At 57.2% G+C, this 345,750-nt stretch carries 307 protein-coding genes, 4 tRNA genes and 2 pseudogenes (1 of these 313 cut by a window edge); 183 read left to right on the top strand and 130 right to left on the bottom strand.

Annotation, left to right across the window (positions count from 1 at the left end; genetic code table 11):
* Positions 1 to 60 precede the first annotated feature (60 nt).
* Together ACR0NA_RS05945 and ACR0NA_RS05940 are read right to left on the bottom strand one after the other, a co-directional pair.
* Positions 61 to 867, bottom strand: coding sequence for a Hint domain-containing protein (locus ACR0NA_RS05945; protein ID WP_480726966.1), 807 nt, complete (start codon positions 865 to 867; stop codon positions 61 to 63).
* A gap of 471 nt (positions 868 to 1,338) precedes the next feature.
* Positions 1,339 to 2,565 (bottom strand): RidA family protein, encoded by a 1,227-nt coding sequence (locus ACR0NA_RS05940; RefSeq protein WP_480726963.1) that lies wholly within the window; start codon positions 2,563 to 2,565, stop codon positions 1,339 to 1,341.
* Between the two features lie 312 nt (positions 2,566 to 2,877).
* Between ACR0NA_RS05940 and ACR0NA_RS05935 the strand changes: the two genes are divergently transcribed.
* Positions 2,878 to 3,582 carry an ArsR/SmtB family transcription factor gene (locus tag ACR0NA_RS05935; RefSeq protein WP_480726961.1) on the top strand — a complete coding sequence of 235 codons (705 nt, stop codon included), beginning with the start codon at positions 2,878 to 2,880 and terminating at the stop codon, positions 3,580 to 3,582.
* 80 nt (positions 3,583 to 3,662) lie between these two features.
* Positions 3,663 to 4,106, top strand: a complete 444-nt coding sequence (locus tag ACR0NA_RS05930; protein ID WP_480726957.1) for a YqfO family protein — start codon at positions 3,663 to 3,665, stop codon at positions 4,104 to 4,106.
* A gap of 368 nt (positions 4,107 to 4,474) precedes the next feature.
* Here ACR0NA_RS05930 and ACR0NA_RS05925 read toward each other — a convergent pair whose 3' ends face one another.
* The 3 genes from ACR0NA_RS05925 to ACR0NA_RS05915 all read right to left on the bottom strand — a co-directional run bounded on the left by ACR0NA_RS05925 (position 4,475) and on the right by ACR0NA_RS05915 (position 7,348).
* A complete protein-coding gene (locus tag ACR0NA_RS05925) occupies positions 4,475 to 5,740 on the bottom strand; it encodes a flavin monoamine oxidase family protein (protein WP_480726954.1) in 1,266 nt (421 codons plus the stop codon).
* 127 nt (positions 5,741 to 5,867) lie between these two features.
* Positions 5,868 to 6,131, bottom strand: coding sequence for a hypothetical protein (locus tag ACR0NA_RS05920; RefSeq protein WP_480726952.1), 264 nt, complete (start codon positions 6,129 to 6,131; stop codon positions 5,868 to 5,870).
* A 2-nt stretch (positions 6,132 to 6,133) separates the two neighbouring features.
* Positions 6,134 to 7,348, bottom strand: a complete 1,215-nt coding sequence (locus ACR0NA_RS05915; RefSeq protein WP_480726950.1) for an aromatic ring-hydroxylating oxygenase subunit alpha — start codon at positions 7,346 to 7,348, stop codon at positions 6,134 to 6,136.
* A gap of 460 nt (positions 7,349 to 7,808) precedes the next feature.
* On the opposite strand from ACR0NA_RS05915, the gene ACR0NA_RS05910 reads away from it, so the two are divergent.
* The 5 genes from ACR0NA_RS05910 (at position 7,809) to ACR0NA_RS05890 (ending at position 12,584) form a co-directional block, all read left to right on the top strand.
* Positions 7,809 to 8,918, top strand: coding sequence for an extracellular solute-binding protein (locus ACR0NA_RS05910; protein ID WP_480726948.1), 1,110 nt, complete (start codon positions 7,809 to 7,811; stop codon positions 8,916 to 8,918).
* Positions 8,919 to 9,005: 87 nt separating this feature from the next.
* Positions 9,006 to 10,148 (top strand): ABC transporter ATP-binding protein, encoded by a 1,143-nt coding sequence (locus tag ACR0NA_RS05905; protein ID WP_480726946.1) that lies wholly within the window; start codon positions 9,006 to 9,008, stop codon positions 10,146 to 10,148.
* Positions 10,149 to 10,198: 50 nt separating this feature from the next.
* Positions 10,199 to 11,107, top strand: coding sequence for an ABC transporter permease subunit (locus ACR0NA_RS05900; protein WP_480726944.1), 909 nt, complete (start codon positions 10,199 to 10,201; stop codon positions 11,105 to 11,107).
* On the top strand, positions 11,108 to 11,950 hold the full coding sequence (locus tag ACR0NA_RS05895; protein WP_170650620.1) for an ABC transporter permease subunit: 843 nt from the start codon (positions 11,108 to 11,110) through the stop codon (positions 11,948 to 11,950).
* Between the two features lies 1 nt (position 11,951).
* A complete protein-coding gene (locus ACR0NA_RS05890) occupies positions 11,952 to 12,584 on the top strand; it encodes a TetR/AcrR family transcriptional regulator (RefSeq protein ID WP_170650619.1) in 633 nt (210 codons plus the stop codon).
* 25 nt (positions 12,585 to 12,609) lie between these two features.
* On the opposite strand, the gene ACR0NA_RS05885 is transcribed toward ACR0NA_RS05890, so the two are convergent.
* Positions 12,610 to 15,069 carry a GcvT family protein gene (locus ACR0NA_RS05885; protein WP_480726941.1) on the bottom strand — a complete coding sequence of 820 codons (2,460 nt, stop codon included), beginning with the start codon at positions 15,067 to 15,069 and terminating at the stop codon, positions 12,610 to 12,612.
* A gap of 186 nt (positions 15,070 to 15,255) precedes the next feature.
* On the opposite strand from ACR0NA_RS05885, the gene ACR0NA_RS05880 reads away from it, so the two are divergent.
* A complete protein-coding gene (locus ACR0NA_RS05880) occupies positions 15,256 to 16,035 on the top strand; it encodes a class I SAM-dependent methyltransferase (protein WP_480726939.1) in 780 nt (259 codons plus the stop codon).
* A gap of 33 nt (positions 16,036 to 16,068) precedes the next feature.
* Here ACR0NA_RS05880 and ACR0NA_RS05875 read toward each other — a convergent pair whose 3' ends face one another.
* Genes ACR0NA_RS05875 through ACR0NA_RS05860 form a run of 4 tightly spaced genes read right to left on the bottom strand, consistent with a single transcriptional unit; the run spans position 16,069 to position 21,800 of the window.
* A complete protein-coding gene (locus ACR0NA_RS05875) occupies positions 16,069 to 17,448 on the bottom strand; it encodes an aminotransferase (protein ID WP_480726937.1) in 1,380 nt (459 codons plus the stop codon).
* Positions 17,449 to 17,461: 13 nt separating this feature from the next.
* On the bottom strand, positions 17,462 to 18,637 hold the full coding sequence (locus tag ACR0NA_RS05870; RefSeq protein WP_480726934.1) for an aminomethyl transferase family protein: 1,176 nt from the start codon (positions 18,635 to 18,637) through the stop codon (positions 17,462 to 17,464).
* Positions 18,634 to 20,166, bottom strand: a complete 1,533-nt coding sequence (locus ACR0NA_RS05865; protein ID WP_480726930.1) for a phytoene desaturase family protein — start codon at positions 20,164 to 20,166, stop codon at positions 18,634 to 18,636. The genes ACR0NA_RS05870 and ACR0NA_RS05865 overlap by 4 nt, the downstream gene beginning before the upstream one ends.
* Positions 20,163 to 21,800: a phytoene desaturase family protein gene (locus tag ACR0NA_RS05860; RefSeq protein WP_480726928.1), complete on the bottom strand. Its 1,638-nt coding sequence runs from the start codon at positions 21,798 to 21,800 to the stop codon at positions 20,163 to 20,165. The genes ACR0NA_RS05865 and ACR0NA_RS05860 overlap by 4 nt, the downstream gene beginning before the upstream one ends.
* Positions 21,801 to 21,939: 139 nt before the next feature.
* Here ACR0NA_RS05860 and ACR0NA_RS05855 point away from each other — a divergent pair, with 139 nt between their 5' ends.
* Both ACR0NA_RS05855 and ACR0NA_RS05850 read left to right on the top strand, forming a co-directional pair.
* A complete protein-coding gene (locus tag ACR0NA_RS05855) occupies positions 21,940 to 22,578 on the top strand; it encodes a TetR family transcriptional regulator C-terminal domain-containing protein (RefSeq protein ID WP_480726926.1) in 639 nt (212 codons plus the stop codon).
* Between the two features lie 27 nt (positions 22,579 to 22,605).
* Positions 22,606 to 23,958 carry an MATE family efflux transporter gene (locus tag ACR0NA_RS05850; RefSeq protein WP_480726925.1) on the top strand — a complete coding sequence of 451 codons (1,353 nt, stop codon included), beginning with the start codon at positions 22,606 to 22,608 and terminating at the stop codon, positions 23,956 to 23,958.
* Positions 23,959 to 23,979: 21 nt separating this feature from the next.
* Here the strand turns inward: ACR0NA_RS05850 and ACR0NA_RS05845 are convergent, their stop codons facing one another.
* Complete coding sequence (locus tag ACR0NA_RS05845) at positions 23,980 to 25,272, bottom strand: NAD(P)/FAD-dependent oxidoreductase (RefSeq protein ID WP_480726922.1); 1,293 nt, start codon at positions 25,270 to 25,272, stop codon at positions 23,980 to 23,982.
* Positions 25,273 to 25,377: 105 nt separating this feature from the next.
* Here ACR0NA_RS05845 and ACR0NA_RS05840 point away from each other — a divergent pair, with 105 nt between their 5' ends.
* From ACR0NA_RS05840 to ACR0NA_RS05815, 6 genes and pseudogenes are all read left to right on the top strand, one after another.
* Positions 25,378 to 25,680, top strand: coding sequence for a hypothetical protein (locus ACR0NA_RS05840; RefSeq protein ID WP_480726920.1), 303 nt, complete (start codon positions 25,378 to 25,380; stop codon positions 25,678 to 25,680).
* Positions 25,681 to 25,838: 158 nt separating this feature from the next.
* Positions 25,839 to 26,522, top strand: coding sequence for a TetR family transcriptional regulator C-terminal domain-containing protein (locus ACR0NA_RS05835; RefSeq protein ID WP_480726918.1), 684 nt, complete (start codon positions 25,839 to 25,841; stop codon positions 26,520 to 26,522).
* A gap of 75 nt (positions 26,523 to 26,597) precedes the next feature.
* Positions 26,598 to 28,664 carry an oxidoreductase gene (locus tag ACR0NA_RS05830; protein ID WP_480726916.1) on the top strand — a complete coding sequence of 689 codons (2,067 nt, stop codon included), beginning with the start codon at positions 26,598 to 26,600 and terminating at the stop codon, positions 28,662 to 28,664.
* Positions 28,665 to 28,717: 53 nt separating this feature from the next.
* Positions 28,718 to 29,170, top strand: a complete 453-nt coding sequence (locus tag ACR0NA_RS05825) for an N-acetyltransferase family protein (RefSeq protein ID WP_480726914.1) — start codon at positions 28,718 to 28,720, stop codon at positions 29,168 to 29,170.
* Between the two features lie 86 nt (positions 29,171 to 29,256).
* Positions 29,257 to 29,691, top strand: a pseudogene (locus ACR0NA_RS05820) (DDE-type integrase/transposase/recombinase); the annotation flags it as partial.
* A gap of 272 nt (positions 29,692 to 29,963) precedes the next feature.
* Positions 29,964 to 31,292 (top strand): adenylate/guanylate cyclase domain-containing protein, encoded by a 1,329-nt coding sequence (locus tag ACR0NA_RS05815; RefSeq protein ID WP_480726912.1) that lies wholly within the window; start codon positions 29,964 to 29,966, stop codon positions 31,290 to 31,292.
* Positions 31,293 to 31,536: 244 nt separating this feature from the next.
* Here ACR0NA_RS05815 and ACR0NA_RS05810 read toward each other — a convergent pair whose 3' ends face one another.
* Entirely contained in the window at positions 31,537 to 32,892 is a 1,356-nt protein-coding gene (locus ACR0NA_RS05810) for an IS1182 family transposase (RefSeq protein WP_480726986.1), read from the bottom strand.
* A gap of 399 nt (positions 32,893 to 33,291) precedes the next feature.
* A complete protein-coding gene (locus tag ACR0NA_RS05805) occupies positions 33,292 to 34,959 on the bottom strand; it encodes a fasciclin domain-containing protein (RefSeq protein ID WP_480726908.1) in 1,668 nt (555 codons plus the stop codon).
* Positions 34,960 to 35,648: 689 nt separating this feature from the next.
* Between ACR0NA_RS05805 and ACR0NA_RS05800 the strand changes: the two genes are divergently transcribed.
* The 23 genes and pseudogenes from ACR0NA_RS05800 (at position 35,649) to ACR0NA_RS05690 (ending at position 59,677) form a co-directional block, all read left to right on the top strand.
* Positions 35,649 to 36,911 (top strand): ABC transporter substrate-binding protein, encoded by a 1,263-nt coding sequence (locus ACR0NA_RS05800; RefSeq protein WP_480449014.1) that lies wholly within the window; start codon positions 35,649 to 35,651, stop codon positions 36,909 to 36,911.
* A 188-nt stretch (positions 36,912 to 37,099) separates the two neighbouring features.
* A complete protein-coding gene (locus ACR0NA_RS05795) occupies positions 37,100 to 37,924 on the top strand; it encodes a helix-turn-helix transcriptional regulator (RefSeq protein WP_480449015.1) in 825 nt (274 codons plus the stop codon).
* A gap of 171 nt (positions 37,925 to 38,095) precedes the next feature.
* On the top strand, positions 38,096 to 39,109 hold the full coding sequence (locus ACR0NA_RS05790; protein WP_480726906.1) for a branched-chain amino acid ABC transporter permease: 1,014 nt from the start codon (positions 38,096 to 38,098) through the stop codon (positions 39,107 to 39,109).
* A gap of 3 nt (positions 39,110 to 39,112) precedes the next feature.
* On the top strand, positions 39,113 to 40,198 hold the full coding sequence (locus ACR0NA_RS05785; protein WP_480726904.1) for a branched-chain amino acid ABC transporter permease: 1,086 nt from the start codon (positions 39,113 to 39,115) through the stop codon (positions 40,196 to 40,198).
* Entirely contained in the window at positions 40,191 to 40,970 is a 780-nt protein-coding gene (locus ACR0NA_RS05780) for an ABC transporter ATP-binding protein (protein ID WP_480726901.1), read from the top strand. Before ACR0NA_RS05785 ends, ACR0NA_RS05780 begins: the two co-directional genes overlap by 8 nt.
* A complete protein-coding gene (locus tag ACR0NA_RS05775) occupies positions 40,963 to 43,146 on the top strand; it encodes a Tm-1-like ATP-binding domain-containing protein (protein WP_480726899.1) in 2,184 nt (727 codons plus the stop codon). The genes ACR0NA_RS05780 and ACR0NA_RS05775 overlap by 8 nt, the downstream gene beginning before the upstream one ends.
* Entirely contained in the window at positions 43,133 to 43,978 is an 846-nt protein-coding gene (locus ACR0NA_RS05770; RefSeq protein ID WP_480726897.1) for a phosphoenolpyruvate hydrolase family protein, read from the top strand. The genes ACR0NA_RS05775 and ACR0NA_RS05770 overlap by 14 nt, the downstream gene beginning before the upstream one ends.
* Positions 43,979 to 43,991: 13 nt before the next feature.
* Entirely contained in the window at positions 43,992 to 46,238 is a 2,247-nt protein-coding gene (locus ACR0NA_RS05765) for a flotillin family protein (protein WP_480726895.1), read from the top strand.
* A gap of 12 nt (positions 46,239 to 46,250) precedes the next feature.
* Positions 46,251 to 46,694: an SRPBCC family protein gene (locus ACR0NA_RS05760; RefSeq protein WP_480726892.1), complete on the top strand. Its 444-nt coding sequence runs from the start codon at positions 46,251 to 46,253 to the stop codon at positions 46,692 to 46,694.
* Entirely contained in the window at positions 46,691 to 47,125 is a 435-nt protein-coding gene (locus tag ACR0NA_RS05755; protein WP_480726888.1) for an SRPBCC family protein, read from the top strand. The genes ACR0NA_RS05760 and ACR0NA_RS05755 overlap by 4 nt, the downstream gene beginning before the upstream one ends.
* 1 nt (position 47,126) lies before the next feature.
* The gene (locus tag ACR0NA_RS05750; RefSeq protein WP_480726887.1) at positions 47,127 to 47,939 is read left to right on the top strand and encodes an FAD binding domain-containing protein; all 813 of its coding nucleotides are present in this window, start codon (positions 47,127 to 47,129) and stop codon (positions 47,937 to 47,939) included.
* Between the two features lie 3 nt (positions 47,940 to 47,942).
* Positions 47,943 to 48,422 (top strand): (2Fe-2S)-binding protein, encoded by a 480-nt coding sequence (locus ACR0NA_RS05745; protein WP_480726885.1) that lies wholly within the window; start codon positions 47,943 to 47,945, stop codon positions 48,420 to 48,422.
* A complete protein-coding gene (locus ACR0NA_RS05740; RefSeq protein ID WP_480726881.1) occupies positions 48,419 to 50,170 on the top strand; it encodes a xanthine dehydrogenase family protein molybdopterin-binding subunit in 1,752 nt (583 codons plus the stop codon). Before ACR0NA_RS05745 ends, ACR0NA_RS05740 begins: the two co-directional genes overlap by 4 nt.
* Position 50,171: 1 nt before the next feature.
* Positions 50,172 to 51,182: a xanthine dehydrogenase family protein molybdopterin-binding subunit gene (locus tag ACR0NA_RS05735; protein ID WP_480726879.1), complete on the top strand. Its 1,011-nt coding sequence runs from the start codon at positions 50,172 to 50,174 to the stop codon at positions 51,180 to 51,182.
* Between the two features lie 3 nt (positions 51,183 to 51,185).
* Positions 51,186 to 52,058, top strand: a complete 873-nt coding sequence (locus ACR0NA_RS05730; protein WP_480726876.1) for an AAA family ATPase — start codon at positions 51,186 to 51,188, stop codon at positions 52,056 to 52,058.
* Between the two features lie 125 nt (positions 52,059 to 52,183).
* The gene (locus ACR0NA_RS05725; RefSeq protein ID WP_480726872.1) at positions 52,184 to 53,182 is read left to right on the top strand and encodes a VWA domain-containing protein; all 999 of its coding nucleotides are present in this window, start codon (positions 52,184 to 52,186) and stop codon (positions 53,180 to 53,182) included.
* Positions 53,182 to 54,747, top strand: a complete 1,566-nt coding sequence (locus ACR0NA_RS05720) for an isochorismatase family protein (protein WP_480726869.1) — start codon at positions 53,182 to 53,184, stop codon at positions 54,745 to 54,747. Before ACR0NA_RS05725 ends, ACR0NA_RS05720 begins: the two co-directional genes overlap by 1 nt.
* A gap of 10 nt (positions 54,748 to 54,757) precedes the next feature.
* Positions 54,758 to 55,513, top strand: coding sequence for an SDR family NAD(P)-dependent oxidoreductase (locus ACR0NA_RS05715; protein ID WP_480726865.1), 756 nt, complete (start codon positions 54,758 to 54,760; stop codon positions 55,511 to 55,513).
* A gap of 30 nt (positions 55,514 to 55,543) precedes the next feature.
* The gene (locus tag ACR0NA_RS05710) at positions 55,544 to 56,284 is read left to right on the top strand and encodes an SDR family oxidoreductase (protein WP_480726985.1); all 741 of its coding nucleotides are present in this window, start codon (positions 55,544 to 55,546) and stop codon (positions 56,282 to 56,284) included.
* A gap of 19 nt (positions 56,285 to 56,303) precedes the next feature.
* Positions 56,304 to 57,149, top strand: a complete 846-nt coding sequence (locus ACR0NA_RS05705; RefSeq protein WP_480726861.1) for a fumarylacetoacetate hydrolase family protein — start codon at positions 56,304 to 56,306, stop codon at positions 57,147 to 57,149.
* 63 nt (positions 57,150 to 57,212) lie between these two features.
* A pseudogene (locus ACR0NA_RS05700) lies at positions 57,213 to 57,329 on the top strand (DDE-type integrase/transposase/recombinase); the annotation flags it as partial.
* Positions 57,330 to 57,522: 193 nt separating this feature from the next.
* A complete protein-coding gene (locus tag ACR0NA_RS05695) occupies positions 57,523 to 58,596 on the top strand; it encodes a hypothetical protein (RefSeq protein WP_480726859.1) in 1,074 nt (357 codons plus the stop codon).
* A gap of 31 nt (positions 58,597 to 58,627) precedes the next feature.
* Positions 58,628 to 59,677: a TAXI family TRAP transporter solute-binding subunit gene (locus ACR0NA_RS05690; RefSeq protein ID WP_480726857.1), complete on the top strand. Its 1,050-nt coding sequence runs from the start codon at positions 58,628 to 58,630 to the stop codon at positions 59,675 to 59,677.
* A 19-nt stretch (positions 59,678 to 59,696) separates the two neighbouring features.
* Here the strand turns inward: ACR0NA_RS05690 and ACR0NA_RS05685 are convergent, their stop codons facing one another.
* Both ACR0NA_RS05685 and ACR0NA_RS05680 read right to left on the bottom strand, forming a co-directional pair.
* Complete coding sequence (locus ACR0NA_RS05685) at positions 59,697 to 61,568, bottom strand: ExeA family protein (protein ID WP_480726854.1); 1,872 nt, start codon at positions 61,566 to 61,568, stop codon at positions 59,697 to 59,699.
* Positions 61,569 to 62,062: 494 nt separating this feature from the next.
* Complete coding sequence (locus ACR0NA_RS05680; protein ID WP_480726852.1) at positions 62,063 to 63,055, bottom strand: hypothetical protein; 993 nt, start codon at positions 63,053 to 63,055, stop codon at positions 62,063 to 62,065.
* Positions 63,056 to 63,235: 180 nt separating this feature from the next.
* Here ACR0NA_RS05680 and ACR0NA_RS05675 point away from each other — a divergent pair, with 180 nt between their 5' ends.
* The 35 genes from ACR0NA_RS05675 to ACR0NA_RS05505 all read left to right on the top strand — a co-directional run bounded on the left by ACR0NA_RS05675 (position 63,236) and on the right by ACR0NA_RS05505 (position 106,632).
* A complete protein-coding gene (locus tag ACR0NA_RS05675; RefSeq protein ID WP_480726850.1) occupies positions 63,236 to 65,650 on the top strand; it encodes an AAA family ATPase in 2,415 nt (804 codons plus the stop codon).
* Positions 65,647 to 66,252 (top strand): Pvc16 family protein, encoded by a 606-nt coding sequence (locus ACR0NA_RS05670; RefSeq protein WP_480726848.1) that lies wholly within the window; start codon positions 65,647 to 65,649, stop codon positions 66,250 to 66,252. Before ACR0NA_RS05675 ends, ACR0NA_RS05670 begins: the two co-directional genes overlap by 4 nt.
* On the top strand, positions 66,249 to 66,872 hold the full coding sequence (locus ACR0NA_RS05665) for a hypothetical protein (protein ID WP_480726847.1): 624 nt from the start codon (positions 66,249 to 66,251) through the stop codon (positions 66,870 to 66,872). The genes ACR0NA_RS05670 and ACR0NA_RS05665 overlap by 4 nt, the downstream gene beginning before the upstream one ends.
* Positions 66,873 to 66,895: 23 nt before the next feature.
* The gene (locus ACR0NA_RS05660) at positions 66,896 to 67,807 is read left to right on the top strand and encodes a hypothetical protein (RefSeq protein ID WP_480726844.1); all 912 of its coding nucleotides are present in this window, start codon (positions 66,896 to 66,898) and stop codon (positions 67,805 to 67,807) included.
* A 12-nt stretch (positions 67,808 to 67,819) separates the two neighbouring features.
* On the top strand, positions 67,820 to 69,418 hold the full coding sequence (locus tag ACR0NA_RS05655) for a phage tail sheath family protein (RefSeq protein WP_480726841.1): 1,599 nt from the start codon (positions 67,820 to 67,822) through the stop codon (positions 69,416 to 69,418).
* A gap of 22 nt (positions 69,419 to 69,440) precedes the next feature.
* A complete protein-coding gene (locus ACR0NA_RS05650; protein WP_170650596.1) occupies positions 69,441 to 69,881 on the top strand; it encodes a phage tail protein in 441 nt (146 codons plus the stop codon).
* A 12-nt stretch (positions 69,882 to 69,893) separates the two neighbouring features.
* Positions 69,894 to 70,259: a hypothetical protein gene (locus tag ACR0NA_RS05645; RefSeq protein ID WP_480726838.1), complete on the top strand. Its 366-nt coding sequence runs from the start codon at positions 69,894 to 69,896 to the stop codon at positions 70,257 to 70,259.
* Positions 70,256 to 70,441 carry a DUF6760 family protein gene (locus ACR0NA_RS05640; protein ID WP_480726983.1) on the top strand — a complete coding sequence of 62 codons (186 nt, stop codon included), beginning with the start codon at positions 70,256 to 70,258 and terminating at the stop codon, positions 70,439 to 70,441. Before ACR0NA_RS05645 ends, ACR0NA_RS05640 begins: the two co-directional genes overlap by 4 nt.
* Positions 70,442 to 70,456: 15 nt before the next feature.
* Positions 70,457 to 70,873, top strand: a complete 417-nt coding sequence (locus ACR0NA_RS05635) for a phage tail protein (protein WP_170650595.1) — start codon at positions 70,457 to 70,459, stop codon at positions 70,871 to 70,873.
* Positions 70,870 to 71,922, top strand: coding sequence for a hypothetical protein (locus ACR0NA_RS05630; protein ID WP_480726833.1), 1,053 nt, complete (start codon positions 70,870 to 70,872; stop codon positions 71,920 to 71,922). Before ACR0NA_RS05635 ends, ACR0NA_RS05630 begins: the two co-directional genes overlap by 4 nt.
* Positions 71,923 to 71,925: 3 nt before the next feature.
* Entirely contained in the window at positions 71,926 to 72,630 is a 705-nt protein-coding gene (locus ACR0NA_RS05625) for a CIS tube protein (RefSeq protein ID WP_480726830.1), read from the top strand.
* On the top strand, positions 72,611 to 73,720 hold the full coding sequence (locus ACR0NA_RS05620; protein WP_170650592.1) for a contractile injection system protein, VgrG/Pvc8 family: 1,110 nt from the start codon (positions 72,611 to 72,613) through the stop codon (positions 73,718 to 73,720). Before ACR0NA_RS05625 ends, ACR0NA_RS05620 begins: the two co-directional genes overlap by 20 nt.
* Positions 73,717 to 74,358, top strand: a complete 642-nt coding sequence (locus ACR0NA_RS05615; RefSeq protein WP_480449053.1) for a phage baseplate assembly protein V — start codon at positions 73,717 to 73,719, stop codon at positions 74,356 to 74,358. Before ACR0NA_RS05620 ends, ACR0NA_RS05615 begins: the two co-directional genes overlap by 4 nt.
* Positions 74,358 to 74,654 carry a PAAR domain-containing protein gene (locus tag ACR0NA_RS05610; RefSeq protein WP_170650590.1) on the top strand — a complete coding sequence of 99 codons (297 nt, stop codon included), beginning with the start codon at positions 74,358 to 74,360 and terminating at the stop codon, positions 74,652 to 74,654. The genes ACR0NA_RS05615 and ACR0NA_RS05610 overlap by 1 nt, the downstream gene beginning before the upstream one ends.
* 16 nt (positions 74,655 to 74,670) lie before the next feature.
* Entirely contained in the window at positions 74,671 to 75,105 is a 435-nt protein-coding gene (locus ACR0NA_RS05605; RefSeq protein ID WP_170650589.1) for a GPW/gp25 family protein, read from the top strand.
* Positions 75,102 to 80,231 (top strand): baseplate J/gp47 family protein, encoded by a 5,130-nt coding sequence (locus ACR0NA_RS05600; protein ID WP_480726825.1) that lies wholly within the window; start codon positions 75,102 to 75,104, stop codon positions 80,229 to 80,231. Before ACR0NA_RS05605 ends, ACR0NA_RS05600 begins: the two co-directional genes overlap by 4 nt.
* A complete protein-coding gene (locus ACR0NA_RS05595; protein WP_480726822.1) occupies positions 80,228 to 82,366 on the top strand; it encodes a baseplate J/gp47 family protein in 2,139 nt (712 codons plus the stop codon). Before ACR0NA_RS05600 ends, ACR0NA_RS05595 begins: the two co-directional genes overlap by 4 nt.
* Entirely contained in the window at positions 82,363 to 84,483 is a 2,121-nt protein-coding gene (locus ACR0NA_RS05590) for a hypothetical protein (protein WP_480726820.1), read from the top strand. The genes ACR0NA_RS05595 and ACR0NA_RS05590 overlap by 4 nt, the downstream gene beginning before the upstream one ends.
* Positions 84,484 to 84,505: 22 nt before the next feature.
* Complete coding sequence (locus tag ACR0NA_RS05585) at positions 84,506 to 86,032, top strand: hypothetical protein (protein ID WP_480726816.1); 1,527 nt, start codon at positions 84,506 to 84,508, stop codon at positions 86,030 to 86,032.
* A gap of 24 nt (positions 86,033 to 86,056) precedes the next feature.
* On the top strand, positions 86,057 to 87,241 hold the full coding sequence (locus tag ACR0NA_RS05580; RefSeq protein ID WP_480726814.1) for a hypothetical protein: 1,185 nt from the start codon (positions 86,057 to 86,059) through the stop codon (positions 87,239 to 87,241).
* 127 nt (positions 87,242 to 87,368) lie between these two features.
* The gene (locus ACR0NA_RS05575) at positions 87,369 to 91,040 is read left to right on the top strand and encodes a phage tail protein (protein ID WP_480726811.1); all 3,672 of its coding nucleotides are present in this window, start codon (positions 87,369 to 87,371) and stop codon (positions 91,038 to 91,040) included.
* The gene (locus tag ACR0NA_RS05570) at positions 91,040 to 91,663 is read left to right on the top strand and encodes a hypothetical protein (RefSeq protein WP_480726807.1); all 624 of its coding nucleotides are present in this window, start codon (positions 91,040 to 91,042) and stop codon (positions 91,661 to 91,663) included. The genes ACR0NA_RS05575 and ACR0NA_RS05570 overlap by 1 nt, the downstream gene beginning before the upstream one ends.
* A 279-nt stretch (positions 91,664 to 91,942) precedes the next feature.
* Positions 91,943 to 92,455, top strand: a complete 513-nt coding sequence (locus ACR0NA_RS05565) for a response regulator transcription factor (RefSeq protein WP_480726803.1) — start codon at positions 91,943 to 91,945, stop codon at positions 92,453 to 92,455.
* A 251-nt stretch (positions 92,456 to 92,706) separates the two neighbouring features.
* Positions 92,707 to 93,504 (top strand): DeoR/GlpR family DNA-binding transcription regulator, encoded by a 798-nt coding sequence (locus ACR0NA_RS05560; protein WP_480726801.1) that lies wholly within the window; start codon positions 92,707 to 92,709, stop codon positions 93,502 to 93,504.
* On the top strand, positions 93,494 to 94,267 hold the full coding sequence (locus ACR0NA_RS05555) for an inositol monophosphatase family protein (protein WP_480726799.1): 774 nt from the start codon (positions 93,494 to 93,496) through the stop codon (positions 94,265 to 94,267). The genes ACR0NA_RS05560 and ACR0NA_RS05555 overlap by 11 nt, the downstream gene beginning before the upstream one ends.
* A gap of 4 nt (positions 94,268 to 94,271) precedes the next feature.
* Positions 94,272 to 95,972, top strand: coding sequence for a Na/Pi cotransporter family protein (locus ACR0NA_RS05550; protein ID WP_480726798.1), 1,701 nt, complete (start codon positions 94,272 to 94,274; stop codon positions 95,970 to 95,972).
* Positions 95,969 to 96,718 (top strand): N-formylglutamate amidohydrolase, encoded by a 750-nt coding sequence (locus tag ACR0NA_RS05545; RefSeq protein ID WP_480726796.1) that lies wholly within the window; start codon positions 95,969 to 95,971, stop codon positions 96,716 to 96,718. Before ACR0NA_RS05550 ends, ACR0NA_RS05545 begins: the two co-directional genes overlap by 4 nt.
* Entirely contained in the window at positions 96,715 to 98,076 is a 1,362-nt protein-coding gene (locus tag ACR0NA_RS05540) for a glutamine synthetase family protein (protein WP_480726794.1), read from the top strand. Before ACR0NA_RS05545 ends, ACR0NA_RS05540 begins: the two co-directional genes overlap by 4 nt.
* Positions 98,077 to 98,169: 93 nt before the next feature.
* The gene (locus ACR0NA_RS05535) at positions 98,170 to 99,552 is read left to right on the top strand and encodes an aldehyde dehydrogenase family protein (RefSeq protein WP_480726792.1); all 1,383 of its coding nucleotides are present in this window, start codon (positions 98,170 to 98,172) and stop codon (positions 99,550 to 99,552) included.
* The gene (locus tag ACR0NA_RS05530) at positions 99,549 to 100,694 is read left to right on the top strand and encodes an iron-containing alcohol dehydrogenase (RefSeq protein WP_480726789.1); all 1,146 of its coding nucleotides are present in this window, start codon (positions 99,549 to 99,551) and stop codon (positions 100,692 to 100,694) included. The genes ACR0NA_RS05535 and ACR0NA_RS05530 overlap by 4 nt, the downstream gene beginning before the upstream one ends.
* Positions 100,695 to 100,771: 77 nt before the next feature.
* On the top strand, positions 100,772 to 101,611 hold the full coding sequence (locus ACR0NA_RS05525) for an EamA family transporter (RefSeq protein WP_480726787.1): 840 nt from the start codon (positions 100,772 to 100,774) through the stop codon (positions 101,609 to 101,611).
* Positions 101,612 to 102,058: 447 nt separating this feature from the next.
* Positions 102,059 to 103,183 (top strand): extracellular solute-binding protein, encoded by a 1,125-nt coding sequence (locus ACR0NA_RS05520; RefSeq protein WP_480726785.1) that lies wholly within the window; start codon positions 102,059 to 102,061, stop codon positions 103,181 to 103,183.
* A gap of 117 nt (positions 103,184 to 103,300) precedes the next feature.
* Positions 103,301 to 104,413, top strand: coding sequence for an ABC transporter ATP-binding protein (locus tag ACR0NA_RS05515; RefSeq protein ID WP_170650561.1), 1,113 nt, complete (start codon positions 103,301 to 103,303; stop codon positions 104,411 to 104,413).
* 12 nt (positions 104,414 to 104,425) lie between these two features.
* Entirely contained in the window at positions 104,426 to 105,346 is a 921-nt protein-coding gene (locus ACR0NA_RS05510) for an ABC transporter permease (protein ID WP_480449075.1), read from the top strand.
* The gene (locus tag ACR0NA_RS05505; RefSeq protein ID WP_170650557.1) at positions 105,343 to 106,632 is read left to right on the top strand and encodes an ABC transporter permease; all 1,290 of its coding nucleotides are present in this window, start codon (positions 105,343 to 105,345) and stop codon (positions 106,630 to 106,632) included. Before ACR0NA_RS05510 ends, ACR0NA_RS05505 begins: the two co-directional genes overlap by 4 nt.
* 72 nt (positions 106,633 to 106,704) lie before the next feature.
* On the opposite strand, the gene ACR0NA_RS05500 is transcribed toward ACR0NA_RS05505, so the two are convergent.
* The 7 genes from ACR0NA_RS05500 to ACR0NA_RS05470 form a co-directional block, all read right to left on the bottom strand.
* Positions 106,705 to 108,468: an adenylate/guanylate cyclase domain-containing protein gene (locus ACR0NA_RS05500; protein ID WP_480726779.1), complete on the bottom strand. Its 1,764-nt coding sequence runs from the start codon at positions 108,466 to 108,468 to the stop codon at positions 106,705 to 106,707.
* A 116-nt stretch (positions 108,469 to 108,584) separates the two neighbouring features.
* Positions 108,585 to 108,659: transfer RNA gene (locus tag ACR0NA_RS05495), tRNA-Glu, on the bottom strand.
* 27 nt (positions 108,660 to 108,686) lie between these two features.
* Positions 108,687 to 108,761: transfer RNA gene (locus ACR0NA_RS05490), tRNA-Glu, on the bottom strand.
* A 109-nt stretch (positions 108,762 to 108,870) separates the two neighbouring features.
* Positions 108,871 to 110,613: a single-stranded-DNA-specific exonuclease RecJ gene (recJ, locus tag ACR0NA_RS05485; protein ID WP_480726776.1), complete on the bottom strand. Its 1,743-nt coding sequence runs from the start codon at positions 110,611 to 110,613 to the stop codon at positions 108,871 to 108,873.
* An 82-nt stretch (positions 110,614 to 110,695) separates the two neighbouring features.
* Positions 110,696 to 111,679, bottom strand: coding sequence for a class II fructose-bisphosphatase (glpX, locus tag ACR0NA_RS05480; RefSeq protein WP_480726772.1), 984 nt, complete (start codon positions 111,677 to 111,679; stop codon positions 110,696 to 110,698).
* 71 nt (positions 111,680 to 111,750) lie between these two features.
* On the bottom strand, positions 111,751 to 113,037 hold the full coding sequence (locus ACR0NA_RS05475; protein ID WP_480726769.1) for a homoserine dehydrogenase: 1,287 nt from the start codon (positions 113,035 to 113,037) through the stop codon (positions 111,751 to 111,753).
* A gap of 126 nt (positions 113,038 to 113,163) precedes the next feature.
* Positions 113,164 to 113,412 carry a hypothetical protein gene (locus ACR0NA_RS05470; RefSeq protein WP_480726768.1) on the bottom strand — a complete coding sequence of 83 codons (249 nt, stop codon included), beginning with the start codon at positions 113,410 to 113,412 and terminating at the stop codon, positions 113,164 to 113,166.
* Positions 113,413 to 113,510: 98 nt separating this feature from the next.
* Between ACR0NA_RS05470 and ACR0NA_RS05465 the strand changes: the two genes are divergently transcribed.
* Positions 113,511 to 114,098 carry a TetR/AcrR family transcriptional regulator gene (locus tag ACR0NA_RS05465; RefSeq protein WP_480726766.1) on the top strand — a complete coding sequence of 196 codons (588 nt, stop codon included), beginning with the start codon at positions 113,511 to 113,513 and terminating at the stop codon, positions 114,096 to 114,098.
* A 3-nt stretch (positions 114,099 to 114,101) separates the two neighbouring features.
* Here the strand turns inward: ACR0NA_RS05465 and ACR0NA_RS05460 are convergent, their stop codons facing one another.
* Together ACR0NA_RS05460 and ACR0NA_RS05455 are read right to left on the bottom strand one after the other, a co-directional pair.
* The gene (locus ACR0NA_RS05460) at positions 114,102 to 114,401 is read right to left on the bottom strand and encodes an antibiotic biosynthesis monooxygenase (protein WP_480726763.1); all 300 of its coding nucleotides are present in this window, start codon (positions 114,399 to 114,401) and stop codon (positions 114,102 to 114,104) included.
* A 40-nt stretch (positions 114,402 to 114,441) separates the two neighbouring features.
* Positions 114,442 to 115,353, bottom strand: a complete 912-nt coding sequence (locus tag ACR0NA_RS05455; protein ID WP_480726761.1) for a pirin family protein — start codon at positions 115,351 to 115,353, stop codon at positions 114,442 to 114,444.
* Between the two features lie 170 nt (positions 115,354 to 115,523).
* Here ACR0NA_RS05455 and ACR0NA_RS05450 point away from each other — a divergent pair, with 170 nt between their 5' ends.
* Positions 115,524 to 115,994, top strand: a complete 471-nt coding sequence (locus ACR0NA_RS05450; RefSeq protein WP_480726981.1) for a hypothetical protein — start codon at positions 115,524 to 115,526, stop codon at positions 115,992 to 115,994.
* A 2-nt stretch (positions 115,995 to 115,996) separates the two neighbouring features.
* Here ACR0NA_RS05450 and ACR0NA_RS05445 read toward each other — a convergent pair whose 3' ends face one another.
* The 3 genes from ACR0NA_RS05445 to ACR0NA_RS05435 are packed head-to-tail and all read right to left on the bottom strand — an operon-like array spanning position 115,997 to position 118,954.
* Entirely contained in the window at positions 115,997 to 116,566 is a 570-nt protein-coding gene (locus ACR0NA_RS05445) for a TadE/TadG family type IV pilus assembly protein (RefSeq protein ID WP_480449086.1), read from the bottom strand.
* The gene (locus tag ACR0NA_RS05440; RefSeq protein ID WP_480449087.1) at positions 116,553 to 117,128 is read right to left on the bottom strand and encodes a TadE/TadG family type IV pilus assembly protein; all 576 of its coding nucleotides are present in this window, start codon (positions 117,126 to 117,128) and stop codon (positions 116,553 to 116,555) included. Before ACR0NA_RS05440 ends, ACR0NA_RS05445 begins: the two co-directional genes overlap by 14 nt.
* Entirely contained in the window at positions 117,125 to 118,954 is a 1,830-nt protein-coding gene (locus ACR0NA_RS05435) for a pilus assembly protein TadG-related protein (protein WP_480726758.1), read from the bottom strand. Before ACR0NA_RS05435 ends, ACR0NA_RS05440 begins: the two co-directional genes overlap by 4 nt.
* Before the next feature lie 328 nt (positions 118,955 to 119,282).
* Between ACR0NA_RS05435 and ACR0NA_RS05430 the strand changes: the two genes are divergently transcribed.
* The 8 genes from ACR0NA_RS05430 to rpoD all read left to right on the top strand — a co-directional run bounded on the left by ACR0NA_RS05430 (position 119,283) and on the right by rpoD (position 130,429).
* Entirely contained in the window at positions 119,283 to 120,713 is a 1,431-nt protein-coding gene (locus ACR0NA_RS05430) for a Glu/Leu/Phe/Val family dehydrogenase (protein WP_170650530.1), read from the top strand.
* Positions 120,714 to 120,925: 212 nt separating this feature from the next.
* A complete protein-coding gene (locus ACR0NA_RS05425) occupies positions 120,926 to 122,179 on the top strand; it encodes a sarcosine oxidase subunit beta family protein (RefSeq protein ID WP_480726755.1) in 1,254 nt (417 codons plus the stop codon).
* Between the two features lie 55 nt (positions 122,180 to 122,234).
* A complete protein-coding gene (locus tag ACR0NA_RS05420) occupies positions 122,235 to 122,498 on the top strand; it encodes a sarcosine oxidase subunit delta (protein ID WP_480726753.1) in 264 nt (87 codons plus the stop codon).
* Positions 122,495 to 125,428, top strand: a complete 2,934-nt coding sequence (locus ACR0NA_RS05415) for a sarcosine oxidase subunit alpha family protein (RefSeq protein ID WP_480726751.1) — start codon at positions 122,495 to 122,497, stop codon at positions 125,426 to 125,428. The genes ACR0NA_RS05420 and ACR0NA_RS05415 overlap by 4 nt, the downstream gene beginning before the upstream one ends.
* A complete protein-coding gene (locus ACR0NA_RS05410; protein ID WP_480726749.1) occupies positions 125,421 to 125,966 on the top strand; it encodes a sarcosine oxidase subunit gamma in 546 nt (181 codons plus the stop codon). The genes ACR0NA_RS05415 and ACR0NA_RS05410 overlap by 8 nt, the downstream gene beginning before the upstream one ends.
* A 33-nt stretch (positions 125,967 to 125,999) precedes the next feature.
* Positions 126,000 to 126,296: a hypothetical protein gene (locus tag ACR0NA_RS05405; RefSeq protein WP_480726747.1), complete on the top strand. Its 297-nt coding sequence runs from the start codon at positions 126,000 to 126,002 to the stop codon at positions 126,294 to 126,296.
* An 80-nt stretch (positions 126,297 to 126,376) separates the two neighbouring features.
* On the top strand, positions 126,377 to 128,326 hold the full coding sequence (gene dnaG, locus ACR0NA_RS05400; RefSeq protein WP_480726746.1) for a DNA primase: 1,950 nt from the start codon (positions 126,377 to 126,379) through the stop codon (positions 128,324 to 128,326).
* A 114-nt stretch (positions 128,327 to 128,440) separates the two neighbouring features.
* On the top strand, positions 128,441 to 130,429 hold the full coding sequence (gene rpoD / locus ACR0NA_RS05395; protein ID WP_480726744.1) for an RNA polymerase sigma factor RpoD: 1,989 nt from the start codon (positions 128,441 to 128,443) through the stop codon (positions 130,427 to 130,429).
* Positions 130,430 to 130,624: 195 nt separating this feature from the next.
* Here rpoD and ACR0NA_RS05390 read toward each other — a convergent pair whose 3' ends face one another.
* Entirely contained in the window at positions 130,625 to 131,644 is a 1,020-nt protein-coding gene (locus ACR0NA_RS05390; RefSeq protein WP_480726742.1) for a helix-turn-helix domain-containing protein, read from the bottom strand.
* 32 nt (positions 131,645 to 131,676) lie between these two features.
* Positions 131,677 to 131,853, bottom strand: a complete 177-nt coding sequence (locus tag ACR0NA_RS05385) for a hypothetical protein (RefSeq protein WP_480726740.1) — start codon at positions 131,851 to 131,853, stop codon at positions 131,677 to 131,679.
* Positions 131,854 to 132,215: 362 nt separating this feature from the next.
* Here ACR0NA_RS05385 and ACR0NA_RS05380 point away from each other — a divergent pair, with 362 nt between their 5' ends.
* From ACR0NA_RS05380 to ribD, 4 genes are all read left to right on the top strand, one after another.
* The gene (locus ACR0NA_RS05380) at positions 132,216 to 132,626 is read left to right on the top strand and encodes a hypothetical protein (RefSeq protein WP_170650510.1); all 411 of its coding nucleotides are present in this window, start codon (positions 132,216 to 132,218) and stop codon (positions 132,624 to 132,626) included.
* A gap of 45 nt (positions 132,627 to 132,671) precedes the next feature.
* Positions 132,672 to 133,085: a secondary thiamine-phosphate synthase enzyme YjbQ gene (locus ACR0NA_RS05375; protein WP_480726738.1), complete on the top strand. Its 414-nt coding sequence runs from the start codon at positions 132,672 to 132,674 to the stop codon at positions 133,083 to 133,085.
* Between the two features lie 122 nt (positions 133,086 to 133,207).
* Complete coding sequence (gene nrdR / locus ACR0NA_RS05370; RefSeq protein WP_170650506.1) at positions 133,208 to 133,678, top strand: transcriptional regulator NrdR; 471 nt, start codon at positions 133,208 to 133,210, stop codon at positions 133,676 to 133,678.
* Positions 133,679 to 133,698: 20 nt separating this feature from the next.
* A complete protein-coding gene (ribD, locus tag ACR0NA_RS05365) occupies positions 133,699 to 134,775 on the top strand; it encodes a bifunctional diaminohydroxyphosphoribosylaminopyrimidine deaminase/5-amino-6-(5-phosphoribosylamino)uracil reductase RibD (protein ID WP_480726979.1) in 1,077 nt (358 codons plus the stop codon).
* 5 nt (positions 134,776 to 134,780) lie between these two features.
* Here the strand turns inward: ribD and ACR0NA_RS05360 are convergent, their stop codons facing one another.
* The 3 genes from ACR0NA_RS05360 to ACR0NA_RS05350 form a co-directional block, all read right to left on the bottom strand.
* Positions 134,781 to 136,787, bottom strand: a complete 2,007-nt coding sequence (locus ACR0NA_RS05360) for a capsular polysaccharide biosynthesis protein (RefSeq protein ID WP_480726736.1) — start codon at positions 136,785 to 136,787, stop codon at positions 134,781 to 134,783.
* Between the two features lie 3 nt (positions 136,788 to 136,790).
* Positions 136,791 to 137,909, bottom strand: coding sequence for a polysaccharide biosynthesis/export family protein (locus tag ACR0NA_RS05355; RefSeq protein WP_480449102.1), 1,119 nt, complete (start codon positions 137,907 to 137,909; stop codon positions 136,791 to 136,793).
* 110 nt (positions 137,910 to 138,019) lie between these two features.
* The gene (locus ACR0NA_RS05350) at positions 138,020 to 139,324 is read right to left on the bottom strand and encodes a capsule biosynthesis protein (RefSeq protein ID WP_480726733.1); all 1,305 of its coding nucleotides are present in this window, start codon (positions 139,322 to 139,324) and stop codon (positions 138,020 to 138,022) included.
* Positions 139,325 to 139,454: 130 nt separating this feature from the next.
* On the opposite strand from ACR0NA_RS05350, the gene ACR0NA_RS05345 reads away from it, so the two are divergent.
* Positions 139,455 to 140,042 (top strand): riboflavin synthase, encoded by a 588-nt coding sequence (locus ACR0NA_RS05345; protein WP_480726731.1) that lies wholly within the window; start codon positions 139,455 to 139,457, stop codon positions 140,040 to 140,042.
* 25 nt (positions 140,043 to 140,067) lie between these two features.
* On the opposite strand, the gene ACR0NA_RS05340 is transcribed toward ACR0NA_RS05345, so the two are convergent.
* Complete coding sequence (locus tag ACR0NA_RS05340; RefSeq protein ID WP_480726729.1) at positions 140,068 to 141,120, bottom strand: proline racemase family protein; 1,053 nt, start codon at positions 141,118 to 141,120, stop codon at positions 140,068 to 140,070.
* 143 nt (positions 141,121 to 141,263) lie between these two features.
* Here ACR0NA_RS05340 and ribB point away from each other — a divergent pair, with 143 nt between their 5' ends.
* From ribB to nusB, 3 genes are read left to right on the top strand one after another with little or no spacing between them, the layout of a single operon-like run.
* Positions 141,264 to 142,385: a 3,4-dihydroxy-2-butanone-4-phosphate synthase gene (gene ribB / locus ACR0NA_RS05335; protein ID WP_480726727.1), complete on the top strand. Its 1,122-nt coding sequence runs from the start codon at positions 141,264 to 141,266 to the stop codon at positions 142,383 to 142,385.
* A gap of 2 nt (positions 142,386 to 142,387) precedes the next feature.
* On the top strand, positions 142,388 to 142,939 hold the full coding sequence (locus ACR0NA_RS05330; protein ID WP_170650493.1) for a 6,7-dimethyl-8-ribityllumazine synthase: 552 nt from the start codon (positions 142,388 to 142,390) through the stop codon (positions 142,937 to 142,939).
* Positions 142,936 to 143,418, top strand: coding sequence for a transcription antitermination factor NusB (gene nusB, locus ACR0NA_RS05325; protein ID WP_480726725.1), 483 nt, complete (start codon positions 142,936 to 142,938; stop codon positions 143,416 to 143,418). The genes ACR0NA_RS05330 and nusB overlap by 4 nt, the downstream gene beginning before the upstream one ends.
* A gap of 156 nt (positions 143,419 to 143,574) precedes the next feature.
* On the opposite strand, the gene ACR0NA_RS05320 is transcribed toward nusB, so the two are convergent.
* The gene (locus ACR0NA_RS05320; protein ID WP_480726723.1) at positions 143,575 to 144,354 is read right to left on the bottom strand and encodes a helix-turn-helix transcriptional regulator; all 780 of its coding nucleotides are present in this window, start codon (positions 144,352 to 144,354) and stop codon (positions 143,575 to 143,577) included.
* 93 nt (positions 144,355 to 144,447) lie between these two features.
* On the opposite strand from ACR0NA_RS05320, the gene ACR0NA_RS05315 reads away from it, so the two are divergent.
* The gene (locus ACR0NA_RS05315; protein WP_170650487.1) at positions 144,448 to 144,753 is read left to right on the top strand and encodes a hypothetical protein; all 306 of its coding nucleotides are present in this window, start codon (positions 144,448 to 144,450) and stop codon (positions 144,751 to 144,753) included.
* A 218-nt stretch (positions 144,754 to 144,971) separates the two neighbouring features.
* Here the strand turns inward: ACR0NA_RS05315 and ACR0NA_RS05310 are convergent, their stop codons facing one another.
* Both ACR0NA_RS05310 and ACR0NA_RS05305 read right to left on the bottom strand, forming a co-directional pair.
* Complete coding sequence (locus ACR0NA_RS05310) at positions 144,972 to 145,397, bottom strand: SRPBCC family protein (protein WP_480726721.1); 426 nt, start codon at positions 145,395 to 145,397, stop codon at positions 144,972 to 144,974.
* Positions 145,394 to 145,708 (bottom strand): ArsR/SmtB family transcription factor, encoded by a 315-nt coding sequence (locus tag ACR0NA_RS05305; protein ID WP_480726717.1) that lies wholly within the window; start codon positions 145,706 to 145,708, stop codon positions 145,394 to 145,396. Before ACR0NA_RS05305 ends, ACR0NA_RS05310 begins: the two co-directional genes overlap by 4 nt.
* Positions 145,709 to 145,819: 111 nt before the next feature.
* Here ACR0NA_RS05305 and ACR0NA_RS05300 point away from each other — a divergent pair, with 111 nt between their 5' ends.
* Entirely contained in the window at positions 145,820 to 146,251 is a 432-nt protein-coding gene (locus ACR0NA_RS05300) for an MmcB family DNA repair protein (protein ID WP_480449110.1), read from the top strand.
* A gap of 3 nt (positions 146,252 to 146,254) precedes the next feature.
* On the opposite strand, the gene ACR0NA_RS05295 is transcribed toward ACR0NA_RS05300, so the two are convergent.
* Positions 146,255 to 146,443, bottom strand: coding sequence for a DUF6324 family protein (locus ACR0NA_RS05295; protein ID WP_170650479.1), 189 nt, complete (start codon positions 146,441 to 146,443; stop codon positions 146,255 to 146,257).
* 71 nt (positions 146,444 to 146,514) lie between these two features.
* Between ACR0NA_RS05295 and ACR0NA_RS05290 the strand changes: the two genes are divergently transcribed.
* Positions 146,515 to 146,997: a GNAT family N-acetyltransferase gene (locus ACR0NA_RS05290; RefSeq protein WP_480726713.1), complete on the top strand. Its 483-nt coding sequence runs from the start codon at positions 146,515 to 146,517 to the stop codon at positions 146,995 to 146,997.
* A gap of 47 nt (positions 146,998 to 147,044) precedes the next feature.
* Positions 147,045 to 147,121, top strand: a tRNA-His gene (locus ACR0NA_RS05285).
* A gap of 72 nt (positions 147,122 to 147,193) precedes the next feature.
* Here the strand turns inward: ACR0NA_RS05285 and ACR0NA_RS05280 are convergent.
* The 3 genes from ACR0NA_RS05280 to ACR0NA_RS05270 all read right to left on the bottom strand — a co-directional run bounded on the left by ACR0NA_RS05280 (position 147,194) and on the right by ACR0NA_RS05270 (position 150,316).
* Positions 147,194 to 149,038 (bottom strand): glycosyltransferase family 2 protein, encoded by a 1,845-nt coding sequence (locus ACR0NA_RS05280; RefSeq protein WP_480726977.1) that lies wholly within the window; start codon positions 149,036 to 149,038, stop codon positions 147,194 to 147,196.
* 85 nt (positions 149,039 to 149,123) lie between these two features.
* Positions 149,124 to 149,816: a class I SAM-dependent methyltransferase gene (locus ACR0NA_RS05275; RefSeq protein ID WP_480726975.1), complete on the bottom strand. Its 693-nt coding sequence runs from the start codon at positions 149,814 to 149,816 to the stop codon at positions 149,124 to 149,126.
* Between the two features lie 212 nt (positions 149,817 to 150,028).
* The gene (locus tag ACR0NA_RS05270; RefSeq protein ID WP_480726711.1) at positions 150,029 to 150,316 is read right to left on the bottom strand and encodes a hypothetical protein; all 288 of its coding nucleotides are present in this window, start codon (positions 150,314 to 150,316) and stop codon (positions 150,029 to 150,031) included.
* 30 nt (positions 150,317 to 150,346) lie between these two features.
* On the opposite strand from ACR0NA_RS05270, the gene ACR0NA_RS05265 reads away from it, so the two are divergent.
* On the top strand, positions 150,347 to 151,084 hold the full coding sequence (locus ACR0NA_RS05265; protein ID WP_480726709.1) for a glycosyltransferase: 738 nt from the start codon (positions 150,347 to 150,349) through the stop codon (positions 151,082 to 151,084).
* A gap of 144 nt (positions 151,085 to 151,228) precedes the next feature.
* The gene (locus tag ACR0NA_RS05260; RefSeq protein WP_480726707.1) at positions 151,229 to 151,966 is read left to right on the top strand and encodes a Stf0 family sulfotransferase; all 738 of its coding nucleotides are present in this window, start codon (positions 151,229 to 151,231) and stop codon (positions 151,964 to 151,966) included.
* Between the two features lie 50 nt (positions 151,967 to 152,016).
* Here ACR0NA_RS05260 and ACR0NA_RS05255 read toward each other — a convergent pair whose 3' ends face one another.
* Together ACR0NA_RS05255 and ACR0NA_RS05250 are read right to left on the bottom strand one after the other, a co-directional pair.
* On the bottom strand, positions 152,017 to 153,888 hold the full coding sequence (locus ACR0NA_RS05255; RefSeq protein WP_480726705.1) for a glycosyltransferase family 2 protein: 1,872 nt from the start codon (positions 153,886 to 153,888) through the stop codon (positions 152,017 to 152,019).
* Positions 153,889 to 154,096: 208 nt separating this feature from the next.
* Positions 154,097 to 154,399 carry a DUF6476 family protein gene (locus ACR0NA_RS05250; protein ID WP_480449116.1) on the bottom strand — a complete coding sequence of 101 codons (303 nt, stop codon included), beginning with the start codon at positions 154,397 to 154,399 and terminating at the stop codon, positions 154,097 to 154,099.
* On the opposite strand from ACR0NA_RS05250, the gene ACR0NA_RS05245 reads away from it, so the two are divergent.
* Positions 154,398 to 155,426 carry an RluA family pseudouridine synthase gene (locus ACR0NA_RS05245; protein ID WP_480726702.1) on the top strand — a complete coding sequence of 343 codons (1,029 nt, stop codon included), beginning with the start codon at positions 154,398 to 154,400 and terminating at the stop codon, positions 155,424 to 155,426. The two genes, ACR0NA_RS05250 and ACR0NA_RS05245, sit on opposite strands and share 2 nt — an antisense overlap.
* Before the next feature lie 150 nt (positions 155,427 to 155,576).
* Positions 155,577 to 156,473, top strand: coding sequence for an RNA polymerase sigma factor RpoH (gene rpoH, locus ACR0NA_RS05240; RefSeq protein ID WP_170650463.1), 897 nt, complete (start codon positions 155,577 to 155,579; stop codon positions 156,471 to 156,473).
* A gap of 77 nt (positions 156,474 to 156,550) precedes the next feature.
* Here the strand turns inward: rpoH and ACR0NA_RS05235 are convergent, their stop codons facing one another.
* The gene (locus ACR0NA_RS05235) at positions 156,551 to 157,729 is read right to left on the bottom strand and encodes a dipeptidase (RefSeq protein WP_480726699.1); all 1,179 of its coding nucleotides are present in this window, start codon (positions 157,727 to 157,729) and stop codon (positions 156,551 to 156,553) included.
* A gap of 170 nt (positions 157,730 to 157,899) precedes the next feature.
* Here ACR0NA_RS05235 and ACR0NA_RS05230 point away from each other — a divergent pair, with 170 nt between their 5' ends.
* From ACR0NA_RS05230 to ACR0NA_RS05220, 3 genes are all read left to right on the top strand, one after another.
* The gene (locus ACR0NA_RS05230; RefSeq protein WP_480726697.1) at positions 157,900 to 158,874 is read left to right on the top strand and encodes a Gfo/Idh/MocA family protein; all 975 of its coding nucleotides are present in this window, start codon (positions 157,900 to 157,902) and stop codon (positions 158,872 to 158,874) included.
* A 77-nt stretch (positions 158,875 to 158,951) separates the two neighbouring features.
* Positions 158,952 to 159,221: a DksA/TraR family C4-type zinc finger protein gene (locus ACR0NA_RS05225; protein WP_480726695.1), complete on the top strand. Its 270-nt coding sequence runs from the start codon at positions 158,952 to 158,954 to the stop codon at positions 159,219 to 159,221.
* A gap of 65 nt (positions 159,222 to 159,286) precedes the next feature.
* Positions 159,287 to 160,189, top strand: coding sequence for a DMT family transporter (locus tag ACR0NA_RS05220; protein WP_480726693.1), 903 nt, complete (start codon positions 159,287 to 159,289; stop codon positions 160,187 to 160,189).
* 5 nt (positions 160,190 to 160,194) lie between these two features.
* Here ACR0NA_RS05220 and ACR0NA_RS05215 read toward each other — a convergent pair whose 3' ends face one another.
* From ACR0NA_RS05215 to ACR0NA_RS05200, 4 genes are all read right to left on the bottom strand, one after another.
* Entirely contained in the window at positions 160,195 to 160,434 is a 240-nt protein-coding gene (locus ACR0NA_RS05215; protein ID WP_480726691.1) for a hypothetical protein, read from the bottom strand.
* Positions 160,431 to 162,251, bottom strand: coding sequence for a M3 family oligoendopeptidase (locus ACR0NA_RS05210; protein WP_480726688.1), 1,821 nt, complete (start codon positions 162,249 to 162,251; stop codon positions 160,431 to 160,433). Before ACR0NA_RS05210 ends, ACR0NA_RS05215 begins: the two co-directional genes overlap by 4 nt.
* 109 nt (positions 162,252 to 162,360) lie before the next feature.
* On the bottom strand, positions 162,361 to 163,338 hold the full coding sequence (locus tag ACR0NA_RS05205) for an alpha/beta hydrolase (protein WP_480726687.1): 978 nt from the start codon (positions 163,336 to 163,338) through the stop codon (positions 162,361 to 162,363).
* Entirely contained in the window at positions 163,338 to 163,628 is a 291-nt protein-coding gene (locus tag ACR0NA_RS05200) for an SCP2 sterol-binding domain-containing protein (RefSeq protein WP_170650446.1), read from the bottom strand. Before ACR0NA_RS05200 ends, ACR0NA_RS05205 begins: the two co-directional genes overlap by 1 nt.
* 69 nt (positions 163,629 to 163,697) lie before the next feature.
* On the opposite strand from ACR0NA_RS05200, the gene ACR0NA_RS05195 reads away from it, so the two are divergent.
* The 6 genes from ACR0NA_RS05195 (at position 163,698) to ACR0NA_RS05170 (ending at position 169,593) form a co-directional block, all read left to right on the top strand.
* Positions 163,698 to 164,267, top strand: coding sequence for a tetratricopeptide repeat protein (locus ACR0NA_RS05195; RefSeq protein WP_480726684.1), 570 nt, complete (start codon positions 163,698 to 163,700; stop codon positions 164,265 to 164,267).
* A gap of 28 nt (positions 164,268 to 164,295) precedes the next feature.
* Positions 164,296 to 167,136, top strand: a complete 2,841-nt coding sequence (locus ACR0NA_RS05190; RefSeq protein WP_480726682.1) for a helicase-related protein — start codon at positions 164,296 to 164,298, stop codon at positions 167,134 to 167,136.
* A gap of 6 nt (positions 167,137 to 167,142) precedes the next feature.
* The gene (locus tag ACR0NA_RS05185; protein WP_170650441.1) at positions 167,143 to 167,514 is read left to right on the top strand and encodes an RNA-binding S4 domain-containing protein; all 372 of its coding nucleotides are present in this window, start codon (positions 167,143 to 167,145) and stop codon (positions 167,512 to 167,514) included.
* 65 nt (positions 167,515 to 167,579) lie between these two features.
* Positions 167,580 to 167,918: a ferredoxin FdxA gene (gene fdxA, locus ACR0NA_RS05180; RefSeq protein ID WP_170650439.1), complete on the top strand. Its 339-nt coding sequence runs from the start codon at positions 167,580 to 167,582 to the stop codon at positions 167,916 to 167,918.
* 282 nt (positions 167,919 to 168,200) lie between these two features.
* On the top strand, positions 168,201 to 168,710 hold the full coding sequence (locus tag ACR0NA_RS05175; RefSeq protein WP_170650436.1) for a CarD family transcriptional regulator: 510 nt from the start codon (positions 168,201 to 168,203) through the stop codon (positions 168,708 to 168,710).
* A 112-nt stretch (positions 168,711 to 168,822) separates the two neighbouring features.
* Positions 168,823 to 169,593 (top strand): potassium channel family protein, encoded by a 771-nt coding sequence (locus tag ACR0NA_RS05170; RefSeq protein ID WP_480726678.1) that lies wholly within the window; start codon positions 168,823 to 168,825, stop codon positions 169,591 to 169,593.
* On the opposite strand, the gene cobS is transcribed toward ACR0NA_RS05170, so the two are convergent.
* Positions 169,586 to 170,353: an adenosylcobinamide-GDP ribazoletransferase gene (gene cobS / locus ACR0NA_RS05165; RefSeq protein WP_480726676.1), complete on the bottom strand. Its 768-nt coding sequence runs from the start codon at positions 170,351 to 170,353 to the stop codon at positions 169,586 to 169,588. The two genes, ACR0NA_RS05170 and cobS, sit on opposite strands and share 8 nt — an antisense overlap.
* 79 nt (positions 170,354 to 170,432) lie before the next feature.
* Here cobS and cobT point away from each other — a divergent pair, with 79 nt between their 5' ends.
* Positions 170,433 to 171,446, top strand: a complete 1,014-nt coding sequence (cobT, locus tag ACR0NA_RS05160) for a nicotinate-nucleotide--dimethylbenzimidazole phosphoribosyltransferase (protein WP_480726675.1) — start codon at positions 170,433 to 170,435, stop codon at positions 171,444 to 171,446.
* 30 nt (positions 171,447 to 171,476) lie between these two features.
* Here the strand turns inward: cobT and ACR0NA_RS05155 are convergent, their stop codons facing one another.
* Together ACR0NA_RS05155 and ACR0NA_RS05150 are read right to left on the bottom strand one after the other, a co-directional pair.
* Positions 171,477 to 173,360: a monovalent cation:proton antiporter-2 (CPA2) family protein gene (locus ACR0NA_RS05155; RefSeq protein ID WP_480449130.1), complete on the bottom strand. Its 1,884-nt coding sequence runs from the start codon at positions 173,358 to 173,360 to the stop codon at positions 171,477 to 171,479.
* Positions 173,361 to 173,381: 21 nt separating this feature from the next.
* Positions 173,382 to 173,837 (bottom strand): Lrp/AsnC family transcriptional regulator, encoded by a 456-nt coding sequence (locus ACR0NA_RS05150; protein WP_170650416.1) that lies wholly within the window; start codon positions 173,835 to 173,837, stop codon positions 173,382 to 173,384.
* A 145-nt stretch (positions 173,838 to 173,982) separates the two neighbouring features.
* On the opposite strand from ACR0NA_RS05150, the gene hppD reads away from it, so the two are divergent.
* Positions 173,983 to 175,080 carry a 4-hydroxyphenylpyruvate dioxygenase gene (gene hppD, locus ACR0NA_RS05145; RefSeq protein ID WP_480726672.1) on the top strand — a complete coding sequence of 366 codons (1,098 nt, stop codon included), beginning with the start codon at positions 173,983 to 173,985 and terminating at the stop codon, positions 175,078 to 175,080.
* A gap of 84 nt (positions 175,081 to 175,164) precedes the next feature.
* Here hppD and ACR0NA_RS05140 read toward each other — a convergent pair whose 3' ends face one another.
* Positions 175,165 to 177,342, bottom strand: coding sequence for a hypothetical protein (locus ACR0NA_RS05140; protein ID WP_480726670.1), 2,178 nt, complete (start codon positions 177,340 to 177,342; stop codon positions 175,165 to 175,167).
* 163 nt (positions 177,343 to 177,505) lie between these two features.
* Here ACR0NA_RS05140 and ACR0NA_RS05135 point away from each other — a divergent pair, with 163 nt between their 5' ends.
* Positions 177,506 to 178,201, top strand: coding sequence for an SIMPL domain-containing protein (locus ACR0NA_RS05135; protein ID WP_480726668.1), 696 nt, complete (start codon positions 177,506 to 177,508; stop codon positions 178,199 to 178,201).
* 3 nt (positions 178,202 to 178,204) lie between these two features.
* Here the strand turns inward: ACR0NA_RS05135 and ACR0NA_RS05130 are convergent, their stop codons facing one another.
* From ACR0NA_RS05130 to ACR0NA_RS05120, 3 genes are all read right to left on the bottom strand, one after another.
* Positions 178,205 to 178,915 (bottom strand): GNAT family N-acetyltransferase, encoded by a 711-nt coding sequence (locus ACR0NA_RS05130; protein WP_480726665.1) that lies wholly within the window; start codon positions 178,913 to 178,915, stop codon positions 178,205 to 178,207.
* Between the two features lie 18 nt (positions 178,916 to 178,933).
* A complete protein-coding gene (locus tag ACR0NA_RS05125; protein WP_480726663.1) occupies positions 178,934 to 180,226 on the bottom strand; it encodes an O-acetylhomoserine aminocarboxypropyltransferase/cysteine synthase family protein in 1,293 nt (430 codons plus the stop codon).
* Positions 180,227 to 180,322: 96 nt separating this feature from the next.
* Complete coding sequence (locus ACR0NA_RS05120; RefSeq protein ID WP_480726662.1) at positions 180,323 to 181,321, bottom strand: hypothetical protein; 999 nt, start codon at positions 181,319 to 181,321, stop codon at positions 180,323 to 180,325.
* Positions 181,322 to 181,518: 197 nt separating this feature from the next.
* Between ACR0NA_RS05120 and ACR0NA_RS05115 the strand changes: the two genes are divergently transcribed.
* From ACR0NA_RS05115 to preA, 4 genes are all read left to right on the top strand, one after another.
* Complete coding sequence (locus ACR0NA_RS05115) at positions 181,519 to 182,151, top strand: cupin domain-containing protein (RefSeq protein WP_480726661.1); 633 nt, start codon at positions 181,519 to 181,521, stop codon at positions 182,149 to 182,151.
* Between the two features lie 162 nt (positions 182,152 to 182,313).
* Entirely contained in the window at positions 182,314 to 183,648 is a 1,335-nt protein-coding gene (locus tag ACR0NA_RS05110; RefSeq protein WP_480726659.1) for an NAD(P)-dependent oxidoreductase, read from the top strand.
* A gap of 45 nt (positions 183,649 to 183,693) precedes the next feature.
* The gene (locus ACR0NA_RS05105; protein ID WP_480726658.1) at positions 183,694 to 184,530 is read left to right on the top strand and encodes a methyltransferase domain-containing protein; all 837 of its coding nucleotides are present in this window, start codon (positions 183,694 to 183,696) and stop codon (positions 184,528 to 184,530) included.
* Between the two features lie 17 nt (positions 184,531 to 184,547).
* Positions 184,548 to 185,852 (top strand): NAD-dependent dihydropyrimidine dehydrogenase subunit PreA, encoded by a 1,305-nt coding sequence (preA, locus tag ACR0NA_RS05100; protein WP_480449145.1) that lies wholly within the window; start codon positions 184,548 to 184,550, stop codon positions 185,850 to 185,852.
* A gap of 307 nt (positions 185,853 to 186,159) precedes the next feature.
* Here preA and ACR0NA_RS05095 read toward each other — a convergent pair whose 3' ends face one another.
* Positions 186,160 to 186,768 carry a TetR family transcriptional regulator C-terminal domain-containing protein gene (locus ACR0NA_RS05095; protein WP_480726655.1) on the bottom strand — a complete coding sequence of 203 codons (609 nt, stop codon included), beginning with the start codon at positions 186,766 to 186,768 and terminating at the stop codon, positions 186,160 to 186,162.
* A gap of 170 nt (positions 186,769 to 186,938) precedes the next feature.
* Between ACR0NA_RS05095 and ACR0NA_RS05090 the strand changes: the two genes are divergently transcribed.
* From ACR0NA_RS05090 to ACR0NA_RS05045, 10 genes are all read left to right on the top strand, one after another.
* Positions 186,939 to 188,189 (top strand): Zn-dependent hydrolase, encoded by a 1,251-nt coding sequence (locus ACR0NA_RS05090; RefSeq protein WP_480726653.1) that lies wholly within the window; start codon positions 186,939 to 186,941, stop codon positions 188,187 to 188,189.
* Entirely contained in the window at positions 188,186 to 188,743 is a 558-nt protein-coding gene (locus ACR0NA_RS05085) for a hypothetical protein (protein WP_480726651.1), read from the top strand. The genes ACR0NA_RS05090 and ACR0NA_RS05085 overlap by 4 nt, the downstream gene beginning before the upstream one ends.
* Positions 188,740 to 190,194, top strand: coding sequence for a dihydropyrimidinase (hydA, locus tag ACR0NA_RS05080; protein WP_480726649.1), 1,455 nt, complete (start codon positions 188,740 to 188,742; stop codon positions 190,192 to 190,194). The genes ACR0NA_RS05085 and hydA overlap by 4 nt, the downstream gene beginning before the upstream one ends.
* 55 nt (positions 190,195 to 190,249) lie before the next feature.
* The gene (locus ACR0NA_RS05075) at positions 190,250 to 191,047 is read left to right on the top strand and encodes an ABC transporter ATP-binding protein (RefSeq protein ID WP_170650396.1); all 798 of its coding nucleotides are present in this window, start codon (positions 190,250 to 190,252) and stop codon (positions 191,045 to 191,047) included.
* Between the two features lie 24 nt (positions 191,048 to 191,071).
* Positions 191,072 to 192,004, top strand: a complete 933-nt coding sequence (locus tag ACR0NA_RS05070; RefSeq protein ID WP_480449156.1) for an ABC transporter permease — start codon at positions 191,072 to 191,074, stop codon at positions 192,002 to 192,004.
* Entirely contained in the window at positions 192,001 to 192,846 is an 846-nt protein-coding gene (locus ACR0NA_RS05065; RefSeq protein WP_480726647.1) for an ABC transporter permease, read from the top strand. Before ACR0NA_RS05070 ends, ACR0NA_RS05065 begins: the two co-directional genes overlap by 4 nt.
* 79 nt (positions 192,847 to 192,925) lie before the next feature.
* A complete protein-coding gene (locus ACR0NA_RS05060; protein ID WP_480726643.1) occupies positions 192,926 to 193,915 on the top strand; it encodes an ABC transporter substrate-binding protein in 990 nt (329 codons plus the stop codon).
* 161 nt (positions 193,916 to 194,076) lie between these two features.
* The gene (locus ACR0NA_RS05055) at positions 194,077 to 194,790 is read left to right on the top strand and encodes an ABC transporter permease (protein WP_480726641.1); all 714 of its coding nucleotides are present in this window, start codon (positions 194,077 to 194,079) and stop codon (positions 194,788 to 194,790) included.
* A complete protein-coding gene (locus ACR0NA_RS05050; protein ID WP_480726639.1) occupies positions 194,783 to 195,523 on the top strand; it encodes an ATP-binding cassette domain-containing protein in 741 nt (246 codons plus the stop codon). Before ACR0NA_RS05055 ends, ACR0NA_RS05050 begins: the two co-directional genes overlap by 8 nt.
* 19 nt (positions 195,524 to 195,542) lie before the next feature.
* Complete coding sequence (locus ACR0NA_RS05045; protein WP_480726637.1) at positions 195,543 to 196,358, top strand: ABC transporter substrate-binding protein; 816 nt, start codon at positions 195,543 to 195,545, stop codon at positions 196,356 to 196,358.
* 19 nt (positions 196,359 to 196,377) lie between these two features.
* Here ACR0NA_RS05045 and ACR0NA_RS05040 read toward each other — a convergent pair whose 3' ends face one another.
* The 10 genes from ACR0NA_RS05040 to ACR0NA_RS04995 form a co-directional block, all read right to left on the bottom strand.
* Positions 196,378 to 197,250 carry a substrate-binding domain-containing protein gene (locus ACR0NA_RS05040; protein ID WP_480726635.1) on the bottom strand — a complete coding sequence of 291 codons (873 nt, stop codon included), beginning with the start codon at positions 197,248 to 197,250 and terminating at the stop codon, positions 196,378 to 196,380.
* Positions 197,251 to 197,376, bottom strand: coding sequence for a hypothetical protein (locus ACR0NA_RS05035; protein ID WP_480726633.1), 126 nt, complete (start codon positions 197,374 to 197,376; stop codon positions 197,251 to 197,253).
* Positions 197,377 to 197,389: 13 nt separating this feature from the next.
* Positions 197,390 to 198,652 carry a c-type cytochrome gene (locus tag ACR0NA_RS05030; RefSeq protein ID WP_480726631.1) on the bottom strand — a complete coding sequence of 421 codons (1,263 nt, stop codon included), beginning with the start codon at positions 198,650 to 198,652 and terminating at the stop codon, positions 197,390 to 197,392.
* Positions 198,653 to 199,834, bottom strand: a complete 1,182-nt coding sequence (locus ACR0NA_RS05025) for a formate dehydrogenase subunit gamma (RefSeq protein ID WP_480726629.1) — start codon at positions 199,832 to 199,834, stop codon at positions 198,653 to 198,655.
* Positions 199,835 to 199,957: 123 nt separating this feature from the next.
* Positions 199,958 to 200,551 carry a formate dehydrogenase FDH3 subunit beta gene (fdh3B, locus tag ACR0NA_RS05020; protein WP_170650376.1) on the bottom strand — a complete coding sequence of 198 codons (594 nt, stop codon included), beginning with the start codon at positions 200,549 to 200,551 and terminating at the stop codon, positions 199,958 to 199,960.
* 11 nt (positions 200,552 to 200,562) lie between these two features.
* Entirely contained in the window at positions 200,563 to 203,457 is a 2,895-nt protein-coding gene (locus ACR0NA_RS05015) for a formate dehydrogenase subunit alpha (RefSeq protein WP_480726627.1), read from the bottom strand.
* A gap of 104 nt (positions 203,458 to 203,561) precedes the next feature.
* The gene (locus ACR0NA_RS05010; protein WP_170650372.1) at positions 203,562 to 203,750 is read right to left on the bottom strand and encodes a twin-arginine translocation signal domain-containing protein; all 189 of its coding nucleotides are present in this window, start codon (positions 203,748 to 203,750) and stop codon (positions 203,562 to 203,564) included.
* 62 nt (positions 203,751 to 203,812) lie between these two features.
* The gene (locus ACR0NA_RS05005; RefSeq protein WP_170650370.1) at positions 203,813 to 204,424 is read right to left on the bottom strand and encodes a molecular chaperone TorD family protein; all 612 of its coding nucleotides are present in this window, start codon (positions 204,422 to 204,424) and stop codon (positions 203,813 to 203,815) included.
* A gap of 4 nt (positions 204,425 to 204,428) precedes the next feature.
* Positions 204,429 to 205,007 (bottom strand): DUF3306 domain-containing protein, encoded by a 579-nt coding sequence (locus ACR0NA_RS05000; RefSeq protein ID WP_480726623.1) that lies wholly within the window; start codon positions 205,005 to 205,007, stop codon positions 204,429 to 204,431.
* A complete protein-coding gene (locus ACR0NA_RS04995) occupies positions 205,004 to 205,558 on the bottom strand; it encodes a DUF3305 domain-containing protein (protein ID WP_480726621.1) in 555 nt (184 codons plus the stop codon). Before ACR0NA_RS04995 ends, ACR0NA_RS05000 begins: the two co-directional genes overlap by 4 nt.
* Positions 205,559 to 205,822: 264 nt before the next feature.
* Between ACR0NA_RS04995 and ACR0NA_RS04990 the strand changes: the two genes are divergently transcribed.
* Positions 205,823 to 207,778, top strand: coding sequence for a 4Fe-4S binding protein (locus ACR0NA_RS04990; RefSeq protein WP_480726618.1), 1,956 nt, complete (start codon positions 205,823 to 205,825; stop codon positions 207,776 to 207,778).
* Here the strand turns inward: ACR0NA_RS04990 and ACR0NA_RS04985 are convergent.
* Positions 207,772 to 208,500 carry a hypothetical protein gene (locus ACR0NA_RS04985; RefSeq protein ID WP_480726616.1) on the bottom strand — a complete coding sequence of 243 codons (729 nt, stop codon included), beginning with the start codon at positions 208,498 to 208,500 and terminating at the stop codon, positions 207,772 to 207,774. The genes ACR0NA_RS04990 and ACR0NA_RS04985 overlap by 7 nt on opposite strands.
* Before the next feature lie 64 nt (positions 208,501 to 208,564).
* Between ACR0NA_RS04985 and ACR0NA_RS04980 the strand changes: the two genes are divergently transcribed.
* Genes ACR0NA_RS04980 through ACR0NA_RS04965 form a run of 4 tightly spaced genes read left to right on the top strand, consistent with a single transcriptional unit; the run spans position 208,565 to position 211,000 of the window.
* The gene (locus tag ACR0NA_RS04980; RefSeq protein WP_170651255.1) at positions 208,565 to 208,762 is read left to right on the top strand and encodes a DUF6494 family protein; all 198 of its coding nucleotides are present in this window, start codon (positions 208,565 to 208,567) and stop codon (positions 208,760 to 208,762) included.
* Positions 208,759 to 209,820, top strand: coding sequence for an Mrp/NBP35 family ATP-binding protein (locus tag ACR0NA_RS04975; protein WP_170650362.1), 1,062 nt, complete (start codon positions 208,759 to 208,761; stop codon positions 209,818 to 209,820). Before ACR0NA_RS04980 ends, ACR0NA_RS04975 begins: the two co-directional genes overlap by 4 nt.
* On the top strand, positions 209,817 to 210,524 hold the full coding sequence (locus ACR0NA_RS04970; protein ID WP_480726613.1) for a biotin/lipoate--protein ligase family protein: 708 nt from the start codon (positions 209,817 to 209,819) through the stop codon (positions 210,522 to 210,524). The genes ACR0NA_RS04975 and ACR0NA_RS04970 overlap by 4 nt, the downstream gene beginning before the upstream one ends.
* Entirely contained in the window at positions 210,521 to 211,000 is a 480-nt protein-coding gene (locus ACR0NA_RS04965) for a DUF6505 family protein (protein ID WP_480726608.1), read from the top strand. The genes ACR0NA_RS04970 and ACR0NA_RS04965 overlap by 4 nt, the downstream gene beginning before the upstream one ends.
* A gap of 2 nt (positions 211,001 to 211,002) precedes the next feature.
* Here ACR0NA_RS04965 and ACR0NA_RS04960 read toward each other — a convergent pair whose 3' ends face one another.
* The 8 genes from ACR0NA_RS04960 to acs all read right to left on the bottom strand — a co-directional run bounded on the left by ACR0NA_RS04960 (position 211,003) and on the right by acs (position 220,462).
* A complete protein-coding gene (locus tag ACR0NA_RS04960) occupies positions 211,003 to 211,503 on the bottom strand; it encodes a flavin reductase family protein (protein ID WP_480449188.1) in 501 nt (166 codons plus the stop codon).
* Between the two features lie 88 nt (positions 211,504 to 211,591).
* Positions 211,592 to 213,004 carry a 3'-5' exonuclease gene (locus tag ACR0NA_RS04955; protein WP_480726606.1) on the bottom strand — a complete coding sequence of 471 codons (1,413 nt, stop codon included), beginning with the start codon at positions 213,002 to 213,004 and terminating at the stop codon, positions 211,592 to 211,594.
* 2 nt (positions 213,005 to 213,006) lie between these two features.
* A complete protein-coding gene (locus ACR0NA_RS04950) occupies positions 213,007 to 213,525 on the bottom strand; it encodes a hypothetical protein (protein WP_480726604.1) in 519 nt (172 codons plus the stop codon).
* Positions 213,526 to 213,605: 80 nt separating this feature from the next.
* Positions 213,606 to 215,429, bottom strand: a complete 1,824-nt coding sequence (locus tag ACR0NA_RS04945) for a DUF294 nucleotidyltransferase-like domain-containing protein (RefSeq protein ID WP_480726603.1) — start codon at positions 215,427 to 215,429, stop codon at positions 213,606 to 213,608.
* 110 nt (positions 215,430 to 215,539) lie between these two features.
* Entirely contained in the window at positions 215,540 to 217,324 is a 1,785-nt protein-coding gene (locus ACR0NA_RS04940) for a sodium:solute symporter family protein (RefSeq protein WP_480726601.1), read from the bottom strand.
* 13 nt (positions 217,325 to 217,337) lie between these two features.
* On the bottom strand, positions 217,338 to 217,622 hold the full coding sequence (locus ACR0NA_RS04935; protein WP_480726598.1) for a DUF4212 domain-containing protein: 285 nt from the start codon (positions 217,620 to 217,622) through the stop codon (positions 217,338 to 217,340).
* Between the two features lie 184 nt (positions 217,623 to 217,806).
* Complete coding sequence (locus tag ACR0NA_RS04930; protein WP_480726596.1) at positions 217,807 to 218,490, bottom strand: adenylate kinase; 684 nt, start codon at positions 218,488 to 218,490, stop codon at positions 217,807 to 217,809.
* 7 nt (positions 218,491 to 218,497) lie between these two features.
* Positions 218,498 to 220,462 (bottom strand): acetate--CoA ligase, encoded by a 1,965-nt coding sequence (acs, locus tag ACR0NA_RS04925; protein ID WP_170650344.1) that lies wholly within the window; start codon positions 220,460 to 220,462, stop codon positions 218,498 to 218,500.
* A gap of 429 nt (positions 220,463 to 220,891) precedes the next feature.
* Here acs and ACR0NA_RS04920 point away from each other — a divergent pair, with 429 nt between their 5' ends.
* The 3 genes from ACR0NA_RS04920 to ACR0NA_RS04910 all read left to right on the top strand — a co-directional run bounded on the left by ACR0NA_RS04920 (position 220,892) and on the right by ACR0NA_RS04910 (position 224,012).
* Positions 220,892 to 221,908, top strand: coding sequence for a C4-dicarboxylate TRAP transporter substrate-binding protein (locus tag ACR0NA_RS04920; protein ID WP_480726594.1), 1,017 nt, complete (start codon positions 220,892 to 220,894; stop codon positions 221,906 to 221,908).
* 67 nt (positions 221,909 to 221,975) lie between these two features.
* A complete protein-coding gene (locus ACR0NA_RS04915) occupies positions 221,976 to 222,605 on the top strand; it encodes a TRAP transporter small permease subunit (RefSeq protein WP_480726592.1) in 630 nt (209 codons plus the stop codon).
* 3 nt (positions 222,606 to 222,608) lie between these two features.
* The gene (locus ACR0NA_RS04910; protein ID WP_480449200.1) at positions 222,609 to 224,012 is read left to right on the top strand and encodes a TRAP transporter large permease; all 1,404 of its coding nucleotides are present in this window, start codon (positions 222,609 to 222,611) and stop codon (positions 224,010 to 224,012) included.
* Positions 224,013 to 224,122: 110 nt separating this feature from the next.
* Here ACR0NA_RS04910 and ACR0NA_RS04905 read toward each other — a convergent pair whose 3' ends face one another.
* Together ACR0NA_RS04905 and rocF are read right to left on the bottom strand one after the other, a co-directional pair.
* Positions 224,123 to 225,166: an ornithine cyclodeaminase gene (locus ACR0NA_RS04905; protein ID WP_480726588.1), complete on the bottom strand. Its 1,044-nt coding sequence runs from the start codon at positions 225,164 to 225,166 to the stop codon at positions 224,123 to 224,125.
* Complete coding sequence (rocF, locus tag ACR0NA_RS04900) at positions 225,167 to 226,087, bottom strand: arginase (RefSeq protein WP_480726586.1); 921 nt, start codon at positions 226,085 to 226,087, stop codon at positions 225,167 to 225,169.
* An 86-nt stretch (positions 226,088 to 226,173) separates the two neighbouring features.
* Here rocF and ACR0NA_RS04895 point away from each other — a divergent pair, with 86 nt between their 5' ends.
* Both ACR0NA_RS04895 and mprF read left to right on the top strand, forming a co-directional pair.
* Positions 226,174 to 226,602 (top strand): Lrp/AsnC family transcriptional regulator, encoded by a 429-nt coding sequence (locus tag ACR0NA_RS04895; protein ID WP_170650328.1) that lies wholly within the window; start codon positions 226,174 to 226,176, stop codon positions 226,600 to 226,602.
* A gap of 176 nt (positions 226,603 to 226,778) precedes the next feature.
* Positions 226,779 to 229,388 (top strand): bifunctional lysylphosphatidylglycerol flippase/synthetase MprF, encoded by a 2,610-nt coding sequence (gene mprF, locus ACR0NA_RS04890; protein WP_480726583.1) that lies wholly within the window; start codon positions 226,779 to 226,781, stop codon positions 229,386 to 229,388.
* Positions 229,389 to 229,390: 2 nt separating this feature from the next.
* Here the strand turns inward: mprF and ACR0NA_RS04885 are convergent, their stop codons facing one another.
* The 6 genes from ACR0NA_RS04885 to ACR0NA_RS04860 form a co-directional block, all read right to left on the bottom strand.
* Positions 229,391 to 231,001: an efflux transporter outer membrane subunit gene (locus tag ACR0NA_RS04885; RefSeq protein WP_480449208.1), complete on the bottom strand. Its 1,611-nt coding sequence runs from the start codon at positions 230,999 to 231,001 to the stop codon at positions 229,391 to 229,393.
* Between the two features lie 2 nt (positions 231,002 to 231,003).
* On the bottom strand, positions 231,004 to 232,149 hold the full coding sequence (locus ACR0NA_RS04880; protein WP_480726579.1) for an HlyD family secretion protein: 1,146 nt from the start codon (positions 232,147 to 232,149) through the stop codon (positions 231,004 to 231,006).
* A 21-nt stretch (positions 232,150 to 232,170) separates the two neighbouring features.
* Positions 232,171 to 232,545: a DUF3302 domain-containing protein gene (locus tag ACR0NA_RS04875; RefSeq protein ID WP_480726577.1), complete on the bottom strand. Its 375-nt coding sequence runs from the start codon at positions 232,543 to 232,545 to the stop codon at positions 232,171 to 232,173.
* Between the two features lie 38 nt (positions 232,546 to 232,583).
* Positions 232,584 to 233,159, bottom strand: a complete 576-nt coding sequence (locus tag ACR0NA_RS04870; RefSeq protein ID WP_480726574.1) for a disulfide bond formation protein B — start codon at positions 233,157 to 233,159, stop codon at positions 232,584 to 232,586.
* 18 nt (positions 233,160 to 233,177) lie between these two features.
* Positions 233,178 to 233,333 (bottom strand): DUF5993 family protein, encoded by a 156-nt coding sequence (locus tag ACR0NA_RS04865; protein WP_480726573.1) that lies wholly within the window; start codon positions 233,331 to 233,333, stop codon positions 233,178 to 233,180.
* Positions 233,334 to 233,471: 138 nt separating this feature from the next.
* Entirely contained in the window at positions 233,472 to 234,233 is a 762-nt protein-coding gene (locus tag ACR0NA_RS04860; protein WP_480726571.1) for a DeoR/GlpR family DNA-binding transcription regulator, read from the bottom strand.
* Positions 234,234 to 234,426: 193 nt separating this feature from the next.
* Between ACR0NA_RS04860 and glpD the strand changes: the two genes are divergently transcribed.
* Both glpD and glpK read left to right on the top strand, forming a co-directional pair.
* Positions 234,427 to 236,025, top strand: a complete 1,599-nt coding sequence (gene glpD, locus ACR0NA_RS04855; RefSeq protein ID WP_480726569.1) for a glycerol-3-phosphate dehydrogenase — start codon at positions 234,427 to 234,429, stop codon at positions 236,023 to 236,025.
* A gap of 143 nt (positions 236,026 to 236,168) precedes the next feature.
* Entirely contained in the window at positions 236,169 to 237,656 is a 1,488-nt protein-coding gene (gene glpK / locus ACR0NA_RS04850) for a glycerol kinase GlpK (RefSeq protein WP_480726567.1), read from the top strand.
* Positions 237,657 to 237,869: 213 nt separating this feature from the next.
* Here the strand turns inward: glpK and ACR0NA_RS04845 are convergent, their stop codons facing one another.
* The 3 genes from ACR0NA_RS04845 to metG all read right to left on the bottom strand — a co-directional run bounded on the left by ACR0NA_RS04845 (position 237,870) and on the right by metG (position 244,204).
* Positions 237,870 to 241,010 carry an efflux RND transporter permease subunit gene (locus ACR0NA_RS04845; RefSeq protein WP_480726565.1) on the bottom strand — a complete coding sequence of 1,047 codons (3,141 nt, stop codon included), beginning with the start codon at positions 241,008 to 241,010 and terminating at the stop codon, positions 237,870 to 237,872.
* Between the two features lie 3 nt (positions 241,011 to 241,013).
* Positions 241,014 to 242,192 carry an efflux RND transporter periplasmic adaptor subunit gene (locus tag ACR0NA_RS04840; protein ID WP_480726563.1) on the bottom strand — a complete coding sequence of 393 codons (1,179 nt, stop codon included), beginning with the start codon at positions 242,190 to 242,192 and terminating at the stop codon, positions 241,014 to 241,016.
* Positions 242,193 to 242,485: 293 nt separating this feature from the next.
* Complete coding sequence (gene metG / locus ACR0NA_RS04835) at positions 242,486 to 244,204, bottom strand: methionine--tRNA ligase (RefSeq protein WP_480726560.1); 1,719 nt, start codon at positions 244,202 to 244,204, stop codon at positions 242,486 to 242,488.
* 218 nt (positions 244,205 to 244,422) lie between these two features.
* Here metG and ACR0NA_RS04830 point away from each other — a divergent pair, with 218 nt between their 5' ends.
* Together ACR0NA_RS04830 and ACR0NA_RS04825 are read left to right on the top strand one after the other, a co-directional pair.
* Positions 244,423 to 245,178, top strand: coding sequence for an OB-fold-containig protein (locus tag ACR0NA_RS04830; protein WP_480726557.1), 756 nt, complete (start codon positions 244,423 to 244,425; stop codon positions 245,176 to 245,178).
* A gap of 33 nt (positions 245,179 to 245,211) precedes the next feature.
* Positions 245,212 to 246,882 (top strand): flotillin family protein, encoded by a 1,671-nt coding sequence (locus ACR0NA_RS04825; protein WP_480726554.1) that lies wholly within the window; start codon positions 245,212 to 245,214, stop codon positions 246,880 to 246,882.
* A gap of 32 nt (positions 246,883 to 246,914) precedes the next feature.
* Here the strand turns inward: ACR0NA_RS04825 and ACR0NA_RS04820 are convergent, their stop codons facing one another.
* The 8 genes from ACR0NA_RS04820 to ACR0NA_RS04785 all read right to left on the bottom strand — a co-directional run bounded on the left by ACR0NA_RS04820 (position 246,915) and on the right by ACR0NA_RS04785 (position 254,274).
* Positions 246,915 to 248,141 carry an MFS transporter gene (locus tag ACR0NA_RS04820; RefSeq protein ID WP_170650293.1) on the bottom strand — a complete coding sequence of 409 codons (1,227 nt, stop codon included), beginning with the start codon at positions 248,139 to 248,141 and terminating at the stop codon, positions 246,915 to 246,917.
* Positions 248,142 to 248,224: 83 nt separating this feature from the next.
* Positions 248,225 to 248,821, bottom strand: a complete 597-nt coding sequence (locus ACR0NA_RS04815; protein ID WP_480726551.1) for a YceI family protein — start codon at positions 248,819 to 248,821, stop codon at positions 248,225 to 248,227.
* Positions 248,818 to 250,032, bottom strand: coding sequence for an MFS transporter (locus ACR0NA_RS04810; RefSeq protein WP_480726549.1), 1,215 nt, complete (start codon positions 250,030 to 250,032; stop codon positions 248,818 to 248,820). Before ACR0NA_RS04810 ends, ACR0NA_RS04815 begins: the two co-directional genes overlap by 4 nt.
* Positions 250,033 to 250,102: 70 nt before the next feature.
* Entirely contained in the window at positions 250,103 to 250,723 is a 621-nt protein-coding gene (locus tag ACR0NA_RS04805) for an ImuA family protein (RefSeq protein WP_480449227.1), read from the bottom strand.
* A 76-nt stretch (positions 250,724 to 250,799) separates the two neighbouring features.
* Entirely contained in the window at positions 250,800 to 251,096 is a 297-nt protein-coding gene (locus ACR0NA_RS04800; protein WP_480726547.1) for a hypothetical protein, read from the bottom strand.
* Positions 251,097 to 251,177: 81 nt separating this feature from the next.
* Positions 251,178 to 251,759: a retropepsin-like aspartic protease family protein gene (locus ACR0NA_RS04795; protein ID WP_480726545.1), complete on the bottom strand. Its 582-nt coding sequence runs from the start codon at positions 251,757 to 251,759 to the stop codon at positions 251,178 to 251,180.
* A gap of 41 nt (positions 251,760 to 251,800) precedes the next feature.
* On the bottom strand, positions 251,801 to 252,421 hold the full coding sequence (locus tag ACR0NA_RS04790) for a MarC family protein (protein ID WP_480726542.1): 621 nt from the start codon (positions 252,419 to 252,421) through the stop codon (positions 251,801 to 251,803).
* A complete protein-coding gene (locus ACR0NA_RS04785) occupies positions 252,418 to 254,274 on the bottom strand; it encodes an ABC-F family ATP-binding cassette domain-containing protein (RefSeq protein WP_480726541.1) in 1,857 nt (618 codons plus the stop codon). Before ACR0NA_RS04785 ends, ACR0NA_RS04790 begins: the two co-directional genes overlap by 4 nt.
* 108 nt (positions 254,275 to 254,382) lie before the next feature.
* On the opposite strand from ACR0NA_RS04785, the gene ACR0NA_RS04780 reads away from it, so the two are divergent.
* Both ACR0NA_RS04780 and ndk read left to right on the top strand, forming a co-directional pair.
* The gene (locus tag ACR0NA_RS04780; RefSeq protein ID WP_480726539.1) at positions 254,383 to 255,585 is read left to right on the top strand and encodes a multidrug effflux MFS transporter; all 1,203 of its coding nucleotides are present in this window, start codon (positions 254,383 to 254,385) and stop codon (positions 255,583 to 255,585) included.
* Between the two features lie 119 nt (positions 255,586 to 255,704).
* A complete protein-coding gene (gene ndk / locus ACR0NA_RS04775) occupies positions 255,705 to 256,127 on the top strand; it encodes a nucleoside-diphosphate kinase (RefSeq protein WP_068334875.1) in 423 nt (140 codons plus the stop codon).
* A 159-nt stretch (positions 256,128 to 256,286) separates the two neighbouring features.
* Here the strand turns inward: ndk and ACR0NA_RS04770 are convergent, their stop codons facing one another.
* Positions 256,287 to 256,637: a TfoX/Sxy family DNA transformation protein gene (locus tag ACR0NA_RS04770; protein ID WP_480726537.1), complete on the bottom strand. Its 351-nt coding sequence runs from the start codon at positions 256,635 to 256,637 to the stop codon at positions 256,287 to 256,289.
* 94 nt (positions 256,638 to 256,731) lie between these two features.
* Here ACR0NA_RS04770 and ACR0NA_RS04765 point away from each other — a divergent pair, with 94 nt between their 5' ends.
* The 4 genes from ACR0NA_RS04765 to ACR0NA_RS04750 all read left to right on the top strand — a co-directional run bounded on the left by ACR0NA_RS04765 (position 256,732) and on the right by ACR0NA_RS04750 (position 260,957).
* Complete coding sequence (locus ACR0NA_RS04765; RefSeq protein ID WP_480726535.1) at positions 256,732 to 257,955, top strand: cytochrome P450; 1,224 nt, start codon at positions 256,732 to 256,734, stop codon at positions 257,953 to 257,955.
* Positions 257,956 to 258,212: 257 nt separating this feature from the next.
* Positions 258,213 to 259,733, top strand: a complete 1,521-nt coding sequence (locus ACR0NA_RS04760) for a CHAD domain-containing protein (RefSeq protein ID WP_480726534.1) — start codon at positions 258,213 to 258,215, stop codon at positions 259,731 to 259,733.
* Positions 259,734 to 259,736: 3 nt separating this feature from the next.
* Positions 259,737 to 260,486, top strand: coding sequence for a ParA family protein (locus tag ACR0NA_RS04755; RefSeq protein ID WP_480726532.1), 750 nt, complete (start codon positions 259,737 to 259,739; stop codon positions 260,484 to 260,486).
* Between the two features lie 3 nt (positions 260,487 to 260,489).
* Complete coding sequence (locus ACR0NA_RS04750) at positions 260,490 to 260,957, top strand: CYTH domain-containing protein (RefSeq protein WP_480726530.1); 468 nt, start codon at positions 260,490 to 260,492, stop codon at positions 260,955 to 260,957.
* Here the strand turns inward: ACR0NA_RS04750 and ACR0NA_RS04745 are convergent.
* From ACR0NA_RS04745 to ACR0NA_RS04725, 5 genes are all read right to left on the bottom strand, one after another.
* Complete coding sequence (locus ACR0NA_RS04745) at positions 260,954 to 262,333, bottom strand: sensor histidine kinase (RefSeq protein WP_480726528.1); 1,380 nt, start codon at positions 262,331 to 262,333, stop codon at positions 260,954 to 260,956. The genes ACR0NA_RS04750 and ACR0NA_RS04745 overlap by 4 nt on opposite strands.
* Complete coding sequence (locus tag ACR0NA_RS04740) at positions 262,326 to 263,006, bottom strand: response regulator transcription factor (protein WP_170650261.1); 681 nt, start codon at positions 263,004 to 263,006, stop codon at positions 262,326 to 262,328. The genes ACR0NA_RS04745 and ACR0NA_RS04740 overlap by 8 nt, the downstream gene beginning before the upstream one ends.
* 162 nt (positions 263,007 to 263,168) lie before the next feature.
* Positions 263,169 to 264,599: a DegQ family serine endoprotease gene (locus ACR0NA_RS04735; protein WP_480726526.1), complete on the bottom strand. Its 1,431-nt coding sequence runs from the start codon at positions 264,597 to 264,599 to the stop codon at positions 263,169 to 263,171.
* A gap of 786 nt (positions 264,600 to 265,385) precedes the next feature.
* Positions 265,386 to 265,994 (bottom strand): nucleotidyltransferase family protein, encoded by a 609-nt coding sequence (locus ACR0NA_RS04730; protein WP_480726524.1) that lies wholly within the window; start codon positions 265,992 to 265,994, stop codon positions 265,386 to 265,388.
* Positions 265,995 to 266,025: 31 nt separating this feature from the next.
* Entirely contained in the window at positions 266,026 to 268,443 is a 2,418-nt protein-coding gene (locus tag ACR0NA_RS04725; RefSeq protein ID WP_480726522.1) for a GcvT family protein, read from the bottom strand.
* A 204-nt stretch (positions 268,444 to 268,647) separates the two neighbouring features.
* Between ACR0NA_RS04725 and ACR0NA_RS04720 the strand changes: the two genes are divergently transcribed.
* On the top strand, positions 268,648 to 270,216 hold the full coding sequence (locus ACR0NA_RS04720) for an ABC transporter substrate-binding protein (RefSeq protein WP_480726520.1): 1,569 nt from the start codon (positions 268,648 to 268,650) through the stop codon (positions 270,214 to 270,216).
* 78 nt (positions 270,217 to 270,294) lie between these two features.
* Here ACR0NA_RS04720 and ACR0NA_RS04715 read toward each other — a convergent pair whose 3' ends face one another.
* The 4 genes from ACR0NA_RS04715 to ACR0NA_RS04700 form a co-directional block, all read right to left on the bottom strand.
* On the bottom strand, positions 270,295 to 271,602 hold the full coding sequence (locus tag ACR0NA_RS04715; RefSeq protein WP_480449258.1) for an HlyC/CorC family transporter: 1,308 nt from the start codon (positions 271,600 to 271,602) through the stop codon (positions 270,295 to 270,297).
* A gap of 63 nt (positions 271,603 to 271,665) precedes the next feature.
* Positions 271,666 to 272,616, bottom strand: a complete 951-nt coding sequence (locus tag ACR0NA_RS04710) for a site-specific tyrosine recombinase XerD (protein WP_480726516.1) — start codon at positions 272,614 to 272,616, stop codon at positions 271,666 to 271,668.
* 2 nt (positions 272,617 to 272,618) lie between these two features.
* Entirely contained in the window at positions 272,619 to 274,139 is a 1,521-nt protein-coding gene (locus tag ACR0NA_RS04705) for a hypothetical protein (RefSeq protein ID WP_480726514.1), read from the bottom strand.
* A complete protein-coding gene (locus tag ACR0NA_RS04700) occupies positions 274,129 to 274,278 on the bottom strand; it encodes a hypothetical protein (protein ID WP_170650243.1) in 150 nt (49 codons plus the stop codon). Before ACR0NA_RS04700 ends, ACR0NA_RS04705 begins: the two co-directional genes overlap by 11 nt.
* Before the next feature lie 79 nt (positions 274,279 to 274,357).
* Between ACR0NA_RS04700 and ACR0NA_RS04695 the strand changes: the two genes are divergently transcribed.
* The gene (locus ACR0NA_RS04695) at positions 274,358 to 274,945 is read left to right on the top strand and encodes a shikimate kinase (protein WP_480726512.1); all 588 of its coding nucleotides are present in this window, start codon (positions 274,358 to 274,360) and stop codon (positions 274,943 to 274,945) included.
* Positions 274,946 to 276,058, top strand: coding sequence for a 3-dehydroquinate synthase (gene aroB, locus ACR0NA_RS04690; RefSeq protein ID WP_480726508.1), 1,113 nt, complete (start codon positions 274,946 to 274,948; stop codon positions 276,056 to 276,058).
* Between the two features lie 12 nt (positions 276,059 to 276,070).
* Here aroB and ACR0NA_RS04685 read toward each other — a convergent pair whose 3' ends face one another.
* Together ACR0NA_RS04685 and ssb are read right to left on the bottom strand one after the other, a co-directional pair.
* Positions 276,071 to 277,141 carry a site-2 protease family protein gene (locus ACR0NA_RS04685; RefSeq protein ID WP_480726506.1) on the bottom strand — a complete coding sequence of 357 codons (1,071 nt, stop codon included), beginning with the start codon at positions 277,139 to 277,141 and terminating at the stop codon, positions 276,071 to 276,073.
* Positions 277,142 to 277,159: 18 nt separating this feature from the next.
* The gene (ssb, locus tag ACR0NA_RS04680; RefSeq protein WP_170650235.1) at positions 277,160 to 277,648 is read right to left on the bottom strand and encodes a single-stranded DNA-binding protein; all 489 of its coding nucleotides are present in this window, start codon (positions 277,646 to 277,648) and stop codon (positions 277,160 to 277,162) included.
* 202 nt (positions 277,649 to 277,850) lie between these two features.
* On the opposite strand from ssb, the gene ACR0NA_RS04675 reads away from it, so the two are divergent.
* Complete coding sequence (locus ACR0NA_RS04675; protein WP_480726504.1) at positions 277,851 to 278,429, top strand: lytic transglycosylase domain-containing protein; 579 nt, start codon at positions 277,851 to 277,853, stop codon at positions 278,427 to 278,429.
* A gap of 113 nt (positions 278,430 to 278,542) precedes the next feature.
* Here ACR0NA_RS04675 and ACR0NA_RS04670 read toward each other — a convergent pair whose 3' ends face one another.
* The 5 genes from ACR0NA_RS04670 to miaA all read right to left on the bottom strand — a co-directional run bounded on the left by ACR0NA_RS04670 (position 278,543) and on the right by miaA (position 286,304).
* Positions 278,543 to 280,630, bottom strand: coding sequence for a dipeptide ABC transporter ATP-binding protein (locus ACR0NA_RS04670; RefSeq protein WP_480726500.1), 2,088 nt, complete (start codon positions 280,628 to 280,630; stop codon positions 278,543 to 278,545).
* A 94-nt stretch (positions 280,631 to 280,724) separates the two neighbouring features.
* Positions 280,725 to 282,188, bottom strand: a complete 1,464-nt coding sequence (locus ACR0NA_RS04665) for an ABC transporter permease (RefSeq protein ID WP_480726499.1) — start codon at positions 282,186 to 282,188, stop codon at positions 280,725 to 280,727.
* Positions 282,189 to 282,200: 12 nt separating this feature from the next.
* Positions 282,201 to 283,247, bottom strand: coding sequence for an ABC transporter permease (locus tag ACR0NA_RS04660; protein WP_480449272.1), 1,047 nt, complete (start codon positions 283,245 to 283,247; stop codon positions 282,201 to 282,203).
* Between the two features lie 137 nt (positions 283,248 to 283,384).
* Positions 283,385 to 285,055 carry an ABC transporter substrate-binding protein gene (locus ACR0NA_RS04655; RefSeq protein WP_480449274.1) on the bottom strand — a complete coding sequence of 557 codons (1,671 nt, stop codon included), beginning with the start codon at positions 285,053 to 285,055 and terminating at the stop codon, positions 283,385 to 283,387.
* A gap of 355 nt (positions 285,056 to 285,410) precedes the next feature.
* A complete protein-coding gene (gene miaA / locus ACR0NA_RS04650; protein WP_480726496.1) occupies positions 285,411 to 286,304 on the bottom strand; it encodes a tRNA (adenosine(37)-N6)-dimethylallyltransferase MiaA in 894 nt (297 codons plus the stop codon).
* A gap of 97 nt (positions 286,305 to 286,401) precedes the next feature.
* On the opposite strand from miaA, the gene pyrH reads away from it, so the two are divergent.
* The 14 genes from pyrH (at position 286,402) to ACR0NA_RS04580 (ending at position 302,606) form a co-directional block, all read left to right on the top strand.
* A complete protein-coding gene (gene pyrH, locus ACR0NA_RS04645; RefSeq protein ID WP_170650221.1) occupies positions 286,402 to 287,154 on the top strand; it encodes a UMP kinase in 753 nt (250 codons plus the stop codon).
* A gap of 246 nt (positions 287,155 to 287,400) precedes the next feature.
* Positions 287,401 to 288,987 carry a BCCT family transporter gene (locus tag ACR0NA_RS04640; protein WP_480726494.1) on the top strand — a complete coding sequence of 529 codons (1,587 nt, stop codon included), beginning with the start codon at positions 287,401 to 287,403 and terminating at the stop codon, positions 288,985 to 288,987.
* A gap of 262 nt (positions 288,988 to 289,249) precedes the next feature.
* Positions 289,250 to 290,476, top strand: coding sequence for an aminotransferase class V-fold PLP-dependent enzyme (locus ACR0NA_RS04635; protein ID WP_480726492.1), 1,227 nt, complete (start codon positions 289,250 to 289,252; stop codon positions 290,474 to 290,476).
* Between the two features lie 266 nt (positions 290,477 to 290,742).
* Positions 290,743 to 291,951, top strand: coding sequence for a class I SAM-dependent methyltransferase (locus tag ACR0NA_RS04630; RefSeq protein WP_480726489.1), 1,209 nt, complete (start codon positions 290,743 to 290,745; stop codon positions 291,949 to 291,951).
* Positions 291,952 to 291,967: 16 nt separating this feature from the next.
* The gene (locus ACR0NA_RS04625; protein WP_480726487.1) at positions 291,968 to 292,411 is read left to right on the top strand and encodes a TrgA family protein; all 444 of its coding nucleotides are present in this window, start codon (positions 291,968 to 291,970) and stop codon (positions 292,409 to 292,411) included.
* 30 nt (positions 292,412 to 292,441) lie between these two features.
* Complete coding sequence (locus ACR0NA_RS04620; protein WP_480726485.1) at positions 292,442 to 293,560, top strand: NUDIX domain-containing protein; 1,119 nt, start codon at positions 292,442 to 292,444, stop codon at positions 293,558 to 293,560.
* A 71-nt stretch (positions 293,561 to 293,631) separates the two neighbouring features.
* Positions 293,632 to 294,666 (top strand): cysteine synthase A, encoded by a 1,035-nt coding sequence (locus ACR0NA_RS04615; protein WP_480726483.1) that lies wholly within the window; start codon positions 293,632 to 293,634, stop codon positions 294,664 to 294,666.
* Positions 294,666 to 297,116 carry a DUF3772 domain-containing protein gene (locus ACR0NA_RS04610; protein ID WP_480726481.1) on the top strand — a complete coding sequence of 817 codons (2,451 nt, stop codon included), beginning with the start codon at positions 294,666 to 294,668 and terminating at the stop codon, positions 297,114 to 297,116. Before ACR0NA_RS04615 ends, ACR0NA_RS04610 begins: the two co-directional genes overlap by 1 nt.
* Complete coding sequence (locus tag ACR0NA_RS04605) at positions 297,106 to 297,828, top strand: alanyl-tRNA editing protein (protein ID WP_480726479.1); 723 nt, start codon at positions 297,106 to 297,108, stop codon at positions 297,826 to 297,828. The genes ACR0NA_RS04610 and ACR0NA_RS04605 overlap by 11 nt, the downstream gene beginning before the upstream one ends.
* Positions 297,829 to 297,884: 56 nt before the next feature.
* Positions 297,885 to 297,974, top strand: a tRNA-Ser gene (locus ACR0NA_RS04600).
* A gap of 417 nt (positions 297,975 to 298,391) precedes the next feature.
* Positions 298,392 to 300,119 carry an ABC transporter ATP-binding protein gene (locus ACR0NA_RS04595; RefSeq protein ID WP_170650207.1) on the top strand — a complete coding sequence of 576 codons (1,728 nt, stop codon included), beginning with the start codon at positions 298,392 to 298,394 and terminating at the stop codon, positions 300,117 to 300,119.
* Positions 300,120 to 300,213: 94 nt separating this feature from the next.
* A complete protein-coding gene (locus tag ACR0NA_RS04590) occupies positions 300,214 to 301,032 on the top strand; it encodes a glycosyltransferase family 25 protein (RefSeq protein WP_480726477.1) in 819 nt (272 codons plus the stop codon).
* A gap of 150 nt (positions 301,033 to 301,182) precedes the next feature.
* On the top strand, positions 301,183 to 301,551 hold the full coding sequence (locus ACR0NA_RS04585; RefSeq protein ID WP_170650205.1) for a group I truncated hemoglobin: 369 nt from the start codon (positions 301,183 to 301,185) through the stop codon (positions 301,549 to 301,551).
* Positions 301,548 to 302,606, top strand: a complete 1,059-nt coding sequence (locus ACR0NA_RS04580; RefSeq protein ID WP_480726475.1) for an adenylate/guanylate cyclase domain-containing protein — start codon at positions 301,548 to 301,550, stop codon at positions 302,604 to 302,606. The genes ACR0NA_RS04585 and ACR0NA_RS04580 overlap by 4 nt, the downstream gene beginning before the upstream one ends.
* Before the next feature lie 18 nt (positions 302,607 to 302,624).
* Here ACR0NA_RS04580 and ACR0NA_RS04575 read toward each other — a convergent pair whose 3' ends face one another.
* The 8 genes from ACR0NA_RS04575 to guaA all read right to left on the bottom strand — a co-directional run bounded on the left by ACR0NA_RS04575 (position 302,625) and on the right by guaA (position 310,514).
* Positions 302,625 to 303,239 carry a TetR/AcrR family transcriptional regulator gene (locus ACR0NA_RS04575; protein WP_170650202.1) on the bottom strand — a complete coding sequence of 205 codons (615 nt, stop codon included), beginning with the start codon at positions 303,237 to 303,239 and terminating at the stop codon, positions 302,625 to 302,627.
* Entirely contained in the window at positions 303,232 to 304,101 is an 870-nt protein-coding gene (gene ppk2 / locus ACR0NA_RS04570) for a polyphosphate kinase 2 (RefSeq protein WP_480726472.1), read from the bottom strand. The genes ACR0NA_RS04575 and ppk2 overlap by 8 nt, the downstream gene beginning before the upstream one ends.
* A 49-nt stretch (positions 304,102 to 304,150) precedes the next feature.
* The gene (locus ACR0NA_RS04565) at positions 304,151 to 305,104 is read right to left on the bottom strand and encodes an alpha/beta fold hydrolase (protein ID WP_480726470.1); all 954 of its coding nucleotides are present in this window, start codon (positions 305,102 to 305,104) and stop codon (positions 304,151 to 304,153) included.
* A complete protein-coding gene (gene metA / locus ACR0NA_RS04560) occupies positions 305,094 to 306,011 on the bottom strand; it encodes a homoserine O-acetyltransferase MetA (protein ID WP_480726469.1) in 918 nt (305 codons plus the stop codon). The genes ACR0NA_RS04565 and metA overlap by 11 nt, the downstream gene beginning before the upstream one ends.
* A 38-nt stretch (positions 306,012 to 306,049) precedes the next feature.
* On the bottom strand, positions 306,050 to 306,922 hold the full coding sequence (locus ACR0NA_RS04555; protein ID WP_480726466.1) for an ATPase: 873 nt from the start codon (positions 306,920 to 306,922) through the stop codon (positions 306,050 to 306,052).
* Positions 306,923 to 306,970: 48 nt separating this feature from the next.
* On the bottom strand, positions 306,971 to 307,867 hold the full coding sequence (locus ACR0NA_RS04550) for a DMT family transporter (protein ID WP_480726465.1): 897 nt from the start codon (positions 307,865 to 307,867) through the stop codon (positions 306,971 to 306,973).
* A gap of 77 nt (positions 307,868 to 307,944) precedes the next feature.
* Positions 307,945 to 308,832 (bottom strand): DMT family transporter, encoded by an 888-nt coding sequence (locus tag ACR0NA_RS04545; protein ID WP_480726463.1) that lies wholly within the window; start codon positions 308,830 to 308,832, stop codon positions 307,945 to 307,947.
* Between the two features lie 122 nt (positions 308,833 to 308,954).
* Entirely contained in the window at positions 308,955 to 310,514 is a 1,560-nt protein-coding gene (gene guaA, locus ACR0NA_RS04540) for a glutamine-hydrolyzing GMP synthase (RefSeq protein ID WP_480726460.1), read from the bottom strand.
* A 91-nt stretch (positions 310,515 to 310,605) separates the two neighbouring features.
* Between guaA and ACR0NA_RS04535 the strand changes: the two genes are divergently transcribed.
* Together ACR0NA_RS04535 and ACR0NA_RS04530 are read left to right on the top strand one after the other, a co-directional pair.
* Positions 310,606 to 311,043 carry a GNAT family N-acetyltransferase gene (locus ACR0NA_RS04535; RefSeq protein ID WP_480726458.1) on the top strand — a complete coding sequence of 146 codons (438 nt, stop codon included), beginning with the start codon at positions 310,606 to 310,608 and terminating at the stop codon, positions 311,041 to 311,043.
* A 347-nt stretch (positions 311,044 to 311,390) separates the two neighbouring features.
* Positions 311,391 to 312,935: a trimethylamine methyltransferase family protein gene (locus ACR0NA_RS04530; RefSeq protein ID WP_480726456.1), complete on the top strand. Its 1,545-nt coding sequence runs from the start codon at positions 311,391 to 311,393 to the stop codon at positions 312,933 to 312,935.
* 9 nt (positions 312,936 to 312,944) lie between these two features.
* Here the strand turns inward: ACR0NA_RS04530 and ACR0NA_RS04525 are convergent, their stop codons facing one another.
* Positions 312,945 to 313,232: a DUF6477 family protein gene (locus ACR0NA_RS04525; protein WP_480726454.1), complete on the bottom strand. Its 288-nt coding sequence runs from the start codon at positions 313,230 to 313,232 to the stop codon at positions 312,945 to 312,947.
* 250 nt (positions 313,233 to 313,482) lie between these two features.
* Here ACR0NA_RS04525 and ACR0NA_RS04520 point away from each other — a divergent pair, with 250 nt between their 5' ends.
* Both ACR0NA_RS04520 and ACR0NA_RS04515 read left to right on the top strand, forming a co-directional pair.
* Positions 313,483 to 314,583 (top strand): DUF6456 domain-containing protein, encoded by a 1,101-nt coding sequence (locus tag ACR0NA_RS04520; RefSeq protein ID WP_480726451.1) that lies wholly within the window; start codon positions 313,483 to 313,485, stop codon positions 314,581 to 314,583.
* 65 nt (positions 314,584 to 314,648) lie between these two features.
* The gene (locus ACR0NA_RS04515; RefSeq protein ID WP_480726447.1) at positions 314,649 to 315,599 is read left to right on the top strand and encodes a hydrogen peroxide-inducible genes activator; all 951 of its coding nucleotides are present in this window, start codon (positions 314,649 to 314,651) and stop codon (positions 315,597 to 315,599) included.
* Between the two features lie 19 nt (positions 315,600 to 315,618).
* Here the strand turns inward: ACR0NA_RS04515 and ACR0NA_RS04510 are convergent, their stop codons facing one another.
* The gene (locus ACR0NA_RS04510; protein WP_480726445.1) at positions 315,619 to 316,167 is read right to left on the bottom strand and encodes a redoxin family protein; all 549 of its coding nucleotides are present in this window, start codon (positions 316,165 to 316,167) and stop codon (positions 315,619 to 315,621) included.
* A 266-nt stretch (positions 316,168 to 316,433) separates the two neighbouring features.
* Between ACR0NA_RS04510 and lipA the strand changes: the two genes are divergently transcribed.
* Both lipA and ACR0NA_RS04500 read left to right on the top strand, forming a co-directional pair.
* A complete protein-coding gene (gene lipA, locus ACR0NA_RS04505) occupies positions 316,434 to 317,384 on the top strand; it encodes a lipoyl synthase (RefSeq protein WP_480726443.1) in 951 nt (316 codons plus the stop codon).
* Positions 317,381 to 318,523 carry an amidohydrolase gene (locus tag ACR0NA_RS04500; protein WP_480726441.1) on the top strand — a complete coding sequence of 381 codons (1,143 nt, stop codon included), beginning with the start codon at positions 317,381 to 317,383 and terminating at the stop codon, positions 318,521 to 318,523. Before lipA ends, ACR0NA_RS04500 begins: the two co-directional genes overlap by 4 nt.
* A gap of 25 nt (positions 318,524 to 318,548) precedes the next feature.
* Here the strand turns inward: ACR0NA_RS04500 and hpt are convergent, their stop codons facing one another.
* Entirely contained in the window at positions 318,549 to 319,091 is a 543-nt protein-coding gene (gene hpt, locus ACR0NA_RS04495) for a hypoxanthine phosphoribosyltransferase (protein WP_480449322.1), read from the bottom strand.
* Positions 319,092 to 319,164: 73 nt separating this feature from the next.
* Between hpt and ACR0NA_RS04490 the strand changes: the two genes are divergently transcribed.
* On the top strand, positions 319,165 to 319,611 hold the full coding sequence (locus tag ACR0NA_RS04490; protein WP_480726439.1) for a type II toxin-antitoxin system RatA family toxin: 447 nt from the start codon (positions 319,165 to 319,167) through the stop codon (positions 319,609 to 319,611).
* Between the two features lie 37 nt (positions 319,612 to 319,648).
* Positions 319,649 to 320,947, top strand: coding sequence for an MmgE/PrpD family protein (locus ACR0NA_RS04485; protein WP_480726436.1), 1,299 nt, complete (start codon positions 319,649 to 319,651; stop codon positions 320,945 to 320,947).
* Between the two features lie 211 nt (positions 320,948 to 321,158).
* Here ACR0NA_RS04485 and ACR0NA_RS04480 read toward each other — a convergent pair whose 3' ends face one another.
* From ACR0NA_RS04480 to ACR0NA_RS04465, 4 genes are all read right to left on the bottom strand, one after another.
* Positions 321,159 to 322,340 (bottom strand): ammonium transporter, encoded by a 1,182-nt coding sequence (locus ACR0NA_RS04480; protein ID WP_480726433.1) that lies wholly within the window; start codon positions 322,338 to 322,340, stop codon positions 321,159 to 321,161.
* Between the two features lie 197 nt (positions 322,341 to 322,537).
* Positions 322,538 to 323,020, bottom strand: a complete 483-nt coding sequence (locus tag ACR0NA_RS04475; protein ID WP_480726431.1) for a CinA family protein — start codon at positions 323,018 to 323,020, stop codon at positions 322,538 to 322,540.
* A complete protein-coding gene (locus ACR0NA_RS04470) occupies positions 323,017 to 323,514 on the bottom strand; it encodes a phosphatidylglycerophosphatase A family protein (RefSeq protein WP_480726429.1) in 498 nt (165 codons plus the stop codon). The genes ACR0NA_RS04475 and ACR0NA_RS04470 overlap by 4 nt, the downstream gene beginning before the upstream one ends.
* The gene (locus tag ACR0NA_RS04465) at positions 323,511 to 324,641 is read right to left on the bottom strand and encodes a bifunctional 2-C-methyl-D-erythritol 4-phosphate cytidylyltransferase/2-C-methyl-D-erythritol 2,4-cyclodiphosphate synthase (RefSeq protein WP_480726427.1); all 1,131 of its coding nucleotides are present in this window, start codon (positions 324,639 to 324,641) and stop codon (positions 323,511 to 323,513) included. Before ACR0NA_RS04465 ends, ACR0NA_RS04470 begins: the two co-directional genes overlap by 4 nt.
* Before the next feature lie 181 nt (positions 324,642 to 324,822).
* On the opposite strand from ACR0NA_RS04465, the gene dusB reads away from it, so the two are divergent.
* From dusB to ntrX, 5 genes are all read left to right on the top strand, one after another.
* Positions 324,823 to 325,806: a tRNA dihydrouridine synthase DusB gene (gene dusB, locus ACR0NA_RS04460; RefSeq protein WP_480726425.1), complete on the top strand. Its 984-nt coding sequence runs from the start codon at positions 324,823 to 324,825 to the stop codon at positions 325,804 to 325,806.
* The gene (locus ACR0NA_RS04455) at positions 325,803 to 326,885 is read left to right on the top strand and encodes a two-component system sensor histidine kinase NtrB (protein ID WP_480726422.1); all 1,083 of its coding nucleotides are present in this window, start codon (positions 325,803 to 325,805) and stop codon (positions 326,883 to 326,885) included. The genes dusB and ACR0NA_RS04455 overlap by 4 nt, the downstream gene beginning before the upstream one ends.
* Positions 326,885 to 328,252 carry a response regulator gene (locus tag ACR0NA_RS04450; RefSeq protein WP_480726419.1) on the top strand — a complete coding sequence of 456 codons (1,368 nt, stop codon included), beginning with the start codon at positions 326,885 to 326,887 and terminating at the stop codon, positions 328,250 to 328,252. Before ACR0NA_RS04455 ends, ACR0NA_RS04450 begins: the two co-directional genes overlap by 1 nt.
* Before the next feature lie 99 nt (positions 328,253 to 328,351).
* Complete coding sequence (locus ACR0NA_RS04445) at positions 328,352 to 330,637, top strand: sensor histidine kinase NtrY-like (protein ID WP_480726417.1); 2,286 nt, start codon at positions 328,352 to 328,354, stop codon at positions 330,635 to 330,637.
* Positions 330,634 to 332,043, top strand: coding sequence for a nitrogen assimilation response regulator NtrX (ntrX, locus tag ACR0NA_RS04440; protein WP_170650147.1), 1,410 nt, complete (start codon positions 330,634 to 330,636; stop codon positions 332,041 to 332,043). The genes ACR0NA_RS04445 and ntrX overlap by 4 nt, the downstream gene beginning before the upstream one ends.
* A gap of 20 nt (positions 332,044 to 332,063) precedes the next feature.
* Here the strand turns inward: ntrX and ACR0NA_RS04435 are convergent, their stop codons facing one another.
* Entirely contained in the window at positions 332,064 to 332,534 is a 471-nt protein-coding gene (locus tag ACR0NA_RS04435) for a hypothetical protein (RefSeq protein WP_480726415.1), read from the bottom strand.
* A gap of 96 nt (positions 332,535 to 332,630) precedes the next feature.
* Here ACR0NA_RS04435 and trkA point away from each other — a divergent pair, with 96 nt between their 5' ends.
* The 4 genes from trkA (at position 332,631) to hflX (ending at position 337,185) form a co-directional block, all read left to right on the top strand.
* Positions 332,631 to 334,007: a Trk system potassium transporter TrkA gene (trkA, locus tag ACR0NA_RS04430; RefSeq protein ID WP_170650143.1), complete on the top strand. Its 1,377-nt coding sequence runs from the start codon at positions 332,631 to 332,633 to the stop codon at positions 334,005 to 334,007.
* Positions 334,007 to 335,542: a TrkH family potassium uptake protein gene (locus ACR0NA_RS04425; RefSeq protein WP_480726411.1), complete on the top strand. Its 1,536-nt coding sequence runs from the start codon at positions 334,007 to 334,009 to the stop codon at positions 335,540 to 335,542. Before trkA ends, ACR0NA_RS04425 begins: the two co-directional genes overlap by 1 nt.
* Positions 335,543 to 335,674: 132 nt before the next feature.
* Positions 335,675 to 335,914, top strand: coding sequence for an RNA chaperone Hfq (gene hfq / locus ACR0NA_RS04420; RefSeq protein WP_005982826.1), 240 nt, complete (start codon positions 335,675 to 335,677; stop codon positions 335,912 to 335,914).
* Positions 335,914 to 337,185: a GTPase HflX gene (gene hflX / locus ACR0NA_RS04415; RefSeq protein WP_480726408.1), complete on the top strand. Its 1,272-nt coding sequence runs from the start codon at positions 335,914 to 335,916 to the stop codon at positions 337,183 to 337,185. Before hfq ends, hflX begins: the two co-directional genes overlap by 1 nt.
* Positions 337,186 to 337,187: 2 nt before the next feature.
* On the opposite strand, the gene ACR0NA_RS04410 is transcribed toward hflX, so the two are convergent.
* The 4 genes from ACR0NA_RS04410 to hemB form a co-directional block, all read right to left on the bottom strand.
* On the bottom strand, positions 337,188 to 337,583 hold the full coding sequence (locus ACR0NA_RS04410) for a DUF1348 family protein (protein WP_480726404.1): 396 nt from the start codon (positions 337,581 to 337,583) through the stop codon (positions 337,188 to 337,190).
* Positions 337,584 to 337,703: 120 nt separating this feature from the next.
* Complete coding sequence (locus ACR0NA_RS04405) at positions 337,704 to 340,166, bottom strand: penicillin acylase family protein (protein ID WP_480726402.1); 2,463 nt, start codon at positions 340,164 to 340,166, stop codon at positions 337,704 to 337,706.
* A gap of 169 nt (positions 340,167 to 340,335) precedes the next feature.
* A complete protein-coding gene (locus ACR0NA_RS04400; RefSeq protein ID WP_170650133.1) occupies positions 340,336 to 340,908 on the bottom strand; it encodes a YSC84-related protein in 573 nt (190 codons plus the stop codon).
* Positions 340,909 to 341,050: 142 nt separating this feature from the next.
* Positions 341,051 to 342,049 carry a porphobilinogen synthase gene (gene hemB, locus ACR0NA_RS04395; protein ID WP_480726399.1) on the bottom strand — a complete coding sequence of 333 codons (999 nt, stop codon included), beginning with the start codon at positions 342,047 to 342,049 and terminating at the stop codon, positions 341,051 to 341,053.
* 121 nt (positions 342,050 to 342,170) lie between these two features.
* Between hemB and ACR0NA_RS04390 the strand changes: the two genes are divergently transcribed.
* Both ACR0NA_RS04390 and mfd read left to right on the top strand, forming a co-directional pair.
* Positions 342,171 to 342,695, top strand: a complete 525-nt coding sequence (locus tag ACR0NA_RS04390) for a component of SufBCD complex (protein ID WP_480726397.1) — start codon at positions 342,171 to 342,173, stop codon at positions 342,693 to 342,695.
* Between the two features lie 20 nt (positions 342,696 to 342,715).
* A protein-coding gene (mfd, locus tag ACR0NA_RS04385) for a transcription-repair coupling factor (RefSeq protein WP_480726393.1) crosses the window boundary here: on the top strand, positions 342,716 to 345,750 show its 5' portion. 421 nt of this gene lie beyond the right edge of the window; the window shows 3,035 of its 3,456 coding nt (coding positions 1-3,035); its start codon is at positions 342,716 to 342,718; the stop codon falls past the right edge of the window.

The raw sequence follows: 345,750 nt of genomic DNA, 5'->3' as shown, positions 1-345,750 counted from the left end.
AAACCGCCGGCCCCGGAAACCATCGTTCAAATGGACCAAAGGCCAGTCATACACTAACAATCAAATTGGACCACACAAGTGGGGCTGATCACCAGGGTGGAAACTCTCCGAAAGCGCATCTTCGGCTAAGATGATCTCGTGTTCTTCAAACAATATGTGAAAATATTCTACTTCGGTCGCAGGGTACTGATAGATCGTATCGCAATTCACAAGGTGCTTTGCTGCTGCAAGGACACATTGCTGACCGAAAAAGAGTTCTGCCCGCCATTCACAAATTAACATGCGATGCTGTGGGGACACCACCAGATCTCTTGACGGTACGTTCTTGCCCAATGCGCCTGCTCGAATGCAAATCGGCCGTAGTTTCGGGTTCAACCTTAGATCAACGGCATTGAGTTTTCGCGAACCTATCCATCGAATTGGTTGAAAACCGTGATCCATTGTCTGAACCAAATCACCGGGTTTTAGAAACTCAATTGGTCGTTTGTTCGTGTCGGTTTGAATAAGCGTTCCTGATACGAAGCACGGTATGATGTAATCGCCGCGGTCAAGGTCACCTTCCTTGATTGAATCCGGCGGAACGTCCACTACGCCTTCAGGAGTGAAAACCTTCCATTGACCCGTATTGGGCCCAGTACTTGGAACGGTTTCTACCACTATCCAAGTGCTAGTGCCGTTTGTGAATGTGCCATTGAATGTGCCAATAGTAACTCCGTTTTCAAGGATTGGCTCCCCGAACTCGAATACATTGTTTGCGTTGCTGTCGGTTAGAACTCCGTCTGTTGAGTCAAAAGAACCCTGCTTGTAGTTCGAGCTGTTTCCGGCCTCTTCGTAAAAAAATGAAGATGTGAAGTCTAAGGATGCCATTTAAACGCTCTTACCCAAGAGGATATATTGATATTTGAATATTCTATGATTTAGCTCTCTAATCAAGTTTCCAAAGGCCAGCGACAATTCTGCTCGGTGAATTGTTTCATGCCCAACCGCTATTCATATTTCCTTGGGAAGTTCGCGCATCAAACCGGAAGCATACTGCAGTATTAGATCTTCAGTCTCGGACCGGCCGCTTTGGGCTCACAGCGGTCGTTCTTTGCGGCCTGCCTCAGCTGGCCGAACGGGCCCAAAGCGGTCGTCAGCAACCTGGCAGCCGTTCGCCGGTGCAACATGCAACGAATGGAGCTAAGCAGGCGCCCCCTGTTCGGGCTACTCGCAGTCTCCACAATCTCCGATCACAAACACTGAATCTTCATACGAGGTGCCAAAGTCGCTTCAGAGCGCTTCCCGGGGCGGTCTGGGTGTAACGTCTCGCAGATTAGAGTTGTATCCTTTGATGTAAATTCACGTTTCCATATTGTTCTCGAGCATGGCAATTACCTCTATCTCGATCACCATGTCTTCGTAGACCAGATTGGGCACCGGGATGCCTGTCGTCGCTGGGCCGGGTGCAGTGTAGGAATTGGAGCGGATCAGCAGGTTTTCGTGTAGCGCTTCGGCTGAGGCACTGCCTTGATAGAAGGTGGTGACCTTGACCACATCATCTAGAGTGGCCCCGAACTCATCCAAAACGCGAGCCACATTCTCCATCGCGATACGGGTTTGGGCGACCATGTCGCCGGGCTCCAACACCTCAGCTTGCGTATCCAGTGCCACCTGGCCGCCCACATGGATGAGTTGGCCGGAACCGACTCCGTGTTTGTAGGGCAGTGCGGCGGTCCAATTCCAGTGCCCGTCAGGCCAGATATGGCGGATTCGGCGCGCTCCGGGAGCACAGGCGGTCGCGGCGATGCGTGTGGTCAACCCATCATGGGGAAAGGAAGGTACGGGAATGCCGGTGGGCGTCGGACCGGGATCAGGGAAATAATCGGCACGGATGCGGGCCGAAACTTCCCAATCTTCCGCCGTGCCGTCGCCAAGGTAGAACGTGTTGACCTTGACCACATCCTGCATCCCCGCACCTGCCACCTGAAGTGCGCAGGAGAGACGCTCCATCATCAATCGGGTCTGCACCACGATATCGCCGGGATAGGTGACCGATCCGTCGGCAGAGCGGGCGGTCATGTCACCGGTAAAGATCATGTCGCTGCATTTCACCACATGCGAGAAGGCCCTAGGTAGGGGCGACTGGGCGTCGAGATGGAAATTCTCGCGGGGCAGAGCGCTGCCATCAGGAGCTTGCATGGCGACACCTTCGATTTCGCACAGCATGTCAGGGTAGCAGAGTTCAGGCAGGTTGATCAGATTGACCACCGGTTTAACCTCATCTCCGATGATGTCGGCCAGAAGGTTCAGCAACCGGGCCTCATCACCCGCGTCACCGACGTAATATACAACCAGCCGCACCAGATCGGTGAAACCCACGCCAAGGTCGGTCAGAAGATCCTGCATATAGGTCATCGAATTACGCACTTGGGCATCCAGATCGCCGATATTGCGAACGGCTCCCTGGGAATCCAAATCCACCTGCCCGCCAGTAAAGACCATGTCGCCCGCACGCACTGCATGGTGGTGCGTCAGCGTTACCGGCCAATTCCAATGCCCCTCGGGAAAGCTGTATCGCCTGGTCATGGAGCGCCTCCTGGCTGTTCGATGCCAAGTAATCATGGAGCTGAAGATCTGGCCAGTGGTTTCTGGAACACGCATGTGCCGACAGCACAATGGTGGGGTTTGAGCCCAACGCTACCATTCCTGTGTGAGACGGATTTTGCGGGTGCGTTCGTCGGGTTGCGGCGCAAATTGGACATTGGAAGCGCCAGCGAGTTAAGACAGGTGAGCGGGACAAAACAGACGTTTGATCAGTGTCCGTTTTATAGCTCATTTCGTTCGCCATCGAACGGTTATTACTGGCTGCATTCGTTTTCTGTCCTTAATCTGTCTTGCATGGCAATCGAACCGAGACTGGACATAATCGGGGCCGCGCTCGCCGATCCCAGCCGATCCCGCATCTTGTGCGAACTGATGGACGGGCGCGCATTCACCAACAAAGAGCTGGCTTGTGCGGCCGAGGTTAGCCCGCAGACGGCGAGTGCCCATCTGAAGCAACTCGAAATTGCCGGTCTGACCTCTTCTTTGCGAAGCGGTCGGCATATTTATCACCAGGTGGCAAGTGCTGACGTTGCTCAGGTTCTGGAAGGATTGGCAACTCTGTCACCGACTGACCACTTGTCTCGGCCCGGCCGGATCGCGACAGACACACAACGCGCACGCAGTTGCTACAATCATATAGCTGGCAAGCTCGGTGTCCTGATGACGAAGCGCCTAGTTGCCCTTGACGTGCTGAATCTCAGAGATGACGCTTTGACATCCGGCCCTCGTTATCAAGATTTCCTCGATGATATCGGGATCGAGCCTCCACCTGTTTCATCGGGGAAACCTCCGGCAAAACTCTGCCTTGATTGGACAGAGCGTCGGCACCACATTTCCGGCCCGCTGGCCACAGCGATCATGCAGAAGTCACTGACGGCGAACTGGTTGAAGCGCAGGACCGGTAGCCGCGCCCTTACCATTTCCGACGACGGTTTCGATGCGCTCGAACGCTGGTTCGGCCTGAGCAGACAGACTCTGGACGGCTCGGGTGACACCTGACGGTTCGGCCGATAACGAACCGTCATTTTTCAGAACATCGCCAAAACGAGCTATTTCGGCAGAAACTGCTGGAGATAAACATGACATTGCCCAAACTCAAAAATGACAGGTTCGTTCCTGAAAACGGTCTGCGGATCGTCGTCCAGGTGCCCGATACACACGTGCAAAAGATCATTGACGCGGTTCTGGTCGACGACGCTCTGGAGTATGGCGACTACGATTGCGTCACCTATCGGACCGCGCCGGGAATTCAACAATTCAGATCACTGGGGAGTGGGCGCAACACGGCAACCAAAAAGGTTGTCGAAGTGCCCTGTGTGGAGCTGTCTTTCTTTCTGAGCAGTGACGAAGCCAAAACCGTGCAGGTTCTAAGAAACATCTATTCATCACACCCCTACGAAGAGCCGGTGATCCTCGTAGAGCCGTGCATACGGACGCTCCATATTCGGGGAATGGACGAGGACAATCCTAACAGGTTCTGGAACAACCAGGCCGAAGACTGGGTGCCAAAAGAGCACCGGTAGGTGAGGGTGAACCCAGCAATCACCGAACACCAACGAATTAATAGGAAGAGCTCGCAGTGGCCATTCATTGCAGCGAGTATCAAATTGGTGGTTTCAAGCCAACAGCCGCAATTTCAGTGAAACTTGCATGCTGCAGGTGCATTGGGCCACTTCAGCCCAAACCCGACATTCAAAGTCAGGCTTTGCACTTTCCGATAGGTAACGCTGACTTGACGCTTGAGTGTGAGTTCGGGCGGCTGACTGATAGCTTGATCTGAATTGGCCGCCGAATATGCAAAAGCCAAGTTTAGCTTTGCGACTTTTCTCGAAAGGTTTGTTCGATATTCTAATTTTATTCCACTTGCTGGAACAAATCGATTGCCAGGTGTTCAGCGTAACTGCGCCAAAACATCTTCCGCGACCCTTAATCCCTCTAGGTGGGCTCCACTGACCGAGCATTGTTGGTTGGGATGCGTCGCTTCGCCGGCGAAGTGCACCCACTCAGCATGAGACTGGCGTAAGACAGCGCGTTTGTTGTGACCTCCTGGCTTGGCTCCAGCGTAAGAACCACGCACATAAGGTTCATCCCGCCAGGCGGTCGCGTGCCCCTTGATGAAGTCCTTTCTGATGGCCGTACCAAAGAAACCAACCAGAGTATCGAGCGCGTGCTCTATGGCACTTTCAGGCCCAGAGTCCTGTAAGTCTCTGGAAAAGCTTCCAGAGCTTTCAAAGCTGGTTAGACCGGTGTTTGAGATGTTGCAAAGAAAACCGCCACCACGGGCCACGCCCGACGCGTCGGGTTCTAAGTGATATGTCAGCCAAGTATCGGGTTGCACTGGCAACGCGTTGGGTCGGAAAAGGAGGCCTGCGTGATTGTAGTCGCCCATTGTGATAAGCTCGAGCGCTGCCCGCCGGTCGGATCCGAGCGGGGGATCAAAGCGAATGATGTCTTCGGCTAGGACCCCGACGGAAGCTGTTACGACTACGGTGCGAGCTTTGATGTTGCCCGTAGACGTAGTTATTTGCACGCCATCCGCGAGAGATTTTATTTCTGTGACTGGGGTGCCCAGTTTGATTGGCAGACCCCGCGCAGTGCATGCAATGAGATGTCCAAAGCCTTCACGGCAAAACCAGTCGTCACCGCCTTCCCAGGCACTGATGTCACGCAGCGATGTGTCCGGCAAGTCTCTGGCAATCGACAACGCAAATGTCATCGCTGCCGTAAAGGACCAAGTTCCCTTGTTTTCCCAAATATCGGCCAGGGACCGATCTGTTGGAATTCCGGTGCTTGACTCAATTTCTGCATCGATGCGCGCCGCCTCATTTATCGCGTTATGAATTTCATCGACTTCGTCCCAAAGAACGGCATCATCATCCAAGCCATATGTCGTCGCGTTGTCCGGGGCCGCATAGAGATCGAGACCAAGTGCGAGACCCGGTGCTTTAAGAGCGTTTACATGTTCGGTGTGCATCCAATGCGCACCCATGTCGAACGGGACACCAAAGATTTCCGTATCCGTGTGTGTACGCCCTCCGACGCGGTTGGATGCCTCGACGCAGACAACCGAGAGACCTGCCGATTTGAGAGCGCGAGTAGCTGCGATTCCCGCTGCTCCGGCACCAACGACAACGACGTCAAAGTCATGAGCTTTCAATGATATCGCTCCAACAAATAAAGTGGCCTGAGAGACAATTTCCGGAGTGAGCTTCCGCTTTTTCGGCTTCGTGAGACCCTACAAGGATCTGAATTTTCAAAGAATTTTGTCATTTGCGCGAAAGCAGTCATGCGTCGGTGCTTGAATTCAAAACGCAAACCAATTCTGGAATCGAAACACCCTCGTATCTGGCCAGATCGAGCGGGTCTTCTGCGTCAAGCTTGCTGCATCTTCGGTATATTTCCAGCATTTCAGAAGAAAGTTTGCCGTTCTTAAAAAAATACATGGCTGCAGCATATCTTGTGGCGCCAGAGCCGGGCGTTCCGATAGTCGTTGTCAGGAACTGCCTTTGAGTTTCTGCTTCCGACGTTTTGAAGATTCCTTTAGTCACGATTACTGCTCAGCAGACATCGCATCATTCAACGAGGCAACTTCATCCTCTCCGGGCGTTACTTCAGAGTTATATATGGGCAGTATTTTCCTCAAATGGTCGTGATGAGATCGCACGCCATACTCCAGATCAGAGAGATAGAAGCCTTCGAAAGCCTCTGAGGCCATGGCTTCGTTGGACCATATCGTCAACTGAATATCTTCTTCCACTGTTTCTCGATCAATCCTGGCGGCAAGGTACCGTGCCGCTCTTTGTTGGCGGTCTTCGTTCGGGTTTCGGTATGTTGCGCTTCGAAGAATGGACTTTTCTGTCGTGACGGGAAATTCTTGATAAAACAGGGTTGTCTCAGGTGTGACGGCTATTACTGCATTTGGGAAAATACCGTAGTAGAGCCAAGTTTTGTGCAAGTGCTCAGGCAAATGAGGCTGTGGCTTGGTGAATTTCTTGTAGTTGCGAACTGCCCACCTACGGCCCTTCGTCGGAGTGAATTTTCCATCAGAACGTGAGACGCCATCGACATAAGGTTCGTCTGAATAGGTCGAGCCATATAAATCCTGAAGGGCCGGGTGCGCGAGCGGGACGTGATACCCTTCGTTGTCGACATCTCGGATCGATTTCCAGTTTACCGGGGTCTCCTCAGTCCAGAGTCCGTCCGTCGGAACATGTTCAGCCATTTTGTAGGCAGAGATTTCCTGTTCAATCGGGGCCAGTAGTTCCGCTACCGATGGCTGGGGACCGGGTTTGAAACGGACAAAGACGAATCCTTGCCAGATTTCCATTTCGATTTCTTTCAGGCCAAACTCGTGCTTGTCTAGATCGGGGAAGGACTCCGGGCGAGCGGCGCCACGCAACGTTCCATCAAGATTGTAAACCCAGCCGTGAAATGGGCAGACCAGAGCGTTTGTGCATTTTCCTTGCTCTTTGGAGACGAGCCGAGAGCCGCGATGACGACAAACGTTTAAAAACGCTCGGATGTCTGAATTGTTAGCTTTCAAGATCAGAGCGCGTTCGCCGCACATGTCAAAACACAGGAAACTACCGGGTTCCGGAATATCCGAAATGTGACAGGCTATTTGCCAGTGAGTTTTGAAAAGTTCGCTTTTCTCGAGTTCAAGGAGAGCAGCGCTGTGATAGCTCCACCCGGGCAGCCCGCGCCGGTCCCAATTTGCGGGAACTTCGGTGTTTCTGGCTTCGTCACGCATCAGAACAATCCGCATAGTTTTGACTTGGTCAGTCAGTGTTTCAGATGGGTAGGCGAATCCAAGGATACAATCTTGGTTGTTCCACTGGATCAGCCGTCCTTCGAGTGATTGTAGGTGTCGCCCAATTTTTATTGCACGTCAACAGTTTCTGACTGAATGGTCATTCAGAAAAGGATGTGTGACAGTTCCTGTGGTTCTTTTTGGACCAGCAATTTTCACTACTTATGTATAAGTTTTGCGCAAATTAAATGGTTTATGAGAATTTGATCAAAATTAGATCGGCTGAGCTTGACAGTAGAGATTTCATCAGACTACCGTTCTGAATGGCCAGTCAGATAAAGCAAGATGATTGGGGAGGGATGGGGTGCAAAATGATCGCGCCCGCAACACGGGGCGCGATCATTCGAAATAAAGACTAATCAGACAAAGCAAGCGAAACTGCTGCTGCCACCACTCAGGGAGAGGAAGCGAAATTATGAACTCAATCAGGAAAGTTGCTGGGATTACAGTTTTAGCAGTAACGGCCACTACAATTTCGGGATCGGTATACGCGCAAGAGCGTGTGTTGAAGGTTACGAATTGGGGAGAGTACATCGCTGAAGACACTATCGAGAACTTCGAAAAAGAATACGGTATCAAGGTAATTTATGATCCGTATGACTCTGCCGAAGCAATTGATGCCAAGCTGCTGGCAGGGAACAGCGGATATGACGTGGTTAGTCATGCCGGCAGTGATACGGCTCGGCTGATTAAGGCAGGTATTGTTGCCCCGCTCGATATGTCGAAGCTGGATAACATAAAGCACATTGATCCGGCCATTATGGAACAGCTGGCTAGCGAGTGGGATCCAGGCAACCAGCACTTCATTCCGTATATGTGGGGAACTCACGGGGTCACATATAACGAAGAACTGGTGAAAGAGACTTATCCCGACGCTCCCATCGGGTCGATGGATATGGTGTTTGATCCTATGCACATGAAAGAATTGTCCAAGTGTGGTGTTTCATTCTTGGATTCTCCGGGCGACATTATACCGATGGCTTTGGCGCATATGGGGTTGGATCCGAATTCCACGAATGCGGAAGACTACGAGAAGGTCGGAGCAATGCTGGCTGAAATTCGGCCGTACATCAAAACCTTCGATAACTACGCATATCAAAGGATGCCTCAGAAAGAGTTCTGTGTCTCAACCACTTGGGGGCCGGATGGTCTTCTTGCGATGTCCGGCGCAGCTGAGGCCGATACTGGTGTCGTGTTAGACTTCTTCTTGCCCGAAGGTGATCGCACAGCGCAACTGTGGATAGATGGTTGGCTGATCCCTGAAGACGCCGCCAACAAAGAAGACGCTCATCTTTTCTTGAACTACATGATGCGACCCGAGGTTGGGGCCAATGATAGTAACTTTACCTGGTACGCGACCGCCAACCTGACGGCCAAGCCAATGATTGATGAGGCTGTCACCTCCAGCCCGGCTGCCTTTCCAACATCAGATCAGGTTGCCAAGATGTACACAACTGCGGTTCTTCCTCCCAAGGTCGAGCGTTTGCAGACGCGTACCTGGACTGACTTCAAGGCCGGAAATTAATCCACTCACTGTGGCAGGTGCAGCAGCAAACCCCGTCGGATCGCTGCTGCATCTTCCAAACCATACTGGCAGACTGCGAGGCCCAAATTGACTGTTTCCACAACTGTCAGTCCAGCACCTTGGCTCGAGCAAAAAGAGCAGCAACCCTTGGTTCAAATCAGAGGTGTAACCAAGAAATACGGTGAAGTGACTGCCGTCGATAACGTCGATCTGGATATTTATAAGGGAGAGTTATTCTGCCTTCTGGGAGGATCAGGATGCGGAAAGTCGACACTGCTTAGAATGCTTGCAGGGTTTGAGGATTTGAATGCAGGCACAATTACGATCGACGGCGTTGATATGGCCGATGTGCCCGCCTACGAACGTCCAACCAACATGATGTTCCAAAGCTATGCGTTGTTCCCGCATATGACCGTTGAAAAAAACGTGGCTTTCGGGTTGGAACAAGACCATGTTCCCAAGTTCGACATAGCGGACAGGGTTCACGACATCCTTAAGCTCGTAGAGTTGGAAGATTTCAAAAAGAGAAAACCCAAGCAGTTGTCTGGCGGACAACGCCAGCGCGTTGCGTTGGCACGGGCCTTGGTCAAACGTCCCAAGCTTCTACTCTTGGATGAACCTTTGGCTGCACTAGACAAAAAACTGCGCAAGCAAACACAGTTTGAGCTTGCTAACATTCAGGACAAAGTCGGTGTCACTTTTATTGTTGTGACCCACGATCAAGAGGAAGCGATGACCTTGTCTTCGCGAATGGCAGTCATGGACGCGGGTCGTTTCAAACAGATTGGAACGCCGACAGAGATCTACGAGTTCCCTGAGTCCCGCTTTGTCGCTGACTTTATCGGATCCGCAAATATTTTTGAGGGCAGGGTAACAGAGGATGGGGCGGACCATGTTCGAGTCGAGACCGAGTTCTGTGAAGTTTTCATTGATCACGGTCATTCGGTCAAAGTTGGCAGCAAGATTTGGGTTGCGTTGAGGCCTGAGAAAATTCGCCTTGAGAAATCGGATGAACCTGTTGCGGGCCGCAATCAAACCTCTGCTGTAGTCGACGACGTTGGTTACTTGGGTGAGACCTCGATCTATAAGGTAAGGCTTCCCAATGGGGAGATCTTCGATGTCACCATGCCCAACCAATCGAGACCGACACACGAAACGCAGCGAATTACCTGGGAAGACAAGGTGAATATCAGCTGGGATCCGTCCAGCGCCATGTTGCTCCATTCATGACTGATTTCACGGAGGATATACCTGAATCGCTTCCGGTTGAACGGCAGCCCATGCTCCGTCTGGTAATGCGGCGCATACAAAACAGATGGCGCCAGATCGTTACCGTAATACCCTTCTTTTGGCTGCTTGTTTTCTTTCTGGCGCCGTTCTTTATTGTCGCCAAAATAAGCTTGGCTGAACTTGCCATCGCAAGCCCCCCGTTCACCAGTTTGATTGAGTGGACGGACAGCGGGATCGTAACGATCCGTCTGGTGTTCGACAATTTTATCTACATCTGGGAAGACAGCTTATACTTTGACACTTACGTCAATTCACTTAAGATTTCAGTGACTTCCACGTTCTTCTGTCTCTTGTTTGGTTACCCAATCGCCTATGCAATCGTGCGATCGGGGCCTGTCGCAAAGCCACTATTGTTGTTTGCGATAATTCTACCGTTTTGGACGTCCTTCTTGTTGCGGGTCTATTCGTGGATGGGGTTGCTTGCGGATCAGGGCACGATCAACAATCTTCTGATAGCGATGGGAATAATCGACGAGCCGATCCGTATGCTATACACGGAATTCGCCGTCTATATCGGGATCGTCTATACCTATATGCCGTTCATGATCTTGCCGCTCTACGCGAATATGGAGAAGTTGGACAACAGCCTGAACGAAGCTGCTGCAGACCTTGGATCCCGGCCAACGAACACATTCTTCAAAATCACGTTGCCGCTGACGATGCCGGGTATCGTTGCCGGTTCACTGTTGGTCTTCATCCCTGCAACCGGGGAATACGTTATCCCTGATCTGTTAGGGGGCGGAAACGTGCAGATGATTGGCAGGGTTCTCTACAACGAATTCTCTAGAAACAGTGACTGGCCTGTTGCCGCGGCGGTGGCGATTGTTCTGCTGTTTATTCTGGTGCTGCCTATCATGGTGTTCCAGCACTACCAAGGCAAAGCATCTGAGGAGCAATAAATGTACGCCAAACGCTCCCGCTTTTTGACCATCATGCTGACCGTGGGATTGGCATTCTTTTACATCCCGATGATCCTGTTGGTCATTTACTCATTCAACTACTCCAAGCTCGTTCCCGTTTGGGGCGGATGGTCTTTGCGCTGGTACAAGGAGCTTTTTCAATCTGCCGAAGTCTGGAGTGCTGTCTCGCTCAGTCTTCAGATTGCTGTTGTGAACGCGACCTTTGCGACAGCGCTCGGTACCTTGGCAGGGCTGGCCATGGTGCGATTTGGCCGGTTCAAGGGGCGTACTTTGTTTGGTGGCATGTTGGTCGCGCCTTTGGTCATGCCCGAGGTGATAACCGGATTGTCCTTGTTGGTTTTCTTTATTTCCCTGAACCAGCTGATCGGTTGGCCGGCTGAGCGCGGTTTTGCGACGATTACGATCGCGCATATTACCTTTTCCATGGCCTATGTTGCGGTAACAATTCAGGCGCGATTGACCGGGGTGGGACAAACTTTGGAAGAAGCGGCTGCCGATCTTGGTGCAAAACCATTCAAAGTCCTGACCGCCATCACAATCCCGCAGCTGACACCAGCCCTTATTTCAGGATGGCTATTGGCGTTTACCCTGTCTCTCGATGATCTGGTCATAGCAAGTTTTGTTACTGGACCAGGTGCAAATACCTTGCCAATTTTGATCTTTTCGCGCATTCGACTAGGCCTCAGGCCGGATATCAATGCGCTGGCGACCATCATGATCCTTGTGATCGCCATTTGTGTCGCTATCGCCGCTATAGTTATGTTCCGGCAACAAAGGGCGGATTTGCTGGACAGGCAAATGGCTGAACGAGAGGAGAGTTAATTTGGAGACGCATGAGCTTCAAAAAAAACGACGCACCGAACCTCCTGAAGTTCGTCGCTTGCAGTTGATTATGGCAGCCATAGACTCGATCGCAAAGCGTGGGTTTTCTGACACGACACTAAAACACGTGACTGAAACGGCCAATCTGTCCCATGGCGTTGTGAATTATCACTTCGACAGCAAGGAAGCATTGTATGACGCTGCGCTGGGCTTCCTTGCACAAGAACACTATGAGAATTGGCTGAAATCTTACGACGCTGCGGAACCCACAGCCGCGCACAGGCTGGCTGCCATCATTGGAGCGGATTTTGACAAAAGCATCTGCACCCACAAGCGCTTGGCTGTCTGGTTTGCCTTCTGGGGGCAAGCGAAATATCGTCCTAATTATTTGAAAATACATAATAAATATGACAACGAGAGATACGACCGAATTCTGCAATTGTGTGGTGAATTGATCGCCGATGGTGGTTACGACGACCTTGACCCGGATAAAACAGCCCGGGCTGTAGAGGCGATGTCTGATGGGGCCTGGCTCAGCTTGGTGTTGTATCCCAAGGTGGCTGATCGGCGGGAGTTCAGGGATGTTTGCATGCTTTCGCTATCGCGGTTTTTCCCAAAACACTTTCCAGTCTGAACTAAAAGTATCGAACAGTAGTGCTTCAGCACTTAATCTTTTGCATGCCGGGGTCATAAAGCGACTTTAACGAGGCGGTCGCATCGTATTTCTTGTCTGCGATTTCAATCTGCCATCGCCCCGTTGCGATTACGTCTGCAGTTAGCGGCTCTTCGATTTCTGCAAAACCAATACCGACAGCAGCACCGAGAGTGTGCCCATATCCTCCAACTTGAATATATCCGACTTCCTTGCCGTTTAGATAAATCATCTCGTTGCCGTACATGAGAGGCTCTGGGTCTTTGAGCAGGAACTGCAACATTCGGTTCTTGGGCGTGCCTTTTGCTTTGATCGCGGCTAGTGCATCCCTGCCGATGAATCCATCGGGTTTGCCCAATTTGATGGCAAAGCCAAGTCCGGCCTCAATCGGGTTGTCTGTGTTGTCCACATCAATTCCGAAATCACGGTAAGCCTTCTCGAGCCGCAGGGAATTAAGGGTTTGCATTCCGGCATTGCGAACGCCCAAATCACGACCTGCATCCATAATCAGATCGTATGTCTGTACTGCCTGAGTGGTAGGTACGTGAAGTTCCCAGCCGAGTTCGCCGATAAAGGTTACGCGATAGGCCATAACCACGGCGTAACCAATGTCGATTTCTCGAGCAGTCATGAAGGGAAAACCTTCGTCCGACAAATCAGCACCGGATATTCTACTCAATAGTTCGCGTGACTTTGGACCGTGAACGTTGATCTGGCAGCGTCCTGCGGTGATGTCTGTGATAACTACGCACTCATCGTCCAGAATGTGCCGTCGCATGCGCATTTCAGTATGGCCCGCCGAGTTTTCACCCACGATGACCCAGTATTTCTGATCGGATAGTCGGGTAACTGTAAGGTCTGCCTCAAACCCACCTCGTTCATTTACCCAGGCTGTGTAGACGACACGACCGGGGTCAACATCAACTTCATTGCAAGAAAGGCGAGAGAGAAGGGCGCATGCATCTGGGCCTTCGACGCTGAAGCAAGCCATTGATGTCATGTCCATTACGATGACATCCTCGCGTGCTGTCCTGTGTTCTTCAGCGTGCCATTCAAACCAATTCTGGCGATGCCAACTGTATTTTTCGACCTTGGCTTGTTCGGGCGTCGGAGCAAACCAATCAGGTTGCTCCCAACCATTTCCTTCGCCGAAAAAGGCTCCGGCCTGTTTGAGACGGTCATAGAGCACTGAACGCTTAATGTTCCTGGCCGTCTTGTAGTTCTCATTGTGGTAGTGCTGGCCAAAGAGCTTTCCCAGCAATTCAGGTGTTCTGTCGCGTCGAAAGGCCGGTGTCGCCATTTCACGCGAGAAGCGATTGACGTTTATGCCGGTGACATCGATTGGCGGCAAGCCGTCCACCATCCAATGGGCCAATACCATCCCTGTGCCCGCGCCATTCAGGATGCCAAGTGAGTTCATCCCACATGCAACCCAAAGATTGCGCAGTTCAGGCGTTGGGCCAACAAGTGGTGCAAGATCAGGTGTAAAGCTTTCTGGTCCGCAGAAGAGTTTTTTGACGCCGTAGTTCATGGTGTCTGGCACGCGTGAATAGGCCTTCTCCAGATCGGGCCCAACACGTTCCCAGTCTGGCTCAATCTCTCCAAATTGCCATTCATCCGGGATACCATCGAGCTTCCAAGCCGCAGCGCCGGGTTCAAAAAGCCCCAACATCATCCCCCCGACTTCTTCACGGTAATATGTGTAAGTTGAAGGGTCTTCCAGAACCGGCAGATCGCGAGGTAGGCCCGGGATACTTTCCGTTATCAGGTAGTAATGTTCAGCTGCCTGGAGGGGTAGATTTACACCGTGTTTGGCGCCCAGTTGGCGAGACCACATGCCACCGCATATCACAACGTTTTCGGCTGTTATGGTGTGACCAATAGCGGTACGGACTCCTGTCGCGGTGCCGTTTTTGGTCAAAATCTCCTCGACCCGCACGCCTTCGAAGAAACGCGCGCCTCTGTTTTTGGCTCCCTTGGTCAGAGACATTGTCACGTCCACCGGGTTGGCCCGCCCGTCCTCCGGAATAAGGAATGCTCCAACGACGTCTGAGAGGTCCCCAATAGGGAACATATCCTGCGCTTCTTTTACTGAGACTTCGTGGTTGTTTATTCCAAAACGCCGCATGAAGGCTGCAATCCTGCGCATTTCGTGCAGGCGTTCTTCGTTGGTTGCAATTTGCAGATACCCGACATCACGGAAACCTGTGGATATACCGGTTTCCTTCTCAAGGTTCGCATAAAGGTCTCGACCGTGCGTGTAGATGGCGCACTCAGCTTCCGACTTGAGAAGGCCGGCTACAATCAGGCCTGCGGCATGCCAAGTCGTTCCTGATGTTAACTGCCCCTGTTCCAGAACTGCAACATCGGTATGGCCGAGCTTAGTCAGGTGGTAGGCCGTGTTCGCGCCAATGGATCCCCCTCCAATAATCACGGTTTGGACGTGCGTCGGTAGGGTGTTGTCCATAGCGGGAAAATCCTTTCTTGGCGTTCGTTTCCCCGAATATCACTCAACACGCTTAATGTCTATTGACTGAATGATCATTCAATTAAGATCATGTCACTGACCTTCGATTTCGCAATAAAGCTTGTCTGAACAGGGAGAAAAGGCTTCACTACAGTGATTGACTGACAATCAGATGCGGGGAATCCTATGTCAGACGAAATCCTTTATGACCGACAGGCGATCAACTTTCTGGAGGAACTTTGGGGAGAGGGGTTTCTTTCACCGGGAGGTCCTGAAGAAGTTGCCAGAGTCGTTGAAGGAGTTGATCTGAAGGATAAGCATATCCTTGATATCGGTTGTGGTTCTGGGGCCATCGCGGTGTTGATGGCAAAGGAATTCGGCGCTGCTAGTGTGACGGGTATCGATGTAGAGGCCCCAGTCTGTGCCGCAGCGAGAGTGCGAGTTAGGCAGGCGGGTCTGGAAGGAAAGGTCGAGATCCTAGAGGTCACCCCGGGGCCAATGCCATTCGAAGATGGTACTTTTGACGTCGTGTTTTCAAAGGATTCGATCATCCACATCCCCGACAAAGTCGCGATGGCTGCGGAAGCCTATCGTGTACTCAAACCAGGCGGTCATTTCGCTGCTTCTGACTGGCTGACCAATCATGATGGAGAAATGTCACCTGAAATGGTGCACTACGTAAAGATGGAAGCCTTGGAGTTTCAGATGGCGTCGCCCACTAAGTACCGAGCTGCTATGGAATTGGCTGGCTTTGAAGACGTGGAGTTAGTCAACCGTAACCCATGGTATGCTCAAGTATCTGCTGCGGAACTTGAGGAATTGACGGGGCCAAACCGGGCTGACTGGGAAGCCCGGCATGGCGCGGAGTTTATCGAACACCAAATCGAGATCTGGGACGCCATGCAGCCGGTGCTGAAAACCGGAGAGCACTGCCCACATCACATCCGTGGTCGGAAACCAGCCTGAACTGACTGGTAACTTGTCTTAGCGCGGCGATTGTTATGCGCCGTAATCCTTGCTGACCCGCTCCATCCCGGCTTCCATAATGTCGAACATTTCGTCTATCTGAGAGGGAGTGATAATAAGGGGCGGTGAAAACACGGCCATGTTTCCAAATGGGCGCAATAGCAATCCCATCTCCTCGCACGCATCGTCCAGTTTCTGCCCGAACTTAACATGCGCTTCGTAGCTCTCGGCGTTCAGTCCGGGGCGGCATTCTATACATCCAAGAAGCCCGTCACCGCGCACATCACCAACTATTGGGAATTTTTCCTTGATTTGATGTAGGCGTTCCTGGAAATGGGGTGTGGCGCGTTGAACGTGTCCCAGAATATCCTCGCGATCCATGATTTCGATGTTTTTGATTGCGGCCGCGCAACTCACCGGGTGCCCTGAATAGGTATAGCCATTATAGAAAACATCATCGCCCGGTGCTTCGGCAATTCGTTTCATTACTGCGTCCGAGATTACGCAGGCGCCTAGCGGCAGATAGCCCGAGGTTAAACCTTTTGCGCATGTAATAATGTCAGGGATGATGCCAAAAACGTCTTCTGAGGCGAACCAGTGGCCCAGCCTGCCAAAGCCGGTTACGACTTCATCCGAAATGTACAGAATGTCGTTTGCCCGGCAAATTTCGAGCGTGCGCTTGTGGTAACCCGGAGGCGGAACGATAACACCGCCGGAACACAGGATCGGTTCAGCTATAAAAGCGGCAATACGGTCCGCGCCTATGTCGGCAATCAGGTTCTCAAGGTCAGCAACTTTGGCGTCGCACCAGGCATCAACACTCATCCCTTCTGGCCGGTGGTAAGGATTCACGTCGGGAAGGAAGCGCACCAGATCCTGAGCTTTTTCAAAGCTTGTTTCGAAACGCTCTTTCCCAGTGACAGTAGCGGCTAGAAAAGTGGATCCGTGGTAGCCTTTTTCCCGGCCGATCACGATTCTCTTTTCCGGTCGGCCAAGCCGTTTGTTCATGAAAAGCGCTGTTCGCAGTGCGGTATCAACAGCCGTTGACCCACCTGTTGTGAAGTGCACCGTGTTCAGATCGCCTGGTGTGCGTTCTGCGATCATTCGTGCCAAAACGGCTGCGGGCTCAGTCGTAAACGACCAGGGCGATGCGTAAGGCATCTTCATAACCTGTTGGGAAATGGTATCGGCCATTTCCTGACGCCCGTATCCGATCTGTGTGCACCACATACCGCCGGGGCCATCGATATAGCGCTTCCCGGCAGCATCCCAAAGGTAGATACCATCCGCTGTATTTACCCGCATGTACTCGTCGGACCCAAAGCCATCGGTTCCAGCCCAAGGATGTAGGTGATGGTCGCGATCCCAAGCGACAAGGTCGCCGTCGGTTGGTGTATTGCCTAGGGTATTCACGTCTGCTTCTCCTTTAGGTGCGGGCCGGTGGCGTAGCACGTGCGCGGGGCGGTGCGAAAAAGGCTGTGGTGACAGGTGTAAGGCGCGCCATTCTGGTGTCCCATTTGCCTTCTTGCAGAGTGTAAATTTCCGCCTTTAAGCCGGATGACCGGCCTGCATCCGGCATACGGACATGCGCCAGCGCGATGTTGCGTTTGGCGGTCGGCGACCATATTCCGGACGTTATGTGTCCAATTTCTTTTTTGCGTCGATTGTAGATCAATGACCCTTCCGAGGGTTTGAATCCTTCGACATCGAAACGCATGAGGAGGCTTCTTGGAGTTTCTCGCTTGGACAGCAACTCTCGCCGGCCATTGAAATGACCTTTGTTGAAGTCGACTAGCCGACCCAAGCCGAGTTCGAAAGGTGTTTGACCTCGGTGCAACCGCTCGGTCGCATGAACTGGTTGGAAATCCACGCCTGCAGTCAGAAATCCAGCTTCGATGCGGGCCAAATTTACAGCTTCGTACCCAATGGCGCGTAATCCCCGATGTGCGCCACCTTTCCAAATCCTGTCCCAAAGCACTTCTGCCTTGTCCCAGTCGCACCAGAGTTCGTATCCTAAATCACCGGTAAAACCCGTCCGCGAAATCATGAGGCCAGGGTCCGTCTGGATTAGATCGAATGGCTTCAGTGTGCTGACATCTATCCCGGCGGCTTCCAAAACTGCATAGGACGTCGGACCCTGCAACGAAAGTCCAGCAACACTGTGAGTTTCGTCGACTACTGAAACGTCAAAACCCCATGCTGCGTCTAGTAACCATGTCAGCATTTGTTCCTGACAGCAAAGGCGCCAATCGTTGTCGCCAAGGTGGAAAAGAGTCCCGTCATCGATGACCATCCCCTCTTCATCACACCAGATTGCGTACCCCACGCGACCCACGCCGATTTTTTGGACGTCTCGTGTCACTAGGCGATTGAGCATCGCGGTCGTGTCCGGCCCGGTCAATCGGTACTTGTGCATTGGTGAGATGTCGAACAAGGACGCCTGATTGCGCAGCGCGAAGTACTCGAATTCGACACTGTCCAGCACACCCGGTGCGGCATAACCCGCCCAATCGTACCAATTTTGCGCGCGATTTTGCTCTTCAAGTTTTTTGTGGAACGGCCCAGGGATCAAGCCTAGTTTCGGATCGGTAAAGATGCTCATGGCTGAGCCTCCAGCGCTGCCAGCGCCGCGTTGCGACCAGCGAGGCCCATGACATCACCACCGGGGTGCGTTGCTGCACCGCATTGGAACAGCCCTTTCGGCCCCATGGAGTATCTGGCCATCCCGTTCGCGGGCCGAAGTGTCAGCAGCTGGTCCAACGACATTTCCGCATGGTGCCAGTGGCCCCCTGGCGCTCCGGTCGCGCTTTCGATTTGATCCGGTGTTATGACCTGTTTGCCTGCGATTTGATCACCCAAGCCGGGCAGGGCACGGCTAAGAGTTTCAACTGTGATTTGCGCAAGCTGTTCCTTGGCAGTCTCGGTCCAACCGCCTTCAAGGTCAGATGGCGCATATTGCACTATGGTTGACAGCCAGCTTGCCCCATCGGCTGTCTGCATTTTGAAGGCTTCAATCACTGGTGCTTTAGACATTTGACGATACTTAGCTGGATTAAACGCAGCTTCGACGTACTCCACAGAGGGGGCATAGATCAGACGTTCGTGGGTTAGTTCGTTAGGCAGGCCGGGCAGGGAGGAGCCGTCCTTTAGCTCTAGGTTGACTTTAGCCGCTGTTCCACGAGCCCGAATATTTCGAACTCGCCGCATCGTTTCGATGTCAAAAGCAGAGGGTCCGGTCAATTGGCCTGTTAGTCTTGGGGCGAGGTTGCTGAGCACAATGGGCGCGGTCAAAGTTCGTCCATCAGTCGTTACAACGCCAGAGACTGCGTCTTCGTCCAGCAGAATGCGGGAAACCTCAGTTTCCGGCATCAGCACGCAGCCGGTCTTTTGCGCAGCTTCAACCATCAAATCGGTCAGCGCGGACATCCCACCTGCCGGTTGGGTGATGTTACCTCCGTGACCCAGCCGATAAATCAGATTGAAAACAGTGCCCGGAGATCGCGGACCGGTTGCTGACCCCCAGATTGCATCAGCGGCAGGCATTCCAGCCACCGGCCCTTCAGGCAAGTCATCTAGGATAATGTCGTGGACATTAGATAAGACGACCTGCAGGAAACGCCTCATTTCAGATTTACCCAGCCTTTTCAGGCCGATGCCCAGTTTTGCAAGGCGCAAAAATTCGTTGAGCCCACCCCGCGAAAGGATAGCTTTTTGACCGCCGGGTGGTGGTGCCTCGGCGAGTTGACGCAAAAGGCCTCCATACGTAATCAACTGCTGTGTCAGATCGGACCAGGCGTTGGATTCCGGGTGTTTTGTCCCGTCGCTCCAGTAAACGCCTTCGTTCCTGAAGACGATGTGCCGTCCATCCTCAGACAGAGAGACCGTGGAGACGGGTTCGCTGGACAAGACAGGGTGTTGAGGATCTAAGCCGATGTCGCTCAAAACCCGCGGGCTCAGGTTGTATAGCGAGTGGGCGAGAGTTGGGCCACCGTCCACAGAATATGACGCCATGCCGCCAAACCTGTTGGATTTCTCAATGATACAGACATTCTTGCCGCGTTGACCGAGTAGTGTTCCGGCAATCAGGCCGTTTACACCGCCGCCAATGACAATGGCATCAAATTGACTCATGCGGCATACCCCGTCATTCGGCCATGCCGTGTTTCTTTCCTAAGAATTGCGCGGGCAGCGTTTGCACCGGGTGCCCCCATAACCCCTCCGCCTGGATGGGCGGATGAACCGCACAGATAAAGTCCCTTGATAGGTAGGCTGTACTGAGACCAACCCGGGACTGGCCGATTAAAGAAAAGCTGATCAAAAGTCAGTTCGCCTTGGAATATGTTACCTTCCGTCAGACCGACCTCGCGTTCGATTTCCAAAGGTGAACGAACTTCCATATGAACAACGCGCTCACGAATGTCAGGACAAGCCACAGACATCTGGTCGAGTACAGTTTCTGCCATCGCACTGCGCTGCTTTTCGTCCCAATTTTCTGCTGATCTAACGCCGTCGACTTCCAGATCATAAGGAGCATATTGGACGAAAACGGTCATCATGTGGGCACCTGTTGGCGCCATAGTCGGATCAATCTGGCTAGGGATTAGCATGTCGATATAGGGCTTCTCAGACCAGCGCCCGACTTTCCAATCATCATAAGCCTTTTCAAGTTCGAAGAGGCTTTGTGACACATGCAAATCGCCCCTTAGGAAGCTGGTGTGCTCAGGTGCGGCGGGGAAATTTGGAAAGCGGTCAAGGGCTATGTTGAGTTTCGCCGAAGAGCCACGAATTTTGAAGTTTCGAACCGCCTTGGTGAAGTCATCCGGCAACTCAGCCATGTCAACGTGATGCAGAATAGTGCGTTTGATATCCATATTGGATGCGACGACGGGGGCATAAAAAACCTTGCCGTCCTCAAGAGCGACGCCTTCAACGCGCCCATCTTTGCTGAGGATTTTCTCGATCCCCGAACCTGTGTGGATCGTACCCCCGTGATCTTTGAAAGAGGCTGCAATGGCATTCGAAATCGCGCCCATTCCACCGCGAGCGAAACCCCAGGCACCAATGCCTCCGTCAATGTCACCCATGTAGTGGTGCAGCAGCACATAGGCCGTGCCGGGTGAGTACACCCCAAGGCCGGTGCCGATAATCCCGGAGCCAGCCAAATGGGCCTTGATCAGGTCGTTCTCGAAGTGTTCATCCAGAAAGTCACCAATGGACATTGTCCAGAATTTCAGTGTTTCACCGAGTTCCCTACTTCCCAGCCCATGTGCCTTTTTGACTAGATAAGCCAGTTCGCTGAGATCGCGTGGACGGAGCGAAGTGGGGTCCGGTGCGTCACGAAGCAGAAATGGACGGATAAAACGGCACTGCCGCATGATGGCTTGGGAATATCCGCGATAGGCGTCGGCATCTCGCGCAGAATGGCGCGCCATCTCGCGCTTTAAGGCGTTGTGATCGGAATAATAGGCGAAGTAATCTCCGTCGCGTGTGAAGCTCGCACCGCCCTCGTAGGGAATAACCTGAAGCCCGTATTTCGGTAGCTCGAGGTCCCGGGCGATCTCGCGCCTGAGAAGGGAACAGACGTACGAGCAATTCGAGTATGTCCATCCCTCGTGCAGCGACCGGCTGACTGCAGCGCCTCCAATCCAGTCGTTCTTTTCGACCACCAAAACACGCATGCCAGCCCGTGCCAAATAGGCTGCGGCAGTCAATCCGTTGTGACCAGCACCAGCCACAATCACGTCGTATTTGTTCTCAACCGTCAAATTTTTCCATCCCTTTCTCTCTCGTTTACAGATCAGGTGCAGGTTCGTAAAGTTTATTTGAGCGCTCAAATAAATTTCAAGCTATTGACGCATGTTTTTTGCGCGCTGTAGATGGCTGTATTCGTAGGAGGAGCGGCAATTGGTCGAAGCAGAGCGTAAACGCCCCCGCAAAGAGCGGAAGGAAAACGCAGATCGTCGTCGCCGACAGCTGCTGGACGCGGCTTGCCGCTCTATATTGGCTCATGGGTTGGCAAAAACGACGCTCGCAACGGTCGCGTCTGAAGCTGAGCTTTCTCAGGGTGTTGCGGCGTTTTATTTTAAGTCAAAGCTCGGTCTACTGACCGAAGCTTTGCGTGACCTTTACCAGCGCTACGAAGACCACTGGACAGCTTCTTTAGAGCGAGCAGGGGATAAACCAGCCGAAAAAATAAGGGCTCTGATAAAAGCTGATTTCCACCCTGATGCATGTGGTCCGGATGTCTTACCCCTTTGGTATGCGTTTTGGGGCGAGCTTCGATTTCAACTGCAGTACGATGAAGTTGCCGAACATTTCGAAACACGTCGAAGAGAGACCTTGCGTGTAATCTGGAATGAGCTGCTGTCCGATGACGACGTTACTTCACCAGATCAAATGGCCGAATGGATGGAGACATTAACGGATGGCTATTGGCAGCGACTGCATCTTGCTCCGGATGGTCTGAGCCGAAAGCAGGCGGAACAGGCTGCCTGGGGATGCCTCGTTCGCCTGGTTCCGGAATTACTTGGGGATACGGCTTAGTCAATTACGACTGAAAGGCCCAACAGTATGACGCGAGTGCGGATATCACAGCAGCCTCGGCCATCTTGGGGCGTCATCTTAAATGAGGCGCGCTACCTTGCGCGTCTTGCTTTGCCGATAGTTATCTCTCTTGCTGCAGCTGCTTTGATTGGCGTCGTTGACACCGTGATGGTGGCCCCATTGGGAACACTTCCTCTGGCGGCGGTCTCGATCACGGCCTCGGTACTGATCATCTTTTATTCAGCGCTCTACGGCTTTGTTTCCGCAATTGGTGTGCGAATGGCTGAAGCCTTTGGGAAAACAAGTGAACGAGGGCTGGTTTCGGCAACAAGCGCTGGGCTTATCGTTTCACTGGTCGTTGGTGTCATTGGCGCTGCCGTAATGATCTTCCTTAAACCTGCCCTCTTCTGGATTGGACAGCCGCCCGAAGTGGTCAGTCTGATTGGCGGCTACTGGATTGCGATGAGCCTCCTTTTGGTGCCCTTCACGGTTTTCTATGCTTTGAAAGCCCTATTCGACGCAATGAATCGCCCGTGGATTGGGGTTGGCCTCGCGTTCCTTGCGGTCGGATTCAACATCCCTTCGAACTATGTTCTGATCCACGGAGTTGCTGGTTGGCCGGGTCTGGGTCTTGTCGGCGCCGGGATCGCAAGTCTGTTGTCTCAGATGGTGCCGCTAATCGTGGCAATCGTGATTTTGCGCGCATGGAGAAGGAAGGCGGGCCTCTTGAAGGCCGCAGGTTTTGATTGGTCCGAGGTTAAGGCGCAGATCAAAGAAGGGTTCATTATTTCCGTTGGTTACCTGGGGGAGGGGGCCGCTTACGCAGTAGCAGGCCTTATGCTCGGTTGGTTCAGCGCAGCCGCGCTCGCCGCGCATCAAATCGTTTCTGCGGTCAGCGACGTCATTTACATGGTGCCTTTGGGAGTTTCGATTGCGATTTCGATACGTGTAGCTCAGGCAATTGGTGCCGATGAAAAAGAAAGACTCAAGCCGATTGTGTTGGCGTCGCTGTTTGTCGTTATTAGTTGGATGGCCGTTGTCGTTACTGGTATTTTGATTGGCCGTGATCCTTTGGCCAATAGCCTTTCAGATGACCCAAAGGTCGTTTCTCTCGCGATATCGATGTTCCTTGTGATTGCAGCAATGCAGATTGCCGATGGTGTGCAAGGGACAATGCTGGGCGCTTTCCGAGGCATGATGGACAATCATGTCCCGGTCGCTATCACCTTGATTGCTTATTGGGTCTTTGCATTGCCGCTAGGATATGCGCTGGGCTTTTGGCTTGGGTTCGGCCCCAATGGAGTTTGGATTGGGTACGGCTCAGGTCTCTCTTTGGCGGCTATCGCGTTGACATATCGCTTTTTCTCCCAAAACCGTTAGGTGACGCTGTTTTCTAGCTCACTAAAGGCCCAACTTATCTAAGAGTTTGAGGCGTAGGATTTCTGCTTCGACAAGAGTTTCTTTGGCGAACGAAAAAGGTAGTGGTTTGAGGGGGGTGGCCGGAAATTCCAGCTCGTCCGCTTTGGTTCCTGTAGCCCATTTGGCGAGGACGCGCCCCATTGCCGTTGCGATGGCAACGCCGCGCCCATTGTATCCCAAACCTGTCATAATCCCCGGAGCGAGCTCGTGTAGGTGTGGATAGTGATCTTTTGTCAAAGCAACAAAGCCACCCCATTCGTATTCCCACTGAACTCCGGACAATTGGGGGAAAAGCTCAACAGAGATGCGTTTCAAACGCTCAATTTGTTTGAGAGTCGAATTGTCGTTGTAAGTGCCGCGTCCTCCCATCAGAAAGCGCCCTTCCGCGTCTTGCCTGAAGTACAGAAGTAGGCGCCGTGCGTCTGACAAAGCGTTGCCTTCTGGCAGAATTGTTTGGCGAATATTGTCGGACAAAGGCGAGGTAGCTACCTGAACTGACCGAACGGGCAAAACTGACTGAGCCAAGCGCGGATGTAGATCTCCAGAATAGGCGTTCGTGCAAATCAGCACTTTATCTGAGATGACAGTTCCTTTGGGAGTTTCAACATGAAAGCGACCGGCCACTGACTTAATCTGATTAGCGGGCGTTTCGCCGAAGATTTTCACGCCGTTACGGCAACCTGCTTCGGCCAGTCCAAGTGCATAATTCAGCGGGTGTAAAACACCGCCGCGGCGATCCAGAACGCCACCAAGGTAAGCCTTGGTTCCGGTCAGGCGCTGCATTTCGCCCTGATCAAGCTGGATCATACCCCCGCCGTGGTTGTCCCAGTCCTCGGCTAGTTTGTGTAATTCACTCAGTTTTTTGTGAGTATGCGCAGCGCGCAGCCAGCCTGGACGTTTTGCGTCACACTCAATGTCGTGTCGGGCGATTAAATCGAACACAAGATCCGCAGCGTTACCGGCCATTCGGATCATTCTGTTTCCCCAGTGATCACCAAATTTGGTTTTGATGCCCGTCGGTCCGTCCTTTAGGCCCACATTGATCTGACCGCCATTGCGTCCAGAAGCTCCCCAGCCCGGATGCTGGGCATCGATAACAACAACTTTGACGCCTTGCTCGGCCAGATGAAGTGCTGCCGAAAGTCCGGTGAACCCGGCGCCAATCACGGTCACGTCGGATTGCTGTTCGCCAACGAGTTGCGGGTAGTCAGATGAATGCGCTGCAGTTGCTGACCACAGGCTGTTTGCAATGACTGGGTTTTCGTTAGGGATCATCTATTGGTCTCGCGCTTGCCTTGCGGGGGGAATTGCATAGGTTTGGCTCGTGATACTTTGCCGGACAGTGTGTGAAGAATGCCAAGACTTTTGAACCAATTCGAATTGAAACCAACCGTCGAGCTCGACACGTTCGAACAGGCTTGGGAGGCGTTTGTCGAACATTTGGTCAAGACTGGTCTGGCCACGAAAGGGACGCCTTTGTGTAAACGCATCACCGAAAGTGGTTACGATACCGACGAGCAGCGTAACCATACGCTTATGGCAGTTATTGAATTCAGGGATCAATTGCAGGCCGACACGGCTTGGGCCGCCATTGAAGATCGCATTGAGCCTCTGGGAGCATTGCATCGCAGTGTTATTTCTTTGGTGCATGACCCAGTTTTCACTTTTTGGTCGGAACTCTAGATCGATGATTGTGAACGTCCGGGTTGCCTTCAAACCATTTTTCCTTCACAATTGAATGATTGTTCAATCAATGACATATATCCTATAGATGTCAAATGCGCACTGGCTGGAGAAGTTTGGCGGTGGGGGCAGGCAAGACCGATGAAGTGCTTTAGTAGATGGGATGCATTCGGGTGAGACAATCGCCAATCGAAAAAACAAACCCTGAGGGGCGGCGGCGCACCGAGTCCAAAGAGGTGAGGCGTCAACAACTCATCGACGCAACTATCGACTCGATCGCCCAAAACGGAATTGGTGGAACGACCATGTCCACCGTGACCGAGATTGCAGGTTTGTCGCTGGGCATCGTCAACTTCCACTTCAAAAGCAAACAGAACTTGCTGGAGGAAACGCTGCTGTTTCTAGCAAAGGAACATCATGAGCAGTGGTTGGAAGCCTTTAACAATGCAGGTTTGTCAGCGCCTGAAAAGCTATTGGCTATCGTCGATGCGCACTTTCACCCGCAGATTTGCACTCCAAAGAAGCTCGCCGTTTGGTTTGCGTTTTTTGGAGAGGCAGGGCGGCGCAAAGTTTACCGCAGCCTGATCAATGACATCGATCAGGAGCGATACAACATTGCGCTGCGCCTGTGTTCCGAAATTGCTGAGGACGGTGAATGCAAGGATATGCCACCAGGGCAAGTCGCCAATGTCCTGGAAGCACTTTACGACGGAATCTGGTTAGAGCTTTTGACCTATCCGGAGAATTTTCGACGTTCCGAAGCCCGGGATCACATCGTCGCCTTCCTGTCCAAGGTTTATCCGGATCACTTTCGAATGCCTGAGTTCAAACACGGTGGTTGAAACAGAGCGGGTATAATTTCCGGTTATCCAGACAGGACGAGCCTGTGCACAGCGCAGCTAACTAAGGGCAGAAAAATGAGCAGGGACCCTCGCTACGACATCCTTTTCGAGCCAGTGCAAATCGGACCAGTCACCGCACCAAACCGGTTCTATCAGGTTCCGCACTGTACCGGTATGGGTTGGCAATACCCCCGTACACTTGCCGCGATGCGCAAAGTGAAGGCGCAAGGTGGATGGGGTGTAATATGCACGGAGTATAACTCAATCCATCCCTCTTCCGACGACCTGCCGCATCCCTACGCGTCGCTTTGGGATGACAGCGACGTTCGGGCACACGCGCTGATGACGGACGCGGTGCACGAACACGGCAGCCTTGCAGGTGCTGAACTATGGTACGGAGGTGCTAACTCGAACAACTTGTTTTCCCGGTTGCCGAGCATGGATGTCGACAGCCGGCCAAACACGAAAGGACATCCATATCAGACGCGAGCGATGGACAAGCAGGACATTCGAGATTTGCGTCGCTGGCATCGGAAGGCGGCTTTGCGGGCGCGAGACGCGGGATTTGACGTTGTCTATGTTTATGCAACGCACGGATACCTGATATCGAACTTTCTGCATCCGCGCGTGAACACACGCACTGACGAATATGGCGGCACGTTGGAAAACAGGGTGCGTCTGACCCGAGAACTGATTCAGGAAACCAAAGACGCCGTTGGGGATCGGTGCGCCGTGGCTGTCCGCTTCTCGGCAGACGAAGAGATCGGCGAGGATGGCCAGCCCATCTATGGTGAACGACGAGAGATGTTTGAGATGCTCTCTGATTTGCCAGATTTGTGGGATATCAACATTGCAGATTACTCGGTCGAGATGGGTGTGTCCCGTTTTACCAAGGAAGCAGCTCTTGAACCCTATATGCATTGGGTCAAGTCCGTGACGGATAAGCCTGTCGTGACTGTTGGTCGCTTCACGTCACCCGATACAATGGCCTCGCAAGTCAGGCGGGGGGTTACGGATTTTATCGGTGCCGCGCGCCCATCGATTGCTGATCCATACCTTCCGAAAAAGATCGAAGAAGGACGCTTGTCCACGATCCGCGAATGTATTGGATGCAATATCTGTTACGCCAGCGACTCGATTGGTGTACCTATTCGATGCACTCAGAACCCAACAATGGGAGAGGAGTGGCGCAAAGGCTGGCATCCTGAAATCATCCGAACGAAATCTTCAGACGCGCGTGTTCTGATCGTCGGGGCCGGGGCTGCTGGACTGGAAGCAGCACGGGCACTTGGTGTGCGTGGATATGATGTCCTTTTGGCAGAAGCTTCTCGTGAGTTGGGCGGTCGGGTAGCGCGCGAAGCGGCTTTGCCTGGTATGAGCGAGTACATTCGTGTCAAAGACTATCGCGAGCAGCAATTGATTGAGATGCCCAACGTTGAAATCTACCGTGAAAGTCCTCTTACAGTAGACGATGTCTTGGCCGTTGAGGCTGACCACGTTGCAATTGCGACCGGCGCGACTTGGCGCAGGGAGTATTTTGACGAAGAACGTTTCGTCCCGGTCGCAGAAGGTGCCGCTCTAACTCGCGTTTTTACCCCCGATGACATCATGGATGGAAAGCTTCCCGATGGACCAACGCTCGTTTTTGATGGCGATGGCTACTACATGGCCAGCGTTATTGCTGAAAAAATCAGAGCACAGGGACATGCCGTCACGCTGGTCACACCGTCAGATAGTGTTTCTGATTGGGCGGGAAAAACGTCCGAACGTTGGCGCATCCGAACGCATTTGCTTCGATTAGGGGTCGAGGTCCTGCCGTCAAAGTCGATTAACCAATTTGATGGCGAAATCGCGGAGTTAGTGTGCGCCTATGGCGGGCCAAGTGTGGCCGTGTCCGTTGCCAACATTGTTATGGTTACTGCCCGGAAGCCAAATGATAGCCTTTACAGGGGATTATTGGACCGGATCAGCTCTGAGGATTTGCAGTTCAGCCTTCGCCGTATTGGAGATTGTGATGCACCTGCGATTATTGCAGCAGCGGTTTATTCAGGCCATCGATACGCTCAGGAATTGGACGAAACAGTGGATGAGGACATTCCACTTAAACATGATCGTGTAGACGTCGGCCAGCGATCCGTTTGACTGCGCTCTGGGATATCTGCGGTATGCTCTCAAAAAAGCAGGAGAAATCATCCATGCCGGAAGGTCTAGTTATCCGCCCGCTCGAGTTGAAAGATAACGAAGAGTGGCGCCGCCTATGGACGGCATATTTGGATTTCTACGAGACTTCTGTCTCAGAGGAAGTTTATGAGGTTTCATTCAACAGGTTGTTGTCGAAGGATGCCGGTGAATACAATTGCCTCATCGCTGAGTTAGAAGGAAAACCGGTTGGATTAGCGCACTACCTTTATCATAGGTTCATGTGGTCGGTGGAGGATACATGCTATCTTATGGATCTTTTCGCTGATCCGCAGGTTAGGGGAAAAGGTGTTGGTCGAGCTCTAATCGAGTCTGTTTTTCAGATTGCCAAGCAGCACGGTGTTCCAACCACCTACTGGACAACTCAAGAATTTAACTACCCAGGTCGAGTTCTGTACGACAAAGTGGCTAAAAGAACGCCACTTATTGTTTATGAAAAAGATGAATGACCGTGAGCAGCCTCATCTGACTGGTCCAAATTGATTATTAGTGCATCATCGATCTGCAATCCATCGGGATGATGGCTTCAGGTGCTGGCGGGCGGCATTATCTTTGGCGGGCTATCGATCACAAAGGCGAGGTGCTGAAAGCCGTTGTCACCAAACGCCAACATAAAGCTACAGCACTGAATTTCCTCAAGAAGTTAATGAAGCGCCATAGTTGTACCGATGAAATCGTGACCAACCGTTTTGCATCCACTAACGCTACGCTCAGACTATAGGGTGCACTCGAAAAACAATGGACGGGCAGGTCGCTCAACAACAGCGTTGAGAATTCGCACTTGCTGATCCGACAAAGAGAACGCGCCATGCTGCATTTCAGGCGTATGCGAAGTTTGCAGAAATTCGCCTCTGTCCACTCCTTTGTTTACAACCACTTCAACCAGGAAAGATCGATCGCCAGCCGAGACATCTTCAAGCTGACTCGCACCGCCGCTCTTACCAAGTGGCGTCAACTTTGCTCCGGTTAGATTCATGGTCTCCGCGGCAAACTGAGACTGTTTCGAATTCGTCTTGCAGAACCTTTCTGACATTCGGATCAAACTTTCCTCGTGTTTGATTGACCCTTTGCTGTCCTCTGGCCGGGACTACGTTGCGGTCATCGATAGGTTTGGGCAACAGCCCATCCGGATGCCTAGATAGTCCTTAGCTAGCTGGATTTAAGACCCTCATCGCGATAGCATTCCCTACAGAGAAGCTTTGCAGGACGCGGCACGTTAGGGACGGAAGGGCGACCAGGCGAATGCAAACTGAAACAAAATTTACGCAAAGTGGCGAAGTGAGCATTGCTTATCAAGTTGTAGGGTCCGGGCCGCTTGATCTGCTGATCGTGCCGGGTTTCATCTCTCATCTTGAGCAGACTTGGGAAGATCCGGCCTTTAGTCGGTTTCTCCAACGTCTGGCGTCTTTTTCTCGGCTAATTTTGTTCGATAAGCGGGGCACAGGGCTTTCCGACCGAATTTCAGGAATTCCTACTTTAGAACAACGGATGGATGACGTACGGGCAGTGATGGATGCGGCCGGCTCCAAAAGAGCGGCACTTTGGGGTATCTCTGAGGGCGGCCCAATGAGTATCCTGTTCTCCGCAACGTACCCCGAACGCACGTCTGCTTTGATCCTGTATGGTAGCATCGCAAAAGGTTCCTGGGCTCCTGATTATCCTTGGGCCGAGAAATTGGGCAAAGAAACGGATGACTGGTTAGAAGGTTTGCGACATGAATGGGGCGGCCCGATTGGTATCGAATTTTGGGCACCTACGGTAGCCGATGATCCGATCTTTCAGCAGTGGTGGGCCAAATACTTGCGATTGGGCGCGAGCCCAAGCGCAGCCATCAATGTGTTCCGCATGAATTTACAGATCGATGTTCGGGATATTTTGCCAACGGTGCATTTGCCAACACTGGTTCTGCACCGCTCGGGAGATCAGGCAGTTCACCCAGAGGAGGGGCGGTACCTTGCGCAACACATTCCCTCGGCAAGGTTCGTCGAACTGGATGGGGACGACCATTTGTGGTGGGTTGGCGACTCAGATGCGATTGTGGATGAAGTTCAGGAATTTCTAACCGGAGAGCGACCTGTTACGGAACCTGACCGCGTGCTGGCAACGGTCCTATTTACCGATATTGTGGACTCAACCAGACATGCAACAGAAATGGGAGATCGCCGCTGGACAGATCTCCTGGATCGTCACAACACAGTGATGCGGACCGAGATCAACCGGTTTCAAGGACAGATCGCAAAAAACACGGGTGATGGATTTCTGGCATCATTTGACGGCCCCGCTCGTGCCATCGATTGCGCATTTGCGGTGAATTCATACATGGAACGGTTGGGAATTGAACTCCGGTCAGGTATTCATACCGGAGAAGTTGAACTGAAAGACGGTGACGTTCGAGGTGTTGCTGTCCACATTGCAGCAAGGGTGTTGGAGCAGGCGGAATCAAATGAAATTTGGGCCTCACGTACCGTCAGGGACTTAGTGGTCGGATCAAAATTTCAGTTCAGTGAAAAAGGTAGCTATAGCCTCAAGGGCGTTGAAGGCGAATGGCCACTATTTACCATTGGCATTTGAACACCTCTCGAGGGCGTCCCATTTTTGATGCCTGGTTGCGGCACTAGACTAGCACTACTTGAATAGCAGTAAATGGAAGCACATAGGACATTCGGATCTTCTTTTGAACGGCAGATGTGTCCGTATAAGGTACGTTCCTCCCTATTGTTGAACTTTCGAATGTCCGCTTAGAGCCTATTCCGTTGAAAAACTCCGCATTGCCGCCGCCCTGAGGCCTTCTGCAGCAAGGCGCGTTCTCCGCTCTTCATGCCGGACGGGGCGTTTGCGGTAGGGGCAGCAGCTTTGCGAGCTTTCTGAGGTTCTGGGCGGTGGCTGCGAGGTGGAATTCGTCGCGCGCGCCACATGGGCCGCGCAATCGGAGCCGTCCCAAACCGAGGATGCGTTTTAGGTGGGCGAACAGCATCTCGACCTTCTTTCTGAGCTTGCAGGAGATCGCGTATTGCGTGGTCTGGGCGATGGCGCGGGCCACGTCGCGAGAGGGCTCTAAGATCGAGCGCGTCACTTTGCGCTGCGGCTCCTTGGGGCAGCACCGCGGCTTCAGGGCACAGGCCTTACAGTCTGGCTTGCGGGCCCGGTAGCGCAGGGTGCCGTCCTTATTGGCGCCCGATCTGGGTGTCGTGAACGCGCGACGGTATTGCTTGAGCTCCTTGCCGCCAGGGCAGATGTAGGCGTCGTTCTCGGCATCGTAGGTGAAGTCGGCCCGTTCAAAGGTGCCGTCCTTGCGCCCGGACTTGTCGATCACCGGGATATGCGGAGCGATCCCGCGCTGCCGGTTCAACCAATCGAGCATTTCGCCCGTGCCGTAAGCGGTATCGGCGATCAGGCGTTCAGGTTTCAGGTCGAAGGTATCGCTCACCCGATCCACCATTGTCCGCACGGCTCCGACCTCGGCTTGCCGGATCGAGCGGGTCGCCTCGACATCGAGGATCACGCCATTGTCGGTGTCGATCAGGTAGTTCGTGGAATAGGCAAAATAGGCGGGTCCACCCCGTGCGCCGGTCCATTGCGAGGCCGGATCGGAATGCGAGGTGAACTTCGGCTTTACCGGGCTGGCCGCACCGAAGGCCGCATCGTCGAGCGTCACCAGATACTCCCTGATGGCGCGCGGCGCGTCCTCGGGGTTGATCTTCTCGGGGGCCCAGTCCGCTTGCGGCGACGAGTTCTGCCGGTTGGCATCGGCCTGGATCAGGCTGGCATCCGCCGCAAAGCGCTGACCACTCGCCAACCCTTCCTCGATGCAGCGCGCGACCACCGTCTCGAACAGATGCCGCAAGAGATCGCTATCGCGGAACCGACCGTGCCGGTTTTTTGAGAAGGTCGAATGGTCCGGCACTGGGTCGGTCAGATCGAGGCGGCAGAACCAGCGATAGGCGAGGTTGAGATGCACCTCCTCGCAGAGCCGTCGCTCCGAGCGGATGCCCATCGTGTAACCGACCAGGAGCATCCGGATCATCAGTTCCGGATCAACCGACGGCCTGCCGGTCGAACTGTAGAAAGGGGCCAGGTGCCGCCGGATGCCAGACAGGTCGACGAACCGATCTATCGCCCGAAGCACGTGATCCTGCGGGACATGATCCTCGATTGAGAACTCGTAGAACAGCGCGCCCTGCGCTTACTGCCGTGGTCCCATCACTGCCACGCACCTCCGCTTGCCTCGCGGAAAGTGAATCAGCACTCAACACCTAAAACAACCCGAGTTTTTCAACAGAATAAGCCCAAAGCGGACGATGCAGAATGGATTAGCGCACGTCTGTTTTTTGCAACAGCAAAGAGGAAATAGCTGCAAGGATTTACCAGCGCAATGTGTTCGCCGATTTGAACGTGGGCATAGCTCAGGCGCAGAGTGCCGAACCGAAGCCTTTCCTCGCGCATTTTGCCAAGACAAACAGTTTCTACTACGTGCGAAAGGAAGCTTGCTGAGTGTTCAATCAAGAACGCTTGGCCGTAAAGGGGGGGCTACTGTCTTCAGCCCCCCAATGTGTCGGTGTCGACCCGTAAATTACACGATTTGAAAGTCGTCGACGTCAAGATGCCACACATTAGAAATGAGCACTGATCCCTTGTCTTCGATCTCGATCAAGGAGCCTCCTCTTACCAACTCAACAGCGTTGGCAACGTCCAGCGCCGATCCAAAATCATCCGACGAAAAGATCAGCTCGTCGTGGAAGTCGAAACGGCCTACTCTGTTGTCTCCTTCGATGTTCGTGAAATCGAAGCTGTCTGCCCCAAATCCTCCGCTGTAGAAGTCATTCCCTTTGCCATCAATAAAGGTGTCATTTCCGCGGCCGCCAAACGATCTGTCATTGCCGGCGCCATCAATGAAAGTGTCATCGCCACGACCGCCATACGATTTATCGTTGCCGCCGCCATCGATCAGAGTGTCGTTACCAGCGCCACCTACAAGTCTGTCGTGTCCGTCACCGGCGCTCAGGACATCATCGCCCCAGCGACCCCAAAGCTTATCATTGGCACCGCCGCCTTCAAGAACGTCGTCACTCCGCGATCCTTTGAGCTTCAACGGCTCTGGGTCGAGATCGAATGGAAGAAGTACGGCATCTATCGCCTGTATTTGACCATTGGCGGCTTCGATATCCGTCAGCCCGTTTATCAATTCTGGATTTGATATCTGCGGGTCTGCATCGACCACTTTGTTGCCATCAATGACAAGCGTCGCACCGTCCAGAAGTGTTCCGAGGACCTTTTCTTCTTGCAGGCCGTCAACACGCTGGCCACCACCCAACACATGGTACTTCAGAACGTCTGACACAGTTTCAGCGCCGAGAACGGTCGCCAGAGCAGTTGCGTAATCGGCATCCACCACGTCTTCTGGTGCCTTTTTAACCACTTCGGCAACATTGATTCCGAGGCTATCGGACAAAGCAATGAATGCGTCGTCTGTCGGCGCAAAGACCGTAACATCGGCATTCCGGGACGCTGCAGCGTCCAACAAGCCGTTAATGTCGTTTGTAGCGATCAATGCGGCCGTCAGGATTTCAAAGCTGTCATTTCCGGTTGCAATGTCGGCAATGGTCGGTTGTGCAATCACCTCGGCGACATCCAACGGCAATAGAACCCGATCAATGGCCTGAATTGTGCCGTTGCTGGCCGCAATATCGGTCAGACCTTCAATCACTTCGGGGTTTTCGATCTCAGGGTCCGCGTCGATCAACTCACCATCTTTGACGTCAAAGCTGGTCGCCAGCCCGTCAAGATCGACCAGTGTGTTGACAGAACCAGCCTCTTCGAGCTCTGCCAGAGAAGCACCACCGACTTTGACATGATATTTGAGTACCTGGCTTACCACGTCGGCGCCCAATACAGTAGCAAGTGCAGTAGCGACGTCCGCATCAACGACGTCAGCCGGGTCTTTTTCAAGAACGGCCGCGACATCGATGCCAAGGCTCTTGGCAAGCTCAGCAAAGGCAGCGTCAGTCGGGGCAAAGACTGTGATATCGGCATTCGGATCCAATGCCACGTCCAGCAGGCCGTCTATCCCGTTTGTTGCTTTAAGCGCGGCAACGAGGGTTTCGAAATTGTCGTTGCCGGAAGCGATAGACGCGATGGTGTCCATGGGCGTTTCTTCCACCGGTGGTTCGGGCATCGGCGGCTCGGATGGCTTTCCGAACAGCCTGTCGAAAACGTTTGATAGAAGGTTTTTAAAGAACATGATGATACTCCCCAGCAGTTTTGTTTTTGCACCAAAGGTGAACGTTGCTTCCTTTGGCAGCGGCAATCTGCTTCCGGTGGCCCGGAACTAATGATGGTTACGGAAGCTTTAGTGAACTGGATCATTCAATCAGGCGGCACTTCAGTTAACGGATGAGACTCCGGACACTTCCATGCGAGAGAGATCGCGTCGAATAAGCCTCTTACCGCTCTGCATTGACGAGGTTTTTTGCGTAGAAGATCATCGAAGCTTCCGTGCTGGACAATTTTTGGATGGCGTTACTCAAACAACTTCAACAATTCGCAAAACTCATTTGTTCGATCAGTAGTTTTATTGAGTAAGGCTTTTGGGCAGTTAGCAAACGGGCATTTGACGGATGGGATTGGACGGCAGCTTCGTCCGCACAGCGGTCGTTGAGGCTATGATCAGTATTCGGCTGCCTATCGCTACATTGCTGAGAGATGTAGGCTGACAGGTCAACGACAGGCGCTAGGAGCGTCTAGGTGCACTTGCCGGGCTCAGATTCAAGTGTCCAAAGCTGACATGCATTTCCAGACAAAAATGAGACCCTGAGTTAAATGGGCTTAAATCGGAAAATGGCCAAATACCCATGAACTGTCATCCTAACCCGGCATTTCTGAGCGCTCATAGCGGCTTGGATTCTGTGGAGACGCATATGGGAGGAGACAATGAAGTTAAGAGTAAGCATGCTCGCAGCAACGACCGCATTTGCAGTGCAGATGGTCGCGGGGTCGGCGTTGGCGGAAACCTTAAAAATTGGTTTTCTGGCGACCCTTGAAGGTACTTACACAATATTGGGTGAGGACAGTAAACGCGGCTTTGAGCTGGCCTTGGAACAAGCGGGGCACAAGATTGCTGGACGCGACCTTGAGATATTCATCGGAGCGACGGATGCCAGCCCAGAGAGCGCACTTCGCGCCGCGCGCAAGGTTGTTGAGCAAGATGGCGTGGACATTGTCGTCGGGCCGCTTTCAGGTTCGGAGGGGATCGCCCTTAGGGACTATTCCAAAACCCAGCCTCAGGTGACGTTCATCAACGGGATTTCCGGGGCTCAGGAAACCACAATGGTTGAGCCTTCGGAGAACTTCTTCCGGTTCAACATGGATGGTGCTCAGTGGGGCATGGGTCTGGGAAGCTACGTTTTTAATGAAAAGGGATGGGAAGTGGTCGCGACCGTGGCCGAAGACTATTCCTTTGGCTATACGAACCTTCTTGGTTTCGCGATGGACTTCTGTTCCGCCGGTGGTGAGATCACGGAACGCCTATGGGTGCCGCTTGGAACCAAAGACTTTGCATCGATCATTGCGGCGCTGCCAGACGATGTGGATGCGATCTACCTGGGTCTTGGCGGAGGAGACGCAGTCAACTTCCTGAATCAGTACCTTCAGGCAGGTGGCGATGCCAATCTGATTGGCGGCACCATCATGGTTGATGGCACGGTTCTGAGCTCGAAGGGGCGCGCCAAGGAAGTTCTGATTGGCACCCCATCTTCTGGTCCGCAGGCCGACACATGGGATGATCCCAAATGGCAGGCATTTGTGAAGGATTATCAGGACGCATGGCCGCCGGAAAAACGCTTCCCGTCGCCGTCGTTGCTGGCAACAGGTTACTACAACTCTACCAATGCCATGATCCAGGCACTTGAGGCCGTGAATGGTGATCTGTCGGATGGCCACGCAGCGTTCCGTCAGGCTCTGATGGATCTGGAGTTAGACGCGCCGAACGGCAAAATCACCCTTGATCAGAATCGTCAGGCCATAGGTTCTAACTTTGTCACCGAGGTTGTCGAGGTCGGTAATGGCGAGCTGGCAACCCAGCTGGTGGCCAAGATCGACGGTGTATCCCAGACCTTGGGACTGGATCCGGAAGTCTTCTCGGCCGAAATCGGCACACCCAGCAGGGAAACACCAGTCTGCAAGAAGTGGTTCTGATCCGAGCCAATACAATCGCAAGGGATCTACCTAGGTTCCGTATCCGTCACCCCCGCAAAACCCGGGGGTGACGGCTTGCATTTTGGTAAGTTTGGAAATCGTGAGAAAACGGCAAACTTGCAAAATGTGGATTTTTAGGCCCGAATTGGTCCCAAAATCTGATAAAGCAGCCAGGGGAGGGCTGATTTATGGGAGACGCAGTTGCTGTATATCACGGCCCGTTTGGTCGTGTGGCAATTTACAATCTCAGAGACCCGATGGTGACTCACGCCCACCGTGAGGGGCACCTAACTTTCTACGTGGACGGCCCCTTTTCGCAGATGCCGGTCATGGAAACACCATACGAGTTGAACCCTGAAACCGTTGTCGCGTGTTCACCATGGCAGCCACACTCTTTTTCGCCGAGTGAATTGGGAACACCGTCGATGTTTCTTGTGCTCTACATCAAGCCCATCTGGTATTCTGAGATTGCCCGGAATCCGCGTCCGGGCCTACAGTTCGGCAGCAATTTCTTTTATCGGACCGCAAAGATTGCTGGCTATGTAAACAAGCTGATCAATCTTCTGTTTCTGAACGAAGAGACTGATTTGATTGACGGTTATCTCTATGAGCTTACTCAAGAGTGTTACGATGAATCCTGGAAGCAAGCTGAAGCACTGGATCGAGGGATCGAACTGATAGCAGTTTCGGATTTTCGGGTCCGGCGGGCCATTCAGCTCATGCGGGAAGGCATTGGAGAAACCATGATCCTGGATGGCATTGCGCATGAATCCGGATTGTCGAGGCCGCATTTCTACAAGCTGTTCAAGCAACAGACGGGTCTGACGCCAAACCTGTATCTCAACACGCTGCGAGTCGAGACTGCGTTGAGTGATCTGTCCGATCAGAGCAAGACGATAAATTCGATCGCCGAGCACCTGGGGTTTTCCTCGCAGGCCAGTTTTTCCAGGTTCTTTTCGTCGAACGTGGGGCTGGCTCCTTCGCACTATCGGCGGGTGGCGTCCTTCATCTGATTCGGCGCGCCACCTGGAATTCCGGACCGGAATTTCGGAGTGGCGGTTATCTCATGAGACTGTGCGGTAAATCCAAATCGACCTGAATCTGCGATCCTAAGTCAAAGCTTAGACTTGGGAGGAACGCCGGATGAAAGGTGAGGGGTGGATTGTGCAGGGCCGGAGCGCGGAATGAGCGCGTTCTGGAATAGGCACCCGATCTGGTCGGCGATTTTAGCGGTCGCGGCCTTCGTTCTTTTGTGGCTGATCTTTGCCATCTGGCCGCCGGAACTCATAGCGGTAATCGGCAAAAAGAAAGTCTTTGTGAATGCTCTACTGAACGGCATTACCCTGGGCGCACTTTACTTCCTCGTCGCATCAGGATTCACGTTGATTTTTGGTTTGATGCGCAATGTGAACCTTGCGCATGGGTCTTTGTATCTTCTGGGGGGGTACATTGGTTACGAAGTGGCCACCCTGACCGGTTCGTGGTTGCTGGCTTTCCCGGCTGCCTTTTTGGCTATCGCATGTCTTGGCCTGATCCTTCAGGTCCTGGTGTTCCGCCACCTTGATGGGCAGGACTTGCAACAGACCCTGATCACCATCGGCATTTCGATCGTTCTGGCGGACTTGATGCTGTGGGTTTGGGGCGGCGATTTTTACCAAATCCTTGCGCCAGATATGCTGTCTGGTCCGATTGAGACTTTCATCCAAACTGGAGTGAAGCGCTCTACGGGTGCTCCGATCTTCCTCAAGTATCCGGCCGTGCGTCTGGCCATACTTCTTGCTGCGGTCGTGATTGGTCTTGGGATGTGGCTCATCCTGAACCGCACCCGCATCGGAATGTATGTGCGCGCAGGCGTTGACGATCGCGAGATGCTGTCGGCGTCGGGTGTCCGTGTTCAGTTGGTTTTCATCTGTGTCTTTGCATTTGGCGCAGGCCTCGCGGGGATGGCTGGTGTCGTGGGCGGGACATTTCAGTCGATGGCCCCGGGAGAAGACACCCGTTTCCTGCTTTCTTCGTTGGTGGTGGTGATCGTTGGGGGCATGGGCTCAATTCCTGGCGCTGCGCTTGGCGCTTTGCTTGTGGGATTGGCCGAACAATTCGGCTCGGTTTATATGCCGACCTATGCGGTCGTTCTGACTTTCTTGATCATGGTTCTGGTGCTGGCTTTCAGGCCCCAAGGCCTCATGGGGAAGGGCTGAGCCATGGCCCAATCTGAAACGATCGCTGCAAATGAGACCACGAACGCCCGCAAAAGTGAGCTGGGTCGCAAGCTTAGTGCCGTGCCTGCGCGGGTCTGGGCTGTCGCCATACTTTTGTTGCTGGTCCCTACATTCACCGGAGACTTTATCCAGTATCAGGTGTTCGGCTGGTCATTTGTGCTGGGTCTGATCTCACTGAGCCTGATGTTCCTTGCCGGATACGGCGGCATGGTCAGCTTGGTGCAGATGACTGTTGCGGCGGTGGCGGGTTATTGTGTGGCGATCTTTGGAACCAGCGGTGTGGCCGAAATCAGCATGGGCTGGCCCTGGTACCTGTCGGTCATCGCTGCAATCCTGATTGCCACCTTGTTTTGCGTTCTGACAGGGGCGCTGGCGGTGCGAACCGAGGGTATCTATACCATCATGATCACACTGGCGATCGCGTCAGCTTTCTTCTACTTCACACGCCAGAACTACACCATTTTCAATGGGTTCACCGGCTTCAACGGCGTACTTCCACCGCATCTCTTTGGGATCGACTGGCGTTCACCAACTGCGTTCTACTACCTCTCGCTTTTCTGGGCTGCTGCCGGATATTTTGTCGTTGTCTATGTGTCGCGCACGCCTTTTGGACTGGCTCTGCAAGGGGTTCGGGATAACCCTCGCCGGATGGCTGCCCTTGGATATTCGGTCAATGCACACAGGATTGCGGCTTATGCTTTCTCCGGTGTTCTGGCTGCCGTTGGAGGCATCCTTCTGACTTGGTCGAACGGGCAGATTTCCCCCGGCACCGCTGCGATCGGCCCTGTTATCGACATTCTGGTCATTGCCGTGATCGGGGGCATCAACACGCCCATCGGCCCATTTATCGGCGCTTTGATCTACGTTGTGTTGCGCACCTATGCTTTGGACTTTCTGGTCGCCGTAAACCTGAGCGGCGAACGCTTCAAACTGCTGGTTGGGCTGGGTTTCCTCATCATCGTCTATTGGTCCCCCGATGGTGTTTGCGGGCTGTGGAACAAGTTTGCTCCAAAGCTCCGTCTTCAACGGAAAGAATTGGGCGCGACGGAAGGCAAGGTCGATGTCTGAGCAAAGCCTTAAACAAGACATCGGAACCGATTACGCGTTGGAGTTGCGCGGTGTGACGAAGAAGTTCGGAGCCCTTAGTGCTTTGACGGACATCACCATGTCCATTCGGCCAGGAGAACGCCGCGCGGTGCTGGGTTCGAATGGAGCCGGGAAAACCACACTCTTCAACTGTATCACGGGCGATTTCCCCCCAACGAGTGGTAGCGTGATGTTCTTTGGTGAAGACGTGACGGCTTTTCCAGCCCATGAGCGCATTCGCCGGGGGTTGCGCCGGACTTACCAGATTTCCCTTTTGTTCGATGGTTTGTCCGTGCGTGATAACGTTTATCTCGCCTGTCGTGGGGTCTCGCGCGGCCGGTTCTCGATGCGTCGGGCCAATGGCGATGACGCACTTATGCACGCCGCAGAGAACTTGATCGACATTGTCCATCTGGATGACGTTCGCGAGGCGACCGTTTCTGACTTGTCTTATGGCCAGCAACGCCAGCTTGAGATTGCGCTTGCCCTGGCAGGAGCGCCGCGACTGGTGCTTTTGGACGAACCAGCGGCCGGTCTGTCCCCGTCGGAACGCAAAGATCTGGTGTCCATTCTTGGGCGGCTCCCGGCACATATGGGCTACGTGATTATCGAGCATGACATGGATGTTGCTCTGCGCGTCGCTGACCGTGTGACGATGATGCACAACGGGAAGATCTTTAAAGACGGCGCGCCAGACGAAATCGAAAACGATCCCGAGGTGCAAGCGCTTTACTTGGGAGGGGGCCATGACTGATCGGAACTCTGCCCCTGCGCTGGACGTTCGCGGTCTCAACGTCTTTTATGGTGCGTCCCATGCGTTGCAGGGCGTTGATCTGACGTTGCCCGGTGGGGTTTTGTCCGTGGTCGGGCGCAACGGGATGGGTAAAACCACGTTGTGCAAGACAATTATGGGGCTCATTCCCGCCCGGTCAGGCTCCATCAATTTTGGAGGCACGCCGTTGCTGGGCCGCGATCCCGGCTCCATCGCGCGCATGGGGATCGCCTATGTCCCCCAGGGGCGTCGGCTGTGGCCTTCGCTGACAGTGGATGAACACCTCAAGATGCTGGGAAGTGGCAAGGGTTCGTGGACACCTGAACGCATTTATGACGTGTTTCCTCGTCTGGCCGAACGCAAACAAAATGGCGGCGGACAGCTATCGGGCGGAGAGCAGCAGATGCTGGCGATTGCCCGCGCTTTGCTTTCTAACCCCAGCCTGTTGATCATGGATGAGCCGACCGAAGGACTGGCTCCGGTTATCGTCGATCAGGTGACCGAAATGCTGATCTCTCTCGCCGCGCAGGGCGAGATGGATATCCTGGTCATCGAGCAGAACATCGGGGTTGCGACCTCGGTATCGGATACGGTGGCGATCATGCTCAACGGCCGGATCAACCGGTTGATCGATGCCACCCGGCTTTCAACGGATATTGACCTTCAGCAGAGCTTGCTGGGGGTAGGGCGTCACGCCCACGACAACGACGAAGAAGAGCTTTCTTCTGATGTGGAAGAGGGGGCCGCGGCACCTCGTTCGAGCCGGTTCGTCTATATGTCGAACCCAAGTGTGCCAACGCGTTGGTCGCGCCCGGCAAGCGTGTCGGAGATCATGCGCAAATCACGGCCTGTGACTGCAGAGCCGATGCCGCAGACACCGGACGCTTCCCTGATCCGACCGCATGCTCTTCCGTCGCGAGGCGGACTTGTTCTGGTGGCCGGCACAATGGACACCAAGGCCCGCGAACTCACTTTTATCCGCGACATCCTACGTAAGCAGGGTTTGAACGTGCGCACGGTGGATTTGTCCACGCGTGAGGGCTTTTCTGCGGCTGACTTTCCTGCCCATGAAATTGCGGCCTCAGGACGACGCGGCAGAGGCATGGGGACGGATCGCGGTCAAAGTGTTGCGGCGATGTCCGAAGCCTTCCGCAACTGGGTCTCAAGGCGCAATGACATCGCAGGCATAATCTCGGCGGGAGGCAGTGGAGGTACCGCGCTGGCAACCCCTGCCATGAGAGAGCTGCCGGTGGGCGTGCCAAAAGTCATGATCTCGACCGTCGCAGCTGGGGATGTTGCCCCTTATGTGGCCGGCTCAGATATCACCATGATCAACGCGGTAGCGGATATCCAGGGTTTGAACAGGATTACGCGGCAGGTGCTCGCTAACGGTGCCAATGCGCTGGGCGGAATGGTTCGCGACCGCGAGCGAGAGGCTGAGAACGCCGGGTTCAGTGACAAACCGGTGCTTGGGTTGACAATGTTCGGGATAACGACGCCCTGCGTCACCCACCTGACCGAAACGCTTGAGGCGCAGTACGAGTGCCTCGTATTCCACGCCACCGGCTCGGGTGGACGCAGCATGGAAGCGCTGGCCGAGCAGGGCATTATCGGAACGGTTCTGGATATCACGACGACCGAGATTGCGGACATGATTGCCGGAGGCGTGTTGGCGGCTGACGAAAGTCGGCTGGATGTACTGACACATCGGCGCATTCCCTACCTAGGGGCCTGTGGCGCGCTTGATACTGTGAATTTCGGTGCGCCGGAAAGCATTCCGGAACGCTTCAGCGGCCGGGTGTTCTACCAGCACAATCCGCAGGTCACTTTGATGCGCAGCACGGCAGAAGAATGTCGGGAAATGGGGCTATGGATCGGCAACAAGCTGAACCAAATGCAGGGCCCGGTTCGCTTCTTTCTGCCAGAAGGAGGCCTGTCCGCTCTCGATGCCCCTGGGCAGCCCTTCCACGACCCCGCAGCAAACGATGCCTTGTTCCAGGCACTGGAAGAGGTGGTTCACGAAACTTCGGAACGGCAATTGGTGCGGGTGCCACATCACATCAATTCGCCGGCCTTCGCCAAAGAGGTAACCCGGCAACTCGCGACGATTGCACAGCCGGACCGCCAAGAAAGGAGACTTGCCCATGCCACGGTTTGAGAGTTCGAAACTCATGGAAAAGTTCCGTTTCATGCGGGACAGCAAAACACCAATCATCGGTGGCGGTGCAGGGACCGGTTTGTCGGCGAAATGCGAAGAGCGCGGTGGGATCGACCTGATCGTGATCTACAACTCTGGCCGATTTCGCATGGCGGGGCAGGGGTCTCTTGCTGGGATGATGCCTTATGGGGATGCCAATGCAATCATGCTGGAGATGGCAAAAGAGGTGCTGCGCGCGGTGACGCATACGCCCGTCTTGGCAGGAGTTTGCGGCACCGATCCGTTCCGCGACATGGCGCTTTTGCTTGATGAAATTGAGAGGCTTGGCCTGTCAGGCGTTCAGAACTTTCCGACAGTTGGCCTTATTGACGGACAGTTTCGCGTCAATCTCGAAGAAACCGGCATGTCATATTCCAAGGAAGTCGACGTGATCCGAATGGCCGCTGAGCGTGGATTGCTGACCACGCCATACGTGTTCTCCGCCGACGATGCTCGGGCAATGGCCGAGGCCGGTGCGGACATCATCGTTTGCCATCTCGGGCTGACAACCGGCGGGGCAATCGGGGCAGGAACAGCGTCCAGAATAGAGGACGCTCCGAGGCTGATTGACGATTGGGCTGCCGCCGCCCTTGAGGTGAACCCAGACGCCATCGTGCTCTGCCATGGCGGACCGATCTCGATGCCGACTGATGCGGAATACGTGCTTCAACACACGGAACATTGCCACGGGTTTTACGGAGCGAGTTCGATGGAAAGGCTTCCATCCGAAGTCGCTCTGACCAAGACCACACAGGAATTCAAGAATATCGCCATGGCGGTAGCGCAAGACTGAGGGAGTAAAGGACATGACAGGGCAATTGATTGGACAGCTTGTATCCTGGCTCATCGTGGCCGTAATCGCTGTCGCCATAATCTATTGGGTTTTGAATTGGCTGTATCGAAGGACCACGAAAGAGACCGCTTTCGTACGGACGGGCTTTTTGGGTGAGAAAGTCGTTATCGACGCCGGCGCCTTCGTCTGGCCGATCATTCACAACGTTACGCCAGTGAACATGAACACGTTGCAATTGGAAGTGCAGCGCGGTGGTGAGAACGCTTTGATTACAAAGGACCGCATGCGGGTCGATGTGATGGCGGACTTTTACGTAAGAGTGCAAAAGACCGACGCTGCTGTCTCGATTGCCGCAACGACTTTGGGTCAGCGGACGATGAACCAGGAACAGTTGCACGGCCTGCTGTTGGGCAAGTTCGTATCGGCGCTGCGCGAAGTTGCAGCATCCATGGATCTGGAAGAGATCCATGAACAACGCTCTACCTATGTGTCCCGCGTCAAGGAAAGTGCGCATCTCGCGCTGGCGGAGAATGGTCTCGAGTTGGAATCCGTTGCAATCACCGACATTGACCAGACAGGGCTTGAATACTTCAACCCGTCCAACCGGTTCGATGCCGAGGGTTTGACCAAGCTGATTGATGAGATCGAGACACGTCGCAAGACACGAAACGATATCGAGCAAGAAACGGCAATCCTGATCCGCAATCGCAACCTTGAAAGCGAAAAGCGTGCGCTGGAGATTGAGCTTGAGGCGGAATTGGCGCGCCTGAAACAGGAACGCGATATCGAAACCCATCGCGCAGACCAACAGGCCCAAATTGCGCGCGAAAAGGCCGAAAAGATTGCTGAAAGTCAGGCCGCTGAAATTGCGTCGAATGAGGCCATCGAGCGCAACCGCATTGCGCAGGAAAAGTCGATTTCCGAGACCCGCATTCTCTCGGAGCTGGAAGTTCGTAAACTGGAACTGAAACAGCGCAAGGAAGTGGAGGAAGCGGAAATCGCGACCCGCGAGGCCGTGGATCTGGAGCGGATACAACAGGAAAGCAAAGTTGCGGGAGCGGAGATCGCAAGAGACGCTCAGATCGCCGACGAAAGGATCAGCTCAGAACGCAAAACTCGTGCCGCCGAGATTGCCAAGAACCGCGCCGACGAAGAAGCTGAGATTGCAGCAGCAGAAGCTGTTGAAGCAGCTCGGATTGCTCAGCAGAAGGCCTTGGAGGAGCAGCGGATCGAGGCCGAGCGCGTGACGCGTGAGGCCCGGATTGAAAGCGACGAAAAGGTGCAGGTCGCGGAACTGAATACGCGTCGAGAGCTTGAGAAGCTGCAAGTCGATACAGACTTGGCGCAGGAGAAGGAGCGAATTGAGGCCGATCGCTCGCGCGAAGTTCTTGATGTCAATCGTGACCAGGCAGTTGAAGCGGCCAAGCTCGAACGTCGCAAGACATTGGAACAGCTTGAAGTCGACCGTCAGCGCTTGTTGCGAGAGGCAGAGATTTCCGCCCGTGAAGAAGTCGAGCGTGCCCGCATCGCCAGCGAGCGAGTGCTTGACGAGGCGCGTATCCTGCAAGAGCGTGACCGGCTTTCGCAAGAAATCGAACGTGACCAGAGTGTGGAAACGGCCGAACTGGACAAGGCTATCGCGGTTTATCAAAAATCGCTGGAAGAGGCTGCCGCCCAGATTGCATCGGAAGAGGCCCGTGCCAAAGTGGCAGAAGCCGAAGAGGCCGTCCGAACCACCCGTGCAACTGAAGAGGCAGATCGCCGGAGTAAGGTCGAGCTGACCTTGGCTGAGAAGGACGCCAAGGCCCGCAAGATCATAGCGGAAAGCGATAAGATCACGGCTGCCGTGAATGCCGAGGCTCAACGCCTGATCAATGAAGCCGAGAACATCCTGACGGACGAGGCACGCCAGTCGATCTTCCGCCGCAAGATGCTGGAGCATGTCGAGGGTATCGTCTCTGCTTCGGTCAAACCGATGGAGAAGATCAATGACATCAAGATCATGCACCTTGGCGGCATGGGAGAAGGCGGCACAGGCGGTGGAGCCAAAAACACCACCGACGAAGTGATCGACTCTGCGCTTCGCTATCGGGTTCAGGCTCCGATGATCGACAGCTTGTTGTCCGAGATCGGCATCGAAGGCGGCAGCTTGGCCAAGATGGGCGGGCTGATCCGCGAGGCGCGCGACCTCAACACGCTGTCGAAATCTTCGGCTCCCGAGGCACCTAAGTCTTCGGACTCGTCGGACAAGAAATCGTAAGGAACCGCAACCATGGCCAGTGTTTTTGTCAGCAGCATTATCCCCGCTTCTGCGGGTGATGTGTGGGAAAAGATACGCGATTTCAACGGACTGCCTCGGTGGCATCCCGTCGTCCGGGATAGCCGTATCCAGGACGGTCTTCATCCGGACCAGGTCGGGTGTATACGTGACTTTCGCCTGCAAAACGGAGACAGGATCACGGAGCAACTGGTGGGTTTGTCCGACTACGACATGACGACGACCTATACGATACTTGAATCTCCCATGCCATTGACCGGCTATGTTGCAACTTTGCGTCTTACGCCCATTACCGACGGCAATCGCACCTTCGCCGAGTGGTCGGCCGAGTTCGACTGTGCGGAAGAAGACGAAAAGGATCTTGTCGAAGGGATTGGCAATGACGTTTTTCAGGTCGGCTTTGATGCTCTCAAACGGCATTTCGGACAGGGGTCATGATCCGGGTTGCCAACAGTACTGTGCTGCGCGCGCCCATCGATCGGGTGTGGGACCTCTTGCGCGACTTCAACGGCCATGACCGTTGGCATCCCGCTGTCGCTGACAGCGAGATCGAGCGGGGAGCACCGCCAGACAAGGTTGGATGTGTGCGTGCCTTTCATCTGGGGGACGGGTCTTTCTTGCGGGAAAGGCTTCTCAGCCTGAGCGATGTCGAAACAGCCTTTTCCTATTGCCTTCAAGACACCCCCATCCCGCTGCTGAACTATGTCGCCCATGTTCGACTGGTGCCGGTGACGGATGGTGACAGGTGCTTCTGGGAGTGGAAGGCGCGGTTCACGGCTCCAAAGGGGCAGGGTGCCCAGTTGGCAGAACTTGTTGGAAACGACATTCAACTGGCCGGCTTTCAGGCCATTCGGGACGAGGTGGAGTAACATGACAGTTCAAGTGAGTAGCCTTTCAACGACCGAAAGCGCCGCACGCCTCCTGTCGTCGGACAAGACCGCGTGGATGCTCGGTGGCGGTACGATCCTCATGCAGAGGGTCAATGCAGGGGATCCCAAGGTTCGCAAGCTCGTGCGGGTGGGTGATCCGACTCTGACGGAAATCTCGTCAAGTGGTGCCCGCATCTCCATCGGGGCTGGCGTCACCATGGCCGAAATTCTCGCGAGACCTGAATTGGAGTTCTTACACGCGGCAGCCCGGTGTGTGGGCGGTCCAGCCATTCGAAACATGGCAACTGTGGGCGGCAATCTGTTTGCACGCGCCCCATACGGCGATCTGGGCGTTCTTCTTTTGTCACTCGGCGCGGAAGTAACTTTGGGTGGTCAATCCGGATCCCGCCCCATGGCAATTGAGGCATTGTTTGACAGACCTGGCACGACGCCGCTTGTCCGCTCAATACACATTCGTCGTCCACAAGGGCAGGTGATGTTTCACAAGATGTCCCGCATGAACCCGCGCGGGCCAGCCATCGTGACGCTGGCAGTTCATCTGGACCACTCGGCCGGACGTGTCCGCGACGCACGCGTCGCGCTTGGTGGCGTGGCGGACCGGCCTTGTCTTTCGACGGGCGCGGCGCGCGCACTAAGCAACTCGCGGCTCGACGATTCCACAATCGAACGCGTTGTCTCGGACTCACTTCGAGGGATCGAGGCACGTACCGATGCGATCGCAAGTGGCTGGTATCGGGAACAGATGGTGCAAGTTCATTTGCGCCGCGCACTCACTCAGATGGCAGGGGGATAAGGCATGGCTCAACTTCCACTTCAATTCCGGTTGAATGGCTCGGATGTAGCTGTGTTTGCCGATGAGGCTGATAACCTGCTCGGCGTCTTGCGAGGCAAGATAGGCGACCTGACACCGAAATTCGGCTGTGGTCAGGGCGGTTGTGGGGCCTGCATGGTCAGCGTGGACGGCGAGACCGTCCTGTCCTGTGTGACCTTGGCTCAGAATGTTCAGGGGCGCGAAGTCGAAACCCTGGCCGGGCTATCCGGAGAACAGCTGGACCCCTTGCAAACTGCCTTCATGGACGGCTTTGCCGCGCAGTGCGGTTACTGCACGCCGGGCATGATCGTAGCGGCGAGGGCGCTCTTGCGCTGCAACCCGAACCCGGATCGGGACGACATCATCGAAGCGATCTCGGACAACCTGTGCCGTTGCACCGGATACGAACCGATTATCGATGCAATCCAGTTAGTTGCTGCGCAAGAGCGGGGGGCACGCGCATGAGTGTAGAGTTTCGAAAGGACCTTTTTGCGGATGAGCGCGACGATGATCTCAACGAAGTCGGCAAGCCAACACGCCGGCAGGATATCCTGGGTCATGTCACCGGACGGTCGCCGTTCTTTGATGATCATCGTTTTGACGGAATGCTGCACATCAGATGTGTTCGCAGCCCCCACCACCATGCCCGCATTCGCAACATCGATATCAGTCGCGCAGAAACCATGCCCGGTGTCGTCCGGATCATGCGGGGTTCAGATGTTCCTGTGAACCTCAACACCCTGCTTAGCCTGTTGGATTTCGGCAAGGATGACGAGCCGGTTCTGGCCGTGGACAAGGTCGCATACATGGGAGAACCCGTTATCGCCATCATTGCCGAGACCGAGGCGCAGGCTCATGACGCTGTAAACGCGGTGCGAGTGGACTACGAAGAGCTGCCGCATGTGCTGGATGTCGAAGAGGCGGTCAAGCCAGGCGCACCATCAGTCAACGTCACCTATCCGGACAACAAGTTCGAGTTCTACGGCGGGGCAGACAAGCAAAAGCTGCGCTTCGGCGATGTGGAAACCGCGTTTGCGCGTGCGGATCACATCGTTGAAGGCCGATATCAGATGGCGCCTATCGAGCAGGCACCTATCGAACCAAACGGCGCCATCGCCCTGCCAGAAACCAACGATCGGTGGGCCTGCTACACCTCGACGCAAGGCTTGTTTTTCACGCTCGGAACAGCGGCCAAGCTGCTGGATGTTTCGTCCAGCAGGCTGCACTTTATCGGTGGAACCGTGGGGGGCGGTTTCGGTGGCAAAGTCGATGGTTTGTGCGAACCCTTGGCCATTCTCGGGGCCATGTTGACAGGGCGACCTGTGCGATACGTTCTGGACCGTGCCGAGGAAATGCAGGTCAGCGCACCACGCAGCGCCGAGGTTTGGTACATCAAGGACGGGCTTGCAGCTGACGGCCGGATCATCGGACGACAGTTCACCGGATACTTTGATTCCGGGGCCTACACTCGCTTGACCTCTTATGGCGTCGTGAAATGTACCGGGCATTTGCCAGGGCCTTACACGATCCCGAATGTGCATTCCGATCTCTACTGTGTTTACACCAACCGCACTCCGGCGACCGCGATGCGGGGGTTCGGTGTGACCGGCGCGGATTTCGCGATTGAACGGCATATGGACAAATGTGCCAGGGCTGTCGGCATGGACCCGCTCGAGTTCCGCCTGATCAACGCCTATCGCGACGGGGACATGAAGGCGCATCGCCGGTTGGCCGGGAATTGCGCGTTGATCGAGAGCATTCACGCCGCCGCCGAGCGGGCCAACTACACCTTGTCGCCAGAACACAGGCAAATGAGTTCGATGCAGGGCGGTGGAGGCGAGCGCGCGCTGATCCCCGAAACACGATTGCAGGATGGCTCAAAGCTGCCGGCTGGAACCCGGCGGATTGCGGCGGCAGACCATGCACCGGGCCTGATCCCTCAGGTCGGCGTTGATGTACCGGTCTCCGGCAAGCCAAGTGCAACGGTAGCACCGCCCGTGCCCACGACTGCGCCAGCCCGGAAACAAGTTGCAGCGAGCCCCGCAATGCGCGGTTATGGGGCCAGCACCCTTGGCCACTCGGCGCCGCAACCTGCGCCTCCGCCACCAGCTGCACCTGCGGTTGAAACATCGCCAACCCCGACGGAAAAACCGGACAGAGCGCCAAGTCCTCGGTACTCCCGCTATTCCAAAATCGGCAACCGGAGACGTTGAGATGGCTATTCACAAGGGGCGCGGCACCTGCGCCATGAACTATCCTATCGGCATGAACCTTGGCGGCGATCCAAGCCAGGCGCTGGTCCATTCAAATCCAGAAGGCAAGTTCACCGTTGCTTTGTCCTCCATCGATCTGGGGCAGGGGATGAAATCGGTGTCTCGCCAAGTGGCGGCCGAGACTTTGGGTGTGCCGGTTGAAGATGTGTACGTCGATACCGCCGATAGTGACACCGGCCCCCATTGCATGGGGAGTTTCGCGTCACGCGGTACACATCGGGTGGGCAACGCGGTCATCGCTGCGGCCAAAGAGGCTCGCGCCATCATGCTGGAGGCCGCTGCAGAAGAATTGGAGGTCAATGCCGCCGACCTCGTGACGGATGGACAGGGCAACATCCACGTGAAAGGCACGCCGGGGAATTCGATCTCGACACAGGATGCCTGTAATGCCGCACAGTTCAAGTATGGCCAATCAGTTTCGGGACGCGGGATTTTCCTGATCCCCATGTCCGATGTTGACCCGGATACCGGCGAGATGAGCACGGTTTCTTGCTTTGCCCACACTGCCATGATCGTCGATCTGGAGGTCGATGACGAAACAGGGGAAGTGTCCAACGTCCGGATCAATTCGGCCTATGAAGTCGGCAGGGCGTTGAACCCAAAGTTGGTGGAGCAGCAGTTGATTGGCGGGGCATGGATGGGGTTGAGCCATGCCCTCTATGAAACCACCGAACCCTATTATCCATCGCGCGAACATCGGCCCTATAGCTTTTCCAGCTATCCGATGCCTGGTCCCGGAGATCTGGCGCAACACGACATTTCCATTCTCGAACGCCCAGCACCTGATGGCCCATACGGTGGGAAAGGCACCGGCGAGATGTGCGCGAACCCGGTTCTGCCTGCGGTCGCCAATGCGATCTTCGACGCGGTGGGGGTCGAGATGGACGAGTTGCCCATTACGCCTGAGAAAATCCTGCGGGCCATTCATGAAAAGCGGCGGCAGGGGGCGTAATTCGTGACTGTTCAGCGCACGATAGACGGGATTGATAGCCCGGAAGCTTTAAAGGCGGCGCTGTCTGCAGCGCAATATCTGGCGGGTGATGGTCTGGCGACTTCGGCCTACCTCGCGCTGGCGCTCGGCAAGCCCTTATTGCTAGAGGGTGCTCCTGGCGTGGGCAAAACCGAAGCTGCCAAGGCACTCGCTTCGGCGCTGATGCGCGAGATGATCCGCCTTCAGTGTTTTGAAGGGATCGATGCCGCCAGTGCCATGTACGAATGGAACTATGCGCGTCAGATGTTGGCGATCCGTCAAGCCGGAGAAGGCGAAGAACCTGACATCTACGCGGATCGTTTCCTAATTGAACGGCCCATGCTCAAGGCACTTAGAAATGGGCGGCACAGCTTGCTTCTGGTGGACGAGATCGACCGTTCAGACCATGAGTTCGAAGCCTTTTTGTTAGAGTATCTTTCGGACTTTCAGATTTCGATCCCCGAAACTGGAACGGTTTCAGCACTGCACCGTCCAATCATTGTTCTGACATCAAACCGAACCCGAGACCTTCACGAGGCGTTGCGTCGTCGGTGTGTCTATCATTGGATTGATTTCCCGGAACCCGAACTAGAGGCCGATATCGTGATGGCGCGCGCCGGCAGCGTGGCACGAGACACCGCTCGGGCCATCGTGGCTGCCGTGAACCGCCTGCGGCAAGAGCCGCTGGCCAAGCCCCCCGGAATTGCCGAGACGATCGAATGGGCCGAGGCTGCGACTGTTCTGAACACCTTGGGGCACGGTTGGCCCGAGGCGTTTCGCCACTCGATCGGCGTTGCGCTCAAGGACCAGGATGATCTCAGTTTTCTTGAACCTCGCATGGCGGAGATGATCGGATGACACTCCCTGCTGCCTCCGCACATCTACTTGGGTTTGCTCAGCTGCTTCGGGCCAACGGGTTTCCGGCTACGCCGGACCAAGGGATCGCTCTATTACAGTCTGTAGAGGTTCTTGGGCCGAGGTCGATGAGAGATATTCAAAACGCCGCCTATGCGGTGTTTGGCCCACCACCAGAACGCAAATATTTGTTTCAGGATTTGTTCGACGCGCATTTCCTTGGGCGGGTATTGCCCGAGCTCGCTCAGGCAGATGATGCGGATGAAACGGACATTAACGAAGATCGCGGGGGGGAAGAAGATCCTCTATCACCGGAAGAGGTCAACGAGGCTGGCCAGCAGGCGACCCGTTTGGAAATGGCCAGTCGGCGGCAATTGTTGGGTGGCGAAGAACAGGTTCTGAACTGGTTTCGGGCCCGCGCGCCCAGGATGCTTCCTCAACGGATGAGCCGACGCCGGCGAAAGTCGCGCAAGATAGAGGTTCTGGACATGCGTCGCGCCATGCGCAGGGCGGTGCGCCACGATGGAGAGCTTCTGACGTTGCCGGGGCGATCGCGTATCCGGACCATTCGCCCCGTGCTCTTGTTGATCGACGTTTCCGGTTCAATGAAGAACCAGACCGATGCCTACTTTCGCTTAGCACACTCGCTGAAGTCGCTGAATGCCAGAGTCGAGGTCTTTACGCTGGGCACGCAAATGACTCGTGCCACTCGGGCATTGGCGCTGCGCAATCGAGAACAGGCGCTTGCACGGGCCAGTGCCCTCACTCCAGATTGGGATGGCGGTACTCGACTTGGCGATACAATGAACGCGTTTCTTGCAGTGCCGCGATATGCTGGCATGGCACGTGGGGCCTTTGTCGTAACGCTGTCTGACGGGTTGGAACGCGACGATTCCACGGCACTGGAATTGGCGGTTCGCAGATTGTCCCGCCTTTGCTGGCAGCATCTTTGGCTGACTCCCTTGGGAGAAAATTCAGATTTCGTTCCTCAAACCGAAGCCCTGATACGCATTCGCGATGACCTCGATGGACTTAGTGGTGGCGCATCGACCGAAGCCATCTGCGAGCAGCTGCTGGGCTGGGCTGCTCAGGACAAATCCAATTCATTTCACCGGAGGCATACCTGATGACACATGAAGCGCTGGACAGCTCGTTTACCGAGTTGATCGACGTTAACGCACCCGCGAAAGCCATCGGGACCGGGTACGAGTTCACGGAGGGGCCGATTTGGCACCCGAATGAGCAGTTCCTTTTCTTTTCCGACATGCCCGGGGATGTGCGCCGTGGCTATGACCCTGCGACCGGTGTGAGCGAAATCATGCGGCCCTCGAACAAGGGCAACGGCATGACATATGATGCCGACCTGAACCTGTTGGTCTGTGAACACGCAACATCATCTGTTGCGCGATTTTCGCCAAACGGCCAGCGCGAAGTGCTGGCTTCGCATTTCGAGGGCAAAGAGTTGAACAGCCCTAACGACATCGTCGTGCAGTCAGATGGCGCGATCTGGTTCACCGATCCTACCTACGGTCGCATGCCGGGTTTCGGAGACGAGCGCGAGGTGGAGTTGGGATTTCAGGGTGTGTACCGCATTCCCCCTGGTGGCGGAGCCCTGCAACTGATGGTCAATCGCTATTCGTACGATCAGCCTAACGGGCTGTGCTTCAGCCCTGATGAAAGCAAGCTCTACGTCAACGATACGGTGCAGACGAACATCCGTGTCTACGATGTGGCTGCAGATGGTTCCCTGACCAACGAACGTGTACTGGCTTCGGGGATATCCGATGCGGAACTTGAAGGTGTGCCTGACGGCATGAAGTGTGATGCCAAGGGCAACATTTGGGTCACGGCGCCGGGTGGCATCTGGATCTATGCGCCTTCTGGCTTTCTGTTGGGCAAAGTAAAGGTGCCGGAGAACACGGCCAACTTCCATTGGGGCGGTAGCGATTGGCGGACCCTTTACGTCTGTGCCACGTCTTCAGTTTATGAAATTCCGGTGAAGGTCGGCCCTCATGTCGAACCATTCATGCGCAATGCGAGTTCGCAGGTGACGCCCGCAATTACCAAAACTGCAACTCTGGAATTCGATCCGAGCAAAGCAGCATTGATCATTCAGGACATGCAGAACGATGTCGTGGTTGAAGGTGGGGCCTTTGCCGAAAGCGGGGCGCCTGCACATTGCGCGGAACAGAATACAATCGCCAACATCGCTTCGCTTGCAAGTGCGTGCCGCTCAAGGGGTATTCCGGTCATTCATGTCTGGTTTGTCGTCGATCCCGGTTGTCCCGGGCTGACAATGAACGCGCCGTTGTTTCAGGGGGTGCTTGACGAGAACGCACTGTTGCGAGGTTCGTGGGGCGCAGCACCGGTTCAGGGTCTTGAGCCAGAAGCCGGAGATTTCATTGTCGAGAAATCACGCATGTCGCCTTGGGATACTAGTCGGTTGGAAACGATATTGCGGGCGCGTGGTGTCACGACCCTCATCAATACCGGCGCATGGACCAATATGTCGGTAGAGCACACCGCCCGAACGGGGGCCGACAAGGGGTACATCGTCATCAGCCCGGAAGATGCCTGTTCAACGATGAATGCAGAGTGGCACCGCGCGTCTATGGAATACGCAACGCAGAACGTTGCCCAGGTGACAGATACGCAATCGGTACTGCGCAAGCTTGGTGTCACAGGAATTTAGGAGAATTGAAATGACAGGGCAGAAATCAGGACAGATCGCCATCGTCACTGGGGGTGCGCAAGGTATCGGTTTTGCATGTGCAAGAAAGCTCGCCTCTCAAGGCGCTGCAGTTGCACTTTGGGACACGGATCTGGACCTTGCCATCACCTCGGCCAAGGCTCTTGAGGAGGAACATGGGATCAAGTCTCTGGCGGTTCGCGTGGACATCTCGCAATGGGAGAAGGTCTCCGAAGCACTGGCGACCACCGAAGAACAGCTGGGCCCCGTGGACATGGCGGTAAACAGCGCTGGAATTGCCGGGCCAAATGTCGAGATCGACTCTTATCCTCTGGCAGACTGGAAGCAGATTCAGGCCATCAATGTTGACGGGAGCTTTCACGTGCTTCGAGCACTTCTGCCAGGCATGAAGGCGCGGAACTATGGGCGTATCGTTCTCATAGCGTCGGTCGCCGGTAAAGAAGGCAATCCCAACGCCTCAGCCTATTCGGCGTCAAAGGCGGCGGTCATGGCAATTACTAAGAGCGTGGGCAAGGAAAACGCGTTGCAAGACATCTCGATTAATTGCGTCACACCTGCTGCGGCACGCACGCGGATTTTCGATCAGATGAGCGAGGAGCACATCAACTACATGCTGTCAAAGATCCCTCGCAATCGCTTCCTAAAGGTAGAAGAAGCCGGAGACATGATCGCTTGGCTCTGTGATCGAGAAAACAGTTTTACCACCGGGGCTGTGTTCGATCTGTCGGGTGGTCGCGCCACCTATTGAGTGAATTTCTAGGAAACCAAGGGAGATTAGATTTTGGGCCGATTGGCAGGAAAAAAATGCCTTGTAACCGCCGCTGGGCAAGGGATTGGTCGCGCCTCGGCGCTGGCCATGCAAGCAGAGGGCGGCGAGGTTATCGCCACTGATATAAATGCTGAAACACTGGTTGAGTTGGCAGATGCGGGTATCACGACGCGGCTTCTCGACGTATGCGACCCGCAAGCCATCACGACGGCTAAAGACGAAATCGGTCCTGTGAACGTGCTGTTCAACTGTGCCGGTTTCGTGGGTCATGACACCGTCTTGGATTGCGACGATGATGCTTGGGCATTTTCCGTCGATCTGAACGTGACAGCCATGTTCCGAATGATGCGCGCCTTTTTGCCGGGAATGATCGATGGCGGCGGAGGCTCGATCATTAACATGTCGTCTGCGGTTTCCTCGATCATCGCGGCTCCCAACCGGTTTTCCTATGGGGCGACCAAGGCCGCTGTGATCGGCATGACAAAGTCAGTTGCTGCCGATTTCATTTCGCAAGGTATCCGCTGCAATGCGATCTGTCCGGGCACTGTGCAATCCCCTTCGCTAGAAGGTCGTATGCGGGCCATGGGAGATTACGATACTGCGCGTATGGCCTTTGTTGCGCGACAGCCGATGGGGCGTCTGGCCACTGCCGAAGAAATTGCTGAACTGGTTGTTTACCTGGCCTCGGACGGCTCAGGCTTTACCACTGGCACGACACATCTCATTGACGGTGGCTGGACGGCCACTTGATGCGAACAAAGGAACAGGCATGAAACTCTTGCGTTATGGCCCGGAAGGGCAGGAGAAACCCGGTGCTTTGGACGGTGACGGCAACATCCGTGATCTCTCAAGTATTATCGATGATGTCGCTGGTGAAGCACTTGACCCATCGTCTTTGGCTGACCTTGGAAAACTGGATTTGACAACTTTGCCCGTTGTCGATGGTGACCCGCGTCTTGGCCCTTGCGTTGCTGGAACCGGCAAATTCATGTGCATTGGATTGAACTATTCTGACCATGCCGCGGAGTCGGGTATGGAAGTTCCTCCCGAGCCGGTTTTGTTCATGAAGGCTACCTCGGCCATTTGCGGGCCAAACGACCCTGTGATTATTCCGAGAGGATCAACAAAGACGGATTGGGAGGTTGAGCTCGGCGTCGTGATCGGCAAGCGGGCGCAATACGTATCTGAAGCCGACGCGCTTGATTACGTAGCGGGGTACTGCGTCATCAACGATGTTTCGGAACGTGCGTTTCAACTGGAACGGGCTGGTCAATGGAGCAAGGGCAAGTCGGCAGACCACTTTGGCCCAATTGGTCCGTGGCTTGTGACAAAGGATGAGGCGGGTGATCCCCAGAACCTCGGGATGTGGCTCAAGGTCAATAGTGTTATGCGCCAGAACGGTTCAACAAGAACCATGGTCTATGGGGTCGCCCATTGCTTATCACATTTGAGCCAGTTCATGACCTTGCATCCGGGCGACATAATCTCGTCGGGCACTCCCCCCGGTGTAGGTATGGGTTTGAACCCCCAAATTTACCTCAGGCACGGGGACCAAATTGAACTTGGGATTGATGGATTGGGCGTTCAGCGACAGGACGTCATCGACAGCGACTAAGATGCCATATGAAACCGGCGTGAGACAGACAGGGCAGGGGGTCTTGTCAGAAGAATTTGGGTTGAGGCGGGCAGGTGGCTCAACAACCGTGTTGAGAATTCGCACCTCCCGTTTCGACGACGAGAACGCACGATGCAGCGTTTCAGGCGCGTGCGATGTTTGCAGAAGTTTGCCGCTCTCGCCAAGTGGCGCGCTTTTTACGTGGTATAAAGATCAGCCCTATTTGCTAAACTAAGACTGTTTAGAATTTGTCTGACAGCACATTTGAAAGGTCTGCAAAATAACATTTCTTTAGATTTTCGCCGGAATGTGGTAAAATTTCTCACTATTTCCTAGGTTTGACGTAATGTTGCTGATTTTACGAGTTACGGTTTTGACAGCATTATTGTGCGTAACGTGCTTTGCGCGGGGCGCGCAGGCCCAGACGTCCGAGCCTGCGGACAACCCATCAATAGACGAAAATGCGGTTGAACTGCTGTCACGCAAGGCGGCTTCTTTCCGGAGGGTCATTGCCACGCTAGAGGCTGATGTTCAGGAGACCGAAAAGCGCCTGCAGGACGCCTATACGCAACTTCAGAAGGTTCAGGGTGAGCACGGCCAGCTTTTGAAAGAGCTCGAGAACCTTCGTCGTGATGAAGCGGATGTTATTTCCAAGACCGAAGAATCTCGTACGGAACTTAATGATCTGTTGGCAGAAATAGACAAGTCCCGGTCAGAGCTGACCGCATCAACCGAGGCTGCCGAGGCGAAGCAGGCCGATCTGAACAGTGCCCGTGATGCGGTTGTGGATCAGACCAAGGCCGCCACTGCAGAACTTGCCGATTTGACCGCTGCCCGTGAGTTGGTCCTGGAGCAGACAAAGGCCGCCAAGACGGAACGGGATACACTGCAGGCCGGGCTTACGCAGTTGCAGAAAACACATGACGACTTGAACAACCAGATTGCCGAAAGCGATGAGGCGCGGCAGACAGCCGAGAAACTCATGCAAGGGGCACAAAAGGCACGAGATGAGGCGGTTGCCGAACATGATGCGATAAAATCGGAAATTCGCGCCGCACAGGCGGAACGGGATGCAATTGCCGCCAGTGCAGAAGTGCTGAGAACCCAATTGGAAGCGTTCCGAACCGAAAAGGACGAGACTATGGCCGCTCTCGACCTGTTGAAGGCCGAGTTGGAGGAAGCGACAGCCCCAGTTGTTGCGGAGCCTGCGCCAGAGGATGCGGATCCGGGGGCCGCAGATCGTCGTAAGATCGCGTTGCAACCCGCACGCATCACACGCGCTATCGCCGCTGCTCCGGGATTGGAACAGGCCACGCCGCAGGAGCGAAACGAATTACAGAGATTATTAGCGAACGGAGTTTGCACGCATGATGCACTGGAAGCCGTATTTATAACGATCAACCGACAAACGCTTGTATCTCTTATTCGCGATCTTGGCCGTTGCTGAGATGAACCGCATTATCGGGACGGGGAAAAAGATGACCAGTATTAACAAGTACTTTTTTAAGGCGCTGATGGTGGTAGGGGCTTTGTGCCTGGGCGCAAATCGAGCGACAGCACAAGAATTCGAAAAGAACATTCTGACCGGAGGTCCGACAGGCACCTATATCCAGTTCGGTCGCGACATTTCGAATTTGATGGCAGGTTGCGGCCAGACCCTGATCGTCAACGAGAGCGCGGGTTCGCTTGAGAATTTTCTGGGCGTACGCAAACGCAGGGCTACGCAATTCGGAATTGTACAAAGCGATGTTCTTGAATACCTCAAGACCTATTCCGCCAATGATCCCAACATCGCACGGGCCGTTGCCGGTGTTCGCATTGCGTTTCCGCTGTACAACGAAGAGGTTCACATCCTCGCCTCCAAGGACATCAAATCAACGGACGATTTGAATGGCAAGCGGGTGGCAGTGGGTGTGGCTGACAGTGGCACTTTTCTGACGGCCTCACTGTTGTTGGATCTGATCGGTGTCAGGCCTGCAGAAACTCTGACGATCGGGCCTGACGATTCCATGGCGCGGCTGAAAAGCGGAGACATCGACGCCTTCTTCTACGTTGCCGGAGCGCCGACACGGTTGTTTGCCGAAGCTGATGTGGATCCGACAGCATTTCATCTGCTGCCGATCGTGGATCCGGTTCTGCAGGCAGTTTACACTCCGGCCCAAATTCCGGAGGGCACGTATTCATTCGTTTCGGAACCGATCGACGTTGTTGCTGTGAAAGCGGTCTTGATGACCTATGAATACGAACCCCGCCGAAATGCGTATCACAGGCTCAGTTGCGACGCGGTTGCGGATGTCTCAAATCTGATTCTGACACAATTTTCGGCGTTGCAGCAGAACGGCCATCCCAAGTGGAAACAAGTTGATCTGAACGATATTCCACCCGGGTGGGAAATAGGTGGCTGTGTCAATCAGGGGTTGGCTGCGGACTATGTCCTGAACTGTGTTCCGGTGTCGGTGCAGGTAGACACCGATAGCCCGGCAAACGCTGTTTATCGTGACAGAATCTGTGCGACTATCGGCTGCTGACAGTTGCTACGCTGCCGCTTTAGCGCTGGCTGCTACCTTCGATGATCTGCCAGTCGCTTGGTGCGGTACCTCTACTTGTGACTCTCCAGACCGCTGCGGCATCTGGGGGGGGCAGCCGGGCTGCAGTCAGTGAGGTATCAAACCGCCCCAGAATCTGACCCGTATCGCTTGCAATTTCGATTGTGAAAGCGGGCGCTTCGCCTTCCCAGATCAGTTCAAGTTCATCTGAATTCACTTCTGAGAACAACGGATTAGGCGTTGTTTCCGGCTGGGGTGTGCTCGTGTCATCCATTAATTCTTCACCGCTGGCCAAACTGTGCCAACGCGCTGCTACAGACGGTGCATAGACGACCCCATCACCGGTTTCGAACATCTGTGCAAGATACCTCGCTGCGCGTTCATGTCCGCGCAACGCAGCCCGAGTGTACAAAACTGCCATGTCTCGGGTATCCACGCTGTTCAGCGCATCCTGAAAAAAAACTTCGGCCTCGGGCGCAGGTTCAGCGGCAACCGGTTTGATCAGATCGGACAAATCCTCTGCTTCGCTATTGGCGGCTGTCTGAGGCCTAGCAGTGGAGCTAACCGTCTCTGAACTCGTGCCTGCGGTCAGTTTGGCCGTATCCGGCAGTGTCTTGGGTAAGGGGCCGGTCGGGGAAGTGGATGGAGTCGCAGGCGCTGTACTTTTGGCGGGTAGGGGTGCGGTACCTGACAGACCTTGCACCGGCTGTGGGGCAGGCTCCGGGTTGGGTTCAAAGGCTTCCGTTACCAGTTCCCCGACCGGCTGCGCTTCAGTCACAGCAACTTCGTCCTGAACCAGCGCATCTTCCGGGACTGTCACGACATTCTCTGGCGTGGGTCTGATTGGAAGGTCATTGGTCAGCAAAGTCTGCACCCACGGGTTCAGGAAAACGATCACGGCAGTCAGACAACCAAAAAATCCCGCCACGACCAGCCTTCTTCGCGGCACACGCGCCGAAACGACCGGGTCATTCAGGACCGGTGGTGACGCCTCAATGGGATGGGCGCGAGCAGGCCTCAGAACCCTTGGCACTTCCACCTTTTCCTTGAAGGGCGACACCGGCGCGCTGACTACCTCGCCGGGTTCCGGCAAAATCACCCGTTCAACGGTTCCCAGCCGAAGCGCCAGGGTTATCGGGTCAATACATTGGTGGAAAAGCCGTTGCGCGGCAGGATGGTCGATAACCCTCAGGTCTTCCTGCGCAGCAAGAAACAGCAGCGCTTCGCATAGCTTGTTGATCAGGCGTGGAATTCCGCCCGCCTTCTTGTGGATATATTGCGCCGCATCCGCTGTGAACAGATTGGTTTTTGCGCCTGCCCGGGTCAGGCGAGTGCGGATATACGCCTCGATTTCACCAACGGGCAAATCCCGCAACTGGACCGTTTCGCCGATCTGTTTCCGTAGCGTCTGGTAGCCCAGTTGCCTCAGAAGGCCGCCAAGTTCAGCCTGACCGGCAAGCAGAATGGGCACCGGACCGGAGTTGCTACCGTCTGAAATTGCGCCAAGCACCGCGGACCCTTCGGGTGACAGGTTTTGCGCCTCGTCCGCGATGATGAGCGGAGTCCTCCCCGCCTTTTTGATTTCGTCCAGACCCCAGGCAATTTCGATCTCAGCGGGTACACTGGTCGCAGTTTTACCCATGGCAACCATCAACCGCTGCCGGATGTCGGCGGCATTGCCAAGCATATTGGTCATCAGCAGAATCTGGTGGTTTCGAAGGATATCCGGATCGTTGCTCAGCGCGTTTGTCAAAAGCGTCTTGCCTGCGCCGGTTTTCCCGATCAGCACCGTAACGGGCGCATTCCGGAGTAGCTCGGCCTTTATCGTGTCAAAGGCACGCCTGTAATTTTCCGACCAGTACGTAAAGTCCAAGTCTGGTGTGATCGCAAACGGCCTGTGCGCAAGATCGAAACAATCGAGATACATAACAACCCTGGATAACTATTTACATAACGCAAAACCTATATTTGGTCGAGCCCACACGCCCGGTTCGTTGGGTGTTTGAGTCGCCGAGAGGATTGTTGTTGTTCCCCGGAAACATGAATTTGCCAGACGGCACGAATCCATAGGGTTCGTTGGCATCGATCCTAGATCATTTTGGCAGCATCCCTGCGTGTAACCTAGCCAAATCGAAGCGAAATGTCTTTTTTTCATAGCCAGGATGGAATTCTCATGACCATATTGCACCACGCCGTTCCTTCGGTGAAATTACCCGATCATTCCGAGTGGAACTGTTAATGGGTCGACGGCTTCGGTCCGGTCTCCTGACCGCCATCAAAAACCAATTTTTCACGGCCCGGCCATGGAAAACTGGTTCAATTCCTTAGCAGAACAGACGTTACGGGACGTTGTTAACGTTGATGCATTCATCTGGAGACAGCATCCAGTTGCGGAGAGGCCTGGATCATCTCGTCCAGAATAGAACCAGCCTCATACCCCAAAAGATCGACTTCCATCCGTCCCGGGTCTCCGAATGCCCATGTGCCGACGTTCCGTTGCATCCTCACATAGCCGACATGCTTTGCCAAAGCGTCTTTTCCATGTGCGTTTTCCGCAAACATTACCTGACCGGCCGCTACCTTTTTCGGCATCACACGCTGCAGGTACAAAAGTACAACGTTGACGTTTTCAACACTGGAGCCCCCGTGGTGTACCACATACATCGCTGCCCAATCATCATCACTCATCGCGGCACGCGCATCAGATACGGCGGCGTGGAGAGCGATTAATTCAGCGCGCGCAGCTTCACGCATGTTTTGTGCCCATATCGGGCGGATGTCGTTGATAACCTTGAAGACGGCTTCGCGGGTAAGTTCATTCTGGCTAACTGCATTTTTTGTGAAAGAGCGTGCCTTCTCAAGCATCTCCTGCTGGCTGACCAATGAATCTTCCGGCAGGCCGAGATCACCAATTGCAGCAAGAAGCGTATCGATTTCCGTCGAAATATTTGAAAATTCGCGTTTCCAGCGTTCTTCGTCGGCAATACCTTCCGGCCATGGCGTAACAGCGCCGATGATACCCAAAAGCACATGCGTTACGGATTTGAGGTGCTGATAGCGCGGAGCATTCCTTGGATAGCTTGCCTCGCCATCTTTCGAGAGTACGGTAACGTCGCGCGCAATCACCATGATGGGCCGCGTATCAGCAGTCAGTTCATCCTGACCGCGATGAAATATCGAAAGCATTGCGGTATTAAATGTTTCCAAGGCCTTCTCGGCATCACTTTGGTCCGCAGATGCGTTAGTCGAAGACAAAACTATGGCCACGCTCAAACCGGTGGCGGTGTTTACAAGTCGTCGTATCAATGAATTCTGCATGTCGCACATCCCCCGATTCAGGTTTGCCAAGTCATCATACATCGTTGGTGTGAATGGTGCGAACGCAGCGCCGTTCCGAAACAAAGGCAAGGCCTGTGACAAACGGCCTATACGCAGCCGATAAACTTCGTCCCATTGGCATAGGTCGTTTCCGTGACCTTGGGGACTCACGCTGAATCCACCCTGCGGCGATCCTGAAAGTACTGCGCTTCGGGGGAAACGATGCCACACATCCGTGTCCTGATAGGTCAATTCGAACGTCGGGTTTTCGCCGAGGGACTTTCAAGCTTGTTGCGCGATGATCCGGACTTTGATGTCAGCCTGATGACCGACGACTCTCAGGCTGAAAACCTGATGGAAAGTGACGAAAACGTCGTTGTTATACTTGAGGCGCGCGACGGTGTTGAGCGTCCCGATCTGCAGCCCAAATCCGACAGTGTTGCAGTGATTTTCATGTCTTCTGAAGAGCCGGACATCCAGATCGCACTGCGCCAGGTCGACCGGTCGCGTCTGCGGGCGGCAATTCGTCTCTGCACCGACATTCCCCCGCCACGCGTTCTTTCGCTTGGGCTGGATACACCCAACCATGCTCCGTGTTCGTTGCCGCATTTCCGAAGTTCCGAAACCTCGGTGCTGGCACCGGTTGTTGCATGGCTCGACGCCGTTTTTGCAAATGCACTGGCCGAACTGGCCGAGGCGCGCGGTTCGGAGATGTCAACAGCCTGGATCGGCGACGTTACCCATCTTGCCCAAACCTTTTCCGCCGGTGCGCCCATGACCCGGGACGAGGTGGCCAGGCGCTTCGGCGCGTTGCAATCCGCCAGGACCTGGCAATCCAGCCCGTTGCGCGTCGTGGCGCAGGATCCGCAGGAAATTCGTCTGTTGTGCCTGGTTGCCGCGCCTGATCTTGATTACCGATACGCGCAGGCGGTGGGTGTTCTTCAAAACGACTATGGCTCGCCCCGTCCCAACGCCACAACATTGGCGCGACTGCTTGGGCCCGATTATATCGGTGCCGATGTGGCTGCTCTGATGGCAGGTTGCCGCCTTTTCGCGCGCCTGCGCGCGATCCGCCATGATGATGGGGACGCGCCCCAGCCAGGTTACCGGGCTTCGAATGTTCTGTTGACACAACTAATCGGCGCGCGGCGGCGGCAGGGAATGGGCTGGCGTCTACAGGACGAGGGGCTGCCACCGCAGCAGGAACTGGCCGAAGCCATCGCCAGTATGCTCGGCGTGGCGAACCAGCCTACGATCCTGGCTGTTGGTGATGGCCCGGCTACGGCAGACGAAATCTCGGTAGCTGTGCGTGCAGCGGGTTTTGCTGTGTTGCGCATTGATTGCCAGGCACTGGCGGGTGACGGCTTCGGTAATCGGATCGCCGATTGCAGCCTAACTGCATGCCTGAACAACGCCGTGGTTGTGTTCGAAAACTCTGAGGCTCTCGCGGAAAATCAGCGCGCAGCCTTTTTCGGGTCCGATATCTCCGATCTACTGCCGGGTGTGATCGTTGTTGGATCGCACGCAGCCCCGGTTGACGGAGACGCGGTCGCCTTGCGGGTGCACCGTGCCGGAATTGGCGTCACAGTGCGCCGTTGGCAATCGGCCGCAACAGATCACGGTCTGTCATTGACCTCGGATCAGGCGCGCAGGCTGGGTGGAACGCTACGCTTGCCGATAGCTGACATTGATGCCGTCACACGCATGGCTGCCGGTCGTCGCCGACTTGGATCCGACGCCACTGATGAAGAGCTCATCCTGAATGCCGCACGTGCAGTTGCAGCGCGTCACGCACCTGAGACCGTTCGCCGTCCGCCTGCAATTTTTGGCTGGAACGATATTGTTTTGTCCGAGACGGTCCGGCAGCAGGTGGCCAGCATCCCCGATCACGTGCGCCATTCGGCTCAGGTGTTGGATGATTGGGGATTTGCCTCGCGATTGCCATATGGGCGAGGTGTCGGTGCGTTGTTCTCGGGCCCGTCCGGGACAGGCAAGACCATGTGCGCACAGGTAATAGCCCGGGCGCTGGGTGTCGAACTCATGCAGGTCGAACTGTCCCGTTGCGTATCAAAGTACATTGGTGAGACTGAAAAGAACATCGACGCCTGCTTTGCGGCTGCCGAGGCCGCCTCGGCCGTGCTTCTGTTCGATGAGGCCGACGCGCTGTTTGGTAAACGAACCGAGATCAAGGATGCGCACGATCGCCATGCGAATGTCGAGGTCGCTTACCTGCTGCAGCGGATCGAAGCCTACGAAGGTTTGGTGATCCTGACCACGAACCTCAAGAACAACATCGACACGGCATTCCTGCGCAGATTGCGGTTCTGCATCGATTTCACCATGCCTGCCGAAGCCGAGCGTGAGCGCATCTGGCAAGTCGCAATTCCCGACACCGCGAAATGCGCAGAAGATGTGGATACGGCTTTTCTTGCCCGTCGTCTGCCTTTGTCTGGTGGTTCGATTCAGTCCATCGCAGTCAATGCCGCATTCCATGCAGCAGCAGCCGGTTGTGAAGAAATTCACATGCGCCACGTGATGACGGCCACGCGCGCCGAACTGATCAAGAACGGCATGTTCAGCACCGAGAAATCGATTGCCTGGAACGATTGTGCCACCGAACGGGAGGTGCATGCATGAGCACCAACGCGATCAGCCAGACCACGCGCGCGTTTCAGAAGCTGGTGCATCAGTCGCTGACAGTTCCGGGCGCGCCAGATGACCTGATCTTTATCGGGCCGCCTGCAAAGGGGCAGATCGGTGATCGCATCGTATCGCTGTTCCCGTTTCATCTTGTTCCCAATCCCGAGATGCGCAATTCCGAGCGCTACAGCAGGAATGACGACCCGGACCCGCGACCGCGCAATGCGCTGCCGATGGACATCCGTTATCTCATCAGCGTTTTTCGTCCCGAAGGCGCGACCGAACCAAGTGAGTTGGAGCGTCTGGGTGAAATTATCGCCGGAATCCACGCGAACCCGACACTTGGTGGGGCGCTTCTTCCGGATCAGGACGTGAGGCTGACGGCCGAGCCTTATCCAATGGAGGAACTTAGCCGCATTTGGGGCCTTTTTGTCAGTTCCAGCTATGTGACCTCTGTCGTCTACCTCGCCTCGCCGGTGTTCATCGAAGCCGGTGATGTGATGCGCGGTGTGCCGATTGAAGAACGCAGGCTTGGGTTCGGTCAATCCGCAGCGCCACGCAACTATCGCGCAAGCGCAGGGCTGGAGGGGGCGCCATGACCCACAACTTTGCCATCCATCCTTTTGATCAGGGCGTCTATCCGCTGGACGTGGTGGTGACGCCGGTTGATGATTTCACCGGCTTGCCAATCCTGCGCGGCGTGACTGCAACGATCCCGGCGCAAGCGGCAAAGGCGAAACCCAGTCTTTCCGGAAACCTGATCTTTGAGCGTTTGGTCGCAAAGCCGCAATACATTGTCAAACTTGATCCTTCGCGCGCGGGTTACTTCGCGCCGCCGGATATCCCAGTGGATATGCCGCAGGATCGAGATGCCCGCATTGTCCGCCTGATCCGCAGACCTGACGCGATCCGAGATGGAGAAGCCATGTTGGTGAGGGGATCGGTGTCTCATGCAGACGAACCGGTTCAGGGCCAGTTGGTCGAAGGCCGTATCGCCGATATTGCCGATCCCTTCCGCACGCAAACCGATGAACGTGGGAATTTTGCACTGCGCCTGCGCCCACCTTCGCCGGACCTGAACGCCGACCCGCGCCCGGTGCCACTGGTAGCCGACGTGGTTCTGCGTTTGCCCGGCGTGGCTGGGGTCCCGGCCATACTGCTTGATGAAGTGAAAGACCTGCAGACATGGGCACCGCCCGTGAACGTGGTGATCCCGTGAATCCAGATCCCCAGGAGGATGCCATGAGTGACAATGACAAGACCAAGACTGACGCGGCAATCGAAACCGAAGCTGCAACTCCGGTCGAGGAAACGGGTGGTGAAACCACCGAGGGTAACACTGGGTCAGAAACAGGCACCGATGCGCCCCTGGGGTTGTCCGATATCCTCAAGGCGCTTCTGGAAAAGCGCCCCGAGGCGGCCGCAGCTCAGGTGGAGGACGACATTGCCGACCTGAACAAGCTGATTGCCGAAGTTGATGCAGCCAAGGCTGGGTACACGGAAGAAGTTTATGAAAAGCTGAAGGCGGACGAAGACTATCTGAACTCCGAAACCGAGAAGCTGCGCAATTCCCTGAAGGCGGCACTGGGTCAGGATGCGCTGGATGAAATCAAAAAAATCGAAGAGGACGCTGTAAAAGCAGTCCGCAGCGCCAAGAACGTATTGGACGCAGCCAAGGTGATTGTCGACATCACGGAAGAGGCTGTCGAAGATGCCGAGAAAGAACTTGCCGCCGCCAAGACCAGACTGGACGTCTGGCGCAAACCTGCCCAAAGCGTGGGCGCGCGGCTGAATCAGGCGCAGGGTTTGATGGCTACCATCAAGGAACTGCGCAACGGTCCAAATCGCGGCGAAGCCTATTGGCGACTGGCGCTTGGCGAGTTCCCGGAATTGGCGGATCAGGAATTTCTGCACAAGGTTTTGAAATTCCCGCCGACCATCGTTTCGCCAGACGAACTGGAGCCCGTAATCGTCGCGGCCTGGAAGAACTTCAAGACAAAGCGTACTGCCGCCGTCCGCGCGGGGGTGGAGCTTGAGAATGCAAAGGCGGCGCTGAAGTCGGCCGAGGCCGAACACGCCGCACTGTCCAAGAATCTCGTTAAGGCGATCGCCGACGCTCTGGCCGAGCGCGAGGCCGCCCCCAACGCGGCATAAAGGAGATCTGAAATGCCCGAATATCTTGCCCCCGGGGTTTTTGTAGAGGAAATCGAACGTGGTCCCAAGCCCATCGAAGGTGTCGCGACCTCGACCGCCGCCTTTATCGGTGAAACCGAACGTGGGCCAACCCGCCCGCGGCTTGTTACCGGTTATGGTGAATACCTGAGACTTTTCGGAGACGTTTTCGCCGCCGACAAATATTTGCCCTTTGGCATCAAGGCGTTCTTCGACAACGGCGGTCGCCGGGTCTACATCGCCCGTATTTGCGGCCCGAACGCCGTGCGCGCAGAATTCGACAGTGACGGCTACACGGTACAAGCAAGCGGCCCGGGCGGATTTGGTAACCGCATTTTTGTGCGTATCACCCGCTCGACCACACAGAAACTGAATGATGCGGGCGACGCGCTGGAGCCGGTAGGCTTCCGATTGCAGGTTGCCTATTGGACCCGTGGTGATCCGGCAGATCTGTTTGATCCGTTTGAGCCGGGTGGTGACGAACGCCTGCCGCCGCCTGCTGCAGTCGAAGAATATGACGATCTGTCGCTTGATCCGGATAGTCCGGCTTATTGGAAAAAGATGATTTCGGATACCACCTCGGCACTCATCACGCTGGAAGTGGACGATGACAACGCCACGCAGCCGGGTGATGGGGACGTCATATCAGGCTTCATGGTAAACGGCGATGATGGCGATCCAGTGACATCGGTTCAGTTCGACGGGGACAAGGACGATGCAGGCAATGTCTTTGACGATCCGCTGGAATTTCGCGGCCTCGCCGCGCTGAATCTGGACGCCTACCGCGACGTGGCCATCATCCATGCCCCCGGCATCGGCAATACCGACGATGCAAGTGCGGCGATTCAGCAAGCCATCGTAACTCATTGCGAACGAAATCGTTTCCGCTTTGCGGTGTTGGATTCCGCAGCGAATCTGAACGCTGTTTCAGATGACCGGCTAAACCCACGCAACCGGATCGATACGCAATACGGTGCCTTTTATTACCCATGGTACTTCACGCCACATCCGAAAACCGGTGTGAAAACCAAAATCCCGCCCGGTGCGGCAGCTTGCGGCATGTACGCGCTTACTGACAACACGCGCGGAGTTTGGAAAGCCCCCGCCAACGTGCCTGTCGCAGGTGCGATCGACCTGGAGTATGACATCAATACCGGTCGGCAGGAGGTGCTGAACCCCCGGGGTGTGAACTGTATCCGCCGTTTCCCCGGTCGGGGCATCCGGATGTGGGGTGCGCGTACGCTATCGTCCGACCCGCTCTGGCGTTACGTCTCGGTCCGGCGGCTTTTCATCTTTCTTGAAGCGTCGATCTACAACTCGACCCAATGGGTGGTGTTCGAGCCGAACGACCAGCAACTCTGGGCTCGCGTCAAGCAGACCATCACGCTGTTCCTCCGGGCTCAGTGGCGCGAGGGCGCGCTGTTCGGCGCCAAGGAAGAAGAGGCGTTTTCGGTCGCGGTCGGGTTCGACACGATGAGCCAGTCGCAAATCGACAACGGGCAACTCATCGTCGAGATCGGCATCGCGCCGGTACGGCCCGCGGAGTTTGTTATCTTCCGCGTTTTCCAGAAAACCATCGAAGCCAAAAGCTGACGCTTTGTCAGGAGGTTAAGACATGGCACGTAAGGACCCGCTCAGAAATTTCCGCTATCGGTTGGAGATCGAGGGCATCGACCAGGCCGGGTTTTCCGAGGTCGCTGTCGGCGACGCTTCGAACGAACCCATCGAATACCGCGAAGGCACGGACATTACGACGGTTCGCAAGCTCAACGGTTTGAACAAATACGCCAACATCACACTCAAGTGGGGCATCACCGACAGCACGGAACTTACAGACTGGCATCAGTTGGTCGTCGATGACGCGACGCCTCTGGACGATGCGCGGCGCAATGTCGTGATCCGCGTCCAGAACGAGGCGGGCGAAGATGTCGTAGCTGTCGAGGTCGTGAACTGCTGGCCGACCAAGCTGGACTTTTTCGACCTCAACGCGACTGGAAACGAGGTTGCTATCGACACGCTGGAGCTGACCAACGAAGGCATCCGCCGCATTCAATAGGAGGGCAACTAAATGGCGTTTCAGACCGAAATCGAGTTTTCGCTGCCCAAAGGTTATCTTGATGGCGACGGAAATCTGCACCGCGACGGCACCATGCGGCTGGCCACAGCAGCGGACGAGATCCTTCCACTGAAAGATCCGCGGGTGAAACAGAACCCTGCCTATCTGGCAATCATAGTTCTTTCGCGTGTTGTGACCCGGCTTGGGTCTGTACCCGACATCAACACCAAGGTCGTCGAAGGGTTCTTTGCGTCTGATCTGAATTATCTTCAGGCGCTTTACGAAACTTTCAATGACGACGGCGAAGCCGATCTGCCAGACCATGGCCAGCAAGCGGTCGGGCGGCCGGAAGGGTTCGGTCTGGTGGGGGAGGTCTGAGGCTTTATCCCCTTGGTGAGCTCTACGAGGAGATGGCCTTTATCGCGTTCCACTTTCACTGGTCGAGTACAGAGCTTCTAGACCTCGACCACGCCGAAAGGCGGCGCTGGTGTTCCGAGATTTCAAACATCAACCGCCGTCTCGATGGTCCGCAGAACCAAAATCTGCTGGCTGCACTTTAGACAGGAGTTACCGCAATGGCTGACCCGCATCGCAGTTTCCGCTTCCGGATTGAGGCTCAGGGCCTTGATCGCGGCGGTGTGCAGACCGTGGGCGGGTTGGAACGGACGACCGAGTTGGAACCCTATCGGGAAGGCGGCGTGAACGATCACGAAATTCAACTGGCTATCAAGACGACGCAGACAGCTCTGACCCTGAAAAGAGGGCTTCTGGATACCTGGTTCTGGGACTGGCACGAGGACGTCGTGCGCGGAGAGATCGAACGCCGCACGGTGTCGGTGATCCTGCTGGATGAGGCGGGTGAAGAAGCGTGGCGTTGGGTATGTGCGGATGCCTTCCCAACAAAATGGACCGGCCCGGAACTTGACGCTGTTGGCAGTGCCGTCGCGGTGGAGACCGTAGAACTGGCCCATCACGGACTAACCCGTCAATGAAACGTGCACCCCGGATATCACCTCGGCGACCTCTGGTCGTTCCACCTGATTTCGGGGTGCTGGTCACGGGTTGGCCGATGCTTCGGCAAGGTCGTGCCAGGCAGCATTCCGGCGAACACATCCATGAGGTTGATCGCCATTTCCGCGTCGAAAAATCGACGCAACCTGTGCAACATTCGGAAGCGCCGATAAATCTGTCTGTCGCGAATTTCAAACTGTCGCCGCGGTTCTCGGTTATCTGGAACGAATGGAACGCTGCGGCAGAGCGACTGCGGCAGCCCTTGAAGTCGGGCATTACAACAAGCCGCACGGAAACTTGGGGCACGCACAACATCCGGGACCGCGTCAAGGCGTCCTATTTCCATACGGAATCGTTGCTGGAGCGCGTACACCGCGCCTTGGCTGGGCCACCGTCCTTTTTACGATCTGCTGAGGCTTCGAAACCCTGCCATGGTCGATTTACGGCAGCGCTGTCAAAGCTCCACTTCCGCGCGGTGATGCAAGATGAAGACGCAGGACCGTCCCGAACCAGTAAAACTGCACGTGTCCATGGCGACGCAGTCGAACAACGGACAGGCCGCTACGGTACCACTGAACACCATGCGTTGCGCCACATTATCAGCACAGTCACGCGCCGCAATCTTGGCGTCGAGCCGGTCGAGATCGGTGAGGCGCAGATTGCTGAGAGCAATCAAAAAGACTGGCGCCGCCGGCCTTCGACCGGGGACACGGTCACGCCAAGAACCCGGTCGCTTCAGCAAACAGACGCGCTAACCAGTGTTTCTGCACCTGCCCAACGGCTCTTTGCCCAGCAACCCTCTGCCGCGCTGGCCAACGAACCGACAACAACGCGCATGTCGCGCAGTGCTGCCGAACGGACGTTCCGGTCACCGGATTGGCAATCGCAACCTGAACGTCAGCCCGAAGTTCCAAAGCGCGTCCACAAACCTCAGGAACCGAAAATCGACATTGCCCGGTTGGACGCCCAGCTTTGGCAACGTTTCCAGAAACGCCTTCGCATCGAACGCGAACGGCGGGGAAGGGGGTGAGTCATGGCAACTCAACTCGTCAAGGCCACGATCAAAATCCTCGAGGGCCGCAACAAGGATCAGGAACTTTCCGTTCACTTCAACCCCACCGAATACGCGGTGGAATATGGTGCAAGCTATCAGGAGACTCCGGTTCCCGGCCTGTCGAACCCGATCCTGCAATTCGTCAACGGCAACTCGGAACTGCTGTCGATGGACCTTCTGTTCGACACCTACACGGATGGTGGTGGTCGTGATGTATCAGAAGACACCCGACGTTTTACCGATCTTCTGTCTATCGATGCCGACACACATGCGCCGCCCAGGGTGGAATTCAAATGGGGCGTATTCGCGTTCCGGGCCATCGTGGAAAAGATCAGCCAACGGTTCACAATGTTTCAGGGCGACGGAACACCGGTTCGCGCGACACTGTCTGTCAGCTTCAAGCAATACCGGACCATCTCGGAACAGCTTGAAAGCCCACGCCGCAACTCTGCCGACAAGACAAAACGCCGGGTGCTGGGCAAAGTGGAAGGTTTCCGACCGACTGCTGCCACGCTGTGGCAACTCGCAGCCGAGGAATATGGTGAGGCCCGGTTTTGGCGGCAAATCGCGGCAGAGAACGGCGTTGAGGATCTGCGGGCATTGCGACCCGGAGACGTGATGCGCGTTCCGCCGCTGGAAGGTTTCGCAACGAGGGAGAGTCTCAGTGGACGTCGAAACGCTTGAACAAAAGCATTCTGACTACTTCGCACCGGCCTTTGTGATCACCGTTGGCGGGGATGATCTGGTGCGGGATCTGTTCCTGACGGTTGCTTCGATAAACGTTGATCTGAAGGAAAAGACCGCTGGTCGGTTTTCGATCACGGTCACCAATGCGTTCAATTGGGAACATCGCGAATTCGTTGCCGGTGAAACCGAAGAGCGTGTTGATCTCCTTGAACTTTTCGCCTTTGGGGCCGAGGTCGAAGTAAAGCTTGGTTATGGCGAACCAGCGCGGCTGGAAACGGTGATCGTCGGAACCGTTACCGAATTGAAGACCACCTTTGGGGCCGGGGGCACACCCTCGCTGGAAATCGCGGGTTACGACAAGCTGTACCCTCTTACCATCGGTAAACAGACCCGGAATTGGGAAGACGTTCCCGATAGTGATGCCGTTGCCGACATTGCGTCTTTGCAAGGGCTGGATACGGAAATCGTCGCCACGACGCCTTCCAAGCCCCGGATTGACCAAAACGAGGAAACCGACATGGCCTTCCTCGAAAAACTGGCCGAGCGCAATTCGGCCACCTTCTACATTACGGATCGCAAGCTTTACTTCGGCCCGCGTCGGCGCGATCACGCGGCCGAGATCAGCCTGCCGTGGGGCGGCGGCCTTACGACTTTTTCACCCGAAGCCAATCTGGCCAAGCAGATTGCAGCCGTCGAAGTTGTCGGCACATCCGCCACCACCGGGGAACAGATTGTTGGCCGCGCCGAGCGCGGACAGGAAGAAGGCCGTGATCCGGGTGATGAAAGCGGCCCCGAACGCTTAGCCGGGGCATTGGCCGCTCAGCCGGTCCTGCGCGTCCGGTCGGGTGTGCACACACAGGAAGAGGCTGACGCCCGCGCGCTTGCGATATTGCAGGAGCGTGCGCAGGACTTTGTGACCGGCAGCGCCGAGTGCATCGGCCTGCCGGAGCTGCGTCCTGACATGAACGTCGCCTTCGACGGATTGGGACGGGGATTTTCAAAAACCTACTGGATCAGTGGGGTTGTTCACGACATTTCGGGCGGCGGCTTCACCACAACCCTCAGCGTACAGGAGCCATCCCTATGAACGATATGTACAACATCATGGCCGGTGGCGGCAGCGAGGAAGATCGTGGCAGCGGCTATCCCAAGGGCCTCGCCTTTGGGACAGTTCAGGGCGATCATGACCCCAGTGGGCTTGGTCGTATCCGTGTCAGGCTTGAATTGCACCAGGATGACGAGACAAGCTTTTGGGCACGGCTCGCGGTGCCGATGGTCGGCAATGAAACGGGAACATGGTTCCGCCCGCATGAAGGTGATGAGGTGCTTGTCGGGTTCATCGGAGAAGATGCCTCGCACCCCGTCATTCTTGGCGGAGTTTGGAACAGCAACGCCCCCCCGCCGGAATTCCAGTCGGATGAGAGCAACGAGGTTCGGGTCATTCGCACGCCGGACAGGCACGAGTTGCGTTTCAATGATGGTTCCGACGCCGAAATCGAACTTCAGATGAGCGATGGCAGTCGCCTGTTCCTGAAGGACGGTGAAGCGACGCTTGAAGACCGCCAGGGGACCAAAGTGTCGATGAAGGACGGCACGCTGACTTTGGAAGCACAGACCAAAATCGAACTGTCGGCCCCGACGATTGAAATCAAGGCACAGACACAGCTGAAGCTGAGTGGTGGTGGAAGCTGCAAGATCGAAGCCGGACTGGTGGAGATAAACTGATGGGACAACCTGCCGCCCGCCTCGGAGATCAGACCAGCCACGGCACACCACTTGCGCCGGGAATAGGTGCGACGACAGTCCTGATCGGCAAACAGCCCGCTTGGCGCGTGGGTGTCGATACCCACGTCTGTCCGCTGGTGACCGGTGTTGTTCCGCATGTTGGTGGAACGGTCGCCATCGGCTCTCTGACCGTGAAAATTCAAGGTTCCTTTGCTGCCCGTCTTGGGGATCAGGTTGTCGAGGCTGGCCCGCCGAACACGATAGTCAAAGGCGCCTCTAACGTATTGATTGGATAGAAATATGTCGCGACAGATGACAGAAACTGACTATCCGCCTTTCCTAGGGCGCGGCTGGCGCTTTGGAACACTGCCTGAGGGTCGTTTGGGCGTCACGCTCGACCGTCGTTGGGGTCGCGTGGAGATGGTTGAGGGCGAAGAGGATGTTGAGCAATCCATCGCAATCATCCTTGGCACGGCTCGTGGCGAGCGTGTGATGCGACCGGATTTCGGATGCGGAATCCATGAGCTTCCGTTCGAGACAATCTCATCTCCGCTCGTTGCCGAAGTTCGCCGCGTCGTACGCGAGGCGCTGGTCCGGTTTGAGGCGCGTATCGAAGTGCTGCGCGTCGAGGTTCACACAGGTCAGGCCATCAAAGGCAAGCTTGAGATCGAACTCGACTACCGCGTCCGCACGACGAACCAGACCGGGAACTATGTCTATCCCTTCTACTTCAAAGAGGTTTCGTGACCCGTTCGCCCGCATATCCCAAGGTTGATGGCCGCCGCGTCAGTGATTTGCGCTCTGATCTGTTGCGCGACATTGCTGCCCTTGCGCCTGATTGGCGGGCGGTCTCGGCAGAGACAGGCGCCGACCGCGCGATCGTAGAAATCGCTGCGAGACTGGCCGAAGAGGCGACCCTCAGGCTCGACCAGACGCCCCAACGAGATGCCCTTGCGTTCCTCGAACTTTTTGATGTTGCACCGCCGCGCCCCTCTGCGGCACGTGGAGTTTCCGTTTTTGCATTGAAAGAAGACAATCCCGGGCCGGTCACCGCTGCCGCCCGAACCGGGCTGGAGATCGCGACGATCTCAGGAGAGGCCGCAAAATTCGAAACAGCCGAAGACATTCTGATACAGCCTACGCGGATCGGCCTGATTGCGACCTCGGATCCTTCAACGGACCGGTTAGAGGTGGCGCCTGCCCAGGTTTCGTCCTTCGATCCCGATCTCACGCCGCGGCCTGCATACGGTCTTGCGACCTCCGCCGGGCCCGGTGCCACGGTTATCTCCATCGAGCCGCCCATAGGCATCCTGCCCGGCGATTTGCTGCGCATCGAAAGGATCGGCGCTGAACCGGTCTTTCTCGAAGTTGAGACATTTTCCGAGGATGGTCTTGCCACGCTTGTGACGCCGGTTGGGGAAACCGGTCTGTCGGTGGCTATGGTTGCCGGTATCGAACGCATGAACCGTCTTGACGCGTTCAGCATGCCTGACCAGCAGGAACATGGCCTTTATATCGGCGACGTCGATCTTTTGAACGTCAATGAACCGGCAACGATCACGCTCCGTTTCGATCCGGCGCCGATTGCTGCGCTTCTCGGCCCGAATTCGGTGGAATTCGAGCTTTGGGGAACGCGCGAAGCCCCCGGTGAGGCCGAGGACGCGCCGCGTTGGCACCGTCTGGTTCCGCTAGCAGGTGGCGCCGGACAGGACATTCGCTTGTATAAATCCTGGGTTGGCCCCGCCGATGAACTGGATCTTGGCGAAAAGAAAGCCCGTTTCATCCGTGTCCGTCCCAAGGACCCGATAGTTCCAACCGATGGTGAGCACCCGTTGACTGGCCGGGATGCGATGTTGGAAACCGTGCAGCTGGGCATCAAGACCGAGCAGCCAGCGGATGCGTCAGGGGACACCGTTTCACAAATTGCCTACAACGGAACACCCTTGCCGCTGACAACGGCCTTTCTTCCGTTTGGCGCGGAACCGCGCCGCTTTGATACGTTTGCTCTGGCGGCGCCCGAGGCATTCACCAAACCGGGTGCAACGGCGACGCTGTCGTTCCACCTGACGGATGCGACTCTTGCGTCGGTTTCGGCGGCCTTCCGGTTTGATAGTGAGCGTCACGCCTATGGTGTCGGGTTCAATGGTCGCCTTCAGGCGCTGATCCTGACCGGTGAACGGACGGTCTGGCGCGATCTCGGCGGTCCACCGACCGAAGATGGTTCCAGCGATATGTTGCCGTTGGAGTCGAATGCAGGCGCGGTTGCATATGGCCGATCCATCGCCGGTGCGGGCGATGACGAGGCCAGCGATATTGTCGTCACTGCAAGCACGTCAGGCCGTGTGTTCACCGGCCGTATTCGTATCCAGCGCGACGCGCAGGCAAGCGCCGAGGATTCTGCCGCACTGGAACAATGGTACGAGATGCCCGGATTGCCGGACGGTTTCCGAGCCGAAGAGGGCACACTGGCACTGGCGGTGGCACCGCAGAAACTGGAAAATTCCGCAGGTTATCGCGGCTTCATCCTCGCGGCAGGGCAGGGCGGTGTTGCCTTCGTCCGCAACCGCTATGCAGGGTATGCGTTTATCAATTCCAACTGGCAGGCGGTGCCGCTACCTGTGGATCTGACTGTGCCGGATCGGCCGGTCCTGCAGTTGATTGATGGTTCTGTGACCGATGACGAGGCACTGTTTCTGACGGTTGACGCTGCAAGAAATGTTTGGGTTCTGACGATCAATCTTGATGGAACCAATCCCGTCTGGAACCCGCTTGAGGATGCGATTGGCGATCGGGTCATCATGCCGGTTAATGCCCGGCCCACGGGGTTGTTTACAGGCGGCGCGGCCGGGCATTTGCTGTTAGGTTATCCGGCGGATGGCACGCTTGATATCTGGGAATTCGATCGCGCCACAGGGTTTGGATATGTCGACGATTTCCAGTCTGCAAATGCTCAGGGCACGACCGCTACGACCCGCCTCCGTATCGTGCCTGACCTTGAGGCGGGTCTGGTCGCTCCTCATGTGATCGGGTATCGCAACGGCCCCGGACCCGGTGAAGTCTTTGAATGGGCACCAACAAGGGACGTGTTTGCCCGTCACGTACCAACCCCGGACATGGCACTTGATGATCCGCCATTGCATTCAGTATGCGCGATTTTCCCGCCAACCTCCGATGATCCGCGTGCGCGTGTCGTCTTCCCGGCGCAGGATCAGCGGTTCGCAAGCCTTCATGTAAACCCGTCCGTTCGGGTAACAGATCTGGAGCATTGGGTGGCGGTTCCTGCCGCCTCGGGCGCTGGTCTGACCGACGTTTTAGTTGGTTTTTCGGATGCCAATAGCGGTGACGCGCTTGTCGCACCCGGACTTGAACGCGGAAAGAACGAAGCCGGGGAAGAGGTTTATGCCTTTGGCGGAAACGCTGATTGGGACCCGCCACTGGACCTGTATCGCGCTGGGCCAACAATCGACGTGGAATACGAGGGCGCTTCGCCCAATTCTGGTGAGTTAACCGGCGATACAGGAACCGCGCCGGCCGCTCTGACCGGGCGGACGATACTTGTGCGTACCAGTCAGGCTGATCAGAACTTCGAGTTGTTTACCGTGGCTGCCACCAACGATGATGACGTGCTGACCGTCAATGACGCCGACAGACTGGATGACCTGCTTGGGAACCCCGCCGACGGTGACACGGAAACCGCCATCTGGGCCGTGGTGGAACAGGTTGGCACTGTCGCCGGGGCCCAAAGCGGTGAAAACGACAATACGTTGGCAGAACTTGGCAATGCGACTTTCCCCGATGCCATAGCGGCAGGGCATTTCTCCGAACCGGGACTTGCTGACAGCCCGCTGTTGACTGACACCACCGGTTCCGAGCATGCCATCCTGTCGGACTGGGGCGGTAACGTACCACTGCCAAACGAGGTATTCCTGAAGCTCGTTCCGCAAAATGGCGGCCCTGAGGTTCTGACCATCCACTCCTTCTCTTCCGAATTCGCGGAACCGGGACTGTCGTGGGAATATTACAACGGTGATGGCTGGAAGTTGCTGGATCAGGGCTTTCTGGACACCACTTCGGATTTCCAGCGCAGCGGCAAGGTACAGTTCACCGTACCGCGTGATCTATCGCTAACCGAGATCGGTGGGCAAGAAGACTATTGGGTCCGCGCTCGTCTTGTCGCCGGAGATTATGGTCAGCCGGAATACAAGGTTCAGATCAGCAACGGTGGCAATACCCAGACGGTTGAGATCGACACGTCCAAGCTGCATCCGCCCCAGGTCGCCAGCGTCACGGCTGCATTCGATCTGCCGGTTGGCGCGTTACCCCAGTTTGTCGTTGCCCGGAACAATCTGCGCGATCTGGACCAGAGTTCTGCAAACAGCCTGAAGGGGGCTGAATATGCGATGTTCGAGGGTGCCTTTGCCGAGCCGCTGAACGCAGACGGAAGTCGCGCTATTTTTCTCGGCCTCACCCGTCCTCTCGAACCCGGTTCGGCGAGTCTTTTCGTGACCGCATTGGACAATCCGGACAAGGGAGAACTGCTTCTGGAAACTCTTGGGCCTGACAACACATGGGCACCGGCGCCGCTGGCCGAAGAGGACCCGACCTTTGGGTTGCATCGCACCGGATTGATCCGATTCACAGTGACTGAGCGCCCGGCGCAGGTGTTTCTGTTCGGCAAGGTTCTGCATTGGTTACGGTTGAGGGTTCGAAAGCTTACCGATTGGCAGCCGCAAATCACCGGTATTTGGCTGAACGGTGTACGGGTTGTTCAGGCAGAAACTGTCCGGCAGGAACTGCTTGCCTCTTCAGCAGGTGAGCCGGGCCTGCAACTGACGCTGTTGAAGCCGCCGGTGTTGGCCAACTCGCTTGAACTGCGCATTCGTGAGCGTATCGGTGCCGAAGAGATAGAAATCCTGAACGCCGAAGGCGATCAGAGTGGCCCGGTCCAAGTCCTCATCGATCCCCCGAACCTGCCGGGGAAATGGGTGTTGTGGCGGCAGGTCGACAGTCTACAGAACCAGTCCGCAGATGTGCGTGTTTATTTGCTGAACCCGGATGGTCGCCTGCGTTTCGGTAATGGCCGCAATGGTCGCATCGCACCAGCGGGTCGCGATAATATTCGCGCCTTCGTCTATCAAAGTGGCGGGCAGCGGGTAGAAACCCAAGCATTTGCGGATACCCGGTTGACCGGTTCCGTTGAAGGGCTGGAAGAGACGCTTACGCCTTCACCCATCGCCGGAGGTACCCATCCGCCGACCGAGCCGGAACTGGTCGCCCGCATGCCCGAAGCTCTGCGTCACGCCGGGTCCGCCCTGTCGCTTGCTGACCTTGAGGCGCAGGCCCGAGATGCAGACAGTGAAATCGTTCAGGTTCGCGCTTTTGCTCCCGATACGGATGGTGGCAACGTGCGTCTTGCGGTCCTTGCCCGGTCGGAAAGCAGGATGCCGGTTTATTCGCTTGCCCAGCGGGAAAATCTGAAACGCGTGCTTGCTGCAAAAATGAGCGATGCTTGGGGTGCGGTCTGTCTGGATGTGCAGTCGGCTGTTTTCGTGCCGGTCAAGGTCAAGGTTCGTCTCCATGCTCGACCGGGTGGGCTTGCAGCGCTGGAAACGGTGACGTCTGCGCAGTTGCGAACTTTCCTTCACGCCGTCTGGGGTGGGCCGGGCCTGAGCGGCTGGCCCCCGGGGCGCGCGCTTTGGCCCACCGACATTCGCCGGGCCTTGTCCGCCATCGATTCACTTGACCGGATCGAATCCGTTGAAATTGAAATGCCCGGAAACCGCGCGCTGGGCGAGATTGCCGCAAATGAGGTCATTACAACCGCAAGCTCTGCGGATATCCGCGTGCTGGTACTGGGGGAGGCAGAAACATGACTTCCTTTGTCCCTGTTCTGGACGACATTGAATTCGATCAATTGGTCGTGGATGGCCGCAGCCAGATTCCGCGCTATGCGCCCGATTGGACCGACCACAACCTGTCTGATCCCGGCATCACACTTATTGATTTGCTGGCATGGCTGACCGACCAGCAAATCTATCGCATCGGATTTGTCGGAGACAGCCTGCGCGCCGCCTTTACTCGCGTCATGGGCATTGTCCCTCAAGGGCCGGTGGCAGCGGAAATGCTGGTCTGGCCGGAAGAAGGGGCACCGGTGACCAGCCTGCGTGCCGGAACCCAGCTGCGTTCCCCGGATGCAAACGATGCCCGCTTTACCCTGACACACGACATCCGGACCGTCGCGCCAAGAATCATCGAGATCTACCTCTGGCAGGACGGTGCCCGACGCAAACTTGGGACGGGGCTGACCGAAGGCCGCGACCCGCTGGACCTGTATCCCTTTTCAGGTGGCGGTCCTGCGATGCTGGAAATCGAATTGGAGCGCGAAATCACACCGCTTTCCGATGCTGGTCCGATCTCACTGGGTTTGCAGATGGAAACCGAAGACGGAAACACTGAGTGGGGTGCCGTAACCGTCGAACAACAGGATGATACGGGCGATTTCTGGCACGTTCTGGAGACAGAAGACCTGACCGACGGTTTGCGCAAAAGTGGTGCCATACTGTTTTATCCGAACACCGCAATTCGGGCACAAAGGTTGCGCATTCGTCTGGATAAGGGGTTTCGCCCCGGGCTGGCGCGTCTTTCCCGGCTGGCGCTTAACGTTCTGCCCGCCCGGGAAGGTGTGGATGATCCCGGTGGCGTAATCGGAGAGGGTACCGGGCTTCCCGATCAGTTGGTGAAATTGGAAACGGATGACATCGTCGATCGCGAAACGCAGCTGACAATCGTAACAAGTTCAAACGGGACAGAAACCAACTGGACCGCCACCGAAGATTTGTCCTTGTCCGGTCCGGCGGATGCACATTTTCGTCTTACACCTGATGGTCTGCTTTTTGGGAACGGGCTGAATGGTCGAACAATACCGCCCGGTTCCCCGATACAATTCAGGCCCGGCCGCCGAACATGCGGCGCTGAAGGGGCCGTTGCTGCTGGCCTGCGCTGGTCGATTGCGGGAACTTTATTTGGCACAAATATCACGGCCTCCACCCCTGGTCGCAACCGTGATGATCTGCGCATGCTTATCGCCCGGGCGCGTTCTGTCAGCCGCGCCCGTAACGGATTATTGTCTGCGGACGAAATTCGCAAAACACTGCTCGCCGCCGGGCTTGGGCTAGCCGACGTTCAGGTGATGGCGCGACGCCGCCCGGGGCTTGATGATAGGGAAACACCCGGGGCGCGGACCGTACTGCTCATACCGTTGCGCACACCCGACACCGGTCCGAGGCACCCGTCGCCACGGCTGCGGCGTCGGGCGGAACGGGCCCTCGCGCCTTTGCGGTTGCTGGGCGAAAGGCTTTATGTTTCGTTTCCGATCTATACCACAGTCGATATTTCCGTGACCGTGATCGTCGATCCCGCCACGGACGTTCAGGCATTCCGTGCCGAGGCCGAGATGACGCTTCGCGCCCGCTTGTGGGATTGTCGTCGTCACGCCGAATTTGCACCGTGGCAACCCGGTCGTATCGTGACAGTGGGTGAGATTGAAAGTCTGCTGTCCAGACTGCCCCAAGCCTCGCGCATTGCTGATTGCCGTATCGGTCCTGCAGGTCGGACGCCCGGCCGCGATGACATTCAGATAGGTGACCGCGGAATTGCTCTGGCCGGTACTGTCGACATCCACGTTGTCCGTGACGGAACCGATGGCGCTGAAACCATTCCTGTTTGGATTGACATTTCTGCCGAACTCACCGTTCAACCCGGAGCCGACCGCAAAACGGTCAAAACAGCTACCGAAGATGCGGTACGGGGCTGGAGCCAGACTGGCGGCGCATTGTCGACCGAGCCGCTGGCAAACATTCTGTCCGGTATTTCCGGCGTTTCGAATGTTCGCGCAATTCAGTTTTCACGCGAGGGCAATCACCCGACCCAACTCCGCCCGAACGAAATTGCCTGTGCCGGTTCCGTATCGGTTCATGCACGCTATCCGAGTGATTGGGGGGCGACATGACCCATCCACTCGACAAAGTGTATCGCTTCTCTACCCATCAGCACTGGGGTCTGGGGCATGCCGAGAACTTTTTGTTCGGCGCTGGCTCCGACGGCGGGTTGGTGGCTCCTGGCAAGCTGGAAGCGTCAATAATCGCGAAGGGTGAAAAAGGCTCGAAAAACGATCCGACAACCATCCGGGCTTTGGCGGCCGATCCATGTGGCAGCTTGCTGTGGTTGCAGTCAGACGGGGCCGTGTTCACACTGTATAACGAACAGGCCTTCCAGATAGCTACATTGCCAGCCTCGGACGCGGCTAAATCCAGCCGGCTGATCTGGGGTCAGCAGGTCGGTTGGATCGTGTCAAACGGTGCGATTTTACGTATCGACACCCGGACCGGAGATCGCACCGGGAATTTCACAGCGCAAGACTGGCATGTGGCCGATGCGGTTCAAGACATCTGCGACGGCGCAATCGTCGTTGAGACGCGCGGCGAAACCTTACGTCTTCGCCAGATTCGACCGGAAGGGCGCAGCCGGGTCCTGACTCAAATCGAGGGGGATTTCGAACTGCTTGCTGCCTTGCGATGGCAAACCAGCAACTACGTCAATCTGGTAGTCACCTCTGAGAACGGCGTGCGGATTGTCACCCTGACGCTTGATGGGCACATTCTATCGGACCTGCAATATCCGGGTTATTTCCCGACCGGGCCTGCGACGCTGGAAGGGCCGGACAGGGTTGTTCTCGCCCATCGCGGTGGCAGTGTATTCACCATTGCAAGCGGCCTGACAGAACCATTGCGCCGGATCACTTCTGCCGACCCAATGTCCGCATTTGCGGCGCTTTTGTTTGCAAATGGAACATTGTACGCGTCTGCGGGGCGCCGCATTCTGGCGTTGCATGAAGTCCACGGTGCGGCCGAGGCTGAATCTTCCACATATTATTCACCGGTTTTGCGCTCACCTCTCGGGGACCGCTCGGGCTGGTTGCGTGCAGATGTCGAGGCAAAGCTTCCACAGGGCGCGCGCGTTCGTATTTCCAGCAAAGTGCTGGCCGATCAAACGGCCGTTGCGGTCTATACCGCCGCGCTCGAATCCGACCCCTCAAGCGATCACGTGACCACTGGCTGGTCGGAAGAAACCGCCAGCACGCATTTCGGCGACGGTAAGGCCAGCGTTCTTCGCCATTACCTTGGCCACGAAACCGCCGAACACATCGCGCTGCGCATTGAGCTGTCTACACCGGCCTGCGCGTCCGCCGCCGGGATTACCGGTATGCAGGTTTATTACCCAAACCGATCTCTGATCGACAATTTGCCCGCGATCTATCGCAACGGCACGAGTTCCGAGGCGCAATTCCGGCGAATGCTTGCGCCATTCCAGGCGCTGGCAGACGAGATTGATGATCGTATTGATGACGCCATCCGTCGTGTCGATCCGGCCCATTCGGACGACTTGTGGACCGGTTTCCTGCTTGGGTGGCTGGGTCATGCAGACTTTTCACGACTTCCCAGCGGTCTCCGGCAGACATTCCTGCGGGCGCTACCGGAAATTCTGCGTTTGCGCGGCACGCTCGCCGGACTTGCGCGTGTGATGCAATGCCTTGTTCCGGAAGGGTTCATTATTGAGGATGGCGGCCTTTCGCCGGACGTTTGGGTGCTCCCTGACGCACGTGATCCAGCAGGTGCGCGTCTGGGAAGGGAAACCGCCGCCGCGTATCACCGGCCATTGGCCTTGGCGCTGGGCAATTGTGGCACGCCGCTTGGCGATGCGGTCCTGAAAGAGGCCTGCCTCAGTCTGACAGCACAGATGTCCTGCAGTGCAATAGTCACAGTTCGGGTGTCAGGTGGTGACGCCGTACACGAGCGTCTTGATCCGTTCACTACACACATTGCCCGTCATTTTGCACCGGCCAACACCCGTCTGAACTTTGTCTTTGGTGATCACCAACCACCTCGGTTGCTGGAACGCGCTCATCCCGTGACGGCAGGAACAGATCCCGAGGCACTGTTTACTCTCGACGACGAAGGTAGTCGCGCGTTGAGCGCGTGGCGGCTGCCATCGGTCGGAACCGCAGCCCGCAGCGGCCCGCCAGTTCTGGACGAAGCGCACCTCGATGGAACCCTGGTCCTGGCTTAACGCCCCGGTAAGGAGGAACGATATGAAAGACGAACATGCCCCAAAGGACTGCTGGTCCAGTACCCCGTATTATCGTCCAGGCACGCGCCTGACCGCTGAACAACTGAATTCTGCGCAAGAGGATGCGGTGCGTCGCGACCGGCTGGTAAATGTGGCAATGCATGGTGTCGGCGTGGCATACGGGTTCGAAATCAGGACCAATGATGACGGTAGAATGATCGTCGAAGACGGGTGTATCTACGTCAGCTGCGGCCTTGCTTTTGATCGTTATGGCCGGATGCTTTTCTGGCGCGGCGGATATCTGCACGTTCGCGATATTGTCGGCCCATCTCCGCAGTGCGAAGGCAAATACACGCTGGTCGTTCACTATGCCGAGCAGGCGGATCGTGACGACTGTTTCGATCCCTGTAGCGAGAGTTCAGGGTGGGTCCGCCGATGCGTTGCCTTCACTTTGAAACGCGACTGCGAACAGGCGGAGTTCTGCGCCCCGGAAATCCCCGAAGACGAATGTATGACCCGACGTGACTGGATCTGCATCCGGAATGGGTTCCAGCAAGGTGCGGTGCCGATGGATGAGGTGTTGAAATACGCCTGCGCTGACCCCGAGCCCCTGAAGGAGACGGATTGCGGCCGGGTGGCCTATGACCCGTATTCAGGCATACCGCTGAGTTGCCTGGAGATTTGCGACGTTGATCGCGAAAAGGAGGATTGCCATCCGCGATATGAATTCTGCCATTGCGGATGTGTCGAAAGCTGCTGCATCAGGCCGGTCGCATACCGCAATCAGCTGCTTTATGAACTTATCAATCTGGACGATGTTCCGCTTGCCAAGGTTGAAAGCTACAGCTGGTCCAGATGGGAGCTCAAGCGATGGTCAGACAGTGATCGGATGCCGTTTTCAGTCTTTCGCAGGCTTGTGAAGAACAGCCAGCAACTCAATGTTTCCGGAGGACTTTCCCTGATGTTCGACCGTCCTGTGCAGCGGGATACCCTGCACCCGATGAGTGTCATTCTGGACATCTATATTCTGGAAACCCGTGCTGACTATTGGGAGCCATGGCGCATTCCGCTGGAGATTCTGCATCTGGACAAACACGGCCGTATCGTCGGTGACGATTGGGAAGATGAATGTGTCTGGGGCGTGCTCATCAAGCCCGAGGATGCGTGGATTGAATACGAGATCGACGACAAGAAATCTACAATCCTCGATTGCGCCAACCGAGACCGTCTGGCGCGGGTTGAAATCAAGCTGCGCTGCCAGATTATCCGTGACTGCTGTGGGTTGATGCTGGATGCGCGCCCCGTGGACATCGACCTCGAAGATCCGGATGGCCGCTGCAAAATCCATTGTGGCCACAGGGCCGGTCAGGATCGCACCGGCGGGGATTTCCTCAGCCTGTTCAGAATTGGCCGAGACAAGGTCGAAGACTGTGACGACGACGAATATCCGGATTCCGAAGAATACGTTCACGGCGACAAGATTCCGGACGGCAGGTCCGAAAAGGAAGGCAACTACGAGCAAAGAGGCGCCTCGGAGCAGGCCAGCTAGGCCCCAGAGTGAAAGGAGTGTAAGATGAACAAGCCATTTTCCGATACGGGCCGGACCTTTCCGATGCCGGCGACCTCGGTCAATTTCACCAACGGTATGATTGTCACAGCGGAAGATTTAAGTACTGCAATGACTTACCCGGTGATGCTCATGCAAAGCGTGAATCGCGCTGTCTATGGTTGTGGTGTCGCTTGCGGCTTTCCGCTTGAACCGGACCCTGACCTTTGCGGGCGCGAGGAACCATGCGATCCATGCGATGAAAATTCACCGATGGCGTATCCCAGTTTCACCGTTCAGGTGGGGCGCGGCACTGCAATCGACTGTTCGGGAATGCCTGTGGAACTGTGCAAGCCCGCCAAGATCGATCTTGGTGACCGATCCTGCGGTTGCGAAGTAAAAGAAGGCAAAGTCTGCATCTACATCCGGCGTGTCAGCGCGCCACAGGCTGCACGTGGTGACTGTTGTGGTGGTCAAACGGGGGTTGCGCAATGCTCTCGCATGCAGGACCACGTCGAAATCAGGGCTTTCCCATGGGACGAACCGCCTGATCATGCCTGTATGCATCCGATGGCCGATGATAACGGTGACTGCGGATGTAACGGCGACCGCAATGACAACGGTGGCAGCGGTCGATCCGAACAGAATTCTGGTTCACTGCGGGAGGCCGCGAGGGACCCAGAGTACCGTTATCCCGAACGCGACGAAATCTGCAAATGCCTGCTGCAATGCGGTGACTGCGATTGCTGCGGTGAAGGGTGGATTCTGCTTGGCTGCTTAACCCTCTGCAAAGGAGGCATCGTCTCGGACAGCTTTGAAAACCCATACAGCCACCGGAAGTGGATCAAAACGATCGAGTGCTTCTGCCGCAAGCGCAAAGTCGAAGAACAAGTGGAGCCCGAGTATTACATCCAGCAAGCGCAATCCGATGCCGAGGTTGAATTCTCCAGCGGCAGATCGCCGGATTATGCGGTTTTGTGGGCCGAAGAACCTGAGCCGGGTTTCGAAGAGAAGCTTCACGACCTGATAGGTGATTACAAACGCGAAGCGACCTTTGTAGCGGCCGGGGCGACGAATATCGAACGGCTTCGCCATTTGCTTGAGGTGCGGCAGGCATACCTTCAGGGCGCTTTTGGCCTCAAGAGCCCGGACGTGTTACGCAATTATCTGCGGCGTATCGATGAAGACCTGTCAAAGGAACGTAAGAAATAGTGCAACGCCCATGGCGCTGCCTGTTCCGCTGTGCGCCTGAAAGGCATAGCTGATGGCCCGTGCGACGACTTCAAGGCGGTCCTCCGGCCGCATCCGACCCCGCCCGCCCGCGGCGACCAGGCCACCAATGCAAAGGTTGCCCGGGTCGGGGCCCGGCGGGCTAAGCGCCGGTCAGGTGGGTCGTGATAGTATTGGTCTGGCGGAACGGGCGCTGACTGCGGTGCCTTCGCTGAACGGTGCACCTGTCTCGACAAGACCGGAACCCGCCGCAGCAAAGCCGAAACCTACGGCACCAACCACGCCCGCTGTCGTACCCGAAGCCATTACGCCCGAGGTGCCCCCCCCTGAACCTGTTACACCCGAACCCGTCGAGCCTGCCGCAGTCTTGCCGGTTGTCGCGCCCGAACCCGTTGCGCCGGATACTGCCGATCCATCCGGCACATCTACCGCCGCTGCGCCAGCTGGAGTTCCGGCCCAAGCCGATGAACCAGAAGCGGAATCTGAAACCGTTGCGGAAACCACGGCTAGAGATGCGGGGGGCGACGCAGGCGGCGCCTCTGGTGCGATGGGCGCTGCCATTCCGTCGAGCGGGGAGGTGGTTGAAGCGCCCGTTCCGGACACACCCGCACCCACAGATGCCGCGCCTGGTGATCAGGCCGCATCGGATGCGGAAGCTGAAGTACCCGAGCCGGAGCCTGAACCAAGCCCGGCTGAGGCCACGGCCCCTGTCACAGCGGCAGTCTCGCGCCGGGCAAGGGCGTCTTCGGCACACCAACCTGCGCCAGCTGCGGCCTCCAATGCGGTTGCGTCCGGTAACCAGCCGGATGTCACACAGCGCCGGGCAGCCCAACAGCAGGGCGTTGCAGGCGCAGACGGTGCGACCACAAGCGAGGTCGATCAGGACAGCTTTGAAAAGGCTCTGCGTACCGCGATTGAAAACGCGATGCCCAAGCCCAGAAATGAAAGCGAGGCCAAAGATGTAATGAACCATGGTGCTGAGCGCGCAAATCGTGCGCTGGGCGAAACCATGGGCCAACAACAAACGCAGGCAGTTGGCAACCTGCCGGAAGCGGTGGATGAAACCCAACAGCCCAATCCCGGAGATATGCCCGGTGGCGACGTGGTTGAAATTTCTTCTGACGAACCCGGCCAGCCGCCGGCTGCCGTTTCCGCCGCGCCCGTGGTTGCCCCGCCATCCACAGAAGCAGCCATCGACACGTCGGAAAACCGCGAGCGTGTCGATGCATTGGAAGCTGAAAATAACGTAACCCGCGATCAGCTTACAAAGGGTCAGGACCCGCAATTCGAAACCGCGCTTGGTACGCGTGAAGAAGCCGAAACAAATGACCGCGAAGCGCCGCAGCGGCTGCGTGAAGCCGAGGCCGTGGATCGCGCGGGCACCCGCGACCGTGCCGCTGGCGCCCTTGCTGGTGGTCTGAACGACTTCCACGGCGAGCGCGTTGGCCGTCTTGCCAATGTCGCTGGTCAGCAAAGCGCGACCAAAGGGCTGACCGAAGAGCGCAAGCGTCAGATCACCGCCGATATCGAAGCCATCGGAAAAGCCACCCGTGACGGCGTGACGCAAATCCTCAACGACATGGATGCCAAGGTAAACAAGGCCTTTGGCGATGCGCTCGATCAGGCGATGAAGCTCTACGATGCCGAGTTCGAGGACGTAAAGGGCGGCTTTGGCACTTGGGTCAGCGATGTCTTCTCAGGAACCTCCAGTGAAGAACGACTGGAAATGGCATTCCAAGCGGGCCGTTTGGTTTATGACGAGCACATCAGCGGGGCCATCACCGAGGTTGCAGCTATCGTCGAGGATCACCTTCAGCGTGCTCGCGATCGTGTCGCCGAGGGCAGGGCGGAAATCGACCGCTACATGTCCGAAGAAGTGTCCGAAGCCGAAGCGGATTATGCCGAACAGGCTACCGCAACCATCACCGCCGATTTCGACTCGCTGGAAGGAGAGATCGACGGACGCCGTGATGCGTTGGTTAACCGCATGGTCGGAATGTATCGCGAAGGGATCGAGCGGCGAAATGCGCGCGAAGAGCAGCTTCGCGAGGAAAATAAATCCTTCTGGCAACGCGTCTACGATGCGACCGTTGGCGTTATTAAGAAGGTGTTGGAATTCAAGAATATGCTTCTTGGAATCCTTGCCCGTGCCGCGGGCGTGGTCGAAGCAATTATTCAGGATCCGATCGGTTTCCTTAAAAACCTCATCGCAGGTATTGGCGCGGGGCTGGAACGTTTTGTTTCAAACATCGGCGAGAACCTGAAAAAGGCGCTGATGGGATGGCTGTTCGGCGCGCTGGAGGGGGCGGGGATACAGCTTCCGGACACATTCGATTTCAAGGGGGTTCTCAGCATTATCCTTCAGGTTCTGGGGCTTACCAAAGAAAACATCCGGGCAAGGGCCGTAAGAATTCTTGGGGAAGAAACTGTTCTCAAGATCGAGGCAGCGGTCGATTTCCTTCGCATTCTTTTTACCGAGGGGCCTGCAGGTATCTGGCAGATGCTATTGGAAAAGCTTGGCATGCTGAAGGATGCGATACTCGACGAAATCAAAAGCTGGGTCATTACACAGGTCATCACGGCGGGCATCAAATGGATCGTGAGCCTTCTGAACCCGGCGTCGGCCTTCGTGAAGGCCTGTCTCATGATCTACGACATTGTCGTTTTCTTTATCGAGCGTGGACGGCAGATCATTTCAGTCGTCAACGCGATAATCGATTCACTTGCCATCATAGTCGCAGGCAACATCGGCGCGATGGCCAAAGCGGTCGAAGAAGCGCTGAACCGTATCCTGCCTGTCGTCATTTCCTTCCTTGCCGCGCTTCTTGGTCTTGGCGGTATCTCGGACACCATCAGGGGCATTATCGAAAAGATACAGGAACCGGTGAACAAGGTGATCGACTGGGTCATCAACATGGGTTTGGGGATCGCGCAGAAGATAGCCGGATTCTTTGGCGGAAAGAACGAAAACGACCGTGTGACGGAAGAAGAGCGCGACACGTCGACGGACGCCCAAGTCAGCGTGACTGACTCGATAACCATGGATGGTCATGGTCATACGCTGATTGCAGAAGTCCGTGGCGGCCAGATGTTCATTGGCATGGCGAGCGCGCGTTTCGACTCGCTGGAAACTCTGATCTATGGCGCGCGTCGACAGGAACAGAAGGGACAGAACAGGGGAGAGGTCGTCGCCAAGCTGGATGAAGTGCTCGACAAGATTAAAGATCTTCGAGAGGATTGGGCCGCCGCTGCGTATAGCGAGGAAGGTGAAGCGAAGGCCAAGGAGAAGGTGCTGAGCTGGCTCAACGGTATCGGTGCATTCCTGCAGGGGTTTGGAGACGACTACGACATTCCCGACCTGAAGAACCTTGGTCATCCTTCCAGGTTTGTCGAAGGCGACCGGCTGAAGGACGAATACCACGGTCAGGAACGCAAATTGTTCTATCCAAGTCGATATTGGGCGGATGTTGAGCAGTGGAAACGGGACGAACTGGCCAAATACCCCGGCAACAAATTCAAGGATGCATTGACCGGGAAGATGGAGCCCAAATCAAAAGCGACCGTGGACCACAAGCCGATGGTTTGGGAGCATTGGTCCAATAAGGAAGGGAATGACATGAAACAGTCAGACCGCGCGAAATACTACAATAACTTAAAGAACCTCAGCCTAAGCACCCATGCCAACAACAGCAGCGACGGTGCACTGGCCAGGGCGATGGGGGCTAGCTATGTCAAATCCGTTGGGCCCCACTTCCGCGGCCCGGGTGAGGAGGACCTTTGATGGAGGACTATGCGGTTTGGGGCATTCGAAACGCAGGCGAAGCCGGGGCTGCCATCGACTTGGCTTGTGGTCAGGCAACCGGGTTGAGACACGTGGACGGTCAATTTGTGTCAGCCGCGCTTTCCTTGTTCGACAAGGATCTGACGCCGGAAAGCTGGACCGTTTCGACAACCCGATCCCTGTTTTATACGGACTATCCTGACTCCTCTGACTGGCGTGATGTCTGGACGATCGGCTGGACAATAGACGTCAGGCTTGCCTTTGGTGAGGTTTCGGAAAACCGCTTTCTCATGCCCTATGAGTGGCTGGAGCCATCTGGCGGAAAGTGGGGTGGCGAGACTCAGATTGACGAAACGCAGGTGACTGCACTTTTTGTCGCTGGACGCCGCGATCCTTCGGTTCAACCTTCAGCCGACGCGCTTGTTGATGCATTGGAGGCTAATGGCCTGACGCGAATCGAAAGTCAGTCACTTACAATGAAAAAGCTGGACCAAAGCCGGGTTCCTTTGGTTCGAGCGGCTGTGAATAACGTCGATTTCAGCAAAGATCTGCAACCTTTGAATGACGCGGTTTCCGAGCTGCAGGACTCCGGCTGGTTCCTGAACTGGCGTGATTTCATTTAGAGAATTCGGTCAGCGGTCTGGTCAAGGTGGAGCAGGAGGAAAGTCGGCGTGCTTTACCTTAGGTCAATTTTTCCGCCATCGCTTGTGATTGTTCCGATTTGACGCAACCTGTGGTATAACTGAACTCATTAATGGATTTGTTGATTGAGTGAGAGCCACATGAGAATTCTCGTATTCTCAGGCAATCGCCTGTTTGGTCAATGTCTTTGCCGCGGACTTTCTGAACAGCCCGACGTCGAACATGCCCACGCATGTGATTCCGCTTCTGAAATTCCCGCCATGGCCCTGAGCAACGATGCAAGTGCCGTTCTGATAGATCTTGGTGACCCCGAGGGCGAACAGGCCGCCCGCACAATTGCTGCCGCCATTCCCGATACGCCGATACTCGCGCTTTCAGTCGATGACAGCGTCGCGGCAGAGATCATGGATTGTGCCCGCCTGGGCTGTCGCAGCTTTGTGCCCCGCAAGGCATCCATTTCCGATGTGGTCCGTATTATACACGCCGCCGAACGCGGAGAAGTGACGATGCGCCCTTCGGTTGCGGCCTGTTTGATGCAGGCTATCGCAGAAAAGGACATCGCTGATCCAAACGGTTTGCCGGAATGCCTGACGCGCCGGGAAAAAGAGATTTGTTCGCTTATTTGCGAAGGGCTTACCAACAAGGAAATTGCACGCGAAATCGGCCGTTCGGTTGGAACAATCAAGAACCACGTCAGCTCGATCCTGTCCAAGCTGGATGTGCCCCGCCGAAGCGCGATACATAATTGTCTTGGACACGATGGTGTTCGCTGACGGGCGCTTGGGGCGTACCGGTCAAAGCTCTCTGAAATGCCGATTGGATCGTTGAAAAAGGTTCCGGACATCAGGGCGATCAACATCTACCAATTTTCTGCGTTTTATGCGATTTGTGTGCGAATTCCGGGCTTTGATTTGGGTAATCACTCAGATTAGGCGGAAAAATCCACCAATATCGCTAAATTCGCTTGAATGGTGACCGAATTTTGTGCCCTTATGTGGGGGAATTTGGGATTTCGGAGGTAATCTTGAAAAAACGGGCGCCCCATACGCATCGAGAGCTTGAGTTGCTGGATGTTCTCAGGCGGCTTGGTGGTACTGCACGAAATACCGATCTGGCCAAGGCGCTCGACGTTTCTGAGGAGACCGTGCGCCGCACGATCAAGTCTCTGTCGAAATCTGGGGCGATTGAGCGGGTCCATGGCGGTGCGTATCTGGCTGGAACTCAGGGCGACCCCAGCTTTTTCAAGCGTATTTCACAACATTCCGATGAAAAGCGCCTGATCGCGATTCGAGTTGCGCAGGAGGTCAGGGATGGAATGACCGTGTTTCTTGATGTCGGCTCGACAACTGCATTTGTGGCTGAAGAATTGCGGGCAAAAAGCAACCTGACGGTTGTTAGCAATTCTATCGGAGTTGTGCAGACCCTTGTTGGGGTAAACGGAAACCGTGTTCATCTTTTGGGCGGTGAAATGCAAAGCGACGAGCGCGGCTCGTTCGGATTTGTCACGCAACGGCAGATGCAGCGATATGCCTTCGATCTGGCAATTCTGAGCGCCGATGCAATTTCACCCAAAAAAGGTTTTCTGTACCTGAGTTCGGCCGAGGCGGATCTGAGTGCAGTTGTCGTCGACAACGCTGATCAGGTCATGATGGCATCTGCTCATTTTAAGTTTGGCGAAACTGCACCTTATCGGGGGCCGGATCCGCGGAAAGTGCATGTTCTGGTGACGGATGAATCTCCCAAAGGAAGCATGGCAACCGCATTCAAGGAATGGGGGGTAAAGGTTATTGTCGCGAGCGGAGCTGAGCGGAATGCTGAATAAGAACGATTACGCAACGCATGCGGTCAAGATCGCCGAAATCGCATCTCAAGCGGCCCGGGGGTATTTTCGCGGTCGGCTCGGGGTCGAGTTCAAATCGGATGAAAGCCCGGTCACGCAGGCCGACAAGGGCGTCGAAGCCGAAGTGCGCGCCTATCTGCAGCACCATTTTCCGGATCATGGTATTTTCGGGGAAGAACAGGGGTTTGACGGGCGAGATTGCCGCAAGGTCTGGATCATAGATCCGATCGACGGCACCCGTTCTTTCCTGTCGGGACATCCGCTGTTCGGATTTCTGCTTGGGCATCTTGTCGACGGGTCCCCACAGCTGGGTGTCATAGGGATGCCAGCGCTGAACGAAGTGTTTGTGGGTGTTCCGGGCCAGTATGCCACTCTAAATGGTGAGGCCATTTCGACCTCGCGCAACACGCGTTTGGAGCAGTCTATTCTTTTCGTTAACGAAGGGGACAAGATTCACCGGGATTATCCGGATCTGTTCGAAAAGCTGATGCAGACTGGCCAAACGCGCCGGTTTGCCTATGACTGCTACCCGCATGCTTTGCTGGCTGCTGGTTACGTGGATGCTGTGATCGATTATGACCTGCAGCCCTACGACTATCTGCCGGTTGCGGCGGTGGTTGAAGCGGCAGGCGGGATCATGACGGACTGGGATGGAAACTCACTGGGGCTGAAATCTGACGGCCGGGTGATCTCGGCTGCAACACCTCAGCTTCATGCCGAAATGCTTGAACTTGTGAACGGTTAGACGAATGGCGGTTGTTAGCTTTCTCATACAGCTTGCGGGCGCAACGATGTTGCTTCTGTTTGCCGTGCGTATGGTGCGCACTGGGATTGAGCGCAGTTATGGGGCCTCCTTCCAGCGATTGATGACGAGACAGCGCAATTATGTGCAGGCATCGCTGGCAGGCTTGATCATGGCAGTTGTCCTGCAAAGCTCGGCCGCTGTTGCGTTGCTGACGTCTGGATTTGCCGCAAGCGGTCTGTTGGCGTTTCCCGCCGGTCTGGCCATTGTTCTTGGCGGTGATCTTGGTTCTGCTTTGATCATTCAGGTGCTGTCGTTCAGGCTGGATTGGTTGGTTCCATTGCTGCTGGCAGTTGGCGGGTATCTGTTTGTAAAGACTGACGCAAAGCGGGCGCGGCAAACCGGGCGCATCCTGATGGGCATCGCCTTTATCCTGATCTCGTTACGCTTTTTGCGCGAGGCAATGGATCCAATCCGCGACAGCGCCTTTTTACCGGCCATGGCAGACTATCTTGCGCGCGATTACGTGACAGCCTTCATCGTCGGTGCTGTGCTTGCTTTTGTCATGCATTCCTCTGTCGCGGCCATTCTGATGTGCGTAACGCTGGTCCAGATCGGGGCCATCCCGTTTACTGCTGGACTTTCCCTTGTACTGGGCGCGAACTTTGGTTCGGCCTTCATCCCGGTGTGGCTGAGCCGGGGCATGGACGTGCGCGCGCGACGTATCCCGATAACCAATCTGGTAATGCGTGGCAGTTGGGCGGTATTCTGTTTGTTTGCGGTCAATCTGGCTTTACGAAGCGGTCAGTTGGGTACGCCAGAGGGCGGCCAGATGCTTGTGAATGCACATCTGGCGTTCAATGCCTCTCTGTTGCTTCTGGCATTACCGTTTTGTGGCCGGGTACAACCTTTAATCGAGCGGCTTATGCCCGAACCAAAATCCGAGTCCGCACCTGCTGAGCGCGGGCGCCCGGCGAGTGCATTGGACCTGAGCAACATCGGCAGCCCCAGTCAGGCCTTATCCAGCCTTAAACGTGAATTGCTGCGCATGTGCGATCTTGTCGAAACGATGTTTCGGCCATCTCTTGAGCTTTATCGCGGGGCAAGCAAGGACCAGATTCGCGCAGTGCAGGCTGTTGACGAAGATGTAAACGCTTGCCTTTCGGGTATCCGGGCCTTTGTTGCCGCTATTCCGACCGACGAATTCGGCAAACAGAACGCCAAATCCGCCCGCGACCTGATGGAGTATGCAATCCGTCTGGAAACCGCAGGCGATGTCGTGGCCAAACGCCTCGCGACGCTGGCGGACGACATGCGAAAGAAGGGGGCCGCATTTTCGAAAGAGGGTTGGGCCGAGCTTGAGCGGATGCACGAAGATATCCTGGCCAACCTGAAGCTGGCGACCAATGTCCTTATCTCTGACGACCTGGAAAGCGCCCGTTTGCTGAGTCTGGAAAAGAGCGAGATCAAGCGCGCCGAGCGCGACAGTCGCAAGCGTCACCTCAGACGACTGCAGCATGGCAGCACCGAAAGCTTTGAGACCAGTGATATACATCTGGAAACTTTGCGCGCGTTTCGTGAGTTCAACAGCCATATATCCGCGGTGGCATATCCGATCCTCTATCGTCACGGGCAGTTGCTGGAAACACGACTGATCGAAGAGATGCCCAATATGGCCGACCGGGCCTCGGATGAGGTGGAGCAATGAGCAATCCGGTCGAGGTTCTGAACGAATGCGGCAAGGGCAGGGTCGTTTTGCTGTGCGAGCATGCAAGCTGTCACATTCCGCCTGAATACGATGGTCTGGGACTGGCTGAAGCAGATCGGCAAAGCCACGCTGCATGGGACCCGGGGGCGCGACCTTTGACGCTGTTGCTGTCAAAGGCGTTAGATGCCCCGGTTGTCGCATCGACTGTTTCGCGGCTGGTTTACGACTGCAACCGCCCGCCCGAAGCGGCAAGTGCCATGCCTGAAAAGTCGGAACTGATCGAGGTTCCGGGAAACAAAGGTTTGTCGCCGCAGGATCGGTCAGAGCGCACAAAATCGGTTTATGAGCCGTTTTGCCGTGCGGTATCCGACGTTCTTGATGCCTGCGGTCCGGAAACGATTGTCGTAACGGTTCATTCCTTTACGCCGGTTTATTACGGGCGGCAGCGCGCGGTGGAACTGGGCCTGCTTCACGATGAAGATACCCGCCTTGTGGATGCAATGCTGGACCATGTGGACCGCATTCCGCATCGCAGGACAGAGCGCAATGAACCTTACGGGCCTGCCGATGGTGTTACGCATTCCCTTCGTTTGCATGCGCAAAGCCGGGGTTTGCCGAATGTAATGATTGAGGTGCGCAACGATCTGTTGCGCTCCGAGGAACAGATTTCCGCCATGGCGGACGAGATACTGGCGCTGCTGCAACCGGCGCTGAACGACATCGCGATCAGGGAGGATGACTCGTGAGCGGAACTCTCAACTTTGATGATCTCAAGGCGCAGGTCGCTGCCGGAGAGGTGGATACCGTACTGGTCTGTATGGTGGACATGCAGGGACGGCTGATGGGCAAGCGCTTTCACGCGGGTCACTTTGTGGCCAGTGCGTGGGAAGAGACGCATTGCTGCAACTATCTGCTGGCGACGGATCTTGAGATGGGGACGCCGGATGGCTATGCCTCAACCAGTTGGGAGCGGGGTTATGGCGATTATGTCATGAAGCCGGATCTGAGCACCTTGCGCCCGGTGCCGTGGCTGGAGGGCACGGCGATGGTGATGTGCGATGTGCTGGATCACCACACGCATGAGGAAGTACCGCATGCGCCGCGCTCAATCCTAAAAAAGCAAGTTAACCGCCTGCAAGCCATGGGCTATGAGGCGATGTGCGCGACCGAGCTGGAGTTTTTCCTTTTTGAAAAGAGCTTTGATGCGCTCCGTAAAGAAGGGTTCCGAGATCTGGAGCCGATCTCGGGCTATAACGAGGATTACCATATCCTGCAGACCACCAAGGAAGAGCATGTGATGCGGCCGATCCGCAATCACCTGTGGAATGCGGGTATTCCGGTCGAGAACACCAAGGGCGAGGCCGAGACCGGGCAGGAAGAGCTTAACATCAAATATGCGCCGGCGATGGACACGGCTGAGTTTCACTCGATCGCCAAGAACGCAGTGAAGGAAATTGCTTGGCAGCACGGCCACGCGGCGACCTTCCTGCCGAAATGGCATCATGACAAGGTGGGCAGTTCGTCCCATGTGCACCAGTCACTGTGGTCCGATGGCAAGCCTGCGTTTTATGACGCGGAAGATGAGCTGGGCATGTCGGCGCTTATGAAAAGCTACATGGCCGGGCTGTTGAAATACGCCGCCGATTACACCTATTTCATGGCGCCCTACATCAACAGCTACAAGCGCTTCATGAAGGGCACCTTTGCGCCGACGCGGATCATCTGGTCGGTGGATAACCGCACCGCCGGGTTCCGCCTGTGCGGCGACGGCACCAAAGCGGTGCGGGTCGAATGCCGAATTCCGGGCTCGGACATGAATCCCTATCTGGCGATGGCCGGGATGCTGGCGGCTGGGATCGCGGGTATCGAAGAGGGGCTGGAGTTGCAGCCGCCCACCAAAGGAGACGTCTATCAGGGCGACACCGGCATGATCCCGGGCAATCTACGCGCGGCGCGGGATGCTTTGCACGGGTCAGAGATGCTGAGGGCGGCCATGGGGGATGAGGTGGTCGAACACTATGCCCGTGCGGCTGAGGTCGAGATCGAAGAGTTCGATCGTGTAGTGACTGACTGGGAAATTGCCCGCGGGTTCGAGCGGGCGTGATCCGGAGAAGCGAGGGGCCAGCCCTTCGCGCTTCCCGGAGTATTTGTGGCCAGATGAACAGGGAATCCTGTTTCGGATGACGATGGAGAGATTATGGGCCAGACATTGAAATGCATCTCACCGATTGACGGGTCGGTTTTTGCAACGCGCGAAACTCTGTCGAAAGAGGAAGCGTTCGAGGCTGCAGGGCGGGCAGAAACGGCTCAGGTAGCTTGGGCGGCGCGGCCGCTGCAGGAGCGTATTGATCTGGTGATGGCGGGTGTCGCCGCTGTTGGCGCGATGAATGACGAGATCGTGCCCGAATTGGCGCATATGATGGGGCGTCCGGTGCGTTATGGTGGCGAGTTCGGCGGTTTTAATGAACGTGCCAGCCATATGGCCGAGATTGCGGAAACCTCTCTGTCCGATATCGCGGTGGGTGAGGACGAGACATTCAAGCGCTACATCAAACGTATTCCGCATGGGGTGGTCTTTGTGGTGGCGCCGTGGAACTACCCCTATATGACGGCGATCAACACCGTCGCACCGGCACTGATCGCGGGCAATGCGGTGATCCTGAAACACGCCACGCAAACACTGCTGGTGGGTGAGCGCATGGCGCAGGCTTTCCACACGGCAGGTGTGCCCGAGGATGTGTTCCAGAACGTGTTCCTAAGTCATGACGTGACCAATGATCTGATCGCAGGCAAAGCGTTCGACTTCGTGAACTTCACCGGATCGGTCGGTGGCGGTCAGGCGATGGAGCGCGCGGCGGCGGGCACATTCACCGGCGTTGGCACCGAGTTGGGCGGCAAGGACCCGGGCTATGTCATGGAGGATGCCGATCTGGACGCCGCCGTCGATACGCTGATCGACGGGGCGATGTTCAACTCGGGCCAGTGCTGCTGCGGGATCGAACGGATCTATGTTCATGAAAGCCTTTATGATGACTTTGTCGCCAAAGCGGTAGAGATCGTGAAAGGCTATAAGCTGGGCAATCCGTTGGAGGCTGAGACGACGATTGGCCCGATGGCTAATGTGCGCTTTGCCGATGAGGTGCGGTCGCAGATCGCCGAGGCGGTCGCGGCGGGTGCTGTGGCCCATATCGACACCTTCCCCGAGGATGACGGCGGCGCCTATCTGACGCCGCAGATCCTGACCAACGTGACCCACGATATGCGGGTGATGCGGGATGAGAGCTTTGGGCCTGTGGTGGGCATCATGAAAGTGTCCTCTGATGACGAGGCCATTGCTTTGATGAATGACAGTGAATTTGGCCTCACTGCCAGCCTCTGGACCGGCAATGTGGATCGGGCCGCGCGGGTGGGAGACGCCATTGAAACCGGCACCGTGTTCATGAACCGGGCCGACTATCTGGATCCCGGTCTGTGCTGGACCGGCTGCAAGAACACCGGGCGCGGCGGGGGGCTGTCCGTGATCGGCTATCACAACCTGACCCGCCCCAAATCCTACCATCTGAAGAAGGTGACATCATGAGCCTTGTTGGAAATTGGTCCTATCCGACCGCAATCAAGTTCGGCGCAGGCCGCATCAAGGAACTGCCCGAGGCCTGCGCGGCGGCCGGGATGAAACGTCCTCTGCTGGTTACCGACAGGGGGCTGGCCGATCTGCCTATCACCACGGCGACGCTGGACATCATGGACGCCGCCGGTCTGGGCCGGGGCCTGTTTGCGGATGTTGACCCGAACCCCAATGAAAAGAACCTCGATGCCGGTGTCGCTGCATACAATGCGGGCGGCCATGATGGGGTGATTGCATTCGGCGGCGGCTCGGGTCTGGATCTGGGCAAGATGGTCGCCTTCATGGCGGGGCAGACGCGCCCCGTCTGGGATTTTGAAGACATTGGCGACTGGTGGACCCGTGCCGATGCCGATGCCATCGCGCCGATCATCGCGGTGCCGACTACTGCGGGGACGGGCTCGGAAGTAGGCCGGGCCAGCGTCATCACCAATTCAGAGACCCATGTGAAAAAGATCATCTTTCACCCCAAAGTCCTGCCGACGGTGGTGATCTGCGACCCGGAATTGACGGTGGGCATGCCTCAATTCATTACTGCGGGGACGGGGCTGGATGCGTTCGCGCATTGTGTCGAAGCGTTCTCAAGCCCGCATTATCACCCGATGAGCCAGGGTATCGCCTTGGAAGGCATGCGACTGGTCAAGGCATACCTGCCGCGCGCCTATGCCGATGGTACTGATATCGAAGCCCGCGCCCAGATGATGAGCGCTGCAGCCATGGGCGCCACCGCGTTCCAAAAGGGGCTGGGCGCGATTCACGCCATGAGCCACCCGATCGGGGCCGTCTTTAACACGCATCACGGAACCACTAACGCGGTATGCATGCCCGCAGTACTTGAGTTCAATTCGCCGGTTATCGCGGACCGGTTTGACACGGCCGCTGCATATCTGGGGATAGCCGGCGGCTTCGACGGGTTTCGAACCTTTGTGCAAGAGCTTAACGACTCGCTCGGAATTCCGCGCCGCCTGTCCGAGTTGGGCGTGACAGAGGCGTCAATTCCCGAACTGATCGAAGGTGCGATCATTGATCCGTCATGTGGCGGCAACCCGATCGAACTGACCAAAGACAACCTGACTGGCCTGTTCAAAGCAGCGCTGTAATGGTTTGACCAAAAACCGAAATCTGTAAGACCGGCCCTACAGACGGGCCGGATCTTGCTACCGGATAAGGTGGTTCCGTGACTCTGTTTGTCGTCGTCATAATCCTGTCTGCGGCGCTGCTGCATGCCGTCTGGAATGCGATCGTGAAAACCGCGGGCGACCGCACAACGACATTGGGTCTGGTGGCTTTCGGCCACGTCATTCCCGCAGGCGTCATGGTGGCGCTGTTGCCTTTGCCAAGCGCCGAGAGCTTTCCATACATCCTCATCTCGACGGTGGTGCATTTCGGCTATTATTTCATGCTGGGCAAGGCGTACCAGCACGGTGATCTGAGCGTTGTCTATCCTATTGCCCGCGGCATCGTGCCTGCGCTGGTGTCTTTGTGGGCGATGCTTCTCGTCGGAGAGGTTCTTCCCCTACAGGCATGGGCTGGTATCGCGCTGATCGCAGTGGGCATTCAGTTAAGCAGCTGGCGCGCCCTGCGGCATGGGATCGGGCGGGCGGCGCTGGGGTTCGCGCTGGGTACCGGGATTTGCATATCGATTTATTCGGTTGTCGACGGTATCGGCGTGCGTTTGTCCGGCAACACCCTAAGTTATTGGGCCTGGGGCGCTTTTTTACACATTTTTATTGCGGGGTTCGTAGCTATCCGCAAACGCACAACGCTAAAGGAACTACCGGTCAGGACCTGGCTTGTCGGCATTCTGGGTGGGCTTGTTTCAATGACTGCGTATGGCCTTGTTCTGTATGCCAAGAATTTTGCGCCGCTTGGTGCAGTATCCGCGCTGCGCGAAACGTCGGTAATATTTGCTGCGCTGATCGGGTTTGTCTTTTTGCACGAAGGCAACTGGCTACGCAGGCTTGGTGCGGCGCTTCTGATGGCCGGTGGTGTGGCCCTGATCGGATTGGCAGTATAGGCCGCAAATACTCAGGGAGTACCTGGCAGCACGGGCCACGTTGGTTTGTAACGTCCGGGCACATTCCGATCCGGTCTACAGTGTTGAATGAGTCAAAAAAGTTTCATGCGCTCGGCGTATTCATCGCTTGGTTGTTGCGCGAACTGACATCTCGTCAACGACAAAAAGAAGCAAATGAATCCAGCGTTTTGACGCGTTTTATTAATTTTCTTGCGAGAGGCGCTCGAAAAGTTTCAAATCGAGGAGGCAATATGCAAAGCTAAGTATATGAGCACGCGCGACGTTTGCCCGATGCCAGTTTAAAGCTGCTTCCAGAGTTAGCTGTCGAAACTGGACCTACTGAATGTCGAAACTGTCACTTTGGTGGAGGAGGGGAAGTCGCAAAAGTCGTGTTTGTGTAGTTATACAATACAAAAAATCAAACAACCAACTTGGGAGATCAAATCAATGACTAAGAGATCAACAGTATCGCGCCGTTCGGTGCTGAAAGGGGCCGGTGCTGCGGCACTGGCGGCACCGCTCTACTCGAAAAGCGCGCTAGCATCATCGGGTGAAGTAAACATCCTGATGTGGTCCGACTATCTGCCGCCCACATTCATTCAGGAGTTCGAGACCCTGACCGGTATCAAGGTCAACTACACTGGCATTGGTTCGAACGAAGAAATCATCAACAAGATGAAGGCCACCAAGGGTCAGGGCTTTGACATCGTTTCACCGACCAACAACCGCTCGCTTCAGTGGGAGCCGCTGGAATTGCTGCAGCCGTTCGACTTGAGCAAGGTGAACATTGACGCCGTGAACCCGGCGATGGCCAAGATCGGCACGGACGCCTGGAACTTCGGCGACAGCGGCGCACATTGGTTGCCCCATATCTGGGGAACTGAAGGTATCGCATATCGCACCGATCTGTGGCTACCCGAAGGCGATGCGCCGTCCTACGGCGACGTCTGGTCAGAGGAAAACGCAGGAAAAACAATGGGTCGCGCGCATTCGATGATGCTTGGTGCCGGTCTGTTCATGGAGCGTTCGGGCGAAATGGAGCCGGGCTCTGTCTGGGCAGCGTACAATGACGAAGACACCATGCGCAAAGTCTGGGGTCAGATCGCTGATTGGTGCATCGCGCGCAAGGATCGCATCAAGCTGATCTGGAACGACGCCGATACCCAAAAGAACGGCCTGCTGAACGAAGGCGTTATTGTTGGCCAGACTTGGGATGGCCCGCCTCTGGCCCTGAAAACGGCAGGTGAGCCGGTCCACTATCAGGCACCGATCGAAGGTGCGATGGCATGGGTCGATGGTATGTCGATGCCTGTCGGCGCGACCAATGTCGAGCAGGTCTATGCCTTTATCGAGTTCGCCTATCAGGCGAAACCGGCTGGCGTAGCCATCGACAGCCATGGCTACAACTCACCAGTTCTGGGTGCGGATGGCTATTCCGGCGATGTTTACAAAAAGAACTTTGCCGAAGCCTATCCGGGCGACTCGCTTGCCAACCTGAACCCGTGGCCGGCCGAAGCGCCGTGGTACGCCGAAACCCGGACCGAGTTCGTCAACAAGTTCAAGAGCGCCTGATCGCTTTGAACATGGGTTCCCTGCGCACGCGCAGGGGGCCCTCTTTGTATGCGGGAAACGCATACTCAACTAACAACAAGGCGCGGCAATGACCTGCGTCACAGGGAGAAGCCAAAGATGAGTGCTGGGGTCGGCGTTGATCTGGAAAACCTTTGGATCCGGTTCGGAGATTTCGTCGCGGTGCGCGACGCGAATGTGAATATCAATGGGGGCGATTTCTTTTCGTTTCTCGGGCCCTCGGGCTGCGGCAAGACCACTATTCTGCGCGCAGTTTCCGGGTTCCTTGAGCCGAGCGAAGGCAACGTTCTGATTGGCGGCAACAATATGAAGGGGATCGGGCCCAACAAACGCCCGACCGCGCTGATCTTTCAAAACCTGGCGTTGTTCCCTCTGATGAAGGTCTGGGAAAACATCACTTTCTCAATGGAGATCAAAGGGGCCAGCAGTGCCGAGCGCCGAAAGCGTGGCGATGAGTTGCTGGAGATGATTGCGTTGCCGGGGCAGGGTGACAAGCTGCCCAGCGAATTGTCGGGCGGTCAGCGTCAGCGTGTCGCCATCGCCCGCGCCTTGTGCGCCGAGCCGGATGTGTTGTTGTTGGATGAACCTTTGTCTGCGCTCGACCTCAAGCTGCGCCAGCATATGCGGACCGAACTGCGCGAAATCCAGCAACGGGTAGGGATCACGTTCATCTACATCACCCACGATCAGGGTGAGGCGCTGACGATGTCCGATAACATCGCGGTCATGAAGGCCGGGGTTATCGACCAGATTGCGGATGGCAAGACGATATATAATGACCCTACAACCGCCTTTGCAGCTTCATTTGTTGGCGAAAACAACGTGTTCCGCGGAAAAATTAAACGAGTTATGGGCGAGGAGGCGTTGATTTCAACCAATCGTTCCGGCGATCTGGTTGCGCGTATTTCAACCGCCAATCAGGGCAAGATGAAAGAAGGCGATGACGCCATGATGTTCATCCGCCCCGAGGCGTTTGCCCTTGCACCAGACGGAGCAAGCGGAGATCACTTTGTGACCGCTCGCGTGAACCACGAAGAGTTCGAAGGCAACGTCTTTAACATCTTCACGGAGGGCGAAGGGGGAAAAGAGATCAAGGTTTCGATCCCGAACCTCGGTCAGTCCTTCGAAGATCACACAGGCCGGAACATCACCCTGGAATACGAGACCCGCAATGCGGTTTTGGTTCCGGCTGGTGAGCTGGCCGCTGAATAAGGGGGCCAGACAATGCCGGGCTTCCTCAAGGAATTCTTTAACCGCAACGGCACAGGCATGGGAATTGCGATCCTGGGTCTGGTCCTGTTCTGGACCATTGGCCTGATCATCCTCCCACAGTTGTCGATGCTCGACTTCTCATTCCGTCCGAACCTGCCGCCGCCGGAAATTGGCGGGCCAAAGGACGTCTATACACTGGAGAACTACAAGTACCTGGTCTTTGGCCCCGAAGGCGGCAGTCAGGACTACAACACCGTTGATCTCAGGATCTTTTTCCGCACGCTTGTCGCTGCGGTTTGCGTCACGATCTTCAACCTGATCATCTGCTATCCGATTGCCTATTACCTTGGGCAAAGCAAAGGCAATCACATCCGCATTTTTGCGATCATGCTGATCATCCCCTACTGGATCAACGAGATTCTGCGGGCCTTTGCGTTGCGGATCATCTTTGGCGAAACGGGCGTGCTGAACACCTTATTGGTGGGTTCGGGCATCTTCGATACGCCGTTCGACTTTATCCGCAACGATATCGCGCTCTATGCCGGTCTGGGCTACGCGTATATCCTGCTGATGATCTTTCCGATGTATAATGTGATCGAAAGCCTTGATGGCAATCAGATCGAGGCAGCGCGCGATCTGGGCGCGCCTTGGTGGCGGATTCACTGGCGCGTGGTCATTCCATATGCCAAGCCGGGTATCAGCTCCGGGTGCACGATGGTCTTTATGCTCAGCGCCGGTGCACTGGCTGCGCCACAGATTTTGGGCGGACCGTCATCGTTGTGGTTCACTCAGTTGATCTATCAGCAATTCAACGACAATAACGACTGGCCGCAGGGCGCCGCCTACGCGATCGTGCTGCTTGTGACCTGTATCCTGTTCGTTCTGGCCGCGATGCGTCTGTTCAAGGTCAACATGGGGGATATCGGAAAATGAACAATTCCTTCCTCCGTGTAAGTATCTGGGTCTATCTGACGATTTTCTTCCTGTACCTGCTGGGTCCGCTGGTGATCATGTCGGTCACCGCATTCAACTCGTCCGAGTTCCCACGGATGACGCCATGGGAATGTCTGACGTTCCAATGGTTCGGTGAGTTGTTTCAGGATCAGCGTATCCTGAACGGCATCAAGAACTCGCTGATCATTGGGATCGGTACAGTGGTCTTGTCGGTCGCGATGGGACTGGCCGGGGCACTGATGTTGACGCAGATCTGGCCCAAGCTACGGGCGACCTATTATACGATCATCATCGCCCCGATCCTGATCCCTGGCGTGGTTCTGGGTATCTCGACACTGGTGTTCTGGGACCGGATCAACCGGATGCTGGGGCTGGGGGCGGACAGCTTTCTGTCGAACGGGATATTCCTGACGGTGATTGGTCAGTCCACCTTTATCGCCAGCTATTGCATGCTGGTGCTGGTGGCACGTCTGCAGCGTTATGACGTCGCTCTGACCGAAGCTGCGCTAGACCTTGGCGCGACCCATGCGCAGGCATTCCGCAAGATCCTGCTGCCGTTCATGCGTCCTGCGATTGCTTCGGCAGCGGTGCTGGCGTTCCTTGCGTCCTTTGAAAACTACAACACCACCACTTTTACCTTTGGTGAATACCCGACGTTGACGATCGAACTGGCGCAGAAAGTGCGCTATGGGATCACCCCTGCGATTTCTGCGCTGGCCTTCATCATTGTCGTGTTGACGGTGTTCTTTGCACTTTTGAACGAGGCAAAGATCAAGCGTCAGGAACTGGTGGCGGCAGCAAGGCGTAAAGCCACGGTCGAAGAACTGGCGGGCAAGATCAAACTGCCCAGTTTCTTTGCCGGGAATGTTGCTGCTGTTCTGTTGGTGGTCTTTGCAATTGCCACGGTGACGGTCGTTGGTACGGCGACCGCCTATAACCCGGGGCAGTGTATTGCCAATGTGAAAGAGGAGAAGCGTCTGGAAGCCGCCGAACGCATTCAGGAACTACGCCGTGAGCGCGAGGAGCGCAGGCAGCGTCGTTTTGAAGGTGTGTTTGAACCTGACGACCTGACGCCCGGAACCGAAGAAAAGGATACCCCATCCGATGCGGGTACCAACAATTCGGGCTTTGGTAATGTCTTTGCTCCGAACACGCTGAGCGGAGACGAGGAAGAAGACGAATCCGGCGCCAACGAGCAACCGTCAAACAACAGCGGTTTTGGCAACGTGTTCGCGCCGAATAGCCTGCAAAAAGACGACGAATAGGCCGTCTTTTTAAAAACAGAAAAAGCCCCGCGCCGATTGGTTCGGGGCTTTTTTGTTCGTGCTTCAGCAACCTTATTCCGGCAGGCCGACTTTGCGCAAACCTTCCAAATAGTGCTCGAGGTCTTCATTGACCCGCCAGGGTAGAGCTTTGCTGATGAATGTGACCGACAACTGCGGGTTTCTTTTCATTGCTGACGCCATGGCGGTTTTGGCTGGTTCAACTCTTTCCTGTTGAGCTTGCGCGGCCGCCAAACATGTCCAGCACCAGAATCCCGCCCCCGGTTGGTGCGTCGATTTCTTAGCAACCTCAATCGCATCCTCATAGCGGCGCAAATGGTACAGGGCGTGCGCCTTTACCTGCAGAAACGTCCAAATCATCGGATCGCGCGGGGAAAAGCGAAGGGCCTGATCGGCATGCTGGATGGCCTCTTCGTGACGCCCGAGCAGGGTAAGCGGAGTAACGATGCCATGATGCGCCTGAGCTGAACTGGGGTTAATCTCCAGAGCTGCTTCGAAGTGCAAAATCGCTCCCTCAAGGTCCCCACTTAGGGTGTAGGCACGCCCGAGCCCGAAATGTGTGCTGGTATCCTTGTTGTCCAGCGCAACACCGTGCCGACCGGCGGCAACGGCCTTGGCGATGATGTTCTCTGGGTCATCGACATGTCCAAGCAAAACCAGTGCATGCAGCGCCGAGGCGATGGTGCCATAGGCGCGTGCAAACTCAGGATCGATCTCGATAGCTTTTTGCAAGAGACCCATCCCTGTCGCGAAATCCTCTTTGGTGATCTTGAACAAGTGCCAGAGTGCGCGGTTGTAGCATTCCCAGGCATCCAGACTGTCAGGTGGTTTTGAGCGGGCGCGTGCACTTTCTGCCTCGGCCAGTTCGGGTTCGATTGCCCCAACGACATTCAGGACAATCTCATCTTGTACCAGAAACACGTCATCCAAGTCGCGGTCGTAGGATTCAGCCCAAAGATGTTGATCGGTTTCCGCATCGATCAGTTGGACGGAAATTCGAACACGATTGCCGGCACGCCGAACGCTGCCTTCAATGAGATACCGAATACCAAGCTGCTTGCCGATATCCCTGACGGAAATTGATTGCCCCTTGTAGGTAAAAGAAGAATTGCGCGCGATCGTATAAAACCCCCGCACATGCGACAGAGCGGTGATCAAGTCTTCGGTGATCCCATCTGAAAAATACTCTTGCTCCGGATCGCCTGACATGTTGTCGAAAGGCAAGACAGCGATAGATGGCTTGGGGTCTAGGTTTTCAGAAGTTTGAGCTTCCTGAGTTGCAGGTGCTTTAGAATTCGCCCATTGCCAAACCCTTACAGGCCGATCGATGTTCTTAAGTTGCTGAAAACCCAGATCATAGAATCCGACGTTCACGCGATTCCGAACCTGTTCATGCACGCCGTCGGAAATACAAATCCCTCCATTTGGTGAAAGCTGTTCAAGCCGCGCCGCTACATTGACGCCATCCCCGTGTATGTCGTCATTATCGATCAGGACGTCCCCGATGTTCACTCCAATTCGAAACTCAATACGCTGGGAAACCGCTTGGTCATCGGCGCCTTGCGCGAAAGCCGATTGAATTTCGATTGCGCAGCGCACGGCCTCGACCACGCTTGCGAATTCGGCCAGAATTCCGTCACCCATGAATTTAACCACCCGTCCACCATGCCGGGTGATCCGTGGGGTTACTTCACGGTCGTAACACTCAGCCAGGCGCTGAATGGTACCTTCCTCGTCGCGCTCGACGAGACGGGCAAATCCAGCGACATCCGCAGCCAGTATTGCGGCAAGCCGTCTTTGAACAGGTTTCTCCGGCATGGGCCACCTCAGAGAGGATGGCACTATAATACACCAATTCGAGAGAATTACGCAGGTTCCAGTCAGCAGGGTACTGAAAGTATAATGATCGGTGATTGGGATGGCGTTCTGCAAAATGGCAGCCCGTAGGGGAATCGAACCCCTCTTTCCAGGTTGAAAACCTGGCGTCCTAACCGATAGACGAACGGGCCATGCATCTGAACGACGCAAATACAAGGTGGCAGCCCGTAGGGGAATCGAACCCCTCTTTCCAGGTTGAAAACCTGGCGTCCTAACCGATAGACGAACGGGCCACGCTTGCTTGTGGAGGGCCTTTTACGGATTACACCGTTCCCCCGCAAGCCGAAAAGTGCGGTGGCGCGTAACTTTTTTGGCGCCACGCAAAGAGGTGCGGAATGACCCTCAAACAGCCTCGGCTGCGTCTTCGATGCGCAGCTGTGCGGTTTGGCGGCCACCCCAAGTATTGACCTCAAGACGGCCTGCAAAATGGAACCGTGCACCGCCATGATTTACAAGTCGATCGCCCATAGGACTGTCGAAAGCACCAAATGCGATGGCGTCGATGCCACCGTTCATGCCGTCCGACAGCGACAGTTTCAGATGGGATTCGCCGACACGTTTGGCAAAACGGATTTGCAGATCGGGCAGGGCATATCGCGGGGCAGGGGCACCGGCACCAAACGGGCCCGCCTGTTCAATCTGTTCGATCAGATCCACTGTCGCAGCCCCCGGCATCAATGCGCCGTCCAGTTTCATATCGGCTGGCCCGCCTTTTCCCGCCCCCTGTTTGGCAAGCAGTTCTGACAGGCGGGCCATCGCGGGTTCCAACTGATCGCGCATCACCGTAAGGCCCGCCGCCATTTTGTGCCCGCCGCCCTTGACCAGCAATCCTTCGGCCGCCAGCCGCTGAATTGAAGCACCCAGATCGACGCCCGAAACCGAGCGACCGGATCCTTTGCCCTCGTCCCCATCGAAACCGATGACAATTGCAGGCCTGTTTGCCGTCTCTTTAAGGCGAGAGGCTACGATTCCGACCACACCGGGGTGCCAGCCGTCTGCAGCGGCCCAGACCAGCGGTGCATCCAGCCCCCGCTCCTCGGCTTGCTCAAGCGCGGCCGCTCGCACGGCGTTTTCAATTTCGCGTCGTTCGGTATTCAACTCGTCAAGACGTTGCGACAGGGCCTCTGCTTCGGTTGGCGACGCAGTGCTGAGAAGCCGGGCCCCCAAATCTGCCTGACCGATCCTGCCACCGGCGTTGACCCGTGGCCCAAGCAGAAAACCCAGATGGTAGGAATTGGGTGCCGCATCCATGCGCGATACGTCGGCCAGCGCAACAAGCCCCGGCCTTTGCCTTTGTGCTATGACCTTAAGACCTTGCCGAACCAGGGCCCGGTTGGCATCGATCAGAGGCGCGACATCAGCGACGGTCGCAAGGGCCACCAGATCAAGCATCGACATAAGGTCCGGACCTCTGTTTCCGGCCTCTCGCAATTGCCTTCCGGCTTCGACCAGCATCAGGAACACAACGCCAGCCGCGCATAGATAGCCCAGATCGCCGCTTTCGTCCTGCCGGTTCGGGTTCACGACCGCAACACAGTCCGGCAAAGTTTCTGCGCCAAGGTGGTGATCCAGAACAATGACATCCGCGCTATCGGCCGCTGCAATGGGATCGTGGCTGAGTGTTCCGCAGTCTACGCAGATTATCAGGTCGTGAACGGCTGCCAGCTCCCGCATGGCAGGTACGTTGGGACCGTACCCTTCGTCGATGCGGTCAGGCACATAAAGCGTTGCCTGAAGACCCATCTGCCGAAGCCATACCAAAAGCAAAGCCGCAGAACTTCCGCCATCCACATCATAATCGGCAAAAACTGCAATCCGCTGCTTCTTTGCCACCGCCTCAAGGAAACGTCCCGCAGCCTTTTTCATATCTTTCAGGGTAAGCGGGTCTGGCAACAGTTCTTTCAGCCGGGGTTCCAGAAAACCCATGGCCTCTTCCGGGGGGACGCCTCGCCTTGCCAGAACCTGACATACGGCACGAGGCAGATCAGCCTGCTGAACAAGCATTTCCACGGCGCGCTCAACCTCTGGCGAAGGTCCAACCCAACGCCGATTGGTTAATGATTGTTCAACCCCAAGAAAGCTCATGGCACATTCCTAACAGACCAAGGCCGGACCCTATCGGGGCCCGGCCTATCAGTTTTGTTGATCAAGGTCGCGATGCAACCCATCAATCCTTGTCGTGAGGCCACATCGGTGTGCGATAGTTCATCCGACGAACCGATCCCGTTTTCGAGCGCATCAGCAGCGTCGTCGTCTCAACCCAGCCCGGCTCGCGCTTGATGCGCGGCAGCAACGAACCTCCGGTCACGCCGGTTGCGGCAAAGATCACATCCGCCGTCACCATCTCGTCCCGCGAATAGATGCGGTCCAGATCGGTGATACCTGCCTTGGCTGCGCGCCCACGTTCATCGTCGTTGCGGAACAGCAAGCGGCCAAAAATCTGACCGCCCATACATTTTAGTGCGGCGGCGGCCAATACACCCTCAGGCGCGCCGCCTTGCCCCATGTACATGTCGATGCCGGTCACTTCGCTTTCAGCACAGTGCATGACACCGGCAACATCGCCGTCGGTGATCAGACGGATCGACGCACCGGTTTCCCGCACCTCGGCGACCATTGCTTCGTGACGGGGGCGCTCCAGAATGCAGACAGTGATGTCGGCCGGATCGCAATTCTTGGCCTTGGCCAGCGCCTCAACACGTTCCCGCGGGGTCATATCCAGCGAAACGACACCTTCTGCATAACCGGGACCCACAGCAAGCTTGTCCATGTAGACATCTGGTGCGTGCAGCATGGAACCGCGCGGTCCCATGGCAATCACGGTCAGCGCGTTGGGCATATCCTTGGCCGTCAGGGTAGTGCCTTCCAGAGGGTCCAGCGCGATGTCCACACCCGGTCCGTCACCGGTGCCGACCTCTTCGCCGATATAAAGCATCGGCGCTTCGTCCCGCTCACCTTCCCCAATGACTACAACACCGGCGATGTCGAGCAGGTTCAACTGCTCGCGCATGGCATTCACGGCTGCCTGGTCGGCTGCTTTCTCATCACCGCGACCCACAAGCGAGGCAGAGGCAAGCGCGGCCTGTTCCGCAACCCGCGCAAGGCCCAGAGACAGCATGCGGTCATTGAAATCGATCTTGGCAGCATTCATGTTTCGTAATCCTTTGATCAGAGGGGGCCTTTTGTCCGGCATAACCTGCCGATTGCGCAGGCCGCAAGGGGTCAGACCTGTTCGATACGCAAAGCAACCGGCTCACCGGCCACAACGTTGGTAGTTCTGAGCCCTTCGAGAGCTACATCCAAAGAGGTTCGCGTCGTTTTATGCGTCACGATCAGAACCGGCGCGGTGTTTTCGGTGTGCGCATATTGGCGCATCCGGTCGATGGACACACCGGCGTCGCCCAGAATGGCCGCAACCTTGGCCAGTGCGCCGGGCTTGTCCAGTAGTCCAAGGCGCAGATAATAGGGCGCGGGCAGTCCGGTGCGGGCAGGGGTGGACTCTTCCAACGTGTTTGCCCGGCGTCCAAAGGTCGAAATTTGCAGGCCACGTGCAAGGTCGCAGATGTCCCCGAGAACCGCACTTGCGGTAGGACCTTCGCCGGCACCCGGGCCGCGCATCACGATCTGTTCCACGGCGTCGCCTTCGATCACAACCATATTGGTTCCGCCTTCAAGCTGCCCGATAGGAGAGTCGCTGGGCACGAGGCACGGTTGCATACGCTGCTCCAGCCCCCGCGCACTGCGCTGTGCGACACCCAGCAGCTTGATGCGATAGCCCATGTCGGCGGCCTGATGGATATCATCCAGGCTGATGTGCTGAATGCCCTCAATTTCGATGCCGTCAAAGTTCGGTTTGGTGCCAAACGCGATCGATGCCAGCAACGCCAGCTTGTGCGCTGCATCAATACCACCGACGTCAAGGTTTGGATCGGCTTCAAGATAGCCCAGCTTGGCGCACTCCTCGAACAGAGCATTATAACCCAGTCCCTGAGATTCCATCCGTGTCAGGATGTAATTGCACGTGCCGTTCATCACACCCATAACGCGGGTAACATCGTTACCCGCAAGCCCTTCGGTCAGGGCCTTGATAACGGGAATGCCACCCGCCACAGCGGCCTCGAACCGGATGATGCGGCCTTTGTTTTCGGCCAGTTCCGCCAATTCCTGACCATGGATTGCCAGCAGGGCCTTGTTTGCGGTGACCACATCCTTGCCGGTTTTTAATGCCGCTTCGACCGATGCCTTTGCCGGGCCGTTCTCACCGCCCATCAGTTCGACGAACACGTCGATATCATCGCGGTTAGCCAATGCGACCGGATCGGTTTCCCAGGCATATCCGGAAAGGTTGACGCCGCGATCCTTGTCTGCGTCGCGCGCCGATACTGCCACAATCTCGACAGGGCGGCCCGTGCGGGCCTGCAGCAAATCAGAATGGCGGCGGATGATTTTGACCACGCCAACGCCGACGGTGCCCAAACCAGCAATTCCCAACCTCAGCGCCTGTGTCATATAGTAGAACCCTCTATGCTCGGACCTTTGGTCCCGGACAATTCGCCCTTTGCCGGGTGCCTTAGCCGGTTCGCGTTTGGGGCGCAATCCGTCACAGCCCGGTTGTCCTGTTCATTGTTCGAAAACTCAGTCGATCGACACTTCCTGAAGCGCCTTGGCGCGCTCATCCAACGCTTCTTTGCGTTGGGTGAGTTCTTCTTCAACTTCGGCGGCCTCATCCTCGGGCTTGACTGGGGGGCCAAGTGTTTCCTGCAACGGGATCAGGCGCGGATAGGGGGCCTTGCGCACTCCGGAAGCCTCACTGTCTTCGAGTTCCGGGATGTTGACGCAGCCGGTGCAGACTAACAACAGGATCAGCAGTGGTGCTGGCTTCATAGTGGGCCTTTCAGAAGCATCTTAATGTGTGATGCACTTTTTGGGTTATGCGCGCAAGCGGGCTTCTATCTGAACATTCGTTCATATATCGTGGCACCATGGCACGTACTCAAGGTTCTCATTCTGATATAACCGGACCCCGCATCCGAAAAGCTGCGCTGCAGCTGTTTGCCCGGCACGGGTATGCAGCGGTGTCCATGCGCCAGATCGCCGGAGAGGTCGGTGTACAGGCCGGGGCGCTGTATAACTATACGCCCGACAAGCAAAGCCTGCTGTTCCGGCTTATGCGCAACCACATGGATGAACTTCTTTCTGCTCGGGGAGCATCCGAAGTTCCTGACGACCCGGTCCAGGCACTCAGACAGTTTGTCAGATTTCATATCCGGTTCCATCTGGAGCGGTCCGACGAAGTGTTCATCGCCTATATGGAACTCAGGAACCTGACGGCCGAGAATTTCGCAGATATCGAAGCGCTGCGCCGCCAGTACGAGGACGACCTGGAAGGAATACTGCGCAATGGGCAGTCTGTCGGCGTGTTCACAGTTCCGGATACAAAGATTGCAACTTTGGCGGTGATTGCGATGCTCAATGGCGTCAACACCTGGTACCGAAGCGGTGGCAGATTGTCCTTGGATGAGGTTGAAACGATTTACTGGGACATGGTGCGCAAGGCTGTATCTTCGTAAATATCAACCTTGCTCAGCAAGATCATAGTGGTGCAGAAATCGTTCTTTCACGATCCCTTCTTCTTCGGGCAGAACATGTGGCTGTTGCCAGTCGGGGCCAGCAAATTCAGCCAATGCTTCAACCGACTCCCACACCATCACAAGACAGAATTCGTTATGCGATTCACCCCGTGGCAGCCCGGGGGTGATTGAAACCAGCCCGTCTTGCTTTCGCATTAACGGCAAGGCGGTGTTTAGGAAAAAGTCGCGGAACTGATCGACCTTGTCGTCGAAAATCCGCGCACGAAAAACACGTACGATCATGATGGCCTCCTGATCGGATAGAAGGCCATCTTAGCATGAATCAGTGAACCGGCTGGATAAAGGTTCCGTTCCGCAGTTCGCGAAACGCCTTGTGCAGCTCGTCCCGTGTATTCATGACTATCGGTCCGTGCCAGGCGACAGGTTCATTTATCGGTGCGCCGGATACCAACAGGAACCTGACGCCATTCGGTCCGGCCTGAACGGTCACTTCCTCTCCGGTCCCGAAACGGACCAGTGTTCGGTCGCCGGACAGATCGCGAATATTGACTTCCTGTCCTGCCACTTCCTTCTCAAGCAGGACGCCACTTGGCTGTGAAGCATCAGCAAACGCCGCCTCTCCTTCGAAGATATAGGCGAACGCCCGTCGATACGTGTCTATCGAGAACGTCTTTTTCACACCCGGGGGGATAGAAATGTCCAGATATTGCGGGTCGGCGGCAATACCATCTACCGGTCCTTTCTTTCCCCAAAACTCACCAACGATCACCTTCACTTTGGTGCCGTCGTCGTCGGTGATTTCCGGAATATCTGTGCCACGCACGTCCTGATATCGCGGGGCGGTCATCTTTTGGCTGGATGGCAGATTGCCCCACAACTGAAATCCGTGCATCTGACCATGAGAATTCCCCTTGGGCATTTCCTGATGGAGGATACCCGATCCCGCAGTCATCCATTGTACGTCGCCCGCGCCGAGAGCTCCGGTATTCCCAAGCGAGTCCCCGTGCTCGACCGTTCCGGAAAGCACATAGGTGATCGTCTCGATCCCTCTGTGGGGATGCCAAGGGAACCCGGCCTGAAAGTCGGCGGGGTTTTCATTCCTGAAGTCGTCGAACAACAGGAACGGGTCGAGTTCGCTTGGGTCCTGAAATCCGAATGCGCGGTGCAGTTTTACACCGGCTCCTTCTACGGTTGGCTTTGCTTTGCGTGTTTCGATTGTTGGCCTGAGAGACATCCGATCCTCCTGACTGTGCACGTCAATTTAACCAGTGCGGGAACACATTCAATTTGCAGCAGATCACCGGCATTGTGCGATTTTGCAAAGGTACCGCCAAACATACGCTTACCCTGTTGCTCGCTGTGAAATCCCGCTATTGGGTGCAGGGATCGAATATGGAGACCGGTATGCAGGACGAAGTTCTGGCTGTTGTAGAAGCATCTGAGCCAAGGCGCTGGACCGGTGTAGGGATGCTTGTCGCGCTTGGTGCGTTGGTTATCTATGTCGCGCTGTCAACTCCGCCCGCGTTCGGATGGCAAGTGTTCTTGTTGGCCGCCGGGGCCGCCGCTCTTTGGCTGGCGCGACGGCTTTGGGTGTCGACTGCGGATCGGATCGAACTGACGCGGGACGAACTGCGAACGGGCGCGGGGGATGTGATTATTCGCATCGACGATGTTCAAACAATCGACCGGGGTGTTTTTGCGTTCAAGCCTTCAAACGGTTTCCTGATCCGCGCTCGGGAAGCTTCGGGAAACAGTTGGGCACCAGGCTTGTGGTGGCGGCTGGGTCATAGAATTGGCGTTGGCGGTGTCACCGCCGCCGCGCAAACCAAATTTATGTCGGAAATGATCGCCGCCCTGCTGGCCGAGCGGGATTGAGTTCAGAAATTGTCGACGATCTGATCAAAGACGCGTGGATGCGTGAACACGAAGTTCTCCAACCGCACTTCTCTTTCAAAGCCGATTTTATAGGGCCGTTGATAAAGGTTGTTGGTTTCGACCAGTATCATTCGGCCATAGTTCGGCATAACAGGCAGCTTGTCTTTTATTTCGGCGATGTCGCTGTTTGTCATGTCATTAAAAAGCGGACCGCGACTTCTGGACCAATGCACCTCGTGCCGCTTTTCATCGTCCAGGTATTCAAAATACGTGACGCGAAGGTTCATCTCGGTACCTTCAGCGACCATGAACTCCATCACTTCCATCAGCGTATCAATATATGCGTCGTTCACGACGCCATCTTCCCGTGACACGATGTCTGCGACCGCATAGGCCGCCTTGATATTGGCAGCGCTCTGCCGATAGCCGTCGAAGAATGTATAAGATGCGATGATGGACCAGAACAGCCAGGGAACGATGATAATCGTTTCAATGGCCAGCGAACCTTCTTCGTTTTTTGCAAAACGTTTCAGGAACGACGACAAAAGATTTGGGCGTTTAGTTTGGTTCATGGACAAACACCGTGGTTGCATGCAGTTCGAATTGGCCATCTGAGTCACGCTGTGCCATCTGGCCGATGTTCGAGCCGTGGAAAATCGGGAAAATCTCAACGCAGGCACGCAGAACCATCAGCTCGTTCGCTGCACCTTGATTATATTCTTGTCCGGTGCCGCTTTCGGTGTTCCGGATATCTTCTGGTGTATCGACGCAAAACGGGGTTTCATGCAGTTCGATGCCGTTGCGCAGGTCGACACTTTTCATTTCAAGCGCCAGATTGGCGTCACAATCTTTGATGAAATCCGCGTTATCACAGATGATTCTTTTGAGCAGGTCGTGATCCCATTCGGCGCCCGGGGTGGGGTCGTATTTTTCGATATGATTCAGCCTGACATCCCGAACCGTCTCGTCCAGCGCCCTTTCTAGATTGGCGTGGTGAAAGGCGATCACACCGATCTCGACCCCTGCCATCATCAGGTACAGGAAGATTGGTACAACGATCACAAATTCAATTGATAACGAGCCGTTCTCGCGCCGGGCAAATCGGCGAAGTAGGCCAAGCAGTCTGTTGGTCATTGTGTCAGCCTCAGATTACGGATCGTGGAACCGATCGAGTCGAACACGCTGATGATCTCGGTCCCATTCGCCTCGTAGTATGTGCCGACACTGGTCTTGCAGTCCCAGAGAATACTCTTGCCAGCTGAAGGTGCCTCGAAGGCGACGGAGAAAATGATAATGTTCTCTTCTTTCGCAGCAGCACACAAAGATCTTACGCGTGGGTCTTTTTCAGCGCGGGCATAAGGTTCAGTTACACCGGCATGCCAGACGTCTGCCTGAGCGTCTCCCATCCATTCGGCGTACAGCTCCCGGACGACCTCCGAGCCCGTGCTTTCCCAGACGTCATGCCACTCTAGATGCCGCGGATCAGGGTCAGAACTGGATACTTTTTCAGAGCGAATTCGTGTCCTGTCTTCGTTCCTGCTGGTACAGATTTCAGTAGAACCACTAGTGGTCCAGCTTGTGCATCTGTAGACGGTGTATTGCCCGCTACCGAAAGGGTGGTCTTGCCACTCATCTCTCACCCAGCGGCGACCTCTGCTGTCAGGATCTTCCAGCAACTGTACGTCGTGCCAGTAATATTGCTCATAGTAGGCGCTGTCTGAATCATCGTTTTGAGTCGAATATTTATTTTCTGTTTCAAACCAATGGATATTGGAAAAACCAAAACGATAAGGATCATTCACGCGGTAGTTCGTTGTGTTGTATCCATCGGTCATCAGAATGATGACTTTCATGACGTCAGAGCCCGTGTAGTTCTTGGGCCGATCATCGAATTCGGTCGGTACGAAGTTGTCTTCGGTCAGTTCCTGTATGACAGGATTGAAACCTGGGTCCAGCAGGGTCAATCCCCACTTCATTCCGATATCCATAGAGGTATTGCCGCCTGCTTGTAGCCCCTGGATATGGGCCTTCAGAGCGGTTGCATCCTTTTGTGCAACAGTGATCACGTTTGAGTTGGTCGCAGTCTTTCTGATGCAGGCTTCATTGTCCAGAATGTCTCCTGAATTCCGAACGTCATCGTCTATGTAGTTTATGTTCCACGGGATCGGATAGTGGAGCGTTCTCGGCAATGCCACCGTCTCATCAAACGCGGCAATGCTGAAGTCACTTTCCGGGAAATCGATGCAATTTGCGTGAGGGTTTTCACCCTGGGTGTTGAGCTCATTCATCAGATAATCAGGCAATCTTACCTGATTCGAGTACGGAATGATCGAGATGGAGAGCTTGCCGTCTTCGGTTTTCTCAACCATTTCGTCCACAAAACGCTGAGCAGCAACTTTCAGGTTGGTCAAACGGCTATATCGGCCCATCGAGCCCGAAACGTCCAGCACCATGGAAATTTCAACGTCCCCGATGCTTTCTTCGGCGACGCTCGTGGCAACCGTCGGGATGTAGTCAATACCGGTAAAGCCTCTGAAGTTCAGGAAATGTGTTTCCACGTCCATGCGGGCTGTCGCCTGAACACGGCGATATCCTTCCAGTGTCGCAGCTGTCGACCCACAAGTGTCAGGCTGAACATCGATGGAACTTACATCCAGATACCGCAAAAGCCCGTCTTTTTCGAAGAAATCGACAATTACGTCTCTGGGGCACAGTTCCTGATCCAAATCGGCGGCAGCCAGTACGGCACGGTCCAGAGCATATTGCAGTCGGGCTCGTTCGCGATCGAAACGCATAACGTCAACGGCAATGCCTGCAGCGGCGAAAATGCCCATAATCAGGACCAGAGCAAGAATTGTCATGGCTCCGTTTTCAGAACGCAAAAACCGGATCGGGTGCCGCGACGGCTTGTTGGCCGAAATCTTCTCGGCTAGTTTCTGTATCCGAAATTGCTTTTGCATAACGAAATCCCTCTGCAGGTTCCAAACGGTGGCACCAGAGCTTTGCAACTTTAAGAAAATAGTCGCACAACGTGGCGAGATTTGGGCGGGATGGTCACTATGTTGCTAATATCCGGCCAAAAATAGTTGCAGTTTGGAGCTTCTGAGGGGGTCTGTTTCCCTGACGCGAACAATCGATTTGAAATCGTTAAGGCGCCAACGACTCATCATCACAAATTATGCTGCTTTGGCGAAGTGATGAAAAAAGTGGCGAATTTCCATTGAACGGTAACGATATGGGTGCGACAAATCGTCGGGACGAGAGTCGTTGCAGGGCACGGAGGAATTTATGACCCGAGTTACCGAACCCAGTTTCCGAGAGAGCGTGGATCTGATGTTCAACAGGGCGGCTGCCCTTATGGATCTGCCGCCGGGGCTGGAAGAAAAGATCCGGGTTTGCAACGCGACCTATACAGTTCGTTTCGGTGTACGCCTGCGGGGACAGATACACACTTTCACTGGATACAGGTCGGTTCATTCCGAACATATGGAGCCAGTCAAGGGCGGTATCCGCTATGCTCTGGCCGTGAACCAGGATGAGGTTGAAGCTCTGGCCGCGCTGATGACCTACAAATGTGCGCTGGTCGAAGCGCCGTTCGGAGGTTCTAAGGGGGGGCTGTGTATCGATCCCCGCCAGTACGAAGAGCACGAACTGGAGCAAATCACACGCCGTTTTGCCTATGAGTTGGCAAAACGCGACCTGATCAATCCTTCCCAGAACGTCCCGGCACCGGATATGGGAACGGGTGAGCGTGAGATGGCCTGGATGGCGGATCAATATGCGCGAATGAATACGACCGACATAAACGCGCGTGCCTGTGTCACCGGCAAACCGCTGAATGCCGGGGGGATCGCCGGACGTGTTGAGGCGACTGGGCGCGGTATCCAATACGCCCTGCGTGAGTTTTTCCGACATCCCGAGGATGTCAAAAAGGCAGGCATGTCAGGCAAACTCGATGGAAAGCGGGTGATTGTTCAGGGTCTGGGCAATGTGGGATACCACGCTGCCAAATTCCTGAGCGAGGAAGATGGATCGCGAGTTATCGGGATCATCGAACGGGACGGCGCCCTTTATGACCCTGATGGAATTGACGTCGAAGCCGTGCGGCAGTGGATCGTGAAACACGGTGGTGTCGCCGGATATCCGGATGCGACACACACTGCCGAAGGCGGTGCCGTAATGGAAGAGGAATGCGATATTCTGATCCCGGCTGCGCTGGAAGGGGTGATCAACCTGACCAACGCCGACCGGATCAAGGCGCCGCTTATCATCGAGGCGGCTAATGGTCCGGTAACCGCTGGCGCCGATGAGATTCTGCGCAAAAAGGGCGTGGTGATCATTCCGGATATGTATGCCAACGCTGGCGGTGTGACGGTTTCCTATTTCGAATGGGTGAAAAACCTGAGCCATATCCGGTTCGGCAGAATGCAGCGGCGACAGGAAGAGGCTAGGCACGAACTGATCGTCAGCGAACTGGAGCGTCTCGATCGTTATCTGGCCGATGCCTGGTCGATGACGCCGGGTTTCAAGTCCAAATACCTGAAAGGAGCCGACGAGCTGGAGCTCGTACGATCCGGTCTCGATGACACGATGCGAATTGCGTACCAGTCCATGAGTGAGGTCTGGCATGATCGCGCAGATGTCGACGATTTGCGGACCGCCGCGTACATCGTTGCCATCGACAGGGTGTCCAAGAGTTACCGGGCGAAAGGTCTGTAACCTTATCCGAGCATCACGAAAAACGCGCCTTGCGAGGCGCGTTTTTTTTGGTCCTATTAACTCGGATAAGTGTGTGTGCTGCGGTCGTGAGCGCCTTGCAAATGGTCGCCATCGGACCAGAATTTGTCGAAAAGCGATATGGCCCAGAGCGCGCCGCGTTGTTAGGTGTGTGCAGACGGTGCCAAAAAGGCTCGATCTTTAGGGAGTGGATCATGCGATTTTCCGGCCTCCGTGTGGTGATGGAAGGTTTGACCGGCAATAAAGGCTGGGCGCCACATTGGCGCGACCCCGAACCCAAATCGGAATATGACATCATCATTATTGGTGGCGGCGGGCACGGCCTGAGCACAGCCTACTATCTGGCGAAAGAGCATGGGCTGACAAATGTCGCTGTGCTGGAAAAAGGGTACATTGGCGGCGGTAACGTTGGACGGAATACGACAATTGTGCGGGCCAACTACTTTTTGCAGGGAAATTCGGAGTTCTACTCTCATTCCCTGAAGCTTTGGGAAGGGCTGGAAGAGGATCTGAACTACAACGTCATGCACTCGCAGCGTGGGATCATCAACCTTTTCCATTCGGATGGTCAGCGTGATGCCGCGGCCAGACGTGGCAACATGATGATCAGCCAGGGCGATGACGCCATCCTGTTGAACCGGGATGAGTTACGGACAATGGTGCCCTATCTGAATTTCGACGATCTGCGATTTCCGCTTTATGGCGGACTTTATCACCCACGCGGCGGCACAGCACGTCATGATGCGGTAGCCTGGGGGTATGCACGTGGCGCAGATCAGCGCGGTGTGGATCTGATCCAGAATTGTGAAGTTACCGGCATCGATATTGAAAACGGCGTTGTTAAGGGTGTGCAGACATCACGTGGCCCAATCCGCGCCAAGAAGGTGGCGATGGTCGTGGCGGGTCGTTCCGGGCAGGTGGCCGAAATGGCCGGTATGCGCCTACCAATCGAAAGTCACGTCCTGCAGGCATTTGTGACCGAGGGTCTGAAACCCTGTATCGATCACGTGGTCACCTTCGGGATGGGGCATTTCTATATAAGCCAGTCCGACAAGGGCGGATTGGTTTTTGGCGGGGATCTGGACTTTTACGCCTCATACGCTGCGCGGGGCAATCTTCCGACAGTGGAAAGCGTGATGGAGGCAGGGGTGGCCTTGATGCCGATGATCGGCAAGGCCAAGGTTTTACGCAGTTGGGGCGGGATCATGGATATGTCGCCCGATGGTTCGCCGATCATCGACAAGACGGATATCGACGGGCTGTATCTGAATTGCGGCTGGAACTACGGCGGGTTCAAGGCGGTTCCGGGTTCGGGCAACGTGTTTGCTCATCTGATCGCCACGGATCGGTACCACGACAATGCCACGGGTTTCCGGCTGGACCGGTTCCGCACCGGACGCGGCATTATCGATGAAGAGGGCAAAGGCTCTCAACACAACCTGCACTGAGGGTGGCTATGTCGGATTTCCGTATTTTTGACGAGAAAAAGCAGGGGGTGCGGTCATGAGGATTACCTGTCCGCATTGCGGCGAACGGGATCGCCGGGAGTTTTATTACCGCGGAGCGGCCGTTGATCTGGACCGCCCTGCACCTGACGCGGGTCAGGAGGCGTGGGACAACTTCGTTTATCTGCGCGATAACCCAGCGGGTGAGACTCGTGACCTTTGGTACCACGAAGGGGGATGCGGCGCCTGGATCGTTGTGACCCGAAATACCGTCACGCACGAAGTTGTCGCTACCGAACTGGCGTCGGAGGCTAGGTCATGAGAATTAATGGCAAGGGATTGCTGGACCGAACCAAACCGGTTTCATTCGTGTTCGATGGCGTAAGCTATACCGGGTTTGAAGGAGACACACTTGCTTCGGCCTTGTTGGCCAATGGCATTCGTCTGATGGGGCGTTCGTTCAAGTATCACCGTCCGCGCGGTGTGTTGACTGCGGGCAGCGAAGAACCGAACGCGCTGGTCACTGTTGGGCGCGGAGCCTCGCAAGAGCCGAATGTGCGCGCGACGATGCAGGAGATTTTTCCGGGCCTCGAAGCGCGCAGCCAGAACCGCTGGCCCAGTCTGAATTTCGATCTGCAGGCCGTGAACGACCTCGGGGCCCCGTTTTTGGGCGCAGGCTTCTACTACAAAACGTTCATGTGGCCGCGCAGTTTCTGGGAAAAAGTTTATGAGCCGATCATTCGTCGCTCCGCTGGTCTGGGGGCACTGTCTGGCGAGGATAACGCGGATAAATACGAAAGCGCCTACGCATTCTGTGATCTGCTTGTAATCGGGGCTGGTCCTGCGGGTCTGATGGCCGCGCTGACGGCAGGTAGGGCCGGGGCGGATGTCATTCTTGCGGACGAAAGCAGCCGCATGGGTGGTCGCCTGCTGTCAGAGACGATCGAGGTTGATGGTAAGCCCGGTTCCGTCTGGGTCGATGAAGTTCTGGCTGAACTGCGCTCGATGAACAATGTGCGGCTGATGACGCGCACGACCGTCGCGGGGGCATATGATCAGGGTACGTTTGCCGCGTTGGAGCGGGTGTTGCATCACCGTGAGCGCCGTCCGAACGGTGCGCCACTGGAAACATATTGGCGGATCGCGGCGAAACGGTCGGTTCTGGCTGCAGGCGCAATAGAACGCCCTGTCGCATTTCGCGACAATGATCGTCCCGGAATTATGACTGCCGGGGCAGTGCGGGCATATCTCAATCGTTGGGGCGTTGCCGCGGGTAAGAACGTGACAATTTTCGGCAACACCGATGAGATTCACCGCACCGCCCGCGATTTGCTGGAGGCAGGTGTTCACGTCGCCGCAGTGATCGACAGCCGTCACGACGCGCCTTTGTCCGATGACTATCACGTGCTGCGTGGTGCGCAGGTCTGTGGCAGTGCGGGCCGCAAGGGGTTGGAGGCCATCACCGTGCGTCGCCCCAGCGGAGAGGAAAGCATTCACACCGATTGTCTGGCGATGACTGGTGGGTGGAATCCATCGATCCATCTGACGTGCCATATGAACGGGCGCCCGACCTGGCAGCGCGACATCGCCGCTTTCGTGCCAACTCCGGGTGCTGTTCCGGGGATGGGGACCGCTGGGTCGTGTAACGGATCGTTCTCGACCGCGGCTTGTCTGCACGAAGGAGTTGCCGCCGCGCGCGAGGCGCTGGAAGGGATTGGGATGACGGCACCCGATCTGGCATCGCCTGAGGCAGAAGACACGCCTTATGAAATTTCACCGCTTTGGTCGGTTCCCGGTAAGGGGCGCGCGTGGCTGGATTTTCAGAACGATGTGACGGTCAAGGATGTCAAACAGGCTGCGACGGAAAACTTCCGCTCGGTCGAACACATGAAGCGATATACCACGCAAGGTATGGCGACCGATCAGGGCAAGAATTCGAATGTCGCGGCGCTGGCGGTTCTGGCCGATGCGACCGGGCGCGGGATTTCCGAGACCGGAACAACAACCTTCCGGCCGCCTTATTCGCCGATTGCGATTGCCGCATATGGGGCGGGGGCTGAGGGTAAAGGTTTCAAACCCCAGCGCTTTACGACATCTCACAAGGCAACCGTGGCGCGGAGCGCCCCGTTGATCGAAGCGGGTTTGTGGTATCGACCCAGCTATTTTCCGAATTCAGGTGAAACAACCTGGCGCGAGTCCTGTGACCGTGAGGTGAAACTGGTTCGCGAGGCCGTTGGCATTTGTGATGTCTCGACCCTGGGCAAGATCGACATACAGGGGCCAGATGCGGGGGCGTTTCTGGATTTTGTCTATACCAACATGTTTTCGACGCTGAAGGTCGGGCGCGTCCGCTATGGCCTGATGTTGCGCGAAGACGGCTATGTTATGGATGATGGCACGACCGCACGTCTTGATGAAAACCATTACCTGATGACCACAACCACTGCTGCGGCGGGTGATGTGATGAAGCATCTCGAGTTCGTGCATCAGGGTCTGCGCCCCGATCTGGACGTGGCTTTCACATCGGTCACCGAACAGTGGGCCCAGTTCGCTGTGGCCGGACCAAAATCACGCGAACTTCTGAATGGGCTGCTGGACCAGCCGATAGATGAAGAAAGCTGGCCATTCATGGCATGCGGTCCGGTCAATGTTCTGGGTGTTCAGGGGCGGTTGTTCCGTATCTCGTTTTCCGGTGAACATGCCTATGAAATTGCCGTACCTGCCCGCTATGGCACGAGCTTATTCGATTCTCTGACGGAACGAGCCGAAGCGCTGGGTGGCGGGCTGTACGGAATGGAAGCGCTGAACGTTCTGCGGATCGAAAAGGGCTTTATTACCCATTCCGAAATCCATGGCCGCACGACGGCCTATGATATTGGCATGGGCCGGATGGTGTCGCAGAAAAAAGACTGTATCGGCAAGACAATGTCGGAACGCCCCGGTCTGGAGGAAGCTGGCCGTGAACGTCTGGTCGGCCTGAAACCCATTGGCGAGAGCAAGCAGTTGCTGGCAGGCGCGCATCTTTACAAGGAAGAGGCGGAGCCGGTTCGGACCAGTGATCAGGGTTATGTGACCTCGGTCTGTTATTCACCGACACTGGGCAGCATGCTGGGTCTGGCGTTTCTGGCTGATGGCCCGGACCGATACGGCGAGGTGATCAAAATGGTGGACCACCTGCGCGGTGTGACCACTCTGTGCGAAGTGGTGAACCCTGTGTTCTTTGATCCCGAAGGAGGGCGCGTTCGTGGATAAACTAATTGCCACACCTCCCTGCGAAGGGTTGCTGCCGCTGACCGTTGGCAACGTTACTTTGAGTGAGGTCGATGCCGGGTTCATTACGTCCGTCGCACCGCTCAAAGGCAAGGACAAGTCCTTGTCGGAGGCCATGAAGTCAGCGCACGGGATGGCTTACCCGGCTGCGAACCGGGCAACGGGAAAGGCCGGTGCACGGGCCATCTGGTTTGGGCATTCGCAGGCAATGCTGATAGGGCCGACCCCGGATGCGTCTCTGACAGATCATGCAGCCGTTGTGGATCAGTCGGATGCGTGGGCAGTTGTCAGGTTGGAAGGGGATCGGGCCGAAGATGTGCTTGCACGTTTGGTTCCCGTCGATCTGCGCGCCACGCATTTCAAGCGTGGCCATACCGTACGCAGCGTGTTGTTTCACATGACGGCGTCGATCACGCGGGTAGGGGACAGTGCTTTTCAGATCATGGCGTTTCGTTCCATGGCCGAGACTTTGGTTCACGATATGAAAAGGGCAATGGAAGGCGTGGCCGAGCGAGGATAAGCTGCCCCAAAGAAACGATTCCGGGAGAACCCCATGTTGCGTATCGCCGTCGCCGCTGCTTTGTTGGCTACACCTCTGGCTGCAGCTGAAACCAAGGAACAAAGCTGCCGGTATCAGGCAGATGTTGTTGCCGCGGTTCAGAAGGCCAGGCTCGATAAGGTGAAAGAGCGCGATGTGCCCGGGGCCGTTGCCGCAACCAGCCCTACATGGCCCGAAAATTACAATGCAGCGATCCCACTGATTACTCCGTGGGTCTATGAGCAAAAGATGCGCGATGTGCGCAAAAAGGACCTGGGCGCGGCCTGGTTGGAGCTGTGCCTGCAGCAATAATCCACAGGACCGTCAATTCGCTGTGGACAAACGCTCGTCACTCCCTTGGCGAGCGTTTCCGTTTCTGTCAGGTTTGATGCATGTCACTGCCCCCTGGATTTCTGGATGAATTGCGCACCCGGCTGAGCTTGTCTCAGGTCGTCGGGCGCAAGGTCATGTGGGACGCCCGCAAATCCAATCAGGGTAAAGGCGACATGTGGGCGCCATGTCCGTTTCACCATGAAAAGACGGCATCCTTCCATGTGGATGACCAAAAGGGGTTTTATTACTGCTTTGGCTGCCACGCCAAAGGTGACGCGATCAATTTCGTGCAAGAGACCGAAAATGTTTCGTTCATCGAGGCGGTCGAGATTTTGGCGCGTGAGGCCGGGATGCCGATGCCCGCGCGCGACCCCAGGGCGCAGGAAAAGCAGGACCGCCGTACTCAACTGGCCGAGGTGATGGAGCAAGCAGTGCAGTTCTTTCGCCTGCAGCTCAAGACCGGGGCAGGGGGCGCGGCGCGCGATTATCTGGACCGGCGCGGTTTGGACCCGCAAGCGCTGGAGCGGTGGGAAATTGGTTTCGCCCCTGACGGCTGGCAGGCGCTGTGGGATCATTTGCGCGGTAAAAACGTCGCTGAGGATCTGATTCTAGGGGCGGGGCTGGCCAAGCCTTCGAACAAGGGCAAAAAGCCCTATGATACGTTCCGCAACCGCATCATGTACCCGATCCGCGATCCGCGTGGGCGCTGCATCGCTTTTGGCGGTCGGGCTATGGACCCGAACGATAACGCGAAATACCTGAACTCGCCCGAGACAGAGTTGTTCGACAAAGGCCGCAGCCTGTATAATCAGGGCCCTGCACGTCAGGCTGCGGGCAAGGGTCAGCCGCTGATCGTTGCCGAAGGGTATATGGATGTGATTGCGCTGGCTGAGGCTGGGTTTGGGGCGTCGGTTGCACCGCTGGGCACCGCGATTACCGAACATCAGTTGCAATTGCTTTGGCGTATCTCTGATGAGCCGATCATCGCACTGGATGGGGATACGGCCGGCCTGCGTGCTGCAATGCGTGCGGTCGATCTGGCGCTGCCTTTGTTGGAGGCAGGAAAATCCCTGCGCTTTGCCCTAATGCCCGAGGGGCAAGACCCCGACGATCTGTTGCGTGCCGAAGGGGCAGGGGCTGTGCAGGCAGTCTTGGATAATGCCATTCCGATGGTCAAGCTGCTGTGGCAACGGGAAACCGAAGGCAAGGTCTTTGACAGCCCCGAGCGTAAGGCGGCGTTGGACAAGGCTTTGCGGGAAAAGATCAAACTGATCCGTGATCAATCCATCCGATCGCATTATGGGCAAGAGATTAAGGACTTGCGTTGGCAGTTGTTCCGCCCGCAAAGGCAGACGCAGAACCGCGAGTGGCAGCCGCGCGGCAAGTGGCAGCCTCAAAAACAACCTGCATCAGCCGGAGCGCGGGCGTCTTTTCTGGCCTCTTCTGACAATGCAGACATCCGGATGCGCGAAGCTGCAATTCTTGCGATCGCCATTCTCAACCCGCAGGTTGTCGTCCAGTTCGAGCATCAGCTTGAAGAGATTGATTGCCATGATCCCGATCACGCAGCCTTGCGAGAGGCCATTTTGAGGCACGCGATAGACGATCCGGACAACCTACAAGACCACATAATTGCAGCAATGGGTCCCGATGCCCTTGAAAACCTGCTGGGCCTTCGCCATGTCGCAGTTATCCCCTGTGTGTTCAAACCGGGCGATGTTGAAAAGGCCGAGATGACGCTGGCCGAAGAACTCGCGAAAATCAAAGCGCTCCGGGGGTTGGATGCCGAGATTGCCGAAGCTGCGGAGGAACTGACCGATCTGGCGGATGAGGCGCTGACGTACCGGCTGGCCCAGGCCGCCGAGGAACGCAACCGCACGAGTCGCAGTCAGAACGAAGACAGGGCCATTTTCGACATCGCCGACAACGGCGCGCGAATCAACCGCGACGAGAAAGACGCCTTTGAGGCAATCATGTCTGGTATCAATTTCGAACGGAAACGCCGGTAAACTGGTGTTTTCGTAAGGCACTGGAAAAGAAAAACGGGTAAATGGGTGGCCGAATCACTTCTACGCGCTAATGATTCGGATCAAACGAATCACCCATCCCTGCAGGAGCACTGAATGGCCGCCAAGGACACGACCGAGGATCGCAAATCCGAAGAGCAGGAACAGGAAATCTCGCTGGACATGAGCCAGGCCCAGGTCAAAAAGATGATCGCCGAGGCCCGCGAGAGAGGCTACATCACCTATGACCAACTCAATCAGGTGCTGCCGCCTGACCAGGTCAGCTCGGAACAGATCGAAGACGTTATGTCGATGCTGTCCGAGATGGGCATCAATATCATCGAAGATGAAGAGGCCGAAGAGGAAGAGCAAAAGGGCTCGACCGAACTTGTGGCGACAGACAGCAACCGTGAGGTTACGCTGGCCGGTGCCCAGACCGAAAAACTGGACCGCACCGATGACCCAGTGCGCATGTACCTGCGCGAGATGGGATCGGTTGAACTGTTGAGCCGTGAAGGCGAGATCGCCATCGCCAAGCGGATCGAAGCAGGCCGGAACACCATGATCCTTGGTTTGTGCGAAAGTCCGCTGACCTTCCAGGCGATCACCATCTGGCATGACGAATTGCTGAGTGAGGACATTCTGTTGCGGGATGTCATCGATCTGGAAGCCACCTTTGGCAATCAGATGGATGAGGACGGCGGTGTCGAGGAACCCGTCGTGGATACCTCGGCCGTACAAGCCGCCAAGCCTGCCAAGGATACCGGTCCCGAACTGGATGCTGACGGCAACCCGATCGCCAGCGATGACGATGACGACGAAGATGATCAGGCCAACATGTCGCTTGCCGCGATGGAAGCTGCGCTCAAGGATCAGGTTCTGACCACGCTGGAGCGTATCTCGACAGACTTCGCCATGTTGTCCGAGATGCAGGATAGCCGGATTTCGGCCACGCTGAACGAAGATGGCTCGTTCAGCGAAAAGGATGAAGCCACGTATCAGAAACTGCGCGCCGAGATTGTGGAACTGGTGAACGGCCTTCACCTGCACAACAACCGGATCGAGGCCCTGATCGACCAGCTGTACGGTATCAACAAGCGGATCATGTCATTGGACAGTGCGATGGTGAAACTGGCCGATCAGGCCCGGATCAACCGGCGTGAGTTCATCGATGCCTATCGTGGTCGCGAACTTGATCCGAACTGGCTGTCTGAAATGGCAGAAAAACCGGGTCGTGGCTGGCAGATGTTCATCGAACGCTCCTCAGACAAGGTCGAGGAACTGCGCAATGACATGGCGCAGGTGGGCCAGTATGTCGGTCTTGATATCCCTGAATTCCGCCGCATCGTGCAGCAGGTTCAGAAGGGCGAGAAAGAGGCGCGTCAGGCCAAGAAGGAAATGGTCGAGGCCAACCTGCGTCTGGTGATCTCGATTGCCAAAAAGTACACGAACCGTGGTCTGCAGTTCCTTGATCTTATTCAGGAAGGTAACATCGGCCTGATGAAGGCGGTGGACAAGTTCGAATACCGCCGCGGCTATAAATTCTCGACCTACGCAACCTGGTGGATTCGTCAGGCGATCACGCGGTCGATTGCTGATCAGGCCCGTACGATCCGTATTCCGGTCCACATGATCGAAACGATCAACAAGCTGGTCCGGACCGGTCGTCAGATGCTGCATGAAATCGGTCGCGAGCCGACGCCGGAAGAATTGGCCGAAAAGCTGCAGATGCCGCTGGAAAAGGTTCGCAAGGTGATGAAGATCGCCAAGGAACCGATTTCTCTGGAAACGCCAATCGGCGACGAGGAAGACAGCCAGCTGGGCGATTTCATCGAGGACAAGAATGCCGTGCTGCCGTTGGACAGTGCCATTCAGGAAAACCTCAAGGAAACGACCACACGCGTTCTGGCATCGCTCACGCCGCGTGAGGAACGTGTTCTGCGGATGCGTTTTGGTATAGGCATGAATACCGACCACACCCTGGAAGAGGTGGGCCAGCAGTTCAGCGTGACGCGCGAAAGGATCAGGCAGATCGAAGCCAAAGCGTTGCGCAAGCTGAAACATCCCAGCCGCAGCCGTAAACTCCGGTCTTTCCTGGATCAGTAAGTAAAAAAGGCGCCTTGGATTAGGCGCCTTTTTTCGTTCCGGTTTGCGGTTGGCGCCGGATCGAATGGCAGGTTTCGGAAACGAATTGGCAGAAATTCAAAAGAAACCGGCAAGGTCAAATCATACATCCGAGTTGTCCACTCATGGGACCGGCCAGGGCGAGGTACCGTGCCGTTGACCCCTGGCCACCCTTCGTCACGAGACGATGGGATGCTCGACCCTGTTGCGGAATGCACTGGGGGCCTGACCGGTCCATCTTTTGAACGCTGTCGAGAAGGCCGCCTGATCTGCATATCCGAGGGAAAAGGAAATCTCCGACAGGTTCATGCCGTTCTTGATAAACGTCTGCGCCAGATCGCACCGCAGATCATCCAGTATCTCTCTGTAGCTCGCTCCTTCGTCCTTTAGCCTGCGGGCAAAGGTGCGGGGGCTCATTCCCAGATTGCCTGCCACTTCATCGGCTTGAACGATGTTGCCGGGCAGAGATCTGGTGATCAGCCCCTCAACCTTCGGCCGCAGTTTGTTCTGCGGGGTGGCGTATTCGTCCAGCAGCCGCGCTCCGTATTGGATCAGATGTTCGCGAAGGCGCGGATCGTAGGTGGGGATCGGCAGGTCCAGTGAGGACAAGGACAGAATGATCTCAAGTTTTTCCGCACCGAAGATAACCGGAAAGCCTGCCATCTTCTGAATGTCCTTTGCGCTTGGTCCAGCTTCGTGCTGCAGGCGAATTTCGATCGGAAAAAAGGTTGATTGCGTAATCGACCTCATTCGCGCGACGGCTGCAAAGATCAGAAATTCGGTTCGACGGTGATAGCGGGCAAAGCTTGGGTCTTTCCACTCGGCCTCGAACGCCGCGAAGTTGCCGGCAATTCTCAGGCTGAACATAATCGCAGGATCAATAATATCGTGAAACCGCGACGTATTTTCCAGCGCTTGCCGCAAATCCCGGGAGTACTTTCCGATATAGGCGGTAATGCTGGAAGAGGACGTAAACCCGATCCCGGTTTTGGCAGCAAATGTGATATCACCCAGAGCGTCGCAAGCCGCCCGCACGAAACAGGCCTCCTTATTGGCAGGATAAGTCTGAACCGAGGGGAGAAGGTCGGCTTCGCTCAGTCCACATTTCTTCAAGGCCATTTCAACGGCATTCGGATCATCGGAAAATTCCTCAAACGACCGTACCAAAAGGTGAAGCCTTGCAATATCAACATCCATTGAAATACCCGGAAATAAATCAAGTCTAAGGCTCACAGTTTAGCGCTGTACGGCTTTTTTTGAAACTCGGGACCTTTTGTTTGGGTGATCTGACGAATCTTGAGTGCCCGTTCAGTGGTTTCCGAACGGGCAATATTTGCTTCTGTTGCAACGCGTTCCAAAAGCACTGGATTGGCAGTATTGGCAAGAGATCGAAAACCCTTGACCATCAATCGCAAGCTCTTTGCGATTCATTTGTCTATCTGATCTGTGTTGCCGGGTCGCGCTCTTGTTAGGGGAGAGGGCCTGAGCCCGTAAAACCGGTACATAGAACCGACAGTGGGCTCCCCGGCACGTCCCGGATTAATGCGTATGGCTTGGAAATTTCGCAAAAACGGGCAGTGAATGGGCGTTCGGTTTTACTGTGGTCTCGCATCGCGTCCTACAAGACGGCGCAGGTGTATCTTACCTGACCGGCGTTCAATGTGCGTTGCTGACACAAAGTAACAAATATTTTTGAGATTTTTCCTGTGCGATACGGATCGATCAAACTACGCTCATAAGAACATCGCATTATGAAAGTCATAGACCTATGAGAAAAATTTGGATTCTTGCAGCGACTGCGGTCATGGCGCTGAGTACTCCGGCTCAGGCTCAGGCATTCAGTACGCAAAACGGCTATCGCGCGTATCAGGTAAATAACGCGGTTTTCGAAGTGGTGCCGCGGGGGCGCAGCCGCACCAATGACTATTGGTGTGCCGCGGCGGATTTCGCGCGGCGCGGTCTGGGTGCGGGTTGGCGTCAGCAAATCTACATCGTTCGCGGATACGGACCCAGTGAGGCGACGGGGCGTAAAACGGCTGTTCAGTTCACGCTTGATCCTCAGGCAGCGGGCGTGACACCTCTGGAAGGTGGCGGCATTCGCACAGGGTTTCAGCCCGGTGACAGCATGAGTATTCAGCAGGCCAACGGGTTTTGTGAACCCGGACCGTTCAGGTCTTAAGGGCTACGTTGCGCAAGTTGGACCATGTCGCCAGGGTAGGCAAAAATGCTGACTGAATTTCACGTGCACACAAGCGGCCCCGGACTCTATGAGTTTACGCCGCTTGTGCGCGACTGGCTTCGGCCCGAGGGCCGGGATGGATTGCTGACGCTGTTCGTTCGTCACACATCCTGTTCTCTGCTAATTCAGGAGAACGCAGACCCAGAGGTGCAAACCGACCTTCACGCCTATTTTGAAAGGTTGGTTCCGCCATCGGATGATCCTTCGATGTCCTATCTGCGCCACACATATGAAGGGCCGGACGACATGCCAGCCCATATCAAGGCGGCGATGATGCCAGTATCCCTGTCGATCCCTGTCACGGGTGGAGTACCTGTATTGGGCACATGGCAGGGGATTTATCTGTTCGAGCACCGTCGCGCCGCCCATACGCGGCGGATTGCCGGGCATTTCGGATGAAACCCTTTATTTAGCGGTGTGAAATTCTGTCTACCCAAACTCTAGCGTCTGTCCTATAGTTGTGGATAAGTGAGCCAGAGCACTCACAAAAAAGAGGCGGACAAGGGACGAGGAGACGGCGGATGCGCTGCCCGTTTTGCGGAAATATCGATACTCAGGTCAAGGATTCACGGCCAGCGGAAGACCACGTGGCGATCCGCAGGCGACGGTTTTGCCCGGCTTGTGGCGGACGTTTCACCACCTACGAAAGGGTGCAGTTGCGCGATCTGGTCGTCATCAAAACAAACGGCAAGCGAGAAGATTTTGATCGCGACAAGTTGGAGCGGTCCATTCGTATCTCGATGCAGAAGCGCCCGGTTGATCCCGAACGCATTGATCAGATGATATCCGGCATTGTGCGCCGTCTGGAAAGCATGGGCGAAACCGATATTCCTTCCAACAGGATCGGTGAGATCGTGATGGAAGCGCTGGCGCGGATCGACACGGTGGCCTATGTTCGCTTTGCAAGCGTCTACAAGAACTTTCAGGCGGCCGACGATTTCGAGGAGTTTGTTCACGAATTGCGCCCGCCGCAACCGTCGACTGAAGAGTGAACGACATCGACAAGCGATATATGGCGTTGGCGCTTTCATTGGGCCGACGCGGACAAGGATCGTGCTGGCCCAATCCGGCGGTCGGTTGCGTTGTCGTGAGCAATGGAAGGATTGTCGGGCGGGGGTGGACCCAACCCGGGGGCAGGCCCCACGCAGAAACTGAGGCGCTGGCGCGCGCAGGAGAGGCGGCGCGAGGGGCAACAGCCTATGTCTCGCTAGAGCCGTGCTCACATCACGGCCAAACACCACCTTGCGCCGAAGCCTTGATCGCAGCAGGTATCAGTCGCGTTGTCTGCGCTGTCGAAGATAGTGATCCGCGTGTTGCGGGGCAGGGCTTTGCCATGCTCCGCGAGGCAGGGATTGAAGTAACAACAGGCGTGCTGAGTGATCAGGCATCGCGGGATCACGTCGGTTTCTTTCTCAAGACCGAACAAGGGCGTCCCTTTGTGACATTGAAGCTTGCAAGCAGCTTCGATGGTCGGATTGCAACCGCAACCGGACAAAGTAAGTGGATCACGGGACCTCAGGCGCGCCGTGCCGTGCATGCGCTGCGTTCCTGCCACGACGCTGTTATGGTTGGCGCGGGCACGGCAAGGGCCGACGATCCATCCCTGACCGTGCGCGATCTTGGGATTGACCATCAGCCAGTCAGAGTCGTTGTTTCCAGGCATCTGGATTTGCCGCTGATGGGGCAGCTCGCCCGAACGGCAAATGACGTGCCGGTATGGCTGTGCCATGGTCCGTCACCGGATATCGAGCGCGTGCGGGCGTGGGAAGGTCTGGGTGCACAACTCATCCCATGTGCTCTTCAGGGCCATCACATCGATCCGGCAGATCTTTTGCAGCAACTGGGTCAGGCGGGGTTGACCCGCGTGTTCTGCGAAGGTGGATCGGCGTTGGCGGCGTCGCTGTTGGCCGAGGATCTGGTTGATGAACTTGTCGGTTTTTCCGCCGGTTTGGCAATCGGTGCCGAAGGATTACCCGCAATCGGTGCCCTTGGGTTGGAGCGGCTGGAGGCCGCGCCCAAATTCGATCTGATCGAAGTACAACCGATTGGGCCTGATGTCATGCATCGCTGGGCGCGGGCCTTGGGTTGAATGGCTCAGGGCCGGTGCCTACGCCAGAGGTGGGCGTGGGTCGCCAGTGTCCCCTGTGCTTTAGACAGAAGCCGTAACAAGATGCCGTGGCGCGCTGTGCCTTGCTGTGCCAAACGCTCGACAGCGACCTCAACAGGGCAGGGCAAGCTGGTCAAAGGGTCCAGATAACGCGGGTAGTCGATCAATGCGGCGTGAACGAGGCCCATCAAAGATGGCTTTGCCCCCCGGCGCGCAGGGACTGAGCCTAGATCGGTTGTCAAACCCCAGCCGGCATAGAACGGAGCCCCTAAAGTGGTCACTTTCACGCCCCTTAACAAAGCCTCGAAACCCATAAGGGACGTCATGGTCCAGACCTCCTGAACCTGCGGCAGCAGAACTGCGGGATCGGTGTTGGTCACGATCGCATCGGCCAACCCATCAGCCTCGATCCCCCCGTCTCGTAACCCAGCTTCGACGTCTGGATGCGGTTTGTAGATAATGATTGCAGACGGGTTCGCATCTCGGGTCGCGCGCAACAGGTCAAGATTTGTGCGCACCGTACTTGTGCCCTTGAGGATCGATGCATCATCTTCGACCTGCCCGGGCACCAGTATGCGATGCCCTTCGGGCAAAACGGGGGGCTGGCCACCTTCGTTGTATTTGCTGAGCCCGGATTTCAGAATTTGCCCAACCAGTCTTTCACTGCGCAAAAGCTGATCCCGCCGCAAAGTCTCGCGCGATGAGATTAAGGTTTCTAATTCGCTGGGGCGGGTCGGATCATAGTAAATCCCCTGATTGTCTGTCACCAGAGAAAGCGGCGGAACCAGACGCGCGCCCAGACCGCGAGAGCGCAAAAAACCGTCTTCAACCCGCACTGCGTCGTCTTCGTCTTTGGCATATCGAGCCCAGATCATATGCGATTGCGCCATGTCGGGATTTTCTGAAAAGCGGATTTTCTTGTAGCGACCGAACATATCCTGCAAATGCCTGCGTTTCCACAAGCGCATCCCGGATGCCGTCCACCCATGTCGGTCCTGTCGCCATGCCCGGATTTGGGCTTCCAGCGTGTCCAGAACGGTTTCCAATTGGCACAGCCTGTCGCGGTAGGGGTCATACCAAGTTGGGTAAAGCAGCATTGTGGCGGCAAACAGTTGTGCGCGTGTCAGATTGCGTTGCCTGCGGGGCACGGGAACTTCATCCTGGGTCAGTCCCCAGCCAGAATAAAACGGCTGCCCAAATATGCGGGGTTTGTGCCCGGCCAGAATTGCTTCGAATCCAAGTTGGGACGACAGGGTGTAAACGGCAATGGCACCTTCCAGCAGCGACCATGGGCTGACGGGGCGATCCAGAATCTCTACCCGGTCCGAGGTGTCCTGAGAGGTAAAATGCCCGGCCCTGTGACCAGCCATGGTTTCGGGATGTGTTTTGATGATCACCCGTGCGCCCGGGTTTTCCTCCTGAGCTATCGCCAGCATTTCGCGGAACCGGGCATCATCGCCTCGGCTTGCAGTCACGGCAGCATCCCCGCGGGTCTGATCGACCACAAGCACGTATCCCGGCTGAGGCGGGGAAAGATCGGGATCGAATGCGGAATACTTGCTCAACTGCAATTCACGCACCCTGTCCATCGCAAAACGTGCCCGGTCTAACAACGCCGTGTCATCCAAAGGATGCGTTGTCAGCAAGGTCTCCAGATCGGATGGAGTGGACGCATCGAAATGAAGCCCGGATTTATCCAGAAGCAACCCAAGTGGGGGATCGCCGCTGCGACCGGGATGGAGCGATCTGAGAAAGGCGTCTTCGACCCGTAGCACGCGCGTTTGCCGTTTTTCGGCGATATTCAATCCGCGGTGTGCCGTCGGGCTGTTGCCCCAGACACCAACAAAATCTTCCTGCTGAGGCAGACCAAGCCGAATATCGTATCCAGCCAGATCAAGGATGCGCCGAAGACGTTTCTGTGTCAGAAAACCACCGTTGAAAACATACAGCCGGAGGCGTTCGCCCCCGGTCTCTGGTTCCCGGTCCGGGAACATTCCTCAGCTACCAGTCAGTGTTGCGACGTTTGCAATCGGCGTCAGGCCACCAGCGATGAGTGAGATTGACTTGGACCATTGTGCATAGGGCGCTTCGGTCACGTAAATCGTGTCGTCGTCACGAATGACAAAATCTCGCGCGACGAACAGCCCGTTTGGAGCGGTCAGGTTCATCACATAAATCATCCTTTGGGACCCTTGCAGATCACTGCGGCCCATGACCGAACGTGCGATGTCCTGACGTTCCTTGCGCAACACGAAGATGCCGGTGGGATCGGACGACAGGGATTGCAGACCGCCTACCTGAGCCAGTGCTTCAAGGGCTGACAGATCCTGGCTTTCGAATGCTACGCGCGACTGCCCGCCTGTTGCGCCCAAGGCGATATAGGACCGCGTATCCTGTTCGACCAGAATCCGGTCACCACCACGAAGGGCGATATCAAGGCCGGGCTTGCGAAACAGGTCCTGATACCAGACCGTGCCTTTCTGGTCGCCCCGCAGAACCGTCACCAGAGCAATTTCGGGCGCGACGGATACGCCGCCAGCCTGCGCCAGCATCGTTGCAAGAGAGCGTGTCGGCCTTTCGATCGGATAGACACCGGGCGCACCAACCGCACCGGTCAGTGAGACGGTTGAGCCGTCCCCCGCAACGCGGCGAACCTGTACTTGCGGATCGGGGGTCTGATCCTGCAGCTTCGCAGAGATCAGATTGCGCAGCTCTTCAGGCGTATTACCCGAGGCACGCAGCCGTCCTGCATATGGCACAAAGATAAAGCCTTCGCTGTCGACCTGCACTTCGTCCAGATTGGTGGCAAGGCCTGTATCCCCTGACAAAAGCCCGTCATCGACGTTTTCCCAGATCGTCAGGCCCAGAACATCGCCCGGGCGAATGGTATCGGCTGTCAGGTTGGACAAGCTGCGAAATGAAGATGAAAAGCCAAGTTGCGGAACGGCAGAGGTTGCGCGTGCGACGCGGTCGTCAACTTCGATAACAAAGGCGTTTCCGCCTTTCTCGACCGAGCCTGCAAGTATCTGATTCTTGCTGGGGCCAGCTTTGGGCAGCTGACATGCTGCTGCAAGGCTGCATGTTGCCAAAACGGCGAACAATCTTATCCATCGCATTGAAGGGCACTGCACTGCTGGATTACCTCGGTCGTCTTTTTTTGTTTCTGTCAGATTTGCGCGCAATCTATCTGTTTCCGGTTTGAACATCCAGCAAGAGACAGGTTGTTTTACTTAACCAATCTCAACTGTGGCGTTGCGGCCTCGTAATCCGCCAGAAGCACGTGATATGGGTCGTCGCGGCGCAACATCATGTCCGTTACCCGACGCAATAGTTGCCGCCGACCCCTGCGTGAATAAAAACCACCGGGTATCTGACTGGTTTCCAACAGGAACTGCCTATATGCCCGATATGCTGTCCGGTCCGGTGGCGTGGGGGTGGAAAAAAAGGTCTCGACCGGTTGCTCAGACACGAATTCGGGCTTGGCATAAACCGATCGCCCGAAAACCTTCAGTGGAATGCCCCGCCACAGAACCTGTTGACCAGCGGTTGAGTTGATGGTCACGGCCGTTCTCGCATCGTCCAGCAGTTTGGCCAGTTTCCCACCTGGTATGTAATGGACCCGATCCTGAACACCGAAACTGTGGGCCAGTTGCCGAACTCGCCGCTGCAAAGGAACCCTATGGTTTTCCAGTGGGTGTTCCTTGACCACCAGCCGGTGGTGTTTTGGCGCGCCCTTGGCGAACCCTTCGATGACCTCTTCCAGAAACTCGGTCAAGCAGGAATAGCCAGAGTGATTCTGAACCGAGCTGTCATGTCCAAGTTGCAGAAGCACAAGGTGATAGGGAAACCCTCCCTTGCGCGCCCTCGCCGTTGCCCAGAACCTCTCAAGCCGGTGGATGGGCATACGAAGCAGCCGTTTGAAGTACAATCGAAATTCCTGAGAAACCGGCAGTTCGCGATGGGGCCGGAAATTACGATAACGTTGATTCAAGAAAAGGACGAACCAATGATAGGCCGCGCCATAAAAGACGTGCTGCCGCATATCTCCCCAATGCGAGGGTGGTGGTGGCGACTCAGCGTCAGAATATTCCAGCGCATCCTGCATTTTGGATACGCTCATATTCATGACCAACGAATTTCCGTTAGATCCCCCGCGTTCGTAAGTGACCCACCACGGGCGAAGATACCCTTCTTCAAAAACGTGGACGGTCACGCCTCGCGCCTTGGCGACCTTCACGGCCTGTGAGTGCACAGGGCGTGTATCGCCGTAAAGAACGATGTCGGTCACACCAAGCTCGTCGATCTTTTGTTCAAACGTTTTGGGCCACTTATCGGGTGTTCCGCGATAGGGAATGAAACCGTGGCGGTGAAACCAAAACGCCTGATCCCCGGCGTTGAACCCAATCCGCCAGATATCTGCGCCTGAGGCGCGCAGGACACGGGCCAGCGCGGAAAAGAAAGGGCCATGTGGCCCCTGCAAAAACAGAAAGACACGCTTTGCATGGCCTTTGGGGGGCTTGCTTGTCGTCACTGCGCGTCCTCATATCTTTTGTTCTGACAAAATTTATGCCTCTTAACGCGCCTGCAGGCAAGCCAGGGCTTGCCCGATCCGTCTTGGGGCATTACCTCGGCTTCAATGCTAGACTTCAGAGGGTTACGGAATGTTTACTGGGATCGTTACCGACATCGGCACCGTCACTGAACTGGAGCAGCGCGGTGATTTACGCGCACGTATCAAAACCAGATATGACACTGCGGGCATTGATCTGGGTGCATCCATCGCCAGTGATGGGGTGTGCCTGACCGTTATCGCGCTGGGTGACGATTGGTATGACGTGGAGATCAGCGCCGAGACGGTTTCAAAAACCAATCTGGGCAGCTGGAATGTCGGCAAACGAGTCAATCTTGAACGGGCGCTCAAGGTTGGTGATGAACTCGGCGGCCATATCGTGTCGGGGCATGTCGATGGTGTTGCCGAAGTTGTGGACGTGACCGATGAAGGCGACAGCACGCGCGTAACCCTCAGCGCACCACAGCATCTGGCCCGGTTCATAGCTCCGAAAGGGTCGGTAGCCCTGAATGGCACTTCGTTGACGGTAAACGACGTCGAAGGGTGCAAGTTCGGCATCAACTTCATCCCCCACACCAAAGAGGTGACCACCTGGGGGGACGTTGCCGTAGGCGATCGGATCAATCTGGAAATCGATACTCTGGCCCGCTACGTCGCACGCCTGGCCGAGATGTCCTGACGTTTATCGAGTTAGGCCGCTCTCATCACCACATATCGCCAACCGTATATCCGGATGGGAACGGATCGCTCGGATCAAGTGACCAATTTGCGGTTCCGTGTATCCAGCCTTGCCCGGACAGTGTCGGAACAATGGCGGGGTAGGGGCCAACAGTCGTGGTTTCGACGATGCGGCCAGTAAAGGTCGTCCCAAGGGGGCCGGCATTCACGTAATCCTGCCCAACTTGCAATAGCCCGCGTGCATGCAGAACCGCCATTTTGGCGCAAGTGCCCGTGCCGCAAGGCGAACGGTCGAGGATTCCGGATGCGTCGTGGGGTTTTTCGGGGTCGAAGTTGCCGGTGGAAATGGTGATTGCGCCTCGGCCATGCGTACCTGCGTCTATCGGAGGTCCCCACAGGTTCGTGATCGTCGGCCCTGAAATGTCTGAGTTCTCCGGGTGCTGCACGGGCAACTGTTCGGCCGTGGCGTGACGGATCGCTTCCGAGGTACGGACGATCTCTGACCCGTTCTCTGCATCCAGAGAAATTCCAAGGGGTTCGGCTTCGGCCAGAACAAAGAACATCCCGCCCCACGCAACATCGACGGTAACGGTTCCAAGGCCGGCAACTTCGATATGCGCGTCCAGATGCATCGCAAAAGCCGGCACATTGCGGAACTCGACACGGGTGACCTTGCCATCGCGGCACTCGGCGCGCACACTGATCAGCCCGGCAGGTGCTTCGAGCGTCAGTTCCGTGACAGGCTCGACCATTGGCAGGATACCGGTTTCCAGCAGCACGGTGACAACGCAGATCGTGTTCGAACCCGACATCGGCGGATATTCCGTCTGCTCCATGATGATAAACCCAGCATCCGCATCTGGATGGCTTGGCGGAACCAGCGCGTTGCAGCACAGCCCCGGATTGCCGCGCGGTTCACGCAGCATCATCAGCCGGACGTCGTCCAGATTTGACTGCATCCACTGCATCTTTTCAAAGACCGAATGTCCGGGGATATGTGGCAGGCCGCCGGTGATGACGCGCCCCGGCTCTCCTTCTGCATGCGCTTCGACGGCAGTAATCATGCGGGACAGGCGCATTGGCGTTCTCCTTGGTTTCTCCGCGCACGCTATCCGCCCTGACAACGCCGCGTCCAGCCCCGACAGTGCCGTTTGCGCTCTGGTCTTTGCGCCCCGGGTGGTCTATCCCGCCATGCAGGAGATGCTCTGCGAAAGGCTGCCCCATGAGCTTTGAAACCCCCGGACCCGTCGAGGCCCAACTGCGTGACGCGATAAGCCCGATCGAAGAGATCATCGAAGAGGCGCGCAAAGGCCGGATGTACATTCTTGTCGATCATGAGGATCGCGAGAACGAAGGCGATCTGGTCATTGCGGCCGAATTCGCGGATGCCGATGCGATCAACTTTATGGCCACCCACGGGCGCGGGCTGATCTGCCTGCCGATGACAGCCGAACGGGTAGACGCGCTGGGCCTGCCGATGATGGCCGTCAACAACTCTTCACGCCATGAAACTGCATTCACTGTGTCCATAGAGGCGCGGGAAGGTGTTTCCACCGGCATCTCGGCTGCCGACCGTGCGCTGACCGTGGCGACGGCGATCAACGAACAGAACACGATGGCGCATATCGCCACCCCCGGCCATGTCTTCCCTCTGCGCGCTAAGCGGGGCGGGGTGCTGGTGCGGGCCGGCCATACCGAGGCTGCAGTCGATATCTCACGTTTGGCGGGTTTAAACCCTTCCGGCGTGATCTGCGAAATCATGAAGCCCGATGGAACAATGGCGCGCCTTCCCGATCTGGTGGCGTTTGCGCAAGAGCACGACATGAAGATCGGCACCATCAGCGATCTGATCACGTACCGATCGCGCAACGACAATCTGGTTGTCGAGACTTCTCGCGAAACCGTCACTTCGGAATATGGTGGCGAGTGGGAGATGCGCCTGTTCACCGACCAGACCCACGGCATTGAGCATGTGGTCATGATCAAGGGTGACATTACCACTGCTGAGCCGGTTCTGACCCGCACCCATGCATTGCACGAGGCACCGGACATTCTGGGATTGGGGCCGAAATCCCCGAAGGAACTGCCGCGCGCGATGGAGAAGATTGCCGAGGAGGGGCGCGGTGTGGTCTGCCTGTTCCGCCAGCCCCACAACTCTCTCTACGCAGCCGAGGACGAAGGTCCGCGCACCATCAAACAAACCGGTCTGGGCGCGCAGATCCTGTCCAAGATGGGCATTCAGGAACTGGTGCTGCTGACCGACTCGCCGGAAACCGTATATCTTGGGCTCGACGCGTTTGGCCTGTCCATCGTCGGAACCCGTTCCATTCTCAAGGATGACTGATCGTGGCTGAACAAGACAAACACGGCGTGCTGCCGACGCCGACATTCGACGAACCGGTCAAGCTGCTGATCGTGGTAGCCCCATTCTATCGGGCCATCGCCGACAATTTGGTCGCCGGTGCCAAGGCCGAAATCGAAGGGGCAGGCGGTACCTGTGAGGTCGTCGAAGTGCCCGGCGCGCTGGAAATTCCTACCGCCATCGCTATGGCCGACCGCCAATGCAACTTCGACGGCTACGTCGCGCTGGGCTGTGTCATTCGCGGCGAGACCACGCATTATGAAACCGTCTGCAATGACTCCAGCCGTGCCATACAGTTGATGGGTCTGCAGGGGCTGTGCATCGGCAATGGCATCCTGACCGTGGAAAATGACGATCAGGCCGAAGTTCGCGCAAATCCCGAAAAGATGAATAAAGGCGGTGGGGCCGCCGCTGCGGCCTTGCATCTGATCGCGCTCAGCCGTAAGTGGGGCTCTTCCAAAAAGGGCGTTGGCTTCAAGCCGCCGTCCGAGTCCATCCTTGTGGCGGGCGACAGCAACGGATCCACGACAGCATGACCCAGACAGACGCGCCGAAGCCGGCCAACCAGAAACGCTTGATGAAGTCCGCCGCCCGGCTCTATGCCGTGCAGGCGCTGTTCCAGATGGAGCAGTCGGGCCAGACGACCGAACAGGTTGTGAATGAGTTTCTGGACCACCGTTTCGGCGCTGTCTACGAAGGTGAGGAAATGCTGGACGGCGATATCCCCGTGTTCCGCAAACTGGTCGAGGACGCCGTGAATTATCAGGCGCCGATTGACCAGATGACCGACCGCGCTTTGGTAGCGAAATGGCCGATTGCCCGCATTGACCCTACTTTGCGCGCGACCTTCCGGGCCGCTGGGGCTGAACTGACACAGGACGACACGCCACCCAAGGTGGTCATCACCGAATTCGTCGACGTGGCGCGCGCCTTTTTTCCTGAAGGCAAAGAGCCGAAATTCGTGAACGCCGTGCTGGATCACATGGCACGTGAGGCCAAGCCCGAAGCGTTCTGATCTAGTACATCAGACTAAATGAATAAGGCGCAGCCACGGAAGAGAGCTGCGCCTGAACTTTTTTAATACGTTTGTTTAAACAAGCCTTCGGCGTTCACCACTCACAGTTTTATCCAAAGACACCAAGACTCTACCGGAATGCCGCTTGGCTGCCAGCTATCGATTCCGATAGTGCTGAGGATCGATCAGCCCCAGTTGCATCGCACGGACAAGTGCGGATTCACGGGTCGGGGCGCGAAGTTTATCGCGCGCGTTTTTCAGATGCGTGCGTACCGTGACCTCGGACAGACCCAACAATTCTGCAATCCTGTCATTCCGGTGACCAAGCGCCAGCAGGTTCATGACCTGCAATTCGCGTGGCGTCATGTCCGGTATGGTCGGAGCGATGCTGATAATGTCATAGACCCGCCCATGATTGCTGGGGATATCTGAGCCCAGATTTGTGGCCAGCACAGTGGCCAGAACGCGCATTTCTCGCTGCCGCTCTGTCATCATAAGCTGGGCGTCCTGTTGATCCGAAGACAGCACCACCAGCTTGGCCTCATTGTCAGGGCAGGGCACCACCAGAGAATAGAGGTGAATATACCCGGCCTTTTCAAGGTCGTGATTCAAGGCCAGCGCCTTGTCCGAATGGCCATCTGCCGATCTCAGGCTTGCGGCCTGTACATAAAGGCTTTCCTTCCCGTTCTGAACCTGCGCCAGCATGGGGTCCGCTTCTGCATAACCTTCGCTGTCGTAACGATTGAGCCAGCCTTTGGACATTGAACTGCGCACCCAATGGATCGCTCCTGTCTCGGGCGTAAAGCAAAGCATGTTCAGGGCATTGAAACCGATCTCGGCCAGCCGGTCTAACGTGAACTCCCAACGCTCCTGGTCGTCGTGACGCAAGGAAAGCTCTTCGAGAAGATCGAGCGTGAACAGGCTGAGGGCATTCATTGAAACTCCGATAATAGTGTCGCACCCGGTGGGTAGCGATTTACTCTGCCCGACCATGCGCTATCATCCTGGTATCAGACAAGGAGCTTTGTCATGCCCAAACTGATCCGCCTTTACATCACGCAAGTTGTTTGGGGATTTGTGATCTCTGCAATCTTTGTCGGGGTGCTGCTGGCGCTGAACGTGGCCAACTTACGCAGTTTGATCACCGGATCGGACATTGGCCTGATTGCGCTGCTTATGATCTGGTTCATGAACGGCATCGTTTTCGCCGGGGTCCAATTTGCCTATGCGATCATGAGCATGGCCGAAAAGCCGGGCGGCCCGCGTCGTGGTTCGCCCGTAGTGCACAGCTTTGAACCTGCCGTGATCCGTCAGGACGCACCATCGGCGAAGTAATAAGAATTCGAGGAAAAATGTGGCGGGACCACCAGTCAACCGTGCGGTGTGATTCCCGAGGACCTGTATGTACAGGTGGGCGCCAGGTAATCAGACCAGGATCTGAACAGAGCCAGCCCCCTCGGAATTGCTTAAGGCCACCAGAATGCTACCAGTCACAAGAAGGGCAGAACCCGCCACGCGCCTAAGTAGGGCGCGAATGCGCATTGCACAAGGGGTCATGCAGCCACAGTTTCGTGCAAGGCCGTGCGCAACTTGCCAAAATGCTCGTCCCAGCCCTTGTCCAGCGACAGGATCAGACCAAAAGCGTCCGCCGATTGCGGTAGACCTTCGTGATGTAGGGCAAGTCTGGTGCCGCCGGAAACAGGTTCAAGCGTCCATTTGACGACGCTGACCACATCACCCATCGGCTTAACCGTGAACGTGTATTCCAGGTAATTCGGCGGGTTGGCGGCGCGGACTTCACCCCAGATCAACAGATCACCGCTGGTTGTCCCGAACATCTCCAGCTTGTTGCCTTCGGTCAATGGGCGCTCGGGCTTGTGGAACCACTCGGCCAGCCGGTCGGGGTCTGTCAGATAGGTCCAGACAGTTTCAGGCGTTGCGCGCAGGAAAATGGTCTTTTGCAAAACGGTGGGGGTCATTCTTCAATCCTTTCAATGGCTTCCTTTAGTCTGGCAAGGCGATCATCCCAGAACTCGTCGAAATAGTTGAACCAGTCGATCACGGGTTTCATTCCGGCGGGATTCAGGCGGTTGATACGTTCGCGCCCGCGCGGCTCAACTGTGATCAGGCCGCCGTCAGATAAAACTATCAGGTGCTTTTTGACGGCCGCCCGTGTCATGTCGAAGCGGTCGGTCAGCTGTGAAATGGTCATGTCTTCTGATGCCAGTAACTGAACGATTTCTCGCCGGGTTGGATCAGCCAATGCACGAAACGCATTCTGAGTGTTCATTGTCACCTCACATACGATACCAAACGGTATCATATTAATGGGATACCATATGGTATCATGTCAAGATTGTATTTGCTTGCATTTTGTTCATGAATTGTTCACTCTTGGGGTATGATGTTGGACTTGCAACCCGGACAAAAGCTTGCGCGTGGTGTATCGCGCCATTTGATCGGCCATGGCTTTGTTTCGATTGAGGAATTTGTTCCGATGCGCGGCTTGCGCGTGGATGTTATGGGCCTTGGACCAAAGGGTGAGCTTTGGGTTGTCGAATGCAAATCCAGCCTGGCCGATTTTCAATCCGACGCAAAATGGCAAGGGTATCTGGAGTGGTGTGACCGATTCTTCTGGGCGGTTGGCACTGACTTCCCCACAGACATCCTGCCAGCGGAAACCGGACTGATCATTGCCGATGCCTATGATGCCGAAATCATTCGGATGGCGCCTGAGGCCAAGGTAGCGCCGGCGCGCAGAAAAAAGATGATTCAGAAATTTGCAATGGATGCCGCCAGGCGATTGAACACGCTTCGCGACCCCAGGCTGTGAGCGTCAGCCCTTGACGCTTCGGGCCGCTTGAGCAGCAGCGCGAATTTCCTCTGCGATTTCCTCGGCTTCTTCGGGGGTGAAATCCATTGGAATCTCAAGGCCGTCCGCCTCGATGAACAAGCGCACCATGCCCCGATCGGTCGGACCGATCTGAAGATTCGCTTCGATGTCGCGCTCGGTATTGATGCTCATGTCGGCCTCCGGGAATGAGCATTTGTGCTAGCCTGCAACGGATTGAGAATCAAGCGGACTTTGCGGCGGCCATGGATGACATCGTAATCAGAGAATTTTGCTCGGATGACGCACCTTGGTTGGTTGAACGTCATGGTCAGCTTTACGCCCGTGACGAAGGGTTTGATGGCACCTTCGCAACATTGGTTGCCGAAATCCTGAATGATTTCAGTTCCAACCACGATCCTCAGCGGGAACGGGGGTGGATTGCCGAAAGTTCAGGTCAGAGATTGGGCAGCATTTTTTGCGTGTCCCAAGATGAGCAGACAGCCAAATTGCGGCTTTTTCTTCTTGTTCCCGAAGCTCGGGGGCAGGGGCTTGGCAAACGCCTGTTGGCAACCTGCATGAGCTTTGCGCGGAAAACGGGATATCTCGAAATGGTTCTGTGGACCCATGAAAGCCACAGGGCCGCCTGTGGTCTGTATCGGTCCACCGGATGGGAACTAATCGACAGCAAACCTGTGCATTCCTTTGGTGTCGATCTGGTCGAACAAAGCTGGAGAATTCAGCTTTAATCCTCTTGCATTCCGCGTATGTGTTCGGTAAATCGCCCCTCACGAGTGCCGCCTTAGCTCAGTTGGTTAGAGCGCTGGATTGTGGATCCAGAGGTCCCCTGTTCAAGCCAGGGAGGCGGTACCATAAAGCTTCATCCACCAGAAAATGATAGCGACAACCTTGGTTGCCGGTCGCCGCACTCGAATGGCGCCGGTTCTATGGTTCCTCTGACAGGACGTTCAGTACGCAATGAGCGCCTTCAATCGATTGAAACCGAAGGGCCGTGGGGTATTCCCCCAGAATTCTATGCAGATTGCGAAGGTTTGCGTCACCATGCGAACCCCGGCGATGGTAACTGTCCAATATCAGGTTCCCACCGGGTGATACCCGCGTCAAAACCTTTCTGAACGCCGCCTCAGTTGCCGGATCGGCCATGGCTCCTGAAAGGAAAGCGACATCCAGACTGTGCTTTGGAAACACCTTCATTACATTCCGTGGTATCCCCCGAATAAGCGACAGCTGCCCGCTTTCAATTTCGTTGGAAAAAAGCGCCACGTATTCCAGAAAAGCAACATCCTCGGCGATCAGGCTCGCATCGGGATTGCGGCGATTGACGGCAATGGAGTGATGCGTGGATTTGTAACCCCACGGCGAGACTACATACAGCTTTTCAGGTTTTTTCAGTTCAAGTATCTCTTTGGCAATCTGAGGGTTTTGCGCGTTCAGTAGTGCCCAGGTTTTATTCCGCTTTCCAATTGATTGTATTGCACGTTTGCGCATTTGCCGGCGCTTTGGGGGGTCTTGAAAGCCTGTGGTGGGAATGTATTTCAGATCGCTTTGACTGATCGGCAGCAAATTCTCCGGGGCTTCATCGGGTGACTGGCCGTGTGCCGAGAAATTCACCCCCAACGAGTCAAGATTAGCAAACCACGGCAGGCGATTGTGTTTCCGATAATGATGAACGTGTGCCTGCCGCATGGCCAAAAGCTGGTGGCTATACGACTCCAGATTAAAAACCTTGCGACTGTTTTTCTGGCGCACGTACTTCAGCGTTGGACAAATGACACTATCTTCTCCAATCAGCCAGGTTTCGGGGGTTTCATAGTCGGAATACCTGTCCAAAAAGGCCTGCGCCGCATCGGTCTGAATGACTTCGTCTATTTTTGTCTTATGATACTGGAATGCCGTGGCGTGCAGCTCTTTCAGTTCGGGATCGCTTATCAGTTCATTAAATTTGGTTCTGACACGTCCCGAAAAGCGCTGAATTGACAGGTCTTCGACGTTGTTCCAGCAGTGAAGCCGCCAATACTCGGCACCGGACGCCTCCATCTTTTTGTGAAACGTGGTTGTATTCACGTCTCCGCGTATACGTTTCATCAGGAAAGACTGTAAGGACCGCACTGCATAATGGTTGATCCTTGCAAGATCATTTCCAAATCCAACCCCGACGTTGTCACCATTCCAGCCGAGGTAGGCAAACGGTTTGGTCATGTCGTCGCCATCGCCATCAACCCATTTCAGTTTCTTGAACTGCCCTTTGTCGAGCTTCTTGGGTCGGTGCGTAGACAGCTGAGAAAACGGGACGTCTCCGCGGTACAGGGTTTTGAACGCACGGCATGTTGCTGGCCATTGTTGATAGGGGTGCGCCGAACGGGTGAATTGCTCGGTGACGAATTGATCATTGAAATCCACCACTCCGCCGTGCCCAAACAGTTGCCAGTTGAATGAGAACATATTGGCTTCGGGTACAGCTTGGAACAAAGCATCAAGAGTTCCGTCGCCAACTTTGATATTCAGAAATTCGTCAGCATCACAGACGAATATCCATTCGGCTTCAGCCAGATTTGGATGGGCCATCGCTTTGTCATAGGCCCCACTCTGAGGGCCTTTTTCCCACGGTCCCGGGTTTTTGATATGTGAAACCAGTCCCAGTTCCTGCAACCGTTCAGCGATCTGATCGGTGCCGTCGGAACAATCGTTGGTACAAATGATAAAGTGGTCAAAACCGATTGAAAGATGATAGGCCACCCATTCCAGAAGGAACGGGCCTTCGTCTTTCATGGTTGTCACGATAAGTCGCAAGGAAAATCCAATGATTATCTGCCGATTGATGTAGTCAGTGCACCCGGCCGCCTGTGCGGCGTGCCTAGGCCGTCACCTCATCCAGCGGTTCGATTTTTTCGATTGCGATCTGAGCACCTGCAACGGTTCTGATCCGCATCCGGTCCGGATATTGCCCCAAAAACTCGTTGATCGCCCGAATGACACCATCGCCCCACCAGCCGCGGCGATGATAGTCGTCGAATGCCATGATGCCGCCGGTTTTCATCTTGGGGAAAAGGGCCTTCAGATCTGCGCAAACACCTTCATAGGAATGGTCGCCGTCCACATACGCAAAATCGATGCTTTCCGCTTCGAACCCTTCAAGAGCAGTTCCCGAGAATTCCCGGATGAGTTCGACCCGACCAGCCGAAATTTCCTTGCCAAAGCGCTTTTTCACCTTGTTGAAAATCCGCTCCATTTTTGTGTCTTCGGTCCGTCCCGCGAACGCCTCGGAATGGCTGGAGTCGGTAACATTTGCCCATGGGTCTATGAGAAACAGTTTCTCGGGTTCCAGAGCTTTCAGAATCTGCACTGAAAAGTCGCCGTGCCAGACACCGATTTCAATGGCGACCCCTCCCTTTGGCAGACGCGAAAGAAAGACTTCGCGCACCTGATCTTTGGACAGGCGCCGCTTTTTGGTCGATTTCTGGGCCGACGCTGTTTTTCCGGATGCTTTTGGTTGCTTGCGGTTTTCTTTGGCCGTTTCTGCTGTCATTGCCTGTCTCTGCTCTTTCATGTCCAGCCGATCTAGCGGCATTACGCTCTGCTTGTCAAAATAGAAGCCATGTGCTTCTCCGATTGGCACCCGGGAATTTGGTGCGTTACGTTGTGTTTTCCGTTGCTTGATCGACGGCACCATTTGCTTCAGAAAGAGTGATTGAAACGCCGGTTGTGCGATACGACGCCCCGACACCGCGGGGCGGGCACAGGTACCTAAGGATTGATATTTCACATATGCCCAAGCTCTTCATAACTACGGGGTCCCGTCAGAATCCCTATTTGGGGATGATCTACAGTGCCTTCGATGGCTATGAACAACGTGTATTTCCATTGAGTAAATTCCATGGGGGCGAAAGTCCGTCGGCTGAAAAAGGTGATATTTTCTGGATTCACTGGGAGGATCGGCAGTTCGGTGACCGCAGAGATGAGCCGCAACATGCGGACAGATTGAAATCGGTGGAATCCGGTCTTTTGAAGCTGAAGGAAAAGGGCGTTCGCATCGTTTGGACCGCTCATAATTATTACCCGCACAATTCCGCACGCAACATGGATTTGATTGATCAGGTGCGTCGGATGTTGATGACGGTCTCGGATGTCGTGCATGTCCACACGCCATATGCCAAACAACTGCTGGCCGAGAACTACGATATACCTGCTGAAAAGTTTCTTGTTGTGGCTCACCCTAGTTACTTTGGCTTCTATGAAGTCGAAGAGATGACGCGCAGGCGCAGGGATATCCTGCCGGATCGCAAGAACAGGGCTTTTGTCCACATAGGCAGGGTTCAGGAAAACAGAGGAGGGCAATTGCTGTGGGCCGGGTTGGCGGCACTAGGCAAACGCAGAAACGATTGGGAACTGGAAATTGCAGGCAAGATTACCCGCAGCGAAAAGCGAGGTTCACAACGCATTCGCGAGATGGAGAACGTGACGTTTCACGATCAATTCCTGCCCAACGATGAATTCGTCCGGGTTGTCGGTTCGTGCCACGTCTGCGTCGCGCCCTTTGATCGGCTGCTGACGTCCGGTTCGGTCAAAATGGCGCTGACGATGGGATTGCCTGTTGTGGGACCGGACGTAATAGCGCTGCGCCAACATCTTCCTGAACCGCTTCATGCCTATCTTCACACGCCCAAAAACAAGCGATCACTGATGTTTCGGATGAGAGATATGCTGGATCTTAGCGATCCCGAACTGTTGAGCCTCAGACAACAGGGGCAGGACTTTGCGTGGGACATCCGCCCAGAGCTTCAAAGCGCGGCACTGCTGCAGGGTGTCGGCGGATAATGGTGGAAATCTTGGGTGCTGAGGCGGAAATTTCTTTGATGCCGTCGAACTTTTTCGACTTGAAGGTGAGGCGTCATATTTTGATGTCACGCCAGTGTGCTTCAGGCTCAATTTCGAAAAAAATATGGGAGGAAGGTGCTGAAAATGAACATTCCCAAAGGTGATTTTTGCGATGCAGCGTTTGACTCGCAAGAAGTCACGCAGCCTAGCACTCTGTTGGTAATTTTTAGTACGCCAAGAAGTGGAAGCACCTTTGCCAGCGATCTGATCCGCAGAACCGGTGTCTGCGTTCCTCACGAGTATTTTCAGCCTCACCAATACCGCCCTGCGCTGGAGGCACGATGGGGGGTCGATAAAGAAGACAATGCCGCATACGTTCAGGCACTCATCAAGCACAGGACCGGCCCTACAGGGGTGCTGGGGGTGAACGTTCATGCCAGCCACATACCAAGTTGGCGCAACGCCGAACCTTACTGGCCCGCCACAATAAGCGAGTTCCGATATGCGCGCATTGGTAGGAAAGACAGAGTTCCGCAGGCCGTGTCATACTATGTTGCAAAAAAGAACGGCGTCTGGAGCTCTGCTTTTGGGGAAGGGAAGGAAGTCCCTTATGACTTTGACAACATTCGCAAAATACACGCAAGACTTGACCAGATGGAGCAACGGCTGAACCGTTTCATACGTGCTGCATCAATTAGCTGCGAGAAGTTCTTTTACGAGGACGTTGTCAAAGATCCCTTTCCGATGCTCGACCACTTTGGAATCTCCGAAGCCCCGACCAGAGACTGGTCAATGGTGAAGAAACAATCGAGCACATGGAAAAAAGAGCTGGTCCAGCGTTACAGGGAGCAACTGGCCCAACAGGACAGTCAGGGGGGGTGACCCGAGTTACTGGGTCTTACATTGTCCTGAATACTGTTTGAACTCTCCGATCACTCTGCTGTCTGCAGCTCTTTTTCCAATGGGGCGGATTGGGGGTTGATCTCAAGGTCTCTCAGGGCCGAATGGATGAAGCCCCCTTCCTGTATGCCCAACTGGGGCAGGCGCCAGCGCAACCTCCGCCCCCACAGGTGGACCGTTCGTGTATCTTCGGTCAGGAAATCGGGTCGAGGGTTCGACGATCTGAGCAGATCATCCAGCCGTTTGAAGCTTACCGGGTAGTACACATCGACAGCTTCGGAAAACTGGATTTCCCCGGTCGAGGTCAGAAAATGCGTCAGCGCGGGTGGGCCAAAGATATCATGCCGCTGATCGCTTGCGTGTTTCCACTGACCGGCAGCCTTCAATGTTCGGGCTTCGGCCTGTTTCTCGGCGCTCTCCCACGGAGCAATCGGATAGGGGTCCAAGACATAGTTCAGGTAGCGCCGCAGCGCCTGACTGTCTGCGGGCAATCCCAACAGCGCATTGCAGACAGAGGTTTTTGAATCGAACCCGTGTACATGCCCCGAGTTTCTCTGGACCGGGTTCAGGCAGTACACATCGGCATCGGCCCAAACCATCCCGGTCTGTTCAATTAGCTTCAGCCGGAAAATATCCGATTGCACCACCGGGGTCCCGAACCGGCTCAACAGGATCTCATTGGGATCGTGAACTTCGCGGGCGTCTACTACATTGACGTCTTCGGGGACATTAGCGACATCGCCATAGGTGAACAGTGTTACGGAATGGCCTTGCCTGACAAACGAAAGCAGGCACATCTGTTCGACAAAGCTCAGCCTTTCACCAATCCACAGCGATCCGATGTCGGGAAGGGTATCGCCGTCCTGAGGGCGCAGAACCTGTTCCAATGGCATCACCGCGCGAGGGGCAATGCCGGGCCGTTCCTTTGGCGGGGCCTCTTCGGTTTTACGGGTTGCACATTTGCCTTTTAATTCAACGTATTCGGGTTGCTGGATAAGTTCGGACACCATCGATTTGTGCCAGTTGAACCCTTTCTTGTGCAACCTGGCCAGCGTCGCGTCCGCGTAGTATTCCTCCAGCTTTTCTTCAACCTCGGGCAAATACCGATGAATGGTTTCGTCTTGTTCACCGCCGCGGTTCCAGCGATCCCAGTAATCTGTGCCCAACACATGCGACATGTGATTTGCCCGGCCACGGTGGCGTTTCAGCAAATAGGCTTCGATCGACCGGACCGCATAGTGATTAAGCTGGGCGACGTCGTACCCAAAGGGGGGCTGGACGTGTCCGCCCATCGGATTGTGACTTTTGCGGGCTCCGCCGGGAACCGACCAGACAAGGTCATTCTGGAATTCAGGCCGCAGGACCGGGCCATGCAAACCGATCCGTTGAAACTTCTCGTTGGGTTTGAACAGCGTCTTGACGAACCTGCGCGTCGCGCCGCCCGAGACAGGTGGCAACTCAGCATCGGTGAACTGTTTGATGACCAAGGTGTTGCGCAGAATGCTTTTGCCGTTGTTCGAAAACAGCTTCCAGGGGACGCTGATTGCGTCAACATCGCTGCCCGTTGCCTGTATCAGGTCGTCGATTTTGTGATTCCCGACGTGGATGTTCAGAAACTCGTCAATATCGCAGACAAAAACCCAGTCGGCCTTTTTGACCGTATCTAACCTGCGTGCCTGACGCAAAGCTGACCGGTGAACACCACCGGGGCCAACTTTGTTGATCTGAAACGTGACCTGCCCCAACTCCTGAAGGCGGGTCAGGATTCGGTTGGTGCCGTCGGTGCAGTCATTTGTGAAGACAACGATGTCGTCAAATCCAAGGACCTTGTAGAACGCGACCCATTCAAGAATGTAGGGGGCTTCGTTCTTGAATGTCGTGATTACAACCTTGTGTCCGCTCATCTTGTTCCGCCTCGTGACGTTGCCGCCGGGATTGATGGTTTTCCGCCGAAGCAAAGCCCATCCGCGATTTTCGGACAACTTTCCTTGCTTCGGGCACTGGTTTCAAGTCCGCGTTTTGCAGATTCTGCCCAGCTGGGTGTTCATTGCCAGACGCGCACCGGTCTTTGTATCTTAATTTCCTCTTACAGCGGAATTTGCTTGCAAATCGTTATTCGACTGCAACTTCCTGCCTGAGTTTCCCGGTTGTCTTGTCGAAAATCAGGATACGCTGATCGTCGGTCACGACCGCGTACCAGTTGTTTCCGATGGTCACGGCCTGTGCCCTTGCGCCATCGGGCAATTCGACCTGATCCGGCAGCGTCGGTGTTCGGTCCGATAGCCGGATGACAATCAGCGCGAATGTGACTAGAACGCCGCCAATCATCACCGCGGTCAACAGCATGACCATGCGCCTGAGCAGCCTGAGCTGTGGCGTTTCCTGCGGTTCTTGCGGTTCGGAAGGGACAGTCATGAGCACTCGCCGGATAGAGTTTGTTATTGCGGCTGCGCCGCCGCCACGCCTTGATAAGGCGCTTTCGCGGGATGTGCCAGACGAGGCGAACCTGTCGCGGACACGTTTGGCCCGGCTGATCGAAAACGGCACGGTTTCGGTGAATGGCGTTCTGACCACGGACCCAAAGGCAAAGGTGCCGGAAGGGGCGTTGGTCACCATCGATGTGGAAGACGCTGAAGACAGCCACATCGGCCCCGAAGATATTCCGCTGGACGTCGTGTTCGAAGACACCGACCTGATTGTGGTCAACAAACCGGCGGGGATGGTTGTGCATCCTGCGCCGGGCTCCCCCAGTGGCACTCTGGTGAACGCTTTGTTGCACCATTGCGGGAAGGACTTGTCGGGCGTCGGAGGGGTAAAGCGCCCCGGCATCGTGCACCGGATCGACAAGGACACAAGCGGTCTTTTGGTTGTCGCCAAGTCGGATGCGGCGCATCAGGGGCTGGCAGCTCAGTTCGAAGCTCATAGCGTTGAACGTTACTACCGCGCCATCTGTTATGGCGTGCCAGATGCAAACGATCCACGCCTGCGTGGCATCAAGGGTGTCAGTTTTGAACCCGGCAATATCCTGCGCCTGACAACTCAGTTGGCGCGGCACAAGACGGACCGACAAAGGCAGGCCGTTCTGTTTCATGGCGGCCGCCATGCGGTGACTAGGGCCCGGGTTATCGAAACCTTTGGATCTCCAGGTGTTCTGGCGATGATCGAATGCTGGCTCGAGACCGGACGAACGCATCAGATCCGCGTTCATATGGCCCATGCAGGTCACGGTCTGGTTGGCGACCCTGTGTACGGAAACAAACGCAAGTTACCGGCCAAAGCGATCGATGAGGGTGCGGCGCAAGCAGTCCGTGGATTTGAACGGCAGGCCCTTCACGCAACGGTGCTGGGCTTTGAGCATCCAGTAACAGGAGAAAACCTGCGGTTCGAGGCGCCCTTGCCGGATGACATGCAAGGCCTTATCTCGCGATTGCGCGGGAAGTGAAATGAACCGCAAAAAGGCGTGATTAACGCATTCTTATCTTTCCTTAATCAAAGCTTAATCCCAAACTGTTACCGCTCCCTCTTGAAAGACAGGATTGGTGACCCATATCCTATGTTAAAGAAGTAAACATTTACTGAAGGGACATGATACATGGCAAATTATGCAAATCTCCCCGCGCCAACGCCCGAAGGTGGATTGAACCGCTACATGCAGGAGATTCGCAAATTTCCCCTGCTTGAGCCGGAAGAAGAATACATGCTGGCCAAGCGTTGGGTTGAAGAGCAAGATACTGAAGCTGCGCACAAAATGGTGACGTCGCATTTGCGCCTCGCGGCCAAGATCGCGATGGGGTACCGCGGCTATGGCCTGCCGCAGGCCGAGGTGATTTCCGAAGCCAATGTAGGTCTGATGCAGGCTGTCAAAAAGTTTGACCCGGAAAAAGGGTTTCGTCTGGCGACCTATGCGATGTGGTGGATCCGCGCCTCAATTCAGGAATACGTCCTGAGATCGTGGTCGATGGTCAAGCTGGGGACGACCTCGGCGCAGAAGAAGCTGTTCTTTAACCTGCGCAAGGCCAAAGCCCGCATTGGCGCGCTGGAAGAGGGTGACCTTCGTCCCGAAAACGTTGCCCAGATCGCCAATGATCTCGGCGTGTCCGAAGATGATGTGATCAGCATGAACCGCCGTATGTCCGGCGGCGATGCGTCGCTGAACGCGACCGTCGGGTCGGAAGGCGAAGGAACCATGCAGTGGCAGGATTGGCTGGAGGACGAGGACGCCGATCAGGCAGGCGATTATGAGGCGCGCGACGAGCTTGAAGCGCGGCGCGAGTTGCTGACTGCAGCACTGGACGTCCTGAATGACCGTGAAAAGGACATTCTGACCCAGCGCCGCCTGATGGATCAGCCCGTCACGCTCGAGGAATTGAGCACGCAATACAATGTCAGCCGCGAGCGTATTCGCCAGATCGAAGTGCGCGCCTTTGAAAAGCTGCAAAAGAAAATGCGTGAACTGGCACGTGAGAAGGGAATGCTTGCATCGGCATAACACTGCTGCAAGAGCCTAACAAAACCCCACGAGGAATGTCCTCGTGGGGTTTTCTTTTATCTCAGGGCTGCCGCAGTCTAATTCAGCCGCTCACTCAGCACCCGGACCATGTTTTCACCCATGACTTTGCGAATTTGCGCCTCTGTCAGACCTTCATCCATCAACGCGGACGTCAATGCAGCAAGTTCCGACGTGTCAAAGGCGGTTTCGACCGAGCCATCGTAATCCGACCCCAGTGAAACGTGATCTTCCCCAACCGTGGCTACGGCGGTCTTGATCATTTTCGCGATCCCTGCAGGCGTGATATCCCCACATGTGACATCGGCCCAGTACCCCATTCCGATCACCCCGCCGGTTGCGGCGATATCCTTCATCAGATCATCCGGATAGTTCCGTTTGACCGGACAGTGGCCGTGCAGACCGCCATGGCTGACAATCAGAGGCATATCCGTCATTTCCAGCACTTCGCGGGCAACCTGCGGACTGGAATGGGCCAGATCTACGACGACAGGGCGTTGTTCCAGTTCAGCAACGACCTGACGGCCAAAATCCGTCAGCCCGGAATTGGCCAAGCCATGCAGCGACCCACCCAATTCGTTGTCAAAGAAATGATGCAGGCCAAAAACCCTGTGCCCTGACTCAAATATCGGGTCCAGATTGGCCAGATTGCCCTCCAGCGGATGCGCGCCTTCGATGCCCAAAATACCGCCAACGACGTTTTCGCCACGGGCGCGCGCCTCAAGCACCGCGTCCAGATCTGCCTTGGATTTGATAATTTTCAATTGCCCGCCCGAAGCTGCCTCGAACTTGTGCAGTTTCTGCGCCTGATAGATCGCACGTTCGCGCAAACTGTCCCAGGTGCGCAATGGCCATAACTGCCCGATCGCCAACAGGGTGATATTGTCGAAGGCCTCGGCCGAGTTGTTGTCGTAGTTCTGGCCAGCAGGCGATTTTGTAACAGCCGTAAAGACCTGCAAAGCGACGTTGCCCTCAAGCAGACGCGGAATATCCACCTGACCACGATCACCGTATTGCGTCAGATCGCGGCTCCATAGCAATGGATCAGCGTGCAGATCGCCAACGATCAGGGTTTCATGCAGCGCCGCTGCCTCTTCCGAAACCGGGTAGGGGTCATGGTCGATAACGTTGTTGCGGGTGTCTTCGATGTAAGGTGGTAGAAAGACGAAAAAGACGACAGCCCCAATGATCAGGGCAAAGACCGCCAAGCCCAAAATCCACTTCAAAATCCTGCGCATATTGAACCTCTCCAAATATCGGGTTCAGACTACGCGGGCTCACGTCAGAGAAAAGCCTGACTTGGCGTCGTTTAGTTGGTACAGGTTGAATCACTTCTGAAAACGCGCGCATTTCCGGGCGAAACATGCTTGGCACAGTTCGCATTTATCACCTTTGTCTGGAGAAGATTATGCAGGAACCGGTTCGTTGGGGCATTCTGGGTGCTGCAAAGTTCGCACGGCAATTCATGGGACCGGCCATTAATGGTGCCAACGGGGCAAAATTGGCGGGTCTTGCAACATCAGATGCCTCAAAGGCACTACAGTTTCAGGAATTTTGCCCGGACCTGCAGGTCTTTGAAAGCTACGACCGGATGCTGGCCGCGCCGGATATCGATGCGGTTTATATTCCTTTGCCAAACCACCTCCACGTTGAATGGAGCCTGAAGGCTATGGACGCAGGCAAACATGTCCTGTGCGAAAAACCGATGACGCTGAAGGCCAAGGAGTTCGATCAACTTATCGCAAAACGGGATGAAACCGGGCTGCTGGCCGCCGAGGCCTATATGATCGTGCATCATCCGCAGTGGCAACTGGTCCGCAAGCTGATTGCGGATGGGGCCATAGGCAAACTGGTTCACGTCACCGGTGCGTTCAGCTTTGACAACAGCACCGACACAACGAACATACGCAACAAGGCGGAAACCGGCGGCGGCGGGCTGCGGGATATCGGTGTTTATGTCATCGGCGCGACCCGTTTCGCCACAGGGCAGGAGCCTGATACCGTCTCGGCCGCAATCCGGTGGGAAAACGGGATCGATGCATTTACCGAAATACGAGCCGCCTTTCCGGACTTTACCTATTCCAGCTACGTGTCGATGAGGATGCACCCGCATCAAGAGATGGTTTTTCACGGTGAGGGCGGCGTGATCCGGCTGACTGCGCCGTTCAATGCACGGGTATTCGGTGAAGCTAGGGTTGAGCTGCACCGCCCTGGGTTGGAGGTTCAGGTCACACGGTTCCCGGGCGATGATCACTATAAGCTTCAGGTCGAGGCATTCTGTCGATCCATACGCGAAGGTGTTGCCTATTCCTGTCCGCTGGAGTTTTCGCGCGGCACACAGGACATGATCGACCGGGTTTTCGATAGCGCAGTGGCGTTATAAGCATCCCACCCGCCAACTTGCCAACTGGAAACAGCGTCGTCTAATCTGTTCGGACATTGAATTGCAGAGGGTTTGTCATGGCAGGTGGTTGGGCACGTGACGGCGCGGTCAGCGAACAGATCGAGGCATCGATCAATGATGAGCTTGCCCGGATGCAGGCACAAAAGCGACCTGTGGGTGAAAGCCTGACGCATTGCGCGGATTGCGACGAACCAATTCCCGAAGCGCGGCGTGTCGCGATACCGGGGGTCAAGCTGTGCATCGAATGTCAGCAGGAAATGGACAGCACCTTCAAACCCCGTGCCGGATTCAATCGGCGCGGATCGAAGGACAGCCAACTGAAATAACAGCGGCGCGCGACAACCGATTTTGGTCGCAGCGACATAAGTTGCAAAATTGATTGGAGTTGTTTGTGAAGGCAAAGCCTGCCCCTTCAGTTTCGTTTCTGAACAACGGATTGGCGTTGGGGTTTCTTGCGGCTTTTTTTTGGGGAACGCACAGCGTCATCGTTCGGTATCTAACGGGTGATCTGGGCGGTCTGCAAATCGCTTCGACAAGACTTTTCATCGCTGCGGCAGCTATTTACGGGTTATTGCGCGTTCTCGACGCCAAGGTCCGGATTGATTTCAGAAACTGGAATTTTCGGCTGGCGGTCATCTCGACCGTCGTGAACTACATCCTGTTTCACATTGGCTTGGAACACACAGGTGCAGCCAGCGCGATGGTCCTTGAAAACACCGCTCCGTTTTTTGTTCTGGCCTTCCTCTATTTCTTCGCGGACGGCACCGTTGGCCGCAAAGAGGTGATTGCGACACTTTTGGCGATCATCGGGGTGTTCCTGACCGTCTATCGCGACTTTGAGGGTGGCGGTGATCCTGTGATTGGAGATTTGATGGAAATCGGGGCTGGGCTCAGTTGGGCGGTGTTTCTGGTTTCCAGCAGCCGCGCGATGCAATCGTCGACCAATACGGCCGAACGGCTCAACTTCCTGTTTGGGATTTTCCTCTGCGCAGGGGTAATTCTCGCACCGCTATCTCTGTTCGGAGCGGTTGTTCCTACGGCCAAAGATCTGTTGTTTCTGGTCCTGCTTGGCGTGTTTCCCACAGCGATTGCGTATTACCTTTGGTACGAGGCCGCGGCCAAAGTCTCGACCGTTTCGGCGTCGTTGATGTTCGCGATGTCGGTTGTGTTCACGTTTGTGAATTCCGCCATTTTTCTGGGTACACCCATTACGTTACTGGCCATTATTGGTGCAGTGCTGATCGTCGGCGCGGTAATACTGGCGACGAAATCGGATACCAAGGAAGCGGAATAGCTTGGTCAGTGACGGGTCCTACGACGTCGCCACCGCCGGTACAGATTGACATCCATCGCCGCAACCATGATCCCCAGCGGGATCATCCAAAAGCCCAGAACCGGCAGAAATCCAAAAATCCCGCCGACAATCAGCAGCATTCCGACGACGATGCGCAGCCCTCGGGGAACGTTGCGGCGAATACGGGCAAGGGCAGGGCGCAGGTGCGTCTTTAACGCGTCCCAGCGCCCTTTGAGGTTGCTCAATCCTCCATCGCCTCCAGTTCGTCGATGAAGCCGGAAATCATGCTCAGGCCCTTGTCCCAGAATTTGGGATCGCTTGCATCAAGCCCGAATGGCGCCAGAAGTTCCTTGTGGTGTTTGGAACCGCCCGCTTTCAGCATGTCGAAGTACTTGTCCTCGAAATCTTCGGCGCCGCTGGCATAGACCGAATACAGCGCATTCACCAAGCCATCGCCAAAGGCATAGGCGTAGACGTAGAAGGGCGAATGCACGAAGTGGGGGATATAAGCCCAGAATGTTTCGTACCCGTCCATGAATTCGAACGCCGGGCCAAGGCTTTCTGCCTGAACGCTCATCCACAGCGCGTTGATGTCATCTGGGGTCAATTCGCCTTCGCGTCGTGCGGCATGCAGCTTGCATTCAAAGTCGTAAAACGCGATCTGTCGGACGACCGTATTGATCATGTCCTCGACCTTACCCGCCAGCAGAACCTTGCGCTGTTCCGGTGTCTCGGCCTGATCCAGCATCTTGCGGAAGGTCAGCATCTCACCAAAGACCGACGCCGTTTCGGCCAGCGTTAACGGGGTAGAGGACAACATCTCACCCTGATCGGCAGCCAGAACCTGATGCACGCCGTGTCCCAGCTCATGCGCCAGCGTCATCACGTCACGCGGTTTGCCCAGATAGTTGAGCATTACATACGGGTGCACTTCGGTGACGGTTGGGTGCGCAAATGCGCCGGGCGCTTTGCCGGGTTTCACTGCCGCATCAATCCAGCCTTTCGAAAAAAACGGTGCCGCGATTTCGCCCATGCGGGGGTCGAAGGCGTTGTAGGCATCCATGACCGTCTGTTCGGCTTCGGCCCAGTTCACGATGCGCGTGTCCTCCATCGGAAGGGGGGCGTTGCGGTCCCAGACCTGCATCTTGTCAAGGCCAAGCCACTTGCGCTTCAGCTCGTAATACCGGTGGCTCAGCTTGGGATAAGCGGCAACCACCGCCTCGCGCAGCGCTTCGACCACTTCCGGTTCCACATCATTGGACAGGTGGCGGCCGGTTTGTGCCGTTGGCATCTTACGCCAGCGGTCAACGATCTCTTTCTCTTTTGCCTGTGTATTATGAACGCGCGCAAAGGTCTTGATATTGCTTTGGAAAACCTGCGCCAGCTCACGCGCTGCAGCTTCACGTTTGTCACGGTTCTTTTCGGTCAGAAAGTTCAGCGTGCCTTCGATGTTCAACTCTTCGCCATCGACCGTAAAGGTCAGCCCGGCGATGGTTTCATCAAACAGTCTTTCCCACGCATCGCCAACGACGCCCAGATCGTGCAGGAATTTTTCCAGCTCATCTGACAACTGATATGGTTTCATCGCCCGAATGCGGCGGAACACGGGTTCATACCGTGCAAGATCAGTGTTTTCAGCGAAGCGCGCTTTCAAAGTGTCATCTTCGATGCGGTTGATTTCCAGCGTGAAGAACACCAGAGGCGTCGTGAAAACGGTGATTTGTTCCTGCATGTCAGACAGGAATTTGGCGCGGTCGGCATCCGTGGTCAGTTGATAATACCGCAAGCCCGCAAAGGACATGATGCGACCCGCGATCGTGTTGATCTTTTCGTTTCGCCGGACGCAGTTCAACAGCTCGGTCGCGCTCAGATCAGCCAGCTTACCTTCGTAGTCGGCGGCGAAGGCCGCACATTCGGTTTCCAGCCATTCCAGATCGCGCGCCAGTTCCGGTGCCTCTTCGGATGTGTAGAGGTCCGTCAGGTCCCATTCCGGCAGATTGCCCAGATTATCGGAACCGCCCGCTGCGTTGGCATCACGAACGGGAAATGGAAGGTCGAGCATGGAACACCTCAAGAAACTGCGTTTGCCAACATCTAGGTGCAGGCCAAGGGGATCACAAGCAGCGACGCAGGCTAACTGGGTTCAAAACCAACGAAACCGTGGCCCTGGATCAGCGAGTGCAGGCCGGCTCGGGCGCGCAGTTTTTCTGTTCTTGCGAAAACAGGCCCGAGAGCGCTTCGAAAACCGGGCCGCGAACCTCCGGGGCTTCCATCAGGACCTCATGTTCGCCATCAGGGATTTCGATTAGTCGTCCTCTGGGCCAGTTGGCCATGCGGGTCCGAATCGCATGGCGATCCACGATTTGCTCATGACTGCCTAAATAAGTCAGACAATCCACGTCCGGGGCAGGCTGCTCCATCAGATATGCGCATTCGTTCAGCGCTTCGCGCAGCCAAAGTGTCGAGGGTGCGCCAAGTGCAAGTTCTGGGTGGGCCGCCAATTGGTCTTTCATCATCTGATACATTGCCGGATCGCGTGTCAGCACATTCCCGTCAAACGGTTGCGTGGCAACATAGCTTTCCAGAGATGTCGTTGGCGGTGTTTTGGTACCAAGACCGAATTTGGGGCCCCAATAGGCCGTGACCCAACTCAGCGGCTTCATGATTGGGGTAAAATAAATGCCCCACATCGGCCCGGTAAAGGCACAGGCTGCAAAGCAATTGTTTTCCATCACCGCGCGTAGACCGATCGCACCCCCCATGGAGTGCCCGATCACATACCACGGTTTGGGCAGATTGAGTTCTTCGGCCAGTTTCAGCGTTGCGGAAACGTCGCGCTGATAGTCCGTGAATTTATCGACATGTCCCACGCGCGGGTCGGACAACAGTTTGTCCGCCAACCCCTGACCCCGCCAGTCAATCGCCAGAAAGGCAAAGCCGCGCCCAACGAATTCGCCCGCCGCATTGCCGTATTTTTCAATGTATTCCGTCCGACCCGGAAACATCATCACAGTTCCGGTCGGTTTGCTTTCAGGTCTCCAGTGGCCAACGCGAATACGCTTGCCGTCCGAGGTCTGAACCCAGTGCGCTGTTCCACCGGCGGGTCCGCCGGCCACGTCTTCGAAAAAAGGGGCCGGCGTCAAACTCATCAGGCCAGCACCGAGGCTAATTTCATGGCAATTCCCATATCGCCATCCACGCTGAGTTTACCGGACATGAATGCGCCGGTCGGGTTCATCTCGCCGCTGAGGATCTGTTCGAACGTGTCCGCATCGGCGCTGAGGGTTACATCTGCTTCGTCGTCGCTGACGCGCGCGCCGTCACCATCCAGAACAATTGCGCCCAGATCGGCAATTGCGAACTTGGCGGAAGCATCAAAGCCACCGCCTGCCAGTTTCTCGTTCAGTGCAGCTGCCGCTTTTTCAAGAATGTCACTCATGGTATTCCTCGTGTTGTTTCAGCGCCGTGATTGGACATCCTCAGGCGCTACGCTACAGTGAACTCTGTTATGAGCATTGAAAACACCAATCTCAAAGGTATCGTCGCGGCAATCGCGTTCATAGTCATGTTTTCCGGAAGTGGCGCCGCGCAGGTGGCTGATTCCGGAAACGAAACAGAACTGCTCGAACAACTTTCGCAGGCCGACTCGGTTCAGGCCATTGGAATCGACAGGCAGCTCAAGGCGATCTGGGAACAGTCCGGTTCCGCCTCGGGTGATCTGTTGCTTGAGAGAGGGCGCGAAGCGCTGGAAAAAGGCGATGTTTACGCGGCACTCGATCATCTGACTGCTCTTACCGACCACGCTCCGGACTTTGCCGAAGGGTGGCACGCCCGGGCCTCGGCCCTATTTGGGATGGAGCGGTTCGGGATGGCCGTAGCCGATCTGGAACACGCACTGACCCTGAATCCCAATCAGTATGACGCGATCTATGGGCTTGGTCTGATTTTCGAAGTGATCGACAAGCCCGAACAGGCGTATGAGGCCTATTCACGTGCTCTGGCTATACATCCCCATCACGAGGAAGTAACCAATGCCCTGAATCGGCTGAAGCCCCGGATCGAGGGCAAGGCACTCTAGCGCTCCGATGCCGGGGCAGGGGGCAAAGGTGAGCGGGTCATCCCGAATAGTGGCCGTTCTCGGCCCGACGAACACAGGCAAGACTCATTATGCAGTTGAGCGCATGCTGGGTTACCGGTCCGGCGTTATCGGCCTGCCGTTGCGCTTGCTGGCACGCGAGGTCTACGACAAAATCGTCGCCATTCGCGGCCCGTCTGTTGTAGCACTGGTCACTGGCGAAGAGCGTATCGTGCCACCCCGCACCCAATACTGGGTCTGTACCGTCGAAGCGATGCCCGAAGGCATGGGCGCGGATTTTGTGGCGATTGACGAAATCCAGCTCTGCGCCGATCCCGAACGCGGCCATGTTTTCACGGATCGCCTGCTGCGCGCTCGCGGAACGCACGAAACGCTGTTTCTGGGCGCGGATACCATGCGCGGTCCAATTGCCGCGCTTGTCCCCGAAGCGCAGTTCGTTCGCCGCGAACGTATGTCTCAGTTGGTCTATTCCGGTTCGAAAAAGATCAGCAGGATGCCGCCCCGCAGTGCGATCGTCGGGTTTTCCGTAGAAAACGTCTATGCAATCGCCGAACTGATCCGCCGTCAAAAGGGCGGTGCTGCAGTTGTCATGGGGGCGCTCAGCCCGCGGACCCGGAACGCGCAGGTGGCGCTTTATCAGAATGGTGAGGTCGATTACCTCGTGGCCACCGACGCCATCGGGATGGGACTCAACCTCGATGTGAATCACGTGGCGTTTTCGGCGCTGTCCAAATTCGACGGGCGGCGGATGCGGCCATTGGCCCCGAATGAACTGGCCCAGATCGCCGGCCGGGCAGGGCGGGGAATGTCGGACGGCACCTTTGGCGTGACAGGTGAAGCCCCGCCTTTGGACGAGGGAGTCGCGCAGGCCATTATGGACAGCCGATTTACGCCACTGAAAAAGCTGAATTGGCGGAATGCCGCCCTTCGGTTTGGCTCGGTCGATGCACTGATCGACTCGCTTGAAGTCAGCCCAAGCAGCGAACACCTGACCAAGGCGCGCCCTGCCGACGACCTAAACGTCCTGAAATCCCTTTCGCAAGTGGCCGAGATTGCAGCGCGCGCAAGCGATGGTCCATCTATCCGCATGCTTTGGGATGTGTGCCGAATCCCTGATTTTCGCGGCATCAGCCATGCCGAGCACGCCAGCCTGCTCGAAGTAATCTACGGCCACTTGCATGAGCGCGGTTCGATCCCAGATGACTTCATGGCGCGGCAAATCCGCCGGATTGACCGAACGGACGGGGATATCGATGCTTTGTCTAAAAGGTTGGCATATATTCGCACCTGGACATATGTTGCGCAACGAAACGGCTGGGTGCGTGACGAATCCCATTGGCGTGAGGAAACGCGCACTGTAGAAGACAGGCTGTCGGACGCTCTGCATGACCGTCTGACTCAGAGATTTGTGGACCGGCGCACATCCGTATTGCTGCGCCGGCTCAAACAGAAGGAGGCCCTTTTGGCCGAAGTAAATGACAAGGGTGAAGTGACCGTCGAAGGCGAATTCGTCGGTCGTCTGGAAGGGTTCCGGTTTACTCCGGACAAAAGCGCGCAAGGAGCCGAGGCGAAAGCCTTGAAATCGGCGTCCCTGCAAGCACTCGCGCCGCAATTCCATCTGCGTGCCGACCGCTTTTACAATGCACCCGATACCGAAATTGATTTTACCGATCAGGGTGGCCTGATGTGGGGTGAATATGCCGTCGGCAAGCTTGTTGCCGGGGCTGAGCCACTTAAGCCGCAAGTCGAAGTATTTGTGGATGAGGCCGCTGGCCCTGACGTCGAACAGAAGGTGCAACGTCGTCTGCAGCACTTCATCGACCGCAAAGTGGCGGCGTTGTTCGAGCCACTGCTGAACCTGTCCCGTGACGAGGAACTGTCCGGTCTGGCCAAAGGCTTTGCCTTCCGCATGGTCGAAGCACTGGGCGTTCTGCCACGCACGGATGTAGCCCAAGAGGTCAAAGACCTTGATCAGGATGCCCGCGGCGCCCTGCGCAAACATGGGATCCGCTTTGGTCAGTTCACCATATTCATGCCCTTGCTGCTGAAGCCCGCACCGACGCGCCTGCGTCTGGTGTTGTGGTCCCTTGCTGAAGGCCTGCAGGAATTTCCCGAAGCGCCGCCGCCAGGCCTTGTTACCGTTCCGACGGCCAAGGATGCGCCCAACGGATATGACACCAAATGCGGCTATCGCGCGGCAGGAGAGCGTTCGATCCGCATCGACATGCTTGAGCGTCTGGCCGACATGTTGCGCTCGGAAGACAGCCGTGGCGGGTTTGAGGCCAAGCCCGACATGCTTTCGATCACCGGCATGACGCTCGAACAGTTCGCCGATCTGATGCAGGGGCTGGGCTATAAGGCCGAGAAGGGCGAGCGCGAGAAAGCCAAAGTCGCTCCGACCGAAAACGTGGTCAAAGACGATCAACCCACCGCAGAAGCGCCCGAACAACCTGCCGCCGAAGAGTCGCCAGCGACCGAAAGCCCTGCAGAGGAAGCTTCGGCACCCGCCGAGGCGTCGGCCGAGGCCACCGAAAGCCCCGAAGCGGCAGCCGAGGCCCCCGTTGCGGAGCCGGCAGCGGACGAGCCCGAGGTCGAAGTGTTCTATACGTTTACCTGGGGTCGCCAGCGTCAGGCTGATCGGGGACCACGCCGCGAGCAGCGTCAGGGTCAGCCCAAGGGCAAACCGCGTGGAAAACCGCAGGACGGTCGTGGCAAGCCGCACGGCAAGAAAGGTGGCAAGCCGCAACAGGGCGGCAAGACCTTTACTGCGCGGCCGCCGAAAAAGGAAAAGGCGATTGACCCGGACAACCCGTTCGCTGCGGCGCTGATGGGGTTGAAGGAAGGTAACTGACCGACGATGGCCGAAGCACAGGCCAAACTGCGGATCGACAAATGGCTGTGGCAGGCGCGGTTCTTCAAGACCCGCAGCCTTGCCGCCAAACAGGTCAGCGGCGGTCATGTGCGGGTGAACGGAAACCGGGCCCTCAAACCGGCGCAAGCCGTCGGGCCCGGAGACGTCCTGACGTTTTCTCAAGGGCGTGCCATTCGTGTCGTTCGGATCGAGGCGTTGGGCGAACGCCGCGGCCCGGCAACCGAGGCGCAAACGCTTTACGCCGATTTGTCGGAAAAGCGGGACAAACCTTTGGACAATCCCAAATTCGAGGGAAAAGGTCGCCCTTCCAAGAAGGATCGGCGCGCAATTGATCTTTCTCGCCGTTCCAACGAGTGATCCACCCTTGAAGCGGGGGCCACTCTGATTTAGCTAGTCGCCCAAACCTCAAGTGGATTCCGACCATGACCTACGTTGTCACCGATAACTGCATCGCCTGCAAATACACCGACTGTGTCGAAGTTTGTCCGGTCGACTGTTTCTATGAGGGCGAGAATGCGTTGGTCATTCATCCGGACGAGTGCATTGACTGTGGCGTGTGCGAACCGGAATGCCCAGCCGATGCAATCCGCCCCGATACTGAGCCTGGTATGGAACAGTGGGTCGAATTCAACCGCAAATTCGCCGAACAATGGCCGGTGATCGTGACCAAGAAAGATCCCTTGCCCGAGGCCGAAGAACGTGACGGTGAAGAAGGCAAACTGGATAAGTACTTCTCGGAAGCACCCGGCGAAGGCGGCTAAGCGATTCGTGCCGCAGGGCTTCCTGCCTGCCAGCGAAACATCGCGCGCAGCCCCTTGAAAACAGGACTTAGTGCCCGATTTATGCGGGGTTAGCTTTCAGGTGCCGCATTTTTGTGGTATACTGGTTCTCAATATGATGACAGAAACTGGGATGCGCTCCGAAAGTATGCTCGCTTTGGGGTTTTAATTTTGTGACAACTACGCCGCCGGCCGGGGCTGTGAACGCTCCGCTTGTGGCTTTTTGTTGCTCGCAATCCGGTCTACAGCCAAGGATACACGTGAATGACCAAGTCGAAAAAGCTCGAATTCCGCCCCAACGACTATGTTGTCTACCCTGCGCATGGCGTGGGACAGATCGTTTCGATCGAGGAACAGGAAGTCGCAGGGTTCTCGCTCGAGCTGTTCGTGATCTCTTTTGAGAAGGACAAGATGACGCTTCGGGTTCCGACCAACAAGGTCACCGAATCCGGCTTGCGGTCCCTCAGTTCGCCGGACGTAATCAGCCAGGCGATGAAAACGCTCAAGGGCAAGGCAAAGGTCAAGCGGGCCATGTGGTCCCGCCGGGCGCAGGAATATGAACAAAAGATCAATTCCGGCGACCTGATCTCAATCGCCGAAGTTGTTCGTGATCTGCACCGTACCGACGATCAGCGCGAACAAAGCTACTCTGAGCGTCAGCTGTACGAAGCAGCCCTGGAACGCCTGACCCGCGAAGTGGCGGCAGTTTCCGGTGGGGATGAGATCTTGGCCGCCAAGCAGGTGGACGAAGTTCTGATGTCGCGCGCAGCCTGACACTAAACCAACGTTGCATTAGGGCCGCCCCTTGTGGGCGGCCTTTTTGTTTCAAAAAGTTGCATCTGTTCCTGTTTTCCCACTTAAATTGCTGAGAAGGGCGGAGAGATAAATGGTGCGGCTAAAGCAACTGGTAAGATTTCTGTATATCGGAACCGGAACGATACCAGTATGGTTCCGGTATTTCCTGATCCTGTTTGACGCGGTTACAATCGTGTTCTTTGTGGCAACCGCACACATAGATCACGGGCCGGTCATTGTTGCGGCCAGTTGGGCGGTTGGCTTCCTTATTCTGTTGGATTTTTCGGCACGCCTGTGGATCGCAAGGAACAAGTGGCAGTTGCTGAAGAAAATTTACACTATTGCCGACATCGTCGTAATCATTTCGCTTCTGCTCGATCCGTTTCTGACGGGCAATCTAGCTTTTCTTCGTATCCTGCGCGCTCTGCGCCTCATACACTCATATCACCTGCTTAGGGATCTCCGCCGCGACAGCGTGTTTTTCCGCACTCACGAAGATGCGGTAATCGCGGCCATCAACCTGCTGGTTTTTGTGTTTGCAACAGCAACGGCGGTACTGGTTTATTTCATCCCGGAATCCAGCGAAACGCCTTACATCGACGCGCTTTATTTTACGATGGCGACGCTCACCACGACCGGTTTTGGCGACATTACCTTGCAAACCCCGTTCGGCAAGCTGTTCTCGGTCTTTATTATGGTCGTTGGCGTGGCCCTGTTCGTACGACTGGCGCAGGCCATTTTCATGCCTCAGAAGGTGCGGCACAAATGTGGGGGATGCGGGCTGTATCGGCACGATCCGGATGCGGTCCACTGCAAGCATTGTGGTGGATTGCTGAGGATCGAGACCGGGGGCGTCAGTTAAGCTGGGCGATCAGTGCAACCAAAAAGGCGATTTCACTCAATTGCTGTGTCGCGCCCAGAATGTCACCGGTCTGACCACCGATTTTCCTTTTGGCAATCGCGGCCAGAATGAACGCGGCCAGACCCGCGACCATCATTGGCACAATCGCCTGCGTGCCGATCGTCAGCAGGCAGATCAATAAGGCCAGAAAAAGCCCCAGTACTGCCGCCCGTGTCGGCGGGGTACCGACCCGGTGGCTCAAGCCCGATCCCCGCGCATTTGCTAACGCGCACATAAGCGTGGGCATCAGTGCACGCGACCATGTGGCTGCGGCCACCAAGCCCCAAATCGCACCCGATCCAAATAGGACGGCAACCGCGAGAACGCGCAGCAGCTGGGACAGGATCAGCGCCAGAACGCCATAGGTCCCGATATGGCTGTCCTTCATGATCTCCAGTCGGCGCTCCTTGGTAAACCCGCCCCAGAGCCCGTCAGCAGTGTCGGCAAAGCCGTCTTCGTGCATTGCCCCGGTCGAGAGGATCAGGGTCGCCATGGCCAGCACCGCGCAAATGGACGCCGGTATCTGGGCGGCAAGGCCGATCCAGCCAACAGCGCCAGCCAGAAGCCCTACCAGAAGCCCGGCAATAGGGAAGGCCCAGATTGCCTGTTGTTGCCGTGCGAATTTCTGTTCGGGCAATGCGGGCAGGGGCAGGCGTGTCAGCAGCACAAGCGCCACAGGGATGTCCCACGCAGAAATCAGGTGTGTGTCGTTTTTGATCACTCCCAGGCCTTTCAGGGTCTTGTGGCATCGAGTGCATTGGTTAAACACGCAGGACCACTCTGATGCAACGAGGCTTTACATGCTGCCCGATCTCAAAGACCTGAATTCCTTCCGTGATCTGCTCTCCAATGCGCCGGGGCCGGACAGTGCCGCGACACAAGGCGCCGAAGAGCGTAATGGGCAACTGACCAAACCACCCGGCGCGTTGGGCCGGTTGGAGGATCTGGCGATCTGGTATGCGGGTTGGCGCGGGGATGCGCGGCCGCAGGTCTCGTCGCCGCAGGTCATCGTGTTCGCCGGAAACCACGGTGTCACCGCGCAAGGCGTTTCCGCCTTTCCCGCAGAAGTGACGGAACAAATGGTTCTGAACTTTCAGCACGGCGGGGCCGCGATCAATCAGCTTGCCAAATCAGCGGGTGCCAAACTGGACGTGCACGCGCTTGAACTGGATCGTCCCACCGCGGATTTCACACAAGCCCCCGCGATGAGTGAGGACGAGTTGCTGGAAGCGCTTCGGGCGGGCTGGAACGCGGTCGATGCCGGGTCCGACCTGTTGGTCGTCGGAGAGATGGGCATTGGCAACACCACACCTGCCGCTGCAATTGCCTGTGCGCTTTTTGGCGGGGACGCGGCGGACTGGACCGGGCGGGGAACCGGAGTTGATGACGCAGGTCTGACAAACAAGACCCGCGTTGTTGCCGAAGGTGTTGCGCTTCACGGTGGATCGAAGGACGGTCTTGAAATTCTGCGCTGTCTGGGCGGTCGCGAAATTGCAGCCATGGCCGGCGCAATTGCTGCGGCACGCGTGTTGCGTATTCCGGTGGTGCTGGATGGCTTTATCTGCTCAGCCGCAGCGGCCTGTCTGGCCCAATCCGTCAGCGGATCGCTGGATCACGCCGTAGCTGGCCACCAAAGCGCCGAGGGCGCCCATGGCGCAATGCTTGAGAAACTGGGCAAAGCACCTTTGCTCAGTCTGGGGCTCCGTTTGGGCGAAGGCTCGGGTGCAGCGCTTGCCATCAATATCGTGAAATCAGCCGTCGCCTGCCACTCTGGCATGGCGACATTTGCCGAGGCTGGCGTTTCAGACAACTGATCACAGCGCGGACCCGGGCAGGCGCCCGGGTCACGCCGACTTTTTGGCGTGCTCTTCAGCCAGTTCCAAAAGTGCGGTTTCCAGTTCCTTCTGCAACTGCTGCGCCCGATCAATATACTTCTTGTTCTCGGCGGTAGGCATGCCCGGTATCCACAACTCGGCCAGATCACGGACCGTATTTCGGTCATGATGATAAAACGTCTGCTCGGCCTGCGCGGCCTCGTACTCGCTCAGGCCAATGTTCTCAAGGACATAGCGCCCGGCCCGCAATGAGCTGTCGAACATTTCCCGCACGATGTCATTTGCACCGGCCTGATACAGTTCATAGACATGATTGCGATCCCGCGCCCGCGCGATGATGTGCAGATCAGGGCGTTGACGGCGGGCATAACCCACCAGCCGTGTGACCTGTTTGTAGTCGTCCATGGCGGCCACCAACACCTCGGCCTTTTCCAGCCCTGCCGCACGCAGCAGCTCGGGCCGGGTCGGATCGCCCAGAAATCCCTTTACCCCGAAACGGCGCATAAGCTGAATCGTCTCGATATCGTGATCCAGAACCACGGTTTTGAACCCACTGGCCTGCACCAGCCGGTTCACGATCTGACCAAAGCGCCCGATGCCAGCGATGATCACCGGCCCTTTCTCGTCGATCTGATCCGGTTCGGGTTCCGGGCTGGCATCCCCGATCCGCCGGGACACCATGTCAAAGATGATGAACAGCAGTGGCGTGATCAGCATCGTCAACGCGATGATCATCAGCAGTTTCTGCGACAGGTCGGGCGGTATGACATTCTGTTGCGTGGAAAATGCCAGCAGGACGAAACCAAACTCGCCTGCTTGTGCCAGCCCCAGCGTAAACAGCCAGTGATCTCGCCCCCGCAGTTTAAAGGCAAGGCCCACGAGGAACAGGATGATCCCTTTGGCCAGAATGACCAGCAGCGCCAGCCCAAGCAGGTCCAGAGGTTCACTGAAGAAATAGCCGACATTTATTCCCGCGCCGACTGTGATGAAGAACAGCCCCAGCAAAAGCCCCTTGAACGGTTCAAGGTCGCTTTCCATTTCGTGGCGGAACTCGGAACTGGCCAGAACGACGCCGGCCAGAAAAGCTCCCAACGCGGGTGAAAGGCCAACAAGCATCATCAGGAACGAAATCCCCACGACGATCATCAGGGCCAGCGCGGTGTACATTTCCCGCAGGCGCGTAGCGTGGATGAAACGGAATAGTGGCCGCGTCAGGTAGACGCCCGCAAGCACGACAAACACCACTGCGCCAATCGTAACCAGCGTAACCGCCCACCCGGGCAGGCCCTCGACCAGCGAAAGGGAATGGTGGGCGTCAACACCATGTGCTGCCCCCGAACCCCGATCGATCGAACCATCGCTTTCAATGTGAAGCCCGGGGGAAATGGCCAGCAATGGAAGAAAGGCCAGAATGGGAATAACCGCAATATCCTGCGTCAGCAGAACCGAAAAGGTGGCCCGCCCGCCGTTAGTCTGCATCAACCCCTTTTCGGATAGCGTCTGAAGAACGATTGCGGTCGAAGACAACGATAAAGTCAGGCCAACCGCCAGCGAGACTGACCATGGGTGATTGGCATAGAAAGCAACAGCGGCAATTGCGATTGTCGACATCGCGACCTGCAATCCGCCAAGCCCCAGCAGCTTGTCCCTCATGTCCCATAAGGCGCGCGGCTCCAGTTCCAGTCCGATGAGGAACAGCATCATGACAACGCCGAATTCCGCAACGTGCTGAAGGCTTTCGGTTTCAGCACCGACAAGTCCAAACACCGGACCGATGGCGATACCTGCTGCCAGATATCCCAGAACCGACCCCAATCCCAGGCGCGCTGACAATGGTACCGCGATGACAGCGGCAGCCAGATATATCGAGGCCTGGTATAGGAATTCTTCCATGTCTGTCCTTTCTCGTCCCCGTCAGGTGGGCAGTGGAGCATCGCGTTTGAGTTGGTCCATGACGATCTGGCTTTGCACGCGCGCTACCGCAGGATGCGGCAGGATCACTTCGTGAAGCAAGCGGTTGAGCGCCGGAAGATCGTCGCAATAGACATGCAGCAGATAATCCGCCTCACCAGTCATGGTCCAGGCGCTTGTGATCTCGGGGCGCAGATCCACCATGCGCGCGAAACTGGCCGATTGATCGGGCCCGTGCGTACCAAGGTGAACCTGAACAAAGCCCTGTACCCGCAGCCCCAGCTTTTGCGGGTCCAGCTTGGCGGCATATCCGGTAATAAGCCCGTCAGCTTCCAGTCTTTGACGTCTCCGACCCGCCTGACTGGGGGACAGGTGCAGCATCTCTCCCAACTGGTGCGAGGTCAAATGGGCGTTCTCTTGCAGTGCGGCCAGCAGGCGTGCGTCAGTTGCATCCAGCATGTGCGGCGATTCTCCAAAAATCCTGAACTTCGTGCGTACTTTCCGCATACACTGTTAGGTTACAGGAAAAGAACGCGCAAAAACAGCATCAGATAAAGCGTATTTTGGAATCAGCAAAGAAATTCCTGTTTCACGGAGATGCGCCATGGGTCCTTTCCCGCACAACGCCCCTAAATCCACTATCACTGACGAAAACCCCGCCGGTACGGACGGGTTCGAATTTGTCGAATTCGCGCATCCTGAACCACAGGAACTGCGCGACCTGTTCGCCAAAATGGGATTCGAACTTACCGCCAGGCACAAGAGCAAGCCTTTGGTCGAGCTTTGGCAGCAAGGCGACGTTACATACATCCTGAACGCTGACCCGGACAGTTTCGCCGCCAAATTTGTCAGCGATCACGGACCCTGCGCCCCGGCCATGGGCTGGCGTGTCGTTGACGCGCAGCGGGCGTATGATTATGCGATCTCGAAAGGGGCCGAACCATATGATGCCGCCGACAAGACCATGGATGTCCCGGCGATCAAAGGCATCGGTGGCTCTCTGCTTTATTTTGTGGACCAGTATCACGACACGTCGCCATACAACGAAGAGTTCGAGTGGCTGAAGCAATCCAAGCCGCGCGGCGATGGGTTCTACTACCTCGATCACCTGACCCACAATGTCTACAAGGGCAACATGGACAAGTGGTTCAAATTCTATGGCGACCTGTTCAACTTCAAGGAAATCCGTTTCTTTGACATTCAGGGCAAATTCACCGGACTTCTCAGCCGTGCTCTGACGTCGCCCTGCGGTCGCATCCGCATTCCGATCAACGAAGACCGCGGTGAAACCGGGCAGATTGTTTCCTACCTCAAGAAATACAAGGGCGAGGGCATTCAGCACATCGCGGTGGGGTCGGATGACATCTATGGCTCGACCGATGCCATCGCAGCGAAGGGCCTGAAATTCATGCCCGGTCCGAACGAAACCTACTACGACATGTCCTATGACCGCGTGCAGGGGCATGACGAACCGAAAGATCGCATGATGAAACACGGTATCCTGATCGATGGCGAAGGTGTGGTCGATGGGGGCGAGACGAAGATTCTGCTGCAGATCTTCTCGAAAACAGTAATTGGCCCGATCTTCTTCGAATTCATCCAGCGCAAGGGCGATGACGGTTTCGGCGAAGGCAACTTCAAGGCTTTGTTCGAATCCATTGAGCGCGAGCAGATCGAGTCTGGGGAAATACCAGCCGCTTGATTGGCCTGATTATTCAGTGGGCGTGCGGATGATAAGCTGTCTCAAGCTTACGTCCGCGCGCCTTTTGTCAGCCGTTCCCCGGGGTCAGCTGTTCGGCATGGTCAAGGTCACGTTCCGGCTGCTTTTCTGATAGACCAACTGGCTGTCGCCGATTGCAAGCACCCGGCCACCGTCAAGACGGTCGCCGATTTTGACCTTTTTGTAGCGGCCGCTGGGAAGACGGATCAGCGCCCGCCGATTGGAAGGGGTTCCGTAGACCCCAATCAGATTGACGCGGCGCAGGTTGATGGCGTTGTCCAATGTGGCCTGACGCGCGACCGAAGCCGAGCTTGGGATTTTGGGCGAAACCGATTTGGGTGCAAAGGTGCCGGACTCAGTTCCGCCGCTCACTGCCGCTGTTGAACCAAGCGACCCATCGCTGTTTACCTTTGGACGCTCAACCGCAGGCGCGGCGGTGACCGGCCGCAGTTTCGGTCGGGGCACCAGCACAACGGCCAAAGCCGTTGGCGTTTCGTCGACCTGTGGCTCTATCTGCAGCGATTCCGGGCGCAACTTTGGGCGAACGCCAGCAAGTTCTTCAAGCGAGCGCCCGCCAAGTTGCTGTCGTTCAAAGCTTTCGACCAGATCATCGGGGCGCGGTGCCGGGCGAAGACCGGCAAGACGTTCCTGCGCTTCATCCACCACCGGCTCTTCTTCAAACCGAACTGGCACGTCCGGCGGGACACGGGCAGGTCTTCCCAGATACACGATCACCCCATCAGGATTGAGCGTGCCATCCTCGGTTGCGGTAACCAGACCCCGATCATCCAGTTCGAACTGGGTTCCGGCAGCAGTCGGCAGTCCGGCCTGCTCAACCGGAAAATCGGTGTCAAAACTCTGCGCGCCGGGCAGGGCAAGCGCATCCTGTGACAAATCAGATCGATCGATTGACGCGAGATATAGATCGTCCGCAGGTTCCAACGCCCTTTCCGGCAGAGCTTGCGGAGGCTCGGGCGACACGCCGGTAGCCTCCAGTTGCGCCTGTTCCGCCACAGGATCACGTTGCACCGTTTCAACGGGTGTCGGTTCGACCTTCAGGGCGTCCAGAATAGCCGTATCCGTCGTATTCGGGTCAACAGGTTGATCTGGATTCTCAGTCGTTTGAGGCGGGTCCTGCGGAACGTCGTCTGACGCGTTGCCAACATCGTTCTCAGACTGGGCAGAATCGACAAGCGCTGTCCGCGTTTCTGGCTGCGGTAACTCTGCCGCTTCATCCCCCTGCGGCCACAGGGCCCATCCGCCAATTGCAATGCAGGCCAAAACGACTGATGCAGCCACAGGAGCCGTGATCCCGATACGGGATTTTTTGCGGCCCCGCGCGCCAAAGATTGTCAGGCGATCCGTTTCATCCATTGCCCCCTTACCAACGTCCGGCAGGGCATTGAAATTTGCCGGGACAGCCGGTTCGGCAATCGGATGAACAGGCGTTGCAGGCGGTAAATCCGCTTCGTTTTCTGCGACTGAATGCTCTTCTTCACTGTCCGCTTCGGCAGCTTCGGCTTCGGGCTGCGCATCTGTTTCTTCCTCGGTATCGTCCAAAGTAGGACGGCGGCAGGAGGAAAAGCTGGCCTCTTCAGATTCGGATGGCGGGTCCGCAGGCCCCGTATCGGGTTGTTCCTCAAAAGCAGCCTCGGCAGCGGGTTCTTCGGCCTCGCTCTCCTCAGGTGCAGGGCTTTCCGGTTCGGGCTCAATTGCGACGCTCTCCTTAGGCGCGGGGCTTTCCGGTTCGGGTGCAACTGCGACGGTGATCTCAGGTGTTTCCTGAAAATCCGGTACCCGGGGAAACTCACCGTCCGCAGGTTCAGCCGAAAACAATACCGGCCTGAAACCGTGCTCGGTTGTAAAAGTTCCGGCTTCGGCCAGCGTCTCCTTGGCGACAGCGGCTACATAGGTCGTGGTCCCTGAGGCTTCAGTGTCATACGCAAGGTCCGACAATGCATAGGGCGTTGCCTCGCCAAGGACTTCCTCAATCCGCGCCGTCCGCTCTGCGTCGTCAAGATCTTCTGTCTCAACCGTCAGATACCGGATTTGCGGATCAGGCAGCACAACCCTGCAACTCAGATCGTTTTCAAGGGCAAAGGCCTTTGCGCGCAGATCTTCGAACGCCGCCTTCAGATCAGGTGTGTCCAGCGAAACGGAACCGACACTGTACCATTCGCCGTCCGCATGGTGCAGCAGCGAAATTCCTTCAACCGAAAAAGACAGCGTAAAGGCAGGCTTCATAATCTGGCGGAACCGTAATTGTCAGTCTTACGCAAACGCCTCGGCGTTCACGCGGCGAGATTAAAGCAGGATATCGCCGAGGGAAAGAAAAAGCCGAATTCTCCCCTTGTGCGGCGAAGGCTTGCCAACCCATCTATTAGGTACAACAACAGGAGAGATCACATTGAAGAACATTGCTTTTCTCGTGATGATGCTTGCCGTTACGGCAGCTGGAATGGCCAATGCGCAAGAACGTCGCATCATCGTCGACGGCACAGGCACGGCCGAGGCCGCGCCGGACATGGCGACCATCACGCTTGGCGTCACAAACGAAAACACCGAAGCCGCCGCAGCCATGCAGGCAACCTCTGAGGCGGTTGCTCAGATCCTGTCCCGGCTGGAACAGGCAGGGCTTGAGGCGCGCGACATCCAGACCCGCGATCTGTCATTGTCGCCACTTTGGAGCGGGCGTGACGACCAGAACGGTAACCATCGGAAGATTACAGGATTCGTCGCCTCCAACCGTGTCTTTGTGCGGGTTCGGAATCTTGCTGATCTGGGGCCGATCCTCGACGCCGTGATCGAAGGGGGCGCAAATGACTTTGGCGGGCTGAGCTTTAGCGTTCAGGACCCCAAGCCGCTTGCGGCCAAGGCACGTGCAGACGCAGTCGCGGATGCAAGGGAAAAGGCCGAGCAACTGGCGCAGGCAGCAGGGGTTGAGCTGGGCCAAGTCGTCTCGATCACCGTGGGTGGTGGTGGCCCGCGGCCGTTAATGCATAGGGCCGAATTTGCGGCGGCGGATGCGGGCGGCGTTCCCGTCGCTGCGGGTGAGATTTCGGTTCAAGCGACCGTATCGATGGTGTTCGAAATCGCCGAATAACCCTCAATCCGTCTGGCGGGCCATCAGGGATTCACGTTGCTGGCCCGTCGCATCAAAATTGTCCGGTGAAAGCCAGGCTTCGAATGCGTCGCGTATGCGCGGCCAATCCTTGTCGATGATGGCGAACCACGCCGTATCCCGGTTGCGTCCTTTGTAGTGTGTCGCCTGCCGGAATACGCCTTCGAATGTAAATCCAAGCCGTTCGGCTGCCTGACGCGACGGGGCATTCAGCGCGTCGCATTTCCATTCGTATCGGCGATAGCCCAATTCATCGAACACACGCCGCATCATCAGATACATGGTCTCTGTCGAAGATGGCTTTCGCTGCAATAGCGGCGAAAAGTGAATATGGCCGACTTCAATCGAGCCCGCTGATGGCTCAATCCGCAGATACGACGCCATGCCAACAGGGGCTCCATCAGCATCAAGAACGGTATGAAACAACGGGTCCGGGCCTGTGCAACTCGCTTTCAGCCATTCGGAAAACCCGGTTTCCGAGTCAAATGGGCCGTAGGGCAGGTAGGTCCAGTTCCGACCGTCCATATCCTTTGCAAACGCCCGAAACAGGCCGGGTGCGTGCAGCGTTTCGTCAAGCGGCACCACCGAACAATACCGCCCCTGCATCGAACTGCGCGGGGGCAGGGGGCGCGGAAAGTCCCCCTTTACCGGCGCTCCGACAGGTTGGCCCAGATCGTTGATCTTATGTTCAGACATGATGCCGCTCGCTTTTTGTCAGGTGCAGGCTTTGGCCAGAGCTTGATCCAGATCGGCGATCAGATCGTCCGCATCCTCGATCCCGATGGAGAGCCGAACCACATTCGGGCTGGCGCCTGCCGCTTCCTGCTGTTCCGCTGTCAGTTGCCGATGCGTGGTCGAAGCCGAATGGATGATCAGCGATCGCGCATCACCCAGGTTCGCCACATGGCTGAAAATCTCCAGCGCGTTCACCAGCTTCACACAGGCCTCGTACCCGCCTTTTACGGCAAAGGTGAACAGCGCACCCGCGCCCTTGGGATAATGCTGCTGCACCCGCTCATGATAAAGCGACGAAGGCAGACCGGCATAGGTAACGTATTCCACGCGATCATCGGCCTCCAGCCACGTTGCGATCTTCTCGGCGTTTTCCACATGGCGCTGCATCCGAAGGCTCAGCGTTTCGATACCCATCAGGGTGTAATGCGCCGCCTGTGGGTTCATCGTCATGCCAAGATCGCGCAGACCAACCGCAATGCTGTGGAACGTAAAGGCCAGCGGCCCGAAGGTTTCGTGGAATTTCAGGCCGTGATAGGCAGGCTCCGCCGCGCTGAGCGAGGGGAACTTGTCGCTGGCAGACCAGTCGAATTTACCCGAATCCACAATGCAGCCGCCGGTCACGGTGCCGTTGCCGGTCAGGTATTTTGTCGTCGAATGCACGACCAATGACGCGCCCTGATCGATGGGGCGGCAAAGGTATGGCGTGGCCGATGTGTTGTCCACGATCAGCGGTACGCCTGCCTCGTCCGCGACATCGGCCAACGCGCGGATGTCGGTGACATAGCCGCCGGGATTGGCGATGGATTCGCAGAAGACGGCGCGGGTGTTTTCGTCGATGGCGGCCTTGACGGCCTCAAGATCGTCGGTGTCCACAAACTTGGCTGACCAGCCAAAGCGCTTGATGGTCTGGCTGAACTGCGTGACCGTGCCGCCATACAGACGGGTCGAGGCGATCACGTTGCAACCCGGCCCCATCAGCGGGAACAGCGCCATGATCTGTGCCGCATGGCCTGATGAGCAGCACACGGCCCCAACGCCGCCTTCCAGCGTCGCGACACGTTCCTGCAACACGGCCACTGTCGGGTTCGTCAGGCGGGAATAGATATAGCCCACTTCCTGCAGGTTAAACAGCGCCGCTGCGTGATCGGCATCGCGGAACACATATGCGGTGGTCTGGTAAATCGGTGTCTGTCGCGCGCCGGTCGCCGGATCAGGGCGCGCGCCCGCATGAATTTGCAGCGTGTCAAAGCCGTAGGTGGGGCCATTGGACATTTCGAAAGTCTCCCTTTGGAATATGTTTGTCAAAATCTGTAGGGCATCAACCGCTTACGCACAACGACATGGTCGCCGCACGTTGCTAAGGCGGGATCACCGCAGCCAAAGCCCGTTGGATTTGATCTTGTTTCGAATGACCTGCTCGCGCTGAGGCAGGTTTTCGCGGTCGAACAAGGCCCGGACCCGGGCCCCCTTGCCCTGAAACACCAGCTTTTTCAGGGGCTCATAGTTCTTCAGCACTTTTTTATATTTGTTGGGGGCCGCAACCGTTTCCAGCACTTCGACAACCCGGTCGCTTTCCCGCGCATAAAGCAATGGGAACAGCCGGTAGTGGCAGCTGACAGATCCATCAAGCAACCCACGGGGCAGAGCATCGCGCCCGCCACCGAATGAGTGGATGACCAAGGGTAGTGCGACCTGGTCCAGCCATGGATCAAGGCTTTGCGCGGTAAGTTCCGGCAGGTTCTCGTCGCGGATGGTCTTGGCGAACTGCAGGAAACGCTCTCCGAACTTGCGCGGGCAGGAATAAAAGAAGAAACCCGCGTTGAAATACAGATATCTCCGCCAGTAATCATGTGGCTGGCTGGTATCCAGAGAGCTTTCGAAATCCAGATCGAACCGCTGGTACAAAGCGCGCCAGATGCCGTCATAGCCGGGGCCGTAAAGGGTGGGTTTGGGCCATGTGCCCTCGACCTTCAGCGACGCGCCAGGGCGATCGAAACCAAACGGAACACTGGTCAGGTCGCCGGTGATCAGCGTATCGGTGTCAAAAAATACAAAGGGCTCCCCTTCGGGCAGGGCCAGCAGCGCCTCGATCTTGTTGCCGTATGGATAGCTTTCGCCAAAAACATTGCTCTCGAACGGCAGAATTTCCGCGCCAAGCTGTTTCAGCGCCCTGAGGACATCTTCGTTCTGTATGCGAGGGTCCTGTTTCCATTTCGGTCCGGGCTGCGGAACTGCGACAAACAGCTTTCCGTCAAAACCGGGCGAATTGTGCCGCAACGATGCTGCGAACAATATGGCCTCGTATTGCAGACGATTGTTCTGACCAATAATGACGATGTTGAATTTGGGGTGGTCCGCCTGCTGCATTTTTCTCTTTCTCGACCAAACCGGGGTTCGACGTTTCTTTGTAAAGACCGGCCTACATCAAGCGGTGAATGCAGTCAAAATCTCTGCGCTGCCCGACAGCCTCCGTTCAGTCAGGAACCCCACGTTTTCGTGAACCTGTTTGCAATTCGCGGGGCAGGGGCCAATTCTACGGAAACACTCTGATCAGGAGAACGCGGATGCTTATCAATGCTGACTTCACGAAACGAGTAGCGGTGCATTTCAACGAGGCCGATTGGGTTCAGTCCCCCGCAGCAGGGGTCGAACGCAAGATGCTGGACCGGATCGGCGACGAAGTGGCGCGCGCTACGACGATTGTGCGCTTTGCGCCCGGAAGCGCTTTTGCGGCCCACACCCATGACGGTGGCGAAGAATTTCTGGTTCTCGACGGCGTGTTTCAGGATGAAACTGGGGATTTCCCGGTTGGCAGCTATGTTCGCAACCCTCCGACAACCTCTCACACGCCTTCCGCGCAGGAAGGAGCGACCATTCTGGTGAAGCTCCATCAGTTTGACCCTGAGGACCGGACCGAGGTTCGCAAATCAATCGGTCAGGATCAGAAGACCCAGTTGTTCAAGGATCAGCGCGAGGATGTGCAGATTCGCACCTGGGCTGCGGGCGAACAGGTTTCCCATGACCTGCCGGGCGGGGCCGAGCTCTTTGTCGTTGACGGTAGCTTTGTCGAGTCGGGTGAAGAGTTCGGGGGCTGGGACTGGCTGCGCCTGCCGCCCGGATCAACGCTGAATGCCACCGCCGGACCTGAGGGCGCCAGAGTCTGGATGAAACTGGATCACCTGAAAGAAATGGTCTGATTTCCTAAGACCTGCATAAATTTCTAGCAACAATCCGCCAAATCCGGGTCTCGCGGCCCGGATTTTGCATTTTTTGACCATTTGGCAAATTTTACCAATTGATAAAATTTTTGTTTGTGGCAAGCTGGGGTCATAACAAACATATCTACAGGGAGTAGAGTGATGGCACAGGGCCAGATGGCTCCCGGCGTCGTGGCCGGGCGGCTTTCCAGCGATGAGCTGACCTCGAATTTCGCGGATCTGCATCCGCCATTTGCGCCGCACGAGGCGGCAGTGGCTGCTGATCGGTGTTATTTCTGCTATGACGCGCCATGTGTTACGGCGTGTCCGACGGACATCGATATTCCGGTGTTCATCCGACAGATTCAGGCGGGACAGCCCGAAGCGGCGGGCAAGACCATTCTGGATCAGAACATCTTGGGTGGGATGTGCGCCCGGGTATGTCCCACGGAAACGCTTTGCGAGGAAGCCTGCGTTCGCGAAACCGCCGAAGGCAAACCGGTCGAGATTGGCCGGCTTCAGCGGTTTGCAACCGATAGCGTGATGACTGCGGGCGAACATCCGTTTGACCGCGCAGCCTCTACCGGCAAAACAGTTGCGGTTGTTGGGGCAGGGCCGGCGGGTCTGGCCTGTGCACACCGTTTGGCAATGTTTGGCCATGATGTGGTTATCCACGAATCCCGGCCGAAACCTGGCGGTCTGAACGAATACGGCATTGCTGCTTACAAGGCGACGAACAACTTTGCCCAGGCCGAGGTCGATTGGCTGCTGCAGATCGGCGGCATCGCGATCGAAACCGGGTCATCGCTTGGCGATACGATTTCTCTGGACGGGCTGCAGGATGCGTATGACGCGGTGTTTTTGTCCATCGGACTGGCAGGCGTAAATGCGCTGCGCGCCGAAGGAGCGGACAAGGACGGTGTGCATCACGCGGTTGATTTCATTGCCGAAGTGCGGCAGGCGGACGATCTGGCGAACCTGCCGGTAGGGCGCAATGTCGTGATCATCGGCGGTGGTATGACTGCTGTGGACGCAGCGGTGAAATCGAAGCTTTTGGGCGCGGAAAACGTGACCATCGCCTATCGCCGCGACCGCGATGCAATGGGTGCCAGCCGATATGAACAGGATCTTGCGGCAGCCAATGGCGTCAAGATCATGTGCAACGTGCAACCCGTTGCAGTTCACGGCAATGGCACTGCGGCTGAGATCGAGCTGGAGTATACTGCAACCGTCGACGGCAAGCTGTCGGGAACCGGAGAAACCACTCGGGTACGAGCCGATCAGGTTCTCAAGGCTATCGGCCAGACCTTAGAGGGCGCGCCGGACGGTCTGACGCTGGATGGCAACAAGATCGCTGTAACCGGGCCGGGGCGAACCTCGATGGATGGCGTCTGGGCCGGTGGCGATTGCGCGGCAGGCGGTGACGACCTGACCGTGACAGCCGTTGCTGAAGGGCGGGATGCTGCAATGGACATCCATGCGACACTGATTTCGTGATAGATTGGGGTATTCCACCCCATTTTTGTCGCTGAGGTATTGCAAATGTCTACGATCGAAAATGCAGTTGCGCGCCACTATACGACCGGTGCCCTGACCCAAAGAGTAAGAGAGGCGCTGCAAGCCAGCGGCGTCGATCCCGATGCCGCCACGGCGGCTGATCTGAAGGCCGGGGATGAATTCCACACTGGCGGCGTCGCGGCGACGGACCACCTGTTCGCGCAACTGTCGCCAAATCACGCCACCCGTGTGCTGGACGTGGGGTGCGGGATCGGCGGTACATCGCGATATGTCGCGGACCACTACGATTCCACGGTAACCGGCATCGATCTGACGCCGGAATTCGTGGAAACCGCCACGGAGTTGAGTGATCTGGTCGGGCTGGGCCACAAAACGACGTTTCTGGTCGGTAGCGCACTGGATATGCCGGTGCCGGATTTCGGTTTCGATCTGGCGGTCATGCTGCATGTTGGCATGAACATCCAAGACAAGGCAGGGCTGTTTGCCGAGGTTGCAAGGGTGCTTTCCACGGGGGGAACCTTTGCGGTGTTCGATGTGATGGGCGGAAGCGTTGACGAGGCGCTGAAGTTTCCGTTGCCTTGGTCAACTGCCCCGGAAACGTCCTTTGTTGACGCGCCTGACACCTACAAGAACGCGGCAGCTGCGGCAGGGCTGGATTTGGTTGCGGAAACAGACCGGACCGAATTCGCAACCGCGTTCTTCGAAGAGGCCTTTGCCCGCATTGCCGAAAGCGGTCCCCCGCCTTTGGGGATTCACCTGATGATGGGTGAAACCGCACCGGAAAAGTTCGGCAACTACGTCGAGAACATACACGCCGGGCGCATTCGCCCGACAGAGATGATATTCAGGAAATCCGGCTGAGCCGGTAAGGAGGACCCATGGCCAATCTGACGACAGACTTTCTTGGAATTTCCAGTCCAAACCCTTTCTGGCTGGCATCGGCACCGCCAACGGACAAGGAATACAACGTGCGCCGGGCGTTCGAGGCCGGATGGGGCGGGGTGGTCTGGAAAACTCTGGGTGAGGAAGGCCCGCCGGTGGTCAACGTGAACGGGCCGCGTTATGGCGCGATCTATGGTGCAGACCGCCGTTTGCTTGGCCTTAACAACATCGAACTGATCACGGATCGCCCCCTTGAGGTCAATCTTGAGGAAATGGCCCGGGTCAAGGCGGATTACCCCGACAGGGCGCTGATCGCGTCGATCATGGTGCCTTGCGAAGAAGGGGCATGGAAGGCAATCCTGCCGCGCGTGGCCGAAACCGGGGCGGATGGGATCGAGCTGAACTTTGGCTGTCCCCACGGGATGAGCGAGCGCGGAATGGGCAGTGCCGTGGGGCAGGTGCCGGAATATATCGAAATGGTCACCCGCTGGTGCAAGCAGTACTACGACAAGCCGGTGATCGTGAAGCTGACGCCAAACATCACGGATATTCGCAAACCGGCGACGGCGGCCAGAAACGGCGGCGCTGATGCGGTCTCGCTGATCAACACGATCAACTCGATCACCAGTGTCGATCTGGATACCTTCAGCCCCGAACCGTCGATTGATGGCAAGGGCAGTCACGGTGGCTATTGCGGACCAGCGGTCAAACCGATTGCTTTGTCGATGGTCTCGGAAATTGCCCGCAACTCCGAAACGCACGGGCTTCCGATTTCGGGCATCGGCGGGGTTACAACATGGCGCGATGCGGCAGAATTCATGTCGTTGGGATGCGGGACGGTTCAGGTATGTACTGCCGCGATGACCTATGGGTTCAAAATCATCGACGAACTGACGGCCGGGTTGTCCAGATGGATGGACGAAAAGGGCTACACGAACGTGTCCGAAATCGTCGGCCGCGCTGTTCCCAATGTGACCGACTGGCAGTACCTGAACCTGAATTACGTCGCCAAAGCAAAGATCGATCAGGATCAGTGCATCAAGTGTGGCCGTTGCTATGCGGCGTGCGAAGATACCAGCCATCAGGCCATTTCGATGTCACCCGATCGTGTGTTCGAGGTGATAGATGAAGAATGCGTGGCCTGTAACCTCTGCGTCGATGTCTGTCCTGTCGAGAACTGCATCTCGATGGTGCCGATGGCTGCGGGCGAGGTTGATCCGCGCACCGGAAAAGTTGTTCAGGAAGAATACGCCAACTGGACGACCCATCCCAATAACCCGATGGCGAAGGCGGCAGAATAGGCAGAGAATTTTCGTCGAATAATCTCAATCGAGAAATTCGACGAGTCTTCTTAGAACAGAAAGTCCTTCGGCCCGTAGTGGGAAATGACAGTAAATTATTTGGCGGTGCGGATCAGATGAAATTCGCGCCGCCTTTTTCCTGATTTGAAGCAGTTATGCCTGACCTCACACTCTACCCCTGTCACCAACCGGCGCACGACGACGCTCCGTTGTGCGGATTAGGTCAAAAACAGCTGGGCAATCCAGGCTCAGGGTTGGGGCTGGCTACAATCATGGCAAAAATTGCCCGACTACGTTTAAACGATGCTTAGGGCGCCAGAAGTTTGCGATACACCGTATCGATAAATGGTTCGGCCCCCTCAAACGGGTCTTCTTCGCCAAGAATTGCACGCACCTGAACGTCGAAATCGGCATAGTGCTGGGTCAGCGCCCAGATGGAAAACACCAGATGATAAGGGTGAAGCCGCGCGATTTTGCCCTGATCCATCCAGCGCGTCAGAATTTTGGTCTTGTCGTCGACAAGTCTTTTCAGATCCTCTGAAAGAGCCTGGTGAATACGCGGCGCGCCCTGAACCAGCTCATTGGCAAACAACCGGCTTTCGCGTGGCAGTTCACGGCTCATCTCAAGCTTGCGGCGCGTGTAGGATAGGATCTCTTCAAGCGGATCGCCGTTTTCGTTCAGATCGTGCAGCGGTGCCAGCCATGTATCCAGCAAGCCGGAAAGCAGCGCGGTGTGAATCGCCTCTTTCGACGGGAAGTAGTACAGCAGGTTGGGTTTGCTCAGACCGGATTCGGCAGCAATCTGATCCACCGTTGCCCCGCGAAATCCATGCGCTGAAAAGACATTCAACGCTGCCTCCAGAATGGCGGCGCGGTTCTTTTTCTGAATGCGGGTCGGTGCGCGATCCTTGGGCATTTTCTTCGGTTGTCTCTTTTTCTGCCAATCAGGGGGCAATTATGCCGAAATTTCCGGCTGTGCCATGCAATTTCTTGACTGATGTTGAACCCGTGATAGCGTGAGTTTGACCAGATGGTCAAATCACGACACCAAAAGCGAGCCAATTCGCAAGCAACAGGGGAAAACACATGGCAGCTCCGGCGCAGAATCTCAGAATCAATGGTGACCGGTTGTGGGACAGTCTGATGGAGATGGCCACGATCGGACCGGGTATCGCGGGTGGTAACAACCGGCAGACCGTGACCGACGAAGATGCCGAAGGACGCGCCTTGTTTCAGAAATGGTGCGAGGATGCGGGCTGCGCCATGGGGCTGGATCAGATGGGCAACATGTTTGCCCGGCGCGAGGGAACCGATCCCGATGCGCTGCCTGTCTATGTCGGTTCGCATCTGGATACGCAGCCTACAGGCGGAAAGTATGATGGGGTTCTGGGGGTCCTCGGCGGGCTCGAGATCATTCGCACCCTGAACGATCTGGGTATCAAGACCAAACATCCCATCGTTGCAACAAACTGGACCAATGAAGAGGGGACGCGCTTCGCCCCGGCGATGTTGGCCTCGGGTGTGTTTGCTGGAATGCATACGCAGGACTGGGCCTATGATCGCGAGGATGCCGAGGGAAAGAAATTCGGTGACGAGCTGAAACGGATCGGTTGGCGTGGCGAAGAAGAGGTCGGTGCCCGAAAGATGCATGCGTTTTTCGAGCTGCACATCGAACAGGGACCCATTCTCGAGGCCGAGGAAAAGGACATCGGCGTCGTCACGCATGGTCAGGGGCTAAGCTGGACGCAGGTGACAATTACCGGCAAGGACGCCCATACCGGATCGACCCCGATGCCGATGCGCAAGAATGCGGGCCTGGCGATGGCACGGGTGCTGGAAAAAGTGGATGAGATCGCTTGGTCCCACGCTCCCCACGCCGTCGGAGCCGCAGGGCATATCGATGTCTTTCCCAATTCGCGTAACGTGATCCCGGGCAAGGTGGTTTTCACCGTCGATTTCCGCTCGCCCGATCTGGAGGTGATCAAGGATATGGAGGCCCGCTTGCGCGTTGCGGCCCAAGACATCGTCGACGATATGGGGCTGTCCGTTGAATTCGAAAAGGTCGGCGGTTTCGATCCGGTCGACTTCGATGAAAACTGCGTAACGGCAGTGCGTAATGCGGCGGAAAGACTGGGTTATTCGCATACGGACATCATTTCGGGTGCGGGACACGATGCCTGCTGGATCAATCGTGTTGCCCCGACGGCGATGGTGATGTGTCCCTGCGTGGATGGCCTGAGCCACAACGAGGCCGAGGAAATCAGCAAGGAATGGGCGGCCGCAGGGGCTGATGTTCTGTTTCACGCGGTCGTCGAAACCGCGGAGATAGTGGGGTGAAACCGGATCGCCTCTCAAAAGGGTCAATCCTGTTTGCCAGCTTTGCAATATTGCTGGGCCTGCTTGCTGTTTACTTTCTTGTTGATCGGTATCGGTCAATGCAGCAAGAGCTCAACGCCGCTAATATCAGTGTCGAATTCTATCAGGAACGTGATGCGCAGCTAATCGAGTTGTTCCTTGTTGAGAATGACGTCTTCGGGATGCTCGACCGGGCGAAAAACGCCGAAACGCCGGGTGAACGCTTGATCGCTGTTCAGGAACTGGACGTGTTCATTCAGGAGGCGCTCGCGCTGGTCACAGACCTCCCAACCGGCTCGATCGGGGACGCCTCTGAATGGGTCAAACTGTTTAGCGCCATTGCGGCCGTGGTTGGTTCACTCAGTTCGACAGTGATTGCGGTTATGCTCTTTCTCCGGGATTCCAAGAGGTCCCAGCTGGAGAATGAAAAACTTGCGGTCGAAATCGCCCAACTGAAACTTGATTTAGCGAGAACTACGCCCGCTAAAGGTACAGAACATATAAACAAAACAAATCCGAACGGAGCCAGCTCATGACCACAGTGATCAAAAATGGAACCATCGTTACTGCCGATCTGACGTACAAGTCCGACGTAAAGATCGAAGCAGGCGTAATCACGGAAATCGGTCCTGATTTGAAGGGCGACAAGGAACTGGATGCAACCGGGTGCTACGTCATGCCCGGTGGCATCGATCCGCATACGCATCTGGAGATGCCGTTTATGGGGACATATTCCAGTGATGACTTCGAAAGTGGAACGCGGGCTGCTCTGTCCGGCGGAACCACAATGGTGGTCGATTTCGCGCTGCCCAATCCGGGCGAAAGCCTGCTGGACGCGCTGAAACGCTGGGACAACAAATCGACGCGTGCCAATTGCGACTACTCGTTCCACATGGCCGTGACCTGGTGGGGCGAGCAGGTGTTCGATGACATGAAAACCGTGATCGAACAGCGTGGTATCAACACCTTCAAGCACTTCATGGCCTATAAGGGCGCGCTGATGGTGAATGATGACGAGATGTATGCCTCGTTCCAGCGTCTGGCCGAGCTTGGCGGGATCGCCATGGTCCATGCCGAGAACGGCGATGTGGTTGCCGAACTTTCCGCCAAACTGCTGGCCGAGGGAAATACCGGCCCCGAGGCGCATGCCTATTCCCGACCGCCACAGGTTGAGGGCGAGGCCACAAACCGGGCCATCATGATCGCTGACATGGCGGGTGTGCCGCTCTATGTGGTGCATACGTCCTGCGAAGAAAGCCACGAAGCCATTCGCCGGGCACGGATGCAGGGAAAACGGGTCTGGGGCGAGCCGCTGATCCAGCACCTGACACTGGATGAAAGCGAATATTTCAACGCCGATTGGGACCATGCCGCGCGACGCGTTATGTCGCCGCCGTTCCGGGACAAAAAGCATCAGGACAGCCTGTGGGCCGGGCTGCAATCCGGATCGCTGTCGGTTGTGGCAACCGATCACTGCGCCTTTACGACCGAGCAAAAACGCTATGGCGTCGGTGACTTCACCAAGATCCCGAACGGAACCGGTGGGCTGGAGGACCGGATGCCGATGCTGTGGACGCATGGCGTGGCGACCGGGCGTCTGACGCCGAATGAGTTCGTGGCCGTAACCTCGACCAATATCGCCAAGGTTCTGAACTGTTATCCCAAGAAGGGTGCGGTTCTTGTTGGGGCGGATGCGGACCTAGTTGTCTGGGATCCGGAGAAATCCAAAACTATTCAGGCATCTACGCAGCAATCTTCAATCGACTACAACGTGTTTGAAGGCAAAGAGGTCAAGGGCCTTCCGCGCTTTACCCTGACTCGTGGACAGGTCGCCGTTCATGATGGTGAGATCCGCACACAGGAAGGCCACGGCAACTTTGTTGCGCGTGAGGCGAACACGACCGTGAACAAGGCGCTGAGCACCTGGAAAGAGCTGACGGCGCCCAGACCGGTCGAGCGGACCGGTATCCCGGCAACCGGCGTGTAAACCTCTGGAGCTGCCGGTTTGGCAGCTCTCAACGATCTCTTTTCAAGGCAATAGAATGGACACTGAAAGCAATACCCAGCCCGTTATCGAGGCAAGGCAGTTGGATCTGGTGTTTCAGACCAATGACGGGCCGGTCCACGCACTCAACGATGTGAACCTGACGATCGACAAGGGCGACTTCGTCAGTTTCATCGGCCCGTCGGGCTGTGGCAAAACTACCTTTCTGCGATGCATCGCGGCACTGGAAAATCCCACCGGCGGCACGCTGAGCGTCAATGGCATGACCCCGGACGAGGCGCGGCGGAACAGGGCTTATGGCTATGTGTTTCAGGCGGCGGGGCTATACCCGTGGCGGACGATCGCCAAGAACATAAAGTTGCCGCTTGAGATCATGGGTTACTCTCGCGATCAGCAAGAAGATCGCGTTAACAAGGTTCTGGAACTTGTTGATCTTGAAGGATTTGGCGGAAAGTTTCCATGGCAGCTTTCGGGGGGGATGCAACAGCGTGCGTCGATCGCGCGTGCCTTGGCCTTTGATGCCGATATCCTGCTGATGGACGAACCCTTCGGCGCCCTGGACGAGATTGTGCGCGATCACCTGAACGAACAGTTGTTGCAGCTTTGGTCACGCACGGACAAGACCATCGGCTTTGTCACGCACTCGATCCCCGAGGCGGTCTATCTCAGCACAAAGATCGTGGTGATGAGTCCACGCCCGGGGCGGATTACCGACGTGATTGAAAGTCCCTTGCCAAAGGAGCGCCCGCTGGACATTCGCGACACGCCCGAGTTTCTGGAAATCGCCCACCGCGTGCGCGAAGGGCTAAGAGCGGGGCATGCCTATGACGATTGATATCGCCGCGAAAGAGGGCGCCGCATGAAGAACCTGTTGCCCATTCTGGCGGTTCTCGCCGCTATTGTCGCCATCTGGTATGCCGCCGTTGCGCCCATGAATATCCGCGTGGCACTGGATCAGGCCCAGCGGTCCGGTGAAGTCGTGACACCCGAAACCTCGCGCGTCCGGCAGAACACCTCGGTCTGGTACCTGATGGCGGTCAATCCGTCACATATCTCCAAAGGCTATGCGCTGGATCGTCCGAGGCTGCCGACGCCGGGGCAGGTCGGTCAGGAGTTGTGGAAAACCACCGGTGAGATGGCGCTGCGTGGACGCGCGCTGTCGAAACGCTCGTTGATCTATCACGCCGGCATCACCTTGCAGTCGACGCTTTGGGGGTTCCTGCTGGGCACCACGCTGGGCATCGCGGCGGCGGTGGCAATCGTCTATTCGCGCGTTGTCGACATGAGCCTGATGCCGTGGGCGATCATCAGTCAGACCGTACCCATCGTGGCGCTGGCGCCAATGATCATCGTGGTCAGCTCACAGGTCGGGATCGAAGGGCGGGGCGTGCCCAAGGCCATCATCTCGGCCTATCTGTGCTATTTCCCGGTACTGGTGGGCATGGTCAAAGGCCTGCGCTCACCATCCGCATCTCAGCTGGACTTGCTAAAAACCTATAATGCGTCAGGGGCGCAGGGGTTCTTCAAGCTGCGTTTGCCCTCGTCGATGCCCTACCTGTTCACGTCGCTCAAGATCGGCATCGCCGCGGCGCTGGTGGGGACGATTGTGGGCGAACTTCCGACCGGGGCTATCTCGGGGCTGGGCGCGCGAATCCTGATCGGGGATCAGTTTGGAACGCCATTGGCCATCTGGGCCGCTTTGTTGGCAGCCGCAATACTGGCCGGGCTGTTGGTGACGCTGCTGGATATCCTGCAGCGCGTGGCCCTCAAGCGAATGGGGATGAACACATGACCTGGTTATCCCTTGCATTGCTTTTTTGGGGGCTGGCCTGGTGGGCCAACTATCGTCTGGCGATTTCCAAATGGAACAAGACACGGGGCGTACGCGTTTTGGTCCCGGTTCTGTTCGGCGTCACCCTTTTGGTGTTGTGGGAAGGTCTGGTGCGGGGGCTTGACGTCTCGCCGGTCATCCTGCCGCCGCCTTCTGACGTGGCCGAAGAGTTCTTCAATTCGACCGCCACGCTTTGGGAGGACTTCCGCCAGACCGTGTTCAAGGGTGCGCTTACCGGGTTTGTCATCGGCAGCATCGCGGCCTTTGCTTGTTCAATCGCCATCGACCGCTCGTCCTTCTTGACTCGCGGGCTGCTGCCGATCGGCAATTTCGTGGCAGCACTGCCCATTGTCGGCATCGCGCCGATCCTGGTCAGCTGGTTCGGGTTCGACTGGCACTCAAAAGCGGCCGTGGTCGTGGTAATGGTGTTTTTCCCGATACTCGTGAACACGGTGCAGGGCCTGCGGGAAACCGACGCCATGCAGCGCGATCTGATGCGAACCTATGCGGCCGGATACTGGCAGACGTTGCTCAAGCTGCGCCTGCCCGCTGCGATGCCATTCATATTCAATGGTCTCAAGATCGCGACCACTCTGGCGCTGATCGGCGCGATTGTTGCCGAGTATTTCGGATCACCTACGCGTGGCATGGGTTTCCGCATTTCAACGGGTGTCGGCAGTCTGGATATCGATCTGGTCTGGGCCGAAATCGTAGTGGCGGCAATGGCAGGAACGGTGTTCTATAGCGGTGTTGCATGGATCGAAAAGGCGGTGACATTCTGGCACCCGTCACAACGAAGATAAGAGGAACCGAGCCAAGACATTAACCTACAAGACCCCCGCATCAATAAGGGGGCAAAGTTTCAACAAGGAGAAAAGACAGATGAAAAAGCTACTTAGTGGGGTGACTGCGGCCTTCACACTGGCAGCCGGTGCCGCATTGGCCGCTGATGAGGTCAATCTGCAGCTGAAATGGGTCACGCAGGCCCAGTTCGCCGGATATTACGTTGCCAAAGACAAAGGGTTCTATGAGGAAGAGGGTCTGGACGTCACGATCCTGCCGGGTGGCCCCGATATCGCGCCGACGCAAGTGATCGCCGGGGGCGGAGCGGATGTCACGGTCGAGTGGATGCCCGCCGCGCTGGCTGCACGCGAAAAGGGACTGCCGCTGGTCAATATCGCCCAGCCGTTCAAAAGCTCGGGTATGATGCTGACCTGCTGGAAAGATGCGGGCATCGCCTCGCCCGAGGATCTCAAAAATCGCACTTTGGGTGTCTGGTTCTTCGGCAACGAATTCCCGTTCATGAGCTGGATGAGCCAGCTGGGAATTTCAACCGACGGCAAGGGCGAGAGTGGTGTCGAAGTTCTCAAGCAGGGCTTTAACGTCGATCCGCTGCTGCAGCGTCAGGCCGATTGCATCAGCACCATGACCTACAACGAATACTGGCAGGTCATTGACGCGGGCGTGAATCCAGATGACCTCGTGACCTTCAAATACGAAGATCAGGGCGTCGCGACGCTTGAGGACGGTCTCTATGTGCTCGAGGAGAACCTGAGCGACCCGGCATTTGCCGACAAGATGGAGCGTTTCGTTCGCGCTTCGATGAAGGGCTGGAAATATGCCGAAGAAAACCCGGATGAGGCTGCGCTGATCGTTCTCGACAATGATGAGACCGGTGCCCAGACCGAGACGCATCAAAAGCGCATGATGGGTGAGATCGCCAAGCTGACGGCAGGGTCGAACGGTGCGCTGGACCCGGCAGATTTCGAGCGTACGGTAAACACTCTGCTGGCCGGTGGTTCCGATCCCGTTATCACCAGTCAGCCTGAAGGTGCCTGGACCCATCAGATCACGGATGGGGCTCTGAACTAAGTCGCCAAAGCGAAACGACAGATGTCGGTAACGCGGTCCCTACGGGGCCGCGTTTTTCGTTGCACTTGCCGGTTTTGGCGTTTGATCGCGGCAAGGAATGACCTAGTATTACTGTGAAATAACGCGCATTTAATCCCGTTGCCAGTCGGATGTGGTAAGTAATGCAGAATTTTGCATCAGAATTCAGTCAGGCGGCCTCTCTGATCCTGGAGGGGGATGCCGAGCTGTGGGCTATCGTTCTGCTTTCTCTGCGCGTTTCCGTCTTTGCGGTGCTGATTTCGGCGCTGATCGGGATGCCTGTCGGGGCCGCGCTGGCGGTTTCGCGTTTCCCCGGACGGCGCGCCCTTATCGTGTTGATGAATGCCCTGATGGGGCTGCCGCCCGTCGTTGTGGGCCTCACGGTCTATTTGATGCTATCGCGTTCCGGGCCGTTGGGCGTGCTGCAATTGCTGTACACGCCCACCGCCATGATCATCGCACAGGTGGTTCTGGTCACACCGATTGTGGCCGCGCTGACGCGTCAGGTGATCGAAATGCTGGCCGAGGAATATTCGGAACAGCTTCGCTCGATGGGCGTATCCCGGCTTGCATCCGTGCCGGTGTTGCTGTGGGATGCACGGCTTGCGCTGATCACGGCTTTGCTGGCCGGATTTGGACGCGCCATCGCCGAGGTCGGCGCGGTGATCATCGTCGGCGGCAATATCAACCACGTGACGCGCGTCATGACCACGTCCATCGCGCTTGAGACGTCCAAGGGCAATCTGGCGCTTGCGCTTGCACTGGGTGCCATTCTGATCGGCATCGCGGTTGCAGTGAACGCGCTGGTCAGTTTCCTCGGCCTGCGGGCGGAACAGGAAGGGCTGCGGCATGCGTGATCTGGCCCCTGATATGTTGAGTGGCCTGAAGGTCCAGAACCTGCGTATTGGCCGCAACGGCAGCACGTTGCTTGACGTGCCGGGACTGGTGCTGGACGGACCCGGGCCCACCCTGATCCTTGGTCCCAACGGAGCTGGCAAAAGTCTGTTGCTGCGCTGCTTGCACGGGCTGATCCTGCCGGATCAGGGGCAGGTGCTGCAGGATGAAAAGCCGCTGAGAGCCGAGCAAAAGGCGCGACAGGCGATGGTGTTTCAGCAACCCGTTCTTTTGCGCCGCTCCGTCGCGGCCAATCTGGACTTTGTGCTCAAGCGACAGCAATTGACGCGTGCTGTTCGAAAACAGCGTATCACCGATCTGCTGCAAGAGGGCGGGCTTAGCGGCAAGGCCCGGCAGGCGGCACGCTCGCTTTCGGGCGGCGAGGCGCAGAGGCTTGCGATTCTGCGCGCGCTGGCATCCGATCCCGAAATCCTGTTTTTGGACGAACCCACCAGCGCCCTTGATCCGACGGCCACGCAACAGATCGAGCGCATGATCATGCGCGCTTCGACGCGTGGTGTGCGGATCGTGATGGTCACCCATGACATCGGACAGGCGCGCAGACTTGCGGCGGATGTTGTAATGATGCATGGCGGGCATGTCGTTGAACATGGCGCAACAAAGCAGGTGCTGGACGCCCCCGCAAGCACTGCCGCGCGCCGCTATCTGGCCGGTGGGCTGGTGACTGAGCTTTAAGTGAGCAGGAGACTCCGGAATGATCGGAAATCTGATCCGCGCAGGATTGATTGCGCTTGGCCTGACCGCAGGGTCCGTCAGAGCAGAAGAGCCGTTCATCATCGTGCAATCCACCACCTCGACCCAGAATTCGGGATTGTTTGACCATATCCTCCCGGGCTTTGAGGCCGAGACGGGCATCGACGTGCGTGTAGTCGCGGTTGGCACAGGTCAGGCCATAAGGAACGCAGTGAACGGTGACGGAGACGTTCTGCTGGTACATGCCAAACCGGACGAAGAGAAATTCGTGGCCGATGGCTGGGGCGTGGAACGGTCCGATGTCATGTACAATGATTTCGTGCTTGTTGGCCCGAAATCCGATCCGGCGCAGGTAAAAGGCAGCGCGGATATCGTCGCGGCGCTGACCGCGATTTCGCGTGCCCAAGCCCCGTTTGCTTCGCGTGGGGACGACAGCGGTACGCATAAGGCCGAGCTAAGCCATTGGGACGCGGCCGGGGTCGATGTCGCCGGTGCATCAGGCGAATGGTACCGTGAAACCGGATCGGGCATGGGGGCCACGCTGAACATCGCCAGCGGAATGGGGGCTTATGCACTGACGGACCGCGCGACTTGGCTGTCCTTTGGCAACCAGGGCGACCTTGAGGTGCTGGTCGAAGGCGACCCGAGGCTGTTCAACCAGTATGGCGTCATTCTTGTGAACCCCGAAAAACACCCCGGCGTTCGCGCGGCGGCTGGCCAGCGGTTCATCGACTGGCTGACGGGTGAGCATGGGCAGGCCGCGATTGCATCCTACATGCTTGAAGGCGAGCAGTTGTTCTTTCCGAACGCCAACTGAATTCGCGACAGCGGTGTTTCTATCCGCTGGCCCCGTTGTGGTGGATGCGGCCTAATGACGAAATGTCATAGCCGCCCAATTCGGCAGCCCGGTCCGCAAACCGGCTGCTTTGCAGGAACCGGATCAGCCTTTGCATCGGCTCGTCAAAAAAGGCCCTGCGCCAGACGGCCAGATCAAACCGTTCCTCATGCGTTGCAGCAAATTCCAGTCCGTAAAGACCGGCAAGGGCGCCCAGACCAAAACCGGCTTCGGCCTTGCCATCATGCAGGGCAATGGCCAGTTCCTCTTCGGTCCGCGCACAGGCAGGCAACGGTTCCAGATCGCCCCGCGTCAAACCGTGTGCTGCAAGCTGTTCGTCGAACAGGCGCTGACTGGCCGCGCTGTCCTGACGAAGCATCACGCGCCGCCCCTTGAGATCCTCAAAACCGGAAATTCCTGTGACCCCGGGGGCCAGCAACAGCCCACGCTGGCGGCAGGCGACTTCGTACAGAACAACCGGCGCTTCGCCCAGCGTGTCCCGCAGGGATTGCGTGTTGAACCCGTTTTCCTCGTGGATATGCAGGGCAGCGGCCTGTGCGGCCCGATCCGCAAGGCGGGTCAGCCCGTCAAACGATCCGTCGTAATAGGTGGCCAGTCCCGATCCGCTTTCCCGCAGGGCCCAGTCCAGCAAGGGATCATGGCTGCCTGCAACAATCGGGGGCAGGGGCGGTTCCGCCACCTCGGGGCCGGATCGGGATGCATTCAGCCATGCGATCACCTCGGCGCGCGGGAACAACAGTTTGCCCATGGCGCGAACACAGGGAACCTCGCCCGACGAGGCCAGATCGTAGGCTTTGCGCTCGCCGATGCGCAGCAGGTCGGCCAGTTCACGGGTGGTCAGATACTCGGACATTCAGTCGAGACGCACCGCAGAACCCGCGCTTGCATCAGCCGAGGTTGGCCCCAGCCGATCCAGCGTGAACGGCGCAGCTGCAGTGATGACGATCATCGCTGCGACGGCTGCAAGAAAGGCTTTCATCTGTTCCTCCGGCTCAGTCCTTTGTTGCCGTGGCGCGGCGCAGAAAGGCGATCAGATCGGCGCGGTCCTGTGGGCCCGTGATCCGTTGCATCGGCATCTTGGACCCCGGAATGTAGTGATCCGGCCCCTGATCAAACAGAGCGTTAATCGTTTCGTCATTCCAAACGATATCAGAGTCTTGCAGCGTGTCCGAGTACAAATATTCATCAAGCGTACCAGCCCGGCGTCCGAAAACTCCGTACAGGGTCGGACCGGCGCGTCGTTGCCCGTCCGGTGTCAGGCTGTGGCAGATTGAACATTTCCGCGCGAATTGCCGCTCGCCATTGTCCATTTCACCGGGGTTTTTCAGAAATTCGGGCTCAGACCCCGCCATCTGGTCGTGTTCACCCAGCGAGGCAACCGGCCAGCTATACATCGCCTCATCAATTCCGCCCGCGTGAATGTTCAGCCCATCCGCCGAAAATGCCAAGGCCCAGACCGGGCCGCGCAAGGTGGCACGGAAATCATGCGCGATGCGCCAATCCACCGTATCGATCACCATGATGAACCCTTCGCCGTCCCCAACCGCCAGTAATCGCCGGTCCGGGCTGAGGGCGAGGGCCAGAATGGGGCGGCGCTCCAGCGTGAAATCGCGTTCCTCGCCGGTTTCCAGATCGAAAATGCGTGTTACCCCGTCCACTGCGCCATAAGCGATCCAGCCGTCCTGTGCGTTCAGGGCCAGTTCGTTGATGCCAAATCCATGCTCGACCAGCCGCTCGGTTTCCTGGCCGCTGGTCAGGTCCCAGACGCGCAGCGCCCCGTCCATGCCCGCAGAATACAAAACGGACCCATCGGGTGAAAACTCCACCGCGTTCACCCCGCTGCCGGTCGGGCCCAGCATTTGCGGTTCCGAACCATCTACCGGCCATATACCGATTGTGCCGTCCCAGCTGGCCGTCGCGACATGGGTTTTTGAGGCGGCGATGCCCACGATCTTGCCTTTGTGCCGACCAACGATATTCCCGCCGGGCCAACGCCGCAGGGTAAAGTCGTCACCCGCCGAGTAAATTGCCGTGCCGTTAAAGGCGACGCTGGTCACGGCGGCCTCGTGCCCCTCAAGCCATTCCGGCCTGCGTCCCGACCAGACGCCGATGGAATTGTCGAAGCTGGCCGTCGCAATCCGCCCGTCCGGCGCGGTTGCAATTCCCATGATCGGGCCGCCGTGACCTTTCAGCGTAAAGAACTCTGCCGCGCCCGGAAGCGGCAGCAAGGCAAAGGCCAGAATCAGCGCGCGCATCTATTCCGCTGGCGAGGCCGCGCCGTCCTTGGCCTCTTCCGCCTGTACATCTTCCAACCACAGTGAATGATGTTCCCGCGCCCATTGCTCTTCGACTTCACCCGTGCCCATGGCGTCGAACGCGCCTTCCATACCGATCGAGCCCAGATAGATATGCGCCAGAATGATCGCGATGAAGGCATAGGCCACCATAACGTGCCAGATCTGGGCATACTGCATCTCTTCCTGCGGGGACATCTGGTCGGGCAGGCTCAGACCCACGGCCTGCGGCAATCCGGTCGCGTTGGCGATCGAGAAGGTTTTGGCAAACAGCGGCATTTCGAACGGGAACAGCAGCGACAGCCCGGACAGGCTGATCGACACGCCCAGCAGGATGCACAGCCAAAAGATGACCTTTTGCCCTGCATTGAATTTCTTTGCGGGCGGGTGGCTGCCCTTGGTGAACAATCCGCCACCAGCGGCCAGCCATTTCAGATCGGTGCGGTCGGGCAGGTTATGCGCGATCCAGTTCAGCGTGACGATCACCAGCCCCAGCATGAAGGCCCAGGCGATATTGTTGTGCAGCCATTTGCAGGCCTGCGCCACAGCCGCAAAACCTTCTTTGCCAAAGACCGGAATCAGGAAGTCTCGGCCATACAGCGTCAGCAGGCCCGTGACACCCAGAACCAGAAACGACCCGGCAAACAGCCAGTGGCCAAACCGTTCGAACCCTGAGAACCGGGTGACGGTGCGCCCGGTCCTGTCGCCCTCGATGCGAATACGGCCCCGGATCACGAAGAACAGCAGCAATACAACCAGCATCCCGCCCAGTATGTATGTCCCGTACTCCCGCAATGGACCGGTACGGAAAGTCAGCCACCACATGCCGCCGTCCTGAATGACAACACCCGATGCAGGCCCACGGGAAGAAACCGTGACATCAGCCGACCCATAACGCAGCGCCCGGTAGACATCGCTGTCCGAGGCTACGCCGCGGGTTCCAAGCTGTCCGATCAGCCCCTCGGCATTGCCCTGTCCTGTATTGTCTGAACGATAAGTGTTGTCGACCTTTTCGCCGCGCTGGCGGGCCAGAATATCCTCCAGCGTCGTCGCGCCTCCGGTTTCCGGGCGTTCGGGCGCTTCCTGTGCAAAAGCGGGCAGGGACAGGCAAACAAGACAGATCAAAAGTCGCAGAAACGGCATGGCACCCTCTTCGACGGATTGTGGGAACTCATCCCGCGATCAAGCGGGACCAAGAATTTTCATCGAAAATTCTCCTGCGGCAGGGGCACGCAACACCGCGCCCCTGCCAGCGAACAAAGAGGATCAGCCACCTTTCTGGTCGTAGGCGGTGCCCCAACCCCATGCGCCTGAGCCAAATCCGCGCGCCACGACGCGTTCGCGGTAAACGGCGGACACCACATCGCCGTCACCGGCCAACAGCGCCTTGGTCGAGCACATCTCGGCACATAGCGGCAGCTTGCCTTCGGCAATCCGGTTGCGCCCGTATTTGGCGAACTCGGCGGTTGAATGGGTTTCCTCGGGGCCGCCGGCGCAGAAGGTGCATTTGTCCATCTTGCCGCGCGATCCGAAATTGCCCGCCTGCGGATATTGCGGCGCACCGAACGGGCACGCGTAAAAGCAATAACCGCATCCGATGCACAGGTCCTTTGAGTGCAGAACCACACCATCCTCGGTCTGATAAAAGCAATCCACCGGGCATACCGCCATACAGGGCGCGTCCGAGCAATGCATGCAGGCCACCGAGATCGATCGTTCACCCGGTTTGCCGTCATTGATCGTCACCACCCTGCGGCGATTGATACCCCAGGGCACCTCGTGCTCGTTCTTGCACGCGGTCACGCAGGCATTGCATTCGATGCAGCGTTCAGCGTCGCAGAGAAACTTCGCTCTAGCCATTTTCGTCCTCCTTACGCTGCCCAGATCTTGCAGAGAGTACACTTGCTCTCCTGCATCTGGGTCACTGAATCATAGCCATAGGTCTGAGCGGTGTTCGAGCTTTCGCCCAACACATAAGGATCGGCCCCTTTCGGGTATTTGTGCCGCAGATCCTCACCCTGGAAATGGCCGCCGAAATGGAACGGCATAAAGGCCACCCCGGCACCGACCCTTTCGGTCAGCATTGCCATCACCTTGACCTTGCCGCCTTCGGGACCTTCGACCCAGACCTGACTTCCGTCGCGAATGCCAAGGTTGTTGGCGTCGCGTGGATTGATCTCGACGAACATGTCCTGCTGCAACTCGGCCAGCCACGGGTTAGACCGGGTTTCCTCGCCGCCACCCTCATACTCGACCAGACGACCTGACGTGAGGATTATTGGATAATCCTTTGAAAAGTCGTTCTTTTGGATCGAAGCATACAGGGTAGGCAGGCGATAGGCCTGACGGTCCTCGTAGGTGGGGTAATCCTCGACCAGATCGCGCCGATTGGTATAGAGCGGCTCGCGATGGATCGGGATCGGGTCCGGGAAGGTCCAGACAACCGTCCGGGCCTTGGCATTGCCAAAGGGCGCACAGCCATGGGCAATCGCAACCCGCTGGATACCGCCCGATAGGTCGGTTTTCCAGTTGGTCTTCTCAGCCGCCACGGCATCAATTGCGGCGCGTTCCTCGGCCGTCAGGTCGCCGTCCCAGCCAAGGTCCATCAGCATCTGCATCGTGAATTCGGGATATCCATCCTGAATCTCCGACCCGGCGCTATAGACACCTTCGGCCAGCAGGTTCTGACCGTCCCGTTCCACGCCAAAGCGGGCGCGGAAGGTCAGGCCGCCTTCGGCCACCGGTTTGGACATGTCATAGAGGTTCGGCGTACCGGGATGACCCATCTCTGCCGTACCCCAGCAGGGCCATGGCAAACCGTAGTATTCGCCGTCATTCGGACCGCCGATGGCCTGCAGCGTGGTTCTGTCGAACGTATGCTGGTTAGCCATGTGGCTTTTGATCCGCTCTGGCGACTGCCCGGTGTAACCGATGGTCCAGAGGCCCGAGTTGAACTCACGCGTGATGCTTTCAACATTCGGGGTCTCGGCGTCCTCCATCTCGATATTGCGGAAGAACCGGTCGGCCCAGCCGAACTTGTTGGCGAACTTGGCCATGATGACCTCATCCGGCAGGCTTTCGAACAGCGGCTCGACAATGCGATCCCGCCACTGCAACGAGCGGTTCGAGGCCGTGACCGAGCCACGGGTTTCGAACTGCGTACAGGCAGGCAGCAGATAGACGCCATCGGTGCGGTCATGCAGCACGGCGGAAACGGTGGGATACGGGTCGATTACGACCAGCATGTCCAGCTTTTCCATCGCCGTCTTCATTTCCGGCCCGCGTGTCTGTGAATTGGGCGCGTGGCCCCACAGAACCATGGCGCGGACGTTGTTGTCCTGATCCATGTTGGCCGGGTCTTCCAGAACACCGTCGATCCAGCGCGAGACCGGGATACCGCGTTCGTTCATCAGCGGCTTGTCCTTGCCCTCCTTGTCCTTGATCGAGGCGAACTGGCCTTTCAGCCATTCAACATCTTCGCCCCAGACGCGTGACCAATGGCCCCAGGCAGCGGCGCTCAGGCCATAATACCCGGGCAGGGTATGGGACAGAACACCAAGGTCCGTCGCGCCCTGAACATTGTCATGGCCGCGGAAGATATTTGTGCCACCACCCGATGTGCCCATGTTGCCAAGCGCAAGCTGCAGCACACAATAGGCGCGGGTGTTGTTGTTGCCGTTGGTGTGCTGGGTTCCGCCCATGCACCAGATCACCGTACCGGGACGGTTATTGGCCATGGTGCGCGCAACACGGCGTAGCTGTGATCCGGGCACGCCGGTGACGCGCTCGGTTTCTTCGGGCGTCCAGTTGGCGACCTCTTCGCGAATCTGATCCATGCCCCAGACACGGGTGCGGATGAACTCTTTGTCCTCCCAGCCGTTGTCAAAGATGTGCCACAGGATACCCCAGATCAGGCCGACATCGGTGCCCGGACGGAACCGGACATATTCATCGGCATGCGCCGCGGTGCGCGTAAAGCGCGGATCGCAGACGATCAGCGGCGCGTTGTTCTGCTCTTTCGCGCGCAGAACATGCAGCAGCGAGACGGGGTGCGCCTCGGCCGGGTTGCCGCCGATGATGAATATGGCCTTGGAGTTATGGATGTCATTGTACGAATTGGTCATGGCGCCGTAGCCCCATGTATTCGCAACACCCGCAACGGTGGTTGAGTGGCAGATACGGGCCTGATGGTCCACGTTGTTCGTGCCCCAATAGGCGGCGAACTTGCGGAACAGATAGGCCTGTTCGTTGTTATGCTTGGCCGAGCCCAGCCAGTAGACACTGTCCGGCCCGCTTTCCTCGCGGATCTGCATCATGCCGTCGCCGATCTCGTTGATCGCCTCTTCCCAGCTGATGCGCTTCCACTCGCCGCCTTCCTTCTTCATCGGATATTTCAGGCGGCGTTCGCCATGGGCGTGCTCGCGAACCGAGGCCCCCTTGGCGCAATGTGCACCTAAGTTGAACGGGCTGTCCCAACCGGGTTCCTGCCCGATCCAGACGCCGTTTTGCACTTCGGCAATCACTGTACAGCCGACAGAACAATGGGTGCAGACGGATTTCACGTTCTCAACGGCCCGATTGGCCGCTGTCTGGGCGCTGGCTGGCGTCACAGTTCCACCCGTGGCGCTGATCGCGGCAAGGCCGCCGATCGTCAGGCCCGAGCCACGCAGAAATGCGCGGCGATCGACGGTTTTCTCGCCGATCTGGGACAGGATACTTGTCCGCTGGGGGCGTCTCGCAACCCCGTTGGTCTTTTTCCTAAGCATTGGTTTCCTCCCTTGCGCGCCATGTGAGCCATGGCTGGCTTGGTACTTCTCGTGCCGACATCAGGGCCAATCGCAACCGTCAGTCGGAGTGAAGGCGTCCGATCTTAGAACCGGGTGCTTTCGACGTAGGCGCGGGTATGCGCGGTATCCTGAATGCGGGTCTCGTCGACGGGTAGTTCAGCCGCCTCCGCTTCACCGCTCAGGCTGGCTGCGGCGACGGCAGCGGGTGCTGCGGTTCCGGCCAGTTTCAGGAAGTCACGGCGGGTTGCGCCGGTTTCCTTGGTCTTGCTCATGGGACTCCTCCTTTCCCATTTGCGATCTAGCGCCCGGTCAGGCGCTGGCGAGTGGCAGCGGATCACGCTGCCGTCATTCGGAAGGCCTCCCGCTCGATCTCCATGAAAGTCCGGCCGGCAGTACCGACGGATGCATAAAGAACCGAGTTTTCGGCGGCTTCCAAATCCGAATAAAAATGCCCGGCCCAAGGGCTGATATGCCTGTTCCAGAAAGTCTTTTGATCGTCCAGCGGGGCAGGCGGCCCAAACCGGCCGATGATCATCCCCGCCATGACCTCCATCAGCGAGGCAATATTGTCTTCGGGTTCGAATACGTTGGGTGCCCGCGTAATGCCGCGCGCGGCCATATCGTTGCGCAGTTGCGCCAACGGTTTCTCATTCAGAAAGCCTGTCAGATAGAAACTCGCATAAGGCAGCAGCTCACCGCGTCCCAGACCGATGAACAGGGCGTTGAACTCTCGTTCGGCGGCTGCGGGCTTGGTCACTCTGGCAACCCGTGACATGGCCTGAATGGCCTGTCCCAACTCAGTCTCATCTCCGCTCAGCCCGGCCATCTGGTCCAGAAGCATCTGATCGGGCGGGCCGGACAGCAAGAGGCCCAGAAAGTTGTAGAAATCAGCGCGCAGGCGATCCTCAGCCGAGATATCCAGATTTTGCGCGTTGTTTGTGGTCATTGGGTCATCCTTCAAACTCGAACTTCATGCGGCGCGGGGCGGGCGAGGGCACTTGCGGCTCCTCCACCTCTGTCGTTTCGACGAATTGCACCTCGGCCTGTACCGTTTCCTCAGCCACCTCCGGCTGTTCGTCGGCTTCGGCCACTTCGGGTATGTCCTCGACTTCCGGGCTTTCCTCGTCAGCTGCCGCAAGCGCCTGGACATGCGCCAGCATTCCCTTGCCGACCTGATAGGCGGTCGGGATGTTCTCGATCACGCAGGCCGCATCGGTATAGTCCTCGCCGTAATCGACCAGGCCGTCTACATTGGCCAATACCGGGTTCAGGCGCCACAACCGGCGCAGTGCACGGCGACGCAGACGATCTGGCACCGCTTTGGCCATGAACCCGGATACATCATCTCCGGGTTGCAGGTGATCCGGATCGGGCAGGTTGAACTCGGCCAGAATTTCGGCATCCGGTTTTTCTTCCAGCTCAGCGTGTTTTTCAGCGATGGCTTGCGCTTCTGCCGCGGCACCCTCAGCCTCGATTTCGGCCTGAACGGCGGCCTTGCGGCGGGACCAGAAATCGCGGGCCTGAGTCATTGGACGACCCTCCGCGGCGAGCGGTAAACGTCTGAGTCCTGCCGGATGCGCGCATCGCCCCGACCATCCTCGACCAGATCCACCCGCTTCTTGTCGCGGCGGCGTTTGACGAACACATCCTCGCGGTGGTGCTGCAGCGTGAAATCCCGAACCCAGGCAATCAGCCCCTCGGTCATCGGGACCTTCTCAACAATCTCTTCGCCCGTATCCGCATAGTCCTGACCCTCGAACGGAGAGGCTGTGACCAGCGCGGCCGTCAGCGGACGGTCCCCGTCGGGTTCATTGCGCAGCACCAGATATATAGAAGGTTGCCCATCGGCGAGGTTCGCCATGTAGGCTTCGGTCTCGGCGGCCCACAAGGTCAGGGGCAGGGTGGCCGCATGGTATTCGATCGCGTCACCCTCGCGCCGCAACTCGACCCAGTCCGCAGGTCCGGCACCGGGCAGCACCGCCACCGCGCGCCAGTTCCATTTTGCCCAGCGGGTCACGCCGGGCGTTTTGCGCACGACGACTCCCAACGGCATTTCAATGTGGATTGCGGCCTTGGCCACGCGGTCCTCCCCAGAAGGCTCTCCCCTGCCTTCTCTGATGTGTACTATGGTACATAAATTGGCCTCGTGCCAAGTCCAGATCGATTGATGCAGGCAGGAATCACCATTTTTTGTTCTATTGCCGTGCGGATATCCGACACCTCTGGCAATGCGTGGGGTGTGAACTATAGTGCATAAACATTCGCGAGCCACCGCGTTACCTTACCAAAGCCCGGCTTTGCGCTATGGTTGACACAAGGCCGAACCAAAGCCCGAGGGGAGGATATGGGAAAAAAACTTTTGCTATGCGACTGCGAGGGATCTCAGTCGCTGGACGCTGCCTCAATCAGCACCTCGTGCGGCGTTGAATGCACGCGGGTTCACTCCGCTCTTTGCACCCGGGAATTGGGCATGGCTGCCGAACTGCTTACGCAGGATGATCAGGTTGTAATCGCCTGCGGACAGGAGCAGCAGGTGTTTCAGGAACTGGCCGAAGAACTGGGCGTGGACGAACCCGGATTTGTTGATCTGCGCGACCGTGCAGGCTGGTCCGGGCAGGGCGACGCGGCGGGACCCAAAATGGCAGCGCTGGCAGCCGAGGCGCTGTTGCCGCAACCGATTACGCCCAGCGTCGATGTGATCAGCGAAGGCGTCTGTTTCATTGTCGGGCCGGGTGACGTGGCATTCGATCTGGCCGAACGATTGTCGGATGTGCTTGCCGTGACCGTACTTGCGACGGATGACGCCGCTCCGCTCTCTCGTAAATTTGATACTGTCCGGGGCAGGCTGCAAACCGTAGACGGCGCGCTGGGTGGGTTCGACCTCAAGCTGGGCGCGCTTCAGCAGACGGAACCGGGCGGGCGGGGCGATTACCGCTGGACCGATCCGCGCGATGGCGCCGCCTCTCGCTGCGATATCATCATCGACCTGACCGGCGGCACGCCTTTTGTTCAGGCACCCGACAAGCGCGAAGGGTATCTGCGTGCCGATCCCCGCGATCCCGTGGCGGTTGCAAGGCTGGCTTTTGATGCCGCGCAACTGGTCGGGACGTTTGAAAAACCTCTTTACGTACGGCTTGAGGAAACGCTTTGCGCCCATTCCCGCGCCGGCCAGACCGGGTGTTCCAACTGTCTGGACATTTGCCCCACAGGGGCCATCACACCCGCCGGGGACCATGTGGCGATTGACCCGATGGTTTGCGCCGGATGCGGTGAGTGCGCGGCGCTTTGCCCCTCGACCGCCATCACGTATGAGGACCCTTCGGTATCCTCCCTTCTGGCGCGCATCCACATCCTTGCCCGCACCTACCGCCGGGCAGGCGGAACCGTGCCCCGGCTGCTGGTGCACGACGCCCATGGGGCAGATATGATCCGCCTGATGGCCCGTTTTGGTCGAGGCCTGCCCGCTGACGTGATCCCGCTGGAGCTAGGCGTCGTTTCCGGCTTTGGCCATGCCGAGATGCTGGCCGGGCTGGCCCACGGCTTCGCCCGCGTAGACGTCCTGCTTGCCCCAACGACCGAAAGGGATGCACTCACGCGCGAAATTGCACTGGCCGAAGCCATCGCGGGCAAAGGACGGCTGAGCCTGATCGACCTAAATGACCCGGATCTTCTGGCCGATCTGCTTTATGATCAGGACGCCCCGGTTCCATTGTCCGATCCGGTGCTTCCCATGGGCAACAGACGACAGATTGCGCGTCTTGCGGCGCAGGCTTTGAACCCCGGTGCCGAACAACCGCTGCCACTGCCAGATCACGCGCCCTATGGGGCGATTGCCGTGAATACGGATGCCTGTACCCTATGTCTGAGTTGCGTGTCTCTCTGCCCGTCCGGCGCTTTGATCGACAACCCCGACAAACCCCAGCTCAACTTTCAGGAGGACGCCTGCCTGCAATGCGGGCTGTGCCGCACGATCTGCCCGGAAAGTGCAATTGAGCTTGTCCCGCAACTGAATCTCAGTGACGCCGCCCTTTCGCAGCAGGTCCTGAACGAGGAAGAGCCGTTTGCCTGCATCGAATGCGGGGCGCCTTTCGGGGTCAAATCGACGGTCGAACGGATCATGCAGAAACTGGCGGGCTCGCACCCGATGTTCGCCTCGTCCGAACAAGCCAAAATGATCCAGATGTGTGACGATTGCCGGGTGCAGGCGCAGTTTCACAGTCAGGACAATCCGTTCACGTCGAATCCCAAACCGCGTGTGGTGACGACGGATGACTATTTCAGCAAGCGCAAGGATCACTGATGCTTCAGCGGCGCGCCCAGATCGGCGGCGGCAACGATGGACACAAACCCCAAAATCGCCTCCAGTTCATCCAGCGTGATCGTCACGGGATGGATCGGCGACGGGCGCTCGGGGTCGAATGGCGGGGTAACGCCGTCAATTTGTGTGAATGAAGGGTGCGGGTTGAGAACATAGAACTGCTGAAACCGCTCGGACCAGTCAGGAAAGGAACGCAACACTGAGAAGGACGGGGTAGACCCCAATCCGTTCATCCGGTTCTGCGGGCCAATCACATGGCAGCGCCCGCAATGGGTCAGCGCAAGTTTCTCGCCAAGGGCCGTGTCGGCATCGGGTTCAGCCACTTCCTGAATGTCCACGACCTCGAAATGCGCGGTGAATGGCCCGCCTGTATCCGGAGTGAAGCTTTCGACCGTGCGCTTGCCGATATCCGACAACAGCCAGTCGCGGAACTTTTGCTGGGATGGGGTATCCTCGATGCTCAGATGATAGATAACATCATCCCGTGCAAAAACCGGATCGCCCGGCGGCTCGACACTCAGCTTCATCACGCCGTCTTTTTCTGCGACAACGCGAATCCCGGTCTTGAGAGAGAAGCGCGGAAGGATATGTTTCAGGATACCGGATCGTGCCACTTCGTCCGGGGCTGCCAGTCCAAGAGCTTCCTGCGACGAGGAAGGGCTGGCGGAGAGCATCAGGCTCAGGCACAAAAGGACAAAGCGCATGGCTCAGCCTAACGGTGGCGGGGCAAATGCGTCAAATGAACAGAATGAGACGGAGACACATGCAATGAGCGGCGACTACAACATGTCGATGCGCAAATTCCTCAAGCAGGTTGGCGTGACCAGTCAGCAGGCGATCGAGGAAGGCCTGCGCAAAGCAGGCTCGCCTGCCGGAAAAAGCTTTGAGGCCCGCGTGGTTCTGACCATCGATGGGCTGGAGGTCGAGCATGTGGTGACAGGTCAGATCAAGGATGACGAGGCATGAGCGTCCGTGACGCGGTTCTGGCGAACCTGAAAAAGATTACCGATCCTGTCTCGGGTCAGGATATTGTCAGCGCGGGTATTGTCCGTGCCCTGAATGTCGAAGGCGACACGGTACGCTTTGTGCTTGAGATCGACCCGAAACAGGCCGAGCGGATGGAGCCTGTTCGTGCAACGGCCGAACAGGCGGCGCAGATGGTCGAAGGGGTCGCGAATGTCTCGGCCATGATGACCGCGCATTCGGAAAAGGCGCCGCCCGATCTGAAACCCAAACCCAAGCCCTCGCAAACCGGTCCTCAGGCAGTGCCGGGCGTGGACAGGATCATCGCCGTTGCATCGGGTAAGGGCGGCGTCGGTAAATCCACCGTTTCGGCGAATCTTGCCTGCGCACTGGCCGCCGAAGGTCGCCGGGTGGGCCTGCTGGATGCCGATGTCTATGGCCCGTCGCAGCCGCGTATGCTTGGCGTGTCCGGCCGCCCGGCCAGCCCGGATGGCAAAACCATCCTGCCGCTGCGCAATCACGGCGTGACCATGATGTCGATGGGCCTGATGGTAAACGAAGGACAGGCGGTTGTCTGGCGTGGCCCGATGCTGATGGGCGCATTGCAACAGATGATGGGGCAGGTGCAATGGGGCGCACTGGACGTACTGATCGTCGACTTGCCGCCTGGCACCGGTGACGTGCAGCTTACGCTGAGCCAAAAGTTCAAAGTGGACGGCGCCATCGTCGTCTCGACCCCGCAGGATGTTGCGCTGATCGACGCGCGCAAGGGGATCGACATGTTCCGTCAGCTCAAGACACCGATCCATGGCATGATCGAAAACATGTCCACCCATATCTGCTCGAATTGCGGGCATGAGGAACATGTGTTCGGCCATGGCGGCGTTGCGGCCGAGGCCAAAGAATTGGACGTTCCGCTGTTGGGTGAAATCCCGCTGCATCTGGATATCCGGGTTGCTGCGGATGGCGGCGCGCCGATTGTCGTCAGTAAGCCTGAAAGCCAACAGGCCGAGGCCTTCCGCAGGATTGCCCGTGACCTGATTGCCAAAGGCAACGCATGAACCAGCCGGTCTTCCCCCCTTTGCTTCAGGGTTATCCCGTGCAGGGCGGGGAAGACCCCTTTGACCGCGCGCAGGCGCTTGCAGCGCTGGGCTGCGACGCGGGTACCATCACCTACAACATTCAGGCCGATCACCTGCGGGTGGCCATCGTTTTTGCCCCGGAAATACCGTTGCAGGACGCGATGGCGATGTTGCCCCTATGTGCGGTCGGGTTCCAGAACGCGCTGGGCGCATTGGCCCCGCCCGAGGTTGCCGTTCATCTGGGCTGGGGCGGGCTGATCTGCGTCAACGGGGCCAGATGCGGGCAATTTCACGTTGCCGCCTCAACCTCTGATCCCACACAGGTTCCTGACTGGCTCGTGGTCGGTTGGGATCTGACATTGCTACAGACCGGCCACGCTCCGGGCGAGACACCGGACATTACCGCGCTTTACGACGAAGGCTGTGCCGATGTTTCTCCGGTTCAACTGGTTGAAAGCTGGTCGCGCCACACACTGACCTGGCTCAACCGGTGGGAAGAGGATGGCAACGCGCCTTTGCACGGCGAATGGATGGGCCTGCTGCGTGGCGTCGGCGAACCGATCAAGTGGCAGGGGCATTCGGGGATATTCCTCGGCACTGATGAAAGGTTCGGAATGTTGATCCGCGATGGCGCGGACACGCACCTTCACCCCCTGACAACCCTGTTGGAGAAACCGTCATGAAACTGGCCCGCGCCATTCATTTCGATGAAAGCGATACACATGTCTTTCATTCCCCGGCCCGGACCGGCGAATGGTGCATCTCGGGCGGGTTCGAGTTCTCCAACTGGGGCGAGGGCGATCTGGAAGGCAAGGCGCGGCAGGCCTTTGCCAATGGCTGGCTGGGTCTGGAAACTTTCGGTCGGGTGACGTTTGTGGCAGTGACGCAGATCGAACAGGCCGAGCGTGAACGGCTGGCCGACGCATTGGCTGCGCATTTCGTGCAGCTATACGGCGCACCCTCGATCGAGGCGGCACTGGGCGTCGCCCGCGAAGAAATCGCGCATATGTCCGAACTCTGCGATGATCACGACCCCAACACCCTGCTGACAGTCGCGCGCGAGTTGACCGATGCCGGTGTTCACGAGGCGTATCGGGCAATCACCCCACAGGATGCCGAGCTGGAGGCGTTTGCCGTCCATGGATCGCTGGATGAATAGCCTTACAGCAGGTCGATGAACGATCCGAACTGTCCGCGCTTGAATATCAGCCCCTTGCCGGTGCGATGCATCACATTCTCAACTTCACCCACAAGGATCAGATGATCCCCCGCGTCGTGACGGTTGAACAGTTTGCAGTCGAACCGCGCCAGACATCCGGACAGCACCGGCCTGCGTTTATGGTCATGCGCCCAGTCAGCATGTGAAAAATCCAGACCGTTCCGCGCAAAGCGAAGCGCCTGATTTTGCTGTTCCTCGGCCATGACGTGGATGGAATAGTGATCGGCCGAGTGGAACGCATCAAAGCGGTTGGAATCCTTGCCCAGACACCAAAGAACCAGCGGCGGGTCCAAAGACACCGAGGAAAAAGAGTTCACGGTTATGGCGACAGGGGCGTCACCCATCGTTGTCGTAACGACAGTCACACCGGTACCGAAACATCCCAGAGCCTCGCGAAACGCGAGGGTTTGATCCGGGCTTGGGGTAAAGACGTTTTCGGTCATCGCGTGCTCATTGGGTGGCCGCGCATCACGTGCCACGCCGCGAGGGGATTGTCCATGGAAAGCTGACTCTGACCTGCGCCTTTCGTATTCAGTTCAGATCTTCCAGCAACCGTCCGTGCTTGCGCGTCTCGGCGATCACATCGCCAAACGTCCTCATGCCGCGCGATTTCAGCATCGGCAGCATCTTTACCAGAACCTCAGCCGTGGCGACGGCATCCCCCAATGCCGTATGGCGCAGGGTTTCCGGTATCGTGACGCCCAGACGATCACAGACCGCATCCAGCGTATGAACCTCGCTTGCCCCGAACAGAACAGCGGACAACAGAACCGTATCAAGGATCGGGTGATCCCAGCTGACATCCATCTTGGTGGCATGACGGCGCAGAAACGCCATGTCGAAGGGCGCGTTATGCGCAACAATCACCGCGTCCCGTGCAAAGTGGTGGAACCTGCGGCCGGCCTCGGCAATATCCGGCGCGCCCTGAACCATTCTGTCGCTGACCTTGTGCACTCTGGTCGATGCGGGCGGGATCGGAATGCCCGGATCAACCAGCGTGTCCATCTGTTCGCCTTCGATGATCCTGCCTCTGAGAACGCGAACCGCACCGATCTGGACGATCTCATCCTTATGGGGCAGCAGGCCGGTGGTTTCGGTGTCGAAGACGACAAAACACAGATCGGACAGCATGCGGTTCTCGAACAGATCATCACCCGGCGTGTCCAGCAGTTCGAAATCGTAGACCAGCGGCCGCGCTGCTTCGGGCGGAATGCGGGCGACGCTGTCCTCGAAAATCAACATGTAACCCGGGGCATCCCCCAACGGCTTCATGCGCGCGGTATAGGTCTGCGCGCCGTCAACGCTGCTGAGTGTGCAATAAGCATCCATCCCGGTTTTGACCAACTGGGCATAGGCTTTTTCAAGCGGCTCCCGATCCAGATAGTCGAACAGCGACGCGTTCAGCCGCGGATGCGCGATCTGCGCCAGAACCTCAGCGGCCTGAGCGTCATACAGAACGATCTTGTGCGTCGGCCCGGCCAGCAGCATCGCAACCGGAATTTCGGTCAACAGAGCAGTCAGGCGCTGTTTCTCCGCCGACAGATGCGCGGTCTCGGCAGCGACCGCTTCGGCGGTGTTCATGGCCTTGTCGGCCAGTTGCTCTGCCAGACCTGCGGCGGCGGGTGCAAGGTCGCCAAGATAGCGGGCGGCCTGCACATCCATGTCAGAACTGACCCCGGCATGGGCCCGGGCGCGCAGCTCGGCCGAGAGACGTTCGATCGGTTTGGCAACGTTGTCGTCGAACAGCAGCCAGACACCGGCCACCAGCGCAAGCAGACCGAACGAGATCACAATCCCGGCAAAGACAAACGCGTCTGAGACATCGGGATCGCCCAGCCGTGCATAGCTGACCCACAGCGCCAGCGCGCTGACAACAAGGCCGCCAACGGCCAGCAGGCAGAAAAACAGAAAGATTCTCAGACGCAGGCTCAGCCGGGTCAGCATGATCAGACCTCGCAGGTTGCCTCGATGATCGGATCGTTGGTGCCGGCCTTCACCCAGGACGCATTCAGCAGGGCGCCGTCATCGCCGAACTCGGCCCCGTCGATCAAGTTGGCCCGCCGGTTTCCGGCGCAGTCAACGGCGACGGGTAGTTTCGAAACCGGAGCCCAGCGACCAAAGAAGTACAGATCGACCAATCGCTGATCCGGAACCTGTTCATTGGTACGAACCGACGTGGTGTCTATGGCGGCAAACCTGTCCACGAAGGGAACCGCATAGGTCCACGGGCGATAGATGGCGCGGCTTTCAACCTCCTGCACGACGGCCAGACCGTCGGGCAGGGCGTCGCGCGTGCGGTCGTACCACGAATACTCGCTGCCGATGGTGACGGCGATCATCCCGACCCCGGCCCCCACAGGCGCGGCCCAGCGGGGCAGGCGGCCGCCCGTCACCATGTTCAGCAGCATTACGATACCGGCCACGGCGAAACCCGCGAAAACTGTGCCGATCAATTCCAGAAACATGGTGTCTCTCCGTCCTGCGGCGCTGTGCGCCGGTATTGGTGCCGCCCGGGGCGATACACCCAAATGTTAGTACCCTGATGCTAACTCAGCATCCCTTTTCCGTGTCCAACCGCCGACTGCATCGTTTTGACCACGACAAAAGCGTCCCTCAGATGGCTGCGTTCGAAATCCGAAAGCTCGGTCGGTGGCATGTAGTTGTCCGGTTTTCCGCCCGACCTGACCAGCGCCACCTGATGCTCCAGCCGGGTTTCTGCGATCAGATCATAAGCATCCAGTAGATCGCGCGCACCCGAAGGGCTGATGACGCCAGCGGCTTCGGCCGCCTCCAGCCTGGCCCGCGTATTTGCCTCGGTCAATTGCCCCTTTAGGGCATAGATGCGCGCCAGATCGACAATTGGAACCACGCCGTTGTGTTTCAGATCCAGCGTGTTGCGATGCTCGCCCGACCGAATGGTGGCAAACCCCCGCAGCAGTCCCAGCGGTGGTGTGTGTTTCAGCGAGTTCGAAATCATATGCGCCACAAAGATCGAATTGTTGCTGGCGGCCTTCAGCGTATCGGCCTGCAAGTCCTGAAACAGCCCGAACGCGCCGCCAATCGGGCGCAGATCGAACATGACCGAGGCCAGCATTTGCGCCTCTGGGTTTGGTTTGGCAATCCAGCCCGTAAAATACTCGCGCCAGACCCGAACCGGCTGGCACCAGCGCGGATTGGTCGCCATCATGTCGCCGGGGCAGTAGAAATACCCGCAGGTGTCCAGCCCGTCCGAGACGAATTTTGCCAGAGCGTGGAAATACGGCATGTCGGCATCCGTCACGCTGTCATCCAGCATCAGGCAATTGTCCTGATCGGAAACCCCGGTCTGTTCCTGCCGCCCCTGCGATCCGCAGGCCAGCCACAGGTAAGGAACCGGCGGCGGCCCCAGCTTGTCCTCGGCTAGTGTCAGCAGGCGGCGCGTGGCCGTATCCGCGATGTCGGTGATCAGGCGCGTGACGATCTCGTGCCGGTTGCCACCGGCCACCAGTTGCACAAGCAGTTGCGGGATTTCGGCGGTGACATGCGCCATGTCCTTTGCCGATGGTGCATGGGCGATGCGGCGCACCAGCTCGGCTGAGCTGACGGCCTGATAATGGGTCAGATCCGTTTGCGTGACCATGCCGACAAGCCGATTACCCTCGGTAATCGGTATGTGGCCGATATTGCGCTCCATCATGGCATGCAGCACATCCGACCCGATATCGCCCGGTGACAGAGTGATCGGATCGGCGGTCATGACCTGTGAAATGGGGGTCGATGCGGGCAGCGCCTCGGCAACGACCTTTCCGGACAGATCGCGCACGGTGACAATGCCCTGCAGCGCATCGCCATCGGTGATGCACAGGGACGAGATTCCGCGATCCCGCATCAGCTGCGCAGCTTCCTGCACCGAGGTGGCCAGGGGGCAAATCGCCGGGTCGCGCGTCATCAGCGTGTCGATACGGCTGGTGGCAAGCGTCGGCTGCTCGGGCCGGGGGGCGCGGGAGCGGTTGAAAAACCGGGCCACGATCTGATGCTCGGAAATAAGTCTGCGGAACAGGGCAGGGGGCAGCACCAACAATGTCGTGGGCGCATCTGCCCTTGCATGGGTGGCGGCCTTGCCGTCCCGCAGCAGGCCCCGCTCGCCAAACGAATTGCGCAGGCCCAGATGGGAAACAACCACGCCGTTTGCGTCGGTGATCTCGATCTGGCCTTCGTAGATGATGAACAATCCGGGCAGTGCGTCACCCAGCGCGTATATGCCCATGCCCTGTTCGACGTCCCGCACCTCGATCTGCGGTGCCATGGCGTTCAGCTCGTCCATCGGCAAGGCGTCATACGGGTGTACGGATTTCAGAAATCGCGTGATGTGATCGGACGACAGGGCCATGTGTGGTCTCTTGATGTCTTAACGAAAAGCCCCGCCCGGTGGTGTGCCGGGCGGGAACAGTGGGTCGAAGGTTGCGGCCAGAGTGTCAGACACCGCCAGCCGCATCCGACTCAGTGATCCTGAGCCGCGCCCGCGCCACGGGGAATGCGCACGCTTTCGACCAGATCCTTGATCTCCTGCGGGGTCTCCTTGGTCATGCCGGCGACCACATAGGCGACACCAAAGTTGATCATTGCACCGATGGCGCCGAACGAGGTCGACTTGATCGGACCCAGAAGCGGGTCAGCATCGGTGAACGAGTTGGTGCCCGGAATGAACAGCCAGCCCTTGTGCAGGAAGATATAGATCAACGTGACCGTCAGACCTGCCAGCATGCCTGCAACCGCGCCCGTGTTGTTGATGCGGGTCGAGAAGATCCCCATCATCAGCGCCGGGAAGATCGAGGCAGCCGCCAGACCGAATGCAAGCGCAACCGTTTGCGCCGCAAAGCCCGGTGGGTTCAGACCCAGATAGGTTGCGACAACGATGGCCACGGCCATAGCGATACGCGCGGCCAGCAGTTCACCTTTTTCCGAGATATTCGGGTTGATCGCACCTTTGACAAGGTCGTGGGACACAGCCGACGAGATCGCCAGCAGCAGACCCGCAGCCGTGGACAGAGCAGCAGCCAGACCACCGGCAGCGACCAGACCGATCACCCAACCCGGCAGGTTGGCGATTTCCGGGTTGGCCAGAACCAGGATGTCACGGTTGAACTTGGTCAGTTCGTTACCAACCCAGCCTTTTTCTTCCGCGATTGCCTGCATCGATTCAGACTTGTCATTGTAGTACTGAATCTTGCCGTCGCCGTTTTTGTCTTCCCAATCCAGCAGACCGGTTTTCTGCCAAGTGGCCATCCAGTCATAGCGCGGATCGTTGTCGATTTCCTCGACAGAGACAGCGCCACCTTCGATGCCACCGTTGGGCCACATCATGTCGGTGATGTTCAGGCGGGCCATTGCGCCAACCGCAGGGGCGGTCAGGTACAGCAGCGCGATGAACACCAGCGCCCAGCCAGCGGACCAACGAGCGTCGGACACTTTCGGCACGGTGAAGAAACGCATGATGACGTGCGGCAGACCGGCGGTACCGATCATCAGCGACAGCGTGAACAGCACCATGTTCAGCGTGTTCGAATGGTGCGCCGTGTATTCGGCAAAGCCCAGCTCGGCCACGATGGCGTCCAGCTTGGTCAGCAGCGGCTCACCACCTGCGGTGTCTCCGAACAGACCCAGCGCCGGGATCGGATTGCCGGTCAGCTGCAGCGAGATGAAGATCGCCGGGATGGTATAGGCGGTGATCAGCACGCAGTACTGAGCGACCTGAGTGTAGGTCACGCCCTTCATCCCGCCAAACACTGCATAGGCGAATACGACGCCTGCGCCGATCAGCAGACCAGCGGTGTTCGACACCTCGAGAAAGCGGCCAAAGGCCACGCCCACGCCGGTCATCTGACCGATCACGTAGGTCACCGACGCAACGATCAGACAGATCACCGCAACGATACGCGCGGTCTGGCTGTAGAAGCGGTCGCCGATGAACTCCGACACCGTGTACTTTCCGAACTTGCGCAGGTAAGGCGCCAGCAGCAGTGCCAGCAGCACGTAGCCGCCGGTCCAGCCCATCAGGAACGAGCTGTTGTCGTAGCCGGTAAAGGCGATAAGGCCCGCCATCGAGATGAACGAAGCCGCCGACATCCAGTCAGCCGCAGTCGCCATACCGTTGGTGACGGGATGAATGCCGCGACCGGCGGCATAGAATTCTGATGTGGACCCCGCGCGGGCCCAGATCGCGATGCCGATGTAAAGCGCAAAGGACGCGCCCACAAACAGCAGGTTGATGGTAAACTGATCCATTGTCCCCAGCCCCTTATTCTTCGCCCACGCCGTGTTCGGCGTCTAGCTTGTTCATCCGCCAGGCGTAGTTGAAGATCAGCACCAGAAAGACCAGAATCGATCCCTGCTGAGCGAACCAAAAGCCCAGATCGGTGCCGCCAACGGCGATGCCGGACAGCAACGGACGCAGCAGAATGCCGAATCCGAAAGACACCAGCGCCCATATGATAAGGCTGATGACGATGAGGCGCAGGTTTGCCTGCCAATAGCCCTTGTCGGCTTCGGCAGTCTGCGCGGAGTTTGTTGAATGATCCGCCATTGCGGTACCTCCTTGCTTCCTCCTCGGGCGGCCCCATGCCCAACTCCTCCAGTACGTTGGGCCACCCTTTGATGCGCCGAACGCCGGGTCGACGTCAGGCATAACTTCTCCGGTCCGCCAGGGCGGGTCCATTGAAGTATTCTTTTGCAGGATCAAAGCCCTTGGCCGGGCTTGTCTCCTCCCCTTAATTCATCGCGTCGCCGACGATCCTCTCCAGATCGCGGGCGATATCGTCAATCTTGCCCATGGCGTCGGTGCGCACCAGAACGCCATTGCCGTCGTAATATCCGATCAGCGGCGCAGTCTGCGCGTGGTACGCCTCAAGGCGCGAAGCCACGGTTTCCGCGTTGTCGTCGGCGCGGCGGTTGAACTCGGTCTTGCCGCATTTGTCGCATACACCTTCGACCGCCGGTTTCTTGAACTGGTCGTGAAACCCTTCGCCGCATCCGGCGCAGGTGTAGCGCCCCGAGATACGGATCACCATTTCGGCATCCTCGACCTCAAGGCTGATGGCGGCGTTGATCTTCTGATCGGTTTCCGACAGCAGACCGTCCAGTGCCTCTGCCTGAACCGTGGTGCGCGGAAAGCCGTCCAGAATGACACCGCGCGCACAGTCAGGTTCGACCAGACGGTCGCGCAGGATGGCAATGACAATCTCGTCACTGACCAGATCGCCCGCTTCCATGACAGCCTTGGCAGCCTTGCCCGCCTCGGTGCCGGCGGCAACTGCCGCGCGCAGCAAATCACCGGTGCTGAGCTGCACCAGCCCGAACTTGTCCTCCAGCATCCGTGCCTGTGTGCCCTTCCCGGCGCCCGGAGGGCCGAGAAGGATCAGTACGGCGGGGGTGGTGGTTGTGGCAGCGTCCATCACACCCTCACTTGTTCGCGCGGTTTTCGATCAGGTCTTCGACAACCGACGGATCGGCCAGTGTCGAAGTGTCACCCAACGAGCCAAAGTCGTTCTCGGCGATCTTGCGCAGGATACGGCGCATGATCTTGCCCGAGCGGGTCTTGGGCAGGCCGGGGGCCCACTGGATCACATCCGGGCTGGCAATCGGGCCGATTTCGGTCCGCACCCATGTCCGCAGCTCTTTCAGCAACTCATCGCTGGGTTCGCGGTCATTCATCAGGGTGACATAGCAATAGATGCCTTGCCCCTTGATTTCATGCGGATAACCAACCACGGCGGCCTCGGCGACCGCGGCGTGTGCCACCAGCGCGCTTTCTACCTCGGCCGTACCCATGCGGTGACCCGAGACGTTGATCACATCATCGACGCGGCCGGTGATCCAGTAATCACCGTCCTCGTCGCGGCGGCATCCGTCGCCGGTGAAGTAATAGCCTTTGTAATCCGAGAAATAGGTCTTCTCGAACCGCTCATGATCGCCCCAGACGGTGCGCATCTGACCGGGCCAGCTGTCCTTGATGCAAAGAACGCCCTCGACCCCGTTGCCCTGAATTTCGACACCCGACTGTGGGTCCAGAACAACCGGAAGGATGCCAAAGAACGGCTTCATCGCCGAACCGGGCTTCATCGCATGCGCGCCGGGCAGGGGGGTCATCAGGTGACCGCCGGTCTCGGTCTGCCACCAGGTGTCCACGATGGGACAGCGACCACCGCCCACAACTTCGTTGTACCAGTTCCAGGCTTCGGGGTTGATCGGTTCGCCCACGGTACCCAGAACCTTCAGATCGCTCAGGTCGCATTTCTCGACCCACTCGTTGCCCTGACCCATCAGCGCGCGCAGGGCGGTAGGAGCGGTATAGAACTGATTTACCTTGTGCTTTTCACACACCTGCCAGAACCGGCTGGCATCCGGATAGGTCGGCACGCCCTCGAACATCAGCGTCGTCGCGCCGTTCGCCAGCGGACCATAGACGATATAGCTGTGGCCGGTGACCCAGCCCACATCCGCCGTACACCAATAGATGTCGCCTTCGTGGTAATCGAACGTGACCTCATGTGTCAGCGATGCATAGACCAGATAACCGCCTGTCGTGTGCACCACGCCCTTGGGCTGACCGGTCGAACCCGAGGTATAAAGGATGAACAGCGGGTCTTCGGCATTCATCTCGGCGGGGGCGCAGTAATCATCTGCTTCCAGCGCCATTTCATTATAGTCATAGTCGCGCCCGTCGACCCATGTGGTCTGACCGCCGGTGCGCTTGACCACCAGACATTTTACCGTGTCCTTGCAATGCAGCAGGGCGGCGTCCGCGTTGGATTTCAGCGGCGTCTTGCGGCCCCCGCGGGGGGCTTCGTCGGCGGTGATGACAACCTTGGCCTCGCAGCCGTTGATACGGGCGGCCAATGCATCCGGCGAGAACCCGGCAAAGACGATCGAATGAATGGCGCCGATCCGCGCGCAGGCCAGCATGGCATAGGCAGCCTCGGGGATCATCGGCAGGTAAATCACCACCCGGTCGCCCTTGCGAACGCCCATCGATTCCAGAATGTTGGCCATCCGGCAGGTGCGGCGATGCAGCTCGGCATAGGAGATGTGTTGTGCTGCATCGTTTGGATCATCCGGCTCCCAGATGATCGCGGTCTGGTCGCCGCGGGTTTTCAAGTGGCGGTCCAGACAGTTGGCAGATACGTTCAGCGTACCATCGGCATACCAGTTGATGCCGACATTCCCGAAGTTGTAGTTGACGTCCTTGACCTGCGTATAGGGCTTGATCCAGTCGACACGCTTGCCCTGTTCATCCCAGAATTTCTCGGGGTCGTTAATCGAGGCCGCATACATGTCGGCATATTTCGCGGCATCAACGTGGGCACGTGCGACGGTTTCGGCGGATGGCGGGTACACCTTGGCATCTGCCTGGGCAGCGGTCGTCATTTCTGAGGCTCCTCCCTCTGGACTGGATTACATGAACCGATATTGCCCGCAGTTCGGGTAATGTCGATCCGGTTCCTCCCCAATTCGAATAATACGGGGTTCGGAAAAGAAAGAAATAAATTGCCGTATTTCTTGAATTAGTTTGTAAAGAAATTTTTACTTTCACGGTCAGTTTGTAAACTTTTTTGAAGGTGGTGAAATTAATTTAATGATAGCAGTGCTCTAGATGTGGATTTTCAATCCCCTCGTTACCCTGCAAATTATCGGCGCTCCTGATCGCAACCTGACGGATCATGAGCGATTGCCGTGCTCCCGTTTGCCGGGTGGCTTGATCTGGCACCGGCGGCAGGGGTTGGCAGGCACAAGTGTTGGCGCTAGCTTGACCGTCAAGCGCCCTGACAAAGGGGCGTCGCACAGGGAGAGAATAAAATGCACAAGATGTTGAGCGGCGCGGCAGTAGCCGCCATTAGCCTTGCCTTTGTCGCCGAGGCGTCGGCCACGGAATGGAATGCCTCGGTCTGGGGTAAACGGCGCGCCTTTACCGAACATGTCGAAAAACTGGCCGAACTTGTTAACGAAAAGACCGGCGGCGACTTTACCATCAACGTCAGCTATGGCGGCCTGTCCAAACCTAAGGAAAATTTGGACGGCATCGAAATCGGCGCGTTCGAGATGGCCCAGTTCTGCGCGGGCTATCACCGCGACAAGAACCGCGCGATCACGGTTCTGGAGCTGCCTTTCCTCGGCGTGAATTCGCTGGATGAAGAGGTGGCCGTCAGCCACGCCGTCTATGCTCATCCGGCAGTTAAGGATGAAATGGCGCAGTGGAACGCGCGTATCCTGATGACCTCGCCGATGCCGCAATACAATCTGGTGGGTACCGGCGACCCGCGTGACCAACTTGCAGAATTCGACGGCATGCGCGTGCGCGCGACCGGCGGTCTGGGTCAGGCGTTCGAGGCGGTCGGCGGCGTTCCGACATCCGTACCCGCGACCGAGGCGTTCAATGCGATGGAATCCGGTGTTGTTGATACCGTGGCCTTTGCCCAGCACGCACACCTGTCCTTTGGCACCATCAACGAGGCCGACTGGTGGACCGCCAACCTGAACCCCGGCACCGTGAACTGCCCGGTGGTGGTCAATATCGAGGCGTATGAGGCCCTGCCGGCTGAACATCGCGAAGCGTTGGACAGTTCCATCGACGAAGCCATCGCGCACTATCTCGCCAACTATGGCGAACTGCTCAAGAAATGGGATGGTGTTCTGGAAGAGAAGGGCGTGCAGAAAGTCACGATCGACGATGCCGTTCTTGACGAATTCCGCGCCAAGGCGGCTGACCCGATCCGGGAACAGTGGATCGCCGATATGTCGGAACAGGGGCTGCCTGCGCAGGACCTGTACGATCTCGTTCAGGCCACGCTGAAGCAGCAGCGCGGCGGTAACTGAGACCTGAAACCGGGCACCCTCGGGTGCCCGGATCACGACTGATTTCGCGACACAAGGGAATTCCGGGATGGCAGGACATGCCACGGTGCTGGAGGATGGCAGCCTCCTGAGCCGTTTGGATCAGCATTTGCTCAGGCTTGAAAGGGTGCTGGCCCTGCTCAGTGGGTTTGCGGTGTTTTCGCTGATGGTGCTTGCCGTTGTATCCGTCGGCGGCCGAAACGCCTTCAATGCGCCGCTGCCCGGCTATGTGGACTGGATCGAGCAGGCCATGCCCTTGATCGCCTTTCTTGGCGTTTCCTTTGTTCAGCGCGATGGCGGGCATATCCGGATGGACATCGTCATCTCGCGCCTGCGCGGGCGGGCATTGTGGCTGTTCGAGCTGATCTCAGTTGTCCTGATACTCGTCCTCATGCTGGCTTTGGTCTGGGGCAGCTGGGCGCATTTTGACCGGTCCTTCGACTTTGGCGCGCCGCTATGGAGCCGCGACAGCTCGATCGATATCGGCATCCCCCTTTGGCCCGCGAAACTGCTGGCGCCGATTGCCTTCTCGGTTTTGTGCCTTCGGCTGATCCTGCAAATCTGGGGATACGGGCGCGCATTCATAATGGGTCTGGAAGAGCCCGCCGGAGTGCCGCTGATACAGGACACCGCAGCACAGGCCGCTGCCGAAGCCGAGCAGCTTGAGGGGCAGGAATAGCGCATGGACACGATTGACATCGGCCTTTGGGTCACAGGCGGGCTGCTGGTCCTTGTCGTTACCGGTATGCGGGTCGCCTTTGCCGCCGGCCTTGCAGGTCTTGTAGGGCTTGTCTGGATATTCTGGGCCAAGTTCGGCTATGATCCGGACCGTTTCGGCAAGGCGTTGACCGTTGCGGTCAAGACCGCAGGGCAGGTACCTCATTCCAAGGTCGCCTCGCACACGCTCAGCCTGATCCCGACGTTTATCCTGATTGGATATCTGGCTTACTACGCGGGTCTGACACGCGCTTTGTTCGAGGCCGCAAAACGCTGGGTGGCCTGGGTTCCCGGCGGGCTCGCGGTCTCGACCGTCTTTGCAACCGCAGGCTTTGCTGCCGTGTCCGGCGCTTCGGTTGCCACATCGGCGGTTTTTGCCCGTATCGCCATCCCCGAAATGCTGGCCGTGGGTTACAACAAGCGCTTCGCCGCAGGGGTCGTCGCAGCGGGCGGAACACTCGCCTCGCTGATCCCACCATCCGCAATTCTGGTTATCTACGCCATCATCGTGGAACAGGACGTGGGTAAGCTGTTGCTGGCAGGGTTCATCCCCGGCGCCTTTTCCGCAGTGATCTACGGATTGCTGATCGTCGGCATCGCGGTCATCTTCAAAACCGTCGGCCCGCCGGTGACCGGATTCAGCTGGCGCGAACGCTTCGTCGTGCTGCCCGGAGCCTTGCCGATCGTTGCCGTCATCCTGATCATCATCTGCTTTGTCTACAACCCGTTCGGCGATCAGGCCTGGGGAACCCCGACCGAGGGTGGCGCCATAGGTGCCTTCATCGTGTTCTGCTTTGCGCTGTTTCACGGAATGCGGTGGGCCGAGTTCAAATCCGCATTGCTGGAAACGGCCAAACTGACGGCCATGATCTTTTCGATCATCTGGGGGGTACTGATATACGTCCGCTTTCTGGGCTTCGCTGACCTGCCGGGCGCATTCTCTGACTGGATTACGTCGCTGCAGATGTCCCCAATGCTGATTCTGATCTGCATTCTGCTGGCCTATGCCGTGCTGGGAATGTTCATGGATGCCATCGGAATGCTGCTTCTGACCCTGCCTGTCGTCTATCCGGCGGTTATGGCCCTGAACGGCGGGGAAACCGTGAGTGCGGCAGATAGCGCCTTTGGTATGTCCGGCCCGATGTGCGCCATCTGGTTCGGAATTCTTGTGGTGAAGATGGCCGAATTCTGTCTGATCACTCCACCAATCGGTTTGAACTGCTTCGTGGTGGCGGGTGTGCGCCCGGACCTGAGCGTACAGGACGTCTTTCGCGGCGTAATGCCGTTCTTTATTGCGGATGCTGCGACAATCGCGCTGTTGGTGGCCTTTCCGGCCATCGTCCTCTATCTGCCATCACTTGCCGGTTAGATGCCACAGCCAACCGTTTTAGGCTGAAAATACATCGGGGGAGGCGCCGAATGTGACGGGGGCAGCGCCCCCATCCGTTCTGTCAAATCACAAGTTCGCAGCGCAGGTATTCATCCGGCGCGCATCAGCATCCCGAACAGGTCGCGCGGATCGTCAGGATCGGCCAGCATGTCCAAAGGTTCAAAAAAGCTGGTGCCTTCAATTGCCCGTTTGATGTAGCGGAGCGCCGAAAAATCCTCGATCGCGAAACCGACACTATCAAACAGGGTGATCTGCCGGTCATCTTTCCGCCCTTCGGCCTGACCGGTAATGACCTGCCAGATTTCGGTGACGGGGTGATCGGCTTCGAGGGCCTGAATTTCCCCTTCGATGCGGGTCTGTTCAGGATACTCCACGAAGATGTCCGAGCGCAGCAGGATGTCCCGGTGCAGCTCTGTTTTGCCGGGGCAGTCTCCACCGATAGCGTTGATATGCACGCCGGGTCCGATCATGTTGTCGGTCAGGATTGTTGCGTATTTCTTGTCTGCGGTGCAGGTGGTGATGATCTGCGCGCCCTCGATCGCATCTTCGGCGGTTTTGCACAGGACCACGGTCAACCCGGTGCGTTGAAGGTTTGCGGCACATTTCGCGGTTGCATTTGCGTCTGTGTCGTACAGACGAACCGTATCGATGCCGCACATTGCCCGGAACGCCAGACACTGAAACTCGGACTGGGCGCCATTGCCGATCATCGCCATCGTTTTTGCGTTCTTCGGAGCAAGGTAGCTGCCGACCAGCGCAGAAGTCGCCGCCGTCCGCAGCGCTGTCAGCATCGTCATCTCGGTCAGAAGGGTCGGGTATCCGGTATAGACATCCGCCAACAGGCCAAAGGCCGTCACGGTCTGCAGACCTTCGGACGTGTTCTTGGGATGACCATTCACGTATTTAAAGCCATATGCCTCACCATCCGATGTCGGCATCAGCTCGATGACGCCGTGCGGGGAATGGGCCGGAATGCGGGGGGTCTTGTCAAAGCTCTCCCAGCGTTTGAAATCCGCTTCGATCTGCACCGCAATTTCGGTGATCATCTGCTCGACACCGACGTGGTGGATCAGCCGCATCATGTTGTCGACCGAAACGAACGGCACAAGCGCCTTATCTGATGGCTGGGTCATTTAGAAACTCCGGGTTGGGCGGTCAAAGATACGGCGCCCCATGAGTGAGGCGGCCAGATCTACCATCAGTTTTGCGGTACGGCCGCGTTCGTCCAGAAATGGGTTCAGTTCGACCAGATCCAGCGAGCGGACCAGCCCGCTTTCATGCAACAACTCCATCACCAGATGCGCCTCACGCTCGGTCGCGCCACCGGGGACGGTTGTACCAACGGCGGGTGCGATGGCGGGTTCCAGAAAATCCACATCCAGCGACACGTGCAGAATACCATCCGCTGCCCGCACCCTGTCCAGAAACGCCATCAGGGGCGCCTTGATGCCATGTTCGTCGATGCTGCGCATGTCGGCCAGCATGGCGCGATCCTTTTCCAACGCCGCGCGTTCAGCGGGATCGACCGAGCGCAGGCCGATCATGCCAACGCGGTCGGTCGGAACCGGTGCGGGCAGTGCGGGGAAGGCTTCAAACCCCGGCTGCCCGGTGAAGTAAGCCACAGGTGTGCCATGCAGATTGCCACTGCCGGTACTGTCCGGTGTGTGAAAGTCGCTATGCGCATCCAGCCAGAGCACGAACAGCGGCCGGCCCAGTGCCTGCGCGTGTGCGGCCATGCCGGTGACGGTTCCCATGGACAGGGCATGATCACCGCCCATGAAGATCGGCACGCCCTGTGCGGCACATTCCTGTGCCGACCGGCTCAGGGCTTGGGTCCAGCCCACGCATTCCGGCAGGGAAAACAGATGGTTGTGCTCGGGGATGTCGACCGCGTCGGGTGCAACGTCCCCCAGATCGGTGACCTGATGCCCCAGATCGGCCAGTGCGCGTTCCAGTCCGGCAACACGATAGGCGTCCGGGCCCATCCGGCACCCCTGACGTCGTTTGCCCGCATCCAGTGGGGCTCCGACCAGAAGAATGTTTTGCGTATCCATGATGCCATTTAGCGATACCTAGCGGGTTGCCGGAAGAGAGCAAATTGCTCAAAATGAAACCGAATTGACCAAAGTGGAATCGGATGATGGACGATCTGGACAATCGGCTGCTGAACGCCCTGCATCGGGACGCGCGTGCCTCGCTGTCGGAACTCTCGGAACAACTGGGGGTGACCCGCACCACCGTGCGCAGCCGGTTGCAGCGGCTCAAACAGTCCGGAGAGATCATCGGCTTTACGGTGACCACCCGACAGGATGTGGCACAAAGCCCGGTGCGCGGCCTGATGATGCTGGGGATCGAGGGGCGCGGTACCGAACGGATCATGTCCCGGATATCCGCCATGCGGCAGGTACGCGCGGTGCATTCGACCAACGGCCATTGGGATTTGATCGCCGAGATCGGCACCGGGACGCTCGAAGAACTCGACGAGGTGATTTTCATCATCCGGCGCATGGACGGGGTTACACGGTCTGAAACCAACCTTTTGCTGTCAACGCGCAAGGGGCGCCTGTAGGCCTGGCCCGGAAAAAGCCACGCAAGCTGGCGCAGTGCTTTGAACATCAAGGAAAATGTGCCAGATTGCGGTGAAGTCTTTATTCGGTCCAGCGGCCACGGCAAAAGGGGATGCCCGATTGCGCGGTTGCACAGAACCAAAGGTCGTTTCATGGCATACGGGCAGGGAATTCCATCATGACCGCGCAGGAACAAAGTGAAGAGCCCCGCGTCGAACAGTGGGTCGAACGCATTGCGGCGCTGCTGGAAAAGCCACTGGTCAGGATTTCGGTCCCGATCCTGATCACGCTGATCGCCCTGATGGTTCTGCACGAGCTTTCGTCGCACGTGAAATGGGCCGATGTGCAAACGGATATCGCTGCCAAGTCCTGGTGGCTGATGTTCATCGCCGTGTGCTGGACGGCTTTCAGCTTTCTGTCGCTGTCGTTGTACGACGTTTTTGCAGTCCAAAGCGTGGCCGAAGGCAAGGTGCCCTTGCCGGTGGCGGGCATGGCTGGTGCAAGCGGTTATGCGGTGTCGAACTGCCTCGGCTTTTCGTACATCACCGGAACCGCCATCAGATACCGCATTTACGCCTCGCTCGGGCTGGATCTGGGGCGTGTGGCCGGTGTGATCGCAACCTCGTGGGTGGCGTTCTGGATGGGGCTTGTGCTGATCCTTGGCCTGTTGCTGACCTTTCACCCGGACGGCATTTCTCAGGTCCTGCCGATCAGCGAGATTACCGAAACCGGAATTGGCGTTCTTATGCTGTTTGGGCTGGCATCCCTGTTCATCTGGCTGGCCCGTGGCGGGCGCAAGTTCTCGTTGGCCGGGTTTGCCTTCAATCTGCCGGGCGGCCGTCTGGCCGGCCTTCTAACACTGGCCGCGATCGGCGATCTGTTCGGCGCGTCGATGACCCTGTACGTGCTGATGCCGGATGATCTGGGCGTCGGATTTCCCTACTTTTTCACTGTCTATATTGCCGCCATCGCCGTCGGGATCCTCAGCCACGCACCCGGCGGGATCGGCGTGTTCGAGGCCACCCTGATCGCCGGGCTCGGGGCGTCGGGCAGGTCGGATATCATCGCGGCGTTGTTGCTCTATCGGGTCGTCTATACGTTCCTGCCGTTCGCCATTGCCTGTCTGTCGATCGGGATCGCGTGGGCCGTATCCCAACGACGGGCGATCGGCGGGGCGGCAAGCTGGGCCTATCGGGTGACCCGACCGATCATTCCGATGGTTGCGGCGGGCGTTTCGGCGGTCGCCGGGGTGATCCTGTTGGTATCAGGCGCATTGCCCGCCAGTTCCGCAAATCTGGGCGTCCTGCGTGAATTCCTGCCGCTGTCGTTTGTCGAAGCATCGCATCTGCTGGGCAGCATTGTCGGCGTGCTGCTGATCCTGATTTCGCGCGGGTTGTTCCGAAAGCTTTACCGCGCGTGGATACTGGCCATGGGTTTGATGGTTGTGGGGTTCTTCGCCTCACTGGCCAAGGGGCTGGATACCCATGAGGCGCTGTGCATGCTGGCGACCATCGCCATGCTGGCCCTGTCTCGTGGCGCCTTCTACCGTGTCAGCGGCGCGTCGATCTTTCGGCTGAACATCCCGTGGCTGGTCAGCATCGTGGCACTGATGGCCGTAATCTTCTGGGTGGGCCTCTTTGCTTATTCCCACGTGGATTATCAGAACGCACTGTGGTGGGATTTTGCCTGGAACGGCGACGCTTCACGCTTTTTGCGCTCCAGCCTTGTGGTGGCCGTGATCATCGGCGTGGTGGCTGTCAATTCGCTGTTCGGCCATGAAATCCCGGAAATCAAACAGACTGAAATTCCGGAAGTCGTCCGACGCCTGGCGATGCAGAGTGAGGATACCGAGGCGCAGATATCCCTGACCGGAGACAAGCAATTCCTGATCTCGCCGGACGAAACCGCCTTTATCGCCTATGCCGATACCGGCAACGCCCTGATCTCCAAGGGTGAACCGGTGGGCGACGAAAAGGCGGGACAGCAACTGGTCTGGCAACTGCGCGAGATGGCAGATCGTGAGGGCAAGTTGTGCGCCTTTTACAGTGTCTCTACCAAATACCTGCCCACCTTCCTTGATCTGGGCCTGTCGATCCTGAAAATCGGCGAGGTCGCGCGCGTGCCGCTCAAGGATTTCTCGCTCGACGGCAAGCCCAAGAAAGGCTTCCGTCAGGCGCGTAACCGGGCCGAGCGCGAAGGATACGTGTTCGAGATCATCCCGAAAGAGGAACTTGGCCCGGTCCTGCCTGAATTGCGCGCAATCTCGGACCACTGGCTCACCAACAAGGCAGGGGAAGAAAAGGGCTTTGCCCTTGGTGGGTTCAGCGAACAATACCTATCCTATTTCGACCACGCCGTTCTGCGTGATGGTGAAACCGGCAAGATAGTCGCCTTTGCCAACCTGTTTCAGGGCGGCAACAAAAGCGAGCTGTCGCTGGACCTGATGCGATACGAACCCGAAAGCCCAAGCTTTGTCATGGACGCCCTGTTCGCCGAGATGATGCTATGGGGATCGGCACAGGGGTTTCACTGGTTCTCGCTGGGTGCCGCGCCGTTTTCAGGTATTGAAAACCGACAGCTTGCCTCGATCTGGAACCGGATCGGCGGCTTTGTTTATCAACACGGCGAACAGTTCTATCACTTTGAGGGGCTGCGGTCGTTCAAACAGAAATTCGATCCGGAATGGAGCCCGAACTATCTCGCCAGCCCCGGCGGTCTGGCCGCGCCGCGCGTATTGTACGAGGTCAACATCCTGATCTCGGGCGGTATCCGTGGGCTGACGAAATAGGCTTATTCCAGGCTGACGCCAGTCGGGTCCTTCTCCAGCAGATCACCCCAGTCTGTGCGATAAGCCATTTCCGCAAGTACGGTTTCGGGCAGGAACTCCTGATTTTGCCGGATCTGCCATCCGCCACCCAGACCCTTGTAGATCGCCACCAGATTCGACGACACCTGCTGACGCGCCTCGATCAAATTGGCCTGTGACCGCAGCAGGGCGGTCTGCGTGTTCAGGATACGAGAATAATCCGCGATGCCGTCGGTATATTGGCTGACTGCAATGCCCGCCGCGCGTTGCGAGGCTTCGACGCTGCGCTGATAAAACACCACCTGCTTGCGCGCCTCGGCATAAGCCACCATCGCGCTTTCAACCTCGGAATAGGCCGACAGGACCGTGTTCTGATAATTCGCGATCAACCCCTGATAGGCCGCGTCCTGTGCCCGCACGTTGTTCTTGATCCGGCCATAGTTCAGTACGTTCCAGACAACTCCGGCACTCGCCAGACCGGTGCCGCTGTTCGAACTGAACAGGTCGCGCCCGCTGGAGGCCTGCAACCCGATCGAGCCCGACAGGATGAACTGCGGGTACAGATCCGCCATCGCAATTCCCACTTGCGCCGATTGCGTCGCCGCCGCCAGCTCAGCCGCCCGGATATCGGGACGCCGACGCAGCAGCTCTGCCGGAACGCCCACGGCAACATTGGCCCGCGCGGTTGGAATGGGGCGCGAACTGCCCAGCAATCCGGTCATGCGCGAAGGCGTCGTGCCCAGCAGCACCGCCAGCGCATTCTTGGCCTGTTGCAGATCGCTTTCCAGCGTGGGCACCAATGCCTTGGTGTTGTTCAGCAATGCCGTCGATTCCTGCACGTCCAGCTCGGTCGTGACGCCGTTGTTGAACCGCAACTCGGTCAGATCCGCCGATTCCTGCTGCAACCGGATGTTTTCGCGCGCTACCCCCAGCGTTTCCTGCAATGCCCGGATATTGATATAGATCGCGGCCACATCTCCGGTCAGTGTGACCAGCGCGTCGTCATAATTCGCCACCTGCAAGGCCAGATTGGATCGGGCCCCCTGAACGCCCCGTCGCTGCGCGCCCCAGACATCCAGTTCCCACTGGGCGTCAAAGCCAACTTGCGAGGTCGCGAATTCGGTATCCAGCGGAATGACCCGGTTGATGTCCGCGATAGGGTTCAGGTTCTCACTGATCCTGCGTTGCGAGATGGACCCGCCGACCGCCTGCGATTGCGGGTAAAGCTCGCCGAATGCGATACCAAGCTGCGCACGGGCCTGCAGAACGCGGGCCCCTGCCACCTGTAGCGACAGATTCTGCGCATAAGCGTCCGCGATCAGCCGGTTCAGCGTGGGGTCATTGAACGTTTCCCACCACTTGACCACGGGCGCGCTGCGCGAGGTCAGCCCGCTGCCCTGACTGGCGTTGGGGCTGTTCACCTCGATCCATTGCTTGACGACGGGCGAGCTGGGGCGCACGAAATCCGGCCCGACCGGAGCGCAGGCTGCCAGCAGTCCCACTACACAGATCGCCGGGGCGACCGACCTGCCGAATATTCCAAACCGTCCTGCCTTTGCCCGTATCATGTGCTCACCGTTCTTGTTTTGGGGCATCCTCAGATGTCCAGCGGTCTGATGAAGTTGGCGAACGAGTAGAGGCGGATATTGATGCGCCTCAGGAACTCAAAACTCTTGCCCTGACCGGTATAGATGGCGACCGCCGCATGGCCGCCTGCCGGAAACTGATGCCCTTCGGGGACGTCCACCGTAATCTGAACGGCGATCCGGCCGGGCAGTTTCGGCAGTTCAAAGCCGGGCAGGCGGCCCGAAGGCAAGTACTGCCCCTGCCGCGTGGCCCACCAGACCGCCTCGACCTTGCCATTGAGGATCTCGCCCGGATACAGGTCCAGCGCCACTTCAACCGGCTGGCCGGGTTCAACGAATTTCAGGTTCTGCTGCCGGAACGTGGCCAGAATATACGGATCGTCTTCGGTGACAAAGCTGGCAATGGCGCCCAGTCGGATGTCACCGACCACCAGCCCCGGACGGGCCTGCTGCGAAACGATCATGCCGTTTTCCGGGGCGTAGATCGTTGTGTTCTCAAGGAAATACTCGGCCTCAGCCAGTTGCGACTGCGCCTGCAGGATACCTGTATTCACCCCGTCGATTTCGGATTCCAGCGCCAGTTGCGCCTTTTGAAGATTAGCCTCGGCCTGTTTGACCTGCGCCAGATCCTCGTGAACCTGCTCGTTCCAGCGGTCCAGTTCATCCTGACGCGCGCCCCCCGCCGGAACTAGATTTTCGTACCGGGCTTTTTGGGTCTGGGCATAGGCCAGCTGCGCATTTGCGCGTTCCAGCCCCTCGGTGGCGGCTATGACATCCTGTTCAAGGATTTTGGCGTTCTGCTCGGCGGCAACCAGTTGTGCCTTGGCGTTGTCCACCGCCAGCGAAAACACCGTGTCGTCGAACCGATATAGCGGATCGCCTTTCGTCACTATCGTATTCGGCTCGACCAGAACTTCGGTCAAAATCGTTGGCTGGGTCAGCTTGGGCACGATCTGTATGGTCGAGCGCACAACGTGACTATCGATCGAATAAGGCTGAAAGAACCGCAGTGCCACAAGGAAAATCAGCAGCAGGTGCGCGCCGACCCAAAAGGAAACGACCCCCCAGACAATGTTGAACTTCAGCCATTTCGCCTTGAAGAAAATGAACCAGACGAAAATGATGTAGAAAAGCGTGATACTCAGGGCGACGAACATATTATTACTGGCCTTCCGGGATCAGCTTTTCCGCGTTGTGTCGGGATCAGAACCTTGATCGGCATGGTCCTGATATTCGGGCTTTACCTTGCCGCCCATGCGTTCGATTTCCTTGCGGATCGCATCACGCTCTTCCTTCGGAAATCTGCGCAGATCGACGGTTATCCCTTCGTGGAACGCCCAGATAAAGGCGTGAATCCATGGGATTACGGCCAGAAATCCGGCCCAGCCCATGATCTTGACCGCTTCGGCATGCGGGTGGTTGCGCTTTAGGGCGATCCTGCCCGGCAGTCCCATGATGAACAAAAACAGGGCCATCACTGCAGCCAGCAGCAATATCAGCGCCACAAATGTCAGGTAGTCGTAATAGCCCAGCGGTTGCCCCAGCAGCCCCATTCCGTGCCTCCTTGCCTGTATCCCTTACATCATCGGGCTTAACCTTCGGCCTCGTCAATCAGTTTGTAGCTTGTTGGTGGGTCATCACAGATCCCCGGGCCGCATTCGACCAGCGTGGCAACCGCATTCAGCACCGCCAGCCCCAGCATGAAGAAAAAGGCCGCCATTGCCAGCTTGCTGCCGCCAAACCGTGGCTGGGCTTTGGTTTCCTCAGTTGTTCTGAACTGACTATCGAACATCAGCATGACCGACGTTCCGAGAATGATCAGGAAAAAGCAGATCGCGGCCCAGGTGTAATAATGCAGCCCCAATACGGGCGAACCATAATGCCCGGTGCCGGGCACGATGTGCAGCAGTATCTGCCGCACCGCAACGCCGCCACCGAACAGCGCGGAGATCAGCATCATCGCATAGTGGCGCGGGTGCGGGCCATAAAGCAGGTTCAGCCCCAGTCCAACGCCCACCGCGACAAAGCCAACCCGCTGCAGCAGGCACAAAGGGCAGGGCAGCTCATAGAGCTTCAGCTGATAAAAGAACGCAAGCAGCAACACGACGCCAACGGCAAAGGTGGCAAGCGCGTTCAGGGTGCGGGACAATTCAGGCGTAATGGTCATGCGCATGGGCTCCGCATCCTAAAGTTGTATCGACAATTGGGTCGTTGCGTGGAACTTCAGCCAATAGACGCTTAGCAACAGCGTCACAAAGAACAGCACGTCCCCGGCGGTTCTTTTTCCAAAGTAATTCAAGCCCATCGTGGCCGTAAACATCGCAAACAAAAGCGCAATCATTGCCCGGTCCTCCCCTCCCGTGCGACGACTTTCAAATTAACCGGATAGTGTCACCCCAACCCGCATCTGGCAAGCGGCAGGATTTTCCGCTCTCGTTTTATGCGAAAATTTCGTGGTCTGGGCGGGGGTCAGGCCAGATTACCGGCACAGAACAACCTGTGTTTCCCAGTCCAGACACTGCCGCGCCAGATCGGGCGAAAGCGGGTGATCGGTATAAAACCGGTCGATCCGGGAAAGCGAAGCGATACGCGCCGGGGCCGTGCGCTGAAATTTGGACTGATCGGCGACCAGACAGGTCTGCCGTGCCTGTCCGATGATCGTCTGGCTCACATGTACTTCCTGAAAGTCGAAATCCAGCAGGTCGCCATCCTGATCCAGTGCCGAACACCCGATAACGGCATAGTCGAACTTGAACTGTTTGATGGTTGTTTCCGTCAGATTTCCAATCAGACCGCCATCCGAGCGGCGCAGAACACCGCCCGCCACCACGATTTCACAATCGGGGTTGGCCACCAGAATATTGGCAACGTTCATGTTATTGGTCACGACCATCAGGTTTTTGTGGCCCAACAGCTCGCGTGCGACGGCTTCGGTCGATGTGCCGATATTGAGGAACAGCGACGCGCCATCCGGAATGTCGGCCGCGCATTTGGCGGCGATACGGGCCTTGGCCTCTTCGTTCAGGTCACGCCGGTCCTCGTATCCGATGTTCGAAACGCCCGACCGCAGAACCGCGCCGCCATGAACCCGGTCCAGCTTACCCGCATCCGAAAGCTCGGTCAGGTCCCGTCGAATGGTCTGAACCGTGACCCCGAACCGGTCCGCCAGGCCGTCCACGGTAACGCGGCCTTCCTGTTTGGCGATCTCAAGTATGTCGGATTGCCGAAAGGAAAGGGACATTTCAGGCTCCTGCGATTCGCGGTTCTGATCGTTTTCGTTCTTTTTCGTTGTATCTGCAACTTTTAAGGGCTGTAAGGGGCGCCATCAAAGCTACTTCTTGCCGAAACGAACATAAACGAAAAAATAGATTGATCATCCGAATGCTGCTCGCATAAACATGCGCGTGGCGTTCAACGAGAGGAGTCGGTTGGCCGTGAGTAAAAACGACAGCCAGATTTTCGATCTTTTTGTCATCGGTGGCGGGATAAACGGATGCGGCATTGCCCGTGATGCCGCCGGGCGTGGCCTGTCGGTCATGCTGGCCGAGATGAACGATCTGGCCTCAGCCACATCCTCGGCCTCGACCAAGCTGTTTCACGGTGGTCTGAGGTATCTGGAATATTTCGAATTCCGGCTGGTGCGCGAGGCGCTGATCGAACGGGAAACGCTGTTGCGCGCCATGCCTCATATCAGCTGGCCCATGCGTTTTGTGCTGCCATACCACACCGATATGCGCTTTGATGCCGAAACACCGACCTCACGCCTGTTGCGGCGCGTGATGCCTTGGATGCATGGTCGCCGTCCGGCATGGCTGATCCGCCTTGGGCTGTTCCTTTACGACCACCTTGGCGGGCGCGAGATCCTGCCGGGCACACGCTCTGTCGATCTGGCCACGGTTCCCGAAGGGCGGCCACTGCAACAGAAGTTCACCACGGCCTATGAATATTCAGATTGCTGGATCGAGGATTCGCGGCTTGTCGTCCTCAATGCCCGCGATGCCGAAACCCGGGGCGCTCAGATACTGGTACGCACCAAAGTTGAATCGGCCGAAAGGGCAGGTGATCTGTGGAACATCACGATCCGCGATCTCGCCAGCGGCACGACCCGCGTGGTGCAGGCCCGGATGCTGATCAACGCCGGCGGTCCGTGGGTTGGTGACATCATCCAGTCTAAAATTCGCATCGACTCGACCCATGGCGTGCGATTGGTTCGCGGCAGCCACATCGTGACCCGAAAGCTCTTTGATCACGACAAATGCTATTTCTTTCAGGGCGAGGACGGGCGCATCATTTTTGCCATTCCTTACGAACAGGATTTTACCCTGATCGGAACCACCGATCACGATCACACCGACCTGTCCGAGCCACCGGTCTGTACCGAAGCCGAGCAGGATTATCTGTGCGCCTTCGCGTCAAAGTACTTTGAACGCACGATAACGCGCGACGACGTGGTCTGGACCTATTCCGGTGTCCGCCCGCTTTATGACGATGGCGCCAGCAGCGCGACGGCGGCGACCCGCGACTATACGCTCAAGGTCGATGCAGCAGGCGGGGCCCCGGTTCTGAACGTCTTTGGCGGCAAGATCACAACCTATCGCCGTCTTGCCGAAAGCGCGCTTGAAAAGATCGCGGAACACTTCCCTGATCTGCCCGGACCATGGACGGCAGGCGTGCCGCTGCCCGGTGGTGATTTCCCGGTGAATGGTGTTACCGACGTGGTCGAGTGTCTGCAGACGGATTTCCCCTTTTTGACCCGGCCATGGGCGTTCAGGCTGGTACGGGCCTATGGGACCGAGGCTTGGGATGTTCTGGGCAGCGCCAAAAACCAGACAGATCTGGGCGCCGATTTTGGCGCAACCCTGACAGAGCAAGAAGTCATCTGGCTAATTAACCACGAATACGCGCGGACTGCTGCGGATGTGGTCTGGCGGCGCAACAAGTTGGGCCTGCGCATGGATCAGCACCAGATTGCGGCGCTTGACGATTGGATGGCCGGGTACCGTAACAATGGTGCTTCGGCTGCGGCGGAATAGTCCGGGCGGACTGGCAAGGCCGTGATGCGCCATACTGTGCGAACCGCCTCTGCCGGATCGGAATGAAACACCATTCCGGGGGCTAGGCGGCCCCGGGATTTTCTTTATGATACACAGGGTTTATCGGGAAATGAGGGGCGGGAATGACGCACGTTCTAGCGATTGATCAGGGAACCACTTCAACGCGCGCAATCGTTTTTGATGCCGCCATGAACATCGCCGCTGTCGCGCAGGAAGAATTTGCGCAGCATTTCCCGGCCTCCGGCTGGGTCGAACATGATCCGGCCGATCTTTGGTCCACGACCGTCGCGACCTGCCGTTCGGCCATCGAACAGGCCGAGTTGTCCGCGGCACAGATTGCCGCCATCGGCATCACGAACCAGCGCGAGACAACGCTGGTATGGAACCGACATACCGGTCAGCCCATTCACAACGCAATCGTCTGGCAAGACCGCAGAACAGCCGACATGTGCCGCGCGCTGCGCGATGCGGGGCATGAAGAGATGGTGAAGAACCGGACCGGGCTGCTGCTCGATCCCTATTTTTCCGGCACCAAACTGGCTTGGATATTGAACAACGTGGAAGGTGCAAGGGAACAGGCCAATGCAGGGGATTTGCTGTTCGGCACCGTCGACAGTTTCCTGATCTGGAAACTGACGGGTGGCAAGGTTCACGCCACCGATGCAACCAATGCGGCCAGAACACTCCTCTATGACATCCGCAAGGGCAGGTGGAGCAGCACGATCTGCGACATGCTCGACATTCCTCTTGCCATGCTGCCAGAGGTCCGGGATTGCGCCGCAGATTTTGGCGCAAGCATTCCGGAATTGTTCGGCGGTGAAATCCCCATCCTCGGCGTCGCAGGCGATCAGCAGGCCGCCACAGTCGGGCAGGCGTGTTTTGCGCCGGGGATGATGAAATCAACCTACGGCACGGGCTGCTTCGCCTTGCTCAATACGGGTGATGCCCCGGTGCAGTCGCAGAACAAGCTGCTGACCACCATTGCCTATCAGCTGGATGGCAAGCCGACCTATGCGCTGGAAGGGTCGATCTTTGTCGCCGGTGCCGTGGTTCAATGGCTGCGCGACGGGTTGAAAATCATCCAGTCCGCCCCCCAGACTCAGGCGCTCGCCGAGCAGGCCGACCCGACGCAGGACGTGGTTCTTGTTCCGGCGTTTGTCGGATTGGGCGCGCCGTATTGGAATGCGGAATGCCGGGGGGCAGTCTATGGCCTGACCCGCAACTCGGGCCCTGCCGAATTTGCCCGCGCGGCACTGGAAAGCGTCGGTTATCAGACCCGTGATCTGCTGGAAGCAATGCGCGCGGATTGGGATGCCGGTGACGCCGGACCAGTCCTGCGCGTCGACGGCGGCATGAGCGCGTCAGACTGGGCGATGCAATTCCTGTCGGACATTCTGGGCGCTCCGGTTGATCGACCCAATGTTCTCGAGACGACCGCACTCGGCGCGGCTTGGCTGGCGGGAATGAAGGCAAGGGTCTATCCGGATATGCAAGAGTTTCAGGCTCAGTGGTCTCTCGACCGCCGGTTCGATCCGGCCATGGATGAGGCGACACGCATGGAAAAGTATGACCGCTGGAAAAGTGCCGTGGACGCCACCACTCGCGTCTGAGGTATCGGGGCAGTGCACCCGCGATCAGAGATGTACAAATCGGACAAAAGGGCAGTTTGAATGCGTACAAACCGGAAGGTTTGGCAAATTGGCCGACATGCCTCGGTATTCTTGAAAACGCGCCACCATATACGTTTCTGACTGGAGCCCCATCAAGGCGACACAAAAAAACGCCCCGCAGTGTTAGCGGGGCGTTCGGTTTTTCCGGAGAAATCAGGCAGCGTCTTCGGTGGGTTCCGGGCCCTTTCGGTTGGTCCCCTTGATCCATTCCCGCAGCCCCTGCATGACCGCATAGAGAACCGGAACCAGAACCACGCCGACCACGGTAGCGGCAAGCATCCCGCCAAAGACGGCGACTCCAATGGCCTTCTGACTGGCAGCCCCCGCACCGCTGGCGGCCAGCAGCGGGACAACCCCCAACAGGAACGACAGCGCGGTCATCATCACGGCCCGGAAACGCTGATACGCAGCTTCGGCAGCGGCGTCGCGAACCGACAGTCCATTGGCGCGCTGCTCCATTGCAAATTCGACGATCAGAATACCGTTCTTCGAGGCAAGCCCCACCAGCATGATCATCCCGATCTGCGTATACAGGTTGATATCGCTTCCAACGATGGCCACGGCGGCCACGGCCCCGAACAGGGCAACGATCACCGATAGCAGGATGGAAATCGGCAGGGTCCAGCTTTCATATTGCCCCACCAGGAACAGGTATCCGAACAGGATGGCCAAACCCAGGATCACGATCACCAGCCCGCCCGTGGCAAGCTGCTGCTGCGCCGTACCTGTCCATTCGAACGCATAGCCCGGGGGCAGGGCGGTAGATGATTCCTCGGTCATGACGTTGATCGCGTCACCCGTCGACAACCCTTGGGCGGGCACGGCCGTCACCGTGGCCGATCGGAACAGGTTGTGCCGTTTAAGCAGAACCGGCCCCAGCACGTTTTCGATATCTATCAACGTACCCAGCGGAACCATTTCGCCCTTGGTCGAGCGGACATACAGGTTCGAGATATCCTCGACCTTGTCACGGTACGATCCCTCGGCCTGGATCATCACCCGGTAGACGCGGCCAAACAGGTTGAAATCGTTGACATAATACGACCCCAGCTGCGCCTGCATGGTTTGAAAGACCTCAGCCACCGACACTTGCAGCGTCTTGGCTTTTTCCCGGTCCAGATCGACGAACAATTGCGGTACGTTTGCGCGGAACGTCGTATACGCCTGACCGATTTCAGGCCGCTGGTTGGCTGCGTAAACAAAGGACCCAACCGCCGAGGCCAGATCCTGAGGCGATCCACCACCGGTTTGCTGAACCTCCATTTCGACCCCGGCCGACATACCCAGACCCTGGATGGGCGGTGGGTTGAAGGCAACGATTGAAGCCGCCGACTCTCCGAATGCGATGGCCAGTACCTTTTGCAGGATGGCGTCCGCGCTCAGGTCGTCCTCGCGCCGCTCGTCCCAGTTGTCGAGATTGACGAAAATGGCCGCGCCGTTCGTTGTTGTACCGTTGAGCAGGGAAAAGCCGTTGACCAGAACCGTGTTCGCGACCCCCGGAATCTCGCGGATTTTGTCGTCCACACGCTTTGTCACCGTCTCGGTCCGCTCCAGCGTCGCGGCATCCGGCAACTGGACGTCGACGAACAGATAGCCGTTATCCTCAAGCGGAAGGAAACCGCTGGACGTGTTGGACATGATGGTACCTGCGCCCATGGCGATGGCCGCAATGATCCCCAGCGAAACGACGGGAATGATCAGCAACTTGCGTACGATTGCAACATAGCCGTTGCGCACGCCCCCGATGAACCTTTCAAACAGCGCCAGTACGCCCTTGGGGGGGCCAGAGCGTGCCTTCAGAACCAGTCCACACAATGCCGGAGAAAGTGTCAGGGCGTTGATCGATGAAATCACGACAGCGGTCGAGATTGTGACGGCAAATTGCGAATACAGACGCCCCGAGATGCCGGGCATAAACGTCACCGGGACAAATACGGCCAGCAGAACCAGCGTTGTTGCGATAACCGGCCCGGTGATCTGACCCATCGCTTTGCGAGTGGCCTCGGCGGGGGACAACCCCTCATCCGCGATGATCCGCTCGACGTTTTCCACTACGACGATGGCGTCGTCCACCACGATCCCAATGGCCAGCACCAGCGCAAACAGCGAGATCGTGTTGAGCGACATACCAAACAGCAGAAGGAACGCGAATGTACCGATCAGCGATACCGGGATCGCAACCGCCGGAATGATTGTTGCACGCCAACTGCCAAGGAAAACGAATACGACCGAGATAACCAGAATAAACGTCAGGATAAGCGTCGAGACCACATCGTTCAGCGATTGCTCGACAAAATCCGTGGTGTTGAATGGCACGGCATATTCGACATCCGTCGGGAAGGATCGGGACAGACGTTCCAGCTCTGCCTGAACACGTTCGGACACCGCCAGAGCGTTGGCGCCGGGGGCCTGATAGATGCCAAGAACCGTCGCCGGGACACTTTGGAAATAGCCTGAGGCGGAATAGAATTGGGCGCCAAGCTCAACGCGCGCGATATCCTTGACCCGTACGATGGCGCCAGCATCACCGGTCCGGATGACAATATCGCCGAATTCATCAGCCGAGGTCAGACGACCTTTGGTCTTAATCGTGTATTGAAAGGTCTGCCCTTCGGGAACGGGTGGTGAGCCGATCGAACCGGCGGAAACTTCGATATTCTGTTCCCGGATCGCATTAATCACATCGCCGGGCGAAATGGACAGCGCAGCCATCTTGTCCGGGTCCATCCAGATACGCATGGCATATTCCAGATTGGTCAGAACGTCCGCCTTGCCGACGCCCTGAACCCGCGCCAGCGCGTCCTTGAGGTTGATGGATGCATAGTTGGACAGGAACACGCTGTCGTAGGTGTTGTTCGGTGACGTCAAGGTCACCAGAAGCAGCATGTTCGTCGACGCCTTCTGGGTCACCACGCCCGAAGATGTCACCTCGGTTGGCAGCGACGACATGGCCTGCGCCACCCTGTTCTGCACGTTCACGGACGCAATATCGGGGTCCGTTCCGACCTCGAATGTGACGTTCAGCGAGTAGGAGCCATTATCGGCTGAGGTCGACGTCATATAGATCATGTCGTCGACGCCGTTGACCTGAGCCTCGATTGGGGCGGCTACTGTGTTTTCCACAGTTTCGGCGTTCGCGCCGGTATAGGTCGTTGTCACGCTGACAACGGGCGGGGTGATGTCCGGGAATTGCGCGACCGGCAAAACCAGATATCCGATGGCCCCCATGATCGTAAGAACCAGTGAAATGACCAGAGCCAGCTTGGGCCGGCTGATGAACAGGGCTGAGAACATCAGTTATTCTCCCGGCTGCTCGGCGGCCACAACGGCGTCAACGGCGACGCCGGGGCGAACACGTTGCAGGCCCTCGACGATCACGCTTTCCCCTTCGCGCAGCCCGTCCAGAACGATGATCGCCGTACCGACAACGTCGCCGGTCGTGATGTAGCGTTGTTCAACCATCTGCTTGTCATTGACGACCAGAACAAATTCTCCTCGCTGGTCGCGCTGCAGGGCTGCCTGTGGGACCAGAACCTGCAGGGTCGGCTCCAGTGCTTCGATATGAACACTCAGAAAGGCGCCATCCACGATCAGGCGGCCCTGGTTTTCGAACTCGGCCCGGACAGTAATCGCGCCGGTCAGCGGGTCGATTCGGTTGTCGACGAAAATGATCTCGCCGGTTTCCGGCAATTCAGACCCGTTTGGCAAGATGACCTTGACGACAGGGCTTTTGTCGCTTTCGACCAGGGTGGTGGGATTTTCGCCAACAGTTTCCAGCACCGAGATAAATTGCTTTTCGTTGAGTGAGAAGTTCACATAAATCGGCGCTTCTCGCACCAGCGTGACTAATGGTGGGTTGTTAGGGCCGACGACGTCTCCGACACTTGTGGCGACCCGCCCGATGCGGCCCGAGAAGGGGGCCATGATCTGGGTATAGCTCAGGTCCAGTTCAGCCTGCTGAATTGCTGCATGGGCGGCTTTGACCTCGGCCTCGGCGACAAGCTCGTTGGCCCTGGCGATATCGCGTTCGGATTCCGGGGTGGCGTCGCGCCTGAACAGTTCTTCCTTTCGGGCCAGATCGACTTTGGCCAGTTCCAGATTGGCTTCGGCACGGTCCAGATCCGCTTTGCGCGCTTCAAGTGTTGCTTCGTAAAGATCTGGTTCGATTGTAAACAGCAGATCACCTTCCTGAACGGGCGCGCCATCTTCGACATTCTGGCTTTCCAGAAAACCGCCGACCCGCGCCACTATGTCCACCTTGTCGATGGCTTCGGCACGCCCAATAAATACCGCCTCGTCCACGATTTCTTCGGAATAGGCGGCTGCTATTGAAACCTTCGGAGCGGGCGCGTCGCTCTGTTCCTGAGCCAACGCGGGAAGCGCAATTCCCAGGCAGGCCAGAATAGCTGCATGACAGCAGACTGATGCAATCCCACCGCTGCGACGGGAATCGGAAATCTTCAAAGCAAGGGACATGGCAAAAGCCTCGTTCAATATGCACGTTTTTTTGGTCTGACAGGGCCGTTGGGACTAGCCGAGTCGACGGAACTCCGATGCAGGATGGCTGTTTTGCGGCAATATCTCAAGCGTGTTGGTGCGGATCCAGGTGTTGTGGATCAGAGATTTTCGCTGAAAGTTGGCGTACTTATGCCTGCATCCTCGCAACACGCGGCATAGCGCATGATTACCTGACGTCAAAGGACATACTCCTGAAATAAAAAGGGAGCCGTCATGGCCCCCTTTTCAGATCGTTCTGGATAATCCGGAACCTAGTCCCGCGTTCCGGCAAATCGCCCTTGCCAGTCTTCACGCTGTTCATCGGCGATCTTGGCGAACAGAACCTCGGGAACCGTGAACTCATGCCCGGCGGGCAGGGCGCTCAGTGCACCCGCGACGTCATCCGGCCAGCTTGTGTCGAGCGTGTTCATTGCGCTCAGCATCCGGGCCGAGGATTCCGGGATGAACGGCGCGCTGAGCACGGCATAGAGGCGGATCAGGTTCAGGCCCAGACGCACCTGCGCGGCAGCCTGTTCGGGGTTTTCCTTGAAGGTCGACCACGGTGCAGCAGCCTGCAGGTATTCGTTGCCTGCGACCCAGATCGCCCGCAACTCCTGCGCCGATTTGCGAACCTCCATCGCCTCCATATGCCCTTCATAGGTGCGGACGCGATTGGTCAGTTCTTCGATCAGCGCCTGTTCGCGGTCACCGTAGGTGCCACCTTCGGGTACGGCTTCGCCGAATTTCGACCGGCAGAACTTGGTGATGCGGCTGACGAAATTGCCCAGAACATCCGCCAGATCCTTGTTCACCGATTGCTGGAAGTTATCCCACGTGAACTCACTGTCGCTGCTTTCGGGCGCGTGGCTCAGCAGCCACCAGCGCCAGTAATCGGCGGGCAGAATCTCCAGCGCCTGATCCATGAAGACGCCACGGCCTTGGCTGGTCGAGAACTGGCCGCCGTCATAGTTCAGGTAGTTGAACGACTTGAGGTGATCGACCATCTTCCACGGCTCGCCCGAGCCCAGAATGGTAGCCGGGAAGCTAAGCGTGTGGAAGGGGACGTTATCCTTGCCCATGAACTGGACATAGCGCACGTCATCGGCGCCCTTGTCGGTCCGCCACCAGCGTTCCCAATCGGCGTCAGTCTTGCCGTTGGCGTCGGCCCACTCCTTGGCGCAGGCGATGTATTCGATGGGGGCGTCGAACCAGACATAAAAGACCTTGCCTTCCATCCCCGGCCAGTCCTGATCGCCTTTCTTGACCGGCACACCCCAGTCCAGATCACGGGTGATGCCACGATCCTGCAGACCGTCGCCGTCGTGCAGCCACTTCTTGGCAATCGAGGTGGTCAGGATCGGCCAGTCTTTCTTGCTGTCGATCCATGCATCCAACTGATCCTTCATTGCTGACTGGCGCAGATAAAGGTGCTTGGTTTCACGCACTTCAAGGTCGGTTGAGCCACTGATCGCGCTGCGCGGCTCGATCAGGTCGGTCGGGTCCAGTTGCTTGGTACAGTTTTCACACTGGTCACCCCGTGCACGGTCATACCCGCAATTGGGGCAGGTGCCTTCGATATAACGGTCGGGCAGGAAGCGGCCATCAGCGTTGGAATAGACCTGCTTTTCCGTGACTTCACGGATCAATCCAGCGTCGTCCAGCTTACCTGCGAAATGCTGGGTCAGTTTTTTGTTCTGCTCACTGGACGAGCGCCCAAAGTGGTCGAAACTCAGGCCAAATCGTTTGGCGATATCGGCCTGGACACCGTACATTTCGGCGCAATACTCGGCCACGGGTTTTCCCGCTTTGGCCGCCGCCAATTCCGCCGGAGTGCCGTGTTCGTCAGTGGCGCACAGGAACATGACCTCGTTCCCCCGGCCACGTTGGAAACGTGCGTACAGGTCGGCAGGCAGTTGCGAGCCGATCAGGTTGCCGAGGTGCTTGATCCCGTTGATGTAAGGGATCGCCGAGGTAATGAGAATTCGAGCCATGTTCCGTATCCGCGTAACTGTCTGCGCGCCCGTCTACATTATGTGACCGGCCAGCAAAAGGCCGGGTTTGGCGCGGATGCTGTTTAAAGCAACAAATACACAGAAAAAGTGCGGTGCGGGGGATTGGATGTTGTATCTCGGCTGTTCGCCACAATACCCATAGGTTGAAATTCAGAATCACAACCTCTTGAAAAGCTTGTTATGGCTACCCATCTTGAGTGTATACCAAAGTATACAATAACGGGGACAACCTGCTGATGTTCAACTTTCTGCTCGAGGGTGCATTTGCGCCCTTTACACTGGCGCTTGCGTTGCTGTTCGGCCTTCTGGCGCTGGAACTGGTCGCACTGGCGTTGGGCGGAAGCTTGATGGCAGGTGAGGGCGAGGTCGATCTGGACATGGTCGATGCCCCCGATCTGGAGGTTGCTGACTTCGATCTGGATATCGACGCCGATGTCGATCTTGGTGACTTTGAGCTGGCCGAAGTTGAAGCAGACGCGCCCGGTGCCGCCCCGGCGGGCCCATTGGGCTGGCTTGGGATCGGCAAGATGCCCTTTATGATCTGGCTGGCCGTTCTACTAGCCGGGTTCGGCCTTAGTGGTATGGGTCTGCAACTGGCGCTGCGCGATTTGCTGGGCTTTGATCTGCCAAGCTGGATGGCCGTAATCCCGGCAGGTGCATTTGCCCTGTGGTTCGCGCGTGGCTTTGGCGGCGTGTTTGCCCGCCTGCTGCCCAAGACCGAAACCGAGGCAATGTCCGAGCGGATGCTGGCCCGCCGTCGTGGCGTGGTCACCCAGGGCACCGCAACGCGTGGGCGTCCGGCCGAGGTTCGGGTCATGGATCGCTATGGCAACGCTCACTATCTGCGCGCTGAACCGCTGCAGGATAAGGACGCGCTGAAACAGGGCACCGACGTGCTGGTGCTGCGCGACCGACGGCGCGACCGGTTCGTTCTGGTCGGCTTGTCAAACTAATCAAATTTCAAACCCCATCACGGAGGATTATGCATGGAACTTACATTCCTGGCCGTCACAGTTGTGACCATTTTAGCAGTCGTTTTGTTCATCGGCCTTGTGCTTGGTCGACTTTACCGTCGCGCAACCCGCGAGGTCAGCCTTGTGAAAACCGGCGCTGGCGGCAAAAAAGTCATCATGGATGGCGGCGTCATCATCGTACCGCTGCTGCATGAGGTCAGCCCGGTCAACATGAAGACCCTGCGCCTGGAGGTGCAGCGCAGTGGCGAGGCCGCGCTGATCACCAAAGATCGGATGCGCGTCGATGTTGGCGTCGAGTTCTACGTCTCGGTCATGGCGACCGAGGAGGGGATCTCGCGCGCAGCCCAGACCTTGGGTGGCCGCACCTTTGACGTCGAGCAACTGCGCGAGATGATCGAAGGCAAGCTGATCGACGGTCTGCGCGCCGTGGCCGCTCAGATGACCATGGACGGTCTGCACGAGAACCGCGCCGACTTTGTGCAAGAGGTGCAGAATGCTGTGTCGGAGGACCTGCTGAAAAACGGTCTGTCTCTGGAATCCGTCTCGTTGACTGCGCTGGACCAGACGCCGTTTGAGGCTCTGGATGAGAACAACGCCTTTAACGCTGTAGGTATGCGTAAGCTGGCCGAGGTGATTGCGACCTCTAAGAAAGAGCGTGCGCAGATTGATGCGGATGCCGAGGTTGAAGTACGCCGCGCGGCGATGGAAGCGCAACGCCAGAAGCTGTTGATCGAAAAGGACGAAGAACAGGCCCGTATCGAACAGGCACAGCAAGTCGAAACCCTGCGCGTGGCACAAGAGGCCGAGATTGCCGCACGGACAGAAGACTCGGTGCGTGAAACCGAACGTGCCCGCATCGCGCGAGAGGAAGCCATTCGTGCCGCCGACATTGAGCGCGAGCGCAAAATCCGCGAGGCCGAGATTTCGAAAGAGCGTGAACTGGAAGTGGCCGAGCAAGAACGCCAGATCATTATCGCGCAAAAATCCGAAGAGGAAAGCCGCGCGCGTGCATCTGCCGATCTGGCAAGGGCCGAGGCCACCAAGGCGACCGAAGCCGTGGCAACCGCCCGTGAAGTGGCCGAGGCCGAGCGTCAGAAGCAGATCGTTCTGATCGAAGCCACGCGTGAGGCCGAGCGTCAGGCAACCGCCATCCGTCTGGCCGCGCAGGCCGAGAAAGAGGCCGCCGCCGACCGTGCCGAAGCCCGCCGCGAGGAAGCTCAGGCCGAAGCAGACGCGCTGAACATTCGCGCCGAGGCCAAGAAAAACGACATGCTGGCCGAAGCGGAAGGTAAGCGCGCGATTGTCGAGGCCGACAACGCTCTGTCCGCCGAGCAGATCCGCATGAAGGTCGATATGGCACGGATCGAGACCATGCCGTCGATCATCTCGGAAATGGTCAAGCCTGCGGAGAAGATCGACTCGATCAAGATTCACCAGGTAGGCGGCATCGGTGGTGCGCATGGTGGCGGTGTTGCCAATGGCGACAAGCCGGTGGTCAATCAGGCGCTGGACTCGATCATGGGAATGGCCGTGCAGATGCCCGCGCTCAAGAAATTGGGTGAAGAGCTGGGCCTGTCCATGGAAAACGGTGTCGGCGGCGTTGTGAACGGCGCGCTGGAGCCGACAATGGAAGCCTCAGAAGGAAGCGAAGTGGCAGAAGAAACGCCGCGCGCGGAGCACTAAAAGAAGAGGGCCGGGACTTTCCCGGCCCTTTTTTATTGCCGCCCTTCGCGGGACCGCTTCAGCAGCCGCCCGATGGTAAACGAGGTGCGCGGGGCATAGACGTAGTTTGTGCGCTCTTCCGGGGTTGGGCGCGACCGCATCCGAGCCAAACCAAAGATTATCAGGAAGACATGGCCCAGTGCGACGAATGCGAACAAGGCGCCGGGGCCGAATTCCTGTATCAATGTCGATGAGATGTAAGGCGAGGCAATCGCGCCCAGAGCGTACCAGAACATGAGTGCGGCCGACAGTTCGACCCTCTGTTCCGTTGTGGCAAAGTCGTTCGCGTGCGCTGATGAGACCGAGAAGATGGGGAAGGTCGTAAATCCAAAGAACCCGGCGGCCAGCATGACCCCCAGCGTACCTGTGCCACTGGCTATCATCGTAATCCCGCAACTCAGCACGGCCACGGCAGACAGCCAGATCAGAACCCAGCGCCGGTCATACTTGTCTGCCAGCCACCCCATCGGATATTGCGCCAACGCCCCGCCCAGAACAAAGGACGCAAGGAAGAACGCGATCTGATCCACGCCCAGGCCAACCTCCTGTCCATAGACAGGCCCGACCATTCGGAATGAGGCTGAGCTGAGGGCCGCGACAATCACGCCCGCAACGGCCAGCGGCGAGCTGCGCCAGGCCAGTTTAGGTCGCAGCCGCGGGGCGTCCGGTGTCTGGGGCTGACTGGCGCGGGTCAGGGTCAGGGGCAACAGCGAAGCGCAGCACAGGATTGCCAGCAGATTATACGAGACGTAGGATGCGGGTGGCAGAACCGCAATGATCAGCTGGGCGCCAAGCGAAGCCCCCATGTCGACGATGCGATAGGTCCCCATGGCGCGGCCACGGTTTTCATTCGTCACCTTTGCGTTCAGCCACGCCTCGATCACCGTATAGCTGCCCGCAACACAGGTGCCCGAGGCGATCCTGAGTGCGGCCCAGATGTATGGATTGTCCGTCAGCGTGTGCCCGATCAGCCCCATCGCCCCCAGTGCGGTGCAAACGGCAAAGGCCCGCGAATGTCCAACGGTGCCCATCAGGCGCGGCGCCCACCAGCAGCCGATGAAGAAACCCAGAAAGTGCGCCGAACCCAGCAAGCCGATTTGTTCAGTGGTGAAATCCAGCGTCAGGCCGGAAATTGCATCCAATGGACCGACACCGCCCGTAGATAGCTGCAGCAGAACAACGGAAAGGAACAGGGCGGTAAATGAAATGATTGTGCGCATAACGGTTCTAACATGACCTCGGGCCAGAAGGATGCGCGCGGTAATCCGACTTTTCGGCGTCGGATTCTGGCCATTCCCCTGCTTTAGGCCACTCTGTCAATTTCGGCATGGATGTCCAGTCCGACAGTTTCTCCCACCAGGTCGCTGTAACCTGATGCGCCAAATGCGTTCCGGTTCAACGCGCCCGTCAGTCGAATGGAAAGGTTGTCCAGATCGTCCGGCGCGCTGCCCCTTTTTCGATACAGGCTGGCCTGCAAGGTGAGGGGGCGGGTGACATCCCGAATGGTCAGATCGCCCGAGACCATAGCCCCGTCGGATAAGCGTCCGCCCGCGCCCAGACGGATGCGGGTTGAGCGAAAGTTTATGGTCGGGAACTGGGCGGCATCCAGAACTTCGGGCCCCAGCATCGCAATCCGGGCAAAGGGCAACCTCGTTCGGGCTTTGCTGACATCCAGCGTTACGTTCACGCGGCTGTTTTGCAGCCGGGCCATGTCAATCCGTATGTCGGCCGATGCAATCGGCATGGTGCCGCTTTGCGCAACGCCGGACAGGTTGAATGTAAAGCGGACCGAGGTGTTGTCTGGGTCCAGCCGATAGGGTGTCAGTGCTGCGTTGGCGGGGCGGGCCAGCGGTAACGAGGCCAGAATCGCCAGAGCCCGGCGTCTGGACAGGCCGGTCATGCCGGAACCTGTTGCCGCCCGGGGCGTGAGCGTTTCAGCAGCATCAGCATGATCGCGATATTCAGCCCGTTCCAGAGGATGCCATTGACGAACGCCAGTTGGTAGTTGCCGGTCACGTCATAAATCCAGCCCGACATCCAGCCGCCCAGCGCCATGCCCAGAATGGTCATCATCAGGACAAAACCAACACGTGCTCCGGCCTCGCGCGGGGGCATGTATTCGCGCACAACTAATGCATAGCTGGGCACGATGCCGCCCTGCGCCAGTCCGAAAAGCGTACTGATGACGTAAAGCGATACCATCCCGTCATAGGGCAGGAACAGGAACAACGCTATGCATTGCAGGACCGACCCAATCAACAAGGTCATTACGCCACCAAGCCTGTCTGCGACGATGCCAGAGATCACCCGGCTCACGACGCCACCCAACAGCATTAGTGACAGCATTTCGGCACCTACAGCCGGGCCATACCCCAAACCGACACAATAGGCGACGATGTGAACTTGTGGCATGGACATTGCCACGCAACAGCCGATGCCGGCCAGCCCCAGAAGGTATTGCAATGTCCGTGGGGAAAACCCGGCGCTGCGGGCATTCAGCTGCGCTGCCGCCTCGGCGGTTCCGTGGGCTTCGGCCGGAACCTGTCGCCGCAGCAGAAGCGACAGGGGGATCACGGCCGCCAAAGTGATAACGGCCAACGAAAGATAGACCTGCTGCCATCCGTTTTCGGCCAGAATGCCGGACAGCATAGTTGGCCAGATTGCCCCCGAAAGATAGTTACCGCTGGCCACAAGGGCCACGGCAATCCCCCGGCGGCGCATGAACCAGTGAGATATGTCCGCAATCAAAGGCCCGAACCCGATTGATGTCCCAAGGCCCAAAAGCAGATGCGCCACGGACAAAAGCAGAATGTTGGGGGCCAGAGTTGCCAGAACATAGCTTATCGCACTCAGAACTGCCGCACCGATCAGGGCTTTGGTGACCCCCAGTCGATCCACCATTTGCCCTAGCCACATGTTGCCAAGCGCAAACCCGATCATTGTCAGGGTATAGGGCAGTGACGCCTGCGCACGGGTGGCTCCGAACTGGGCCTCAATATCTGGCATGACGATGATCACGGCCCACATGCCCACATTTACCACTGTGGCGATGGCAAGCGTGATCAGCAGTCTGATCCAGGAATAGCGGCTGTCATGGATCGGGTGGGTCATGCGGGCACGCTAGGGGCGCAAGAACGCTTTGGCCAGTCACAAGTTTCGTGATCTTGGGTCGCGCGCGTAGTCAGGTGGTTTCGTCGTCGGTTCCGATCCGCTTCAGTTCCAGCCCGGCGCGGGCGGCAGTCTGGGTGGCCTGCCATCTGGCCGGGGGCAGGGCGCGGGCGCGGCGGCGGGTCAGAACCCAGCGCCGGGCCTCGTTCTGATGGGCCGGGGCCATATGCCAGCGCGTCTCGACCCCCTGCGCACCGCCATCACCCGGGGTCAGCAACAGGCCCAGTGGCGCCTGCTTCATCGCGCCGCCCTGTTCAGCGGCCAGATGCATCCGCCGCACCGGCGTCAGCCCGGGTGCGCCCGGCAGGTCGGCCACGATCAGCGGTATGGCCCCGCTGCGCAGGGATTCCTCGACGCACCACAACAGATCTTCGGCCCGTCTGGGATGGACAAAGAGAAACCGGCCCGGATCGGCAAAAGGCATCATCCCGTCCGGGTTCAACTGATTGGCCTCCCACGCGGGGGAAATCCACAGGACCGGCCCCTGCGTCTGGCCTGCCAACCACATGGCAAAGCTGTATCGGGAAGGCCCACAGGCCTCGTGCACACGAGACAGGGTCAGGGTGATCTGGGGGTGCAGAACCACCCCCGGCGTGGCACGTGCAGGTTTGCGGCTGAGAAGGTGGGCAGACATGCAAAGAGGTTAGCATGTTCTCATTTTGTTCTCAATGATATTATGGCGGACCAAGCGATCTTTGAAGCCCGGGAAATCAGCACTCCTGCGCAGGGAGCATCTTGATCGAGGTATACCGGCCTTCATTGGTTTCGATCTTTGCACAGGCTCCGGAAGCGCGGTTCAACCAGTATTCGGTCACATCGCTGCTTCTGACCCTCTCGAAACCCAATTCCTCCAGATTGGGTTCCGCCTGAACCGAACGTGCGCCGACAAAGGCCGACAGGTCGGTTGAGCTGGCCGCGGGTGCAGAAGCCGAATCCGCCAGAGTGTGACTGCTGGTTAGCCCGAATGAAACAGCTGTACAGAACGCCAAATATCCGAATGACCTCATCAAACCCTCCTGAATATTCTGCAGTATTTCGTCAGCGCGCGCCGATTTGCAAGGGAGTGACCGGACCGGATCCACCGGACCTTACCGTGACAGGATCAGCTTTCCGTCGGCAAACTTCATGCTCGAGAACCGATGCAGGTAGTCCATGCCCAAAAGCGATTGATCCAGTTTCCCCTCGTTGATCCAGGCTGAAACATTGCTGTCCGTAATCGGCCCCACAGCGATGCTGTCCAGACGAACGGGCGCGGTTCGAACCGTGCCGTTCGCCGTCGCAGCGCGGCCAAAGTAATTCAAGTTGTTGGTGTCGATACCAACCCGCTCGGCGTCATTATCGCTCAGCACGATCTGGCTGGCTCCGGTGTCGACCAGAAAGTTGACTGGTTTGCCGTTCACAAGCAGCGGCAGGTAATAGTGGCCATCGACCGAACGGGGAACCTCGATGGTGTCACCCGTCACAACCATCTGCGGTGCCGGGCTGACTGTTGTGCGGACGTCCTCCCACAGACCAACGGCAGCGATCACGCCAATGAAGATGAATACCCATGCCAGCGCCTGTTGCATGGTCTTGCCCAGCGATTGCCGGTTCTGCGTGACGAACCACATCAGCACGGCGGCGCCGAGCAGGACAAGATATGTCAGACGGGCAATGTTGTCGGTATCCATGGCGTCACTCACTAAAAGCTATTCCATGAATATATGGGGATTCAGGAAGCAAAACCAAAGGCCTTGAGGCCATCGAGGATGAACTGAACTGATAGTGCGGCCAAAAGCATACCCAAAAGCCGGGTCAGCACGTTAAGGCCGGTCTTGCCAAGCAGGCGCGCCACCGCGCCCGAGGACAGATACATCAAAAAGACCATGGCCATGACCGACAGCATGACGCCGATCACCACGGCCAGCCCTTCGATACCCGGTCGTTGACCGGCCAGCAGGATCATTGTCGCGATCGAGCCCGGTCCCGCGATCAGGGGTATACCCAGCGGGAACACAGATGGGTCGGAATGCTCTTCTTCCTCCGCGCTGCTTTCCCGCCGCTTGGTGCGCCGTTCGAACAACATGTCCAGCGCGGTCAGGAACAACAGAACCCCGCCTGCGACCCGGAAGGCAGGCATGGAGATGCCGACAAAGCCCAGCACCGCCTCGCCAAAGGCTGCGAACATGGCCAGAATGCCGGCAGCGGTCAGACAGGCTCTGATGGCAATGCCGCGCCGTGTCTGCTTGTCCATTCCCTGTGTCAGTGCGACGAAAATCGGCGTTTGTGCGGGGGGATCGATGACGACAAAAAGCGTTGTGAACGCCGTGATCAGAAATGCTGCATCGATCATGCCACAGCCTCTGCCGTTTCAAGCCGCTCGGCCGCTGCAACCCACAGGGCTTCGGCCCGCTGCATGGCCTCGACAACTTCGGCGAACTTGCGGTTCCAGTTTTCCAGTTCCCCGATCCGGCTGTCTTCGTACAGCGCCGGATCGGCCAGTTTGGTCGAAAGTTTTTCGTGCATTTCGGTCAGCTTCTCGATCCGCTCTTCGCATTTGCGCAGATCGGCGCGCAATGCCAGCACCGCGTCCCGAGAGGGGCGCTTGGGTTTGGCTGTCTGCGGCTTTTCCTTGGATACAGGCTTGTCGCGTGCCAACAGAAGATCCCGGTATGCCTCAAGGTCGCCTTCGAACGGTTTTACCGTTCCATCCGAGACCAGCCACAACCGGTCGGCAACAAGGCTCAGCAGGTGCATGTCGTGGCTGACCAAAATCACCGCACCGGAATAGGCGGTCAGCGCCTCGACCAGTGCTTCCCGGCTTTCGATGTCCAGATGGTTGGTGGGTTCGTCCAAGATCAGCATGTGCGGCGCGTCGATGGTGGCAATCAACAGCGACAATCGCGCCTTTTGCCCGCCCGACAGGCGGCCCACCGCCGTTTCCGCCTGATCCGCGCCAAGGCCGAACCCGGCCAGCCGCGCGCGCCATTTCGCAGGCGCCTCGGTTGGGCGGAGGCGACGCAGATGGTCCAGCGGAGTTTCATCGACGCGCAGTTCATCCACCTGGTGCTGCGCGAAATACCCGATGCGCAGCTTTGAACTGCGGGTCATCTTGCCCGCCATCAGCGGCAGTCGGTCCGACAACAGTTTGGACAGGGTGGATTTGCCTTGTCCGTTTTTGCCCAGCAGTGCGATGCGGTCGTCCTGATCGATGCGCAGATTCAGGCGGCGCAGCACCTCGGTTTCACCATAACCTGTCACACCGCCTTCCAGATGGATGATCGGCGGCGACATCTCTTCGGGTTCGGGGAAGCTGAAGGCGCGCAGTGCTGCTTCTTGCGGGGATGAAATCGGTTGCATCCGGGCCAGAGCCTTGAGACGCGATTGCGCCTGTTTGGCCTTGTCGGCCTTGTAGCGGAACCGGTCCACATAAGATTGCAGATGCGCGCGGCGGGCTTCCTGCTTTTTTGCCATCGCCTCGGCCAGCGCCAGCTTTTCGGCGCGTTGGCGTGCGAATTGGTCATAAGGCCCCTGATACAGCGTCAGCTTGCGATCTTCGAGGTGGAGGATTGAACCCACCGCCCGATTAAGCAGACCGCGGTCGTGCGAGATGATGATCACCGTGTGCGGGTATCTGGTCAGATAGCTTTCCAGCCACAGCGCCCCTTCCAGATCCAGATAGTTGGTCGGTTCGTCCAATAGCAGCAGGTCGGGCTGCGAAAACAGCACCGCCGCCAGCGCGACGCGCATCCGCCAACCGCCCGAAAAGTCCGAGCAGGGCTTTTGCTGTTCGTCATCATCGAACCCAAGCCCTTTGAGGATCGAGGCCGCGCGAGCCTCGGCCGACCACGCGTCGATATCGGCCAGACGTGTCTGAATCTCGGCAATGCGGGCAGGGTCAGTTGCGGTATCGGCCTCGGCCATCAGCGCGCTGCGCTCGGTGTCGGCCGCCAGTACGGTGTTGAGCAGGGAAACATCCGAGGATGGAACCTCTTGCGCCACGCCGCCAATCCGAGCCTGACGGGGCAGGGCGATCTGACCTGATTCCAGGGCCAGTTCCCCCCGGATCAAGCGGAACAGAGTTGTCTTGCCAGTTCCGTTGCGCCCGACCAGACCGACCTTGTGACCAGTGGGAATGGTGGTGCTGGCCCCGTCAAACAGGGGGCGGCCTTCGACTGCGTAAACGATGTTCTCGATCCGTAACATGCGACCGCTCTTAGCAGAGCCGCGATTGGGCCGCCAGCGGCTTGGCATGTTCAATGCGCGGGCTATGTGATAGCGCTGTTTCGAATTTGAATTTGATCGGATTTCCGAATGCGTCCCGCTCAATCGCCCCCGTCTCTGGGAACATTGATTCTGGCCACCGCGCTGTCGGTGTTGTCACTGAACATGTTCCTGCCATCACTGGCGCAGATGGGTGTGGATTTCCGGGTCGATTATGCTTTGGTGAACCTCTCCCTCGCGGGGTATCTGGCCATTTCCGCAGTGCTTCAGTTGATTATTGGGCCGCTGTCGGATCGGTTTGGGCGCAGGCCCATCCTGCTGATTTGCATGGGGATATTCGCGCTGGCCTCGGTGGGATGCACGCTGGCCGACTCGATCTGGGTGTTTCTGGGCTTTCGCCTGCTGCAGGCAGTTGTCGTCGCCGGACCGGTGCTGTCCAGCGCATCGATCCGCGACATGTACCCGCCCAACGAAGCGGCAAGCAAGCTGGGCTATGTCGCGATGGCCATGGCGCTGGCGCCGATGCTGGGGCCGATGCTGGGCGGTGCGCTGGACATGTTGTTTGGCTGGCGTGCGGGGTTTGTTCTGTATTCCGTTTTCGGGGCCGGGATGCTGGCGTTGCTCTGGGTTGATATGGGGGAAACCAATACCAGCCGTTCATCGACATTTTCGGCTCAGCTACGGCAGTATCCCCATCTTTTTCGTGCGCGCCGGTTTTGGGGATATGCGCTGTGCGCTGCGTTCTCGATCGGCGCATTCTACACATTCATCACGGGCGCACCCCTTGTCGCTGCCGCATGGTTTGATCTTAGCCCTGCGTTGCTGGGATTGGGCATCGGCATCATCACCACGGGTTTCATGGCTGGAAACTTTGTCACCGGGCGTATCGCTGCGCGGACGCGGTTGAGCACAATGATCCTTGTGGGCCGGGTGATCGCATCAACAGGTCCGTTGGTCGGGCTGATCTTGTTTCTGAGCGGCGCAGGATCGGTCTGGGTCTTCTTCGGATCGGCGGTTTTTGTGGGTTTTGGCAACGGTCTGACAAATGCCAACGCCATGGCCGGGCTGATGTCCGTCCGTCCGCAGCTTGCAGGCAGCGCGTCGGGGTTGTCGGGGGCGATGACCGTGGCGTTGGGTGCGGTTCTGACCTCGGTCACGGGGGCGCTGGTCAGCCCGGAAAACGCGCCGTATCTGGTGCTGGGGATGATGTCCGCCTCAAGCTTTGTCGGGCTGCTGGCAGTACTCTATGTGCGCTGGATCGACGTAAAAGACCCGCTGCCCGACGCGATCTGAACCGCATTCTTCTATGTGACCATCATAACACTTTTCATGTCTGTCATACCGTGTTAGGCGGCGCGCGATATGTCTCGGCGCGGAGCGGTCCGCGCCGCCAGTTTAAGGAGAGGCCCGAAATGGCACTGGAACGCACGTTTTCGATCATCAAACCCGACGCAACCCGTCGCAACCTGACCGGCAAGATCAACGCCAAGTTCGAAGAAGCAGGCCTGCGCATCGTTGCGCAGAAACGCATTCACATGACCAAGGAACAGGCAGGCAAGTTCTACGAAGTGCATGCCGAGCGTCCGTTCTATGACGAACTGTGCGAATTCATGTCGTCGGCTCCGGTTGTTGTACAGGTTCTGGAAGGCGAAGGCGCCATTGCCAAGAACCGTGAAGTCATGGGCGCAACCAACCCCGCAGACGCAGCCCCCGGCACCATCCGCGCCGAGTTTGCTGAATCGGTAGGCGAAAACTCGGTTCACGGTTCTGACGCACCTGAAACCGCCGCTGTCGAGATCGCATACTTCTTCTCGGGTATCGAACTGGTCGGCTAATCCGGTTTGAAACAGATTTCGGGGCCGTTCTCAGTTTTGGGGGCGGCCTTTTTTATTTTGCGAGGCTCTGCCTCGCGCTCCGGAGTATTTTCAGCCAGATGAATGAAGGATCGCTTATTCGTCCTTCCGTGGTTGTGACCGAACCGTGGGCGAAGTCCGTCATGCGTCCGGATTAAGGTCTGTTGGGCTGACACGAACGCCGAGCGCGTCAAGTTCGGCGGCGATGCGCCCGGGGACCGATTGGGTGTTTTTGGCCTTGATCGCGTCGAACCGTACGCGGAGGGCCTTTTTCTCTTCCCCTTTGCAGTCATTCCAGGGGCGGCCCTGCAGCCCCATGACCAGCACGTAGTAGCCGATGAAATGGGCCCTGGTTCCCGCAAGGAGCAGCCGGGCATAAGCCGCGTCGGCCCCAAGATCACGCAATTCCTGGGCCGAATGAATGCCCGCGCGTGTACAGGCCTGTTCAAAGGCGGGGCCGAGGTTGCGGATTGAAGATACCGGGTCTGACATGCCGCAGGTTTAGCGCGGCTCTTCCAACCTGTCACCCTTGGCTGCTTGTTATGGAAGGCGCCGTGCGATACCCAGTTGAGTGAGGGAGAGAGAGATGGACGCACCGGACATTGCGATGGCCGCACAAGGGCTTGACCTGACAGACCCGCCACCGGGGTTTGTTGAGGATCCTTTTCCATTTTACGATGCGCTGCTGACCTATGCCCCGGTTCTGCCGCAACCGGACGGATCGGTTCTGCTGAGCCGCCATTCCGATCTGGATCGGATCTATCGAGATACCCGGCTGTTTTCTTCGGACAAGAAAGCCGCGTTCGGGCCGAAATTCGGCGTTGGTTCGCCGTTGTTCGAACATCATACGACCTCGCTGGTTTTCTCGGATCCGCCACTGCATACGCGTGTCCGCAGGATCATGACATCCGCACTTACCCCACGGGCGATTGCAAAGATGGAGCCCGGCCTGATTGAAACGGTTGATCATCTGCTGGGCGCGATGAACGGCAGGTCGCAGGTTGATCTTATCGAAGATTTCGCGTCAACCATTCCCATTCAGATCATCGGCAATCTGCTGGATGTTCCCATGGATGAACGCGGTCCGTTGCGAGACTGGTCGCTGGCCATTTTGGGGGCGCTGGAACCTGCATTGACGGATGAACAACTGGTGCGAGGGCACAAGGCAGTTGAGGATTTCAAGGCGTATCTGACCGATCTGGTAGGGCGCCGACGCGCTGTGCCGGGTGATCCGGAAACGGATGTTCTGACGCGGCTGATCCGGGGGGAAGGTCCGGATGAACAGTTGAGTGAGATCGAACTACTGCAGAACTGTATCTTCATTCTGAATGCAGGGCACGAGACCACCACTAATCTGATCGGCAACGGGCTGGCCCTGCTGAATGACCATCCCGAGCAACGCCAACGTCTGATGGACGATCCCGATCTGATCGTTCCCGCAGTCGAAGAAATTTTGCGCTTTCGCTCACCCAACCAGTTCGGCAATCGTGAAACCACCGAGGACATTGAACTGGACGGGCGGTGGATTTCCAAAGGAACAAATCTGCACCTTTGCATCGGTGCCGCAAATCGCGACCCCGACGTTTTTGAAGATCCCGGGCGATTTGACATCTCGCGCAAGCCGAACAGGCATCTGGCATTTGCAGGTGGACCGCATGTCTGTGTTGGTCTGACACTGGCTCGCATGGAAGGGCGCATCGCGTTGGATCGATTCCTCAGCCGATACCCGGATTTCCGCCTGCTGGACGGGCGAGTACCGGGCGGACGCATCCGGTTTCGTGGATACGCATCACTCCCAGCCACGATTTAACGGTTTCGCTTGTTGCCAGGCTGGCAAAGATCGGACCATTACATTCGAATTCAGGCTTGAATGGTGGGGGAAAGGCCGATTTTATAACACTGATTACGCCGAAAGGATGGCCCAGCGGTACTCGTCGACCCAGGGAGATTTGTCATCAGGTAGCAATATTTCACCTGAATTGTAGAGCAACGAAAAAGGGAACGGATTTTCGAAAACGAGTTGAAACTTTTCTGGCGGCTGATGGATACACCCAAGAGGGAACAGGCATGATCGACACGTCGGCTGAACTTTATGTCGTTCCCGGTGCAATTGATGTGCAGGAAGTGGCCCGATCGCTCGGGAAGCTGACGCTTGAGATCGGTATGCCTTCCGACGCTCTGAAATTTTCCGTGTTGGACTGCTTTGATCAATCCTTGCTTCGATCAGGCCGTCTTTTGTCGGAGGCAGGGGGGGAACTGCATCTCTGGGGCAGCTCGGGCCAACACTACGTTCAGACGGCAAAGCGGCCCGGCAATTTTGTTTCAGACCTTGGCGCAGGGCCGGTTCGTGAGGCGCTGGCCGACTTTCCCGCCCTGCGGGCCTTGATGGAAATCGGCTCCGGCAGGTGTGTGACACGCGAAATGTCGGTACTGGACGAATGGCGCAAAACCCTTGTCCGTGGGCGGATCATTGAACTCAGCTCGGACAAGGGGGTGGCCAATCTGGTTCTGCTGCAAAGGATGCGCGGCTACGACCGGGCCTATGAAAAGACGCGCGACAGGATAGCAGACATTACCGGAGTGACTGATGACATTTCGTCCGTGGTTTCGGCGCTTTTTCCCGATGTGGAGCCGTATGAAGCAAAACCGGTTATCCCGCTGGGTAATACCGAGCCTGCCATTCAGGCCGCCAACGATATCATTCGCACCTATCTGGCCGTTGCACGCCGGAACGAGACCGGAGTGATTGCCGATATCGACACGGAATTCCTGCATGACTACCGGGTGTCTCTGCGTAAAATCCGATCAGTGCTGAGCCTGTTCAAAGGTGTGTATTCCGACGACCAGACAAGTCAGTTGAAACAGGCCTTCTCTGATCAGATGGAGCCGACCGGGCGGATGCGTGATCTGGATGTGTATCTTTTGGAGAAAGAAAGATACTTCAGACTGTTGCCTGATAACCTTCATCCCGGACTTGAAAGAATGTTTGTCGAGTTCGGGAAAGAACGCGCAAGGGAATATTCCAAGCTTAAACGGCGCTTTAACTCTTCTGCTTACAGGGATTCCATATCCGATCTGGCCGCCATGTTCGATGAGGAGAATGTGTTATCTGCGGGCAAAAACGCTGAGTTGGGCGCGTATGACTATGCCTGCAGGCTAATCTGGAAAAGGTACCGGAAGGTCTGCAAGCTTGCCCGTTCCATCACCGATACGACTCCGGATGATGATGTTCATGACTTGCGCATCGAGTGCAAGAAGCTGCGCTATCTCATGGAATTCTTCGGGCCTTTGTTCGGAAGAAAAGAATTCAAAACGATCTTCAAGCCTTTGAAAAAGCTTCAGGATAATCTTGGGCTGTTCAACGACTATTCGGTTCAACAAGATGCGCTGTCGGAGTTCATCAAGGCCCGCGATGACCGCTCGGGTCGTGCGGATTCCGAATTGATCATGGCTGTTGGTGGGCTGATCGCCGTCCTGCATCAGCAGCAAAAGGCCGAGCGTGCGCGCGTTGTCTCGTGTTTTGAACACTTTGATAGTCCCGGAATCCAACGCCTGTTCCGCACTCTGTTTCACAAGCCGGAGGATTGAGGGATGAAGGTCATCGCCTGCTACAGCAACAAGGGCGGCGTCGGCAAAACGGCGACGTCGGTCAATCTGGCCTATGCGTTTTCCCGGTCAGGAAAACGGGTATTGCTGTGCGATCTCGATCCTCAGGGGGCATCCGGTTACTACCTGCGTGTGAAACCTTCGAAAAAGCTGACCGAGGCGCGGTTTTTTGAAGATGTAAAACGGTTTGCCCGCGCTATTCGGGCCAGCGACTTCGATGGGCTGGATGTGTTGCCCGCGAACATGTCCTATCGCGATTTCGACGTTTTTCTATCTCGGATGCGTAACAAGCGCTCGCGCCTGAAGAAAGCGCTCAAGTCGGTTGGCGGGGACTATGACGTCATTGTTCTGGATTGCCCGCCCAACTTTTCGATGCTGTCCGAGAACATATTCCGGGCCGCCGATCAGATCGTCGTGCCGGTCATTCCGACAACCCTGTCCGAGCGTACGTTCGAGCAGTTGGTGAGTTTTTTCGACGAACACAAACTGCCCAAAAAGAAACTCCGTGCCTTTTTTTCGATGGTGCAGCTTCGCAAAACGCTGCACACCGATACGATGCGTTTGATGAGCAAAACGCACAAGAAACGGTTCCTGAAGGCGTGGATTCCCTTTTCGACTGACGTGGAACGCATGGGGTTGCATCGCGCGCCGGTCAGCACATTTGCGGCGCGTGGTCCGGCTGGTAAGGCATATCGTGCATTGTATCAGGAACTGGAAACCGGGATGGGTATCTGACACATGAGCAAGGAAATCGAACGGAAATTTCTGGTGGCCGAACTACCCGACCTGAGCCACGCGCGCAAAGCATTGGTGCGACAGGGGTATCTGACGGGACCTGACGATTCCACCGAACTGCGGCTGCGTCAGAAAAACGATCAGTTTTTCCTGACCCTGAAAGGGGGCGGCGGGCTGGTGCGGACCGAGCGTGAGGCCGAGATATCGCAGGAACAATTCGAAACCTTCTGGCCGGAAACCAAAGGCCGCCGTGTCGAAAAGGAACGCTATACCGCTGCTTTACAGGGTGGGCTGAGCTTTGAGCTGGACCTTTTTCTGGGCGACCTGAACCCGCTGCGTCTGGTCGAAGTGGAATTCGCGTCTGAAACCGAAGCCAACAATTTTGAACCTCCGGCATGGTTTGGCGCTGAGGTTACCGTGGATAAACGTTACAAGAACAAGATGCTGGCGATCACTGGCATCCCGACCTAGCCCGCGTTTGCACGGCGCGCCAGTTTCAGCGTCGCCTCCAACCCCGGATTGATATTTCGCGCCAGAAAATCACCGCCATGCATGCGGGAAATGGCAGCAACCAACGCAAGACCCAACCCGGCATTGCGTCCTGTTCGTGCGGGGTCGAGTGTAACAAAAGGCTCTTGCAGGCGTGGCAGGTCGGCTTCGGGAACACCCGGTCCCTGATCACGCACGCTCAGCATGGTAAATTGCTTATCCTCACTGAGGTCGACAGTTATCGTCGATTCGCTGGGGGCGTAGCGCAAGGCGTTCTCCAGCAGGTTGGAAAGTGCCTGCGATAACAGGGGTCTGTGCCCCTGGATCGGTTTCGCCTCGCCCTGCATTTCCAACCTGACCATGTTATCAGCGGCGAGGGGTTCGTACAGCTCGACCACATCCTGAACCAGTTGTTGCAGGTTTACTTCTTCGAACTGTTCCCTACCAAGACCTGCCTCTGCCCGCGAAATTTCAGTCAACTGTCCGAGAACACGCAGCAGATGATCAATTTCCCCGACGGCGCGCGCAGTATCCGCCTCGCGCTCGTCTTCACTTTGACACGGGTCCGACAGCGTCTCGACCCTTTGCCGCAACCGGGACAGGGGAGAGCGCAGATCGTGCGCGATGGAATTCGAGGTGGTCCGCAGATTGCCGACAAGTTCTTCGATGCGATCCAGCATGTGGTTCAGGGTCCTGGCCACCTGATCGAACTCATCACCGGTTCCACGCAGGGGGATGCGGCGGGTAAGGTCGCCGGATACGATGTCATCAGCGGTATCGGCAAACTCCTTGAGGCGCGAGAAGACAAGGCGGGTCAACAAACCGCCGGTCAGGATGCTCAGCGCCAGAGCAGCGGCAAGTGCCAGTGCAACCGAATGAAACAGAACCCTGTCGAATTGCTGCCGGGCCGAGGCGTCGCGCCCGACCAGCAAACGCTCACCTCCGCGCAGCCGGATCGAGGCGGCAGAGATCGGGACGTATTGATTTGTATCGGCTTTCAGCAACTCAAGCTCGACCCAGCCGCTGCCGGGCGCCACGCCTTCGGGCCATTGATCCATGTTTCCTGCAAGGATTTCGCCAAATCGGTCCGTCAGCAAATACAGGGCATCCCGTTCTGCAGCATTGGTCAAACGGCGCTCGATCGCGGTCATCAGGCCGATCAGCCCGCGGCGCTCATACTCATCCGCAAGCCCGGTCAACTCAGCCGTCACAACAGACCGGGTTTCGCCCGCAATTGTTCGGTTCGCGGTGACGTAGACCAGCGCCAGAACGGTGGCGGTCAAAAGCGTACTCAGCACCATGCTGGCCAGAACCAGCCGCGTGCGGGAATTATTCAGGGAAAGTGGAGGGTTACGCATCAGACATCATGTAACCTGCACCCCTTACTGTTTCAATCAGTGGTTCAGACCCGCCTTCGTCCAACTGGCGCCGAAGCTTGGAAATATGAACATCGACAACGTTGGTGTGAGGGTCGAAATGATAATCCCACACGCCTTCAAGCAACATCGTGCGGGAAACGACCCGGTTCTTGCGGCGCAGGAAGTACTCGAGAATTTGAAACTCTCGGGGAGTCAGGGTGATTTCGTGCCCATCCCGGGAAACCTTACGCGTCAGCAGGTCCATTTCCAAATCCCGGCAGGTCAATGTCGAAGCCTCTTCCGCCTCTTGCGGCCTGCGCAGCAGGGCCTCGATCCGGGCGTGAAGCTCGTGAAACGAGAAGGGCTTGACCAGATAGTCATCTGCACCGGCCCGCAACCCCTTGACCCTTTCGTCAACGGCGCTCATTGCGGTCAGCATCAGAACAGGTGTGTTAAGGCCCGCAGCCCGCACCGATTTGATCAGGGACAGTCCGTCCAGTCCGGGCAGCATGCGGTCCAGAATGATTGCATCGAAACCGCCATCGGTGGCGTGATACAGCCCTTCGCGCCCGTCCGGGGCGCTTTCCACGGCATAGCCTTCTTCGGCAAAACCCTTTGCGATGAAGTCCCGCGTTTCGGTGTCGTCTTCAACGATCAGGAGGCGTCGGCTCATAGTCAGAGTTCCTTTCAACACGGATATAATCACAGACTACGGAAAATGCACATGCCGGGTGCGGGGTCCGCACCCGGCTGCCCGGCATAAGGGGGACAATCCTTGTGTGCCGGGAGGTGCGCGCGTGAAACTCCCCAATTTCAGCGCGCGCAGGGCCTCGGGTCAGGCAATTTCGACCGCAACGAAAATCTGGTTTCCGCCGCGATTGATCAGCACCAGCGCCGGATCCGTCTTTTCGCTTTCCAGTGCCGCTTTCAGGGCCTTGGGTGTGTCGGTGGCCTGTTCGCCCAGCTGGACGATCACGTCCCCGCGTTGCAGACCCGCTTTTGCGGCAGGGCTGTCAGGCTTGAGCGACGTTACGACCACGCCATTCACACCCTCGGCAACGCCCATCTCGGCACGAGCGGCTTCGTTCAGCGGTGCAACCGTTACGCCCAAAGTTGCATCGGATGCGTCTTCACCCTGAACTGCGCCGGTATCCGCAGCAGCCGTCTGGTGCTGACCAACCGTGACGTCCAGTTGCTGCTCCTTGCCGTTACGCAGGACGGTAATCGTGCTGTCGGTTCCGGCCTTGGTTGCACCGACAATGATCGGCAGGTCGCTGCTGGATTTCACGGCTTCACCGTTGAAGGACAGGATAACGTCACCCTGTTGCAGTACACCCTCGGCCGGGCTGTCGCCCATGACCTCGGACACCAGCGCGCCCTTGGCCTGGTCGATTCCCATGGCTGCGGCCAGTTCAGGGCTGACAGTCTGGATGGAAACGCCCAGCCAACCGCGGCTGACCTGACCATCGTCCCGCAGATCCGCTGCAATGTGCTCGACGATATTGGATGTCACGGCAAATCCCAGGCCGACAGAACCGCCACTGGGCGAATAGATGACCGAATTCACGCCAACAACTTCGCCTTCCATATTGAACAGCGGACCGCCCGAGTTGCCCTTGTTGATCGCCGCATCGGTCTGGATGAACTCGGCATAGGGTCCTTCCGAGATGTTGCGGCCCTTGGCCGAGACGATTCCGGTGGTGACGGTCGAGCTCAGCCCGAAGGGGTTGCCGATGGCGACCACGTCTTCGCCCACGCGGATGTCGTCGCTGTCACCAAGTTTGACAGGTTGCAACGCTTCGCCCGCATCAATCCTGAGCAGCGCAATGTCGGTCAATGGGTCGGTCCCGATCACTTCGGCTTCGAACGACCTGTCGTCGCTCAGGCGCACGGTGACGGCGGACGCACCTTCAACCACGTGGTTGTTGGTGATGATATAGCCGTCCTCGTCCAGAACAAATCCCGACCCCAGACCATGGCTGGGCCCGCGCTGTGGCGCGTCAAAGCCTTCGGGCATGCCAAAGCGCTTGAAGAACTCACCAAAGGGATGGTTCTCGAACTCTTTCATGTTCGCCGGGGCTGGTTTGGCGCTTTGTTCGGCGGTGATGGTCACGACCGACGGCGAGACTTCCTGCACCAGATCGGCAAGGGCCGCGTCGGCCAAAGCGGGCAGGGCGGTGCTTGCCATCAGTGCTGCCCCCAGCGCACTGGCGCCTGCCAGACTCGCCGTGCCCGGCAGAAGGCGTGTGGTTTTTCGAATGCTCATTATATTCTCCTGCGATCAGCCCCGGTACCTTTCCGGGCATTGATGCAGGAGATACGGCCGCAACATTTGCGTCTTCTTTTGCGAAGATTAAGAGTTCTTCATCTTTCCCTGCTTTGCCGGGTTATCCCGGATCGTCATCTGTTGGCAGAAAGTTACCCAACGGAAGCTCTTTCAAGGCGCGGTCTGGCGTGCCAAGCGAATCGGTGGATTGTTGCCGGAATCGGCCGATATTTTCGAAAAGGGTTGTATTGAATTAAAAACGTAAACAAAATTTTTCCGAATTTCGGGTCGATTGGCGCGATCTCCTAAAGGTTGTTTTTAAATTTCTTACTAAATTTATAGGAATACTCCTATGTCTTTGCATATCATGCTAAAAGACAGTGTATCTCCTCTAAAAACCTGCTGTTGATCACTTAAGTGCGCATTGCGCCACACTTTCAAGTTGATCGACGTCCAATGTGATGTTGCGAAAAAGCCAACGCGAATTTTGAAAAGCACTTACTCGATACAAATTTTACGTTGTTTGAGAGCGCCTAATGAGTGACGATGAAAGTGCCCAAATGAGGGGGAACTGCTGGCACTAGGGGGTGTCGACGGTTGTAACTCAGTCACTGGGAGTGGGTGTCGCTAAGTTAACGAGGGGGTCTTGTTTCAGGTTCGGCGACATATCGTTCGGAACAGCTGTACAGCGTTCTGAGCGCTGCTTTCAGGGTTGGTGAATGGTGGATATCTTATCTTGGGCACCGGCCCGGTCTGCAAAGACCGGGCCGCGTTACTTTCGGCAATTCAGATTTTCTGCCGTGACCGGGCCGTTTCCCAATCCGACCATGCCTTGGGGGTATCCAGATCCAGTCTTGCATGAACGCCTGGCAGTTTGACCAAGTGCACTTGGCTGGAATGTGCCTGAACCACCTGCTGTGCACCGCTGTCGCCGGTCAGAGCGGCCAGATCCCCGAAAAGCGAACGGTCAAAGATCACCGGATGACCGGGCTTGCCGTCCTCCGTAGCACCGCGCCAGACCTTTTTGGCAGGGCATGTTGAAACCGAGTGAACGACCGCGCGCAAATCCTGCACGGTCAGGTCCGGCAAATCTGCCAGCAAAACCATCACGGCCCTTGCCTCGGAAGGTACGGCACGCATTGCCTGTCTAAGGCTGGCATTCATACCTTCTGCCGCATCCGGTACAGCAACCGGCTGCACGTCCAGCCCCTGTAGCACGTCGTATCGCGCGTGGGGTTCCCGGGGCAGGGCGACGATGACAGGGCCAGCCGACAGCGCCGTTTCGGCGCTGCGCCTCAACAGAGGTACGCCGTCGATTTCTTTCAACAGCTTGTCCGCGCCTTTCATTCGGCTCGACTGACCGGCAGCCAGCAGGATGATGGGAATTTCCGTCATCCCGCCACCATGGCGATTGTTCGGCGACCTGTCACCCACGCATACGCGCGCCATCCGCATCGAAAAGCGGTTCCGAGATGACCCGGGCCTTTCGCATTTGACCAAGGATTTCGATTTCGACTTCCAATCCGTCGGCAATCCGTTCGGTTGGCAGAAACCCTTGCGCAATGGACTTTTCAGCAAAGTGTGAATACCCGCCCGACGTACAGAACCCTACCACCTTGCCGTCCAGCCAGATCGGCTCATACGCGTTTACATCGGCGTCCAGCGCATCGACTTCGAACGCAACCAGTTTGCGTGTGGCACCGGATTCACGCTCGGCCTCGGCGGGGGTGCGGCCGATGAAATCCACGTTCTTTCTGAACGAAATGAATCGATCCAGCCCGGTTTCCGCTGCGGTGTAGTCAGGCGAGAATTCAGCCATCCACGACCCAAAGAACTTGTCGAGCCGCAGACTCATCATCGCGCGCATTCCGAACGGTACCATTCCATGTGGCTGACCCGCCTCCCACAGTGTCTGCCAAAGCTGACGCTGAGCCATGGGATCGCAGTAAATCTCGTATCCCAGATCGCCGGTATAGCTGACCCGCTGCACGATGCACTCATTCATCCCGATGGTCATGCGGCGCACATCCAGAAACTTCAGATCGGAAACGTCGTCTCGTGTACAGGCTGCCAGAACCTGTGCAGCCTTTGGGCCCGCGATCTGAAAGCCGTTCCGTTTGTCACTGACATTCTCGATGCTTACGCCATCTTCGGCATTTTGCAGGAACCAGCGCATGTGGAACGCCTGCGATCCGTAGGAGGCTGTTAGCTGGAACTCCTCTTCATCCAGACAAGAGATGGTGAAATCCCCGATCAGCTTGCCCTTGTGCGACAGCATCGGTGTCAGGCTTAACCGCCCGGGGGCAGGTATTCGGCCTGCCATGATCCGGTCCAGCCAAGCGCGGGCGCCTTTGCCGCTGATCAGGTATTTTCCAAAGTTGTGCACCTCGTTGATGCCGACACCTTCGCGTACACCACGCACTTCGCGGCCTGTGGCCCTAAAGGCATCCGAACGCCGGAAGGACGGTGTTTCATACGCAGGTTCGTCGCCCTGCGCGAAATAGTTCACAACCTCCAGACCATATTGCTGACCCCAGACAGCGCCCATTTCGCTGAAGACGTCATACATGGGTGTCGTACGGTTTGGTCTTGCGGCGGGCAGTTCCTCGTTGGGGTAGGCCACCGAAAAGCGTTTCTGATAGTTTTCGATAACTTTCGGGCGGGTATATCCGGGGCTGATCCAGTCTCCGAACCGGGCCACGTCCATGGCCATCACATCGCGTTCGGGCTCGCCCTCGATCATCCACTGCGCCAGCATCAGGCCTACGCCGCCGCCCTGGCTGAACCCGGCCATCACACCGCAGGCCGACCAATAGTTGCGCATCCCCGGCACGGGACCGACCAGAGGATTGCCATCAGGCGCAAAGGTGAACGGCCCGTGGATCACCGATTTCACTCCGGCTTCGGCCAGAACAGGGAAACGGTTATAGGCAAACTCGATACTGTCGGTGATCTTGTCATAGTCGTCCGGCAACAGTTCATGCCCAAATTCCCAGGGCGTGCCGTCCACTGCCCAGGGTTTGCAGGGCTGTTCATAGAAACCGATGCAAAGGCCACGCCCCTCCTGCCGGAGATAGCTTTCGCCCGCCGGATCCATCACATGCGGATGCTCGCCACCCGCATCGATGATGGCCTCGATTTCCGGGATATTGTCGGTGACCAGATACTGGTGCTCCATCGGGTGCAGCGGGAAATACACGCCAGCCATCGCGCCGACTTCTCGTGCCCACAGGCCGCCCGCATTGACGACATGTTCCGCATGGATGGTGCCCTTGTTGGTGACGATATCCCACGTCCCGTCAGCGCGCTGATTGGTTTCGCGCACCATGCAGTGTGTTTCGATAGTGGCGCCACCCATGCGAGCAGCCTTGGCATAGGCATGGGTTGTGCCGGACGGGTCAAGGTGGCCATCCAGCGGATCGTAAAGCGCACCGATAATACCGTCAGTATTGGTGATCGGTGCGATCTTTTTGATCTCGTCCGGCCCGACAATCTCGGTCTCCAGCCCCATGAACCGGTGCTTGGCGCGTTCGGCCAGCAGCATGTCGAACCGGTCCTGATTGTCCGCCAGTGTTACCCCTCCCACATGGTGCAGCCCACAGGACATGCCGGTGATCTCTTCAAGCTCTTTGTACAGGCGAATTGTATACCCTTGCAGCGCGGCCATGTTGGTGTCGCCATTCAGCGTGTGAAACCCGCCAGCGGCATGCCACGTCGATCCCGAAGTCAGCTCGGACCGTTCCAGCAGCATGACATCGGACCAGCCGAGCTTGGTCAGATGATACAACACCGAACATCCAACGACGCCGCCACCAATGACGGCCACACGAGTGGTTAGTTTCATGACTGTCTCTCCTCGGAATTTGCCGCCAGTCTGAAGGTGTTGAACCGGTATGCAATGCCAATCGCGACAAAACATGTCGTTTGACGCTTCCCAATTTTTAGGTTCATAGGACGCGGCGGGGCGAGCGGTCATGAGGCTGTTACAGAATCAAACTATCGGCGCCCCACTTCGACGTGACGTCAATTACTCCACAAGGACAACGAAATGAGTAAATTCGACCCGAAACCCAAATCCCTGAGCCGCCGTGATTTCATGGCCAAGGCCGGCGCTCTTGGTCTGAGCGCTGCGGTAGCCAACCTGATTTGGGCCGAAGCGGGATTGGCTGAAACGCCCAAAAAGGGCGGCCACTTTGTTCTGGGGCTGAAGGGCGGCGAAAGCACCAACACCCTTGATCCTGCCCTGTCGGCGTCGCATGTCACGGCCAAGGCGCTGCGTGCCTTTGGCAACACCCTGACTGTTGTGACCCCGGACGGTGGCATTGCCCCAAGCCTCGCGGAAAGCTGGGAGGCATCGGAAGACGCCAAGACGTGGTATTTCACCATTCGCAAGGGTGTTGAATTCCACAACGGCAAAACCCTGACCCCCGAGGACGTTCAGCTGACGCTGGCGCGCCATTCGAACGAAGATTCTCAGTCCGGTGCGTTGGGCATCATGCGCGGGATCGAAGACGTCCGTGTGGATGGCGACAAAGTGGCCATCACCCTGACCACGCCCAACGCCGATCTTCCCTATCTGGTGTCGGACTATCACCTTGTGATCCAGCCCGGTGGCGGCATGGACAACCCGGCGGCTGGCATCTCGACCGGAGCATTCAAGGTTGTGGCCGATGAACCGGGTGTTCGCTATGGCTTTGAAAAGTTCGCCAACCACTGGGATGACACCGTCGGCCACTATGACAGCCACGAAATTCTGGTTCTGAACGATGACACAGCCCGCGCGGCGGCCTTGCAGGCCGGACAGGTCCACGCCATCAACATCGTGTCCCCGCGTACCGCCAAGCTGTTCGGTCGTGCGCCGGGCGTCACCATCAACGCCACATCGGGGCGTGGGCACTATATCTTTGTCATGCACACGGACACCGCGCCGTTCGACAACAAAGACCTGCGTCTGGCGCTGAAATACGCCATCAACCGGGATGAGCTGGTGGACAAGGTGCTGCGCGGCTATGGAACGGTCGGCAACGACATCCCGATCAACGAAGCCTATCCGTTGTTTGACGGCTCGCTTGAACAGCGCAGCTTTGATCTGACCAAGGCGGCCGAGCACTACAAGGCATCGGGCCACGACGGATCTCCAATCGTGCTGCACGTTTCCGATGCGGCCTTCGCCGGTGCGCTGGATGCTGCCCAGCTGTTCCAGCTGTCAGCGAAAGAGGCGGGTATCCCGCTGGAGATCAAGCGTGAACCGGCAGATGGCTACTGGTCCGAAGTCTGGAACAAGAAACCTTTCTGCGCTTCTTACTGGGGTGGACGTCCGGTACAGGACCAGATGTGGTCGGTGGGCTACCTCTCGACTGCAGATTGGAACGACACCCGCTTCAAGAACGAGGAATTCGACGCGCTGCTTCTTAAGGCGCGCGCCGAACTGGACACCTCGAAACGTCAGGAAATCTATGCCCAGATGGCGCGTATCGTCTGGGAAGAGGGCGGGCTGATTAACCCGATGTTCAACCAGTTCATCGACGGTTATTCAGAGACCGTGACAGGTTGGGCCGCTCATGCAAATGGTGACCTGATGGACGGCTATGTGGCCAGCCGCACCTGGTTCGCATAAACCACAATACAGATCGGCGCCCGTTCTTCGGGCGCCGGTTCTACAGTTGTAAGGCTGGCCGGGTCAGGGCTTGCCGCGTTACAGCGGGCGGATTTTCAGACCGGTGATCCGGTTGCCCTCGCGATCGGTCACCTCGAAGCGGAAACCGTGGAACGAGAATACCTGTCCCACTTCGGGGATCATCTGCGCCTCGTGAATGACCAGCCCCGCCACGGTGTTGGCCTCTTCGTCAGGCAGCGACCAGTCCATCGCGCGGTTGACGTCGCGAATGGTCATCGCACCTTCGACAAGGTACTGACCATCCTCGGTCCGCGTCACCGGAACATCCTCTTCGATATCGAACTCGTCGGCGATTTCACCCACGATTTCCTCAAGAATGTCTTCCAGCGTGATCAAGCCGCGCAGTGACCCGTATTCATCCACGACCAGCGCAAAGTGGCTGCGTATCCGCAGAAACTCTCGCATCTGATCATCCAGAGTGGTCGTCTCGGGCACGAAATAGGGGGCATTCGCGACCTTCGAGACATCAAAGCTTTTTAGTCGGTCCGCATCGCCTTCGGCACCCCCGACCTGCGCATACATCGCACGAAACAGGTCCTTTGCGTGGACAACGCCGATGACATTCTCCGGCTCGTCCCGAAACACCGGCAGTCGGGTATGGCGGCTTTGCAGACATTGCTGCAGGATGGTTTCGGGTTCGGCATCCGCATCAATCATTTCGATGTTCGAGCGGTGCAACATAATCTCTTCGACTGTCCGGTCGCCTAAATCCAGTGCGCCCAGAATGCGGTCACGGTCTTCCTTTTCGACGACGCCTTCGGAATGTCCAAGTTGCAGCGCGCCCGCAATCTCCTCACGCACCGCCAGAACGTGACTGTCGGGGTCGATCTGTACGCCGAACAGCCGCAGCACGCCGCGCACCAGTAGGCGAACAGCAGCGACCACCGGTGAAAACAGCGTCACGATGATGCCAATCGCCGGGGCAACCGCCGCCGCCGCTTTTTCGGCATTTGTGATCGCGTAGGTCTTGGGCAGAACTTCGGCAAAGACCAGAACCAGCAGGGTCATCACCAGAGTCGCAAGTGCGACGCCGCTTTCACCAAAAAGCCGTGTGAACAGGGCCGTCGCAAGCGAGGCCGCCAGAATGTTCACAAGGTTGTTGCCCAGCAGAACCGATCCGATCAGGCGTTCGTTGTCTTCGGTGATATCCAGCGCCTTTTGCGCCCCACGCGATCCTTTGTCAGCCTGCGCCCGCAGCTTGCCACGCGAAGACGCCGTCAGGGCGGTTTCAGAGCCTGAGAAAAAGCCCGACAAGACGAGCAAAAACAGGATGGCGCCGGAGATTGTCCAGAATGCGCCGTCGATCAGGGAAGGGTTGGGTTCCATCGGTCCTTGGTTGTTCTGTGTTCTGCATCCGTTATGGGGCCGGTGCCTCGCCCGATCAAGGGGTTAGCCCTTATCCTTGTTTTTGGCCAGCGGGTGATGCTCCAGCACAAGTTCGGACAGGCGTTCGTCCAGAACATGTGTATAAATTTCCGTCGTCGCCACATCTGCATGGCCCAGAAGCGTTTGAATCGCGCGCAGATCAGCCCCGTTTGCCAGCAGATGTGTTGCAAAAGCGTGGCGCAGCGTGTGCGGAGTGACCTTTTCAGGTGAGACGCCCCCCTGAACCGCTAATTCCTTGATCAGCAGAAAGAACCGGTGGCGTGTCAGATGGCCGGATTTTCCACGTGACGGGAAAAGAAAGCGCGAAGGCTGGCCGCCTTTTTCAACGGTTTTTTCCTCGACCTCGTCCCGAACGGTCAACCACGCGGCCAAAGCATCGCGCGCAGGAGGTGACAGTGGCACCATCCGTTCCTTGCCGCCTTTGCCAAGGATCAGCAGCATCCGCGGATCGCCACGGGCCGAGGAAACGGGCAGGGACACCAGTTCGGTCACCCGCATACCTGTCGCGTACAGCAACTCCATCAGGCAGGTATTCCGCACGCGGTCCGCCACATTGCGGCCCGTCATTCGGGCCGCTTCCAGCAGGCGATCGACTTCGATCACCTCAAGCGTTTTCGGCAACCGCTTTTGCCGCCCGGGTCCCTTGATCTGGATGGCAGGGTTCGACTCGCGCCAGCCTTCCTCGAAGGCAAACCGGTACAGCTGTTTGATCGCAGACAAACGCCGCGCGCGGGTCGAACGCGAAAGCCCCTGTGCATCGCAGTCAATCAAATACCCCTCGACCCGATCCCTGTCGGCAGCCGCAAAATCGGATTTGTGCCGGTCCAGCCAGTCGGCAAAGTCCTTGAGGTCGCGCCCATAGGCCAGCAGTGTATTGGTCGCGGCACCCAATTCAGCGGCCTGTGCCTCGAGAAACGTGGAAATCCAAAGATTCTGCGTATCGGGCGCCCTCATCGTCAGCTTCCGTTCAGGATCATCAATTGCAGCGCCGCCCGGCGCGCCGTGTCTTCAAGACCCACGCGGCGGAATGTGGCCAGTGCGGCGGTCAGGTCAACCAGATTGCCACGTGCTCCGTGGGTGAACAGTTGCATTGATTTTAGAATCGCCTCGCCCAACTGACCGTTAGACAGCATTGCGTCGATGTCCCTCGGAACGGGGGCAGACCATGCAAACCCTTCGGATATCGCATCGGCCAGTGGCGAAGGCGAAATCGCGCGCCCCGGATCACCCTGCGCCAGAGCGGCTAGAAACAGGTTCTGCTCGGACTCTTCGGGCAGGGTCAGAGCAGCGGTTTCATAGGTTTCGGAAAGCAGCAGAATTCGCCAGCGCAGGTTTTCCGCGTTAGGCGACGACAATTCAACCTTCGACAAATCCTCGGAAAACAATTCTGCAAAAGGCACTTCCAGCCCGACGCTTTGCATCATTTCCCAGACAGGGGGCAGGGTTTTGGAAATTACCTGCGGATCACCGGCGTTCAGCGCGGCTTCAAACCGTTGAACGGCCGCCACCCGATCCCAAACACCGCCGGACGCGGCAGGATCGCGTTCTGTATAAAGGCCCAGCAGTTGGTTAGGTGTCAGTGCGCCAATGCGGGTCAGTCGCTCGGCGGCTTCGATCTGCGCTTTCCATCCTGCGACGTCCCGCAGGTCAGCATTGGCAAAGGCCCGCGGCAGCGAGGCCGTCGGCAACCGCTCACCAATCGCTTCGAACATCCTGAACGTCAGAGGATCGGGGCGCTCAGGTTGGGGCAGGTATTCTGCACCTTCGTACAGTTCCGGGCTGAGAAACCGGTCCAGCAGGTCCAACTCTTCCGGCGGCAGAACCTGCAACGCATGAGCGGCCTCCAGAGTCAGAGCAGCGGATGTCCAATCACCCCGACGTGCCTTGCAAAATATCTGCGCCGCATAATCCCGCGACAGATGGGGCTGAGCGATCAGGGCGGTGCAACTACGCTCTTCGTCTCCGGTCAGCAGGGTGGCGTCGAACCAGTGTTGAAACCTTTCCCGAGAATCCGTCGGCCCGGCCAGTTGAATCAGGGATTGCGCAGGATCACTGGCGCCCAGTTGCATCAACCGGTCCAGCCGGGCGAACAACATTATCTCGTCCGCGCCAGGTCCTGCGGGTGCGCGCGCCTCGGTCAGCAACAGAGTGAACAACAAGCGCTGCATGGCCGGATTCTGGCGTACCGGTACTTGCGATATCATTTCCGCAAGGCGTTGCGGGTCACTTCCGCGCCATAGATCAAGCGGCAGCCCCGTGACCGAGGACGACACCAGCCCCAGCGGGCGCGACAGCGATTCCAATGGGGTGACCTCGACATTGGGCGACAGGCCCGTCTGGGTCACAGGCGGTTCAAGCAGTACCGTTCCCGGCAGGTTTTCGGGCGGATCGTTCAACCACTCGATTGCTGAAAGGGGCTGTTGCGCAAAGGCCGGTCCGGTCAGGCACAACGCAATCAGCGTTGCCCTAGTCAACATCCAATGTCACCGGTTCGCGGATTTCACTTTGCGGCGCGGAAAAGTCGGCGCCGAAAAACGGCCCGACATAAGCGTACGCCACCAGCCCGATGAAGCCGAGGCAAATAAGGTATATCAGGAACTTGATCAGACGGCCCATGTTTTAACGCTGCCCCAATTTTCTCTTTTGGCCAAGTTATAACTGGCATTTTCCGCAAGATCACGTCATTCACAGGGAAATGAGCGAAATTAAGCATAACGCCCAACGATCCGACACGGCGCAGGTATATGATCTGCACAAAACCGTGGTTATGGTTGGCATGATGGGGGCCGGAAAAACCGCTGTGGGGCGGGCTCTTGCCGCGCGGCTGGGCGTTCCGTTCCTCGACAGCGATGCCGAGATCGAATCGGCCGCCAACATGACCATCCCCGAGATTTTTGCCCGTGATGGCGAGCCGTTCTTTCGTCAGAAGGAAAGTCAGGTGATCGGCAGGCTTCTGGACGAGGAAAAGGGTATCCTGTCCACCGGCGGCGGCGCGTTCCTGTCGCCGGAAAACCGTCAGATGATATCCGAGCGCGGCGTGTCGGTGTGGCTGCGGGCCGATCTGGGCGTGCTTTGGAACCGGGTCCGGCACAAGGATACGCGACCCCTGCTGCGCACCGAGAACCCGCATGCGACGTTGCGGGCGCTGTATGATAAAAGGGTGCCCCTGTATTCCAAGGCCGATCTGGCGGTGGAATCGGACGCTGAAACCTCGATCGACAGGATGGTTGACCGGGTGTTGTCGGTACTGGAAACCCGCCCGGATGTTTTGGAACGGAAATAGATGCATCAGACAGTTCATGTCCCGTTGGGCGATCGCGCCTACAATGTCGAAATCGGCCCCGATCTTCTGGCTCAATCCGGTGCGCGGATCGCGCCTCTGCTGCATCGCCCCCGGGTTGCTGTTCTGACAGACGAAACCGTTGCTGGCCTGCATCTGGAAGGGCTCCGTTCGGGTCTGGCCACCGCCGGTATTGATATGAGTTCGCTGGCGCTGCCCGCAGGCGAGGCGACGAAAAGCTGGCCCCATTTTGAACATGCCGTCGATTGGCTGCTGTCGGAAAAAGTCGAACGCAAGGATGTGGTTGTTGCCCTGGGCGGCGGAGTGATCGGCGATCTGGCGGGATTTGCCGCTGCCGTTCTGCGGCGCGGGGTTCGGTTCGTGCAGATTCCGACCTCGCTGCTGGCGCAGGTTGACAGCTCTGTCGGTGGCAAAACCGGTATCAACGCACCGCAGGGCAAGAACCTGATCGGCGCCTTTCATCAGCCTTCTCTGGTGTTGGCCGATACAGCGGTTCTGGTCACGCTGACTCCTCGGGATTTTCTGGCCGGGTATGGTGAAGTGGTGAAATACGGCCTGTTGGGCGATGCAGCCTTCTTTGACTGGCTCGAGGTCAATGGCCCAACTTTGTCTGCCGGGGATATGGCTGCACGGGTGCAGGCCGTGACGCGATCGGTCCAGATGAAGGCCGACATCGTCGCCCGGGACGAGACAGAGCAGGGCGACCGCGCTTTGCTGAACCTTGGCCACACTTTCTGTCACGCACTTGAGGCAGCGACAGGTTATTCCGACCGTCTGCTGCACGGTGAAGGCGTTGCCATCGGTTGTGCATTGGCCTTTGAATTGTCCGCCCGGCTGGGCCTGTGTTCGCAAGAGGACCCAAGCCGCGTCCGCGCGCATCTCAAGGCGATGGGCATGAAAACCGATCTGGCAGATATTCCGGGTGATCTGCCCGGGGCCGAGGCGTTGGTCGATCTGATGGCGCAGGACAAAAAGGTTGTAGACGGGCAGTTGCGGTTCATTCTGGCGCGCGGAATCGGTCAGGCGTTCGTCACCTCCGACGTGCCACGCGATGCGGTTATGGCGGTGCTTGAGGATGCTCTGGCAACCTGCTGACAAGAAAGGGGTTTAGCGCCCCTTGATCACCATAAGCTCACCGATGTTTTCGCGGGTGATATAGCCGACCATACGCCCGGTTTCAGTACAGACTGCGATGGCGGGTGCACCTTGGTGAAGCTCTTCCAGAACCTTCTCCAGACCAGCTGTCAGTGCGACGGTCGGAATGTTCTCGTCCATGACCGTCGTCGCCGGGTCAGACCTAGGGTGATCACCGGCAAGGGCTGCAAACAGTTTTGAGCGGGTGACAAACCCCAAAAGCACCCCGTTGTCATCCAAGACCGGGAACTCGTGCTGCGTGGTGTGAATGACAGCCTGTGCTGCGGTGTTCAACGTGTCCCGAGGCGACAGCGCCTCGAACGCCGTAATCATCGCGTCCCGCGCCAGAACGCGGCGCGCGACCGAGCGCATGGCGACATCCTGACTTTCCGCATTGGCCGCGATGAACACAAATACAGCTATCAGAACAAGGATCGGGTTGCCCGACGTTAGGCCAAGGAAACCCAGCAATACGGCCACCATTTGTCCACCGATGGCTGCAACACGCGTGGCTTTGACGCGATCCATGTTCATGCACAAAAGCGCCCGGAATACCCGTCCGCCATCCATAGGGAAGGCCGGTATCATGTTGAAGACGGCGAGGAACAGATTCACATAGGCCAGACGGCTCAGCAGGTCGGTTCGGGCCGAGTCGATCTGGGCCAGTGTCTCCAAATTCATTCTGGCGCCGAAGATCACCAGAACGCCCCAGATGACGACATTCACCGCTGGTCCGGCAAGGGCCACCATCACCTCTTGCATCGGTTTTTCGGGCATCCGCTCCAGTCGGGCCAGCCCGCCGATCGGCAGAAGTGTGATGTCAGGCGTCTTGATACCATAGCGCCGGGCCATCAATGCGTGGCCGAACTCGTGCGCGACAACACAGGCAAACAGCGCAAGAACAAAAGCGATGTTTTCGATGGCAGCCTGTATTCCGCCGTCCGAATAGGCGGCAAATCCGACCCATGCGAGCAGCAGAAAAAAGGTGACATGGACCCTCAGTTCCGAGCCGAGCAATCGACCGAGTGAGAAGGACCATGTCATATATGTTCTCCGGTTGTCTTAGAACGGGATCTCGTCGTCGTCGATTCCGCCCGATGCTGGTGCCGGTGATCCTTGCGGAGCGCCATAGGGGTCGCCGTATCCGCCACCGGACTGGCCGCCGCCATATCCGCCGCCGCCACCACCGCCGCCTTCGCCGCGTGCGTCAAGCATCACGAGGGTCGATCCAAAGCCCTGCAGTACAACCTCGGTCGAATAGCGGTCCTGACCGGACTGATCCTGCCATTTCCGGGTTTGCAACTGCCCTTCGACATAGATTTTTGAGCCTTTGCGCAGATACTGTTCCGCGACACGGACAAGACCTTCATTGAAGATAGCAACCGAGTGCCATTCGGTCCGTTCACGGCGTTCGCCGGTGTTGCGATCCTTCCAGGTTTCAGATGTCGCAATGCGAAGATTGCAGACCTTGCCCCCGTTTTGAAAGTTCCTGACCTCGGGATCCCGGCCCAGATTTCCGACCAGAATGACCTTGTTGACTGAACCCGCCATATGATTCCCCGTTCTTATTCATCTCGATCTGTCGCGAATCTCACGATCCGTTCTCCGTGACCCTATACGGCCTGCGTCATGGTTAAAACAGAGTTGATAGGGGCACAGTCCCGCCCGAAATTCCGGCACCCGCGCAACCGGACTTTCCTTTCGGTTCGTAATTCATATAATCGCGCGAGGACTGAACGAGCAGGGTCTATTGATGCGCTTTTTGGTTGGCAGTTTTTCTGTTGTGTGCTTGGTGCTGGCGTCACTTCCGGCGCAGGCCGACATGTTCTCGACGAAGAACCGCAAAGACATCTTTCAGAAACAGGCGAAATTCCTGGATTCCCGCGGTGCGACACAGTACCGGGATTCCGACCGACTGAAACCAAAGACGGCGCAAACCGGATTCAGCAAACGATATTCCGGAAAGTACCGGGGGCAATATCTGCAGATGGCCCGCGAGGCCGCGCGCAAACACAGCGTCCCCGAAGAACTTTTCCTGCGACTGGTGCATCAGGAATCCGGCTGGAACCCACATGCAAAATCGCACAAGGGTGCATTGGGTCTGGCGCAGCTCATGCCACAGACGGCCAATCTGCTGGGGGTGGACCCGCACGATCCACGCCAGAATCTGGAAGGCGGCGCGCGCTACCTGTCCTGGCAATATCGCAAGTTCAAATCCTGGCGTCTGGCGCTGGCCGCCTATAACGCCGGTCCGAAAGCGGTGGAAAAGCACGGCGGCATACCGCCTTATGCCGAGACACAGAATTACGTCAAAAAAATCTGGGGCAGTTGATCGCTGCTATCCGCTCGCTATTTCGGACGATCACACGCGCACCGTCGTTCTGCTGAGATTGTCTTGACGAAAAAGGCCGGCGCAAGGCCGGCCCTTTCAGATATTGATTGTACCTATTCGGCCGCGATCTTGATGACCGGCTCCATGCGGGCAAGGACATCTTCGGCCAGATGGCACTTGACCTGATGACCATCTGCCAAAGTCTGTACCGGTGGCACATCCTTTTCACACAAGCCCCCGGGCACTTCGGATTTCCAGCGGCACCGCGTCTGGAACGGACAACCCGGCGGCGGGTTCATGGCCGACGGAATATCCCCCTCCAGAACGATATGCTGCTTTTCGACCGATGTGTCCGCGATGGGAACAGCGGACAACAGCGCCTCGGTATACGGGTGATATGGCGGCGAGAATACCTGATCGGTCGATCCCAGTTCCACCACATGTCCCAGATACATCACCATGACCCGGTCACTCAGGTACCGCACAATCGACAGGTCATGGCTGATGAACAGCAACGTGGTTTTCTGCTCGCGCTGAATTTCCATCAGCAGATCCGTCACAGCCGCCTGCACCGACACATCCAGTGCCGAGACGGGCTCGTCAGCAACCACGATCCGGGCATCCCCCGCAAAGGCGCGTGCGATACCGACACGCTGTTTCTGGCCGCCTGACAACTGGCGCGGCATCCGGTCTGCAAACGCGCGGGGCAGTTTCACCAGATCCAGCAGTTCCAGCATCCGCTTCTTGCGGTCTGCCTCGGAATTGCCGACGCCAAAGATTTCCAGCGCCCGGATGATTTGCCGCCCCACGGTCATGGACGGGTTCAGCGTGTCGAACGGGTTCTGGAACACCATCTGCACTTCGCCAACAGTCTTGGCGTCACGTTCTTCGATGGGCACCTGTTCGATGTTGCGGTTATCCAGCAGAATCTGTCCGTCAGTTGCCGTCTCAAGCCCCATCAGAACCTTGGCGAATGTGGATTTTCCGCAACCGGATTCACCCACAATGGCCAGCGTTTCAGATTCGTGGGCTTCGAAACTCAGGGTCTCGTTTGCCTTGACCACCTTGGTCGCGCCACCTCCGAACAGGGCATTTGCGGCCACCTCATAGTATTTCTTGAGGTTGTCCATCTTGAGGACGGTCTGGCCAATCGCGGCTTTTTCTTTCTGCTCACCAACCGTAATCGGCGCGTTCCAGTCGATCTCCTGAAACTTCAGGCAACGCGTGTGATGGCGGTCATTGCCGGGCACGGCACTCATCAGGATATCCTGGGCGTCGCAGCGACCTTCTTCAAAGTAATCGCAGCGCGGGCCAAAGTTACATCCCGGTGGGCGTTCATGGGGCAGGGGGAAGTTGCCCGGTATCGCCACCAGCGGGCGCGAGTTCTTGTCGGCGCCCGGCAGCGGGATCGACCGGAACAGCGCCTGCGTATAGGGGTGCTGCATTTCGTCGAATACATCGTGGATCGAACCACGCTCGACCGCCTCACCGGAATACATCACGCACAGCCGGTCGCAGGTTTCGAGAACCAGACCAAGGTTGTGGCTGATGAACAGCATCGAGGTGCCGTATTTCTTGCCCAGATCCCTGACAAGTTCCACAACGGCGGCCTCGACGGTCACGTCCAGCGCCGTCGTCGGTTCATCAAGGATCAGCAGCGCAGGCTTTGACATCAGCGCCATGGCGATCACGATCCGTTGCTGCTGTCCCCCAGACAACTGATGCGGAAAGCTGTTCAGCATCCGCTCGGGATCGGGCAGGCGCACGTCCGTCACCACCTCCAACGCGCGGGCATAGGCTTCTTCCTTGCCGACACCCTCGTGGATCATCGGCACTTCCATCAGCTGCTTGCCGATTTTCATTGCCGGATTCAGTGATGCCATCGGCTCCTGATAGATCATGGCGATCTCGTTGCCGCGAACGTCGCGCAACTCTTCGGCACTCATTTCGCTCAGATCGCGACCTTTGAACTTGATCGAACCGCCGACAATACGCCCGTTCTTGCCAAGATCCTGCATCACACCCAGCGCCACGGTCGACTTGCCGCAACCTGACTCGCCCACAAGACCTACGGCCTCGCCGGGCTGGACGCTGACCGAGAAATCCATCACAGCCGGGATTTCCCGCAGGCGGGTAAAGAATGAAATTGACAGCTTGTCGATCTCAAGGATCGGGCCGTCATAATCCGCCAGTTTGTTCATGTTGTTCTCCCTGTCGGCTCAGAAAAAAGATCCATCTTCATCTGGCCTCAAATACTCCGGGGGTCCGGGGGCAGCGCCCCCGGCCTCGATCACATCAGTCCTTCAGGCTTTCCTCGCGCAGACCATCCGCCAGCAGGTTCAAACCAAGAACCAGCGACAACAGGGCCAACGCAGGGGGCAGGGCAGGGTGCAGATAAATCGACAAGAGCTTGCGGCCCTCGTTAATCGTCGAACCCCAGTCCGGGCTTTCCGGCGGCAATCCCAGTCCGAAGAAACCCAATGTCCCCAAAAGGATGGTGGTATAACCGATGCGCAGACAGAAATCGACGATCAGCGGGCCACGCGCGTTGGGCAGGATCTCCCATAGCATAATGTACCATGGCCCTTCACCCCGCGTCTGTGCGGCTGCCACATAGTCTCGTGTCTTGATGTCCAGCGCCAGACCACGGACGATACGGAACACCGTGGGTGAGTTCACGAAGACCACAGAAACGAACACGACCAGAATGCCACCCGGAACATCGAAGAGGTCAAGGTATGTCGGCAGACCCCAGATCCGGTAGGCATCTGTGTTGATGATGTATCCACCGGTCGAGATCAGCGACAGATACAGCCAGATCGCAATACCCAGGACTCCGATCAGCAAAGGTGTGCGGAACTTTGGTCGCGTGTAGTAGCGCGAATTCAGCAGAACACCGATGAACAGGATCGGGAACACGAACAACACGGCCGCCATATAGTTCGGCACACCCGTCGCCACGATTTCCGGCGTAACCAGCAGGTAGAACAGCAGGATAACCGGGAAGGCAAGGATCAGGTTGGCGAGGAAGGACAGGAACGTGTCCAGCCGGCCGCCATAGTAACCTGCTGGCAGTCCCAGCGTGATCCCGACCATGAATGCAAACAGCGTGGCCAGCGGTGCAATCTGCACCACAATCCAAGCGCCTTTGACCATGCGGCTGAACACATCCCGGGCCAGATTGTCTCCACCCAGAAGGTACCAGGCGAACTCGCCTTCCTCCAGATTGGGTAGCGGAGTGCCCGGCACCTTGTTCTTCATACCCGAAACCTGATCCAGCGGATCATGCGTGACGATCAGGTCCAGTGCACCGAAGATGCCGGTGAAAACCCAGAACATGACCAGTCCGAAACCGATCATTCCTATTGGGCTGTCAAACAGCTTGCCATATAGGCCAAGACGACGCTTGAAAGCGATGGACATCGCAAACAAGATGATCATCGACACCCAGACGGGCAGGAACTGCTGCGAGATTGCGCCGACGATACCCGCATTGGTTCCCAGAAAGATACCCAGCACCAGATAGGCAAGCGCGGCACCCACGCTTGCCATGAACGAATAGCGCAGCGCCATCTGCGACAGGCCGCGCAGACCGCCGCCCGAGCTCAGGGTTCCGTCCGCATTCACTGATACGGGCGCTTCGGCCTGAAAGATACTGGCCAAGATCCAGATCACGATGGAAATTGCCAAAAGCACCAGCGCGATCACCAGGATCGGATTCAGAAAGGCGATAGAGCCGGTCCAGCTTAGAGGTTCCATGTTCTATCTCCCTTACGAAATGCGAATGCGCGGGTTGAGGTAGACATAGCCGATATCCGATATCAGCTGCGTCACCAGAACAACAAAGACAGACACGACCGAAATCGCCAGCAACAGCTGGATGTCGTTGTTGCCCGCCGCCTGTACCAGCGCCCAGCCAAAGCCCTTGTAGTTAAACAGGGTCTCGACGATCACCACGCCGTTCAGCAGCCATGGGAACTGCAGCATGATGACGGTAAAGGGCGCGATCAGCGCATTACGCAGCGCGTGTTTCATGACAATGTTCGAGAACGAGACGCCCTTGAGGCGCGCGGTCCGGATATATTGCGCCGTCATTACCTCGGTCATCGAGGCGCGGGTCATTCGGGCAATGTACCCCATACCGTAAAGTGCAATGGTCAGCACCGGCAGGAAAAAGTTCTCGAACGTCGGGTTGTCCATTGCCTGTGTCGCCGTGCCCTTGAACCATTTCAGGCCCACCGTGGACGACGTGAAAATGGCGATAAAGATAACGCCCGACACGTATTCCGGCGTCGCCGTTGTGATGATCGAGAATGTAGACAAGGACCGATCCAGCGCCGAACCTTCGCGCATCCCGGCCAGTACCCCGACGATCAGCGCCGAAGGGATCATCAGAACCAGTACCCAGAACATCAGATAGCCGGTGTTTCCAAGCCGTTTCGAGACGATCGTTCCCACGTCATCCTTGAACACGGTCGAGTATCCCCATTCACCCTGCAGGACACCGCAGAATCTTGGGGTCGTCTCAGCGGTTGAGCCGGGGCGGACACAGGTGCCCACGAATTGGCCGTCAGCCAGCGTGTTGGTAAATCCAGGCATGACACCAAGCCATTGCCCGTATTTGACCAGCGTCGATTGTTGATAGCCGCGATTTTCAAGCCAGGTTTGCACCTGCTCATCCGACATCCGCTGGTTGCCTTGCGTTTTTGCAAGCTTTTCAAGGTTTGGATAGAGGTTGGTCAAAAAGAAGACCACGAATGTCAGACATAAAGCTGTTAGCAGCATCACGCCTGACCGACGGAGGATAAAAAGTCCCATGAAGGCCCCGTTGTTCAGGTGTTCCGCAGATCATAGGACCATTATCTGGCCTCGGACTTCCGACCCCGTGTCGGTGTGTCTGCGGCTGGAAAGGGGCGCCCCGGTCAGGCGCCCCCCGATTTTTTTCGGCGGTTAACTTAAGCCGCCCAACCCCACTTGTACTGGTGGTGTTCGAACGAGATGTGCTGATCCGTACCAACAAGTCCGTCTTTCATGTGACGGTACAGGGCGCGCCAGTACGGCTGGATCGTGACACCTTCTTCCTGGATAAGCGCAGCGCCCTTGGCGGCCACGGCACGACGTTTGTCGGCGTCTGCAATCGCAAGTGCTTCGTCGAGGATTGCGTCGAAATCGGCGTTTGCCCAGCCGAATTCGTTCCACGCCTCGCCCGACTTATATGCCAGCGCCCAGATCTGAACACCCAGCGGGCGGTGGTTCCAGTTGGTCGAGCTATAGGGATACTTGACCCAGTCGTTCCAGAAGGTGCTGCCGGGCAGAACCGTCCGCTTGACCTTGATACCCGCGTCGCGCAGCTGTGCTGCAACCGCATCGGTGGTGTTGCGGCGCCAGTCGTCGTCAATCGAAAGCAGCTCATGCTCGAAATCGGCCATGCCGGCCTCTTCCAGCAATTTCATTGCGCCTGCCGGATCGGATTCCTGTTTGGGCAGTTCCGGATACTCGGGATGCACAGGACCAACGTGGTGGTTTTCAGCAGCCGATCCGCGGTTACCATAGCCCAGTTCCAGGCAGACCTCGTTGTTTACAGCCATTTGCAGCGCCTTGCGAACGCGCTTGTCCGCATAGGGTTGCTTGCCATCAATTTCGGCCAACTGGTTCGGGCGGATCACAATGGTCGCCATGGTGATAACTTCGGACTTCACGTAGCCAAGCCCGTCCATCACATCGATGAATTCACCGACTGACTCGTGCAGCATGTCGACTTCGTCCGATTCCAGCGCAGCCAGCCAGGCCGACGGATCGGTTCCGTAGTCGATATACTCGACACGATCCAGCGCCGGACGACCGAATACGGCCTCGCCCCACCAGGCGTGGTTTTCGTTGCGAACCAAGGTGCATTTCACACCAACTTCCAACTCTTCGATCAGGTAGGGGCCGGTGCCGACGTTGTTCGTCAGATCGGTCTCGCTGAACGAGCTGTGAACGATAGCCGAAGGATAGTCGGACATACCTGCAATCAGCGAAATATCGGATTTCGGCAGGTTCAGCTGCACTGTGTGCGGATCTACGACAACAATGCCGCCTTCAATGGCCTGACCGGTGCCGTCATCCACCAATGTGGCGAAACGGCCTGCCATCGAGTTGGTTTCCGAGCTCTTGTCACACCAGCGGGTGATATTGCGGGCCACGTCATCGGCTGTGAAATCATCGCCGTTGTTCCACTTGACGCCCTGACGCAGTTTCAGGGTGTACTGGGTCGCGTCTTCGTTGATTTCCCAGCCTTCCAGCAGCATTCCGCGGAATGTACCGTCCGAGTTGTACTCGACCAGATATTCCAGTGTGCCGCGGCTCTGGTTGCCCATTTCCGACCAGTCATATGTGCGCGGGTCTTTCAGCGCGCGAACAGCGGCCTGCACACGCAGGGTTCCGCCTTCTTTCTTGGCGTCCTCGCCAGCAGCCATAGCCGGTGTCGGCAGACCGATCAGGCCATAGGCTGCGGCTGCGGTTACGCCAAGGCCGGTGGTGCGGGCCAGAAACTCGCGGCGGCTTAGCTTACCGTCCCGATATTCCTGGGCGTGCATCTCGGCGGCCCAGTGAATCGGTGCTCCGGTGGTTGTTTGATCTGTCATGTATGTCTCCCTGTGACACGCTTTTTGTTTGGAGGAGGGTTTCAAAGCACAAACCGGGCAGACATTTCCCGCCCAGTTGTGAGATTCCGTTTTTGGAACGTTGGCATCCCCATGAACGGTATTCGGCAACAGAAATCGGACAACGTCAATGTTCGGAATCGGCATAGATTGCACAAAAACGACATTAGCGTTGAATGTGATCCTGATTTTCAATCATCTCAAACTGGGAAAGTCTCTGATTAATATAAAGATTTGCACCATCTCGGCGAATCTGGTCCGAGCACCCGCTAACAGGATGAATTCTTTTTCATTTTTCAGGGGCTAGCGGCTTTTCCGGCCGGGAAGGCGGGAAAAATTACCCCACGGAATCAACCGGGTACCAAGATTTCATGCGTGCACGAAACCACGTGCGTTGTCGTTTTGCGAACTGTCGTGTCGCAATTGTTGCCTTTTCCCGGGCCTCATCCAACGTCAGAGTGCCGTCCAGATGAGCCACCAGTTCAGGTACGCCAATTGCCTTGCAGGACGGCAATGACGGATCGTACAGGTCCCGCATGGCCGCGACTTCGTCCAGTGCGCCCTGTTCAAGCATCTGATCGAAGCGGCGCGTTATGCGACCCAGCAGCCAGTCCTTTTGCACGTCGAATACCAGAGGCACGGCATCCGCCAGCCGCAATGTGGGCGGGGGAGTATCGGCCTGCCATTCGGCAATCGACCGCCCCGTTGCGCGCTGAACTTCCCAGGCGCGCTGAACGCGAACACGGTTTAGCGTGTCGATGCCCTGCGCGGTAATCGGGTCAATTCCGGCAAGCAAATCGGCATGTGTCATCGAATCGGCCTCGGCCCGAACCTCGGGCGGGGTCGCCGGAATGTCGGCCATCCCTTCGGTCAGCGCCGTGAAATACAGCCCCGTCCCACCAACGATGATCGGCCGCCGATCACCGGATAGCAGCGGCACAACCTCGCGCAGCCAGTGACCGGTGGAATAGGTCTGATCGAACGGAACGTGCCCATATAACAGATGTGGCGCACGCGCTTCCTCGTTCACCGAGGGGCGGGCGGTGATGACCCGCCAGCAATCATAGACCTGACTTGCGTCAGCATTTACGATAACCCCGCCAAACCGCTCGGCTATTTCCAGCGCCAGCGCGGATTTCCCGGATGCGGTCGGGCCGGCAATCAGCACCGGTTTCCCATCCGCAATCGCCGGAAGCCGATCCAAAAGCCGCGTCGCAGAGTTCTCAGCCATATGTGATTGCCTTATTCCCAACCATCCGCATTGAACCCACGGGGCTTTTGCTTCATTTTGCGCCGGAAATTAACCCCGTGCCAGCCCGGAGCGCAACATGAGCCTTTCCTCGACCATCGAAAACACGGAAATCCCCAAACCCAAGTACAGCCGCGTCATGCTCAAGATTTCGGGTGAAGCGTTGATGGGGGATCAGGGATTCGGGCTTCACCCCCCAACCGTCCAGCGGATCGCGAAAGAGGTGAAGTCGGTGCACGATCTGGGCGTCGAGATCTGCATGGTGATCGGCGGCGGCAACATCTTTCGCGGCCTCAGCGGTTCGGCACAGGGGATGGAAAGGACAACCGCGGACTATATGGGCATGCTGGCAACGGTCATGAATGCACTGGGGATGCAATCGGCGCTGGAAGAGGTCGGCGTGTTCACCCGCGTCATCTCGGCCATCCGCATGGATGAGGTCTGCGAGCCCTACATCCGTCGCCGCGCTGTCCGTCACCTTGAAAAGAAACGGGTCTGCATCTTTGCAGCCGGGACCGGAAACCCGTATTTCACAACCGACACCGCCGCGACCCTGCGCGCCAACGAAATGGCGTGCGAGGCGATCTTTATGGGCAAGAACGGCGTTGACGGTATTTACGACAAAGATCCCAAAACCAACGATGACGCAGTGCGCTATGATACGGTGTCTTATGACGATGTTCTTGCCAAAAGGCTCAAGGTCATGGACGCCTCGGCCATTGCGCTGGCGCGTGACAACAATCTGCCTTTGATCGTTTTTGGGCTGGACGAACCCGGCGGGTTCCGGGGCATTCTGGCCGGTGAGGGCACCTATACCAAGGTTCAGGGGTAAACTCGAAAATCCGTAATTCGGGAAAAGGCCGGGCAATTAGCCCGGCCTTTTTTGGTTTGATTCACCTGAATCGTCCGAGGCTTCAGCTCGCAGTGTCCTTCTCGAACTTTCCATGTGGGTCCGGGTCGGAACCTTATGACGTTTTTGTGCAAAATGTCGTTTTCCGCTATCATCCTGTCTTGCCGGGAGAGCCCCGAAAAATTGCATTCCTTGAGAAGATGAATGTTCATTGGAGAGGAAGAGACAATGTCTGAAAGTACAGAAACCGACTATGAAGTCGGTCAGGACAATGTCCAGATATTAGGTCTGGATGTCCACAATCCGGTTTTTGCGGTATCGGGACTGACAATCGTAGCCTTCGTGTTCTTCTCGCTCGTGTTCCGCGAGCAGGCGAGCGAATTCTTCGGTTGGCTGCGGCCCGCTTTAACCAGCAACTTCGACTGGGTTTTCATGATTGCCGCGAACATCTTTGTCGTGTTTTCGCTGCTGCTAATCGTAACCCCATACGGTTCGATCCGTCTTGGTGGTGACGACGCAAAACCCGATTACAGCTATGCGGGCTGGTTCTCGATGCTGTTTGCTGCCGGGATGGGAATTGGTCTGGTGTTCTGGGGGGTCGCCGAACCTATTTCACATTACGGCGCGTCCCTGGGCGGCGTCGCAACGGGCGAGGATGGCGTGCGCACCGACTGGGCGCCGCTGGGTGCAGGGCTGGAAGATCCCGAAGCCTCAAAGAAACTGGCCATGGCGGCCACCATTTTCCACTGGGGTATGCACCCTTGGGCGGTTTATGCCGTGGTCGCACTTGCTCTGGCGTTCTTCAGCTTTAACCGTGGATTGCCGCTGACCATGCGCTCGGTCTTTTATCCGCTGTTCGGCGAGGCGACATGGGGCCCTCTGGGGCACATCATTGACGTGCTGGCGGTGTTTGCCACCATCTTTGGTCTCGCAACCTCTCTGGGTCTGGGCGCGACACAAGCGCTGGCCGGTCTGAACTATCTGTTCGACGTGCCGATCACCGACGGGATGAAAGTGTTGCTGATCGTGGTGATCACCGCATTTGCGTTGGTCTCGGTTGTTGCCGGTCTGGACAAGGGCGTCAAACGTCTGTCCGAGGCCAACATGATCCTGGCCGCAGCCCTGTTGCTTCTGGTTCTGATCGTTGGTCCGACACTGGCCATCCTGACCGGCTTTTTCGACAGCATGATCGAATATGTCATCGCACTGCCCACTTTGGCCAATTGGGTCGGGCGCGAAGACACCAACTTTCTGCAGGGCTGGACCACGTTCTACTGGGCGTGGTGGATTTCCTGGTCACCGTTCGTCGGCATGTTCATCGCCCGCATTTCTCGCGGTCGTACCGTGCGCGAATTCGTCACCTGCGTCATCCTGATCCCGACCGTCGTCGGCGCGCTGTGGATGAGCGTCTTTGGCGGCGCGGCGCTGGATCAGGTCATGTCCGGTTCGGGTCAGGCGCTTTCCGATGCGGCACTTGAACTGAAAATGTTCAAGATGTTCGAAGCGTTCCCGATGACGGGCCTGCTGTCCTTTGTTGGTATCATTCTGGTCGTCGTGTTCTTCGTGACCAGTTCCGACTCGGGCTCGTTGGTGATCGACACCATCACTGCAGGCGGCAAGACTGATGCACCCACCGCGCAGCGCGTGTTCTGGTGCATTCTGGAAGGTGCCATCGCCATCGTTCTGTTGCTTGGTGGCGGTCTGGGTGCGCTTCAGGCTGCGGCCATCGCCACGGGCTTTCCCTTTGCGATCGTTCTGGTTCTGATGTGCGTATCCATTTTCATCGGCCTTGCGAACGAGCGTCGCCGCCGTTGATCGTCGGATAATCTGACAACTAAAGCCCCGGTACTTTGCCGGGGCTTTTTCTTTGCGGATCAAAGCCTCAATTCTGGTCCGCGCTGCGGTGGCGCTGTTGGTGCCGCTGAAATAGGGCGCGTCTTTGAGCCGCGAAAATTTGGCTTGAAGAGGCGGCGGTGATCCATCACTTCTGCTGAAAGCTCTGCCGCAGTTCCGAATACGACCGGACCAAGGGCAGGCGGCCCCCGTGCTGCGGGCATAAGTTGAGGAGAATCGAGTGATGACTGCACTGGACGTCGATTTTGTAAGAGCCCAGTTCCCGGCGTTTTCCGAACCGGATTTGCAAGGGCAGGCGTTTTTTGAAAATGCCGGTGGCTCCTATACCTGCAAGCCAGTGATCGACCGGCTGAACCGGTTCTACACTCAGCGCAAGGTCCAACCCTATGCGCCTTATGCCGCAAGTCAGCTAGGCGGGCAGGAAATGGACGAGGCACGGCATCGCATGGCCGCAATTCTGGGGGTCGAGAGTGACGAGCTGAGCTTTGGTCCCTCAACAACGCAGAACACCTATGTTCTTGCGCAGGCCTTTCGTCAGTGGATGCAGCCCGGCGAAGCCATCGTGGTGACCAATCAGGATCACGAAGCGAACTCGGGGCCCTGGCGGCGGCTGGCCGATGCTGGCATCGAGATTCGTGAATGGCATATCGACCCGGACACCGGATCGCTGAACCCGCAAGATCTGGAAAACCTGCTGGACGAAAAGGTTCGGCTGGTCTGTTTCCCGCACTGTTCGAATGTGGTGGGTGAAATCAATCCGGTCACTGAAATCACTGCCATCGCCCACGCTGCAGGGGCATTTGTCTGTGTTGATGGCGTCTCGTACGCGCCGCACGGGTTTCCGAATGTCGGTGACCTAGGGCCGGATATCTATCTGTTTTCGTCATACAAGACCTATGGCCCGCATCAGGGCTGCATGGTCATTCGGCGCACGCTGGGCGAGATGCTTCCGAACCAGGCGCATTTCTTCAACGCCGATGTGCTGTACAAGCGCTTTACGCCTGCCGGGCCGGACCACGCCCAAATTGCCGCAAGCGCCGGAATGGCGGATTACGTGGAACTGCTCTGCGACCACCATGGCGGGCCGTCCTCGGATGAGGCTGCGCAAGGCGAATTCGTTCACGACCTGATGCGTGCCCACGAAGTTGAATTGCTGCAGCCCCTTCTGGATGCCGTGAAAGACCGGAACGCCGTGCGCCTGATCGGGCCGTCCGATGCCTCGAAACGTGCCCCGACTGTTGCCCTGTCGCTGAATGGCGCGGCTGAACCAGTCGCCGCCGAACTGGCAAAATACGGCATCATGGCCGGCGGTGGGGATTTCTATGCCGTCCGCCCGCTTCAGGCGATGGGGATCGAACCTGACAAGGGTGTTCTGCGCCTCAGCTTCACGCACTACACCTCACGGACGGAAATCGATCAGCTACTCGACGCGCTGGACCGCGTTTTATAGACCGCTCTGCATATCCCGGGCGATCCGGTAATGACCCGGCGTCCCTGTTTCCGGTCGACGAATGCCCAAATGGGATTAGATAAAATAGGACAGTCCCGGATGGTCCGGGGCCGAAAAACTCTTGTGTCCTGCCCGGTGATAAACTCCGGGCTCGCGCCGCTCGCAATCGGCGCTTTTGGCCCCAAAAACTCCGGTAACGAACTGAAAACTTGCCAGAAACGGAATCTCGGCCTAGCTTGACTGAGACGCCGCAAAGGGGAGAGCGGATGGTTCATACATCGACAGAAGGGCAGGAAAATCTTCCAAGATACTTTGCCCAGGTCATGAATATGCTGCGCCAGATGGAGGCCGGCCGGTTGGATATCGCATTACCCGATGGTCGGGTGTTCCGGTCCGAAGGCGCGCAACCCGGTCCCGTGGCGCGAATTGACGTGCACGATCCGGATGTATTCGCGCGCCTGATCCGCGAGGGCGATCTTGGGTTTTCGGACGCCTACCTCGAGGGCGAATGGAGCACTCCGGATCTGCGCGCCTTCATGGATCTGATACAACGAAGCGGAGACGCCGTTTACGACGATTTCACAGGGAGCTTTCTGATCCGCGCCTACGAACGCCTAAGGTTCTGGCTCCACAGCAACCACAGGGCGCAGGCCAAAAGGAATATTTCCTACCATTACGATCTGGGGAACGATTTCTACTCACTCTGGCTGGATGACACGATGACCTACTCCAGCGCAATCTTCGAAACCGGACAGGAAAGTCTGGAAAAGGCGCAAACGGCCAAGTACGCCAGTCTGGTTGATGAGATGGAGGCCAAGCCCGGTGACCACATTCTGGAAATCGGCTGCGGCTGGGGCGGGTTTGCGGAATATGCCGCAAAGGAACGTGGTTTGCGGGTGACAGGGCTGACCATAAGTCAGGAACAGTTCAACTACGCTTCCCAAAGGATTGAAAAAGCAGGTTTATCTGACCATGTACAGTTCAAGCTGCAGGATTATCGCGACGAGCGGGGGCAATATGACGGGATCGCCTCGATCGAGATGTTCGAGGCGGTTGGACAAAAATACTGGCCCGTTTATTTCGAAACGGTGCGCGACCGGCTCAAGCCTGATGCAAAGGCGACCCTTCAGATAATCACCGTCGCCGACAAACGGTGGGAGGTGTACCGGAACGGCGTTGATTTCATTCAGAAATATATCTTTCCGGGCGGCATGCTTCCGGCGCCCCGGGTCCTGCGACAACAGATCAGTCAGGCCGGTCTGCACCTCGTCCGGTCCAAGGAGTTCGGCAAAAGCTATGATCTGACCCTGCGCCGCTGGTACGACACATTCAACGAAAAGTGGGACCAGATCTCGGACATGGGCTTTGATGAGCGTTTCCGCCGCATGTGGAATTTTTATTTGACGGCGTGCGGCGCAGCCTTTGACACCGGTAATTGCGATGTGACACAGATCACTATTGCAAGACCCAGATAGGAACCGGACGCCCAATATGCCTACAGCTTCCCGCCTCGTTGCTGCCGTTTGTCTGGCGGTATTGGCCTTTTTCGTGTCAGGGCAGATCATCGACCACACGCCCGATGAAAGGGATTTCGGCTATTTCACACCAGCCAATATGGCAATCGGGTTCATCTGCGGCTGGGTGGTAATGGGCAAACGCGCAGGTCGCGGGATAACGCCAGCCATCAACAACGGACTGACGGGTGCGGCCTCCATGGTGTTCTGGGGCCTGTTTTCGCAGGGCACTTACGAGATGTTCCGCCTTGCCATGCGCCATCGCTATGACGGCCCGTTCGAGGCAGTGCTGGCCATTTTCAAGATCGGCATAAACTATGCCTACGAATTTCTGCTTTACCCGCAAATCATCTGGACCCTGCTGATCGGTGCCTTATTGTCCGGCCTGCTGACCGAAGTGGCGTCGCGCCGCTGGCGGTAAGCGGAACCCGATCAAAGAAAGCCTGAACATTTGTCCGATCTGTTTTTCTACGGAACGTTGCGCTACGTGCCGCTGCTTGAGCTTGTGCTGGGGCGTCCCGCGTCCGAAATCGACCTGTCGCCCGCAGTGCTTCACGATCATGCGGCCCACGCGGTGCAGGGTCAGATGTTTCCCATGATCATGAAACAGCCCGGCGAACAGGCCGAGGGCGTGCTTGTCCGGGGTCTTAGCGAGGATGATATTCAGCGGCTTGTCTTTTACGAAGGCGGCTTCGATTACGATCTGGAACCCAAACTTGTGGAATTGCCGGACGGAAGTACCGCAATGGCGCAGGTGTTTTTCCCTGAACCCGGCCTATGGCGGTCGGGACCGCTTTGGTCGTTGCACAGATGGGTGGATGAGTGGGGTGAGATCACTCTGAATGCGGCCGAGGAAGTCATGGCCTATTTCGGGCGTGTGGATGCAAAACGGATCGCACGCAGTTTCCCGGCGATCCGCAACCGGGCCTGGGCGCGGGTTGCCGCCCGGCAGCGGGGGCAGGCGGGTCAGCGCGATGTCAGCAAGGACGTGGTCGTGCACCGGCACACCCGCGCCTATATCGATTATTTCGGTATGGAAGAGATGGAGCTGCAACACCGTAAGCTGGACGGCAGCATGAGCGAGGTCCTGAGCCGAAATGGTCTGATGCAAGGCAGCGCCGTTGTCGTTCTGCCCTATGATCCGGTACGGGATTCGGTGCTGTTGGTCGAACAGTTCCGGCCTCCGGTCTATATGATCGGCGACCCCGAACCGTGGATGTGGGAACCCGTGGCGGGCATGATCGACCCCGGAGAATCGCCCGAAGCCGCCGCTTGCCGCGAAGCGCTGGAAGAGGCACATGTGCAACTGGATGCGCTGAAACCCGCAGGCAGGGCCTATTCCTCCAGCGGCTCGTCCACCGAATACGTCTATCTCTTTGTTGGGCTAGGAGATCTGGATAAAACCATCGACAATGGCGGGCTCGCCACTGAAGGAGAGGATATTCGCAGCCGCATCCTGCCATTTGACGAATTCATGGCGCTTGTGGATGCCGACCGCTTCAAGGACCTGCCGCTTCTTTCACTGGCGAATTGGCTTGCACGACACCGTGACAGCCTTCGGCTGAATTGACAGTATCCCCGCTTGAGCTTGTCGCGGGGCGCCTGTACATCTGACCAGCATATTGAATTCATGAGGGCACCATGCGCATTGCACGAGATCTGGCGGACGCCGTTGGCAAAACACCTCTGATCCGGCTGCGCCGTGTCAGTGAAGAAACCGGTTGTGAAATTCTGGGCAAGGCCGAGTTCATGAACCCGGGCCAGTCTGTCAAAGACCGCGCCGCGCTTTACATCATTCGTGACGCCGTGGCGCGCGGCGACCTGAAGCCCGGCGGAACCATTGTCGAAGGCACCGCAGGCAACACCGGCATAGGTCTTGCGTTGGTCGGGGCATCGATGGGGTTCAAAACCGTGATCGTGATTCCGGAAACCCAATCGGAAGAGAAAAAGGACATGCTGCGCCTGGCTGGTGCGCAGCTGGTGCAGGTGCCGGCAGCACCCTATCGCAACCCCAATAACTTCGTTCACTATTCCCGCCGTCTGGCCGAAGAACTTGCGCAGACCGAACCGAACGGTGCGATCTGGGCCAACCAGTTCGACAATGTGGCCAACCGTCAGGCCCATGTCGAAACCACCGGCCCCGAAATCTGGGAACAGACAGATGGCAAAGTGGATGGCTTTGTTAGCGCGGTGGGGTCCGGGGGCACTCTGGCGGGCGTTGCCGAGGCATTGCAGCCCAAGGGCGTCAAGATCGCCCTGGCCGACCCGATGGGCGCTGCGCTCTATTCCTATTACACAACCGGTGAACTAGCGATGGAGGGGGGCTCGATCGCCGAAGGCATCGGTCAGGTACGCATCACCAAAAACCTCGAGGGGTTCACACCGGACTTTTCCTATCAGGTCACCGATAACGAGGCGCTGCCATACATCTTTGACCTGCTGCGTGACGAAGGGCTGGTCATGGGCGGTTCAACCGCGATCAATATCGCCGGTGCAGTGCGGCTGGCCAAGGACCTGGGGCCGGGCCATACCATCGTCACCATCCTTTGTGATTTTGGCACCCGCTATCAGTCCAAGCTGTTCAACCCGAACTTCCTGCGTGAAAAAGATCTTCCCGTTCCCGACTGGATGACCGAAGCACCGCGCAGCATTCCGGGTGTGTTCGAGGACGTGTGATGTTCAGGCCCATCCGCCTGTATCTGACCATCCTGACGCTCTTTCTGATGGGGCTGGGCGGCCTTGCGTCGGCCCAGCTGTCAGAACAGCAAACTGAATATTATCAGAACTGGGTCAAAACCGCGGACCGGGCCGAAGCGGTGGTGAACGCCGATCGCGCATCCAATGCCGCGATGGAGAAATTGCGTTCTGAAATAAGTAATTACCGCGATATCTTCAACAAGGCGCGTACAGCAAATACCGAGCGCATCCAAACCCTTGAAAGTCAGCTCAAGGCGCTGGGACCCAAGCCCGAGGACGGCTCGGAAGACCCGCCTGACATCGCTCGATTGCGTGAACATCTGGACGAGCAGCTGAACCAATTGCGGGTACCCCGCATAATCTCGGAAGAGGCCTATAATCGCGCCAACGGCCTGATCAATGAGATCGATCGCATTATCCGGGACCGGCAAACGAAGACTTTGCTTGAACGCGGCCCGTCTCCGGTAAACCCGCTGTATTGGCGAGGGGCGTGGACAGATGTTCAGGAAGCCGTTCGTGCCCTTGTCAACGAAACCGTCAAGAACCTTAAAACCGACGTGGCCGCCGAGCGGATGCAAGAGCGCGCGCCCGCAATTATCGCATTGGTTCTGGTGGCCACGGTTTTGCTGGTATTCGGAAAAAGATGGTCCGAACGGGGCGGCGATTTCCTGCGCCGGCTGGGCGGACGGGGCACCGGTGTCTGGGCCTTTGTCATCTCGCTGTTTCGCATCATCCTGCCGTGGCTGGGCGTGGTCGCCTTGACGGCGGCCGTGTCGCTGACCGGTGTGCTGGGTTTGCGTGGCACGTTGCTATTGCAACAGGTTCCATACTGGGCGGCAATTATCCTGTACTTTGACTGGATCGGCCGACAGATTTTCGTGATGGGCGCGGCCTATAACTTCAAAAGGCTCAGCTCCCGTCAGATCTCGGAGTTGCGGGTTTATATGGATCTGCTCGCGATCATGCTGGTTCTGCATGACATGGTCATACAGTTCGAGCAGATCGAGAATATTTCTGACGCAACCCGCGCAGTGGTCGGGTTTCCAATCATAGTGATAACGGCTCTGCTGCTGCTGCGCGTGCGCCGGGTGCGTCAGGTCGACAAAACAGCAACCGAGGCAGATCAGGAGGCATCTTCGCGCACTGCCGGTTTCAGCCAGATGATCGAGGTTTTCCGCCGGTTGATGCTATTGCTCGGAATTGCGTCGCCAATTCTGGCCATGATCGGGTATTCAAACGCTGCCGAAGCTATCGTTTATCCGGCTGTCAAAACTCTGGCGCTGATTGCCGCGTTTTTCATCCTGCAGCGTTTCATCAGCTCGGTTTACGGCTGGATAACAGGGCAGGGCGAGGCCGCGCGGGATTCGCTGTTTTCCGTGCTTGTTGGCTTTGCGCTTGCATTCCTGTCCTTACCGGTCCTCGCCATTTATTGGGGCGCACGGGAAACCGATCTGATCGAGGCATGGAAACGCCTTCTACAGGGGTTCGACATTGGCGGCGTCACCATTTCGCCCACCAATTTCCTGACGTTCATCGCGGTATTTTTGATTGGATATTCGCTGACCCGTCTGTTGCAGGGTGGGTTGCGCAACTCTTTGTTGCCAAAGACCAGCATCGATCCGGGTGGGCAGAATGCCATCGTATCGGGCACGGGCTATGTCGGGATTTTTCTGGCTGCCCTTGTGGCTATCACTATCGCCGGGTTTGATCTGTCCTCGCTCGCCATTGTCGCCGGTGCGCTGTCAGTCGGGATCGGCTTTGGGCTTCAGACCATCGTGTCCAACTTTGTGTCGGGTATCATCCTGCTGGTGGAGCGCCCGATCTCCAAAGGGGACTGGATCGATGTGAACGGAATGATGGGCTATGTCCGTGACATCTCGGTCCGTTCCACGCGCATCGAGACATTCGACCGTTCGGATGTCATCGTTCCCAACTCGGACCTGATCAGCGGTGTGGTTACGAACTATACCCGTGGCAACACCGTGGGGCGGGTGATCGTGCCGGTTGGTGTCGCCTATGGGACTGATACGCGCAAGGTCGAAACCATTCTTGGCGAGATCGCGAACGCGCATCCTATGGTTCTGGCCAACCCGGCGCCCAGCGTTGTGTTTCAGGGTTTCGGAGCGGATTCACTCGATTTTGAAATCCGGGCGATCCTGCGGGATGTAAACTGGGTGCTTTCGGTCAAATCCGACATGAACCACGAGATAAATCGCCGCTTTGTCGAAGAGGGCATCGAAATTCCATTCGCTCAGCGCGATATCTGGCTGCGCAACCCCGAAACGCTGCGCCCACACCCTCAGGCGCAGGGACCGGTCAAGCCTGTTGACGATCCTGCTCCAAAGCAAAGCGAACCAACCCGTGCAAGCAAGTCCCCCATCGAAATGACAGAGGGCGACATGGATACCGGAGGCGGTGATGAGTACTAAGATGCTTTTTCGTGATGACGCCTATCTGCGTCAGGCCGATGGCGTTGTTCAATCTCTGACTGCGGACGGCGGTATCATTCTGGATCAATGCCTGTTCTATCCCACGGGCGGCGGCCAGCCCGGCGATCAGGGTCGTCTGGACTGGGACGGTGGATCGCTTGAGGTCAAAACCACGATCAAAGGGGATGAGGGCGCTGTAGTACTCGTCCCGGCAGAGGGCAGCGAATTGCCGCCCGTTGGTATGAGTGTCCGCCAAAGCCTCGATTGGGATCAGCGGTTCGGAAACATGCGCGTTCACACGGCGCTACATCTTCTGTCGGTGGTCATCCCGCTGGAAGTATCAGGAGGGTCCATTAGCCCGGTCAAGGGCAGGCTGGATTTCAACATGCCCGAAGCGCCGCAGGACAAGGATGCACTGCAGGCCCAATTGCAGGAACTGATCGACCGCGATCTTGGCGTGAGCGAAGAATGGATCACCGATGCGGAACTGGATGCCAATCCGGGACTGGTCAAAACCATGTCCGTGTCGCCCCCGCGCGGCAGCGGTCGGGTACGTCTGGTCAGAATCGGGCAGGGCGATGCGCAGGTCGATCTGCAACCCTGCGGTGGGACGCATGTTGCCAGCACGGCAGAAATCGGGCGCATCCGTCTGGGAAAGATCGAGAAAAAAGGCAAACAGAACCGTCGGGTTTATTTGCATCTGGATGACTGAATTCGGCGCAAACGGGCCTTGCAAATCCTGTTGCGATGGTTCAAATACCCCGGCACGGAGAGGTGGCCGAGTGGTCGAAGGCGCACGCCTGGAAAGTGTGTAGGCGGGAAACCGTCTCCAGGGTTCGAATCCCTGTCTCTCCGCCATTCCCCCTAAGGTGACACAGCGTTTTGAAGCGGCCAAATGTCACCAATTACAGATCAGTGTAGCCGGTAACAGTGGAAATCTTACCCTTCAGCAACTATCTACGCGTCCAGTGAAATGACAGAGGGACAGTCCTGGCACCGGTTCGGGCGCTTGCGGGTTGGTACAATTCGGAACGTGGTGTTTTTGTAGATGTACAAAACGAAAGATCTGTGTTGAAACCCCCGTACCATACGGCGGCCAGGCGATATGATCCTTGCCCGGCTCCGAACTGAAAAGTATCTAACTTGAATGGGTTCCGGGTGGGCCTTAGGTCAGACAGGGCGTCCAGAAACTCTTGATGTGTATGGAAACAGGCTTTGCTTAACGCGAAAACAAAATTTCTCGACCAAATCGAAAGCTCAATTCTGTGGCGCCTGATGCGTGAAAGCCTGCCGTCGCAGAAAGTGCTTTACACCATTGCCGTAATAGCAATGGTTTTTGTCGCCGCAACGACAGCCGCGGTCGCCTATATTATGCGGGATGTCGTCGACTCGTTGTTTGAATCGGACAACCAGGCCAAGGTTTTTGGTGTAGCCTCGGCTGTCTTCCTGATTTTTCTGGTCAAGGGCCTGTCCACCTATGTGCAGGTGGTCGCGCTGAGCCGTGCAGGTAACCGCATTGTGGCGCAGCAACAGATCAAGTTGTACGACAAGCTTCTTCGTCAGGGGGTATCCTTCTTTAATCTGACGGAAAGCTCGGACCTGTTGATGAAGGTCACCATGTCGGCTCAGGCCGCAAGACAGGTCGTTAACCTGATGGTCACAACCGTCGTCAGGGATTTTCTGACATTGATCGGCTTGTTGGCAGTTATGTTCTATCAGCAGCCTGTTCTTTCGCTGTTTTGTCTGGTCATCGGTCCTCTGGCGATATGGGGAGTAAGGGTCCTGTTGCGGAAGGTCAGGGAACTCGTTCACCAAGAAACGCAATCTCTGGCCGAAATCATGAAGGTCATTCAGGAGACATCCAGAGGTATCCGGGTGATCAAAGCGTTTGCGTTGGAAGCACGCATGGCGAACCGAATGTTCAGTGCGGTGAAGCAGGTTGAAAAGCGGCAGAACACGATATCACGCCTTGAAGCCGTGACCAGCCCACTGATGGATGTTCTGGCCGGGTTTGCGGTTGCCGCCGTCATCGCGCTGAGTGCTGCAAAACTGTTCGGCTCGGATGCATCGACACCAGGTGAACTGATGTCGTTCGTGACCGCATTGATGATGGCCTATGAGCCAGCAAAACGCCTGTCGCGCGTTCGCGTGTCGCTGGAGGTCGGTTTGCGCCGTGTCCAGATGATGTTCACCCTGCTGGACCAGCCGGAAACACTTGCCGAAGATAAACACCCCAAGGTTCTGGCCGAAGGCCCGGGTGTGATCAGCTTCAGGGATGTGACTTTTGGCTATAGGGACGATGAATTGATCCTGAAGAATTTGGACCTCGATTTCCCTGCCGGTAAGACTACGGCGCTGGTTGGTCCGTCGGGCGGGGGCAAATCGACAATCCTGAACCTTGCACTGCGCCTGTATGATCCGAATTCGGGTGAAGTGCTGATTGATGGTAGCAGCATCAAGGGCGCAACGTTCGAGTCTTTGCGCAAGAAGATGTCATTTGTCGGACAGGACACGTTTTTGTTCTCGGCTTCGATTGCTGACAATATTCGTCTTGGGCGGGCCGACGCGACCGATGACGAGGTAATCGAAGCGGCAAAAGCCGCCAATGCCTATGATTTTATTATGGCGTTGCCGGAAGGCTTTGATACGCTTGTGGGTGAGGATGGGTCCTTTTTGTCCGGTGGACAAAAACAGCGACTGTCCATTTCAAGGGCCCTTCTGCGGGACAGCCCGATCTTGCTGCTGGACGAACCGACCAGCGCATTGGATTCCCGATCCGAACACCTTGTTCAGGAGGCTCTCAGAAGGTTGACCAAAGACCGGACGACGATCATCATCGCGCACCGTTTGTCTACTGTTCTGGATGCGGATCAGATCGTTGTGATTGACAGTGGTTCGGTTGCTGAGATCGGTACCGCCAAGGAACTGCTGGACCGACCCGGGCAGTTCCGGAACCTGTATGAGCAACAGTACAAACATGCGCTGGTATCCGGAGAAAGCTAGGATGCTGCGTGCCTGTCATGTTGGCCGGACATCAGGGGAGTATGTCTGTAATCTGGCAGGCGCGGGTTTCTAGCATCCAAAAGAAAGAACGCCGATGACCGACGTTTTCTATATCAATCTGGATCGCGTTCCCGCCCGCAGAACGTTTATGGAGGGGCAGTTTGCCAGGGTCGGAATTTCAGGTGCCACAAGGGTCAGCGCCACTGACGCTAGCCTACCCGGCGCGTTGGAGGGCAACGGCTACGTGCCGGGAACTGGCAGCCGTTGGGGCCTGACACCCAGCGAAATCGCGTGTTTCGAGAGCCACAAGAAGATCTGGCAGCAGGCAGTTGCGCAGGGCCTGCCCGCCATCGCGGTGTTTGAGGACGACGTAGAATTTTCGCAGCATTCTGCTGAGTGCATCCGGAATGTTCTGGCCACGCCTCAACACTATGATCTGGTAAAATTTGACTATTCGCCGCGCGCGCTTCGGTTCGGTCCTGAGCGCGATATCAACGGTATCAATGTTCGGCCTTTGCTTGAAATGGCACCTAGCGCGGCGGCCTATGCATTGTCTCTGGAAGGGTGCAGAAAGTTGCTTGCTTGGTCGGATAGGTATTCGGATCACCTTGACGATTTTGTACTCATGCCGCGATCCGGATGGAAAATGTATCAGTGTTTTCCAGCTGTCGGGGTTCAGGTGATCTGGTCCAAGTCGCAAGAGACTTCCGGGGCGTCTGTAAAAACAAGCGAACGGACGCAGGACAAAACGATCAATAGTGGCCTTGATAAAGGTCCGCTTTGGTTTCGCGCACGCCGCGAATTGATTGCAGCCGGTCGGAAATTGCGTTGGCGATCTGGTGGTGAGGCTAGCTTGCTCAGACAGGGCGGATTCAGTGGGTTTGTTCCGGTCGCTGCGGACCTGAACGTCTAAAAATTGCGATAGAAAACACATCGCAAAATACCGAAGAATTCTTACGGCCCCAGAGCCACTGCCATTGATTTGTTCAAAAAAGTTAACAAACAGGGCATTATGATCTAACCTTTGACTATGATTGGCTAATGCAAAGGTAGTTTGTGGGTTATGAGCCAGACGATTTATGAAAAGTATGGCGGGTTTAAAACGATAAGCCGGATTGTCATGGCATTTTACGAAATGGCATTGGATTCTGATCAGATCGGCGAGTATTTCACGGACATCGACCTGCCGCGCCTGATCGACCACCAGACAAAATTTGTGTCATCATTGGTTGGCGGACCGGCCTCGTTCAGTGACGAGAGGATCGAAGCCGTCCACCGCCATCTGAATATCTCGCATGCCGATTTTGACGAAATGGCGGAACTGTTCGCAGAGGTTCTGTCAGGTCACGGTATGTCAGATGCAGATGTGAAGGTGGCGATGGCAGCGATCGAGGAAAAACGCTCGATCATCGTCGCCAGAGATGCGGCATGAGCATTTCTGCAATCAACGAGCACCTATTGCGGGCCATTGGCGTAGGCGTTGCAGTAGTACGGGCGTCAGATTTCAGCTTTGTCTTTCACAACGAGCCATTTGGAGAGTGGTTTGGCGTGCCTGAAAGTGGTCAGACACTGAAAGACATATTGCCTGATCTGGACCCGGTAGAGTTGGACAAGGTTCGCGATGCGGGTCTGCGATACTCGGCTGAGCTGCATATTAAGCCAAAGCGGCGAACGCTGATCTTTGCCACGACAATTTCAATGGCGAACTCACTGGATGAGAAAATTCTGGTGGTTGAATGCCAGAACATCACGCGCATCCGCGAACTGGAAAGCATGATTGACAGCTATTCGACCATGGTCGAACGCAACACGCGGGAGCTGGAGCGTGAAAAGGAGAGGGTGGAGCGGCTGTTACTGAACCTGATGCCGCGGTCGGTATACGAGGAATTCAAGACATTCGGTGTCGTTACCCCCCAGTTGTATGAGCAGGTTTCGGTGGTCATGCTGGATTTCGTGAACTTCACCGACTTTGCCGCCCGGACGGACCCAACCATCACGCTGAGCGAGTTGAACGACATATTCACGGCCTTTGACCGCATCGTCGAGCAATTCGGTTGTGAACGGATCAAGACGATCGGTGACGCCTATCTGGCGGTATCGGGGATGCCCGATGCCACGCCTGATCACGCAACGGCTGTGGCACATTGTGCTGTACGTTTCCTGCGATACCTTGAAAGGCGCAACGAAAGCCATCCGAACAAATGGCAGGCCCGGATCGGGTTGGGGACGGGTGCGGCGGTCGGGTCGGTCGTCGGTATTCAGAAATACGTCTATGACGTTTTCGGACCAGCGGTAAACATGGCCTCACGTCTACAGGTCTTTGCCAATCCGATGAAAATCGTGGCTCCGGAAGAAATGAAGTTCGCCTTGATCGACGAATTTCAGGTGGCTGATCTGGGCGCGGTGGACATAAAGGGTATGGGTGAGATGGACCTGATCAGTGTCACGTCCAGTCTGCGATCCCCGCAGCCCAGCGGATGGATCTGATCGCTTAAATTTACTGTTTCATTCGTCGTGGGGTATCAGCCCCAGACCGCGAAGATATATGCCGATGCCGGTCTCAAGCAGGTCTTCCGGAGGAAATGGCGAGCTGGCACCAGTATTGCGGGCGTAAAGTTCCACGACACCGTGGCTCATCGCCCAGATATGTGCGCTGAACATTGAGGCCGGGGGACGTTGTTCCGGTGGGATATGTTCAGAAAGATCAGCTGCTGCTTTCTCCAGAACACTCTTTGCCCTGTTGGCCGCGGCGGCCAGTTCGGGCGTTCGGTTGACCGATATGCCGCTTTCGAACATGGCGATATAATGGCCTGGATGCTTGCGCGCAAAAGCCAGGTAGGCGCGGCCCGTCGCCTCGAATGCGGCTAGGGCTGACGGCTGGCCTTTGTCATAGGCGAACTGCATCAGATCAGCGAACATTTCGAACCCCTGTCGCGCCGCTTCGGCAATCAGGTCTTCGCGCCCGTGAAAATGCCGATAAACGGCTGCCGGTGTAACGCCGGCGGTTTTGGCCGCTTCGGACAGGGTGAAACCGGTTGGACCTTTTTCCTCGATCAGCCGTAACGCGGCGTCGATAAGGGCCTGTTTGAGGTTTCCGTGATGATAGCCGCGTTTAGGCATCCCAGATATCAGGGCCTCCGCAGATTTTGGTATCTGTCTTGCCCACGGCGTCTTTGTCTTTTTCGTCGTAGTCCAACGCGTTCAGAACGGTGCGGATCGCGGCCAGTCTGGCGCGTTTCTTGTCATCTGACCGAATGACCGTCCACGGGCATATATCGGAATGGGTTCTGGTCAGCGTTTCGGAAATCGACTGAGTGTATTCGTCCCACTTTCCCAGCCCGGCAATGTCGATGGGGCTGAGTTTCCATTGTTTCAACGGGTCGGTTTCCCGTTTGAGAAAGCGATTCAGCTGTTCGGCGCGACCCACGTTCAGCCAGAATTTGAACAGCTGGACGCCATCGTTTACCAATCCGGCCTCCAGCGGCATGACCTGCCGGAAAAAGCGTTCACGTTCCTCGGCTTCGCAAAAGCCAAAAACGTTTTCAACGACGCCGCGATTGTACCAACTGCGGTCAAAGAACACGATTTCCCCGCCCGAGGGCAGGTGAGAGATATAGCGCTGAAAATACCATTGGCTTCGCTCGGCATCCGAGGGCTTGGCCAGTGCAACTACACGCGCGCCACGTGGATTCAGGTTTTCACGGAACCTTTTGATTGTACCGCCTTTTCCGGCGGCGTCCCGGCCTTCAAAGACAATTGCGATACGCTGGCCGGTCTCCTTCACCCATGATTGCAGTTTGACCAGTTCGATCTGCAGTGAGTCCATCTGGTCGTCATACTCTTTGCCTTTCATCCGTTCGTCATACGGATAGGTGGGGTTGAGGATGTCGCCCTTATCCGAACCTTCAATGGCCGTGCGAATCTCTTTCGGTGCGTCTTTGGAGAAGTACTCCTGAATCGAACCTTTTTTTGATCGCGCCATATGATGCCTCGTAATGAATCCGGTACGTTACTATGGAATGTGAATCCGGTTAACGCAAACCCGCACGTTCCGCAGCGCGGTCGATTGCTGCGGCAACTTCGTCCGCCGCGACGACCTGAGGCATGTGGCCGATTCCGTCCAACTGGATCAGTTCCGCGCCGGGAATTTCCTGGGCAAGCCGTTCTGAATGCCTTGCAACGCCGACGGTTTCGTCGGCCGTGCCGTGAACGATTTCGGTCGGCACGTTGATCTGGCCATAGAGCGGTTGCAACTCTTCAATTTCCTGTGCCAGATTTGCCCGTTGCAACGCGTTGGAATGCATCGAGCCCCGGCGAAGCGTCAGACCCGGCCCGAAGTGATCGATATATCCCTCGGGCGTCTTCTGTGGGGCGAAAACTTCGTCCAGTGCGCTTTCGACAAACCAGTCGGGGACGAAGGCAGTAATCAGGGGAAGCGCGACAGCGCTGCCGACCGGATTTGACGCCATGCGATTGAAGTAATCCAGCGGTTCATCCCAAGGGTGCGAGGCTGGAGCGATGGGGACCAGCGCCGAAATGTGATCTGGCTGGCCGACAGCCCAAGCAAGCGCGACCGAACCACCATAGCTTTGCCCGGCAACGATCGGTTTGTCGGCACCGAGTTGCGCCGCTGCGCGTTGCAGGATGGCGGCCTGTTCCAATATGGATTCGCCGTTCGGGTCGAAACTTCCGGAATAGCCAAGCCCGGGGCGGTCGAAAACGATGACGCGGAAGTTCTCGGCCAGAATCGGCGCCAGGGCAAAGGTCATATCGCGCGTGTTGCCGCTGGAACCGTGGATCAGAACAACATCCGGACCTTCGCCCATCACAACCGCATGGACCGGTACGCCATCTACGTCCAGAATTTGCCCTTCCGGAGGAAACTGTGACTCTGCTGATGCCTCATGCCGCGCCGCCTTCCAAGCGGTGAGCATTGCCAGGCCTACGATCAGCAGACCCAGAGTTATGAGAACTTTAGTGGCCAATTTTGCTCATATCGAATGGGGTGGTCTGATAGATTTCGTTGATCCAGTTTCCATATAGAAGGTGCGCGTGGCTGCGCCAGCGATTTTGTGGCGTGTTGCCGGGGTTGTCATCCGGATAATAGTTGATTGGCACGTTGATCGGCGTCCCATTGGCCACGTCGCGGTCATATTCCTGCTTCAGCGTATCACTGTCGTATTCGAAGTGGTTGAATATATAGAGCGCGCGATGGGTCTTGTCCTGGACAAGACACGGACCAACCTCTTCACTGCCAAGGAGGGTTTTGAGACCCGGCGCGACGTCAATCTCGGCCTGCTTCATCTCGGTCCAGCGGCTGACGGGAATAACACAGTCGTCAGAAAATCCGCGTAAGAATGGAGAAGAGGGGGCAAGGTTCAGGTGCCGGAAGCAGCCAAACGCCTTTGCGTCCAGCATGTGTTTACGCACCCCGTGGAAGTGATTGATCATCGCCATTCCGCCCCAGCACACTCCGAATGTGGAATGGACGTTGGTTTGCGTCCAGTCAAATACCTGGCTGATTTCATCCCAATAGGTGACATCACCAAATTCGAGGTGCTCGATCGGGGCGCCGGTAATAATGAGACCGTCGAACTTTTCTTCCTTCACCTCCTGAAACGGACGATAGAACTCTTCCATGTGTTCGGCAGCGGTATTTCTGGTCTGATGCTCGGTCATCCGGATCAGCGACAATTCGATCTGCAGAGGCGTCGCACCGATCAGACGGGCGAATTGGTTCTCCGTCTGAATTTTCTTGGGCATCAGATTCAAAAGGCCAATTCGCAGCGGCCGGATATCCTGCCGGGCGGCCTGATCGTCGGACATGACCATGACGCCTTCCTTTGTCAGGACGTCATAAGCGGGCAGGTCGGATGGGATTTTGATCGGCATTGGCTCGGGCTTTTGATGTAACGAATGAAATCGGGAACTTAGGGGCGGTCGGCCTGGGTCTCAAGTGTGCGTTCGATCAACTCATCGAAATCACCGGCATCGCGCACGTTGGAGATGTCGTCGGCAGTCACCGTCACACCCCAGTTTTGTGCCATCGCCTCGTATCGTGGCTGACGGTGGGCCAAGGCACGTGCATAGGTCCAGCGGATAAAGGCATCTGGGTCGACGTCTGCCTCGGAACAGCCCTGCTGATCCAGATATTCGATCCAGACCCGGCCCAGAAATTCGGATTGGTAGGACATAGGCTTGGGGGCCTTGTCGAACCGGCGGACAAGCTCTTCGGTATGGGCGTCGTCGCCCTTGATCCAGATCATCAGAGTCTGCCGTGAAAGTTCGGAAAGAACCTTGTCGTTGGGGTCATCGGGGTTGACCCATTCGCAGATCGAACCGCCGGTGTCACAGATGAAATGGGGATAGCCGTACAGGCGTTCCGCGCGATCTACGAAGTACTCTGTGTCCAGCAGCGCGTGAATTTCGGCCAGTCGGAACTGTTCCTGCCTGCGGCTGTATTCGGTCATCTCAAGCCCGCCAAGGGCCGGGTTTCCCGGCTTGCCGAGGTATGTGGAAACCGGCGTCAGGTTCTCAAACGATATGTTCGAGCCGATATAGATCGAGTCCGACAAAAGCAGATCGCGCAGAAACGGCACTTTCATGGCTTCGGCTTTGGCGTTGTCGGTGATGTATTCACCCATATAGCGCGTGCCGATCCGGTAATCGATCGAGTAGTGGAACCACTGGCCAGAGTCGCGCAGGATGTTCGAGACATAGGTTTTTCCAAGCCCGGACATGCCGAAGAAAAGCACTTTCTTCCGCGCCGCATTGCGCCATTCACCAGCCGAGCCGTAGATCATGTCCCGATGTCCCTTTTTCGCCCTTGCTAGAACGGGGACAGGGCGGCGTCAATTGCGCTGGCCTGATCTGTTCAGGATTACAAGGCCGACCGCAAGCAGCGCAAATCCTGCATACGCCTGCGGCTGCAACGCTTCGTTCAGCATCACGGAACCAAGCAGAATTGCGACTGGCGGGATAATGAGCGTTACCAGCATCAGATTACCGCTGCCCGCCATCGCCAGAACCCGATAGTACAGCAGATAGGCACCTGCGGTTGCGAACAGCGAATAATAGGCAATCGCACCCCACGTTTCGAGTGGCAGGGCCAGTGTGGGCACTCCGTCAAGATATATCGTGATTGGCAACAGACACAGCGTCGACGTCGTCAGCATCCCGGCGGCAGCAACTTGCGGAGAGAGGGAAGACAAGGTTTCGCGCGCCCAGGCCGCCGCAAGCGCGTAGGACACGGTGCCCGCGATCACCGCCATTTGGGCCGCGCTGCGCAGGTCGAACTGAATCAGGTTCCCAAGGCCGATGGCGGTGGCAACACCGAGAAAGCCCAGCCCGACACCCAGAACCCGCCCTTTGGTCAGTTTTTCATCGGGAAACCAGATGGCAGCGACGACGATTCCGAAGATTGCCGTCATGGCATTCAGGATCGAGGTAAGGCCGCTTTCGATATACAGTTGGCCCCATGCCATCAACGAAAACGGAATGACGTTGTTCAACAACCCCATCACCAGAAACGCGCCCCAGATGCGGGGCGACAGGGGGACCTTCAACCGCATTACCCAGACTATCAGCCAAAGCGCCAACATTGCCCAGAACGTTCGGTGCAAAACCGAGGTCATGACGGGAACGGTATCGAGTGCAATCCGGATTGCGACGAAAGATGCGCCCCAGATCACGCCTAAAAGGATCAGTTCAAGCCATGCCTGCGATGAAAGTGTTTTTTGAGTTGTCATGATTACTTTTGTGCATTTTTCGTTTCGGGCATCGACCCGAAACATGCGCAAATCTCTGGCAGCGACGGAATTTCGCTTCAGGCATCCTTTTGAGCCTGAACACGGCTTTCGGATCTCAGGTTCATGGTGATACCTGCAAAAATAATGGCTGCTCCGAATATGGTCCAATAGTCCAGGGATTCGCCGTAAAGCAGCATTCCGATGATCGCAATGGTCGGCAGGCGGGCAAAGTCAAAAGGTATGACAACCGTGGCTGGGGCGATCGCAAGGGCGTTGGTAATACAATAATGGGCCAGCAATCCTGCGCATCCGACAAGAGTGAGGAAAGGCAGGGTTGTCATCGTGGGCAAGGTGATCTCACCGTCCAGTCCCGACGCCGCAAGCCCCAGTATGGCCTGCATTCCGGTCAGCCAGAACATGATGCATCCGATCGAAGCGAACCGCGTCAGCTTTTTTGTCGAAATAGTCGTCAGGGCGAAAAATACTGCAGACAGCCCGGCAGCGATGACGCCCGGGTTCAATGTCGTTGCACCGGGGCGTGCGACGATCAAAATTCCGATGAAACCAATGACGGCGGCAGTGATGCGCACGGTTGTCAGACGCTCTCCCAGCAAAAGTGGTGATAGGACGATCACCCAAAGCGGTTGCGTGAATTCCAAGGCAAAGACCTGAGCCAGAGGGGCGGCTACGACGGCAAAGAACCAAAGGTTCTGACCAACGAAGTGCAAGCTGTTCCGGATCGCGTGCAAACCCAGATGGCGGGTAGAGACCTGATGCCATTGACCGCCGAACGACAGGACGATCCATACGATGACCGCACCGATGACACTGCGATACATCATGATTTCGAATGTATCGTGCGTGACGCTCAGTTCCCGCCCGGCGATGGCCATGGCCGAGAACGAAGCGATGGCTCCGGTCATCCACAGTGCGGCCTTGCCGATTTGAGCCTTGCCCTGATCCATCCTTTCCCTCCTGCGGACACGAGGAACCGGAAAGGGCAGGATGGTCAAGTGCAATCACAAAAAGATGGAAACTCTGCGACTGGAAATGGAAAGGCCGGGCAATTGCCCGGCCTTCTTTCAACTCATTCCCACTCGATCGTTCCGGGTGGTTTCGACGTGATGTCATAGGTGCAGCGGTTGATACCCTTGACCTCGTTGATGATGCGCGTTGCGGTCTCGCCGAGGAAATCGTGGCTGAATGGATAATAATCAGCCGTCATCCCATCGACGGATGTCACCGCTCGCAACGCACAGGCGTAGTCGTAGGTGCGCCCGTCGCCCATGACGCCCACAGTGCGGACGGGCAGAATAGCGACGAAAGCCTGCCAAATTTCATCGTAGAGGCCATGTTTGCGAATCTGGTCGATATAGATTGCATCGGCTTCACGCAGAATTTCCAGCTTTTCGCGTGTGATCTCTCCGGGGCAGCGGATGGCCAGACCCGGGCCGGGGAAGGGGTGGCGACCAATAAAGCTTTGCGGCAGGCCAAGTTCGTGTCCAAGGGCTCGGACCTCGTCCTTAAAAAGTTCCCGGAGCGGTTCGACAAGCTTCAAACCCATCTTTTCCGGCAGGCCGCCTACATTGTGGTGCGATTTGATAGTGACCGACGGGCCGCCACTGAAAGACACGGATTCGATCACATCAGGGTAGAGTGTGCCCTGAGCAAGGAATTCTGCGCCGTCGATCGTGTCGGCGTGTTTCTGGAACACGTCGATGAAAAGCTTGCCGATGATCTTGCGCTTGGTTTCCGGATCGCTTTGTCCGTCCAGCTCTCCCAGAAACAGCTCACTCTCATCCGCGTGAATGAGTTGTATATTGTAGTTGTCCCGGAACATCGAGACGACTTCCTGCGCCTCATTCTTGCGCAGCAGGCCGTGGTCGACGAATACGCAGGTCAGTTGGTCACCGATGGCCTCGTGAATCAGGATCGCAGCCACCGAACTATCAACACCGCCGGACAGACCGCAGATGACTTTCTTATCGCCAACCTGTTCGCGGATTTTGCGGATCATCTCATCGCGATAGGCGCCCATGGTCCAGTCGCCTGTAAAGCCCGCCAACCTGACGAAGTTTTCGTACAGCTTTGCGCCCTTGGGCGTGTGGTGAACCTCAGGGTGGAACTGTACCGCGTAGAAGTGGCGGTTTGTGTCGGCGGTTATGGCGTAAGGTGCGTTAGGGGAGGTGCCGTAAACCTCGAAACCCGGGGCGATTTCGCTCACGTGATCGCCGTGGCTCATCCAGACCTGTTCGTCCCCATCGGCAAACCAGCCGCCCAGCAAATCCAGATCACCTTTGGGGGTGACATAGGCACGACCGAATTCCGCCGTACCATGTCCACTTTCCACTTTGCCGCCCAACTGGTGCATCATCACCTGCTGACCGTAGCAGATACCCAGAATCGGAACGCCGTAGTCAAAGATTTCTTGTGGGGCGCGCGGTGAACCTTCGCGTGTAACGCTGTCGGGCCCGCCTGAGAAAATCACGGCCCTTGGTGCCATTTCTCGAACAACGTCCATCGTGACGTTCTGGTACGGGTGAATTTCACAATAGACGTTCAGTTCGCGCAGGCGGCGAGCGATCAGCTGCGTCACCTGGCTGCCGAAGTCGATGATCAGAAGGCGGTCATGGGATGTCTGGCTCATGACTGGCTCTTAGGTCGCAAGTCTTGCATGTGCAAGCAGAATAAGGTCGTTTGTGGCCACGTACAGGTAAGCAACAAGGATTCCGCACATCATGGCCGCGATGGAATTTCGAAATGCAGTGCAGGAAGACGTTGAAGCGATCATCGCATGCATAAAGGCAGCCTATGCCGACGCTGTTAGCAAAATTTCTGATATTCCAGACGTGACGGATGGAATCGCCGAAGATGTAGAGGCAAACCGGGTCATTCTTGCCGAAGCAAACAACGTGCTTTTGGGTGTCGTTGTTTGGCTGCACAAGGATGAAACCGCCATGATTTTAAATCTTGCGGTCTGGCCCGACAAGCAGGGACAAGGCGTGGCGCGCAAGATGCTGGATCTGGTCGCACAAAAGGCCAAGGCCAACGGGGCCAGCCGAATGGAGCTTAAGACCCACAGATTGATGCAGGAAACAAGATCAATGTATCGGCATCTGGGCTGGGTCGAAATCGATATCAACGAAAACAAGGTCACGATGTCCAAAGATCTTTGACCTCGGACCAACGCTGCGACCGGTATTTGGCTGGCGTCCGCAAGGTCAGTTTCCCAGATAGCCTGCCACAATGGGCTGTTGACAGTGCGCCTCCAAACGTTGATCGCCGTCAAACATCTGTAGAGAACAGAGTAGGGTATTCGGCCACCATGCCGGTTTCGGTGGCGCTGAGATATTCGGGACTTCTGTCCTATTTCATTAACATTCAAATGCGGGAGGGGCGTCAAAGACTTCCGAAAGCGGCGGTCATGTCGCTTTTCCCCCTATAGCGCCGCAATCCATGGTCTGAGGACTTTGGCCATCCTGTATCAAATTCTGCAAGTCAAACCACAACACGGGATTAACGCATGGCAGAGGCAAACACCCGGCGCAAAGGTCGCGGCGGCGGCGGTGCCGCCAGACGGGCCGAGCGCACCGCAGTTCGGATCGAGACTGCAAAATACATCGAACGCAACATTCCCAATTTCGAAATTCTCAACGACGAGGCGCTCGAAATCATCGAGGCCAACGCGGAAACGATTCTGGAAGAAGTTGGCGTCAATTTTGTTGACAATCCTGCCGCATTGGAGCGCTGGCGCGCTGCCGGGGCGGATGTCGACGGCGAGCGTGTTCGTATCCCTCGCGGACTTGCTCGCAAACTGTGCGAGACTGCGCCCAGCAGCTTTACCCAGCACGCCCGCAATCCGGAGAAATCCGTTGTCATCGGCGGGCGCAATCTGGTGCTGGCCCCGGTCTATGGTCCTCCGTTCGTTCGTGATCTGAATGGCGGACGCCGCTATGCCACGATGGACGACTTCAACAAGTTCGTGAAGCTTGCCTATATGTCCAAGTGGCTGCACCATTCGGGCGGAACTGTGTGCGAACCCACCGATATACCGGTGAACAAACGCCACCTCGACATGCTGATGGCGCACATGACCCTGTCGGACAAGCCGTTCATGGGGTCCGTTACCGATCCCAGCCGCGCACAGGATTCGGTTGAGATGTGCGAGATTCTGTTTGGCAAAGAATTTGTCCAGCAGAATACCGTGATGACATCGCTGACCAACATCAACTCGCCGATGACTTTCGACGACGTGATGATGGGTGCGCTAGAAGTCTACGCCAAGAACAATCAGGCGTGCATCGTTTCGCCGTTCATCGTTGGCGGTGCCATGGCGCCGGTTTCGGTCGCAGGAACATTGACACAGGTTCTGGCCGAGGTTCTGGCCGGTATCGCCTATAGCCAACTTATTCGCGCAGGTGCACCTGTAATCTTTGGTGCGTTCGTGACATCCATCGACATGAACTCGGGCGCGCCGACATTCGGTACCCCGGAGGCCGCGCACATCACATACGGCGCGGGTCAGTTGGCCCGTCGTCTGGGTGTTCCGTATCGCTCAGCCGGATCGTTCTGCGGGTCGAAATTGCCCGATGCTCAGGCGGCCTATGAGACTGCAAATTCGCTCAACATGGGTCTGATGGCCGGTGTGAACTTCATGCTGCATTCGTGTGGATGGCTCGAAGGCGGTCTGGTCGCCGATTTCGAGAAATTCGTCATGGATGCCGACCAGCTCGGTGTACTGCATGGTTTGGCCAGGGGCGTTGCCTATGATGACAACGCTCAGGCAATGGACGCAATTCGCGAAGTGGGGCCGGGTGGCCACTATCTTGGCTGTGCCCACACGCAGGCGAACTTCAAGGATGCGTTCTGGAAAACCGATTTGCTGGACTACAAGCCGTTTGAAACCTGGGAAGAGGAAGGTGCGCGGGATACGCGGACGCTGGCTTCATCACGGGTGGAACACTTGCTGGCCAACTATCAGCAGCCGCAGATGAACCCCGATACCACCGCCGCACTGAACGAATATGTGGCGGAAAAGAAAGCGTCGATGCCCGACGCCTTCATGTAATCGGCGGAATTATCGATATTGTGAGGCGCGGCTTGCCTGAAACAGCTGCGCCTCACCCATCAGGGCGATCAACAGATCAAGATGTTGAACCAGCGAGTAGGCAGCATCGTTGTCACGACGACTCATGTCGACTTCACGCTCCAGATCCATCAGGCGCATCAGCGCCGAGCCCGGACCGGGTATCGCACCATACCCCAGAATTCTTTGCAGATGCTGTTCCCGGCAATAGTCTTGTGCGCCTATTTTTGCTGCCCTGATCAACAGGCGGGGGCGGCGGAGTGTCGAGAGTTTTGACATGATGTCCTGCATGTTCATTCCTGTCTGAAAGAGTTGCTTTGCGTCATGATTGACACAACTCAAGCGGGTGTTGCCTGAGATTAAGAACTTGCGAACGATGGTTTCACGTCTGTTTATCTTTTTGAATCAATTCTAGTTCGCGCCATCAGGCATTAACGAGTAAGTAAGAAAAGCAACTCTAGGTAGATTTTGTTAACTCTGATGCCAATGGCGATTGGGATTTACTCTTTGTCGACGAGGGCTCACAAATATGAACAACAGCATGGCAATCACCGTTCCGGCATGGGTCCCCGAAGGCGCGCAACGTTACCTTGCTCATACAGAGGCTGGACGGTCGATCCGGGATTTGGCGAGATCGGCCGGATGCCACGCTTCGACCATCCTTCGTCAGATCAGACGTATCGAAACGCGCCGCGACGATCCGTTGGTTGATGCTGCTCTGCAATCTCTGGCAGAAATCCATTTTCCTTCGATTGGAGGTCTGATCTCTCCGGAAAAAGTTCAGGATGCTGCCAACGATCAAAACCCGCTTTCAGCTAGGGAAGAAGAGTTCAATCGCGAGGCATTGCGCGTTTTGCGCCGTCTGTGTGAAACGGGTTCGGTTCTTGCGGTTGCGGAAGATATGGACAAGGCGGTGGTCGTTAGAAACGTTGGGCAGGATTGTACGACCAAAACAGCTGTCGTTGACTGCCGGATTGCGCAGGCTCTGGCGCTGAAGGACTGGATTTCGTGCGAGAATCCGGGCCGGATATCGCGCTATCGTATTACGGCCGCTGGTCGGGGTGCTCTGGGCAGTTTGCTGGCCGAAGCTGAGAACAAGGCCCGTGCGAAGAATGAAATGGGGTTTTCGGACACTCAAGGGACTTTTGCGCATGACCGCGAGGAACAGTCTGAACATCCGCGGCGCATTCGTTACAGCGTTGCTGAAAGCCCGCTTGTCGCGCTTGCTAGGCGCAGGGACCGGGATGGTAACCCATTTCTTGATGAAACCCTGGTCCGCGCAGGCGAGCGTTTGCGCGAAGATTTCGAATTGTCCCAGGTCGGACCGCAGGTCACCCAAAATTGGGACAGATTTCTGACCGGTTGCAACCGTGAGGGTTTTGGCGCGGGCGCACCCAGTGGCGGTGGGTCTTCTGAGGCCCGCGACCGGGTGGCCCGTGCTTTGTCCGATCTCGGCCCGGGCCTCAGCGATGTTGCGCTGCGGTGTTGCTGCTATCTGGAGGGCTTGGAACTGGCGGAACGCCATATGGGCTGGTCAGCCCGCTCGGGTAAAATCGTGTTACGCATCGCCCTTCAGCGGCTCAAGCGCCATTATGAAGCGAATTCGATGCAGGATCGAATGATCGGATAAGCTGAAGCGCAGTACTCGGGATAAAATTAGGTTGTGGTTCTGTGGGTTTTTGATAATCAACGGTTATGAATTTCACGCTCAGACAACTGCAGTACTTCAGGGCTGTTGCCGAACAGCGCAACTTTGGCAGGGCCGCACAGGTGTGCCACGTTTCGCAGCCCGCGCTGTCGGTTCAGATCAAGGGACTTGAGGATCTGATGGGCGGGCCGCTGTTCGAACGGCGCGCCCGAGATATCCTGTTGACGCCGCTAGGGCGCGACGTGCTGGACTATGCTCGACGCGTGCTTGCCGAAGCGGACCGACTGGACCGATTTGCCCGGGATCATTCAGGTGGTCACAGGTCGCTGTCGCTGGGGTTGATTCCAACCATGGCGCCTTATTTGCTGCCCGGAGTATTGGCCGCTCTTCGGGCAGGGGATGTTTCTTTGCGCGTCCAGATTCGCGAGGCCAGAACGGAACGGTTGCTGGGCATGTTGCGGGACGGGGAAATAGACGCAGCTGTTCTTGCACTGCCGTCTGGAGTAGCTGGGATGCATGACGAGCCGCTGTTCGAAGACCGTTTTTTGTTGGCCGGGTGCGAGGCACGGCTCAGGCTTTTGACTGCCGGACCGGAAGCGTTACGGCCGACCGATCTGAAATCGGCCCATTTGATGTTGCTGGAAGATGGTCATTGTCTGACCGATCAGGCCCTTGAGGTGTGCGGGCAGGATCGAACCAGCGCACGGATAAATATGGGAGCCTCATCGCTTGCCACCTTGTCCCGGCTGGTTGCCGAGGGGTTTGGCATGACGCTGATTCCCGAACTGGCGGCGCAGGCCGAAACCAGCGCGGTCCCCGGGCTTCGATTGCTTCGTTTTGCTACGCCACAGCCTGCGCGCACGGTTGGTTTGGTGCGGCGGACCTCGACCACTGGCGAGGAATGGTTTGATGAACTTGCCGGGGTTATCCGCCGGGTAGGTCGACAGATCGTGGACGGGACACGAAACGAAAAAGGCCCGCCACTGGCGAGCCTTTGAATCAGTCTGATTGGTCGCTTCAGGCCAGTGCAGGCTCGAGCGCCTCATCAAGGTGCTTCATCAGGTTTTCCGGCGAAGAGACGCCATATGGATCTTCGGGGCAGTTATCCATCAGGCCGGGCTCTTCGAACCATGCCTCAACAACACCGTTGTTCACGATGGCTGCATAGCGCCACGAGCGCATGCCAAAGCCCAGATTGTCTTTGTCGACCAGCATGCCCATTTTGCGGGTGAACTCGCCCGAACCATCGGGAATGACTTTTACGTTCGATAGGTTCTGATCTTTTGCCCACTTGTTCATGACAAAGCTGTCATTGACGGACATACAGTAGATTTCGTCGACGCCTTTGGCCTTGAAGTCCTCATATCCCTTCTCAAAACCCGGCAATTGGTAGGTCGAGCAGGTCGGGGTGAATGCACCGGGCAGCGAGAACAGGATCACGCGCTTGCCTGCAAAGTAGTCTGCAGTGGTCTTGTCTTCCCAACGGAACGGGTTCGGGCCTTCGATCGACTCGTCACGTACTCGTGTGTGGAACGTCACGTTTGGCAAATTTGCGCCAGACTTCATATTCAAACTCCTGTGATTCACCTGTGTTTGGCACCTGCCTTAAAATGATTCTAAGCGCGCTTCAACGACTGAAATTCAGTGATAGGCGAATGATATGATTGTTGTGGAAATGTCTGCTCTTTAACGGAAAATCTGCCCTCTCGCGCGCAGGATATCGGCTGTGACAGAGTGTCGTTGCATAGCGGCCATGCGTCGCTGGTGTAACGGATCGTGTGAGTTTATGTTAACGGGTAGCCATATTGACCCAAAGTCAGGGAATACCACCGGTGCGTGATCTTAAAATCCCCGAGCAAAGGCATCCTGAAAAAGCCCATCGTCAGGACAATGCCCAGCCAAAAAAACCCAGCTGGATTCGCGTAAAAGCGCCCGGCGGCAAGGGCTATGCCGACACGCACAAAATCATGCGTGACAACAACCTTGTGACCGTCTGCGAAGAGGCAGGTTGTCCCAATGTTGGCGAGTGCTGGAGCCAGGGTCACGCAACAATGATGATCATGGGCGAGATTTGCACGCGCGGGTGTACCTTCTGCAATATCGCCACGGGCCGTCCCGATGCGCTGGACGCTTTCGAACCGGGGCGTGTTGCGCATGCGGTGGAAAAACTGGGTCTGAACCACGTCGTTATTACGTCGGTTGACCGGGATGACCTGCAAGATGGCGGGGCCGAGCATTTTGCCCAAACCATTCGCGCGGTCCGCCACCGGTCTCCCAAAACGACCATCGAAATTCTGACGCCCGACTTTCTGAAATGCGAGCCTGAAGTACTTGAAACGGTTGTCGAAGCTAAGCCGGACGTCTTCAACCACAATCTGGAAACGGTTCCCGGCCTGTATCTTGAGGTTCGCCCGGGCGCGCGTTACTTCCATTCCCTGCGCCTGTTGCAGCGGGTCAAGGAACTGGACCCGTCGATCTTTACCAAATCCGGCATCATGGTTGGACTGGGCGAGAATGAACAGCAGGTCAGACAGGTCATGGACGACATGCGAGCGGCTGATATCGATTTCCTGACCATTGGTCAGTATCTGCAGCCGACACCCAAGCACCACGGTGTGGATCGTTTCGTAACGCCCGAAGAATTCGCCGCCTACGAAAAAGCGGCCTACGGCAAGGGATTCCTGATGGTATCCGCGACACCACTAACGCGATCCTCGTATCATGCTGGCGACGACTTTGCCCGTCTTCGTGATGCGCGTCAGAAAAAGCTGGGTCAGGCATGACGCCAGAGGTGCAGGCGCAGCTGACTGAGCTGAGGCATGAGTTGCACCAACATCCGGAGATATCCGGAGAAGAGCAAAACACCGCGGCGCGAATTGCGGAACTGCTCCGGCAGTTCTCTCCGGATGACCTGTTGACCGGTATCGGTGGACACGGGGTCGCTGCGATTTTTGACAGTGGGGTAACGGGGCCTGATGTTGCTGTCCGATGTGAGCTGGACGGGTTGCCGATTCAGGAAGTGTCGGATGCTCCATATACCTCGTTGATTGTCGGCAAAGGGCATCTTTGCGGGCATGACGGGCACATGGCTATGGTTCTGGGAGTGGCCGAGGAGTTTTCCAAAAACCGCCCAAAGCGTGGCCGGGTCATTCTGATTTTCCAGCCCGCCGAAGAAACCGGCAAAGGGGCGCAGTCATTTCGGGCCGATCCGGCATTTGGTCAGATCGCGCCGGATATTATCTTTTCCTTGCACAATCTGCCCGGTCTTCCCTTGGGAACGGTTGAGCTATGTCGTGGCCCCGCTAACTGCGCATCGCGTGGAATGCGCATCGTTTTGACGGGAAAGACATCGCATGCCGCGGCGCCGCAAGATGGTCTTTCCCCGAGCGCGGCCATGGCACGCCTGATGCCCGCGCTTGCAGGTCTGGGGCAGGGCGGAGCATTGGATGCCGAGTTTGCACTGACGACGTTAACGCACGCGAATCTGGGTGAGCCGACATTCGGCGTCGCACCAGGGCACGGAGAGCTTTGGGTCACGCTGCGCACGGTTTCGGACGCCCGCATGGCGAAACTCATCGAGGACGCCGAAGCCTTGGTCCGGCAAGAGGCCGCGACCGAAGGTTTGTCAGACGAGATTTCATATGATGACGTGTTCGAAGCCTGTACCAATCACAGCGAAGCGGTCGACTGTCTGATACGCGCCTGCCAGTCGGTGGGTGTTCCTACACGTCTGAGCGATGCGCCGCAAAAATTCTCCGAGGATTTCGGACAATTCGGTAAAGGCGCGAAATCGGCCATGTTCTGGTTGGGTGCCGGTACGGATCATCCTCAGTTGCACAACCCTGACTACGACTTTCCCGATCAGTTGATTCCAACTGGCACTGGCATATTTTTGGCTGCAATTCGTGACGTCTGCGGGTGATCAGGCGTTTTCGCTGACGATCCGATCAGTCCCCGGTAAACCTGACTTTTCCGATAAACGGCAGGTTCCTGTTTCGCTGTGCGTAGTCGATTCCATATCCGACAACAAACTCGTCGGGAATTTCGAACCCAATCCAATCTGACCGGAAATCGACTTCGCGGCGGCTTGGCTTGTCCAGCAGTGCGATGGATTTCAACCGCTTCGGCATACGGCTTTGCAGCAGATGGGTGACGTGGTTCAGCGTGTGACCGGTATCCACGATATCCTCGACAACCAGAACGTCGCGTCCTTCAATTGCGCCCCGCAAGTCTTTGAGAATACGCACTTCACGGCTGCTTTCCATCGAGTCCCCGTAAGATGAGGCTTCCAGAAAGTCCACCTCGATCGGGAGGTCCAGTTCGCGCACCAGATCGGCGATGAAAACGAAACTGCCGCGCAGCAAACCGACGACAACCAGCTTGTCGGTATCGCCGAATTCCTCGGTGATCTTGCGGCACAATTCCTCAATTCGGGCAGCAATCGCCTTGGCCGAGATCATCTCATCAATCACATATGCGCGGTCGCTCATCGCTGCCCCCTTGATCTTTGGCGCGCAACATACGACATGACGCGCCATTGTCATCTAGCAAATACCAGACCCCATGCCTATCCACTCGGAAACACGCCACCTGCCTTTTACCGCGCAACAGATGTACGATCTGGTCGCGGACGTGGCCAAGTACCCTCAGTTTCTGCCGTGGTGCGCTGCGGCGCGCATTCGCAGGACTTTCGAGGTTGGCGAGGCAGAGGTTATGGAAGCTGACCTTGTGATCTCGTTCAAAGTTTTCAGGGAACGGTTCGGCAGCCGCGTGACGTTGTTTGCCAAAGACAAAAAGATCGATACGGAATACCTGGACGGACCATTCAAATACATGAAGTCCGACTGGCATTTTGAAGAAGCGCCCGATGGCGGCTGCAACATCTCGTTTCATGTGGATTTTGAGTTCAAAAACGCCGTCCTTCAGGGGATTGTCGGGGTTGTCTTCAACGAGGCCATGCACCGGATCGTACGCGCTTTTGAACAGCGGGCTTTGGAACTCTACGGCTGAGCCTTTACCCGCCGTGACGGCGCGCTAAACTGCGCCCATGACCAATCTGACCATTGCCCTTTCCGAGTTTGCGACTGGCCCCATCTCGACCAGTTCACAGGCACGTATCGTCACATCCCTTTCGGCGCTGGACTGGCTGGCCGTGGGCCGGGCAGGGGCGGACGAGCCTGTTTCGAGAATCGTTCGCGACATGGTTCTGGACGAAAAAGGGGCCGAACAAGCGAAACTCTTTGGTGGCGCCGCCGCCCCACTTCGTGGGGCGGCTTTAGTCAACGGTACGATTTCGCATGCGCTTGACTATGACGACACCCATTTCGCCCATATCGGACATCCGTCGGTTGCGGTGCTTCCAGCGGCTTTGGCAATGGCTGCCTGGCGCGATCATATGCTTGTGGACCTTCTCGAAGCCGCACTTGTGGGTATGGAGCTTTCAATCCGAATTGGTCTCTGGCTGGGACGCAGCCATTATCAGGCAGGCTTGCACCAAACAGCAACGGCGGGTGCATTCGGTGCGGCAGCCGCTGCAGGACGGCTGGCCGGTCTGGATGCCACCCAGATGCGGAAGGTTCTGGGGCTGACCGCTACACGGGCATCGGGGCTCAAGGCGCAGTTCGGTACGATGGGCAAACCCTACAATGCCGGTATCGCTGCCGCATCTGGAATTGAGGCCGTGCTTCTGGTTCAGCGCGGCTTTGAGCCTAACGAGCATGCGCTCGAAGGTGAATTCGGCTTTGGTGCCACACATCATGGCGCCATGGATTACAGTGCCGCTCTGGAAGGGCTGGGGGCTGAATGGCTGTTTGAAACGGTCAGTCACAAATTTCACGCCTGCTGCCACGGATTGCATGCGGCATTGGAAGCAGCACTTGATCTGGACATCGCCGAGCCCGAAGTACAGGAAATTAAGATCCGAACAAACCCGCGCTGGATGAGCGTATGCAACGAACCGGCGCCATCCACCGGGTTGGGTGCCAAGTTTTCATACCGTACTGTTATCGCCATGCAGGCTTTGGGGCATGATACGGCGCGCCTGGACAGTTATTCGGATATTGTGTGCGCCGATCCTCGTTTGATTTCGTTGCGCAATAGAATTTCTGTCGAAGCAGATCCGGACCTGTCGGAAACTCAGGCACATTTATCTCTTCTGCGCCGCGACGGGATTCGGCGCGAAGCATTTCATGACTTGTTGCAGCCTCAATCCCTTGCTGAACGCGAGCGCCGAGTTCGAGACAAGGCGGAAAAGCTCATCGGTGCCAGCAATGCGGACGAAATCTGGTCAATGTTGCGCACGGGCGGCCGGGCTTCTGATCTGGCTGAATACCTTAGTGCAGGTTGAAACAGTGTGATCGCCCTGCGCGCGATGCCTCCGGCAGGAGTATTTGGGGCCAGATGAAGAACGGATCCCCTGGTTCATCTGGCTGAAAATACTCCGGGCGGGTTGCCTGTGGCGAAGGGGGCAAAGCCCCATTAAAGATTGAAGCAAAAAAAAGCGGGTCCCCAAGAGACCCGCTTTGGCCCTTTCGGGCACTGAGCTGGCTGAGGTGGGCTCAGCTGCTCATGTCATAGGCGCGTTCTCCGTGTACCGAAAGGTCGAGCCCATTTGTTTCCGTCTCGGCATCTACGCGAAGCGGAGTGATCAGTGCAACCGCCTTGACCAGTGCAATTGTAATAACTGACGTAAAGACACCCACGATCACCAACCCACCTAACTGCGCGGTCCAGCTTCCTAGGCCAAAGGCGGCAATCATGATGGTGCCGAAAATGCCGCCTACGCCGTGAACCGCAAAGACGTCCAGCGTATCGTCGATCTTGAGAACGTTGCGAACAACGTTGACCGCTTCCTGACACAGGACACCGGCGACGGCTCCGATGATCAGTGCCTGTACAGGATCGACATAACCCGAGGCCGGGGTGATCGAGGCCAATCCGGCGATCGTACCAGTCACCAGACCAACCAGCGAGGCTTTGCCGTATTTAATCCGCTCCCATAGCGCCCAGGTCAGAGAGGCGGTGGCTGCGGATATATGTGTGACGGTCATCGCCATTGCGGCACCACCATCGGCAGCCAGCTGTGAACCGCCGTTGAAACCGAACCAACCGACCCACAGCATCGCGGCGCCTATCATGACAGAACCGGGGTTGTGCGGCGGCGTTGTACGATTGCGCCGCGGTCCCAGAAATACGGCAATGATCAGTGCGGCCAGACCGGCGGTTTCGTGCACCACGATACCACCGGCAAAATCCCGGACACCGATTTCGCCCAGAATCCCGCCGTCTGTCAGGATGCCGCCACCCCAAATCCAGTGGACCACAGGTGCATAACACAACAGCATCCACAGGCCGGAAAAGATCACAACAAAGCCGAAACCGACACGCTCGACATAGGCTCCGACGATGAGTGCCGGAGTGATGATGGCGAATGTCATCTGAAAGGCAAAGAACAAAACCTCGGGCAGGGTGCCCGACAGGCTGTCGGCGTCCACTCCGTTCAGGAATGCCTTGCCCATTCCGCCCCACAGGCCGGATGTACCTTCGCCAAATGCGATGGAGTACCCGGCGATCAGCCAAAGGACACTCATTAGACAGGCGATGGTGAAACAGTGCATGAAGACGCTCAGCACATTTCGCGCACGCACAAGACCGCCATAAAAAAGGGCAAGGCCGGGAAGGGTCATGAACAGGACCAGTGCCGTTGCGACGATGATCCAGGCTGTATCGGCTCCGTTCATGGGCCGCTCTCCTTTTTCCGCTTCAGATGAGCCGATCCGCCTAATTTCATTGCGGATCGATGCTGAGTGAGTGGTGGTGGAGAGTGTTGAAGCGAACGATGGGTGCGGGAAAAAGAGGCAACCCGCTATTTTTTTGCCAATTTACGCGCCCTTTTTGCAAGTGGCGCTTAATTTCGCAGCTTAAAGGGCGGTGTGCCTTATTTTTGTGCGGTGCGTGAAAGCGCCTGAGCCAGCAAACCAAGCGCGTGATCCCGCGCGGCAAGGCGTACCGCGTCCCGACCTAGCGCGCCGAACTCGATTGTTTCAGAACGTGTCGTGTGATCGCTTGCTGCGAGGCCGAAACAGACGCGCCCCTCGGGTTTGAACTCTGATCCGCCGGGGCCGGCGATGCCAGTGATCGAAACAGCCAGTTGCGCATGTGAGTGTTTCAGCGCGCCTTCGGCCATTTCAAGGGCCACCTGTTCGGACACCGCGCCATGGGTCTCCAATGTCTTCCGACGCACGCCCAGCATGTCCTGCTTGGCGCTGTTCGTGTAGGTCACGAAACCCCGGTCGACCACAGCAGAGCTTCCGGGAATGTCTGTCAGCGCGGCTACAACCATGCCACCGGTGCAGCTTTCTGCGGTCGCGATCATAACGTTCTGAGATTTGGCGCGTTCAAGCAGTTCGGCAACAGTCACAGGCCCAGCACCCCGTGTGAGATACCCGCCAGAATTACCACACCGATGGCGGCGAATACACCAGCGATCACATCGTCCAGCATGACGCCCAGCGGATCACCGCGCCGGTCGGCCCAGCCTACAGGACCCGGTTTGGTGATGTCGAACAGCCGAAATAGGATGAAACCTGACACCCAACCCGGCCAAAGGGCGGTAATTTCGATACCATGGGCCCAGGCGGGATAGGAGATGGCCCAAAGGGCGATGAACTGGCCTGCAACCTCATCGATCACAATTTCGGACGGGTCGTGATCCGTTTGTCCGGCTGTCATGATCCTGGTGGCCCAAAGGCCGCCGATGAAAACGACGCATGTCGCCAGTACAAGCAGGGGAAAGCCGCCAAGTTCATGCAGCACCCAGACCATCGGCAAGGCCGCCAGCGATCCCCATGTACCCGGTGCCGGACGCAGATAGCCGACGCCGCAAACCGTTCCAATCAGCCGAGCAGCGTTCATGCTTTCACCAGACAAGCCGTGGCCAGCGAAGCGATGCCCTCGCTGCGGCCAGTAAAACCGAGGCGTTCGGAAGTGGTTGCTTTTACGGATACTTGATCTGCTCGCAATTGCATGATTTTGGCCATTTCCTCACACATTTTCTGGGAGTGAGGGCCGATCTTTGGATACTCGCAAACCAGCGTGCAGTCGATGTTCGAGATCCGATATCCCATCTGCCCCGCCAGTTCGACCGCGTGGCGCAAAAATATCTCGCTGGCCGCGCCTTTCCATTGCGGGTCCGACGGGGGGAAGTGCTGTCCGATATCCCCCTGCGCCAATGCGCCATAGATCGCATCTGTTACAGCGTGCATTCCGACATCAGCGTCCGAATGACCCTGAAGACCCCGGTTATGCGGTACCTTTACGCCGCACAGGATCACATGATCACCGTCGCCAAATCGGTGTACGTCATAGCCGTTACCCAGCCTTACATCCATGTCCGTTCCCAATATCCGTTCCGCCCGAGTGAAATCCTCGGGTCGGGTTATTTTCAAGTTGTCTGCATCGCCGGGCACGATTGCTACATCGAGCCCCGCAGCGCGGGCGATTTCGACATCATCCGCCGCACCGCCCGGATGTGCGGCATGGGCCTTTGTAATGACATCGTAATGGAACCCCTGGGGCGTTTGTGCAGCATAAAGCCCGCTTCGGTCCTGTGTGCCGGTGACCTGCGACCCTTCACCCGTCCACAATGCATCGGTGACGGGTATCCCCGGCGCGGCGCAAGAGTTGGTGTCGAGCGCCGCCAGAACGTCCCGAATAATCCGCCCAGAGACACAGGGGCGCGCAACATCGTGTATGAGCACCTTTGTTACTTTCCGATCCGTTAGCGCCTGTAGGCCATTGAAAACGGATCCAGCGCGATCGTCGCCACCTGATGCAAGGATCACGTTTGTATCGCGAAACTCCTCCCAGGCGGATTCGTCTTGAGGCGAGAGAACCAGCACGATGAGATCGACCATGTCCCGGAACCTGTCGAGCGTCCAATCTGCGACACGTCGGCCCGCAAGAGGGCGCCATTGTTTGGGTACGCCGCCTCCGGCGCGCTGCCCCCGTCCGGCGGCGACAATAATGGCGGCGGTTGTCATAGGCCAAGCTCTCCTGCTGATGGTCCTTGTTTAGGGGGCGGTGAAAGCAGAGGCAATCACCCGCGTAAACTTGCCTAAAAAATAGGCGTTCGCCAATTTTGCGGGCTTGTGACCCGCCGTTTTGTTGTTCATATGCGGCAAATTCGATATCAAACCCGCAACTGCTCAAGGATTAGGCACTTTGAAACTGCGTCTCGCCGACAAGGATCTGAACCCGCCCGTTTTGCTGGCGCCCATGGCTGGAATCACTGACCGTCCCTTCCGCGATCTGGTGATGCGCTTTGGTGCGGGCATGGTTGTCAGTGAAATGGTGGCCAGTCAGGAGATGGTTCAGGCCAAACCCGGGGTGCGTGAACGGGCAGAGTTGTCGGCTGATGTTGAAAACACGGCAGTGCAACTGGCAGGGCGTGAGGCACATTGGATGGCGGAAGCCGCTCGTCAGGTAGCGGATCGTGGTGCCCGGGTCATTGATATCAACATGGGGTGCCCGGCCAAAAAGGTCACGAACGGGTACTCGGGCTCGGCCCTGCTGAAAACGCCTGATCATGCTTTGACCCTGATTGAGGCAGTCGTTAGCGCTGTGGACATTCCGGTGACGCTGAAAACGCGGCTGGGATGGGACGATAGTCTGCTGAATGCGCCCGAGGTTGCGCGTCGGGCGCAGGACGCAGGTATTCGCATGGTCACGATTCACGGCCGCACGCGATGCCAGTTTTACAAAGGGCGTGCAGACTGGAGGGCAATCAGGGCAGTGAAAAAGGCGGTTTCAATACCGGTCATCGCGAACGGTGACATTACTAACCCCCAAAGCGCGCGAACGGCACTGGATCACTCTGGTTCGGATGGGGTCATGGTGGGGCGCGGCGCGCAGGGCAAACCCTGGCTGCTGGCACAGATATGCCATGATTTGTACGGTGCTGGTGCGCCACAAATTCCGCAAGGCCCGGATTTGATCGAGATGGTGCGTGCACACTATCAGGCCATGCTGGAGTTTTACGGCCTGGACCTTGGCTTGCGTGTCGCCCGCAAGCATTTGGGATGGTACATGGATAGCGCGCAAACGTCAGCGCCTTTGCGCCGCGCGGTTCTGACTTCGCGCGATACCGGCGAGGTGATGCGCTTGCTGGGCGATGCGCTGGCTCCGGATGTAGGGCAGGCCGCATGACCTCGGATCAGGATATCTGGGCCTCGCTGCCGGTTCCGGCGTTCATCATTGATGCCGAAGATCGCATTGCGGATGTGAACTCTGCGGGTGAGGGGTTTCTGAATGCCTCGCGCAAGTCCGTTGTCGGGCATCCGGTCTGGGATCAGATTGCTGTGGATGCGCCGCTGGAGGAGGCCTTTCTGCGCGCCAGACAACATGGGACCCCTTTGTTCGTAAATGATGTCGACGTTGGCTCAGGTAACCGTGCGCCGCTGCAATGTGCGCTGCAAATCGCACCGCTGGCCGGGCATTCCGGTGTGATGATCATGATCATTTCCCCGCGCGAACTGGCAGGGCGCATGACGCAAAGCCACACGGTCAAATCCGCAGCGCAATCTGCCATCGGCATGGCCGAAATGCTGGCGCATGAGATCAAGAATCCCTTGGCGGGGATCACCGGGGCGGCGCAGTTACTTAGCATGAATATTCCGCCGCAAGACCTTGAGTTAACAGACCTTATTGTCGAGGAGAGCCGCCGGATCGTTAAGCTTCTGGAGCAGGTCGAACAATTCGGAAACCTGAGCGAGCCGGATTTCAAACCCGTCAATATTCACGATGTTCTTGACCGTGCGCGGCGCTCGGCTTTGCTGGGGTTTGGCGCGCATATGACAATTGTCGAGGATTACGATCCTTCGCTGCCACTGGCCTTCGGCGATCCGGATCAGCTGTTGCAGGTGGTGCTGAATCTGCTCAGAAACGCGTCCGAGGCCGCCGGAACCGATGGCGGCACGATCAGGTTGCGTACCTACTTTGAACATTCGTTCCGTCTGCGTCGCAGTGACGGAACCGGGCATTCGCTGCCTTTGCAGATAGAGATCTTGGATGACGGACCGGGACTGCCCGAAGATATCCGCGGTGACATTTTCGATCCGTTCGTATCCGGACGGGAGAATGGCACAGGGCTGGGTCTGGCCTTGGTCAGCAAGATCGTTTCGGACCACAACGGCTGGATTTCGGTGGATTCGGTGCCCGGGCGCACCGTGTTCCGCCTGTCGCTGCGTCGCGCGCCGCTGGAAAGACTGGATAAGGAGAACACCTGATGGATGGCACAGTTCTGGTTGCAGACGATGATCGTACGATCCGTACCGTACTGACACAGGCGTTGACCCGCGCAGGGTGCAAAGTGCACGCCACATCCTCACTTACCACGCTGATGCGCTGGGTGGGCGAGGGTAAAGGGGATGTGGTTATCTCGGATGTGGTCATGCCAGACGGCAACGGCTTGGAGATGCTGCCCAAGATTGCGGAGGATCGCCCCGGGCTGCCGGTTATCGTCATATCTGCCCAGAACACCATCATGACGGCGATTCAAGCCGCCGAGGCCGAGGCCTATGATTATCTGCCCAAACCGTTCGACCTGCCGGATCTGATGAAACGCACCGCGCGGGCGCTGGAGCAAAAGCTGCGTGCGCAACCCGAGCCGACGGAAGAACGCAGCGAGCGCCCCGAAGAACTGCCTCTGGTCGGTCGCACCCCGGTCATGCAAGCGTTGTATCGGTTGGTGGCGCGGGTGATGAATACCGATCTGTCCGTCATGATTTCAGGCGAAAGTGGCACCGGTAAGTCCCTGATTGCACGGGCGATCCATGACTTCTCCGACCGACGCACCTTGCCTTTCGTGACGGCCACGGCCACTGACCTGAGGGAATTGGAGGGCCCGGCACGGATCATGGCGCGGGTACGGGGCGGGACCCTATTGATTGATGAGATCGGCGATATCGATGAGGAAATGCAGGCGCGAATTGTACGTATGATGGATGCGCCCGGCGATCATGTTCCCCGTTTCATGGCGACAAGCCAGTCGGATCTGACCGAAGCAATGGAGGACGGCCGGGTCAGGCAGGACCTGTATTACCGGTTGTGCGGCGCCACGATCCACGTGCCGGCCTTGCGTGAAAGAGTGGACGATATCCCCTTGCTGGCAGAACATTTTCTGGTTCGTGAAGAACGCGAAGCTGGCACTAAACGTCGGCTCAGCGCCGAAGCGGTCGAATTGATGCGCCGGTACTCGTGGCCCGGAAATGTACGGCAACTGGAAAACGCCATTCGCCGCCTGAGCCTTACCAGCCGTGCAGACGAAATCAGCCGTGCCGAGGTTGAGGCAGTGTTGGGCAGCCAACCCGAGGCTGAACCGATTCTGGGCGGTGGCGAACGCGAGAAATTATCTGCGTCAGTTGCGCGTCATCTGAGGCGATATTTCGATCTGCATGGGAACATTCTACCGCCGCCGGGGCTGTATCAGAGGATTTTGCGCGAAGTTGAGGCGCCCCTGATTGAAATTGCACTTGAGGCAACTGCCGGAAATCAGGCGAAATGTGCCGAGTTGCTCGGGATCAACAGAAATACGTTGCGCAAAAAAGTAACCGATCTCGATATTCAGGTGACACGCCGACGCAAACTGATGTAATATCGCCACACAAACCGTGGCATCCGGGTTCGTACCCGGCAAGGACCACGATATATGGCGGTACGTCGCTGCGGCGACACATCAGGATGAGGGCAGACGGTGGCAACCCGGGCACAGAACGGGCCGATCCTATCGATCAATCGGTGGCGCAAGTCCCGAAGGCTGAGGAATTTCGGCACCTTAGGGCTTGTTGTTCTTGGGCCGATTTTAACTCTGGCAACTTATCTGATCATTGGGCCTTTCGATCTGGGTGCGACGGCTCCGACGCTCAGGCTGATTCTTCTCGCAGATCTGGTTTATGTGCTGGTTGTTGCAGCGCTGGTACTCAGTCAGTTGGCAAGTCTGGTCGCCGCGCGACGGGCAAAATCGGCTGGATCCAGGCTGCATTTGCGCCTGATTGGCGCATTTACGCTGTTGGCGCTGGTTCCGACAGTGACAGTCGCGATCTTCGCTGGGCTGACGGTAAATATTGGCCTCGAAGGGTGGTTTTCGGATCGTGTAAGGCAGGTCGTTGGCTCTTCGCTGACCGCGGCTGAAGCCTATGAACAAGAGCACCGTCAGGGGCTGATGCAGGATGCAACGGTTCTGGCACGCTTTCTGGACAATGCGCGGTCGTTGAATTTTTACATCACGGATGCGGAACTGCGTGAGGTTCTGGCGCAGGGTCAGGGGCAGATTCAGCGCGGCCTGAGAGAGGCATATGTCATTGATGGTAGCGGTGAGATTCAGTCTCGTGGCGACCGGTCCTACCTGTTCAACTTTGAACGTCCCACGCCACAACAGATCGTGGATGCCGAAGATGCGGGTATTCTTATTATTGACGACTGGGCGAACAGTGAATTTCGCGCTCTGGTGCCGCTTAGGGCGTATCTGGATCGTTATCTGTATGTCAGCCGTGAAGTCGACGGAGAGCTTCTGACGCTGCTGGATGATACCAAGGAAACCGCTCAGTTCTATCAGCAGCTGGAAAGTGAACGGGGCAGGGTGCTGTTCGAGTTCGGCCTGCTATATCTGGGATTTGCTGTCATTCTGATCCTGGCTGCCGTGTCGCTGGCAATGTGGTTTGCCGAGCGTCTGTCCCGGCCAGTCGGGCGTCTGACGACAGCGGCGCAGCGTGTCGGCGCAGGTGATCTGGATGTCCAGGTCATCGAAGAAGCCAGTGACGACGAGATCGCGATGCTGGGCCGCTATTTCAACCAGATGACCCGGCAGCTCAAAGGTCAAAGGGACACGTTGCTGCAAAATACGCGCCAGATCGAGCGTCGCCGCCGTCTTTTCGATTCAGTGCTGAGTTCCGTAACCTCGGGCGTCGTCGGTGTTGATCCTGATGGGTGCGTCACGTTTGTGAATCGCTCGGCCGAGCGCCTGTTGGACTGGTCCGGAGGAGAGCAAAATCTTGCGCTTGGTATCGCCGTGCCTGAATTCCTGCCCCTGTTCGACAGTCTGATGGGAAGCAATCAGGAGGCTGTGCAGGGTGAGGTTAAAGTAACGCGCAAAGGGCAGCTGGAAAATCTGCTGGTGCGTATGGCGACACGTCGTGGCGAGGATGGCGGCCTTGAAGGGTATGTGGTGGCCTTCGACGACGTGACCGACCTTGTCAGTGCACAGCGCATGGCGGCATGGGGTGACGTCGCGCGGCGTATTGCGCATGAGATCAAGAACCCGCTTACGCCTATCCAGCTGAGTGCAGAGAGGATCAAGCGCAAGTTTGCGAAGAAACTGGATGAGGCCGATTGCGATAGCCTTGAGTCGATGACGGATGTCATCGTGCGCCAGACGAATGATTTGCGCCGCATCGTTGACGAGTTTTCCAAGTTCGCACGGATGCCCGAACCGGACCGTCATGAAGAAGATGTTGTCGAGTTGGTGCGCGAGGCTGTGTTGTTGCAGCAGGCCGGTCAGCCTGATGTTCAGATTGACGCATATTTGCCCGATCAGCCGATGCTGGGCGATCTGGATGCCACGATGCTGAATCAGGCGCTGACCAATCTGATCAAGAATGCTGGTGAAGCAATTGAAACACTGAAGAAAAAAGGGGTACCGGAAAACCTGAAGCCCCGGATCGAAGTGCGGGTGATGGAAGGGTCCGGCGATACGCTGATCACCATTGCAGATAACGGGATCGGACTGCCGGAAGATCGTGCCCGGCTGTTTGAACCTTATGTTACCACACGCGACGAAGGCACCGGACTTGGGTTGCCGATTGTGAAGAAGATCATCGAAGAACATGGCGGTGCGTTGACGTTGGAGGACGCGCCGGTATTTGACGGACAGAACCATTTTGGCGCAATGGCCGTGATCCGTTTGCCGGGGGTAAATTCGACCGCCGCTGAAGCGCCAGCAAAGCAGGCAATTAAAACCAAAATGAAAGCAGGCCCAACATGAGCGACATTCTGATCGTAGATGACGAGCGCGATATTCGTGAACTGGTGTCCGACATTCTTAAGGACGAAGGCTTTTCCACTCGGCTAGCCGGAAATTCCGACGATTGCATGGCCGCAATCAACGCCGAGCCGCCGGGACTGTTGATTCTGGACATCTGGCTGAAGGACAGCCGGATGGATGGCATCGATATTCTAAAGGCTGTCAAACGCGACAATCCGGACGTTCCGGTCGTCATCATTTCGGGTCACGGCAATATCGAGATCGCCGTGGCAGCCATCAAGCAGGGCGCCTACGACTTTATTGAAAAGCCGTTCAATATCGACCAGCTGATGGTGGTTATCAGGCGCGCGATGGAAACCTCGCGCCTGCGCCGTGAGAACGCCGCGCTCAAGCGCAAAGAGGTCAGCAGCTCGGACATGATCGGAAAATCTGCATCCTTCCGTGCGATGCAGGGCCAGCTGGACAAGGTTACCAAATCCAATGGCCGCGTCATGCTGCGCGGTCCAGCCGGATCGGGCAAGGAAATTGCGGCGCGTTACATCCACGCCCATTCCAACAGGGCCAATGCACCCTTTGTTACTGTCAACTGTGCGGGTGTCGAGCCTGAGCGAATGGAAGAGGTTCTGTTCGGCAGGGAAACTACAGAACGGGGTGTCGAACCCGGCCTTTTGGAAGAGGCTCACGGCGGCATCGTCTTTTTTGACGAAGTTGCGGACATGCCGCTTGGAACGCAGTCCAAAATCCTGCGGGTGCTGGTGGACCAGCAGTTCCAAAGGGTTGGTGGCACGGACAAGGTCAGAGTGGACCTGCGCGTCATTTCTTCGACGAACAAGGATCTTGATGCTGAAATTGCAGCCGAGCGGTTCCGCGAGGAACTGTATCATCGTTTGAACGTTGTTCCGATCCCGATCCCCTCTCTGGAGGAGCGGCGCGAAGATATTCCGGTTCTGGCTCAGCACTTTATTGAAATGCACAACGAAGCTCAGGGACTGCCAGTGCGGGAACTGTCAGAGGAGGCGGTGGCCCTCCTTCAGACGATGGCTTGGCCCGGCAACGTGCGTCAGTTGAAGAACCTGGTCGAACGCGTTCTGATCCTTGGTGAAAGTACGGGTCCCATTGAGGCCCGCGAATTGCCGAACGAAGAGGACAAAGCCGAAGAAGATGGCCGCGTTGTCCTGTCCGGTGCACTGGCGACCCTGCCGTTGCGCGAAGCGCGGGAAGCCTTTGAGCGCGAGTACCTGCTGACTCAGATCAATCGCTTTGGGGGCAACATCAGTCGAACCGCCAGCTTTGTCGGAATGGAGCGCAGCGCGCTGCACCGCAAGCTTAAGTCGCTGGGTGTTGTGACATCAAACAAATCTGGCGCACGTGTTGCGCATGTCGACGAGCACGAGCCGGCGGAATAACCCGCCGGACATCACCCCGCCTATCCGGGGGTGACGATTTGGAATGAGCCATCGTCGAACTTTCTGAAACAGGACGCACCACTCAATGGTGGCAGGGTGGTGGTTCGGGCTGGTGCCACCTGTGCCTTTACGCTTTGTTTGCACGGTGGCAGTGTTACTGGGCGATAGCCTTTGCCGGCCATGCATTGTGCTTCGATCTGGTTGCGAAGGCTCTGATTTACATCGACTGAATAAATTCGCCCGGGTTGCCACCAGCCAGGTGTCGTATAGCAGCGCCCCTGACTGTCGCAATGCCTCGTCCCCGGCCAATAGACCGGTGCGGATTGGCGGATCTGGTTCGCTACCGGGGCCTCTTTCAAAGCCTTTACCTGACAGGCGGTCGTTTCGGTTTGCATGCGCGAAACGGTTTGCCCCTCGCGGTAATAGAGGGAAAGCGAGCCGCAGGATGACAGCAAAACAACGGGCAGAATAAGACGAAGTATTGTTTTCATACAGTTATCTTGCCTCAGGCGGCTGGCCATGACAAATCAATTGACCGTCCTAAGGGCATCTGTCATTCAAAACTCTCAGGCAGAAGGGCCAGAAGCATGAAGGTCATCATTTGCGGCGCCGGTCAGGTTGGCTGGCAGATCGCGCGGCACCTGTCGGGCGAGCTGAACGACGTCACTGTGGTCGACAACAATCCGGACCTGGTGCGCCGGGCGACCGAGACTCTGGACGTTCAGGGGATTGCAGGTTTTGCCAGTTATCCGGATGTTCTGGATCGGGCAGGGGCGCGTGACGCGGATATGATCATTGCCGCGACTCATTCCGACGAAGTGAATATGGTTACCTGCCAAATGGCGCATTCGGTCTTTTCGATTCAGCGCAAGATTGCGCGTCTGCGTTCAAAGTCATATCTCGAAGCCATTCACTCGGACCTGTATCGACGCGACCATCTTCCGATTGATGTTGTGATCAGCCCCGAGCGCGAGGTGGCCGCCGCTGCGATGCGTCGCCTCTCCGCTCCCTCTGCCTTTGACACTGAGATTTTCATGGATGGGAAGGCGCAATTGCTTGGCATTCGCGTCGATGAGGAATGTCCTATCGTCAATACGCCTCTCAGGCAGCTGACCGACCTGTTTTCGACCCTCAGTTCCATCGTTGTAGGTGTGCGCCGCGAGGGGTCTCTGTTTGCCCCGGAACCGGATGATCAGTTGTTTGTCGGCGATGAATGTTACGTGTTCACCAACGTCAAAGATGTCGACCGAACAATGGAAGTATTCGGAAAAGCGCAAAAAAAGCAGGATCGGGTGGTCATCGTTGGTGGTGGAAATGTCGGTCTTGAGGTGGCAAAGACGTTGGAGGAGCGCGAAAGCCGCGTGCGCGCCAAGGTCATCGAGCGCGACCGCGGATGCGCGGAAGTGGCCGCCGAAGCGTTGGAACGCACGATTGTGCTGAACGGTGACGGTCTGGATTCCGCGTTGCTGAGCGAAGCGGGGATTGAGCGGGCGGATGCGATGCTTGCGGTCACGGACGATGACCGCACCAACATGCTGGCGGCTGTTCGGGCCAAGGCGGACGGCTGTGCGCTGGCGATTGCGCTGATAAATGATCCCAGCATGGTTGCTCTAATGGGGCCGCTGGGCATTGACGCCTATATCAATCCACGCGCCACGACTGTGAGTTCGATTTTGCGGCACATCCGCCACGGTCGCGTGCGTCAGGTCTATTCCATTGGTGACGCCGAGGCCGAGGTTATCGAGGCTGAAGTTCTTTCCACCTCTCCCATGGCTGGTCAGAAACTGCGGGACATCGACTTTCCTGAGGGCGTATTGGTCGGCGCGGTCCGCAAGGGTGACGAGGTGGTCCGCCCCACCGGTAGCTTGCGCATTGACGAAAAGGATGTAGTAGCGATCTTTGCGATGGCCGATGATGTTCCCGAGGTCGAGCGCTTGATGCAGGTTTCGATCGACTTTTTCTGATGAAACACACGCGGCAACAGGACCTGAGTGTATTCCGGCGGTTGCCGCTGTTTCTGTTGATTTGGGGGATCGTTTCCGTATCGATGTGGATTCCCGCCATCTACGCGCTGGCATTGGACGATCATCCGACATCACGCTCGTTCTTCTACTCCGGACTTTTGGGTCTGATTATCATGACGATGATCGCTTTGGCGGCCATGAACCGGCAACCAAAGCGGGGGACACTTGGCCAACTGGCGGTATTGCTGGGCGTGTTTTTGGCCTTGCCCTTGTTTCTGGCTATCCCATTGCATGACGCGCTTGGAACCACGACATTCATCAATGCATATTTCGAAATGGTCAGCGCCCTGACCACCACAGGCGCCGACTTGTTCAACGATCCCGCACGACTGTCTTCGCCTTTGCATTTGTGGCGTGCCCAGGTCGGGTGGATGGGTGGTCTTTTGATGTGGGTTGCGGCCTCGGCCATTCTTGCCCCTCTGTCACTGGGTGGTTTCGAGGTAACTGCTCAGGGCGTACCCGGTCGCCCAGTTTCGGGCGTTGCTCAGAGTGAGAGGGTAGATCCGAGGGGGCGTTTGCTGCGGGTAACGCGAACTCTGGCGCCGGTTTATATCGGGCTGACTGTCGTCATCTGGATCTTGCTTTTGATTGCCGGTGAGGAAGGGTTGACCGCCATTTGCCACGCGATGTCGGTCATGGCCACTTCGGGAATCTCGCCAGTTGGCGGGTTGGAGGGGTCGTCCGCCGGTTTCACGGGTGAGGCAATTCTGTTCCTGTTTTTGTTCTTTGCTTTGTCCCGTCTGACCTTTTCGGCGGACACCGCGACCAGAGGGTATTCGCGGTTGGATAAAGACCCCGAATTTCGCATTGGCCTGATGATCGTTCTGGTCGTTGCGATAATTCTGTCGTTCAGGATTTTGTTTGCAGCCAGCGAAATTGGTGTCGACCCCGAGCCGGAACAGGCGCTTTCCGTTTTCTGGGGCATGCTGTTGACCGCAATGTCTTTTCTGACGACAACAGGTTTCGAAAGCGCACACTGGAATGATGCACAGCAATTGTCAGGCCTTGGTACGCCCGGGCTGATCCTGATGGGTCTGGCGCTGATAGGCGGTGGCGTTGCCACCACCGCGGGCGGGGTCAAGCTATTGCGGGTCTTTGCGCTCTACCTGAACGGCGCGCGTGAGATCGGGCGTCTAATTCATCCGTCATCAGTTGGTGGCTCGGGCGGACACCGACGCATTCAGAAAAACGGTGCGTTTATCGCGTGGATTTTTTTCATGCTGTTTGCCCTATCACTAGCGCTATTCAACATTGTTTTGTCTGCTCAGGGTGTTGGGTTCGAACAGGCGATGGTGCTGAGTGTTGCAAGCCTCAGTACCACAGGACCGCTGATCGAACTTGCAACAGACGTCCCAATCCGGCTGGCCGACCTTGGTGCCAGCACAAAACTGACACTGTGCGCTGCGATGGTAATCGGGCGTCTTGAAACCCTTGCAATCATCGCTTTGGCGACGCCCGCGTTGTGGCGGGGCTAGGACACCGGAAACAACAGCTTTCATCCATCTGTTTTTTCATCTGGAATATCTTGGCGCGCCACTCCATACTTGTCAGGAGGGAGCGCGTTGGTCCGCAGCGCGTAGCAAGAACAACGGCGAGATTATAAAAATATGGCTTCGGACAGACAGAATCTTCAGGACGCATTCCTGAACAATGTACGGAAAGCAAAAGTCCCGGTCACGATATTCCTGATCAACGGCGTGAAATTGCAGGGTGTAATCACTTGGTTCGACAATTTCTGTGTATTGTTGCGCCGCGACGGACAGTCGCAGCTGGTCTATAAGCACGCGATTTCAACCATCATGCCGTCACAGCCGATCAACCTGTATGAGGGCGAAGACGCCTCTTGATGGAACATGACAGGGTGCGCACCCGTGCTTGGGTGCTGCATCCCGAAATCAAGTCAGACGATACGCGCCGTGTTCCAGAACCAGCGCTGGAAGAGGCCGTTGCACTTGCGGCGGCGCTGCCCGATCTGGATGTGATCGGTTCCGAGATTGTGCGGCTGCAACGCGCGCAGCCTGGACATTTGTTCGGCACCGGAAAAATCGAGGAACTGCGACAGAAGTTCCATGACAACAAGGTTGAACTGGTTCTGATTGACGGACCGGTTTCTCCGGTTCAGCAGCGCAATCTGGAAAAGGCATGGCAGGTCAAAATTCTTGACCGCACGGGATTGATCCTCGAGATTTTTTCGGATCGCGCCCGCACACGCGAGGGTGTGTTACAGGTTGAGATGGCCGCGCTCAGCTATCAGCGTACGCGGCTGGTTCGGGCTTGGACGCACCTGGAACGCCAACGGGGTGGGTTGGGGTTTGTCGGCGGTCCCGGTGAAACCCAGATCGAGGCGGACCGTCGCGCGATTGACGAGCAGCTTGTGCGCCTCAGGCGACAACTGCAAAAGGTCGTCAAGACGCGGACGCTACATCGCGCGGCGCGGGCCAAAATCCCATATCCGATTGTTGCGCTGGTCGGTTACACCAATGCCGGAAAATCCACGCTGTTCAATCGCCTGACCGGGGCAGAGGTCATGGCAAAAGACATGCTTTTTGCCACGCTGGATCCGACAATGCGGCGCGTTGAGCTGCCCGACGGACCCGAAGTGATCCTGTCCGACACGGTGGGGTTTATCTCGAACCTTCCGACGGAACTGGTGGCAGCGTTTCGCGCGACACTGGAAGAGGTTCTGGGGGCCGACCTTGTCGTTCACGTCAGAGATATCAGTCACGAGGAAACCGAAGCGCAAGCTCAGGATGTCGAGGCAATCCTGACCTCATTGGGGGTCGGAGAAGATCGTGCCCGCCTTGAGGTGTGGAACAAGACCGATTTGCTGGCCCCGGAAGAGCGCGAGGCCGCGCTGGCCCGTGCTGATCGCGATCCGTCGATCTTTGCGATTTCGGCGATCACCGGTGACGGCGTTGGCCCCTTGTTGGCGGAAATTGCGGCCCAACTGCAGGGTGCCCGTCACGAAACCACCTTGAACCTGGGGTTCGCCGAAGGGAACAAGCGGGCTTGGCTGTATCGTCAGGATGTCGTGCGATCCGAAGCCCAAACCGAAGACGGTTTCGAAATCACCGTTCGTTGGACCAACAAGCAGGAAGCGCAATATTACGCGCTTTAGCCTCAGCGACCTTCGATCTGGCGCTGGTATTCCCCAGCATCGTACCAATTTTGCGCAGATAGAATTTTGTTGTCTGCGCCAAACTCCCAATCTTCCCAGCCGCGGCTCACAATGTGATTGTTCGTTTCGAAATGATGGCCCTCTAGGGTCCACACAAAAATTGCATGGTTGCCGGCCCATCGCAGCATATCGCACCGAAGCTCAAGATCGGGAATTTCGGCATGAACGTCCCGCACCATTTGCGCTATGGCGGCACGCCCCTCCAGCGGGACACCACGGTTGACGGAAATGCTTCCGTTCAACTCAAAAAACTCAGAAACGGTCTCTCCGTTCCCGGTACTCCACGCGATTGCGTAGTCGCGCGCCAGGTTGTTTAGAGTATCTCGAACGCTCCCCATCTATGCCCCCAACTTGGTGCGCCGTTTCAGGAAAGGTACGCGAAAATCGGACAGAAGGTCCACGCCGCGCCGCAGAAGGGGCGGGGATTTGCCTAAACGGGCGAAAGCGGCAGACCTATATCAGCGCGGAACCAGATGGGTCGTTCCCACGGCAGCCGCCCTTGCGAGATTTGCATCCAGCGACATGGGCAGATACTCGCCGCGCCGCCAAAGTTGCGCCTGATCGTCATAATAACGGGACAGGAAATGCCCGGATTGGCCGGTCGCGGTGATGAACACGGAACTGTCGGGATCGGCAAAGTCATAAACGCCGCGGTAACCTGCACCATGCACATTCTGGAACGGATCCGGCCCTTCACCTGATGTGCGCCCGCGAAGCAGGGTGTTGTCGCCGCCGCTGGTCGATTGCCGGATATTCACAAAGTACCGCAGCAGCGGCACCGAACCCAGAACCGGATGGTCATGCGTGGCCTGATGCGCATCGCCCCAGCGAAGCGACTCCAGCGCACTGCCGTATCTTTCGGTGATCCAGATCAGTGCATCGTCCAGTGCAAGTCGGGCCATGTCCGTACAGGATTCCTGCGGGGCGCTTTGAATGACATCGCACCAGACCGAAGCGCCGTCGATATCCCGGTAGACACGTTCGATGAACAGCGGTTCGACATGCTTGTATTCACTGGCAAGCGGCCCCAGTTCGTCCACAATCAGTCGGTTTTGTAATGCCCGAAGCCACGCTGCATAGATCAGTGGTTCCGGCAAATGCTCGTTCATTTCACCGTTCCACTCGGCCAAAAGCGCCAATGCAATCTGCCGTTGACGTTCGGGGGTACCTTCCGGTGCGGATTCCCCGGTAAACCATAAATCTGCCCCTACCAATGGCAGCAGGGAGCGGGCGGTGAAGCTGACCGTATCCAATTGAGCTTCGATAAAGCTGTCACGGGTGTGAACTTCGCGCGATTGCATCAGTTTTTCCCATCGCTCAACGCGCTGGGTATCGCCCCAATGAAACGAGACATGATCGGGGAATGGGCGATCGACGATCTTGTTGTTGGTGTTACCCAGCAGCCCTCCTACCGGCGCCACGAACTCGGGGTTTTGGGAATAAGGCAGGCGACCCTGCCACAGGTTCTCCTGCAACCAGCCGGGGCTGGGGATGCGGCCCTTGCTTTGATGGCGAGGGTTTCTGCTGGGCATCGCACCGATCAGCTTCATCCCGATAGTTGTCTTATCCACGAGGGACAGATTTTGCGACGGTGCCAGAAAACCTTCGGCTCCGCGAATGGCCTGACGAACATTGTCCGCGTTCATCAGGGCCATAGCCGCAGTCATGGATGTGTCCTTTGGGCTGAGTGCAGTCCATGACAGTGAAGCGACGTGGCCGGGTGGCGTTATGGTTTCAAGATTATAGTGGCTGCCGGGCAGAACCGGCCCGTTTTCGGTCCAACGCAGGGTCAGCGTGATTGGCGGCGCATCCTTGATCTCGATGATCGACGGGCGGGACCTGAATTTTTTGAAACCATCCGGAGACAGATATTCTTCGGGGTTATCCGGATTCAACTGTTCGATATGAACGTCCTGATCGTCCAGATAGGATGAGGTCACGCCCCAGCCCAGCCGATCACTGCGCCCAGTCAGGATCACCGGAATACCAGGAATTGACGCGCCGATAACGCCACCCTTGTCCAATTCAAGCCGCGCCAGATACCAAGTGCCGGGGGCTGTGAAACCCAAGTGCGGGTCATTGGCGAGCAGCGTGCCACCGCTTGCAGAACGTGACGGTGCGGCAGACCATGCGTTAGAAGCACCGGCCAGACCGCGTTTGGGAAATGGTGAAATTGGGCTGTCCGCGGCAGGTGTGCCCTGGGCATAGCGGGGCAAACTTGGAAACAGTACCGAGTATTCCGGAAGGGCGGCAATACCGGCTCCGGGGACATCGGGCAGAACATCGGCCAGACGGGCAGGGTTGTCCAGCATCAGCGATGTACGCGCGCGCAGAACCTCTTCCTGAAGATGTCCGGATAGCTGAAGCCCCATCAGCTTGATTATCGCGATGCTGTCCGCAGGCTGCCACGGGGCGACCGGCGCATTGAACAGAAACATTTCAGGGGCACCGCGTCCCAGCGCTTTTTCATTGATTTCAGTCAGCCGGGCATTGACGCCCGCTGCGTATCCTTCAAGCGCAGCAAGGGTATAATCATCCTGTACTTCTGTTGATTGTCGGGCCAGACCGTAAAGATCCAGACGGCGCAACAGCTTGTCGACAGAAACGGTGCGGGTTCCGAACACTTCGGACAAACGCCCCTGTACCGTGCGCCGCATTACGGTCATTTGCCAAAGACGGTCCTGCGCGTGGGCATATCCTAACCCGAAAAAGACATCCGGATCGGATTCACCAAAAATATGGGGCACATTGGCGTTGTCCCGAACGACTTCGACTGGCGCGGATATCCCCTCGACCTGTAGGGTCTGATTGTACTCGGGCAGGGATTGGCCGGCGAGGAAATAGATCAGCACAATAGCGGCGACAACCAGTGCGACCAGACCTGCAGCTAACCGCACAAGCCAGCGAAAGATAAGACCCATCTGTTCTCCGGTGTCATCAGGATATTTGTTTTGCAAAGTTTAGTTCAAGGCGCGGGAAACCGAAAGGGAAACAGGCCGGGAACCTTGGGAAAACCGCCTTAAAACATAAACCCCGCCAAGGTGAGATACCGTTGGCGGGGTTGCCGAGAGGGGGGTGGTGAATAACGGTTTAGGGGATGATGCGGGTATATTTCGTGCCGTCCAATGTCGCACCGATCTGCAGTCCGGCCTGACCGAATATGGCCGCCAGAACGGGCGAGCGCAGGGTCGTGGTGTCGGTGGACAGGGAATCGCCCTGATCGCTGACGACATAGCCGATATCCGCACCGGCGGTCCAACCGCTGGAACGGCGGAAATCGTTCAGTGCGTCCTGAGTCATAAAGAACAGGACGTGCGCATATTGCTGGGCACCGATCTGCAATCCGGCGCTGCCTTTCAGGGCGGAGTAGTAGTCTACCGTGACACCCTGAATGCGCAGTGCGCCGCGCCCGTAGCCCGCGCCAAACACAAATCCCGCCTCGGTGACCAACGGCATCACCAGCAGGCCCGTTGCCTTTTCAGAGATTTCGATCGTGTTCGGGTAACGGCTGTACATTTCGTTCAGTGTCGCATCCACGCGCGCGTCGATCGTGGCTGCGTTCGAGTTGCCAACGCCGTTGCCGCAGGCGGCCGTCAGCGTCAGTCCGGCCATGCCAAAAGCAAAGCCGCGACGGGTCAGTCGTGGAGATTGGGAACTGCTCATTTTTCTTTCTCTGTCGATACGCCTGATTAAGCCGGGTTGGCCCGGTCTTGGGCGCAAGAATACGCCGATTAGGTGGCGCTGTCACGGGAAAGCTGCCAGTCACCGTTCCTAAATAGGCGAAAAATTGCGTGAAATTGGAGTTTTAGCCGTTCAGCATACGAGCAACTGCGGGGGCGAAATACGTCAGAACTCCGTCACAGCCAGCCCGTTTGAATGCAAGCAGGCTTTCGAACATCGCCTTTTCACCATCGATCCAGCCATTCTGCGCCGCAGCTTTGATCATCGCGTATTCACCCGAGACCTGATAGGCGTATGTCGGGGCTCCGAACGTGTCCTTAACCCGGCGACAGATATCGAGATAGGGCATCCCCGGTTTGATCATGACCATATCGGCGCCTTCGGTCAGGTCACGTTCTATAAGGCGCAGGGCTTCGTTCGAATTGGCCGGATCCATCTGATAGGTCTTCTTGTCGCCCGTCAGCGCGCCTGACGCGCCCACGGCATCGCGAAACGGTCCGTAAAAAGCACTGGCATATTTTGCGGCATAGCTGAGGATCATGACATTGTGGTGCCCCGCACCTTCCAGCGCCTTGCGCATTTCACCAATCCGCCCGTCCATCATGTCCGAGGGGCCAATGATGTCCGCGCCTGCCTCGGCCTGTGCCAAAGTCATTTTGACCAAGGCCTCGATCGTGGCATCGTTCACGATTTCCCCGTCAACAACATAGCCGTCGTGGCCATTGATATTGTACGGGTCCAGCGCGACATCGGTCATGATTGCAATATCGGGTGCCGCAGCCTTGATCGCCCGAATGGCGCGATTGGACAGATTGTCGGGGCTCCAGGCCTCGGCGCAATCCTCGGTTTTCAACGACGGATCGGTGTAGGGAAACAGGCATATCGCGGGAATCCCAAGTGCCTGCGCCTCGATCGCGGCTTTCGCGATCAGATCAACCGAGCGGCGCATGACGCCTGGCATCGAAGGCACCGGCTCTTCGATCCCTTCGCCATCACGCACAAAAACAGGCCAGATCAGATCGTTTACTGACAATTGGGTCTCGCGCACCAGCCCCCGAACCGCCTCGGATTGGCGCGCGCGGCGGAACCGGGCGAGAGGATACGGGGCGACGGTGGGTTTCATGGCACGCTCTCCTTGCACTATCGCGCATTGGGTGGCATGAATTCATCCAGTTCTCAAGGGTACCATTGGCCGCGTTTGCGCGATAGAACCCCCTAAAGACGTTTAAGAAAAGGGCAGGGGCTTGGACTGGTATTCCACGATTCTCGAACTCATAGACATGCGGAGTTTCTCGAATCTGTGGTTCTGGATCGCTTTGGCCGTGGTTTGGTCCTCTGCAAGTCATTGGATCATGGGCGTCCCGTATGACATGATTATGCGCGCCCGGCGCGTCGGCGGTCAGGCCGAAACGGACCTTCTGGACATTGTGAGGATTAACAGGAACAGGATCCTGTACATTGTCGAAGTGTCCGGTTTCATGATTTTCCTGATGGGAAGTTTTCTGTTTACCGGACTGGCAATGCTTGGATTTTATTATGGCGTCGAATTTGCACAGGCTGTGTTTCTGCTGATCTTCCCGATGAGTTTCGTCGCAATGCTCAATTTTCGGTTGGCCCGCAAACTGGGCAGCCAGGAGATGACGCTGGAGCTGGTGTCGAAAGGTTTGCTGCGGTGCCGGTTGTATTCTCAGCTAATTGGCATGGTTGCGATACTGGTGACTTCGCTTTGGGGGATGTATCAGAACATCGGGATCAGTGTTCTGTACTAACAACAATGCAAGGGCAACCGATGAAGGCTCTGAACTGTGTAACAGTTGGCGGCGCGCCCGAAGGCTTTGACGCGCAGCTTGTTCTGAACGAGGTCGCGCGTTCGGGTGGACCGGTCTGTCACGTTGCCCGTGACGACAAGCGGATGGAGGCGATGCGCGCGGCGCTGGCCTTCTTTGCCCCCGACATGCCGGTCTTCTTTTTTCCGGGCTGGGATTGCCTGCCATATGATCGGGTATCACCTAACCCGGATATCGCCGCTGCTCGGGTGGCGACGCTGGCCGCGCTGGTGCATCAGATGCCCCGGCAATTTGTGCTGCTGACGACCCTGAACGCCGCAACCCAGCGGGTTCCAGCACGGGAAGTGCTACGCGAGGCTGCCTTTACAGCGCGGGTTGGAAATCGCATCGACGAAAATGCATTGCGGAACTTTCTGGTTCGTATGGGGTTCACGCAAAGCCCAACGGTAATGGAGCCCGGTGATTATGCCATTCGGGGTGGCATTATCGACATATTCCCACCCGGAGAAACCGGCCCGGTGCGGCTGGATCTGTTCGGCGATGTTCTGGATGGCGCCCGCCGGTTCGACCCGGTGTCGCAGCGTACGACCGAAAAACTGGACGTGGTGGAACTTTCCCCAGTGTCCGAAGTCATACTGGACGATGCCGCAATAACCCGGTTCCGCCAGAATTACCGGATCGAGTTCGGTGCCGCCGGAACTGATGACCCGCTATACGAAGCAGTTAGTGCAGGGCGCAAGCATCAGGGGATGGAACACTGGCTGCCGTTTTTTCACGACAAGCTCGAGACTCTTTTCGACTACCTTCCCGAAGCAACCATCACACTGGATGATCAGGTCACTCCTGCGCGGCTGGCGCGCTGGGAGAGTATCGAGGACCAGTATGAAACAAGGCGTCTGGCGCTGGAAAACCGATCGCGCATGGACACGGTGTACAAACCCACTCCGCCCGGTTTGCTTTATCTGGATGACGCTGCATGGGATCAAACCGTCGATGATCGCCGCGTGTTGCAGTTCAATCCGCTGCCGCAGGCCAGCGGCCCGGGTGTGATTGATGCCGGGGGGCGGATCGGGCGCAATTTCGCCCCTGAGCGGCAGCAGGAAAGCATTAGTCTGTTTGGCGCGTTGGCAAGCCATATCAAAGACAAACTGGACAAGGGTCCGGTTCTTATCGCCTCGTATTCCGAAGGCGCGCGCGAGCGTCTGACGGGGTTGATTGAGGATGAAGGGCTGGCCGAAGCCATTCCCGTGACCGACGGCAGCCGCGTTGGGAAACGTGGTTTGTACCTGTCCGTCTGGGCGTTGGAGCATGGGTTCGAAACGCCCGGTCTGACGGTTATTGCGGAACAGGACGTGTTGGGCGATCGCCTGATCCGTCAGCCCAAAAAGCGCCGCAAGGCCGAGAATTTCCTGACCGAAACCCAGTCCCTCAGCCCCGGTGATCTGGTAGTGCATGTGGATCACGGGATTGGGCGTTATAGGGGGATGGAGGTCGTGACCGCAGCCGGCGCGGCGCATGAATGCCTGCTGCTGGAATATGCTGAACAGTCCAAGCTGTACCTGCCAGTTGAAAACATCGAACTGTTGTCGAAATACGGCCATGATGAGGGGCTGCTGGACCGGCTGGGTGGCGGTGCATGGCAGGCCAAGAAAGCCAAGCTGAAAGAGCGCATCCGCGAGATGGCGGACAAGCTGATCCGCATCGCCGCCGAGCGCGCCTTGCGCAAAGCTCCGGTCATGGACCCGCCACCCCACGCGTGGGAGGAGTTCAGCGCCCGGTTCCCATATCAGGAGACCGACGATCAGTTACGCGCCATTTCGGAAGTGATGGAGGACATGCACTCGGGCGCGCCGATGGACCGTCTGATTTGTGGCGATGTCGGGTTCGGCAAGACTGAAGTTGCCATGCGCGCGGCGTTTGTCGCGGCGATGTCCGGGGTTCAGGTGGCTGTCGTTGCCCCGACCACATTGTTGGCGCGGCAGCACGCGGCCTCTTTCAAAGAACGCTTCCGGGGGTTCCCTCTGGAGGTCCGGCAACTTTCACGCTTCGTCTCGGCCAAAGAGGCACAGCAGACCCGAGATGGGCTTGCGCGCGGTACTGTTGATATTGTGATCGGTACGCATGCCCTGTTGGCCAAGGGGGTACGGTTCAACAATCTGGGCCTGTTGATCATCGACGAAGAACAGCATTTCGGTGTCGGTCATAAAGAGCGCCTGAAACAGCTGCGCAGTGACATCCACGTTCTGACCCTGACCGCGACTCCTATTCCGCGAACTCTGCAACTGTCTCTGACCGGCGTACGTGATCTGTCGATCATCGGCACACCGCCTATCGACCGGCTGGCCATTCGCACCTATGTCAGCGAGTTCGACGCGGTCACGATCCGCGAGGCGCTGTTGCGCGAACATTATCGCGGCGGTCAGAGCTTTTACGTGGTGCCGCGCATCTCGGACCTGCCGGACATCGAACAATTTCTGAAGGATCAACTTCCGGAACTCACCTACGTCGTGGCCCACGGGCAAATGGCGGCAGGTGAACTGGACGATCGGATGAACGCGTTCTACGACGGAAAGTATGATGTCCTGCTGGCTACGACGATTGTGGAAAGCGGACTGGACATTCCCACCGCGAACACGATGGTCGTGCATCGGGCGGATATGTTCGGTCTGTCGCAGCTTTATCAAATCCGAGGCCGGGTGGGGCGGTCAAAGACACGCGCCTATGCCTATCTAACGACGAAACCGCGCCAAAAACTGACCGCAACCGCCGAGAAACGCCTGCGTGTTCTGGGGTCGCTCGACACGCTTGGGGCCGGGTTCACGCTGGCCTCTCAAGACCTCGACATTCGCGGCGCGGGCAACCTGCTGGGCGAGGAACAGTCGGGCCAGATGCGCGACGTGGGCTATGAACTCTATCAGTCGATGCTGGAAGAGGCGATTGCCAAGATCAAGGCAGGCGAGATGGAGGGGCTGTCGGACGCCGACGACCAATGGGCGCCTCAGATCAATCTGGGTGTCCCGGTCCTGATCCCCGAAGA

This window comes from Ruegeria sp. C11, assembly GCF_056537725.1.
The sequence above is the reverse complement of the archived record's forward strand: the minus strand, read 5'-3'. Positions and strand labels throughout refer to the sequence as shown.

What these genes read in the sequence shown, in the direction of transcription:
- ACR0NA_RS05945 (WP_480726966.1), bottom strand. Translation starts at nt 867, where the DNA reads ATGGCATCCTTAGACTTCACATCTTCATTTTTTTACGAAGAGGCCGGA.
- ACR0NA_RS05940 (WP_480726963.1), bottom strand. Translation starts at nt 2,565, where the DNA reads ATGACCAGGCGATACAGCTTTCCCGAGGGGCATTGGAATTGGCCGGTA.
- ACR0NA_RS05935 (WP_480726961.1), top strand. Translation starts at nt 2,878, where the DNA reads ATGGCAATCGAACCGAGACTGGACATAATCGGGGCCGCGCTCGCCGAT.
- ACR0NA_RS05930 (WP_480726957.1), top strand. Translation starts at nt 3,663, where the DNA reads ATGACATTGCCCAAACTCAAAAATGACAGGTTCGTTCCTGAAAACGGT.
- ACR0NA_RS05915 (WP_480726950.1), bottom strand. Translation starts at nt 7,348, where the DNA reads ATGCGGATTGTTCTGATGCGTGACGAAGCCAGAAACACCGAAGTTCCC.
- ACR0NA_RS05910 (WP_480726948.1), top strand. Translation starts at nt 7,809, where the DNA reads ATGAACTCAATCAGGAAAGTTGCTGGGATTACAGTTTTAGCAGTAACG.
- ACR0NA_RS05900 (WP_480726944.1), top strand. Translation starts at nt 10,199, where the DNA reads ATGCTCCGTCTGGTAATGCGGCGCATACAAAACAGATGGCGCCAGATC.
- ACR0NA_RS05895 (WP_170650620.1), top strand. Translation starts at nt 11,108, where the DNA reads ATGTACGCCAAACGCTCCCGCTTTTTGACCATCATGCTGACCGTGGGA.
- ACR0NA_RS05885 (WP_480726941.1), bottom strand. Translation starts at nt 15,069, where the DNA reads ATGGACAACACCCTACCGACGCACGTCCAAACCGTGATTATTGGAGGG.
- ACR0NA_RS05880 (WP_480726939.1), top strand. Translation starts at nt 15,256, where the DNA reads ATGTCAGACGAAATCCTTTATGACCGACAGGCGATCAACTTTCTGGAG.
- ACR0NA_RS05870 (WP_480726934.1), bottom strand. Translation starts at nt 18,637, where the DNA reads ATGAGCATCTTTACCGATCCGAAACTAGGCTTGATCCCTGGGCCGTTC.
- ACR0NA_RS05865 (WP_480726930.1), bottom strand. Translation starts at nt 20,166, where the DNA reads ATGAGTCAATTTGATGCCATTGTCATTGGCGGCGGTGTAAACGGCCTG.
- ACR0NA_RS05850 (WP_480726925.1), top strand. Translation starts at nt 22,606, where the DNA reads ATGACGCGAGTGCGGATATCACAGCAGCCTCGGCCATCTTGGGGCGTC.
- ACR0NA_RS05845 (WP_480726922.1), bottom strand. Translation starts at nt 25,272, where the DNA reads ATGATCCCTAACGAAAACCCAGTCATTGCAAACAGCCTGTGGTCAGCA.
- ACR0NA_RS05835 (WP_480726918.1), top strand. Translation starts at nt 25,839, where the DNA reads ATGGGATGCATTCGGGTGAGACAATCGCCAATCGAAAAAACAAACCCT.
- ACR0NA_RS05830 (WP_480726916.1), top strand. Translation starts at nt 26,598, where the DNA reads ATGAGCAGGGACCCTCGCTACGACATCCTTTTCGAGCCAGTGCAAATC.
- ACR0NA_RS05825 (WP_480726914.1), top strand. Translation starts at nt 28,718, where the DNA reads ATGCCGGAAGGTCTAGTTATCCGCCCGCTCGAGTTGAAAGATAACGAA.
- ACR0NA_RS05815 (WP_480726912.1), top strand. Translation starts at nt 29,964, where the DNA reads ATGCAAACTGAAACAAAATTTACGCAAAGTGGCGAAGTGAGCATTGCT.
- ACR0NA_RS05805 (WP_480726908.1), bottom strand. Translation starts at nt 34,959, where the DNA reads ATGTTCTTTAAAAACCTTCTATCAAACGTTTTCGACAGGCTGTTCGGA.
- ACR0NA_RS05800 (WP_480449014.1), top strand. Translation starts at nt 35,649, where the DNA reads ATGAAGTTAAGAGTAAGCATGCTCGCAGCAACGACCGCATTTGCAGTG.
- ACR0NA_RS05795 (WP_480449015.1), top strand. Translation starts at nt 37,100, where the DNA reads ATGGGAGACGCAGTTGCTGTATATCACGGCCCGTTTGGTCGTGTGGCA.
- ACR0NA_RS05790 (WP_480726906.1), top strand. Translation starts at nt 38,096, where the DNA reads ATGAGCGCGTTCTGGAATAGGCACCCGATCTGGTCGGCGATTTTAGCG.
- ACR0NA_RS05785 (WP_480726904.1), top strand. Translation starts at nt 39,113, where the DNA reads ATGGCCCAATCTGAAACGATCGCTGCAAATGAGACCACGAACGCCCGC.
- ACR0NA_RS05780 (WP_480726901.1), top strand. Translation starts at nt 40,191, where the DNA reads ATGTCTGAGCAAAGCCTTAAACAAGACATCGGAACCGATTACGCGTTG.
- ACR0NA_RS05775 (WP_480726899.1), top strand. Translation starts at nt 40,963, where the DNA reads ATGACTGATCGGAACTCTGCCCCTGCGCTGGACGTTCGCGGTCTCAAC.
- ACR0NA_RS05770 (WP_480726897.1), top strand. Translation starts at nt 43,133, where the DNA reads ATGCCACGGTTTGAGAGTTCGAAACTCATGGAAAAGTTCCGTTTCATG.
- ACR0NA_RS05765 (WP_480726895.1), top strand. Translation starts at nt 43,992, where the DNA reads ATGACAGGGCAATTGATTGGACAGCTTGTATCCTGGCTCATCGTGGCC.
- ACR0NA_RS05760 (WP_480726892.1), top strand. Translation starts at nt 46,251, where the DNA reads ATGGCCAGTGTTTTTGTCAGCAGCATTATCCCCGCTTCTGCGGGTGAT.
- ACR0NA_RS05755 (WP_480726888.1), top strand. Translation starts at nt 46,691, where the DNA reads ATGATCCGGGTTGCCAACAGTACTGTGCTGCGCGCGCCCATCGATCGG.
- ACR0NA_RS05750 (WP_480726887.1), top strand. Translation starts at nt 47,127, where the DNA reads ATGACAGTTCAAGTGAGTAGCCTTTCAACGACCGAAAGCGCCGCACGC.
- ACR0NA_RS05745 (WP_480726885.1), top strand. Translation starts at nt 47,943, where the DNA reads ATGGCTCAACTTCCACTTCAATTCCGGTTGAATGGCTCGGATGTAGCT.
- ACR0NA_RS05740 (WP_480726881.1), top strand. Translation starts at nt 48,419, where the DNA reads ATGAGTGTAGAGTTTCGAAAGGACCTTTTTGCGGATGAGCGCGACGAT.
- ACR0NA_RS05735 (WP_480726879.1), top strand. Translation starts at nt 50,172, where the DNA reads ATGGCTATTCACAAGGGGCGCGGCACCTGCGCCATGAACTATCCTATC.
- ACR0NA_RS05725 (WP_480726872.1), top strand. Translation starts at nt 52,184, where the DNA reads ATGAGAGATATTCAAAACGCCGCCTATGCGGTGTTTGGCCCACCACCA.
- ACR0NA_RS05720 (WP_480726869.1), top strand. Translation starts at nt 53,182, where the DNA reads ATGACACATGAAGCGCTGGACAGCTCGTTTACCGAGTTGATCGACGTT.
- ACR0NA_RS05715 (WP_480726865.1), top strand. Translation starts at nt 54,758, where the DNA reads ATGACAGGGCAGAAATCAGGACAGATCGCCATCGTCACTGGGGGTGCG.
- ACR0NA_RS05705 (WP_480726861.1), top strand. Translation starts at nt 56,304, where the DNA reads ATGAAACTCTTGCGTTATGGCCCGGAAGGGCAGGAGAAACCCGGTGCT.
- ACR0NA_RS05690 (WP_480726857.1), top strand. Translation starts at nt 58,628, where the DNA reads ATGACCAGTATTAACAAGTACTTTTTTAAGGCGCTGATGGTGGTAGGG.
- ACR0NA_RS05680 (WP_480726852.1), bottom strand. Translation starts at nt 63,055, where the DNA reads ATGTATGATGACTTGGCAAACCTGAATCGGGGGATGTGCGACATGCAG.
- ACR0NA_RS05675 (WP_480726850.1), top strand. Translation starts at nt 63,236, where the DNA reads ATGCCACACATCCGTGTCCTGATAGGTCAATTCGAACGTCGGGTTTTC.
- ACR0NA_RS05670 (WP_480726848.1), top strand. Translation starts at nt 65,647, where the DNA reads ATGAGCACCAACGCGATCAGCCAGACCACGCGCGCGTTTCAGAAGCTG.
- ACR0NA_RS05665 (WP_480726847.1), top strand. Translation starts at nt 66,249, where the DNA reads ATGACCCACAACTTTGCCATCCATCCTTTTGATCAGGGCGTCTATCCG.
- ACR0NA_RS05660 (WP_480726844.1), top strand. Translation starts at nt 66,896, where the DNA reads ATGAGTGACAATGACAAGACCAAGACTGACGCGGCAATCGAAACCGAA.
- ACR0NA_RS05655 (WP_480726841.1), top strand. Translation starts at nt 67,820, where the DNA reads ATGCCCGAATATCTTGCCCCCGGGGTTTTTGTAGAGGAAATCGAACGT.
- ACR0NA_RS05650 (WP_170650596.1), top strand. Translation starts at nt 69,441, where the DNA reads ATGGCACGTAAGGACCCGCTCAGAAATTTCCGCTATCGGTTGGAGATC.
- ACR0NA_RS05645 (WP_480726838.1), top strand. Translation starts at nt 69,894, where the DNA reads ATGGCGTTTCAGACCGAAATCGAGTTTTCGCTGCCCAAAGGTTATCTT.
- ACR0NA_RS05635 (WP_170650595.1), top strand. Translation starts at nt 70,457, where the DNA reads ATGGCTGACCCGCATCGCAGTTTCCGCTTCCGGATTGAGGCTCAGGGC.
- ACR0NA_RS05630 (WP_480726833.1), top strand. Translation starts at nt 70,870, where the DNA reads ATGAAACGTGCACCCCGGATATCACCTCGGCGACCTCTGGTCGTTCCA.
- ACR0NA_RS05625 (WP_480726830.1), top strand. Translation starts at nt 71,926, where the DNA reads ATGGCAACTCAACTCGTCAAGGCCACGATCAAAATCCTCGAGGGCCGC.
- ACR0NA_RS05615 (WP_480449053.1), top strand. Translation starts at nt 73,717, where the DNA reads ATGAACGATATGTACAACATCATGGCCGGTGGCGGCAGCGAGGAAGAT.
- ACR0NA_RS05610 (WP_170650590.1), top strand. Translation starts at nt 74,358, where the DNA reads ATGGGACAACCTGCCGCCCGCCTCGGAGATCAGACCAGCCACGGCACA.
- ACR0NA_RS05605 (WP_170650589.1), top strand. Translation starts at nt 74,671, where the DNA reads ATGACAGAAACTGACTATCCGCCTTTCCTAGGGCGCGGCTGGCGCTTT.
- ACR0NA_RS05595 (WP_480726822.1), top strand. Translation starts at nt 80,228, where the DNA reads ATGACTTCCTTTGTCCCTGTTCTGGACGACATTGAATTCGATCAATTG.
- ACR0NA_RS05590 (WP_480726820.1), top strand. Translation starts at nt 82,363, where the DNA reads ATGACCCATCCACTCGACAAAGTGTATCGCTTCTCTACCCATCAGCAC.
- ACR0NA_RS05585 (WP_480726816.1), top strand. Translation starts at nt 84,506, where the DNA reads ATGAAAGACGAACATGCCCCAAAGGACTGCTGGTCCAGTACCCCGTAT.
- ACR0NA_RS05580 (WP_480726814.1), top strand. Translation starts at nt 86,057, where the DNA reads ATGAACAAGCCATTTTCCGATACGGGCCGGACCTTTCCGATGCCGGCG.
- ACR0NA_RS05575 (WP_480726811.1), top strand. Translation starts at nt 87,369, where the DNA reads ATGCAAAGGTTGCCCGGGTCGGGGCCCGGCGGGCTAAGCGCCGGTCAG.
- ACR0NA_RS05570 (WP_480726807.1), top strand. Translation starts at nt 91,040, where the DNA reads ATGGAGGACTATGCGGTTTGGGGCATTCGAAACGCAGGCGAAGCCGGG.
- ACR0NA_RS05565 (WP_480726803.1), top strand. Translation starts at nt 91,943, where the DNA reads ATGGCCCTGAGCAACGATGCAAGTGCCGTTCTGATAGATCTTGGTGAC.
- ACR0NA_RS05555 (WP_480726799.1), top strand. Translation starts at nt 93,494, where the DNA reads ATGCTGAATAAGAACGATTACGCAACGCATGCGGTCAAGATCGCCGAA.
- ACR0NA_RS05550 (WP_480726798.1), top strand. Translation starts at nt 94,272, where the DNA reads ATGGCGGTTGTTAGCTTTCTCATACAGCTTGCGGGCGCAACGATGTTG.
- ACR0NA_RS05545 (WP_480726796.1), top strand. Translation starts at nt 95,969, where the DNA reads ATGAGCAATCCGGTCGAGGTTCTGAACGAATGCGGCAAGGGCAGGGTC.
- ACR0NA_RS05535 (WP_480726792.1), top strand. Translation starts at nt 98,170, where the DNA reads ATGGGCCAGACATTGAAATGCATCTCACCGATTGACGGGTCGGTTTTT.
- ACR0NA_RS05530 (WP_480726789.1), top strand. Translation starts at nt 99,549, where the DNA reads ATGAGCCTTGTTGGAAATTGGTCCTATCCGACCGCAATCAAGTTCGGC.
- ACR0NA_RS05520 (WP_480726785.1), top strand. Translation starts at nt 102,059, where the DNA reads ATGACTAAGAGATCAACAGTATCGCGCCGTTCGGTGCTGAAAGGGGCC.
- ACR0NA_RS05515 (WP_170650561.1), top strand. Translation starts at nt 103,301, where the DNA reads ATGAGTGCTGGGGTCGGCGTTGATCTGGAAAACCTTTGGATCCGGTTC.
- ACR0NA_RS05510 (WP_480449075.1), top strand. Translation starts at nt 104,426, where the DNA reads ATGCCGGGCTTCCTCAAGGAATTCTTTAACCGCAACGGCACAGGCATG.
- ACR0NA_RS05505 (WP_170650557.1), top strand. Translation starts at nt 105,343, where the DNA reads ATGAACAATTCCTTCCTCCGTGTAAGTATCTGGGTCTATCTGACGATT.
- ACR0NA_RS05500 (WP_480726779.1), bottom strand. Translation starts at nt 108,468, where the DNA reads ATGCCGGAGAAACCTGTTCAAAGACGGCTTGCCGCAATACTGGCTGCG.
- recJ (WP_480726776.1), bottom strand. Translation starts at nt 110,613, where the DNA reads ATGAGCTTTCTTGGGGTTGAACAATCATTAACCAATCGGCGTTGGGTT.
- glpX (WP_480726772.1), bottom strand. Translation starts at nt 111,679, where the DNA reads ATGAATGCTGCCAAGATCGATTTCAATGACCGCATGCTGTCTCTGGGC.
- ACR0NA_RS05475 (WP_480726769.1), bottom strand. Translation starts at nt 113,037, where the DNA reads ATGACACAGGCGCTGAGGTTGGGAATTGCTGGTTTGGGCACCGTCGGC.
- ACR0NA_RS05470 (WP_480726768.1), bottom strand. Translation starts at nt 113,412, where the DNA reads ATGAAGCCAGCACCACTGCTGATCCTGTTGTTAGTCTGCACCGGCTGC.
- ACR0NA_RS05465 (WP_480726766.1), top strand. Translation starts at nt 113,511, where the DNA reads ATGGCACGTACTCAAGGTTCTCATTCTGATATAACCGGACCCCGCATC.
- ACR0NA_RS05460 (WP_480726763.1), bottom strand. Translation starts at nt 114,401, where the DNA reads ATGATCGTACGTGTTTTTCGTGCGCGGATTTTCGACGACAAGGTCGAT.
- ACR0NA_RS05455 (WP_480726761.1), bottom strand. Translation starts at nt 115,353, where the DNA reads ATGTCTCTCAGGCCAACAATCGAAACACGCAAAGCAAAGCCAACCGTA.
- ACR0NA_RS05450 (WP_480726981.1), top strand. Translation starts at nt 115,524, where the DNA reads ATGCAGGACGAAGTTCTGGCTGTTGTAGAAGCATCTGAGCCAAGGCGC.
- ACR0NA_RS05445 (WP_480449086.1), bottom strand. Translation starts at nt 116,566, where the DNA reads ATGAACCAAACTAAACGCCCAAATCTTTTGTCGTCGTTCCTGAAACGT.
- ACR0NA_RS05440 (WP_480449087.1), bottom strand. Translation starts at nt 117,128, where the DNA reads ATGACCAACAGACTGCTTGGCCTACTTCGCCGATTTGCCCGGCGCGAG.
- ACR0NA_RS05435 (WP_480726758.1), bottom strand. Translation starts at nt 118,954, where the DNA reads ATGCAAAAGCAATTTCGGATACAGAAACTAGCCGAGAAGATTTCGGCC.
- ACR0NA_RS05430 (WP_170650530.1), top strand. Translation starts at nt 119,283, where the DNA reads ATGACCCGAGTTACCGAACCCAGTTTCCGAGAGAGCGTGGATCTGATG.
- ACR0NA_RS05425 (WP_480726755.1), top strand. Translation starts at nt 120,926, where the DNA reads ATGCGATTTTCCGGCCTCCGTGTGGTGATGGAAGGTTTGACCGGCAAT.
- ACR0NA_RS05420 (WP_480726753.1), top strand. Translation starts at nt 122,235, where the DNA reads ATGAGGATTACCTGTCCGCATTGCGGCGAACGGGATCGCCGGGAGTTT.
- ACR0NA_RS05415 (WP_480726751.1), top strand. Translation starts at nt 122,495, where the DNA reads ATGAGAATTAATGGCAAGGGATTGCTGGACCGAACCAAACCGGTTTCA.
- ACR0NA_RS05405 (WP_480726747.1), top strand. Translation starts at nt 126,000, where the DNA reads ATGTTGCGTATCGCCGTCGCCGCTGCTTTGTTGGCTACACCTCTGGCT.
- dnaG (WP_480726746.1), top strand. Translation starts at nt 126,377, where the DNA reads ATGTCACTGCCCCCTGGATTTCTGGATGAATTGCGCACCCGGCTGAGC.
- rpoD (WP_480726744.1), top strand. Translation starts at nt 128,441, where the DNA reads ATGGCCGCCAAGGACACGACCGAGGATCGCAAATCCGAAGAGCAGGAA.
- ACR0NA_RS05390 (WP_480726742.1), bottom strand. Translation starts at nt 131,644, where the DNA reads ATGGATGTTGATATTGCAAGGCTTCACCTTTTGGTACGGTCGTTTGAG.
- ACR0NA_RS05385 (WP_480726740.1), bottom strand. Translation starts at nt 131,853, where the DNA reads ATGGTCAAGGGTTTTCGATCTCTTGCCAATACTGCCAATCCAGTGCTT.
- ACR0NA_RS05380 (WP_170650510.1), top strand. Translation starts at nt 132,216, where the DNA reads ATGAGAAAAATTTGGATTCTTGCAGCGACTGCGGTCATGGCGCTGAGT.
- ACR0NA_RS05375 (WP_480726738.1), top strand. Translation starts at nt 132,672, where the DNA reads ATGCTGACTGAATTTCACGTGCACACAAGCGGCCCCGGACTCTATGAG.
- nrdR (WP_170650506.1), top strand. Translation starts at nt 133,208, where the DNA reads ATGCGCTGCCCGTTTTGCGGAAATATCGATACTCAGGTCAAGGATTCA.
- ribD (WP_480726979.1), top strand. Translation starts at nt 133,699, where the DNA reads ATGGCGTTGGCGCTTTCATTGGGCCGACGCGGACAAGGATCGTGCTGG.
- ACR0NA_RS05360 (WP_480726736.1), bottom strand. Translation starts at nt 136,787, where the DNA reads ATGTTCCCGGACCGGGAACCAGAGACCGGGGGCGAACGCCTCCGGCTG.
- ACR0NA_RS05355 (WP_480449102.1), bottom strand. Translation starts at nt 137,909, where the DNA reads ATGCGATGGATAAGATTGTTCGCCGTTTTGGCAACATGCAGCCTTGCA.
- ACR0NA_RS05345 (WP_480726731.1), top strand. Translation starts at nt 139,455, where the DNA reads ATGTTTACTGGGATCGTTACCGACATCGGCACCGTCACTGAACTGGAG.
- ACR0NA_RS05340 (WP_480726729.1), bottom strand. Translation starts at nt 141,120, where the DNA reads ATGCGCCTGTCCCGCATGATTACTGCCGTCGAAGCGCATGCAGAAGGA.
- ribB (WP_480726727.1), top strand. Translation starts at nt 141,264, where the DNA reads ATGAGCTTTGAAACCCCCGGACCCGTCGAGGCCCAACTGCGTGACGCG.
- nusB (WP_480726725.1), top strand. Translation starts at nt 142,936, where the DNA reads ATGACCCAGACAGACGCGCCGAAGCCGGCCAACCAGAAACGCTTGATG.
- ACR0NA_RS05320 (WP_480726723.1), bottom strand. Translation starts at nt 144,354, where the DNA reads ATGAATGCCCTCAGCCTGTTCACGCTCGATCTTCTCGAAGAGCTTTCC.
- ACR0NA_RS05315 (WP_170650487.1), top strand. Translation starts at nt 144,448, where the DNA reads ATGCCCAAACTGATCCGCCTTTACATCACGCAAGTTGTTTGGGGATTT.
- ACR0NA_RS05310 (WP_480726721.1), bottom strand. Translation starts at nt 145,397, where the DNA reads ATGACCCCCACCGTTTTGCAAAAGACCATTTTCCTGCGCGCAACGCCT.
- ACR0NA_RS05305 (WP_480726717.1), bottom strand. Translation starts at nt 145,708, where the DNA reads ATGAACACTCAGAATGCGTTTCGTGCATTGGCTGATCCAACCCGGCGA.
- ACR0NA_RS05300 (WP_480449110.1), top strand. Translation starts at nt 145,820, where the DNA reads ATGATGTTGGACTTGCAACCCGGACAAAAGCTTGCGCGTGGTGTATCG.
- ACR0NA_RS05295 (WP_170650479.1), bottom strand. Translation starts at nt 146,443, where the DNA reads ATGAGCATCAATACCGAGCGCGACATCGAAGCGAATCTTCAGATCGGT.
- ACR0NA_RS05290 (WP_480726713.1), top strand. Translation starts at nt 146,515, where the DNA reads ATGGATGACATCGTAATCAGAGAATTTTGCTCGGATGACGCACCTTGG.
- ACR0NA_RS05280 (WP_480726977.1), bottom strand. Translation starts at nt 149,038, where the DNA reads ATGAAAGACGAAGGCCCGTTCCTTCTGGAATGGGTGGCCTATCATCTT.
- ACR0NA_RS05275 (WP_480726975.1), bottom strand. Translation starts at nt 149,816, where the DNA reads ATGAAAGAGCAGAGACAGGCAATGACAGCAGAAACGGCCAAAGAAAAC.
- ACR0NA_RS05270 (WP_480726711.1), bottom strand. Translation starts at nt 150,316, where the DNA reads ATGAGCGGTCCAAACGATGCGAACGCCCTTTTCCTTCAGCTTCAAAAG.
- ACR0NA_RS05265 (WP_480726709.1), top strand. Translation starts at nt 150,347, where the DNA reads ATGGATTTGATTGATCAGGTGCGTCGGATGTTGATGACGGTCTCGGAT.
- ACR0NA_RS05260 (WP_480726707.1), top strand. Translation starts at nt 151,229, where the DNA reads ATGAACATTCCCAAAGGTGATTTTTGCGATGCAGCGTTTGACTCGCAA.
- ACR0NA_RS05255 (WP_480726705.1), bottom strand. Translation starts at nt 153,888, where the DNA reads ATGAGCGGACACAAGGTTGTAATCACGACATTCAAGAACGAAGCCCCC.
- ACR0NA_RS05245 (WP_480726702.1), top strand. Translation starts at nt 154,398, where the DNA reads ATGAGCACTCGCCGGATAGAGTTTGTTATTGCGGCTGCGCCGCCGCCA.
- ACR0NA_RS05250 (WP_480449116.1), bottom strand. Translation starts at nt 154,399, where the DNA reads ATGACTGTCCCTTCCGAACCGCAAGAACCGCAGGAAACGCCACAGCTC.
- rpoH (WP_170650463.1), top strand. Translation starts at nt 155,577, where the DNA reads ATGGCAAATTATGCAAATCTCCCCGCGCCAACGCCCGAAGGTGGATTG.
- ACR0NA_RS05235 (WP_480726699.1), bottom strand. Translation starts at nt 157,729, where the DNA reads ATGCGCAGGATTTTGAAGTGGATTTTGGGCTTGGCGGTCTTTGCCCTG.
- ACR0NA_RS05230 (WP_480726697.1), top strand. Translation starts at nt 157,900, where the DNA reads ATGCAGGAACCGGTTCGTTGGGGCATTCTGGGTGCTGCAAAGTTCGCA.
- ACR0NA_RS05225 (WP_480726695.1), top strand. Translation starts at nt 158,952, where the DNA reads ATGGCAGGTGGTTGGGCACGTGACGGCGCGGTCAGCGAACAGATCGAG.
- ACR0NA_RS05210 (WP_480726688.1), bottom strand. Translation starts at nt 162,251, where the DNA reads ATGCTCGACCTTCCATTTCCCGTTCGTGATGCCAACGCAGCGGGCGGT.
- ACR0NA_RS05205 (WP_480726687.1), bottom strand. Translation starts at nt 163,338, where the DNA reads ATGAGTTTGACGCCGGCCCCTTTTTTCGAAGACGTGGCCGGCGGACCC.
- ACR0NA_RS05200 (WP_170650446.1), bottom strand. Translation starts at nt 163,628, where the DNA reads ATGAGTGACATTCTTGAAAAAGCGGCAGCTGCACTGAACGAGAAACTG.
- ACR0NA_RS05195 (WP_480726684.1), top strand. Translation starts at nt 163,698, where the DNA reads ATGAGCATTGAAAACACCAATCTCAAAGGTATCGTCGCGGCAATCGCG.
- ACR0NA_RS05185 (WP_170650441.1), top strand. Translation starts at nt 167,143, where the DNA reads ATGGCCGAAGCACAGGCCAAACTGCGGATCGACAAATGGCTGTGGCAG.
- fdxA (WP_170650439.1), top strand. Translation starts at nt 167,580, where the DNA reads ATGACCTACGTTGTCACCGATAACTGCATCGCCTGCAAATACACCGAC.
- ACR0NA_RS05175 (WP_170650436.1), top strand. Translation starts at nt 168,201, where the DNA reads ATGACCAAGTCGAAAAAGCTCGAATTCCGCCCCAACGACTATGTTGTC.
- ACR0NA_RS05170 (WP_480726678.1), top strand. Translation starts at nt 168,823, where the DNA reads ATGGTGCGGCTAAAGCAACTGGTAAGATTTCTGTATATCGGAACCGGA.
- cobT (WP_480726675.1), top strand. Translation starts at nt 170,433, where the DNA reads ATGCTGCCCGATCTCAAAGACCTGAATTCCTTCCGTGATCTGCTCTCC.
- ACR0NA_RS05155 (WP_480449130.1), bottom strand. Translation starts at nt 173,360, where the DNA reads ATGGAAGAATTCCTATACCAGGCCTCGATATATCTGGCTGCCGCTGTC.
- ACR0NA_RS05150 (WP_170650416.1), bottom strand. Translation starts at nt 173,837, where the DNA reads ATGCTGGATGCAACTGACGCACGCCTGCTGGCCGCACTGCAAGAGAAC.
- hppD (WP_480726672.1), top strand. Translation starts at nt 173,983, where the DNA reads ATGGGTCCTTTCCCGCACAACGCCCCTAAATCCACTATCACTGACGAA.
- ACR0NA_RS05140 (WP_480726670.1), bottom strand. Translation starts at nt 177,342, where the DNA reads ATGAAGCCTGCCTTTACGCTGTCTTTTTCGGTTGAAGGAATTTCGCTG.
- ACR0NA_RS05130 (WP_480726665.1), bottom strand. Translation starts at nt 178,915, where the DNA reads ATGTCTGAACATAAGATCAACGATCTGGGCCAACCTGTCGGAGCGCCG.
- ACR0NA_RS05125 (WP_480726663.1), bottom strand. Translation starts at nt 180,226, where the DNA reads ATGTCCAATGGCCCCACCTACGGCTTTGACACGCTGCAAATTCATGCG.
- ACR0NA_RS05120 (WP_480726662.1), bottom strand. Translation starts at nt 181,321, where the DNA reads ATGCAGCAGGCGGACCACCCCAAATTCAACATCGTCATTATTGGTCAG.
- ACR0NA_RS05115 (WP_480726661.1), top strand. Translation starts at nt 181,519, where the DNA reads ATGCTTATCAATGCTGACTTCACGAAACGAGTAGCGGTGCATTTCAAC.
- ACR0NA_RS05110 (WP_480726659.1), top strand. Translation starts at nt 182,314, where the DNA reads ATGGCACAGGGCCAGATGGCTCCCGGCGTCGTGGCCGGGCGGCTTTCC.
- ACR0NA_RS05105 (WP_480726658.1), top strand. Translation starts at nt 183,694, where the DNA reads ATGTCTACGATCGAAAATGCAGTTGCGCGCCACTATACGACCGGTGCC.
- preA (WP_480449145.1), top strand. Translation starts at nt 184,548, where the DNA reads ATGGCCAATCTGACGACAGACTTTCTTGGAATTTCCAGTCCAAACCCT.
- ACR0NA_RS05095 (WP_480726655.1), bottom strand. Translation starts at nt 186,768, where the DNA reads ATGCCCAAGGATCGCGCACCGACCCGCATTCAGAAAAAGAACCGCGCC.
- ACR0NA_RS05090 (WP_480726653.1), top strand. Translation starts at nt 186,939, where the DNA reads ATGGCAGCTCCGGCGCAGAATCTCAGAATCAATGGTGACCGGTTGTGG.
- hydA (WP_480726649.1), top strand. Translation starts at nt 188,740, where the DNA reads ATGACCACAGTGATCAAAAATGGAACCATCGTTACTGCCGATCTGACG.
- ACR0NA_RS05075 (WP_170650396.1), top strand. Translation starts at nt 190,250, where the DNA reads ATGGACACTGAAAGCAATACCCAGCCCGTTATCGAGGCAAGGCAGTTG.
- ACR0NA_RS05070 (WP_480449156.1), top strand. Translation starts at nt 191,072, where the DNA reads ATGAAGAACCTGTTGCCCATTCTGGCGGTTCTCGCCGCTATTGTCGCC.
- ACR0NA_RS05065 (WP_480726647.1), top strand. Translation starts at nt 192,001, where the DNA reads ATGACCTGGTTATCCCTTGCATTGCTTTTTTGGGGGCTGGCCTGGTGG.
- ACR0NA_RS05060 (WP_480726643.1), top strand. Translation starts at nt 192,926, where the DNA reads ATGAAAAAGCTACTTAGTGGGGTGACTGCGGCCTTCACACTGGCAGCC.
- ACR0NA_RS05055 (WP_480726641.1), top strand. Translation starts at nt 194,077, where the DNA reads ATGCAGAATTTTGCATCAGAATTCAGTCAGGCGGCCTCTCTGATCCTG.
- ACR0NA_RS05050 (WP_480726639.1), top strand. Translation starts at nt 194,783, where the DNA reads ATGCGTGATCTGGCCCCTGATATGTTGAGTGGCCTGAAGGTCCAGAAC.
- ACR0NA_RS05045 (WP_480726637.1), top strand. Translation starts at nt 195,543, where the DNA reads ATGATCGGAAATCTGATCCGCGCAGGATTGATTGCGCTTGGCCTGACC.
- ACR0NA_RS05040 (WP_480726635.1), bottom strand. Translation starts at nt 197,250, where the DNA reads ATGTCCGAGTATCTGACCACCCGTGAACTGGCCGACCTGCTGCGCATC.
- ACR0NA_RS05035 (WP_480726633.1), bottom strand. Translation starts at nt 197,376, where the DNA reads ATGAAAGCCTTTCTTGCAGCCGTCGCAGCGATGATCGTCATCACTGCA.
- ACR0NA_RS05030 (WP_480726631.1), bottom strand. Translation starts at nt 198,652, where the DNA reads ATGCGCGCGCTGATTCTGGCCTTTGCCTTGCTGCCGCTTCCGGGCGCG.
- ACR0NA_RS05025 (WP_480726629.1), bottom strand. Translation starts at nt 199,834, where the DNA reads ATGCCGTTTCTGCGACTTTTGATCTGTCTTGTTTGCCTGTCCCTGCCC.
- fdh3B (WP_170650376.1), bottom strand. Translation starts at nt 200,551, where the DNA reads ATGGCTAGAGCGAAGTTTCTCTGCGACGCTGAACGCTGCATCGAATGC.
- ACR0NA_RS05015 (WP_480726627.1), bottom strand. Translation starts at nt 203,457, where the DNA reads ATGCTTAGGAAAAAGACCAACGGGGTTGCGAGACGCCCCCAGCGGACA.
- ACR0NA_RS05010 (WP_170650372.1), bottom strand. Translation starts at nt 203,750, where the DNA reads ATGAGCAAGACCAAGGAAACCGGCGCAACCCGCCGTGACTTCCTGAAA.
- ACR0NA_RS05005 (WP_170650370.1), bottom strand. Translation starts at nt 204,424, where the DNA reads ATGACCACAAACAACGCGCAAAATCTGGATATCTCGGCTGAGGATCGC.
- ACR0NA_RS05000 (WP_480726623.1), bottom strand. Translation starts at nt 205,007, where the DNA reads ATGACTCAGGCCCGCGATTTCTGGTCCCGCCGCAAGGCCGCCGTTCAG.
- ACR0NA_RS04990 (WP_480726618.1), top strand. Translation starts at nt 205,823, where the DNA reads ATGGGAAAAAAACTTTTGCTATGCGACTGCGAGGGATCTCAGTCGCTG.
- ACR0NA_RS04985 (WP_480726616.1), bottom strand. Translation starts at nt 208,500, where the DNA reads ATGCGCTTTGTCCTTTTGTGCCTGAGCCTGATGCTCTCCGCCAGCCCT.
- ACR0NA_RS04980 (WP_170651255.1), top strand. Translation starts at nt 208,565, where the DNA reads ATGAGCGGCGACTACAACATGTCGATGCGCAAATTCCTCAAGCAGGTT.
- ACR0NA_RS04975 (WP_170650362.1), top strand. Translation starts at nt 208,759, where the DNA reads ATGAGCGTCCGTGACGCGGTTCTGGCGAACCTGAAAAAGATTACCGAT.
- ACR0NA_RS04970 (WP_480726613.1), top strand. Translation starts at nt 209,817, where the DNA reads ATGAACCAGCCGGTCTTCCCCCCTTTGCTTCAGGGTTATCCCGTGCAG.
- ACR0NA_RS04965 (WP_480726608.1), top strand. Translation starts at nt 210,521, where the DNA reads ATGAAACTGGCCCGCGCCATTCATTTCGATGAAAGCGATACACATGTC.
- ACR0NA_RS04960 (WP_480449188.1), bottom strand. Translation starts at nt 211,503, where the DNA reads ATGACCGAAAACGTCTTTACCCCAAGCCCGGATCAAACCCTCGCGTTT.
- ACR0NA_RS04955 (WP_480726606.1), bottom strand. Translation starts at nt 213,004, where the DNA reads ATGCTGACCCGGCTGAGCCTGCGTCTGAGAATCTTTCTGTTTTTCTGC.
- ACR0NA_RS04950 (WP_480726604.1), bottom strand. Translation starts at nt 213,525, where the DNA reads ATGTTTCTGGAATTGATCGGCACAGTTTTCGCGGGTTTCGCCGTGGCC.
- ACR0NA_RS04945 (WP_480726603.1), bottom strand. Translation starts at nt 215,429, where the DNA reads ATGGCCCTGTCGTCCGATCACATCACGCGATTTCTGAAATCCGTACAC.
- ACR0NA_RS04940 (WP_480726601.1), bottom strand. Translation starts at nt 217,324, where the DNA reads ATGGATCAGTTTACCATCAACCTGCTGTTTGTGGGCGCGTCCTTTGCG.
- ACR0NA_RS04935 (WP_480726598.1), bottom strand. Translation starts at nt 217,622, where the DNA reads ATGGCGGATCATTCAACAAACTCCGCGCAGACTGCCGAAGCCGACAAG.
- ACR0NA_RS04930 (WP_480726596.1), bottom strand. Translation starts at nt 218,490, where the DNA reads ATGGACGCTGCCACAACCACCACCCCCGCCGTACTGATCCTTCTCGGC.
- acs (WP_170650344.1), bottom strand. Translation starts at nt 220,462, where the DNA reads ATGACGACCGCTGCCCAGGCAGATGCCAAGGTGTACCCGCCATCCGCC.
- ACR0NA_RS04920 (WP_480726594.1), top strand. Translation starts at nt 220,892, where the DNA reads ATGCACAAGATGTTGAGCGGCGCGGCAGTAGCCGCCATTAGCCTTGCC.
- ACR0NA_RS04915 (WP_480726592.1), top strand. Translation starts at nt 221,976, where the DNA reads ATGGCAGGACATGCCACGGTGCTGGAGGATGGCAGCCTCCTGAGCCGT.
- ACR0NA_RS04910 (WP_480449200.1), top strand. Translation starts at nt 222,609, where the DNA reads ATGGACACGATTGACATCGGCCTTTGGGTCACAGGCGGGCTGCTGGTC.
- ACR0NA_RS04905 (WP_480726588.1), bottom strand. Translation starts at nt 225,166, where the DNA reads ATGACCCAGCCATCAGATAAGGCGCTTGTGCCGTTCGTTTCGGTCGAC.
- rocF (WP_480726586.1), bottom strand. Translation starts at nt 226,087, where the DNA reads ATGGATACGCAAAACATTCTTCTGGTCGGAGCCCCACTGGATGCGGGC.
- ACR0NA_RS04895 (WP_170650328.1), top strand. Translation starts at nt 226,174, where the DNA reads ATGGACGATCTGGACAATCGGCTGCTGAACGCCCTGCATCGGGACGCG.
- mprF (WP_480726583.1), top strand. Translation starts at nt 226,779, where the DNA reads ATGACCGCGCAGGAACAAAGTGAAGAGCCCCGCGTCGAACAGTGGGTC.
- ACR0NA_RS04885 (WP_480449208.1), bottom strand. Translation starts at nt 231,001, where the DNA reads ATGCCCCAAAACAAGAACGGTGAGCACATGATACGGGCAAAGGCAGGA.
- ACR0NA_RS04880 (WP_480726579.1), bottom strand. Translation starts at nt 232,149, where the DNA reads ATGTTCGTCGCCCTGAGTATCACGCTTTTCTACATCATTTTCGTCTGG.
- ACR0NA_RS04875 (WP_480726577.1), bottom strand. Translation starts at nt 232,545, where the DNA reads ATGGGGCTGCTGGGGCAACCGCTGGGCTATTACGACTACCTGACATTT.
- ACR0NA_RS04870 (WP_480726574.1), bottom strand. Translation starts at nt 233,159, where the DNA reads ATGACCATTACGCCTGAATTGTCCCGCACCCTGAACGCGCTTGCCACC.
- ACR0NA_RS04865 (WP_480726573.1), bottom strand. Translation starts at nt 233,333, where the DNA reads ATGATTGCGCTTTTGTTTGCGATGTTTACGGCCACGATGGGCTTGAAT.
- ACR0NA_RS04860 (WP_480726571.1), bottom strand. Translation starts at nt 234,233, where the DNA reads ATGTCCCTTTCCTTTCGGCAATCCGACATACTTGAGATCGCCAAACAG.
- glpK (WP_480726567.1), top strand. Translation starts at nt 236,169, where the DNA reads ATGACGCACGTTCTAGCGATTGATCAGGGAACCACTTCAACGCGCGCA.
- ACR0NA_RS04845 (WP_480726565.1), bottom strand. Translation starts at nt 241,010, where the DNA reads ATGTTCTCAGCCCTGTTCATCAGCCGGCCCAAGCTGGCTCTGGTCATT.
- ACR0NA_RS04840 (WP_480726563.1), bottom strand. Translation starts at nt 242,192, where the DNA reads ATGTCCCTTGCTTTGAAGATTTCCGATTCCCGTCGCAGCGGTGGGATT.
- metG (WP_480726560.1), bottom strand. Translation starts at nt 244,204, where the DNA reads ATGGCTCGAATTCTCATTACCTCGGCGATCCCTTACATCAACGGGATC.
- ACR0NA_RS04825 (WP_480726554.1), top strand. Translation starts at nt 245,212, where the DNA reads ATGGAACTTACATTCCTGGCCGTCACAGTTGTGACCATTTTAGCAGTC.
- ACR0NA_RS04820 (WP_170650293.1), bottom strand. Translation starts at nt 248,141, where the DNA reads ATGCGCACAATCATTTCATTTACCGCCCTGTTCCTTTCCGTTGTTCTG.
- ACR0NA_RS04815 (WP_480726551.1), bottom strand. Translation starts at nt 248,821, where the DNA reads ATGACCGGCCTGTCCAGACGCCGGGCTCTGGCGATTCTGGCCTCGTTA.
- ACR0NA_RS04810 (WP_480726549.1), bottom strand. Translation starts at nt 250,032, where the DNA reads ATGACCCACCCGATCCATGACAGCCGCTATTCCTGGATCAGACTGCTG.
- ACR0NA_RS04805 (WP_480449227.1), bottom strand. Translation starts at nt 250,723, where the DNA reads ATGTCTGCCCACCTTCTCAGCCGCAAACCTGCACGTGCCACGCCGGGG.
- ACR0NA_RS04800 (WP_480726547.1), bottom strand. Translation starts at nt 251,096, where the DNA reads ATGAGGTCATTCGGATATTTGGCGTTCTGTACAGCTGTTTCATTCGGG.
- ACR0NA_RS04795 (WP_480726545.1), bottom strand. Translation starts at nt 251,759, where the DNA reads ATGGATACCGACAACATTGCCCGTCTGACATATCTTGTCCTGCTCGGC.
- ACR0NA_RS04790 (WP_480726542.1), bottom strand. Translation starts at nt 252,421, where the DNA reads ATGATCGATGCAGCATTTCTGATCACGGCGTTCACAACGCTTTTTGTC.
- ACR0NA_RS04785 (WP_480726541.1), bottom strand. Translation starts at nt 254,274, where the DNA reads ATGTTACGGATCGAGAACATCGTTTACGCAGTCGAAGGCCGCCCCCTG.
- ACR0NA_RS04780 (WP_480726539.1), top strand. Translation starts at nt 254,383, where the DNA reads ATGCGTCCCGCTCAATCGCCCCCGTCTCTGGGAACATTGATTCTGGCC.
- ndk (WP_068334875.1), top strand. Translation starts at nt 255,705, where the DNA reads ATGGCACTGGAACGCACGTTTTCGATCATCAAACCCGACGCAACCCGT.
- ACR0NA_RS04770 (WP_480726537.1), bottom strand. Translation starts at nt 256,637, where the DNA reads ATGTCAGACCCGGTATCTTCAATCCGCAACCTCGGCCCCGCCTTTGAA.
- ACR0NA_RS04765 (WP_480726535.1), top strand. Translation starts at nt 256,732, where the DNA reads ATGGACGCACCGGACATTGCGATGGCCGCACAAGGGCTTGACCTGACA.
- ACR0NA_RS04760 (WP_480726534.1), top strand. Translation starts at nt 258,213, where the DNA reads ATGATCGACACGTCGGCTGAACTTTATGTCGTTCCCGGTGCAATTGAT.
- ACR0NA_RS04755 (WP_480726532.1), top strand. Translation starts at nt 259,737, where the DNA reads ATGAAGGTCATCGCCTGCTACAGCAACAAGGGCGGCGTCGGCAAAACG.
- ACR0NA_RS04750 (WP_480726530.1), top strand. Translation starts at nt 260,490, where the DNA reads ATGAGCAAGGAAATCGAACGGAAATTTCTGGTGGCCGAACTACCCGAC.
- ACR0NA_RS04745 (WP_480726528.1), bottom strand. Translation starts at nt 262,333, where the DNA reads ATGCGTAACCCTCCACTTTCCCTGAATAATTCCCGCACGCGGCTGGTT.
- ACR0NA_RS04740 (WP_170650261.1), bottom strand. Translation starts at nt 263,006, where the DNA reads ATGAGCCGACGCCTCCTGATCGTTGAAGACGACACCGAAACGCGGGAC.
- ACR0NA_RS04735 (WP_480726526.1), bottom strand. Translation starts at nt 264,599, where the DNA reads ATGAGCATTCGAAAAACCACACGCCTTCTGCCGGGCACGGCGAGTCTG.
- ACR0NA_RS04730 (WP_480726524.1), bottom strand. Translation starts at nt 265,994, where the DNA reads ATGACGGAAATTCCCATCATCCTGCTGGCTGCCGGTCAGTCGAGCCGA.
- ACR0NA_RS04725 (WP_480726522.1), bottom strand. Translation starts at nt 268,443, where the DNA reads ATGAAACTAACCACTCGTGTGGCCGTCATTGGTGGCGGCGTCGTTGGA.
- ACR0NA_RS04720 (WP_480726520.1), top strand. Translation starts at nt 268,648, where the DNA reads ATGAGTAAATTCGACCCGAAACCCAAATCCCTGAGCCGCCGTGATTTC.
- ACR0NA_RS04715 (WP_480449258.1), bottom strand. Translation starts at nt 271,602, where the DNA reads ATGGAACCCAACCCTTCCCTGATCGACGGCGCATTCTGGACAATCTCC.
- ACR0NA_RS04710 (WP_480726516.1), bottom strand. Translation starts at nt 272,616, where the DNA reads ATGAGGGCGCCCGATACGCAGAATCTTTGGATTTCCACGTTTCTCGAG.
- ACR0NA_RS04705 (WP_480726514.1), bottom strand. Translation starts at nt 274,139, where the DNA reads ATGTTGACTAGGGCAACGCTGATTGCGTTGTGCCTGACCGGACCGGCC.
- ACR0NA_RS04700 (WP_170650243.1), bottom strand. Translation starts at nt 274,278, where the DNA reads ATGGGCCGTCTGATCAAGTTCCTGATATACCTTATTTGCCTCGGCTTC.
- ACR0NA_RS04695 (WP_480726512.1), top strand. Translation starts at nt 274,358, where the DNA reads ATGAGCGAAATTAAGCATAACGCCCAACGATCCGACACGGCGCAGGTA.
- aroB (WP_480726508.1), top strand. Translation starts at nt 274,946, where the DNA reads ATGCATCAGACAGTTCATGTCCCGTTGGGCGATCGCGCCTACAATGTC.
- ACR0NA_RS04685 (WP_480726506.1), bottom strand. Translation starts at nt 277,141, where the DNA reads ATGACATGGTCCTTCTCACTCGGTCGATTGCTCGGCTCGGAACTGAGG.
- ssb (WP_170650235.1), bottom strand. Translation starts at nt 277,648, where the DNA reads ATGGCGGGTTCAGTCAACAAGGTCATTCTGGTCGGAAATCTGGGCCGG.
- ACR0NA_RS04675 (WP_480726504.1), top strand. Translation starts at nt 277,851, where the DNA reads ATGCGCTTTTTGGTTGGCAGTTTTTCTGTTGTGTGCTTGGTGCTGGCG.
- ACR0NA_RS04670 (WP_480726500.1), bottom strand. Translation starts at nt 280,630, where the DNA reads ATGAACAAACTGGCGGATTATGACGGCCCGATCCTTGAGATCGACAAG.
- ACR0NA_RS04665 (WP_480726499.1), bottom strand. Translation starts at nt 282,188, where the DNA reads ATGGAACCTCTAAGCTGGACCGGCTCTATCGCCTTTCTGAATCCGATC.
- ACR0NA_RS04660 (WP_480449272.1), bottom strand. Translation starts at nt 283,247, where the DNA reads ATGGGACTTTTTATCCTCCGTCGGTCAGGCGTGATGCTGCTAACAGCT.
- ACR0NA_RS04655 (WP_480449274.1), bottom strand. Translation starts at nt 285,055, where the DNA reads ATGACAGATCAAACAACCACCGGAGCACCGATTCACTGGGCCGCCGAG.
- miaA (WP_480726496.1), bottom strand. Translation starts at nt 286,304, where the DNA reads ATGGCTGAGAACTCTGCGACGCGGCTTTTGGATCGGCTTCCGGCGATT.
- pyrH (WP_170650221.1), top strand. Translation starts at nt 286,402, where the DNA reads ATGAGCCTTTCCTCGACCATCGAAAACACGGAAATCCCCAAACCCAAG.
- ACR0NA_RS04640 (WP_480726494.1), top strand. Translation starts at nt 287,401, where the DNA reads ATGTCTGAAAGTACAGAAACCGACTATGAAGTCGGTCAGGACAATGTC.
- ACR0NA_RS04635 (WP_480726492.1), top strand. Translation starts at nt 289,250, where the DNA reads ATGACTGCACTGGACGTCGATTTTGTAAGAGCCCAGTTCCCGGCGTTT.
- ACR0NA_RS04630 (WP_480726489.1), top strand. Translation starts at nt 290,743, where the DNA reads ATGGTTCATACATCGACAGAAGGGCAGGAAAATCTTCCAAGATACTTT.
- ACR0NA_RS04625 (WP_480726487.1), top strand. Translation starts at nt 291,968, where the DNA reads ATGCCTACAGCTTCCCGCCTCGTTGCTGCCGTTTGTCTGGCGGTATTG.
- ACR0NA_RS04615 (WP_480726483.1), top strand. Translation starts at nt 293,632, where the DNA reads ATGCGCATTGCACGAGATCTGGCGGACGCCGTTGGCAAAACACCTCTG.
- ACR0NA_RS04610 (WP_480726481.1), top strand. Translation starts at nt 294,666, where the DNA reads ATGTTCAGGCCCATCCGCCTGTATCTGACCATCCTGACGCTCTTTCTG.
- ACR0NA_RS04605 (WP_480726479.1), top strand. Translation starts at nt 297,106, where the DNA reads ATGAGTACTAAGATGCTTTTTCGTGATGACGCCTATCTGCGTCAGGCC.
- ACR0NA_RS04595 (WP_170650207.1), top strand. Translation starts at nt 298,392, where the DNA reads ATGCGTGAAAGCCTGCCGTCGCAGAAAGTGCTTTACACCATTGCCGTA.
- ACR0NA_RS04590 (WP_480726477.1), top strand. Translation starts at nt 300,214, where the DNA reads ATGACCGACGTTTTCTATATCAATCTGGATCGCGTTCCCGCCCGCAGA.
- ACR0NA_RS04585 (WP_170650205.1), top strand. Translation starts at nt 301,183, where the DNA reads ATGAGCCAGACGATTTATGAAAAGTATGGCGGGTTTAAAACGATAAGC.
- ACR0NA_RS04580 (WP_480726475.1), top strand. Translation starts at nt 301,548, where the DNA reads ATGAGCATTTCTGCAATCAACGAGCACCTATTGCGGGCCATTGGCGTA.
- ACR0NA_RS04575 (WP_170650202.1), bottom strand. Translation starts at nt 303,239, where the DNA reads ATGCCTAAACGCGGCTATCATCACGGAAACCTCAAACAGGCCCTTATC.
- ppk2 (WP_480726472.1), bottom strand. Translation starts at nt 304,101, where the DNA reads ATGGCGCGATCAAAAAAAGGTTCGATTCAGGAGTACTTCTCCAAAGAC.
- metA (WP_480726469.1), bottom strand. Translation starts at nt 306,011, where the DNA reads ATGCCGATCAAAATCCCATCCGACCTGCCCGCTTATGACGTCCTGACA.
- ACR0NA_RS04555 (WP_480726466.1), bottom strand. Translation starts at nt 306,922, where the DNA reads ATGATCTACGGCTCGGCTGGTGAATGGCGCAATGCGGCGCGGAAGAAA.
- ACR0NA_RS04550 (WP_480726465.1), bottom strand. Translation starts at nt 307,867, where the DNA reads ATGACAACTCAAAAAACACTTTCATCGCAGGCATGGCTTGAACTGATC.
- ACR0NA_RS04545 (WP_480726463.1), bottom strand. Translation starts at nt 308,832, where the DNA reads ATGGATCAGGGCAAGGCTCAAATCGGCAAGGCCGCACTGTGGATGACC.
- guaA (WP_480726460.1), bottom strand. Translation starts at nt 310,514, where the DNA reads ATGAGCCAGACATCCCATGACCGCCTTCTGATCATCGACTTCGGCAGC.
- ACR0NA_RS04535 (WP_480726458.1), top strand. Translation starts at nt 310,606, where the DNA reads ATGGCCGCGATGGAATTTCGAAATGCAGTGCAGGAAGACGTTGAAGCG.
- ACR0NA_RS04530 (WP_480726456.1), top strand. Translation starts at nt 311,391, where the DNA reads ATGGCAGAGGCAAACACCCGGCGCAAAGGTCGCGGCGGCGGCGGTGCC.
- ACR0NA_RS04525 (WP_480726454.1), bottom strand. Translation starts at nt 313,232, where the DNA reads ATGTCAAAACTCTCGACACTCCGCCGCCCCCGCCTGTTGATCAGGGCA.
- ACR0NA_RS04520 (WP_480726451.1), top strand. Translation starts at nt 313,483, where the DNA reads ATGAACAACAGCATGGCAATCACCGTTCCGGCATGGGTCCCCGAAGGC.
- ACR0NA_RS04515 (WP_480726447.1), top strand. Translation starts at nt 314,649, where the DNA reads ATGAATTTCACGCTCAGACAACTGCAGTACTTCAGGGCTGTTGCCGAA.
- ACR0NA_RS04510 (WP_480726445.1), bottom strand. Translation starts at nt 316,167, where the DNA reads ATGAAGTCTGGCGCAAATTTGCCAAACGTGACGTTCCACACACGAGTA.
- ACR0NA_RS04500 (WP_480726441.1), top strand. Translation starts at nt 317,381, where the DNA reads ATGACGCCAGAGGTGCAGGCGCAGCTGACTGAGCTGAGGCATGAGTTG.
- hpt (WP_480449322.1), bottom strand. Translation starts at nt 319,091, where the DNA reads ATGAGCGACCGCGCATATGTGATTGATGAGATGATCTCGGCCAAGGCG.
- ACR0NA_RS04490 (WP_480726439.1), top strand. Translation starts at nt 319,165, where the DNA reads ATGCCTATCCACTCGGAAACACGCCACCTGCCTTTTACCGCGCAACAG.
- ACR0NA_RS04485 (WP_480726436.1), top strand. Translation starts at nt 319,649, where the DNA reads ATGACCAATCTGACCATTGCCCTTTCCGAGTTTGCGACTGGCCCCATC.
- ACR0NA_RS04480 (WP_480726433.1), bottom strand. Translation starts at nt 322,340, where the DNA reads ATGAACGGAGCCGATACAGCCTGGATCATCGTCGCAACGGCACTGGTC.
- ACR0NA_RS04470 (WP_480726429.1), bottom strand. Translation starts at nt 323,514, where the DNA reads ATGAACGCTGCTCGGCTGATTGGAACGGTTTGCGGCGTCGGCTATCTG.
- ACR0NA_RS04465 (WP_480726427.1), bottom strand. Translation starts at nt 324,641, where the DNA reads ATGACAACCGCCGCCATTATTGTCGCCGCCGGACGGGGGCAGCGCGCC.
- ACR0NA_RS04455 (WP_480726422.1), top strand. Translation starts at nt 325,803, where the DNA reads ATGACCTCGGATCAGGATATCTGGGCCTCGCTGCCGGTTCCGGCGTTC.
- ACR0NA_RS04450 (WP_480726419.1), top strand. Translation starts at nt 326,885, where the DNA reads ATGGATGGCACAGTTCTGGTTGCAGACGATGATCGTACGATCCGTACC.
- ntrX (WP_170650147.1), top strand. Translation starts at nt 330,634, where the DNA reads ATGAGCGACATTCTGATCGTAGATGACGAGCGCGATATTCGTGAACTG.
- ACR0NA_RS04435 (WP_480726415.1), bottom strand. Translation starts at nt 332,534, where the DNA reads ATGAAAACAATACTTCGTCTTATTCTGCCCGTTGTTTTGCTGTCATCC.
- trkA (WP_170650143.1), top strand. Translation starts at nt 332,631, where the DNA reads ATGAAGGTCATCATTTGCGGCGCCGGTCAGGTTGGCTGGCAGATCGCG.
- ACR0NA_RS04425 (WP_480726411.1), top strand. Translation starts at nt 334,007, where the DNA reads ATGAAACACACGCGGCAACAGGACCTGAGTGTATTCCGGCGGTTGCCG.
- hfq (WP_005982826.1), top strand. Translation starts at nt 335,675, where the DNA reads ATGGCTTCGGACAGACAGAATCTTCAGGACGCATTCCTGAACAATGTA.
- hflX (WP_480726408.1), top strand. Translation starts at nt 335,914, where the DNA reads ATGGAACATGACAGGGTGCGCACCCGTGCTTGGGTGCTGCATCCCGAA.
- ACR0NA_RS04410 (WP_480726404.1), bottom strand. Translation starts at nt 337,583, where the DNA reads ATGGGGAGCGTTCGAGATACTCTAAACAACCTGGCGCGCGACTACGCA.
- ACR0NA_RS04405 (WP_480726402.1), bottom strand. Translation starts at nt 340,166, where the DNA reads ATGGGTCTTATCTTTCGCTGGCTTGTGCGGTTAGCTGCAGGTCTGGTC.
- ACR0NA_RS04400 (WP_170650133.1), bottom strand. Translation starts at nt 340,908, where the DNA reads ATGAGCAGTTCCCAATCTCCACGACTGACCCGTCGCGGCTTTGCTTTT.
- hemB (WP_480726399.1), bottom strand. Translation starts at nt 342,049, where the DNA reads ATGAAACCCACCGTCGCCCCGTATCCTCTCGCCCGGTTCCGCCGCGCG.